The sequence below is a fragment of the Brevundimonas sp. genome (assembly GCF_044336875.1).
Lineage (GTDB): Bacteria > Pseudomonadota > Alphaproteobacteria > Caulobacterales > Caulobacteraceae > Brevundimonas.
Map to the genome: position 1 here is coordinate 1 of NZ_JBIIOP010000003.1, position 340,371 is coordinate 340,371.

349 protein-coding genes, 12 tRNA genes, 1 other RNA gene and 1 pseudogene are annotated in these 340,371 nt (G+C 67.1%); 236 read left to right on the top strand and 127 right to left on the bottom strand.

Translation table 11 applies throughout. The annotated features are described in order from the left end of the window. Together tuf and ACIQ1T_RS05150 are read left to right on the top strand one after the other, a co-directional pair. Positions 1-224, top strand: a pseudogene (tuf, locus tag ACIQ1T_RS05145) (elongation factor Tu); the annotation flags it as partial. Between the two features lie 182 nt (positions 225-406). Next, entirely contained in the window at positions 407-1,417 is a 1,011-nt protein-coding gene (locus ACIQ1T_RS05150; protein WP_395943463.1) for an NAD(P)/FAD-dependent oxidoreductase, read from the top strand. On the opposite strand, the gene ACIQ1T_RS05155 is transcribed toward ACIQ1T_RS05150, so the two are convergent. Continuing rightward, positions 1,414-2,151 carry a TonB family protein gene (locus tag ACIQ1T_RS05155; RefSeq protein ID WP_395943464.1) on the bottom strand — a complete coding sequence of 246 codons (738 nt, stop codon included), beginning with the start codon at positions 2,149-2,151 and terminating at the stop codon, positions 1,414-1,416. The genes ACIQ1T_RS05150 and ACIQ1T_RS05155 overlap by 4 nt on opposite strands. 188 nt (positions 2,152-2,339) lie before the next feature. Between ACIQ1T_RS05155 and ACIQ1T_RS05160 the strand changes: the two genes are divergently transcribed. Both ACIQ1T_RS05160 and ACIQ1T_RS05165 read left to right on the top strand, forming a co-directional pair. Continuing rightward, positions 2,340-3,137, top strand: coding sequence for a transglycosylase SLT domain-containing protein (locus ACIQ1T_RS05160; RefSeq protein WP_395943465.1), 798 nt, complete (start codon positions 2,340-2,342; stop codon positions 3,135-3,137). Positions 3,138-3,225: 88 nt separating this feature from the next. Beyond that, on the top strand, positions 3,226-4,368 hold the full coding sequence (locus tag ACIQ1T_RS05165; protein ID WP_395943466.1) for a DUF2336 domain-containing protein: 1,143 nt from the start codon (positions 3,226-3,228) through the stop codon (positions 4,366-4,368). 76 nt (positions 4,369-4,444) lie between these two features. Here ACIQ1T_RS05165 and ACIQ1T_RS05170 read toward each other — a convergent pair whose 3' ends face one another. The 3 genes from ACIQ1T_RS05170 to ACIQ1T_RS05180 all read right to left on the bottom strand — a co-directional run bounded on the left by ACIQ1T_RS05170 (position 4,445) and on the right by ACIQ1T_RS05180 (position 6,940). Next, on the bottom strand, positions 4,445-4,921 hold the full coding sequence (locus tag ACIQ1T_RS05170; RefSeq protein ID WP_395943467.1) for an Hpt domain-containing protein: 477 nt from the start codon (positions 4,919-4,921) through the stop codon (positions 4,445-4,447). Positions 4,922-4,991: 70 nt separating this feature from the next. Next, positions 4,992-5,771, bottom strand: coding sequence for an NAD kinase (locus tag ACIQ1T_RS05175; protein ID WP_395943468.1), 780 nt, complete (start codon positions 5,769-5,771; stop codon positions 4,992-4,994). Positions 5,772-5,803: 32 nt separating this feature from the next. Beyond that, positions 5,804-6,940, bottom strand: a complete 1,137-nt coding sequence (locus tag ACIQ1T_RS05180) for a DUF2336 domain-containing protein (protein WP_395943469.1) — start codon at positions 6,938-6,940, stop codon at positions 5,804-5,806. A 189-nt stretch (positions 6,941-7,129) separates the two neighbouring features. Here ACIQ1T_RS05180 and ACIQ1T_RS05185 point away from each other — a divergent pair, with 189 nt between their 5' ends. The 4 genes from ACIQ1T_RS05185 (at position 7,130) to ACIQ1T_RS05200 (ending at position 13,077) form a co-directional block, all read left to right on the top strand. Next, positions 7,130-7,894, top strand: a complete 765-nt coding sequence (locus ACIQ1T_RS05185) for a class II aldolase/adducin family protein (protein WP_395943470.1) — start codon at positions 7,130-7,132, stop codon at positions 7,892-7,894. Next, positions 7,840-8,661 carry a hypothetical protein gene (locus ACIQ1T_RS05190; RefSeq protein ID WP_395943471.1) on the top strand — a complete coding sequence of 274 codons (822 nt, stop codon included), beginning with the start codon at positions 7,840-7,842 and terminating at the stop codon, positions 8,659-8,661. Before ACIQ1T_RS05185 ends, ACIQ1T_RS05190 begins: the two co-directional genes overlap by 55 nt. A gap of 109 nt (positions 8,662-8,770) precedes the next feature. Further along, on the top strand, positions 8,771-9,871 hold the full coding sequence (locus ACIQ1T_RS05195; RefSeq protein ID WP_395943472.1) for an efflux RND transporter periplasmic adaptor subunit: 1,101 nt from the start codon (positions 8,771-8,773) through the stop codon (positions 9,869-9,871). Further along, on the top strand, positions 9,871-13,077 hold the full coding sequence (locus ACIQ1T_RS05200; RefSeq protein ID WP_395943794.1) for an efflux RND transporter permease subunit: 3,207 nt from the start codon (positions 9,871-9,873) through the stop codon (positions 13,075-13,077). The genes ACIQ1T_RS05195 and ACIQ1T_RS05200 overlap by 1 nt, the downstream gene beginning before the upstream one ends. A gap of 4 nt (positions 13,078-13,081) precedes the next feature. Here the strand turns inward: ACIQ1T_RS05200 and ACIQ1T_RS05205 are convergent, their stop codons facing one another. Further along, complete coding sequence (locus ACIQ1T_RS05205; protein ID WP_395943473.1) at positions 13,082-13,597, bottom strand: c-type cytochrome; 516 nt, start codon at positions 13,595-13,597, stop codon at positions 13,082-13,084. A gap of 155 nt (positions 13,598-13,752) precedes the next feature. Here ACIQ1T_RS05205 and ACIQ1T_RS05210 point away from each other — a divergent pair, with 155 nt between their 5' ends. The 3 genes from ACIQ1T_RS05210 to ACIQ1T_RS05220 are packed head-to-tail and all read left to right on the top strand — an operon-like array spanning position 13,753 to position 16,688. Then, positions 13,753-14,034 carry a ferrous iron transport protein A gene (locus ACIQ1T_RS05210; RefSeq protein ID WP_395943474.1) on the top strand — a complete coding sequence of 94 codons (282 nt, stop codon included), beginning with the start codon at positions 13,753-13,755 and terminating at the stop codon, positions 14,032-14,034. After that, positions 14,034-15,902: a ferrous iron transporter B gene (locus ACIQ1T_RS05215; protein WP_395943475.1), complete on the top strand. Its 1,869-nt coding sequence runs from the start codon at positions 14,034-14,036 to the stop codon at positions 15,900-15,902. The genes ACIQ1T_RS05210 and ACIQ1T_RS05215 overlap by 1 nt, the downstream gene beginning before the upstream one ends. Positions 15,903-15,935: 33 nt before the next feature. After that, a complete protein-coding gene (locus ACIQ1T_RS05220; protein ID WP_395943476.1) occupies positions 15,936-16,688 on the top strand; it encodes a prepilin peptidase in 753 nt (250 codons plus the stop codon). On the opposite strand, the gene ACIQ1T_RS05225 is transcribed toward ACIQ1T_RS05220, so the two are convergent. The 3 genes from ACIQ1T_RS05225 to ACIQ1T_RS05235 form a co-directional block, all read right to left on the bottom strand. Beyond that, positions 16,685-17,311: a TetR/AcrR family transcriptional regulator gene (locus ACIQ1T_RS05225; RefSeq protein ID WP_395943477.1), complete on the bottom strand. Its 627-nt coding sequence runs from the start codon at positions 17,309-17,311 to the stop codon at positions 16,685-16,687. The genes ACIQ1T_RS05220 and ACIQ1T_RS05225 overlap by 4 nt on opposite strands. 23 nt (positions 17,312-17,334) lie before the next feature. Then, positions 17,335-17,410 (bottom strand) — tRNA-Thr (locus tag ACIQ1T_RS05230). An 80-nt stretch (positions 17,411-17,490) separates the two neighbouring features. After that, positions 17,491-17,928 (bottom strand): HIT family protein, encoded by a 438-nt coding sequence (locus ACIQ1T_RS05235; RefSeq protein ID WP_395943478.1) that lies wholly within the window; start codon positions 17,926-17,928, stop codon positions 17,491-17,493. Positions 17,929-18,050: 122 nt separating this feature from the next. On the opposite strand from ACIQ1T_RS05235, the gene ACIQ1T_RS05240 reads away from it, so the two are divergent. Further along, on the top strand, positions 18,051-18,407 hold the full coding sequence (locus ACIQ1T_RS05240) for a phage holin family protein (RefSeq protein WP_395943479.1): 357 nt from the start codon (positions 18,051-18,053) through the stop codon (positions 18,405-18,407). Here ACIQ1T_RS05240 and ACIQ1T_RS05245 read toward each other — a convergent pair. Further along, entirely contained in the window at positions 18,404-19,492 is a 1,089-nt protein-coding gene (locus tag ACIQ1T_RS05245; RefSeq protein WP_395943480.1) for an ABC transporter ATP-binding protein, read from the bottom strand. The genes ACIQ1T_RS05240 and ACIQ1T_RS05245 overlap by 4 nt on opposite strands. A 78-nt stretch (positions 19,493-19,570) precedes the next feature. Then, the gene (locus ACIQ1T_RS05250; RefSeq protein ID WP_395943481.1) at positions 19,571-20,215 is read right to left on the bottom strand and encodes a glutathione S-transferase family protein; all 645 of its coding nucleotides are present in this window, start codon (positions 20,213-20,215) and stop codon (positions 19,571-19,573) included. A gap of 152 nt (positions 20,216-20,367) precedes the next feature. Here ACIQ1T_RS05250 and ACIQ1T_RS05255 point away from each other — a divergent pair, with 152 nt between their 5' ends. From ACIQ1T_RS05255 to ACIQ1T_RS05275, 5 genes are all read left to right on the top strand, one after another. After that, positions 20,368-22,989, top strand: a complete 2,622-nt coding sequence (locus ACIQ1T_RS05255; protein ID WP_395943482.1) for a TonB-dependent receptor — start codon at positions 20,368-20,370, stop codon at positions 22,987-22,989. A 197-nt stretch (positions 22,990-23,186) separates the two neighbouring features. Next, positions 23,187-23,909: a hypothetical protein gene (locus tag ACIQ1T_RS05260; RefSeq protein WP_395943483.1), complete on the top strand. Its 723-nt coding sequence runs from the start codon at positions 23,187-23,189 to the stop codon at positions 23,907-23,909. Between the two features lie 631 nt (positions 23,910-24,540). Beyond that, positions 24,541-25,329, top strand: coding sequence for an alpha/beta fold hydrolase (locus ACIQ1T_RS05265; RefSeq protein ID WP_395943484.1), 789 nt, complete (start codon positions 24,541-24,543; stop codon positions 25,327-25,329). A gap of 1 nt (position 25,330) precedes the next feature. Next, positions 25,331-26,422 (top strand): ATP-binding protein, encoded by a 1,092-nt coding sequence (locus ACIQ1T_RS05270; RefSeq protein ID WP_395943795.1) that lies wholly within the window; start codon positions 25,331-25,333, stop codon positions 26,420-26,422. Positions 26,423-26,566: 144 nt separating this feature from the next. Further along, positions 26,567-26,914, top strand: a complete 348-nt coding sequence (locus ACIQ1T_RS05275) for an arsenate reductase (protein WP_395943485.1) — start codon at positions 26,567-26,569, stop codon at positions 26,912-26,914. Here the strand turns inward: ACIQ1T_RS05275 and ACIQ1T_RS05280 are convergent. The 3 genes from ACIQ1T_RS05280 to ACIQ1T_RS05290 are packed head-to-tail and all read right to left on the bottom strand — an operon-like array spanning position 26,907 to position 28,519. Continuing rightward, a complete protein-coding gene (locus ACIQ1T_RS05280; protein ID WP_395943486.1) occupies positions 26,907-27,749 on the bottom strand; it encodes an endonuclease/exonuclease/phosphatase family protein in 843 nt (280 codons plus the stop codon). The genes ACIQ1T_RS05275 and ACIQ1T_RS05280 overlap by 8 nt on opposite strands. A 12-nt stretch (positions 27,750-27,761) precedes the next feature. Continuing rightward, positions 27,762-28,001 carry a DUF2188 domain-containing protein gene (locus tag ACIQ1T_RS05285; protein WP_395943487.1) on the bottom strand — a complete coding sequence of 80 codons (240 nt, stop codon included), beginning with the start codon at positions 27,999-28,001 and terminating at the stop codon, positions 27,762-27,764. A 20-nt stretch (positions 28,002-28,021) separates the two neighbouring features. After that, positions 28,022-28,519, bottom strand: a complete 498-nt coding sequence (locus ACIQ1T_RS05290) for a hypothetical protein (protein WP_395943488.1) — start codon at positions 28,517-28,519, stop codon at positions 28,022-28,024. A 194-nt stretch (positions 28,520-28,713) separates the two neighbouring features. Between ACIQ1T_RS05290 and ACIQ1T_RS05295 the strand changes: the two genes are divergently transcribed. From ACIQ1T_RS05295 to ACIQ1T_RS05345, 11 genes are all read left to right on the top strand, one after another. After that, entirely contained in the window at positions 28,714-29,115 is a 402-nt protein-coding gene (locus ACIQ1T_RS05295) for a hypothetical protein (RefSeq protein WP_395943489.1), read from the top strand. A 13-nt stretch (positions 29,116-29,128) separates the two neighbouring features. Continuing rightward, positions 29,129-29,656: an RNA polymerase sigma factor gene (locus ACIQ1T_RS05300; protein ID WP_395943490.1), complete on the top strand. Its 528-nt coding sequence runs from the start codon at positions 29,129-29,131 to the stop codon at positions 29,654-29,656. Beyond that, on the top strand, positions 29,646-29,942 hold the full coding sequence (locus ACIQ1T_RS05305) for a hypothetical protein (RefSeq protein ID WP_395943491.1): 297 nt from the start codon (positions 29,646-29,648) through the stop codon (positions 29,940-29,942). The genes ACIQ1T_RS05300 and ACIQ1T_RS05305 overlap by 11 nt, the downstream gene beginning before the upstream one ends. Before the next feature lie 119 nt (positions 29,943-30,061). Continuing rightward, the gene (locus ACIQ1T_RS05310; protein WP_395943492.1) at positions 30,062-30,457 is read left to right on the top strand and encodes a DUF6249 domain-containing protein; all 396 of its coding nucleotides are present in this window, start codon (positions 30,062-30,064) and stop codon (positions 30,455-30,457) included. 24 nt (positions 30,458-30,481) lie between these two features. Beyond that, the gene (locus tag ACIQ1T_RS05315; protein ID WP_395943493.1) at positions 30,482-31,039 is read left to right on the top strand and encodes an RNA polymerase sigma factor; all 558 of its coding nucleotides are present in this window, start codon (positions 30,482-30,484) and stop codon (positions 31,037-31,039) included. Further along, positions 31,029-31,430, top strand: coding sequence for a hypothetical protein (locus ACIQ1T_RS05320; RefSeq protein WP_395943494.1), 402 nt, complete (start codon positions 31,029-31,031; stop codon positions 31,428-31,430). The genes ACIQ1T_RS05315 and ACIQ1T_RS05320 overlap by 11 nt, the downstream gene beginning before the upstream one ends. 56 nt (positions 31,431-31,486) lie before the next feature. Beyond that, positions 31,487-32,323: a 3-methyl-2-oxobutanoate hydroxymethyltransferase gene (gene panB / locus ACIQ1T_RS05325; protein ID WP_395943495.1), complete on the top strand. Its 837-nt coding sequence runs from the start codon at positions 31,487-31,489 to the stop codon at positions 32,321-32,323. Between the two features lie 79 nt (positions 32,324-32,402). Then, positions 32,403-33,158, top strand: a complete 756-nt coding sequence (locus ACIQ1T_RS05330; protein WP_395943496.1) for a tetratricopeptide repeat protein — start codon at positions 32,403-32,405, stop codon at positions 33,156-33,158. Positions 33,159-33,185: 27 nt separating this feature from the next. Then, positions 33,186-34,565 carry a PQQ-binding-like beta-propeller repeat protein gene (locus ACIQ1T_RS05335; RefSeq protein ID WP_395943497.1) on the top strand — a complete coding sequence of 460 codons (1,380 nt, stop codon included), beginning with the start codon at positions 33,186-33,188 and terminating at the stop codon, positions 34,563-34,565. A gap of 31 nt (positions 34,566-34,596) precedes the next feature. Beyond that, positions 34,597-36,216: a ribosome biogenesis GTPase Der gene (der, locus tag ACIQ1T_RS05340; protein WP_395943498.1), complete on the top strand. Its 1,620-nt coding sequence runs from the start codon at positions 34,597-34,599 to the stop codon at positions 36,214-36,216. Positions 36,217-36,233: 17 nt separating this feature from the next. Beyond that, positions 36,234-36,698 carry an NUDIX hydrolase gene (locus tag ACIQ1T_RS05345; RefSeq protein ID WP_395943499.1) on the top strand — a complete coding sequence of 155 codons (465 nt, stop codon included), beginning with the start codon at positions 36,234-36,236 and terminating at the stop codon, positions 36,696-36,698. Here the strand turns inward: ACIQ1T_RS05345 and ACIQ1T_RS05350 are convergent. The 3 genes from ACIQ1T_RS05350 to ACIQ1T_RS05360 all read right to left on the bottom strand — a co-directional run bounded on the left by ACIQ1T_RS05350 (position 36,695) and on the right by ACIQ1T_RS05360 (position 39,141). Then, positions 36,695-37,510 carry a LytR/AlgR family response regulator transcription factor gene (locus ACIQ1T_RS05350; RefSeq protein ID WP_395943500.1) on the bottom strand — a complete coding sequence of 272 codons (816 nt, stop codon included), beginning with the start codon at positions 37,508-37,510 and terminating at the stop codon, positions 36,695-36,697. The genes ACIQ1T_RS05345 and ACIQ1T_RS05350 overlap by 4 nt on opposite strands. Beyond that, positions 37,507-38,175, bottom strand: coding sequence for a DUF2306 domain-containing protein (locus ACIQ1T_RS05355; RefSeq protein WP_395943501.1), 669 nt, complete (start codon positions 38,173-38,175; stop codon positions 37,507-37,509). The genes ACIQ1T_RS05350 and ACIQ1T_RS05355 overlap by 4 nt, the downstream gene beginning before the upstream one ends. An 87-nt stretch (positions 38,176-38,262) precedes the next feature. After that, a complete protein-coding gene (locus tag ACIQ1T_RS05360) occupies positions 38,263-39,141 on the bottom strand; it encodes an AraC family transcriptional regulator N-terminal domain-containing protein (protein ID WP_395943502.1) in 879 nt (292 codons plus the stop codon). Positions 39,142-39,285: 144 nt separating this feature from the next. Here ACIQ1T_RS05360 and ACIQ1T_RS05365 point away from each other — a divergent pair, with 144 nt between their 5' ends. Beyond that, the gene (locus ACIQ1T_RS05365; protein ID WP_395943503.1) at positions 39,286-40,170 is read left to right on the top strand and encodes an oxidoreductase; all 885 of its coding nucleotides are present in this window, start codon (positions 39,286-39,288) and stop codon (positions 40,168-40,170) included. Here the strand turns inward: ACIQ1T_RS05365 and ACIQ1T_RS05370 are convergent, their stop codons facing one another. Then, entirely contained in the window at positions 40,171-40,926 is a 756-nt protein-coding gene (locus ACIQ1T_RS05370) for an SDR family NAD(P)-dependent oxidoreductase (protein ID WP_395943504.1), read from the bottom strand. It abuts the gene before it with no gap. A 70-nt stretch (positions 40,927-40,996) separates the two neighbouring features. Between ACIQ1T_RS05370 and ACIQ1T_RS05375 the strand changes: the two genes are divergently transcribed. After that, positions 40,997-41,248: a CopG family ribbon-helix-helix protein gene (locus ACIQ1T_RS05375; protein ID WP_395943505.1), complete on the top strand. Its 252-nt coding sequence runs from the start codon at positions 40,997-40,999 to the stop codon at positions 41,246-41,248. Then, on the top strand, positions 41,248-41,523 hold the full coding sequence (locus ACIQ1T_RS05380) for a type II toxin-antitoxin system RelE/ParE family toxin (protein WP_395943506.1): 276 nt from the start codon (positions 41,248-41,250) through the stop codon (positions 41,521-41,523). Before ACIQ1T_RS05375 ends, ACIQ1T_RS05380 begins: the two co-directional genes overlap by 1 nt. Before the next feature lie 3 nt (positions 41,524-41,526). On the opposite strand, the gene ACIQ1T_RS05385 is transcribed toward ACIQ1T_RS05380, so the two are convergent. The 4 genes from ACIQ1T_RS05385 to radA form a co-directional block, all read right to left on the bottom strand. Continuing rightward, positions 41,527-41,874 carry a VOC family protein gene (locus ACIQ1T_RS05385; protein ID WP_395943507.1) on the bottom strand — a complete coding sequence of 116 codons (348 nt, stop codon included), beginning with the start codon at positions 41,872-41,874 and terminating at the stop codon, positions 41,527-41,529. A gap of 6 nt (positions 41,875-41,880) precedes the next feature. After that, entirely contained in the window at positions 41,881-43,386 is a 1,506-nt protein-coding gene (gene purF, locus ACIQ1T_RS05390; RefSeq protein ID WP_395943508.1) for an amidophosphoribosyltransferase, read from the bottom strand. 27 nt (positions 43,387-43,413) lie between these two features. Then, entirely contained in the window at positions 43,414-44,010 is a 597-nt protein-coding gene (locus tag ACIQ1T_RS05395; RefSeq protein ID WP_395943509.1) for a CvpA family protein, read from the bottom strand. Positions 44,011-44,171: 161 nt separating this feature from the next. Next, the gene (radA, locus tag ACIQ1T_RS05400) at positions 44,172-45,542 is read right to left on the bottom strand and encodes a DNA repair protein RadA (protein WP_395943510.1); all 1,371 of its coding nucleotides are present in this window, start codon (positions 45,540-45,542) and stop codon (positions 44,172-44,174) included. A gap of 198 nt (positions 45,543-45,740) precedes the next feature. Between radA and ACIQ1T_RS05405 the strand changes: the two genes are divergently transcribed. Continuing rightward, positions 45,741-46,379, top strand: coding sequence for a Yip1 family protein (locus ACIQ1T_RS05405; RefSeq protein ID WP_395943511.1), 639 nt, complete (start codon positions 45,741-45,743; stop codon positions 46,377-46,379). Here the strand turns inward: ACIQ1T_RS05405 and alr are convergent. From alr to rpsF, 8 genes are all read right to left on the bottom strand, one after another. After that, a complete protein-coding gene (gene alr / locus ACIQ1T_RS05410; RefSeq protein WP_395943512.1) occupies positions 46,376-47,416 on the bottom strand; it encodes an alanine racemase in 1,041 nt (346 codons plus the stop codon). The two genes, ACIQ1T_RS05405 and alr, sit on opposite strands and share 4 nt — an antisense overlap. A gap of 40 nt (positions 47,417-47,456) precedes the next feature. After that, positions 47,457-47,708, bottom strand: coding sequence for a hypothetical protein (locus ACIQ1T_RS05415; protein WP_395943513.1), 252 nt, complete (start codon positions 47,706-47,708; stop codon positions 47,457-47,459). A gap of 35 nt (positions 47,709-47,743) precedes the next feature. Further along, the gene (locus tag ACIQ1T_RS05420; protein ID WP_395943514.1) at positions 47,744-49,234 is read right to left on the bottom strand and encodes a replicative DNA helicase; all 1,491 of its coding nucleotides are present in this window, start codon (positions 49,232-49,234) and stop codon (positions 47,744-47,746) included. A gap of 128 nt (positions 49,235-49,362) precedes the next feature. Further along, the gene (locus tag ACIQ1T_RS05425) at positions 49,363-49,728 is read right to left on the bottom strand and encodes a hypothetical protein (protein WP_395943515.1); all 366 of its coding nucleotides are present in this window, start codon (positions 49,726-49,728) and stop codon (positions 49,363-49,365) included. A 157-nt stretch (positions 49,729-49,885) separates the two neighbouring features. Continuing rightward, positions 49,886-52,357: a TonB-dependent receptor plug domain-containing protein gene (locus ACIQ1T_RS05430; RefSeq protein ID WP_395943516.1), complete on the bottom strand. Its 2,472-nt coding sequence runs from the start codon at positions 52,355-52,357 to the stop codon at positions 49,886-49,888. Between the two features lie 351 nt (positions 52,358-52,708). Then, positions 52,709-53,293, bottom strand: a complete 585-nt coding sequence (rplI, locus tag ACIQ1T_RS05435; RefSeq protein WP_395943517.1) for a 50S ribosomal protein L9 — start codon at positions 53,291-53,293, stop codon at positions 52,709-52,711. Position 53,294: 1 nt separating this feature from the next. Continuing rightward, positions 53,295-53,573, bottom strand: coding sequence for a 30S ribosomal protein S18 (gene rpsR / locus ACIQ1T_RS05440; protein WP_008259463.1), 279 nt, complete (start codon positions 53,571-53,573; stop codon positions 53,295-53,297). Positions 53,574-53,585: 12 nt separating this feature from the next. After that, positions 53,586-53,972, bottom strand: a complete 387-nt coding sequence (gene rpsF / locus ACIQ1T_RS05445) for a 30S ribosomal protein S6 (protein WP_201100299.1) — start codon at positions 53,970-53,972, stop codon at positions 53,586-53,588. A 306-nt stretch (positions 53,973-54,278) separates the two neighbouring features. Here rpsF and ACIQ1T_RS05450 point away from each other — a divergent pair, with 306 nt between their 5' ends. From ACIQ1T_RS05450 to ACIQ1T_RS05475, 6 genes are all read left to right on the top strand, one after another. Continuing rightward, on the top strand, positions 54,279-55,871 hold the full coding sequence (locus ACIQ1T_RS05450) for a carboxyl transferase domain-containing protein (RefSeq protein WP_395943518.1): 1,593 nt from the start codon (positions 54,279-54,281) through the stop codon (positions 55,869-55,871). 14 nt (positions 55,872-55,885) lie between these two features. Beyond that, positions 55,886-56,272 carry a hypothetical protein gene (locus tag ACIQ1T_RS05455; RefSeq protein WP_395943519.1) on the top strand — a complete coding sequence of 129 codons (387 nt, stop codon included), beginning with the start codon at positions 55,886-55,888 and terminating at the stop codon, positions 56,270-56,272. Further along, positions 56,262-57,161: an enoyl-CoA hydratase-related protein gene (locus ACIQ1T_RS05460; RefSeq protein ID WP_395943520.1), complete on the top strand. Its 900-nt coding sequence runs from the start codon at positions 56,262-56,264 to the stop codon at positions 57,159-57,161. Before ACIQ1T_RS05455 ends, ACIQ1T_RS05460 begins: the two co-directional genes overlap by 11 nt. Positions 57,162-57,653: 492 nt before the next feature. Then, positions 57,654-60,050: an endopeptidase La gene (lon, locus tag ACIQ1T_RS05465; protein ID WP_395943521.1), complete on the top strand. Its 2,397-nt coding sequence runs from the start codon at positions 57,654-57,656 to the stop codon at positions 60,048-60,050. 105 nt (positions 60,051-60,155) lie between these two features. Then, the gene (locus tag ACIQ1T_RS05470; RefSeq protein WP_395943522.1) at positions 60,156-60,431 is read left to right on the top strand and encodes an HU family DNA-binding protein; all 276 of its coding nucleotides are present in this window, start codon (positions 60,156-60,158) and stop codon (positions 60,429-60,431) included. Between the two features lie 33 nt (positions 60,432-60,464). Beyond that, a tRNA-Val gene (locus ACIQ1T_RS05475) sits at positions 60,465-60,541 on the top strand. A gap of 55 nt (positions 60,542-60,596) precedes the next feature. On the opposite strand, the gene ACIQ1T_RS05480 is transcribed toward ACIQ1T_RS05475, so the two are convergent. Next, on the bottom strand, positions 60,597-63,896 hold the full coding sequence (locus ACIQ1T_RS05480) for an autotransporter outer membrane beta-barrel domain-containing protein (protein ID WP_395943523.1): 3,300 nt from the start codon (positions 63,894-63,896) through the stop codon (positions 60,597-60,599). 325 nt (positions 63,897-64,221) lie between these two features. Here ACIQ1T_RS05480 and ACIQ1T_RS05485 point away from each other — a divergent pair, with 325 nt between their 5' ends. Beyond that, on the top strand, positions 64,222-65,472 hold the full coding sequence (locus tag ACIQ1T_RS05485; RefSeq protein WP_395943524.1) for a glycosyltransferase: 1,251 nt from the start codon (positions 64,222-64,224) through the stop codon (positions 65,470-65,472). Positions 65,473-65,744: 272 nt separating this feature from the next. Here ACIQ1T_RS05485 and ACIQ1T_RS05490 read toward each other — a convergent pair. The 3 genes from ACIQ1T_RS05490 to ACIQ1T_RS05500 all read right to left on the bottom strand — a co-directional run bounded on the left by ACIQ1T_RS05490 (position 65,745) and on the right by ACIQ1T_RS05500 (position 67,707). Next, positions 65,745-65,821, bottom strand: a tRNA-Asp gene (locus ACIQ1T_RS05490). An 81-nt stretch (positions 65,822-65,902) separates the two neighbouring features. Further along, positions 65,903-65,979 (bottom strand) — tRNA-Asp (locus ACIQ1T_RS05495). Between the two features lie 96 nt (positions 65,980-66,075). Then, positions 66,076-67,707, bottom strand: coding sequence for an AbgT family transporter (locus ACIQ1T_RS05500; RefSeq protein ID WP_395943525.1), 1,632 nt, complete (start codon positions 67,705-67,707; stop codon positions 66,076-66,078). A gap of 206 nt (positions 67,708-67,913) precedes the next feature. Here ACIQ1T_RS05500 and ACIQ1T_RS05505 point away from each other — a divergent pair, with 206 nt between their 5' ends. The 22 genes from ACIQ1T_RS05505 (at position 67,914) to ACIQ1T_RS05610 (ending at position 88,403) form a co-directional block, all read left to right on the top strand. Then, on the top strand, positions 67,914-68,291 hold the full coding sequence (locus tag ACIQ1T_RS05505; RefSeq protein WP_395943526.1) for an NADH-quinone oxidoreductase subunit A: 378 nt from the start codon (positions 67,914-67,916) through the stop codon (positions 68,289-68,291). Further along, positions 68,261-68,872: a NuoB/complex I 20 kDa subunit family protein gene (locus ACIQ1T_RS05510; RefSeq protein ID WP_395943527.1), complete on the top strand. Its 612-nt coding sequence runs from the start codon at positions 68,261-68,263 to the stop codon at positions 68,870-68,872. Before ACIQ1T_RS05505 ends, ACIQ1T_RS05510 begins: the two co-directional genes overlap by 31 nt. Continuing rightward, complete coding sequence (locus tag ACIQ1T_RS05515; RefSeq protein ID WP_395943528.1) at positions 68,869-69,498, top strand: NADH-quinone oxidoreductase subunit C; 630 nt, start codon at positions 68,869-68,871, stop codon at positions 69,496-69,498. Before ACIQ1T_RS05510 ends, ACIQ1T_RS05515 begins: the two co-directional genes overlap by 4 nt. 44 nt (positions 69,499-69,542) lie before the next feature. Continuing rightward, complete coding sequence (locus ACIQ1T_RS05520; protein ID WP_395943796.1) at positions 69,543-70,757, top strand: NADH-quinone oxidoreductase subunit D; 1,215 nt, start codon at positions 69,543-69,545, stop codon at positions 70,755-70,757. After that, the gene (gene nuoE / locus ACIQ1T_RS05525; RefSeq protein ID WP_395943529.1) at positions 70,754-71,431 is read left to right on the top strand and encodes an NADH-quinone oxidoreductase subunit NuoE; all 678 of its coding nucleotides are present in this window, start codon (positions 70,754-70,756) and stop codon (positions 71,429-71,431) included. The genes ACIQ1T_RS05520 and nuoE overlap by 4 nt, the downstream gene beginning before the upstream one ends. Further along, positions 71,431-71,712, top strand: coding sequence for a hypothetical protein (locus ACIQ1T_RS05530; RefSeq protein WP_395943530.1), 282 nt, complete (start codon positions 71,431-71,433; stop codon positions 71,710-71,712). Before nuoE ends, ACIQ1T_RS05530 begins: the two co-directional genes overlap by 1 nt. A 390-nt stretch (positions 71,713-72,102) precedes the next feature. Next, positions 72,103-73,416: an NADH-quinone oxidoreductase subunit NuoF gene (gene nuoF, locus ACIQ1T_RS05535; RefSeq protein ID WP_395943531.1), complete on the top strand. Its 1,314-nt coding sequence runs from the start codon at positions 72,103-72,105 to the stop codon at positions 73,414-73,416. Positions 73,417-73,418: 2 nt separating this feature from the next. Continuing rightward, positions 73,419-73,910 carry a hypothetical protein gene (locus ACIQ1T_RS05540; RefSeq protein WP_395943532.1) on the top strand — a complete coding sequence of 164 codons (492 nt, stop codon included), beginning with the start codon at positions 73,419-73,421 and terminating at the stop codon, positions 73,908-73,910. After that, entirely contained in the window at positions 73,910-75,955 is a 2,046-nt protein-coding gene (nuoG, locus tag ACIQ1T_RS05545; protein ID WP_395943534.1) for an NADH-quinone oxidoreductase subunit NuoG, read from the top strand. Before ACIQ1T_RS05540 ends, nuoG begins: the two co-directional genes overlap by 1 nt. A gap of 3 nt (positions 75,956-75,958) precedes the next feature. Continuing rightward, positions 75,959-77,041, top strand: coding sequence for an NADH-quinone oxidoreductase subunit NuoH (gene nuoH / locus ACIQ1T_RS05550; protein ID WP_395943535.1), 1,083 nt, complete (start codon positions 75,959-75,961; stop codon positions 77,039-77,041). Continuing rightward, positions 77,041-77,265, top strand: coding sequence for a hypothetical protein (locus tag ACIQ1T_RS05555; RefSeq protein ID WP_395943536.1), 225 nt, complete (start codon positions 77,041-77,043; stop codon positions 77,263-77,265). Before nuoH ends, ACIQ1T_RS05555 begins: the two co-directional genes overlap by 1 nt. After that, complete coding sequence (locus ACIQ1T_RS05560; RefSeq protein WP_395943537.1) at positions 77,262-77,483, top strand: hypothetical protein; 222 nt, start codon at positions 77,262-77,264, stop codon at positions 77,481-77,483. The genes ACIQ1T_RS05555 and ACIQ1T_RS05560 overlap by 4 nt, the downstream gene beginning before the upstream one ends. After that, entirely contained in the window at positions 77,483-77,974 is a 492-nt protein-coding gene (gene nuoI, locus ACIQ1T_RS05565) for an NADH-quinone oxidoreductase subunit NuoI (RefSeq protein WP_166620546.1), read from the top strand. Before ACIQ1T_RS05560 ends, nuoI begins: the two co-directional genes overlap by 1 nt. A gap of 73 nt (positions 77,975-78,047) precedes the next feature. Beyond that, positions 78,048-78,674, top strand: coding sequence for an NADH-quinone oxidoreductase subunit J (locus ACIQ1T_RS05570; protein ID WP_395943538.1), 627 nt, complete (start codon positions 78,048-78,050; stop codon positions 78,672-78,674). Beyond that, a complete protein-coding gene (gene nuoK / locus ACIQ1T_RS05575; RefSeq protein WP_395943539.1) occupies positions 78,674-78,982 on the top strand; it encodes an NADH-quinone oxidoreductase subunit NuoK in 309 nt (102 codons plus the stop codon). The genes ACIQ1T_RS05570 and nuoK overlap by 1 nt, the downstream gene beginning before the upstream one ends. A 2-nt stretch (positions 78,983-78,984) precedes the next feature. Next, the gene (gene nuoL, locus ACIQ1T_RS05580; protein ID WP_395943540.1) at positions 78,985-81,096 is read left to right on the top strand and encodes an NADH-quinone oxidoreductase subunit L; all 2,112 of its coding nucleotides are present in this window, start codon (positions 78,985-78,987) and stop codon (positions 81,094-81,096) included. Between the two features lie 4 nt (positions 81,097-81,100). Further along, on the top strand, positions 81,101-82,585 hold the full coding sequence (locus ACIQ1T_RS05585; RefSeq protein WP_395943541.1) for an NADH-quinone oxidoreductase subunit M: 1,485 nt from the start codon (positions 81,101-81,103) through the stop codon (positions 82,583-82,585). A 7-nt stretch (positions 82,586-82,592) separates the two neighbouring features. After that, on the top strand, positions 82,593-84,035 hold the full coding sequence (nuoN, locus tag ACIQ1T_RS05590) for an NADH-quinone oxidoreductase subunit NuoN (protein WP_395943542.1): 1,443 nt from the start codon (positions 82,593-82,595) through the stop codon (positions 84,033-84,035). A 4-nt stretch (positions 84,036-84,039) separates the two neighbouring features. Then, positions 84,040-84,804 (top strand): biotin--[acetyl-CoA-carboxylase] ligase, encoded by a 765-nt coding sequence (locus tag ACIQ1T_RS05595; protein WP_395943543.1) that lies wholly within the window; start codon positions 84,040-84,042, stop codon positions 84,802-84,804. Next, positions 84,801-85,580 (top strand): type III pantothenate kinase, encoded by a 780-nt coding sequence (locus tag ACIQ1T_RS05600; RefSeq protein ID WP_395943797.1) that lies wholly within the window; start codon positions 84,801-84,803, stop codon positions 85,578-85,580. Before ACIQ1T_RS05595 ends, ACIQ1T_RS05600 begins: the two co-directional genes overlap by 4 nt. Next, positions 85,581-87,254, top strand: coding sequence for a ribonuclease J (locus tag ACIQ1T_RS05605; protein WP_395943544.1), 1,674 nt, complete (start codon positions 85,581-85,583; stop codon positions 87,252-87,254). It begins immediately after the preceding gene. 234 nt (positions 87,255-87,488) lie between these two features. Then, positions 87,489-88,403, top strand: coding sequence for a hypothetical protein (locus ACIQ1T_RS05610; RefSeq protein WP_395943545.1), 915 nt, complete (start codon positions 87,489-87,491; stop codon positions 88,401-88,403). Positions 88,404-88,405: 2 nt separating this feature from the next. On the opposite strand, the gene ACIQ1T_RS05615 is transcribed toward ACIQ1T_RS05610, so the two are convergent. After that, positions 88,406-88,762, bottom strand: coding sequence for a 5-carboxymethyl-2-hydroxymuconate Delta-isomerase (locus tag ACIQ1T_RS05615; protein WP_395943546.1), 357 nt, complete (start codon positions 88,760-88,762; stop codon positions 88,406-88,408). Positions 88,763-88,842: 80 nt separating this feature from the next. Here ACIQ1T_RS05615 and ACIQ1T_RS05620 point away from each other — a divergent pair, with 80 nt between their 5' ends. From ACIQ1T_RS05620 to ACIQ1T_RS05635, 4 genes are all read left to right on the top strand, one after another. Continuing rightward, positions 88,843-89,109 carry a DUF1467 family protein gene (locus ACIQ1T_RS05620; RefSeq protein ID WP_395943547.1) on the top strand — a complete coding sequence of 89 codons (267 nt, stop codon included), beginning with the start codon at positions 88,843-88,845 and terminating at the stop codon, positions 89,107-89,109. An 89-nt stretch (positions 89,110-89,198) separates the two neighbouring features. Beyond that, positions 89,199-90,515 carry a proline--tRNA ligase gene (gene proS / locus ACIQ1T_RS05625; protein WP_395943548.1) on the top strand — a complete coding sequence of 439 codons (1,317 nt, stop codon included), beginning with the start codon at positions 89,199-89,201 and terminating at the stop codon, positions 90,513-90,515. Then, positions 90,512-91,798 (top strand): lipoprotein-releasing ABC transporter permease subunit, encoded by a 1,287-nt coding sequence (locus ACIQ1T_RS05630; RefSeq protein ID WP_395943549.1) that lies wholly within the window; start codon positions 90,512-90,514, stop codon positions 91,796-91,798. Before proS ends, ACIQ1T_RS05630 begins: the two co-directional genes overlap by 4 nt. After that, positions 91,791-92,495 (top strand): ABC transporter ATP-binding protein, encoded by a 705-nt coding sequence (locus ACIQ1T_RS05635; protein WP_395943550.1) that lies wholly within the window; start codon positions 91,791-91,793, stop codon positions 92,493-92,495. The genes ACIQ1T_RS05630 and ACIQ1T_RS05635 overlap by 8 nt, the downstream gene beginning before the upstream one ends. A 27-nt stretch (positions 92,496-92,522) precedes the next feature. Here the strand turns inward: ACIQ1T_RS05635 and msrA are convergent, their stop codons facing one another. Next, positions 92,523-93,161 carry a peptide-methionine (S)-S-oxide reductase MsrA gene (msrA, locus tag ACIQ1T_RS05640; protein ID WP_395943551.1) on the bottom strand — a complete coding sequence of 213 codons (639 nt, stop codon included), beginning with the start codon at positions 93,159-93,161 and terminating at the stop codon, positions 92,523-92,525. Positions 93,162-93,526: 365 nt separating this feature from the next. Between msrA and dnaE the strand changes: the two genes are divergently transcribed. The 21 genes from dnaE (at position 93,527) to ACIQ1T_RS05745 (ending at position 115,359) form a co-directional block, all read left to right on the top strand. Next, complete coding sequence (dnaE, locus tag ACIQ1T_RS05645; protein ID WP_395943552.1) at positions 93,527-96,988, top strand: DNA polymerase III subunit alpha; 3,462 nt, start codon at positions 93,527-93,529, stop codon at positions 96,986-96,988. After that, positions 96,988-97,518 carry a DUF3224 domain-containing protein gene (locus tag ACIQ1T_RS05650; RefSeq protein WP_395943553.1) on the top strand — a complete coding sequence of 177 codons (531 nt, stop codon included), beginning with the start codon at positions 96,988-96,990 and terminating at the stop codon, positions 97,516-97,518. The genes dnaE and ACIQ1T_RS05650 overlap by 1 nt, the downstream gene beginning before the upstream one ends. Further along, the gene (locus ACIQ1T_RS05655; protein WP_395943554.1) at positions 97,515-97,886 is read left to right on the top strand and encodes a GFA family protein; all 372 of its coding nucleotides are present in this window, start codon (positions 97,515-97,517) and stop codon (positions 97,884-97,886) included. Before ACIQ1T_RS05650 ends, ACIQ1T_RS05655 begins: the two co-directional genes overlap by 4 nt. Before the next feature lie 99 nt (positions 97,887-97,985). Beyond that, positions 97,986-98,582, top strand: a complete 597-nt coding sequence (locus tag ACIQ1T_RS05660; protein ID WP_395943555.1) for a DUF4142 domain-containing protein — start codon at positions 97,986-97,988, stop codon at positions 98,580-98,582. A 224-nt stretch (positions 98,583-98,806) separates the two neighbouring features. Further along, on the top strand, positions 98,807-99,691 hold the full coding sequence (gene rpsB / locus ACIQ1T_RS05665; protein ID WP_395943556.1) for a 30S ribosomal protein S2: 885 nt from the start codon (positions 98,807-98,809) through the stop codon (positions 99,689-99,691). A gap of 104 nt (positions 99,692-99,795) precedes the next feature. Further along, the gene (gene tsf, locus ACIQ1T_RS05670; protein ID WP_395943557.1) at positions 99,796-100,737 is read left to right on the top strand and encodes a translation elongation factor Ts; all 942 of its coding nucleotides are present in this window, start codon (positions 99,796-99,798) and stop codon (positions 100,735-100,737) included. 126 nt (positions 100,738-100,863) lie between these two features. Beyond that, positions 100,864-101,598 (top strand): UMP kinase, encoded by a 735-nt coding sequence (pyrH, locus tag ACIQ1T_RS05675; protein ID WP_395943558.1) that lies wholly within the window; start codon positions 100,864-100,866, stop codon positions 101,596-101,598. Between the two features lie 41 nt (positions 101,599-101,639). Then, positions 101,640-102,197, top strand: a complete 558-nt coding sequence (gene frr, locus ACIQ1T_RS05680; protein ID WP_395943559.1) for a ribosome recycling factor — start codon at positions 101,640-101,642, stop codon at positions 102,195-102,197. A gap of 37 nt (positions 102,198-102,234) precedes the next feature. Beyond that, entirely contained in the window at positions 102,235-102,993 is a 759-nt protein-coding gene (gene uppS, locus ACIQ1T_RS05685) for a polyprenyl diphosphate synthase (protein ID WP_395943560.1), read from the top strand. Positions 102,994-103,003: 10 nt separating this feature from the next. Further along, positions 103,004-103,825, top strand: a complete 822-nt coding sequence (locus tag ACIQ1T_RS05690; RefSeq protein WP_395943561.1) for a phosphatidate cytidylyltransferase — start codon at positions 103,004-103,006, stop codon at positions 103,823-103,825. Continuing rightward, a complete protein-coding gene (gene dxr, locus ACIQ1T_RS05695) occupies positions 103,822-105,018 on the top strand; it encodes a 1-deoxy-D-xylulose-5-phosphate reductoisomerase (protein ID WP_395943562.1) in 1,197 nt (398 codons plus the stop codon). The genes ACIQ1T_RS05690 and dxr overlap by 4 nt, the downstream gene beginning before the upstream one ends. A gap of 24 nt (positions 105,019-105,042) precedes the next feature. Further along, positions 105,043-106,260 (top strand): M50 family metallopeptidase, encoded by a 1,218-nt coding sequence (locus tag ACIQ1T_RS05700; RefSeq protein WP_395943563.1) that lies wholly within the window; start codon positions 105,043-105,045, stop codon positions 106,258-106,260. Positions 106,261-106,289: 29 nt separating this feature from the next. Next, positions 106,290-108,731: an outer membrane protein assembly factor BamA gene (gene bamA / locus ACIQ1T_RS05705; protein WP_395943564.1), complete on the top strand. Its 2,442-nt coding sequence runs from the start codon at positions 106,290-106,292 to the stop codon at positions 108,729-108,731. Between the two features lie 36 nt (positions 108,732-108,767). Next, positions 108,768-109,373: an OmpH family outer membrane protein gene (locus ACIQ1T_RS05710; RefSeq protein ID WP_395943565.1), complete on the top strand. Its 606-nt coding sequence runs from the start codon at positions 108,768-108,770 to the stop codon at positions 109,371-109,373. Between the two features lie 7 nt (positions 109,374-109,380). After that, the gene (lpxD, locus tag ACIQ1T_RS05715) at positions 109,381-110,394 is read left to right on the top strand and encodes a UDP-3-O-(3-hydroxymyristoyl)glucosamine N-acyltransferase (RefSeq protein WP_395943566.1); all 1,014 of its coding nucleotides are present in this window, start codon (positions 109,381-109,383) and stop codon (positions 110,392-110,394) included. A 2-nt stretch (positions 110,395-110,396) separates the two neighbouring features. Further along, positions 110,397-110,861 carry a 3-hydroxyacyl-ACP dehydratase FabZ gene (fabZ, locus tag ACIQ1T_RS05720; protein ID WP_395943567.1) on the top strand — a complete coding sequence of 155 codons (465 nt, stop codon included), beginning with the start codon at positions 110,397-110,399 and terminating at the stop codon, positions 110,859-110,861. After that, entirely contained in the window at positions 110,861-111,649 is a 789-nt protein-coding gene (lpxA, locus tag ACIQ1T_RS05725; protein ID WP_395943568.1) for an acyl-ACP--UDP-N-acetylglucosamine O-acyltransferase, read from the top strand. The genes fabZ and lpxA overlap by 1 nt, the downstream gene beginning before the upstream one ends. Beyond that, the gene (locus ACIQ1T_RS05730; RefSeq protein WP_395943569.1) at positions 111,646-112,485 is read left to right on the top strand and encodes an LpxI family protein; all 840 of its coding nucleotides are present in this window, start codon (positions 111,646-111,648) and stop codon (positions 112,483-112,485) included. The genes lpxA and ACIQ1T_RS05730 overlap by 4 nt, the downstream gene beginning before the upstream one ends. Continuing rightward, on the top strand, positions 112,482-113,663 hold the full coding sequence (gene lpxB / locus ACIQ1T_RS05735; RefSeq protein WP_395943570.1) for a lipid-A-disaccharide synthase: 1,182 nt from the start codon (positions 112,482-112,484) through the stop codon (positions 113,661-113,663). The genes ACIQ1T_RS05730 and lpxB overlap by 4 nt, the downstream gene beginning before the upstream one ends. Before the next feature lie 2 nt (positions 113,664-113,665). Then, positions 113,666-114,364, top strand: a complete 699-nt coding sequence (locus ACIQ1T_RS05740; RefSeq protein ID WP_395943571.1) for an alpha/beta fold hydrolase — start codon at positions 113,666-113,668, stop codon at positions 114,362-114,364. Between the two features lie 2 nt (positions 114,365-114,366). Then, positions 114,367-115,359: an aromatic acid exporter family protein gene (locus ACIQ1T_RS05745; RefSeq protein ID WP_395943572.1), complete on the top strand. Its 993-nt coding sequence runs from the start codon at positions 114,367-114,369 to the stop codon at positions 115,357-115,359. Between the two features lie 63 nt (positions 115,360-115,422). Here the strand turns inward: ACIQ1T_RS05745 and gltA are convergent, their stop codons facing one another. Both gltA and gltX read right to left on the bottom strand, forming a co-directional pair. Then, complete coding sequence (gene gltA, locus ACIQ1T_RS05750) at positions 115,423-116,715, bottom strand: citrate synthase (protein ID WP_395943573.1); 1,293 nt, start codon at positions 116,713-116,715, stop codon at positions 115,423-115,425. A 67-nt stretch (positions 116,716-116,782) separates the two neighbouring features. Then, entirely contained in the window at positions 116,783-118,198 is a 1,416-nt protein-coding gene (gltX, locus tag ACIQ1T_RS05755) for a glutamate--tRNA ligase (RefSeq protein WP_395943574.1), read from the bottom strand. A gap of 67 nt (positions 118,199-118,265) precedes the next feature. Here gltX and ACIQ1T_RS05760 point away from each other — a divergent pair, with 67 nt between their 5' ends. After that, positions 118,266-120,374 (top strand): ComEC/Rec2 family competence protein, encoded by a 2,109-nt coding sequence (locus tag ACIQ1T_RS05760; RefSeq protein ID WP_395943575.1) that lies wholly within the window; start codon positions 118,266-118,268, stop codon positions 120,372-120,374. Here ACIQ1T_RS05760 and lexA read toward each other — a convergent pair. The 4 genes from lexA to ACIQ1T_RS05780 form a co-directional block, all read right to left on the bottom strand. Next, the gene (gene lexA, locus ACIQ1T_RS05765; protein ID WP_395943576.1) at positions 120,355-121,047 is read right to left on the bottom strand and encodes a transcriptional repressor LexA; all 693 of its coding nucleotides are present in this window, start codon (positions 121,045-121,047) and stop codon (positions 120,355-120,357) included. The genes ACIQ1T_RS05760 and lexA overlap by 20 nt on opposite strands. Before the next feature lie 123 nt (positions 121,048-121,170). Beyond that, on the bottom strand, positions 121,171-121,965 hold the full coding sequence (gene trpC / locus ACIQ1T_RS05770) for an indole-3-glycerol phosphate synthase TrpC (protein WP_395943577.1): 795 nt from the start codon (positions 121,963-121,965) through the stop codon (positions 121,171-121,173). Beyond that, a complete protein-coding gene (gene trpD / locus ACIQ1T_RS05775) occupies positions 121,962-122,999 on the bottom strand; it encodes an anthranilate phosphoribosyltransferase (RefSeq protein WP_395943578.1) in 1,038 nt (345 codons plus the stop codon). Before trpD ends, trpC begins: the two co-directional genes overlap by 4 nt. Positions 123,000-123,001: 2 nt before the next feature. Beyond that, positions 123,002-123,592 (bottom strand): anthranilate synthase component II, encoded by a 591-nt coding sequence (locus tag ACIQ1T_RS05780; RefSeq protein WP_395943579.1) that lies wholly within the window; start codon positions 123,590-123,592, stop codon positions 123,002-123,004. A gap of 89 nt (positions 123,593-123,681) precedes the next feature. Here ACIQ1T_RS05780 and ACIQ1T_RS05785 point away from each other — a divergent pair, with 89 nt between their 5' ends. Beyond that, positions 123,682-123,888: a peptidoglycan-binding protein gene (locus tag ACIQ1T_RS05785; protein ID WP_395943580.1), complete on the top strand. Its 207-nt coding sequence runs from the start codon at positions 123,682-123,684 to the stop codon at positions 123,886-123,888. A 3-nt stretch (positions 123,889-123,891) separates the two neighbouring features. Here ACIQ1T_RS05785 and trpE read toward each other — a convergent pair whose 3' ends face one another. Both trpE and ACIQ1T_RS05795 read right to left on the bottom strand, forming a co-directional pair. Further along, positions 123,892-125,409, bottom strand: coding sequence for an anthranilate synthase component I (trpE, locus tag ACIQ1T_RS05790; RefSeq protein WP_395943581.1), 1,518 nt, complete (start codon positions 125,407-125,409; stop codon positions 123,892-123,894). Next, on the bottom strand, positions 125,406-127,310 hold the full coding sequence (locus ACIQ1T_RS05795) for a peptidyl-prolyl cis-trans isomerase (protein ID WP_395943582.1): 1,905 nt from the start codon (positions 127,308-127,310) through the stop codon (positions 125,406-125,408). The genes trpE and ACIQ1T_RS05795 overlap by 4 nt, the downstream gene beginning before the upstream one ends. Positions 127,311-127,449: 139 nt before the next feature. On the opposite strand from ACIQ1T_RS05795, the gene tpiA reads away from it, so the two are divergent. The 4 genes from tpiA (at position 127,450) to ACIQ1T_RS05815 (ending at position 130,741) form a co-directional block, all read left to right on the top strand. Continuing rightward, positions 127,450-128,199, top strand: a complete 750-nt coding sequence (gene tpiA / locus ACIQ1T_RS05800) for a triose-phosphate isomerase (RefSeq protein WP_395943583.1) — start codon at positions 127,450-127,452, stop codon at positions 128,197-128,199. 87 nt (positions 128,200-128,286) lie between these two features. Next, positions 128,287-128,706 carry a preprotein translocase subunit SecG gene (gene secG / locus ACIQ1T_RS05805; RefSeq protein WP_395943584.1) on the top strand — a complete coding sequence of 140 codons (420 nt, stop codon included), beginning with the start codon at positions 128,287-128,289 and terminating at the stop codon, positions 128,704-128,706. Positions 128,707-128,830: 124 nt separating this feature from the next. After that, on the top strand, positions 128,831-130,483 hold the full coding sequence (locus tag ACIQ1T_RS05810) for a CTP synthase (RefSeq protein ID WP_395943585.1): 1,653 nt from the start codon (positions 128,831-128,833) through the stop codon (positions 130,481-130,483). Between the two features lie 72 nt (positions 130,484-130,555). Then, complete coding sequence (locus tag ACIQ1T_RS05815; protein WP_395943586.1) at positions 130,556-130,741, top strand: hypothetical protein; 186 nt, start codon at positions 130,556-130,558, stop codon at positions 130,739-130,741. Positions 130,742-130,747: 6 nt separating this feature from the next. Here the strand turns inward: ACIQ1T_RS05815 and ACIQ1T_RS05820 are convergent, their stop codons facing one another. Genes ACIQ1T_RS05820 through hemB form a run of 4 tightly spaced genes read right to left on the bottom strand, consistent with a single transcriptional unit; the run spans position 130,748 to position 134,146 of the window. Continuing rightward, a complete protein-coding gene (locus ACIQ1T_RS05820; protein ID WP_395943587.1) occupies positions 130,748-132,145 on the bottom strand; it encodes a hypothetical protein in 1,398 nt (465 codons plus the stop codon). 52 nt (positions 132,146-132,197) lie between these two features. Further along, positions 132,198-132,563, bottom strand: coding sequence for a hypothetical protein (locus tag ACIQ1T_RS05825; protein WP_395943588.1), 366 nt, complete (start codon positions 132,561-132,563; stop codon positions 132,198-132,200). Positions 132,564-132,578: 15 nt separating this feature from the next. Continuing rightward, a complete protein-coding gene (locus tag ACIQ1T_RS05830) occupies positions 132,579-133,148 on the bottom strand; it encodes a GNAT family N-acetyltransferase (protein ID WP_395943589.1) in 570 nt (189 codons plus the stop codon). Beyond that, on the bottom strand, positions 133,148-134,146 hold the full coding sequence (gene hemB, locus ACIQ1T_RS05835) for a porphobilinogen synthase (protein WP_395943590.1): 999 nt from the start codon (positions 134,144-134,146) through the stop codon (positions 133,148-133,150). The genes ACIQ1T_RS05830 and hemB overlap by 1 nt, the downstream gene beginning before the upstream one ends. Before the next feature lie 148 nt (positions 134,147-134,294). On the opposite strand from hemB, the gene ACIQ1T_RS05840 reads away from it, so the two are divergent. The 14 genes from ACIQ1T_RS05840 to ACIQ1T_RS05905 all read left to right on the top strand — a co-directional run bounded on the left by ACIQ1T_RS05840 (position 134,295) and on the right by ACIQ1T_RS05905 (position 147,299). After that, entirely contained in the window at positions 134,295-135,101 is an 807-nt protein-coding gene (locus tag ACIQ1T_RS05840; protein WP_395943591.1) for a class I SAM-dependent methyltransferase, read from the top strand. After that, positions 135,101-136,285: a sialidase family protein gene (locus tag ACIQ1T_RS05845; RefSeq protein ID WP_395943592.1), complete on the top strand. Its 1,185-nt coding sequence runs from the start codon at positions 135,101-135,103 to the stop codon at positions 136,283-136,285. Before ACIQ1T_RS05840 ends, ACIQ1T_RS05845 begins: the two co-directional genes overlap by 1 nt. 115 nt (positions 136,286-136,400) lie before the next feature. Continuing rightward, positions 136,401-137,627, top strand: coding sequence for a 5-aminolevulinate synthase (hemA, locus tag ACIQ1T_RS05850; RefSeq protein ID WP_395943593.1), 1,227 nt, complete (start codon positions 136,401-136,403; stop codon positions 137,625-137,627). A gap of 68 nt (positions 137,628-137,695) precedes the next feature. After that, on the top strand, positions 137,696-137,872 hold the full coding sequence (locus ACIQ1T_RS05855) for a DUF6898 family protein (RefSeq protein WP_395943594.1): 177 nt from the start codon (positions 137,696-137,698) through the stop codon (positions 137,870-137,872). A 69-nt stretch (positions 137,873-137,941) separates the two neighbouring features. Then, entirely contained in the window at positions 137,942-139,225 is a 1,284-nt protein-coding gene (gene glyA, locus ACIQ1T_RS05860) for a serine hydroxymethyltransferase (protein WP_395943595.1), read from the top strand. A gap of 5 nt (positions 139,226-139,230) precedes the next feature. Further along, complete coding sequence (gene nrdR / locus ACIQ1T_RS05865) at positions 139,231-139,698, top strand: transcriptional regulator NrdR (protein ID WP_395943596.1); 468 nt, start codon at positions 139,231-139,233, stop codon at positions 139,696-139,698. Continuing rightward, positions 139,698-140,318: a RibD family protein gene (locus tag ACIQ1T_RS05870; protein WP_395943597.1), complete on the top strand. Its 621-nt coding sequence runs from the start codon at positions 139,698-139,700 to the stop codon at positions 140,316-140,318. The genes nrdR and ACIQ1T_RS05870 overlap by 1 nt, the downstream gene beginning before the upstream one ends. Before the next feature lie 87 nt (positions 140,319-140,405). Then, positions 140,406-140,996, top strand: a complete 591-nt coding sequence (locus tag ACIQ1T_RS05875; RefSeq protein ID WP_395943598.1) for a riboflavin synthase — start codon at positions 140,406-140,408, stop codon at positions 140,994-140,996. After that, the gene (gene ribB, locus ACIQ1T_RS05880) at positions 140,993-142,129 is read left to right on the top strand and encodes a 3,4-dihydroxy-2-butanone-4-phosphate synthase (RefSeq protein WP_395943599.1); all 1,137 of its coding nucleotides are present in this window, start codon (positions 140,993-140,995) and stop codon (positions 142,127-142,129) included. The genes ACIQ1T_RS05875 and ribB overlap by 4 nt, the downstream gene beginning before the upstream one ends. Then, positions 142,126-142,587: a 6,7-dimethyl-8-ribityllumazine synthase gene (gene ribH / locus ACIQ1T_RS05885; RefSeq protein ID WP_395943600.1), complete on the top strand. Its 462-nt coding sequence runs from the start codon at positions 142,126-142,128 to the stop codon at positions 142,585-142,587. The genes ribB and ribH overlap by 4 nt, the downstream gene beginning before the upstream one ends. Further along, positions 142,584-143,108: a transcription antitermination factor NusB gene (nusB, locus tag ACIQ1T_RS05890; RefSeq protein WP_395943601.1), complete on the top strand. Its 525-nt coding sequence runs from the start codon at positions 142,584-142,586 to the stop codon at positions 143,106-143,108. Before ribH ends, nusB begins: the two co-directional genes overlap by 4 nt. Continuing rightward, positions 143,108-144,097, top strand: coding sequence for a thiamine-phosphate kinase (gene thiL, locus ACIQ1T_RS05895; protein ID WP_395943602.1), 990 nt, complete (start codon positions 143,108-143,110; stop codon positions 144,095-144,097). Before nusB ends, thiL begins: the two co-directional genes overlap by 1 nt. 43 nt (positions 144,098-144,140) lie before the next feature. Continuing rightward, positions 144,141-144,575, top strand: a complete 435-nt coding sequence (locus tag ACIQ1T_RS05900; protein WP_395943603.1) for a hypothetical protein — start codon at positions 144,141-144,143, stop codon at positions 144,573-144,575. Positions 144,576-145,151: 576 nt separating this feature from the next. Further along, complete coding sequence (locus ACIQ1T_RS05905) at positions 145,152-147,299, top strand: sodium-translocating pyrophosphatase (protein WP_395943604.1); 2,148 nt, start codon at positions 145,152-145,154, stop codon at positions 147,297-147,299. A gap of 60 nt (positions 147,300-147,359) precedes the next feature. Here ACIQ1T_RS05905 and ACIQ1T_RS05910 read toward each other — a convergent pair whose 3' ends face one another. Continuing rightward, the gene (locus ACIQ1T_RS05910; RefSeq protein WP_395943605.1) at positions 147,360-147,839 is read right to left on the bottom strand and encodes an outer membrane protein assembly factor BamE; all 480 of its coding nucleotides are present in this window, start codon (positions 147,837-147,839) and stop codon (positions 147,360-147,362) included. Between the two features lie 91 nt (positions 147,840-147,930). Here ACIQ1T_RS05910 and ACIQ1T_RS05915 point away from each other — a divergent pair, with 91 nt between their 5' ends. From ACIQ1T_RS05915 to mqo, 8 genes are all read left to right on the top strand, one after another. Continuing rightward, the gene (locus tag ACIQ1T_RS05915) at positions 147,931-148,455 is read left to right on the top strand and encodes a ubiquinol-cytochrome C chaperone family protein (protein WP_395943606.1); all 525 of its coding nucleotides are present in this window, start codon (positions 147,931-147,933) and stop codon (positions 148,453-148,455) included. Positions 148,456-148,459: 4 nt separating this feature from the next. After that, a complete protein-coding gene (locus ACIQ1T_RS05920) occupies positions 148,460-148,978 on the top strand; it encodes a YceD family protein (RefSeq protein ID WP_395943607.1) in 519 nt (172 codons plus the stop codon). 107 nt (positions 148,979-149,085) lie between these two features. Next, positions 149,086-150,159 (top strand): phosphate acyltransferase PlsX, encoded by a 1,074-nt coding sequence (gene plsX, locus ACIQ1T_RS05925; protein WP_395943608.1) that lies wholly within the window; start codon positions 149,086-149,088, stop codon positions 150,157-150,159. Beyond that, positions 150,156-151,133 carry a beta-ketoacyl-ACP synthase III gene (locus tag ACIQ1T_RS05930; protein WP_395943609.1) on the top strand — a complete coding sequence of 326 codons (978 nt, stop codon included), beginning with the start codon at positions 150,156-150,158 and terminating at the stop codon, positions 151,131-151,133. The genes plsX and ACIQ1T_RS05930 overlap by 4 nt, the downstream gene beginning before the upstream one ends. 77 nt (positions 151,134-151,210) lie before the next feature. Next, positions 151,211-151,519, top strand: coding sequence for an integration host factor subunit alpha (locus ACIQ1T_RS05935; RefSeq protein ID WP_395943798.1), 309 nt, complete (start codon positions 151,211-151,213; stop codon positions 151,517-151,519). A gap of 5 nt (positions 151,520-151,524) precedes the next feature. Continuing rightward, positions 151,525-151,932, top strand: a complete 408-nt coding sequence (locus ACIQ1T_RS05940; RefSeq protein ID WP_395943610.1) for a MerR family transcriptional regulator — start codon at positions 151,525-151,527, stop codon at positions 151,930-151,932. A gap of 59 nt (positions 151,933-151,991) precedes the next feature. Then, positions 151,992-152,068 (top strand) — tRNA-Pro (locus ACIQ1T_RS05945). Between the two features lie 360 nt (positions 152,069-152,428). After that, positions 152,429-154,114 carry a malate dehydrogenase (quinone) gene (mqo, locus tag ACIQ1T_RS05950; protein WP_395943611.1) on the top strand — a complete coding sequence of 562 codons (1,686 nt, stop codon included), beginning with the start codon at positions 152,429-152,431 and terminating at the stop codon, positions 154,112-154,114. 63 nt (positions 154,115-154,177) lie between these two features. Here mqo and ACIQ1T_RS05955 read toward each other — a convergent pair whose 3' ends face one another. Continuing rightward, entirely contained in the window at positions 154,178-154,372 is a 195-nt protein-coding gene (locus tag ACIQ1T_RS05955; protein WP_395943612.1) for a DUF2842 domain-containing protein, read from the bottom strand. Then, positions 154,372-154,623: a transglycosylase gene (locus ACIQ1T_RS05960; RefSeq protein ID WP_395943613.1), complete on the bottom strand. Its 252-nt coding sequence runs from the start codon at positions 154,621-154,623 to the stop codon at positions 154,372-154,374. Before ACIQ1T_RS05960 ends, ACIQ1T_RS05955 begins: the two co-directional genes overlap by 1 nt. 136 nt (positions 154,624-154,759) lie before the next feature. Between ACIQ1T_RS05960 and ACIQ1T_RS05965 the strand changes: the two genes are divergently transcribed. Next, positions 154,760-155,860, top strand: coding sequence for a COX15/CtaA family protein (locus ACIQ1T_RS05965; protein ID WP_395943614.1), 1,101 nt, complete (start codon positions 154,760-154,762; stop codon positions 155,858-155,860). On the opposite strand, the gene ACIQ1T_RS05970 is transcribed toward ACIQ1T_RS05965, so the two are convergent. Together ACIQ1T_RS05970 and ACIQ1T_RS05975 are read right to left on the bottom strand one after the other, a co-directional pair. Continuing rightward, a complete protein-coding gene (locus ACIQ1T_RS05970; RefSeq protein WP_395943799.1) occupies positions 155,829-156,536 on the bottom strand; it encodes an alkaline phosphatase PhoX in 708 nt (235 codons plus the stop codon). The two genes, ACIQ1T_RS05965 and ACIQ1T_RS05970, sit on opposite strands and share 32 nt — an antisense overlap. Then, positions 156,487-157,212, bottom strand: a complete 726-nt coding sequence (locus ACIQ1T_RS05975; protein WP_395943615.1) for an alkaline phosphatase PhoX — start codon at positions 157,210-157,212, stop codon at positions 156,487-156,489. Before ACIQ1T_RS05975 ends, ACIQ1T_RS05970 begins: the two co-directional genes overlap by 50 nt. Positions 157,213-157,479: 267 nt before the next feature. Here ACIQ1T_RS05975 and rplM point away from each other — a divergent pair, with 267 nt between their 5' ends. From rplM to msrB, 5 genes are all read left to right on the top strand, one after another. Continuing rightward, positions 157,480-157,953, top strand: coding sequence for a 50S ribosomal protein L13 (gene rplM, locus ACIQ1T_RS05980; RefSeq protein WP_395943800.1), 474 nt, complete (start codon positions 157,480-157,482; stop codon positions 157,951-157,953). Between the two features lie 2 nt (positions 157,954-157,955). Beyond that, positions 157,956-158,447 (top strand): 30S ribosomal protein S9, encoded by a 492-nt coding sequence (gene rpsI, locus ACIQ1T_RS05985; protein WP_201097390.1) that lies wholly within the window; start codon positions 157,956-157,958, stop codon positions 158,445-158,447. Positions 158,448-158,525: 78 nt separating this feature from the next. After that, on the top strand, positions 158,526-158,936 hold the full coding sequence (locus ACIQ1T_RS05990; protein ID WP_395943616.1) for an ACT domain-containing protein: 411 nt from the start codon (positions 158,526-158,528) through the stop codon (positions 158,934-158,936). Between the two features lie 3 nt (positions 158,937-158,939). After that, on the top strand, positions 158,940-159,875 hold the full coding sequence (argC, locus tag ACIQ1T_RS05995) for an N-acetyl-gamma-glutamyl-phosphate reductase (protein WP_395943617.1): 936 nt from the start codon (positions 158,940-158,942) through the stop codon (positions 159,873-159,875). A gap of 65 nt (positions 159,876-159,940) precedes the next feature. Continuing rightward, positions 159,941-160,444: a peptide-methionine (R)-S-oxide reductase MsrB gene (msrB, locus tag ACIQ1T_RS06000; protein WP_395943618.1), complete on the top strand. Its 504-nt coding sequence runs from the start codon at positions 159,941-159,943 to the stop codon at positions 160,442-160,444. Here the strand turns inward: msrB and ACIQ1T_RS06005 are convergent. Together ACIQ1T_RS06005 and phaC are read right to left on the bottom strand one after the other, a co-directional pair. Then, positions 160,441-160,818 carry a hypothetical protein gene (locus ACIQ1T_RS06005; protein WP_395943619.1) on the bottom strand — a complete coding sequence of 126 codons (378 nt, stop codon included), beginning with the start codon at positions 160,816-160,818 and terminating at the stop codon, positions 160,441-160,443. The two genes, msrB and ACIQ1T_RS06005, sit on opposite strands and share 4 nt — an antisense overlap. Next, complete coding sequence (gene phaC / locus ACIQ1T_RS06010) at positions 160,815-162,758, bottom strand: class I poly(R)-hydroxyalkanoic acid synthase (RefSeq protein ID WP_395943620.1); 1,944 nt, start codon at positions 162,756-162,758, stop codon at positions 160,815-160,817. The genes ACIQ1T_RS06005 and phaC overlap by 4 nt, the downstream gene beginning before the upstream one ends. Positions 162,759-162,849: 91 nt before the next feature. On the opposite strand from phaC, the gene ACIQ1T_RS06015 reads away from it, so the two are divergent. The 9 genes from ACIQ1T_RS06015 to ACIQ1T_RS06055 all read left to right on the top strand — a co-directional run bounded on the left by ACIQ1T_RS06015 (position 162,850) and on the right by ACIQ1T_RS06055 (position 168,199). Continuing rightward, on the top strand, positions 162,850-163,299 hold the full coding sequence (locus tag ACIQ1T_RS06015; RefSeq protein ID WP_395943621.1) for a hypothetical protein: 450 nt from the start codon (positions 162,850-162,852) through the stop codon (positions 163,297-163,299). A gap of 41 nt (positions 163,300-163,340) precedes the next feature. Then, positions 163,341-165,152, top strand: a complete 1,812-nt coding sequence (recJ, locus tag ACIQ1T_RS06020) for a single-stranded-DNA-specific exonuclease RecJ (protein ID WP_395943801.1) — start codon at positions 163,341-163,343, stop codon at positions 165,150-165,152. A 96-nt stretch (positions 165,153-165,248) separates the two neighbouring features. After that, positions 165,249-165,323, top strand: a tRNA-Glu gene (locus ACIQ1T_RS06025). Between the two features lie 254 nt (positions 165,324-165,577). Next, positions 165,578-166,096 (top strand): cold-shock protein, encoded by a 519-nt coding sequence (locus ACIQ1T_RS06030; protein ID WP_395943802.1) that lies wholly within the window; start codon positions 165,578-165,580, stop codon positions 166,094-166,096. A gap of 22 nt (positions 166,097-166,118) precedes the next feature. Further along, positions 166,119-166,598, top strand: coding sequence for a DUF192 domain-containing protein (locus ACIQ1T_RS06035; protein ID WP_395943622.1), 480 nt, complete (start codon positions 166,119-166,121; stop codon positions 166,596-166,598). A 45-nt stretch (positions 166,599-166,643) separates the two neighbouring features. Beyond that, positions 166,644-166,720: transfer RNA gene (locus ACIQ1T_RS06040), tRNA-Pro, on the top strand. A 78-nt stretch (positions 166,721-166,798) separates the two neighbouring features. After that, positions 166,799-167,104, top strand: coding sequence for an ETC complex I subunit (locus tag ACIQ1T_RS06045; protein WP_395943623.1), 306 nt, complete (start codon positions 166,799-166,801; stop codon positions 167,102-167,104). An 18-nt stretch (positions 167,105-167,122) separates the two neighbouring features. Beyond that, positions 167,123-167,199: transfer RNA gene (locus ACIQ1T_RS06050), tRNA-Arg, on the top strand. 31 nt (positions 167,200-167,230) lie between these two features. Beyond that, entirely contained in the window at positions 167,231-168,199 is a 969-nt protein-coding gene (locus ACIQ1T_RS06055; protein ID WP_395943624.1) for a rhodanese-related sulfurtransferase, read from the top strand. Between the two features lie 9 nt (positions 168,200-168,208). Here the strand turns inward: ACIQ1T_RS06055 and ACIQ1T_RS06060 are convergent, their stop codons facing one another. Further along, the gene (locus ACIQ1T_RS06060; protein WP_395943625.1) at positions 168,209-168,484 is read right to left on the bottom strand and encodes a hypothetical protein; all 276 of its coding nucleotides are present in this window, start codon (positions 168,482-168,484) and stop codon (positions 168,209-168,211) included. Positions 168,485-168,637: 153 nt separating this feature from the next. Here ACIQ1T_RS06060 and ACIQ1T_RS06065 point away from each other — a divergent pair, with 153 nt between their 5' ends. From ACIQ1T_RS06065 to ligD, 3 genes are read left to right on the top strand one after another with little or no spacing between them, the layout of a single operon-like run. Then, positions 168,638-169,069 (top strand): DUF2231 domain-containing protein, encoded by a 432-nt coding sequence (locus ACIQ1T_RS06065; protein WP_395943626.1) that lies wholly within the window; start codon positions 168,638-168,640, stop codon positions 169,067-169,069. Further along, a complete protein-coding gene (locus ACIQ1T_RS06070; RefSeq protein WP_395943627.1) occupies positions 169,069-170,361 on the top strand; it encodes a PQQ-dependent sugar dehydrogenase in 1,293 nt (430 codons plus the stop codon). Before ACIQ1T_RS06065 ends, ACIQ1T_RS06070 begins: the two co-directional genes overlap by 1 nt. Positions 170,362-170,394: 33 nt before the next feature. After that, positions 170,395-172,938, top strand: coding sequence for a DNA ligase D (gene ligD, locus ACIQ1T_RS06075; RefSeq protein ID WP_395943628.1), 2,544 nt, complete (start codon positions 170,395-170,397; stop codon positions 172,936-172,938). Positions 172,939-172,942: 4 nt separating this feature from the next. Here ligD and ACIQ1T_RS06080 read toward each other — a convergent pair whose 3' ends face one another. The 3 genes from ACIQ1T_RS06080 to ACIQ1T_RS06090 all read right to left on the bottom strand — a co-directional run bounded on the left by ACIQ1T_RS06080 (position 172,943) and on the right by ACIQ1T_RS06090 (position 176,196). Next, entirely contained in the window at positions 172,943-173,803 is an 861-nt protein-coding gene (locus ACIQ1T_RS06080; protein ID WP_395943629.1) for a Ku protein, read from the bottom strand. A gap of 300 nt (positions 173,804-174,103) precedes the next feature. Beyond that, positions 174,104-175,483, bottom strand: coding sequence for an ATP-binding protein (locus tag ACIQ1T_RS06085; protein WP_395943630.1), 1,380 nt, complete (start codon positions 175,481-175,483; stop codon positions 174,104-174,106). Beyond that, positions 175,480-176,196: a response regulator transcription factor gene (locus tag ACIQ1T_RS06090; RefSeq protein WP_395943631.1), complete on the bottom strand. Its 717-nt coding sequence runs from the start codon at positions 176,194-176,196 to the stop codon at positions 175,480-175,482. The genes ACIQ1T_RS06085 and ACIQ1T_RS06090 overlap by 4 nt, the downstream gene beginning before the upstream one ends. Before the next feature lie 248 nt (positions 176,197-176,444). Between ACIQ1T_RS06090 and ACIQ1T_RS06095 the strand changes: the two genes are divergently transcribed. From ACIQ1T_RS06095 to ACIQ1T_RS06105, 3 genes are read left to right on the top strand one after another with little or no spacing between them, the layout of a single operon-like run. Beyond that, on the top strand, positions 176,445-177,563 hold the full coding sequence (locus ACIQ1T_RS06095; RefSeq protein ID WP_395943632.1) for an efflux RND transporter periplasmic adaptor subunit: 1,119 nt from the start codon (positions 176,445-176,447) through the stop codon (positions 177,561-177,563). 4 nt (positions 177,564-177,567) lie between these two features. Beyond that, the gene (locus ACIQ1T_RS06100) at positions 177,568-180,717 is read left to right on the top strand and encodes an efflux RND transporter permease subunit (RefSeq protein ID WP_395943633.1); all 3,150 of its coding nucleotides are present in this window, start codon (positions 177,568-177,570) and stop codon (positions 180,715-180,717) included. Between the two features lie 2 nt (positions 180,718-180,719). After that, the gene (locus ACIQ1T_RS06105; protein ID WP_395943634.1) at positions 180,720-182,114 is read left to right on the top strand and encodes an efflux transporter outer membrane subunit; all 1,395 of its coding nucleotides are present in this window, start codon (positions 180,720-180,722) and stop codon (positions 182,112-182,114) included. A 176-nt stretch (positions 182,115-182,290) separates the two neighbouring features. Here the strand turns inward: ACIQ1T_RS06105 and ACIQ1T_RS06110 are convergent, their stop codons facing one another. Further along, positions 182,291-183,352, bottom strand: coding sequence for an SDR family oxidoreductase (locus ACIQ1T_RS06110; protein ID WP_395943635.1), 1,062 nt, complete (start codon positions 183,350-183,352; stop codon positions 182,291-182,293). A gap of 99 nt (positions 183,353-183,451) precedes the next feature. Between ACIQ1T_RS06110 and ACIQ1T_RS06115 the strand changes: the two genes are divergently transcribed. The 7 genes from ACIQ1T_RS06115 (at position 183,452) to ACIQ1T_RS06145 (ending at position 190,662) form a co-directional block, all read left to right on the top strand. Continuing rightward, on the top strand, positions 183,452-183,841 hold the full coding sequence (locus ACIQ1T_RS06115; RefSeq protein WP_395943636.1) for a winged helix-turn-helix transcriptional regulator: 390 nt from the start codon (positions 183,452-183,454) through the stop codon (positions 183,839-183,841). Positions 183,842-183,993: 152 nt separating this feature from the next. Continuing rightward, positions 183,994-184,521, top strand: coding sequence for a sigma-70 family RNA polymerase sigma factor (locus ACIQ1T_RS06120; protein WP_395943637.1), 528 nt, complete (start codon positions 183,994-183,996; stop codon positions 184,519-184,521). 126 nt (positions 184,522-184,647) lie between these two features. Further along, positions 184,648-185,664: a FecR family protein gene (locus tag ACIQ1T_RS06125; RefSeq protein WP_395943638.1), complete on the top strand. Its 1,017-nt coding sequence runs from the start codon at positions 184,648-184,650 to the stop codon at positions 185,662-185,664. Positions 185,665-185,814: 150 nt separating this feature from the next. Further along, positions 185,815-186,645 (top strand): TonB-dependent receptor plug domain-containing protein, encoded by an 831-nt coding sequence (locus ACIQ1T_RS06130; RefSeq protein WP_395943639.1) that lies wholly within the window; start codon positions 185,815-185,817, stop codon positions 186,643-186,645. 203 nt (positions 186,646-186,848) lie between these two features. Next, the gene (locus tag ACIQ1T_RS06135) at positions 186,849-189,257 is read left to right on the top strand and encodes a TonB-dependent receptor domain-containing protein (RefSeq protein ID WP_395943640.1); all 2,409 of its coding nucleotides are present in this window, start codon (positions 186,849-186,851) and stop codon (positions 189,255-189,257) included. Between the two features lie 82 nt (positions 189,258-189,339). Continuing rightward, positions 189,340-189,936 carry a biliverdin-producing heme oxygenase gene (locus ACIQ1T_RS06140; RefSeq protein ID WP_395943641.1) on the top strand — a complete coding sequence of 199 codons (597 nt, stop codon included), beginning with the start codon at positions 189,340-189,342 and terminating at the stop codon, positions 189,934-189,936. Between the two features lie 294 nt (positions 189,937-190,230). Beyond that, positions 190,231-190,662, top strand: a complete 432-nt coding sequence (locus ACIQ1T_RS06145) for a TonB family protein (RefSeq protein WP_395943803.1) — start codon at positions 190,231-190,233, stop codon at positions 190,660-190,662. A gap of 154 nt (positions 190,663-190,816) precedes the next feature. Here ACIQ1T_RS06145 and ACIQ1T_RS06150 read toward each other — a convergent pair. Further along, a tRNA-Ser gene (locus tag ACIQ1T_RS06150) sits at positions 190,817-190,903 on the bottom strand. A 110-nt stretch (positions 190,904-191,013) separates the two neighbouring features. Between ACIQ1T_RS06150 and ACIQ1T_RS06155 the strand changes: the two genes are divergently transcribed. The 5 genes from ACIQ1T_RS06155 to ACIQ1T_RS06175 are packed head-to-tail and all read left to right on the top strand — an operon-like array spanning position 191,014 to position 195,094. Continuing rightward, entirely contained in the window at positions 191,014-191,856 is an 843-nt protein-coding gene (locus tag ACIQ1T_RS06155) for a septal ring lytic transglycosylase RlpA family protein (RefSeq protein ID WP_395943642.1), read from the top strand. 37 nt (positions 191,857-191,893) lie between these two features. Continuing rightward, positions 191,894-192,529, top strand: a complete 636-nt coding sequence (gene tmk / locus ACIQ1T_RS06160; RefSeq protein ID WP_395943643.1) for a dTMP kinase — start codon at positions 191,894-191,896, stop codon at positions 192,527-192,529. Continuing rightward, positions 192,526-193,521: a DNA polymerase III subunit delta' gene (locus tag ACIQ1T_RS06165; RefSeq protein WP_395943644.1), complete on the top strand. Its 996-nt coding sequence runs from the start codon at positions 192,526-192,528 to the stop codon at positions 193,519-193,521. Before tmk ends, ACIQ1T_RS06165 begins: the two co-directional genes overlap by 4 nt. Then, a complete protein-coding gene (locus ACIQ1T_RS06170; protein ID WP_395943645.1) occupies positions 193,521-194,303 on the top strand; it encodes a TatD family hydrolase in 783 nt (260 codons plus the stop codon). The genes ACIQ1T_RS06165 and ACIQ1T_RS06170 overlap by 1 nt, the downstream gene beginning before the upstream one ends. Then, positions 194,300-195,094 (top strand): MBL fold metallo-hydrolase, encoded by a 795-nt coding sequence (locus ACIQ1T_RS06175; protein WP_395943646.1) that lies wholly within the window; start codon positions 194,300-194,302, stop codon positions 195,092-195,094. Before ACIQ1T_RS06170 ends, ACIQ1T_RS06175 begins: the two co-directional genes overlap by 4 nt. An 8-nt stretch (positions 195,095-195,102) precedes the next feature. On the opposite strand, the gene recG is transcribed toward ACIQ1T_RS06175, so the two are convergent. Then, positions 195,103-197,190, bottom strand: coding sequence for an ATP-dependent DNA helicase RecG (recG, locus tag ACIQ1T_RS06180; protein WP_395943647.1), 2,088 nt, complete (start codon positions 197,188-197,190; stop codon positions 195,103-195,105). Positions 197,191-197,380: 190 nt separating this feature from the next. On the opposite strand from recG, the gene ACIQ1T_RS06185 reads away from it, so the two are divergent. Next, entirely contained in the window at positions 197,381-197,674 is a 294-nt protein-coding gene (locus tag ACIQ1T_RS06185) for a succinate dehydrogenase assembly factor 2 (RefSeq protein WP_395943648.1), read from the top strand. Then, positions 197,674-201,120 carry a transcription-repair coupling factor gene (mfd, locus tag ACIQ1T_RS06190; protein ID WP_395943649.1) on the top strand — a complete coding sequence of 1,149 codons (3,447 nt, stop codon included), beginning with the start codon at positions 197,674-197,676 and terminating at the stop codon, positions 201,118-201,120. Before ACIQ1T_RS06185 ends, mfd begins: the two co-directional genes overlap by 1 nt. Before the next feature lie 62 nt (positions 201,121-201,182). Here the strand turns inward: mfd and ACIQ1T_RS06195 are convergent, their stop codons facing one another. Then, entirely contained in the window at positions 201,183-202,490 is a 1,308-nt protein-coding gene (locus ACIQ1T_RS06195; RefSeq protein ID WP_395943650.1) for a diguanylate cyclase domain-containing protein, read from the bottom strand. Between the two features lie 290 nt (positions 202,491-202,780). Here ACIQ1T_RS06195 and ACIQ1T_RS06200 point away from each other — a divergent pair, with 290 nt between their 5' ends. Then, complete coding sequence (locus ACIQ1T_RS06200) at positions 202,781-203,638, top strand: YihY/virulence factor BrkB family protein (RefSeq protein WP_395943804.1); 858 nt, start codon at positions 202,781-202,783, stop codon at positions 203,636-203,638. Here the strand turns inward: ACIQ1T_RS06200 and ACIQ1T_RS06205 are convergent. After that, a complete protein-coding gene (locus ACIQ1T_RS06205; RefSeq protein ID WP_395943651.1) occupies positions 203,635-203,862 on the bottom strand; it encodes a sulfurtransferase TusA family protein in 228 nt (75 codons plus the stop codon). The genes ACIQ1T_RS06200 and ACIQ1T_RS06205 overlap by 4 nt on opposite strands. Continuing rightward, a complete protein-coding gene (locus ACIQ1T_RS06210) occupies positions 203,859-204,350 on the bottom strand; it encodes a CinA family protein (protein WP_395943652.1) in 492 nt (163 codons plus the stop codon). The genes ACIQ1T_RS06205 and ACIQ1T_RS06210 overlap by 4 nt, the downstream gene beginning before the upstream one ends. A gap of 40 nt (positions 204,351-204,390) precedes the next feature. On the opposite strand from ACIQ1T_RS06210, the gene ACIQ1T_RS06215 reads away from it, so the two are divergent. Beyond that, positions 204,391-206,679 (top strand): spermidine synthase, encoded by a 2,289-nt coding sequence (locus ACIQ1T_RS06215; protein WP_395943653.1) that lies wholly within the window; start codon positions 204,391-204,393, stop codon positions 206,677-206,679. Positions 206,680-206,794: 115 nt separating this feature from the next. Here the strand turns inward: ACIQ1T_RS06215 and ACIQ1T_RS06220 are convergent, their stop codons facing one another. After that, positions 206,795-207,949, bottom strand: a complete 1,155-nt coding sequence (locus ACIQ1T_RS06220) for a bifunctional 2-C-methyl-D-erythritol 4-phosphate cytidylyltransferase/2-C-methyl-D-erythritol 2,4-cyclodiphosphate synthase (protein ID WP_395943654.1) — start codon at positions 207,947-207,949, stop codon at positions 206,795-206,797. A gap of 105 nt (positions 207,950-208,054) precedes the next feature. On the opposite strand from ACIQ1T_RS06220, the gene dusB reads away from it, so the two are divergent. From dusB to ACIQ1T_RS06255, 7 genes are all read left to right on the top strand, one after another. Further along, positions 208,055-209,110, top strand: a complete 1,056-nt coding sequence (gene dusB, locus ACIQ1T_RS06225) for a tRNA dihydrouridine synthase DusB (protein WP_395943655.1) — start codon at positions 208,055-208,057, stop codon at positions 209,108-209,110. Then, positions 209,107-211,374: an ATP-binding protein gene (locus ACIQ1T_RS06230; protein ID WP_395943656.1), complete on the top strand. Its 2,268-nt coding sequence runs from the start codon at positions 209,107-209,109 to the stop codon at positions 211,372-211,374. Before dusB ends, ACIQ1T_RS06230 begins: the two co-directional genes overlap by 4 nt. Positions 211,375-211,384: 10 nt before the next feature. Continuing rightward, positions 211,385-212,791 carry a sigma-54-dependent transcriptional regulator gene (locus ACIQ1T_RS06235; RefSeq protein ID WP_395943657.1) on the top strand — a complete coding sequence of 469 codons (1,407 nt, stop codon included), beginning with the start codon at positions 211,385-211,387 and terminating at the stop codon, positions 212,789-212,791. Beyond that, positions 212,791-213,651, top strand: a complete 861-nt coding sequence (locus tag ACIQ1T_RS06240) for a D-amino-acid transaminase (protein WP_395943658.1) — start codon at positions 212,791-212,793, stop codon at positions 213,649-213,651. The genes ACIQ1T_RS06235 and ACIQ1T_RS06240 overlap by 1 nt, the downstream gene beginning before the upstream one ends. Positions 213,652-213,754: 103 nt before the next feature. Next, a complete protein-coding gene (gene hfq, locus ACIQ1T_RS06245) occupies positions 213,755-214,000 on the top strand; it encodes an RNA chaperone Hfq (RefSeq protein ID WP_003164861.1) in 246 nt (81 codons plus the stop codon). After that, positions 214,001-215,314, top strand: coding sequence for a GTPase HflX (gene hflX / locus ACIQ1T_RS06250; protein ID WP_395943659.1), 1,314 nt, complete (start codon positions 214,001-214,003; stop codon positions 215,312-215,314). A 3-nt stretch (positions 215,315-215,317) separates the two neighbouring features. Then, positions 215,318-216,955, top strand: a complete 1,638-nt coding sequence (locus ACIQ1T_RS06255) for a Na+/H+ antiporter (RefSeq protein WP_395943660.1) — start codon at positions 215,318-215,320, stop codon at positions 216,953-216,955. 6 nt (positions 216,956-216,961) lie between these two features. Here ACIQ1T_RS06255 and ACIQ1T_RS06260 read toward each other — a convergent pair whose 3' ends face one another. From ACIQ1T_RS06260 to ACIQ1T_RS06270, 3 genes are read right to left on the bottom strand one after another with little or no spacing between them, the layout of a single operon-like run. Beyond that, positions 216,962-217,618 (bottom strand): HAD family hydrolase, encoded by a 657-nt coding sequence (locus tag ACIQ1T_RS06260; RefSeq protein ID WP_395943661.1) that lies wholly within the window; start codon positions 217,616-217,618, stop codon positions 216,962-216,964. Positions 217,619-217,626: 8 nt separating this feature from the next. Then, a complete protein-coding gene (mazG, locus tag ACIQ1T_RS06265) occupies positions 217,627-218,421 on the bottom strand; it encodes a nucleoside triphosphate pyrophosphohydrolase (RefSeq protein ID WP_395943662.1) in 795 nt (264 codons plus the stop codon). After that, positions 218,418-219,785, bottom strand: coding sequence for an MFS transporter (locus ACIQ1T_RS06270; protein ID WP_395943663.1), 1,368 nt, complete (start codon positions 219,783-219,785; stop codon positions 218,418-218,420). The genes mazG and ACIQ1T_RS06270 overlap by 4 nt, the downstream gene beginning before the upstream one ends. A 105-nt stretch (positions 219,786-219,890) precedes the next feature. On the opposite strand from ACIQ1T_RS06270, the gene ACIQ1T_RS06275 reads away from it, so the two are divergent. The 5 genes from ACIQ1T_RS06275 (at position 219,891) to ACIQ1T_RS06295 (ending at position 223,128) form a co-directional block, all read left to right on the top strand. Next, a complete protein-coding gene (locus ACIQ1T_RS06275) occupies positions 219,891-220,748 on the top strand; it encodes a D-alanyl-D-alanine carboxypeptidase family protein (protein WP_395943664.1) in 858 nt (285 codons plus the stop codon). After that, on the top strand, positions 220,724-221,227 hold the full coding sequence (locus ACIQ1T_RS06280) for a hypothetical protein (protein WP_395943665.1): 504 nt from the start codon (positions 220,724-220,726) through the stop codon (positions 221,225-221,227). The genes ACIQ1T_RS06275 and ACIQ1T_RS06280 overlap by 25 nt, the downstream gene beginning before the upstream one ends. Before the next feature lie 51 nt (positions 221,228-221,278). Next, positions 221,279-221,881, top strand: coding sequence for an NAD(P)H:quinone oxidoreductase (gene wrbA / locus ACIQ1T_RS06285; RefSeq protein ID WP_395943666.1), 603 nt, complete (start codon positions 221,279-221,281; stop codon positions 221,879-221,881). A gap of 4 nt (positions 221,882-221,885) precedes the next feature. Continuing rightward, positions 221,886-222,644 (top strand): 4,5-DOPA dioxygenase extradiol, encoded by a 759-nt coding sequence (gene ygiD, locus ACIQ1T_RS06290; RefSeq protein ID WP_395943667.1) that lies wholly within the window; start codon positions 221,886-221,888, stop codon positions 222,642-222,644. A 103-nt stretch (positions 222,645-222,747) separates the two neighbouring features. Further along, on the top strand, positions 222,748-223,128 hold the full coding sequence (locus tag ACIQ1T_RS06295; RefSeq protein ID WP_395943668.1) for an endonuclease domain-containing protein: 381 nt from the start codon (positions 222,748-222,750) through the stop codon (positions 223,126-223,128). Positions 223,129-223,171: 43 nt separating this feature from the next. Here ACIQ1T_RS06295 and ACIQ1T_RS06300 read toward each other — a convergent pair whose 3' ends face one another. Next, complete coding sequence (locus tag ACIQ1T_RS06300; protein WP_395943669.1) at positions 223,172-224,716, bottom strand: AMP-binding protein; 1,545 nt, start codon at positions 224,714-224,716, stop codon at positions 223,172-223,174. 170 nt (positions 224,717-224,886) lie between these two features. On the opposite strand from ACIQ1T_RS06300, the gene lipA reads away from it, so the two are divergent. The 13 genes from lipA (at position 224,887) to lpdA (ending at position 236,295) form a co-directional block, all read left to right on the top strand. Next, positions 224,887-225,849: a lipoyl synthase gene (lipA, locus tag ACIQ1T_RS06305; protein WP_395943670.1), complete on the top strand. Its 963-nt coding sequence runs from the start codon at positions 224,887-224,889 to the stop codon at positions 225,847-225,849. Positions 225,850-225,856: 7 nt separating this feature from the next. After that, a complete protein-coding gene (locus ACIQ1T_RS06310; protein WP_395943671.1) occupies positions 225,857-226,309 on the top strand; it encodes a type II toxin-antitoxin system RatA family toxin in 453 nt (150 codons plus the stop codon). Further along, positions 226,306-227,421 (top strand): NAD(P)/FAD-dependent oxidoreductase, encoded by a 1,116-nt coding sequence (locus tag ACIQ1T_RS06315; protein ID WP_395943672.1) that lies wholly within the window; start codon positions 226,306-226,308, stop codon positions 227,419-227,421. Before ACIQ1T_RS06310 ends, ACIQ1T_RS06315 begins: the two co-directional genes overlap by 4 nt. Before the next feature lie 144 nt (positions 227,422-227,565). Continuing rightward, on the top strand, positions 227,566-227,748 hold the full coding sequence (gene rpmF / locus ACIQ1T_RS06320) for a 50S ribosomal protein L32 (RefSeq protein ID WP_026108365.1): 183 nt from the start codon (positions 227,566-227,568) through the stop codon (positions 227,746-227,748). Positions 227,749-227,857: 109 nt separating this feature from the next. Further along, the gene (locus ACIQ1T_RS06325) at positions 227,858-228,472 is read left to right on the top strand and encodes a hypothetical protein (RefSeq protein WP_395943673.1); all 615 of its coding nucleotides are present in this window, start codon (positions 227,858-227,860) and stop codon (positions 228,470-228,472) included. Positions 228,473-228,561: 89 nt separating this feature from the next. Then, positions 228,562-229,839, top strand: a complete 1,278-nt coding sequence (gene eno / locus ACIQ1T_RS06330) for a phosphopyruvate hydratase (protein WP_395943674.1) — start codon at positions 228,562-228,564, stop codon at positions 229,837-229,839. A gap of 140 nt (positions 229,840-229,979) precedes the next feature. Then, positions 229,980-230,279, top strand: coding sequence for a septum formation initiator family protein (locus ACIQ1T_RS06335; RefSeq protein WP_395943805.1), 300 nt, complete (start codon positions 229,980-229,982; stop codon positions 230,277-230,279). Positions 230,280-230,412: 133 nt separating this feature from the next. Next, a complete protein-coding gene (gene pdhA, locus ACIQ1T_RS06340) occupies positions 230,413-231,441 on the top strand; it encodes a pyruvate dehydrogenase (acetyl-transferring) E1 component subunit alpha (protein WP_395943675.1) in 1,029 nt (342 codons plus the stop codon). A 3-nt stretch (positions 231,442-231,444) separates the two neighbouring features. Continuing rightward, complete coding sequence (locus ACIQ1T_RS06345; RefSeq protein ID WP_395943676.1) at positions 231,445-232,821, top strand: pyruvate dehydrogenase complex E1 component subunit beta; 1,377 nt, start codon at positions 231,445-231,447, stop codon at positions 232,819-232,821. Beyond that, the gene (locus ACIQ1T_RS06350; RefSeq protein ID WP_395943677.1) at positions 232,818-233,105 is read left to right on the top strand and encodes a DUF5076 domain-containing protein; all 288 of its coding nucleotides are present in this window, start codon (positions 232,818-232,820) and stop codon (positions 233,103-233,105) included. The genes ACIQ1T_RS06345 and ACIQ1T_RS06350 overlap by 4 nt, the downstream gene beginning before the upstream one ends. Next, positions 233,102-234,391: a pyruvate dehydrogenase complex dihydrolipoamide acetyltransferase gene (locus ACIQ1T_RS06355; protein ID WP_395943678.1), complete on the top strand. Its 1,290-nt coding sequence runs from the start codon at positions 233,102-233,104 to the stop codon at positions 234,389-234,391. Before ACIQ1T_RS06350 ends, ACIQ1T_RS06355 begins: the two co-directional genes overlap by 4 nt. A gap of 15 nt (positions 234,392-234,406) precedes the next feature. Beyond that, complete coding sequence (locus tag ACIQ1T_RS06360; protein WP_395943679.1) at positions 234,407-234,886, top strand: glutathione peroxidase; 480 nt, start codon at positions 234,407-234,409, stop codon at positions 234,884-234,886. Positions 234,887-234,888: 2 nt separating this feature from the next. After that, positions 234,889-236,295 (top strand): dihydrolipoyl dehydrogenase, encoded by a 1,407-nt coding sequence (gene lpdA, locus ACIQ1T_RS06365; protein WP_395943680.1) that lies wholly within the window; start codon positions 234,889-234,891, stop codon positions 236,293-236,295. 56 nt (positions 236,296-236,351) lie between these two features. On the opposite strand, the gene ACIQ1T_RS06370 is transcribed toward lpdA, so the two are convergent. Then, positions 236,352-236,534, bottom strand: coding sequence for a DUF3606 domain-containing protein (locus ACIQ1T_RS06370; RefSeq protein ID WP_055753752.1), 183 nt, complete (start codon positions 236,532-236,534; stop codon positions 236,352-236,354). 32 nt (positions 236,535-236,566) lie between these two features. Continuing rightward, positions 236,567-238,945 (bottom strand): ATP-dependent helicase, encoded by a 2,379-nt coding sequence (locus ACIQ1T_RS06375; RefSeq protein WP_395943806.1) that lies wholly within the window; start codon positions 238,943-238,945, stop codon positions 236,567-236,569. A gap of 73 nt (positions 238,946-239,018) precedes the next feature. Here ACIQ1T_RS06375 and ACIQ1T_RS06380 point away from each other — a divergent pair, with 73 nt between their 5' ends. Further along, complete coding sequence (locus ACIQ1T_RS06380) at positions 239,019-239,276, top strand: hypothetical protein (protein ID WP_395943681.1); 258 nt, start codon at positions 239,019-239,021, stop codon at positions 239,274-239,276. 5 nt (positions 239,277-239,281) lie between these two features. On the opposite strand, the gene ACIQ1T_RS06385 is transcribed toward ACIQ1T_RS06380, so the two are convergent. Together ACIQ1T_RS06385 and ACIQ1T_RS06390 are read right to left on the bottom strand one after the other, a co-directional pair. Beyond that, positions 239,282-239,506 carry a ribbon-helix-helix domain-containing protein gene (locus tag ACIQ1T_RS06385; RefSeq protein WP_395943682.1) on the bottom strand — a complete coding sequence of 75 codons (225 nt, stop codon included), beginning with the start codon at positions 239,504-239,506 and terminating at the stop codon, positions 239,282-239,284. After that, entirely contained in the window at positions 239,503-239,928 is a 426-nt protein-coding gene (locus ACIQ1T_RS06390) for a YbaY family lipoprotein (RefSeq protein WP_395943683.1), read from the bottom strand. The genes ACIQ1T_RS06385 and ACIQ1T_RS06390 overlap by 4 nt, the downstream gene beginning before the upstream one ends. A gap of 104 nt (positions 239,929-240,032) precedes the next feature. Between ACIQ1T_RS06390 and ACIQ1T_RS06395 the strand changes: the two genes are divergently transcribed. Then, positions 240,033-240,926: a DMT family transporter gene (locus ACIQ1T_RS06395; RefSeq protein WP_395943684.1), complete on the top strand. Its 894-nt coding sequence runs from the start codon at positions 240,033-240,035 to the stop codon at positions 240,924-240,926. Positions 240,927-240,929: 3 nt separating this feature from the next. On the opposite strand, the gene ACIQ1T_RS06400 is transcribed toward ACIQ1T_RS06395, so the two are convergent. Together ACIQ1T_RS06400 and ACIQ1T_RS06405 are read right to left on the bottom strand one after the other, a co-directional pair. Next, positions 240,930-241,115: a DUF4169 family protein gene (locus tag ACIQ1T_RS06400; protein ID WP_395943685.1), complete on the bottom strand. Its 186-nt coding sequence runs from the start codon at positions 241,113-241,115 to the stop codon at positions 240,930-240,932. A 2-nt stretch (positions 241,116-241,117) separates the two neighbouring features. Beyond that, positions 241,118-242,356 (bottom strand): patatin-like phospholipase family protein, encoded by a 1,239-nt coding sequence (locus ACIQ1T_RS06405; protein WP_395943686.1) that lies wholly within the window; start codon positions 242,354-242,356, stop codon positions 241,118-241,120. Between the two features lie 165 nt (positions 242,357-242,521). Here ACIQ1T_RS06405 and ACIQ1T_RS06410 point away from each other — a divergent pair, with 165 nt between their 5' ends. Both ACIQ1T_RS06410 and ACIQ1T_RS06415 read left to right on the top strand, forming a co-directional pair. Beyond that, the gene (locus ACIQ1T_RS06410) at positions 242,522-242,761 is read left to right on the top strand and encodes a DUF2171 domain-containing protein (protein ID WP_395943687.1); all 240 of its coding nucleotides are present in this window, start codon (positions 242,522-242,524) and stop codon (positions 242,759-242,761) included. Between the two features lie 93 nt (positions 242,762-242,854). Further along, positions 242,855-243,241: a YccF domain-containing protein gene (locus tag ACIQ1T_RS06415; RefSeq protein WP_395943688.1), complete on the top strand. Its 387-nt coding sequence runs from the start codon at positions 242,855-242,857 to the stop codon at positions 243,239-243,241. Here ACIQ1T_RS06415 and ACIQ1T_RS06420 read toward each other — a convergent pair. From ACIQ1T_RS06420 to fumC, 4 genes are all read right to left on the bottom strand, one after another. Then, positions 243,238-244,311 carry an alpha/beta hydrolase gene (locus tag ACIQ1T_RS06420; RefSeq protein ID WP_395943689.1) on the bottom strand — a complete coding sequence of 358 codons (1,074 nt, stop codon included), beginning with the start codon at positions 244,309-244,311 and terminating at the stop codon, positions 243,238-243,240. The genes ACIQ1T_RS06415 and ACIQ1T_RS06420 overlap by 4 nt on opposite strands. 59 nt (positions 244,312-244,370) lie before the next feature. After that, the gene (locus ACIQ1T_RS06425) at positions 244,371-244,685 is read right to left on the bottom strand and encodes a CcdB family protein (RefSeq protein ID WP_395943690.1); all 315 of its coding nucleotides are present in this window, start codon (positions 244,683-244,685) and stop codon (positions 244,371-244,373) included. Continuing rightward, positions 244,676-244,924 (bottom strand): type II toxin-antitoxin system CcdA family antitoxin, encoded by a 249-nt coding sequence (locus tag ACIQ1T_RS06430; protein WP_395943691.1) that lies wholly within the window; start codon positions 244,922-244,924, stop codon positions 244,676-244,678. The genes ACIQ1T_RS06425 and ACIQ1T_RS06430 overlap by 10 nt, the downstream gene beginning before the upstream one ends. A 78-nt stretch (positions 244,925-245,002) precedes the next feature. Then, complete coding sequence (fumC, locus tag ACIQ1T_RS06435) at positions 245,003-246,394, bottom strand: class II fumarate hydratase (protein ID WP_395943692.1); 1,392 nt, start codon at positions 246,392-246,394, stop codon at positions 245,003-245,005. An 84-nt stretch (positions 246,395-246,478) separates the two neighbouring features. Here fumC and ACIQ1T_RS06440 point away from each other — a divergent pair, with 84 nt between their 5' ends. Next, positions 246,479-247,093: a peptidylprolyl isomerase gene (locus ACIQ1T_RS06440; protein WP_395943693.1), complete on the top strand. Its 615-nt coding sequence runs from the start codon at positions 246,479-246,481 to the stop codon at positions 247,091-247,093. Then, positions 247,090-247,446 (top strand): RusA family crossover junction endodeoxyribonuclease, encoded by a 357-nt coding sequence (locus ACIQ1T_RS06445; protein ID WP_395943694.1) that lies wholly within the window; start codon positions 247,090-247,092, stop codon positions 247,444-247,446. Before ACIQ1T_RS06440 ends, ACIQ1T_RS06445 begins: the two co-directional genes overlap by 4 nt. On the opposite strand, the gene ACIQ1T_RS06450 is transcribed toward ACIQ1T_RS06445, so the two are convergent. Together ACIQ1T_RS06450 and ACIQ1T_RS06455 are read right to left on the bottom strand one after the other, a co-directional pair. Next, a complete protein-coding gene (locus ACIQ1T_RS06450; protein ID WP_395943695.1) occupies positions 247,415-248,179 on the bottom strand; it encodes a C13 family peptidase in 765 nt (254 codons plus the stop codon). The two genes, ACIQ1T_RS06445 and ACIQ1T_RS06450, sit on opposite strands and share 32 nt — an antisense overlap. A gap of 64 nt (positions 248,180-248,243) precedes the next feature. Next, positions 248,244-248,714 carry an SspB family protein gene (locus tag ACIQ1T_RS06455; protein WP_395943696.1) on the bottom strand — a complete coding sequence of 157 codons (471 nt, stop codon included), beginning with the start codon at positions 248,712-248,714 and terminating at the stop codon, positions 248,244-248,246. Positions 248,715-248,961: 247 nt separating this feature from the next. On the opposite strand from ACIQ1T_RS06455, the gene ACIQ1T_RS06460 reads away from it, so the two are divergent. Then, positions 248,962-249,978 (top strand): exo-alpha-sialidase, encoded by a 1,017-nt coding sequence (locus ACIQ1T_RS06460; protein ID WP_395943697.1) that lies wholly within the window; start codon positions 248,962-248,964, stop codon positions 249,976-249,978. 7 nt (positions 249,979-249,985) lie between these two features. Here the strand turns inward: ACIQ1T_RS06460 and ssrA are convergent. Next, positions 249,986-250,353, bottom strand: a transfer-messenger RNA (tmRNA) gene (gene ssrA, locus ACIQ1T_RS06465). A gap of 15 nt (positions 250,354-250,368) precedes the next feature. Continuing rightward, on the bottom strand, positions 250,369-251,241 hold the full coding sequence (miaA, locus tag ACIQ1T_RS06470) for a tRNA (adenosine(37)-N6)-dimethylallyltransferase MiaA (protein WP_395943698.1): 873 nt from the start codon (positions 251,239-251,241) through the stop codon (positions 250,369-250,371). A 74-nt stretch (positions 251,242-251,315) separates the two neighbouring features. Between miaA and ACIQ1T_RS06475 the strand changes: the two genes are divergently transcribed. Continuing rightward, complete coding sequence (locus ACIQ1T_RS06475; RefSeq protein WP_395943699.1) at positions 251,316-252,383, top strand: Mrp/NBP35 family ATP-binding protein; 1,068 nt, start codon at positions 251,316-251,318, stop codon at positions 252,381-252,383. A 75-nt stretch (positions 252,384-252,458) separates the two neighbouring features. Next, positions 252,459-253,556, top strand: coding sequence for an NADH:flavin oxidoreductase (locus ACIQ1T_RS06480; RefSeq protein WP_395943700.1), 1,098 nt, complete (start codon positions 252,459-252,461; stop codon positions 253,554-253,556). A 21-nt stretch (positions 253,557-253,577) separates the two neighbouring features. Here ACIQ1T_RS06480 and ACIQ1T_RS06485 read toward each other — a convergent pair whose 3' ends face one another. Together ACIQ1T_RS06485 and ACIQ1T_RS06490 are read right to left on the bottom strand one after the other, a co-directional pair. Beyond that, positions 253,578-253,898: a YbjQ family protein gene (locus ACIQ1T_RS06485; RefSeq protein WP_395943701.1), complete on the bottom strand. Its 321-nt coding sequence runs from the start codon at positions 253,896-253,898 to the stop codon at positions 253,578-253,580. Positions 253,899-253,907: 9 nt separating this feature from the next. Then, positions 253,908-254,435 (bottom strand): dihydrofolate reductase, encoded by a 528-nt coding sequence (locus tag ACIQ1T_RS06490; protein WP_395943702.1) that lies wholly within the window; start codon positions 254,433-254,435, stop codon positions 253,908-253,910. A 57-nt stretch (positions 254,436-254,492) separates the two neighbouring features. Between ACIQ1T_RS06490 and ACIQ1T_RS06495 the strand changes: the two genes are divergently transcribed. Then, on the top strand, positions 254,493-255,089 hold the full coding sequence (locus ACIQ1T_RS06495) for a hypothetical protein (protein ID WP_395943703.1): 597 nt from the start codon (positions 254,493-254,495) through the stop codon (positions 255,087-255,089). Between the two features lie 10 nt (positions 255,090-255,099). On the opposite strand, the gene ACIQ1T_RS06500 is transcribed toward ACIQ1T_RS06495, so the two are convergent. The 4 genes from ACIQ1T_RS06500 to ACIQ1T_RS06515 all read right to left on the bottom strand — a co-directional run bounded on the left by ACIQ1T_RS06500 (position 255,100) and on the right by ACIQ1T_RS06515 (position 257,895). Then, positions 255,100-255,402 (bottom strand): phosphoribosyl-ATP pyrophosphohydrolase, encoded by a 303-nt coding sequence (locus ACIQ1T_RS06500; protein ID WP_395943704.1) that lies wholly within the window; start codon positions 255,400-255,402, stop codon positions 255,100-255,102. 5 nt (positions 255,403-255,407) lie between these two features. Beyond that, positions 255,408-256,253, bottom strand: a complete 846-nt coding sequence (locus tag ACIQ1T_RS06505) for an alpha/beta hydrolase family protein (protein WP_395943705.1) — start codon at positions 256,251-256,253, stop codon at positions 255,408-255,410. 26 nt (positions 256,254-256,279) lie between these two features. Continuing rightward, a complete protein-coding gene (locus ACIQ1T_RS06510) occupies positions 256,280-257,137 on the bottom strand; it encodes a thymidylate synthase (RefSeq protein ID WP_395943706.1) in 858 nt (285 codons plus the stop codon). A gap of 215 nt (positions 257,138-257,352) precedes the next feature. Continuing rightward, positions 257,353-257,895: a DUF924 family protein gene (locus ACIQ1T_RS06515; protein WP_395943707.1), complete on the bottom strand. Its 543-nt coding sequence runs from the start codon at positions 257,893-257,895 to the stop codon at positions 257,353-257,355. Here ACIQ1T_RS06515 and ilvC point away from each other — a divergent pair. Further along, on the top strand, positions 257,894-258,928 hold the full coding sequence (gene ilvC / locus ACIQ1T_RS06520) for a ketol-acid reductoisomerase (protein ID WP_395943708.1): 1,035 nt from the start codon (positions 257,894-257,896) through the stop codon (positions 258,926-258,928). The genes ACIQ1T_RS06515 and ilvC overlap by 2 nt on opposite strands. Before the next feature lie 60 nt (positions 258,929-258,988). Here the strand turns inward: ilvC and ACIQ1T_RS06525 are convergent. Further along, positions 258,989-259,065, bottom strand: a tRNA-Pro gene (locus tag ACIQ1T_RS06525). 200 nt (positions 259,066-259,265) lie between these two features. Between ACIQ1T_RS06525 and ACIQ1T_RS06530 the strand changes: the two genes are divergently transcribed. Beyond that, positions 259,266-259,339: transfer RNA gene (locus ACIQ1T_RS06530), tRNA-Gln, on the top strand. A gap of 38 nt (positions 259,340-259,377) precedes the next feature. After that, entirely contained in the window at positions 259,378-259,551 is a 174-nt protein-coding gene (locus tag ACIQ1T_RS06535; RefSeq protein WP_395943709.1) for a hypothetical protein, read from the top strand. Between the two features lie 63 nt (positions 259,552-259,614). Here ACIQ1T_RS06535 and ygiD (ACIQ1T_RS06540) read toward each other — a convergent pair whose 3' ends face one another. Then, a complete protein-coding gene (ygiD, locus tag ACIQ1T_RS06540; RefSeq protein ID WP_395943710.1) occupies positions 259,615-260,400 on the bottom strand; it encodes a 4,5-DOPA dioxygenase extradiol in 786 nt (261 codons plus the stop codon). Between the two features lie 183 nt (positions 260,401-260,583). On the opposite strand from ygiD (ACIQ1T_RS06540), the gene ACIQ1T_RS06545 reads away from it, so the two are divergent. Further along, the gene (locus tag ACIQ1T_RS06545) at positions 260,584-261,075 is read left to right on the top strand and encodes a VOC family protein (protein ID WP_395943711.1); all 492 of its coding nucleotides are present in this window, start codon (positions 260,584-260,586) and stop codon (positions 261,073-261,075) included. A gap of 16 nt (positions 261,076-261,091) precedes the next feature. On the opposite strand, the gene ACIQ1T_RS06550 is transcribed toward ACIQ1T_RS06545, so the two are convergent. From ACIQ1T_RS06550 to ACIQ1T_RS06585, 8 genes are all read right to left on the bottom strand, one after another. Next, positions 261,092-261,610, bottom strand: coding sequence for a flavin reductase family protein (locus ACIQ1T_RS06550; RefSeq protein WP_395943712.1), 519 nt, complete (start codon positions 261,608-261,610; stop codon positions 261,092-261,094). Next, on the bottom strand, positions 261,607-262,917 hold the full coding sequence (locus ACIQ1T_RS06555; RefSeq protein ID WP_395943713.1) for a peptidase M20: 1,311 nt from the start codon (positions 262,915-262,917) through the stop codon (positions 261,607-261,609). The genes ACIQ1T_RS06550 and ACIQ1T_RS06555 overlap by 4 nt, the downstream gene beginning before the upstream one ends. Before the next feature lie 9 nt (positions 262,918-262,926). Further along, positions 262,927-264,204 carry a CynX/NimT family MFS transporter gene (locus ACIQ1T_RS06560; RefSeq protein WP_395943714.1) on the bottom strand — a complete coding sequence of 426 codons (1,278 nt, stop codon included), beginning with the start codon at positions 264,202-264,204 and terminating at the stop codon, positions 262,927-262,929. Between the two features lie 166 nt (positions 264,205-264,370). Beyond that, the gene (locus tag ACIQ1T_RS06565) at positions 264,371-265,042 is read right to left on the bottom strand and encodes a cysteine hydrolase family protein (protein ID WP_395943715.1); all 672 of its coding nucleotides are present in this window, start codon (positions 265,040-265,042) and stop codon (positions 264,371-264,373) included. Then, entirely contained in the window at positions 265,042-266,148 is a 1,107-nt protein-coding gene (locus ACIQ1T_RS06570; RefSeq protein WP_395943716.1) for an LLM class flavin-dependent oxidoreductase, read from the bottom strand. Before ACIQ1T_RS06570 ends, ACIQ1T_RS06565 begins: the two co-directional genes overlap by 1 nt. A gap of 278 nt (positions 266,149-266,426) precedes the next feature. Further along, positions 266,427-267,272 (bottom strand): oxidoreductase, encoded by an 846-nt coding sequence (locus ACIQ1T_RS06575; protein WP_395943717.1) that lies wholly within the window; start codon positions 267,270-267,272, stop codon positions 266,427-266,429. A 34-nt stretch (positions 267,273-267,306) separates the two neighbouring features. Continuing rightward, on the bottom strand, positions 267,307-268,188 hold the full coding sequence (locus tag ACIQ1T_RS06580) for a TauD/TfdA dioxygenase family protein (RefSeq protein ID WP_395943718.1): 882 nt from the start codon (positions 268,186-268,188) through the stop codon (positions 267,307-267,309). 19 nt (positions 268,189-268,207) lie between these two features. Then, positions 268,208-270,565, bottom strand: coding sequence for a TonB-dependent receptor (locus ACIQ1T_RS06585; protein WP_395943719.1), 2,358 nt, complete (start codon positions 270,563-270,565; stop codon positions 268,208-268,210). 297 nt (positions 270,566-270,862) lie between these two features. On the opposite strand from ACIQ1T_RS06585, the gene ACIQ1T_RS06590 reads away from it, so the two are divergent. The 6 genes from ACIQ1T_RS06590 (at position 270,863) to ACIQ1T_RS06615 (ending at position 278,272) form a co-directional block, all read left to right on the top strand. Then, positions 270,863-271,141, top strand: coding sequence for a hypothetical protein (locus ACIQ1T_RS06590; protein ID WP_395943720.1), 279 nt, complete (start codon positions 270,863-270,865; stop codon positions 271,139-271,141). A gap of 31 nt (positions 271,142-271,172) precedes the next feature. Then, complete coding sequence (locus ACIQ1T_RS06595; protein ID WP_395943721.1) at positions 271,173-272,168, top strand: bile acid:sodium symporter family protein; 996 nt, start codon at positions 271,173-271,175, stop codon at positions 272,166-272,168. A gap of 102 nt (positions 272,169-272,270) precedes the next feature. Beyond that, the gene (locus ACIQ1T_RS06600; protein WP_395943722.1) at positions 272,271-273,380 is read left to right on the top strand and encodes an acetamidase/formamidase family protein; all 1,110 of its coding nucleotides are present in this window, start codon (positions 272,271-272,273) and stop codon (positions 273,378-273,380) included. Positions 273,381-273,508: 128 nt separating this feature from the next. Beyond that, positions 273,509-275,830 (top strand): acetamidase/formamidase family protein, encoded by a 2,322-nt coding sequence (locus ACIQ1T_RS06605; RefSeq protein ID WP_395943807.1) that lies wholly within the window; start codon positions 273,509-273,511, stop codon positions 275,828-275,830. A 105-nt stretch (positions 275,831-275,935) separates the two neighbouring features. After that, positions 275,936-277,015, top strand: coding sequence for a TauD/TfdA family dioxygenase (locus tag ACIQ1T_RS06610; protein ID WP_395943723.1), 1,080 nt, complete (start codon positions 275,936-275,938; stop codon positions 277,013-277,015). 12 nt (positions 277,016-277,027) lie between these two features. Further along, positions 277,028-278,272: an NAD(P)/FAD-dependent oxidoreductase gene (locus tag ACIQ1T_RS06615; protein ID WP_395943724.1), complete on the top strand. Its 1,245-nt coding sequence runs from the start codon at positions 277,028-277,030 to the stop codon at positions 278,270-278,272. Between the two features lie 18 nt (positions 278,273-278,290). On the opposite strand, the gene ACIQ1T_RS06620 is transcribed toward ACIQ1T_RS06615, so the two are convergent. The 3 genes from ACIQ1T_RS06620 to ACIQ1T_RS06630 form a co-directional block, all read right to left on the bottom strand. Next, complete coding sequence (locus ACIQ1T_RS06620) at positions 278,291-278,707, bottom strand: 2Fe-2S iron-sulfur cluster-binding protein (RefSeq protein WP_395943725.1); 417 nt, start codon at positions 278,705-278,707, stop codon at positions 278,291-278,293. After that, complete coding sequence (locus ACIQ1T_RS06625) at positions 278,700-279,914, bottom strand: aromatic ring-hydroxylating dioxygenase subunit alpha (protein ID WP_395943726.1); 1,215 nt, start codon at positions 279,912-279,914, stop codon at positions 278,700-278,702. Before ACIQ1T_RS06625 ends, ACIQ1T_RS06620 begins: the two co-directional genes overlap by 8 nt. Before the next feature lie 69 nt (positions 279,915-279,983). After that, positions 279,984-280,178 (bottom strand): hypothetical protein, encoded by a 195-nt coding sequence (locus tag ACIQ1T_RS06630; RefSeq protein WP_395943727.1) that lies wholly within the window; start codon positions 280,176-280,178, stop codon positions 279,984-279,986. 156 nt (positions 280,179-280,334) lie between these two features. On the opposite strand from ACIQ1T_RS06630, the gene ACIQ1T_RS06635 reads away from it, so the two are divergent. From ACIQ1T_RS06635 to ACIQ1T_RS06645, 3 genes are all read left to right on the top strand, one after another. Continuing rightward, positions 280,335-280,850, top strand: coding sequence for a Dps family protein (locus ACIQ1T_RS06635; protein ID WP_395943728.1), 516 nt, complete (start codon positions 280,335-280,337; stop codon positions 280,848-280,850). An 83-nt stretch (positions 280,851-280,933) separates the two neighbouring features. Continuing rightward, positions 280,934-281,293, top strand: coding sequence for a hypothetical protein (locus tag ACIQ1T_RS06640; RefSeq protein WP_395943729.1), 360 nt, complete (start codon positions 280,934-280,936; stop codon positions 281,291-281,293). Positions 281,294-281,342: 49 nt separating this feature from the next. Next, positions 281,343-281,427 (top strand) — tRNA-Leu (locus ACIQ1T_RS06645). Between the two features lie 51 nt (positions 281,428-281,478). Here the strand turns inward: ACIQ1T_RS06645 and ACIQ1T_RS06650 are convergent. Then, positions 281,479-283,053: an amino acid permease gene (locus ACIQ1T_RS06650; RefSeq protein ID WP_395943730.1), complete on the bottom strand. Its 1,575-nt coding sequence runs from the start codon at positions 283,051-283,053 to the stop codon at positions 281,479-281,481. Between the two features lie 145 nt (positions 283,054-283,198). On the opposite strand from ACIQ1T_RS06650, the gene hrpB reads away from it, so the two are divergent. Then, on the top strand, positions 283,199-285,634 hold the full coding sequence (hrpB, locus tag ACIQ1T_RS06655; protein WP_395943731.1) for an ATP-dependent helicase HrpB: 2,436 nt from the start codon (positions 283,199-283,201) through the stop codon (positions 285,632-285,634). Positions 285,635-285,697: 63 nt separating this feature from the next. Next, positions 285,698-286,984 (top strand): MFS transporter, encoded by a 1,287-nt coding sequence (locus ACIQ1T_RS06660; protein WP_395943733.1) that lies wholly within the window; start codon positions 285,698-285,700, stop codon positions 286,982-286,984. A 60-nt stretch (positions 286,985-287,044) separates the two neighbouring features. Here ACIQ1T_RS06660 and ACIQ1T_RS06665 read toward each other — a convergent pair whose 3' ends face one another. Genes ACIQ1T_RS06665 through ACIQ1T_RS06675 form a run of 3 tightly spaced genes read right to left on the bottom strand, consistent with a single transcriptional unit; the run spans position 287,045 to position 290,181 of the window. Next, on the bottom strand, positions 287,045-287,854 hold the full coding sequence (locus ACIQ1T_RS06665; RefSeq protein WP_395943734.1) for a TrmH family RNA methyltransferase: 810 nt from the start codon (positions 287,852-287,854) through the stop codon (positions 287,045-287,047). Beyond that, positions 287,854-288,765, bottom strand: a complete 912-nt coding sequence (locus tag ACIQ1T_RS06670; RefSeq protein WP_395943735.1) for a class I SAM-dependent methyltransferase — start codon at positions 288,763-288,765, stop codon at positions 287,854-287,856. Before ACIQ1T_RS06670 ends, ACIQ1T_RS06665 begins: the two co-directional genes overlap by 1 nt. A gap of 18 nt (positions 288,766-288,783) precedes the next feature. Beyond that, a complete protein-coding gene (locus ACIQ1T_RS06675) occupies positions 288,784-290,181 on the bottom strand; it encodes a glycosyltransferase family 2 protein (RefSeq protein ID WP_395943736.1) in 1,398 nt (465 codons plus the stop codon). A 130-nt stretch (positions 290,182-290,311) separates the two neighbouring features. On the opposite strand from ACIQ1T_RS06675, the gene ACIQ1T_RS06680 reads away from it, so the two are divergent. Further along, complete coding sequence (locus ACIQ1T_RS06680; RefSeq protein ID WP_395943737.1) at positions 290,312-290,941, top strand: TetR/AcrR family transcriptional regulator; 630 nt, start codon at positions 290,312-290,314, stop codon at positions 290,939-290,941. A gap of 36 nt (positions 290,942-290,977) precedes the next feature. Here the strand turns inward: ACIQ1T_RS06680 and ACIQ1T_RS06685 are convergent, their stop codons facing one another. Further along, positions 290,978-293,038, bottom strand: coding sequence for a transglycosylase SLT domain-containing protein (locus tag ACIQ1T_RS06685; protein WP_395943738.1), 2,061 nt, complete (start codon positions 293,036-293,038; stop codon positions 290,978-290,980). A gap of 127 nt (positions 293,039-293,165) precedes the next feature. Here ACIQ1T_RS06685 and dapA point away from each other — a divergent pair, with 127 nt between their 5' ends. Beyond that, on the top strand, positions 293,166-294,050 hold the full coding sequence (dapA, locus tag ACIQ1T_RS06690; RefSeq protein WP_395943739.1) for a 4-hydroxy-tetrahydrodipicolinate synthase: 885 nt from the start codon (positions 293,166-293,168) through the stop codon (positions 294,048-294,050). Further along, positions 294,050-294,523, top strand: a complete 474-nt coding sequence (gene smpB / locus ACIQ1T_RS06695) for an SsrA-binding protein SmpB (RefSeq protein ID WP_395943740.1) — start codon at positions 294,050-294,052, stop codon at positions 294,521-294,523. The genes dapA and smpB overlap by 1 nt, the downstream gene beginning before the upstream one ends. A gap of 16 nt (positions 294,524-294,539) precedes the next feature. Here smpB and ACIQ1T_RS06700 read toward each other — a convergent pair whose 3' ends face one another. The 3 genes from ACIQ1T_RS06700 to ACIQ1T_RS06710 form a co-directional block, all read right to left on the bottom strand. Next, the gene (locus tag ACIQ1T_RS06700) at positions 294,540-294,740 is read right to left on the bottom strand and encodes a hypothetical protein (RefSeq protein ID WP_395943741.1); all 201 of its coding nucleotides are present in this window, start codon (positions 294,738-294,740) and stop codon (positions 294,540-294,542) included. A gap of 100 nt (positions 294,741-294,840) precedes the next feature. Next, on the bottom strand, positions 294,841-295,479 hold the full coding sequence (locus ACIQ1T_RS06705) for a uracil-DNA glycosylase (protein WP_395943742.1): 639 nt from the start codon (positions 295,477-295,479) through the stop codon (positions 294,841-294,843). Continuing rightward, positions 295,476-296,018: an NYN domain-containing protein gene (locus ACIQ1T_RS06710; RefSeq protein WP_395943743.1), complete on the bottom strand. Its 543-nt coding sequence runs from the start codon at positions 296,016-296,018 to the stop codon at positions 295,476-295,478. Before ACIQ1T_RS06710 ends, ACIQ1T_RS06705 begins: the two co-directional genes overlap by 4 nt. Between ACIQ1T_RS06710 and folK the strand changes: the two genes are divergently transcribed. The 11 genes from folK (at position 296,017) to ACIQ1T_RS06765 (ending at position 305,431) form a co-directional block, all read left to right on the top strand. After that, positions 296,017-296,598, top strand: coding sequence for a 2-amino-4-hydroxy-6-hydroxymethyldihydropteridine diphosphokinase (gene folK / locus ACIQ1T_RS06715; protein WP_395943744.1), 582 nt, complete (start codon positions 296,017-296,019; stop codon positions 296,596-296,598). The two genes, ACIQ1T_RS06710 and folK, sit on opposite strands and share 2 nt — an antisense overlap. Positions 296,599-296,645: 47 nt before the next feature. Further along, a complete protein-coding gene (locus tag ACIQ1T_RS06720) occupies positions 296,646-297,083 on the top strand; it encodes a cupin domain-containing protein (protein WP_395943745.1) in 438 nt (145 codons plus the stop codon). Positions 297,084-297,167: 84 nt separating this feature from the next. Further along, positions 297,168-297,527 (top strand): DNA-directed RNA polymerase subunit omega, encoded by a 360-nt coding sequence (gene rpoZ / locus ACIQ1T_RS06725; protein WP_008259724.1) that lies wholly within the window; start codon positions 297,168-297,170, stop codon positions 297,525-297,527. 134 nt (positions 297,528-297,661) lie between these two features. Then, positions 297,662-299,818, top strand: coding sequence for a RelA/SpoT family protein (locus ACIQ1T_RS06730; RefSeq protein ID WP_395943808.1), 2,157 nt, complete (start codon positions 297,662-297,664; stop codon positions 299,816-299,818). Positions 299,819-299,858: 40 nt separating this feature from the next. Then, a complete protein-coding gene (gene pyrE / locus ACIQ1T_RS06735; RefSeq protein ID WP_395943746.1) occupies positions 299,859-300,443 on the top strand; it encodes an orotate phosphoribosyltransferase in 585 nt (194 codons plus the stop codon). A gap of 1 nt (position 300,444) precedes the next feature. Next, the gene (locus ACIQ1T_RS06740) at positions 300,445-301,188 is read left to right on the top strand and encodes a pyridoxine 5'-phosphate synthase (protein WP_395943747.1); all 744 of its coding nucleotides are present in this window, start codon (positions 300,445-300,447) and stop codon (positions 301,186-301,188) included. Continuing rightward, positions 301,185-301,586, top strand: coding sequence for a holo-ACP synthase (gene acpS, locus ACIQ1T_RS06745; RefSeq protein WP_395943748.1), 402 nt, complete (start codon positions 301,185-301,187; stop codon positions 301,584-301,586). The genes ACIQ1T_RS06740 and acpS overlap by 4 nt, the downstream gene beginning before the upstream one ends. A 58-nt stretch (positions 301,587-301,644) precedes the next feature. Then, complete coding sequence (gene lepB, locus ACIQ1T_RS06750) at positions 301,645-302,526, top strand: signal peptidase I (protein ID WP_395943749.1); 882 nt, start codon at positions 301,645-301,647, stop codon at positions 302,524-302,526. Further along, entirely contained in the window at positions 302,526-303,236 is a 711-nt protein-coding gene (gene rnc / locus ACIQ1T_RS06755; protein WP_395943750.1) for a ribonuclease III, read from the top strand. The genes lepB and rnc overlap by 1 nt, the downstream gene beginning before the upstream one ends. Then, a complete protein-coding gene (era, locus tag ACIQ1T_RS06760; protein ID WP_395943751.1) occupies positions 303,233-304,180 on the top strand; it encodes a GTPase Era in 948 nt (315 codons plus the stop codon). The genes rnc and era overlap by 4 nt, the downstream gene beginning before the upstream one ends. Positions 304,181-304,186: 6 nt before the next feature. Then, entirely contained in the window at positions 304,187-305,431 is a 1,245-nt protein-coding gene (locus tag ACIQ1T_RS06765; protein WP_395943752.1) for a serine hydrolase domain-containing protein, read from the top strand. An 8-nt stretch (positions 305,432-305,439) separates the two neighbouring features. Here ACIQ1T_RS06765 and ACIQ1T_RS06770 read toward each other — a convergent pair whose 3' ends face one another. After that, positions 305,440-306,951 carry an acetyl-CoA hydrolase/transferase family protein gene (locus ACIQ1T_RS06770; protein ID WP_395943753.1) on the bottom strand — a complete coding sequence of 504 codons (1,512 nt, stop codon included), beginning with the start codon at positions 306,949-306,951 and terminating at the stop codon, positions 305,440-305,442. 177 nt (positions 306,952-307,128) lie between these two features. Here ACIQ1T_RS06770 and ACIQ1T_RS06775 point away from each other — a divergent pair, with 177 nt between their 5' ends. From ACIQ1T_RS06775 to recO, 3 genes are read left to right on the top strand one after another with little or no spacing between them, the layout of a single operon-like run. Then, positions 307,129-307,746: a flavodoxin family protein gene (locus ACIQ1T_RS06775; RefSeq protein WP_395943754.1), complete on the top strand. Its 618-nt coding sequence runs from the start codon at positions 307,129-307,131 to the stop codon at positions 307,744-307,746. Between the two features lie 9 nt (positions 307,747-307,755). Beyond that, positions 307,756-308,274, top strand: coding sequence for a nuclear transport factor 2 family protein (locus tag ACIQ1T_RS06780; protein WP_395943756.1), 519 nt, complete (start codon positions 307,756-307,758; stop codon positions 308,272-308,274). Further along, a complete protein-coding gene (gene recO, locus ACIQ1T_RS06785; RefSeq protein WP_395943757.1) occupies positions 308,274-309,005 on the top strand; it encodes a DNA repair protein RecO in 732 nt (243 codons plus the stop codon). The genes ACIQ1T_RS06780 and recO overlap by 1 nt, the downstream gene beginning before the upstream one ends. A 10-nt stretch (positions 309,006-309,015) precedes the next feature. Here recO and ACIQ1T_RS06790 read toward each other — a convergent pair whose 3' ends face one another. Continuing rightward, positions 309,016-309,498 (bottom strand): hypothetical protein, encoded by a 483-nt coding sequence (locus ACIQ1T_RS06790; RefSeq protein ID WP_395943758.1) that lies wholly within the window; start codon positions 309,496-309,498, stop codon positions 309,016-309,018. A 392-nt stretch (positions 309,499-309,890) separates the two neighbouring features. On the opposite strand from ACIQ1T_RS06790, the gene ACIQ1T_RS06795 reads away from it, so the two are divergent. The 12 genes from ACIQ1T_RS06795 to ACIQ1T_RS06850 all read left to right on the top strand — a co-directional run bounded on the left by ACIQ1T_RS06795 (position 309,891) and on the right by ACIQ1T_RS06850 (position 314,585). After that, the gene (locus ACIQ1T_RS06795; RefSeq protein WP_395943760.1) at positions 309,891-310,229 is read left to right on the top strand and encodes a RebB family R body protein; all 339 of its coding nucleotides are present in this window, start codon (positions 309,891-309,893) and stop codon (positions 310,227-310,229) included. A 56-nt stretch (positions 310,230-310,285) separates the two neighbouring features. Further along, the gene (locus tag ACIQ1T_RS06800) at positions 310,286-310,609 is read left to right on the top strand and encodes a RebB family R body protein (protein ID WP_395943761.1); all 324 of its coding nucleotides are present in this window, start codon (positions 310,286-310,288) and stop codon (positions 310,607-310,609) included. A 105-nt stretch (positions 310,610-310,714) separates the two neighbouring features. Beyond that, positions 310,715-311,080: a RebB family R body protein gene (locus tag ACIQ1T_RS06805; RefSeq protein ID WP_395943763.1), complete on the top strand. Its 366-nt coding sequence runs from the start codon at positions 310,715-310,717 to the stop codon at positions 311,078-311,080. After that, positions 311,077-311,400 (top strand): hypothetical protein, encoded by a 324-nt coding sequence (locus tag ACIQ1T_RS06810; RefSeq protein WP_395943764.1) that lies wholly within the window; start codon positions 311,077-311,079, stop codon positions 311,398-311,400. Before ACIQ1T_RS06805 ends, ACIQ1T_RS06810 begins: the two co-directional genes overlap by 4 nt. Before the next feature lie 21 nt (positions 311,401-311,421). After that, complete coding sequence (locus tag ACIQ1T_RS06815; RefSeq protein WP_395943766.1) at positions 311,422-311,649, top strand: RebB family R body protein; 228 nt, start codon at positions 311,422-311,424, stop codon at positions 311,647-311,649. A 3-nt stretch (positions 311,650-311,652) separates the two neighbouring features. Beyond that, on the top strand, positions 311,653-311,988 hold the full coding sequence (locus ACIQ1T_RS06820; RefSeq protein WP_395943767.1) for a RebB family R body protein: 336 nt from the start codon (positions 311,653-311,655) through the stop codon (positions 311,986-311,988). Positions 311,989-312,006: 18 nt separating this feature from the next. Next, positions 312,007-312,234: a RebB family R body protein gene (locus ACIQ1T_RS06825; RefSeq protein WP_395943768.1), complete on the top strand. Its 228-nt coding sequence runs from the start codon at positions 312,007-312,009 to the stop codon at positions 312,232-312,234. A 32-nt stretch (positions 312,235-312,266) separates the two neighbouring features. After that, positions 312,267-312,650 (top strand): hypothetical protein, encoded by a 384-nt coding sequence (locus ACIQ1T_RS06830; RefSeq protein WP_395943769.1) that lies wholly within the window; start codon positions 312,267-312,269, stop codon positions 312,648-312,650. A 22-nt stretch (positions 312,651-312,672) separates the two neighbouring features. Next, the gene (locus ACIQ1T_RS06835; RefSeq protein WP_395943770.1) at positions 312,673-313,023 is read left to right on the top strand and encodes a hypothetical protein; all 351 of its coding nucleotides are present in this window, start codon (positions 312,673-312,675) and stop codon (positions 313,021-313,023) included. A gap of 16 nt (positions 313,024-313,039) precedes the next feature. Beyond that, positions 313,040-313,303, top strand: coding sequence for a hypothetical protein (locus ACIQ1T_RS06840; RefSeq protein ID WP_395943771.1), 264 nt, complete (start codon positions 313,040-313,042; stop codon positions 313,301-313,303). Next, positions 313,300-313,629, top strand: coding sequence for a hypothetical protein (locus ACIQ1T_RS06845; RefSeq protein ID WP_395943772.1), 330 nt, complete (start codon positions 313,300-313,302; stop codon positions 313,627-313,629). Before ACIQ1T_RS06840 ends, ACIQ1T_RS06845 begins: the two co-directional genes overlap by 4 nt. 473 nt (positions 313,630-314,102) lie before the next feature. Then, positions 314,103-314,585 carry an RNA polymerase sigma factor gene (locus ACIQ1T_RS06850; RefSeq protein WP_395943773.1) on the top strand — a complete coding sequence of 161 codons (483 nt, stop codon included), beginning with the start codon at positions 314,103-314,105 and terminating at the stop codon, positions 314,583-314,585. On the opposite strand, the gene ACIQ1T_RS06855 is transcribed toward ACIQ1T_RS06850, so the two are convergent. Continuing rightward, the gene (locus ACIQ1T_RS06855) at positions 314,582-316,312 is read right to left on the bottom strand and encodes a cytochrome c biogenesis protein DipZ (RefSeq protein ID WP_395943774.1); all 1,731 of its coding nucleotides are present in this window, start codon (positions 316,310-316,312) and stop codon (positions 314,582-314,584) included. The genes ACIQ1T_RS06850 and ACIQ1T_RS06855 overlap by 4 nt on opposite strands. Positions 316,313-316,460: 148 nt before the next feature. Between ACIQ1T_RS06855 and parC the strand changes: the two genes are divergently transcribed. Beyond that, positions 316,461-318,662: a DNA topoisomerase IV subunit A gene (parC, locus tag ACIQ1T_RS06860; protein ID WP_395943775.1), complete on the top strand. Its 2,202-nt coding sequence runs from the start codon at positions 316,461-316,463 to the stop codon at positions 318,660-318,662. Here the strand turns inward: parC and ACIQ1T_RS06865 are convergent. From ACIQ1T_RS06865 to ACIQ1T_RS06880, 4 genes are all read right to left on the bottom strand, one after another. Next, positions 318,659-319,816: a P1 family peptidase gene (locus ACIQ1T_RS06865; protein WP_395943776.1), complete on the bottom strand. Its 1,158-nt coding sequence runs from the start codon at positions 319,814-319,816 to the stop codon at positions 318,659-318,661. The two genes, parC and ACIQ1T_RS06865, sit on opposite strands and share 4 nt — an antisense overlap. A 115-nt stretch (positions 319,817-319,931) precedes the next feature. Then, positions 319,932-320,174, bottom strand: coding sequence for a hypothetical protein (locus ACIQ1T_RS06870; protein WP_395943777.1), 243 nt, complete (start codon positions 320,172-320,174; stop codon positions 319,932-319,934). Between the two features lie 93 nt (positions 320,175-320,267). Beyond that, on the bottom strand, positions 320,268-321,014 hold the full coding sequence (locus ACIQ1T_RS06875) for an arginyltransferase (RefSeq protein ID WP_395943778.1): 747 nt from the start codon (positions 321,012-321,014) through the stop codon (positions 320,268-320,270). 114 nt (positions 321,015-321,128) lie between these two features. Further along, on the bottom strand, positions 321,129-322,028 hold the full coding sequence (locus tag ACIQ1T_RS06880; protein WP_395943779.1) for a flagellar motor protein MotB: 900 nt from the start codon (positions 322,026-322,028) through the stop codon (positions 321,129-321,131). Between the two features lie 116 nt (positions 322,029-322,144). On the opposite strand from ACIQ1T_RS06880, the gene ACIQ1T_RS06885 reads away from it, so the two are divergent. Beyond that, positions 322,145-323,005 (top strand): NAD(P)-dependent oxidoreductase, encoded by an 861-nt coding sequence (locus ACIQ1T_RS06885; RefSeq protein ID WP_395943780.1) that lies wholly within the window; start codon positions 322,145-322,147, stop codon positions 323,003-323,005. Between the two features lie 6 nt (positions 323,006-323,011). Here ACIQ1T_RS06885 and ACIQ1T_RS06890 read toward each other — a convergent pair whose 3' ends face one another. Both ACIQ1T_RS06890 and ACIQ1T_RS06895 read right to left on the bottom strand, forming a co-directional pair. Next, positions 323,012-323,539: a GNAT family N-acetyltransferase gene (locus ACIQ1T_RS06890; RefSeq protein WP_395943809.1), complete on the bottom strand. Its 528-nt coding sequence runs from the start codon at positions 323,537-323,539 to the stop codon at positions 323,012-323,014. Then, entirely contained in the window at positions 323,506-325,728 is a 2,223-nt protein-coding gene (locus ACIQ1T_RS06895) for a S9 family peptidase (RefSeq protein WP_395943781.1), read from the bottom strand. The genes ACIQ1T_RS06890 and ACIQ1T_RS06895 overlap by 34 nt, the downstream gene beginning before the upstream one ends. A 90-nt stretch (positions 325,729-325,818) precedes the next feature. Between ACIQ1T_RS06895 and ACIQ1T_RS06900 the strand changes: the two genes are divergently transcribed. Further along, a complete protein-coding gene (locus ACIQ1T_RS06900; RefSeq protein WP_395943782.1) occupies positions 325,819-326,637 on the top strand; it encodes a trypsin-like serine peptidase in 819 nt (272 codons plus the stop codon). On the opposite strand, the gene ACIQ1T_RS06905 is transcribed toward ACIQ1T_RS06900, so the two are convergent. Continuing rightward, the gene (locus ACIQ1T_RS06905; RefSeq protein WP_395943783.1) at positions 326,634-328,418 is read right to left on the bottom strand and encodes an acyl-CoA dehydrogenase; all 1,785 of its coding nucleotides are present in this window, start codon (positions 328,416-328,418) and stop codon (positions 326,634-326,636) included. The two genes, ACIQ1T_RS06900 and ACIQ1T_RS06905, sit on opposite strands and share 4 nt — an antisense overlap. Before the next feature lie 119 nt (positions 328,419-328,537). Here ACIQ1T_RS06905 and ACIQ1T_RS06910 point away from each other — a divergent pair, with 119 nt between their 5' ends. Next, positions 328,538-329,089: a cytochrome b gene (locus ACIQ1T_RS06910; RefSeq protein WP_395943784.1), complete on the top strand. Its 552-nt coding sequence runs from the start codon at positions 328,538-328,540 to the stop codon at positions 329,087-329,089. Then, on the top strand, positions 329,086-330,003 hold the full coding sequence (locus tag ACIQ1T_RS06915; protein WP_395943785.1) for an L-threonylcarbamoyladenylate synthase: 918 nt from the start codon (positions 329,086-329,088) through the stop codon (positions 330,001-330,003). The genes ACIQ1T_RS06910 and ACIQ1T_RS06915 overlap by 4 nt, the downstream gene beginning before the upstream one ends. On the opposite strand, the gene ACIQ1T_RS06920 is transcribed toward ACIQ1T_RS06915, so the two are convergent. From ACIQ1T_RS06920 to metC, 7 genes are all read right to left on the bottom strand, one after another. After that, positions 329,991-331,058 (bottom strand): patatin-like phospholipase family protein, encoded by a 1,068-nt coding sequence (locus tag ACIQ1T_RS06920; RefSeq protein WP_395943786.1) that lies wholly within the window; start codon positions 331,056-331,058, stop codon positions 329,991-329,993. The genes ACIQ1T_RS06915 and ACIQ1T_RS06920 overlap by 13 nt on opposite strands. Positions 331,059-331,083: 25 nt before the next feature. Then, complete coding sequence (locus ACIQ1T_RS06925) at positions 331,084-331,902, bottom strand: 3-hydroxybutyrate dehydrogenase (protein WP_395943787.1); 819 nt, start codon at positions 331,900-331,902, stop codon at positions 331,084-331,086. Between the two features lie 54 nt (positions 331,903-331,956). Next, the gene (gene yaaA, locus ACIQ1T_RS06930; RefSeq protein ID WP_395943788.1) at positions 331,957-332,727 is read right to left on the bottom strand and encodes a peroxide stress protein YaaA; all 771 of its coding nucleotides are present in this window, start codon (positions 332,725-332,727) and stop codon (positions 331,957-331,959) included. Between the two features lie 67 nt (positions 332,728-332,794). Further along, a complete protein-coding gene (locus ACIQ1T_RS06935) occupies positions 332,795-334,207 on the bottom strand; it encodes an FAD-binding oxidoreductase (RefSeq protein WP_395943789.1) in 1,413 nt (470 codons plus the stop codon). Positions 334,208-334,390: 183 nt separating this feature from the next. Further along, complete coding sequence (locus ACIQ1T_RS06940) at positions 334,391-336,499, bottom strand: DNA topoisomerase IV subunit B (RefSeq protein WP_395943790.1); 2,109 nt, start codon at positions 336,497-336,499, stop codon at positions 334,391-334,393. Beyond that, on the bottom strand, positions 336,474-337,823 hold the full coding sequence (locus ACIQ1T_RS06945; RefSeq protein WP_395943791.1) for an O-antigen ligase family protein: 1,350 nt from the start codon (positions 337,821-337,823) through the stop codon (positions 336,474-336,476). Before ACIQ1T_RS06945 ends, ACIQ1T_RS06940 begins: the two co-directional genes overlap by 26 nt. Positions 337,824-337,846: 23 nt before the next feature. Next, positions 337,847-339,025, bottom strand: a complete 1,179-nt coding sequence (metC, locus tag ACIQ1T_RS06950; RefSeq protein WP_395943792.1) for a cystathionine beta-lyase — start codon at positions 339,023-339,025, stop codon at positions 337,847-337,849. Between the two features lie 69 nt (positions 339,026-339,094). Between metC and ACIQ1T_RS06955 the strand changes: the two genes are divergently transcribed. Then, positions 339,095-340,201, top strand: coding sequence for an amino acid ABC transporter substrate-binding protein (locus ACIQ1T_RS06955; RefSeq protein WP_395943793.1), 1,107 nt, complete (start codon positions 339,095-339,097; stop codon positions 340,199-340,201). The last annotated feature ends 170 nt before the right edge of the window (positions 340,202-340,371 follow it).

Here is a 340,371-nt window from a genome sequence, read left to right on the forward strand (position 1 = left end):
CCCCGTTCTTCACCAACTATCGTCCGCAGTTCTACTTCCGCACGACGGACGTGACCGGCATCGTCCACCTGAAGGAAGGCGTCGAGATGATCATGCCCGGCGACAACGCCGAGTTGAGCGTCGAACTGATCACGCCGATCGCCATGGACCAGGGCCTGCGCTTCGCCATCCGTGAAGGCGGCCGCACCGTCGGCGCCGGCGTCGTCGCCAAGATCATCGAGTAATCGAGGATCAACCGGCCTCAAGTGGCGAGCCTCCACGAGGCGCGCCCAGGCCGAGAGACACAGTAGCCTAACAGAGCGGCCCCCGGAGCGATCCGGGGGCCGTTTTGCATTTGGCGGTAGGACGAAAGGTCCGGTTTGTCCGGCTTGCATTCCGGACGGCGGAGGTCGATCTGGAGGCCGTGATGTCTTCCCCAACCCTCGTGATCGTGGGCGCCGGCGTGCTGGGCCTTTGTGCGGCGTTCGAGCTGAGACAGCGCGGCCATGCCGTGACCGTGGTCGATCCCGGCGAAGCCAACGCCTCGCGTGTGGCGGCGGGCATGGTGGCGCCCGCCATGGAGGCCGCGATCGACGACGTCTCGTCCGACAAGGCCGCCCTGTTCCGCGCCGGTCGGGACCTGTGGCCGGCCTTCGCCACGGCGTCCGGCGTGGCCCTGGCGCGTCGTCCGGCGGAATGGCGCGGCGGCGACGCGAAGGCCATCGCGGCCCGGCTTGAGGCCCTGGGCTTCCAGGCCCGGCGCGACGGAGACCGGGTGATCACCGAAGAGGATTATCAGATCGAGCCGGAACAGGCCTTGGCGGCCCTGCGAAATGCGCTGGGCGAGGCGGTCGTGTCGGCGCGGGTGACGGGGCTGGCGGTCAGCGCCGGCGGCTGGTGCGTCGACCTGGACGGCGGCGTGCTGGAGGCGTCGGCGGTCGTGCTGGCGACCGGGGCGGCCGGGCCGGTCGAGGGGGCGCCCGAGGCGACAAGGCGGCTTATCGCAGACATCCAACCCATCCGGGGCCAGATCGGCGTCGTGGCGCGCGAGCTGACGCCTCACGTGGTGCGCGGGCCGGGTGCCTATGTGGCGCCGATGACCGGTGGAGCCGTGATCGGGGCGACGATGGAGCCGGGACGGCGCGACACCGCGCCGGACGCGGCCGTCGGCGACCGCCTGGTCGAGGCGGCATGGCGGGTGTTGGGGCGCGAGGCCAAGCCGCTGGAGATCGAATGGCGGGCGGGCGTCCGCGGCGCTTCGGCCGACGGTCTGCCCTTGGCCGGGCGGGCCCCGGACGGGCGTGGGCTGTTCCTCGCCCTGGCTCCGCGTCGCAACGGCTGGCTGCTGGGGCCGCTGGTCGGCGCCGTGGTCGCCGATGCGATCGAGGGGCGGACGCCGTCGCCGAACGCCCGCGCCCTCGATCCACGGCGCTTCTAGTCCGCCATGGCGAAGCGGACGGTGAAGTTGACCGTCGCCCCGTCGACCGGGCGGCCGTCGACGGTGCGCGGGTTCATGCGGAAGTCCTTGGCCAGGCCCATGGCTGCTCGACCGAAGCCCTGGCCGTTCGGCGTCTCGCCGGCGACGCGGCAGGCGGTCAGGCCGCCGTCGATCCGCACCGTGCAGGACAGGCTGGCCGCACCGGACACGCCGTTCTCGGCCGCGCGGTTCGGATAGGCGCGCGCCATCTGCGCGGCTGAAGGACGGCTGGCCCAGGTCGGATTGTTGATGACCGAGACTGCCCGGACCGGCGGGGTTTCCGTCGTGGCCGTGCCGCCCTCGACGCCGGTCGGGGCTGTGCTGACGACGATCTGGCCGGGCGGCGCCGTCTCGGCCGTCTTGTCCGGCGGCGTCAGGGCCACGGTCTCGACCGTCGGCGGGGCCTTGAGAATTGGGTCATGGATCGGCGTTGGCGGGGCGGCCGCTTCCTTTTGAGGAAGAGGTTTCGGTTTTGGCCGCTCGAAGACCAGAACATCTATTGGATCCTCGATGACGGTCGTCCCCTCCGACGCCGCCAGCTGGAAGCGCTGATTGTAGAGCACCACACCGGCCCCGACGTGAGCCAGGACGGACAGGCCGATGGCCGCCCACATCCAGCGCGGCAAGGGCTTCTTGCGTTCCCCGAAGTCGATGGGGTTGATAGCGCCGGGGCCCCCGGCGGCACGGATCATCATGACTGCACTCCCTCGTTCACCGCCCCCGCAGCGCCCGTAACAGAAAGTGAGCGCTCAGGTTGTGGCGGCTTTACGGCGAGGTTTCAGCCTGCGATCAAGGTCGCCGTTAACCCCGACTAGCGTGGCGGTTAACGGCGTCGTTAACGATTAAGGGTTGATTAACCACGTTCGGCGACCCTCCGCTTGTCATGGGCATCAGAGCGATTCCATCAGCAGGCGGGGTAGAGGCGGCCATCCGGCGCGCCTCTAGCGCCGTGGGCGTCGACTACGACTTCCTGATCAAGACGGCGCGGCGCGAGAGCGCGATGAATCCCTCGGCCAAGGCGCCCACCTCATCGGCGGCGGGCCTGTTCCAGTTCATCGAACAGACCTGGCTGTCGACGGTCAAGCAGCATGGATCCCAGCATGGCTATGGCCAGTACGCCGACCTGATTCATCGCGGGTCGGACGGGCGCTGGCGGGTTGACGGATCGGCGCGCAACGTCGTGCTGGACCTGAGGTTCGATCCGCAAGCGGCCTCGACCATGGCGGCGGAACTGACGGCGTCGAACGCCGCCTATCTGCGCGGGCGCACCGGCAAGGAGCCCGGGGCAGGGGACCTGTACGCCGCCCACTTCCTGGGGCCGGCCGGCGCGGCGAACCTGATGAACGCCATGGACCGCAATCCGAACGGCAGCGCCGCAGCCCTGTTCCCCGACGCGGCGCGGGCCAATCGCAGCATCTTCTATCGGAACGGTCGCGCAGCGACGGTGGCCGAGGTCCACGCCAATCTGCAGCGCACGGCGGGCGAGGGCGCGCCGGCGGCCGGGGTGGGCGACGCGCGCCTGCCCGTCCAGGACCTGAGCGATCGCGACCAGATGCTGGCGGCGCGGATGGACCGTTTGAAGCAGGACCAGGGTCTGCTGGCCCTGCTGCTGGGGCAGGACGGGTCGGGCGGCGGCGGGTTCGGCGGCGCCTTTTCGCCGACCGGCAAGGAATCGACCTGAAACCGTCGCGCCGGCGCGATGGTAAACCCGACGTTAAGCATGGCAGGCTCATCGTGTCGGACACGCCCGATTCCCTGACGAGCCGTCCATGACCGCCTATCGCGCCCGACTGACAGAAGTGGACATCCAGCGCCTGATCAAGGCGACGGATGACGACGAGCGCGCCGACGCCGCCCACAAGCTGTGCCGCAACATGGATCGGGCTGAGCTGGACGAACGCGACCGCGAGGCGGCGCAGAAGATCCTTCGACTTCTGGCCAATGACGCGGCCGAACTGGTGCGGCGCGCCATGGCCGTCACCCTGAAGGCGTCGGACCTGATTCCCAACGACGTGGCGCGCAAGCTGGCGGCCGACGTCGACAGCATCGCCCTTCCGATCCTCGGCGCCTCGCCGGTGTTCAGCGACGAGGACCTGATCGAGATCGTGCGCGCCGGTTCGGCTGTGCGCCAGGTCGCCGTCGCCGGCCGCCCCCGCGTGTCGCGCGACGTGGCGACCGTGCTGGCGGATGAGGGTTGCGAACAGGCCGTGCGGACCCTGGCCGCCAATGACAACGCCGACCTGTCCGAACACGCCCTGGGCGTGGTCGTCGACCGGTTCCCGGACTCGGGCGAAGTGACTGCGGCAGTGGCCTATCGCCAGGTCCTGCCGCTGCAGGTGACCGAACGCCTGATCCGGCTGGCCAGCGAGTCCGTGCGCGAGCACCTGGTCGCCCGCCACGCCGTGGCGCCCGAGACCGCGATCCGCCTGGCCCAATATGCGCGCGAGCGCGCGACGGTGGATCTGGTGGACCAGGCTGCATCCAGCGCCGACCTGGGCGCCTTCATGGCCCAGCTGAACCTGCGCAAGGCGCTGAACGCCTCGCTGTTGTTGCGGGGTCTGGCGCGCGGTCAGATGGCGATGTTCGAACACGGGCTGGCCGAGCTGGCCAGTACGCCGCACCAGCGCGCCTGGCTGATGATCCATGACGCCGGTCCGCTGGGGCTTAAGGCCATCTATGATCGGGCCGGCCTGCCGCCGCGCCTGTTCCAGGCCTTCCGCGCCGGGGTCGACACCTGGCGCGCCCTGTCCGCCGAGGGCGTGGACACGGCCGGGGAAGCCTTCCGCCAGAGGATGCTGGAGCGGTTCCTGACCCAGAGGCCGAACGTGCTGCGCGACGACCTGGCCTATCTGATGGAGCGACTGGATCATGCGCCGCTCCGCCCGGCGCCTCTGGCCGCCAACGCGGCCTGATCGCAAGACGGACGGCCACGAAAAAGGCCCGCCGGAGACGGCGGGCCTTTTGCATTCCAGGAGGTCGGGCGGGGCCTCAGCGCGCCTTGTGCTCGGCGACCTTGGCTTCCAGGGTCTCGGCCAGGATACGACCGGTCGGATGTTCGTCGGTCTTGATCTGGTCGCGGACCACGGCGCGGATGGCGTCGATATGGGCGTCGACTACGACAAGCGGGGCCTCCAGACGTCGGGCGGCGTCGTCCAACAGCTTGCACAGAGAGCCGGCGATCCGCGTCACCAGCGGATATTCGTAGGTGGTGCCCAGGCCCTTCAGGTCGTGGGCGCGGAAATAGAGGGCCTCGGCCGTCTCGGTCGTGTAGCCCTTTTCCCGGATGTCGGCCTGGGCCTTGTCCAACTTGACGATCTCGTCGTTCAGCCATTGGCCGAACTGGGCCGACATGGCCTTCAGCGCCTCTTCGGCCTTGGCGATGGCGTCGGCGTTGATGCCGAAGCCGCCGCCGACCTTCATGCGAAGGCCGTTGGTCGGACGAATGACTTGCGCCGGGTTGCTCATGGCGGGCTCCATAGAATTTGGGCGGAGCTTAGCGGGACGCCCTTAAGAAGCCGTATAGGGTTTGCGGCCTTCAGTTGGCGAACTGTTCGGCGATGACCCGTTCGTCGAACGAGCGGCCGGCGTCGAACAGCATGGTCAGGGCGACGTCGCGACGTTCGCGCACCTCGACCCGCGCCACGCGCCGCACCTCGAAATTGTCGGCGGTGGCCGAGACGGGGCGCTTGTCGGCCTCCAGCACGTCGAAGCGCACCTTGGCGCCGTGTGACAGCAGGGCGCCGCGCCAGCGCCGCGGGCGGAAGGCGCTGATCGGCGTCAGGGCCAGGATACGGGCGTCCAGCGGGATGATCGGGCCGTGGGCCGACAGGTTGTAGGCGGTCGATCCCGCCGGGGTGGCGACCAGGCAGCCGTCGCAGGACAGTTCGTCCAGTCGGACCCGGTCGTCGACGGTGATCTTCAGCTTGGCGCTCTGGCGGGTCTGGCGCAGCAGCGAGACCTCGTTGATGGCCAGGCCGGTGTGGACTTCTCCGGCCTCGGTCCAGGCGTCCATCTGCAGGGGGTGGATGACGGTGCGTTCGGCGGCGACGATGCGGCCGATCAGATCGTCCTCATCATAGTCGTTCATCAGGAAGCCGACCGAACCTCGGTTCATGCCGTAGACCGGCGTGCGCCGCCGCATATTGCCATGCAGGGTTTCCAGCATCTGCCCGTCGCCGCCCAGAGCGACGATGACGTCGGCCTCTTCCTCGGGCACGGCGCCATAGCGGGCGATCAGCGACTGGCGCGCGGCCTGGGCCTCGGGGCGGTCGCTGGCGACGAAAGCCAGGGCGGGATCGGACGGGGTCTGGTTCACGGGCGAACGTGAGCCTCAGCTTGACGGCGAAGTCAAACCGTCGCGGGCTTTTCCATCATCTGACGGAAGGCGCGAGCGGCCGAGGAGCTGTTCATCGGCGTCGCGGTCCAGCCGCCGTCGGCGGGCAGGCCGGTCGTCAGCTTGCGCAGTTCCACCAGCAGCGACGGGAAGACGGCCTTGTCCACGCCCACGGCGGTGCAGGCCAGATAGAGGGGTTCGGCCGTCGGGGCGTGAATGGCGGCGCGGACCTGGGCCGGGGTGAAGCCGCCCAACTGACCCAGGGCCTGTTCGAACAGGCCCAGACGCTGTTCGCGCAGGGCGCGGATCAGAATGCCGGGGCGAAGCTGACCGGCCGATTGCAGCTTGTCGACCAGACGGCGCTCCATCTCCTGGCGTTCGCGGTCCTCGGTCTTGCGGCCCGTGATCGGCAGGGAGCGCCAGGCGGCGTTGCGCGAGGCGGAAGCGGCGGCGTCCTGGACGGCGGCGTTCAGCAACCTGTCGTCGATGCGGAAACGCTCGCCGATCGACTGGCGCAGCGCCTGGCCGACCCATTGATACAATTCCTGGGCCAAGGTCTCGCTGAGGCGCGGGTGGCGGGTCAGGGGCGCGCGCAGCCCGGCGATGCGGCGTGAATGTTCGACCAGCCGGTTCATCGCCGTCTCGCTGATGTCGGCGGTGCGATTGGACGCCAGGGCGGTCATGGCGATCGGCTCGGCGCGATCCAGTATGGCGTCGACGACGCCGCCGGACAGATGAGGGCGGCGGGCGACCGCGATCTGATGCTCCAGCGTAGTTTCGACCAGAACGCGGAGCAGGGCGGCGTCCTGCAGCAGGGGGCTGGCGGCGATCACCGGAGCGGCGATCTCGATTTCGTCCAGGGCCAGCATGTTGATCAGGGCGGGCGGCGCCCAGTCGACGCCGGCGAGGCGTTCGGACAACTGCTGGCGGATCTCGCGTTCGGCCTGGGCGGCCAAGGTCAGGAAGATCTCGCTGAGCGCCGGGGCCAGGGCGGTGGCCGGCGGCGCGGCCTCGCAAAGGGCGATGACGCCCATCAGCAGGCGCTGGCGGTCGTCCGGCGTCTTGCTGCGGGCAAGATCGATCAGGTCGGGGGCTGGGGCGCGGTCGCCCCGGACTTGGGTCGACGTCCTCAGTTGAACAACAGCGGACACGGCGGCTCCCGAGCGGGCGATTGGGTCAGCGTGACTGTGCAACCCGGGTCATGAAGACGCGGTTAATGAAGTCTGAAGCGCGTCGGTTAACGTGGGGACCGTCTGCAATCTGGACGCTTGACGGGACGATGAGCCGGGAGGACGGTCAGGGAAAGCCCATCAGAGGCTGTGCATAGGCAGGAGGAACCCATGGCCGACGGAGCCAGCCCCGCATTGAAATCCCGCGTGTCCGACGCCGAATGGCAGGTGCGCGTCGAACTGGCCGCCCTTTATCGGCTGGTGGCGCTGAACGGGTGGGACGACATGATCTTCACCCATATTTCGGCCCGCGTGCCGGGGCCCGAACATCATTTCCTGATCAATCCCTACGGCTTCTATTTCGACGAGATCACCGCCTCTTCGCTGGTGAAGGTCGATCTGGAGGGCAATGTCGTCCAGGAAACGACCAGTTTCATCAATCCGGCCGGCTTCACCATCCATTCGGCCGTGCATGCCGCACGGGACGATGCGAAGTTCGTCATTCACCTGCATACGGTGAACGGCGTGGGTGTCGCCGCCCAGCAGCACGGATTGCTGCCGATCAGCCAGAACGCGTGTTTACTGCAGCATCAGGTTGCGTATCATGGGTATGAGGGGTTGGCCCTGAACCATGACGAACGCGAACGTCTGGTGGCCGACCTGGGGGACAAACCGCTCATGCTGCTGAGAAATCACGGCACGCTGGCGGTCGGGGAAACGGCGGCGCAGGCATGGATCGGGATATTCTTCCTGGAGAGGGCCTGCGCGCAGCAGGTGGCCGCCCTGTCGGGCGGGCGCGAACATGTGCTGATCGCGCCGGACGAAGCCCAGTCCGAGACCAAGGAACAGGGCCGGGGCATCGGCTTCATCTCATCTTTGGCTTGGCCGGGCGCGCTGCGTCAGCTGGATCGGAAGTCGCCGGGCTACGACGCCTGACGTCCGCCGGGGCCGTCCTGGCCCTGGCGACCCTGATCGTCGGCCAGGCAGGGGGCGCCTGCGCCGGCGCCTGGACCCAGCCCAAGGGGCAGGGGCAGGCGATCGTCAAGTATGAGGAGATGCGCGCCGACACAGGACTGGATCCTTCCGGCGAGGAACGACCCTTGCCGGCCGCACGGCGGGATTCCGCCCTGGGCCTGTTCGCCGAATACGGAATGACGGATCGGCTGACCCTGCAGTTGAAGGCCGACTGGCAGGACGGAGAGGACGCCTTTGTCGACTATCGCGGACGGGGCCCGGTCGAGGTGGGCGTGACCTGGCAGGTCTGGCGCGACGACCGCAACGCCGTCAGCCTGTACGGCGGCTATTCGCGGGCTGGCGAGGGGCGCAACGCCGGCTATGCCGCGCCTGGCGAGGGCGAGCATGATTGGGAAGCCCGCATCTCCGCCGGCCGGTCGTTGGGCGCGCGCTGGGGCGTGGACCGTTCATTTGTAGAGTTGCAGGCCGCAAGGCGCGTCCGCGACGTTCTGCCGAACGAGACCCGTGTCGACGCCACGGTCGGAGGACGGGTCGGCGGCGAATGGCTGCTGCTCGGCCAGGCCTTCGGCGGCGCGGCGGACGGGGGCGCGCGCTGGCTGTCGCTGGAGACCTCGGTGGTGCGGGATTTCGGCGGCTGGAGCCTTCAGGCAGGATGGCGACAAACGGTCGCGGGACGCGAAACGCCCATAGCCCGCGGCCCGATACTGGCGATCTGGCGTCGATTTTGACGCGATTTCCGCGACGGAAACCGTCATATGCCGCGTTACTAATACGTAATGTTGCGCGCGGGCCTTAAGCCGTTATTGCGTGCGGCGTCCCCAATTCGAGAGACTCCGCGTGATCAAACGCCACTTTTTCCTTGTCGCCGCAGCCGTTCTGCTGGGGCTGATGGTCCTTGCTGCGGTGCTGAAGATCGCCTTCGCCGAGGACAAGGTCGTCGGCGCGCCGGGCGCGGGGCGTCGCGGCGGGCAGGAGGTATCGCAGGCGATCGTGTCCCAGCACCAGTTTTCCGACCAGATCCGCGTCCTGGGCGTGGCGCGCGGCCAGCGCTCGGTCAACATCACCTCGTCGACGACGGAACTGATCACCCGCGTGCTGTTCGCCGACGGCCAGATGGTTTCCGCCGGCGCGCCCCTGGTCGAATTGCAGGCGCGCGAAGAGGACGCCGCCATCATCGAGGCCCGCGCCAACGTCAGCCAGGCGCAGCGGGAATATGATCGCTACAAGGCGCTGGCCGATCGGGGCGTGGCGCCTCAGGTTCTGCTGGAACAGTCGGAAACGGCGCTGGAGACGGCGCGGGCCTCGCTGGAGGCGGCGCAGGCGCGTCGCGGCGACCGGGTCATCCGTGCGCCCTTCGCCGGCACCCTGGGTCTGACCACGGTGACGCCCGGCACCCTGATCAATCCAGGCGCAGTGATCGCGACCCTGGATGACACCTCGACCATTCGCGTCGACTTCCCCCTGCCGGAGCGGTACCTGAATGTGCTGCGGGCGGGGGCGCCGATCACGGCGACGGCCGACGCCTATGGCGATGCACCGTTCCAGGGGCGCATCGCCCTGATCGACACCCGCGTCAACGAGACCACCCGCGCCGCCACGGCTCGGGCCGAGTTCCCCAATCCGGGCGGCCGTATCCGCCCCGGCATGCTGTTGCGCGTCGCGGTTCAGCAGGGGCAGCGCCAGGCGCCGGCCGCGCCCGAGGCTGCAGTCCAGTACGAAGGCGCGGGCGCCTTCGTCTATCGCATAGCCGCCGGCGCCGAGGGCTCGACCGCCCAGCGGGTCGAGGTCGTCACCGGGGCCGTCGAGAACGGGTTCGTGGAAATCTTGTCAGGGGTCGAGACGGGCGACCGTATCGTCGGTTCGGGCCTGAACCGCATCCAGCCGGGCGCGCCGGTCAGCGTCGCAGGCGCCCAGCGCCAGCAGGCTGCCGCCAAATGATGCTGTCCGATGTCTCGGTCCGGCGCCCGGTCTTCGCGGCCGTCGCCGCCATCGTCCTGTGCGTGATCGGCGCCGCCGCCTTCTTCTTCCTGCCTGTGCGCGAACTGCCGGATGTCGACCCTCCGATCGTGTCGGTGAACACCACCTATGCAGGGGCGTCCGCCGAGGTCATCGAAAGCCGGATCACCGAGCCGATCGAACAGCAGATCGCCGGCATCCAGGGTGTCGAGCGGATCAATTCGACCAGCCGCGACGGTCGGTCGAACGTCAACATCGAGTTCTCGCTGGATCGCAACATCGACGACGCCGCCAATGACGTGCGCGATCGCGTCAGCCGCGTGGTCGGGCGGCTGCCGGACCAGGCCGATCCGCCGGAAGTGGCCAAGGCCGACTCCGACAGCCAGCCGATCATCATCGTCTTCCTGCGCTCCAACAGCATGAACCGGCTGCAGCTGACCGACTACGCCGACCGCTATCTGGTCGACCGGATGGCGACCGTGCCCGGCGTGGCCCAGGTCAACATCTATGGCGAGCAGCGCTACTCGATGCGCATCTGGCTGGATTCTTCGGCCCTGGCCGCGCGTGGGCTGACCGTCACCGACGTCGAGACCGCCCTGAACAACCAGAACGTCGAACTGCCGGCCGGTTCTCTGGAATCGACGGACAAGGACTATACCGTCCGCGTGGCCCGCACCTATGCGCGACCCGAGGACTTCCGTCAGCTGCCCATCGGGACGCGCGGTTCGGCCTCGGCCTCCGCAGCGGTCGCCACGGGCTCGGGCAGCGGCTCGGCGGCCATCATCCAGGGGCAGCCGACCTATGTGACCCGACTGGGCGACATCGCCCGCGTCGAGGAGGCGCCGGAAGAGGACCGTCGCCTGTTCCGCGGCAACAGCATGGACCAGATCGGTCTGGCCGTGACCCGTCAGGCCCAGTCGAACGATCTGGCCATCTCGGACGGCGTCCACAAGATGATCGACGAGATACGTCCCAGCCTTCCGCCCGGCGTGACGCTGGAGATCGGCTCTGACAATTCGGTTTTCACCTCGCACGCCATCGACGAGGTCTGGATCACCATCGGCATTTCCATGGCCCTGGTCGCCTTGGTCAACTTCATCTTCCTGGGCAGTCTGCGGGCGGCGCTGATCCCGTCCATCGTGGCGCCCATCTGTCTGCTGGCGACCTTCATCGTCCTGGCCCCCCTGGGCTTCTCGCTGAACCTGCTGACCCTGCTGGCCCTGGTTCTGGCCATCGGCCTGGTCGTCGACGACGCCATCGTGGTGGTCGAGAACATCCAGCGCCGTCTGGACCATGGCGAGCCGCCGCTGGTCGCCGCCGAACGCGGCGCGCGTCAGGTTTTCTTCGCCGTCGTGGCCACCACCATCGTGTTGCTGTCGGTGTTCGCGCCCTTGCTGTTCCTGCCCGGCTATGTGGGGCGGCTGTTCGTCGAACTGGCGGCGGCCATCGCGGCGGCCGTGGCCTTCTCCGCCTTCCTGGCCCTGAGTCTGTCGCCGATGCTGGCGTCCAAGATCCTGAAGCCCGCTCACGGCGGCGGCTGGGTCGCGCGGCGGGTCGACTGGGCTATGGACCGGTTGAAGAACTCCTACGCCCGGTCGCTGGACATGCTGCTGGGGCGGCGCATCGCCGTCTTCGGCGTCGGCGCCCTGATCGCCCTGGTGGCGGCGGGCGCGGGGGGCATCTTCCTGGTCCTGCCCAATGAGCTGGTGCCGGACGAGGACCGCGGGCGTGTCCAGGTCCGCGTGGCCGGTCCGGAGGGCGCCGGCTTCGACTATACCCGCAAGATCATGATGGGACTGGAGCCGGTCCTGGCCGAGTACAAGGCCAGCGGCGAGGCCGCCTCCTATCTGATCTCGTCGCCCGGATTCGGCGGCGGCAGTTTCAACTCCGGCAACGGCGTCCTGAATCTGGCCGACTGGTCCTTGCGTGACCGTTCGGCCGCCGAGATCGCCCAGGAACTGAACGGCAAGCTGCGCGGCCAGACCGACGCCCAGGTCAACGCCTCGACGCCGGGCGCCTTCCAACGCGGCGGCGGCAATTCCAACTCGGTCGAGCTGATCGCCACCGGCACGGACTACCAGCAGATCTACAACTGGCTGCAGCCCCTGCTGACGGCGGCGCAGGCCAATCCGGGCTTCTCGCGTCCACGCCTGAACTACGAACCCAATTCGCCGCGCCTGCTGGTCGATGTGGATCCGCAGAAGGCGGCGGCTCTGGGCGTCTCGTCCCAGTCGATCGGCCGGACCCTGGAGACCATGTTCGGATCGCGCACCGCCACCACCTATATCAAGGGCGGGCAGGAATATGACGTCATCCTGCAGACCGATCGCGACAACCGTCGCGAGGTCGCGGATCTGGAGGCCCTGTATGTCGCCACCGGCGCTGGTCAGCTGGTGCCTCTGTCGGCGGTCGTCACCACCAAGACCACGGGCGACACGCCGGACCGGCGTCGCCTGGATCGGCAACGCGCGATCTCGCTGCAGGCCGACCTGAACCCCGGCATGACCATCGACGATGCGGTGCAGTTCCTGTCCGCCGAGGCCGCCAAACAGCCCCAGGGCGGGGTGGTCACCCAGTGGGGCGGCGCGGCGCGCGACCAGCAGGAGGCCGGCGGCGCGGTGCTGGCGGCCTTCGGCCTGGCCCTGTTGCTGGTCTTCCTGGTGCTGGCCGCTCAGTTCGAGAGCTGGATCACCCCGGCGGTGATCATGCTGACGGTGCCTCTTGCGGCGGCGGGCGGCCTGTTCGGCCTGCTGATGGCGGGGTCCAGCCTGAACATCTACAGCCAGATCGGTCTGATCATCCTGATCGGGGTGGCCGCGAAGAACGGCATCCTGATCGTCGAATTCGCCAACCAGCTGCGCGACCAGGGCCGATCGATCCGCGAGGCCATAGTGGAATCCTCGTCGCTGCGCCTGCGGCCGATCATCATGACCTCGATCGCCACCGCCTTCGGCGCCCTGCCTCTGGTGTTGTGGCACGGGGCAGGGGCGGGCAGCCGCCAGACCATCGGGGTGGTGATCTTCACCGGCGCAATCTTCGCCACGGTGCTGACCCTGTTTGTGGTGCCTGTGATCTACGGCGTCCTGGCGCGCTTCACCAAGTCGCCGGAATGGACCGCCCGCAAGATCGAGGAGTGGGAGGCCCAGGAACTGCGCGACGGCGGCGAGAAGCCGATCCCCGAGGACTGACGGATCAGGAGGCGGGCGGCGTCGGGGCCTCGGTTTCCGGCGTGTAGCCCGTCTCCACCTTCAGGAAGGCGATGACGTCGCGGCGGTCCGTGGCGTCGGGCAGGCCAGGGAAGGTCATCTTGTTGCCGGGCAGGAAGGTGCGCGGGTTCTGCAACCAGTGGTCCAGCTTCTCGGCGTCCCAGGTGAAGGTCGCCGTGCGCATGGCGTTGGAGTAGTTGTAGCGCGGTCGATCCCCCGCCTTGCGCCCGAACACGCCGTAAAGATTCGGCCCAGCCATGTCCGGCCCGCCTTCGCCTATGGTGTGGCACGAGCGGCAGCGGGCGAAGGCGCGGCGGCCGTTGTCCAGGTCGCCGGCGTTGTAAGGGGCGGGCAGGGACGCCAGCAGACCGGCCTTTTCGGCATCGGACAGGACGCGCGCCGGCTTTGCTGGGGCCGCCGGGGCGTCGGACGCCGTGTTCGGATCCTGGCCACAGGCGGCGAGCGCCAGCAGAAGAGGGGCGGCGACGGCGATGCGGGTCATGGGGCGGCTCCGAGTTTGCGGCGTCCATAACCCAATCGCCGCACGCGGCAATTGGTCAAGCTGTCCTGCTGGACGTAGGGGGCTCGCGCCTGATAATCACTGTCAATGAAACGCGGAGCCGCCGGGGGGCGACGTCCGCCCGTGCGAGCGTAGAATTGACCGACACCATAAAGCTGAGCCAGGCCCGACGCGGCGATCGCGGCGTCATCGTCCAGGTGGGCGCCCATTGTCATCACCAGGGGGAGGCGGTCGAGCTGGAACGCCGCCTGCTGGAACTGGGCTTCGTCGAAGGCGCCCAGGTCGAACTGCTGCATGAGGGCCTGTTCGGCCGCGATCCCATAGCCATGAAGGTGGACGACATGCGGGTGGCCCTGCGTCGCCACGAGGCCGCCAGTCTGACGATCAGGCTGGACGACGCCCGGCCGGAGGCCGGCTGATGGACGTCGCCCTGAAGACCGCCCGCGTCGCCCTGGTCGGCAATCCCAACAGCGGCAAGACCGCCCTGTTCAACGCCCTGACCGGCGCTCACCAGAAGGTCGCCAACTACGCCGGCGTCACGGTGGAGCGGAAGGAGGGGCTGATCCGCGCCGTCTCCGGCCGGACCATGTCGGTGCTGGACCTGCCCGGCACCTATTCGCTGCGCGCCCGCAGCCCGGACGAGGAAGTCACGCGCGACGCCGTCCTGGGCCGTCTGGCCGGAGAGACGCCGCCGGACGTGGTGGTCTGTGTCGCCGACGCCACCAACCTGCGTCTGGTCCTGCGCCTGATCCTGGAGCTGAAGGCCGTTGGCCGGCCCATGGTGCTGGCGCTGAACATGTACGACATTGCCCAGCGCCAGGGCCTGCGCATCGACCTGGAGAAACTGGGCGCCGAACTGGGCGTGCCGATCATCACCACGGTCGCCACCCGCAAGCGCGGGATCGACGATCTGGTCGCCGCCGTGGAGGCTCAGGTCGACGTCGCCGCCACCCAGGAGAATCAGTGGCGTAGTCCCGACGCCGCCGAATTGCGCACCGCCGCCCGTGAGGCCGAGCGGATCATGAAGGCCTGCGTGCGTCCGCCCGAGCGGCCGGACACCCTGACGGGCCGGATCGATTCCGTGCTGCTGCATCCGGCCGGCGGCATGCTCATCCTGATGGCCATCCTGTTCGTCATGTTCCAGGCGGTGTTCAGCTGGGCCGCGCCCCTGATGGACGGGATCGAGGGCGGCATCGGCTGGATCGGCGGCCTGGTCGCCTCGGTGATCCCGGACGGCCTGTTGCAGAGCCTGATCGTCGATGGCGTCATCTCGGGCGTGGGCAGCGTCCTGGTCTTCCTGCCGCAGATCCTGATCCTGTTCCTGTTCATCATCGCCCTGGAAGACTTCGGCTACATGGCCCGGGCGGCCTTCCTGATGGACAAGATCATGGGTGGGGCGGGGCTGCACGGTCGGGCCTTCATTCCCTTGCTGTCCAGCTTCGCTTGCGCCATTCCCGGGGTGATGGCGGCGCGGGTGATCGATTCCAAGCGCGACCGTATGACCACCATCCTGGTCGCCCCCCTGATGACCTGCTCGGCGCGGATTCCGGTCTATACGCTGATCATCGCCGCCTTCATTCCCAACGAGACGGTGTGGGGCTTCGCCAATCTGCAGGGTCTGGTCATGTTCGGCCTCTATGCGGCCGGCATCGTCAGCGCCCTGATCGTGTCGCTGCTGATCCGCAAGGTCTTCTGGCGCGGCGCGGTCGAGCCCTTCATGATGGAACTGCCGACCTACAAGGTTCCGGACCTGAAGAGCGTCGGCTTCAACCTGTGGCTCCGGGCCAGGATCTTCCTGAACCGGGCCGGTCGGATCATCCTGCCGCTGGTGATCATCCTGTGGGTGCTGGCCACCTTCCCCTATCCGCCCGAGAACGCGACCCTGCCGGACATAGACTATTCGTTCGCCGGCATGATCGGTCGGGCGCTGGAGCCGATCTTCGCCCCCATCGGCTTCAACTGGCAGATGGTCATCGCCCTAATCCCCGGCATGGCGGCGCGCGAGGTGGCGGTGGCCGCCCTGGGCACCACCTACGCCATCGCCGACGCCGAGAACGCGACGGGCCTGCTGGCCTCGACCCTGTCGGCGCAGTGGTCGCTGGCCACGGCCCTGTCCTTCCTGGCCTGGTACATCTTCGCGCCCCAGTGCGTGGCGACCCTGGGCGTGGTGAGGCGCGAGACCAACTCGCTGAAATGGACCTGGATCATGATCGGCTACATGTTCGGTCTGGCCTATCTGGCGTCCTTTGTGACCTATCATGTGGCGGTTGCGCTCGGAGGCGGCTAAGCGGGAACGGTTGTTGAACGACCGGACGCCTGCATGACCCCTGCGATCGCCGCCGCCGTCATGGGCCTTCTGGGCCTGATCATCGGCAGTTTCCTGGCGGCGGTCAGCGTGCGTCTGCCGCGCGACGAGGGCGTGGTCGCCGGTCGGTCGCGCTGTATGGGCTGCGAGAAGCCGTTGCGGGCGTGGGAACTGGTTCCCCTGTTCAGTTGGCTGGCTCTGCGCGGCCGTTGCGCCCGGTGCGAGACGCCGATCTCGCGCCGTTATCCGATGATCGAGATCGGCGGCGCCCTGGTCGGGGTGTGGGCGGGTTTCAGCGGCGCGTCCTGGCTGATGGTCGGCTTGACCGCCGTCCTGGGTTGGCAGCTGCTGCTGATCGCTATCGTTGACGCCGAGAATTTCTGGCTGCCCGACATCCTGACCTGGCCGCTGGCCGCTACCGGCCTGATTGCGGCGGCGACGCTCGGTTGGAATGTGGCGTTGAACCATCTGATCGGGGCAGCGGTCGGGTTCGGCGGCCTGTGGCTGATCGGCTGGCTCTACAAGGCGGTGCGCAAACGTGACGGCCTGGGCGGCGGCGATCCCTTCCTGTTCGCAGGGGCGGGCGCCTGGGTCGGCTGGATCGGCCTGCCCAGCGTATTGCTGTGGGCCTCGGCCGCAGGCCTCAGCCTGGTGTTCGGCATGCTGGTGGTGCGTCGTTCGGTCAGCGCCACGGAGAAGTTGCCGTTCGGCGTCTTCCTGGCCGTCGGGACCTGGCTGACCTGGCTGTACGGCCCGTTGGGGTTCTAACGTCCCGTCGTCAGCTTGACGATGATGATGGCCGCAGTGTCCAGAATGGCTTCTGGCGTGTCGGCGCGGCGCAGCAGGTCGAAGCTGGCGGCGGTCGATTCGGCGATCGAGGCGATCTGGTACGAGGCCAGGCGGGGATTGTAGTCCTTGGGGTGCAGGCCCGTGGAATGGGCCTGGGCCACGCGGCGCTCGATGGCCAGGTGCAGGCGGCGCAGCCGGCGCACCCGGCTCTCGACAAAGGCGGCCTCGCCGTTGTCGGCCAGCATATGCTCCACTCGCAGGACCTGGCCGTGATTGCGCCAGATGGCCATAACGTCGAGGATGAAGGCGCGGCCTATGGCGAAGGCCTTGTCGCCGGGCCAGTCGGCCTGGAAATGGGCGGCCAGGCCCTGGAAGTCGGCCGCGGCGGCCTCGCACAGGGCCAGGACCGGTTCCCCGACCGTCTTGAAATAGGTGTAGAAATTCGAGGGAGACACGCCCGCCGCCGACGCCAGGTCGGCGACGCGGATCTCGCCGTAGTGCCGCTCGTTCAACAACTGCCGGGTCGCGTCGAGGATCGCCTGGCGCGTGCGTCCGCCGCGCGCCCCTATCTTGTGCCCCAACTTGTTGGTCTTGTCGGCCATGTCCTCGAGAATCGGAAAAGAAGTGGTGCCGGTTGCAGGAATCGAACCCGCGACATCCAGTTTACAAAACTGGCGCTCTACCAACTGAGCTAAACCGGCCTCGCCCCCGAGGGCAAGCGCGCCTTATGCGGACGGATCGACGCGGGTGCAAGATCGATCCGACCGCCAAGGCCCCGGAATCAGGTCAGTTCCGCCGCGATTCGTTCGGCCAGTGGCTTCAAGGTCGCGGCCTCGGCCATCGGCGCATGGCCGTGTCCCTTCATCGGACGGTCGGCCCAGCGCGGAATGATGTGAAAATGCAGGTGGAAGACGGTCTGGCCGCCAGCCTCGCCGTTGAACTGCATGACGGCGAGCCCATCGGGCTTCAACGCCGTCTCTACGGCGCGGGCCGTGCGCTGCAGGGCGGCGGTCATATGGGCCAGGATCTCGGGCTCGACCTCCAGCAGGTTCCGGGCCTGGGACTGTTTGGCGATGATCAGAACATGGCCTTCCGATTGGGGGAAGACATCCATGAAGGCCAGGACGTGGTCGTCCTCCCACACCTTCACCGAAGGGATTTCGCCGCGCAGGATCTTCGCGAAGATGTTGTCGGTGTCATAGGCGCCGTGCAGGCTCATGGTCGGTCTCCGTGTCGTGGCTTTGCTGGATTAGCAGCCGAAAGGGGCGAGGGGGAGCCTTCGGCGATCGGCTGCGTTATGGTGACGCTTACGACGCCCCAGAGACCTTTTCAGAGGACGACATGATCCGTTTCATCATTCAGGCCGTGGTCACCATGATCGGCCTGTGGCTGTCGGCCCAGGTCGTGCCGGGGGTCGATTTCACCAGCAACGGCTCCCTGGTCGCGGCCGCGATCATCCTGGGGCTGGTCAATGCGATCGTGCGGCCGATCATGGTGGTCCTGACCTTCCCCATCACCGTTGTCACCCTGGGCCTGTTTCTGCTGGTGGTGAACGCCGCCATGATCGGTCTGACCGCCATGTTCCTGGACGGGTTCGCGGTGAACGGCCTGTGGGCGGGGATCGGGGCGGCCATCGTCACCGGCGTCGTCAGCTGGATCGCCGGCGCCTTCATAGGCGACGGCGAGAAGCGCGCCTAAAGTCTGGAAAAGGCGCGGCCTTCCGCGTCGAACAGATGGGCCTGGGTCGGGGGGACGCGCAGGGCCAGGCTCTGGCCCGTCTGCACCCTCACGTCCCCGGCGGCCTGGACCGTCAGGGTCTCGGTTGAGGCCGGATGTCTCAGGTGGGCCATGACGGCTGCGCCCAGGGTCTCGACGAACATCACCTCGGCCTGAATCGGCTCGCCCTCGCCGGTCAGGGACAGGTGTTCGGGCCGGATCCCCAGGGTCGCCCGGTCGCCCGGTCTGGCGTTCGAGGCGTCCACCGCCGCCTTCAGGGTCTCGCCGTTCGCCGTCCGAACCGTCGCGCCGGTCGCCGAGGCCTCGACCACCTCGACCGCCAGCAGGTTCATCTTCGGACTGCCGATGAAGCCGGCGACGAACAGATTGGCCGGGCGCTCGTAGAGCTCCATCGGCGCCCCGACCTGTTCGATCCGGCCGCCGTTCAGCACCACGATCCGGTCGGCCAGGGTCATGGCCTCGACCTGATCGTGGGTGACGTAGATCATCGTCGTCTTCAGCTCGCCGTGCAGGCGCGCGAACTCGTAGCGCATCCGCACCCGCAGGGCCGCGTCCAGGTTGGACAGGGGCTCGTCGAACAGGAAGACCTCGGGCTCGCGCACGATGGCGCGGCCGATGGCGACGCGCTGGCGCTGGCCGCCCGACATGGCCTTGGGCTTGCGGTCCAGATAGTCGGTGATGCTCAGGGCCTCGGCGGCCGCTCGAACGCGGCGGTCGATCTCGGCCTTGTCCGTCTTGGCCAGTTTCAGACCGAAGGCCATGTTCTCGTAGGCCGTCATGTGCGGGTACAGCGCATAGGACTGGAACACCATGGCGATGCCCCGGTCCGACGGCGACAGGTCGTTGACCACCCGCCCGCCGATCGAGACTTCGCCCGTCGTCGCCTCTTCCAGACCGGCGATGGTGCGCAACAGGGTGGACTTGCCGCAGCCGGACGGGCCGACGAAGACCACGAACTCGCCGTCGGCGATCTCCAGATCGACGCCCTTCAGCACCTCGACGGCGCCGAACGCCTTCTTCACGTCGACCAGACGGACGTCAGCCATGCTTCCTGTTTCCCTAAGCGACTTTATTTTGCGCGCACCGTAACCGGTTACATCGGCGGATCAATGGCGCGTGTCGCCTCAGTCGCGGTCGGGCGCGCCCAGCGGGAAATAGTGGCGATACCGGCGCGCATCCTCGACGCAGCGGGCGAAGGACGGCCGGGCCAGCAGCCGGGCGCGATAGGCGTGCAGGGCCTCGAACCGTTCGGGAATCGCATGGGTCCAGTCGGCGTAGAACAGGGCCGGCGCCGCCGCACAGTCGGCCAGGGTGAAGCCGTGCTCGGTCGCCCATTCCTTGCCCGCCAGCCGTTGGTCCAGCCAGGCGTAGGCGGTGTCCAGCATCCGCCGCGCCTCCTCGACGCCATAGGGATCGCGGTCCGCCTCGGGGCGCAGGATGTCGAAGACGAACCTCTGCTGCGGCGTGTTGATGTAGTTGTCGAACACCCGGTCCATCATCCGCACCTCGACGGCGGCCAGCGGGTCTTTCGGGATCAGCCGGCTCTGACCGTGCCGTGCATCGACATATTCGACGATCCCGGTCGCTTCCAGCACGACGGTCTCGCCGTCGGTCAGGATCGGGAACCGTTTCATCGGCCACAGGGCCGTCAGTTCGGCCATCACGCCGGGCTCTTCCAGATGCCGATATTCGAAGGCCGTCTCCGTCTCGTACAGGGCCGTCAGCGCCTTCTGGCAATAGGAGGAGAAGGGGTGGGCGTAGAGCTTCATCGGACGTCCTCCAGTCTGGTTGTTTTGCCTAGGCGTCGATCCGCGACGCCGCCCTGTCAATCGCGACCTAATTTGCAAAGTTGCAAAATTCAGCTTTCGCAAAACGGCGACGCTGGCTAGAAGCCCGCCGTCAATCGCGGGGGAGTATCCAGATGGCCAAGCGTTCAATCCTGATGGCGACGGCGTCGTTCGTCTGGCTGGCGGCGGCCGCCGCGGCCCAAGCCCAGACCCAGACCCAGTCCCAGGTGGACGACATCGTCGTCACCGGCTCGCGGATCGCGGGCGGGGACCGGGTCGCCCCGGTCGAGACGGTCGGGCGCGAGACCATCGCCGCCGCCGGGATCGCCGACGCCTCGCAACTGGTGCGCCTGGTCGCCGCCAACTCGGGCTCGGAGGCCCAGGTCGATCAGCTGAATCAGCCCCAGAGCTCGGGCACGGCCCAATTCAACCTGCGCAATCTCGGCCTCGGTTCGACCCTGGTCCTGGTCGACGGTCAGCGCTGGACCACCAGCGCGGTGGTCGCCACGGACGGCTCGGCCTTCGTCGACATCAACTCGCTCGTGCCGATGATCGCGCTTCAGCGGGTCGAGGTGGTCAAGGACGGCGCCTCGGCCGTCTATGGCTCGGACGCAGTCGCGGGCGTGGTCAATTTCATCACCCGCCACGGCGTGGACCGGCCCGAGGTCAGCGCCAAATACGCCGTCGCCAACGGCTCGGAAGAGAGCGTGATCGAGGCCATCGGCGGGTTCGAACTGCTGGGCGGCGACCTGACCCTGGCGGCCTCGCATTTCCATCGTTCGGCCCTGGGCTCGGACGAGCGCGACTTCACCCAGGCCGAACGCTACGGCCGCGCCGCCTGGACCGCCGTGACCTCCTATGGCCAGCCGGGCTCCTATTATCGCCCCAGCACGGGCGCCTATGCGCCGGACCCGGACTGCGACAACCCGGCCTTCGATAGCGCCTATCGCAACAGCTCGGCCGACGCCTTCTGCCGCCTCGACTATTCCGACTTCTTCGACCTGACGCCGGAGGAGACGCGGACCCAACTGTTCGCCGATTATCGCCGCCCGGTCGGCGACATGACCCTGTCGCTTCAGGCGGCCTATTCATCGACCTGGACCCGCGCGCGCCAGACGCCGTCCCTGCCGATCCTGGCCCAGTCCCTGACCGTGCCGGGCTCGCACCCCGACAATCCGTTCGGCGAAGACGTGCTGTTCCGCGGCCGACTACTGGGCGCGGAGGCGGGCGCCTCGGCCGCCGAGTTCGACTATGAGACCTGGCGGCTCGCCGCCGGCCTGGACGGCGACTTCGCCAACGGCTGGACCTGGACCCTGGCTGCGACCGCCAGCCGCCAGCACGTCGAATACGACAAACCCGACGTGATCGGCAGCGCCCTGCAGAACGCCCTGAACGGCTTGGGCGGCGCGGGCTGCGACGCCGCCACGGGCACGCCCGGCGTCGGCGCCTGCCAGTATTTCAACCCGTTCGGCAGCGCATACCTCGGCACCGGCACGGCCAACAGCGCCGAACTGGTCGACAGCCTGATCGGCTATACCGGGCTGCGCGGCGCCTCCAGCCTGGTCACGGCCGAGGCCTCGACCAGCGGTCAGGCCTTCGCCTGGAGCGGCGGCTCGGTCGATCTGGCCCTCGGCGCCCAGTATCGCCGCAGCAGCTTCCGTCACGACTGGAGCGATCTGGTCAATGCGGGCGACCTGCTGACCGCCGGCTATTCCCCCGATTTCGAGGGCGACCAGCAGGCGCTGGCCGCCTTCGCCGAGGCCCGGATTCATCTGGGCGACCGGATCGAGGCGCAACTGGCCGGCCGCTACGAATCCTATGACGGGGAGGGGCGGTTCAGCCCCAAGGCCGCGATCCGCTGGGACGTGACCGACGCCTTTGCGCTGAGGGGCTCGTGGGGCCAGGGCTTCCGCGCCCCGTCCGTCTACGCCCAGTCCGGCGCCCAGGCGTCGCAGCCGTCGGTGTTCGATCGGGGCGCCTTCGTCTTCGTCAACACCCTGACCTCGGGTGACGCCGACCTGAAGCCCGAGAAGTCGGAGAGCCTCAGCCTCGGTGCCCTGTGGCGGCCGGTCGAAGGACTGGAGCTGGGTCTCGACGCCTGGCGCTTCGACTATACGGATCAGGTGGTCAAGGAATCGGCCCAGGCAATCATCGACCAGGCCACGGCCGATACGGCGGCGGGCCTGACCGGCACCGAGGCGCAGGGCCGCATCACCCGGTCGAGCAGCGGCGCCCTGACCTTCGTCCAGCTCTATTTCATCAACGCCTCGTCCATCGAGACGCAAGGGATCGACCTGTCGGCCCGCTACGGCCGAGACCTGTGGGGCGGCCGGGCTACGGCCTCGGCGACCTGGACCTATGTCGACAGCTACGACATCCGTCTGAACGACGCGGCGGCCCAGGTCTCGGGCGTCGGCTCGACCAATCTGAGCAATATCGGCCGGTCCCTGCCGCGCAATCGCGGCGAGTTCGCCCTGGGCTGGAGCGGCGGCGCACACGCCCTGACCGCCCTGGTCCACTATACCGACGCCTATCGCAACGACCGCAGCGGCATCACCGATGCGACCATCGCCAGCCAGACGACGGCGGACCTGCTCTACAGCCGGACCATCGGCGCCGATCTCGACTTGGCCTTGGGCGTGGTCAATGTCTTCGACAAGGCTCCGCCCCTGGCCCAGTTCGCCCTGGGCTATGACCCCGTCGTCGCCGATCCGCGCGGCCGGGTCTTTAGTGTCGGCCTGACCAAGCGGTTCTGACGTCGAGGTCGCTTGCGCGGGCAACCGGGCGGTGTATGCATCCTCCAAGAGCATGATCGTTTCGGACGGAACCGCTGCGCGGTTCCGGCTGAAGCGTGAATCATGCTCTCGGATAATGCTGGAGCCTGATTCACCGTTTCAGTGGAACCGCGAAGCGGTTCCTCCTCAACGGATCAGGCTCTGGAGGGGGAGCATCCATGAGCACCGAAGGCGAGACGACGCGCAAACAGGCGTTCAAGGATCTGTCCGAGGACGCCCTGGGCTTCGGCGGCGCCGAGGTCCGCACCGCACGCGACCTGCTGATCCGCCCGCGTCTGGTGCTTCAGGCCTGGATGATCGAGGGGCCGACCGGCGGCGGGATCTACGCCAAGCCGCTGAGGCTGTATCTGGCGCTGAACGCCATACTGATGCTGGTCGTCTTCCTGCGCGGCGGCATGGACGGGGTTCTGGCCCAGGCGGGGCTGGCGGAGATCGTCAACCCGCTGATCGAACAGTCGGGCAAGTCGCGCGACGCCTTCATGGCCGACGCCGACGGCTGGATGAGTTTCGTCACCGTGCCGATCCTGGCGCCCCTCTACGCCCTGGCGGTCCTGCCGTTCCTGCGCTGGTGGGACGCCGAGGACCTGGGCTGGCGTCGCGGCTTCCGCGCCGCCTTCGCCTATCTGAACGCCTGGACCGTGCCGATGCTGCCGGCCTTCTGGTTCATCTACGGCGCTGGACCGGTCGCGGCGATCGGCAGTCTGCTGCTGTTCGTCCTGGGCGTGGCGGTCTTCCTGCGGATGGGGCGGGGCCGCTGGTATCGCGGCGTCCTGCCGGGGCTGGGCAAGGGGCTGGTGCTGCAGATCGCCGTCAGCGTCCTGATGATGGTCGGGTCGTGGCTGGTGACGGGGATCGGTCTGCTGGCCGGGGTGATGGCCTGACCTGATCCCGGGCGGGCTTTCGCAGGTCTGCGCGGTCGGAGCGTCGAAAAAAGTGTCCGAACTGTCCGAAACGTCCGAAATCGGGGCGGGACGTGTGACGCGCTGCGTCTTCCCGTCATCCCCTGCGGCTCGTCCCTGGGCCCATTGCGCCCGGTGTTCGACGGTCGGACGTCCTGCGGAGACGCCGGGAGTCTGGATCCTCGCCGCAAGGGCGAGGATTACGGGACGGGGAGAGGACGGAAATAAAGTGTCCGAAATGTCCGAAATGTCCGAAACGTCCGGAATCGAGAGCCGGGAAATTGCATTTGCGCCGTCGAGAAGGGTGCGCGGTGCAAAAGAGCGCAGTCGCGACCGGGTTCACGTTTTCAAAGACCGGCAGGGATTATAGGGCCGGTCGGACGTGCGTCAGGTCGATCACGATTTTAGACTCTCAGGGCTTTGAAAAAACAGCCGTTTTTCGTCGAAATTGGGGGCGAGGCAGGCGCGATCGTCGCAGCCGCCCAAATCCGACGCCACGAACGCCAGGGATGGGTTGAGGCGGACCTGGTCGGTCTATGGCCCTGATATTGCTGGAACAGCTATGATGGCTTAGCCTGTGGGAGCCAAGCAACGGGAGAGCCTGGAGCGCCCGATGTCGGTGGTTCAACGAAATAACGTCAAGGTTTCCGGCGACGGTCATCGCCCCATGGTGTTCGCGCACGGTTTCGGCTGCGATCAGAGCATGTGGCGCTACGTGGCTCCGGCGTTCGAGCAGGACTTCAAGGTCGTCCTGTTCGACCAGGTGGGCGCGGGCGGGTCTGACCTCGCCGCCTATGACGTGTCCAAATATGCGGACCTTTCGGGCTATGCGGAGGATCTGATCGAGATCCTTCATGAGCTCGGCTTGACCGAAGTGATCTTCGTCGGTCACTCGGTGAGCGCAATGATCGGCGTACTCGCGTCGATCCGGGCGCCCGCGCTGTTCTCGCGATTGATCCTTGTCGGTCCGTCGCCGCGATACATAGACGACGGCGACTATGTCGGCGGCTTTGGAGAAGCGCAGATCGATGAGTTGCTGACCTTCCTCAGCGAAAATCCGATGGCTTGGTCGCAGGCGATGGCGCCCGCCATCATGGGCAATGCGGACAGGCCCGAATTGGGTGAGGAGCTGACGGCCAGCTTCTGTCGCGCCGACCTGGGCATCGCCAAGGCGTTCGCGCGGGTGACATTCACATCGGACAACCGCGCCGACCTTGCCATGGTCACCACGCCGACGCTCATCCTTCAATGCAGCGACGACATCATCGCGCCAGACGCGGTGGGCCAATATGTGCAGACGCACATCCTGGGCAGCACGCTCGTCAAGCTGGAGGCCACTGGACACTGCCCCAACCTCAGCGCGCCTGCCGAGGTGATTTCCGCGATACAGGCCGTTGTCTGACTTGGTCACGACCCCCACGCTGAACGCCCCGGTCGATTTCGAGGATCTTTTCGGAAACGCGCCCTGTGGTTATCTGGTGCTTGAGCCGGACGGGCGGATCATCAGGGCCAACGGCACGATCGCGCGCTGGCTGGGCGTCGAGACTTCGGCCCTCGAACAGAGGCGTCTGCGCGACCTCCTCACCTTGCCGGGACGCATCCTCTACGAAACAAGCGTCGCGCCGGTCCTGAGGCTGCAGGGGCAGTTCGAGGAAGTGGCGCTCGATCTGGTCATGGCGACGGGAGAGAAGCTTCCCATCCTCGCCAATGCGACCGAGCAACGGAATGACGCCGGTGATCTCGTCACAGTGCGGTTCGCCATCTTCCGGGCGACCGAGCGGCGCGGTCGGGAGCGTCAACTGCAGGGGCGACTGGACGACGAACTCTCCACCTCGGAACTGCGCGAACAGTTTATCGCGGTGCTGGGTCACGACCTTCGGAATCCCTTGGCCTCCATCGTCGCGGCGACACGCATTCTGCGTCGCGAGTCTCTGAGCGAAAAATCGCTGGAAGTGCTGAAGATTATGGAGACCGGCGTCCATCGTATGGGCGGGCTGATCGACGACATCATGGATTTCGCGCGTAGCCGGTTGGGTAGCGGAATCGATCTGCAGCGTTCGACCGCCGACCTTGCTCCGGTTCTCCAGCAGGTCGTCGCAGAGCTGGAGGTCGATGAGCCGAGCCGCACGATAACCTGCGACTTCCATCTGCCGGAGCCGATCAGTTTCGACCAAGGCCGGATCGCGCAACTCGTTTCAAACCTTCTTGGAAACGCGCTCGTCCACGGCGATCCCAACGAACCCGTGCGGCTGACCGCCGTTGTCGCCGAGGGGTGGCTGGAACTTTCGGTCGCAAACGCCGGCAGTCCTATTCCCCCTGCCGCTCTGGAAAGACTGTTCCACCCCTTCTTCAGAGGCGAGGTGCGACCGACGTCCCAGGGGCTGGGCCTTGGCCTCCATATCGCATCGGAAATCGCACGGGCTCACGACGGCAGCTTGCGGGCCGTCTCGGATGCGCAGGAGACGCGGTTCACCCTGTCTATGCCTGTCCTGTGAACGGGCCGACTTTATAACGGAAGGCTTCGCAGCGGGTCGTAGGCGGACGATGGCCCCCTGTCCGCAAGACGGCTTCGGCGCCCTTTTCCGCTCTGGCCACGCGCCCCGACCTCCCTTAAGCCCACCGGCCTGAAGGAGCGCTCCATGACCCCGATTATGTACGGAATCCCCAACTGCGACACGGTCAAGAAGGCCCGGGTCTGGCTGGAGCAGAACGGGGTCGACCATGTCTTCCACGACTACAAGAAGGCGGGCGCCGAGGCGGACAAACTGGGTCTGTGGATCGACGAACACGGCTGGGAGACGGTGCTGAACCGCGCCGGGACCACCTTCAAGAAACTGTCCGAGGCCGACAGGACGGGCATCGACAAGGACAAGGCCGTCGCCCTGATGCTGGCCCAGCCGTCGATGATCAAACGGCCGGTGCTGGACCTGGGCGACCGCCGCCTGGTCGGCTTCAAGCCCGACCTCTACACCGCCGCCTTCAAATGAGCTGAAGCGTCGCCGCCACGCCGAAATGATCGGACGGGTGTTCGCCGTTCGTCGGTTCGTCGCCGAACACGTGCGAATGGACGGGGGCGAAGAATTCCGGCTCGACGAAGATATGGTCGATGACCCGGTTCGGATGGCCCTTGGCCGGATTCAGGGTCGTGGCGACCGAACCGCGGGGCAGGGCGCTGGTGAAGCGCGGCCCGGTCAGGCTGGCCAGGCCGGGGTCGTCCTGTTCCGCGTTGAAGTCGCCCATCAGCACCAGGGGCACGCCCTCCTGCGTCAACCAGGACAGCAGGTGGCCGATCTGTTGCGCCCGGACCGGGGCGGCGTCCTCCTGCCAGGCCAGGTGGGTGACCACCACGTCGACCGGACGGTCCCGAACCTCGACCCGCAGGCGCAGGGCGGTGCGATAGTCGTCCAGGGGCTCCAGCCTGACCGACGCCTCCTGAAGCACCGGCAGGCGGGTCAGCAGGGCGTTGCCGTAGCGGCGGGGCGCCCCTTCGGGATCGGTCGAGACGAAGGCGACGGAATAGCCGCCCAGCTCCCGCGCCAGCATTTCGGCCTGGTTCTCCAGTCCGGCGTCGGCGTCCTCCAGCACCTCCTGCAGGGCGATGACGTCGGCGTTCTGGGCCTTGAGGGCCTGAACCAGCAGGGGGCGACGCGCGGGCCAGTCCCCCTGATTGTGCCAGATGTTGAAGGTGGCGACCTTCAGATGGGCGCCCGTCGTCGGGTCCGCCGGGGGCGGCGTCGCGGCGCATCCCGCCAGAGGCCCCGCTAGAGCCCCCGCCAGAGGCATGGCGGCCGCTGCGGCCAGCAGATGACGACGGGTCGGCATGGCCGTCTCCGATCAGCCTTCGACGTCGGTGACGGGGCGGTCGTGGCCGTCGGCGGTCTCGGCGATCCAGCGGCCGTCGCTGGTCTCGTATTCGATGGCCGTATTCTCGTCCGGCACCTTCTGCTCGCGCGCGGCGCGGACGGCGGCGGCCTTGGCGGCGTCGTGGCTGGCGAAGGTCTCCGAATAGGTGCCCTCCGCCTGATAGGCCCATCCGCCGTCGTGTTCGACGATGCGATAGGTGACATGGGCCATGGGGGTTCTCCTCGAAGTGGTCAGGCCATGACCGTAGCCCGAACCGGCCGCCGCAGGAACAGCAGTTGCAGCGTGACCCCGACGATAAGGGTCAGCAGGAGCAAGATCTGGAAGCTCACGACCAGGGGCGCCTCCGGGCTTTCGGCGATCGGATCGCCGGCCGGCAACCGCGTCAGGATCTCGGTCACGCTGGGCAGGAACAGGGTGAAGACCGCCGTGCTCAGGGCCACGGTCTGGATCCACCAGTGGTGTCGTTCCAGCGGCTTGAACGTCCCGACCGTCGAACCGACGATCAGCGAGCCCAGGCTGAGCACCGAAATGGCCGCCCCAGGCGGGCTCTTGATGACCAGAACGCCGGACAGGGCGCCGACGAACATGAAGGCCAGAAACAGCTTGGCTACGGTCTTCTCCGGCGGGATCCGCCCGTAGCGGAACAGCAGATACAGGGCCAGGGGCACGGCGGGCAGGCTGCCCAAGGTATGGAACCAGCCGAGCGCGGACAGTTGGGGAAGCAGCATCGCGACCTCGAGAAAACGGGTTGAACGACAGACGCCAACAACAGACGGTTACGGTTGCGCTTGTTGCGGTCTCTGTCGAGTCCGGATCGCGCCGTTCGACAAATCTTGATCGCCGCTGCATCCAAAGAACGTGTCGGCGACGACTGACCTGTGAAAGCGGGGGCTGCGGTCGCCCTGGCGGGGGAGTGACGACGATGATGGACTACTGGTGGATACTGTTCCCGATGGCCGCGTTCGCTTTCGCGGGCTGGACGCAATGGCTGAATTATCGACGCCAGAAGGCGTTGCTGGATGTGGTGCGAACCTATGCGGACAAGGGGCAGGAGCCCCCGCGCGAAATTCTGGACGCGTTGGCCGGGAACGCGCCCGGCGTAGGCTCGACCCGTCAGGAGGTGAGGCAGGGCACCGCCGCTCATTACTGGTCGTTGGTCGGGTTGTTCGGCGCTCTTTGCGCCGGATTCGCCTGGGCGAGCTGGGGCGGGCGACTGGACGGCGGGACTGGCGCCCTGTCGATCGTGGCCCTGGTCATGGGCGCCGTCTGCCTATGGTCGCTGATCTGCGCGGTAGTGTTGCAAGTCAGAGGGAAACGCGGCTGAGCGGGAATGAGTCGTGACCGACGCCGAACTGGTGCGGGCCGCGCGCGAAGGATCCGACGCGGCCTTTTCACGGATCGTCGAGCGCCATCAGTCTGCGGTGCGAAGCTTTCTGCGCCGGATGCTGACGGGCGGCTGGGCCGAAGCCGACGACGTGGCGCAGGAGGTCTTTCTGGCCGCCTGGCGGGAGCTGGGCCGTTTGAGGTCGGCGGACGATCTGCGCGCCTGGCTGCTGGGTATGGCCTGGCGCAAGGCTCAGGATCGTATTCGTGGCGGGATCAGACGGGCTGCGCGGGACGGGGCCTGGGTTCAGGAGGCGGATGCGCCTGCCAGAGTGTCGGCCGAAGATCGTATCGCGCTGGAGCGAGCCATGGCCGATCTGACGCCGCCCGTTCGCGCCTGTGTCGCCCTGTGCGTCGCCGACGGCTGGTCGCACGCCGAAGCGGCCAAGGCCTTGAACCTGCCGCTGGGAACGGTGAAGTCTCATGTCGTCCGAGGGCGTGCGCGCCTTCTGGCGACGCTTGGAGGATCGGATGACGCCTGAACAGAAGCTGCAGACTCTGTTCGCCGAGGACGCCGCCCCGGCGCGCGACCGGGTCTTCGAAGCGATGGTCGCTGAACGGATCGCACGTCGCAGGGCGATCGCCACAGTCGCGTCCTCCGCGCCTCTTGCCATAGCGGGCGGGGCGCTGCTTTGGGTGCTGCATCCCGTCCTGTCGCAGGCGGGAGAAGCAGTCGTTTTGTCTTCGACAGCGACCCCTGTGCTGATGGCCGCAGGATTGGCCGTTCTCTGCGCTCTGACTGTGGTCCGTCAGGTGCTGCGAACCTGATCGCGCCACCTTACGAAGATTTCACGTCCGGCCGCGCATCCGTGGGCGCATCCCGCAGCCTCTTGTGATCAGAAGGCCGCCGCATCAGGCTGCCGCACCGGATCAAGAGAAACATCGCCATGGACCTGACACCCATCTTCATCGTCTTCATCATCTTCGCATCGATCGTCGCCGTCATCGTCGGCCCGTCCTTCCTGAAGAACCGCGAGCGTCGCGAGATGCAGCTGACCGTCCGTCACGCCGTGGACAAGGGCCAGACCCTGCCGCCCGAGCTGATCGACGCCATGACCAAGGACGTGCAGAAGAACCTGCCCTCGCGGACCAAGGACATCCGCAAGGGCGTGCTCAGCCTGGCGGCCGGGGTCGGCATCGCGGGCTTCGCCCTGGCGGTCGAGAATTCCAGCCGCAGCTGGGGCGGCAACGGCGAGGGGGCTCTGCTGGGCATCGCCTGCATCCCGGTCGCCATCGGCATCGCCTTCATCATCCTGGGCTTCTTCAACCCGAACAAAGCCTGACGTCCGCCTTGAGGGGGGAATGTCATGAACAAGTCACTGCGTGATCTCCACGACGTCGAGCTGGCCGCCCAGGCGGCGGCCGGCGGCCGGCGGGAGTATGGCGAACTGGTCCGTCGGCACGGGTCGGCGGTCCGGGGGCTGCTGCGCCGCATGGGGGCGGCGCCGTCCCTGGCCGACGACGTGGCCCAGGACGCCTTCCTGCAGGGGTTCCAGCGGTGTTCGGAGTTCCGGGGGCAGGGGACCTTCGCCGGCTGGATCAAGAAGATCGCCGCGCGTCTCTATCTGAAGCGCGTCGCCCGCGAGGCCCGCTACGTCGCCGAGGTCGAGGCCGACGAGGCCGATACGGTGGTCGACCGGGCCGGCGTCATGGACCTGGACGAGGCCCTCAAGACGCTCAGCGAGACCGAGCGTGTCTGCGTGTCCCTGTGCCACGGCGCGGGGATGTCCCATCCCGAAATCGCGGCGGCCATGAATTTGCCGCTCGGCACGGTGAAATCCCATGTCAAACGTGGTCTGGATAAACTCCGCGCCCGGCTTCAGCCGGCGCACGGCTCAGGCGGGAGGTCGGCCCATGTCGGCTGATGAATTCGATCCGATGATCGAGCGGCTGTTCGCACAGACGCCGCGACTGGCCGACGAGGCCCTGTTCCTGGCCACGGTCCAGGCCAGCATGGAGAAGCGGTCGCGATGGCGCACCCTGGCCCTGACGACGGCCGGCCTGGTCGGCGGGGTGCTGGCGGTGCGCGAGGGGGTGAATTTCAACTTCACCGCCGACGGCGAGACCTCTCTGACGCAGGGGGTGCGGACCGCCGCCGCCACGGCCCAGGGCGCAGCCCAGTCGGGGCTGGACGGGTTGGGCATCGGCTCGTTCGACCTGATGAGCGGTTCGGGCATGATGGCCTTCTGGATCGTCGCCGGCAGCCTGGTCGCCCTGTTGGCGGCGGGCATGGTGAAACTGTCCCAGGACGTCTGAGCGTGACTTGGGCGGGGCGGGGGCCTATCTGACCCGCTTCACGTCAGGAGGCCCCGATGTCCGTTCATGTCCAGGAGACCGTCAAGCGCATCTCCGTGCCCGATATCGCCGGCAAGAAGGGCGGCGAGCCCATCGTCTGCCTGACCGCCTATGACGCCCCGATGGCGGCGCTTCTGGATCCGCACTGCGACGTGCTGCTGGTCGGCGACAGCCTGGGCATGGCGGTGCATGGCCTGCCCAACACCGTCGGCGTGACCCTGGAGATGATGATCCTGCACGGCCAGGCGGTGGTGCGCGGTTCGCGCCGGGCCCTGGTCGTGGTCGACATGCCCTTCGGCTCCTACGAGGGCGGCAAGGAGGTCGCCTATGACAACTGCGTGCGGGTGATGAAGGAGACCGGCGCCCAGGCGGTGAAGCTGGAGACCAGCGTCGAACTGGCCGAGATCGTCGCCTTCCTGGTCAAGCGCGGCATTCCGGTCATGGGCCATGTGGGCCTGCGTCCCCAGGCGATCCTGGCCGAGGGCGGGTTCAAGGCCAAGGGGCGCACCGACTACGAGCGCGAGCGTGTCATGGCGGAGGCAAAGGCCACGGCCGAGGCCGGCGCCTTCTGCATCGTCATCGAGGGCGTCGCCGAATCGCTGGCGCGCGAGATCACCGAGGCGATCGACACCCCCACCATCGGCATCGGCGCCTCCGCCGCCTGCGACGGTCAGGTCCTGGTGGTCAACGACATGCTGGGCATGTTCGACTGGACGCCGAAATTCGTGCGCAAATACGCCGATCTGCGCTCGGAGATCGACCGCGCGGCCGCCGCTTTCGCCAATGATGTGAAAAGCCGCCGTTTTCCTGCCGAAGTCGAGACCTACTTCTCGAAAAAGCCGGCTTCGCAGTAACGGGCTACGTTGCGGCGGCAAGGGCGAACCTCTAGGGTCCGCGCCGGTTTGCTTTTAGCGATTTTGGGGCGACGTTTCAGTGGTTGATGTCTTCGAGCAGGTCGAGGAGGAGCTTCGCTCCGAAAAGTTGAAGCGTCTGGCCAAGACCTGGCTGCCGATCACGGCCGGTATTCTGGTGGTCGCCCTGGTCGCCGCCCTGGGCTGGTGGGGCTGGGACAGCCTGAACTCCAGCAAGGCGAACAAGGGCGCCGAAGCCTATGATCGCGGCATGGAGGCCCTGCGCGCCGAAAAGCCCGCCGACGCCCGTCTCGCCTTCGAGGAGGCCGTGAAGGCCGGCAACGGCGCCTACAAGTCCATGGCCCTGCAGCAGCAGGCCGGCCTGGCCGTCAGCGCCGACAAGATTCCCGACGCCGTCCGCCTGTTCGACGAAGCCGCCAAGGCCTCCAGCGATCCGATTCTGTCGGACCCGCCCGCGCTCAAGGCCGCCTTCCTGGTCATGGACACCGCCCCCCTGGCTGATCTGGAAGCCCGTCTGACGCCGCTGGCCGAGGACAAGCGCCCTCTGCACGCCTTCGCCCAGGAAGCCCTGGCCCTGGCCCGCCTCCAGCACGGCAAGACCAAGGAGGCCCGCGAGGCCTTCGTCCTGCTGCAACTGGGGCAGGATGTGCCGGACGACGTGCGTCAGCGCGCCCAGGTCGCCATCGCCACCATCGACGCCGGCACGGTAGCCGCGCTGCCCAGGATTGTTGACGAGGCCAAGAAGGCGACTCCGCCGGCCGCCGGCGCCGCCAACGCGCCGACGACCTCGGCTCCGGCTCCGGCTCCGGCCCAATAAGTGACGACTCCTTACAGGACGCCCCAGATGAACCGAGTTCTGAAAGTCGCGCTGATCTGCGGCGTCGCCGCCACCATGGCGTCCTGCGGCACGGTCAGCCGCAACCTGCCCTTCGGCCTGGGCAAGAAGGACGATCCGGGCGCCACCGCATCGGCCGGTCAGCGCATCTCGGTGCTGGAGTTCGAACAGGCCCTGGCCCCGTCGGCCGCCCTGTCGGGCCGTGATTTCTTCCTGCCGGGTCCCCAGGCCGCGACGGCCTGGACCCAGCCGGGGGGAACCTCGGAAAATCTGGTCGAGCACGTCATCGCCGCCCCGGACTTCAAGATCGCCTGGAAGCGCGACATCGGCGCCGGCTCGGCCCGCGTCGGCAATGTCATGGCTCCGGTCGTCGCCGCTGACGGCAAGATCTTCGTGCTGGACGGCGAATCGACCGTCTCGGCCGTCTCGGCCGACACCGGCGCGGTTCTGTGGAAGGCCAACGTCAAGAACGACGAACGTGACCGCAACGGCGGCTTCGGCGGCGGCGTCGCCGTCGCGGGCGGAAAGGTCTTCGTCTCGTCCGGCTATCGTTCCATGACCGCCCTGGACGCCGGAACCGGCGCGGTGGTCTGGACCCAGCAGGTCGATTCCCCGATCCACGGCGCCCCGACGGTGGTCGGCTCCCACGTCTTCGTCGTCGACGTGGACAGCCAGCTGTTCGCCTTCGACGTCAACTCGGGCGCCCAGGACTGGACCTATCGCGGCATCGCCGAGCCGGCCCGCGTCATGCGCGCCTCCAGCCCGGCCGTCACCGGCAATACCGTCATCGCCCCCTTCGCCTCGGGCCAGCTGGTCGCGCTCAGCGCCCTGAACGGCCAGCCGGTGTGGGAACAGACCCTGTCGCGCACCAGCCGCACCAGCGCCCTGTCGGAAGTGCGCGACGTCGCCGGCCGCCCGGTCGTCAGCCGCGGCATGGTTTACGGCGTCAGCCATTCCGGCGTCCTGTCGGCCCTGGACCTGCGTTCGGGCCAGCCCAAGTGGCAGTTGCCGGTCACCGGCATCAACGCGCCTCTGCCGGTCGGCGATGTGGTCTATGTCGTCTCCAAGTCGGGCGAGCTGATCACCGCCAACCGCGACACCGGCCAGATCTACTGGACGCGTGAGCTGAACGAGGGCCGGGCCCGCAAGGTCGGCGGCTTCCTGCGCTTCGGTCGTCGCACCATCACCCCGCAATGGTCGGGCCCGCTGCTGGCCTCGAACCGTCTGGTGATGGTCAACTCCTACGGCGAGGCCGTGGCCTTCGATCCGAAGACCGGCGCCGCCCAGACGACGCTGAAGCTGGGCGCGCCCGCCTATATCGCCCCCGCCGCCTACAACGGCGCCCTCTATGTGCTGACCGACAACGGCCAGCTGATCTGCATCCGCTGATTTTCAGCCCGAAATAGTCTAGAAAGCCGACATGGCTCTTAAGGTCGCCATCGTCGGCCGCCCCAATGTGGGCAAGTCGACCCTGTTCAATCGCCTCGTCGGCAAGCGCCTCGCGCTTGTCGATGATCGCCCCGGCGTGACCCGCGACCGGCGCTACGCCGACGGCAATATCGGCGACATGGATCTGACCCTGATCGACACCGCCGGCTACGAGGACGTCACCGACGACAGTCTCGAAGCCCGGATGCGCGAGCAGACCGAGGCCGCGCTGGACGACGCCGAACTGGTCATGTTCATGATGGACGCCCGCGAAGGCGTCACCTCGCTGGACCGGATCTTCGCCGAACGCCTGCGTCGGGTGCACAAGCCGATCATCCTGCTGGCCAACAAGTCGGAAAGCCGCGAAAGCGGGGGCGGCGTCGGCGAGGCCCACGCCCTGGGCTTCGGCGAGCCGGTCGCCATCTCGGCCGAGCACGGCGAGGGCATGGCCGACCTCTACAAGGCCATCCGCGCCGCTTCCGAAGACATCTTCATCGAAGAGATCGACGAGCCGGACAAGCCGATCCGCATCGCCGTCATCGGTCGTCCGAACGCCGGCAAGTCGACCCTGATCAACCGTCTGATCGGCGACGACCGCCTGCTGACCGGCCCCGAGGCCGGCATCACCCGCGACTCCATCTCGGTCGACTGGCAGTTCGAGGGCAAGAACATCCGCCTGGTCGACACGGCCGGGATGCGTCGCAAGGCGCGGGTGCAGGAGAAGCTGGAGAAGCTGTCGGTCGCCGACACCATCCGCGCCATCACCTTCGCCGAAGTCGTCATCCTGATGATGGACAAGGACGACGCCTTCGACACCCAGGACCTGCAGCTGGCCGACCTGGTCGAGCGCGAAGGCCGCGCCCTGGTCTATGTCGCGTCCAAATGGGACCTGGAAGACGAGCCCCAGGCCCGCATGGCCAAGCTGAAGGGCATGGCCGAGGACAAGCTGCCCCAGCTGAAGGGCTCGCCCTTCGTGGCCCTGTCCTCGCACTCGGGCCGGGGCGTCGAACGTCTGATGCCGGCTGTGCTCCAGGCCTATGACACCTGGTCGGTCAAGGTGAAGACCAAGGACCTGAACACCTGGCTGTCCATGGCCACCCAGCGGCACCCGCCCCCCGCCGTGGACGGCAAGCGGATCAAGCCGAAATACATCGCCCAGACCAAGGCGCGTCCGCCGACCTTCGTGCTGATGGCCAACCGCGCCGAGTCGATGCCCGAGCATTACAAGCGCTATCTGGTCAACTCGATCCGCGAGAGCTTCGACCTGCCGGGCACGCCGATCCGCCTGAACGTCAAGTCCAGCGGGGTGAACCCCTATGCCGAGGGCGGCGCCAAGTCCGGCCCGGAACGCTACAAGGGCGACGCCAAGACCGCGCCGCGCCGCGTCAAGAAAGCCGAGAAGGAAGAGGCCCTGTCCAAACTGCCCGGCAAGGCGCTGGAGCAGAAGAAGACCCGCAAGGCCCAGCCCAAGGTTCTGGGCGGTCTGAAGGCCAGCGCCTCCAAGAAGGCGGGCTCGTCCATCGCCGTCCAGAAGGGCGCCCGCGGCGGCGCCCGCCAGGTCTCGCGCTCCGGCCGGATCCGCACCGGCCAAAAGGGCGGCGCCAAGAAGTGACGGCCGAGGCCTGAGCCATGAGCGAGGCCGCGCCCGTTCTTCCCGAGCGGCCGACCTCGCGCTGGCTGATCCTGGACGGGCAGGGGCGGGTGCTGCTGTTCCACTTCGTCTTCCGGGACGGCCCGCTGGCGGGAACCGCCTTCTGGGCCACGCCCGGCGGCGGGGCCGATCCGGGCGAGACCTATGAGGACGCCGCCCGCCGCGAACTGTTCGAGGAGACCGGCCTGACCGTCGCCGATCCCGGCCCCCAGGTCGGCCGCGTCCGCGTCAGCTTCCGCCTGCCGGACGGCCGCATGGCCGATGTGGATCAGAGGTTCTTCCTGCTGCGCACCGAGGCGTTCGACCTCTCCTCGGCCGGCTGGACCGAGGAGGAGCAGGGCGTTCTGGCCGGGCACCGCTGGTGGTCCGTCGCCGACATTCGCGCCTCGACCGAGACCATCTGGCCCGAGGAACTGGCGGATATGCTGGACGGGCTAGACTAGGCGCGTCCCAGCCGCTCCAGCACGGCGTCGCGATAGGTGCGGCTGACCACCAGTTCGGCGCCGCTCTCCATCGTCAGCCGCCAGGATCCGTCCGACAGGGGCTGCACCCCCGCCACCCGCGCCAGATTGACCAGGCTGGACCGGTGGATGCGTGCGAACAGCCGGTCGTCCAGCCGCGCCTCCAGCCCCTGCAGGGTGTCGCGCACCAGGCCTTCGCGCCCGTCCCAGTTCACCACGACATAATTGCCGGCCGAGGCGAACCATTCCACCGTCCGGGTCTCGACCGAGGTCCGGCTGCGGCCCGTCGAGACCAGCAGTCGGGCCTCGTCCGGCGCGATCCGCCGCGCGGCGTCCAGGGCCTCGGTCAGGATTTCGACCCGCTTCTGCGCCTCGCGCGCCCGACGCCAGTGGGCGGCCGCCAGGCCTGCGGCGATCAGGGCCGTATAGAGCAGCAGGGCGACCGGCAGCCGGTCCACGATCCGCCCCAGCCATTCGCCGGCCGAGGGCTCGCGCTGCAGAAAGGCCAGGCCCAGCCGGGTGTCGAAGGCCGCGATCGCCGGCACCAGGACCAGCATGGCCCCTGTCAGAACCCCCGCCGCCCTCCAGCCCGGCCCCCACAGCCGCATGGCGCCCCACACCAGGACGCCGACGCCCAGCCAGGGCGCATAGGTCAGGGCCGCCCAGATCAGGGAGGTCTCCAGCCCCAGCGCAGGATCGTCCCGCCTCAGATACCAGGCCACCGACAGGACGGTCGCCGCATAGGAATAGGCGGCGAACCCCGCCGTCACGACCGCCGGGGACAGGCGCTTCATGCCAGCTGGGCGCGGCGCCGTCTCACGATCAGGGTCGCCACCCAGATCACGGCCATCGACTGGAACAGGACGGTCGGCCAGAGCTGGCTCCAGGGCTGGGGCAGGAAGGTCAGGAAATTGCCGGAGAAGGCGCTCAGCACCGCCGCATGGGCGCTCAGCATCTTCGCCAGATGCTCGTATCTCCACAAGTCGGGCGAGAAAGGCCAGTCGCGCGGTCGCGAAAACCGCCACAGGTCCCACGCGGCGACCGACAACGCCCCATAGGCCAGGGCCGCCGAGACCACGGGCGGTCCGTCCGACCTGTCCAGGGCGATCAGGGTCAGCACCCAGACCCCTATGCCCAGGGCGCCCAGGGTGGCGATCCAGTCCAGCGGCCTGGCGCGGTCCTCGGCTTGAATGTCCGGCCGCTTCCGGCCCAGCACCCGCACGCCCGAGAACAGGGTTAGCGACGCCGTCGCCGACAGGGCCAGGAAATAGGTGTTGAAATGCAGGGCCGTCATCACCCAGGCGCAGGCCAGCAGGGTCGCCATCAAAGCCACGAAGGCGCGTCCCCATAGCCGATGGGCGCGCGACCCCTTGCGGGTCAGCAGGGGGACGAAGCCGACGACGACCGCGACGAAGCCGGCGGTGATGTGCAGGATCAGGAAGGGCTGGAACAGGGTCATGCCCGCTCCATCGCCGCTGTCTTCGGGCGTTCGCAATGCGCCCGGGACGAGGCGTGGCGGCCAGGGACGAAAGACGGGGACGAACCGTCAGCCGGCCATCAGGCTTTCGCGCATCCGCGCCGCGTCGCGGGCCGGGGGCAGGCCGAACTGGCGGGCGTATTCCCGGCTGAACTGAGACGGACTGTCATAGCCGACGGCGAAACCGGTCTCGGCCGCGCCGTCGGCGCCGCTCAGCAGCCGGGCCCGCGCCTCGCGCAATCGCACCTGTTTGTGGAACTGCAGCGGGCTCATGGTCGTCACCGTGCGGAAATGCCGGTGGAAGGTCGACAGGCTCATGCCCGCCATGTCCGACAGGTCTTCGATCCGCATCGGCCGGGCGTAGTTGTCGATGATCCAGCGGATGGCGCGGTTCACCCCTGACAGCCGGCTCTCGGCCGAGCCGATCTGGCGCATCGTCGCGGCGTGGCGGCTGTTCAACAGCCGCCAGACCAGTTCCCGCTCGATCATCGGCGTCATGACCCCGATCTCGCCGGGCCGCTCCAGCAGGCGCAGCATCCGCGCCAGCGGATCCAGCAGGTCCTCGTCCAGCCGCGTGACATGGATGCCTGACGGGGGCGGCTGGTCCAGCGGCGCCGGCGCGCCCAGCTCCAGCACCAGGGCGGCGATGGTCACGGGGTTCAGGTCGAAGCTCAGGGCCAGATAGGGGGTGTCGATCACGCTGCCGCAGACGGGCAGATCGGCCGACACCACCAGGCAGTCGCCCGCCCGATAGGTGTAGACGACGTCGCCCAGCATCGTCTGTTTGGCGCCCGAGACCATCAGGCACAGCATCGGCTCATAGGCGGCGGCGACCATGCGCGTCGGCGTGTCGCTGCGGTAAAGGCGCAGGCCGGGCACGGCGGACCGCGACAAATCCGGCGGCGCATGACGCGCGATCAGATCCGCCATTTCGGGCAAGAGGTCCATGGCCGTATCCAACGCTCGTCTTCACGCGTGCGCAAGCGGGCGAGGTTGGTTTGACAGGATCATGCAAGACTTCGCCCGGATCGCCCTAACGCCGCCGGGCCGAAAAGGCGTTTTGTCCGTCTCGTCAGACAGAGGAGACATCCCATGACCACCCCAACGCAAAAGACCTGGTTCGTCACCGGCGCGGCCCGCGGCCTGGGCGCCGCTATCGCCCGCGCCGCCCTGGACGCCGGCGACCGGGTCGTCGTCGCCGGACGCAATCGCGACGCCCTGGTCCAGACCTTCGGCGCCGACAGCGACACAGTCCTGTCCCTAGCCCTGGACGTCACTGATCCCGCCGCCATCACCGCCGGGGTCGAGGCCGCCGTGGCCCGGTTCGGCCGCATCGACATCCTAGTCAACAACGCCGGTTACGGCCACATCGGCCTCTTCGAGGAACTGACGGCCCAGGACGACCGCGCCCAGTTCGACACCAATGTCTTCGGTCTGTTCGACATGACCCGCGCCGTCCTGCCGATCATGCGCGCCCAGCGCTCGGGCCATGTGTTCAACATCTCGTCCGGCGGCGGCATGGTCGGCGGGGCGTCCGGCTCGATCTATTGCGCCACCAAGTTCGCGGTCGAGGGCTTCAGCGAGTCCATCGCCCAGGAACTGGCTCCCTTCGGCGTCCATGTGACCATCGTCGAGCCGGGCTTCTTCCGCACCGACTTCCTGGACGCCAGCTCGGTGCGCTACGCCGCCAATCCCATCGCCGACTACGCCGAGGCCTCGGCCGCCATTCGCGGCTTCTACGACGCCCGCAGCCACAACCAGGCGGGCGACCCGGCCAAACTGGGTCTGGCGATGGTGACCCTGGCCAATGCGGAGACCCCGCCGGTGCGCTGGACCGCCGGCACCGACGCCGTGGCCATGGTCGAGGGCAAGATGGCCGGGGTGAAGGCCGAACTGGACGCCTGGCGCGACCTGTCCCTGTCGACCGACGGCGACTTCAGCTTCCTTGAGGAACCGGGCGCCAGCGCCTGGGGCTGATTAAACGAGGGCTTCCGCCGTCGGTCCGGCCTTCCAGTCGCGGAAGCGGATCGTCGGCGGGGGCGTGGCGTCGCCCCGCGCCAGATCGACGACCAACTGGCCGATCTCGGACGGGTGGGGCAGGGTCTGCGGATCCTCGCCGGGGAAGGCCTGGGCGCGCATGGCCGTGCGCATCCGGCCGGGATCGACGATGCTGACGCGGATCGGGGTGCTCTCCACCTCGTCCGCCCAGGCCTTGACCAGGGCCTCGGCCCCGGCCTTGGTCGCGGCGTACATGCCCCAGAAGGCGCGGGGCGTGGTCGCCACGCTGGTGGTGAAATGGATGGCCCGCCCGGCGTCCGACGCCTTCAGCAGGGGCTCCAGCGAACGGATCAGCCGATAGACGGCGGTGAAGTTGACCTTCTCGACCTTGGCGAACTCACGCGGGTCTGCGTGGGCCACCGGCGTCAGGCCCGACGGTCCCATGGTCGCCGCCGCCTGGACCCAGATGTCCAGCTTCCTGAACCGTTCGAAGATCGCCCCGCCCAGCCGGTCTATCCCGCCCCCGTCCACCAGGTCGAACGGCACCAGGGTCGCGTGTTTGCCGGTGGCGGCGAATATGGCGTCGTCCAGCTCCTCCAGCCCCCCTTGCGTCCGGGCCGTGGCGACGACGTGCGCGCCCGCCTTGGCCAGGGCCAGGGCGCTCTCGTAGCCTATGCCGCGCGAGGCCCCGACGACGAGGGCGATACGGTCCTTGAGGGGCAGGGCGTCGGTCATGCTTCGCTCGTAGAAGTGGCGATGCGGACGGTCAATGTGTTAGTCTGAAGCCCATTCTAGCGAGGCGCCCATGCCCAAGACGGCGACCCTGACCCTTGAGGTCAGCCAGGACCTGAAGGATCGGCTCGACCTGTTGGCCGAGAAGACCAATCGCACCCCCGACGCCCTGGTCGACAGCGCCGTCACGGGCTTCGTCGACCGCGAACTGGAATATCTTCGGGGCATCGAGGAAGGGCTGGAAGACTTCCGAACGGGGAATGTCGTTTCGCACGAGGAAGCAATGCGCCGGATCCGCGAGACGATCGCCAAATACGAAGTCTGATGCGGACGGTCGTCTGGTCGAACCGGGCGTCCCTCGAACTGGCCCGCGCCATCGACTATCTGGCGCAACGCAATCTACACGCCGCGCAACGGATCGAAGCTCGGATACTCGAGACCGCCGAAAAGCTCGCGCGCCGACCCATCGGCAGGCCGGGCCACTTGCCCGACGTCTATGAGAAGCGCGTCACCGACACGCCCTATCTGATGTACTACACGCTGGACGAAAGGCGGATCGTGATCCTTCGCCTCTTCCACACCGCTCAGGATCGTGGGTGAGGTTCAGCCCTTCGGCGGCGACCACAGGCTGAAGCTGGCGCCCTGATCGTCGCAGACGACCACGTTGCGGCCCGACGGCGCGTCCGACGGGATCGCCGCCTGTCCGCCCAGTTCGGTCACACGCTTCGCCGCCGCGTCCACGTCCGCGACCTGGAAGAACAGATGGGAGAAGTCCTTCTTCTCGCCCTTGACGAGGCCGAAGGCGGTCTCGCCTTCCGCGCCCGCCGCCTGGACGTGAGTATAGGTCGGCGTATCGTGTTCGAACGTCCAGCCGAACAGACCGGCGTAGAAGACCTTCGCCTTCTCGACGTCCGGCGTCTCTATGAAGAAATAGCCGAGGCGGTTGTCCATCCCGCCTTAAGCGCTGACGAGCAGGGAAAGTTGCCGCGCCGAGAATTCCCGGCCGCCTTCCTCGATCTCGCGATCCAGCAGACGGGTGGGATAGTCGCCGGTGAAATAGTGGTCGGTGAACTGCGGATGGGCGTTGTTGCGGCCCTTTTCGCCCATGGCGCGGTACAGGCCGTCGATGGACAGGAAGCCCAGGGAGTCGACCTCCAGCAGTTCGCGCATCTCTTCCAGCGTCTTGTTGGCGGCCAGCAGTTGGGCCCGTTCCGGCATGTCGATGCCGTAGAAGTCGGGGAACAGGATCTGCGGGCTGGCCGAACGCAGGTGGACCTCGATCGCGCCCGCCGCGCGCACGGCGCGGACCAGTTTCACCGAGGTCGTGCCGCGCACGATGGAGTCGTCGATCAGCACCACCCGCTTGCCGGCCAGAGCCGACTTGTTGGGGCTGTGCTTCATCCGCACGCCCTTCTGACGGGCGCCCTGGCTGGGCTGGATGAAGGTGCGGCCCAGATAGTGGCTGCGGATGATGCCCATCTCGTAGGGGATGCCGCTTTCCTGGGCGTAGCCCAGGGCCGCCGGCACGCCTGAGTCGGGCACCGGCACGACGATGTCGGCCTCGACGCCCAGTTCGCGGGCCAGGCCCCGGCCCATCTCCTTGCGGACTTCATAGACCGAGCGGCCGTTCACCACCGAGTCGGGGCGAGAGAAATAGACATATTCGAACAGGCAGGGGCGGGCGGCGCGGGCCGGGAAGGGCTTGATCGATTCCAGGCCGTTCTCGTCGATGACCACGACCTCGCCGTGTTCGACGTCGCGCACGAAGGTCGCGCCGATCATGTCCAGGGCGCAGGTCTCGGACGCCAGCACCCAGGCGTCGCCGACCTGGCCCAGCACCAGCGGGCGAATGCCCAGCGGGTCGCGCGCGCCGATCATCTTGTGACGGGTCTGGGCGACCAGGGCGTAGCCGCCTTCGATCCGCGCCAGGGCGTCGATGAAGCGGTCGACGATCTTGGCCTTACGCGAACGGGCGATCAGGTGAAGAATGACTTCCGAATCCGACGTCGACTGGAAGATGGCGCCTTCGCCGACCAGTTGGGCGTGCAGGAATTTGAAATTGGTCAGATTGCCGTTGTGCGCCAGGGCGATGCCGCCCTGGTCCAGATCGGCGAACATCGGCTGGATGTTGCGCAGGAAGCTGCCGCCGGCGGTGGAGTAGCGGGTGTGGCCCACGGCCGCCCGACCCGGCATCCGGGTCATCAGGTCGGCGCCGCCGAAGGCTTCGCCCACCAGGCCCTGGTGGCGTTCGGTGTGGAACCGCTCGTCCTTGACGCTAGCGATGCCGCAGGCTTCCTGGCCGCGATGCTGCAGGGCGTGCAGGCCCAGGGCGACGATGGCGGAGCCTTCGTCCTCTTCCGCCCCCCAGACGCCGCAGACTCCGCACTCGAGGCGAAGCTGGTCGTCCTCCGGCTCGCGCCAGTGCTCGCGGTGAACGACGGGATCGGCGATATGGTGGCGCATCGTGGGGCTCCGATGACCGGGGGAAACTTACGGGGCGGCGTCGCGCGGCGAGTTAGTCTCGGTTTGCGTCCGAGGCAAGGCTTGGTCGTTCGAAAACCCTTTGCGCACGGATGAATCGACCACGGGTGTGATCGCATCGGCGCCCCGCCCGATCCCGGGCAGGATGATCTGGATGGCCTTCGCGCCCACCGCGCTGACCTTGTAGAGGGCGGCCTCGCTCAGCCAGCGCGGCGTCCGCTCGCCCGGCATGGCCGCGACGATGACCAGATGGACGGCTCCCAGCAGCACCAGGGCGCGGCCCGCGCCGACGAAGACGCCGATGAACCGGTCGACTCCGCCCAGTTGCGGGTGGGCCTGGGCCCGCTTCGACAGGAAGGAGCCGAAGATGCGGATGCCGAAATAGATGATCAGGAAGGTGACGATGGCCGCCAGGATGGTCCCGGCCCAGTCCGGATCGACCAGGGCCCGTCCCAGCATCGCCGTCCACGGCAGGGACACCAGGGCGACCAGGGCCGCCAGCAGGGCGCTGAGCAGGGTGATGATCTCGCGCACGCCGCCGCGAACCCAGCCGGCCGCTGCGGAGAACAGGATCACCACTATGGCGAAGACGTCGTAACCGGTCACTTGATCTCGACTCCCGTCATCCTCGGGCTTGTCCCGAGGACCCACGGCAAGGGGCGCACCACTGATCGCACGGGCGGCATGATCGTAGAAGCGCCTTTCAGGCTCGAGATTGCGGACGCCTAGGCCCTCGGGACAAGCCCGAGGGTGACGGCTCGAATGGATCAATACCTGTTCTGAGAGATTCGTTCGACCACATCCGTCAATCGGGTGACGGAGGTCACCTTCACCCCCTTGGTCTTGGCCGCAAGGGTCGGACCCAGCACCTGGTCGAAGCCCAGTTTCTGCGCCTCGCGCAGTCGCGCCTCGGCCCGGCCGACGCTGCGGACCTCGCCCGACAGGCCGATCTCGCCGAAGACGACGCAGCCCTGGGGCAGGGAGACGCCGGTCGCCGAACTGATCAGGGCCGCCGCCGCCGCCAGATCCGCAGCGGGTTCGTTGATCCGCAGACCGCCCGCGACATTCAGATAGACGTCCTGATCGCCGAAGCCGAAGCCGCAGCGGGCCTCCAGCACGGCCAGCACCATGGCCAGCCGCCCCGTCTCCCAGCCGATCACGGCCCGACGCGGCGTGCCGTATGCGGATTTGGACACCAGGGCCTGCATCTCGACCAGTACGGGCCGCGAGCCCTCGATCCCGGCGAAGACGGCCGCGCCCGGCGCTCGTTCCTTGCCCTCGCCCAGGAACAGGGCGGACGGATTGGCCACCTCGCGCAGGCCGCTGTCGCCCATTTCGAACACCCCGATCTCGTCGGTGGCGCCGAAGCGGTTCTTGCCGGCGCGCAGGATGCGGAACGGATAGCCGCGCTCGCCCTCGAAGGTCATGACGGCGTCGACCAGATGTTCGACCACGCGGGGGCCGGCGACCTGACCGTCCTTGGTGACATGGCCGACCAGGACCACCGCCACCCCTTGCGTCTTGGCCAGCCGCACCATCTCGCCGGCGCAGGCCCGGACCTGGGTGATCGAGCCCGGCCCGCTCTCGTGCACGTCGGACCACAGGGTCTGGATGGAATCGACGATGACGATGTCGAACTGTTCGCGCTTCAGCGTGCCCAGGATGTCGCGCAGGGCCGTCGCCGCCGCCAGATTGACCGGCGCCTTCTCCAGCCCCATCCGCTTGGCCCGCGCCCGGATCTGTTCGACCGCCTCCTCGCCCGAGATATAGGCGATGCGCGAGCCGCGCAGGGCCGCCTTGGCCGCCACCTCCAGCAGCAGGGTCGACTTGCCGACGCCGGGGTCGCCGCTCAGAAGGATCGCCGAACCCGGCACCACCCCGCCGCCGCAGACCCGGTCGAACTCGGCCACGCCCGTGGCGATGCGCGGGGGCTCGGGCGTGTCGGATTCCAGCGTCTCGAACTGCAGTCCCCGCCCGCGCGCCGAGGCCGCCGCAGACGGCTTGATCGCGCCGGGCGGCGCCGAACGGCTCTCCTCCGTCAGGGTGTTCCACTGGCCGCAGGACGAACACTGGCCTGACCATTTGCCGTGCACCGAGCCGCAGGACTGACAGACATAGAGGGCGGAATCGCGAGCCATGGGCTTCCTTAGCAGACGGGCAGGGCGGGCGGGCCGATTCGCCCGCGTCACACCGGGACTTTGCCTCTGCTCCACGTCATTTTCGGACGCAGGCAACCTTTGCCGTAGCCGCGGGTTGAGAGCCTGTCGCAGAACGCTTGCATCCGAAGGCGACGCGACGTCAACTTCCGGCTCCGTACACAAGTCCAGAGGCATCCCATGACCGACCCGACGACCCCCTCGTCGCAACCCGCCGTCGACCCGGCCCTGATCGCTCGCATCAAGGGCATCATTCTTCAGCCGAAGGCGGAATGGCTGCGCATCGACGGCGAGTTCGCCACGACCAAGAGCCTGTTCACGAAATACGCGATGATTTTGGCCGCCATCGGCCCAATCTGCAGCCTGATCGGCGGACAGATCCTGCCCGTGTTCGGCACGCCCATGCCGATCATCGGCGCCCTGCTGGTCGCGGCCGTCAGCTATGTGCTGTCCCTGGTCGCCGTCTATGTCCTGGGCCTGGTCATCAACGCCCTGGCGCCCAGCTTCGGCGGAACCCAAGATTCGACCCAGGCGATGAAGGTCGCGGTCTATTCCTGGACGGCCGCCTGGCTGGTCGGCGTGTTCGGCATCATCCCGATGCTCGGCATCCTCGCCATCCTGGGTCTCTACAGCTTCTATCTGCTATATTTGGGCTTGCCGATCCTGATGAAGGTCCCGGCCGAGAAGGCGGTCGGTTATTTCGTCGTCACCGTGATTCTGGGCATCGTTCTCACCGTCATCATCAACACCATCGTTTACACCATCGGCGCCAGCTTCCTGGCCGCCGGCGCCATCGGCGCGGCCATGGCGGGCGGTTAAATATCCACGTAGGCGCGGCCCACGCGCGGGGCGACCGAGGTCAGAAGCTCATAGCTGATGGTCCCGGCCGCCTTCGCCGCCGCGTCCAGCGGCCGGTTCGCGCCGAACAGTTCGACCCGGTCGCCGACCGTGACCTCCAGCCCGGTCACATCGATCGCGCAGACGTCCATCGAGACCCGGCCCAGCAGCGGACGGGTCTCGCCGGCGATCCAGCCGGCGCCGTCCGGGCTGTAGGCGCGCATCACCCCGTCGGCGTAACCGGCCGCCACCGTCGCAACCCGCACCGACCGGTCGGCGATGAAAGCGCGGGAATAGCCGAGGCTCTCGCCGGGCGAGACGTCGCGCACCTGCAGCACCTCGGCGCTCAGCGTGGCCACCGCCGCAATCCGGTCGTCGGGCCGGCCCTGCGGCCCGCCGCCATACAGGCAGACGCCCGGCCGCACCGCGTCGAAGCCGTAGTCCGCCCCCAGAAAGCAGCCGCCCGAATTGGCGAACGACCGGGTCGCGCCCGGATAGCGCCGGGTCGCGATCTCGAAGGCGTCGCGCTGGCGCCGGTTCATCGGCTGTTCCGGTTCGTCGGCGCAGGCCAGGTGGCTCATGACCAGAGTCAGGCCCGCGAACGGTTCGGGCGCGTCTTCGGGCCGGAAGCCCAGCCGGTTCAGCCCGGTGTCGATCTGCAGGCCGCAGGCGCCGCCGCCGGCCGCCGCCCAGGTCTGCATCTGCACCGGCTGGTTCAGCACCGGCCGCAGGTCCGCCGCCTTCAGCGCCGGGGCCGCGTCGCCGTGGCACCCGTCCAGCACATAGATGACGGGTTCGCCGCCAAGGGCCGTCCTCAGCGCCACGCCCTCGGCCGCCCGCGCCACGAAGAAGGTCCGCGCGCCTTCGGCCATCAGCCGTCTGGCGCAGGCGGCGGCGCCCAGTCCATAGCCGTCGGCCTTGACCACCGGATGCACGGGCGCGCCGGCGACGGCCTGAAGCGTGTGGAAATTGCGCGCCAGGGCGCTCAGATCGACGGACAGCAAGGCGGGGGAGGGCATGAGGCCCTTATGGCGCAAGTCGCCCGCGATGGAACAGGCCTCAGTCCTCGTCGGCGAACGGCGGCGGCAGTTGTCCGGACTTGAAGATGATGGTCGGCTGTTCGTCGTAATCGCCCATCTCGGTGTCGGCCGAGACCGAGAAGGCCACCACCCCCAGCCGCAGCGGCGCCAGGCGTTCGGCCTTGCGCCGGGCCTCTTCGGCGTCCTTGCAGCCCACCTGGGGCTCGGCCCTCAGGGCCTTGCCGCGACCCTGGACATAGGTCTGGAGGATATAGACGGTTTCACTGGCCATCTGCATCCAAGGGGCCTGTTCGCGCCCCGCGTCAACTACTCGTAGCTGACTTCCTCATAGCCGTGCGCCAGGTTGCCGAAGCGGACGGTGTCGGCGTCGAAGGCCAGTTTGACGATGCCGATGGGGCCGTGGCGCTGCTTGCCGATGACCACTTCGGCCTGACCCTGCAGCCGGTCCATGTCCTGCTGCCATTGCAGGTGTTCCTCGGTGCCCTCGCGCGGTTCGGCCCGGCCCAGATAATAGCTCTCGCGATAGACGAACATCACGCAGTCGGCGTCCTGCTCGATCGAGCCGGATTCCCGCAGGTCCGACAGTTGCGGCCGCTTGTCGTCACGCTGTTCCACCTGACGCGACAGCTGCGACAGGGCGATGATCGGCACCGACAGCTCCTTGGCCAGGGCCTTCAGGCCGCCGGTGATCTCGGACACCTCCTGCACCCGGTTCTTCTGGCCGCCGCCGTCGCCGGTGGTCACCAGCTGAAGATAGTCGACGATGATCAGGTCCAGCCCGTGTTCCATCCGCTTCAGCCGTCGCGCCCGCGCCGCCAGCTTGGAGATGGACAGGCCGCCGGTGGCGTCGATGTAGAGAGGGCTCTCGCCGATCTCGACCGCCGCGTCGCGCAGCTTGCCGAAGTCCGAGGCGTCGATCTCGCCCTTGCGCAGCTTGTCCGAGGACACGCCGGACGCATCGGCCAGAATACGCATGGCCAGCTGTTCGGCGCTCATTTCCAGCGAATAGAAGGCGACCACCCCGCCGTTGACCGTCTTGCGGCCCTCGGGCGTCGGCTCCCACTGATAGGCGCGGGCCACGTTGAAGGCCATGTTGGTGGCCAGGGCCGTCTTGCCCATCGACGGACGCCCGGCCAGGATCAGCAGGTCGGACGGGTGCAGCCCGCCCAGTTTCCGGTCCAGATCGTTCAGACCCGTGGCCAGACCGGCCAGCTTGCCCTCGCGCTGATAGGCTTCGGCCGCCATCTGAACCGCGCCGGACAAGGCGTGGGAAAAGCTTACGAAACCGGACGACGGCTTGCCCGTCTCGGCCAGGGAATACAGGGTCTGTTCGGCCTGTTCGATCTGTTCGTCGGCGGGCGTCTCCGGATTGGGCGCCTCCTTGATGATCTCGCCGCCGATGCGGATCAGGTCGCGGCGCAGGGCGGTGTCATAGACCACCCGCGCATAGTCGGGGGCGTTGGCCGCCGGCGGCGCCCGGTCCACCAGATCGGCGAAATAGCGCAGGCCGCCGAACTCCTGGAAGGCCGGATCCTGCTTGAACCGCTCCATCAGGATGGTCGGCTCGGCCAGCATCCCCTGGCGGATATGGTCCTCGATCGCGTCGAACAGCCGCTGGTGGAAGGGTTCGTAGAAGTGCGAACCGCGCAGCCGGTCGCTGAGCCGTTCGAACACGCCGTTGTCGAACATCAGCGCCCCCAGCAGGGCCTGTTCGGCCTCCAGGTTGTGGGGCATCGAGCTGACGCCACTGGAATCCATCGGGGACGACGAGAAGGGCATGGGGGCGAAGGCGTTCATTGCTTAACGCTTTATCCCTCGCACGCGCCTGCGTCAGTCGCGGACGTCGCCGCGACCGTGGACAGATCGCCCACCCTGTGGGTGAACGGGAATTCCTCAATCCTGACGGACGGACCCCGGCGGGGGCGTCAGGTGCGGCAGGGATACAGTTCCGCCATCCATTCCCGCATCGCCTGGGTCACGCTGATGTTGCGACGCGCAGCCGGTATGGCGTTGAACCGCCCCAGGATCTGATCAGGCGAGAAGCCGACCTTGTCGGGCATGCAGGTAGCCGAAGGCCGCCCCGCCGCCTGGGCCGCCGTCTGTTCCGCCCGCACCGTCCGCGTCGCCCCCTTGAACTCGTTCATCAGCCGCCGCGTATCGGACCGCAGCAGGGCGGTGGGGTTCTGGGGAATACGGTCGGCCGTGGTCAGGAACTCCTGCACCGTCATCGCCTGCGCCGCCCCGGCGACCAGCGAAAGGGCCAGGACCCCTACGATCAGCTTGGTCTTCATGCGATCCCCTCCGCAAGTGAAAGGACAAGCTTGACGGTGACACTATGGCGCAACCGAGGCGCGTTCGGCTTCGCGCATGAAGACTTGGTCATCTTCGCCGCCCGCCACGAAAAAGGGCGCTCCGAAGAGCGCCCTTTCCGTCCGTGATCCCGATGGATCAGAAGCTGTAGCTCAGACGCGCATACAGGAAGCGACCGTTGAAGCCGAACGGCGAGTAGCTGGGGAAGCCCACCGAGCCCGTCGTGCCGTTATTGGCCGTGGGCGTATATTCGGGATATTCGTCGAACAGGTTGTTTACGCCCACCGCCAGGCCGACGCCCATCGGGAACTGATAGCGGCCTTCCAGGTCCACCAGGGTCTTGTCGCCTGTCTCATAGTCGAGGCCAGCCGAGTTGTTCGCGACCAGGACGCTTTCGTAGTAGGTCGCCTTGGCCGAAACGCCGAAGCCGCCCAGGGTCCAGTCCACCCCGCCGACGACCTTGGCGCCCGGCGTGCCTTCCTCAAACGCCAGGATGTTGGCGCGGTCGAACAGATAGAATTCCGACGTGGACGGGGCGCCGGCCGGCGGTGTCGGCGTGGCGGTGACTTCGGTGGTGTTGAAGTTCCCGGCGACGGTGAAGTCGAAACGGCCATAGTCTGTCGGCAGGCGATAGCGGCCGACGACGTCGACGCCCTCGGTTACCGTATCCACGCCGTTCAGGAAGAAGCGGGCGGCGCTGACGCCGTAGGCCGCCTGGAGTTGGTTGTTGATGATCGCGGCCTGTTCGGCCGACTGTCCGGCGCGGCTTCCCGTGCCGCCCAGATTTTCGGAATAGACGATCCGGTCCTCGAGCTCGATCCGATAGGCGTCGATTGTCAGCTCCAAACCTCCGGCCCGGAAGACGCCCCCGACCGAATAGTTGATCGAGGTTTCCGGCTCCAACGGGCGAGAACCCAGGGAAATCGCGATGGGATCGTCGACGCGGAAGGTGCCGGCCTGGATCAGGGCGGTGCCGGCCGTCGTCGTCACCAGATTGGTGGCGGTGTAGCTGAAGAACTGTTGTTGCAGCGCCGGAGCGTGGAAGCCGGTGGAAACCGCGCCGCGCAGGGCGAACGCACGGTTGAAGTCGTAACGGGCGGAAACCTTGCCGGTGAACTGGTCCCCGAAATCGGAATAATCCTCGTATCGACCGGCGACGCCGACCGTCAGACCCTCCGTGAGCTTGCCCTCCAGATCGACATAGGCGCTCCAGTTGTTACGGTCTTCGTCGGCGACGTTCGCCGGGGCAAAGCCCGGGAAACCCTGTGAGCCGAGTGCAGCGGTCGGCGTTCCGCCCGTTCCTCGATTGTAGGAGGCGGGCTCGCCGGCATAGACCTCGAAGCTCTCGGTCCGATACTCGACACCGAAGGCGAGGTTCACGGGTTCGTAGAGGCCGAGCTCCAGCGGCTTCACCCCATCGATCCCGAACGTCAGTTGATCATACTTCAGGCCGCCGGCGTCGAACTCCTGCTGCGAGGCTGGACCATAGGAGGCGTTCAGCGAGTTGGTGACGCGATAATCCAAGACATTGCGCCCGTAGCCGACCGAGATGTCCCAATCGACGCCGGCCGCCTCGCCCTTCACGCCGCCATACAGATTGTAGTCGACGATCTCGGTATTGATCAGCGGCAGGAACCCGTTGGGATAGATGGACTGAACATTGTTGCCGGCGTTATAGGCGCGCGCGGTCGCACCGGACTCGCTCTCCTTGTGCTGTATGCCGCCGAAACCATAGGCTTCCCAGTCGGCGTTGATCGGCTTGCCCGCGTTGAACCACAGCGACTGGGATTCCACGGCGGGGTCGCCGAACCGGCCCAGCACGGTGTTCGCGCCGCCGCCGTTCACCGCCGCAGCGTCGGCGTAATCCGATCGGTTGGTCGGGTCGCGCTTTTGCAGTTCGCCGGACACTGTGACGAAGCCGTCCTCGCCCAGAGGCAGGCCGACCCAGCCGGCCAGCGAGATCTGTTCGCCGTCGGTCCGTTCGTGCGAGCCGCGCGCCGTGTCGAACTCGGTATCGTAACGACCGTAGTTCAAGGTCAGGCCGCCGCCCTCGCGGGCCTCGCGCAGACGCAGGTTGATGACGCCGGCGATGGCGTCGGAGCCATACTGGGCCGAGGCGCCGTCGCGGAGAACCTCTACCGAGCCCAGGGTCACCGAAGGAATGGTGTTCAGGTCGAAGGCGGTGGAACCGCGCCCCAGGGCGCCGTTGACATTGACCAGGGCGCCGACGTGTCCGCGCTGCCCGTTGATCAACACCAGGGTCTGGTCGGGCGCCAGGCCGCGCAGGGTGGCGGGTCGGACATGGTCCGAACCGTCCGAGATGGCGGGGCGGGGGAAGTTGATCGATGGGGCGGCGGCCGCCAGGGCGGCGGCGGTTTCCGTGCCCGTGCCGTTGCGGCTCAAGGTCTCGCCGGTGATCACATCGACCGGGGCGATCGTATCCAGACGCGTGCGTCCGACGGCCCGCGTTCCGGTGACGATGATCTCGCCGACCTCGGCCGTGTCGTCGACGGGTGGGGTCGCCTCCTGGGCGAAGGCGTGCGGCGCGGACATCAGTGCGGTGGTGGAGGCGAACGCCAACAGGACGGAACGACCGGAAAACAACTTCATGAATATCCCCAAACGGTAGCGGCCTGACTTATGGGGCGGCGATCGGCCACGACTTCGGCGCCCGGGCCGGGACTGCGGCGACGCAAAAAAATAGTCGCAGGGGAGACAAATCTCGGCCTTGATTGAGGGTGTTCACCGCTGAACCGGGTGGTCAAGCAAGCCTATTGCGCAAAATCGCCAACTTGCCGTCGCGTCGCCTTCGTTGTTGTAAACTTGTCATAGAAATCGCGACAGGCTCGCAACTGGCCGCAACCTCCGCGACGGCTCGCCGCACCGACAGCAAAAAGGGCGCGTCCCTTGCGGAACGCGCCCCTGATGTCTTGGCGATTCGACCCTGAGGTCGGATCAGGCTCAGGCTTCGTCGCCGAAGCCTTCTTGCTGACCGGCGCCGCCTTCGATCAGTTCCTGGGCCGATTGCTCGGCGGCCTGGCGCTCATCGTCGAACTGGCTGCGGATCACGTCCTCGCCCTTGGCCTGACGCTCGGCTTCATCCATCGAACGGGCGATGTTGATCTTGACCGTGGCGCGGACCTCGGCGTGCAGGCGAACCGGCACTTCGTGGACGCCCAGGTTCTTGATCGCCGTGTTCAGGACGACTTGCGAACGCTCGACCTTGCCGCCTTCGGCCTGGATGGCCTCGGCGACGTCGCGACCGGCGACCGAACCGTACAGGTGACCGGTTTCACCGGCCTGACGGATCATGATGTAGGTCTGGCCGTCGATCTTGTCGGCGACCTTCTGAGCGTCGGCCTTGTTCTTCTCGTTGCGCTGCTCGATGGCGGCGCGGTCGAGTTCGAACGCCTTCAGGTTGGCGGCGGTGGCCCGGCGGGCCTTGTCGCGCGGCAGAAGGAAGTTACGGGCGAAGCCGTCCTTGACGGACACGACGTCGCCGATGGCGCCGAGATTCTCGACGCGTTCCAGCAGAACGACCTTCATCTTACTTCACCACGTACGGCAGGAGGGCCAGATAGCGGGCGCGCTTGATGGCCTTGGCCAGTTCGCGCTGCTTCTTCTGGGAGACGGCGGTGATGCGCGAGGGCACGATCTTGCCGCGTTCGGAGACGTAACGCTGCAGCAGCTTCACGTCCTTGTAGTCGATCTTCGGCGCATTGGCGCCCGAGAACGGGCAGACCTTGCGGCGGCGATAGAAGGGGCGGCGGCCGGCGGCTCCGGAGCCGGCCGGGGCGCCCGGGGTCGGGGCGGTGGTGTCGGTCATGTTCCGGTTTCCTTATTCGGCGTCGGCGGCGGCGTCTTCGCGCGGGGTGCGCTCGCGCTCGCGCTCGCGTTCACGCTCGCGGCGGGCCAGCAGCGGCGACAGTTCCAGGTCGAGTTCCTCGACGCGGACGGTCAGCCAGCGCAGCACGTCTTCGTTGATGCCCAGCTGACGCTCGACTTCGGCCATGGCGGCCGGAGGGGCGTCGACGGCCAGCAGCGAATAGTGAGCCTTGCGGTTCTTCTTCACGCGGTAGGTCAGGTTGCGCAGACCCCAGTATTCGATCTTGGCGACCGAGCCGCCACCGGCGACGATCAGATCCTTGATGGTGTCGTTCAGCGCTTCGGCCTGTTGCGCCGAGATATCCTGGCGCGTCATGACCGTGTGCTCGTAAAGAGCCATGCGGTAGTCTCCCTTGTGGGCGTCGGCGCGGAAACGACCGGGTAAGTCGATCCCCACGATGGCTCCTGGCGCGGCGGCCGGACCGAACGTCCAACCCTTTGGTGTTCCGCGACAGGACCGAAGCCCTGGAAAGCGGGCGCGTATAGGGGAAAAGGGCCGTGCTGGCAAGATCGCTGGTCTTCGGCCGGGCTCAGTGACGAGTGCTGGTGCGAGTGAGTGGCGGCGACGCTGTGGGATCAGCTCACTCGCACCAGCACTCGTCACCCCGCGCTTGTGGCGCACAACCAGCCCGCCTAAACCTGACCCATGCCGAAGCTGACGTCAGCGGTCGATCCGCAGAGCCCCAAATACAAGTCCCTGCACGCGCACAACAGCGCCCTGGTCGCCGAACTGCGCGACCATGTGGCCAGGGCCGCGCGCGGCGGATCCGACAAGGCGCGCGAGCGCCACGTCGCCCGTGGAAAGCTGCTGCCCCGCGACCGGGTCGAGCGGCTGCTGGACCCCGGCTCGCCCTTCCTGGAAGTCGGGCAATTGGCCGCCCACGGCATGTACGACCATGAGGCCCCCGCCGCCGGCGTCATCGCCGGCATCGGCCGCGTCTCGGGCCGCGAGGTGATGATCGTCGCCAACGATCCCACGGTGAAGGGCGGCGCCTATTTCCCGATGACGGTCAAGAAACACCTGCGCGCCCAGGAGATCGCCGAGCAGAACCGTCTGCCCTGCGTCTATCTGGTCGACTCGGGCGGGGCCAACCTGCCGCACCAGGCCGAGGTCTTCCCCGACCGCGACCATTTCGGCCGCATCTTCTTCAACCAGGCCCGGATGAGCGCCAAGGGCATCGCCCAGATCGCCTGCGTCATGGGCCTGTCCACCGCCGGCGGCGCCTATGTGCCCGCCATGTCGGACGAGACGGTCATCGTCCGTAACCAGGGCGCCATCTTCCTGGCCGGCCCGCCCCTGGTGAAGGCCGCCACCGGCGAGGTCATCTCGGCCGAGGAACTGGGCGGGGCCGAGACCCACGGCCGTCGCTCCGGCGTGGTCGATCATGTGGCCGAGAACGACGAGCACGCCCTGGAGATCGTCCGCTCCATCGTCGCCAATCTGAACACCACCAAGTCCGTCGAGATGGACGTGCGCGAACCCAGGGCGCCCGCCTTCGATCCGTCCGAACTCTACGGCCTGATCCCCGACGACGTCCGCGCCCCCTATGATGTGCGCGAGGTCATCGCCCGCCTGGTCGACGGCTCCGAGTTCGACGAGTTCAAGACCCTGTACGGCTCGACCCTGGTCTGCGGCTTCGCCCGCATCTGGGGCTATCCGGTCGCCATCCTGGCCAACAACGGCGTCATCTTCTCCGAAAGCGCCCAGAAGGGCGCCCATTTCATCGAACTGGCCTGCAAGCGGAAGATCCCGCTGCTGTTCCTGCAGAACATCTCGGGCTTCATGGTCGGCGGCAAATACGAGGCCGGCGGCATCGCCAAGGACGGCGCCAAACTGGTCACCGCCGTCGCCTCGGCCGAGGTGCCCAAATTCACCGTCCTGATCGGCGGCAGCTTCGGCGCCGGCAACTACGGCATGTGCGGCCGGGCCTACAGCCCGCGCTTCCTCTTCACCTGGCCCAACAGCCGCATCGGCGTCATGGGCGGCGAACAGGCCGCCAGCGTCCTGGCCACGGTCCACCGCGACGCCGAGACCTGGAGCCCGGACGACGCCGAAGCCTTCAAGGCCCCGATCCGCCAGAAATACGAGGACGAGGGCAATCCCTATTACGCCACCGCCCGCCTGTGGGACGACGGCGTCATCGACCCGGCCCAGACCCGCGACGTCCTGGGTCTGGCCATCAGCGCCAGCCTGAACGCCCCGATTCCGGACACGACCTTCGGCCTGTTCCGGATGTGATGAGAATGAAGCCCATGCGCCTGACCTTTGCCGTTTCCGCCCTGATGCTGGCCGCGCCGCTGGCCGCCCAGGCCGAGCCGCGGAACACTATTCCCGCCGCCTTCCACGGCCTGTGGGAGGAGAACATCGACGACTGCGCCAATGTCGAGAGCGGGACGCGCATCGTCGTCCAGGCGACCTCCATCTCCTATTTCGAGGAGGGGGACGCGGTGGTCTCGGTCACCCCGCGCGGCCCCGACCGCATCGACCTGGTGGTCGATTATGAAAACTATGACGGGAGCGAACGGCTGAACCGGACGCTTAGCCTGTCCGACGCCGGCGAGACGCTGACCTTCAGCTATCCCGACGGCGCGGCATATGTGAATCACCGCTGCCCGCAAGGAGCGCCAGATGGCGAATGAAACCAACCCGGCCGACCTGAACGCCCTGGACGTCACCGACGCCGAAGAGGTCGAGATCAACCGCATCGCCCATCCGCTGCTGGCCGATCCCGCGCCGGACGCCAACGACGATCTGGTCCAGATCGACTCCACCGCGGACGGCGTGGTCTTCGTCACCATCAACCGGCCGGCCAAGAAGAACGCCTTCGACGCCGCGACCATCGCCGCCCTGCACGAGGCCTTCGAAACCCTGCACGGCGCCGACCATGTCCGCATCGTCTTCGTGCGCGGGGCGGGCGGGACCTTCAGCGCCGGCGCCGACCTGAACTGGATGCGCGACACCGCCGACTGGTCTGAAAGCGACAATCGCGACGACGCCCTGGGTCTGGCCCGGATGCTGAAGGCCCTGCACGACGTGCCCGCCCTGACGGTGGCCGTGGTCGAGGGCGCGGCCATGGGCGGCGGCGCCGGCATCGTCGCCGCCTGCGACATGGCGGTGGCGGTCGAGGGGGCGCGCTTCGCCTTTTCCGAGGTCAAGCTGGGCCTGATCCCGGCGACCATCGCCCCCTATGTGATCGAGGCCATCGGCGCCAGGCGCGCCCGCCAGCTGTTCCTGACGGCCAACAGTTTCGACGCCGACTACGCCGCCCACGCCGGCCTGATCGACCTGGTCCTGCCCGAGGGTTCGGTCGACGAATTCGTCGCCATGCTGACCGACAGCCTGTCCGGCAACGCCCCCGGCGCCATGGGCGAGGCCAAACGCCTGGTCAACGACATCGCCGGCCACAAGATCGACAGCGGCCTGCTGGACGACACCGCCAAACGCATCGCCCGCGCCCGCGTCTCTCCCGAAGGCCAGGAAGGCGTCCGCGCCTTCCTCGACAAGCGCAAGCCCGCCTGGGCGGAGTAGGGGAGATAGACCCTCCCGCTTGCGGGGGAGGTGTCGCGTCGATCGGCGCAGCCGATCCAGCGATGGAGGGGGAAGTCTTGTCTTGAAGAAGGCGACACTCCCCCCATCGTCAGCCGCCTCGCTACGCTCGCCGAGCTGACACTTCCCCCGCAACGGGGGAAGGTCGCGCCCATCGTCCGGATCTGGTGCGATTCCGGGCGACCTGACGCGTCCGGGCGACACCGGTGCGCGGCAGGTTCGTGCAGCCGGGCGTCCTTGCCGGAACGATCCGTTCGATCCGGCCCGCAAGCGCAGTTCGAGCCGTCCAGCCTGGCTGGAAATCCACGCAGATGTGGGCCGTTCGGCGGTCACGCTTGAACCGCAGGTCTTTCAAACCACATACTCACTCGAACGCCGTCGGAATCGACGGGCCGTCATGCGCTGGTCGGGCCTCTTGCCCGGGCGACCGTGGCGGCGGGCCGGCGATCATCAATGGCCCAGGAGTACGCATCCATGACTGACACAAAGACACTGCCCGTCCTGCCGCTGAGAGACATCGTCGTCTTTCCGCACATGGTCGTGCCGCTCTTCGTTGGCCGCGAGAAGTCCGTGAAGGCGCTCGACGAGATCATGAAGGGCGAGAAGCAGATCCTTCTGGCCACCCAGAAGAATTCCGTCGACGACGATCCGTCGCCCGACGCCATCTATCCCATCGGCGTGATCGCCAGCGTCCTGCAATTGCTGAAACTGCCGGACGGCACCGTCAAGGTGCTGGTCGAGGGCCGGGGCCGTGCGCGCCTGACCCGCTTCACCGACCGCGAGGAGTATTTCGAGGCCGAGGCCGTCGAGATCGAGGACGAACCGGGCGAGGCCTCCCAGGCCGAGGCCATGCTGCGCGCCGTGGTCGAGCAGTTCGAGAACTATGTGAAGCTGAACAAGAAGGTCCCGCCCGAGGCCCTCAGCTCCATCCCCCAGATCACCGACGCCTCCAAGCTGGCGGACTCGGTCGCCGCCCATCTGTCGGTCAAGATCGCCGACAAACAGGGCCTGCTGGAAACCTTCGACGTGCCCAAGCGGCTGGAGAAGGTCTACGGCCTGATGGAGGGCGAGATCTCGGTCCTGCAGGTCGAGAAGAAGATCCGCTCGCGCGTGAAGCGCCAGATGGAGAAGACCCAGCGCGAATATTATCTGAACGAGCAGATGAAGGCGATCCAGCGCGAGCTGGGCGAGACCGACGACGCCCGCGACGAGATCATGGACCTGGAGAAGCGCATCCGTAAGACGCGCCTGTCCAAGGAAGCCCGCACCAAGGCCGAGGCCGAGGTCAAGAAGCTGCGCAACATGAGCCCGATGTCGGCCGAGTCGACCGTGGTCCGGAACTATCTCGACTGGCTGCTGTCTGTGCCGTGGGGCAAGGCCAAGCAGAAGCCGATCGACCTGGTCAAGGCCGAGGACATCCTCGAGGAGGATCACTTCGGTCTGGAGAAGGTCAAGGAACGGATCATCGAATATCTGGCCGTCCAGGCCCGCACCGGCAGTCTGAAGGGGCCGATCCTGTGCCTCGTCGGCCCTCCCGGCGTCGGCAAGACCTCGCTGGCCAAGTCGATCGCCAAGGCGACCGGGCGCGAATACGTCCGCATGTCGCTGGGCGGCGTCCGTGACGAAAGCGAGATCCGCGGTCACCGCCGGACCTATATCGGCTCCATGCCCGGCAAGATCATCCAGTCGATGAAGAAGGCCAAGACCACCAACGCCTTCGTCCTGCTGGACGAGATCGACAAACTGGGCGCCGACTGGCGCGGCGACCCGTCCTCGGCCCTGCTCGAGGTGCTGGACCCGGCCCAGAACTCGACCTTCGGCGACCACTATCTGGAAGTGGACTACGACCTGTCCCAGGTCATGTTCGTGACGACCGCGAACAGCCTGAACATGCCGCAGCCGCTGATGGACCGGATGGAGATCATCCGCGTCTCGGGCTACACCGAGGACGAGAAGGTCGAGATCGCCAAGCGCCACGTCCTGCCCAAGCAGATGACGGACCACGGGCTGAAGGACGGCGAACTGATCGTGCCGGAAGACACGATCCGCGACCTGATCCGCTACTACACCCGCGAGGCCGGCGTGCGGTCGCTGGAGCGCGCCCTGGGCGGTCTGGCCCGCAAGGCGGTGCGCGAGATGGCCAAGACCGGCGTCAAGTCGATCACCGTCGACGAGGCCAAGCTGGCCGACTATGCGGGCGTGAAGAAGTTCCGCTACGGCGAGACCGACGAGAACGATCAGGTCGGCATCGTCACCGGTCTGGCCTGGACCGAGTTCGGCGGCGACATTCTCACGATCGAAGCCATCAAGATGCCGGGCCGCGGCCGCATGACCGTGACCGGCAATCTGAAGGACGTGATGAAGGAGTCGATCTCGGCGGCGGCCTCCTATGTCCGCTCGCGGGCCCTGGACTTCGGCGTCAAGCCGCCGGTGTTCGAGAAGACCGACATCCACGTCCACGTGCCGGACGGCGCCACGCCCAAGGACGGTCCGTCCGCCGGCGTCGCCATGACCGTGGCCATGGTCTCGGTCCTGACGGGAATCCCGATCCGCAAGGACATCGCCATGACCGGCGAGATCACCCTGCGCGGCCGGGTCACCGCCATCGGCGGCCTGAAGGAGAAGCTGCTCGCGGCCCTGCGTTCCGGCGTCAAGACGGTGCTGATCCCGCAGGAGAACGAGAAGGATCTCGCCGACGTGCCGGACAATGTGAAGTCGGCGCTGGAGATCGTGCCGATCTCCACAGCGGACGAGGCCCTGAAATGGGCCCTGGTCGGCGCCCTGACCCCGGTCGAATGGGACGAGGCGGCCGAACCCTTGCCGACCCCGCCTGCGCCGACTGACGGGGCCACGGCGGCCGTCGCTCACTGACGTCAGGTTGAACGAGGAAACGCCGCCGACAAGCCTGTCGGCGGCGTTTTCGCTTTTGACGCAACCGCCGATCCGTCCTTTAGTGATTCGCTTGGGAGGATGACAATGACAAAAGCCGAACTCATCGGCCGCATGGCCCGCGCCGCAGACATCAGCCGCGACCAGGCCAAGGCCGCCCTCGACGCCTTCACCGACGGCGTCGTCGAGGCCCTGACCGAGGGCCGGGACGTCAAGCTGATCGGCTTCGGCAGCTTCACCCCGGTCGAGCGCAAGCCGGGCGTGGCCCGCAACCCCCAGACCGGCGAGGCCATCGCCCGCGCCGCGTCCCGCACCGCCCGCTTTCGCCCAGGCGAGGGCTTGAAAAGCGCCTTGAACGGATAGGGCGGGGAGGGCATAAGCCCTGCTCCGGTTTCCGGGCGGCTAGCTCAGCTGGTCAGAGCATCTCGTTTACACCGAGAGGGTCGGCGGTTCGAACCCGTCGCCGCCTACCAAACAAAAAGGCCGCCGGATCGCTCCGGCGGCCTTTCGCGTTTCCGGCGGTTCCGATCAGAACCGGAAGCTGGCCCGCAGCAGCAGCGAATAGCGGACATAGTCCTCGAGCAGTTCCGCGTCACCGGTCAGCGACAGCATGCCCAGGTCATTGCCCAGGTTCAGGCGGAAGCCCAGGATCAGGCCGCCGCCCTCCACCGCGTCGGGCGACAGGACGAAGTCCGGGCCGCCGCTGGCGAAGCGGGCGATGGTCTCGCCGGCGTCCACCGACAGGTTCTGGCGATAACCGACGCGCAGTTCCGGGCGGATCCAGCCGTCTCGGCCGAAGCCGTAGCCGACGTTCATCGCCGCGACCGCCGAGAAGATGTGGCTGTCGCGCGAATCGATATCGAGGTCGAAGCCGTCGCCGCCGCCCGCTTCGGTGCGAGCGCCCTCGGACAGACGGAAATACTCGGCGTACAGTTCGGGGCGGACGTTCAGGCGACCATAGTTGCGCTCGTACGAAGCGCCGCCCGCAGCCGCCGCCGTCCAGCCGTGCCAGTCCGAGGTGTTGTTCAGATAGACGCCCTCGGCGACCAGCGAACGGTCGGCGCTGAAGGTGGCGTAGCCGCCGGCGGCGCGCGCCCAGGTGGTCCAGTACTGGCCTTGGGCGCGCCAGTAGAGACCCAGTTCCAGCAGGTTGGCGGACAGGACCTCTTCCGCTTCCGACTCCGGATCCTTGATGTCCGAGGAGGTGAAGGCGGCGGTGACGCCGAAGGCGCCCAGATCCGTGCCCTTCTCCACCCCGCCAGCGACGCCGAAGCCTTCCGAGCGGAAGCCGTAGGAATCGGTCTTGTCCTTGTCGGCGTAGAAGTTGATCTCCTGAACCCAGGCGCTGGTTTCACCGGGGGCGGCCGAGGCGTTGCGCCCGGTCAGGGCGCGGGTCACGGCGTCGACGCCGGCCGACAGCGACATGAGCGGCCCGCCCGAGTGGTCCGGCAGCATCTGCTCGTAGGCGTTGGTGAAGCCGTCGCGGCTGGTCTGGCTCAGGAACAGGTTTCGGATCGTCTCGTTGTCGCCCAGCGCGGCGTAGACGGCGTCATAGGCCGAGGCTTCGACGGGGATCAGACCGGCTTCTTCGGCGGTGCGACGACGCGCATCGACGTACAGGTCGCCCGCCGCCTGATCCACACCCGCTTCCACGACATAGAGATAGGGAGAGTTTTCCGTCAGCAGGGCCTGGTCAAGCTGGCCCACGTTCAGCGTGTTGGCGTCGATGATGGTGAACCGTTCGGGGCCTTCGAGCAGGGAGGCGAAGCGCACGCCCAACTGCGCGCCCGTGGCCAAGGTCGCCGTGCCGCTGACGTTGAAGCCGCCGGCCTGGTTCGCCAAGGGGTCCAGGGTCGCGATCAGGACGCCGTCGGCGCCGACGTTCAGGTTGGAGATCGACGTCGCGGTGGCCTGGGTGGCGTTCAGCGTGCCCTTGGAAATGTCGATGTCCAGGGCGCCGTCGCTGTCGGTGATTGCGCCGCTGACGACCGCGCCGCCGCTGATGGCCAGCCGGTCCGCGCCGGCGCCGAAGGCGATGTCGCCGATGATCGTGCCGTTTTCGGCGTTGAGGGTGTCGGCGCCCGAGCCGAGCTTGATCGCGCCGATGATGGCGGGCTCGCTCGCATCCGGCACGCCGTCGCCGTCCGTGTCCGTCGCCGTGCTGCCCGAGGCGGCGGGGATGCCGTACTGGCGCAGGGTGACGCCGCTGGTGTTCGCCGTCAGGTCAATGGCCGTGACCGTGCCGTCCACGGCGGTCGTGTCCGTGCTGCTCGCCGTCAGCGACCCGATGATGGAGCCCGCGTTGTTGAGCTGGGTCAGGGTTCCCGACTGGTCGCGAATGACCGTCGCCGAGCCGTGATTGCCGCCGAAGGACGCAACGAGGTTGCCTGTGTTGGTCAGGGATCCGACATTGGCGCCGGCTCCAATGAGGATGGCGGTCGCAGCCTGTGTCCCATCGCCGGAAGCGACGGCCTGGATGGCGCCCGTGTTCGAAATGGCCGGAGCGGTGACGCCCGCGCCGATCCACAGCGCCGTGGCGTTGGCGCCCAGCGCTGTCGAGGCGATTCCGCCCTCGTTGCGGACGCCGCCGGCGATATTGACGCTCTGGCCGCCCGCGACGCCCAGTTGCAGCGCGCGCGACTCGACGCCGGAATAGAGGCCCGTGCCCGTGATGGAGCCGCGGTTGATCAGGCCATAGGCGGCGTCCCCCGTGCCCACGGCGCCGAGGTTCACCGCATTCGTCGCCGAACCGATGAGCAGGGCGGGCGCGCCGCCGATCGAGGTGAGAGAGGCGGTCGTTTCGCTGGCGTCGGGAACGCCGTCGCCGTCACGATCCGTATCCTCGCGGTTCTTGACGCCGTCGCCGTCGTCGTCCTCGTCGCCGTTCTTGACGCCGTCATTGTCGTCATCGCCTTCGATGCCGGCCGCCGAATAGGCGGGGCCCTTATCCAGGAGCACGCCGCCGGCCACATTGGCGGCGACCCGAACGGCGGGGCCGCCCTGAAGCAGATCGTCGGCGTCGAGTTCGTCGAGGAACAGGGTCGTCGCATTGTCGTAGGTGCCCGTCGTCGGGCGAACGGGCGGCGGCGTCGTGTAGCGATAACCCGTGGTCGTCACGGTAGAATGGATCTTCAGGGCGCCGCCGACGTCGCCCTCGACCGACACGCCGGTGGCGTTGGCGCCGCTTGCAGAGATGGAACCCGCCAGATCGACATTGCCCGAGATGGGGCCGGTCGTGCGAATGCCGACCGAGTTGTCGCCGACCACGCGGACCGCGCCCAGGCTCTGCAGCTTGCCGTTCAGGGCCGATTCCACAGCGAGGCCGTAGGAGTTGTTGCCTTCGACGGCGATGGACCCGCCCGATTCGATCAGGACATTGCCCGTGAAGGGCGAGGCGCCCGTGAGGCGGACGCCGTAGCGATTGGTCCCGGTGGCGAACGGGCCGTCCAGGTCGCCGTCTCCGTCCGTGTCCTTGACGTCCGCAGACTCTTGCAGGTCCGTGATGCTGATGCTGCCGCCGACCGTGACGGCGCCGGTATTTCCGCCGTTGACCAGGATGCCGGTCGAGCCGTCAGCCGACTTGGCCATGGTGATGGAACTGCCGCTGTCCAGGTCGATGGCGTTGTTCGAATCCACCGTCACCGCCGCGCCGGACGTGACGGCGATCGAGCCGCCGCTAGCGATGCGGATGTTGTCCGCCGCCGTACCGGTGGCGTTGGAGGTCTGGATCGGCGTGGTGCGGGCGGTCGAGATTACGATCTCGGCCTGCGCGCCCGTCACAGCCAGCAAGGGGGCGATCGCCACGGCGGTCGCGAGCAGAATACGCATTCGGAAGAAAACCCCTGGTGGTCACGCGATCACGAAGTGGGGGACCCTTTAGCAGGGTCCGCGCCAGCCTTCCCCAAGTTTATCGAATTTGAGGCGAATGCAAGGCCGTGTCCTTCATGTCGGAGTGCGATGTCTGGATCGTCGTTCGGCGAAGAGGCTGATTTCACGGGGCGTTGCGGCGGGTCCGGAAGGTTTTCGGATGGCCCTATTGAGCTTTGCGGCGGCGAGGTCTACGGGCGGAAGGATGGTCAAACGCGTTTCACGGCGACGCATCCAATCCAGCCCCCCCGGCGTTGGCGAGCCCAGACCAGGCGAGAACCTCTTCATGACATTGACCGACCTAGACGTTCAGGAAAACGAACTCCGACTGATTCCGGGACTGGACGTCGAGGTGGCCGACACGCTGAGGGCGCTGAAACAGGCGTCCATGGATGAGCGCCCCCGGCTGGTGGACACGACCATGCTGTATGCGCCGCGGTCGGGCGGGGTGAAACGCTACCTGCTGTCGAAGAAGGCCTGGATCGAGGCCAACCGGCCGGGCGTCAGCCATTCGCTGATCGTGCCGGGCGCGCGACACAAGGCCCGGGCCGACGGCATCGTACAGCTGAGGGCGACGAAACTGCCGTTCGGCGACGGCTATCGCTGGCCCAGCTCGGTCAAGCGCTGGAGCGCCTGGGTGGCGGCGATGAAGCCGTCGATCATCGAGGCCGGCGACCCCTATACGCCGGGGCAGGGCGCGCTCGAGGCGGGCCAGCGGGTCGGGTGCCCGGTCGTCGGCTTCTGCCACTCGGACCCGGCGGGTCTGGCGGCGTTGCATTTCGGCGAATGGGCCAAGAAGCCGGTGGAGAAGCGCTGGGCGCGCCTGTTCTCGCAGTTCGACCGGGTTGTTTCGCCCAGCCGGTTCATCGCCCGCCGGCTGGAGGAGGCCGGGGTCGACAATATCGTCATCCGCCCGCTGGGGGTCGAGATCGACACCTTCCGGCCCGAGCGGCGGGACCGGCAGTGGCTTCTGAAGGAGCTGGGCCTGGGCGAGGACGCCCGCCTGCTGTGCTTCGCCGGCCGGCCCGCCAAGGAGAAGAATGTCGATATCCTGATCGAGGCGGTCCAGAAGCTGGGCGCGCCCTACCACCTGGTGCTGGTCGGCGCGGGGTCGGGCATGCCGGACGAGGACCGGGTCATCTCGATGCCGTACGAGAAGGATCCCCGGGCGGTGGCCCGGATCATCGCCAGCTGCGACGCCTTCGTCCACGCCAACGACAAGGAGCCGTTCGGCCTGATCGTGCTGGAGGCCATGGCCTGCGGGCGGCCCGTGGTCGGCGTCAACGCCGGCGGCGTGGCCGAGACGGTCGACGAGTCGGTCGGGCAACTGGCGGCCAGCGCCGAGGCCGGCGACTACGCCGAGGCGGTCGAGGCCCTGTTTGCGCGCGATATCGAGGCCATCGGCCGGGCGGCGCGCGAGAAGGCTGTCAGCCAGTTCGCGTGGAACCGCGTATTCGACGACCTGTGCATGGTCTACGGCGAACTGACGGGCGACGCCGCCTTCGTGCGTCCGGACGAGGCCTTCGCCGTTCACTGACACGGTCGGACTGGACCCGAAAAAACCGAGTCCAAAAAGGTGCGCTCGCGCCAGGCCCATTCTGAGCCCATTCTGATCTGGACTCCGGAAAACCGGGTCCGCGCAGGGGCAGTATGGCATGCCGTGAAGGCGTGCGACGTCGGAGCAATCCGGGAATCGCCAATAGCTTGAAATAGAAACGACTGGTGAGGCGGAATCAGGGGCGTCGACGGCGTCTGGACGTCAGACTTTCCGGAGAGGGGCGGCGCGCCACTTCTTTGTTCGAAAAGAAGTGGCGCGAGTGACGGGGCTCGAACCCGCGACCTCCGGCGTGACAGGCCGGCACTCTAACCAACTGAGCTACACCCGCGTACCAGGTCGAAACTTTTGAGTTGTTTCGAAAACTTATGAGGAAATGCGGTGTGCGCCACTCTTCTATTTCTAGAGAGAGTGGCGCGAGTGACGGGGCTCGAACCCGCGACCTCCGGCGTGACAGGCCGGCACTCTAACCAACTGAGCTACACCCGCGTTTCCTAACCGAAGCGGCTGTGCGCCCCGGCGAGGGGCGTCGTTTAGGCGGGCTTACCCAGCGCGTCAAGCGGCCTTTTCGGAGAAAGATCGGCCTCAGCGCGACACGGCTGTGGACGGCGCGGCTGCGGCCGGCTGAGGCGGGCTGTGCGGGCCCGTCAGGCCGCCGCCCGCAGGCTCCTGCGCGGCCACGGCGGGGGCGGGCGGTTCATAGTGGACGCCCACCCCGGGCCCCAGTGGCAGGTCCAGCGCCACCCAGGCCGCGACCATGATCAGCCCCGCCACCAGGAAGGATCCCGCATAGGGCAGCATGGTCGCCATCAGGGAGCCCAGACCGAAGCGCGGATCCCAGCGCTGGGCGAAGGTCAGGATCAGCGGGAAATAGCTCATCAGCGGCGTGGCGATATTGGTGACGGAATCCCCCATCCGATAGGCGGCGGTCGTCATCTCGGGCGAGATTCCCAGCAGCATGAACATCGGCACCACAATGGGCGCCAGCGCCGACCATTTGGCCGAGGCCGAGCCGATGAACAGGTCGAAGAAGCAGGAGACGAAGACGACGCAGATCAGCAGCAGCGGCGCGGGCAGGGCCAGGCTCTTCAGTCCCGCCGCCGCATTGACCGCCAGGATCGGTCCCAGGCCCGACCAGTTGAACATGGCCACGAAATGCGCGGCGAAGAAGGCCAGGACGATATAGGGCGCCAACTGGGCGATCCCGTCGCGCATCATCCGCACGAGATCATGGTGCGACTGAATCGAGCCCGAGCCCGCGCCATATGCGCCGCCGGTGGCGAAGAAGGTGACGGCGAAGAAGGCGACCAGCGAGCGATACAGCGGATTGAACCTCTGTTCCGGGTCCGCCTCGGCGTCGACGAAGGGCGAGCCGGGCAGGAAGGTGATCAGGGCCCACAGCGCGACCATGCCCAGGAGGGTCAGGCCGGCCCAGGCCAGGCCTCGCTTCTCGGCGGCGGTCAGGGGCTCCTTTTCCGAGGCCTTGGGGGCTTCGACGCCTGCGGCCGGAGTCCATCGGCCCAGTCGGGGCTCGATCACCCGGTCGGTCAGGAACCAGACAATGGGTGTGAAGACGAAGACCACCCCGACGATGAAGAACCAGTTGCCGGCGATGTTCACCGAATAGGATGGGTCGATCAGGTGGGCGGCCGGTTCGGTGATGCCCAGGATCAGGGCGTCGCTGGCGCCGGGAAACAGATTGCCGGCGTAGCCGCCCGAGACGGCGGCGAACCCCGCCGCCAGGCCGGCGAGCGGGTGGCGGCCGGCTGCGGCGAAGATCACGGCCGCCAGAGGAATGACGACGACATAGGAGGCGTCGGAGGCGTGGTGGGAGACCATGCCGGTGACGACCACGACCGGCGTCAGGATCAGCCTGGGCGCATTCAGCAGGGCGCCGCGAATCGCGGTGGCGAACAGGCCCGTCCTTTCGGCCACCGAGGCCCCGTAGATGATGGTGATGACGATCCCCAGTGGAGGAAAGTCCGCCAGGGTCCGGGGCATGCCGATGATCAACTGCTCCAGGTTGTCGGGCGACAGCAGACTCTGTGCGACCAGTCGGTCGCCGGTGACCGGATTGACGGCGGACCAGCCCAGGCCTGCGCCGACCAGACTCAGGACGACCAGCCCCCCGATCAGCCAAAGAAACAGGAATACCGGATCGGGGAGGCGATTCCCGATCCGCTCTACGGCGTTCAGGACGCGGCTGGCGGCGCTCATTCGGGATGACTTTCAGTTACGATTTCAAGGCCGCAGTAGGGCCGAGACGCGGCAAGAACCGCAAGCGTCGGGCCTGCGACATATGGCCCGCGGACTTGCGACCCGTTCTCAACAAAAAACCAATGCCCGCAGGGGTTTGAACCGCGCGGAGGTTGGGTCTAAGAAGCCCCGAATCCCGCCTCTCCCCGGCGGCCGAGGTTCTTTGAATGAACGCATTTCTGCTCGAATATCTGCCGGTGCTGATCTTCGCCGGCATCGCCGCTTTCATCAGCGTGCTCTTCATCGCCCTGCCTCTGTTGCTGGCGCCGAAGAACCCTGACTCCGAGAAGCTGTCCGCCTATGAATGCGGGTTCAACGCATTCGACGACGCGCGGATGAAGTTCGACGTCCGGTTCTATCTGGTGTCGATCCTCTTCATCATCTTCGATCTGGAAGTCGCCTTCCTGTTCCCGTGGGCCGTGTCGATCTTCGACCTGACCAAGGGCGGCATGGTCTTCGCCTTCTGGTCGATGATGGCCTTCCTGGGCGTCCTGACCATCGGCTTCATCTACGAATGGAAGAAGGGAGCCCTGGAATGGGAATAGTCGCGCCTTCCTCGCCGCTTCCCGGCGCTCTGGTCCCCGCCAACTCGGCCGCCCGGTCGACGGTCGAGGGCTATGATCCCAAGATCCACGACAAGTTCTTTGAAGCGGTCAACATGGAGCTGGGCGAGCGCGGCTTTCTGACCGCCTCGCTCGACGACGTCATCACCTGGGCGCGCACCGGTTCGCTGATGTGGATGACCTTCGGTCTGGCCTGCTGCGCCGTCGAGATGATCCAGATGTCGATGCCGCGCTTCGACGTCGAGCGTTTCGGCATGGCCCCGCGCGGCAGCCCGCGTCACTCGGACCTGATGATCGTCGCCGGCACCCTGACCAACAAGATGGCCCCGGCCATCCGCAAGGTCTATGACCAGATGCCCGATCCGCGCTACGTCGTGTCGATGGGCAGCTGCGCCAACGGCGGCGGCTATTATCACTACAGCTACAGCGTCGTGCGCGGCTGCGACCGCGTGGTGCCGGTGGACGTCTATGTTCCGGGCTGCCCGCCGACGGCCGAGGCCCTGCTGTACGGCCTGCTGCAGCTGCAGAAGAAGATCCGCCGCACGGGGACCATCGACCGATGAGCTCTCTCGCCGTTCAGGCCCAGTTCGAGGCCGCATTGACGCCGATGGGCGCCGAGATGGTCGGCGCCCTGGGTGTCGAGGCCCAGGTGGCGTTCGGGGAGCTGACCCTGGTCGCCCCGCGCGAGCGCATCGTCGAGGTTCTGACCGCCCTGCGCGATCAGTTCGAGTTCCAGCAGTGCCTGGACGTCTGCGGCGCCGACTATCCGGATCGCGAGGAGCGGTTCGAGGTGGTCTATCACCTGCTGTCGATGACCAAGAACGCCCGCGTGCGGGTCAAGGTCGTGACCGACGAGGTCCAGCCCGTGCCGACGGCCGTCGAGGTCTATCCTTCGGCCGGCTGGTTCGAGCGCGAGGCCTACGACATGTACGGCATGATCTTCGCGGGTCACCCGGACATGCGTCGCCTGCTGACGGACTACGGCTTCGAGGGCCATCCGCTGCGCAAGGACTTCCCGATGACGGGCTATGTCGAGGTCCGTTACGACGAAGAGCAGAAGCGGGTCGTCTATGAGCCGGTCAAGCTGACGCAGGAATTCCGGACGTTCGACTTCCTGTCGCCGTGGGAAGGCGCCGAGTATCCGGCGCCTGTGCTGCCCGGCGACGAAAAGGCTGGAGTGAAGGGCTGATGGCTGACGGCGCCCAAATCCCGACCGTCGACGTGTTCGAGGACATGCCGGTCGATCACCGGACGGACCACGCCAAGGCGATGGACGACCGCAAGTTCACCATCAACTTCGGCCCGCAACACCCGGCCGCGCACGGCGTGCTGCGCCTGGTGCTGGAGCTGGACGGCGAAATCGTCGAACGCGTCGATCCGCATATCGGCCTGCTGCACCGCGGCACCGAGAAGCTGATGGAGGCCCGCACCTATCTGCAGAACGTGCCCTATCTGGATCGCCTCGACTATGTCGCGCCGATGAACCAGGAACACGCCTTCTGCCTGGCCATCGAGAAGCTGCTCGGCGTCGAGGTTCCGTATCGCGCCCAGCTGATCCGCGTCCTCTATTCGGAAATCGGCCGGATCGGGAACCACCTGCTGAACGCGACCATGCAGGCCATGGACGTCGGCGCCCTGACGCCTCCGCTGTGGGGCCATGAAGAGCGCGAAAAGCTGATGGTGTTCTACGAGCGCGCCTGCGGCGCCCGTCTGCACGCCAACTATTTCCGTCCCGGCGGCGTCCACCAGGACCTGCCGATGGACCTGATCGACGACATCGGCCGCTGGTGCGTGGAATTCCCCAAGGCCCTGGCCGACATCGAAAGCCTGGTCACCGAGAACCGCATCTTCAAGCAGCGCAACGTCGACATCGGCGTGGTGTCGAAGGAAGAGGCCCTGGCCTGGGGCTTCACCGGCGTCATGCTGCGCGGCTCGGACATCGCCTGGGACCTGCGCAAGTCGCAGCCGTACGAGTGCTACGCCGAGCTGGAGTTCGATATTCCGGTCGGCAAGAACGGCGACTGCTGGGACCGTTACCTCTGCCGCATCGAGGAGATGAAGCAGTCGGTGCGGATCATGGAGCAGTGCATCCACAAGCTGCGCAACTGCCCCGGCGAGCCGGTCATGATCGAGGACAACAAGATCGTTCCGCCGCGTCGCGGCGAGATGAAGCGGTCGATGGAATCCCTGATCCACCACTTCAAACTGTACACCGAGGGCTTCAAGACGCCCGAGGGCGAGGTCTATGCCTCGGTCGAGGCGCCCAAGGGCGAGTTCGGCATCTATCTGGTGTCGGACGGCACCAACAAACCGTATCGCGTCAAGATCTCGGCGCCGGGCTTCCGTCACCTTCAGGCGATGGACTGGATGAACCGCGGCCACCAGCTGGCCGACGTGTCCGCCATCCTCGGCTCGCTCGACATCGTTTTCGGAGAAGTGGACCGATGAGCGTTCGTCGTCTCGCCAAGGAACAGCCCGAGTCCTTCGCCTTTTCGAAGGACACCAAGGCCAAGGCCGAATGGTGGATCAAGAAATATCCGGAAAGCCGTCGCCAGTCGGCGGTGATCCCGGTCCTGTGGCTGGTCCAGAAGCAGGAAGGCTGGGTCTCGGAGCCCGCCATCCGCGCCATCGCCGAACTGCTGGGCATGCCCTTCATCCGGGTGCTGGAGGTCGCGACCTTCTACACCATGTTCATGCTGGAGCCGGTCGGCAAGACGGCGCTGATCCAGGTGTGCGGCACCACGCCGTGCGCGCTGCGCGGCGCCAATGACCTGATGAAGGTCTGCAAGGACAAGATCGGTCCCAAGGACCATCTGTCCGCCGACGGCCGCTTCACCTGGCAGGAAGTCGAATGCCTGGGCGCCTGCTCCAACGCGCCGATGGCCCAGATCAACGACTATTATTACGAAGACCTGACGCCTGAGACCATGGCCCAGATCATCGACGACTTCGCCGCCGGCAAGTCGCCGAAGCCCGGTTCGTACGCCGGTCGTCATACCTCGGCGCCGATCGGCGGGGCCAAGACTCTGCTGGATCCGAAACTGTATGACGGTTCGGCCGCCAAGCCGATCAAGAAGCTGCCGAACAGCGATCCCGCTCCGGTCGAGAAGGCCCCCGCCTGATGACCAAGCCGGACCTCGACACGGACGAAGGCCGCGCCGCGTACCGCAAGGAGCTGCGCCAGGTCGCGCGCCCCCTGCGCGCGGGCGGGCTTGCGCTCGTGGTCGGGGCCGCCGTGCTGATCCTGCTGACCCGCCAGGGCACGCCGGGTCTGGGCGAGTGGGCGATCAATCTGTCCTATGTCATGCTGGGCCTGGGCTGGGCGTCGGTCATCGCCGCCATCTGGACCCGGACCCAGCACCACAAGCGCCGCATGCGCGAGCTCGACGGAGCTGCGTCATGACGGCGTCGATCTCATGTGTTTCCATCAGTTCGATTACGTGTGCCGGGGGGCGCCATGTCGACGGATCGCAGACGCGGAGGGCGAACGCCCAAACGCGGCCGGGGAGGGTGGACGCCCTCACGCGCCGGACGCCTGATGGTCAATCTGGCCGGCGCCGCCAGCCTGTCGCTGAGCGCCGGGCCCGCATCCGCGGACACGCCGCACTCCTCGCCTTCGGTCGCCCCCGCGACCGCGTCTTCTACGCCTTCACCCGGTCCTGCTGATGCTTCCGAACCGCGTAACAACCCCAGCCCAGAGCCACGCCAGCCGCATCCCGGCCAGCGTGATCTCGGCCTCGAACGCCAGTCCGCTCTCGGTCCTCCCCGTCGGCGCAGACGCAGGAGCAGCCTGATGGTCGGCATTCTCGAAGACAAGGACCGGATCTTCACCAACCTGTACGGCTTCCAGGACTGGACGCTGGACGGGGCGAAGAACCGCGGCGCCTGGAACGCCACCAAGGACATGCTGGACCTTGGCCGCGACTGGATCATCAACAACGTCAAGGCCTCGGGTCTGCGCGGCCGTGGCGGCGCGGGTTTCTCGACCGGCCTGAAGTGGTCGTTCATGCCCAAGGAAGTGAAGGATCGTCCTCACTATCTGGTCGTCAACGCCGACGAATCCGAACCCGCGACCTGCAAGGACCGCGAGATCATGCGCCACGATCCGCATCTGCTGATCGAGGGTTGCCTGATCGCCTCGTTCGCGATGCAGGCCCACGCCTGCTACATCTATCTGCGCGGCGAATACGTTCTCGAGCGCGAGCGGATGGAAGCCGCCGTCAAACAGGCCTATGAGGCCCGGCTGATCGGCAAGGACAATGTCCACGGCTGGGACTTCGACGTCTATATCCACCACGGCGGCGGCGCCTATATCTGCGGCGAAGAGACCGCCCTGCTGGAATCCCTGGAAGGCAAGAAGGGCCAGCCGCGCCTGAAGCCGCCGTTCCCGGCCGGCGCGGGCCTGTACGGCTGCCCGACCACAGTGAACAACGTCGAGTCGATCGCCGTCGTCGGCACCATCCTGCGTCGCGGCGCCGACTGGTTCGCCAGCTTCGGTCGTCCGAACAACACCGGCACCAAGCTGATGTCGCTGTCGGGACATGTGATGACGCCCTGCGTGGTCGAAGAGACCATGTCGATCCCGCTGCGCCAGCTGATCGAGGATCACGGCGGCGGCGTGCGCGGCGGCTGGGGCAATCTGAAGGCCATCATTCCCGGCGGCGCATCCTGCCCGGTCATCACCCGCGACCAGGCGGAGACCGTGCTGATGGACTTCGACTCCATGCGCGAGATGCGGTCCTCGCTGGGCACCGCCGGCGTGACCGTCATGGACGAGTCCACCGACATCGTTAAGGCGATCGCCCGCATCAGCTACTTCTTCAAGCACGAGAGCTGCGGCCAGTGCACGCCGTGCCGCGAAGGCACCGGCTGGATGTGGCGCGTGCTGGAGCGGATGGCCGTGGGCGAGGCCGATCCGTCGGAAATCGACCTGCTGCTGGACGTGGCCGGTCAGGTCGAAGGCCACACCATCTGCGCCCTGGGCGACGCGGCCGCCTGGCCTGTCCAGGGTCTGATCCGTCACTTCCGTCACGAGATCGAAGACCGGATCGCCAACTATCGCAGCCGCCGCGCGAACTTCGCCGGCCACGCCATCGCTGCGGAGTAATCATGCGCCTTTCGTCCGCCATTCTGATCGGAGCCTTCGCTCTCGCCGCCTGCGGCGAGCGTGAAGCCGCGCCCGGTCCGGCGGAGAAGGTCGCGGCCGCAGCGCCGAAGTCGGACGCCGTCCAGACCGCTCCGGCGGTTCTGAACGCGTCGGATGTGCGTCGCGTCTGCCGCGCGGGTCTGGCGGCCATTCACGGCCAGCAGCCCGTCGCCATCGACGTCGACGGCGTGGAAGGGGACGTGATCCACGCCTCCTGGCGCGCCCCGGTCGACGGCGGCCGGATGCGGGCCGACTGCCGCGTCGAAAAGGATCTGATCGTGTGGAAGCCGCTCGATCTGCCTGATGCAACACTCGTTCGCTGGATGAACCAGTCCGGCGACCCGGTGATCCGCTACGTCATGGACGGCGCGGCCATCACCATCACCCAGACGCTCCCGGATGGGACGACGGAACAGGCCGAGTTGGCCGTTCCCGCTGAAGAAGAGGCCCGCTGATGCCAGTCGCCAAGGTCAACGGCGTCGAGACCGAGTTCGAGCCCGGGATGACCGTGCTCCAGGTCGCCGAACGCGCTGGACAAGAGATTCCGCGTTTCTGCTACCACGAACGCCTGTCCATCGCCGGCAACTGCCGCATGTGCCTGGTCGAGGTGAAGCCTGGGCCGCCGAAGCCGCAGGCTTCGTGCGCCCTGCCGGCCGCGGACGGCCAGGAGATCTTCACCGACACGCCGATGGTCAAGAAGGCCCGCGAAGGGGTGATGGAGTTCCTGCTCATCAACCACCCGCTGGATTGCCCGATCTGCGACCAGGGCGGCGAATGCGACCTGCAGGACCAGTCGGTCGGCTACGGCCGTGACGGCTCGCGCTATTCGGAGAACAAGCGCGCGGTCGAAGAAAAGGCCATGGGCCCGACCATCAAGACCTTCATGACGCGCTGCATCCAGTGCACGCGTTGCGTCCGCTTCATCACCGAAGTCGCCGGCGTGCCGGACATCGGCATGATCTCGCGCGGCGAGGACGCCGAGATCACGACCTATCTGGAGAAGTCGGTCGCGTCGGAACTGTCGGGCAATGTCAACGACCTGTGCCCGGTCGGCGCCCTGACGCACCGTCCCTGGCAGTACCACTATCGTCCGTGGGAACTGAAGAAGACCGAGACCGTGGACGTCATGGACGCCCTGGGCTCGAACATCCGCGCCGATTTCCGCGGCTCCGAGGTGATGCGCGTGCTGCCGCGCGTCAACGAAGGCATCAACGAGGAGTGGCTGTCGGACAAGAGCCGCTATGTCGTCGACGGCCTGACCGCCCGCCGCCTGGACCGTCCGTGGATCCGCGAGAACGGCAAGCTGCGCGCCGCCAGCTGGAACGAGGCGCTGGACGCCGTCGCCGCCAGGCTGAAGGCCGCCTCGGCCGACCGGATCGGCGTGATCGCCGGCGACCTGCAGGACGCCGAGTCGATGAAGGCCACGCTGGACCTGTTCCGCGCCCTGGGCTCGAAGAACACCGACTGCCGCCAGGACGGCGCCGCCCTGGGCTATGGCCCGCGCGAGGGCTGGCTGTTCAACACCGGGCTGGAAGGCATTGAAAAGGCTGACGCCATCCTGATCGTGGGGGCCAACCCGCGCATCGAGGCGCCGCTGCTGAACGCCCGCCTGCGCAAGACCTGGATCAAGGGCGGCGTCGAGATCGGCGTCATCGGCGAGCAAGCCGACCTGACCTTCGACTACGCCTATCTGGGCGCCGGTTCGAAGACCCTGGGCAAGCTGCCGAAGTCGGCGCTCGACTTCCTGACCAAGGCCGAGCGCCCGGCGATCATCGTCGGCGCCGGCGCGCTGGGCGGGGAGGGCGGCGCCGCCGTCCTGAACGCCCTGGGCGCCCTGGCCAAGAAGGTCGGCGTGGTCACCGACGGCTGGAACGGCTTCAACGTCCTGCACCACGCCGCCGCGCGCGTCGCCGGTCTGGACATGGGCTTCGTGCCGGCCGAGGGCGGCCTGGCGGTTTCGGAAATGCTGAAGCCCGGCGCCCTGGACGTCCTGTTCCTGCTGGGCGCCGACGAGGTCGATCCGACCGGTTCGAACGCCTTCCGCGTCTATCTGGGCAGCCACGGCGACCGCGGCGCGCACGGCGCCGACGTCATCCTGCCGGGCGCCGCCTACACCGAGAAGGCCGGCCTTTACGTCAACACCGAGGGCCGGGTGCAGATGGCCGAACGCGTCGTCTTCCCGAAGGGCGAAGCCAAGGAAGACTGGGCCATCATCCGCGCCCTGTCGGCCCGCGTCGACCAGACCCTGCCCTATGACACCCTGGACCAGCTGCGCGCCAAGCTGATGGGCGATCATCCGACCTTCGGCCGGATCGACTATCTGCCGGCCCCCGTGTCGTTCGACGTGGCCAAGCTGGGCGCCAAGGGCGACCTGGGCGACCGCGTCTTCACCTCGGTCGTCGCCGACCCCTATCTTTCCAACCCGATCGCGCGCGCCAGTGCGACCATGGCCGAGCTGTCCGCCCTGCGGATCGCCCCGGTCGCGATGGCGGCGGAGTAAGTCATGGACGCTGCTGCAACCTCCTTCTGGGCCACCCCCGGCGGCTGGACCCTGATCACCCTCGGTCAGGTCCTGCTGATCACCGTCGGCGTCCTGATCGGCGTCGCCTTCCTGCTGCTGGCCGACCGCAAGGTCTGGGCCTCGGTGCAGATGCGCAAGGGGCCGAACGTGGTCGGTCCCTTCGGCCTGCTGCAGTCGTTCGCGGACATGCTGAAGTTCGTGCTGAAGGAGGTGGTCGTCCCCTCCGGCGCCGACAAGGCGGTCTTCCTGCTGGCGCCGGTCATCACCGTGGTCCTGGCCTTCATGGCCTGGGCCGTGATCCCGTTCGCCCCGGGCTGGGTCGTGTCGGACCTGAACGTCGGCGTGCTCTACATCATGGCCGTGTCGTCGCTGGGCGTTTACGGCATCATCATGGGCGGCTGGGCTTCGAACTCGAAGTATCCCTTCCTGGGCGCGCTGCGTTCGGCGGCGCAGATGGTGTCCTACGAGGTCTCGCTGGGCCTGATCATCATCAACGTCATCCTGCTGGCCGGTTCGATGAACCTGTCGACCATCGTCGACAGCCAGAAGGGCATGTTCTGGAACTGGTACGCCTTCGGGGGCGGGCAGGGCACCTGGCCGCTGATCGTCGTCATGTTCCCGATGATGATCGTCTTCTTCATCTCGGCCCTTGCCGAGACCAACCGCCCGCCGTTCGACCTGCCGGAAGCGGAGTCGGAACTGGTCGCCGGCTATCAGGTCGAATACGGTTCGACGACCTATCTGCTGTTCATGATGGGCGAGTACGTCAACATCGTCTTCATGTCGGCGATGATCAGCCTGCTCTTCTTCGGCGGCTGGAACCCCGGTTTCATCCCTCAGGGGGCGCTGGACGCCCTGCCGTCATGGCTCGAATACACGATCTATGTCCTGACCTTCGTCGGCAAGACGGTGATCTGGTTCCTGTGCTTCGCCCTGGTGAAGGCCTTCGTGCCCCGCTACCGCTACGACCAACTGATGCGCCTGGGCTGGAAGGTCTTCCTGCCCGCCTCTCTGGTCGCGGTGATCGCCACCTCGGCTTGGCGCGTGTTCGCGGTGGGTGCGTGATGAACCCACGTCTCGTCATCCTGGCCGTGGCCGCAGCGTCGGGCCTCAGCGCCTGTTCGCTCAAGCCCGCCTGGGTTCACGAGACGCCGCCGTCGGCGGACGAGCGGGCCATCGAGCGTCGTCACGACCAGGAAAGCGTGAACCTGTGTCGGATGATGAGCCGCGACGACCCGCGCTACAAACACATGGACTGCAAGCATCAGCGTCCGGGAGGCCAGGCATGAAGCGTCTGATCCTGCCGCTGAGCGTCGCCGCGACCGGCCTTATGGCCTGCGCGCCCGATACGCGGATGCCCGAGTCCAGCTATCAATGGGAACGCCGTCAGGAGCGCATCGAGCGCGACTGGCGTGCGAGCCAGGCCAAGGCGCCGGCGGCCATGCCGCAGGCGACCGCCGCCCAGACTTCAACCAACGGCGCCCCGGCGCCAGAGGATCGCTTCTGATGTTCACTCGTATCGCCCAGGCCGCCAAGGGCGCGATGATGCTCGACGCCATCGGCGCCATCGGCCTGACCCTGAAGTACATGGCCCGCCCCAAGGCGACCGTGAACTATCCGTTCGAGCGGAACCCGCAGTCGCCGCGCTTCCGCGGCGAACATGCGCTGCGCCGCTACGCCAACGGCGAGGAACGCTGCATCGCCTGCAAGCTGTGCGAGGCCATCTGCCCCGCCCAGGCCATCACCATCGAGGCCGAACCGCGCGCCGACGGCAGCCGCCGCACGACCCGCTACGACATCGACATGGTCAAATGCATCTACTGCGGCCTGTGCCAGGAGGCCTGCCCGGTGGACGCCATCGTCGAAGGGCCCAACTCCGAATTCGCCGTCGAAACGCGCGAGGAGCTGCTGTTCGACAAGGCCCGACTGCTCGACAACGGGGATCGCTGGGAACGGCTGATCGCCAAGAATCTGGAACTCGACGCGCCTTACCGCTAAGGCGCTCTCGCTTGAACGGGCCGCCGATTCCCTCGAGGGATCCAGGCCAAGACGAAAGGGGCTTCGTCCCGACATGCTGCAAGGCATTGCCTTCTATCTGCTGGCGGCGACCGCCGTGGTGTCCGGCCTTCTGGTCGTGACCGCGCGCAACCCGGTGCACAGCGTGCTGTATCTGATCCTCGCCTTCTTCTCGGCGGCGGGTCTGTTCGTCCTGCTGGGGGCCGAGTTCCTGGCGATGCTGCTGGTGGTCGTCTACGTCGGCGCCGTGGCGGTGCTGTTCCTGTTCGTCGTCATGATGCTGGACGTCGACTTCCTGAAGCTGCGTGAAGGCTATGCGCGCTACCTGCCGATCGGCGGCGTCATCGCGGCGGTCCTGCTGACAGAGATGATCTTCGTCTCGACGGCCGTGATCCAGGGCGGTGCGACAGCCGGTCTGGCGGCGCCGGGCGCGCCGGCCGCCGACATGAGCAATGTCGAGGCCATCGGCCGCGTGCTCTATACGGACTACATCTACTTCTTCCAGGCCGCCGGGATCGTGCTGCTGATCGCCATGATCGGCGCCATCACCCTGACGCTGCGCCACAAGCCGCACATCAAGCGGCAGGACATCACCGCCCAGGTCAACCGCTCCGCCGCCAAGGCGATGGAGGTCAAGTCGGTCCAGACCGGGCAGGGCGTCTCGCCCGAGGAGCTTCTCTGATGGAAATCGGTCTGATCCATTATCTGAGCACGGCGGCCGCCCTGTTCACCATCGGCGTCTTCGGCATCTTCGTGAACCGCAAGAACGTCATCATCATCCTGATGTCGATCGAGCTGATCCTGCTGGCCGTGAACATCAACTTCGTGGCCTTCTCGACCTATCTGAACGATGTGTCGGGGCAGATCATGGCCATGTTCGTCCTGACCGTCGCCGCCGCCGAGGCCGCCGTCGGCCTGGCCATCCTGGTGACCTTCTTCCGTAACCGCGGCGACATCGCGGTCGACGACGCCTCCGTGATGAAGGGCTAAGCGTGACTTTCCAGACCCTCGTCATCTGCGGGATCTTCGCCCCGCTTCTGGGTGCGGCCATCGCCGGCTTCTTCGGACGCCGGATCGGCAACATCCCGTCGCAGACCGTCACCACGGGCCTGCTGTTCTTCTCGTGCGCCGTCGCCTGGACGGTGTTCGGGCAATGGACCTGGGGCCATCTCGAGCCCTTCACCATCCGTCTGCTGCCCTTCATCAATGTGGGCGACTTCCAGTCGGCCTGGTCGATCCGCATCGACGCCCTGTCGGCGACCATGCTGATCGTGGTCACCAGCGTCTCGTCGCTGGTCCACCTGTATTCCTGGGGCTACATGGCCGAGGACGACAGCCGGCCGCGCTTCTTCGCCTATCTGTCGCTGTTCACCTTCATGATGCTGGCGCTGGTGACGGCCGCCGACTTCATGCAGATCTTCTTCGGCTGGGAAGGCGTGGGTCTGGCCTCGTATCTGCTGATCGGCTTCTGGTTCAAGAAGCCCAGCGCCACGGCCGCCTCGATCAAGGCCTTCGTCGTCAACCGCGTCGGCGACTTCGGCTTCGTCCTGGGCATCATCACCGTCTTCTGGATGTACGGGACCATCGAGTTCTCGGAACTGTTCCCGCTGATCGGCGAACGCGCCGGCACGACCTGGGAATTCCTGGGCGTCCAGTGGTCGGCTCTGGATCTGGCCGGTTTCCTGCTGTTCATCGGCGCCATGGGCAAGTCGGCCCAGTTCTTCCTGCACACCTGGCTGCCTGATGCGATGGAAGGCCCGACCCCGGTCTCGGCCCTGATCCACGCGGCCACCATGGTGACCGCCGGCGTCTATATGGTCTGCCTGCTGTCGCCGATCTACGAGCATGCTCCCGGCGCGTCGCAGATCATCGCCATCGTCGGCGCGATCACGGCCCTGTTCGCCGCCACGGTCGGCCTGACCCAGAACGACATCAAGCGGGTCATCGCCTATTCGACCTGTTCGCAGCTGGGCTACATGTTCTTCGCGGCGGGCGTCGGCGCCTACCAGTCGGCCATGTTCCACCTGTTCACCCACGCCTTCTTCAAGGCTCTGCTGTTCCTGGGCGCCGGTTCGGTGATCCACGGCATGCATCACGAGCAGGACATGCGGAAGATGGGCGGCCTGTGGAAGCTGCTGCCGATCACCTACGCCGTCATGACCATCGGTACGATCGCCATCACCGGCCTGGGCATCCCCGGCGTCGGCGGCTTCGCCGGCTTCTATTCGAAGGACTCGATCATCGAGAGCGCCTTCGCCTCGGCCGCCTCTGGTCATTCGTCGGTCGGCATGTTCGCCTTCTCGATCGGCCTGATCGCCGCCGGCCTGACCGCCTACTACTCGTGGCGCCTGGTCTTCATGACCTTCCACAACAAGCCCGTGTGGAAGGAAGAAGAGGGGCACGCCCATCATGACGATCATGGGCACGACGACCACGCCCATGCGCCGGTCGCCGACGCCCATGCGGCCCATGCGCACGACGATGATGCCCATGACGACCACGCGCACGACGACGATCACGGCCATCACGGTCCGCTGCATCCGCACGAGAGCCCGTGGGTCATGCTGGTCCCGCTGATCCTGCTGTCGGTCGGCGCTGTCGCGGCGGGCTTCGTCTTCGCTCCGCACTTCATCGGCCACCACGAGCATGAGTTCTGGCGCGGCGCCATCTTCACCGGCGAGCACAACCATGTGCTCCACGAGAGCCACTCGGTTCCGACCTGGGTGAAGTGGGCCCCGCTGATCCTGACCCTGACCGGAACGGCCTTCGCCTACTGGATCTATGTCGCTCGTGAAGGCATGGGGGCGCGCATGGCGGCGCGGAACGGCATCGTCTACCGCTTCCTCTACAACAAGTGGTACTTCGACGAGCTGTACGACTTCGTCTTTGTGCGTGGCTTTAAGGCCATCGGCGACTTCTTCTGGAAGATCTTCGACGTGAAGATCATCGACGGCCTCGGCCCGAACGGCGCCGCCTGGGCGTCGCTGAAATCGGCCGCGCGACTGGGCAAGATCCAGTCCGGCTATGTCTATCACTATGCCTTCGTGATGCTGCTCGGGGTGGCCGGTCTGCTCACCTTCGCCATCCTCGCGTGGGGAGCCTGAGCCCGTGCCCTACATCCTGAGCCTCGTTACATTCCTGCCGCTGGTCGGCGCCCTGGCGATCTTCCTCGCCCGACTGGCGTCGAAGTCCACCGACGCCGCCGCGCCCGCCGCGCGCTGGATCGCCCTGATCACGACCCTGATCGTCCTGGGCGTCTCGGTCGTGCTGGTCGCCGGCTTCGATCCGTCGAACGTCAGCTATCAGTTCGTCGAACTGGTCCCCTGGTTCGCCGGCGCCAGCTATCACCTGGGCGTCGACGGGATCTCGATCCTGTTCGTGCTGCTGACGGCCTTCCTGATGCCGATCTGCATCCTGGCCAGCTGGAAGTCGATCGAGACGCGCGTCGTCGAATATATGATCGCCTTCCTGATCCTGGAGACCCTGGTCATCGGCGTCTTCACGTCGCTGGACCTGTTCCTCTTCTACATCTTCTTCGAAGGCACCCTGGTGCCGATGTTCCTGATCATCGGCATCTGGGGCGGCGCCAACCGGATCTACGCGGCCTACAAGCTGTTCCTCTACACCCTGCTGGGTTCGGTCCTGATGCTGCTGGCCATGCTGTGGATGGCCCATGAGGCCGGCACCACCAGCATTCCGGAACTGAAGCAGTACGCCTTCAGCCCGACCGTTCAGCCCCTGCTGTGGCTGGCCTTCTTCGCCTCCTTCTCGGTGAAGATGCCGATGTGGCCGGTCCACACCTGGCTGCCCGACGCCCACGTTCAGGCGCCGACGGCCGGTTCGGTCATCCTGGCCGGCATCATGCTGAAGCTGGGCGGCTACGGCTTCATCCTGTTCAACGTGCCGATGTTCCCGGACGCGTCCGAGATGTTCCGTCCGCTGGTCTTCACCCTGTCGGCAGTCGCCATCGTCTACACCTCGCTGGTCGCCTGGCGTCAGACCGACATCAAGAAGCTGATCGCCTATTCGTCGGTGGCCCACATGGGCTTCGTGACCCTGGGCATCTTCTCGGGCAATAACGAGGGCATGCAGGGCGCCATCTTCCAGATGGTCAGCCACGGTCTGATCTCGGGCGCGCTGTTCCTGTGCGTCGGCGTCGTCTACGACCGGATGCACACTCGCGAGATCGCCTTCTACGGCGGCCTGACCAATCGCATGCCCTGGTATGCGGCCATCTTCCTGATGTTCACCATGGCCAACGTCGGCCTGCCGGGCACCTCGGGCTTCATCGGTGAAGTCCTGACCATGACGGGGACCTATCAGGCCTCGACCTGGGCGGCCCTGTTCGCGGCCTCGGGCGTGATCTTCTCGGCGGTTTACGCCCTGACGCTGTATCGCGCGGTCATGTTCGGCGAGATCAAGAATCCGAAGCTTCAGACCATCACCGACATCGACAAGCGCGAACTGCTGATCTTCGTGCCCCTGATCGTCGGCACCATCTGGCTGGGGGTCTATCCGGCCGCCGTCCTCGATTACACCGGGCCTGCCGTTGAGGCCCTGACCAGCGCCTATCGCGCCGCGATCGGCGGGTGAGACCATAATGCCTGATCTGTCCTCCGCACTTCATCTCGCCGCCTCGGAGCTGACCCTCGCGGTCGGCGCCCTGGTCCTGCTGATGGTCGGCGCCTTCATCGGCGAAAAGAGCGCCCGTCTGGTGTCGATCCTGTCGGTCCTGCTGCTGATCGCGGCCGCCGTCATCGCCTTCACCGGCCCGTGGGGCGTCGCCTTCAACGGCGCCTATGTCGCTGATCCGCTGGCCATCTACGGCAAGAGCGTCATCTATCTGTCCGCAGCCGTGGCGATCGTCCTGGGCGACGGCTGGATGGCGCGTACGCGCATCGCCAAGTTCGAATATCCGGTCCTGATCGTGCTGGCCTCGGTCGGCATGGGCATGATGGTGTCCTCGGGCGACCTGATTTCCATGTATGTCGGCATCGAGCTGCATTCGCTGGCTCTTTATGTCCTGGCCGCCTTCCACCGCGACGACGTCAAGGCGTCGGAAGCGGGCCTGAAGTATTTCGTCCTGGGCGCCCTGTCGTCGGGCCTGCTGCTGTACGGCTCCAGCCTGATCTACGGTTTCGCCGGCTCGATGCGGTTCGAGGACATCGCCGCCTTCGCCGTCGACCATCCCAGCCCCGGCCTGGTGTTCGGTCTGGTCTTCCTGATCTGCGGCCTGGCGTTCAAGGTCTCGGCCGCGCCGTTCCACATGTGGACGCCCGACGTCTACGAAGGCGCGCCGACCCCGGTCGTGGCCCTGTTCGCCACGGCGCCCAAGGTCGCCGCCATGGTCCTGATCGCCCGCGCGCTGGAGGGCGGCTTCGGCCAGTCCCACGCCCAGTGGTCGCAGGTCCTGGTCGCCATCTCGCTGATCAGCTTCGTCGTCGGCGCCTTCGGCGGCATCGCCCAGAAGGACATCCAGCGCCTGCTGGCCTATTCCTCGATCGCCAACATCGGCTACGCCCTGCTGGGCATCGCCGCCGGCACCAGCGAGGGCCTTCAGGCCATGCTGATCTTCATGACCCTGTATGTCGTGGACCAGCTGGGCTTCTTCGCCATACTGCTGTCTCTGTCCAAGTCGGGCCGCCCGATCCGCCGCATCGCCGATCTGGCCGGTCTGAAGAAGGAGCGTCCGCTGACGGCCATCGCCCTGACCATCCTGTCGCTGTCGGTCCTGGGCATGCCGCCGTTCTCGGGCTTCTGGGGCAAGTATTATGTCTTCGGCGCCGCCGCCGACGCCGGTCTGTGGCCGGTCGCGGCCGCCGGTCTGGTCGCCTCGGTCGTCGCCGCCTTCTACTATCTGCGCATCATCAAGCTGATGTGGTTCGACGCGCCGGTGGACGAGATCCCGACCGACAAGGCCTCGCCCGAGACCAAGATCGTCGGCTGGGCGTCCGCCGCCTTCGCCTTCCCGCTGGTCATCGCGGGTCTGATCTGGCTGGAGCCGCTGACCAAGGCCGCGAGCGCCGGCTTCGGGAACGGTTAGGGCGTTGACGCCCGCTCCCCTGTTCATCCACGACGAGATCGACTCGACCAACGCCGAGGCGCGTCGGCTCGCCGACGCCGGAGAGACCGGGCCACGCTGGATCGTGGCGCGCCGCCAGACCGCCGGTCGCGGGCGGCGCGGCCGCAGATGGGAGAGCGAACAGGGCAACCTGGCCGCGACCCTGCTGGTGACCACGCCGAAATCGGCGGCCGAGGCGGCCCAGGCCACCTTCGTCGCCGCCCTGGCCGTCGCCGACCTGCTGGACGTCTTTGTTTCGCCGGCCCTGGTGTCGATCAAATGGCCCAACGACGTCCTGCTGGACGGGGTCAAGGCCTCCGGCATCCTGGTCGAGTCCGGCGCCCATGCGAACGGGGACCTGTGGCTGGCCGTCGGCATCGGCGTGAACCTGGCCCATGCGCCGGAAGGCACCGAGCGGGGCGCCACCTCCGTCGCCGACAAGCTGCGCGCCGACCTGGCCTATGTCCCCCCCATCGAGGCCGCCGCCGAGATCCTGGCCGAGACCTTCGCCGTCTGGTGGGGCCGCTGGCAGACCCTGGGCTTCGAGCCGGTGCTGGACGCCTGGACCAGCCGTCTGACCGGGCTGAACGGCCCCTGCACGGCGCGTCTGGACAATGAAACCGTGGAAGGCCTGGCCGAAGGCGTGGAGCCGGACGGCGCGCTGCGTCTGCGGCTGGCCGACGGCTCCGTGCGTCTGATCTCCGCCGGCGATGTCTTCTTCGGCGCAGATTCCAAGATCGTGGCAGCCTGATGCTGCTCGCCATCGAACAGGGCAACACCAATACGCTGTTCGCCGTCCATAACGGGCGCGAATGGATCGCCCAGTGGCGCGCCGCCACCGAGGCCAGCCGCACCGCAGACGAATACGCCGTCTGGCTGAACCAGCTGATGGTCATGAAGCGGCTGGACTTCGGCGCCCTGACCGGCTGCATCATCTCCAGCGTCGTGCCCCAGTCGATCTTCAACCTGAGGAACCTGGCGCGGCGCTATCTGAACATCGAGCCCCTGGTGATCGGCGAAAACGTCAATCTCGGCATCGATGTGCGGATCGCCAAGCCCAGCGAGGCCGGGGCCGACCGCCTGGTCAACGCCATCGGGGCCAAGCTGCTGTATCCCGGCGACCTGATCGTGATCGACAGCGGCACGGCCACCACATTCGACATCGTCGCCGACGACGGCGCCTTTGAGGGCGGTCTGATCGCTCCGGGGATCAACCTGTCGCTGCAGGCCCTGCACGAGGCGGCGGCCAAACTGCCGCGCATCGCCATCCAGCGACCGGAACATGTCATCGGCAAGGGCACGGTCGAGGCCATGCAATCCGGTGTCTTCTGGGGCTATATCTCGTTGATCGAAGGCCTGGTCGGGCGCATCAAGGCGGAGTGGGGCAAGCCCATGACCGTCATCGGCACCGGCGGCGTGGCCAGCCTGTTCGAAGGCGCGACCGACAGCATCGATCACTTCGACCCCGACCTGACTATTCGCGGCCTCCTCGAAATCTGGCGTCGTAACGCCCATTTGACTGACTGAATGAAAAAGCAAAACCAAGACGAACTCGTTTTCCTGCCGCTGGGCGGCTCGGACGAGGTCGGTATGAACCTGAACGCCTACGGCTTCGGCCCCGCGGATAACCGCGAATGGCTGATCGTCGATGTCGGCGTGACCTTTGGCGACCTGTCCACGCCCGGCGTGGACGTGATCGTGCCTGATCCCGCCTTCCTGGAAGGCGAGAACATCAAGGGCATCATGCTGACCCACGCGCACGAGGACCATATCGGCGCCCTGGGCTGGTTGTGGCCGCGCATCAAGGCGCCGATCTACGCCACCCCCTTCACCGCCTATCTGATCAAGGACAAGCTGCGCGAGCGCGGCATCCTGGACGAGGTCGAACTGATCGAGGTGCCGCTGGGCGGCACCGTCGACGTCGGCTCGTTCGGCGTGACCTTCGTCAACATGACCCATTCGATCGCCGAGCCCAGCGGCCTGGCCATCGACACCCCGCTGGGCATGGTGTTCCACACCGGCGACTGGAAGATCGACGATCAGCCGGTCATCGGAAACAAGACCGACGCCCCCGTCATCCGCGCCCTGGGCGACGAGGGCGTTCTGGCCATGGTCTGCGACTCGACCAATGTCTTCGTGCCGGGCTACGCCGGGTCGGAAGGCGATGTGGCGGTCGCCATCTCCAAACTGATCGCCAGCCTGAAGGGGCGGGTTGCGGTCGGGTGCTTCGCTTCCAACGTCGCCCGGATGGACAGCGTCATCCGCGCCGCCGAGGCCTGCGGCCGTCGCGTGGCCCTGGCCGGGCGGTCGATGCACCGGATCACGGCGGCGGCCAAACACGTCGGCATGCTGCAGGACGTGAAACCCTTCCTGTCGGACGAGGAGGCCCGCGTCTGGCCCGCCGACGAGATCCTGTATCTGTGCACCGGCAGCCAGGGCGAGGCCCGCGCCGCCTTGTCGCGTGTCGCCGACGGCACCCACCCGGTCGTGAAACTGGGCCTGGGCGACCACTGCATCTTCTCGTCGCGCCAGATCCCCGGCAACGAGCTGGCCATCGGCAATCTGCAGGACCGTCTCGCGGACCGGGGCGTGCGCCTGTACACCGAGAAGGACCACCCCGGCATCCACGTCTCGGGCCACCCGTGCCGTGACGAGCTGAAGCAGATGTACGAATGGGCGCGGCCGCAGATCGCGGTGCCGACCCACGGCGTGCGTCGCTTCCTGCTGGAACACGCCAACCTGGCCAAGGATGTGGGCGTCAAGGAAACCGTGACCCCGCGCAACGGCGACATGGTGCGCCTGGCCCCCGGACCGGCCAAGATCATCGACGAGGTGCCGAACGGCCGCCTCTATGTCGACGGCGGCATGCTGGTGACCGAACAGGGCGAGGCCCTGAAGGAACGTCGTCACGCCTCGACCAATGGCGTGCTGATCGTCAGCTTCGCCCTGGACAAGCGCGGCCGCATCGCCAGCGACATCGACATCCGCAGCGTCGGCCTGCCGGGCGACACAGCAAAGCCGCTGGGCGACGCCCTGGACAATCTGGCCGAGCGCGTCGAACAGGTGGTCAAGAGCCTGAAGGGCGACGCCCTGGACGATGAAATGGTCATCGAACAGGCCGTGGCCCGCGTACTGAAAAAGGCCAGCCAGCAGATATGGGATCGCCGTCCCATCGTCGAGACGGTCGTCCTGCGCGTCTGAGTATTTTGGATCACGTCACCCTCGGGCTTGTCCCGAGGGCCTACCTGTCCGCTCCACAGGCGGGTGGGGAGGGATCGACAGCGCGTCATTCCACCCCTTCCTCGCACTGAACCGTGGGCCCTCGGGACGAGCCCGAGGGTGACGGGGATCAAGTCGGGATCGGAAATCCGATCTCGACGCAACCTTGACCGTTCGGGCGCATTTTCTGCGCGCCGGAACTGTCGGGGGATCGTCATGTCCAACCAAGCCAAGCCCGGGCGCAGCCGCCGTCTGCTGGAGCGGGTGCGTCACGCCCGCCACCCGCTGCGCGGCTGGCGGCGCTGGGCGGCGATCACGGGGCAGGGGCTGATCGGCTTCGTCGCCCTGTTCGCCGTCGCCAATCTGGCGCTCAGCCTGTCGACCTTCCGGGGCGAGGATCCCCTGTCGCGGACGGTGCAGGAGGTCCGCGTCCTGTGGTTCAGCCCGCCGGACGGCGAGCCGATGTCGGCGACCGCCTTTCCCACCGTCTATGGTCGCGATCTGGGCCCTGCGCCCGATACGGCCGCCATCCACGACTTCCTGGAGCGGGAGGCCGAGGACGGGGTCTTCCTGCTGGATCACGTCATGATCGACCGGATCCTGAAGCTGAACGGCCGGGTCGACGCCCGCAGCCTGCCGTCAGGCGTCTATATCGGCGCCCACGCCTTGGGGCCGGACGACAGGCCTTTGGTTCCCGTGACCAAATACCTGGCCCAGTATCTGCTGTTCCCGCGCCACGCCTATATTCTGGTCGTGCCTGCGGACGGCCCGGCCGTCTCCTTCTCGGCCAGCCAGAACGCCAAGTTCGGCATCGACATCCATCCCGAACGCCTGTCGGCCGAGGTCGCGCCGTACACGCCCCAGGCCTACGACTTCCCCAGTTCGGGCGAGGCCCTGCACGAGATGACGCGGATCACTGACGACCCCGCCCGCGTCGCCGGGGCGGTCGAGGCGCTGAAGGGCGCCCAGGCGCGGCTGGCCGCCGAGGGCCTGACCTATGGGCTGCTGGCGCCCAATTCGAACACGGCGGTGGGGTGCGTGCTGCAGGGGGCCGGGGCGATCACCCAGGAAGCGCGGGCGTCCATTCTGCTGGCGCTTCGCGCGCCGGGCTTCGGAGCGAAGTGCGCGTGAGGTCAGCCGCCGACCGTGACCTTTCGGTAGGTCTCGTTCAGATCAAACACCTCCACCGAGACCTGTGTCGGGTCGGCCGGCGAGCCGAGGGCGGTCGTCAGGAGGTCGAGCACCGTCTCGCTCAGGGCGATCTTCTGCTCCGACGTGCGTCCCGGCATCAGGCCGATGCGGCAGGCGACCATGGCGTGTCGTGGCGCGCCGTCGGCGATGACGACCTTGTCCAGGGCGACCAGCCGGGTCTTGCAGGCCGACAGGCCGGCGCCGACGCCCTCCACCGCCGCCTGATGGATCTGCAGGGCGACCGGGGGCCAGTCGGCCTCGGCGTGGTGACGGGTATATTCCAGGGTGATCTGCGGCATGGCGGGGACTCGTGCAGGGGAGGGCGATCCTTTAGACCGGATTCAACCGGTTCGCCAAAGACCGGACAGGAGAGGTTCCCATGCCTATCGGCCCCATCACCATGGTCGGCATCTACATCATCGTCTGGTGGACGGTGCTGTTCGGCGTGCTGCCCCTGGGGGCGTCGCGCGAGACCCACGAACCCCCGACCGACGGCGCCCAGTGGGGGGCGCCGGCCAATCCGAACCTGAAGCGCAAATTCATCACCACCACCTGGGTCGCCGCCGTCGTCTGGGTGCTGATCATGGCGCTGATCTTCACCGGCTGGCTGCCTCTGCCTGACTTCTCGCGCGCTCCGGCGGTATAACAGCCGGTCTAAACCGCAACCCGGCCTAGCTTTCGCCCCGGTCCAGCGGCTAAAGCCTTGGTCTGTCTCTACGCCTAGGATTCCCGATCATGCGCCTGTCGCGCTTTTTCCTGCCCACGCTGAAGGAAGCCCCTTCGGACGCCCAGATCGTCTCGCACCAGCTGATGCTGCGCGCCGGCATGATCAAGCAGGAGGCCGCCGGCATCTACGCCTGGCTGCCGCTGGGTCTGAAGGTTCTCCGCAAGGTCGAACAGATCGTCCGCGAGGAGCAGCAGCGGGCCGGTGCGGTCGAGCTGCTGATGCCGACCCTGCAACTGGCCGACCTGTGGCGCGAGAGCGGACGCTACGACGCCTATGGCCCGGAGATGCTGCGCATCACCGATCGTCACGAGCGCGAGCTGCTGTACGGACCGACCAACGAGGAAATGGTCACCGACATCTTCCGGGCCTATGTGAAGTCCTACAAGTCGCTGCCGCTGAACCTCTTCCACATCCAGTGGAAATTCCGCGACGAGCGCCGTCCGCGCTTCGGCGTGATGCGCGGCCGCGAATTCCTGATGAAGGACGCCTATTCGTTCGATCTGGACGAGGCCTCGGCCCGCACGGCCTACAACCGGATGTTCGCCGCCTATCTGAACACCTTCGCCCGCATGGGGCTGAAGGCTGTGCCGATGCGCGCCGACACCGGCCCGATCGGCGGCGATCTGAGCCATGAGTTCATCGTCCTGGCCGAGACCGGCGAGAGCGAGGTCTTCTGCGACCGCAAACTGGTTGAGATGGCCCCGCCCGGACACGATCTGGACGCCGAGGCCCTGCAGGCCGTGTTCGACGAGCGTACCGCCCTGTACGCCGCGACCGAGGAAATGCACGACGCGGCCCAGTTCGAGGCCCAGACCGCCGAGAGCGACCGCCTGTCGGCGCGCGGCATCGAGGTCGGCCACATCTTCTATTTCGGCACCAAATACTCCGTCCCGATGAAGGCCAAGGTCGCCGGGCCGGACGGTCAGGACACCGAGGTCCATATGGGCAGCTACGGCGTCGGCGTGTCGCGCCTGCTGGGCGCCATCATCGAGGCCAGCCACGACGAGGGCGGCATCATCTGGCCCGACGCCGTGGCCCCGTTCGACGTGGTGGTCATCAATCTGCGCGCCAATGACGCGGCCGTCTCCGCCGCCTGCGAGGACGCGGTCGCCCAACTGGAGAAGCTGGGCAAGGACGTGCTGTATGACGACACCGATGAACGTCCGGGCGGCAAGTTCGCCACGGCCGATCTGATCGGCGTGCCGTGGCAGTTGACCATCGGTCCCAAGGGCCTGGCCGACGGCGTGGTCGAGCTGAAGCGCCGCGCCACCGGCGAGAAGGTCTCCGTGCCCCTAGCCGAAGCCATCGAAAGGCTGACCGCTTGAGCCTGCCCGCGCGTCCGTCCGGCCCCTTCTCCGCCTGGGAGATCGGCCTCGCCCTCCGCTACCTCCGCGCCAAGCGCAAGGAGGGCGGCGTCGCCACCATTGCGGTGATCAGCTTCATCGGCATCATGCTGGCCGTCGCCGTGCTGATCAGCGTGATGAGCATCATGGCCGGGTTCCGCGCGGAACTGCTGGGCCGGATGCTGTCCTTCAACGGCCATATGTATGTCCAGGGACCGGTGCTGACCGACGCCAATCGCGATGCGGCGCTGAAGCGGATCGCCGCCGTGCCCGGCGTGGTCAGCGTAACCCCGCTGAACGAGGCCCAGAGCCTGGTCCGCGTCGGCAATTTCACGACCGGCGCCATGGTGCGCGGCGTGCGTCCTCAGGATCTGGCCACGACCAAATATGTGTTCGACAGCCTGACGCCGAAGGAACGCGCCGACTTCGGCAAGGGCGCCTATGGCGGCGACCGCATCCTGATGGGGGCCGCCCTGGCCAATTCGCTGGGCCTGGGGGTCGGGGATCCGGTCACTCTCTATTCGCCGACCGGCGCCGACAGCGCCTTCGGCAATCTGGGCGGGCTGGAGAAGACCTATTTTGTCGGCGGCCTGTTCCGTTCGGGCACGGCCGACTTCGATCGGGCCTTTCTGTTCATGCCGCTGGAGCAGCAGCAGCTGTTCTTCGGCAAGGAAGGCGTCTGGGACGCCATCGAGATCAAGGTCGAGGATCCCGACCGGGTCGGTGACCTGACCCCCGCCATCCGCGACGCCGCCGGCCCCGGCTCGGTCGTCAGCGACTGGCGCGAGCGCTTGGCCGCCTTCTACGGCGCCCTTCGGGTCGAGCGGGTGGCCATGAGCATCATCCTGGGTCTGGTCGTGGCCATCGCGGCCATGAACATCATCTCGGGCATCGTCATGCTGGTGAAGAACAAGACCCGCGACATCGCCATCCTGCGCACCGTGGGCGCCAGCCAGTCGTCCATCCTGCGCATCTTCTTCATGTCCGGCGCCCTGATCGGCGTGGCGGGCACACTGGCGGGTCTGACCCTGGGCCTGCTGTTCTGCTGGAACATCGGCGCCATCCAGCACGCGCTGGAAGCCGTCCTGGGCGTCCAGTTGTTCAACGCCGACGTCTATCAGCTGGATTCCATTCCGGCTCTGGTCGACCTGGCCGACGTGACCTGGGTCGCGCTCCTGTCCTTCGGCATGAGTTGCATCGCCAGCCTGCCGCCGTCCTGGACGGCCTCTCGCATCGATCCCGTGGAGGCGCTCCGCTATGAGTAGTTCCCCCATCCTGTCCGTGCGCGGCCTGACCCGCACCTATGAGACCGCCCAGGGCGGCCTGACCGTGCTGAAGGGCGTGGACCTGGACGTCTTCCCCGGCGAGATTGTCGGCCTGATCGGGCCGTCCGGCTCGGGCAAGTCCAGCCTGCTGCACGCCGCCGGCCTGCTGGAGAAGCCGACCGAGGGCACGGTCGCCATCGACGGTGAAATGGTCGGGGATCTGGACGAGCGGGCCCGCACGCGCCTGCGTCTGTCGCGGATCGGCTTCGTCTATCAGTTCCACCACCTGCTGCCCGAGTTCGATGCGCGCGACAACGTGGCCCTGCCGATGCGGATCGCCGGTTTGCCCCAGGCTCAGGCCCGCAGACAGGCCGAGGAGACCCTGACGGCGCTGGGGCTGGGCGAGCGGCTGACGCATCAGCCGGCCCAGTTGTCGGGCGGCGAGAAACAGCGCGTCGCCATCGCCCGTTCACTGGCCAACAGGCCGCGTCTGCTGCTGGCCGACGAACCGACCGGCAATCTGGATCCGACCACGAGCCAGTCGGTGTTCGAATCCCTGCGCGACCTGGCCAAGACCACGGGCGTCGCCGCCCTGATCGCCACCCACAATATGGAGCTGGCCGGTCACATGGATCGCGTCTTCGCCCTGAAGGACGGCCATCTGGAAGAGCGGGCGGCCCAGAGCCAGACCTACTGAATCAGGTCTGGCGGGCCGCCTGGACCGTCAACCCACGGCGGCGTCGCCCCATATGGCCCGAAGTCGCTGCGGGCGGCGGCAGCCCTGGCGATAGGCTTCATAGTGGGCGTGGTTGCGGCGGGCGTAGTCCTGATGCTCGTTTCCGGCGGGCCAGAACCGCTGGGCGCTCACGACCGGGGTGGTGAAACTCCTGCTCAGGGTCCGCATCGCCGCGTCGCGTGAGGCCACCGCCGCCGTCCGCTGTTCGGCCGTGGCGAAGACCGCCGTCCTGTACGACGGCCCCTGGTCGCAGAACTGTCCGTCCGGATCGGTCGGATCGATGGTGCGCCAGTAGCGGTCGACCAGGGCGCGATAGCTGACGACGTTCGGATCGAAGGTGACGCGCACCGCCTCCATGTGACCGGTGCCGCCGCGCACGACCTGGGCGTAGGTCGGGTTGGCCACATGGCCGCCGACGAAGCCCGACACCGCCGAATAGACCCCGGGCAGACCGTCGAAGGCTTTTTCCTCGGACCAGAAACAGCCGCCGGCGAAGACGGCCGTCTGGGCGCCCGCCGGCATGGCTTGGGCCTCGGCGGGGGCGACGCGGGGAAGGCCAGTCAGGACCACGGCGGCCAGGACGCCGGCGGCCGCAGCGCCGACCATGAATTTCAGGGGCTTGGACATGGGACATCTCCCTTTCTCCACAGCCATACGATGCGCCCGAGCAAATGGTTTCAGCGCGTTCGCCGCCGGGGATAAGACCGGGGGTTGACGGGAACAATGCAAGAACATAGAACAAGACAGGAACATTGATCGACCTGGGGATAAGACCATGCCGCGCCTGATGAGAGATATGCTGTCGCTTGCATCCTGCACCGGCTTCGTCTGGATGGCGTGGCAGGCGGCCTTGATGGTCACTGCGGTCTGATCTGGAGCGCCTTGGCGGGGCAGGCGGCGCGTCCGTCCCGTTTTCGTGACAGACCGTCACATGCGTTGGCGTCGCCGCCGACTCGAGGCTTGATCCACGGCTGAGTTGAAGGAGCGATCGGGTGAACAGCGCGGCAGAGGGTCAGGGTTTCGTCCATCTGCGGGTCCGCTCCGCCTATTCGCTGCTGGAGGGGGCGATCAAGGCGGGCAAGCTGGGCAAGCTGGCGGCGGACGCCGGCATGCCGGCGGTGGCCATCGCAGACCGGTCCAATCTGTTCGGCGCGCTGGAGTTCAGCCAGTATACTCGCGATGCGGGGGTCCAGCCGATCATCGCCTGCGCGCTTCCGGTGCTGGGGATCGGCGGCCAGCAGTCCGTCCGCTGGGCCAAGACTCCGACTGTGGTCCTGCTGGCCCAGAGCGAGGCCGGGTGGCGCAATCTGTGCGCCCTGTCGTCCTCGGCCTATCTGGACGCGGGCGAGATGGCCGAGCCGGGCGTGGCCTGGGAACAGGTGGTGGCGCGCTCCGAAGGACTGATCCTGTTGTCGGGCGGGCCCGATGGGCCGGTCGATCCCCTGTTCGTCCAGGGCAAGAAGGCCGACGCCTGCGCCGCCCTGGAGACCATGAGATCGGTCTTCGGCGATCGCTTCTATGTCGAGCTGCAGCGTCACAAGCTGGACGACGAACGACGGGCCGAGCCGGGTCTGGTCGAATGGGCCTACGCCAATGACACGCCCCTGGTCGCCACCAACGACGTCTATTACGCCAAGGCGGCCCAGGCGAAGTCGCACGACGCCCTTCTGTGCATCGCCGACGGGGCCTTCACCGGCCAGGAGGATCGCCGCCGGATCACCGGGGAACACTGGTTCAAGTCGACCGAGGCGATGCGCGAACTGTTCGCCGATCTGCCTGAGGCCTGCGACAACACCATCGACATCGCCCGGCGCTGCGCCTTCCTGGTCAACACCCACGCGCCGATCCTGCCGCGCTTCGACACTGGCGCCGGCCGGTCCGAGGCCGACGAACTGGCCCACCAGGCGCGCGAGGGGCTGAAGGTCCGCCTGACCGAGGCGCCTCCGGCCGTGCCGGAAGAGGAGTACTGGAGCCGCCTCGAATGGGAGGTGGGGATCATCCAGCAGATGGGCTTCCCCGGCTATTTCCTCATCGTGTCCGACTTCATCAAATGGGCCAAGGAGCACGGCATTCCGGTGGGACCGGGGCGGGGCTCCGGAGCGGGCTCTCTGGTCGCCTGGTCCCTGACCATCACCGATCTGGATCCGCTGCGCTTCGGCCTGCTGTTCGAACGATTCCTCAATCCCGAGCGGGTCTCCATGCCCGACTTCGACATCGACTTCTGCCAGGAGCGGCGCGAAGAGGTGATCGACTATGTCCAGGCCCATTACGGCAAGGACCGGGTGGCCCAGATCATCACCTTCGGCACCCTGCAGGCGCGGGCCGTGCTGCGGGACGTCGGTCGGGTGCTGCAGATGCCGCTGGGTCAGGTCGACCGGCTCTGCAAGATGGTGCCCAACAACCCCGCCGCCCCGGTCACCCTGGCCCAGGCTATCGATCTGGAGCCGCGCCTGAAGGAGGCGAGGGACGCCGAGCCGGCGGTCCGGACCCTGCTGGAGACGGCGCTGGAGCTGGAAGGCCTGTATCGCAACGCCTCGACCCACGCCGCCGGCATCGTCATAGGCGACCGGCCCCTGGTCGAATTGGTGCCCCTGTACCAGGATCCGCGCTCCACCATCCCGGCCAGCCAGTTCAACATGAAGTGGGTCGAGCCGGCGGGTCTGGTCAAGTTCGACTTCCTGGGCCTGAAGACCCTGACCACGCTCGACCGCGCGCACGGCTATCTGTCGCGGCGCGGGGCGGCTCCGGTATGGAACCAGCTGCCTCTGGACGACGCCCGCACCTATGAGCTGATGGCCTCGGGCCAGACGGTCGGGGTGTTCCAGCTGGAATCCCAGGGCATGCGCGACACGCTTCGCAAGATGCGCTGCGGATCCATCGAGGAGGTGACCGCCCTGATCTCCCTCTATCGGCCGGGGCCGATGGAGATGATCGACACCTATATCGATCGGAAATTCGGCCGGGCCGAGGTCGATTATCTGCACCCCAGCCTGAAGGAGGTCCTGACCGAGACCTATGGCGTCATCATCTACCAGGAACAGGTGATGAAGATCGCCCAGATCCTGGCCGGCTACAGCCTGGGCGAGGCCGACCTGCTGCGTCGCGCCATGGGCAAGAAGAAGAAGGAGGAGATGGACTTCCAGCGTCTCCGCTTCGTCAAGGGCGCGCTGGAGAAGGAGGTTCCGGAGGGGCAGTCCGGCTCGATCTTCGACCTGGTGGCCAAGTTCGCGGGCTACGGCTTCAACAAGTCGCACGCCGCCGCCTATGCTTTGATCTCGTTCCAGACGGGCTGGCTGAAGGCCAATCATCCGGTCGAATTCTTCGCCGCCTCCATGAGCCTGGATCTGTCGAACACCGACAAGCTGGCGGTCTTCTACCAGGACGCCAAACGGTTCGACGTGCCGGTGCTGCCGCCCGACATCAACCGCTCCTCGGCCGATTTCGACGTGGCCTGGGACGAGACCAGCGGCGCCGTCCTCTATGCGCTCGGCGCCATCCGCAACGTGGGGCTCGAGGCGATGAAACACGTCATCGAGGTGCGTGAGACAGGGGGGCGTTTTTCCGACATTTTCGACTTCCTGGAGCGGGTCGATCCGCGCAGCGTCAACAAGCGGGCGCTGGAAGGCCTGGCCAAGGCCGGCGCCTTCGACAGCATCCATCCCAACCGTCGTCAGCTGGTCGAGCAGGCTGACGTCCTCATGGCCTATTGCCAGAGCGTGGCCGCCGAGCGCGCCTCGTCCCAGGTCAGCCTGTTCGGCGGGGATCAGGCCCACGTCGGCCGGCCGCGCCTCAGAAGCGTCGAACCCTGGGTCGGACCGGAGCGGCTGGACCACGAGCTGGCCGCCGTCGGCTTCTATCTGTCGGGCCACCCTCTGGACGAGATGACCTCGGCCCTGAAGCGCAAGCGCGTCACCTTCGTCGCCGAGGCCATTCCCCTGGCGGAAGCGGGGCACGAGGCCTTCCAGATGGCGGGGGTGGTGCGTCGCCGTCAGGAACGGGCCAGCGCCCGGACCGGCGAGAAATTCGCCTTCGTCACCTTCTCGGATCCGACCGGCGAGTTCGAATGCCTGTTCCCGCCCGAACAGCTGCGCAAATGCCGCGAGGTGCTGGAGCCCGGCGCCTCGGTGATGGTGCGGGTCCGCGCCAAGTCGTCGGAAGGGGAGGTGCGCTTCTTCGGCGACGACGCCGCCCAGATGGACAATCTGCTGGACGACGCCAACATCGGCCTGCGCATCCACGTCTCGGCCCGCACCGCCGATGCGGAGGCCCTGAAGGTCCGGCTGGAGCGCGCCCGCTCCGGCGCCATCGGCAAGGGCGGTGAAATATCCCTGATCGCCTCGCTGGACGGAAAACAGGAGGTCGAGCTGAAACTGCCCGGCCGCTATCGTCTGGACGGCGCCCTGCGCGGCGCGCTGAAGTCTGCGCCCGGCGTGCTGATGCTGGAGGAGGCGTGATGATCGGTGTTGTGCTGGCGATGTCGCTGTCGTTCTCGCCGCACGCCGCCCCTGTGGCCCTGCAGAACGCCGCCCAGAGTCCCGCGCCCGAGATTCCCGCGACCAAGATCCCTGCAACCCGGAGCCCCGCCATGTCTCATGCGACCGGAACTTTCGATGTCCAGATCACGCCCGTCGCACCCGAGCCGGATGCGCCGGCGGGCGCCCCCGGCCGGATGCGTCTGGCCAAGACCTTCCATGGCGGGCTCGAGGGAACCGGCGCCGGCGAGATGCTGGCCGTCCGCGAGGGCCAGTCCGGCGCCTATGTCGCCCTGGAGCGGGTCACGGGCACGCTGGACGGCCGCAGCGGCGGCTTCGCCCTGGTCCATCGCGGCGTCATGGACGCGAACGGGCAGGATCTGCTGATCACCATCGCGCCCGGTTCGGGCAGCGGCGACCTGACAGGGATCGGCGGCGTCTTTCACCTTACCGTCGCTGACGGCGAGCATCGCTACGACCTGGAGTACAGCCTGCCCGAGGTCCTGCCATGACATCGTCCGACGTGACGCGTCATGTCGGGTCCTGTCACTGCGGCGCGCTGGCCTTCGCGGTCGAGACCGATCTGGCGCAGGTGATCGAGTGCAACTGCAGCCACTGCTATCGCAAGGGCCTGATGCTGACCTTCGTCCAGCCCGACGCCTTCACGGTGACGGCGGGGGAGGGGGTGATGCGGGACTATCTGTTCAACACGCACAACATCCGTCACCACATCTGCCCCACCTGCGGGGTCGAGCCGTTCGGTCGCGGCAAGGGGCCGGACGGCAAGGAGATGGTGGCGATCAACATCCGCTGTCTCACCGACGTGGAGCCGTTCAGCATCGCGCCAAACGTCCGTTTCGACGGCCTGCACAGGCTCTGACGATCCGGCGCCCGGCGCGGCTTATGGTCAAGCTATTGAATTCACGGAACCTCACGCCAGCGTGAAGGGTTCTGTCGGCTCAATAGGGAGACCATTTCAATGAAAAATCTCGTCCTCGCCAGCGTCGCATCCCTGGCCCTTCTCGGCGCCTGCAACCAGGGCGGCGACAGCGCCGGCCAGAACGCCGACGAAGCGGTCAACGCGACCCAGGACGCCGCTTCCGGCGTCGTCGGCCAGACCTCGGCGGCCACCATGGGCGCCAATTCGGTCGATGGTTTCGTCACCGGCCTGGCCACTGGCAACCTGTACGAACTGGAGGCCGCCAAGGTCGCCGCCGACAAGGCGACCGACGCCGACGTCAAGGCTCTGGCCGCCATGATCGACAAGGATCACACGGCCGCAGGCGAGAAGCTGGCCGCCGCAGCGCCGGCCGCAGCGCCGAACGTCGCCATCCCAACGACCTTGGACGAGCGCCGCAAGGGGCTGATCGACAATCTGAAGGCCGCCACGGCCGCCGACTTCGACAAGGTCTATCTGGAGCAGCAGGTCGCCGCCCACAACGAGACCCTGACCCTGCTGAACGGCTTCTCGGACAATACCGACGCGCCGGCCCTGGCGACCCTGGCCCGCGAACTGGTCCCGACCGTGACCGCCCACCGCGACCGGGCCAAGGCCCTGCTGGACGCGATGGCCTAGGCGACGATCCCGAACGCATCGAAAGACGGTCCCGACAGGGGCCGTCTTTTTGCGTTTTCCCACGCGGCGCTTGCTATTGCGGCCCATCCCGCCTACATGGCCCCCGCATTTCGCAACGCGGGTGAGGCGCGCTTCGGGGAGAAATCCCGAGACGCTCCATTCCGAGGGTCGTCAGACCTTTAATCCCCCGCGCCACGTTTGATCGGAAAAAGGACTGAACGATCATGGCTCTGCCTGAATTCTCGATGCGCACCCTGCTTGAAGCAGGCGCCCACTTCGGCCACCAGACGCACCGCTGGAACCCGAAGATGGACCGCTACATCTTCGGCTCGCGCTCGAACATCCACATCATCGACCTGTCGCAGACGATGCCGCTGTTCCACCAGGCTCTGGTGGCCGTGCGCGAAGTCGCCGCCAAGGGCGGTCGCGTCCTGTTCGTCGGCACCAAGCGCCAGGCCGCCGAGCCGGTCGCCGAAGCCGCCAAGCGCTGCGCCCAGTACTATATGAACAACCGTTGGCTGGGTGGCACTCTGACCAACTGGCGCACCGTCTCGGGCTCGATCGCTCGCCTGCGCGAGCTGGAAGGCATCCTCGAGAACGGCGGCGAAGGCCGCGTCAAGAAGGAGCTGCTGAACCTGCAGCGCGAGAAGGACAAGCTGGAACTGTCGCTGGGCGGCATCAAGGACATGGGTTCGATCCCGGACATCATGTTCGTGATCGACACCAACAAGGAAGCGATCGCGATCCAGGAAGCCCGCAAGCTGAACATCCCGATCATCGCCATCCTGGACACCAACTCGGACCCGGACGGCATCACCTATCCGGTCCCCGGCAACGACGACGCCGCCCGCGCCATCCAGACCTACTGCGACCTGATCGCCGACGCCGTCCTGGACGGTCTGGCCGCCGGCGCCTCGGCTTCGGGCGTGGACCTGGGCGCTTCGGAAGCTCCGGTCGAGCCGATGCTGCGTGAAGCCTCGGCCCCGGTCGCCGCCGAAGCCGCACCGGCCGGTACGGAATCGGTCGCCGCCGAGCTGCTGGCCTCGGACGACGCTTCGGCCAATACCGAAGCCCTGGACGCGGTCGAGACCGAACAGGCTGCGGGCTGATCGCCCGGCGGCCTTCAATCTGAAGGCCGTGCGTTGAACTGACACACGGCCGGGCTAAGTCAGCCCGGCCGTTCCCACATACGAAATCCCCCAAGGAGAAGAACATGGCCGAGATCACTGCCGCCCTCGTGAAGGAACTTCGCGAGCGTTCGGGCGTCGGCATGATGGACTGCAAGAAGGCGCTGGTCGAAAACGACGGCAACATCGAAGCAGCGATCGACTGGCTGCGCGCCAAGGGCCTGTCCAAGGCCGCCAAGAAGGCTGACCGCGTCGCCGCTGAAGGCCTGGTCGCCGTGGCGTCCAAGGAAGACGGCAAGGGCGAAGTCGCCGCCGCCATCGAGTTCAACGCGGAAACCGACTTCGTCGCCCGTAACGAGCTGTTCCAGAACGCCGCCAAGTCGTTCGCCCAGCTGGGTCTGGACCACCACACGGTCGAAGCCCTGCACGGCGCCGAACTGGAAACCGGCAAGACGGTCCAGGACGAAGTGACCAACATGATCGCCACCATCGGCGAAAACATGCAACTGCGCCGCGCCGCCCGCCTGTCGGTGTCGGAAGGCGTCGTCTCGACCTACGTCCATAACGCGGTGTCGCCGGGCGTGGGCCGTATCGGCGTCCTGGTCGCCCTGGAAGGCGAGGGCGACAAGACCGCCCTGCGCGAACTGGGCCGCAAGATCGCCATGCACGTCGCCGCGACGGCGCCGCTGTCGCTGAACACCGACGACCTGGACCCGGCCGCCATCGAGAAGGAACGCACCGTCCTGACCGAAAAGGCCAAGGAAGAAGGTCGCCCGGAAGCCATGATCGCCAAGATCGTGGAAGGCCAGATCAACAAGTTCCAGAAGGACGTCGTGCTGTCCAAGCAGCCGTTCGTCATGGATCCGGACGTGACCATCGAACAACTGGTCGCCAACTCGGCCAAGGAACTGGGCTCTTCCAACCTGCACCTGGCCGGCTTTGTCCGCCTGGCGCTGGGTGAAGGCGTCGAGAAGGTCGAAGGCCCCGACTTCGCGTCGGAAGTGGCCTCGATGATGGGCGGCAACTAAGCCCCATCCCCTCATTCTTGAGGGATTTGCATCAGAAGGGCGCGTTCGGCTTTATGGCCGGCGCGCCCTTCGTCTATAAGAAGTCGCCTGATTCAATGGCGCCGCACACATAACGGACCCCTCCGCATGCCCGACGCCCCCTCGAACTTCCGCTACAAGCGCGTCCTGCTGAAGGTTTCCGGCGAGGTGCTGATGGGCGATCAGTCCTTCGGCGTCGACATGAAGACCGTGGACACGGTCGCCAAGGCGGTGGCCCAGGTGGCCGCCGAGGGCGTCGAGATCTGCCTGGTCATCGGCGGCGGCAACATCTTCCGCGGCCTGTCCAAGGCGGCGGCGGGCATGGAGCGCGCCCAGGCCGACTACATGGGCATGCTGGCCACCATCATGAACGCCCTGGCGATGCAGTCGGCGCTGGAGAAGATCGGCGTCTCGACCCGTGTGCAGAGCGCCATTCCGATGGCCGCCATCGCCGAACCCTACATTCGCCGCCGGGCCCTGCGTCATCTCGAGAAGGGCCGGGTGGTGATCTTCGCCGCCGGTGTCGGCGCGCCCTTCTTCACCACCGATTCGGGCGCCGCCCTGCGCGCCGCCGAAATGGGCTGCGACGCCCTGCTGAAAGGCACCAGCGTCGACGGCGTCTATACCGCCGACCCCAAGAAGGATCCGACCGCGACGCGTTACGACACCCTGACCTACCAGGACGTCCTGGCCAAGGACTTGCGGGTCATGGACGCGTCCGCCATCGCCATGATGCGCGACACGGGCATTCCGATCGTCGTCTTCTCGATCCGCGAAGACGACTCGCTGCGCCGGACCCTGACGGGCGAGGGCACCTGCACGATCATCCAGGATCCCGCCTGATCGTGCGGACGACCAGTTAAGAGACGAGAGAGACCAAGACCATGGCCAAGCCTGATGTGAAGACCTACCGCGACCGGATGGACAAGTCGGTCGCCGCGCTGAAGGAAGAATTCGGCGGCCTGCGCACCGGGCGCGCCAACGCCGGCCTGCTGGAGCCCGTGCGGGTCGAGGCCTATGGCTCGGCCTCGCCGCTGACCGCCGTCGCCGCCATCAGCGTGCCCGAGCCGCGCATGATCTCGGTCAGCGTCTGGGACAAGTCCATGGTCATCGCGGTCGACAAGGCCATCCGCAACGCCAACCTGGGCCTCAACCCCATCGTCGACGGCCAGACGCTGCGCATCCCGGTGCCGCCGCTCACCGAGGAGCGCCGCAAGGATCTGGTCAAGCTGGCCGGTAAATACTCCGAGCAGCAGAAGATCGCCGTGCGCAACGTGCGCCGCGACGCCAACGACGACCTGAAGAAGGCCGAGAAGGCGGGCGAGATCAGCCAGGATGAGCAGAAGAAGATGGAGACCGAGGTCCAGAAGGAGACCGACGCGGCCATCAAGCGCATCGACGAGGCCTTGAAGACCAAGGAACAAGAGATCATGCAGGTCTGAGGCGGAACGGCTTGGGCCTGAAGGGATCGCACGACAGATGACGGCAGACAGCGCCGCGCCTTCAGGCTCGCGTCCGGACGGACCGCGCCATGTCGCCATCATCATGGACGGCAACGGGCGCTGGGCGAAGGCGCGGGGCCTGCCGCGCGCCCTGGGGCATCGCGAAGGCGTGCAGGCGCTGAAACGCACCATCCAGGCCGCGCCCGATTTCGGCATCCGGTGCCTGACGGTGTTCGGCTTCTCGACCGAGAACTGGAGCCGTCCGGCCGAGGAGGTCTCGGATTTGATGGGCCTGGTGCGGACCTATGTGACCAGCGATCTGGCCCGGCTGGAGAAGGCAGGCGTTCGCCTGCGCATCCTGGGCCGGCGCGAGGGCCTGCCGACCGACATCGCCGCCATCATCGACAGGGCCGAGGCCCAGACGGCCCACAACGACAAATTCATCCTGCAGGTGGCCTTCAACTACGGCGGTCGCGCGGACCTGGTCGACGCCGCGCGTCGGCATATGGCGCGGGTGGCGGCCGGCGAGACGACCGAGCCCTTGACCGAAGAGAGCTTCGGCGCCGGCCTGGCCACGGCTGGATCCCCGCCGCTGGATCTGATCATCCGCACCTCGGGCGAGCAGCGGCTGTCGAACTTCCTGCTGTGGGAAGCCGCCTACGCCGAACTGGTTTTCCAGGACATCCTGTGGCCCGACTACGGGTCGAAGGCGCTGGGGGAGGCGGTCGCCGCCTTTGGTCAGCGCGAGCGTCGCTACGGCGGGCGCGAGGTCGCGTCCGCGCGCGCGTCCGCGTGATGGTCGACTGATGGCGGTCAAGGGACGGGACATTGCCCTGCGGGCGGCATCGGCCGCCGTGCTGGGGCCGGCGGCGGTGGCGGCGACCTGGATCGGGGGCGTGTGGTTCCTGGGGCTGATCGTGGCCGCGAGCATCGTCCTGGCCTTCGAGTGGGCGGCGATGAGCGCCCCCAATGCGCGACGCCTCATCGGCGGCGCCGTCAGTTTCGGCGTCGTGGCGGCGGTGATCAGCGCTCATTTCGGGGCCATGTCGGTCGCCTTCGTCATGCTGGTGTTCGGGGCTGCGGCGGCGGGGCTTTACGCCCGCGGCCGGGGACAGCAGGCGCTGGATGCGGCCTATGGCGTCCTCTATCTCGGCTGGCCGTCCGTGCTGCTGATCTGGCTGCGCGACGTCGACAGTACGGTCGGGCTGCACTGGACGGTGCTGGTCTTCGCCGTGACCTGGTCGGCCGACATCCTGGCCTATCTGGCCGGTTCGACCTTCGGCGGGCCGAAACTGTGGCCCAGCTATTCGCCCAACAAGACCTGGTCCGGCTTCGTCGGCGGCATCCTGGCCGGCGCCGTCGCCGGGGCGGCCATGACCGCCTGGTTCGACATGGGGCGTCTGACCGTCTTCTGGGGCGCCGTCCTGGGCCTGGCCGCCGCGCTGGCGACCATGGGCGGCGACCTGTGGGAGTCGGGGCTGAAGCGCCGGTTCGGGGTCAAGGACGCGGGCAACACCATTCCCGGGCACGGCGGTCTGCTTGACCGGGTTGACGGCCTGATGTTCGCGGTCGTGGTGGTGGCGGCCGGGCGGCTGCTGGTCGTCATGCTGGAAAAGGGCGCGTCGTGATCCATCGCCGCATCACGGTGCTGGGCTCGACCGGTTCGGTCGGGTCCTCGACCTTGGACCTGATGGAGCAGGCCGAGGTCACGGGGACGGGGGGCTTCGAGGTCGAGGCCCTGACCGGGGGCGCCAATATCGCCAAGCTGGCCGAACAGGCGCGGCGCTGGAGGCCGAAGCTGGCGGTGACCGCCGATCCTGAAAGGCTGGACGACCTGCGCGCGGCCCTTGCCGGAACGGGGGTCGAGGCGGCGGCGGGCGAGGCGGCGATCGTCGAGGCGGCGACGCGGCCGGCCGACTGGATCATGGCTTCCATCGTCGGGGCGGCGGGACTGAAATCAGCCTGGGCGGCGGCGGAGACCGGCGCGATCCTGGCCCTGGCCAACAAGGAGAGCCTGGTCTGCTGCGGCCCCGCGCTGATCGATCGCGTGGGGCGGGCCGGGGGACGGCTGATCCCGGTCGATTCCGAGCATTCCGCCATATTTCAGGTGTTTCCGGCCGAGGCGCCCGAGCGGGTGTCGAAACTGGTGCTGACCGCCTCGGGCGGACCGTTCCGCCAGACGCCGCGCGAACGGATGATCGGCATCACGCCGGAACAGGCTGTGGCCCACCCGAACTGGAGCATGGGCGCCAAGATCTCGGTCGACAGCGCCACCATGGCCAACAAGGGCCTGGAGATGATCGAGGCGGCCTATCTGTTCAACATGACCGAGGAGCGGATCGACGTGGTGGTCCATCCCGAATCGATCATCCACAGCCTTGTGGAATATGTGGACGGATCGACCCTGGCCCAGATGGGGCCGCCGGACATGCGCACCCCGATCGCCTGCGCCCTGGCCTGGCCCGACCGGATCGCCTGGCCGGCGCCGAAGCTGGATCTGGCGGCTCTGGGCAAGCTGACGTTCGAGGCGCCCGATCTGGCGCGCTTCCCGGCGCTTGATCTGGCCCGGCAGGCGCTGAAGGCGGGAGGCGCGGCGCCCGCCGTGTTCAACGCCGCCAACGAGGTCGCGGCCTTCGCATTTCTTGACCGAAAGCTGGCCTTTCTCAATATTGCCGCAGTCGTCGCCGAAACCCTTGAGCGTGCGACGAAAGCGGGGATGGTTTTCGGTTCTGGAGACGCCTGCGGCGCGGCCCTTTCGGTCGATGCCGAGGTTCGTCTGATGGCCGGTTCCATAATCGCCGGACTGGCGAACGCGGCCTGATCGGCCAGGGGAGAAGATTTTCGAATGCTGGGCGCCCTGGGTCAGATCCTGATCTACATCGTGCCGTTCCTGCTGGTGCTGACCTTCATCGTCACCATTCATGAGCTGGGTCACTTTCTGGTCGCCCGCGCCTTTGGCGTGAAGGTGGACCGTTTCGCCATCGGCTTCGGCAAGGCGATCTTCAGTCGTATCGACCGCCACGGCATAGAGTGGCGTTTCGGCTGGGCCCCGCTGGGCGGCTATGTCAAGTTCTCGGGCGACCTGGACGCTTCCAGCGTGCCGGACCAGGCGGGGCTGGCCGAATTGCGCCAGCGGGTCATCGCCGAGAGCGGACCCGGCGCCGAGCGCGACTATTTCCACTTCAAGCCGGTGTGGCAGCGCGCTCTGATCGTGGCCGCCGGCCCGGTCGCCAACTTCATTCTGGCCATCACCATTTTCGCCGTCGTCTTCATGACCATGGGCGCGCAGATCCGCCCGGCGCGAGTGGCGCAGATTCAAGCCGGTTCGCCGGCCGCCGCCGCGGGCTTCCAGGTCGGCGACCTGATCACAGGCGTGAACGGCAAGACGATCGAGGACGGCGGCGAGGTGACCCAGGCGGTCATGCTGTCGACCGGCGATCCCGTCCGCTTCACCGTCGAGCGCGGCGACCGGACCGTGGAACTGGTCGCCACCCCGGAGCGCCGCGAGGAGAACGACCCCATCGCCGGCCGGATCAAGGTGGGCCGCATCGGACTGGGCCTGGGATCGACCCGCGCCGACGTGCGCCATGTCCGCTATGGCCCTGTGGACGCCGTGGTCGAGGGCGTGCGTCAGACCGGCGACGTGATCGGCTCGACCCTGACCTATCTCGGACGGCTGGTGACGGGACGCGAGTCGGGTGATCAGTTCAGCGGCCCTCTGGGCATCGCCAAGGCCACAGGTTCACTGACGACGGCGGCGGTTGAGGCCAATCCGGCACCCGAAGCCATCGCCATCAACCTTCTGCTGACGCTTACGACCTTCGCCGCCATACTTTCGATCGGAATCGGCTTTCTAAACCTGCTGCCCATTCCTGTTCTGGACGGCGGCCACCTGCTTTTCTACGGCTATGAAGCCGTGGCGCGGCAGCCCGTGGCGGCGCGGTATCAGGAGATGGGCTATCGCGCAGGTCTTGCGCTTCTGGCGGGATTTATGTTGTTCGCGACGTGGAACGACCTACAGAAGCTCAACATCTTCCAATTCCTCGGCGGGCTCGTCTCGTGAGCCGACGCCAGCCCCCGATGGTTTTCAGAATGAACGACATGAATTCTCGCGCCGCCGTCCGACTGGGCGCCCGTTCCAGCCTCCTTGCGCTGGCCGTCGCCGCCGGCTTCGCCGCGCCCGTGCTGGCCCAGACTGCGCCGGCCCAGACCGCGCCCGCCGCTCCGGCGCCTCAGGCCGCCCCCGCGCCGGCTGACGGTCAACCGCCGCGCGTCGAGATCGCCGCCCCTCAGTCTCTGACGGTCAACCGCATCATTGTGCAGGGTGCGCAGCGAATCGACCAGACCACGGTCCTGTCCTATCTGCCGATCCGTCCGGGCGACACGGTCGACGCCTCGGTCCTCGATGTCGCGGTCCGCACCCTGTCGCGCACCGGCCTGTTCGCCGATGTGCAACTGGGCGTTCAGAACGGCGACCTGATCGTCCAGATCGTCGAGAACCCGATCATCAACCAGGTCGTGTTCGAGGGGAACAGCGCCCTGTCGCAGGACAAGCTGACCAAGGAAGTGACCCTGCAGCCGCGCGGCATCTACACCCGCGCCAAGGTGCAGGAAGACGTCGGCGCCATCGTCGAACTGTACCGCCTGCAAGGCCGCATCTCCGCGACCGTAACCCCCAAACTGGTCCAGCTGGAGCAGAACCGCGTCGACGTGATCTTCGAGATCAACGAAGGCGCCGCGACCGGCATCAGCGCCATCAACGTCCTGGGCAACCACGCCTTCTCCGATCGCGACGTACGCGACGTGATGGTGACCGAGCGGTCGCAGTGGTGGAAATTCTTCTCCAACAACGACAACTACGATCCGAACCGGCTCGAGTATGATCAGGAGCAGCTTCGGAAGTTCTACACCAACCGGGGCTTCTACGATTTCCGCATCATCTCGTCGGTGGCCGAGCTCCAGCCCGACGATCAGGCCTTCCAGCTGACCCTGACCCTGAACGAAGGCGACAAGTACAATTTCGGCAAAGTCGACGTCATCACCCAGAATGACCGCTTGAACGCCGAGTTCCTGAAGGCCCTGGTGCCGATCCGCGAGGGCCAGCTCTACGAGAGCGACAAGATCGAACAGGCGGTCGACGCCCTGACGTTCGCGGCCGGTTCGGCCGGTTACGCCTTCGTCGAGATCAATCCGACCTATCGCGCCAATCCGGACACCGACACGGTGGACGTGACCTTCAACGTCTCCGAAGGCCAGCGCGTCTACATCGACCGCATCAATGTGGTCGGCAACACCCGCACCATCGACCCGGTCATCCGTCGCGAACTGATGCTGACCGAAGGCGACGCCTTCAACCGCGCCCTGATGGAGCGGTCGCGCAACAACCTGCGCGCCCTGGGCTTCTTCAAGGACGTGACGGTCGAGGAGACGCGCGGTAGCGCGCCGGACCGTTCGGTCATCAACGTCAATGTCGAGGAACAGCCCACCGGCGAACTGTCGGTCGGCGCCGGCTTCTCTTCGGTCGACTCCTTCACCGTCAACCTGGGCATTTCCGAGCGGAACTTCCGCGGCCGGGGCCAGAACGTCGTCGCCCGGATGGAATGGGGGTCGCTGCGCCAGCAGGTCGATTTCCGGTTCACCGAACCCAAGTTCCTGGGGCGTGACCTGCGGGCCGGTTTCGACCTGTTCCACTCGCGTTACGACCTGAGCGAATATTCGTCCTACGACTACCGCTCCACCGGCGGGGGACTGCGCCTGTCGTATCCGTTGAACGGCAATATGCTGCTCAGCACGCGCTACTTCCTGAAGTCGGACGAGATCATCGTTCCCACCGGTTACTGCAACACGACCGGAAGCGGGTCGTCGGCGCTGTGCGACCAGGTCGGCAGCTACATCAACTCGTCGATCGGCTATACGCTGCAGATGAACTACACCAATGACCCCGTGCGCCCGACGCGCGGCTGGTCGGGCTCGCTGCGTCAGGACTTCGCCGGCATCGGCGGCGACGTAAACTACGTGAAGACCGAAGCGGATGCGGCCTGGTATTATGGCCTGACGCCTCAGTGGATCGTCAGCGTTCAGGGATCGACCGGCTATGTCAGCGGCTGGAACGGCGATCCCATCCGGATCAACGACCGGTTCTTCAAGGGCGGCAACAGCTTCCGTGGCTTCGAGACGGCCGGCATGGGGCCGCGCGACCTGGATACGACCGACGCTCTGGGCGGCAATTTCTACGCCATCGGCACTGTCGAACTGACCCTGCCGAACTATCTGCCCGAACAGTACGGCATCAAGACCTCGCTGTTCGCCGACGTCGGCACCCTGGGCGCCCTGGACGACCGTTACAAGCTGACCTCCACCGGTACGCTCGATACGTCCATCGCGGACGAGCTGTCGCTGCGGGCCTCGGCCGGTGTCAGCATCCACTGGAAGTCGCCGATGGGCCCCATCCGGTTCGACATCTCCAAGGTTCTGTCCAAGCAAGACTACGACAAGACGGAATCCTTCCGCTTCTCGACCTCCACCCAGTTCTAAGGAAGCGACGCAAAAGCGCTCGCACGAGGATTATCCATGAAAGCTCTGATCATCGCCGCCACGGCCGCCGCTTCTCTGGTCGCCACCGCCGCCTCGGCCCAACAGGCCGCTGCGCCCGCCAACCCGGGTCCGGTCATCCCGGGCGTCTGCGTCTATTACAACGCCCGCCTGCTGGCCCAATCGGCCGCCGGCCAAGCCGTTGAAGCGCGCATGCAGCAACTCGCCCAGGAAGTTCAGGGCGAACTCCAGCCCTACGCCACTGCGATCCAGACCGAGGCCCAGCAGCTCCAGACCTCGGGCGCCAGCCTGCCGGCCGACCAACTGCAACAGCGCCGCCAGGCCCTGCAGCAACGCGCCCAGGAGGCCCAACAGCTGGAAGGCACGCGCGAGAACGAGCTGCGCTACACCCTGGCCATGCAGCGTCAGGCCATCACCGAGGCCGTGTCGCCGATCCTGACCGCCCTGTACCAGGAGAAGGGCTGCGGCCTGCTGCTGGACCGCGAGAGCGTCTTCATGATGAACCCGGCCATGGACATCACCGAGACCGCCATCCAGCGTCTGAACACGGCCCTGCCGACCCTGTCGTTCAACCGCATGCCGGTGCCGGCGCAGCAGTCGCAACAGCCGGCCGCCGCCAACTAAGGTCGATATGCCCGATACCCGCTTCTTCGAAACCCTCGCGTCCCTGACCGTCGCCGAACTGGCGGCCCGGATCGGAGGCGAGGTCGAGAGGGGCGGGGACCGGACCATCGCATCCGTCGCGCCCCTGTCCTCTGCGGACGGGGGCGCGATCGCGTTTCTGGGCGATCGCAAATTCGCCGCCGCCCTGTCGGCGACGAAGGCGGGCTGTGTGATCGTGCCGGCCGAGGCCGTGGCGTCCGCGCCGTCCGAGGCCGCCGTCATCGTCTCACGCACGCCCCAGGCGTCCTGGGCCATGGCCTCGGCGCTGTTGCACCGCCCGGTCACGCTGGACCGCGCCATTCCGGCCTCGGAGGCCGTCGAAGACGACAGCGTGGTCGTGGAGCCGGGCGTGGTCCTGGGCGAGGGCGTTCGCATCGGGCGCGGCACGCGCGTCTGCGCCAACACCGTCATCGGTCCGGGCGTGCAGATCGGCCGCGACTGCATCATCGGCGCGAACGTCACCGTCGGCTTCGCCCTGGTGGGCGACCGGGTGAAGCTGTATGCGGGCGCGCGTATCGGCGAGGCGGGCTTCGGCGCGACCGGCACGGCCGCCGGCGCCATGGACATTCCCCAACTGGGACGTGTCATCCTGCAGGACGGGGTGACGGTCGGCGCCAACTCGTGCATCGATCGCGGCGCCTACGACGACACCGTCATCGGCGAGAACACCAAGATCGATAATCTGGTCATGGTGGGCCACAACTGCGTCATCGGCCGCAACAATCTGATGGCCGCCAACACCGGCATATCGGGATCGGTCACCAGCGGCGACAACGTCATCTTCGGCGGCAAGGCCGGGATCGGCGATCACATCACCATCGGCGAGGGCGCGCGCGTGGCGGCCGGCGCAGGGGTGCTGGCCGACATTCCGGCGGGCGAAACCTGGTCGGGTTATCCGGCGCGTCCGATCCGACAGTTCTTGCGCGAGACGATCTGGCTCGCCAAACAGGCCTCCTCAAAGAAGGCCCCGAAGGAATCATAGGGATGAGCGAAGACGGCAAGATCGATTACGCCGAGGTGATGCGGCGGCTGCCGCACCGCTATCCCTTCCTGCTGGTGGACAGGGCGGAGGACTTCGTGCCCCGGACCTCGATCGTGGGCGTCAAGAACGTCACCCACAACGAGCCCTTCTTCCCGGGCCACTTCCCGATCGATCCGGTCATGCCGGGCGTGCTGATCGTCGAGGCCATGGCCCAGACGGGCGCCCTGCTGATGTCCAAGACCCTGGACGTCGCCGTGGCCGACAAGGTCATCATGTTCATGTCGATCGACGGCGTGCGCTTCCGCAAGCCGGCGCGGCCAGGCGATCAGCTGCGCATGGAGGTCAAGGTGATCAAGGCGCGCGGCGACGCCTACAAGTTCCGCGGCGAGACCTTCATCGACGGCAAGCTGGCGGCGGAAGCCGAATTCATGGCCATGGTCGTCACCGTGCCGGAGCCTGCCGCCTGATGACTGTTCACCCGACCGCCCTGATCGACGCCACGGCGACCCTGGCCGACGGGGTGACGGTCGGCCCCTGGTGCACGGTCGGCCCGAACGTGGTCCTGGGCGAGAACGTCCGCCTGGTCAGTCATGTGGTCGTCCAGCAGGACACGACGGTCGGGGCGGGTACGACGATCCATCCCTTCGCGGTCATCGGCGGCGATCCGCAGCACAATGGCTACAAGGGCGAGCCGGTGCGGCTGGAGATCGGCGAGAACAATCTGATCCGCGAGCATTGCACCTTCAACCGGGGCACGCCTCAGGGGACGGGCGTGACCGTCGTCGGCTCGAACAACCTGTTCATGACGGGCGCCCATGTCGGCCACGACTGTGTCGTCGGCAGCAATGTCGTCATGGCCAACAACGCGACCCTGGGCGGTCACGCCCAGGTGGGCGACAAGGTCTTCCTTGGGGGACTGTGCGCCGTGCATCAGAACGGGCGTGTGGGGCAGGGGGCCATCATCGGCGGCCTGGCGGCCGTGACCCGCGATGTCATTCCCTACGGCTCGGCCTGGGGCAATCATGCGCGGCTGCGCGGGCTCAACCTGATCGGGTTGAAGCGCAAGGGCTACGGCAAGGACCAGGTGCGGCGGCTGCTTGCCGCCTACCGCGACCTTTTCGAGGGTCAGGGCGAGTTCGCCGGCCGGATAGACGGGGTGGCCCGGACCTATGCCGACCTGCCCGAGATCATGGAGATCATCGTCTTCATCCGCGACGGCGGGCGGCGTCCGTTGTGCCTGCCCAACGCGGAATGAGCTTGTCCGGAAAACTGGGCCTGATCGCCGGAGGGGGCGACCTCCCGGCGGCGGTGGCGGCGCGGTGCGACGCGGAGGGACGGCCGATCTTCGTGATCCGTCTGGCCGGGTTCGCCGATCCCCATCTGATCCGCTGGCCCGGCGCCGAGTTCGGCATGGCCCAGATCGGCGCAATATTGAAGGCGCTGAAGACCGAGGGCTGCACCACCGTCTGTCTGGCGGGCATCGTCAACCGGCCCGACTTCAAGACGCTGAAGCCCGACTTCAAGGGCGCGACCCTGCTGCCCGGCATAGTCGCGGCGGCGGCCAAGGGCGACGACGCCCTGCTGCGCAAGATTCTGTCGGTGTTCGAGGCCGAGGGGTTCGCCGTCGAGGGCGCCGACGACATCCTGGGCGGAGAGACTCTGACAGCCGGCGCCCTTGGGGCCGTATCCCCGACGCCCGAACAGCTGGCTGACCTTAAGAAGGCGCTGCATGTGGCGGAAAAGTCAGGCGAGCTGGACATCGGCCAGGGCGCAGTCGTTTGCGACGGCCTGGTGCTGGCGGTCGAGGCGCAGGAGGGAACCGACGCCATGCTGGGCCGGGTCGCAAGTCTGCCGGGCGATCTGCGGGGCTCGGCTGGCGACCGCAAGGGCGCGCTGGGCAAGGCGCCCAAACCGATTCAGGATCTGCGGGTGGACATGCCGGTGATCGGACCACGCACCGTCGAAATGGCCGCCGCGGCCGGTCTCGCGGGCATCGGCGGGGTGACGGGGCGGCTGATCCTGATCGACCGCACGGCCATTGTCGCGGCGGCGGACCGATTGGGTCTGTTCGTGTGGGGCGAGGACCGATGAGCCGTCCGTTGAAGATCATGCTGGTGGCGGCCGAGGCTTCGGGCGATGCGCTGGGCGCGGGTCTGGCCCGGGCGCTGAAGACGCGGTTGGGCGACGACGTGGCCTTCGTCGGGGTCGGCGGTCCCCGGATGGCGGCCGAGGGCGTGGCCAGCCCCTTCGACATCGCTGAACTGTCCATCCTGGGCTGGGTCGAGGGCTTGCGGGTCTATGGCATGGTCAAGCGCCGCGTCGCGGAGACGGCGGCCCTGGCCGAGCGGGAACAGCCGGACGCCGTTGTCCTGATCGACAGCTGGGGCTTCACCATCCGGGTGGCCAAGGCCATTCGCGCCGCGCGGCCGGGGGCGCCCCTGATCAAATATGTCGGGCCCCAGGTCTGGGCCTCGCGGCCGAGCCGGGCCAAGGATCTGGCCGGCGCCGTGGACCACCTGCTGGCGCTGTACGCCTTCGACGCGCCCTGGTTCGAACGGCAGGGCCTGCCGACGACGGTCGTCGGCTCCTCGGCCCTGCATGTGGACATGGCCGGCGCCGACGGCGCGGCCTTCCGCGCGCGACGCGGCATCGCCGCCGACGCCAGACTATTGCTGGTCCTGCCGGGCAGCCGGCCCAGCGAGATCACGCGGATGACGCCCGTCTACGAGGCCACGATCGGCAAGCTGAAGGCGCTGGATCCGACGCTGGAGGTCGCCGTGATCGCCGCAGGCACGGTGGCCGCCGATGTCGCCGGACGGATCGCCGCCTGGCCCTTCCGCGTCCATCTGGTTGACGAGTCCGAGAAATACGACGCCATGCGCGCGGCCACCGTGGCCCTGGCCACCAGCGGCACGGTCTCGACCGAACTGGCCCTGGCCGGCGCGCCCATGGTCATCGCCTACAAGATCGGCGGGCTCAGCTATCAGCTGATGAAGCGTATGGTGACGGCGAAACACATCACCCTGTTCAATGTCGCCGCCGACGACCGGATTGCGCCGGAGTTCATCCAGCACGAGGCGACGCCGCCCATCCTGGCTGCGGCGGTCGGCCGGCTGCTGGCCGATCCGGCCATGGCGACGGAACAGGCCCGGCGCCAGACGGCGGCCCTGGAACTGATGGGGCGCGGCGGACCGGATCCGTCGGAACTGGCGGCCGACGCCGTGCTGCGCGTGATCGCGGCGAAGGCCCCGACCGGGACGACGGGCTGACCATGACGCGGCCCTGTCTGGTGCTCATCCCGGGGCTGCTGAACGACGCCGACCTTTGGCGCGACCAGGTCGAGGCCCTGTCCCCGATCTATGACGTCCGCGTCGCCGACATCACCCAGGGTGAGAGCCTGGCGGCCCTGGCCGAGGCGGTGTTCGCCGTCGCGCCCGACCGCTTCTCCATCGCTGGCTTTTCGCTGGGCGGCTATGTCGCCCAGGAGATGCTGAGGCGGGCGCCGGACCGGATCGAACGCCTGGCCCTGCTGGACACCGCCATCCGCGTCGATACGCCCGAGAAGGCGGCGGAGAGGCGAACGCTCGGCCGGCTGGCCCAGGCGTCGGGCCGGTTCCTGGGCATGGGCGATCCGATGATGCGGGCCTATCTCAGCCCCGAGCACGCGGCGGATCCCGAGATGGCGGGACGGGTTCGCGCCATGACCCAGAGACTGGGCCTGGAGGTCTTTCTGCGCCAGAACGCCCTCGCGCGGGCGGACGGCGAGGCGGTGTTGCGCGCCTTCACCCGTCCGGTCCTGGTCCTGTGCGGAGAGGCGGACGGGATCACGCCGCCGGCCGGCCACCGCGAGATGGCGGACCTGGCCTGGGACGCCGAACTGGTCGTGGCGCCGGGGTGCGGCCACCTGACGCCGATCGAGGCGCCGGATCTGGTCAGCGCCGCGCTGGGCCGCTGGATGCGGCGGACCTGACGGTGGCGCGGGCCTTCAGTCCACGCCGGGCCGCGGAAATTCGCGCCGCGCTCCAGATGGCGGCGGGGGCGACGGCCGCCCTTTACCTGGCCACCCTGCTGCAGCTGCCGCATCCTTACTGGAGTGTGATCTCGGCCATCGTCGTCATTCAGGCCAGTGTCGGCGGCGGGGTGCTGAATGTGGCGCGCGACCGGGCCGTCGGCACGGTGACCGGCGCCGTTGTGGGGGCGGCCGTCGCCTTCGTGCGGCCGCCGGGGATGGAGAGCATGGCGCTCAGTCTGGCCGCCGCCACGGCGGTCCTTGCCTTTCTCGGCACGGGCCGCACCTGGCTGAAGGTGGCGCCGGTGACGGCGACCATCGTCATCGCCGGCGGGGCGGGGACCGAGGGGCCGGCCGCCCTGGCCCTGGACCGGATGATGGAGATTATGGTCGGCAGCGGCGTCGGTGTGATCGCCATCCTGGCCCTGTTCCCGCGTCACGCCCGACAGAATTTCCAGATCCAGGCGCGCGACGCGGCCGGGGAGGCGGCGGCCCTGCTTGCCCTGGTGGCGAAGGGCGACCACGCCGACGCAGCCGAGATCACCCGCCGGCACGCCGATCTGAAGCGGCGGCTGGACAAGCTGGGCGACGCCGCCAAACACGTCATCGATCTGCCGGGACCGCAGCGCGAGACAGCGGACCGCGCCGCCCTGGCCCGCGCCTTCTGGCGGGTCCGCAGCGACATCGTCATCCTAGGGCGCGGCTTCCAGGCCGAGGGCGCGGCCGCCCGATTGGGCCCCTGGTCCCAGGACGCCGCCCGGGCCGTCGCCCGGCTGGAAGCCCTGTCGGCGGGGCGGGCCGTTGAGCCCCTGGGGCCGGTCGACCAGGCCCTGGCTCTGTCCATGGCCGTCCAGGGCGACGACATGGCCCTGGGCGCCGCCGCCATCGGCCTGGCGCACATGCACCGCGACCTGGACGATCTGGCGGCGCGGTTCGCCGATCTGAAACTGGTCTGAGGCCAAAGAAAAACGCCGGGGATGGCTCCCCGGCGTTCTGCAGTCCGGTCGTGGGACGGTCGATCAGCCGCGCTGTTCGATCGGCACGTAGTCGCGCTCGGTCGGGCCCGTGTACAGCTGACGCGGGCGGCCGATCTTCTGCGACGGATCCGACATCATTTCCTGCCACTGGGCGATCCAGCCCACGGTGCGGGCCAGGGCGAACAGCACGGTGAACATGCTGGTCGGGAAGCCCATCGCCGACAGGGTGATGCCCGAATAGAAGTCGACGTTCGGGAACAGCTTGCGCGAGGTGAAGTATTCGTCCGACAGGGCGACCTTCTCCAGTTCCTTGGCGACAAGGAACAGCGGGTCGTTCTCGCGGCCCGTGGCGGCCAGGACTTCATAGGCCGACTGCTGCATGACCTTGGCGCGCGGATCGTAGTTCTTGTACACGCGGTGGCCGAAGCCCATCAGCTTGTACTTGCGGTCCTTCACGCCCTGGATGAACTCCGGGATACGGTCCGGGGTGCCGATTTCCTTCAGCATGGTCAGCGCCTCTTCGTTGGCGCCGCCGTGCGACGGGCCCCACAGGCAGGCGATGCCGGCGGCGATACAGGCGAAGGGGTTGGCGCCCGACGAACCGGCCAAGCGGACGGTCGAGGTTGAGGCGTTCTGCTCGTGGTCGGCGTGCAGGGTGAAGATGCGGTCCATGGCGCGCACCAGGGCCGGATCGACGTGATAGTCCTCGGCCGGCACGGCGAAGCACATGCGCAGGAAGTTCTCGGCGTACGACAGGTCGTTGCGCGGCGACACGAAGGGCTGGCCGACGTGGTACTTGTAGGCGCGGGCCGCGATCGTCGGCATCTTGGCGATCAGGCGGATGGCCGAGATGTCGCGCTGCACCGGATCATGGATGTCCAGGCTGTCGTGATAGAAGGCCGACAGGGCGCCGACGGTGCCGACCATGATGGCCATCGGGTGGGCGTCGCGGCGGAAGCCTTCGAAGAAGCGGTCGATCTGAGCATGCAGCATGGTGTGCATGGTGATGCTGTTTTCGAACTTCTCGTACTGCTCGGCCGTCGGCAGTTCGCCGTGCAGCAGCAGGTGGCAGACTTCCACGAAGTTCGACTTCGACGCCAACTGGTCGATCGGATAGCCGCGGTGCAGCAGCACGCCCGCGTCGCCGTCGATATAGGTCAGGGCCGATTCACAGGCGGCCGTGGAGGTGAAGCCCGGGTCGAAGGTGAAGGCGCCCGTTCCGCCGTAGAGCTTGCGGATGTCGATTACGTCCGGACCGGTCGAACCTGACAGAACCGGCAGGTCGACGCTCTTGCCCTCGAAGGAGAGGGTGGCGGTTTTGGATTGGTCAGTCATCAATGCCCCTTTGCATTTGGACGTCCGATCACGGGGAGGCGTCGGGCGCTCTTTGGTTTGTGCGTGATCACTTAGTCGGTTGCAGCGCATCATCCAAGCGCCCGAGACTTTCGTCGCGCCCAAGAGCGGATAAAGTTCGTGCGATATCGGGCGAAGCCGATCCTGCGGTGAGGGCCGCCCGCATGGGAGGACCGATCTTGCCGAACCCGACACCCTCGGATTCGGCGAAGCTCTTGAGCTCGGCTTCAAGCGCGAAGACGTCCCAGGACTGGAACAGGGCCAGGCGGTCGCGCAGGCGGCCGAGGCGGTCCAGGGTCTCGCCCGACAGCAGGGCGGCGCCCTTGTCGTCGAGGGCGAGGGGACGGGTCTTCAGAACGAATTCGGTCTGATCGGCCAGCTCCAGAACGGTCTTGGCGCGATCCTTCACGAAGGGCATGGCGCGCTGCAGCTTCGCCTCGTCGGCCTCGGCTATGGCGCGGCCGCGCTGCAGGTGGGCGTCCAGGGTCAGCTTGGCGAGCCGTTCGTCGTCGGCGAGACGCAGCCAGTGAGAATTGACGTGGGCCAGCTTGTCGAAGTCCAGCCGGGCCGGGGCCTTGCCGATGCCGGCGAAGTCGAACCATTCGACCGCCTGGGCGTCGCTGAACAGCTCGTCGTCGCCGTGGGCCCAGCCCAGACGCGCCAGATAGTTGCGCATGGCCTCGGGCAGATAGCCCATCTCGGCGTATTCGTGCACCGCCTGGGCGCCGTGACGCTTCGACAGTTTGGCGCCGTCCGGGCCGTGGATCAGGGGGATGTGGGCGAAGCTGGGCCGGGTCCAGCCCAGGGCGTCGTAGATCAGGCTCTGGCGGGCGGCGTTGTTCAGATGGTCGTCGCCGCGGATGACATGGGTCACGCCCATGTCGTGGTCGTCCACCACCACAGCCAGATTATAGGTCGGGGCGCCGTCCGAACGCAGCAGGACCAGATCGTCCAGGTCGTCGGTCGACCAACTGACTTCGCCCTGCACCTCGTCCGGCACGGTGACCGTCGTCGACTGCGGACGGCGGAAGCGGACGACATGGGGCAGAGCCAGATCGTCGACGGTCGGGGCGCGGTCCCGCCACGGCGATTCGAAGGCGCGCTTCTCGGCCTTGGCTTCGTCGCGCAGACGGCCGGTCTCCTCGGCCGAGGTGAAGTCGCGATAGGCGTGACCGGTCTCCAGCAACTGATCCACCACCTCGCGGTGGCGGTCGGCGCGGCTGAACTGGAAGACCGGTTCCTCGTCGGCGAACAGTTCCAGCCAGCTCAGGCCGTCGAAGATGGCCTTGACCGCTTCGTCGGTCGAGCGTTCGCGATCGGTGTCCTCGACGCGGATCAGGAAACGCCCTGCGTGTCTCTTCGCGTACAGCCAGTTGAACAAGGCCGTTCTCGCGCCGCCGATATGCAGATAGCCTGTCGGCGAGGGGGCGAAGCGGGTGACGACAGTCGAGGAAGGTGAGGTCATGGGGGAGGGGTCCGTAAGCGAGGCCCTTATACGCCCCGAGGCGGCAAAGCCTACCCCTGGCGCAAGATTGCGGGCCTGGCTGGGCGAACAGGTCGCAATACAGACGCTGAGATGGCGGCTGTGGGCGCCGGTGGCCTTCGGCGCGGGCGGCGCCATCTATTTCTCGCTCCGCTTCGAGCCGCCGTTGTGGCCGCTGGTCCTGACGGCCGCCCTGACCATCGGCGGATGGGTGGCGGCGCGGCGACGGGGTTGGCGACGCTCGGCGACCTGGCTCCTGATGATCGTGGCTTGCGTGGCGAGCGGACTGGCGGCGGGCAGGCTGCGCACCGAGGCCGTCGCCGCGCCCATCGCCCCGTCCCTGAGCGAGCCGACGATGATCGAGGCCTGGGTGGTGGATGTCGACAGTTCTGGCCAGAGGGGCGCGCGGATTGTGGTGGCCCCCGTCCGGATCCGAGGTCTGGCGCCTGAACAGACGCCGGTGAGGCTGCGCGCCACGGTGCAGGGGGAACCGCCGCGGCCGGGCGAAGCGGTGCGACTGTTCGCCATCCTCAATCCTCCGCCGGCCCCGGCCAGCCCAGGCGCCTATGATTTCGGCCGCAACGCCTTCTTCCAGGGGCTGGGCGGCGTGGCCTTCGCCCTGGGCGAGACGCGACGGGTCGACCTGTCCCCGGCGCCGTGGCGCCTGCGGCTGGTCATGGCGGTGGACGCCGCGCGCTACGCCCTGGCGGAACGGATCGTGGTGCGGCTGGGCGAACGAACCGGCGGGGTCGCCGCCGCCATGACCACCAGTCACGAAGCCTGGATCAGTCCGGCCGACATGGATGTGATGCGGGATTCAGGTCTGGCCCATATCCTCTCGGTCTCGGGCCTGCACATGGCGATCGTCGGCGGGTTCGTCTTCTTCGCCGCTCGACTGGGCGTAGCGGCCTGGCCGTGGTTGGCCCTGCGGGTTCCGGGCAAGAAGATCGCCGCCGTGGCGGGACTGACGGCGGTCGGGGTCTATCTGGTGGTGTCGGGCGCGCCGCCCCCGGCCGAGCGGGCCGCCGTCACCGCCGCCATAGCCTTTCTGGCCATCCTGCTGGATCGGCAGGCGGTGACCATGCACGGTCTGGCGGTCGCAGCCTTCGTCGTCCTGGCGCTTCAGCCCGAGGCTATCGTCACGCCGGGCTTCCAGATGTCCTTCGCGGCGACGGCCGCCCTGGTGGCCCTGGTCGAGGCCTGGCCCCGGAGGACGCGGGAGATTTCGGCGCCCTGGCCCATAGTCGTGATTCAGAGGTTCGGCGGCTGGTTGACGGCGGCGGTGGCGGCCAGCGTCGTCGCGGGCCTGGCGACCGGGCCGTTCGCCATGCAGCATTTCAACAGAACGGCCGTCTATGGGCTGCTGGCCAATCTGGGCACGGCGCCGGTCGCGGATTTCGTATTGATGCCGGCCCTGGCCCTGGGTGCGGCGCTGGAGCCCTTGGGGCTGGGCGGGCCCTTCCTGAAGGTCGCAGGTTGGGGCGTGGATCTGATGCTGGCGATCGGAAGCTGGACGGCGGGCCTGCCCGGCGCGGTGCGGACTGTGGCCAGCGCGCCGGATTACGTCCTGCCCATCGCCTTTCTCGGCGTGCTGTTCGTCTGCCTGTGGCGAGGGCGGCTGCGTTGGCTGGGTCTGCCCCTGGCGGCGGCGGTTATGCTGTGGCCGCGTGCGCCGACGCCGGATCTGTGGATCGGCGACGAAGGAACCAACGCCGCCTTTCATCGACAGGCTGAGGCGGTCGTGATCCGGCCGGGCGTGCGTCAATTCGCGGTCGATCTCTGGTCCCGTCGGCGAGGGCTGACGCCGGTGGATCGGGATGAGGCGGGCTGGAGCTGCGATCGGTCGTCCTGTCGCCCGGACGGCGCCGAGGCTGGGCCCCTCGCCCTTTGGTGGGGGCGGGGGACGCCGGAAACCGATCAGATGGACGCCCTGTGTCGCACGGCGCCGGTCGTCAGCGTGCGAGCGGTCCTCGAAGCCCTGCCGTCATCCTGCGACGGGCGGCTGGTGCTCGACGGTGTCGACTATGCGCGGGGCGGAGCGGTGGAGTTGTGGCGCGATGGTCCAGACCACTGGCGCGCCGTCTGGACCGCCGATGTGCGGGGCGACCGGCCCTGGTCGAGCCGGCCGGCCTCCGAACTCAGTGATAGCGACGGATGAGGCCGACCAGCTTGCCCTGAACCGACACCTGGTCCGACCCGTAGATCTTGGTCTCGTAGTTGCGGTTGGCGGGCTCCAGGGCGATGGAGGCGCCTTTCTTGCGCAGTCGTTTCAGCGTCGCCTGCTCGCCCTCGACCAGGGCCACGACGATCTCGCCGGACGAGGCGTTCTCGGTCGCCTTGATCACCACCATGTCGCCGTTGAGGATGCCGGCCTCGATCATCGAATCGCCTTCGATCTCGAGCAGATAGTGTTCGCCAGAGCCCAGCAGGGCCTCAGGCACAGGATAGCGGGCGGTCTCGTGCTCGATGGCGTCGATCGGAGTGCCGGCGGCGATCTTGCCCATCAGCGGCAGTTCGCGGCTGTCGTTGGCGGGTTCCGCCGCCTTCGCACGGCCGCCGCCCTCGATCACATCGGGCTTGAATCCGGCCCGACCACGCGGCGCGCCGGCAGTGGCCTGTTCCGGCAGTTTGGTGACTTCCAGGGCGCGGGCGCGGTGGGCGAGGCGACGAATGAAGCCGCGTTCCTCCAGCGCCGTGATCAGCCGGTGGATGCCCGACTTGGACGCCAGGTCCAGCGCCTCCTTCATCTCGTCGAACGACGGGGAGACGCCGGTCTCCTGGATCCGTTCGTGGATGAACATCAGCAGTTCGTGCTGCTTGCGCGTGAGCATCGCCAAGGCCCTCATGGGCCCCTTCCTCGAATCGGAACGGGCCGTGAACATTGACGATGTTCTGTAAGTGTTCCTTCCTAATGTCAACTTAACGGCGCCGCTGGGCGCCGCGCGACGGAAGGGTCAGGCGGCCAGCAGCTGCCGGGTGGCGGCCTCGACATCGGCCTGGCGCATCAGGCTCTCGCCGACCAGAATGGCCTGGGCGTGGGCCGAGGAAACGCGTTCGACGTCCTCGGGCGTGAAGATGCCGCTCTCGGCGACCAGCAGGGCGCGCACCGGGCTGAGCATCGACAGGCGTTCGGTGACCTCCAGATCGACCTCGAACGTGCGCAGCGAGCGGTTGTTGACCCCGACCAGATTTCCGCCGAGCCCGCAGGCGCGCGCCATCTCGACCTCGTCATGGGTCTCGATCAGGGCGTCCATGCCGAACCGCTCAGCCTCGGACAGCAGTTCGGCGGCCAGTTTGTCGTCGACCATGGCCAGGATGATCAGGATACAGTCGGCGCCCAGAGCGCGGCTCTCGGCCACCTGCCAGGGGTCGACCAGAAAGTCCTTGCGCAGGCAGGGCAGGGCGACCGTATCGCGGGCCTGGACCAGATAGGCGTCGTCGCCCTGGAAGCTGGGGCCGTCGGTCAGGACCGACAGACAGGCGGCGCCGCCGGCCGCATAGGCGCGCGCCAGGGCGGGTGGGTCGAAGTCGGGACGGATCAGACCCTTGGACGGGCTGGCCTTCTTGATCTCGGCGATCAGGGCGGGCCGGCCGGTTTCCTCGCCGACGCGTTCCAAAGCTTCGCGGAAGCCACGCGGGGCGGTGGCCTGAGAGGCCAGGGCCTCGATGGCGTCCTGAGAGGTCGCCGCCTTCCGGGCGGCGACGTCCTCGCGCTTGTAGGCGGCGATGCGTTCCAGAACGTCGGTCATGCTTTGTCTTCGGTATCCAGCGGCGTGTTGGTGATACGGGCCAGACGCTCCAGCGCCTTGGCGGCCCGGCCGTCGTCGATGGCGGCGGCGGCGAGCGCGGCCCCCTCGGCGAGGTCGACCGCCCGATCCGATACCACGAGAGCGGCGGCGGCGTTCAGCAACACGATGTCGCGGTAAGGGCCGGCCTGTCCCGCCAGCAGGGCGCGCAGGGCGACGGCGTTCTCCTCGGCGTCGCCGCCGCGGATGGCCTCGATCGGGGCGCGCGGCAGGCCGGCGTCCTCGGGCGTGACCTGGAAGCGACGGACCGCGCCGTCCTTCCACTCCGCCACCTCGGTCGGACCCGAGGTGGCCAGTTCGTCCAGACCCTGGCCGTGGACGGTCCAGGCGCGCGTTGCGCCCAGCCGCCCCAGCACCTCGGCCAGGGGCTCCAGCAGGCGCGGATCATAGACGCCCATGACCTGGCGTTTCGCCGACGCGGGGTTCGAAAGCGGCCCCAACAGGTTGAAGACGGTGCGGAAACCGATCTCGGCCCGCACCGGACCGACGTGGCGCATGGCGCCATGATAGGCGGGGGCGAACAGGAAGCAGATCCCGGCCTCGTCCAGCGCCTTCCTCTGCTGGGCCTGATCGGCCATCAGGTTCACGCCCAGGATCGACAGGACGTCCGAAGAGCCTGATTTGGAAGACATCGCCCGGTTGCCGTGCTTGGCGACCTTCAGGCCCGCACCGGCCAGCACCAGGGCTGCGGCGGTGGAGATGTTGTAGGTGTGCTGGCCGTCGCCGCCGGTGCCGCAGGTGTCGATCACCTCATAGGGATGATCCAGCGTCAGGGCGGCCTCGCGCATGGCGCCGGCGAAGGCGGCGATCTCGTCCACCGTCTCGCCGCGCATCCGCAGAGCGGTGACGGCGGCGGCGACCTGGGACGAGGTCGGCTCGCCACGCAGACAGGCGGCGAAGAAGTCGTGCGCCTGTTGCGACGTCAGCGGCTGGCCCTCGACCAGACGGGCGAGGATCGGCTTGAAACCGTCGGCCACGATCAGGCGGCCGCGAGGCGCTTCACGCCGGCGATCTCGAGGAAGTTGGCCAGCATGTCGTGGCCGTGTTCGGTGGCGATGGATTCCGGGTGGAACTGGACGCCGTGGATCGGCCGGTCGCGATGCTGCAGGCCCATGATCTCGCCGTCGGCGGTCCAGGCGGTGACCTCCAGACAGTCGGGCAGGGTCTCGCGCTTCACGGCCAGCGAATGGTAGCGGGTGGCGGTGAAGGGCGACGGCAGGCCGGCGAAGACGCTTCGGCCCTCATGCAGGATCGGCGAGGTCTTGCCATGCATCAGGGTCTTGGCGCGGATCACGTCGCCGCCGAAGGCCTGGCCGATCGACTGATGGCCCAGACAGACGCCCAGGATCGGCATGGAGGCCGGGGCGGTCCGGATCAGCGGCAGGCAGATGCCGGCCTGGTCGGGGGCGCAGGGGCCGGGCGACAACAGGACGGCGGCGGGGTTCAGCGCCCACGCCTCGTCCACCGTCAGGTCGTCGTTGCGCACCACATGCGTCGGCGCGCCCAACTCCGCGAGGTAGTGGACGAGATTGTAGGTGAAGCTGTCGTAGTTATCGACGACGAGTATCATGGTCTGGCTTCTAGGCGCGGTCTGCCGCCACGCCAAGGCGGCGCGGCCGTTAAAGCGCATCTTAACACTGGCTGGGACAGATTGGGGGCGTGAAACTGACCGCCGAAAAAGACATCGCCGACAAGATCGCCGCCGCCCGCGCCAAGCTGGCCGTGGCGGAGCCGCGTCCCGCCAGCCCGTTCGCCGCGCTCGGCGCCGCAGCCCTAGCGGCTACGGCGGCCGTGGTCATGGCCGGCGTGGTGGTGATCGGACCGGGCGTCCGTTTCGACGAACCGGCCGCGACCTATGTTCCCTGAATTCTAACGATTGCCGGTGCGAAAACGCCAGGCGTCCTCGGCGGCCCGCATCGGCGCGCGCGCCTTGTGCTGGGTCTCGGCGTATTCCGCCGCCGGATCGCTGTCGGCGACCACGCCCGCGCCGGCCTGGACGAAGATTCGGTCGTCGGCGAACAGGGCGGTGCGCAGGGTGATGCAGATGTCCGCCTCGCCCCCGGCCGAGATATAGCCCACGCCGCCGCCGTAGCCGACGCCGCGCTTCTCGCTCTCCAGTTCGTCGATGACCTCCATCGCCCGCACCTTGGGCGCGCCCGACAGGGTGCCGGCGGGCAGGGCCGCCAGCAGGGTGTCCACCGCATCCAGCCTGGGATCGGCCTTGCCGCGCACGTTCGAGACGATGTGCATGACCTGGCTGTAGCGTTCGACGACGAAGCTTTCCGTCACCTCCACCGTCCCCGGCGCTGCGACCCGGCCGACGTCGTTGCGGCCCAGATCCAGCAGCATCAGGTGTTCGGCCCGTTCCTTGGGATCGGCCAGAAGCTCGACTTCCAGCGCCTTGTCGGCCTCGGGCGTGGCGCCGCGGGCGCGGGTGCCGGCCAGCGGACGGATGGTGACCTCGCCGTCCTTCAGTCGGACCAGGATCTCCGGGCTGGACCCGGCCAGCTGGAAGCCGTCGAAGTTCAGATAGAACAGATAGGGCGACGGGTTCTGTCGACGCAGCGAGCGATAGAAGGCGAACGGATCCTCGGTCCAGGGCGCCGAAAACCGGTGGCTGAGCACGACCTGGAAGATGTCTCCGGCGCCGATGTAATCCTTGGCCCTGGCGACCATTTCGCCGAATCCGGCCTCGTCCACCGGAGAGGCGAAGACCGGCGCGCTCGTCTCGTGCGGCGCCGCGCGGACGGGTAGGGGCTCGCGCAGGGCGGTCTCGAAGGCGTCCAGCCGGGCGACGGCGGCGTCGAAGGCCTCGCGCGGCGCGATCCCGGCGTCGGGATAGGCGGCCGAGATCAGGACGATCTCGTGCCGCACGGAATCGAAGATCGACACCAGCGACGGCCGCGTCAGTACGGCGTCGGGCAGGTCCAGCGGATCCGGATTGGGTTCGCCCAGCGGCTCAAGCAAGCGGACCATGTCATAGCCGAACACGCCGAACAGGCCGGCGGCCATCGGCGGCAGGCCCTCGGGCAGGTCGAATTTCGACGCGGCGATCAGGGCGCGCAGCGACTGCAGCGTCGGCAGGGGCTCGGGCGTGAACCGGCCCTCGGCGATGGCCACGCCTCGCGCCAGTTCGGCTGCGTTGGCGCGGCAGCGCCAAACGACGTCCGGATCCAGCGTCAGGATCGAATAGCGACCCTTGACCGCGCCGCCCTCGACCGATTCCAGCAGGCAGGCGTAGGGGCGGTCGCGGCCCAGTTTCAGATAGGCTGAGACCGGGGTCTCCAGGTCGTCGATGATGCGTCGGACGACGACCTGCGGCCGACCGGCCGAAAGGCCGGCGGCGAAGGCGTCGAAGTCGGCTTCGCCGTAGGCGGCCTCGGTCATTGCGCCGGAGCGGCGGGGGCGGCCTCGGCGGACAGGCCCAGGGCCTGACGCGCCAGGGCGACGTCGTTCTTGGCCTTGGAGCGCTGGGCGCCGGCGGTCATTTCCGCCTGGACCATGGCCTGGACCAGTTCCTGGGTGATGCGCGGGCGGGCCTGTTCGGCCAGCGGGCCGGCGACGGCCGGGTTGGCGGCGTGGACATTGTCGACGCGGCCGACGAGGAAGCCGCCCTGGCCGGGTTGCGAGAAGACTTGACCCTTGGCCTGACCGAACAGGCCCTGGAGCACGCCCTGGCCCAGCGATTCCTGGGTGGCCTGGTCGCGGACGACGCCGGTGCGGACCGTCAGCGGCGCATTCACCGAGCGGGCGACGGCGGCGATGTCCTGACCCTGACGGATCTTTCCGGCCAGTTCCTCGGCCTTGGTCGACAGGCGGCGACCGATTTCACGCTGCATCCACTGCGCGGCCAGGGGCTCGCGCACCTCGGCCAGGGTCGGCAGGGCCGACGGGCGGATGTCGTTCACGCGCACCGCGAAATACTGGCCCTGGCCGGCGTCGATCACGTCGCTTTCGCCGCCCTTGGTCAGGCTCCACGCCGTCTGGAAGATCTGCGGCGGGGCGTTCAGGGCCTGGCCGTTCGGCAGTTTGCCGTCCTGGGTGAAGGGGGGCAGGTCGACCAGGCGGCCGCCGGCCTCCCGTGCGGCGTCGGCCAGGTTCTTGCCGGCCGTGCGGGCGGCTTCGTACTTCTCGACCTTGGCGTAGGTCTGGCCCTTCACGTCCTCGGCGCGCAACTCCTGCACAATCTGTTCCCGCGCGCTTTCCAGCGTGGCCGGCTGGCCGGGCTGGATGGCGGTGACCTTGGCGACGGCGAAACCGATGCCCGCCTGGACCGGCTCCGACACCTGGTTGACCTGCAGGCCGAAGACGGCGGCGGCGGTGGCGGCGTCGCCGATCGCGGCGCGCGGGGTGGCGTCGAAGTTGGCGGGCTGAATGCTGTTGGCGCGGCCGACGTCGGCCGGCGACTGACCGGACCGCAGGGCGGCGGCGATCTTCTGGGCGGCGTCGCGGCTTGGGGCGGTCAGGGTGGTGAAGGTGCGGGTCTCGGGCTTGCCCAGGCTGTCCTTCTTGAACTCGAAACGTTCGCGGATGCGGTCGTCGGAGATCGGGGCGGCGGCGCCCTGATCAGGCGTGAACAGCACGACCGAGACCATGCGGAACTCCGGCGCGCGCAGGCGGGCGGCGTTTTCCTGGATGAAGGCGTTCAACTGGGCGTCGGTCGGGGCCGGCACCTGGCCGGCCATGGCCGGGGTCAGTTCGAACCAGCGGCCGTCGCGGGTCTCGAAGGCCGAACCGGCGAGCAGGGCGCCGTAGATGCGCGGCACGCGGGCGCCGGCGAAGACGGCGGCGCCGAAATGCTCGGTCGCATACTGGTCGCGCAGGTCCTGCTCCAGCATGGCCGGGGTCAGGTTCTGTTGGGCCAGGGCGCTCTCATAGGCCTGCTGGTCGAACTGGCCGGTGACCGAGTTGAAGAAGGCCGGGATCTGGCGGATCTGCTTGACGATCAGATCCTTGCCGGGACGTATGCCCGCCTTCCAGGCCCAGTTCAGGAAGCCCAGCTGTTCGGTCTGGCTGTCCAGGAAGCGGGTGTGGATGTTCTCAGCGATCAGGTCCTCGTTGGTCACGGGACGACCGGCCTGCTGCTGGATATTCTCGCGCACGCGACCGAAGGCCGCGCTGAACTCGGCCTCGTTCATCGACCGGTCGCCAGCGTCGATGACGTGTTTCGGTCCCAGGTTGGCGAATACATCCATGCGCGCGCCCACGATCACGAAACTGATGGCGATCAGGACGAGCAGGGCGGCGGCCCACTTGGAGCGCGAGAAGGCGCGGAAGGCGGTGATCATTCGAAAACCCGGAGTCTTGCCGACGTTGGCGTTACGGTGGCGTATAGTCGGGGCAGGCGCGGGCCTGCAAGGACGGCATGATGTCCAGATTGCGGCGATGGCTCTTGGCTTGGCGGTTTCGTCCCCCTAGACAGGGCGTATGAAACAATCCGTGAAGTTGATCGCCGGTAACTGGAAAATGCATGGGCTTTCGTCGGCCCTGTCCGAAGCCCAGGCCCTGAAGGACGCTGTCGCCGCGTCGCAACCCGCCTGCCGCGTCGCCCTGTGCCCGCCCGCCACCCTGACCGACCGCATGAGCCGAACCCTGTCGGGCGGCGGCGTCGAACTGGGCGGGCAGGACTGCCATGAGAAGGTGACGGGCGCCTTCACCGGCTCGGTCTCGGCGGAGATGCTGGCCGACGCCGGGGCGACCCTGGTGATTCTGGGCCATTCGGAGCGCCGCGCCGCCTACGGCGAGACCGACGCCGACATCGCCGCCAAGGTGGAGGCGGCCATCGCTGCGGGGCTGGAGCCCATCATCTGCGTCGGCGAGACCCTGGAACAGCGTGAGGCCGGAGAAGCCGTCGCCGTGGTCAGCGCCCAGGTCGCGGGTTCGCTGCCGGACGGCCTGTCGGAGCGCGACTTCGCCGTGGCCTATGAACCGGTCTGGGCCATCGGCACCGGCCTGACCCCGACTCTGGAACAGATCGCCGAGGTTCACGCCGCTGTCCGCGCCGCCATGGTCAAGCGTCTGGGCGAGACGGCTCGACCCGCGCCGATTCTGTACGGCGGCTCGGTCAAGCCGGACAATGCGGCTGAAATTCTGGCGACGGCCGAGGTTGGCGGCGCTTTGGTCGGAGGGGCCTCTCTGAAGGCCGAGGACTTCCTGAAGATCGTCAACGCCGCCTAGGCGGCGCAGGATGTTTGCCCCCCGGCGGCTTCGGTGATAGAGGCCCCCGCTTGATTGGCGCAGCTCCGCGCCCACATGAATGACGCCATGCTCCAGACCATCCTGCTCGTCGCCATCATCCTGATCGCCGTCTCCCTGACGGGCGTCGTGCTGCTGCAGCGTTCCGAGGGCGGCGCTCTCGGCATGGGCGGCGGGCCGTCGGGCTTCATGACGGCGCGCGGCGCCGGCAACCTGCTGACCAAGGTGACCTGGATCCTGGCCGCCCTGCTGTTCGGTCTGACCATCGTCCTGACCGTCGTCGGCAACATCGACCGGGCCTCGGTCTCGGTGATCGACGCCGACGCCGTGGGTTCGCTGGCCACCACGCCGCAGACCCAGCGACAACAACCGGCCCAGCAACAGCCGGCCGCTCCGGCCCAGCCGGCGGCCCCGTCGCTGGACGACCTGGAAGCCAGCCTGCCGTCGGCCTCGACGACGCCGGCTCAGCCCCAGCAGCCCGCCCCGTAAGGGACAGGCGAACGACCCGACTTCCCGAAAGCGCGCCGCAGGGCGCGCTTTCTTCTTTTGATCAACAGTTCGATTCGTTGCGGGCCATGCGCCGTATGCGAATCATGCAGTAAGGTGTCCGCCCATGGCTCGCTATGTGTTCATCACCGGCGGCGTGGTTTCCTCGCTCGGAAAAGGCCTCGCCTCCGCCGCTCTCGGCGCTCTTCTGCAGGCGCGCGGCTACAAGGTCCGCCTGCGCAAGCTCGACCCCTATCTGAACGTCGATCCGGGCACGATGAGCCCGTATCAGCACGGCGAGGTCTTCGTGACCGACGACGGCGCCGAGACCGACCTGGATCTGGGCCACTACGAGCGGTTCACCGGGGTGTCGGCCGCCAAGTCCGACAACATCACCACGGGCCGGATCTATTCGACCATCCTGGAGAAGGAGCGTCGCGGCGACTATCTGGGGGCGACAGTCCAGGTCATTCCCCATGTCACCGACCAGATCAAATCCTTCTGCCTGACCCCGGCCCTGACCGATGCGGGCGAGGACGTCGATTTCGTCCTGGTCGAGATCGGCGGCACCGTCGGCGACATCGAGGGCCTGCCCTTCTTCGAGGCCATCCGGCAGCTGGGTCAGGACCTGCCGCGCGGTCAGAGCTGCTTCGTCCACCTGACCCTTCTGCCCTTCATCAAGACCGCCGGCGAGATGAAGACCAAGCCGACCCAGCACTCGGTCAAGGAGCTTCGCTCCATCGGCATTCAGCCGGACATCCTGCTGTGCCGCTGCGAACAGCCGATCCCGGCCGAGGAGAAGCGCAAGATCGGCCAGTTCTGCAATGTGCGCGAAAGCGGCGTGATCCAGGCGATGGACTCGGCCGACATCTACGCCGTGCCGCTGGACTATCACCGCGAAGGTCTGGACAGCGAAGTCCTGGCCCATTTCGGCGTCACCGACGCGCCCGAGCCCGATCTGTCCCTTTGGCAGGAAATCTCGCGTCGTCGTCTGCACCCGGACGGCGAGGTCACCATCGCCGTGGTCGGCAAGTACACGGTCCTGAAGGACGCCTATAAGTCGCTGATCGAGGCCCTGCATCACGGCGGCGTGGCCAACAACGTCAAGGTCAACATCGACTGGGTCGAGGCCGACACCTTCGAGGGCGATCCCGAGGCCTGCGAGGAGCGCCTGCAGGGCGCCCACGCCGTCCTGGTGCCCGGCGGCTTCGGCGAGCGCGGCTCGGAAGGCAAGATCGAGGCGGCCCGGTTCGCCCGCGAGCGCAATATTCCCTATTTCGGCATCTGTTTCGGCATGCAGATGGCGGTGATCGAAGCGGCCCGTAACCTGGCCGGCTATCCCAAGGCCTCGTCCACCGAGTTCGGTCCGACCGCCGAGCCGGTCGTCGGTCTGATGACGGAATGGACGCAAGGGAATCAGCGCGTCCTGCGCCAGCAGGGCGGCGATCTGGGCGGCACCATGCGCCTCGGCGCCTATGACTCGACCCTGACGGCGGGGTCCAAGATCGCCGAGATCTACGGCTCGACCGCCATAAGCGAGCGTCACCGTCACCGCTACGAGGTCAACATCAACTATCGCGAGGCGATCGAGCAGAAGGCCGGCCTGGTCTTCGCCGGTCTGTCGCCCGACGGCGTCCTGCCCGAGACGGTCGAACGCCCGGACCACCCCTGGTTCATCGGTGTCCAGTATCACCCCGAACTGAAGAGCCGGCCCTTCGCGCCGCACCCCCTGTTCGCCAGCTTCATCGGTGCGGCCGTGGTGCAGAGCCGTCTGGTCTGATCAAACCGCGTTCACGGACCTGCGATTCTGTCAGGTCCGTGTTTTGCAGTAAACTGCCTGGAACGGATCGAAATGATACGATCCGAAGGGCAGGGGTCGTCGATGGTCGGCGAGTTGCTTTATCATCTTCACCGGCATTTTCGCCTGGTGCTGATCGCCGGCGGCCTGGCTCTGGTCGTGGGCGTGTCGGCGCTTGGCTGGGAGGTCGTGCGGCACAAGGGCGAACCGGCCCGCCCGGTCGAAGCCGGGCAGGCCTGAGCCGTATCAGTCGATCTTCAGGCGGATGAAGACCATGCCGCCGTCCGGATCGCCGCCGTAGATCGGCTCCAGCGCGTTCGGCACGCGATTGACGGCATAGAGACCGCCGAGGCCGAAGCGCACATGCTCGCTCAGCCGCCAGTCATGCACCACGCCCAAGGAGGCCTTTCCCACGGTGTAGAGCGGGCCGTGTCCGCCGCCGAGGCCGGGGACCAGTTCGTCGGTCTCGATCCGTTCGGCACGCGCAAAGACGGTCCAGCGGTCATTCGGGTGAACCGCCGATTCCAGCAGCCAGCCGTCCTTGGACTCGTCATGATCATTGGTCTTGCGGCCCCAGGCCAGGGTCGAGGACCACCAGCCCGCGTCGCCCAGGCGGCGCGTATGGATGGCGCTGGCCGACCATTTGGCCTCGTCCTCGTCCGGTTCGAGCTGCTCAGGCCCGGTGGACTTGGCGTAGGAGGCCTGAAGCGACCATTCGTCGGTCGGATTCCACGAACCGCGGACCGACCAACTGTCCAGTTTCGGCGAGTCTATGCCCCAGCGCTCTTCGTCCGGCTCGCGTCCCTTGAAGGCCGAGGTCTCGATCTTGAACCGGTCGTGCGCCCAGCCCAGGGTCGTGACGCCGAAGACGATATGGGTCGAGTCCAGCCAGTGGTGGGTGATCGGCGCCTCCGGGCTGTCCATGGCGCTCATCCGGTGCATGAAGGCCGGCGGGCCGAAGGCGGGCTCGCCGGGCAGGCCGATATAGGCATAGACGCTGTCCTTGTCGGACAGCCGTTTCGAATAGCTGGCCGACAGCTCCATGAAGAAGTCGTGCGGATGCTGGCGGTCGATCAGGGGATTGATCCCGTCCGCCGTCTCGCCCGCCGCCAGCAGCAGGGGGTAGCCGGACTTGCCCATCAACGGGTCGGGGCTGAGCATGGCGCGCAGATTCAGGACCGAGCCGTCGTCATAGTCGCGCCGCGCCGTAGTCATCAGCATGCCGGAGGCGAAGGTCTTGTCGCCGCCGCGCGGACCCGACTGGGTGTTGTAGGTCAGGTTCAGCAGGGCATGGGTCATCACCATCCAGTCGCCCTTCACGGTGTGGACGCCGCCGTGTTCGCCCGCGTCGGGCTGCCAGCTGGTGCCCGAGGCGTCGCGGCTCATGGGCCAGGCGCCATAGGGACTGGTCATGACGTGGCCCATGGCGGCGTGATCGGTCATGTTGTGGGCCGGCGACGGCGCTTCGGTCTTCTCCGGCATGGTCATGTCGCCCATGTCGTGACCAGCGTGCGGATCGGTCGCCTGGGACGTGGTCGGCGCCGGTTGGGCGTGGTGGTGGGAGTGTTCCTGTGCGCCGGCGGCCTGGGCCAGGGCGAGCAGGGAGACGCCGGCGCAGGCGCCGACGAGGGTACGGGGAGCCATCAAGGCCTCCTTGAATGATCGTGACTGAAGGCGCCGAGAACGGCGCACGGGTTCAGGCGATCAGGAGACGGGGTGGTCCGGGTTCGGGCGACAGACGGCGACCGGCGGGCAGATCGACCAGCGGCGCGCTGAGGCGGGCCGGTGAAATCGTCGGTGCGAAACGACCGGCCGGATCGACCGCCGGGGCGGCGACGCAGGCGGCGCAGCAGGCCATGGCCTTCATCGCCTTGCCGGAGGAGTTTGGCGCCTGATCCGGGGTCTGGCCCGGCGTCGAATGGCTCATCTCGTGGCATGGGGCCTCGGCCATGGCCGGCGACGCCGAGACGCCGATGGCGCCCAGGGTCAGCACCGCCAGGGCGCCGAGCATCAGCAGAAGGGACGAGAAGATCCTCACGCCGTCAGGATAGGGGGCGGCCATCGACGCCGCAATGGCTCAACGCGCCGGCTTCTTGTCGATCAGGGGCAGGCCCGGCGCGTCCGGCGGGGTCTGTCCGCCCGCGCCCAGCTCCAGCTGCATGAAGACCACGTCGCGCCAGTCGTCGTGCTTCCAGCCCGCCGCCTTGAAGATTCCGGCGTCGGCGAAACCGCGCGCCCGATGCAGGGCGATGGAGCCTGTGTTCTCGGAATCCCCGATCACCGCCACCATCTGGCGCAGCCCCATCGCCTCGCAACGGAGGATCAGTGCGTCCAGCAGGGCGCCGGCCACGCCGCGTCCGCGCGCTGCGGGCGCGACATAGATCGAGTCCTCGACCATGTAGCGATAGGCCTGACGCGTCCGGAACGGACCGGCATAGGCGTAGCCGACCACGGCGCCGTCGATCTGGGCGACCAGACGCGGCAGGCCCAGGGCCTCGACCGCAGCGAACCGTCCGGCCATCTCGATCTCGTCCGGCGCCTCCAGTTCGAAGGTGCCGCGCCCGTTGGCGACGCTCTCGGCGTAGATGGCCGTGATCGCCGCCATGTCGGCGGCCGTCGCTTCGCGGATCGCGACCCCGGTCGCCATCAGCCCAGCAACCGGGCGGCCTGGGGCGCGAAATAGGTCAGGACGCCCGCGCATCCGGCTCGCTTGAAGCCGTGCAGAGTCTCCAGAATGGCGCGGTCCTGGTCCAGCCAGCCGTTGGCGATGGCGGCCTGCATCATCGAATACTCGCCCGACACCTGATAGGCGAAGGTCGGGACGCGGAAGGTCTCGGACACACGCCGCACGATGTCGAGATAGGGCATGCCCGGCTTGACCATCACCGCATCGGCGCCTTCGGACAGGTCCATGGCGACCTCCTTCAGGGCCTCGTCCGAGTTGGCGTAGTCCATCTGATAGGTCTTCTTGTCGCCCTTCAGCGCGGCCGACGAACCAACGGCGTCGCGATAGGGGCCATAGAAGGCCGAGGCGAATTTGGCGGCGTAGGACAGGATCAGGGTGTCCTTGAAGCCGTTGGCCTCCAGCGCCTCGCGCACCGCCTGGATACGACCGTCCATCATGTCCGAAGGCGCCACCACGTCGGCGCCGGCGTGGGCGTGGATGAAGGCCTGTTCGGCCAGACGGTCCAGGGTGTCGTCATTGGCGATCCGGTCGCCCTCCATCACCCCGTCCTGGCCATGGTCGGTGTAACAGTCCAGGGCCACATCGGTCATGACGCCGATCTCGGGCGCGGCGTCCTTGATGGCGCGGATACAGTCGGGGATCAGGCCGTCCGGATCGGTCGCGCCGGTGCCGACATTGTCCTTGGCCACGGTCTTCACGTTCGGGAACAGGGCCACCATCGGGATGCCCAGGTCGCGGGCCTCGACAGCCGCCGCCGCCGCCGCCTTGGGCGACAGGCGGAAGACGCCGGGCATGGAGCCGACCGGTTCGCGGTCTTCGGCGCCGTCGTGGACGATCAGCGGCCAGATCAGGTCAGCCGGCGTCAGGGTCGTCTCGGCGACCAGGCGACGCACCCAGGGGCTGCTGCGCAGGCGGCGCGGACGGGCGAGCGGGAAGGGGGCGGGCTGATAGGGAAGCATGGCGGGGCCTTTGGAAATCTGTCGCCGGACTAGCGCCGCCGGGGCCGGGGCGCAAATCGCGTGATGCGTCGGATCGTTTCGGCCGTGATCGCCGCTTGCGCGGATCGGCGAAATGCGGGCCTATCGCCACACATCCAGGGAGACGGTGATGATCAAGCGATTGACGGCGGGCGCGGCGGTTCTGGCTCTGGCGGCGGGTCTGTCCGGCTGTATCATTGTGTCGTCGGACGGCGGCTCTCGCACGGTGGTGTCCGCCGACGCCGGCATGGCCTCGACGGGGCCGGCCTATGGCGGTCTCTATGCCGACGCGGTCGCCGATTCCAAGCGTCCGGCCGACGAGGTCGAGCGCGACGCCCTGCGTCATCCGGCCGAGATGCTGGCCTTCGCCCAGGTCGCCCCGGGCGACAAGGTCGCCGATATCCGCCCCGGCGCCGGCTATTTCTCGCGCCTGTTCTCCGACGTCGTCGGGCCGAACGGTCGCGTCTACGCCTTCGTGCCGAACCGGACGATGGAACGCGAGAACCCCCGCGCAGACGCCCTGGTCGCGGCCTATCCGAACATCGTGCGGGTCAACGGCCTGCTGGACTCGATGACCTATGCCGAGCCGCTGGACATGATCTTCATGAGCCAGGAATACCACGACTTCCACATCCCCGGCTTCAATACCGATGTGGCGAAGATGAACGCCGCCGTCTTCGCGGCGCTGAAGCCCGGCGGCCGCTACATCCTGATCGACCACCAGGCCGCGCCGGGGACGGGGATCTCGGCGGTTCAGACCCTGCACCGGATCGAGGGCGACTATCTGAAGCGCGAGGTCGAGGCGGCGGGCTTCGTCTTCGAGGGCGAAAGCACGGCCGTCGCCAATCCGGCCGACGACCACAGCCTGAACGTCTTCGACGAGGCCATTCGCGGCAAGACCGACCAGTTCGTCTATCGCTTCCGCAAACCGGGCTGATGCGGGCGACCGCTCTGGCCCTCGCAGCCCTGCTGGCGACGGCGGGCGCTGCAGTTGGCCAGACGCCGCCCTACGCGGTCGCACCCGACCTGTTCGACGCCGCGCGGCCCGACCTCGGCCTGTCGCCGGCGTCGGGAACCCAGACCTTCACCGTCTTCGCCCCGACGGCGGAGACGGACCGGTTCAGCAACGGCGTGGTCCTGATCCCCTTCAAGGGACGGCTCTACGCCCAGTGGCAGAGTTCGGCCCGCGACGAGGACAGTCCCGACACCTGGGTCGCCTACGCTGTCAGCGACGACGGCGAGACCTGGAGCGCGCCGCGCGTGCTGGAGCCGGCCGGGCAGGGCGGTTCCATGCGCTCCAGCGGCGGCTGGCGGACCGACGGCGCAACCCTGGTCGCCTATGTCAACGTCTGGCCCGACGGCTTCCAGTCCGGCGCCGGCGGCCATGCCGAGTATCGCACCAGCATCGACGGCGAGACCTGGAGCGAACCGCGCCGGGTCATGGGGGCGGACGGCCGGCCGGTCGAGGGGGTGATCGAACAGGATCCGCATCTGATCGACGGTCGGCTGATGACCGGCTTCCATCTGCGGCCCGGCATGATCGCCAAACCCTTCTTCACCGAGGATCCGCTGGGCCGGTCCGGCTGGACCGAGGGCCGGATGGAGAACCTGCCGCGCGACACGAGCCAGGCCGCCGCCGCCCATGAACGCCGCCTCAGCCGCGAGATCGAACCCAGCCTGTTCCGCCGCGCAGACGGTTGCGCCGTCATGGTCTTCCGCGACGAGGAGCTCAGCTTCCGCCAACTGGCCAGCGAGAGCTGCGACCGGGGCGTCAGCTGGACCAGGCCGGTCCTGACCGACATGCCCGACGCCCGCGCCAAACAGAGCGCCGGCAATCTGCCGGACGGAACCGCCTATCTGGTCAATGCGCCCAACAGCGATCGGCCGCGCATGCCCCTGGCCGTCACGGTCGCCCCCGACGGCCGCCGTTTCGACCGCAGTTTCCTGCTGCGCGGGCAGGGCGATCTGCAGCCTCTGCGGTTCGAGGGGCAGTACAAGCGGCCCGGCTACCACTATCCGAAGAGCGTCGTCTGGGGCGGCTGGCTCTATGTCGGATACGCCACGAACAAGGAGGACGTACAGGTGACCCGCATCCCTGTCGCGAGCCTGACGGTAAACTGAGAGTCGTTATCAATTAAAGGCTTGGGTCGTTTTGTCCACACCCCCTGCATGGACAAGGCCCGGCGCCGGGCGCAAATAGCGAGCCTGACACGCCATAAGCGAAAGAACGACTGCGTTGTTCGACTATAAGGCCGCCTTCGACAACTCCGTGGAACAGGTCCGCAGCGAGGGACGCTACCGCGTCTTCGCCGACCTGAAGCGCGTCCGCGGCCAGTTTCCCCAGGCCGTGCGCCGCCGCGAGGACGGGTCCGAGCAGGACGTCGTCATCTGGTGCTCCAACGACTACCTCGGCATGGGCCAGCACCCGGCCGTGCTGGAGGCCATGCACGGCGCGATCGACGCGGTCGGCGCCGGCGCCGGCGGCACGCGCAACATCTCGGGCACGACCCGCTCGGCCGTCGACCTGGAGGCCGAACTGGCCGACTGGCACGGCAAGGAGGCGGCCCTACTGTTCACCTCGGGCTATGTCGGCAACGAGGCGACCCTGTCGACCCTGCAGAAGATCCTGCCGGGCCTGATCACCTTCTCCGACGCCCTGAACCACGCCTCGATGATCGCCGGCATCCGCCACGGCGGGGGCGAGCGTCACATCTTCCGTCACAATGACCTGGCCCATCTGGAAAGCCTGCTGGCCGCCGCGCCCGCCGACGCGCCCAAGCTGATCGCCTTCGAGAGCGTCTATTCGATGGACGGCGACATCGCCGACCTGGCCGGCACCATCGCCCTGGCCAAGAAATACGGCGCCCTGACCTATCTGGACGAGGTCCATGCCGTCGGCCTGTACGGCAAGACCGGCGCCGGCGTGGCCGAGCGTGACGGGGTTCTGGACCAGATCGACATCATCGAATGCACCCTGGGCAAGGCCGTCGGCGTCATGGGCGGCTATATCGCCGCCGACAGCCTGATCGTCGACGCGGTGCGCAGCTGGGCCTCGGGCTTCATCTTCACCACCAGTCTTCCTCCCGCCTTGACGGCGGGGGCTTTGGCCTCGGTGCGGCATTTGAAGGCTCATCCGGAACTGCGTGAAAAGCATCAGGAACGCGCCGCGACCCTGAAGGCCCGCTTCGCCGCCGCCGGGATCCCGGTGATGGACAGCGAAAGTCACATCGTCCCGGTCCATGTCGGTGATCCGGTCCACTGCAAAATGATCTCGGACATGCTGCTGGACGAATACGGCGTCTATGTTCAGCCGATCAACTATCCGACCGTGCCCAAGGGGACCGAGCGTCTGCGCTTCACGCCTTCGCCGAACCACACGGACGAGATGATGGACCATCTGGTCCAGGCGATGGACAGGCTGTTCTCCCACTGCAACGTGGCGCGTCGACCCGTCGCGGCCTGATCCGCTAGGGCTGTCGGCCCCGACTGTGGCATGGTCGAATCCGGTATTCGCCTGATCGAGCGAAGGAAATGGATTCCAGGGACGAGATTATCGTCGAGTTCGTGCGCAACGGACCCTACGTCAAATGTTCGGCCATCCACGTCGCCACCGGCCGCGAGGTCAGCGCCATGGGGCCCGTCAACGAACCCAAGGCGGTGGAGCGTGTGGCGATCGCCAAGCTGAAGCGGGCCTTGGGGGCGAGCTGACCACAAGATATTGTGGTTCCGTCCGCTGCGGACTAGATAGGCGGCCTTCTGATTTGCGGGGATTCCGACGTGACCGCCTTCACCCATGACGCCTATTTCACCAAGACCCTGGCCGACGCCGATCCCGACGTCTTCAAGGGCATTCAGGGCGAGTTGGGCCGTCAGCGCGAACAGATCGAACTGATCGCCTCCGAGAATATCGTCTCCCAGGCGGTGCTGGACGCGCAAGGCTCTGTCCTGACGAACAAATACGCCGAGGGCTACCCCGGTCGCCGCTATTACGGCGGCTGCGAATTCGTCGACATCACCGAGGATCTGGCGCGCGAACGGGCCAAAAAACTGTTCGGCGCCGCCTTCGCCAACGTCCAGCCCCACTCGGGCGCCCAGGCCAACCAGGCGGTCTTCTTCACCCTGCTGCAGCCGGGCGACACCTTCCTGGGCATGGATCTGGCCGCCGGCGGTCACCTGACCCACGGCTCGCCCGCCAACCAGTCGGGCAAGTGGTTCCGCCCCGTGACCTACAAGGTCACCGAAGACACCCATCTGATCGACTACGACCACGTCGCGGAAATGGCCCAGAAGGAGAAGCCCAAGCTGATCCTGGCCGGCGCCAGCGCCTACAGCCGCCACATCGACTTCAAGCGGTTCCGCGAGATCGCCGACAGCGTCGGCGCCTATCTGATGGTCGACATGGCCCACTACGCCGGCCTGGTCGCCGGCGGCGTCTATCCTGATCCGATCCCGCACGCCCATGTCGTCACCACCACGACGCACAAGACCCTGCGCGGTCCGCGCGGCGGCATGATTCTGTCCAACGACGTGGACCTGGGCAAGAAGATCAACTCGGCCGTCTTCCCCGGTCTGCAGGGCGGCCCGCTGGAACACGTCATCGCCGGCAAGGCCGTGGCCTTCGGCGAGGCGCTGAAGCCCGAGTTCAAGCTCTACGCCCAGCAGGTGGTCAAGAACGCCCAGGCCCTGGCGGCCGTTCTGGTCGATCGCGGCCTGGCCATCGTCTCGGGCGGCACCGACAGCCACCTGATGCTGGTCGATCTGCGGCCCAAGGGCGTGACCGGCAAGGCGACCGAGCACGAGCTCGAAAAGGCGCTGATGACCTGCAACAAGAACGGCGTGCCGTTCGACACCGCGCCCTTCACCGTCACCTCGGGCGTCCGCCTGGGCACGCCGGCCGGCACGACGCGCGGCTTCGGCGAGGAAGAGTTCAAGCAGATCGGTCACTGGATCGCCGACGTCGTCTCGTCGATGAACGGCGGGGACGAGGCCGATCCGGCCGTGGTCGCCTCGGTCGCCGCCCAGGTGCGCGAACTGACCGCGCGCTTCCCCATCTACGGATGATCTGAATGAAGTGCCCCTTCTGCGGTCATCAGGACACCCAGGTTAAGGACAGCCGGCCGTCGGACGACGGCTCGGCCATCCGACGCCGTCGGTCCTGTCCCAACTGCAACGGGCGCTTCACCACCTTCGAGCGGGTGCAGTTGCGCGAGCTGGTGATCCTGAAGCGCAACGGGCGGCGCACGCCGTTCGAGCGCGACAAGTTGGAACGGTCGCTGGGCGTGGCCCTGCGCAAACGTCCGGTCCAGGCGGATCAGGTCGAGCAACTGGTCAACCGGATCGTGCGTCAGCTGGAAAGTCTGGGCGAGACCGAGATCGCCTCCAGCGTCGTCGGCGACTTCATCATGAAGGCGCTGAAGTCGGTCGATGAGGTGGCCTATGTCCGCTACGCCTCGGTCTACAAGGATTTCCGCCACACAGGCGACTTCGCCAAATTCCTCGGCGACGAAGGCCTGGACGAGCCCGGCAAGGGCTGATGCGCGTCACCCTGAAACTGGCGACCTCGCTGGACGGCCGCATCGCGACCGCGACGGGCGAAAGCCGCTGGATCACCGGCGAGGCCGCGCGTCTGGAAGGGCATCGGCTGCGGGCCGGCCATGACGCCATCCTGGTCGGGGTCGAGACCGTGCTGCACGACGACCCCGAACTGACCGCCCGCCTGCCGGGTCGGTCCGTGGATCAGCCGCTGCGCGTGGTGCTGGACAGCCGTCTGCGCACGCCCGCGACGGCGAGACTGGCCGGGCCCAACACCCTGATCCTGACGGCGTCCGAACCCCGGCCCGTCGGCTGCGCGGAGGTGAAGCGGGTCGAAGCCGAGGACGGCCGCCCCGCCGTCGCAGCCGTGCTGAAGGCGTTGAAGGCTGCCGGCGCGAGCTCGGTCCTGATCGAGGGCGGAGGGCAGGTGGCGGCCGCCTTCCTGCGGTCCGGTGCGGTGGACGCGCTGGAATGGTTCCGCGCTCCGATCCTGCTGGGCGGAGAGGGCAGGCCCTGTATTGCGACGCTGGCGCTTGCAAACCTGGCCGACGCCCCCAAGTTCCGTCGCCTGGGCGTCGAGCCCGTCGGAGACGACCTGTGGGAACGCTACGCGCGCGCCTGACGCCCCGCCTTCGTCGATTTCAGACGTTTCAGACTATTCAGACTATTCAGACTGTGTTTTTCGGGTCCGGAAGGGGCCAGCGCCCAAATGTTCACCGGCATCGTCACCGACATCGGCCGCGTTAGAGAGGTCCGCGAGACCGACCGTGACCGCCGCTACGAGATCGAAACCACCTGGGATGTCAGCGGGATAGATCTGGGCGCCTCCATCAGCCACGCGGGCTGCTGCCTGACTGTGACGGAAAAGGGGGACAACTGGTTCGCCGTCGAGGTGTCGAACGAGACCCTGTCCAAGACCACCCTGGGCGCCTGGAAGGCCGGCGACGGGGTCAATCTGGAACGGGCGGCGAAACTCGGCGACGAGATGGGCGGCCATGTGGTCTCGGGCCATGTCGACGGCCTGGGCCGGATCGTCTCGATCACGCCCGAAGGCGGATCGCATCGTGTCGAGGTCGAGGCGCCGGCGCCACTGCATCGCTATATCGCCGCAAAGGGCTCGATCACCGTGGACGGGGTGTCCCTGACGGTGAACAGCGTTGAGGGCCGCGTCTTCTCGCTGAACATCATCCCCCACACCTGGGACGTGACGACGCTTGGTCGCCTGAAGGCCGGCGACCCGGTCAATCTGGAGATCGACATGCTGGCGCGTTACCTCGCGCGGTGGCAGGAGACCGCATGATGCAAGCCGCGCCGAAAATCTATGACAGCCCGATCAGTTCGATCGAGGACATTCTGGAGGACGCCCGCAACGGCCGTCCTTACATCCTGGTCGACGCCGAGGACCGCGAGAACGAGGGGGACATCATCATTCCCGCCCAGTTCGCCACCCCCGACCAGATCAATTTCATGATCCGCCAGGCGCGCGGCCTGGTCTGTCTGGCCATGACCGCCGAGCGCGCCCATCAGCTGCGCCTGCCGCCGATGGCCGCCGACAACCGCGAGAGCATGAAGACCGCCTTCACCGTCTCGATCGAGGCGAAGGAAGGCGTGACCACCGGCATTTCCGCCGCCGACCGTTCGCGCACCATCCATGTGGCGACCGACGCGTCGAAGGGCATGGACGACATCGTCTCGCCGGGCCACATCTTCCCCCTGGTGGCGCGCGACGGCGGCGTTCTGGTCCGCGCCGGCCATACCGAGGCGGCGGTGGACATCAGCCGCATGGCGGGCCTGACCCCGGCCGGGGTGATCTGCGAGATCATCAAGGACGACGGCGAGATGGCGCGGATGCCCGATCTGGTCGCCTTCGCCCAGTTGCACGGCCTGAAGATCGGCACCATCGCCGACCTGATCGCCTATCGCCGCCGCACCGAGCGGTTCGTCGAGCGGATCATGGATACGCCGTTCGAGAGCGTTCACGGCGGGCCGTTCCGGCTGATGCTGTACAGGAACACCATAGAGGGGGCGGAGCACGTCGCCCTGGTCCACGGTAAGATCGACCCGAACAAGCCGACCCTGGTGCGGATGCACCAGGTGGACTTCGCCTGCGACCTGCTGGGCCATGTCGAGGCGCGCCAGGACTATGTGCCCAACGCCCTGAAACAGATCACCGAACACGACGGCCCGGGCGTGGTCGTCTTCCTGCGCGACCCATCGCTGAACTCGCTGGCCGAGCGGCTGGCGGGCGTGGATCGTCCTGCGGCGGCGGACCGGTCGCTGCGCGCCTATGGCGTGGGGGCGCAGATCCTGCTGGACCTGGGCGTCAAGGACATGATCGTGATGAGTTCGACGCGACCGGAACCGACGGCGCTTGACGGCTACGGCCTGCGTATCGTCGGCTGGCGCGACATGGATGGAGAAGACAAGGCGTGAACGACGCACCCCGTATTCTGATTGTCGAGGCCCGTTTCTACGACGATCTGGCCGACGCCCTGCTGGAAGGCGCCAAGGAGACGTTGAAGGCGCGCGGCGCCGACTTCGACGTCATCACCGTGCCCGGCGCCCTGGAGGTGCCCCCGGCCATCGCCATGGCCGAGGAGGCCGGCCGTTTTCCGACCGCGCCCCGCTACGACGGCTATGTCGCCCTGGGCACGGTCATCCGCGGCGAAACCTATCATTTCGAGATCGTCTCCGACCAGTCGGCGGCAGGCATCATGGCCCTGGGCGTCAAGGGTCTGGCCATCGGCAACGGCATACTGACGACCGAGGACGAGGATCAGGCCTGGTATCGGGCGCGGCTTTCGGAAGGGGATAAGGGCGGCGGAGCGGCGAAAGCCTGCCTCGACCTCATTGCCTTGAAGAAGCGATTGCGCGTAGGCGTCGGCGCATGACCGAACCGAACAGCGTAAAAGCCGTCCTCGAACAACTGGCCGAGGCCGAAAAGCAGCGCGCCGAGCCGAATCTGAGCTCGAAGCAGCGCCGCGCCCGCACCGTATCGCGCCTCGCCGCCGTCCAGGCCCTGTACCAGATGGAGCTGGCGGGCGAGGGCGTGGAGACGGTGATCACCGAATTCTCGAACTTCCGCTTCGATTCCGACATCGAGGGCGAGGCCCTGGCCGAGGCCGACGAATCCTATTTCGCCGACATCGTGCGCGGCGTGATCGAGAGCCAGCGTGACATCGACGCCGCCATCAAGGCCCGCCTCGCCTCCAACTGGAAGCTGGAGCGGATCGACGCCACCCTGCGCGCCCTGCTGCGCTCGGGCGCCTGGGAGCTGATCAAGCACCCGGAGACGCCGCGCGAGGTCGTGATCGATGAATATGTCGAGCTGGCCAAGGCCTTCTTCGACGACGCCGAGGCCCGTTTCGTCAACGCGGCCCTGGACGGCGTCTCCAGAGACACGCGCAAATAATGCCGGCGCTCGACGTCGCGGGCGAGTTCGAGACGATCGAGAGGCTGTTGCGGCCCCTGGCCCATCCCGAATGGGGCAGGGGGCTGCAGGACGACGTGGCCGTGCTGCCGTCGCGGCCCGGCTATGACCTGGTCCTGACCAAGGACGCCATCGTCGAGGGCGTCCATTTCCTGCCTGACGATCCGCTGGAGACGGTGGCCAAGAAGCTGCTGCGGGTGAACCTGTCCGACCTGGCGGCCAAGGGCGCAGAGCCCTTCGGCTATCTGCTGGCCTGCCATTGGTCAGACCGTTGCGGCTGGCCCGAGCGCGAGGCCTTCGCGGCGGGCCTGGCCGAGGACCAGCGGCTGTTCAACGTCTTCCTGCTGGGCGGCGACACGGTGAAGACGCCGGGGCCGGCCTCCTTCTCCCTGACCGCCTTGGGCTGGGTTCCCGCCGGTTCCGCCGTGTCGCGCGCCGGCGCCCAGCCCGGCGATCTGGTCTTCGTCACCGGAACCATAGGCGACGGCTTTCTGGGCCTGAAGGCGGCCCGGGGCGAACTGTCGCTCGACGCCGAACGGATCGATTTTCTGGTCGACCATTATCGCTCGCCCATGCCTCGGCTCGATTTTGCAGATACGGTGCGGACCCTGGCGACGGCGGCGGCCGACGTCTCCGACGGCCTGGTCGCGGACCTGGCCCATGTGGCCAAGGCCAGCGGCGTCGGGGTCGATCTGAACCTGGCCGTCCTGCCCCTGTCCCTGGCCGCCCAGGCCTGGTTCGAGGGGCGGGTCGATCCCCAGGCGGCGCTGGCGGATCTGGCCACCGGAGGCGACGACTATCAGATCGTCTTCACCGCCCATCCGCGCCACGAGGAGCCCCTGCGACGCGAGGCCGAACGCCGCCTGCTGCGCCTGACCCGTGTGGGCGAGGTCACGCCGGGGTTTGGCCTTCGGGCGACCTACGGCGGCGAACTGGTCGCCCTGTCCAAGGGCGGATGGACCCACGGCTGATGCGGCAAGGGAATCCTAACCGGACGGCCTTATCGTCGCCGTCATGGATCGCAGAACCCTGATCACCGCCGGAACCGTCGCCCTGGCGAGCGCCGCCGCCGCCAAGGCCAACGCCTCGTCCAGCGAGAGCGCGCCCGCTGCGGCTCCCGCCTTGAGCATCCCTGGTCTGGGCCTGCCGGTGATCGCCGACGGGCGTCTGCGTAACTATGTCTTCGTCTCGCTGCGTCTGGTGCTGGGCGCAGGCAAGACCGCCGAGCAGATGAAGTCGAAGGAGGCCTTCTTCCGCGACGCCCTGGTCAAGGCGGCGCACCGCACGCCCTTCACCGTGCAGGGCGACTGGACACGCCTCGACGAGGGGCGAATGTCCGCATCCCTGGTCGCTGCGGCCAACACAATCTCCGGCCGCGGCTCGGTCACGCGAGTCGAGATCGTGGCCCAGAACCCGAGACGGCGGTCGGGAATGCCTACAAGCCCCTAGGTCCGCCTGCGGCAGTTCGGTCATTTTGAATATTGCCGCCGCCGGTCAGCTCTTCGCCTTCCGTGCGTTTGGCCTTGATCAGCGCGGCTAATTCTTCGGGGGTATAGCAGATACGCCGCACCAACCGGCTACCGGTCGGCGCACGGTGTTCGCATATGCGGCGGGGTTGTTGAGGTGCAGCCTGGGGGGCAGGCGTGAGCACCTGATCCGACGTACCGTCGGAAGCAGGGCTGGACGGAGGCGTCGGAAGTTCTTGGGTCGCCAAGACGCCAGCCATCACTATGACGATTGAGATCATTTGCAGGCTCCCTCAAAGACCGACGATTTCACAAAGTGAAGATGCTGGCAATCGTATTCTTGCATCCTCCAGGTTGTGATTAAAGGGTGTGGCGTGCTCCTTCTTCACGCGACCGTGAGCGTTGCATCATGCCGAAGCTCGTGACACCGTCGTTATTGCAAATCCCAGGGTACGCAATGACGCGTTCGTCGCGCTCGGGGGGACCGGAAGGCGGACAGAGGCCATAAGGCCCGCCGCGCCAAGGCCCGCGCGCTTGTTGCAAGGGCATGGAAACGCCAATGACGATTTATCTCAAGCTGGTCTTTGCGGCCGGCGTTCTGGCCGTGCTGTATGGCGCGGCCCAGACCGTCGTGCTGATGAAGGCGAGCACCGGCAACGACAAGATGCGAGAGATCGCGGCCGCCATTCAGGAAGGGGCATCGGCCTATCTGAAGCGGCAATATCTGACGATCGGCCTGGTCGGGATCGTGATCCTGATCGCGGCATACTTCCTGATCGGCGTCTATGCGGCGGTCGGCTTCCTGATCGGCGCCGTCCTGTCCGGCGCGGCGGGTTACGCCGGGATGCTGATCTCGGTCCGAGCCAATGTCCGCACCGCCCAGGCCGCGTCCGAGGGGCTGGCCAAGGGACTGAACCTTGCTTTCCGCTCCGGCGCCATCACCGGCATGTTCGTGGCGGGCGGGGCCCTGATCGGGGTGTCGGGCTATTATATCGTCCTGACCCATCATCTGGGGCTGAACCCGGTCGGGCGCGAGGTCATCGACGGGCTGGTGGCGCTGGGCTTCGGCGCCTCGCTGATCTCCATCTTCGCGCGTCTGGGCGGCGGCATCTTCACCAAGGGCGCCGACGTGGGCGGCGACATGGTGGGCAAGGTCGAGGCCGGCATCCCCGAGGACGACCCCCGCAACGCCGCCACCATCGCCGACAATGTGGGTGATAACGTCGGCGACTGCGCCGGCATGGCCGCCGACCTGTTCGAGACCTATGCGGTGACGACGGTGGCGACCATGGTGCTGGCGGCCATCTTCTTCCGTGACCAGACCTATGTGGACACGCTGATGGTGTTGCCGCTGGCGATCTGCGCGGTCTGTATCGTCACCTCGATCATCGGCAGCTTCTTCGTGCGGCTGGGCAAGAGTCAGAACATCATGGGCGCCCTGTATCAGGGGCTGATCGTGACCGGCGTCCTGTCCATCGGCGCGGTCTGGTGGGTGATCCAGCAGATGGTCCCTGACGCCATCGTCACGGCCAGCGGCCTGACGATCCAGCCCATGACCCTGTTCTGGTCCGGCATGGTCGGCCTGGGCGTGACCGCCGCCATTGTGGTGGTGACCGAATACTACACCGGTTCGGGCTTCCGTCCGGTGCGTTCGGTGGCCAACGCCTCGGTGTCCGGCCACGGCACCAATGTGATCCAGGGGCTGGCGGTGTCGCTGGAGGCCACGGCCCTGCCGGCTCTGACCATCATCGTCGGCATCGTCGCCAGCTTCCAGCTGGCGGGCCTGTTCGGTATCGCCATCGCCACCACGACCATGCTGGGCGTGGCGGGGATGATCGTGGCCCTGGATGCCTTCGGTCCCGTGACGGACAACGCCGGCGGTATCGCCGAGATGGCGGGCCTGCCGGCCGAGGTGCGGCATTCGACTGACGCGCTCGACGCCGTGGGCAACACCACCAAGGCCGTGACCAAGGGCTACGCCATCGGTTCGGCAGGCCTGGGCGCCCTGGTTCTGTTCGCCGCCTACACGTCCGACCTGCAGTATTTCTCCGCCAATCCGGGGGAGTATCCGTTCTTCGCCAATATGGGGCCGATCGCCTTCGATCTGACCAACCCCTATGTCGTCGTCGGTCTGCTGTTCGGCGGACTGCTGCCCTTCCTGTTTGGCGGCATGTCGATGATGGCGGTCGGGCGAGCCGCCGAATCCGTCGTCGCCGAGGTCCGGCGTCAGTTTCGCGAGAACCCCGGCATCATGACCTATCAGGTCAAGCCGGAGTACGGCCGGGCGGTCGACATCCTGACCAAGGCGGCGATCCGCGAGATGATCGTGCCATCGCTGCTGCCGGTGCTGTCGCCCATCGTGCTGTTCGTCGCGGTGCTGGCCATCTCGGACAAGGCCAACGCCTTCGCCGCCCTGGGCGCCATGCTGATGGGGGTGATCGTGACCGGCCTGTTCGTCGCTATCTCGATGACCTCGGGCGGCGGCGCCTGGGACAACGCCAAGAAGGTGATCGAGGAGGGCTTCTCCGACAAGAACGGCGTCGTCCACGGCAAGGGCTCCGAGGCCCACAAGGCGGCCGTGACCGGCGATACGGTCGGGGATCCTTACAAGGACACCTCGGGGCCGGCGGTGAATCCGATGATCAAGATCACCAATATCGTCGCCCTGCTGCTGCTGGCGGTGCTGGCGAGCGGGAGCGTCGGCTGACGTGAAAACGCCCCGGAGAGCGATCTCCGGGGCGTGTTTCGTTCGGCGGTGCGTCGGAAGTCAGTCCGGGCGGCGCTGGCCGGGGGTGTCGTCCTCGGTGCGCGGCAGCTGGCCGCGGCCGACATTGCCCAGCAGCTGTTCCAGCACCGTCAGCGAACGACCGCGCGTCGGGGTCTCGGTGCGGTTCATGGCGATCTGTTCGCCATCGGTCAGGCCCAGGGTGCGGACGGCCGCCACCTTGTCGCCGGTCGGTTCGAAGGTGACTTCGGTCACGGTGCGGGTCGAGACGACCGGGCGGTTGTAGGTGTATTTCTCGGTCGTCTGGCTGATGTAGTACCAGACTTGATCCGGCTCGAAGGTCGAGGTGGTCGACGGCGAGCCGAGGCGGGCCAGCACGGTTTCCTTGGTGTCGGTGCCCGCGACGATGTCCTGCGGCTTGGCGTCGATCGCCTGGAAGCCGTTGGAGCCGATGATGGGCGCGCAGGCGGCGGACAGACCGGCCAGCGAAACGGCGACGAAAAGCGGGGCGAAACGGGACATGGTCGGGCGCCTGCGAGAGAACAAGGTCTTTGACCTAGACGGACCTGCGTCCTAGTTCAACGGCGCGGCGGAAAAGGGGCCGTAGAAATCCATGCTGAAAAACCTGTTCAGACCCCGGCCCGGCGCCCGCACCGGCCACGACCTGTACGCCCTGGCGGTGGCCCAGGCGCGTACGGTCGACTTCTACACGCGGCTGGGCGTGGAGGATCGGATCGACGCGCGATTCGAACTCTATACGCTGCACGTCCTGCTGCTGGTGCTGCGGCTGCGCGACGAGAAGACGTCGCAAGGGCAGGATGCCGCCCAGTCCCTGTTTGACGTCTATGTCTCGGCGCTGGACCATGCGCTGCGCGAAGAGGGCGTCGGCGATGTTTCGGTCGGCAAGAAGATGCGCAAGCTGGGCGAGGCCCTGTATGGGCGGATGAACGCCTATGAGGCGCCGCTGCGGAACGGCGATGCGGCCGCCATGGCCGAGGCCCTGGCCCGCAACGTCTATGCAGACGCGGCGGCGGAACGGGCGGGAGATCTGGCGCGCTATGCGCTGGCGACGCGGGCCGGTATGGCCGCGCAACAATTCAACGAAGTGCTGGCGAAGCCGGCCTGGGCGGAAGTTTGAGATCATGAGCGCGACGCTCCCTTTCAGCGACACGGTGCGCATCAACCAGATCGGGGCCGGCCTGAGCCGCCGACTGGAGCCGGACGTGGACACGCGCAAGCGAATCGCCCGCGCCCTGGACCTGCAGGGGCTTGAGGACTTTGTGATCGACATGGAGGTGAAGCCGACTCCATCGACCAGCGAATGGACGCTGAAGGGCAGAATATCGGCCCATGCGGTCCAGACCTGCGGCCTGACGCTGGAGCCGCTGCCCGTCGATGTCGATCGCCGATTTTCGATCCAGCTGGTCGAGGCGGCGCCGCAGGAGTCGGACGAGATCGAAGTCACGCTGGACGAGGAAGACGCCGACGTGATCGAGGACGGCAAGATCGACCTGGGTCAGTACGCCGTCGAGCAACTGGCCCTGTCGCTGGATCCGTTCCCGCGCAAGCCCGGCGCGGAATTCGTGCAGCCGGAAGAGCCCGCCGAGATATCGCCCTTCGCCGCGTTGAAGGCCCTGAAATCGACCGGCGATCAAGGCTGAGGTTGACGTAAGGGCCGGGTGGTTGCATCCCCCCGCTTCGGCGCTATCGTTCAGCGCCCCTATATAAGCGTCGCGCGCCAAGACGACGCGACCACACCGAGGTCCATTTGCCAGCCCCAGTTACGATCTCGCTTGACGCCATGGGCGGCGATCACGGGCCATCCGTCGTCGTTCCCGGCGTCCGCTCCTACATCCGCACCCATGGCGGCGAGGGCGTTCGCTTTTTGCTGCACGGGGACCAGGCCAAGATTTCCGCCGAACTGGCGCGTTGCGACGTGCCGGCCGAGGTCGTCGAGATTCGCCACACCGAAAAGGTCGTGGCCATGGACGAGAAGCCCGCCCAGGCCATGCGCCGGGGCAAGGGCTCCAGCCTGTGGAACGCCATCGAGTCGGTGAAGACCGGCGAGGCCGGCGGCGTGGTCTCGGCCGGCAACACCGGCGCCCTGATGGCCATATCCAAGCTGATCCTGCGCATGTCCGCGCCGGGGCTGGAGCGTCCGGCCATCGTCGCCAGCTGGCCGACCTTCAAGGGCCACACGGCGGTTCTGGACGTGGGCGCCAATATCGGCAGCGACGCCGAGCAACTGGTCGAGTTCGCCATCATGGGCGAGGCCTTCCAGTCGGCTGTGCGGGGGATCGAGCGTCCGACCATCGGCCTGCTGAACGTCGGTTCGGAAGACATGAAGGGCAACGAACAGGTCAAGGAGGCGCACGCCATCCTGCGCGACGGCCCGTTCGACCTGAACTACCGCGGTTTCGTCGAGGGCGACGACATCGCCAAGGGCACGGTGGACGTGGTCGTCACCGACGGCTTCACCGGCAATATCGCCCTGAAAACGGCCGAGGGCACGGCCCGCTATATTTCGGCCCTGCTGAAGGAGGCCCTGACCTCCAACCTGCAGGCCAAGCTGGGGGCCGTCATCGCCATGCCGGCCCTGAAGAAGATGCGCCAGAAGATCGACCCCAGCACCATCAACGGCGGGCCGCTGCTGGGCCTGAACGGGATCGTGGTCAAGAGCCACGGCGGCGCCGACGCCACCGGTTTCGGCAACGCTATCCGTATTGCGGTCGATCTGGCCCGCAGCGACTACATGACCAAGGTCGGCGCCAATTTGGGCAAGCTGGACGCCGTGTTCGACTACAGCACCCCTGCCGCCCCCGCCGGAGAACCCCTTCAGTGAGCGTCACCCGCAGCGCCGTCACCGGCGTCGGCTCCTTCCTGCCGGAGCAGATCGTCACCAACGCCGACCTGGCCAAGATCGTCGACACCTCCGACGAATGGATCCAGGAGCGCACCGGCATCAAGCAGCGCCACAAGGCGCGCGACGATCAACCGACCAGCGACCTGGCGACCGAGGCTGCGAGAAAGGCTCTGGCCGACGCGGGCAAGACCGCAGCCGACGTCGATCTGATCATCGTGGCTACGACCACGCCCGACATGACCTTCCCGGCCGTCGCCTCTATCGTGCAGCGCAAGCTGGGCGCGGGGGTGGGCGTCGCCTTCGATGTCCAGGCGGTCTGTTCGGGCTTCGTCTATGCGCTGAGCGTCGCGGACGGGTTCGTGGCGCGCGGCCTGTCGAAATGCGCCCTGGTCATCGGCGCCGAGGAAATGACCCGGCTGATGGACTGGACCGACCGGACCACCTGCGTCCTGTTCGGCGACGGCGCCGGCGCCGTGGTGCTGGAGCCGCGCGAAGGGCAGGGGACGGCCGCCGACCAGGGCATGCTGGGCTTCGCCCTGCGCGCCGACGGCTCCAAGACCGATCTGCTCTATGTCGACGGCGGACCGGCGACGACGGGGACGGTTGGACATCTGCGCATGGCCGGCAACCAGGTTTTCCGCCACGCGGTGGTCAACATCGCCGAAGGCATCACCGCCGCCTGCGCCGCCGCCGAGATCGAGATCGCCGACGTCGACTGGTTCGTGCCCCATCAGGCCAACCAGCGGATCATCAAGGGGGTGGGCGACCGACTGGGGCTCGACGAGGACAAGGTGATCTCGACCGTGGCCATGCACGCCAACACCTCCGCCGCCTCGATCCCGCTGGCGCTGGACGCCGCGATCCAGGACGGGCGGATCAAGAAGGGCGACATGGTCCTGCTGGAAGCCATGGGCGGCGGCCTGACCTGGGGCGCCTGTGCATTGAGGCTTTAAGTCCAGCCCATAGGCATTGATTTCCCGGAGACTTTGCGTCCCTATAGGATCGAGCGGATCGCAACCCCGGGGATATGATGGCAGGCCAACAGACCGTAACGCGCGCCGACCTGTGTGAGGCCGTGCATGAAGAAGTCGGCCTGTCGCGACAGGAATGCTCGTCCCTGGTCGAACGCACGCTGGAACTGATCGTGGAGTCGCTCGAACAGGGCGACACGGTCAAGCTTTCAGGCTTCGGCGTCTTCCAGGTCCGTGAGAAGCGCGCCCGTATGGGGCGCAATCCCAAGACCGGCGAACCGGCGGCGATCAATCCGCGTCGGGTCATCAGTTTCCGCGCATCCCAGATCATGAAGAGCCGGGTTCACGACGCGGTCGTCGAGGCCTGATTCGATTGGCCAAGAGCCCCGACGCCTTCCGAACGATTTCCGAGGCGGCCGAGGAGGTCGGAGCTCCGCAGCATGTGCTGCGCTTCTGGGAAACCAAATTCACCTTTGTGACGCCGGTGAAGCGGGCCGGCGGACGGCGATTTTATCGACCGCAGGACATCGCCGTGCTGAAGGCGGTCCGACGTCTTCTGCATGACGACGGCCTGACGATTCGCGGCGTCCAGCGCCTGCACAAGGAGCAGGGGCTGAAGAAACTGGTCGGCGCCGAGACGGCGGACCTGATCGAGGATGGAGATGCGAGCCTGACGACTGGGCCGGTGGCGACCGGCGGAGTCGAGCCGTCACGCCTGCACCGCATCCTGGTCGATCTCGAGCGCGCCAGGGCCCGGTTGGACGCTGTTCTCACAAGGTAGGTGGAAAACCTGTTTTAGCGTTTGCGGCGCGCCAAACCCTTGTCTATAGGGAGCGCCTTCGGAGCGTGGCGCAGCCTGGTAGCGCACTTGACTGGGGGTCAAGGGGTCGCAGGTTCGAATCCTGTCGCTCCGACCATTTTCCTCGTGAGAATGAGTTGTTGAAGGGGTCGCTTTCGAGCGGCCCCTTTTCAATTGCGCCAGCTCATCGCAGTCAGGCGCCGTTTCAGCTGATCTTTGATCACCAAGGATTGTGATCCCACATTCAGGGATCGCATAATCGCGGTATTGCGACATTACGGCTGGACCTGCCCCGTCTCAGGCGTAGAAGGCGGTCCACGATCTGGTCCGTGCCGTGCGATGTCGACCTCGCCGTCTTGAGCTGACGACGAGCGCATTCTCGACGCTGTGCCGGCTTTACCGAACTCCCCAGACGGTCGAACGACTGCGCGCAGGCGGGGAGAACCTGTTTTTGTGTCATCCCGAGAGGGCGTATTCGATGAAGAAGACTATCAAGATTCTTGTCAGCATCCTGTTGGTGCTGGTGATCGGAGCGGGTCTGTTCCTGTTCCGTCCGGTGTCCTGGGGATCGGGGCCGGCCCCCGAGAACGCGGAGCCTGTCGATGCCGTCGTGATCGGCGGTGGCATCATGAGCGTGACCCTGGCCACCTATCTCCAGGAGTTGGAGCCGACCTGGAACGTGCATCTGTTCGAGCGGATGGACGGCGTCGCGCTGGAAAGCTCGAACGGCTGGAACAACGCCGGCACGGGGCACTCCGGTTTCGCCGAACTGAACTACACGCCCGAGCAGGCGGACGGCTCGATCGCCACCACCCAGGCCGTGAAGATCGCCGAATCCTTCGAGGTCTCGCGTCAGTTCTGGTCGCATGAAGTGCATCAGGGCCGGCTGGGCACGCCGTCGGACTTCATCAACCCCACGCCTCACATGAGCTTCGTCTGGGGTGACGAGAATATCGAGTATCTGCGCAAGCGCCGCGAGGCCCTGATCAAGAACCCGCTGTTCTACGGCATGCAGTACACGACCGATCCCGAGCAGATCCGCCAGTGGGCCCCCCTGGTCATGGAAGGCCGAGACCCGAACCAGAAGGTCGCGGCCACCTATATGCCGCTGGGCACCGACGTGAATTTCGGCGTCATCACCAACCAGTTGACCCGTTCGCTGCAGCGCAGCCCCAACTTCCATCTGGAACTGAGTCACGAGGTTCGCGGCCTGCGTCAGAACCGAGACAAGACCTGGAATGTCACCGTTCGTGACCTCAAGACGGGTCAGGATCGCACCATCAAGTCGAAGTTCGTCTTCATCGGCGCCGGCGGCGCTTCGCTGAAGCTGCTGCAGATGTCGCGAATTCCGGAAGCCAAGAACTATGCTGGCTTCCCGGTCGGCGGTCAGTTCCTGGCCTTCGACGCCCCGGGCGTCACCGGACGCCATGACGTGAAACTGTACGGCAAGGCCGAGGCGGGTTCGCCGCCGATGTCGGTGCCGCACCTCGACGCCCGTCGCCTGGACGGCCGCGACGTAATGCTGTTCGGACCGTTCGCGCTGCAGAGCACTAAGTTCCTGAAGAAGGGCTCGTGGACCGACCTGTTCTCGTCTGTCTACTACAACAACATCCTGCCCATGCTGCGCGTCGGTTCCGAGAACCTGGAGCTGGTCAAGTATCTGGGCGAGCAGGCGACCCTGACGGACGCCCAACGCCAGGCCGAGCTGGTCAAATACTATCCGACCGCCAAGCGGAGCGACTGGCGTCTGATCACGGCTGGTCAACGGGTCCAGATCATCAAGCGCGACCCGGAGAAAGGGTCGGTCCTGCAGTTCGGCACAGAGATCGTGACGGACAAGGACGGCACCATCGCGGCCCTGCTGGGCGCCTCGCCCGGCGCCTCGACCTCGCCCGGCATCATGCTGGACGTTCTGGCCAAGGCCTTCCCCGAACAGGTGGCCGGGGCCTGGAAGCCCCGCCTGCAGGCGATGGTCCCCTCGTATGGGCTGAAGCTGAACACGGATGCGAGTCTGACCAATGACATCCGCCGCATGACCAGCCAGACGCTGAACCTGCCGTATCTGGACGTGCCCGAGAGTGTCACGCCCGCCGCGCCCGCCCGTTCGGCGACCGCTCCGGCGGCACGGGGGCGGAATATGAATGCGGAGCAACAGGCGCTCTGATCGTCGATCGGAACGCCAGACTTCGGATGGGGTCGTCCTTGCGGGCGACCCCATTTTCTTTGGCTAACCCCGCTCGGCCCATTTCAGCAGGGGGATGAGCGGCAGGCCCCAGGCCGTGCCGCCGACGCCGAAGAACAGGAAGTCGATCCAAGGGGAGGGCGGCAGCATGCCGCGCAGGGCGATCAGGCCCCAGATCCAGAAAACCAGGAAGGCGAGGACGCCGATCGCGGCGACGAATCGACGCGCGCGGGGCGGCATCAGCGCTTGTTCCGGAACAGGAAGAAGGCGACCAGGCAGACTGCGGAGCCGATCAGGGCCCAAGGAACCCAGATCCACGAATCCATGGTGCTGATCGCGAAGACGCGGATCGCCAGGAACCAGCCGCAGGCCAGGCCCACGCCGGACACCAGGCTGGCGCCGCCGAAGCCGCGACGGCCGGTCAGCAGGTCGGCGATCCAGGCCAGCAGAAGGCCGCCCAGAACGGCGGCGACGATATCGGCGTATTGCAAACCCTGATCTCCCTGTCGGCGTCCGCCGTTCTCTCGTTCCGACTCGCACTCGGCGCGAGAGGCGGGCATACCGCCCCGGTCGCGATTTGGTCACGGTCGAGCGCGACAGCATATCCGGGTCAGTGTCGGGCGTCGAATGAACCGTTTCGGAAATCCAGATCGCAATCGCGCCGTCGCCGTGTGGCTGTTCGCCACGGCGGCCATCGTCTTCCTGATGGTGGTGATCGGGGGCATCACCCGCCTGACCGGCTCGGGTCTGTCGATCACCGAATGGAAGCCCATCATGGGCGCGATCCCACCGCTGAACGACGCCCAGTGGAACGAGGCCTTCGAGAAATACAAACAGATTCCCCAGTACGCCCAGATCAACGCCGGCATGAGCCTGGGCGAGTTTCAGGGCATCTTCTGGTGGGAATGGCTGCACCGACTGATCGGCCGTCTGGTCGGGATGGTGTTCGCCCTGCCGCTGGCGATCTTCCTGTTGTGCCGGGTCGCGCCGCCGCGGTCGCTGTTCCGCCAATGGGCCATGCCGGATCGGCTGGTCTGGCGTTGCGTCGTGCTGCTGGGTCTGGGCGGGCTGCAGGGGCTGATCGGCTGGTGGATGGTGTCCAGCGGCCTGTCCGAGCGCGTCAGTGTCGCGCCCGAGCGGCTGGCGACCCATCTGGGCCTGGCCTTCGTTCTGTTCGCCGCCCTGATCTGGACCGGGCTCGAGGCCTGGAACGGCGAGGATCACGGTCGCCCGCCCGCCGGCTGGGCGCGCGGCGCCGGTCTGTTGCTGGGCGTGGTGTTCGTGCAGTGCCTGCTGGGCGCCCTGGTCGCGGGCGGCCATGCCGGCATGGTCTATACCGATTGGCCGCTGATGAACGGCGACGTCCTGCCGCCGGCCGATTGGAGCCTGGGGGCGGGGGCCTTCCTGCACGACCAGGCCCTGACCCAGTTCAACCACCGACTGACGGCCTATGGGCTGCTGATCGCGGTCAGCATCTATGCTTTTCAGGCCTGGCGTTGGCGGGTGGCGGAAGGGATGGGCCTGTCCGCCTTCCTTCTGGCGGGCGTGATCTGGTTCCAGGCCCTGCTGGGAATCGTCACCCTGATGCACGCCGTGCCGGTGTGGCTGGGCGTGCTGCACCAGGGCGGGGCCGCCGTCGTCCTGGCCGTGGCGACGGCGAACCTGTGGCTGGTGCTGCGGGCTCAGCCCCGGATCTTCATGTCCGGACCGAGGACCATGGGCCTCTGATCGCCAGGGTCATGCCCGGGTACATGATGTTGACGAACAGCACCTCGCCGTCGGGCGAGAAACAGGCGCCGGCGAACTCGGAATTGCCGGTGAAGACGTTGCGCGCGATCACATAGATGCGCCCGTCCGGCGTAACACCCTTCAGGTGGTTGCGGATGTCCGAGGAATAGTTGTCCTCGCACAGGACCAGGTGACCCCAAGGCGCGATGGTGATGTTGTCGGCCATGTTCATCGTTCTTTGGTCCGTGCTTTCGACGAACAACTGAAGACGATCGGCCGCGCCGTTCAGGCCGGGAACCAGCCGCATCACCTGGCCGCGTCGGATCGGTCCGCCCGAGGTGGCGGTGAAATACAGTTCGTTGTCGCCCCACCACACGCCCTCGCCGCGCGCCACCCAGGCGGCGCCGGCCGCGTGGCCGCGCTTGGCCAGATCGCCGTTCGGGGACTCGACATCGTCCAGGTCGATCCACTCGATCTCGCGCCAGTCGCCGACGGTCCAGGCGGCGACCTCCTGGTTGCGGGTGTCGGCGGAGGGCGCGCCCTTCAAGGCCATGGCCTGCAGCTTGCCCCCTTCGACCAGTTTGCCGGGCGTCGTGGGAATGAAGCGATAGAACAGGCCGGCGTTGTCATCTTCGGTCAGGTAGACGACGCCGCGTGCGCGGATCGATGCAGACAGCTTCGTGGTCGAACCGACCCATGGCCTTCAGCGGCACGGGATCGACCAGGCCCGTCGCGGTCGCCGGCACCTCGAACACCCAGCCGTGGCTCTTGGTTACGTCGGCGTCTGCGGGGGTCTCCACGGTTTCCTCGCACGTCAGCCAACTGCCCCACGGTGTCGGTCCGCCGCAGCAGTTGGTCGAGGTGCCCGCCAGGGTCAGGCGCTGGCCGACCTTCTGGCGGGTTTGCAGGTCATAGATGATGGTCGAGCAGCCCCCGGGCAGGGGGCGGCCGTCCTTGTAGGTGTCATAGGCCCGGTCGGCATCAACCAGGGCGATCCGCTCCTGACGCAGGCCGCCCGGACCGAGGTTGCGATGCAGCGCGCTGGAGCCCTTGAGTTCGTGGTTCACCACCAGGGCGACCTGTGAACCGTCCAGCGGGAAACAGGCCATGCCGTCGGGTTGGCCGGGGGCGAACAGGCCGTCGTCCATTGTATCGCCGCTCTGAGCCACGACCTGATAGGAGAAGCCTTCCGGCAGATCGAGCAGGCGGTTCGGGTCGCGGATCAGGGGGCCGTAGCCGTGGACCTGATTGACATAGGTCTCCTCACCCCCCGTCTGGGCGGAGGCATGGCGGGCCAGGCCGGCGAAGGCGAGGGCGGCGCTGGAGGCGAAAAGGCCTCGGCGGTCGATCATGGTAAGCTCCGGCTGAGGTAAGACGCGGGACTTGGCGTTCGAACGTCATGGTTTGATGACACCGGGAGGGGCGAAAAGGGGTGGAAAGTCGAAATCGACTCGGGTATTTTAATACCGCATAGAAAATACAAAGTATTTTCAGTATCTTGAGGCTAAAGTGTGCGTTCTGCGTGCGTTGACGCGACCAATCGTCTCCTGTATCAGCGCGCCTTCATTCGGTTCCCTCGGGGGCCGGACCCGATTTTCGTCTCCAGGAACCCCCTCATGCTGAAGAGCACCACGGCTTCGTTGAAGCCGGCCGAGGTCGAGAAGAAATGGATCCATATCGACGCCGAAGGCGTCGTGGTGGGCCGTCTCGCGACCTTCATCGCCAACCGTCTGCGCGGCAAGCACCGCGGCGACTACACCCCGCACGTTGACTGCGGCGACTATGTCGTCGTCACCAACGTCGACAAGGTGGTGTTCACCGGCAAGAAGTCGACCGACAAGGTCTACTATCGTCACACGGGCCACCCGGGCGGCGTCAAGTCGACGACCCCCGAGAAGGTTCTGGGCGGCCGCTTCCCCGAGCGCGTGCTCGAGAAGGCCGTCGAGCGCATGCTGCCGAAGGAAAGCCCGCTGGCCCGCAAGCAACTGACGCACCTGCGTCTGTTCGCCGGCGCCGCGCACGAACATGAAGCCCAGCAACCGGAAACGATCGACTTCAAGTCGGCGTCCGCCAAGAACACCCGGAGCGCCTGAGCATGACTGACGCGACGCAAGACACCGCCACCGGCTTCGACGCCCTGAAGGGCCTGAGCTCTTCGGTCGAGAACGACGCCCCGGTCTATGTCCAGAAGCTGGACGCCCAGGGCCGCGCCTATTCGACCGGCAAGCGCAAGAACGCCATCGCCCGCGTGTGGGTGAAGCCCGGCACCGGCAAGATCACCATCAACGGCAAGGACCAGGAGCAGTATTTCGCTCGTCCCGTGCTGCGCATGATGATCGCCCAGCCGCTGACCGTTTCGGATCGCGCCACCCAGTATGACGTGGTCTGCACCGTCGAAGGTTCGGGCCTGTCCGGCCAGGCCGGCGCCATCCGCCACGGCCTGTCGCACGCCCTGACGCACTTCGAACCGGAACTGCGCAAGGTCCTGAAGCCGCACGGCTTCCTGACCCGCGACAGCCGCGTCGTCGAGCGCAAGAAGTACGGCCGCGCCAAGGCTCGCCGCAGCTTCCAGTTCTCGAAGCGCTAATCGCGTTCACGCGGTTTGGATTTGGGGCGCTTCGGGGAGACCCGGAGCGCCCTTTTTCTTTGTCCGACAGGAAAGACCATGGCTGCGATCTCGGACCTGCCGACGCTGCTCTCGACAATGACGCCGGTGCTGCGGGACGGGGTGTTCGTCTTCTGCGAACTGCCGGAACTGGACGGCCGGGCGATCTCGGCCTTGTCGCCGGTCGTCGTCGTGCAGGAGGACGAGGCCGTCACGGTCGTCGTTCCGAAGGAGGTCGCGGTCGCCAACGGTCTGATCTTTGGGCCGGCCATGCGGATGATATCGCTGAAGGTCCACTCGGATCTCGAAGCCGTCGGCCTTACAGCGGCCTTCGCCACGGCGCTGGCCCAGGCCGGCGTCAGCGCCAATGTCGTCGCCGGAAGTCGGCATGACCATATTTTCGTCCCGGAACGTCAGGCTGAAGAAGCCATGGCGGCCCTCGGGGCGCTGCAGGCCCGGAGCAGGGGATAGACGATGACCCACACCATCTTCATCGACGGCGAAGCCGGCACCACGGGGCTCGAAATCCGCGAGCGGCTGGAAGCCCGAGCCGATCTGGACCTGCTGCTGCTGGGCGAGCGTCGTCGTGACGTGAACGCAAGACGCGAGGCGCTGAACAGCGCCGACGCCGTGATCCTGTGCCTGCCGGACGATGCCGCGCGCGAGGCGGTGGCGATGGTGGAAAACCCTGCGGTCAAGGTGATCGACGCCTCGACCGCCTATCGAGTCGCGCCGGGCTGGGCCTATGGCTTCCCCGAGATGGACGCCGGTCAGCGCGAGTTGATCCAGCGCTCGCAGTTCGTGTCCAATCCCGGTTGCTATCCGACCGGTTTCATCGGTCTGATGCGACCGCTGGTGAAGGCGGGGCTGGTGCCGTCGAACCATCCGGTCACGGTCAATGCGGTGTCGGGCTATTCCGGCGGCGGCAAGGCCATGATCGCCGAGTTCGAGGCCGAAGGGGCGTCGACCGCCTATCGCGCCTATGGCCTGACGCTGAAGCACAAGCATGTGCCGGAGATGACCAGACACGCGGGGCTGAGCCGCGACGTCCTGTTCGCCCCGGCCGTTGGAAACTATCGCCAGGGGATGCTGGTCGAGGTTCCGTTGCATCTGGCCGCCTTGCCGGAGACGCCTTCGGTCGAGCGGCTGCACGGCGCCCTGGTCGAAGCCTATGACGGTCAGAGGTTCGTCGAGGTCGCTGACCTGGAGGAGACCGAGGCCATGAGCGGCCTGGAGCCGGAGGGCCTGAACGGCACCAATCGGCTGAGACTGCACGTCTTCGGCGACCGGTCGGGGGAGCAGGTGCGACTGGTCGCCCTTCTGGACAATCTGGGCAAGGGCGCGTCCGGCGCGGCGGTGCAGAACCTGAACATCATGCTGGGTCTGGACGAGACGGCAGGCCTGATCTGATGGCCTGACCCGGCGAGGAGCGAGAGCGGAGAAACCTTTCCGCCCGCGCCATCGTACTGGGTTTCATGACCCAGTCCCTGATCCTGAATCGCCGGGGCCTTATGATGGGCGCCGGCGCGCTCGCCCTGTCCGCCTGTTCTCCGGAGCCCGTCGAGGCCGGAGAGGCGCAGTACGCCACATCGGCCTATCGTCGCGTGTCTGATGCAGACTGGCGGCGCCGGCTTGGCGACGCCTCCTGGCGCGTCATGCGGCACGAAGGGACCGAGACGCCCTATTCCAGTCCGTTGAACGACCAGCACGGGCGCGGAACCTTTGTCTGCAAGGGCTGCGACCTGCCGCTGTTTCGCTCGGGCTGGAAGTTCGATTCCCGCACCGGGTGGCCCAGCTTCTATGACGCCATCGCGGCCAATATCGGCCGCAAGCGCGATCTGGCCATCGGCATTCCCCGCACCGAATACCACTGCGCCCGTTGCCTGGGGCACCAGGGCCATGTCTTTCCCGACGGCCCTCGCCCGACCGGGCTGCGTTACTGCAACAACGGCGTGGCGCTGAAGTTCGTGCCCGCCTAGGAGCGGTTGGCGCGGATGGCGGAATCCACCGTCACGCCGAACCAGACCGCCGCGATGATGATCAGCAGGCCGTAGTCGTGGCCCGGCAGGAAGACGGGCGCGACGGCGGCGACGATGACGAGCAACGGAAACAGACCCGCCCAGACCGCCGTGGCGGGCGAGGCCGCACTGATCATCGGCTGAGGCCTGGGCCGTTTCATCATCCGCGCCGTCCAGCCGTTCAGGGCCACGAACAGGACCGAACAGACCACGGCGCTGATGACGTACTTGGGCGTATTGCCCGGCTCGCCGAAGGTCGCGGCCGTCATGACCAGCAGGATCAGGGCGACGCCGGTGCTGACGGCCAGCAGGATATTGGGTTCGATACGGTTCAAGACGTCACTTTCACATAACTGCCCGGCGCCGGTTCAAGCGGAGCGAGCGGACCCTGGGCGGGATTGCGGGCGGGGATTTGTTCGCCCGACCGCGCGTGCAGCCAGTCGGCCCAGTGGCCCCACCAACTGCCGGGATGTTCTACGGCGCCCGCCTGCCAATCGGCCAGGGAGGCGGGCAGGGCGGCGTTGGTCCAGTGCTGGTATTTCCGCGCCGCCGGGGCGTTGATGACTCCGGCGATATGGCCGGACCCGGCCAGGGTGAAGGTCACGTCAGGCCCGCCGAACAGTCTTGCCGAACGATAGACCGAATTCATCGGCGCGATATGATCCTCGCGGCTGGCCTGGAAATAGAGGGGGATGGTCACCTTCGACAGGTCGGCGGTCAGGCCGCCGATCTCGAACCGACCCTGGGCCAGGGCGTTGGCGCCGTACATCTGGCGCAGATAGGCCAGGTGCAGGGCCTTGGGCATCCGGGTCTGGTCGGCGTTCCAGAACAGCAGGTCGAAAGCGGGCGGATCCTTGCCAAGCAGATAGTTGCTGATGAAGAAGGACCAGATCAGGTCGTTGGAACGCAGGGCGTTGAACGTCTCGGCCATGGCCGCGCCGGGCAGGATCCCGCCGGCGGCGTCCATCTGGCGTTCGATCTCCGCAATCCAGTGTTCGTCTGTGAACAGCAGCAGGTCGCCGGCTTCGGCGAAATCGTGCTGGGCGGCGAAGAAGGTGGCCGCGGCGACGCGCGTGTCGTCCCGGGCCGCCATGTGAGCCAGGGCCGCGCCCAGAAGGGTGCCGCCGATACAGTAACCGACAGCGTTCAACTGTTCGGTTCCGGCCTGTTCCAGCGTCTTCTCGACGGCGCGATAGACACCCTTTTCCAGATAGTCGTCGAAGCCGTAGCCGGCCTTGTCGAGGTCGGGATTGATCCAGGAACAGACGAAGACGCTGAACCCCTGGGCCGACAGCCAGCGGATCAGCGAATTGGCCGGCTGCAGGTCCAGAATGTAGAATTTGTTGATCCAAGGCGGGAAGATCAGCAACGGCACGGCGTGCTGGGTCTGCGTGGCCGGCGCATACTGGATCAGTTCGAACAGGTCGTCGCGCCAGATCACCTGGCCGGGCGCGGTGGCGACGTTCTCGCCGACGACGAACTTGCCGTAGTCCGCCTGGCTGATCCGCAGGGAACCGCCGCCACGTTCCAGATCGGCGGCGAAATTCTGCATGCCCTTGACCAGGGATTCGCCGCTGGTCTCGGCCAGGGCCTTCAGGGCCACGGGGTTGGACGCCAGGAAGTTGGACGGCGAGAAGGCGTCGGTCAGCAGGCGGGTGAAGAACTGGGCGCGGCGCTTCACTGCGGGATCGACGTCCTCGACCCCGGCGATCAGCCCGTTCATCCAGTCCGAGGTCAGCAGATAGGACCGCCGCATCATGTCGAACATCGGATTGTCCGACCAAGCCGGGTCGCGGAACCGCTTGTCGGCGGGGGGCGGGGCGGCGGCCGCGCCGCTGGCCGTGGTGGTCCACAGCTCCATATAGCGGCCGAACAGATCAGCCTGGGCCTGGAACAGTTTCTCGGGCCGGGCCGCCAGGCTGCTCATGACTGAGGTCATGGCCGGGGCGACGTTGAATGGATCGGGCGACAGGGCGGCGGGGCGGTCGGCCTGGGACAGGGCCGCCTCGGCGATGGCGCTCTGGGCCATCATCGCCGCCTTGGCCAGATTCATGGACAGGGTTTCCAGCAGCCGTGCAGTGTCGGCGCCGGGGAAGGGCGCATCCTGCGGTTCAGGCGTGGGGTCGGGCGCGGTATGCGGCTGGGGCTCGGCCTCTGGCGGCGGTGCGGCCGCCTTCTTCGCCTTGGGAGGGCGGGGCTTCGCCGAGGTCGGCCGGCCGGGCTTGCGGGGCGCCTTGGCGACCGGATCGACCCTGTCCTTCGACGGTTTGGCCATGGCTTGTCCCTCGCGTTTCCGGCGTGCCGAGAGCCGGTTCGGCGCCACGCCCTTCCGCACGGGGCCATGATGGCATAAGACCGACCCCGAAATGAACGTGCACATCCGTAAAAAGACGAGGCTGACGGCCTTGATGATCTGTCTGGCGCCCCTGGCGGCCTGCGCCGGCTCGTTCGCGCCCAAGACCGATCCGAGTTCGGCCATCGCGCCGCGCGTCCAAGAATTGGTCGACGCCAATCGCCACTATCCCAGCTGGGAGAATTTCCCCGCCGCCCCGACCGACCTGCCGGCGGCGACCCAGGTTGCGGCCCAGGTGCAGACGCTGCAGGGGCAGGGCGGAACACTGGGCGGCGAGGTCGCGCGCATCGACTGGACCCTGGGCGACGCCGAGACCCTGGCGGCGGAGGCCCGCGCCCAGGTCGGGGCCATTCCGGTCTCGCCCGACTCGGCCCGAACCCAGGCGGACATCGACGCCTTCGCCCAGGCCCTGCGCGACCGCGCCCGGGCGCCCGCCGCGATCGATCGCCGCCCGCCGCAATGAAGTCTGTCGCCGGGGGTGTCGAATCCCGGGATGATGCGATGATGGCGGACGACGGCGGCATCAGAATCGACAGTGCGTTCCTGGGAGTGACCACCTCTCTGTCCGGTCGCGCCTGGCGTCAGCGCCCGGCCGAGGCCGCCACCATCCGCGCCCATATGCAGGGGCTTGGGCTGGAGGAGCCGCTGGCGCGCGCCCTGGCCTCGCGCGGCGTGCGCGCCGATCAGGGGGCGGATTTTCTGACCCCGACCCTGCGCGCCCTGTTTCCCGATCCGTCCAGTTTCATGGATATGGACGCCGCAGCCGAGGCCCTTCTCGACTCGCTGCAGGCCCAGGCGAGCATCCATGTCTTCGCCGACTACGACGTCGACGGCGCCTCAAGCGCCGCGCTGCTGGTGCGCTGGTTTCGGGCCATGGGGGCGGATCTGCCCATCTATGTGCCCGACCGTCTGACCGAGGGTTACGGCCCCAGCGCCAGGGCCTTCGACACGCTCAAGGCCTCGGGCGCCGATCTGGTGGTGACGGTCGACTGCGGGGCGGCGGCCAACGAGGCCCTGGCCCATGCGGCGGCCATCGACCTGAAGATCGTCGTCATCGACCACCATCTGATGCGCAGCGAACCGCCCAAGGCCCTGGCTGTCGTCAATCCGAACCGGCCGGGCTGCAACTCGGGACAGGGCAATCTGGCGGCTGCAGGGGTGGTCTTCGTCCTTCTGGCGGCCCTGAACCGCGAGGCGCGCCGACGCGGCCTGTTCGCCGACAGGCCCGAGCCGGATATCCGCCAGTGGCTGGATCTGGCGGCCTTGGGCGCCATCTGCGACGTCACCGGCCTGACCGGGTTCAACCGGGCCCTGACCGGTTTGGGCCTGAAGGTCATGGGCGACTGGAAGAACCCCGGCCTGCGCGCGCTGCTGGCCGCCGCCGGAGCCGAGCAGGGGCCGGCCAAAACCAATCATGCCGGCTTTATTCTGGGGCCGCGCATCAACGCCGGTGGTCGCATCGGCCGGTCGGACCTGGGGGCGCGCCTGTTGTCGACCGACGATCCTGCCGAGGCCGAGGCGCTGGCGCTGGAACTGGATGCGCTGAACCTGTCGCGCCGCGAAGTCGAGCGGGCCGTGACCGAATCCGCCGTGCGAAAGGTGGAGGCGACCGGCGCCCACGCCGACGAGACGGCCGTGGTCGTGGTGGCGGGCGAGGATTGGCATCCGGGCGTCGTCGGCATTGTCGCGGGCCGCCTGCGCGAGCGCTGGCGCAAGCCGGTGATTGTCATCGGCCTGGATCCGGTCACCGGCCTGGGCAAGGGCTCTGGGCGGTCGCAACCCGGCATGAATCTGGGGCGCGCCATCCAGGCGGCCTGGGAGGACGGGATCCTGCTGGCCGGCGGTGGTCACGCCATGGCGGCGGGCCTGACTATGGATGGCGCGCGTCTGACGGAATTGATCGGCTTTCTGAACGACCGGCTTGCCGGCGAACGGATCGAGGCCGTGGCCATGGACGCCTTGGAGATCGACGCCCTGATCGATCCCGGCGCGGCGACGCGGACCCTGTTCGAATCGTTCGAGCAACTGGCGCCCTTCGGTCCGGCCAATCCCGAACCGGTTTTCGCTCTGAACGGCGTGCAGGCGCGCGAGCCGGTGCAGATGAACGGCGGCCATGTCCGTTGCCGGCTGGTCGGACCGGACGGGGCCTCTGTGCGGGCCATCGCCTGGCGCTGCGCCGACCTGCCGACCGGGCAGGCGCTGTTGAGCGGGCAGGGCGGGCTGAATGTCGTGGGTCGTCTGAAGGCGGACGACTGGAACGGCCGTCGTGGCGTGCAGTTCGAGATCGAAGACGTCGCCGATCCCCGCATGGTCTGACCGGGCGCGAGCGATCCTCAAGTCGTCGAAAAAACTCGAAATCCACGCTTGCACCCGTCCGAGGGCGCGGCTATATCGCCGGCTCTCCCGCGCAGCGGTCCCTTCGTCTATCGGTTAGGACGTCAGGTTTTCAACCTGAAAAGAGGGGTTCGACTCCCCTAGGGACTGCCACGCGGGATGAAGACCGGTCGAGCCGCCAGGCCGCCGGTCGCGACCCTCCCTCGATTTATCGTTCGTGTGCGGCAAGTTCGTTCGCACGAGTGTGTTTTGGGCTACACAACCGGAACGTTTCTACTAAGAACCGCAACATTAAGGCGGTTTCCCCCAATTTTGACCTTTCCAAAGATTCACGGAACAGTGTTAAACGTAATCGTGTGTCCGTTAGAGGAGCGGACGGGGGTCTGAAGTTGTCTGATTACGATGGGATGGAAACGGCGGAGACCGTTCGTGTCGTCGGGCGCGTGAAATGGTTCGATCCGGCGAAGGGCTATGGCTTCATCGTCCCGGACGATCCGACGCTGACCGAGCTGCGCGACGTGCTCCTGCACATCAGCAGCCTTCGCGAGACCGGTCGAGAGACCGCCGACGAGGGTGCGGCGATAACCTGTGATTGTGTGAAGCGGTCCAAGGGATGGCAGGCGATCGAGATCCACGATCTCGGCGCCGGCGAGCCCAGCGTGGTTGTGCGCCGTCCGGCGCCTGCCGCTGAGGCCCATGCGCGATCGCCGGACGTCGACGGGGCGCTGGAGCCTGCCGTGGTCAAATGGTTCAATCGGACCAAGGGCTACGGATTCGTCGTGCGCGAGGCCGGCGATATCTTCGTCCATATCGAGACCCTGCGTCGCTGCGGCCTGGACGATCTGGTCCCCGGCGACGTGGTCCATGTGCGATTCGCCAGTGGTCCCAAGGGACTGGTGGTCGCGGAAATCAGAACGGGCGGCTGATCGGCGCGCCCACGGAGGGCGTATGTTCGACGCGACGAGACGTTTCCTGACGGCCGGTCTTCTGGCGCTGGCGGTCGCCGGCTGCGCAGCCAAGGCGCCGGACGGCCCGAACGGCGAGCCCCTTCAGAAGCTGGCCATCGTCACCACCTCGGGCGAGCACGCCTTCTGGGTCGAGATCGCTGACGAGGAGCCTGAACGCCAGCGCGGCCTGATGTTCCGCCCGCCGCTAGAGGATGACCGCGGCATGTTGTTCCAATGGCCCGGCGAGGCGGCGCGCGAACAGAGTTTCTGGATGCGCAACACGCCCAGTTCGCTGGACATCCTCTATATCGATCCGCAGGGGCGAATCGTCTCCATCGCCTCGCACGCGACGCCCTTCTCGGAAGCGCCGATTCCGTCGAACGGCGCCGCGAACGGGGTGCTGGAGCTGCGCGCCGGCCGCGCGGAAGAGATCAATGCGAGGCCCGGCGACAAGGTTTTGCATCCTTATTTCAAGCCTTGATTGCGGATCGCCGCGTGAAGTGCCAATAGAGCGCTCCGTTCGGTCCGGGGTGTAGCGCAGCCTGGTAGCGCATCTGGTTTGGGACCAGAGGGTCGGAGGTTCGAATCCTCTCGCCCCGACCAATGGACGGCCGCTGGATTCCATGTCCGGCGCGGGTTATGGCAGGCCCACAGGACCTGCCGATCACTAGGGATTTCGCCATGCTCGCCCGCATCTACCGCCCAGCCAAGACCGCTATGCAGTCCGGCAAGGCCAAGAGCCGCGACTGGCGCCTTGAGTTTGAACCGGCTTCGGCCCGCACCCTTGATCCGCTGATGGGCTGGACCAGCTCGTCGGACATGAACGGTCAGGTCCGTCTGCCGTTCGATTCGAAGGAAGAGGCCATCGCCTACGCCGAACGTCACGGCATCCCGTTCCGCCTGCACGAGCCGAACGAAGCCCCGACGATCATCAAGGCCTATGCCGACAATTTCGCCACCAACCGCAAACAGCCCTGGACGCACTGACGCCCGGCTCGCTGCCGAGCGCCCTTAGCTCAACCGGATAGAGCACCCGCCTTCTAAGCGGACGGTTGCAGGTTCGAGTCCTGCAGGGCGCGCCACGTTCGCGACGGCGGCGCTGAAAGGCACGCCATGACCGACTTCCTCACAGTCCCCGATACCGGCCCGAACGGAGGCATTCGTGTCGCCGCCCTCTATCGCTTCGCCGTCGTCGGCGATGTCGAGGCGGTGCGGGACCGCCTTCAGTCCGTCTGCGTGGCCAGCGCGGTCAGGGGTACGCTTCTGGTGGCCGCGGAGGGGCTGAACGGCACGATCGCCGGCCCCGAGGCGGGAATCGAAGCCGTTCTGGCCGAGATCCGCGATATTCCGGGTTTCGAGGATCTCGAGGTCAAATACGCCTGGACCAGCGACATGCCGTTCCTGCGGCTGAAGGTCCGGATCAAGCAAGAGATCGTCACCATGGGGCAGCCGGACCTGGATCCCGCGCGGCAGGCCGGCGTCTATGTCTCTCCCGCCGATTGGAATGCCCTGATCGCCGATCCGACCACGCTCGTGATCGACACCCGCAACGATTATGAGGGTGAGATCGGCGCCTTCGCGCGCGCGATCCAGCCGAACACCCGCAGTTTCCGCGACTTCCCGGACTGGTTCCGCACCGAAGGCCGCGCCCTGATGGACGAGATGAAGCCGAAGAGGGTGGCCATGTACTGCACCGGCGGCATCCGTTGCGAGAAGTCGACCGCCTTCCTCAAGGCCGAGGGGGTCGAGAATGTCCATCATCTGGAAGGCGGGATCCTGCGCTACCTCGAGACGATCGACGCCGCAGACAGCCTGTGGCGCGGGGACTGTTTTGTCTTCGACGAGCGCGTCTCGGTCGGCCATGGCCTTGTCCAGGGCGATCACACGCTGTGCCGGGGGTGCCGGATGCCGGTCAATGCGGAGGGCAGGGCGTCGCCGCACTTCATCGAAGGCGTCTGTTGCGCGAATTGCCGGGATACTCGGGACGACGCACAACGGCTTCGCTATGCGGAGCGTCAGCGCCAGATCGAACTGGCCCGCCGGCGCGGCGACGCCCATCTGGGCCGCAGCGATCCTGCCTGACGGCGCCGCCTATTTGGCCGGCTGCTGATAGACCACGCGGCAATCGCCATCGATCGTGGTGTAGCGGTTGTTGGAGGCGTCAACGAACGAGATCCGGCCGCCGTCGTCATATTCGACCTTGCCGGTCGAGCGACCCTTGAAGTTCTCGACGCCATAGGTCCAGCAGGTGATGTCCGCCGGCTTGTCGCCCCAGGTGGCGTCGTTGCGAGCCCGCTTGCTGTCCGTGCAGGCGGCGGTCGTGGCGACGAGGGCCAGGGAAAGGGCGGTGATGACGAAGGTTTTCATGCTCCCAGCCTGACATGATTTCCGAGGCTTCGGAAGGTGAGGCGGGCGCGTGACGGTTGTGACGGCTTGATTGGCGTTCTCCGTGATGAACCAATGGCCAAGCCATGAGTTGGATCAGGCGTCGCCGTGGTTGGCGATGTGGAGGAGCCGCCTATGCACGCCGCGCCCGGTTTTCGCGCGAGACTGAATCCCCTGCACGGGATCATCTTGGCCTTTCCCATCGCCCTGTTCTGCGCAGCCCTGATCAGCGACATCGCCTATCTGAAGACGGCGGAGATGCAGTGGTCGAACTTCTCGGCCTGGCTGATCGTCGGCGCCTTGGTCTCGGGCGGCCTGGCGGGACTCTGGGCCCTGATCGACCTGGCTTTGGCTTGGCGGGGCGCCGGACGGCGCCATGCCCTGGTTCATGTGATCGCCCTTTTCCTGGCCTGGGTGTTCGGTCTGATCAACGCCTTCAAACACAGCCAGGACGCCTGGAGTTCGGTCGGGGCGTTCGGCCTGACGCTGTCGATCCTGTCCACAGTGCTGGTGCTGGTCGCCGGCTGGTTCGCCTATTCCATCTCGACCGTGCGGGAGATCGCGTGATGATCCGTAATCTCCTCGGCGCGACCGCCATCGTTCTGGTCCTGGCCGGCTGCGGCCGCAGCGATCCGAATCTGAACCAGACCGGCGCCAATCCGGACCTTCCAGGGCGCAACGAGACCCTGGTTCCGCCCATGAGGATCGCCACGCCGGTGGGCTGGAACGGCGAGGCGCCGACCGTGCCGGACGGCTTCACCATCATGCCGATGGCGACCGACCTGAAAATTCCGCGCCAGATCCTGGTGCTGCCCAACGGCGACATCCTCATCGCCGAGGGCTCTGGTGGTCATGCGCCGAAGGTACGTCCCAAGGATGTCATCGCCGGAATCATCAAGGCCAAGGGCAAGACCAGCGTGAAGGGCGGAAACCGCATCACATTGCTGCGCGACGCCAATGGCGACGGCCAACCTGAAGTTCGCACCACCTTCATCGACAATCTCGACGCCCCCTATGGCATGGCCTTCGTGGACGGCTCGCTCTATGTGGCCGAACAGGGCGCCCTGCTGCGCTTCCCCTATCAACAGGGTCAGACACGGATCACGGCGCCGGGGCAGGAACTGACCAAGCTCCCGTCGGCCATCAACCACCACTGGACCAAGTCCCTGACCGCCAGCGCCGACGGCTTGACCCTGTATGTCGGCATCGGCTCGAATTCGAACATCGGCGAGCGGGGTCTGAGTGTGGAGCAGGACCGGGCTGTGGTCTGGGCCATCGACCGTCAGACCGGCGCGCATCGCACCTTCGCGACCGGGATCCGCAATCCCACCGCCCTGGCGATCGAGCCCACCACCAGCGCTCTCTGGGCGGTGGTCAACGAGCGTGACGAACTGGGCCCGCAACTGGTGCCTGACTATCTGACCTCGGTGCGCGAGGGCGGCTTCTACGGCTGGCCTTACAGCTACTGGGGCCAGAACATCGACCCGCGCGTCCGCCCGCAGGACCCGGACAAGGTCGCCAGCGCCATCGCGCCCGACTACGCCCTGGGTTCGCACGTCGCCGCCCTGGGGGTCAGCTTCGTGACCGGCGGCGGCTTCGGCGGCGGGTTCAGCCAGGGCGCCTTCATCGGCGAGCACGGCAGTTGGAACCGCCAGGATCTGTCCGGCTACAAGGTCGCCTGGGTGCCGTTCGCCAATGGCCGCCCCAACGGCGCGCCGGTCGATTTCGCGACGGGCTTCATCAAGGACGGCGAGGCCCGCGGGCGTCCTGTGGGGGTCACCTATGATCCGCAACGTCGCATCCTGCTGGTCGCGGACGACCTGTCCAACACGGTCTGGCGGATCGCGCCGCGTCGCTGAGCCTGCGAACGGGCTGACGAACAGCGAGGGAGCATGGCGAACGGATTGGAGGCCTACCGGTCCAAGCGAGACTTCGATCGGACGCCGGAGCCACGGGGCGGAGCAAAGTCGGGCGGAAGGGGCCGGCTGAGCTATCTGATCCAGCGGCATGCGGCGACGCGGCTGCACTATGATTTCCGTATCGAGCATGAAGGGGTGCTCAAGTCCTGGGCGGTGACCAAGGCGCCGTCGCGCGATCCATCGATCAAGCGGTTGGCGGTCGAAGTCGAGGATCATCCGCTCGATTACGGGACCTTCGAAGGGACTATTCCGTCCGGCAACTATGGTGCGGGCACCGTCCAGCTGTGGGACCGGGGCGAATGGGAGCCGCAGGAGGCCGATGTCGAGGCCGCCCTGAAACGCGGCTCGCTGAAGATGATCCTGCATGGCGACCGGCTGCGCGGCGGTTGGGCTCTGGTGCGGCTGAAGTCGGATCGCGGCAAGCCGTCGAAACGCAACAACTGGCTGCTGATCAAGGAGAAGGACGAGGCGGCTGTGCCGGGCGAGGGCGAGGCCAATATGGAAATCGACGCTTCGGTCGCCACGGGGCGCAGTCTCGCCGAGATCGCGGACGGCAAGACGAAATGGACCGCGTCGAAACCGGTGGCCCGCAAGGGGCCGGCCAAGCCCAGGGCGAAGCCGGGCGAGGCGAGGCTGGTCAAGCCGTCGACCTTCGTCCCGATCCAGCTGTGCAAGGTCGCCGACCATCCGCCCGGCGGAGCGGGGTGGGTGCACGAGATCAAGTTCGACGGCTATCGCATTCAGGTCGCAACCGGCGGCGGTAGGGCGAAACTGTATACTCGCCGCGGGCACGACTGGACCGACCGGTTTCCGGAACTGGCGGCGGACGCGGCGAACTGGCCTGACGGGGTGGTGGACGGTGAACTTTGCGCGCTGCGCGATGACCATACGCCGGATTTTTCAGCCCTGCAGACCGCCATCTCCGACGAGGACACGGCGGGCCTGGTCTATTTCGCCTTCGACCTGTTGTCCGAGGGCGAGGACGACCTGAGGAAACGGCCCCTGTCGCATCGCAAGGCGCGGCTGCAGGCCCACGTCGACCGGACGCCCGCGAAAAGCCGGACACGGCTGCGCTATGTCGACCATTTCGCCTCGACCGGCCAGGCGGTGCTGGACAGCGCCTGCCGGATGGATCTGGAGGGGGTGATTTCCAAGAGACTGGACGCTGCCTATCACGCGGGGCGGTCCTCGACCTGGGTCAAGTCCAAATGCCGGGGACGGGACGAGGTGGTGATCGGCGGCTGGTCGTCGGAGGGCGGGACACGGTTCCGTTCCCTGCTGGTCGGCGTGGCCGAGGAGGAGGGGCTGCGCTATCTCGGTCGCGTTGGCACAGGCTATGCCGCGCCGCTGTTGAAGACCCTGCTGCCGGCTCTGAACGGCGCGGCGGCGCAGATCTCGCCCTTCGTCGGCAAGGGGGCGCCGCGAGGCGGAAAGGATATCCACTGGCTCAGGCCCGAGCTGGTCGCCGAACTGGAGCACGGCGGCTTCACCGAGGGCGGGGCGCTGCGCCAGGCGGCGTTCAAGGGGCTGCGTGAAGACAAGGCGCCAAGGGATGTCGTCGACGATCCTCAACCGCCGACGACGGTCAAGGCGACGCAAAAACCGCGGGTGGGCAAGGACAAGGTCGTGGTCGCCGGCGTGACCCTGTCCAGCCCTGACAAGATCCTGTGGCCTGCCGTCGATGGAGGGGCGGCGATCACCAAGGCCGATCTGGCGCGCTACTACGACATGGCGGCCGAACGGATACTGCCCCATGTGGCCGACCGACCGGTGTCGATCATCCGCGCGCCGGAGGGGATCGCGGGCGAGACCTTCTTTCAGCGTCACGCCATGCCGGGGTCGAACCCGCGCCTGAAGCTGATCGATGTGCATGAAGGCAAACCCTATGTCTCGGTGAGCGACGTCGGCGGCCTGGTCGCCGTCGCCCAGTCCGGCGGGCTGGAGCTGCATCCCTGGGGCTGTCGACCGGGCGATCCGGAGACGCCGGAGCAGGTGACGTTCGATCTCGATCCCGACGAGGGTCTGGATTTTGCGGCGGTGATCGCGGCGGCGAGGACGGTACGGGCCGAGTTGCAGCGGCGGGGCCTCAACCCCTTCGTCAAGACCACTGGCGGAAAGGGGCTGCACGTGGTCGTGCCGATCCGGGCGGACGGGCGCAGCCGGATCGAATGGGATCAGTGCAAGGCCTTCGCCAAGGCAGTTGCGGAGGAGGTGCGTCGCGCCGATCCCGACCGTTTCACCACCACCCTGGCCAAGAAGGCGCGGGGCGGAAAGATCTTCATCGATTATCTGAGGAACGGGCGAATGGCGACGGCGGTGGCTCCCTGGTCTGCGCGGGCGAGACCGGGCGCGGGAATCGCCTTTCCCCTGTCCTGGGGCCAGGTGAAGACGGGGTTAGATCCACGCGCCTTCACCCTGCATGACGCCCCCGCCCTGTTGAAGAAGGCCGATCCGTGGAGGGATTTTCGCGACGGGGCGGTCAGCCTGCGTCCGGTGCTGAAGGCCATGGGCCTGTAGGGGGTCAGGCGGCCTTGTTGCGCGAGGCGGGCTTCTTCTTCTTCGTCGCCGCCTTGGTCGCCTTCTTCACAGGGGGCTTCTTGCCGGCAGCCGGCCCCTTCAGACTGTTGCGGAGGGCCTCCATCAGGTCGATGACATTGGTGTCGTCGGGCTCGGGCGCCGCGACCACCTTCTTGCCGCCCTTCTGCTTGGCCTTGATCATGTCGCGCAGGGCGTCGTCGTATCGGTCCTTGAATTTCGTGGGATCGAAGCCCGCGTCCTTCTGGGCGATGATGCGACTGGCGATCTCGACCATGTCCTTGTCGGCCTTGACGGTCGGAATCTCGTCGAAATAGTCCTCGGCCTCGCGCACCTCGTCATGCGGCCTCAGCGAATAGGCGACCAGGCCCTTGCCCCGCACCTCCAGCGCCAGTTGCCGTTCGCGGCCGCGCAGGACCAGGCTGCCAATGGCGATCTTGCCGGCTGACTTCATGGCGTCGCGGATCACGGCGAAGGCCTCGGCGCCCGCGCCCTTCTCGGGCACCACATAGAAGGGGTCGTCCCAGTACAGACGGTCTATGGCGGCCTCGTCGACAAAACTGTCGATGGAGATGGTGCGGGTGGTCTCCAGTTTGACCTTGTCGAAGTCGGCGTCGTCGAAGAGGACATATTCGTCCTTGGACACCTCATAGCCCTTCACCAGGTCCGAGCGCTCGACCGGCCCCGTGTCCGGATCGGTGGGGATCATGCGGATGCGGTTGTTGGTGTCCGGATTGATCAGGTGGAAACTGACGTGGGCGTTGGACGAGACGGCCGTGTAGAGGGCGACTGGGCAGGTCACCAGCGACAGTTTCAGATGTCCCTGCCAAGCGGGCCGTGCGGCCATGGTGGTCTCCCATTCTTTTTCCGTTGACCTAACGTCCCACTCGATCAAGCGTTTCGCGATAGGTGGGCTGGGGCGTATGTCGCGCCGGCAGGCCGCCCATCGCCCCGCGTATGGCTTGCCGCGTCACCGCGCCCGTGGCTCTCGCAGCCGGCGTTCCTTCGCATCGCCCCTGACAGGATGAGCAGGATGGACCCGGCGATGAAGCCGAACGTCCAAGACTCTGATGCGGACGTCCTTCGAAGAGCGCGTCGATAAGGCGGACAAACGGGCGAACCGCGTCCGTTCACGGAACCCAGGCCGCTAGGACGGGATCGACAGGCGGGCGAGCAGCCCTCCGCCGGGATGATTGCGAAGTTCTATGGCGGCCCCCGATGCGTGAGCCTGAGCTCTCGCGATCGTCAGGCCGATGCCTGTGCCGCGACTTCCGTCCATGCTCGACGCGCCGCCGCGGACAAAGGGTTCGAAGAGGCGCTCGATATCAGGTTCGCCGAGCCCGGGCCCATAGTCCCGAACATCGATCAGAACGCGATCTCCCAGGCTGCGGCAACTGACATCGACGCGACCGCCATATTTCACGCCGTTGTCGATCAGATTGTTCAAGGCGCGGGCGATCGCAGTCGGCCGTACCCGCGCACTGCGGCCGCAGCCGGCGGTGAACCGAACGTCCGCTCCGAACTCGGCGGCGTCTTCAGCGAGACTTTCAACGAGAGAATCCAGATCCACGACCGACCAGGCCTCGGTCGCCTCCTGGCTCCGCGCAAGATCCAGCCCCTGACGCACGAGCGCCTGGGTTGCGTTGACGTCCGCGACGAGCCTTTCGCGCAGGGCCTCATCCTCGACATTCTCAAGCCGAAGCCGCAGGCGGGTGAGCGGGGTCTGAAGATCGTGGCTGATCGCGGCCAGGAGCTGGGTGCGTTCGCGCAGGCCTTCGCGGACACGGGCCTGCATGATGTTGAAGGTCGACAGGGCGGCTCGGACCTCGGTCGGTCCTCGTGCGTCGGCGGCCGGTGCGTCCAGCGAGGCGGCGAACGCCGTGGCGGCGCTGGACAGTCTGGCGAGGGGGCGGGTGATGAAACGGGCGACCAGGACGGAAAGGAGGGCGCTCGCCGCCAGCAGGACGATGAGATAGACCGGATTGCCGCCGGAGCCGACGGGAATGATGAAGGGCGGCTGGAACATCGCAAAGGTTTTGCGGGGCTGGCCGTTCGGAATGAAACTGACCACCCAGCAGTCAAGCACGAGTTCAAAACCATCCCCGACCTTCGTCGCGGTTACGCGACCCGCAACTTCGGGCGGCAGACACGCGTCGCGTGCGGTGGGGCCCGCCATGGGATGACGCCCCGGACCGAGGGCGGCCTCAAGGCGACGCTCCAATCCGACATCTCGACGAAAGGGCGGGGGCGCGTCGTGCGGTCGGACCCCGAGCATCAGCTGGAGCTCTTTCTGACGCTCGTTTTCCGGCAAGTCGCGGCGCCACAGGCCGTCGAGTTCCGCCGTGCGGCTTACCAGCTGATTGAGGCGGACGGCCTCGAAATCCCGCCGTCGCGACTTCTCGGCCAGGGTGATCGACAGGATTGCGGCCGTCGAGATGCCGATCGTGAGCAGTACGAAGGTGCGGCCGCCAACTGAATCGAGGGCCGACCACATGCGTTTTCCGAGCGTCGCGAATACGACCTTCATTCGAATGTGACATCCGCAGCGAGAACATAGCCTTCGTTGCGGATCGTAACGATCATGCCGTCACCCAGCGGCGCGAGCTTGGAGCGAAGGCGGCTGATCTGGAGGTCTATCGACCGGTCATTGGGCGCCAGGGAACGCCGATCAGGCAGGAGGTCTTCACGGGACAGCACCACGTTCGGCTGACGCACCAGCTTCTCGAGCAGCCGATGCTCCGCCGACGACAGGATGATCAGACGGTCGTCCGCTGCGATCAGGCGCCGCTGAACCAGATCGAGCGTCCACGGGCCGAACCGGGCATAGCGCTTGTTTCGCGCCGGATCGGCCGCCTCGCTGCGGCGACGCAGCAGGTTTCGAATCCGAGCGACCAGTTCGCGGGGTTCGAAGGGTTTCGTCAGATAGTCGTCCGCTCCCAGCTCGAGGCCGAGCACCCGGTCGATCGAGGCGTCGCGCGCCGTGACCATGATCACCGCCTCGGGTCGGTCCGCGGCGCGCATCTCGCGACACAGGCCTATCCCGTCGCCGTCCGGCAAATTGAGATCCAGAAGCATGACGTCAAAAGATTCGGCGGCGAGCATACGCCTGACGTCCCCCAGGCTGGCCGCCTGCGCGACATCGAATCCGGCCCGTCGCACCTGCTGGACGATCAGGTCGCGAATGTCCTCGTCATCGTCGACGACGAGCACGCGGGCAGGAGCTGGAGAGAGCGGGTCCATGGTCACGGTCTAGACGTCTGTCGCCACCCTGTCGCCCGGCGGAGGCGCTCATTACATCAAATGATACAAAACGATACAATCGGGCTGGTTTCGATACAAAATGAAACCCCCGGACATGACATCATCATCCAAAGACACGCTCGGAAGTGCGAGTAGAGAGGGCTGGCTGCTCCCCCACAGCTGATGCGAACTCTTGGAGATTCATGATGTCCCGATCGCCCCGGCGCGCGTCCGTTCAGTCTGGCAGGATGCGGTTTCTCATCGCGCCCGCTGCAGCGGCGCTGTTGACGTTGTCGGCCTGTGGTGAAGAGGCTCGGCCCACCCCGCCGGCGCCCGAGGTCGGCTTCGTCACCCTGGCGACCCAGGCTGTGCCGATCACCGCCGAACTGGCGGGGCGGTTGACGGCCCAGAGCGTTTCCGAGGTGCGGCCGCAGGTCAACGGACTGATCCGGCGCCGGTTGTTCGAGGAGGGGGCCTATGTGCGCGCCGGACAGCCGCTCTACGAGATCGACTCCCGCCTGTACGAAGCCAGCCGCAACGAGGCCTCGGCTCAGTTGCAGAACGCCCGGGCGCAACTGACCGCGGCCCAGGCTAAGGCGTCTCGCTACGAGGGGCTGACCGAGATGGACGCGGTCAGCGGCCAGGACGCGGACGACGTCACCGCTGCGGCCCAGCAGGCGCGGGCCGGCGTCGCCCAGGCCCAGGCCGCCCTGCGGTCTGCGGAACTCAATCTCGGCTTCACGCGCATCACCGCTCCGATAAGCGGACGCATCGGTCGGTCGCTGTTCACCCAGGGCGCGCTGGTGACCGCCAACCAGGCCGACGCCCTGGCGACCATCCAGGCGCTGGATCCGATGTTCATCGACATCACCGAGTCCAGCGCGCGCATCCTGGAAATCCGCAAGGCCCTGGCCAGCGGCGGCCTGGGCGCAGCCAGCGCCTCGGTCACCCTGATCCTGGAGGACGGATCGGAATATGCCCAGGCGGGAACCATCGCCTTCACCGAGCCAGTGGTCGACCAGGCCACGGGCGCCGTGACTATCCGGGCGCGCGTGCCCAATCCCGACGGCCTGCTGCTGCCGGGCATGTTCGTGCGAGTGCGGATCGAAGAGGGTGTCGTTCCGAACGGAATTCTGGCCCCGCAGCAGGGCGTCACCCGCAGTGCGGGGGGGCAGGCGACCGCCCTTGTGCTGACTGCGGACAACAAGGTTGAACAGCGCAACATCGTCACCAGCCGCGCCATCGGCGACCAGTGGCTGGTCACCAGCGGACTTAAGGCGGGCGACCGCCTGATTGTGGAGGGAACGTCCAAGGTGAGGCCCGGCGCCGCCGTGCGCCCCGTCCAGGCCAATCTGAAGAAGGCCTGATCCCATGAGCATCAGTCGCTTCTTCATCGCCCGGCCGATCTTCGCCTGGGTCATCGCCATCGTCATCATGCTGGCCGGCCTGGCCTCCATCATGAATTTGCCGGTCGCCCAGTATCCCGACGTCGCTCCGCCGACCGTAGGCGTCAGCGCCACCTATCCCGGCGCCTCGGCCGAAACGCTTGAAAGCAGCGTGACCCAGGTCCTGGAGCAGCAACTGACCGGTCTGGACGGGATGCTGTACTTCTCGTCCAGCAGCAGTTCGGCAGGCACCGCCTCGATCACCGTGACCTTCGCCAAGGGCACCGATCCCGACACCGCACAGGTTCAGGTCCAGAACAAGATTCAGCAGGCCCTGAGCCGACTGCCCTCGCAGGTGCAGCAGCAGGGCGTGCAGGTCACGAAGCGCAATTCCGACTTCCTGCTGATCGTTTCCATCTACGATACGGCCGACAAGGCGACGCCCTTCGACATCGCCGACTATCTGGTTTCGAACTTCCAGGATCCGCTGTCGCGCGTCGAGGGCGTGGGTTCGGTCCAGGTGTTCGGGTCGCCCTACGCCATGCGGATCTGGCTGGACCCCTACAAGCTGCGCAGCGTCGCCCTGATGCCGTCCGACGTGACGGCGGCGATCCAGGCCCAGAACGCCGAAGTCTCCGCCGGCCAGCTCGGCGCTGCGCCCTCGTCCAATACGCAGCAGCTCAACGCCACCGTGACGGCCCAATCTCGCCTGCAGACTCCGGAACAGTTCCGCGACATCATCCTGAAGACCCAGACGAACGGCGCGGTCGTCCGCCTCGGCGATGTGGCGCGGGTCGAGTTGGGCGCCGAGAACTACGGCATGAACGCGCGGTTCAACCGCCACCCGAGCTCCGGCATCGCCATCCAGCTGGCGCCCGGCGGCGACGCCCTCGACACCGCCGAACTGGTCAAGGCCGAGGTCGCACGCCTGGAGGCCAGTCTGCCTGCCGGTTACGAGGTCGGTTTCCCCCGTGACAGCACCGACTTCATCAAACTGTCTATCAAGGAGGTGGTGAAGACCCTGCTCGAGGCCATCGTGCTGGTGGTCATCGTCATGTTTGTCTTCCTGCAGAGCTGGCGCGCCACCCTGATTCCGGCCATCGCCGTTCCGGTCGTCCTGCTGGGCACCTTCGGTGTCCTGTTCGCCTTCGGCTATTCGATCAACACCCTGACCCTGTTCGGCATGGTTCTGTCGATCGGGCTGCTGGTCGATGACGCCATTGTCGTGGTCGAGAACGTCGAACGCCTGATGGCGGAGGAGGGGCTGTCGCCAAAAGACGCTACGATCAAGTCGATGGACGAGATCTCGGGCGCCCTGGTCGGCATCGGCCTGGTCATATCGGCGGTGCTGCTGCCGATGGCCTTCTTCGGCGGCTCGACCGGCGTGATCTATCAGCAGTTCTCCGTGACCGTGATCACCTCGATGCTGCTGTCGGTGGTGGTCGCCCTCGTGCTGTCGCCGGCCCTGTGCGTCGCCCTGCTGAAGCCGAGCCACACTGATCCGCTCGAGCGCAGGGGGATCGGCGGCAAGTTCAATCGCTGGTTCGACAAGCAGACCAATCGCTATGTGGGCGGCGCGAAGTCGATCCTTTCGCGGCGCGTGCTGTTCCTTGGGGTCTACGCCGCCGTCGCCGTCGTTATGGCTGTGCTGTTCCTGCGCCTGCCGACCAGCTTCCTGCCGGTCGAGGACCAAGGCTCGGCCATGGTGCAGTGGACCCTGCCATCCGGGGCCACCGTCAACCGCTCGGCGGTGGTCGCTGAACAGGTCGAGGACTATTTCCTCGATACGGAGGGCGAGAACACCCGCGCCATCTTCACCATCAACGGCTTCAGCTTCGGCGGCTCCGGCCAGAACGCCGGCATGGGCTTCTCCATGCTGAACGACTTCGAGGAACGCAAAGGCAAGGAGGCCTCGGCCGAGGCTATTACCGGCCGGGCCACCGCCGCCCTGTCCCAGGTGCGCGACGCCCAGATCTTCGCCCTGACACCGCCGGCCATTTCAGGCCTGGGCCAGAGCAACGGCTTCACCTTCCAACTGTTGAACACGGGCGGCCTGTCCGCCGAGCAGTTCCAGGCGCGGCAACAGGCCTTGATGGCGGCTGCGGCGCAGGATCCCGAGCTCGCGGCCGTGCGCCCCTCCAGCCTGCCTGATACGCCTCAACTTCGTATCGATATGGACCAGGCCAAGCTGTCGGCGCTCGGCCTGACCCAGGCCAATGTGACCTCGACCCTGAGCGCCGCCTGGGGCGGATCCTACGTCAACGACTTCGTCGATCGTGGCCGGGTCAAGCGCGTCTTCGTGCAGGGCGACCAGCAGTATCGGTCGGTCCCGACGGATCTGGACAACTGGGGCGTCCGCGGCGCCGACGGTCAGATAACGCCCTTCTCGGCCTTCGCCACCACACGGTGGGATCTGGGGCCCTCGGCCCTGGCGCGCTTCAATGGACAGTCCTCGGTCGAGCTTCAGGGCCAGGCGGCGGCGGGCGTCAGTTCCGGAGAGGCCATGGCGCGAATGGCGGAGCTCCAGTCCAAGCTGGAGCCGGGCACCAGTTTCGCCTGGAGCGGCCTGTCCTATGAGGAGCAGCGCAGCGGAGGCCAGGCGCCCTTGCTGTACGCCATCTCCATCCTGGCGGTCTTCCTGTGCCTGGCGGCGCTGTACGAGAGCTGGTCGGTGCCCTTCGCCATCCTGCTGGCGGTGCCGCTGGGCGTGATCGGGGCGGTGCTGGCGGTGACGCTGCGCGACCTCGACAACAGCGTCTATTTCCAGGTCGGTCTGCTGACCACCATCGGCCTGACCGCAAAGAACGCCATCCTGATCGTCGAATTCGCCGAGGCCTACTATCGTCAGGGACAGGATGCGGTCAGCGCCGCCCTGCACGCGGCCAGGATCCGGCTGCGGCCGATCCTGATGACCTCGATCGCCTTCATCGCCGGCTGCGTGCCGCTGGCGATCGCGAGCGGCGCCGGCGCGGCCAGTCGCGTGGCCCTGGGTACTGCGGTGATCGGCGGCATGCTGAGCGCGACGGTTCTGGCGATCTTCTTCGTGCCCCTGTTCTTCGTGGTCATCACCGTCCTGACCGAGCGGATCACCAAGAAGAAGCCGCACGCCGAGCCCGCGACGGCGGAAGGACTCTGACGATGAAAAACCTTCTCCTTATCGCCGTGTCGGCGGCCGCCCTGTCGGGGTGCAACCTGGCGCCCGTCTACAATCGCCCCGATCCCACGATCGCCTCGGCCTTTCCCACGGGGGCGGCCTATGCGCCGGCGTCGGAGGCCGCCCTGCGCGCATCCTGGCGCGGGCTTTTGTCCGACGCGCGCCTGCAGACCCTGGTCGAGCGGGCGGTCGCCGAAAACCGCGGCCTCCGGCAGTCCCTGGCCCAGGTCGAAGGCGCCCGCGCCCTCTATCGCGGACAGCGCGCCGCGCAACTGCCGACCCTGAGCGCGGGCCTCACCTCGACCTTCAGCGGCGGAGCGGCGGCCTCGACCCAGGGCGACGAAAGTCATCAGGGCGGTCTGAACCTGTCCAGCTTCGAGATCGACCTGTTCGGCCGACTGCGCAATGAGACGACCTCGGCCTTCGAGTCCTATTTGGCGACCGAAGCGGGCGCGCGTTCCGCCCACGTCGCCCTGGTCGCCGAAACGGCCAGCGCCTGGCTTACCCTGGCCGCCGATCAGGACTTGCTGGCCCTGGCCCAGGAGACCGAGGCCAGCGCGCAGCGATCTCTGGATCTGACTCAGACCCTGAATGCGCGACGACTGGTCAGCCGTCTGGACGTGGTCTCGGCGGAACAGGTGGTGCAGCAGGCGCGGGCCGACGTGGCCGACTACACGCGCCAGGTCGCTCAGGACCGAAATGCTCTGGTTCTGCTCGTCGGAGGGCCGGTCGAGGATGCGCTGTTGCCGCCCACCCTGGCCGCGCTCGATCCAGTGATCGGCCTGCCGCCGGCCGGTCTGTCCTCGTCGATCCTGCTGGATCGCCCGGACGTGCTTCAGGCCGAGCATCAACTGCGTGGAGCCAATGCCGATATCGGCGCCGCGCGGGCGGCGCTGTTTCCCAGCCTCAGCCTGACGGCTCTGGCCGGGGTGATCAGTCCGTCCCTGTCCGATCTCTTCGATGGTGAGGACACCTGGTCGGTTTCGCCCAGCGTGACCGCGCCGATCTTCACGCCCGGCGCCCGCGCCAACGTCGCCTATTCACAGGCGCAGCGTGACGCTGCGGTCGCCAGCTACCAACTGGCCGTCCAGACCGCCTTCCGGGAAGTCGCGGACGCCCTGGCTCGCGAAGGGACGATCGGCGCCCAGAGAACGGCGCAGACCGCCCAGGCCGACGCTGCGGCCGAGGCCTTGCGCCTCAGCGAGGCGCGTTATCGGGCGGGGATCGACGACTATCTGTCCACCCTGACCGCCCAACGCTCCCTCTACGCCGCGCGTCAGGCTCAGTCCGGCATACTGCTGGAAGCCCTGCTGAATCGGATCACCCTCTATCAGGCCCTGGGTGGAGCGCCGGATGACTGGGCGCGCGATCTGCCGTGAAACGACGGCGCCAAGATGCGGCCCAAGCTCCGGCCCAAGCTCCGGCCCAAGCTCCGGCCCAAGCTCCGGCCAGGGCTCCGGCCCGGGCGGCATGCGAGGTCACCGGCGTTGACGATCCGACGCGGATCAAGATCTCCGAGAAGCTTGCTCGCTCATGCAGGACCCTTGCGCGGGGGTCAGGGTATCAACCTCTCGCTTCTGAGCTGTTCGAACAGGGTGAAGAAGGCGTCGTCGGTCGGTTGGTAGTCGAGGAAGCCCAGACGGCGGCTCTTGCCCATGTCGGTCACCACCTCGATCGGCCGGCCTAGGTCGGCGTCCGTATGCCAGGGCGAGGCCAGGCGGCCCAGGTCGGGTTCGACCAGGCCCTCGCGTTCGGCCAGCCGCCTCCAGACCAACTCGTCCGCGACCATCTGCGTTTCCAGCGGGATGATGGTCCCGTCGAAGGGGGCGGGCGCCAATTCGAACCACTCGGCGATCCGGGCCCACATCCATTGCCAGCGGAAGACGTCGCCGTTGACGACGTTAAAGGCCTGGTTTGCAGCCTCTGGCGTGGTCGCCGCCCATGCCAGGTGCCGAGCCAGCTGGTTGGCGCTGGTCATGTCGGTCAGCCCGCTCCACTGGGCCGGAGAGCCGGGGAAGCGGAAGGGGCGACCGGTCTCCCGGCACAGGGTCGCATAGGCGGCCAGGGTCGCGCCCATGTTCATGGCGTTGCCTACGGCCTTGCCGATGATCGTGTGGGGGCGGTGGATGCTCCAGGCGAATCCGTCCCGTTCGGCGGCGGAGAAGACCTCGTCCTCCTGAGCATAATAGAAGTTGTCGACCTCCAGCCGGCCCTGCGTCTCGCGAAACGGCGTCTGGGGCAGGACGCCTTGGCCATAGGCCTCGAACGGGCCGAGGTAGTGTTTCAGACCGGTCACAAGGGCGACATGGCGCACCGAGGCGGCCGGTTGCACGGCGTCCAGCACCGTACGCACCATGGCGGCGTTGACGCGGATGTTTTCGGCTTCATTGGCCTGGCGCGACCAGGTGGTGAAGAAGACGGCGTCCGGCCGTGCGCCCGCCAGGGCCGCCCGGGTCGCGGCGGGGTCGTGGAGGTCGGCGGCGACCGGCGTGACTCCGGCCTGCGCCGCCGGCCGACGGGCAAGGCCTAGAACCGACCAGCCGCTGGCCGCCAGCTCGGCCGCAGCCGCACCGCCCGCGATACCGCTCGATCCCACCACCAGCGCCGTTTTCGACATGACCGTCTCCATTCTGATCTGGCGGCAGACCTAGGCGCGGGACGAAGGACTCGCTAGACGGCACCAATCAGGGACCTAGTCCCCAAAAGGTGACCACTCATGCAGGCGATCGGCCACGAAGACGACTGGCGCGAGGACTGTGCGCCCCGGCGTGTGCTGGAGCTGTTCGCCACGAAATGGACCAGCATGGTGCTGCACACGCTCCAGGCGCGTCACGCCGGCCGGGCCCGTTCCGGCGTCCTGCTGCGCAGCCTGCCGGGCGCATCGAAGAAGATGCTGACCCAGACCTTGCGCGAGATGGAGGCCAGCGGCCTGATCAGCCGCCATGTCCAGGCTTCGGTCCCGCCGGCCGTCGAATATCGGCTGACGGACCTGGGCGCGCGGTTCGTCGAGCCGGTCGAACTGCTCTACGCCTGGGGGCGCGACAACGCCGACGCCCTGGACAGGCTGGCGCCGCGTCCGACGTCGCGGCGCAGCGGCTCTTCCTGACACCTCAGCCATAGCATGGGCGGCAGGGGAACGATTTCGATGGTCGACCTCTGCCACATTGCGAAGCCGGGAAGGGATGGCTAAACCGCCTGCGAGCGACTCGCAGAAGTGCGGGCGCCTGGGTGCGATCCGCTTGGGCGTCGCAAGGGGAAATGAACGAACCCGTGTCCGAAACCAGGACCATCGTCGATATCTATGCGGGACACCGGCGCGCGCTCGTGAACTACGCCGCGAACCTCACGGGTGACCGGGCTGCAGCCGAGGATGTGGTTCAGGAGGCCTGGATGCGGCTCGGGACGGCGACGCGCCTTCGCCCATTGGATGAGCCCTTGAGCTACCTGTACCGTATCGTGCGCAATCTGGCGCTCGACGGACGGCGCCGGCGCCGGTTCGAACATGCCGCCTTCATGGAAGGCGTGGACGACATGGCCAAGCTGCAGGCCAGCGATGCGCCCTCGCCGGAAGGCGAGGCGGCGGCCCGAAGCGACCTCCGGATCGTGTTCGAGATCATGGAAGGTTTGCCCGAACGGATGCGGATCGCAGTGGAAATGCATCGGCTGGGCGACGCGAAGCTCAAGGACATCGCCGCCCATCTCGGGATTTCCGTCACCTCGGCCCATGAACTCGTCGTCGAGGGCGTTCACAGGTGCCGCGTCGGTCTCCGTCAGGCAAAACGGTAGGCGTGATGAAAAATATCACGAAAAACCGCGTCGCCTGTACGTGTAATTCTCAGGGACGAGACGATGGGCGGTCAACCGCGCAGATGTCCCGTCGTGGTGCGTGTTCGGGAGGGGAGGCGCAAGACTATGGATGACGGCGTCGAGCCCCGCCTGCCGGGCGGCGAACCGGTCGAGGTCGCGGACCGGGGGGCTGTGGAATGGCTTGTGCGGCTCCAGGACAATCCGAATGACGCGGTCATGCGCGGAGAGTTCGAAGCATGGCTCGAGGCCAGTCCGGACAACGCCGCCGCATGGGCGGAGACCCAGTATGTCGTCGCCTTGATGGGCGCTGTGCCGCCGATCCACGAACGCAAGTGGGCTCGGCCGCCCGCGCCGCCCGCTCGGTCGACACGTCCTTGGCGGGGCCGTCGAAGCGGTCGCGACGGGGTGGTCGGCCGCCGCCTCGCGGCTGCGGCCTGCGTGGCGGCGGCTTGTATCGGCGTTCTGGGCATGCCGGAAATCAGACTCAGACTCGAGGCCGACCATGTGTCCGGTCTGGCGTCGCCGCAGCGGGTGGAACTGGCGGACGGGAGCGTGGTCGAGATGGCGCCGTCGAGCGCGATCAGCCTCGACTATTCGGGGGCGGTTCGGCGGGTTCGGCTTCTTCGCGGCGAGGCCTATTTCGAAGTACGGCGGGATCCCGCCAGGCCTTTCCATGTCATGGCCGGCGATGTCGAGACCACCGTGCTCGGCACGGGCTTCGACGTGATGCGGATCGACAACGGCGCAGTCGTCGCCGTGCGCCATGGTCGTGTTCGAGTGCAGGCTGAAAAGACCGGCGTCTCGACGCAATTGAACGCCGGAGATCGCGTCAGCGTCGCCGCTGACGGCATGTACGAGGACCGCATTCGTCCCGATAGGGTCGGGGCATGGACGACGGGCGATCTGATCGTCAACGATCGATTGCTTCGTGAGGTGATCGACATGCTGCGCCCCTGGTACGGCGGCGTCATCCTCGCCTCTGGCGATCGGCTGGATTCACAGCGTGTGACCGGCCGCTACGATTTACGTGATCCTCTCGCTGCGGTCGATGCCCTGGGGCAGGCTCATGGGCTGCGTATCACGCGGCTCTCCCCCTGGCTGGTGGTGGTTTCGGCGCGCTGAACGGGCTGAGAGAAAAAACTTCACCGTATCCGACATTAATTCCGAAAATCCCGCTTCGCCGATCGTGGAACCTATAGAGAGGCGGCGCGACTGACACGCATTCGCGCTAATCGGCCCGCCTCGTCAGTTTCATGTGATCGGGGTGCAGTTGTGAAATCGGAAGTTGACGCGCGGACCGGTCCGCGCCGGACCATCATGGTCGCAGGCCTGTTGATGGCGACGACGGCATTGGCTGGAATCACTGTCCCCACCATGGCGCTGGCGCAGTCGGGGGCGTCCTCCAGCCGAGGGTTCAATATACCGCCGCAGGCGCTCGGTGACGCCCTGGCCGATTTCGGTCAGCAGGCTCGGATGCAGGTCAGCGTCGACGCGGCCGCCATTCGCGGTGTTTCGTCTCCTGGCGTCTCCGGGGTCCTGTCGCCGGCTCAGGCGATCAGTCGGCTGCTGGCGGGAACCGGATTCACCTACCGGGTCTCCGGAAATCTGGTCACGCTGGAGCGGGCTCCTGACGCCGGAGGCGCCATTCAACTCGGCGCCGTGCGGGTCGAGGGCGCATCAGGGGCTGGCGCTGTCGGCGGGACGTCCGGGCAGGCTGGGGCCGGCGCTGACGGCGGCGACCCGTCCAATGCGCCGTACCGTACAGCCGGAACCAGCAGCTATATCTCTCAGGAGCAGATCCAGCGGTTCCGTGGATCGTCAGCGGGCGATTTTCTCAGCGGCGTTCCGGGGGTGCTGAACGGCGAGAACCGCAACTCTGGCGCATTGGATATCAATATTCGCGGCATGCAGGGGCAGGGCCGGGTGCCGATCGTCATCGACGGCGCCATGCAGGAGTCGACCGTCTATCGCGGTTACGCCGGCATGGCGGGTCGGACCTATCTGGACCCGGATCTCATCGGCGGCGTGTCGATCGAAAAGGACCGAGCGCGGGGGCCGATGCATCGGGCGCCATCGGCGGCATCGTCAGGGCCAGGACGCTGAACGCCGGCGATATCGTCGCACCGGGCGGTCGGTATGGTTTCGTGGTTCGGGCGGGCTTGACCGGCAATAACGTCAAGGCGCCGCCGGGGGTGACGCTGGGCGGGGACGAACCGGCCGTTCGCAACTTCGATCGTCCGGACTTCCTGGATCTTCGCGGCGGCAATCTGTCGGTGGCTTACGGCTACCGGTCAGACCTGTTCGACGTGGTCGCCGCAGTCGTCCGCCGCAAGTCAGGCAACTACTACAGCGGCGGCGAAGGCCTGAGCCCCGACGACTGGAAAGGCGGCGCAAACCGCTTCAGCTACGACGAGCAGGTCCTCAACACCTCGCACGACAACACCTCCTATCTGCTGCGCGCCGTGTTGCGTCCGGTGGAGGGGCATACGCTGGACCTCTCCTACATGCGGTACGAGTCCGAGTTCGGTGAAATGAAGCCGTCACAATTGATGTACGGCGACACACCACGCCAGACGACGTCGAACGTGGATGTCGACACCTGGACAGCGCGCTACCGCTATGATCCGACTTCGCCGCTGGTCGATTTCAGGGCGGATCTCTGGCTCACCGAGGTCGACAGTCTGGTGATCGATCCGGTTCGCCTGACCGGCTACAACGGTGACAAATTCTCCGCCACCCTGTCCCAAAGGCGTGGATTGACGATGTCGAACACCTCGCGGTTCACGGGCGAGGCAGGCGAGTTGTCCATTGCCTACGGCGGCGCTTACGATTTCGAGAAGTTCGGCAATTCCGGCGATTGGGCTCGGCTCAACGAACAATATCCCGGTCGTGCCTGGGACACCACGCGGGAAGGCTGGCGGCGCCAGTACAGCGGTTTTGTCGCGGGAACCTACAAGCCGGCGCCCTGGGCGACGCTTCAATTGGCCGCGCGCTATCTCGACACCGTGGTTCAAGACCGCAAGGCCGGCGTCAGCTGGGTTCAGGGCGGCGTGATCAATCGTGACGAGGCCTCCGGCTGGGCGCCGGTGCTCTCGGCCGTCGTCGAGCCGATCCGGGGCGTACAGTTCTATGGGCGCTACGCCGAGGCCCTGCGTGCGCCGAGTCCGTTCGAAGGCACGGAGGGCTTCTCGGGAGCCGTCAATCCCTACACCAACCTGCGCCCCGAGCACGCCCACAACACGGAAATCGGGGCCAACTACGAGACTTTCGGGGTGTTGGGCGACGACGATATGTTCCAGGCCAAGTTCGGCTGGTTCCACAACGACGTGACGGACTATATCACTCTGGGCGACGAGATCCTGACGGCGCCGAACGGCGTGTCGACCAATATTCTCGTGCGGGTCAACATCCCGCGGGTCAGTCTGAAGGGATATGAATATTCGGCCCGCTACGATCGCGGCTGGATCTTCGGCGAACTCGCCGGCACGGAATATACCGACATCACCAGCTGCAGCCGCGCGGTGGCCGCTGCGGGCGACTTCTGCGAAAAGGGAATGGCTGCGACCAACCAGTCCTGGTTCACCGGCCATGTCCCGCCGCGACGCAGCAACAGCTTCACCCTGGGCGGCCGCATGCTGGGCGAACGGCTGGAGTTCGGCGCCCGTTACAGCAAGGTCGAGCGCGAACCCGCTTATGAGGTCGTCGACCTTTATGGCAGCTATGCGATCAACGACCGCACCAGCGTCAACTTCACCGTCAACAACCTGACCGACCGCTACTATGTCGACGCCTTGAGTCTGGGTGAAGGCGTGGCGGTGCTTCCTGCGCCGGGGCGCACGCTCAGCCTCAATCTCGTCGCCCGCTTCGGCGACGGCGCGTGGGAGGCGCCGAGTTCCGCACGGCGACGCGCGCGTGCGGCGGCAGAAGGGCTGAAAGAAGATACGCTTCAGGCGTTCGACGGCGACTGGACCGGCTTCTATGTCGGCTCCCACATGGACTGGGGGCAATATGCGGCCAAGGGCGGAACCCGTTCCGCGACCGGAGAAGCCAGCGCCGTCGCTGCGTCCGAACGGATAGACCGCCAGGCGCGCGCCGCCACGGGCGGTCTGCAGTTCGGCTATAACTGGCGTGTGTCCGACCTATGGGTGGCCGGTGTCGAAATCAACGGCGGCGCCAGCCCGGCCAAGGGGCGGGAGGGTTATGTCGCGAGCGAACTCGATACGGGCCGGTACGCCGACAAGGAAATCATGCAGGCCGAGTATCGCTACGAATACAACTGGAACGGTTCGGCGCGCCTGCGGCTGGGACGCACGTTCGGTCGGGTGCTAGGCTTTGCAACGGGCGGCCTGGCTGTGGCCAATGAACGTCAGTCCAGAATTCAGAGTCGATCGGTCTCCGCCAGCGCAGGATCGCCCTTCGGCTTCGTGACGCGTCCCTACTTCACCGAAGAGGCGGAGGAATTGCGCCTCGGCTGGGTGCTCGGGGCGGGAACCGAGGTGGCCTTCAGCGAGCGTGTTTCCCTCAAGGCGGAGTATCTGTTCAACCGCTTCAGCGACGACGATTTCAGGTTTGATCGCGCGAGCCGCAACGTCAACCGCGGCTACACCTCGGGCGGGGTCACGGTTGTCGGCGGGGCGGATGACGCGATCGGTCGGATTTCGACGAACCAACTGACCTTGCAGACCCTCCGCGTCGGCCTGAACTACCGGTTCTAGGCGAGGCAGGCCGAGCGATGACGCCTGTCCGGTCGCGGGCGTCGTCTGCCGATCTCGCGACCGAACTAGTCAATGAGTTGAGATGACCGACACGATTGAAACGAACAGTCGATCAAAACGGCTGAAAGCGCTGACCCACGATACCCACGACAGCCTGGATCGGGCGATCGTCGCCCGGGAGCCTTTCAAGGACCTCGGGCGGTATGCGCGGTTCCTGGCCGTGCAGCATGGATTTCATCGCGAAATCCACGCGCTTTATGATGATCCCGGGCTCGAGGTCCTGTTGCCCGACCTGGTCGATCGACGCCGGCTCGGGCTGATCGTCCTTGACCTGGAAGATTTGGGCGTCGGGGTGCCGACGTGGCGAAACGCCCCTAGGTTCGTCCATGGAGCCATCGATCTGCCGGAAGCCTTGGGCTGGCTCTATGTCGCGGAGGGCTCCAATCTCGGCGCCGCCTTCCTGTTCAAATGGGCCGGCGCCCTGAAATTGCATGCGCGGCATGGCGCCCGCCATCTTGCGGCGGCTCCGGAGGGGCGGGCCAATCAGTGGCGCGCGTTCACGTCCGTCCTCGACGAAATTTTGATGACCGAAGCGGAAGAGGAAAGACTGACCGCCGGCGCCCGGGCGGCCTTTCTTCACGTGCATGGCCTCGTGAGCGATGTCTTCGATAAGGGGTGACGGCCAGGCTGGGCGCCTCGACCGGGCGGCGGTGGCGGTTTTGCGTCTTCGGGGCGTGCGACGGCGGCGAGGCGTCGCCCTCGCGGTGGCGGTCTGTCTGCACCTCCTGCCAGGGCTCGCTCTACTGTCCTACCACAGATCGACGCCGTCTGCGGCGGTGACTGAACCCGTGATACAGATCGAGTTGGTCAGGGCCCAGGCGCCGCCCATGCCGGTTTCCGATCTTTCTGAAGGCCCGCGTCAGGTCGAGGCCGTCGCCTCTTCCGTTCCGCCTCGTCAACGGAACCGCTCCGGCTGCGAGAACAGCGAGACGTCGTCGAACAGCTTGCGGCGGTCGAGCGGCCCGCTCAGCCGAAGGCGGTTGTCGAGGCGACGCCGGCGCCGGCCACCACTGCTCCGGTTGCGCGTCCGGCGCCGCTCGCGCCGCAGGCGTCTTCGGCTCCGACGTCGTGGCAGGGGCGGTTGCTCGCCCATCTGGAGAAGCACAAGGCGTTTCCGGCCGCCGCCCAGGCGCGCCGTCAGCAGGGCGTCGTCTATATCCGTTTCAAAATGGATCGAACCGGCCGGGTTCTCGAAACACGTATCGAGCGGGGATCCGGGTATGCGATTCTGGATCGAGCCGCCTTGGCCTTGCCGGCCCGTGCTCAACCTCTACCGCCGCCGCCGCCCGAGGTGCCAGGCGATCCGCTGGAGTTGGTGACGCCGGTCGAGTTCTTCTTCAGGTGACTGAACAGCTCCGACCAGGGCGCTGAAACTCTTCGGAGAACAGCTGGAGTTGGCCCGATGAAAGGACGGACAAGTGATGCGATCAACGTTCAAAAAGAGCGGACCAACCCGGCTCTGGCGATCTGCACGCCGTCTGCATGTCACGTGTAACCGGCGGAAGCGGTGGGATTCGAACCCACGGACGGCTCACACCGTCGCTGGTTTTCAAGACCAGTGCCTTAAACCACTCGGCCACACTTCCTTGCCGGTTTCACCGGTCGGGCGGACGCCATAGCAGGCGAACGCCTCATTAACCAAAGCGGAAATGTCTTCGGTCATCCTGTTTTTTGGATCACGACGAAGGCGAGGCGGATGACGATTGGACGATGGATGCGGAGCGCCCTGTTGTTGGGCCTGTTCTCGCTACTGGCGGCCTGTTCGACCTTCGGCGGCGGACGGGGCGGGGGCGCGATCCCGGTGGTCAAGGATCCGGCGCCGATCGTGTCAGGGACGATGCGGCCCTATCAGGTGCGTGGACGCTGGTACACGCCCAAGGAACAGCCCGGATACGATGAGGTCGGCATGGCCTCGTGGTACGGCGACGCCTTCAACGGGCGGCCGACGTCGACCGGCGAACGGTTCGACATGCACGAGCTGACGGCGGCGCATAAGACCCTGCCGCTGCCTGGCCTGGTCGAGGTGACCAATCTGACGAACGGGCGACGGATCGTGGTGCGAGTCAACGACCGGGGGCCTTTCGTCGACAGCCGGATCATCGACCTGTCGCGCGAAGCGGCGGACGAACTGGACATGCGGCGTCAGGGCGTGGCCCGGGTGCGGGTGCGCTATCTGGGCCGTGCGCCGCGACTGGGCGGCGGGACGGTTCTTCGGGCCGAGGCGCCGCAGCCGGTTCAGCCGCAGCCGGTCCAAACTACGCCTCGACCCTATTCTCAGGCGGAAGCGGTGGGATTCGAACCCCGACCCGTAGTCGTGTCCGGCAGCGGCTCCTACTGGGTGCAGGCGGGGGCGTATCAGGACCAGAGGTCGGCGCAGCGAATCGCCGAACGTCTGGGCGCGCGGGCGATGGTGGACGCATCCGGTGGGGGATACAGGGTTCTGGTCGGGCCGTGGCTGGACGCCAGCTCGGCCGAGGACGCCCGTCGGGCCGTGGCGGCGCGGGGATATGCCGACGCCCTGTTGATATCCGGCCGCTAAGACTTGTTTCCCGCGCCGTGGTCGCCATTGTGCGCCCGTGACCCGTGGACAATTCATCAGCTTCGAGGGCGGCGAGGGCGCCGGCAAATCGACCCAGGTCGCCAGACTGGTCGATCGACTGCAGGCGCGGTTCGGCGAAGAACGTCTGGTGGTGCGCACCCGCGAGCCCGGCGGCTCCAAGGGGGCGGAGGTGATCCGCAATCTGGTGGTGGCGACCGAGGCGGAGCCCTGGTCGGCCATGACCGAGACTCTGCTGATGTACGCCTCGCGTTCCGACCATCTGGAGCGGACCATCCGCCCGGCGCTGGAGGCCGGCGACTGGGTCGTCTGTGACCGGTTCGCCGACAGCAGTCGGGCGTACCAAGGCGCGGGCGGCGGCGTGGCCCAGGCTTTCATAGAACAGATCGACGCGGGCGTGGTCGGAGACGATCAGCCGGATCTGACCCTGGTGTTCGACCTGCCGGTCGAGGTGGGGCTGGAACGGGCCTTCGGACGCGGCCTGTTCGAGACGCGGTTCGAGTCGAAGGGCCTGGAATTCCATCAGCGGCTGCGCGAGGGCTTTTTGCGCATCGTCGAGGCCAATCCGCAGCGGTGCGTGCTGATCGACGCTGTGGGGACGCTGGACGAGGTCGAAGCGCGAGTGTGGCGGGCGGTCCAGGACCGGCTGCTGTGAGCGACGACCATCCTCGCGACCGGTTCGACCTGGTCCCCGACGCGGCGGCCGAGGCGGCGTTCCTGGACGCCTGGGAACGGGGGCGGCTGCACCATGCCTGGCTGCTGTGCGGGGTCGAGGGCGTCGGCAAGGCGACCTTCGCCTATCGTGCGGCGCGGCGTCTGCTGGGGGCGGCCGCCGATCCGGCGCGCGGACCTCTGGGCGCGCGGCGCGACGATCCGGTCAGCCGGCTGATTTCGGCCCAGTCCCATCCGGACCTGCTGGTGCTGGAGCGGCTGGTCGAGGGCGGCAAGGTGAAGAAGTCGATCTCGGTCGACCAGTCGCGCGAACTGCCCGAATTCTTCTCCAAGAGCCCTTCGCAGGCCCAGCATCGGGTGGCGATCATTGACGCCGCCGACGACCTGAATCTCAACGCCGCCAATGCCTTGCTGAAGGTTCTGGAGGAGCCGCCCGAACGGGGCGTGCTGTTCCTGGTGACCCATGCGCCGGGGCGGCTGCTGGCCACCATCCGTTCGCGCTGCAGGCGGCTGAGTTTCCCGATCTGGACACCGGACAGGCTGGAGACCCTGGTCCGGAACCGCACGGGAGCCGAGCCCGAGGACGCCGAGCACGCGGCGGCGATGGCGGGGGGATCGCCGGGCGCGGCCCTGGCCCTGGCCTCGGGTTCGACCTTCGAGATGGATCAACTGGCGCGGCGCTGGGTCGAAGGCGATGTGGACCGGGCCGAGGCCCTCGCCATCGGCGACAAGTTTCGCGGCGCCGAAGGGCAGGAGCGGTTTGAGACCCTGATGGACCGGCTCGTCGCGGCGGTGCGGATGCGGGCCTTGGCCAGCGGGCCGGGCGCGGGCAATCGCTGGGCCGAGCTGTGGGAGCGGCTGCAGCCGCTGCCGGATAGGGCGGCGGGGCTGAACCTGGACCGGGCCGACGTGCTGGCCGGAGCGCTGGCGGACCTGAAGCGGGTTCAGGCGCAGCAGGACAGGATGGGCGGCTGATGCTGATCGACAGCCATGTGAACCTGCATGCCCCCCAGTTCGACGAGGACCGCGACGAGGTCATTGCGCGGGCGCGCGCGGCGGGCGTGCGGCTGATGGTCGAGATCTCGGACAGGCTGACGACCTTCGAGGCGACCCACGGGATCGCCATGGCCAACCCGGATATCTGGTGCACTGTCGGGGTCCATCCGCACGAGGCCAAAGATGCGGCGGATCTGACGGCGGCCACCCTGATCGAGCTGGCGCAGCGGCCGAAGGTGGTCGGGATCGGCGAATGCGGCCTGGACTTCCACTACGACTTCAGCCCGCGCGAGGTTCAGGCGGCGGTGTTCCGCCAGCATGTGGCGGCGGCGCGCGAGACGGGCCTGCCGCTGGTGATCCACACCCGCGAGGCGGACGAGGTCATGGCCCAGATCCTGCGCGAGGAATACGCCGCCGGACCGTTCAGGATGTTGATGCACTGCTACACCAGCGGAGTGGAACTGGCGAAGATCGCTGCGGAAATGGGCGCCTGGTTCTCGGTGTCCGGCATCGCCACCTTCAAGGCGGCCGAGGATGTGCGGGCGGTGATCCGCGACATGCCGGGCGACCGGATCATCGTCGAGACCGACTGCCCCTATCTGGCGCCCATTCCCCATCGCGGGCGGCGCAACGAGCCGGCCTACATCGGCCATGTGCTGGACAAGCTGGCCGAGATCCGGGGCTGGAGCGCAGAGGAAGCGGACCGGATCACGACCGAGGCCTTCTTCGGCCTCTTTGATCACGTACCGAGACCGGCATGAGTTTCGAGGTCGTCATCCTGGGCAGCGGGTCGTCGGGCGGGGTGCCGCGCGGGGACGGAGACTGGGGCGCTTGCGACCCGGCCGAGCCGAGGAACCGGCGGACCCGCTGTTCGATGCTGGCGAGGAAGGCCGGGCCGGAGGGCGTGACCAATGTCCTGATCGACACCGCGCCGGACCTGCGCGAACAGATGCTGGCCAGCGGGACGAAACAGGTCGACGCCGTCCTCTACACCCACGACCATGCCGACCAGACGCACGGGATCGACGATCTGCGGACCTTCGCGGCGCGGGCGCGCAAGCGGATCCCGGCCTGGATGGACGAGGCGACCCATGCGGCCCTGACAAAGCGGTTCGACTATATCTTCGAGATGAAGCTGGGCTATCCGCCGCTGCTGGACGGGCGGATCATTCCGCCGCACGGCACGGCCTGGTCGGTCGAGGGGGCGGGCGGGGCGATCCCGGTCATGACCTTCGACCAGGCGCACGGGCCGATCCGCTCGGTCGGCTATCGCCTGGGCGACATGGCCTATTCCAGCGACGTGTCGGATCTGGACGAGGCGGCGCTCCGGGCGGTGGCGGGGTGTCAGATCTGGATCGTGGACGCCCTGCGCTATACGCCCCATCCAACCCACGCCCACCTGGACAAGGCGCTGGAATGGATCGCGGCGGCCGATGTCGAGACGGCGGTGCTGACAAACCTGCATATCGACATGGATTACAAACAACTGTCAGCGATTGTTCCGGCCAATGTCGAGGTCGGGTTTGACGGCTGGAGCCGGGTGATCGACTAGACTTCGCCTCAGTCCGACCCGGACCTGTGGCCCTTCCAGTCGAACAGCTCTTCCAGCACCTGGATCGCCTGACCGCGTTCGGAGGTCAGATCGGGATCGCGGCCGAGCACCAGCCGTGCGTCGTCGGCGGCGGCCAGCATCAGGGTGCGGTGCTTTATCGGGTCGGCGAAGCGGTAGGCGGGGAAGCCGCTCTGTTTCAGGCCCAGGGGGTCGCCGCCGCCGCGCAGGCGGAAGTCCTCCTCGGCGATTTCGAACCCGTCCTCGGTGCGGCGCAGGGTCTCCAGCCTTTCCTTGGCCGTCTCTCCAAGTGCGCCGTCCTGACCGCCGTACAGCAGGATGCAGGAACTGGCCTTGGAGCCGCGGCCGACGCGGCCGCGTAGCTGGTGGAGTTGGGCCAGGCCGAACCGGTCGGCGTGTTCGATGACCATGATCGAGGCGTTGGGCACGTCGACCCCGACCTCGACGACCGTGGTGGCGACCAGGACCGGGATGCGGCCGTCGGCGAAGTCGGCCATGACGGCTTCGCGCTCGGCGCCGGGCATCTGGCCGTGGGCCAGGCCGACCTCGACGCCCAGCAGGCGGCGCAGGTCGTCGGCGCGATCGACGGCGGCGGCCAAGTCGATGGCCTCGGATTCCTCGACCAGAGGGCAGATCCAGTAGGCCTGGGCGCCGCTTTCGACGGCGGTCTTCAGCCGGGCGGCGACTTCACCAATCCGGACCAGGGGAACGACAGCGGTCGTGACGGGCGTGCGGCCGGGCGGTTTCTCGGTCAGGCGGCTGACCTCCAGCTCGCCGTACTGGGTCAGTTCCAGGGTGCGGGGGATGGGGGTGGCCGACATGGTCAGCAGATGGACGGCGCCGAGACGCGGCTCGCCCTTGGCCTGGAGCCGCTGGCGCTCGTTGACGCCGAACCGGTGCTGTTCGTCGATGACGGCCAGGGCCAGGCGGTCGAATCGGACGGCGTCCTGGAACAGGGCGTGGGTGCCGATGGCGACCTGGGCCTGACCGGACGCCAGGTCGGCCAGTTTCTCGCGGCGCTGGCCGTTGGTGTCGCGGCCGGTCAGCAGGACGGCGGTGATCCCTGCCTTTTCCAGCAGGGGGCCGAGCTTCTCGTAATGCTGGCGGGCCAGGATCTCGGTTGGGGCCATCAGGGCGGACTGGAAACCGCTGGAGGCGGCGTCGGCCAGGGCCAGGGCCGCGACGGCCGTCTTGCCGGAGCCCACGTCGCCCTGCAGCAGTCGTCCCATCTGTTTGCCGCTGGCCAGGTCGCGGCGGATCTCGGCGACGGCCTGGGCCTGGGCGTTGGTCAGCTGGAAGGGCAGGGCCTGGAGCAAATCATCCGCGGCGGGGCCGGGGCGGATGACCGGCGAAGGCTTGATCTCACGGGCGCGGCGGCGGCGGGCCAGGGCCAACTGGTGGGCCAGGAATTCGTCATAGGCCAGGCGCTGGCGGACGGGCGCGTCTGGCGCCAGATCGGCCTCGCCCGCCGGGGCGTGCAGGGCGTCGAGGGCGGCGCGCCAGGACAGCCAGTCCTGTTTCTTCAGCCAGGCGGGATCCTGCCATTCGGCCAGGTCGGGAGCGGCGGGCAGGGCGGCCTGGACCAGTTTGCGGATTTGGCGCGAGGTCAGGCCTTGCGTCGCCGGATAGACGGGCTCGGAGGCGGGGATGTCGGCCGCCTTGTCCACCGTGACGATGTCGGGGTGGACGATCTGGACCTCGCCGTTGAAGCGTTCGACCTTGCCTGAGACGAGCCGGGTCTCGCCGCGCGGCAGCAGCCGGTCGATATGCTGGGGCGAACCGCCGAACCAGACCAGGTGGACGAAGCCGGTCGGGTCGCTGGCGCGGACCTTCAGCGGCGCGCCGGGGCGGCTGGGCGCAAAGAGGCGGTCGATGGTCACCTCGAAAATCCCGACTTCGCCATCGACCGCGGTCGCGGCCTCCATCGGGCGGCGCACGACGACGCCGGAGGGGCCGAGAAAGACCAGATCGCGCACCAGAGGCCCCGCCACCTTGTGCACCAGGGGCAGGACGCGGGGGCCCACGCCCTTCAGGGTCGAGACCTCGGCGAACAGGGGAAAGAGAATCTGCGGACGCATCGCCGGAGAACATAGCGTGACCATGACGGGTGGCGAAATGGGCTCAGGAACGCTATCTGCGCTTCTTCCATTTGAGGAGGCTAACGCTCGCCACGCTGTGGCTCGCTGCTTGAGCGTCCTCCAACTTTACCGGGCAAGGATTCTTGTGGCCGAAATTGACGCGCGTCCCCAAAGCGAAAGTGGCGGCGAAATGACCCCCGAACGTAAGCAGCGGCTGGGCCGCATCCAGTTTCGCTCGTGGCGGCGGGGCTTCCGCGAGGCCGACATGGTGCTGGGGCCGTTCTCGGACCAGATCGTGCCGACGATGACCGACGCCGAGTGGGACGAGTACGAGCGGCTGATCGACGAGGAGGACCAGTGGCTCTACGGCTGGATCATCGAGCGCGATCCGACGCCGCCCGAGTTCGAGACGCCCGTGATGGCCAGGCTGAGGGCCTTCATGCGTGAGCATGTGGCCGCCGAGGTCAGCAAGGGCATCGGCTGATGGACGCGCGGGTGCAGAGGACGGACGCCGATCTGGGCGGGGCGCCGGAAGGGCTGGACGCCCTGATCGTGGCCGAACGGTTGAAGGCGTCGGGCGGGGTCGGCCTGTTCGTCGCGCGCGATTATCAGCGGTCGGGCGGCTTCGTTCAGGCTTTCCAGTTCTTCTCGCAAGATATTGAGGTGCTGGACTATCCGGCCTGGGACTGCCTGCCCTACGACCGGTTGAGCCCGACGGCGGGCATCGCCGCCCAGCGGATGGCGACCCTGACGCGGCTGGCCCTGCGCAAGCCGGGGGACGCGCCCCTGCTGGTGGTGACGACGGTCTCGGCGGCCATGCAGCGCACGCCGCCGAAGTCGGTGACGACCCAGGCGGGGTTCGAGACCAAGGTCGGCAGCGATCTCGATATCCAGGCGCTCGAGCGGTATTTCGCCGCCAACGGCTATGTCCGGGCCTCGACCGTGTCGGAGCGGGGCGAGTTCGCGGTGCGCGGCGGTGTGGTGGACGTCTATCCGCCGGGCTTCGCCGAGCCGGTGCGGCTGGACATGTTCGGCTCAGAGCTGGAATCGATCCGCACCTTCGATCCCGAGACCCAGAGGTCGACGGGACAGATGAAGTCCGTGTCGCTGGCGCCCGTGTCCGAGGCCCTGCTGGATGCGGCGGCCATATCGCGCTTCCGCACCGGCTATCTGAACCTGTTCGGGGCGCCGGGCGACGATCCCCTGTATGCGACGATCAGCGAGGGCGCGCGGCGTCAGGGCATGGAGCAGTGGCTGCCGCTGTTCTACGAGGGTCTGGACAGCCTGTTCGACTATCTGCCGGACGAGGCGCAGATCTTCCTCGACAACCAAGTCGAGACGGCGCGGGGCGAGCGGTGGGACCTGATCGCCGATGCCTATGAGGCGCGGGCCGAGGCGGCCAAGACCAAGGGCGGGGCCAGCGCCAATCGCGCCCTGCCGCCGCGACAACTGTATCTGGACGCAGGCGACTGGAACCAGGCCCTGGCCGGGCGGGCCGTGCGGCGGTTCACGCCCTTCTCCGGAGGCGGCGAGGATGCGGGCGGCCGGCTGGGCCGAACCTTCGCGGCCGAGCGGTCGCAGGACAGCGTCAATCTGTTCGAGGCGGTGGCGGCCCATGCCCAGGCGCTGAAGGACGACGGCAAGCGGGTGCTGTTCGCCTCGTGGACCGAGGGCTCGTCCGAGCGGTTGGCGACCATGCTGGCCGATCACGGGCTGGACCATATCGTCGCCGTGCGCGACTGGGCCGACGTGCAGACGGCGCCCAAGGACCTGTATCTCCGCGGCGTCCTGCCGGTTGAGCATGGTTTCGCGACGGACGAGGTCGCAGTCATTTCCGAGACCGATATCCTGGGCGACCGGCTGGCGCGGCCGAGGAAGAAGCGGCGCGCGTCGAACTTCCTGGCCGAGGCCTCGGCCCTGACCACCGGAGATCTGGTGGTCCACCTGGATCACGGCATCGGCCGCTACGAGGGGCTGAAGACGCTGGACATCCAGTCGGCGCCCCACGACTGCCTGGAACTGTTCTACGCCGGTGAGAGCAAACTCTATCTGCCGGTTGAGAATATTGATCTTCTGACCCGTTACGGCTCGGACTCCGAAGGGGTTCAACTGGACAAGCTGGGCGGCGCGGGCTGGCAGGCGCGCAAGGCCAAGGCCAAGGAGCGGCTGCGCGCCATGGCCGAGGGGCTGATCGCCCTGGCCGCCAAACGGGCGCTGCGCGAGACGGATGCGGTGACGCCGCCGCCGGGCCTGTTCGCCGAGTTCTGCGCGCGCTTCCCCTACGAGGAGACGGACGACCAGTTGAACGCCATCGGCGACGTGCTGGAGGATCTGGGCAAGGGCACGCCGATGGATCGTCTGATCTGCGGCGATGTCGGCTTCGGCAAGACCGAGGTGGCGCTGCGGGCCGCCTTCGTCGTGGCCATGACGGGTCAGCAGGTGGCCATCGTCGCCCCGACGACCCTGTTGGCGCGGCAGCATTTCAAGACCTTCTCGGAACGGTTCGCCGGCTGGCCGGTCAAGGTGCGGCAGCTGTCGCGGATGGTGACGGGCAAGGAGGCGACGGAGACGCGCCAGGGGCTGAAGGACGGCTCGGTCGAGATCGTCGTCGGCACCCATGCGGTGCTGTCCGAACAGGTCGGCTTCCGCGACCTGGGCCTGGTCATCGTCGACGAGGAGCAGCATTTCGGCGTCAAGCACAAGGAGAAGCTGAAGACGCTGCGCGCCGACGTGCATCTGCTGACCCTGACCGCGACGCCGATCCCGCGCACCCTGCAGATGGCCCTGTCGGGCATTCGCGAGATGTCGATCATCGCCACCCCGCCGGTCGATCGTCTGGCGGTGCGGACCTATGTGACGCCGTGGGATCCGGTGCTGGTGCGCGAAGCCCTGCTGCGCGAGAAATATCGCGGCGGTCAGGCCTATTATGTCGCGCCGCGCCTGAAGGACCTGCCGGCCATCGAGAAATTCCTCCGCGAGCAGGTGCCCGAGGTGAAGTTCGTCGTCGGCCACGGCCAGATGAGCGCGACCCAGCTGGAGGAGGTGATGAGCGCCTTCTACGACGGGGAGTACGACGTGCTGGTCTCGACCACCATCGTCGAGAGCGGGCTGGATATTCCGACCGCCAACACCCTGGTCGTGCACCGCGCCGACATGTTCGGCCTGGCGCAACTGTATCAGATCCGGGGCCGGGTCGGCCGGTCCAAGGCGCGGGCCTTCGCCTATCTGACGACCGACGCGGTCAAGCCGATGACCCTGTCGGCCGAGCGGCGTCTGCAGGTGCTGCAGTCGCTGGACAATCTGGGCGCCGGCTTCCAGCTGGCCAGCCACGATCTGGATCAGCGCGGCGGCGGCAATCTGCTGGGCGACGAACAGTCGGGCCATATCCGCGAGGTGGGCGTCGAACTGTACCAGCAGATGCTGGAGGATGCGGTGGCGGAACTGCGCGAGAAGGGCGAGGGCCTGGCTGTGGATCGCGGCTGGTCGCCGTCGATCAATGTGGGCGCTTCCGTTTTGATTCCAGAGGAATACGTCCCGGACCTGAACGTCCGCCTCAGCCTGTATCGCCGCCTGTCGGACGCGGAACAGGCCGAGGATCGCGAAGCCCTGGCCGCCGAACTGATCGACCGGTTCGGCCCTCTGCCGGACGAGGCGCGGCAACTGCTGAAGATCGTCGGCATCAAGGCCAACTGTCGCAAGGCCTGTATCGAGAAAATCGATATCGGGCCGCGCGGCGCCGTGCTGACCTTGCGCGACAACAGCTTCCCAAATCCGGTCGGGCTTGTGGGCCTGATCCAGAAGAACCACGCCTTCTGGAAAATCCGACCGGATCAGAAGATCGTCGTCAGCGGCGACTGGCCGACGGCGGAGGAGCGGCTGAAGGTGGCGGAGAGGATCACCGCCGACCTGGCGCGGGTGGCGGGGGCGTAACGGCCTTCGCTCCCCCTTTCTCCGTCATCCCCGGCGCAGGCCGAGCAGGGCGGAGAGGTCGATCAACGGGTCTTTTCGAACAGATCGGCCGAGGCGCGTTCCAGCAGGGCGCCGGCCGACTCGCCCGGCCGCATTTCGGCGGCGCCGACGTCGAATTCTGCGACGAAGGGCGAGCGGTCGGGACCGGCGTCGAAGGCGGTGCAGCCGATAACGGCGGCGATGCGTTCGGCCGCAAGGCGCCCGGCCTCGCCCTGGGTCGCCGGCAGGGCAAGGGCGAAGACTTCCTTGGCCAGGCGGGCGGGAGTGTCTTCGACCCGGACGAGGCGCGAGACCATGGCCCCGATCTGGGGCATGGCGCGATCCAGCCAGCCGCCCTGGCGCGCCCAAGCCACGGCCTCGTTCTCACGCACACGCAGCACACAGACCGACAGAGGCCGTTTGCGCGCGCGCGAGGCGTCGGCGACGCGGGCCAGATGGGCGGCGAAGAGTTCGGGTGTGAATAGGCCCGTCGCCGGGTCCATCAGTTCGAGACTACGGACTGAATCCAGGGCCTTGCGAATGGTCAGATGACGGCGGTGCGATCCGGCCAGGGCCAGCAGGCGTTCGGCCGTCTCGTCTTCCGGCGTGTCGAGCGACGCCACGTCGGCGAAGCCCCGGTTGAACAGTTCGCTGAGACCGATCTCGGTTCGGCCGCGCGAATAGAGCATCAGAGGGATGTGATAGAGGCGGGTGTTCCGCTTCATGCCCGAGGCGATCGACAGAGCCGGAGCATGGTCTTCCGCCCCCCACAGAACCGCAGCGTCGAACGGGCTCTCGTGAAGATAGTCAAAGGCGGTGTAGGGCGTCGGCGCGGCGACGACCTCGACCCCTGCGGCCGTCAGGGCGTTGGACAGGGCCAGGAAGCGACGGTCGGCTACGCCGGCGGCGAGGACCCGCAAAGGGGTCGCATCGGAGTCGTGGGCGTCGAGGTCGATCCCGCGTGCGGCGAAGGTGGCGGCGCGCAGATGGAACTCTTCCTCTGCGATGGCGGCGCGGGTCAGTTGTTCCAGCCGCAGGGCGGCCTGGGCGGGATGGGGCGGGGCCGACATGGCCAGGTCCGCGCCCTCCACCGAATCGGGACGCGCCCCCACGATCATGATGGGCAGGCGGCGGGGCTCGGCGGCCGCGCGCAGCCGCACGGCGACGTCGCCGGCGAAGGAATCGATATCGACGACGGCGGCTTCCAGCGGAAAGTCCTGCAGCGTCGCCTCGGCCGAGGCGACGTCGCGCGCCGTGACTGTGGCCCAGCCCAGCGCGTCCAGACCGGCGGCGAGCGGCCCGATCCGGCCGTCGTCGGCCGCCAGGATCAATACACGCGCGTCGAAAGCCAAGCCGGTCGTCTCCTCGGGTCGTCGCCGCGCCCATAGCCCCCTGGAGGCGGCGCGACCATAGCCAGCCGCCCCTTAAGGAAGCAATGTCGCGGCCGGCGGGAACTGGGGAAAGACGGGTTCACGCGTATGAGACTTTCCCCGGCGAGGGAATCCGCTAGGTTCCGCCGCTTGTGTTAACGGTTGTGGGGACCGGCTTGAGTGATCACCTGACCCGATCGGTCCTGAAGGCGCCCGGATTCTGGGGACGCCTCGCGGTGCGAGCCTTCACGCGCAGCTGGGGCCGGGATGTGATGCTCTATACGGGCGGCGTCTCTTTCTTCGCCCTGCTGGCGGTGTTCCCGGCCATCGCCATCCTGATCGGCTTCTACAAGCTGGGTCTGTCGATCAGCGAGGTCAGCGCCCAGGCGGCCGCGCTGTCGGACCTGCTGCCCAGCGCCGCCGAGAGCATCTTCCAGGACGAGATCACCCGCCTGACCAACGCCTCGGCGCGGACGGTCTCGACACAGAGCGCCTTCGCCCTGTTCGTCGGCGCCTATGCCGCGCACCGAGGATTTAAGGCTTTGCTGGCCGGCCTTAACCTGATCCACGACGAGACAGAACCGCACGGCTTCTTCAAGTTCAATCTGCTGGCCTTCTTTGTGGCCGTCTTCGCCTTCGCCCTGTTCACCGTGGTGTCGGGCGCCGTGGTGACCGCGCGAATCCTGGCGCACACGGCGGCGGCGTCAGCGACGTCCGGGGACGGCGGCGCAATGCCTCTGGACGCCCTTCTGCCCGCGCTTGGCCTCGTTGTCGGGCTGACCATGCTGTACCGATACGCCATGAGCCACACCTCGCCGGTCGCCTGGTTGCCGGCGGTCACTGGCGGTCTGGTGGCGACCCTTATGTCGGTGATTTCGTCCTGGCTGTGCGCCATCTATGTGGAGCAGATCGCCCCGCTGGGGGCGACCTATGGCTCGGTCGGCGCCGTGGTGGTGCTGCTGATCTGGCTGTCGTGGAACGTCAACGCCATCTTCTACGGCGGCGCCTTCGCCACCGAGATGGAGATCGCGGCCAAGGCCTATAATGAGGACCGGGCCAGGGTCGTGGCCGCACCTGCCGATGTGGTCAATCTGTCGGAGCGTCGCGCCAGCCGGCGAACCCGCTCCTAGCTGATCTCGACGACGAAGCTGAGCACGCCGTCGGCCTCGTCCACTTCGACGATGCGCCCGGACTTCTGCTGCATCAGGAAGGGCACGTCGATCCGGGCCATGGGATCCGTGGCCAGAAGCCTGAAACGCGCGCCGGACGCGGCGTTCTCCATGGCCTTCATCAGTTTGAGGCTGGGCGTCGGGCAGCGGCGCCCGCGCGCATCGATGACGACTGGATCGCTCATGAGGCCAGCCGGTCGGCGATCAGGTCGAGGGCGACGCGCACGCTGGCCAGGCGGACGGCGTCGCGACCGATGTCTCCGAACCTTTCCTCGCGGTGGATCAGGCCGCCTGGCCCCTGGGCGGCGAAATGGACCAGGCCGACCGGCTTGTCGTCGGAGCCGCCGCCAGGGCCGGCGATGCCGGTGACCGCGACGGCGATCGCCGCACGCGATCGGGCGACGGCCCCTCGGGCCATGGCCTGGGCGGTGGCCTCGGATACTGCGCCATGGGCGATCAGCGTCGCCTCGGGTACGTCCAGCATCTGCTGCTTGGCCGCATTGCTGTAGGTGACGAAGCCCCGGTCGAGGGCCCCGGAGGAGCCGGGCACGGCGGTCAGGGCGCCGGCGATCAGGCCGCCGGTGCAGCTTTCGGCCGTGGCCAGCATGAGGCTGCGCGTTGTGGCGGTTGCGACGATCTGTTGCGCCAGGCGCTGGATGTCTTCGGGGAACATGATCTTTTCATAGGCCGCGAGTCCCGCTCTAACCAGAGCCATGACCGATGTCGCCGAACCCAAGATCGCCGTCCTTGAGCCGCGCGATCGCCTGACGCCGGTGCTGTTCGCCATCGCCATTTTCACCTCGGCCTGCCTGGTCTTCGTGGTCCAGCCGATGGTCACCAAGCTGGTCCTGCCGACCCTGGGCGGATCGCCGTCGGTGTGGAACGCCTCGATGGTCTTCTTCCAGACGGCGCTGCTGGGCGGATACGGTTACGCCCACCTGCTGCAGCGGATCGGCTCGATGCGGACACAGGTGGTGGTCCACCTTGGCCTTTTGCTGCTCGCAGCCCTGTTCCTGCCGTTGCGGATCAGCGGGGTGTTCGGCGATCCGGATCCGTCGTCGCCGGCGGTGTGGATGCTGGCGACCCTGACCCTGTCCATCGGCGCGCCCTTCGCCGTACTGTCGGCGACCGCGCCCCTGTTGCAGGCCTGGTATGCGCGGGTTCGGGCCGGACAAGCCGACGGGGCCAATCCCTATGTCCTGTATGCGGCCTCGAACCTGGGCAGTTTCCTGGCCTTGCTGGCCTATCCTGTGCTGATCGAGCCCTTGACCAGTCTGTCCGGCCAACGCTGGGGCTGGACCGGCGGTTACGGGCTGTTCGTGGTCATGGTGGTCGGTCTGGCGGTGATCGTGTGGAGACGGCGCGACGCGTCCTTGCCCGAGCCGGCCCGACTGGCGGCCAGTCCGCCCATCGCCTGGCGCGAGAAGGGGATGCTGATCCTTCTGGCGGCGGCGCCGTCCAGCCTGATGCTGGGGGTGACGGCCCACCTTTCGACCGACGTGGCCTCGGCCCCCTTCCTGTGGGTGATCCCGCTGGCCCTTTATCTGCTGACCTTCGTCATCGCCTTCCAGGACCGGCCGGTGCTGCCGTTGCCGCTGACCCTGATGATCCAGGCGGCCATGCTGGCGGCGCTGGCGGCGTTGGTGGCGTTCCGGACGACGGAATGGCTGTTGATCTTCGTCGTCAACCTGGCGGGCTTCTTCTTCACCGCCCTGATGTGTCATCAGCGAATGGCCGAGCGGCGGCCCGCGCCGGACCGGTTGACGGAATTCTATCTGCTGTTGTCGCTGGGCGGGGTGGTGGGCGGGGTCTTCAACGCCCTGATCGCACCGGTCGTGTTCAGCATGGTGTGGGAATATCCGCTGGTGCTGGTGGCCGTGGGCCTGCTGAGGCCGTGGAGCCGGCGCGAGGTTCGGCCGTGGGAGATCATCTGCTGCGTCGCGGGCGTGGTCATCGCCCTGATGGGGCCGCTGGGGCTGGCGATGGTGCGTTATGCGCCGGATGTCCGAGCGGCCGTGCCGGATCGGGATCTCGTGCGGGTCGCTCAGGCGGTGCTGGGACTGGCGTCGCTGGTCGGCTTCCTTCTGCGGGGACGGGCGGTGATGTTCACCCTGGTCATCGGCGCCATGGTCTGGTCCGGGTATCATGTGTCGCGCGGCTATGACTGGGATCTGACGGAGCGCAGCTTCTTCGGCGTGATGCGGGTGGCGACGACCCAGGATCCCGAGTTCGGTGGGCCGGTTCACGTCCTGATGCACGGCACCACACTGCACGGAGCCCAGGCCCAGTCGGCGCGGCAAAGATGCACGCCCACTCTCTATTACGCCACGTCCACGCCGCTGGGGCAGGCGACGCTGCAGACCCACGCCAACCATCCGACGGGGGCCGTGATCGGCGTGGTGGGACAGGGTTCGGGCGCCATGGCGGCGTACAAGAGGGCCCAGGACCGGATGAGCTTCTTCGAGATCGACCCCATGGTCGACCGGATGTCGCGTGATCCGCGCTGGTTCAGCTTCATCAATGGTTGCGCCGAGGGGCCGATCCGGACGGTGTTGGGCGACGCCCGCCTGACCATGGAGCGGGAGCCGGCAGGAACCTATGACCTGCTGATCATCGACGCCTTCTCCTCGGACGCCGTGCCGACCCACCTGCTGACGGTGGAGGCGATCGCCGGCTATCTGCGGCTGCTGAAGCCGGATGGGGTGGTGGTTCTGCACCTGTCGAACCGCAACCTTGAGATCACCCTGCCGTCGGAGGCGGCGGCCACCGCCCTGAAGGCGCCGGCGCTGCACCAGATCTTCATCGAGCGGGCCGACTATCCGGACATGGCCGAGGCCTCGACCGAGGCCCTGATCATCGGCAAGAGCGAGACGGCCATGGCGCCCTATCGCCAGGATGCGCGGTGGCGGAAACTGGACGAAACAGCGGTCCGTCCGTGGACGGACGACTATGTCAACCTGTTCGGCTCTCTGGTCCGGCAGATGCAGTATGCGGCGAGATGAGACCCGGGCGTAGTCATCGGGTTCGGCTCGGATTGGATTCGGAAAAACCGAGTCCAATGCATGCAATCGATCGAATTCCTTCGGCCTGATTTGGACTTCTGGAGTCCAATGGATTTCACGCGGACGCCGGAATCTCGACCGTGGCCACGGCCTGGGCGGCGAGACCTTCGCCGCGGCCGGTGAAGCCCAGCCCCTCGGTGGTGGTGGCCTTGACTGAGACGGCGTCGAGCGGAAGCGAGAGCAGGCCGGCGATCCGTTCGCGCATGGCCTGGCGGTGCGGCTTCATCTTGGGACGTTCACAGATCAGGGTGACGTCGACATTGACGACCCGGCCTCCGCGCGCCGCGACCAGTTCGGCGGCGTGGATCAGGAAGAGATCGGACGAGGCGCCCTTCCATTTCGAATCGGTCGGCGGGAAATGGTCGCCGATGTCCCCTTCGGCGATGGCGCCCAGCAGGGCGTCGGTCAGGGCGTGCAGGCCGGCGTCGGCGTCGGAATGGCCGATCAGGGTCTGGTCGTGCGGCACCTCGATTCCGCACAGCCAGACCGACCCGCCGGGCCCCCAGCGGTGGACGTCATAACCGGACCCGATGCGGGTCTGGTAGCGAACCGGTTGCGACAGCAGGGCCTCGGCCATGGCGAAATCCTCGGGATAGGTCAGTTTCATCAGCCGGGGATCGCCGGCGACCAGGGCGACGCGGCCGCCGTGGCGTTCGACCACCACGGCCTCGTCGGTGGGGGCGTCGGGGTCGGCCCAGGCGGCGTAGGCGGCCTCGATCGTCCGACGACGGAAGGCCTGGGGCGTCTGGGCGCGCCACAGGCCGTCGCGGTCGACCACGCCGGCCATGGCGCCGTTCTCGCCGCGTCTCAGACTGTCGGCGACGGGCAGGGCGGGCAGGGCGCCATCCGCAGCGTCCAAAGCGGCGACCAGCCGGTCGATGACGGCGCGGTCCAGCAGCGGCCGGGCGGCGTCATGGATCAGGACGGGCTGGTCAGGGCCGCAGGTCAGGGCGGCCAGGCCGGCGCGGACCGAATCGGCGCGGGTCTCGCCGCCGGCGACGGCGCGCCAGCCGGTTAGGCCGGCCAGAGCCTGGGCCGCGCGGGCCTCGGCGCCGGGGGCGACCACGACGACGACCTCGTCGACGCCGGCGCCCAGCAGGGCCTCGGCGGACCAGCGCAGAACGGGCTTGCCGTCCAGGGCGCGCCATTGTTTTTCGCCGCCGGCGCGCGACCCGGAACCGGCCGCGACGATGATGCCCGAGAAAGTCATGGCGGCCTTGATAGATTGCGCCGCGACGGGACGAAACCGACATTTGACGGTCGGGTCGCGCCGTCACGCTTGACGAAGGGGGATGGAATGCTGCGAAAGGCGCAGATGGCCAAGACCCTACAGATCGGCGACGTGACCGTGCCCGGCCAGGTGCTGATGGCGCCCATGACCGGCGTCACCGACCTGCCGTTCCGGCTGCTCGCCTCGCGGCTGGGCGCCGCCTATGTCGCGACCGAGATGGTGGCGGCCAAGGAACTGGCGCGCGAACGGCCCGACGTGGTGCGGCGCGCGGCGGTCGGTGCGGGCCTGCCCCTGACCGTCATCCAACTGGTCGGGCGCGATCCGGAGCAGATGGGCGAGGGCGCGCGAATGGCCGAAAAGGCCGGGGCCGACATCGTCGACCTGAATTTCGGCTGTCCGGCCAAGGAGGTCACGGGTTCGGCCGCCGGATCGGCCCTTATGCGGACGCCGGACCTGGCCTGCCGGATCATGGAGGCGGCGGTGAAGGCCACCTCACGGCCGGTGACGGTCAAGATGCGGCTGGGCTGGGACGACGACAGTCGCAACGCTGCAGACCTGGCGAAACGAGCCGAGGACATCGGAGTTCGGGCGGTCACGGTGCACGGCCGCACCCGCAAACAGTTCTACACCGGCCAGGCGGACTGGGATGCGGTCGGGGCGGTCAAGGCGGCGGTCGGGATCCCTGTCATCGTCAACGGCGACATTATCACGGCGGACGCGGCGCGAGAGGCCCTGGCGCGCTCCGGCGCCGACGGACTTATGCTGGGGCGCGGGGTCTATGGACGGCCTTGGCTGGCGGCACATCTGGAACGGGCCCTGATCGACGGGGTGGCGCTGGACGAGCCGGGTCCGGAAGAGCGCCTGGAGATCGTGGTCGAGCACCTGCGGGCCTCGGCCGACTTCTATGGCCTGCCGCTGGGGTTGAAGATGTTCCGCAAGCATCTGGGCTGGTACATCGAACAGGCGCCTTGGCCGGCCGATCCGCAACACCGGCGCGAGGCCAAGGCAAGAATTTGCCGGCTCGATGAACCGGAGGCCGTGGAGGTGGCCATGCGGGAGCTCTGGCGGGGGAATTTGCCACAGATGAGCAAGTCGGCTGTTGAAACCGCGCCACAGTTGGTCGAAACTGCTGTGGCATGACGGATACGCCTTCAGCAATGACTCCCCGGGCCGACACCGCGTCGGACCATGAGTCGTTCTGGGGGCGGCTGGACGCCGAGCGCGCCCGGGCGGGGTTCGGCTTCGCCTATTTCATAGCGGTCGTGATCACGGCGGCGGCGGTCTGGCTGGTTGCGGTGGCGCCGGGCGCGACCTCGGGTGCGGCGCGTGGATCCAGCAGCCAACTGGTGCTGTTCGTCCTTCTGGCCAACCTGGCGCTGATCGCGGGCCTGGCCTTCATCGTCGGACGACGGGTCCTGACCCTGGCGCGCAGTACGGGCGAGGCAGGGTCGCGCCTTCACCTGCGATTCGTGGCCCTGTTTTCCATGGTGGCGGTGATTCCGGCCGTGCTCATCGCCCTTGTGTTCGGCATGCTGGTGACGCGGGGCGTAGACCAGTGGTTCAGCCAGAACGTCCAGGCATCGGTGGAGAACGGCGCGGTGGTCGGCCGGGCCTATATCCAGGATGTTGCCGCGTCGGTGGATTCCGATCTCGTGACCATATCGGAGCAGTTGGGCAGCGCGCGGAGCCTGTTCGACGACCGCATCCAGTTCAATGACGCCTTGGCCCAGGTCGGAGAAATCTTCGGCTATCCGGCCGTCTATATCCTCGACGGGAATGGTCAGGTGCTGGCGCGCGCGGAACAGCCCAGCGCGCCGCCTTTCCTGGCGCCGCCGCGCACCTATCTGGAGGACGCGGCCCAGGGCGGCAAGCCGCCGACGGACGTGACCGAACATCCCGACACCGTGCGGTCGATCATCGCCCTGCCGGCCTATGGCGACGCCTATCTATATCTGGTCCGGCCGCTGCAGGACGGTCTGGTGGCGCGGATGAACGCCTCCAGCCAGTCGATTCAGGCCTATCGCGAGGCGCAGGAAAGCCGGGCGCGGATCCAGTCGGCCTTCATCCTCAGTTATCTGGAAACCGCCCTTCTGGTGCTGGTCGGAGCGGTTTGGCTGGGCATGTCGGCCGCCAGCAGCATCTCGGCCCCGATCGGGCGTCTGGTGAAGGCGGCGGATCAGGTGGCGGGCGGCGACTTTACGGCCCGGGTCGACAGCGACGGAGCGCCGGCGGAGATCGCGCTCCTGTCCGACGCCTTCAACCGGATGACCGACGACCTGCAGGCGCAGCAGACGGCTTTGAAGGACGCCAGCGACGAGGCGCAGGACCGAAGCCGGTTCATCGAGACCGTGCTGTCGGGCGTCAGCGCCGGGGTCATCGGCCTGGATCGACGGGGCCGGGTCTCGGCCATCAACGACAGCGCCCTGCAACTGCTGCATATCGACGAGGACGAGGTGCTGGGTCACGAACTGGCGGCCCTGTCACCCGAACTGAGCGACCTGGTCGGGCGGGTCGAGGCCCATATCGAGGAAGACATCGACGTCAGTCGGGGCGGCGAGACCCTGAGACTGCGGGTGCGGATCGAGGGCGGCCAGGGCGGCGAGATGGTCCTGACCTTCGACGACATCACACGGTTGGTTACGGCCCAGCGCAACGCCGCCTGGCGCGACGTGGCTCGCCGCATCGCCCACGAGATCAAGAACCCTCTGACGCCGATCCAGCTGTCGGCCGAACGGCTGAAGCGGAAATATCGGGACAAGGTGGACGAGGTCGAGATCTTTGACCGTTGCACCGACACCATCATCCGTCAGGTCGGCGACATCGGCCGGATGGTGGATGAGTTTTCGTCCTTCGCCCGGATGCCGGCGCCGCGCTTCGCCTCGGCCAATCCCGCGGAGATGTTGCGCGAGGCCGTGTTCGCCCAACGGGTGGCGGCGCCAGACATCGTCGTCGGCATGGACGAGCCTCTGCCGAAGACCATGCTGCAGTGCGACGCCCGGATGGTCGGACAGGCGCTGATCAACATCCTGAAGAACGCCGGCGAATCCGTCGCCGCGCGTCGCCTGGCGGCCGGAGATGACGCAGCGTCCGAGGACACCGGCATCATCGCCTCGTTAATCGTCGAGAACGGCACGGCGATCTTCGCGGTCGAGGACGACGGGATCGGCCTGCCCGCCAAGGACCGCGATCGCCTGACCGAACCCTATGTCACCACGCGCGAGAAGGGCACGGGCCTGGGCCTGGCCATCGTCAAACGCATCTGTGAGGACCACGGCGGCGAGTTGAAGCTCGCGGACGCCGAAATCCTTCGTGGCGCGCGCGTGTGCCTGATCTTCCCCCTGAAACCCCACGGACAACCCGGCGACAAGATGGAGCGCAGGCTCCAGACCGTCGCCGCCGAATAAGCGAGGCAAGATGCGACCTACCGGTTCCGACATTCTGGTCGTCGACGACGAGGCGGACATCCGCGACCTGGTCTCGGGTCTGCTCGAGGACGAGGGCCATGCGGTTCGCACCGCCTCGAACTCGGACGAGGCCCTGGCGGCGATCCGCGCCCGCAAGCCCAGCCTGGCCATCCTGGACATCTGGATGCAGGGCGGTGGACTGGACGGTCTGGAACTGCTGGAGGTGGTCAAGGAGATCGATCCGGACCTGCCGGTCGTGATGATCTCGGGCCACGGCAATATCGAGACGGCGGTGACCGCGCTGAAACGCGGCGCCTACGACTTCATCGAGAAGCCGTTCAAGTCGGACCGGCTGGTGGTAGTGGTCGAGCGGGCCATCGAGGCCGCGACCCTGCGCCGCGAGAACCGTCGCCTGCGCGCCCAGACCATGACGCCGTCCGGTCTGATCGGCCGGTCGCAGGCGGCCCAGGCCCTGCGCGGCACCATCGGCAAGGTGGCCCAGGCCAACAGCCGGGTGCTGATCTCCGGGCCGGCCGGTTCGGGCAAGGAACTGGTCGCGCGCCAGATCCACGAGGGCAGCCCGCGCGCCAAGGCCGAGTTCGTGGCCATTTCGGCCGCAGGCATGACGCCCGAACGGCTGGATGTCGAATTGTTCGGCGAGGAAGGCCAGGACGGGCGGCCACGCAAGATCGGGGTGTTCGAGCGGGCTCACAACGGCACCCTCTATCTGGACGAAATCAGCGACATGCCGCGCGAAAGCCAGAGCCGCGTCCTGCGGGTTCTGGTCGATCAACGTTTCCGTCGTGTCGGCGGCGAACAGGATGTTCAGGTGGACGTCCGGGTGGTGACCTCGACTTCGCGCGATTTGAAGGCCGAGATCGCCGAGGGCCGGTTCCGCGAGGACCTGTTCCACCGTCTGAACGTGGTGCCGATCCGCGTGCCCGCCCTGTCGGAGCGGCGCGAGGATATCGCCGAACTGATCGAATATTTCGTGGACACCATCAGCAGCTCGCAAGGCCTGCCGCGACGGATCGTTGGCGACGATGCGGTGGCGGTGCTGCAGGTCCATCCCTGGCCGGGCAATATCCGCCAGCTGCGAAACAATATTGAGCGGCTGCTGATTCTGGCCACCGGCGATCCCAACGAGCCCATCACCGCCGACATGCTGCCGCAGGAGGTCGCGACCTCTAACGGCGGCTCGTCGACCCTGGGTGCGGAGCGCACCATCGCACTGCCGCTACGCGAAGCGCGCGAGGTGTTCGAACGGGAATATCTGGCCGCCCAGATCATGCGCTTCGGCGGCAATATCTCGCGCACCGCCGCCTTCATCGGCATGGAGCGGTCGGCCCTGCACAGGAAGCTCAAGTCGCTGGGCGTCTCGCCCGCCCGTGGCGGCGAAGAGGAAGAGGTCGCCTGATGTCCCGCGTCGCCTACGTCAACGGCACCTACAGCCCGCGTGACGAGGCCGTGGTCCACATCGAGGATCGCGGCTTCCAGTTCGCCGACGGCGTCTATGAGGTCTGGTCGGTGTTCGATGGCCGGCTGGCGGACTTCGACGGCCATATGCAACGGCTGCACCGCAGTCTGAACGAGCTGAAGATCGAGATTCCGATGACCGCCGCCGCCCTGGGCGTGGTCTTGCGCGAGACCGTCCGGCGCAACCGGGTGAGGGACGGCATCGTCTATCTGCAGGTCACGCGCGGCACGGCGCCGCGCGATCATGCCTTCCCCGCAGACGTGGCCCCCAGCGTCATCGTCACCGCCAAGCGGATCGACCTGTCCAAGGGCGACCGAACGGCCGTCAACGGAGCGGCCGGTGTGACCCAGCCGGATATTCGTTGGGGGCGTTGCGACATCAAGACCGTCGGCCTTCTGCCCAATGTACTGGCCAAACAGGCGGCGCGCGAAAGGGGCGCCTACGAATGTCTGATGTACGACGAGATGGGGCTGGTGACCGAGGGATCCTCGACCAACGCCTGGATCGTCGATGAGAACGGTAAACTGCGGACGCGGGATACGCAGGCCAACATCTTGCGCGGCGTCACCCGCGCGGCCATCCTGAAATTGGTCGAGGCAGAGGGCGTCGAACTGGACGAAAGAGCCTTCTCGGTTGAGGAGGCCAAGAAGGCGCGCGAGGTCTTCGTCACCGCCGCCAGTTCGTTTGTCATGCCTCTGGTGTCGCTGGACGGGGTGAAGATCGGCGACGGCAAGCCGGGCCCGATCGCGACCCGTCTGCGCGAGATCTATCTTGAACAAGCGCGTCGAGAGGCCATTTAGGGCGTTGCCGGAGCATGGAGGCGGCGGTTAAGGTCGACCTTGGCCGCATTCGGCCCAGCGCCGCTCCCCTGGCGCGAACAACCAAGAACAGGAAAAACCTGCCATGTCGCAAGACAAACGTCAGAACCTTCAGGACACCTTCCTCAATTCGGTCCGCAAGACCAAGACGCCGCTGACCATCTTCCTGGTGAACGGGGTCAAGCTGCAGGGCATCGTGACCTGGTTCGACAACTTCTGTGTGCTGTTGCGCCGCGATGGCCAGTCCCAGCTGGTGTACAAGCACGCCATCTCCACCATCATGCCGTCCGCGCCCGTCCAACTGTACGAGCCCGACGCCGAAGAAGACTGATTGACCCAAAAGCTCATCGATCACGCCGCCCCGGTTCAGAGAGCGGTCGTCATCCACCCCGACGGACGGTCGGACTCGCCTCGTCTGGCCGAAGAACGGCTTGAGGAGGCGGTCGGCCTGTCGCGCGCGCTCGACCTCGACATCCGGGGCGAGGAGATCGTGCGCATCCGCAAGGTCGCGCCCGCCACCCTGTTCGGCGCGGGCAAGGTCGAGGAACTGGCCGCCCTGATGCGCGCGGCCGAGGCCGACGTGGCCATCATCGACGACGCCCTGACCCCGGTGCAGCAACGCAATCTGGAAAAGGCGTGGGAGGTGAAGGTCATCGACCGCACCGGCCTGATCCTGGAAATCTTCGGTCGCCGCGCCCGGACCAAGGAAGGTCGGCTGCAGGTCGAACTGGCGCGGCTGGACTACGAGCGGTCGCGCCTGGTGCGGACCTGGACCCACCTGGAACGCCAGAGGGGCGGCACCGGCTCGACCGGCGGTCCCGGCGAAACCCAGATCGAACTGGACCGGCGTCTGATCGCCGACCGGATCGTGCGGTTGAAGGCCGAGCTGGAAGAGGTGCGCCGCACGCGCGGCCTGCACCGCAAACAGCGCCAGAAGGTCCCGTTCCCGACGGTGGCTCTGGTCGGCTACACCAACGCCGGCAAGTCGACCCTGTTCAACCGGCTGACCGGCTCCGAGGTCTTCGCCAAGGATCTGCTGTTCGCCACCCTGGATACGACCCAGCGCACCATTCGTCTGCCTCAGGGACGGCCGGCCATCATCGCCGATACCGTGGGCTTCATATCCGACCTGCCACACGAACTGGTCGAGAGCTTCCGCGCGACCCTGGAAGAGGTGGGTGAGGCGGACCTGATCCTGCACGTCCGCGACATCGCCAGTCCCGATAGCGACGCCCAGGCGGGCGACGTCGAGGCGGTGCTGAAACAGATCGAGGTTCCCGAAGGCAAGACCCGTCGGGTGCTGGAGGTCTGGAACAAGATCGACCTGCTGGACGACGAGACGCGCGAGGCCGTTCTGGGCCAGGCCGAGCGCCAGCAGCGCGACGGTACGGCGGTCGCCGTCTCGGCCTGGACGGGCGAGGGGATCGATGGACTGCGCGAGACGATCGCCCGGCTGATCGACGACGATCCCGAGATGGCTGTGACGCTGGAGCCGCATCAGGGCGAGGCCCTGGCCTGGCTCTACGAACATGGTCGCGTGACCGCGCGGGAAACTGACGAGCTTGGCCGTACTCGCGTCATGGTGCGGCTGCATCCTGCCGCCCTCGGGCGATTCGAACGCCTTCACCCTGAGCTGGCCGGCTGACCCATGCATCTGATCGAGACCATACTGCTGCTTCTTCTGGCCGTGGTGGTCTCGGGGTCTGTCGCACGCATAACGCGCATAGCCCTGCCTCTGGTGCAGATCGCTCTGGGGGCGGCGATCGTTCTGATCACCGGGACGACGGTGGATCTGGAACCGGACATCTTCTTCCTGCTGTTCCTGCCGCCGCTGCTGTTCCTCGATGGATGGCGCATCCCGAAGGAAGATCTGTTCCGGGATCGGGCGGTGATCCTTGAGTTGGCGCTTGGACTGGTGCTGTTCACCGTCATCGGCCTGGGCTTCATGATCTGGTGGATGATTCCGGAGATGCCGCTGCCGGTGGCCTTCGCCCTGGCCGCCATCCTCTCGCCGACCGATCCCATCGCGGTTCAGGCCATCGCCTCGCGCGCGCCGATCCCCAAGCGGCTGATGCATATTCTCGAGGGCGAGTCGTTGCTGAACGACGCGACCGGCCTGACCTGCATGCGGATCGCCGTGATCGCGGCGACGACCGGCGCCTTCTCCATCGGCCATGCGGTCGGCACCTTCGCCTGGCTGGCGCTGATGGGAATCGTGGTCGGCATTCTGGTCACCCTGGCCATCAGTCACGCCAAGGGGTTCGTCAGCCGCCGCTGGGGCGAGGATGTCGGGGCCCAGATCCTGGTCAGCCTGCTGATCCCCTTCGCCGCCTATCTGGTGGCCGAAGAGGTTCACGCCTCGGGCATTCTGGCGGCGGTCGCCGCCGGCATCACCATGAGCTTCACGGAGCGCGGCGGCGGCAAGGGCCAGTCCCTGGCCATGACCCGTATCCGGCGCAGCGTGGTCTGGGACACGGTTCAGTTCGTCGCCAACGGCATCATCTTCGTCATCCTGGGCGAGCAGATGCCGTCGATCATGGCCCGCGCGGCCGAGGTGGTGGCGGGCACCAGCCGGCCCGAGGTCTGGTGGCTGGCCGTCTATGTCTTCGCCATCGTCGCAGCCCTGGCGACCCTACGGTTCGTGTGGGTGTGGACGTCTCTGAAACTGACCCTGTTCCGCCGTCGCCACCGAGGGCCGCCGCCCAAGGTGGGGCTGCGCCTGACCATGGTGATGTCGCTGGCCGGCGTTCGCGGGGCGATCACCCTGGCCGGTATCCTGACCCTGCCGTTCGTCCTGGGGGACGGGTCGCCGATGCCGTCGCGCAACCTGGCCATCTTCCTGGCGGCGGGGGTGATCATCGTGTCCCTGCTGCTGGCGACCTTCGCCCTGCCGCGTCTTCTGAAGAACGTCGAGCTGCCGCCCGAGCCGTCGCACGAGCGCGACGAGGACCGCGGCCGTGTCGCCGCCGCTTCCGCCGCCCTGCGCGCCATTGAGGACGCCTCCCACGCCATGGCCGAGGGCAAGCCCAACCCGGACCTCTATTCGGACGTCGCCAGTCGTCTGATGGAAATCTACCGCCACCGGATCGAGAGCCGCACCCGCACCGACGAGGACGATGTCGAGGCCGCTCGTCTCAGCGATCGGGTCGAACGTCAGTTGCGCCTCGCCGGCCTTGCCGCCGAACGTGAGGAACTGGGTCGGCTGGCGCGCGCGCGTCGTCTGGACGAGGAGACGGCCAAGAGGCTGATCCGTGAGGTGGACCTGCAGGAGTTGCGCTACTCCTGACCGGCGTTAGACGTCGATGAAGGCCGCCACCTGGCCATAGTCCTCCGCGACATGATGCGCGCCCTTGGCCCTCAACCGTTCGGCGTGGCCGTTGCGGATATGGCCGCCGGCCAGCAGGCCCACCACCGTCATGCCCGCTGCGACCCCGGCCGTGACGCCGGCCTCGGAGTCCTCGATCACCAGGGTGCGCGACGGATCGACCCCCATGGTCCGGGCGGCGTGCAGGAAGATGTCGGGGTGGGGCTTGCCGCGTTCGACGACCAGCCCGGTGAAGACGGAGCCGTCGAAATGGTCGGTCAGGCCGAACAGGTCCAGGCCGACGCCGATCCAGTCGGGGCCGCTCGACGAGGCGATGCAGCGGGCCTCGGAACGGGACTTGGCGAAGTCGATCATGCCCGGCACCGGCTTCAGCTGATGCGGCGCGCGGGCGCGGCATTCGGCGAACCAGGTAGTGTGGAAGTCGTCGGGGCAGGCCCGGCCCAGTTTGGCCTCGACCAAGGGGCGGTTGTCGCGCCAGCGCCGGCCCGTATACGCCGCCAGCACGTCGTCCAGGGTGGTCGGCAGGCCCAAGGCGTTCAGTTGCTCGGCCATGACGGTGCTGTTCAGCACCTCGCTGTCGGCCACGACCCCGTCGTAGTCGAAGATGATCAGATCGTAGTTCATGCGGCGGCTCAGTCTTTTGCGGCGGCCTTTTCGACGACCTTTGCGGCGTCCCAGAGGCGATCCATCTCGGCGAGGTCCGACTGGTCCGGCGTGCGACCGTCTTTCGCCAGTTCCGCCTCGATGAAGCCGAAGCGGCGCACGAACTTGGCGTTGGCGGCGCGCAGGGCGTCCTCGGGCTCGACGTCCAGCTTGCGGGCCAGGTTGGCGACGACGAACAGCAGGTCGCCCAGCTCCTCGCGCGCCTTGACCTTGTCGCCGGCGGCGATCTCGACGCGCAGTTCCTCGACTTCTTCGGCCAGCTTGTCGAACACCTCGTCGGTCGAGGGCCAGTCGAAGCCGACGCGGCCGGCGCGCTTGGTCAGTTTGGCGGCGCGGGTCAGGGCGGGCAGTCCGACGGGCACGTCGTCCAGAACGCCGGGCTTCTTTCGATCCTTGCGTTCGGCGGCCTTGATCGCCTCCCAGGCGACGGTCTGTTCCTTGGACGACCGCTGGGCTTCGTCGCCGAAGACGTGCGGGTGGCGACGTTCCAGCTTGTCGGCGATGGCCGTGACCACGTCGTCGAAGGCGAACAGCCCCTGTTCCTCGGCCATGCGGGCGTGGAAGACGACCTGGAACAGCAGGTCGCCCAGTTCGCCCTTCAGCTCGACTAGGTCGTTGCGCTCGATGGCGTCGGCGACCTCGTAGGCCTCCTCGATCGTATAGGGGGCGATGGTGGCGAAGGTCTGCTCCACGTCCCAGGGGCAGCCGCCGTCCGGATCGCGCAGGGTCCGCATGACGCCCAGCAAACGGTCGATGGGCCTCACGCCCTGGCTCCGGCGTCGCGGGCGTCCAGGGCCTGACGGATCTCGTTGTGGCGGGCTGCTGTCAGTGGGTAGTTCTTCAGTACGACGCCTGCCAGCACCAGCAGCACGCCGGGGATCAGGATGAAGAGGATCTGCAGCGTCAGCAGGGCCGTGCCGCTGTTGCCGTCCGGACCGGGCACGGCGCGGAAGCCGGCCTGGTCGAGGATGAAATAGGGGATCAGGGCGACGACATGGCCGATCTTGGTGGTGGCCGACAGGATCGACAGCATCAGGCCTGTACGGTCGACGCCGGTCTCGAACCGCTCCTGATCGCCGGCGTCGGCCATCATGGCGCGGGTCAGGAACAGGCCGGCGGCGTAGGGCAGGCCGGCAATGAACATGACCACGGCCGTCAGGGCGAAGTTGTCACCCGGAACGAGGGTGGCGCCGACATAGAGGACGGCAGAGACGATGCTGGCGATGGCCAGGCCCCGGTCCTTGCCGACACGGGTGGCGAACCAGGCCCAGAAGGGCGCGCCGCACAGGCCGGCGACGAAATAGAACAGCATGAACAGCCCGGCCTCGGTGTGGTCGTAGCCGCGGATCTGGCCGAAGAAGAAGAACAGCAGCGAGCCGGTAATGCCCGGCGCCACGCCCAGCAGCAGGTCCGACAGCAGCAATTTCTGCACCACCGGCTTTTTCAGCAGGGCCAGATAGGCGCCGAGGCTGCCGTGCGGCTGATCGCCGGTCGTGACCGGCTCGGGCACGGCGATCATGGCCAGGCCGATGGTGACGGGCAGGGCGACGACGATGGCCCAGCCCATGATCCGCACCCCGTCGGCGTAGTTTCCAATGCCCGTCTGAACCACCACGGTCGGCAGGACCAGGATCAGCACCACGCCGATGATGTTGAACACCTGCCACCAGCCATAGACCCGGCTGCGCTGGTCGTATTGAGGCGCGAGGACGGCGGCCCAGCCCAGCTGGCCCAGGGTGCCGATCGAGAAGCCGAGGTAGAGAAACAGCAGCCAGCCGAACAGATAGGCGGGCGGGGCGCCGGGCTGGACCACGACGAACATCATGAAGGCCGCCAGCATCAGCATCGGCGTCGAGATCGCCATCCACGGGCGGTAGCGGCCGAAGCGGGTCCTGGTCCGGTCCATGCCCCAGCCGATGAAGGGGTCGAAGACGATGTCGATCAGCCGCACCGCCATGAAGACGGCCGCGACGACGCCCAGCTCCAGTCCCACATGGGTGGCGTAGAATTCCGGCAGGGTGACGGGCAGGGCGACCCCGAAGGCCGCCAGCGGCAGGCAGGGGCCCGAGAAGGCGGCCAGTACGGCGTTGGAGCGGCGAGGCGCGGTCGTCGGCGCGGCGGTGGACATGCATCGGTCCGAAGAGCGCGGCGCGAGTCGGCCGCGCGCCACCATGCCAGTGATCCGCGACGCATGCACTTGTGAGATCGACCGGCTTGGGGCTTCCTGTACGCCATGTGGCGAAGCCTTCTCGCGTTCCTGTCCCTGTGCTTCGTCCTGGCCTTCGCCGGCGGCGCGCGCGCGGCCGGCCCCTGCCACACCAGCGCCGATGTCTGGCGCGATCAGGCCCTGGTCAACGCCGTCTCCGCCTATGGGATGGAATGGGCGCCTTTCGCGGCGACGGAATGGGGTTGGCAGGCCTATCTGCCCCTGATCCTGACGGACCTGCACACCGACTGCGGTCCCGGCACGCCGATCTTCGCCTCGCAGCTGGCGGGGTTCCAGCAGACCCATGGTCTGGCCCCGTCCGGCTTGCTGGACGCCGCCACTTTTCAGGTCTTCAAGGGCGTGTGGCAGGAACGACGGCCTTTCGTCATGGCGCGGACGCGTCAGGAGTGTCCCGACCCTCCGCCGATCAACCAGCTGGGCTATCTGGTCGAATCCGAGGAGCACGCCGATCGGCTGACCCGTCTGTTGCGCCGTGATGTGCTGGACGCCTATCGCCGGCTGGTCGCCGCCGCCCGCGCCGAGGTTCCGGAGGTCGCCGCCGATCCCGAGCTGCTGCAGATATTCTCCGGCTTCCGCGATCCGGAGGCGGACTCGGCGCGCTGCGCCCAGCAGGGCAATTGCGACGGCCTGCGCCGCGCCGTCTGTTCGCCGCACCGGACCGGGACGGCGGTCGATCTCTATGTCGGCCAGGCCCCGGGGCTGGGCGTCGATTCCACCGCGCTGGTCAGCCGCGAATACATGGCGCGTACGGCCGCCTATCGCTGGCTGGTCGCCAACGCCGGCCGATTCGGCTTCGTCCCCTATGTCTACGAACCCTGGCACTGGGAGTATGTGCGGCCGTGGGATCCGTCGTTCGCGCCCTGACCGAGGGCGAGGCGGTCCTGGCGCGCGAGGCGTTCGGGCCGGCCCTGCGCCTGAAGACCGTGCGACTGATCGCCTGGCCCTTTCGTCGGGCCTTTGTCGCCGGCCGCTGGTTCGGGCGCGACTGGATCGTTTGGCCGCACAGGGCTATGGCCGGGGACTTCGCTAAGGCCTCGTTGCGCCTGCAGGGCGTCCTGGTGCATGAGCTGACCCATGTCTGGCAGGCGCAGCAGGGCGTGAATCTTCTGGTCGCCAAGCTGAAGGCCGGAGACACGGCCGCCTCGTACGCCTATTCAGCCGATCCGGACTGCCGCTGGGATTCCCTGAACATCGAGCAGCAGGCCATGGTGATGGAGCATCGTTTTCACCGGATGCGTGGGGGCAGGGCGCCGGGCAGTCTCGCCTTCTACGACGCGATCTGTCCCTTCGAGATTGAAACCGTGCGGGGGGCTTGCATGGACCGAAGGGACGCGCCAAGTTAGCAACGGTCGTTGTTGCGAATGACGGCCCAGTCATTCAACGGAGCCTCCCCGATGCCGAAGATCCTCGTCCTCTACCATTCGACCTATGGTCATATCGAAACCATGGCCGAAGCCGTCGCCGAGGGCGCGCGCGAAGTCGAAGGCGCGATCGTCGACATCAAGCGCGTGCCGGAAACCGTACCGGAAGAACTGGCCAAGGCCTCGCACTACAAGCTGGATCAGAAGGCGCCGATCGCCAAGATCGACGACCTGAAAGACTATGACGCCATCATCATCGGCGCCGGCACCCGCTTCGGCTCGGCCGCGTCGCAGATGCGCGCCTTCCTGGACCAGGCCGGCGGCCTGTGGTTCACCGGCGCCCTGATCGGCAAGGTGGGCGGCGCCTTCACCGCCACGGCGACCCAGCACGGCGGCCAGGAAACCACCTTCCAGGGCCTGCACAACTTCTTCATGCACCACGGGATGCCGGTTGTGGGCCTGCCTTACTCTTATCAGGCGCAGATGACGCTCGACGCGGTTCACGGCGGTTCGCCCTATGGTGCGACCACCATCACCGGCGGCGACGGTTCGCGTCAGCCCAGCGAGATCGAACTGGGCGGCGCCAAGTTCCAAGGCAAGCACATCGCCGAACTGGCGAAGAAGCTGCACGGCTAAGACGATGCGCCAGCCCGCTCTCTTCTTCGGTCACGGTTCGCCCATGAACGCTCTGGGTGGTCCCTACGGGGCCGCCTGGCGTGCGCTGGGCGAGGCGGTCGGCAAACCCAAGGGGGTGGTGATGATCTCCGCCCACTGGGAGACGCGCGGGCTGGGCGTCACTGCGCAGGAGAAGCCCGAGACCATCCATGATTTCGGAAACTTCCCACGCGAACTTCACGAGATGCAGTATCCCGCGCCCGGATCGCCCGAACTGGCGGCCCGGGTGTCGGAACTGACCGGGGCGACCCAGACGCCGCAATGGGGTCTGGATCACGGAACCTGGTCGGTGCTGGTCCATGTCTGGCCCGAGGCTGACGTGCCCGTGGTTCAGCTGTCGCTGAATCGCGAACTGACGGCGCGGCAGCACTACGACCTGGCCAAGGCCCTGAAACCGCTGCGGGACGAGGGTTACGTCATCGCCGGCTCGGGCGACTTCGTCCACAATCTGCGAACCTGGAAACGCGAGCCGGGCGCCGAACCCTATGCCTGGGCGACCGGCTTCAACGAGGCGGTCAAACACGCCTTCCTGATCGGCGACCACGAGGCCCTGATCAACTGGGTCGGTCTGGCGGAGGACGCCCAACTGAGTGTGCCGACCGACGAACACTATCTGCCGGTGCTGTACATCGCCGCCCAGCAGGAGCCGGGCGAGCCGGTGTCCTTCTTCAACGACAGTATCGACGGCGGCTCCATCTCGATGACGGGCGTGCGGATCGGGTAGATTTCCTCCCCGCTCGCGAAGGCGAATGGGGAGGACAGGCGCGCTCCAGCGCGCCAGGAGGGGGTGACTCGGCGCCTAACATGAGTTGTGTCATGCTCGCGTCATGGCTGACGGTCTGAGCTTCACTCGTGCAAAAGCGTTTCGAAAAGCGCTCACACCGCCAGAGTTTCGTCTGTGGCAGGCGTTACGCCGCGATCAAGTGGGCAAGTTCAAGTTTCGCCGCCAGCATCCGATCGGGCCCTATATTCTCGACTTCTACTGCGCCGCCGCCAAGCTGGCCATTGAGGTCGACGGAGCTGTCCATAACGAGCCGGACCAGATTGCACATGATCGCCGCCGGACGGCATGGCTGCATGGGCGCGGCGTTCGTGTCGTGCGGCTTAGCGCATCAAGCGTAATGCGTGAGCGGGCGGCCGTGATCGATTTCATCTATGATGTGGTGCGCTCGCGGTTGCCACCGGAGTCACCCCCTCCTGACTGCTGACGCAGTCTGTCCTCCCCATTCGCCTTCGCGAACGGGGAGGTGTTCAGGCGGTCTCGACCATCTTCTGAATGGCGACATAGTCGGTCTTGCCGGTGCCCAGCACCGGCACTTCCGCGACCTTGACGATCTTCTTGGGAATGACCAGCTCGGGCGCGCCGTTGGCGCGGGCCCATTCGGCCAGGGGGGCGACCTCGGCCGAGGCGTGGTCGGTCACCAGGACCAGTTTCTCGCCCTTGCGGCTGTCGGGGATGGAGATGACGGCGTGGCGTTGTTCGGGCCAGACGGCGCCGGCTATGCCTTCCACGGCGGTCAGGGAGACCATTTCGCCGCCGATCTTGGCGAACCGCTTGGCCCGGCCCTTGATGGTGACATAGCCGTCGGCGTCCACGTCGACGATATCGCCCGTGTCCAGCCAATCTTCGCCGACCGCATCCCAGGCCAGGGGCTCGGCGGCGGTGACATAGCCGCTCATGACGTTCGGCCCTTTCAGGAACAGGCGGCCGCCGCCGTCGATGCCTTCGACGGGTTCAAGCTTCCAGTCGATGCCGGGCAGGATCTGCCCGACCGTGCCGGGGGCGTTGCGATCTGGGTGGTTGACGGCGATGACCGGCGAGGCCTCGGTCGCGCCATAGCCTTCCAGCAGTTCGACGCCGCCGAACTTGGTGTTGAACATGGCTCGGGTCTCTTCGCGGACCTTCTCGGCGCCGGCGACGGCGAACTTCAGCGTGGCGAAGTCGTCGGGCTCGGCGACGCGGGCGTACTGGCTCAGGAAGGTGTCGGTCGCGAACAGGATCGAGGCCTTCACCTTGGGCAGCAGGTCGGTGATCTGTTTGGCATGCAGCGGTGACGGATACTGGAAGGCCTTCAGCCCCTGCAGCAGCGGCAATATGACGCCGCCGGTCAGGCCGAAGCAATGGAAGGTCGGCAGCGGATTGAACATCACCCAGGCCGGATCCAGGTCGATGTGCGCCGCGATCTGGCGGGCATTGGCGACCAGGTTCTTCTGGCTCAGCACCACGCCCTTGGGGGTGCCGAAACTGCCCGAGGTGAACAAGACTACGCCCGGCGCATCGGGATCGGTCTTGACGCGGAACCGGCCAGGCGCGGCGCCGGCGGCGAGGCCGTACAGCTTGTCCGGCAGGCCGATGGTCTTGCGCACGTCGTCCAGCCAGACGACCTCGGCGACCGTGTTCAACTGCTCGACCAGGTCGTCCAGCTTGGCCTGTTCGATGAATCGTTTGGCGGTCAGGACCTTCTTGACGCCCGAGGCCTGGATGGCGGTCTTCAGGTTGGCCTCGCCGGCGGTGAAGTTCAGCATCACCGGCACGCGGCCGTGGGCGTGAAGGCCGAAGAAGGTGACGACCACTCCCATGGACGAGGGCAGCAGGATGGCGACCCGCTCGCCCAGGCGGGTCATATTGGCGATCTTTCGCCCCAGCACGAAGGCGGCGCGGATCAGGCCGGTGTAGGTGAGGGGGTGGCGGTCCTGGTCTTCCAGAATTTCCTTGTCGCCGAACCGCGCGCGCGCCGCGATCAGGGCGTCGATCAGGGTTTCATCGTACAGCGAGGGATCCAGGGCCTGGCGCAAACGCGTCTCCTACGGAGGGCGCAAGAGCCCTCTCTGTTGTCGGGCGTCCGTCATTAATGACGCCGCGTCATCTTGAAAAGATGCGTAACGTCGCGTGAGTTCCTTGCAAGGCCATCTTCTGTAACCGCCTGTGGCTTGCCATTGCGACTTGGAAAGCCGAAATACCGGCCATGGTCACCCTGATCGACACCCTGCAACGCAAGCCGTCCGAGCTGCGTCACCCGGAAAAGCAGAACCGTCCGGAGACGGTCGTTCTGAAGAAGCCTGACTGGCTGCGGGTCAAGGCGCCCGGTTCGGGCCAGTACAACGCCACCAAGGACATCGTTCGCTCCAAGGGGCTGGTGACGGTCTGCGAGGAGGCCGCCTGTCCGAACATCGGCGAGTGCTGGAGCCAGAAGCACGCCACCCTGATGATCATGGGCGACACCTGCACGCGGGCCTGCGCCTTCTGCAACGTCAAGACGGGTCTGCCGCAGCCGCTTGATCCGGAAGAGCCGGGCAAGGTCGGTCTGGCCGTCCAGCAGATGGGACTGAACCACGTCGTCATCACCTCGGTCGACCGCGACGATGTGGCGGACGGCGGCGCGGCCCACTTCGCCGAGGTGGTGCGCCAGATCCGCCTCCAGGCGCCGAACACCACCATCGAGATCCTGACGCCCGACTTCCTGCGCAAGGACGGGGCGGCGGCGACGATGATCGACGCCAAGCCCGACGTCTTCAACCACAACCTCGAGACCGTTCCGCGCCTGTATCTGAAGATACGGCCCGGCGCCCGCTACTTCCACAGCCTGCGCCTGCTGCAGATGGTCAAGGAGCGCGATCCGGAACAGTTCACCAAGTCCGGCATCATGGTCGGCCTGGGCGAGACCAAGGAAGAGGTCATGCAGGTGATGGACGACATGCGGTCCGCCGGCGTCGATTTCATCACCATCGGCCAATATCTGCAGCCGACGCGCAAACACGCCGCCATCGACCGGTTCGTCACCCCGGAAGAGTTCAAGGCCTATGAGGCGATCGCCCGGGCCAAGGGCTTCCTGATGGTGTCGTCCAGCCCGCTGACGCGTTCGTCGCACCACGCCGGCGACGACTTCGCCCGGCTGAAGGCCGCGCGCGAGGCGCAGCTGCGCCGCTAAGTCCCGGATGGCCGTTCACCGCGTCACGCGCATACTGCCCTATGCGCCCGAACAGCTCGCCGATCTCGTCGCCGATGTCGAAGCCTATCCACGCTTCGTGCCGTGGGTCACGTCGATGCGCGTCTGGAACGACCGGGCCGAGGCTGAGGGCGTTACTCTGGTCGACGCCGAGGCCGGGGTCGGCTTCTCCTTTCTGAAGGAGCGGTTCTCGACCTGGGTCAGGCACGACCGCAACGCCCCCAAGGTCGAGGTCGGCCTGTTGCGCGGGCCGTTCAAGCATCTGAAGAACCGTTGGGAGTTTTTCCCGCATCCCGATGGCGCGCGGCTGGAGTTCATGATCGACTTCGCCTTCAAGTCGAGGATGCTGGACCTGATGCTGTCGGCCAATTTCGATCTGGCGGTTCAGAAGCTGATCGGCTGTTTCGAGGCCGAGGCGAAGCGGAGGTACAGCGGCCGATGAGTTTCGATTTCGACGCGACCGTCGTGGGCGCCGGGGCCGTGGGCCTGGCCTGCGGTCGGGCCTTGTCGAAACGTGGGCTGACGGTTCTGGTGCTGGAGAAGGAAGGCCACATCGGCCAAGGCGTCTCCTCGCGCAATTCCGAGGTGATCCACGGCGGCCTCTATTATCCGACCGGCTCGCTGAAGGCGAAGTTCTGCGTCGAGGGGCGCCGCGCCCTCTACGCCTTCCTCGAAAGCCGCAAGATCGACCACTGGAAGTGCGGCAAGCTGGTCGTGGCGACCGAAGGGGCCGAGGTCGAGCGGATCGAGACCATCTTCGAACAGGCGACGGCGAACGGCGTCGAGGGGCTGGCGCATCTGACCGGCGCGCAGGCGCGGGCGCTGGAGCCCGAACTGAACGCCCATGCCGCCATCCTGTCGCCGGAGAGCGGCCTGTTCGACAGCCACGGCTATATGCTGGCCCTGCAGGGCGAGATCGAGGATGCGGGGGGATCGGTCGTGGTCTCGGCGCCGTTCGAGGGGGCGACGCCCCTGTCGGGCGGCGGTTTCTCGATCCGCGTGGGCGGGGAGGGGGCGATGACCGTCTCCAGCCGCCTGCTGATCACGGCGCCGGGGCTGTCGTCACAGACGGTCGCGGCCTCCATCGACGGCTATCCGGAGGTCGACATCCCGGAGCGTCATCTGGGCAAGGGGATCTATTTCCGTCTGGTCGGCAAGGCGCCGTTCGACCGGCTGATCTATCCGCCCCCCATCCCCGGCGCGCTCGGCACCCATTATCGCAAGGATCTGGGCGGACAGGCCGTGTTCGGCCCCGACCTCGCCTATGTCGAAACCGAGGATTATTCGGTCGATCCGAAGAAGGCGGATGAGTTCGCCCGCTACATCCGTCGTTTCTGGCCGGGCCTGCCCGACGGCGCCCTGACGCCCGACTACGCCGGCATCCGGCCCAAGCTGCACGGGCCCGGCGAGCCGCAGCCGGACTTCCAGTTGCATGGGCGCGAGCATCACGGCGTCGACGGGCTGATGGCCCTTTTCGGCATAGAGAGTCCCGGCCTGACCAGTTCGCTGGCCATAGGCGAGGCCGTGGCCGAACGCCTGTCGGAAACGTCTTGAAATCGCCGAGCGCTTCATGCATAAGCCGCGCCTCGCGTGGCGGCTCGGTATTCTTCTCTGGAAGGGTTGGGGCCGCCGCTATCGTTTTCGCGCTAGACAGGCTTAGGCACTGGGCGGCGCCCGACTTAGAAGATTGAGACGGACATGGCCGTTCCGAAGCGCAAAGTATCTCCCTCGCGTCGCAACATGCGCCGCGCCCACGACGCCCTGACCTCGAACGTCTACGTCGAGGACAAGGACACCGGCGAGCTGAAGCGCCCGCACCACATCGATCTGAAGACCGGCACCTATCGCGGCCGCCAGGTCATTACGCCGAAGGAAGACTAGTCTTTCCCGGCCTTCGGTTTCGGCCGGATGACGATTTTTAACGGCGCGCGGTGACCCGCGCGCCGTTTTCGTGCGTTCTGTGCGGCGAAGCTTCCCACGGAGACCTCGCATGATGATTCGTTTCGCCGCCGTCAGCGCCTTCGCGCTGCTGACCCTCGCCGCCTGCGAGCGCAATGACGACCCGGTCGCCGAGGCGCCCGCGCCGGCAACTCCGGCCAAGGAGGAGGCGGCTGCGGCGGTGGACGCCAACGCCCTGACGGCGAACGGGCTGGGACCGGCGCGAATCGGCATGAGCAGGGCGGATCTGGTCGCGGTCTGGGGCGACGATTCCAGCCCGAATTCGGTCGGCGGTCCCGAGCCCGAGGTCTGCGATGAGTTCCATCCCGCCAAGGCGCCCGCAGGTGTCAACGTCATGATCCAGAACGGCCAGCTGACGCGAATCACCCTGATTCGAGGCGCGACGACCAAGACGGATCGAGGTTTCGGCCTGGGCGACGCGGGGATGGCGATCAAACAGGCCTATGGCGGCGCCGTCTTCGCCCAGCCGCACAAGTATCAGGCGCTGCCGGCCGAGGACCTGTTCGTCTGGTCTCGCGGCGGATCAACCGCCTATGTCACCGACCCGGCGGCGCGGGGCGTTCGCTACGAGGTCGGCAGCGAGGGCAAGGTGACCATGATCCATGCCGGCGATCCGTCAATCCAGCTGGTCGAGGGGTGTTCGTAGGGGCTGATCGCCACGGCGGCATTGGCGTTTGGCGGGGAGGCGGCTAAACCCGTCGGACATCCTTCCGCCTTGAGCCAAAGAGCCGAGCCATGACCGACATCGCCGACATCGTCGCCCGCCAGATCCTCGACAGCCGGGGCAATCCGACGGTCGAAGTGGACGTGATCCTGGACGACGGCTCGTTCGGTCGCGCCGCCGTGCCGTCGGGCGCCTCGACCGGCGCCCACGAGGCGGTCGAACTTCGCGACGGCGACAAGGACGTCTGGGGCGGCAAGGGCGTGCAGAAGGCGGTCGACGCCGTCAACGGCGAGATCTTCGACGCCCTGTCCGGCATGGACGCCGAGGACCAGCGTCGTCTGGACGAGGCGATGATCGAGCTGGACGGCACGCCCAACAAGGGGCGTCTGGGCGCCAACGCCATCCTGGGCGTGTCCCTGGCCGCCGCCAAGGCCAGCGCCATCTCGGCCGGTCTGCCGTTGCACCGCTACATCGGCGGCGTCTCGGCCCGCGTCCTGCCGACCCCGATGATGAACATCATCAACGGCGGCGCCCACGCCGATAATCCGATCGACATTCAGGAGTTCATGATCCTGCCGACCGGCGCCGAGACCTTCACGGACGCCCTGCGCATGGGCACGGAGATTTTCCACGCCCTGAAGAAGCAGCTGAAGGACGCCGGCCACAACACCAATGTCGGCGACGAGGGCGGCTTCGCCCCGAACCTGGCCTCGGCCGAGGAGGCCCTGAGCTTCATCACCAAGGCGGGCCAGGCGGCCGGCTATCTGGCCGGCGAGGATTTCCATCTGGGTCTGGACGTCGCCTCGACCGAGTTCTTCAAGGACGGCAAATATGTCATGGCGGGCGAGGGCAAGACCGTCGACGCCGACGGCATGGCCGCCTATCTGGTCGACCTGTGCGAGCGTTTCCCGATCGTCTCGATCGAGGACGGCATGGCCGAGGATGACTTCGACGGCTGGCGCCTGCTGACCGAACGACTGGGCGACCGTGTCCAACTGGTCGGTGATGATCTGTTCGTGACCAATCCCGCCCGTCTGGCCGCCGGTATTGGCGAAGGCCTGGCCAACTCCATCCTGATCAAGGTCAACCAGATCGGCACACTGTCCGAGACCCTGGATGCCGTGGATATGGCCCACCGCGCCGGCTATACCGCCGTGATGAGCCACCGTTCGGGCGAGACCGAGGATTCGACCATCGCCGACCTGGCTGTCGCGACCAACTGCGGACAGATCAAGACCGGCTCGCTGGCCCGTTCGGACCGGGTGGCCAAATACAATCAGTTGCTGCGCCTCGAAGAGATGCTGGGCGACCAGGCCGTCTATTTCGGCGACGGCATGCTGCTGCGTTAAACCCGTGAAATGTCGATGGAGAATCAGCGTTCTCCATCGACTTCCTTACGGTCAAGCTACAATTTGTTAGGCATTTTCGGGCACGGTCTCTGAACTGTGTTTTTCGCGCTCAGAAGGAGCGTCTGTAAGTGCCTGAACGGATGAAACCGTACCGCCTGTCTCTCGCCCTGTTGCTGCTGCTGGCCTATCTTGGCGTGCAGGCTCTGACGGGCGAGCGCGGTCTGCTGAGCGGATCGTCCCGCGACGCCCTGCTGGGGCAGCGCGAGGATCAACTCGCCCATCTGACCGAACAGCGCCGCGACCTGGAAACGCGGGTGAGATATCTGCGCACCGACAGCATGTCCCGTGATCTGCTGGAAGAGCGGGCGCGCGCCGTCCTGGGCTTCTCCGACCCGCGCGACTACGTGATCCGCATTCAGGCGCAACCTGTTCAAGGGTGAAAACCCTCGCCACTTGAACTATTGTTACAGCCAAGCCCGCACCCCTTTGCGTTCCGGGAAGGAAGGCTGCTAAAGCCCCTTTCCGTAACGATAAGAAGGCGTCGCTCCCCGGCGCCTAGCCGGGAGATGCCGGATGGCGAAAGCCCCAGCCAAAGCCGCTCAGACCACTGCGCCTGACAAGCTTCCAAACACGCCTTCGGCGTCCAAGGAGGACCTCCTCCGATTCTATCGCGAGATGGTTCTCATCCGCCGCTTCGAGGAGCGTGCGGGCCAACTGTACGGCATGGGCCTGATCGGGGGCTTCTGCCACCTGTACATCGGCCAGGAAGCCGTGGCCGTCGGCGTTCAGGAGAGCGTCAAACAGGGCCACGACAAGATCATCACGGGCTACCGTGACCACGGCCACATGCTGGCCGCCGGCATGGACCCCAAGGAAGTCATGGCCGAACTGACCGGCCGCATCGGCGGCTCGTCGCGCGGCAAGGGCGGGTCGATGCACATGTTCGACGTGCCGACCGGCTTCTATGGCGGCCACGGCATCGTCGGCGCCCAGGTCTCGCTCGGCACCGGCCTGGCCTTCGCCGGCAAGTACCGCGGCGACGATTCGGTTTCGTTCGTCTATTTCGGCGACGGCGCCTCGAACCAGGGTCAGGTCTACGAGAGCTTCAACATGGCTCAGCTGTGGAAGCTGCCGGCCATCTACATCATCGAGAACAACCAGTACGCCATGGGCACGAGCATCGAGCGCTCGTCGTCCACGACCCAGCTCAGCCAGCGCGGCGCCAGCTTCGGCATTCCGGGCGAACAGGTCGACGGCATGGATGTCATCGCCGTTCGTGACGCGGTGAAGAAGGCCGTCGATCGCGCCCGCGCCGGCGAAGGCCCCTATATCCTCGAGGTGAAGACCTACCGCTATCGCGGCCACTCCATGTCCGATCCGGCCAAGTACCGGACCAAGGAAGAAGTGGACGAGGTCAAGAAGACCCGCGACCCGATCGACCACATCAAGACGCTCCTGGCCGCCGCCAACGCGACCGAGGACGAGCTCAAGACGATCGATAACGAGATCAAGGCCATCGTCGCCGAGGCCGTTCAATTTGCACAAGAGAGCCCGGAACCCGATCCGTCCGAGCTCTATACCGACGTCTACGTGGAGGCCTGATCCGTGACCGACATTCTGATGCCGGCGCTGTCCCCCACCATGGAAGAGGGCACGCTGACCAAATGGCACATCAAGGCGGGCGACACGGTGTCGGCCGGCCAGGTGATCGCCGAGATCGAAACCGACAAGGCCACGATGGAAGTCGAAGCCGTCGACGAGGGTGAAGTGCTCGAGATCCTCGTCGCCGAGGGCGCTGAGAACGTGAAGGTCAACACCCCGATCGCCCGTCTGGCGGGCGACGACGCGGGCGCCGCTCCGGCGACCAGCGCCGCCGCTGCTCCCGCCGCCGTCGCCAAGCCCGACGCGGCGGAAGCCCGCTCGGGCGACCCCGAAAAGGCCCCGCCGCAGACGTCCACGCCCAAGGTTGAACTCAAGGATCCGGAAATCCCGGCCGGCGCCAACCTGGTCAAGACCACCATCCGCGACGCCCTGCGCGACGCGATGGCGGAGGAAATGCGCCGCGACGAGAACGTCTTCCTGATCGGCGAGGAAGTCGCCCAGTACCAGGGCGCCTACAAGGTCAGCCGCGGTCTGCTGGACGAGTTCGGCGATCGCCGCGTCGTCGACACCCCGATCACCGAGCACGGCTTCGCCGGCCTGGGCGTCGGGGCCGCCATGTCGGGCCTGAAGCCGATCGTCGAGTTCATGACGTTCAACTTCGCCATGCAGGCGATCGACCACATCATCAACTCGGCCGCCAAGACGCTCTACATGTCGGGCGGTCAGATCAAGGCGCCCATCGTCTTCCGCGGTCCGAACGGCGCCGCTTCGCGCGTCGGCGCCCAGCACAGCCAGGACTATTCCGCCTGGTACGCCCAGGTGCCTGGCCTGAAGGTCATCGCGCCCTACGACGCCGCTGACGCCAAGGGACTGCTCAAGGCCGCCATCCGCGACCCGAACCCCGTCGTCTTCCTCGAGCACGAGATGATGTACGGCCTGGAGTTCGACGTGCCGGACGTCGAGGACTATGTCCTGCCGATCGGCAAGGCCAAGGTCCGTCGCGAAGGCAAGGACGTCACCATCACGGCCCACAGCCGCATGGTCGGCTTCGCCCTGCAGGCCGCCGAGAAGCTGGCCGAGGAAGGCATCGAGGCCGAGGTCGTCGACCTGCGCACCCTGCGTCCGCTGGATCACGAAACTATCGTCGAGAGCGTCAAGAAGACCAGCCGTCTGGTCTCGGCCGAAGAGGGCTGGGGTCCGATGGGCGTCGGCGCCGAGGTCGTGGCCCGGGTCATCGAACACGCCTTCGACTATCTGGACGCCCCGCCGCTGCGGGTGCACCAGGAAGACGTGCCGCTGCCCTACGCCGCCAATCTGGAAGCCCTTTCGCTTCCGGGCGTGGACAAGATCATCGCGGCTGTGAAGCAGGTGATGGCGTGACCGCACTGCCACTTCCCAACGGCATATCGGAACCCTCCGGCGAGGACGTCACGGAAGTTATGCGCGTATGGTGGAACGTCGATCACCCCGCCATGATTATCCGACCGGTACATCAGGACCCTGCTGTCGTGGGTGCGCTTCTTGCGGAGCTGGCTTGGCATTTCAGTAACGCCTACGCCGAGAAGCGTGGGTTGGCTCGTGAGGAAACCCTAGCCGCAATTCAGGGCGGTTTTGGTGAGGCCATGCGGTTGATTTCCCTTGAGACGACGGAGCGCACACGATGACCGATATTCTGATGCCCGCCCTGTCTCCGACCATGGAAGAAGGCGTCCTCGCCAAGTGGCACGTCAAGGTCGGGGACGTCGTCTCCGCCGGCGACGTGATCGCCGAGATCGAGACCGACAAGGCCACGATGGAAGTCGAAGCCGTCGATGAGGGCGAAGTCACCGACATCCTGGTCGCCGAGGGCACCGAAGGCGTGAAGGTCAATACGCCGATCGCCCGCCTGAAGGACGAGGGCGGCGCTGCTGCGCCGAAGCCTGCGGCCAAGGTCGAGGGGACGCCCAAGACTGAAGCGGCTCCGGCCGCCGAGGCGCCCAAGGCGGCTGCGCCTGCTGCACCGGCTCCGGCTGCGCCGAAGTCTGACAGCGGCGAACGTATCTTCTCGTCGCCCCTGGCCCGCCGCATTGCCGCCCAGAACGGCGTCGATCTGAAGTCGATCAAGGGCACCGGCCCGCACGGCCGTATCGTCAAACGCGACGTCGAGGGGGCTCCAAAGGGCGCCGCTCAGCCGGCCGCCCCGACGGCGACCGCCGCCGCTCCGACCTCGGGCATCGCCCCGCGTCAGGCCCAGTCCCTGGCCCAGATGGGGATCCCGGACGGCAGCTACGACCTGATCCCGCTGGACGGGATGAAGAAGGCCGTGGCGCGTCGCATGGTCGACAGCATCCAGAACGTGCCGCACTTCCCGCTGTTCATCGACGTCGAGATCGACCAGCTGATGGCCGTGCGCGCCAAGGTCAACAAGATGCTGGAGCCGCAGGGCATCAAGGTCTCGGTGAACGACTTCGTCATCAAGGCTGCGGCCCTGGCCCTGAAGGCCGTGCCGGAGGCGAACGCCTCCTACACGCCGGAAGGCATCGCCATGCACCACAACGCCGACGTCTCGATGGCCGTGGCGATCGACGGCGGCCTGATCACCCCGATCATCAAGAAGGCCGAGACCAAGGGCCTGGCGCAGATCGCGACCGAGTCCAAGGACCTGGCCAAGCGCGCCCGCGAGCGCAAGCTGAAGCCAGAAGAGTTCCAGGGCGGCACCTTCTCGGTGTCCAATCTGGGCATGTTCGGCATCAAGCAGTTCACCTCGATCATCAATGAGCCCCAGGGCTGCATCATGAGCGTGGGCGCAGGCGAACAGCGCGCGGTCGTCAAGAACGGCCAGGTCGTTCCGGCCACGGTGATGACGGTCACCCTGACCTGCGATCACCGTGTGGTGGACGGCGCGACCGGCGCCCGCTTCCTGCAGGCGTTCAAGCCGCTGATCGAAGATCCCGTCGCGATGCTGGCCTAAGGGGAGGGCGAGGTCATGACCTCGGTCTATGACTTCTCCGCCCGCGCCATCGACGGCACGGACGTCTCGCTGGACCGTTTTCGCGGTCAGGCGCTGCTGATCGTGAACACGGCGTCCAAGTGCGGCTTCACCGGCCAATACGACGGTCTGGAGAAACTGCACCGGGACTTCGCCGACAAGCCCTTCGAGGTGCTAGGCTTTCCCTGCAACCAGTTCGGCCAGCAGGAGCCCGGCCGGGCCGCGGAGATCGCCGCCTTCTGCGCCGCCAGCTTCGACGTGACCTTCCCCCTGTTCGACAAGGTGGAGGTCAACGGGCCGAACCGGCATCCGCTCTACGCCTGGTTGACCCGACAGAAGCGCGGCTTCCTCGGCTCCCAGGCCATCAAGTGGAACTTCACCAAGTTCCTGACCGACCGCGAGGGCAGGGTGGTCGCCCGCTACGCCCCGCAGACAGAACCCGAGGCCATCAAGGCCGACATCGAGAAGTTGATCTGATCATGGCTGCTGAATTCGATCTCGTCGTCATCGGCTCGGGCCCCGGCGGTTACGTCGCGGCCATCCGCGCCAGCCAACTGGGCCTGAAGGTCGCCATCGTGGAACGCGAGAACCTGGGCGGCATCTGCCTGAACTGGGGCTGTATCCCGACCAAGGCCCTGCTGAAGTCGGGCGAGAAGTTCGAGAGCCTGTCCCATCTGAAGGACTACGGCCTGTCCGCCTCGGGCGCGTCGTTCGACTTCGATGCCATCATCCAGCGCTCGCGCGGCGTCGCGGCGACGATGAACAAGGGCGTCGCCTTCCTGATGAAGAAGAACAAGATCGAGGTGATCGAGGGCACGGCCAAGCTCGAAAAGGGCGCGTCGGCTCCGAAGGTCGTCATCGCGCTCAAGGCCGGCGGTTCGCGTAACGTCGAGGCCAAATCGGTCATGCTGGCTGTGGGCGCCCGCGCTCGCGCCCTGCCGCAGATCGGTCTGGAGGCCGACGGCGACAAGATCTGGGCCTATCGCGACGCCCTGGCGCCGAAGAAACTGCCCAAGTCCTTCGTCGTCATCGGCTCGGGCGCCATCGGCATCGAGTTCGCCAGCTTCTATCGCGCCCTGGGCGCCGAGGTGACGGTCGTCGAGGCCGTCGAGCGCATCATGCCGGTCGAGGACGAGGAGGTCTCCAAGGCCGCCCAGAAGTCGTTCGAGAAGCGCGGCATCAAGTTCAAGGTCGGCGCCAAGGTGACCAAGGTGACCAAGGCCGCCTCGGGCGTCGCCGTCGCCGTGGAGATCGGCGGCAAGGCCGAGATCCTGGAAGCCGAGGTCTGCATCTCGGCCGTGGGCATCACCGCCAACACCGACGGCATCGGCCTGGAGGCCCTGGGCGTCGAACTGGACCGCGGCCACATCAAGACCGACAGCCACTGCCTGACCAACGTCAAGGGTCTGTATGCCATCGGCGACTGCGCCGGCGCGCCCTGGCTGGCGCACAAGGCCTCGCACGAAGGGATCCACGCCGCCGAGCATATCGCCGCCTACAAGACGCCGAACGTCCATTCGCCGATCGCCGGCTGCACCTACGCCCAGCCGCAGGTCGCCTCGGTCGGCGTGACCGAACAGGCCGCCCGCGCCGAGAAGCGCGAGGTCAAGATCGGCCGCTTCCCGTTCCGCGTGAACGGCAAGGCCGTGGCCGCCGGCGAGGTGGACGGCTTCGTCAAGGTGATCTTCGACGCCAAGACCGGCGCCCTGATCGGCGCCCACATGATCGGCCACGAAGTGACCGAGATGATTCAAGGCTATGTCACCGCCATCACCATGGAGGCGACGGAAGAGGACATCCACGGCATCGTCTATCCGCACCCGACCATGTCGGAGGCCATGCACGAGGCCGCGCTGGACGCCTATGGCCGCGTGATCCACATCTAGGAACGAAAACGGCCCCGAACCTTGTTCGGGGCCGTCATTCTATCGGGGCGGTTCCGTCAGCGCTTCTTGCCGAGTTCCGCCGCTATGTCCTTGGTCATGCGGCCGACCTTGCGGTGGGCGGCGGTGATCTGATCCTTGGTCACGCCCCAGCGCTTCATCCAATATTCGACCGACTGACGCTCGGACAGGTCGATCCGGTCCTTGTCGATGAAGCCGCGCTTGTCCTTGAGGCCCGCCATGGTCGGCTCCGTCTGCTGAGTGGACTGTCGGGTTAGGCTTTCTCGACGAAGCTGTCGATCACCCGCTTCTCGCCGGCCTTCTCGAACTCGACAACCAGCTTGTTGCCCTCGACGACGCGGACGTTTCCGTAGCCGAACTTCTGATGGAAGACGCGTTCGCCCTTCTTCCAGCCCGAACTCGACTTGGGATCGGCCGTGGCGATCAGGCGGCCGTCGCCTTCGATCACGGCCTTGCGCGCCGGGATCTTGTTCGGCGTCTGGCCGGCGGTGAAGGATTGGGCGCGTTTCCAGCCGGGCGAGGAATAGCCGCTGCCGAAGGAGGGGGCGTCGTCCCAGCGGCTCTTGGCCTCCTTCATGCCGGTCGAGGCGCCGTAGTAGCCGGTGTCCGACTGGGGATCGACGTGGGCGATGGGCAGTTCGTCGACGAACCGGCTGGGCAGTTGCGAGGTCCAGCGGCCATAGACCAGACGATTGGCGGCGAACGAGATCCGCGCGTCCCGCTTGGCCCGGGTCACGCCGACATAGGCCAGGCGGCGTTCCTCCTCGAGCCCCTTCTCGCCCTTCTCGTCGATGCTGCGCTGGCTGGGGAAGACGCCTTCCTCCCAGCCGGGCAGAAAGACCAGGGGGAACTCCAGTCCCTTGGCGCCGTGCAGGGTCATGATCTGCACCGCCCCGTCGCCGTTGGGATCGTCGCCGGCGCCGCGATCCAGGTCCATGACCAGGGAGACGTGTTCCAGATAGGCCTGCAGCGTCTCGAACTGCTGCATCGACTGGGTCAGTTCCTTCAGGTTTTCCAGCCGCGTCTGGCCCGAGGTCCGGTCGGCCTTCTGCATGTCGGTGTAGCCGCTCTCCTCCAGCACCGTCTCCATGACCTGCCAGTGGGGCGTGTCGGCCGACAGGGCGCGCCAGCGGTCGATGTCGCGCACGAAGTTGGACAGGGCCGTCCGTGTCCGGGCCTGGAGCTCGTCGGTATTGATCAGGCCGCGCACGGCGGTCAGGGCGGAGATGTCGTGCTGGCGGGCGATCTGCAGGATCTTCTGGACGCTGGTGTCGCCTATGCCGCGCTTGGGTACATTGACGATCCGCTCGAAGGCCAGGTCGTCGTCCTCGGACAGGATCAGGCGCAGATAGGCGTGGGCGTCGCGGATCTCGGCCCGTTCGAAGAAGCGCGGGCCGCCGATGACCGTATAGGGGACGGCCAGCATGACCAGCCGTTCCTCGAACGCGCGCATCTGGAACGAGGCGCGGACCAGGATGGCCATATCCTTGTATTTCAGGCCGGGCTCGCCGGCGTGGGGGCGGCGGGCGGTCTCGATTTCGTCGCCGATCAGGCGGGCCTCGGCCTCGCCGTCCCAGACGCCGCGCACCCGGACCTTGTCGCCGCTGTCGTCCTCGGTCCACAGGGTCTTGCCCAGACGGTCGCGGTTGGCGGCGATCAGGCCCGAGGCCGCGCCCAGGATATGGCTGGTCGAGCGATAGTTTCGCTCCAGCTTGACGATCTTGGCGCCGGGGAAGTCGCGTTCGAACCGCAGGATGTTGTCCACCTCGGCTCCGCGCCAGCCGTAGATCGACTGGTCGTCGTCGCCGACGCAGCAGACATTGCCGGTCGAGGCGGTCAGCAGTCGCAGCCACAGATACTGGGCGACATTGGTGTCCTGATATTCGTCGACCAGAATGTAGCGGAAGCGACGGCGGTATTCCTCGGCTAAGTCCCCGTGCTGCGACAGGATGGTGATGTTGTGTAGCAGCAGGTCGCCGAAGTCGCAGGCGTTCAGGCTGCGCAGACGCGCCTGGTAGGCGGCGTACAGGCCCTGGCCCTTGCCGTTGGCGAAGTCCTCGCCGGAGGGCAGTTTCTCGGGCGTCCAGCCACGGTTCTTCCAGTGGTCGATCAGGCCGCTCAGCGACTTGGGCGTCCAGCGCTTGGTGTCGATGTTGGCGGCTTCCAGCAGCTGTTTCAGCACCCGTTCCTGGTCGTCGGTGTCCAGGATGGTGAAACTGGACTTCAGTCCGACCAGTTCGGCGTGGCGGCGCAGGATCTGGGCGGCGATGGAGTGGAAGGTGCCCAGCCAGCGCAGACCCTCGGCCGAGGGACCGATCAGATGGGTGATCCGCTCGCGCATCTCGCGCGCGGCCTTGTTGGTGAAGGTGACGGCCAGCAGTTCCCACGGCTTGGCCCGGCCGGTGGCCAGGATGTGGGCCAGGCGGGTGGTCAGAACGCGGGTCTTGCCCGTGCCGGCGCCGGCCAGAACCAGGACCGGTCCCTCGGTCGTTTCCACCGCCTCGCGCTGCTCGGGGTTCAGCCCCTTCAGATAGTCGCGCGGCTCGGCCCCCTCGGGCGCACGGGCGCGCGCGAGGTCGGAGATGCGGGGGGCGGGCAGGTCGGTCACAGGCAGGGAACGCTCATACGGCAGATTCGAAACCGGAACATAAGGGGACCGGAAGGCGATGTCAGGGCCGCAGCGCAAATCATCGTCCGGAACCGGCTTGCGCGACGACCTGTTCCCTATCGCGATGCAACGGAAGATGCAGACGATGTCGAGGCCGAATGATCATGAATCGAGGGGAGAAAAGGCCGGCTGGCGCGCTTTCGCCCTCGGCATGGCGGGCATGTTCGCCGTCATGGCGCTCTGGGTGGCGCTGGCCGAGCGCGCCGAGGCGCCGGACGCCGAGATCGAAATGATCGGCCGCCCGCAATCGGCCGTCAGCCCGCCTGCGGATCGTCGCGACTCCCGAGCGGAATAGTCGCTTCAGGCGGCCGCCCCGTGTTCCGCCACCCAGGTCAAGGCCAGCAGACGGCAAGCGGACGCCAGCGGCCTGCGACCACGATTGGCGTCGATATCCGCCAGCAACTGCGCCTTGCTCAGGGTCCGCATCTCGGCGATCCGGTCGAGCACGGCCCAGAACTCGGGCTCCAGCGCCACCGAGGTCGCATGGCCGGCCAGGACCACCGATCGCTTGCTCAGGCCGCTCAACGCGCGGACTTCAGCACGATCTCGGCCGAGGCCGGGGCGCCATTGGTCAGGACGGCGTGGCGGGTATCGGTGATGAAGACCAGACCGCCGGCCGCATCGCGGATTTCGGCGCGCGCGGCATAGGAGTGGCGCGGATCGATCTGTGTGGAGGGGAAACCCAGGGTCACGCGATAGGGCGGGGCGCCGGCCAACGGTTCGCTGTGTTCCGCCAGCACCCGGGCGGGAGCGTCGGCCAGGCTGACGTCCTCGACCCGCACCGTCAGCACATGGCCGGGCGGCAGCATGATCCGCTCACGATACAGGGCGGTGACGTTCACCGTCGTCGTGCCGGTGCTCATTTGCGGGCTGTCGGGTGCTGGGGTGGTGGCGGCGCAGGCGGCCAGGACGAGGGCGGCGGGCAGGATCATCGGGGCGTGGCGCATGGGGGCTCCTCTTCAGGTCCAGTCTGTCATACTCCGGCGCAAGACGTGAGCGGCGCCGTTCGCCTTGCGGTGATAAGCGGACTTGCGTCAGCCGGAGTTCCGCCGTGAGTCGTCCCTTCGCCATCGCCGCCATCGCCGTCTGCGCCCTGATCTGGGGCACCACCTGGTTCGCCATCACCCTGCAACTGGGGCCGGTCGATCCGATCGTCTCCATCGTCTGGCGTTTCGGCCTGGCGGCGGTCGTCCTGTTCGGCTTCTGCGCCCTGACCGGCCGACCCTTGCGCCTGACCCGCGCCCAGCATCTGGCGGCCGCCGGGCAGGGGGCCTTCGTCTTCGCCGTCAGCTATGCTTTCGTCTATGCGGCCGAGGGTCAGGTCGCCTCGGCCGTGGTCGCCGTCATTTTTGCGGCCCTCGCCTTCGTCAACCTGATCCTGTTCCGGGTCCTGGCGGGCCAGAAGCCCGCCGCAGGGGCCTTGCAGGGCGCGGTCCTCGGCGTCTGCGGTGTCGCCGTCCTGTCATTCGGACAGTTGTCCGGTACGGGGGCGTCGGCCGGCGTAAACCCGGCCCTGGGCGTCGTCTTCGCCCTGATCGCCGTGATGGCCTCGGCCTTCGGCAACTGGTTCGCCTGGCGTGGGCAGCAGGCGGGGTCGCCCGTCATGGCGGCCACCGCCTGGGCCATGGCCTATGGCACGGCCATGCTGGCCGCCTATGGGCTCGCCACCGGCGTAGAATGGAGGGTCGAGCCGACCCCGGCCTACATCCTGTCGCTGCTGCACCTGTCGCTGTTCGGCTCGGTGATCGCCTTCGGCCTGTATTTCACACTGGCGCGCCAGAGGGGCTACGCCTTGGCCAGCTATATCTCGGCCCTGACGCCGCCCATCGCGGTGATCATGTCGGTGCTGTTCGAGGGGGCGCAGGTCGGGGCGACCATGCTGATCGGCCTGGCCCTGGTGCTGGGCGGTCAGGTCCTGTTGATCCGAGCGCCGAAACCGGCCTGAGGTTCAATCCTCGGACTTATCCAGCTTCTGGCCGTCCAGCAGACGGGCGGCGCGCGCGCGATCCGTCTCGGCCGACTGTTTTTGGGCCCTGGTGCGGCCGTGGGCGGCCCTGTTGGCGGCGGCGCGGGCCTTGTCCTCCGCCTTCGCCCGGCCCTTGCGGGCGCGATTCAGATTTATGATCTCGGCCATGATTATTGCGGCGCCGGCAGGGGCGGCGTCTCCTCCTTGGGCCTTAAAGCCTCGGGCACGGCCTCGGCGGGCAGGACCGCGGCAGGGATGAAAGTCTGTTCCGACGCCGTCTGGTCCAGTCGCGCCCAGCCGTCGGGATTGCGCCCGCGTTCGCGACCCAGGTCGAACAGGGCGTTCATCGTCTCGGAATCGAACTTCAGGCTGGAGGCCTCGACATTGTCGGGAATGGCCGACAGGGACATGGCCATGCCGTTGCGCCGGGCGAAGGCCGCCGTGGTCGCCAGATGTGTCCGCAGCGAAGCCTTGCTCATGCTGTCGTAGCTGCGCAGCAGGATGCCGGTCAATTTGCCGGGCGTCACGCCTTCGTTGCGCGCCACCTGGCCATTGACCACGACATAGAGGGCGCCCCCGCCGCGCTGGTCCGCGCCGCGCGTCCACAGGGTCAGGTTTTCAGGGATGGCCAGGAAAGGGGTGTTCACCCCGCCGTCGGCGTGCATCTCCATCACCACCGTATGGTCAGGCTGCAGCCCAGCGATCAGGACGGGCGGGAAGACGCCCGGGATGCTGGCCGAGGCGACGAGGACCTCGCGGAACAGGGCGCGAGAATTGGCGTCGTTCTGGGCGGCCAACAGGCCCATGTCCCAGATCACCGTCTCCTCGCTGTCCAGATTGGTGGTGGCGACCAGAAGGCGGCGGCCCTTGGCGTGCTCGCGGGCGATGGCCTGAAGCAGTTCGGGGGTGACGTTCTCGTCGACCAGTTTGCGCAGGGCGCTGGAGCTGAACAGGCTGGGGTAGAGGAACAGGGCCAGGCTGCGCCAGCTCAGCAAGCCGCTGGCCCCGCCATCGGTATAGGCGTTGCGAAGCTGGGGGTCCCACTCCGGCCCGGCGAAGGCGAAGGGGGCGGCGAGGGCGCCGGTGCTGACGCCTGTGACGATGTCGAAGCTGGGGCGGTCGCCGCGCTCGGTCCAGCCCACCAGCAGGCCGGCGCCATAGGCGCCGTTGGCCCCGCCGCCGGACAGGGCCAGCATGTTGAATGGTCGGCCGTTCGCAAGCCGCCCGCCGATCTCCTGGGTGAAGGCGCCCAGTCGCGCGGCGTCATTGGCGCGGATGCGAGGGTCCTGCGCCGGAACCAGCGATCCGTCGGCGATCCGCAGCGGGCCTGTCGGCCGATCCAGCGTGCCGCAGGCGGCGACGCTCAAGGCCATGACGCCCGCCAGCAGGCTCGATCCGATCCGTCGCATCCTCAGCGTTCCAGGCCTGTTTCGCGTGGAGCCCGTCATACAACCGGTGCGGGGGCCTGTCATCACACCAGCATGAAACCCCGAGTTTCAAGCGCCGCCGTTTGAAACCCGGGTCGTCGGCAAACGTTTCTACAAGCAGGACAATCCGATCCAAGGGAGATCATCATGCTCGACACGGCCCTCATCAAGGAACACCTCGAAGTCGTCGGTTCGGACGGTGGCCACGTCGGCCGCGTCGACCATGTGCTCGGCGATCAGATCGAACTGGCCAAGCTCGACCTGGCGGGTGGCTTCAAGCACCACATGATTCCGGTCAGCTGGGTCGAACGGGTCGACGACAAACATGTCCACCTGAGCTTGACCCAAGAGGACGCCAAGGCCCGATGGAGCGAAAAACCCCATTAGGTTCGCGCAGTCTTACAGCGATTTAACGGAGCCTCCGCTGTCCCAGGCGGGGCCTTCCGCCTATCTGGAGCTCATCCTTACCGGAGCGCCGCGATGATCCGCCTGATTCTGAACGTCCTGTGGTTCATTCTCGGCGGCTGGCTGTCCGGCCTGCTCTGGCTGCTGGGCGGCGCGATCCTGGCCGTCACCATCGTCGGCCTGCCGTGGAGTTTCGCAGCCTGGCGGATCGCCAGCTATTCCTTTTGGCCCTTCGGCCGCGAGATTGTCTGGCAGGAGGCTAATCCCGTTTCCGGTTGCCTGGGCGTGGTGCTGAACGTGGTCTGGTTCGTGGTCGCCGGCTGGTACATCGCCTTGTCGCACCTGGTGATCGCAGTGGCCGAGTTCGTCTCCATCATCGGCATTCCCTTCGCCCTGAAGGATCTGGAACTGGCCAAGCTGGCCCTGGCGCCGGTGGGCCGGACCATTCGGGACAAGCCCTAGAGCGGCTCGGGCGGGACCGGTTCCGGCGGTCTTCCCGGTCGGATGCCAGTCTCGGCGACGATCCGCCAGGACCGCTGGCGTTCGACGAAGGCGCGGTTCGGAATTTCGTCGAGCGGCGTGTCGGCCAGGACGGCCGAGATGTCGTCAATCATGGCCTGGCTGCGGATATAGTAGCTGTGCTCGACGAACGGATCGGCCGACCCCGCCACCGCGCGGCAATCCACCAGTGCGACCTTCTTCGGAATCAGATCGACCAGGCGTGGTCCGTCGGAGCCCAGGCGGTCAGGGTTGGCCTTCGTCTTGTCCGATACCGTCAGTCCCTTGTCGTTCGGGTTGAAGTAGACGGTCACCTGGCGGCCGATGCGCGGCAGCAGACGTAGCTTCGTGTCGTGTTCGAAGGCGTCGTCGTCCTCATCCGGCGCGGCCAACAGGATCTGGTCGAACAGCCGGGTCAGACCATCGCGGTCCTTGGCGATCAGGGCCTGCAGCGCCTGACGCAGCACATAGGCGCCCATGCTGTGGACCAGCAGATGCACGCGACGCTGACAATAGTCGGCCTGGTTCAGGGCCAGGACGAAGTCGCGGAATTTCAGAAAGGCCCGGGCGATCGACGGGCCCGAGGCGCGGGCGTCCTCGCGGTCGCTGTAATAGGACATCCAGGGCACGGCGGCGCCGTCGGACGGCCAGCTGAAGACGGCGACATTCAGCGGGTGACCGCCGATGTTCAGCCCTTGGGCCAGCTGGGCCGCGCTCTGCAAGGCGCCGGTGAAGCTGACGTTGAAGCCGTGGATGAAGACCAGGGTGTCGCATTTGCTGCCCTGGGCCATGGACGCGCGAAGATCTTCCATGAACATGCCACCGCCCGTCCTGGTCACGTCGGGTTGGTTGAGGACATCGGGATAGACGTGCAGGTCCTGCAGCACCGGTCGCGCCGGATCGGGCTTGAAGTCGGCATAGCCGAACCGCAGGGCGGCGACGCCGTCGGTGTTGAAGGTGCGGCCGAAGACCTGTTTCTTGTTGGACGGCTGGTGGTTGCGATTGGTCGCGAAGAAGACCCGGATGTCGGTCATGGGGCGGCTCCCGGCGTTCAAGTCACGGCAACCCTAGCGTGCTTTTACGTCTGGCGTGATCAGAAGCCGGTGAACAGCCGGTCAAGGGCGCGGCGGATGTCGTCCTCATGGGCGGCGAGGGAGCCCACGCGGCGTTTTAGATTTCGCCCGGCCATCGCCGCCAGTTCGCTCACGACCAGAACCAGGTTTTCACTGGCGAAATCGACCTCGATTTCCAGGGATCCGACGGTCGCCTGGCTGTCGTTCACCAATGGGGCGACCACGGCGTCGTCGAAGTCCAGAACCAGATGCGAGGACAGGACGACCAGATACGGCGCGAACCGCCGGGCTTCTGGCGATGGATTTTCGAAGACGTTGAACTGCTTCACAGCCACGAAGGGCGAATATAGTCCGATAGCAGACCGCGTTCGCGGATACGGCGATTGTGGTCCTCGATAGCCTCGGCGTTCTCCTCGGCCCAGCGCTTCGCCCGCGCCTCAGCCCCGGCCGGATCGACCTTCTGCAGATGCAGTCGCAGGGCGCGCTCATCCATGCCGACGATGGAAACGCCCAAGGCCTGCGCCTGTTCGACCAGTTCCGGATCTATGCCGATGTTCAGTTCGACCTTGCCCATTCGCTCAGCCTAACGCGAAACGGGGACCGCGCCAAACCGGCCGGTCCCCGTCGAAGGTCTTCAGGATTTAGCCAAGCTTCAGCCCGGCGAGATCATCTTCTCGGGGCGGACCGCCTCGTCGAACTCGGCGTCGGTCAGATAGCCGCCGCCGACGGCCTCCTCGCGCAGGGTGGTGCCGTTCTTGTGCGCGGTCTTGGCGATCTTGGCGCAGATGTCATAGCCCAGCTTGCCGTTGAGGGCGGTGACCAGCATCAGCGAGTTGTTCAGGCCGCGGGCGATATTGTCCTCACGGGCCTCGATGCCGACGACGCAGTTGTCGGTGAAGCTGATGGCCGCGTCGGCGACCAGGCGCACCGACTGCAGGAAGTTGTAGGCCATGACCGGGTTGTAGACGTTCAGCTCGAAATGCCCCTGCGAGCCGGCGAAGGTCAGGGCGGCGTTGTTGCCGAACACCTGGACGCAGACCTGGGTCAGGGCTTCGCACTGGGTCGGATTGACCTTGCCCGGCATGATCGACGAGCCGGGCTCGTTCTCCGGCAGGGCCAGTTCGCCCAGACCCGAACGCGGACCGGAGCCCAGGAAGCGGATGTCGTTGGCGATCTTGAACAGGCTGGCGGCGACCGTGTTGATCGCGCCGTGGCTGAAGACCATGGCGTCGTGGGCGGCCAGGGCCTCGAACTTGTTCGGGGCGGTGGTGAAGGCCAGGCCGGTGATCTCGGCGATCTGGGCCGCGACCTTCTCGGCGAAGCCGATGGGCGCGTTCAGACCCGTACCGACGGCGGTGCCGCCCTGCGCAAGCTCCATCAGGGCCGGCAGGGTCTGTTCGATGCGCTTGATGCCGTTCTCGACCTGCTGGGCGTAGCCGCCGAACTCCTGACCCAGGGTCAGGGGGGTGGCGTCCTGGGTGTGGGTGCGGCCGATCTTGATGATGTGGGCCCAGGCCTTGGCCTTGGCGTCAAGGGCGGCGTGCAGGTGTTTCAGCGCCGGCAGCAGGTCGTTGACCACCTGTTCCGCGCAAGCCACGTGCATGGCCGTCGGATAGGTGTCGTTCGACGACTGGCTCATGTTGACGTGGTCGTTCGGGTGAACCGGCTTCTTGGAGCCCATCTCGCCGCCCAGGATCTCGATAGCGCGGTTCGAGATCACCTCGTTGGCGTTCATGTTCGATTGGGTGCCCGAACCGGTTTGCCAGACGACCAGGGGGAAGTGGTCGTTCAGCTTGCCCTCGATCACTTCATTGGCGGCCTTGATGATGGCGTCGGCCAGGGCCGGGTCCAGCTTGCCGAGATCGCGGTTGGTCTCGGCGGCGGCGCGCTTGACGATGCCCAGGGCGCGCACGACCGGCAGGGGCTGTTTCTCCCAGCCGATCTTGAAATTGCCCAGCGAGCGCTGCGCCTGGGCGCCCCAGTAGCGATCGGCGGCGACCTCGATGGGGCCGAAGGTGTCGGTTTCGGTGCGGACGTTGCTCATGGGCGGACTCGTCTCTCAGGCGTGGCGATTGGTTGCGCGGCGGTGTAGCACGAGAGCCGGACAGGGCAAGGCGAGGGCGCGGTCATGAGACCAAAGACGATATCGGTTCTGGCGGCCCTGTCGCTTTGCGGGTGCGCCACCACCCCGGTCTATCCGTCGAAACCGCGCGTGGCGCTGGACACGGCGGCGGGACGCATCGTCCTGGCGCTCGACGCGAAGGCGGCGCCGATCAGCACCTGTAATTTCATCGGCTATGTCGTCTTCGGCGACTACGATAATGGTTCGTTTTTCAGGACTGTCGTGCGTGAGACGAACGCCAACCCCAATCCGATCGACGTGATCCAGGCCGCGACGCCGCGAGGCAGCGACGACGACTCGCGGCCGCCTATCGTTCTGGAGCGCACGCGCGACACAGGGCTGCGCCATGTCGCGGGCGCGGTGTCGATGGCGCGAGACGGTCCGGACAGCGCGACCTCCAGCTTCTTCATCGTGACGCAGGAGACCCCCAGCCTCGACTTCGGCGGCGGCCGTAATCCGGACGGCCAGGGGTTTGCGGTCTTCGGCCGGGTGATCGAAGGGCTGGAGATCGCACGTCGGATCCAGCGTCTGCCTGCCGACGATCAGGAGCTGTTGACGCCGCCCGTCGTCATCCGCTCCGCGCGTCTGCTGGACGCGGCTCCGGCGATCTGCACCCCGTGACCGCCGGCTGGATCGGAACCGGCAAGGTCCGGGCGCGCGAGGACGGCCAGGCGGTCGAGATCGTCATCGACGGCCTGACCACCCAGGCCAAATACTACAAGCCGCTGGTCTATGAGTTCATGCGCAAGGAATGGTCGTCTCGGCCGTCCTGGGGCGACCATGTGGTCGAGATCCGGATGGAGCATGTCGGGGATCCGCCGTGGATGGACCTCGATAATCTGGCCAAGGCCCTGCTCGATTCGATCAAGGGCTATCTGTTTCACGACGACAGCCAGGTGGCGCGCCTGCTAGTCGAACGCCGCGAGGGCGAGAAGGAGCGGATCACGATCCGCTGCTATCCCCGCCAGGATTGAACCGCAGCGTCGGCAGAAGCAACTGCATCGTGCCGCCGATGGCCGTCTGGGGTTCTGAGGCGGGCGACAGATTTTCGGCCTGTTCGCGGGCGGCGACGCAGGCGGTCGCAGCGCGCGACAAGGCGATGAAGTCGGGTGTGGTCTTCAACCCGTCCAGCACGCATTCGTCGAAATAGGGATAGGTCGCATCCGCGGCGCAGCCGAACGACGACCGGTCGCGGCGGGCGGCCGTCATCACCATCCGGTTCGGCCCCTTCAGTCCGTCGACGAACACGCCCGAGAAACAGGCCGACAGCACCACCACCGTCGGCCGCTCGCCGCAGATGCGGCGCAGAACCGGAATCAGCCGCTCCGGGGCCAGGGTCGCGTCCGGCCCGAAGACCAGACCCTCGGGCGAGCCGTGCGAGGTGACGTAGAACAGGCAGCCGCGCGTGGCCCGTTCGGCGGTCGCCGCAAAGCGACGCAGGCTTTCCTCGGCCTGGACCGGCTGGGGCGCGTCGGGCCGCAGGCTGACGCTCACCATGGCCTCAGACGAGAAGCCGGCGCGTTGGAAGGCTGCGGTCAGATCGCGCCGCGCGTTGTCGAAGGCGGCGATGGGCCGGCCGTGACCGTCGCGCCAGTCCGCGGCGATGACGGCGGAGGCCCAGCCGTCGAAACGGCTCTGCGCGCCAGCGCCGCTGGGCAGGGCCAGGCCCAGCGCTGCGCACAGAACAGCCGTGATCCACCGAACCATCGCGTATCCCCCGCCTTGGCCTGATGATCAGACCTTAGCGCAGGCGTACGGACAGGGAAGGGGCTTACTTCTTGCGGAACTGGTCCAGGGACACGACCTTGGGTCCGTCCGAACCGGGCGTCGGATCCTCGGGCGGCGTGGCCTCGTCGACCAGTTCGACGATCTCGGGTTCGTCGAACTGAAGCAGGAACTGCACGCTGGGGTCGTAGAACCGGGTCACGGCCGAATAGGGCATGGCCAGGGTGCGCGGCACGCCGCCGAAGCGAAGCTTGACCGAGAAGCGGTCGGCTTCGACCTGCAGGTCCTCGTACTGGTGCTGCAGCACCACCGTCATCTCGTCCGGATATTTGGCCAGCATGTCCGGGGGAATACTGACGCCGGCGGCCCGGGTCTTGAAGGTGATGTAGAAGTGGTGGGCGCCCGGCAGGCCTTCGGCCAGAACATGGTCGAGGGCAGACCGGATCACGCCGCGCAGCGCTTCATGCGCCAGCCGCTCGTACTGCATCTCGTCGACCGGAGGGGTCTGGTCGGTCATCGTCACCTCGCAATTGAGCGCGACTGATAGCGGCCCCGGCGCGTGGGCGAAAGATGGCAGGACGGTAAACCGCATCCCATTCCCGGTCTATCGGCGCCATTCTGTCGTTCGATGAGGCCAAACGGCCCGCGCCAGGGGTTGGGAGGCCCGCATCATGATCATAAGCAGACGATTCCTCGGCATCGGCGCCAGCGCCGTCGTGATCGCCCCGAGCGCTGTTCGAGCCGCTGTTCGGAGGGATGACGGCATGGCGTCGCACGCGCTGCTGTCGTCCGGCTTCATCTACGAGACTGCGCCCTATGCCCAGGCCCACGCCTCGACCGTGGTCCAGATCGCCGATGGCGCGATCGGGGCAGCCTGGTTTGGCGGCACGCACGAGAAACACCCCGACGTCTGTATCTGGTTCGCGCGCCTCGACGGCGGCGTCTGGGCGACGCCCATGCAGGTGGCGGACGGCGTCCAGCCCGACGGCGCGCGGTATCCGACATGGAACCCCGTGCTGTTCCAGCCGTCTGGCGGCCCGTTAATCCTGTTCTACAAGATCGGGCCGAATCCCTTCTCGTGGTGGGGCATGGTGGTCGCCTCGCAGGACGGCGGCCGCAACTGGTCGAAGCCACGGCGTCTGCCGAACGGCGTACTGGGACCGATCAAGAACAAGCCGGTGATGCTGGCCGACGGCAGCTGGATCTCGCCCTCCAGCACCGAGGCAGGCGAGGGCATGGGCGCACACGCCGGGGCAGGCTGGCGTCTCCATTTCGAGATCAGTCGAGACCAGGGGCGCAACTGGATCGTGACCGCGCCCGTCGAATCTCCGCTGAACATCGACGCCATCCAGCCTAGCGTCTTGTTGCACCGGGACGGCGCGATCCAGGCGGTGGCGCGGACGCGTCAGGGCGCGCTGGCCTCGACTTGGTCGCGTGACGCCGGTCGGACCTGGAGTCCGTTGGGCGCGATCAACCTGCCCAATCCCAACTCGGGCACGGATGCGGTGACGTTGCAGGACGGACGGCATCTGCTGATCTACAATCATTCGGCCCATGCGCCCGAGACGCCGGGCAAGGGGCCGCGCTGGCCGCTGAATCTGGCCCTGTCCGATGACGGGGTGACCTGGCGCAACGTCCTGACGCTGGAGAGCGAGCCGGTTCCGGCCGGCTATGCCTATCCGGCCATCATCCAGGCGGCGGACGGTCGGATCCATGCGACCTGGACCCACGACCGCCGGCGCATAAGCCATGCGGTGATCGATCCGTCGAAACTGGAATGAAGGGGATAGCGCCGGGATTCTGTTGCCAGGCTCCCGACAGGCCCCGCCCAAGGATCTGAACCCCTAGGACTTAAGATTCGAAATCAACCGAACCGCATTACGCGGCGAGGCGGACTTCTCCAGCGAAGTTATCGTTCGCAGTTAGAAAATGGCCCGATACGGTGGGCCAGGACGAGCGAAAGCAATCCTCTTTACACGTCCGTCGATGCTAGTCGGCCCCAGGCTGCCTCCGCCGATAACGCGGGGAAGAAGTTGGTGGAGCCGCCGGGAATCGCACCCGGGTCCGGTCCGCTTATTACAAGCGCGTTTATCGCTATAGTCCGGCCGAAACCGGACGGGATCAATATAGGCCCTGGCTCGACGCATTCCAAGCGTCGCGTGCGGATCGCTTCAGACGCGGGTCCAGTCGGCCGTCTGGTTGCGGAACCAGGTGAGTTGCCGCTTGGCGTAGTTGCGGGTCGCCTGTTTCAGTGCGTCCACGGCGGTCGTGCGATCCAGGTCGCCCGCCAGATACGCCGCCAACTCGCGCACTCCGACCGCCTTCATCGCGGGCAGATTTGCGTCGAGACCGCGCGCGGCCAGCATCTGGACCTCGTCCAGCGCGCCCTGATCCATCATCAGGTCCACCCGACGGTCGCAGTTGGCGTAGAGGGCTTGCCGCTCCGGCTCTATCACCAGCCCCCGCCATGACCCTGACTCCAGCAGTGGTCGGGTCTCCGCCTTCCAGCCGCTCAGGGCGCGGCCGCTGGCGGCATGGACGCTCATCGCCCGTACAAGGCGCTGGCGGTCGCCCTGTTCGATGGCGCGGGCCGATTCCGGATCGATCTCGGCCAGACGAGCGCGAAACAGGGCCTCCCCTTGATCCTGGTAATCCGCCTCAACCGCGTCGCGCACGCCTTCCGGGACTGGGGGAATATCCGCCAGGCCTCGCGTCAGGGCGGTGAAATACAGACCCGTTCCGCCGACCAGGATCGCCGGGCGGCCCTCGGCGCCAAGGGCGTCCAGCAGGTCCAGGGCAGCGCGGCTCCATTTGCCGACCGACCAGGCCTCGGCGGCGTCGACGACGCCATAGAGGCGATGATCGGCTTCAGCCTCTTCCTCGAGCGACGGGCGAGCGGTCAGTACGCGCAGATCGGCGTAGAGTTGCTGGCTGTCGGCGTTGACGATCACCGCCCCGGTTTCGCGCGCCATCTTCAGCGCCAGGGCCGACTTGCCCGAGGCGGTCGGGCCGGCGAGCAGGGTGACTGATGGCGGCTGGGACAAATCGAGGCTCGCGAGACGGGTCCGAGGGCGATAGAACGCCCGCCTTGTCGCCTGCAAGTCTTCTGGAGACCGCCTTGGTCGAACGTTCCGCCGTCATCGCCGCCCTCGACGCCGTCATCGACCCGGTTTCCGGCCAGGGGCTGGTCGCCGCCGGTCTGGTCCAGGGCCTCGTCGTGGCCGAGGACCGCGCCGGCTTCGCCCTGGAGGTCGACCGCAGCCAGGCCGCCGCCTACGCCCCCGTCCGAGACGCGGCCGAGGCGGCGCTGAAGGCGATTCCGGGCATGGGGCGGGTCTCGGTCATCCTGACCGCCGAGGCCAAGCCCGCAGCCGCGCCGCGCACCGCTGGCCTGTCCAGAGCCGCCGTCGATCAGGGGCGACCCAAGGCGCCGGTTCCGACCGACCGTCCGGCCAATGTGCGCCGCGTGCTCGCCGTGGCCAGCGGCAAGGGCGGGGTGGGCAAGTCGACGGTCTCGGTCAATCTGGCGGCGGCGCTGGCTGCGCGAGGGCTCTCGGTCGGCATCCTGGACGCCGACGTCTATGGGCCGTCGCTTCCGACCATGCTGGGGATCTCGGGCCAGCCCGCCTACGAGGACGGCGCCATCGTCCCGCACGTCGCACATGGGCTGAAGGCCATGTCGGTCGGCCTGCTGACCAGGATGGACGACGCCATGATCTGGCGCGGCCCCATGGCGTCACAGGCCATCACCCAGATGCTGACCCAGACCCGCTGGGGCACGGAAGCCTCGCCTCTGGACGTGCTGGTGGTCGATCTGCCGCCCGGCACCGGGGACGTGCAACTGACCCTGATCCAGAAGACGCCGCTGGACGGGGCGGTCATCGTCTCGACTCCGCAGGAGGTGGCCCTGGCCGATGCGCGCCGCGCCCACACCCTGTTCCAGAAGGTGGGCGTGCCGACCCTGGGCCTGATCGAGAACATGAGCGGCCCCATCTTCGGCCGGGGCGGCGCCGAGGCGGAAGCGCAGCGCCTGTCCGTGCCCTTCCTTGGCGACCTGCCGCTGGACGCCGCCCTGCGCGAAGGCGGCGACGCCGGCCGCCCGCCCGTGGCCGCCGATCCGGACGGCGAGATCGCCCAGCGGTTCGCCGCCATCGCCGAACGGGTCGCGGCCGGTTTGAACCTCTGACGAAAAAACCGGATAAGGGTTTTCAAAGGCAACGTTCTTCTCCACCTTGACGCCATCCCCAGCCGAGGAGCGCCCATGAGCGTCGACGCCCTGTTCCGCCCGTTCACCGTCAAGGGTCTGACCCTGCCCAACCGCATCGTCATGGCGCCCATGACGCGGTCCTTCTCGCCGAACGGGATCCCGACCACGGATGTCGCCGGCTATTATCGCCGTCGGGCCGAGGGCGGGGTGGGGCTGATCGTCACCGAGGGCACGGTGGTGGAACGGCCCGCCGCCCGCAACGACGTTAATGTGCCGGTCTTTCATGGTGAGGCCCTGCCGCAGTGGAAGACGGTCGTGGACGAGGTTCACGCCGCCGGGGGGCTGATCGCGCCGCAGATCTGGCACGTCGGCTCGGCCCGTGGTCAGGGCGCCGACTGGGCGCCTTTGGGTCGGATCGACAGCCCGTCGGGCATGACCGCTCCGGGCAAGTCGAAGTTCGAGCCGATGACCGAAGAGGATGTGGCCGACACCATCGCCGCCTTCGGTCGCTCGGCCCGCGCCGCCCGCGAACTGGGCTTCGACGCGGTCGAGATCCATGGGGCGCATGGCTATCTGATCGACCAGTTCTTCTGGGGCGGGGTCAATGTCCGCGAGGATCGCTGGGGCGGGCCGACCGTCGCCGATCGCGCCCGTTTCGGCGCGGAGGTGGTCAAGGCTGTCCGCGAGGGCGTCGGCGACGACATTCCGGTCATTCTGCGTCTGTCGCAATGGAAGCAGCAGGACTACGCCGCTCGTATCGCCGAGACGCCGGACCAGATGGTCGAATGGCTGACGCCGTTGTCGGACGCCGGCGTCGACGTCTTCCACTGTTCGCAACGCCGCTTCTGGGAGCCGGAGTTCGAGGGATCGGACCTGAACTTCGCCGGCTGGACCAAGAAGCTGATGAACAAGCCGACCATCACCGTGGGCTCGGTCGGGCTGGACGGCGAGTTCATCGCGGCCTTTGGCGGCGAGGGCTCGCGTCCCGCCTCTCTGGACGGCCTGCTGCGTCGACTGGAGGCCGAGGAGTTCGATCTGGTCGCCGTGGGTCGCGCCCTGCTGGCCGACCCCGGATGGGTCGAGAAAATCCGCGACGGCCGCAACGACGAGCTGCAGAACTTCGAACGCTCGGCCCTGATGAGCCTGTCCTGAAGCTGGCGGCGTCGGGTCGGTTCAGGCCGGCTCGACGATCACGGCCGTGCCATAGGCCAGAACCTCGGTCACGCCGGGCATGATCTCGGTGGCGTCATAGCGGACGGCCAGAATGGCGTTGGCGCCGTGAGCCTCGGCGTGCTTGACCAACTCGTCATAGGCTTCCTGACGCCCGGCCTCGGCCAGTTTGACATAGGCCCCGACCCGGCCGCCCAGCATCGACTGGACCCCGCCGATGGCGTCGGAGATGGCGTTGCGCGACCGCACCGTCACGCCACGCACCAGGCCGATGTGGCGGGTGACGCGGAAGCCGGGCAGGTCGTTGGTGGTGGTCACATACATGGCGCGCTCCTAGCGGCGTTCCAGGACGCGGAAGGTGAAGGCGTGATCGTCCTTCTCGCCCGCCGGATGGGATTCTGACGATACCTCGACCCAGGCCGTGTCGTCGAACGCCGGGAAGACCGCATCGCCCTCAGGGGCGGCGTCCACCTCGGTGATATACAGCCGACGGGCGCGGGGCAGGGCGGCCTCGAACAGGGCCGTGCCGCCGATGACGCAGATCTCGTCGACGCCGTCCTCTTCCGCCGTCTCGCGGCCGATCTCGATGGCCTCGTCCAGGGTGGCGCAGACCAGGGCGCCCTTGGCCATGCCATCGGCCTCGTAGGATTCGTCGCGCGTCATGACTAGGTTCAGCCGGCCGGGCAGGGGCTTCAGCGGCAGGCTCTCCCAGGTCTTGCGGCCCATCAGGCAGGGCTTGCCCACGGTGATGGCCTTGAACCGCTGCAGGTCGCTGCGAAGCCGCCAGGGCAGGTCGCCGTCACGACCGATGACGCCGTTGCTTCCGCGAGCGACGACGAGGGAAATCATTGGCTGGGGCAAGAACCTTGACCGTATCCATGCGTTGAGGAAGCCCCTCCAATGGACGCGCCTCCCGCCATGAGCAAGTACATCCCCGCCGTCGTCGTCGGTTTCATCGTCGCCTTCGGGGTCAGCGCGGGTCTCTCTCTGCTTATGGCTTCGGCCGGAGCGGATGTCGGCGTCTTCTTGCCGGGGATGACGGGGGCGATGGTGGGCGTCTTCACCGCCTATATCATGGGCAATCTGGCCGGGAACCGCCGGGGCAAGGCGGCCGGCGAAGCCCAGAAACAGGCCGCACTCGACTTCCGACCCGACCACGGGGACCAGGCCCTGCTGATCGTGTTTCGCGAAGGATTTATCGGCAAGGCGGCGGGCATGGACCTGTCGGTCGACGGCCGCTTTATCGCCCAGCTCAAGAGTCCGCGCTTCACCGCCATTTCCGTCGCGCCCGGCGGCCACCAGCTGTCGATGGCGTTCGGCGGTCTGGCGGGCAAGCAGAACAAGCCGACCGTCGAAGGCTTTATCGCCAAGCCCGGCGACGTTATCGCCTTTCGCGCCACCATGGCGATGGGGGCGCTGAAGAACCGTATTGTGGTTGAACGGGTGGAGAGCCGCGAGACCCTGAGCCTGCGCCTCAAGCCCATGATCATGATCGCGCCCGAGCCTGAAGCCTGACGCCCCAATCCTAGGTCTCTGCGGGCTCCAGCCACTTCAGCCATTTGCGCTGCATCGCCTTTTCCACGTCGACGCCAGACCGGGCGCAATAGATCAGCAGCATCCCCAGCACGTCGGCGGCCTCATCGCCCAGGGCGGTTTCGTCCGGCGTTCCCCGCGCCCGGCGGGTCAGGCGCAGATGCTCGGCGGTCAGTTCGCCCAGTTCCTCCTGAAGTTTCAGCAGGGCCCAGTCCCGGTCGCGGTCGATGTCGTGCTCGGCGGCATAGAGGTCGGAGATCCGCAGGACGGCGGCGGTCAGGTCGTCGATCGTCATCTGTGTCAGCGGCGTTCCACGATCACGCCGGGCGCGGCGAAGGCGGCCAGACGCGCCTTGGCCTCGGCGTCGCCCAGGGCGTAGGCGTCGAGAAAGGCTTCGCTGGCCGCGACGATGGGGGCGAAGGTTTCGTCCGCCTTGACCAGCTGGTGATCGCCGTCATGGAAGACCAGCAGGGTCTTGTCTCCGGCCGGGCTGGCGTCGAACGGCGTGCGGTGGTCCTGCCAGTCGTCGGCGAAGCCGGGCACCAGATCCTTGTCGCCGGTGATCATCAGCAGGGGGGCGGCCAGGGGCGCATAGGTCTGGCCCGTCACCACGCCGGGGATGTTGCCGGGCGAGGAAAAGGCGATCACGCCCTTGACCGCCGGATCGCCCAGAGGCCCGGCGGGCGTCAGGGCGCCGGCCTCGATCAGGGACATCAGCGAGCCGAAGGAATGGCCGGCGACGATCAGCGGCTTGCCGGGATGGGCCTGTTCGACGGCGGCTCGGGCGACGCCCAGATCCATCAGACGGGTCGAAAAGGCGGTGGCGCCGTCGGCCCTGCGTTGCGGGTGTAGCTGAGAATCGACGTGCAGAGGAGCGATGACGGTGAAGCCGTGGCCGGCCCATTCCGCCAGCAGGCGGTCATAGGCCTCGGGCGCGCCGCCGAAGCCGTGGCTGAAGACAATCACACCCTTCTCGTCAGGCGCCGTCCAGACATGCATCGAAACCGTGCGGCCGTCCGGCGCGGGAATCGACTGGATCGTCGGGGCGACGGTCGTCGCGGCTTCGATCGTCGTGGGCTGAAGGGCGAAGGCGGGCAGGGGCGCGGCCAGCAGGACGGCGCTGGCCAGAAGGGCGCGGATCGACATGGACGGCTCCGGGAGGAAGGGGCCGCTCAGACCGCGACCTGAGCCTTGATATGCGGCCAGGCCTCGTAACCCTCAAGCGTGAAATCAGACAGCTCGAAAGCGAACAGGTCGTCTTTCGGGGCGATCTTCATGACGGGCAGGGGCAGGGGCTCGCGGCTCAGCTGCAGCTCGGCCTGTTCAAGGTGGTTCAGGTACAGGTGGGCGTCGCCGAAGCTGTGGACGAACTCACCGGGCTCCAGCCCGACCACCTGGGCCACCATCATGGTCAGCAGGGCGTAGGAGGCGATGTTGAACGGCACGCCCAGGAAGACGTCGGCGCTGCGCTGATACAGCTGGCAGCTCAGCTTGCCGTCGGCGACGAAGAACTGGAACAGGCAGTGGCAGGGCGGCAGGGCCATGTCGTCGACGTCGGCCGGGTTCCAGGCCGTGACGATGTGGCGGCGGCTGTTGGGATTGGTCTTCAGTCCGTGGACCAGTTTCTCGATCTGGTCGATGATCCGACCGTCCGGCGCGGTCCATGACCGCCACTGCTTGCCATAGACCGGACCCAGCTCGCCCTCGGCGTCGGCCCATTCGTCCCAGATGCGGACCCCGTTGTCCTGCAGCCAGGCGATATTGGTCTCGCCGCGCAGGAACCACAGCAGTTCGACGATGATCGACCGCAGGTGCAGCTTCTTGGTGGTCAGGACCGGGAAACCCTTGGACAGGTCGAACCGCATCTGGCGGCCGAACACGCCCAGGGTCCCGGTGCCGGTGCGGTCGTCGCGCCGTGCGCCGTTATCCAGAATGTCGCGCAGCAGATTCAGATACTGCCATTCCGGATGGTCGGCCGGAGCCGTTGCTTTCCGAGCCTGAAGTTCAGCGGTGGCGACCTGAGCGTTCATGAGGGGAGGATGCCTCAGAACGGGTGATTCGACACTCAAAACGCACGCCCGATCGGCGGGCGTCCACAAGAAACCGAATCAGTCGGGCGAGCGCTTTCGGTTCCGGCCTTTCGGAGGAGGGTATGGAGGGCTGGGCGGGGCGCCGGCGTGTGATCTGGCGGGAGCGAGCCATCAATTTCCCTTCTCCCCTTGCGGGAGAAGGAAAGAACAGAGGCTCACCCCCCGAACCCGCCCGCGTCCAGGAAGGCCTGTTCCTCGGGCGTGGTCTCGCGGCCGAGGCAGCGGTTCCGGTGTGGAAAACGACCGAACCGGACAATGATGTCGCGGTGGATGTGGCCCCATTTCTCCAGGTCTGCGTCCCCGGCGACCAGTTCGAGGTAGCGGTCCTGATCCTCGATCCGCTCCGAATGTTCGAACGGAAGCAGCAGGAAATTCCTCAGCGGCGGCGCGACCTGCAGGTGCAGACCGCGCGCCACCGCCTGTTTGGCGAACATCAGCGCCAGAGGATCGGTGGCGAACTGGTGCGCCGTGCCGCGAAAACTGTTGCGCGGATACTGGTCCAGCAGGATCAGCAGGGCCAGCGCCCCCTCGGCCGTCGCCATCCAGTCGTCCAACTCGCGCCGCGCCGCCGCCCAGTGAGCGGCCCGGCCGCGGTCACGGAACAGGGCGTCGAAGGCGTCATCCCGGGCGAACCACTTGTCCGGACCTGCTTCTTTCCAGAAGGCGACGACGGCGGATGGGGTTATGAATACGGCCATGACCCAGACCCTAGCCAATCCTCTGCCCGCCTTCCACGACCGTGACTGCGACCTTTCGATCATTCGCGGCAAGCGTGTCGCCATGATTGGTTACGGCAGCCAGGGCCGCACCCATGCGCTGAACCTGCGCGATTCGGGCGTGGCCGACATCGTGGTGGGGCTGAAGGCCGATTCGAAGACCCGCGACCTGGTCCACGCCGACGGTTTCACCGTCATGACCGCCGCCGAGGCCGCCTCGGGCGCGGACGTGATCGCCGTCATGACTTCGGACGAGGCCCACCGCGACCTGTGGCGCGACGACCTGGCGCCGAATGTGCGGCCCGGCGCGGCCCTGGTCTTCGCTCACGGTCTGTCGGTGCGGTTCGGCCTGGTCGAGCCTCGCCCCGATCTGGACGTCATCCTGGCCTCGCCCAAGGGGATCGGCCCGCGCATCCGCGACCTGTACGAGGCCGGCGAGGGGGTCTTCTGCCTGTTCGGCGTCCATCAGGACGCCACGGGCGGCGCCCACGCCCTGGGCCTGTCCTATGCGGCCGCCCTGGGCTGCGGCCGCAAGGGCATACTTGAGACCACGATGAGGGATGAATGCGAGAGCGACCTATTCGGCGAACAGGTGGTGCTGTGCGGCGGGATCGCTGAACTGATCGATTCGGCCTTCATGAAACTGGTCGAGGCCGGCTACCCGCCCGAGGTGGCCTGGTTCGAATGTTTCTACGAGACCAAGCTGGTCACCGACCTGATGTACGAGCGCGGCATCGCCGGCGCCTTCGCCAAGATCTCCAATACCGCCGAATACGGCGCCTATCTGACCGGGCCCAGGGTTATCAACGCCGTCTCGCGCGCCGGGATGGATCAGGTGCTGGCCGAGGTGCGCAACGGCGACTTCGTACGCCGACTGATGGCCGACTATGACGCCGGTTCGCCCGACCTGCTGTCGCACCGCAAGGCTCTGGGCCTGCGGACGATCGAATCCGTCGGGGCTCACCTGAACGCGGTGGCTCGAAATGCGCTGGAGGATGCAGCGAACGACGCGTGACGCGCAGAAGCGGCGGGTCCAGGACCCGCCGCCACGCTATCGATGTCTCGATGAATAAGATGGTCGGAGTGAGAGGATTCGAACCTCCGACCCCTGCGTCCCGAACGCAGTGCTCTACCAGGCTGAGCCACACTCCGACCGTGGGGGCTGACCTTGCGGCGTCGCCCCGAAGTGAGGACGCGGCTTATAGCCATGGGTTTCGGGCCCCGCAAGCACCCATTTCGACCTTCTTCGCACAGACCGAAAATAGTCCTGAAAGAGGGTGTTGCATCCCAAATCGGTTTGTCCTATCTGACCGCCTCCGCCGCACCACGGCGCTGCGGAACGCCGGACCTGCTGGGGAATGGTGTAATGGTAACACTCCGGTTTTTGGTACCGTCATTCTAGGTTCGAGTCCTAGTTCCCCAGCCACCGCTTTCTACTTTTAGATCACATATTTATAGGTCCGGTTGGACGACTGGTCGCGCAATGCGCCCAACCTGGACCTGGGGGGCGAATGGCCCCTGTCCGAGCGGTTGATGCTCAGCCTGGGCTATCGCGGCATGCTAGGCGACGCCTCGACCATCCACGGCGGACAGGTCGGGGATCGTCGCGCGCGCCGTTTCAAGAAATGCGATCTCTGATCAGACATTAGGCGACCTGAAGTGGAGACGAGTTAGCATTGGACCGACAGCGCCGGGCGGCGGTCAGTTCCCCAGTGTGACGCTGGTCATGCTGAGCGAGCCGTGTTCGATGTGGTCCGGGGAGAAGACAGGCGTGTCGCCGGGCTGGCGGGCGCCCAGGATGTAGAGCAGCGGCCAATAGTGTTCCGGCGTCGGGATCGAGAGGGCGGCGGGTTCGCCCTGGCTCGCATAGTCGACCGCCTTTTCCGGCGTGTCCGTGAGGATGGCGTCGCGGACATGGTCGTTGAACGCCTTGGCCCAGGGGTAGGGGGCGCAGTTCTGATCGCCCCAGTCCATGGCCGGCAGATTGTGGACGATATTGCCGGTGCCAATGATCAGGACGCCCTCGTCCCGCAGGGGGGCGAGGCGGCGGCCCAGTTCGAAATGCCCGGCCGGTGGCAGGGTCACGTCCATGCCGAGCTGGACGACCGGGACATCGGCCTGCGGATAGGCCTTGCACAGGACCGACCAGGTGCCGTGGTCCAGTCCCCAGGATCGGTCGTCCAGGGCGACAGGCGTGGGGGACAGGATCTCGCGGACGCGGGCGGCGAGCTCGGGCGAGCCTGGGGCTGGATAGCGGACGTCGAACAGGGCCTGTGGAAAGGCGCCGAAGTCGTGAATGGTCTTGGGACTGGCCATGGCGGTGACGGCCGTGCCCCGGGTCTCCCAGTGGGCCGAGACGCACAATATGGCTCTTGGCTTGCCGATCCGCTCGGCTATGCCCGCCCAGGTCCGGGTCACCTCATTGTCCTGGAGGGCGATCATCGGGCTCCCGTGACCGAAGAAGACGACGGGCAGGCGCTGGCTCATGGAAGGATTCCGAACAGGATGGGAGCCAAGACCTAGCGGCGGGCGTGCGTCGCGATCTTGCGGCTGGGCGAACTGAGACTTGGCGCCAATCCTGCGGGCGCTTCAGGCCAAGACGATGCGGGGCGGGACGTGATGCAGATCGGATCGCCGGTCGGCGTTCGACCGGGAACGATGGAGTTCCGCTTGTCCAAACCCAACACCCTCATCTTCGTGGATCTGGCTTCGGATGATCCTTCGGCCGCCGGTCGCTTCTATGCCGAGGTCTTCGGCTGGGAGAACGACGCCCGGCCCGAGGGCATCTATCACCGGATGGTGCCCGGCGGCCATTTCACCAATCCGGACGGCGCGCCCAGTCTGATCGGCAATCTGCATCTGGGGATCTTCGACGCGGCCAATGCGCGGCCCCATCCCGAGCCTGCGGGCGTTGCGCCGCGCGGCCTGAGCCAGGACGGGCGCAAGGCGCGGATCTGGGTGCTGGTCAGCGACGACGACACGCCGGAACGCATCCTGGGCGCAGCGATCGAGCGCGGCGCCGTGGAACTGTGGCGCAATCACTACTGGGCCGAGTTCAACGGCTACAACCACGCCTTCCGCGACCCCTGGGGCAACGAGATCCTGCTGTGGGGCAAGGCGGGCCCGAACCCGGCCGTGCCGGATCATTTCACCCGCGAATAGGGCGCTCGATCAGGGTTCAGGCTGGGGGCAGATGCGACAGCCGCCCCCGGCCATGCACCAGGGGCGCCAGGTCCGGATCGACGTGGATCTGTCTGGGGCGTCCGATCAGTATGTCGTGGTCGCCGCCCGGCAGGCGTTCGCCCAACCGGCATTGCAGCGTAGCCGCACAGTTCCGCAGCACCGGCGATCCGTCCGGCGCCAGGTCGAACGCGACCCCGTCGAAACGGGCGGCGGCCTGGGCCTCCGTGCCGGACCGGGCAAAGGCGTAGGCGAGATCCTCCTGGCCGGCGCCGAGGATGTTGACGCAGAACCGCCCGCTGGCGATCACGGCGCCCAAGGTGCGGCTGGAGGTGGCCAGGCAGACCAGGACCAGGGGCGGCGACAGGGACAGGGAACTGAAGGCGCTGACCGTCGTGCCGCTGAGCCGACCCTCGACGCTAGTCGTGATGATGGTCACCCCCGACGGGAAGCTTGCCATGGCGGCGAGAAAACGCGCCGTGTCCCGTGCCGGGTCAAGCGTCAGGGCGGCGGTCATGCGACGCGCCCGCACAGGGCCAGGGTCGCCAGGGCGTAGATCCGGGTGCAGGCGACCAGGTCGTCGACACTGGGACGCCAGCGGACCGGCCCCATGGTGACGGAGGGGATCCGGTTCAGATTGAAGACATTATGGTCCCGCCACATGCTGGAATAGACGGTGTGGCCGACCGGCATGGGGCCGCCGCGCACCGAGGCGTGGGCCTTGTCCAGGGCGGCCTTCAGCGGCTGGACGGCGACCGGGTCGGCTTCGGCGCCGGCGCGGAAGACATAGGGGCGGACCTCGCAGTCCTCGAACCCGGCCGCGCGCAGCACGGCCTTGAGCTCCCGATCCACGGCGCCGATCGTCTGGAGCGGCCCCATGTTGACGTCCAGGTAGATCGAGCAGACCTCGCTGGAGGCGCCGATGGACTGGGGATTGCCGCCCCGGATGGCGCAGATCTGGACCTTGGGGGTGACGGTTCCGCCGCCTTCGCTCTCGTAGGCGTGGGTCTTCTCATAGGTGCGGGCCCAGGCGTTCACGGCCTCGATCACCCCGCCCATGCGCACGATCGGATTCAGGCGCGCCGTCTGGGTCTCGTGATCGAGAATGGGGGTGAACAGGGCCTCGCCGTACACGGTGATCTTGTAATAGGCGTAGCCGCAGGCGGCCCAGTTCAGCCCGAAGTCCGTGCCCTCGGCCGAGATGGCGAAGTCCGGAGCGACACCGCCGTGCGCCAGCATATAGGCGGCGCCCAGCTCCTTGCCGAGACTGGCCACGCCCTGGTGTTCGTCGACCGGCTCGGGGCCGATCTCGCCCGGACAGGCGGTCAGATACAGGCTTCCCGACAGCTTGAACCCGGCGGCCTTCAGGGCCTTGGCGGCCATGATGAAACAGACCATCGGCCCCCGGTCGTTGCCGACCGCATAGCCGAAGAAGACCTCGTCCTCGAGCCAGGCCTGCAGCCATTGCGGATCCGCCAGCGTCTCCGGGCGATAGGTGTGGCGGTCGACCGGCTCATAGAAGGGGCTTTCGGTGTCCAGGTGGCTGGAAAACAGAAGATTGGGCCCGTCGCCCTCTCCACCGAACCGGCCGACGACATTGAAGCGATCCTCGACCAGAGCGACCTTTTCGGGCGCGAAGCCTTCCTCGGCCATCCAGTCGAAGACGTACTGGCCGGCCTCGCGCTCGCGTCGGGTCGGGCTGGGGATGTTGCAGAGTTCCAGGACGCGCCGGACCAGTTCGTCGCGATCGATGGCGGCGTCGATGGCGGCGATGTCGGCGGCGCTGAACTGATTCAGCGAAAAGGGAAGAACGGCGTCTGACATCGCGGGGGTTTACTCGGCCGCAGGAACGGCGGCGGCCTCATGCGGGGCGATGGTCGAGGCGGCGGTGTCCGTCCCGGCGCCGCTTTCAGGGGTCGGCTGGTGCATGAACAGCAGGCTGCTGAAACCGACCAGGGCCAGCAGGGCGGCCAGGACGGCGAAGACGGGAACGAAGCCGCCGGTTTCGTCGGCCACCCAGCCGGCTACGATCGGGCCGAGGACGGCGAAGGTGGTGGCCATGGTGGCCATGGCCACCATCTCGCCGGCGATGGCGCTGCCGAAATAGCGCAGCAGCAGGATGTGAGCGCTGAGCCACGCCATGCCCCAGCCCAGGCCGAAGATCAGCGCGAACCCATAGGCGAGGATCGGCGTCGTCGTGGTGCAGAGGATGACGATGGCCAGGCTCTGAAGGAACAGGCCGCCGACCATCAGACCCTTGGGGTTGGTCTTCTCGCTGAGGGCGCCGGTGAAGCCCTTGGCCAGGGTGCCGGTCAGGGCCAGCAGGCTCATGGCGATGGCGCCGGGCGCGCTGCCGCCGCCCAGGCTGGCGACATGGGTGACCAGGACGGAGTGCATGGTGGTGACGACCGTCTGGACCACGATCATGGCCAGGGCCAGGAAGAGGAAGGAGGGGGTCCGCAGGGCCGCCGACACGGACCAGGGCCTGGGCAGTTCGACCTCGATGCCGCCGGAACCGGCCGCCTTGACCTGGTCGGTCGTCTCGACCCTGACCGCGTCACGCACGCAGATCAGACAGATCAGGCCGACCACGGCCGCGAAGGCCGCCATCACCATCCAGTGGACGCGCCAGCTGCCCGACAGGCCGACGATGCTGCCGACGATCAGCGGTCCCACGACGCCGCCGAAGGCACCCGCCATGAAGTAGAAGCCGACCCAGCGCGAGGCGGTTTTGGGGAACCAGGTGGCGAGCAGATAAACCGCAGGCGCCGGGGCGACCAGCGAGAAGCCCACCCCCATCAGGGTGGTGGCCAGGAAGAAGAGATAGATGTGCTGGATGATCGCGGCGAGGAAGAAGCCGAGCGCCAGAACCAGCCCGCCGACGAACATGGTCCAGCGCGAACCGACGAACTTCATCAGCAGCGGCGGCAGGGGGCTGCTGAGCCCGCAGGCCAGACCCAGGCAGGCGAAGCTGAAGCCGGCGGCGGCCTGCGACCAGTGGAGATCCTCGACCATGGTGTAGAGCACATAGCCCAGCGAGGTGAAGGTCGTCGCGGTGACGAAGAAGAAGCCGAGCGAAGCTGCGAACATGACCAGATATTTGCGCGCCATCGTCATTCCTCGGATTGGGGCGGCGGGCGAGACGCCCGGCGCGGTTGCCTAAAATCTGGAAAGAAGCTCCGTCATCCTGATCCCCACTCTCCGCCGTCTTGTTGCGCGCCGCTTGATCGGCAGCGCCCCTTGAGTTGCGGCTGAGCGAACTGGGCCCGTTCCGCGCCTAGAGCGGCGTCCAGGTCGCCAGCACGTCGTCGGTCAGTACGGGCAGGGCGAAATTCCGGGTCATGATGTTCATCGCCGCCCGGTGCAGGGCCGGGTCGTAGGCGGCGCAGGCGTCCTCCACGACGAAGACGTTGAACTGATGATGGAAGGCGTCGCGGGCGGTGGAATCGACGCAGCACTCGGTCGTGAAGCCGGCGACCACCAAGGTGTCGACGCCGCGCGCCCGCAGTTGCAGATTCAGGTCGGTCCCCGAGAAGCTGGAATAGAGCAGTTTCTCGATGTGGATGTCGCCTTCCTGCGGCTGGATCGTCCCGTAGTAGTCGGCGCCGACCTCGCCAGCCCGACATAGTTCCAGGGCGTCGTCGCCGTAGCCGCGCCTCTGCATCAGCAGTTGCAACGCCCGGCTGTCGCTTTGCTTGCGGGTGACCACGCGGATCAGGACGACCGGGACGCCCGCCGCCCGCGCGCCGTCGATCAGGGGGGGGATCCGCGCCAGGGCGGGCTCCAGGATCGACATGTCCATGCCGGAGCGTCCCAGCACGCCGTCCTGGGCCACGAAGTCGTTCTGGACGTCCACGATCAGCAGGGCAGTGCCGGCGGGCGGGATCATTCCAGCCAGGTCCGCGCGTGGGACGGTGACGATGGCGAAGGGATCGGGCGTCTCGTCCATCAGGCGGCCCGTTCGGGGAAGCGGGCGCGCAGCAGGGGCAGCACCTTTTCGGCGAAGACCGGCAGGCCGGTCAGATAGTCGGGGAAGATCAGCATCAGCCCGTCCAGGTCGGCCTGATCGAGCAGGGTGATCAGCCTGTCGGCTATGGTCTCGGCGGAGCCGACGGCGTGTTCGCTGATGAAGCCGCTGCGCGCCTTTTTCACAAAGGCGTTTTCCTTGCCGATCTCGCTGTCGAGGAAGCCGTAGGCGCGCATCATGCCGTGCAGGGCGCCCTCGTCGAAGCCGGCGCGATAGGATTCCGCCGTGGCGGCGGCGGCCTCGTCCGTGTCGCCGATCACCAGATTGATCATGGTGTAGGTCTTGATGGTCTTGCCGACGTCCTTGGCCATCTGCTTGGCCTTGCGGCTGTTGGCGGCGAGTTCCTCGACCGTCGCCCCGCCCAGGAAGATGGCGTCCATCTCCTCAATCGAGAATTTCATGCCGCGCGACGAGGTGCCGGCGCAGACCAGGAAGGGACGGGGATCGCTCAACGGCTTGGGATCGCTCTGGCAGTCCTTCAGCTGGAAATACCGGCCGTCGTGGGTGACGCTGGGCTCGGACCAGAGCCGTTTGATCACATGGACCCATTCCTCGGCGAAGGCGTAGCGGTCGTCGTGGTTCAGATCGTCGCGCCAGGCGCCCATCTGCTCGAACTCGTCCTTGAACGAGCCGCTGACCACATTCAGTCCGGCGCGACCGCCGCTGACGTGATCCAGGGTGGTCATCATCTTGGCGGTGACGGCGGGGTTCTGCAGCAGGGTGTGGACGGTGGCCCAGACCTTCACGCGGCTGGTGACCGCCGCCAGGGCCGCCATCAGGATTTGCGACTCCATCGAATAGCGCCAGTGTTCGGTCTCGCCGCCGAAACCGCGCAGCTTCGACATGGCCATGATGAAGTCGAGGCCATGGTGTTCGGCCAGTTCGGCGACCTTGCGATTATAGGCGTAGGAGCCGTCCAGCTTCGGCGTGGAGGAGGAGATGATCCAGCCGCCGTTGGCGATCGGCATGAAGACGCCGAGGTCCTTGCCGCCGAGGTCGGAGGGCAGGTGAGAAGAGGTCGTGGTCATTGCGTCAGGTCCGCGCAGGGCGCCGACGGATCCCTGGCCGGAAACGACGATCGGACAGGGGCGGTCGGCGGAGAGAAATGGATCGTCCGACGGCCTGGGCCGTCAGGGAGGTTCGCAAATGTCTCGTTCGCCAAAGCCGCCTGACCGAGCCGAGGCTCAGACTACCGGCTTATCCATGGGCGCGCTCCTCGGCGGTCGGGAAAGGGTGATGCTTCATTGAACCTGGCCGGGGATCCATTCTTGACCCCAGGCGCACGCAGACTTGTCGGCGGCCTGGATCAGGCGGCCTCGACATCGGCGAAGTCGGTGCCGGTCGACAGAGTTTCCCACTGCGCGGTCTCGGCCAGTTGGACCTCCAACTTGTCGCGCAGATAGCCGACGGCGTCCGCACCCAGCAGCAGGCGCAGGGGCGGCTGTTCCGCGTCGAGCGCCGCCAGGATCGCCTGGGCGGCGCGGGCGGGATCGCCTCGCTCCTGCCCGGCGTGGCCTTGGAGGATGCGCTTGCACTCGGTCAGGGTGGTGCCCTCGTAGTCGGCGATGGGGGTGGCGGCCTCAATGCGCGACCGTCCGGCGAAGTCGGTGCGGAAACCGCCCGGCTCGACCATCATGACGCCGATGCCGAACGGCGCGACCTCCTGGGCCAGGGTCTCGGTGATGCCTTCCAGCGCGAACTTGCTGCCGGAATAGACGCCCAAGCTGGGCCAGCCGACAAGGCCGGAGACCGAGGTGACATTGACGATCGTGCCGGAACACCGGGCCCGCATCGCGGGCAGCACCGCCTGCATCACCGTCACGGCGCCGAAGACATTGACCTCGAACTGGGCGCGCATCTCGGCCAGGGAGACCTCTTCCACTCCCGAGACCAGTCCATAGCCGGCGTTGTTGACCAGGATGTCGATCGGGCCATGCGCCGCCGTGACGGCGGCGACCGTCGCCTGGACCGCCGCGGGATCTACCACGTCCATGACGAAGCCATGCGCGCGGTCGGGCGACAGGGCCGCGAACCGCGCCGCCGCCTCGGGGCTGCGGACCGTGCCGGCGACCCGGTCGCCGCGATTCAGGGCGGCCTGGGCCAGGGCGCGGCCGAAGCCGGAACTGACGCCTGTGATCAGCCAGGTTTTCATGGTGTCGTCCGATCCGTTTTGAACAGGGGGCGGGTCAGAAGACCGGTCGCTCGCCCTTGAGAGTGATGCGGAAGCCGGAGCGGACCTGGGGGAAATAGTCCCAAACCGCCAGATGGTGGGTGCAGCGATTGTCCCAGAAGGCGATCGAGTTCGGACGCCAACGGAAACGGACGTGGAAGTTCGGATTGGCGCAGTGCTCATAGAGATAGGCCAGGATCGCCCGGCTTTCCTCGTCCGACAGTTCGTTGATCCTGGTGGTGTAAGACGAGTTGACGAACAGCGCCTTTCGCCCGGTCACCGGGTGGGTGATCACGACCGGGTGGTTATTGCGCGGATAGACCGTCTCATAGTCCTTGTAGAGGGCGTGATAGACGTGATTGGCGTCATGCTCGGCCGTCAGACCCTCCAGATAGGTCTTCATCCGGTCCGAAAGGGCCTCGTAGGCGGCGTACATGCTGGCGAACAGGGTGTCGCCGCCGCACTCGGGCACGGTGTGCAGGCGCAGGATGCTGCCCATCGGCGGCTCGGCGTTGCAAGAGAGGTCCGAATGCCAGGACTCGCCCGCCACATATTTTGAGTCGGCGTCGGCATGGATGGCCACGATCAGCGGGTGGTTCTCGATGCCGGGCGCGCCGGGGTGGACGATCAGTTCGCTGAAGGCTTGTCCCAGCGCCATATGCTGTTCGTGGCTGATCGGCTGGTCGCGGAAGAAGATGACCAGATGCTCGGCCAGGGCGCGCCGCAGCTCGATCTTCTGGGCCTCGCCTATGGGCTGGGTCAGATCGATGCCTGAAATCTCGGCGCCGATCCGCAGGGTCACTGGTTCGACCTTGATGGTGCGATAGGGTTCGGTCGCCCCCGCTGATGCGGGGACGACTGGGGCTGGGGCGGATGACTGGACGGCGGTCTGTGTCATGTTCGACGTCCCTGTAAGGTCAGAACTTGTAGCCGATTGATGCGATCCACTGGCGAGGCGCGATATAGGTGTCGCTGACCTGGGCGCTGCCGTAGGGATCGCTGAAGCGCGAGTTCAGGCCTTCCTCGTCGAACAGGTTGGAGCCCGTCAGCGAGACGTTCCAGTTCGCCGCTTCCGGCTCGTAACGCAGGAAGAGGTTGACCGTCGAATAGGCCGGCACGATGTCGGTCGAGGCCTCGTTGAACAGGCGATAGACGTATTCGCCGCGATAGACGTACTCGAGCTTGGCGGTGACGAAGCCGCCCGCGATGTTGTCCGAATAGGTCGTGCTGACCGAACCCTGCCGCCCGGGAATCTTCGGCACATCGTTGCCGTTGATGTTGGCGCGCGCAGAGTTGCGGGCCAGGGCGGCGTTGTAGAAGTTCGACCAGAACAGATAGCCCGGATAGCCGGCGTCGCTCTGGGCCTGGGCGGCCGAGACGGGGTCCAGGGCGAAGTAGTCTTCGTCGAACTGACCTTCGGTGAAGGAGAGGGTTCCGTCGAAGCGCCATTTCGGCGTCGCCAGCCACGAGCCTTCGAGCTCCAGACCATAGATCTCGGCGCTCGGCGCATTGCTGATCCCCTCGTAGAAGAGGACCGGATCCTCTTCTAGGAACTGCATGTCGCTGTAACTGTAGAGGAAGGCCGCCGCGTTGAGTTGCAGCCGGTTGTCGAGCAACCGGTTCTTGGAGCCGACCTCGAAGGCGTCGACGGTTTCCGGGGTGAAGGTCGCCTTGATCGCCTGCCAGTCCGTGCCGCTGTCGGAGGCGCTGTTCAGGCCGCCGGGCTTATAGCCGCGCGTATAGCTGGCGTAGACCATATTGGTCGGGGTGAACTGGTAATCGAGCGAGACCTTACCGGTCACCTCCTCGGTGGTCAGGCCGGGGCGCGCCGTCGGCTGCAGATGGGCGCCGGAGGTGAAGCCGGGATCGCCGCCGCTGTAGCTGCCGCTGGCCCCACTGTATTCGTCCTTGTTGTAGCGCAGACCTGCGGTGAGGCTCAGTTGGTCGGTCAGGTCGTAGGTTCCCTGGAAATAGGCGGCCCAGGACTTGCGCTCGATGCTGGACAGCTCCGCATAGGTCACGCTGGCGACCGCAGGATCGTCGAAGGGGGTGTCCTTCGGAAGGGCCGGGCGCATGATGTTGTCGTCGTCGTCGCGGTATTCGATGACGTATTGCGCGTTTTCCGACTGGAGATAGACGACGCCGCCGATCCACTGGAACGGTCCGTCGGTGTTCGACGCTAGATTGAACTCCTGGGTGTAGGACTCGGTGTCCGACTCCCACAGCGGGACATGGTCGTAGGCGGTGCCCGTGAAGATTCGGGGATCGTAGGTTAGGTCGTAGAAGAGGTCCGCCGTCAGGCCGTCGGCGTCCCAGGCCTGCATGCTGTGGAGCTTCTGGTAGCTGGAGATCGACTTGAAGGTCGCCCAAGGCAGGTCCCACTTCAGCGAGGCCGAATACAGGTCGGTCTCGACGACCGACTTGCCCGGATAGTCCTGGGACAGGATCCGGGGGTCGGATTCGGGATCGAGGATGTTCTTCTGCGCCGGGCCGTTGGTGTCGCTGTCATAGCTGATGGCGCTCAGGGTGATCGACAGGTCGTCGCGCGGCGCCCAGAGGGCGGAGACCTTCCAGCCCGTCTCGTCGGCCTCGTCGAGGTCGTAGTGATCCGTGCCCTCGACACCGGTGGCGTAGGCATAGCCTTCATGGCGATAGGTCTGGACGGCGCCGCGAATGGCGAAGGTGTCGCCCAGAGGAATATTGAGTGCCGCGCTGGTCTTGCTCAGATCATAGTTGCCGACCCCGACCGACAGGGCGCCGCCGTAGGTTCCGAGTTCCGGCTGGTTGGTCACGACATTGATCGTGCCGCCGGTCGATCCCTGACCGAACATGGTCCCCTGCGGGCCGCGTAGAACCTCGACCTGAGCCACGTCGATGAAGGCGGCGCTCGCCGCGATGGAGTTGAAGATATAGACACCGTCGACGTGATAGGAGACGCCCGGCTGGGTGTTGGTGTTCTCGGGCGTTTCCGAACCGATGCCGCGAATGGCGACCATCAGTTCGCCGCCGCCGCTGCGCGCCACGACCAGGCCCGGAACGACGCCGTTCAGGCCCGTGACATTGGTGATATTGCCCTGCTCCAGCGTCTCGGCGGTGACGGCGGTGACGGCGATGGGCGCCTTCTGCAGTCCGACGGATCGACGCTCGGCCGTGACGATGACTTCGGAAAGTTCGCTCGACTGGGGTTCGATCGCGGCGGTCGACTCGTCGGCGGGCTCATTTTCAAAGGCGAGAGCGGCGGACGGCGCCAGGGCGACCATAGAGGCGGAAAGCAACAGTACCAATCGCGAACTGGCGACCTTACAGGTTTGGCGGCGCATCAGCGTATCCCCTTTATCTCGCTGAGACAGGACACTGGTACGGCGGGCTAGGAGCGCCGAAACAGCGCAGCCAAGGTGTCCGTCTCGTGTTGCGCCTTCTTGATTTGGCACGTCCTATTTGTTGCAGGAACCTCCGTCTGCTGAAGGTCGGATTGACTCGGTGAGGGGCCGACACGAGACAGGTCTTCCCATGAAGTCAGGCGTGCGCAAGACAGATGTCTGGGGTTTGCGCGGCCCTTCGGAGACATACGTGTGGCGAAACTGCATTACCTGATCCCGCGCTCGGATGTGGAGAGCGAGGAGCGTCGCCTCCTCGCCGCGCTCAATGCGGGAGGCTATGCGGCCGAGGGCCTGAACCTGTCCGATCTGGCCCGCCAGGCGGTCACCCGCACGGCCATGGAATGGGTCAGCGCCGTTGACATAGAGATCGTGGAGGCGGACTGGGCGACGACGCCCGACGGCGGCGCCGAGATCCTCTTCCTGTTCCATGACGCGGACGATGCGGAGCGCGCGCGTCTCGCGCTGGATTGATCCCGTTTCCTCCTGAAGATCGAGTTCGACCATGTTTCGCCGCATCCGGCCTGACGGCTTCACACTGCTGCTTGTCGGCGCCGTGGTTCTGGCCAGTCTGGCGCCGTGTCGAGGGTCCGTCGCGATCGCGCTGGACTGGGCGACCCGCGCGGCGATCACTCTGTTGTTCTTCATGCATGGGGCCAAACTGTCACGCGAGGCGGTGGTTCACGGCCTTGGGGCCTGGCGGCTTCACCTCGGCGTGGCCGGCTCTACCTTCATCCTCTTTCCGCTGCTCGGCATGGCGGTGGCCCTGGCGCCCGGCGTCTGGGTCTCGGACGAGGTGAAGGTCGGCGTCCTGTTCCTGTGCGCCCTGCCGTCCACAGTCCAGTCTTCCATTGCGCTGACGGCGATAGCCGGCGGCAATGTGGCGGCGGCCGTCTGCAGCGCCTCTCTGTCCAATATCGTGGGCGTGGTGCTGACGCCCCTGCTGGTGGGCCTGATGATCCATACCCAGTCCGAGGCGGCGGGCGATCTTCTGGGCGCGATCGGCAATGTGGCCCTGACCCTGCTGGCGCCCTTCGTCGTGGGGCATCTGTCGCGGCCGATCACGGCGGCCTTCGTCGATCGCCACAAGGTCCTGCTGGGACGTCTGGACCGGGGATCCATCCTGCTGGTCGTCTATACGGCCTTCAGCGCGGCGGTGATCGGGGGCGTTTGGACCCGGCTGACGGCCGGGGATCTCGCCGTGATCGCGGTCCTGGACGTGGCGCTTCTGGCTGCGGTGCTGGGGCTGACCGCCTTTGCGGCGCGCCTGGCCGGCCTGAAGGTCGCGGACGAGATCGTTCTGGTCTTCTGCGGATCGAAAAAGAGCCTGGCCAGCGGGGTGCCGATGGCGGCGGCGCTGTTCCCCGCCGCCACGGCGGGGATCATCATCGTGCCGCTGATGATGTTCCATCAGTTGCAGCTGATCGTCTGCGCGATCCTGGCGCGACGCTACGCCGAACGGGGCGAGACGGAGCCGGTCCAGACGCGACAGCCCGCCTGAACGCCGTGCGCCTCAGCCCGAGTTTTGTGCGCGTGAGGTCAAGACCTTCCGCGTCGTCAGGGCGATGTCTGGCCCCAATTCGGTTTTCAGGAGAGCGGGCGAATGGCGTTGATCTGCGACGGCGGTCAGGTGCGGCATGAGGTGAAGACGGGGGCGATTCATCACCTTCGGGCGACGCCGGAAACCGTGCACTGGGGCTATTTCCACCCCGAGATCAAACCGGCGCTCCGCGTCCGCAGCGGCGACCTGATCCAGGCCGAAGCTGTCACGCACCACGCTGGCGACGCGCCAGAGCTGATGATGGACGAGGCCATCACGCGGATCTTCACCGAGATCGATGCGTCGGACCGCGCGCCGGGCGTGCACATCATGACCGGCCCGATCTATGTCGAAGACGCCAAGCCCGGCGACATGCTGGAGGTCCGCTATTTCCGCATGACGCCGCGGTTCAACCACGGCTCAAACCTGGCGGCCAACTGGGGGCATCTCTACCAGGAGTTCGACGAGAAGGAGCGGGTCACCATCTATGAGCTCGATCCCAACGCCAACACCGCCAGCGCCCTGTACGCCTATGACTTCAAGGGCAAGTATCTGACGCCGGGGACGATCACCCACTGCCCGGTGTGCGAGCGCCAGCCCGCGCTGAAGGGGGTCACCATCCCCGCCCGTCCGCACCTGGGCACGGCCGGCGTCGCGCCGGCGACCGACGAGCGGGTCAGCACCATTCCGCCCGGCCTGCACGGCGGCAATATCGACAACTGGCGCATCGGCGCGGGCGCGACGATGTATTATCCGGTTCAGGTCGACGGCGCCCTGTTCTCGATCGGAGACCCTCACGTCAGCCAGGGCGACGGCGAGATTTCAGGCACGGCCATTGAGGCGTCGCTGGACGTCCTGTTCCAGATCGTGCTGCGCAAGGATTTCAGCTTCCCGTCACCCCTGCTGGAAACCCCGACCAAGTGGATCGTGCACGGCTTCGACGAAGACCTGAACAAGGCGATGAAGAACGCCGCCCTGGACATGCTGCACCTGCTGACCGAGCATCAGGGCCTGAGCCGCAACGACGCCTATTCGCTGATGAGCGTGGCGACGGACTTCGGCGTGACCCAGGTGGTCGACGGCACCCAGGGCATCCACGTCCGCGTCGATCGGGGGATTTTCCCGAGCAAGGGCGTGGTCGGCGACCTGCCGGAAATCAAGCCCGACAGATAATGGACGTGCCCGGATGATCCCTGCATTGACCATGGATACTTTGCTCCACTAGCGTCGCCTTGGCGTTGTGTCCTCCTCCCCGTTGGACGCGACGCTCCCGGGAATATCCAGGCCATGTATCAGTGCGGCTGACGACCAACGCTTATCCGAAGGAGCAGCGTCACGATGCGTGGCGGTTCGCCCTCAAACGCGTCTCGCTCGAGTGCCTCGACAGCGAGGATGACATCTATGGCGAACTGGTCACCTTCCGCAGCGCCCTGGACATCCAGTTTCTCCGCATCACGGGATCGCGCCAGTCGCTGGCGGTTGATTTCAGCCAGACCCTGGCCTGTGTCTGGCTGGTCCTGGTGCTGGAGGGCGAGGGAACGGTCACCAGTGGGGCGGCGCGCCAGGATCTGGCGGCCGGTTCGCTGATCTGCGGCGGCGACCGGGTCGGGGTTCGCCTGGACATGACCGGGGATCATCGACTGCTGGTCGTCCGTGCGCCCCTGACCCTGCCCAGTCTGAAGGCGCGGGCGACCCCGCCGTCGGTCATGACGGTGCTGGACGCCGAGTCGAACCTGGGACGGATGATGGCCGGCCTGCTGTTCTCGGTCGCTGACGCCATGGTCGACACCACCAATGACCAGATGCGGCCGGTCGAGACGGCCTTGCCGGAGTTCATCGCCTCCCTGCTGCTGGACAGCGCGCCCGACAAGGATCGCGGCGGGACGGCTGGGGGGCGGGCGGCGCTGCTCGAACGGGTCTTCCAGACCATAGAGATCCGCCTGAGCGATCCAGACCTGAGCCTGCAGCAGGTGGCGCTCGAACACGGCATCTCGCCCCGCTATCTGCAGAAGCTGTTCGAATCCGTCGGCGACAGCTTCGGCCATTGCGTGAAGACCCGACGGCTGGAACGCTGTCGTTTGGACCTGGGCAGTCCGCTGCACGCCCAGAAGTCGATTTCGGAAATCCTGTTCCAGTGGGGCTTCAACGACTCGGCCTCCTTCAGCCGGGCGTTCCGGGATCAGTACGGCGTCAGCCCGCGCCAGTACCGCAAGGCGCCCGCCGTTCTGAAGGAGGAGGCGAACGAGGCCCCTCTGAGGGGACGGCCCGGGTCGCTGAAGGAGCCGCGCAAGCCTCAGCTCCGCCTGGCGACGATCGAGGACGAAGAAGTCGAAGCGGCGCCCCCCGAACCGGTGATCGATCCGCCGGTCATGGGGGCGGAGGTCCGCCACCATCTGCTGCCGGCGACGCCGGAGACCATTCACTGGGGCTATTTCAGCCGGGGGCTCAAGCCGGCGATCGAGGTCCAGTCGGGCGACTATGTCACCATCGAGACCCTGACCCATCACGCCAATGACGACCCGGAACGGATGGTCGAGGGGGATGCGGGCGTGGAATCGGTCTTTCGCTGGACGGCCGAGGAAAAGGCTGTCGATCGGCGCGGCGCCGGGCCGGGCGACGCCTCGGCCCTGGGGCGCGGGGCCGGCGAGGGGTTCGGCGTCCATATCTGCACCGGGCCGATCGCCATCGCGGGGGCGCGTCCGGGGGATGTAGTCGAGGTGCGTATTCTCGACATCTCGCCCCGGCCCAGCGGCAATCCCCGGTTCGCCGGCCGCGCCTTCGGCAGCAACGCCGCCGCCTATTGGGGCTTCCACTACAACGACCTGCTGACTGAGCCGAAGCCGCGCGAGGTGGTGACCATCTACGAGATCGATCACCAGCACAGCCGTAGCTGCGCCCGGGCGGTCTACAACTATCGCTGGACGCCCCAGACTGATCCGTTCGGGGTCGTGCACGACAAGATCGACTATCCGGGCGTCCCGGTCGATCTGGACACGGTCGAGCGCAACTTCGACATTCTGCGCGACGTCGAGGTGCCGATCCGGCCCCATTTCGGGGTCGTCGCCATGGCGCCGGCCCATGCCGATCTGGTCGACTCGGTGCCGCCGGCGAACTTCGGCGGCAATATCGACAACTGGCGGCTGGGCCCCGGCGCCAGCATCTTCCTGCCGGTGGCGGTCGCGGGCGGGCTGTTGTCGATCGGGGATCCTCATGCGTCCCAGGGGGATTCCGAACTGTGCGGCACGGCCATCGAATGTTCGATGACGGCCGTGATCCAGGTGATCCTGCATCCGGCCAAGACGGCGCGCGAGCCGCTGAAGGACCTGGACTATCCCCTGCTGGAAACCGCCGACGAATGGGTCATCTTCGGCTTCAGCCATCCCAACTACCTGAAGGAGCTGGGGGCCGCGGCGCAGAGCGAGGTCTACAAGAAGTCCTCCATAGACCTGGCCATGCGGGACGCCTTCCGCAAGGCGAGGCGGTTCCTGATGACGACGCGCGGCCTCAGCGAGGACGAAGCCATTTCCCTGCTTTCCGTCGGCGTCGACTTCGGCGTCACCCAAGTCGTCAACGGCAACTGGGGCGTCCATGCGATCATCCGCAAGGCCATGTTCGCCGGCTGAGTGCGGCCAGGATCAAAATCGCGCGCGGCTGACGACAAATCGGTCGTGCGATGAAGTGATAGGCTCGGGCCAGATCATGTCACCACCGGAAGTCGAGACCTCGAGATGAGCACCCTGACTGCACTGCCGCCCATCACCGGAGCCGCCGCCTGGCGTGGGGACACGCTCAGCAAGTCGCAGGACTGGGTCTATATGCTCTCGCCGGAGCAACTGGTCGAACTGGAAGCCCTGGGGCAGAGGTTCGTCGAGGAGGATCCGGATCTGCGCTTCGTCCAGGCGGAGGACTATCCGCTCGTGGCCTGCGCCGAGGCCGTCGAAGAGTGGGGCCGGGACGTGGACCGGGGGCGTGGCTTCGTCCTGGTGCGCGGTCTGCGCACCGACCTCTATTCCGACGCCCTGTCGGCGGCGATCTATTACATCCTGGGTCTGCACATGGGCGATCCCATCCGGTTGAACGAGTTGGGCGACCTGATGGACAGCGTCTACGCCACCTCGACCAAGACCATGGACGATCCCACGGCCCTGTCGTCCAAGGTGCGCGACAAGCTGGTCTTCCACTCCGACAGTTCGGACATCGTCTCGCTGATGTGCCTGCGTCCGGCCAAGTCCGGCGGCGCCTCCTGCCTGGTGTCCGGCGCCGAGATCTACAACGAGATCCTGCGGCGTCGCCCTGACCTGGCGCCCCTGCTGCTCGAACCCTTCCATTGGGACTGGAAACGCCAGGATCACGAGGCACCGGCCAACAGCTACACCTCGCCGGTCGTCAGCCTGGCGCAGGGGGTGTTCAGCATGTATGCGGGCAGCCTCTATATCCTGACCGCCCAGGAATATCCCGACGTGCCGCGCATCACGCCCGAGCAGATCGAGGTGCTGCAGCTGTTTGACGAGATCACCTACGAGCCGGGCATGGCCATAGAGATGGATTTCCGGCCGGGCGACATCCAGTGGCTGTCGAACTATGCGGCCCTGCATTCTCGCACCGAGTTCCAGGATCACCCGGAGCCGCAGCGCCGTCGTCACCTCCTGCGGCTGTGGCTGAGCCGGAACGCCGGGCGGCCCGTCGTGCCGGGCTTTGGCAAGAACGGCGTGGTCCAGGTGCGCGAGGCGCCGCGCGACGGCAAGCCCGAACACCCCGAAGCCTGGTTCAGCATCAAGCAGGTGTCCGTGCCGCGACTGCTGTCCTGAGCGGCTGCGATCATGGAACATTTCGACGTGCTGATCGTCGGCGCCGGTCACGGCGGCGCCCAAGCGGCGCTGCTGCTGAGGCAGGAGAAGTTTGAGGGCTCCATAGCCCTTGTCGGGGACGAGCCCTGGCTGCCCTATGATCGACCGTCGATGTCGAAGGACTATCTGTCGGGCGCCAAGCCGTTCGACCGCCTGGCGCTGCGTCCGGCGAACGCCTGGGCCGACCGGGACATCGACCTGCGGCCGCGGACGAGGATCGTGGCTGTGGATCCGGTCGAGCGACGCGCGACGACCGAAGCGGGCGAGGTCCTGTCCTATGGCCGAATGATCTGGGCCGCCGGGGCGGCGCCGCGACGCCTGACCTGCGCCGGAGGTGATCTGGACGGGGTTCATGTCCTGCGTGGACGCGACGATGTGGACGGCCTGCTGGCCGGGCTGGACGCGGCGCAGGACGTCGTCGTGATCGGCGGCGGCTATATCGGTCTGGAAGCCGCTGCGGCCCTGATCAAGACCGGCAAGCGGGTCACGGTGGTCGAGGCCAGGGAGCGGTTGCTGGCCCGGACCTCGGGCGAGATCGTCGCCCGGACCTTCGAGACCGCGCACCGCCGCATGGGGGTGAATTTCCGCTTCGGCCTGTCGGTCGATGAACTGAGGGGAGGCGACGGTCGGGTCCGCGCGGTCGTCCTGTCCGACGGCCAGGTTCTGGAGGCGGACCGGGTCATCGTCGGTATCGGCGTGACGCCCAGTGTCCAGCCCCTGCTCGATGCGGGTGCGGAGGGAGGCGACGGCGTCCTGGTTGATGAATTCTGTCGCACCAGCCTGGACGGGGTCCTTGCGATCGGCGACTGCGCCCGTCACCTCAATCCGTTCGCCGGCGCGGATCCGATCCGTCTGGAGTGCGTTCAGAACGCCCACGACCAGGCGCAGACGGCTATACGCCACATCTGCGGCCGGCCCACGCCCTATGCGGCGGCGCCCTGGTTCTGGTCCAACCAGTACGACCTGCGTCTGCAGTCGGTCGGACTGGCCTCGGGCCATGATGCGGTGGTGGTGCGCGGCGACGCCGACAGCGCCAGCTATTCCGTCGTCTATCTTCGTCAGGGGCAGGTGATCGCCCTCGACTGCATCAACGCGGTCAAGGACTACGTCCAGGGACGGGCGCTCGTGGTCGGGCGCGCCGTCATACCCGAGGCCGCCCTGGCGGACGCTGGGACGCCCCTGAAGGCGCTTTACGCTGCAGTCGCGGAAGCGGCCTGAGGGCCGTCTGCCTGCGGCTCAGTCCTCGGGGGCTATGGTGAAGGTGCGGCCGTCCAGGGCGCCGGTCAGTTTCAGCTGGCAGGACAGGCGAGAGAACTCGGTCCGGTAGTCGGAGGCGTCGAGCAGGTCGCTTTCGTCCTCGGTCATGGGGGCGAGCGATGCGGCCACATCCGGTTCCACATAGACATGGCAGGTGGCGCAGGATCGCGCGCCGCCGCACAGGGCCAGTAGCTCGTCCACGCCGGCGTCGCGGATCGCCTCCATCACGGACAGATCCTCGTCGCCCTTGATCTGGATCGTCTCGCCTTCGCGCGTCACGAGATTGAACTGGACCATGGGCGACACGACACTGGACTGGCTGGAAACGGGCGACGGGGGGTGGCGCAGGGACGGCGTCTGCGCCGCCGCCGTGGTGTCGGAACGGGACTCAGCCACCGACGACCGCCAGGCGCGGCTTGACCGGAGGCTCCGGATTGTGGCGCTCCCACTCGGCCTTGTAGCGCCGGATCAGCCAGTTGTTCAGTCCGGCCTGGGCGCCCTCCTGCCAGGAGTAGCGGCCGCGTTTGGCGTAACGGGACTGCAGCCCGATCTGGACCTTGGCGTCGACGTCGAAGTCCTGGGCGATGATGTGCTGGGTGGCGGTCCACATGGCTTCCAGCTTGTGCGGGAAGGCGTCGTCCTTCATCGCGCCCGGCGCGACCAGCAGGCCGGTGTCCATATAGTGGGTCTGGGGGCTGTCGGGCCGCAGGATCATATAGATCACCACGTCGCTGGTCATGACCAGCGACAAGGTCGGGGGCAGATTGGCGAAGGTCAGCCGGTTGCGCTCGACCTCGGTCAGGCCGGGGAAGATCGGCAGCATGGCCTTCTGGGTGGCGTTGAAGCTGGCGTCCGGATGGGTCGACCCATTGTAGCGCAGATAGCCGGCGGCCGCCGGGTCGGCCGGCGGAAACTCCGCCAGGTTCGACGGCACAAAGTCGTGCAGCGGTCCGTGGTGCAGACGGCTGGCGTGATAGCCGTCGTTGTTGTTCTCGAACATGACCTTCCAGTTCCACGCCATCAGGGGCGCCGGTTCCGGTCGGGGGCCCTCGGCCTTGGCCAGGTCATAGGGGGCGATCGCCTCGGCCACCTGGGTCAGGCGCGGCGCCAGGGGCTCGGCCTCGGCGTCCAGATTGACGAAGATGAAGCCGTGCCACAGCTCGACCTTGAAGTTCGGCAGGCCGTGCGCCTTGCGGTCGAAGTCGCAGGTCTTGTTCATCGCGGGGGCGGCGACCAGGTCGCCGTCCAGGGAATAGGCCCAGTGGTGATAGGGGCACAGGAAGCCGCGGGCGTTGCCGCTGCCTTCGGCCACCAGCATGGCCCGGTGCTGACAGACGGACGACATGGCCTTGATCTCGCCCTTGCGATTGCGGGCGACGACCATCGGCTCGTTGGCGATCGTGGTGGTGAAATAATCGCCCGGTTCCGCCAGCCAGCTCTCGCGCCCGACGCACAGCCATTCGCGCGTGAAGATGGCCTCCTTCTCGAACGCATAGAACTCGGCGTCCGTGTAGCACTCTGGAGGCAGGGTCTCGGCGGTCGACACGTCCTGGGCCGAGCTGTCGAGACTGCGGATGAATTCGGATGTGAGGGTGATCGTCATGAGGTCAGACTAGGTCGAGGTCGGCCAGGCTTCTTGGCGTGTGGCGAACAAAGACTTGGCGTGGTCTGATCAGCGGAGCGGCGTGGCGGTCTCGAGGGCGTCGAGATGCGCGCGGCCGAAGTCTCGAACGACCACGGCGCCGTTGTTCGAGAACTCGATCAGCCGGTCCCCGTCGGGCGTGAAACTAGGCCAGGCCGGACCGGATTCCTGCGCCGGAACCCCGGTCTTGGCGAACAGGCCCCTGGCCAGGGGAGAGGTCAGCAAGAAGTTGACCAAGGACGCCCCGGCGGATTTCCCGAACAGTCGGCTCGGGATCGACCCCGCCTATCTTCGCCATAAGCAGAATTGACCTGCCGCAGGGCTTTCGTCCCGACGTCGTGATCCTTAGCTAGACTACAGGTTAAGCCGAGGAGAACGACCATGGTCACCGCCCGCGAAAAGCGTCTGGCGCCGCTCAGAACCCCAACCAGCCTGTCAGAGGACGCGACGCGCGATATTTCCGCCGCCCTCACCGCCCTTCTGGCCGATGTCTTCGCCCTCTACATCAAGACCAAAAACTTCCACTGGCACGTGTCGGGACCGCATTTCCGCGACTATCATCTGCTACTGGACGAACAGTCGGCCGAGATACTCGCCATGACCGACCCGATCGCGGAGCGGGCGCGCAAGATCGGCGGCACGACCCTGCGTTCGGTGGGGCAGATCGCCAAGGAATCACGCGTCGCCGACAATGACGCCGATTATGTCGACCCGCTGGATATGCTGGCCGAGCTGCGCGACGACAACAACGATCTGGTGGGACGGATGCGCGAAGTGCACGACCTGTGCGACGAGCACAACGACATCGCCACCGCCAGCCTGCTGGAGAACTGGGTCGACGAGACCGAGAAGCGCGTCTGGTTCCTGTTCGAATCGGGCCGTCGCGGCAACGGCTGAGACGTTCAGGGAACATCCCGACTTGTCACGCTTTTCGGATCGGTAATAGTCGATGCCGGGGGAAGCGAGAGGGAGGGAGCGCGATGAAGATCGCGTGGATGGGCTGTTGCCTGATGTTGGGCGTCGCTGCGGCGGCGCCCGCGCGCGCCGATATGGACGAGGCCTTCGGCAATACGATCATCTCCCACTATCCGAACGGGCAGTGGGTGAAGCATTTCTTCGAACCCGACGGACGCTACGCTTCCCAGTTCTCGGATGGGCGTCAGTTGAGCGCCCGCTGGAGCCGGGAGGGCGACAAGATTTGCCTCACAGGGTTCCGGCCGCGTCAGATTCTGCCGCGGTTCTGCAGCCGGATGGTCGAGGCCGACGTCGGCGACAGCTGGCAGGCCAGGGACCCTCTCGGGCGATCCATCCGCAACGAACTGGTCGCCGGGCGCCGTTGACGCTTGTCACGGCCCTCGCGGCCCTCTAGAGGCGACGGCCTGCCTACACGCGGATGTGGCGGAACTGGTAGACGCACTGGATTTAGGTTCCAGCGCCGAGAGGCGTGGAGGTTCGAGTCCTCTCATCCGCACCAAAGCAAAAAGGCCCCGGAGCGATCCGGGGCCTTTCTTCTTGATGGATGGTCTTAGTGGATCGGCGGAACCGGCGGCGGCGGGACGTCGCTGTCCGTCTCGTGGACCTCGACGAGGCCGCGACCCAGGTGGCTCTTGCGGTAGCCGTACAGGAAATAGATCACCAGGCCGATGCCGCCCCAGATCGGCAGCACCATCTTGGCGTCGTGCGGCAGGTTCCAGAACAGGAAGGCGCAGCCGAACGCCGACAGCGGCGCGAAGATCCAGATCAGCGGCGTTTTGAACGGACGCTTGCGGTTCGGCTCCTTGACCCGAAGGATCAGCACCGCCAGCGACACCATGAAGAAGGCGAACAGGGTGCCGGAGTTCGAGATGTCCGCCAGCTGGCCGACCGGGAACAGGGCGGCGCCGATGGCCACCGCGATGCCGGTGCAGGCCGTCACGATATAGGGCGTCTTCCACTTGGGATGGATCTTGGTCAGGCCTTCAGGCAGCAGGCCGTCGCGCGCCATGACGAAGAAGATGCGGGTCTGGCCATAGATCATCATCAGGATGACCGAAGGCAGGGCCAGAAGCGCGGCCGTGCCCAGGGCGTTGCCGATCTGCGGGTGGCCGATCACGCGCAGCACATGGGCCAGGGCTTCGTTGGAGCAGACCAGGGCCTCGGCGTTGGCCGGCAGGGCGCAGGCGGCGACGAAGGCGGGAGATCCAGGTTGGACGGCTTCTCCAGCCGCGCCGAGCACCGGCTGAGCCCCGATGCCGCCGGCTGCCCCCAGGGCGACCAGCAGATAGAAGATGGTGCAGATGGCGAGGGAGCCGATCAGGCCGATCGGCACGTTGCGTTGCGGGTTCTTGGTCTCTTCCGCTGCGGTCGAAACGGCGTCGAAGCCGACATAGGCGAAGAAGATCGAGGCGGCGGCGCCGACGATGCCCATGCCCGAATAGGCGCCGAACATGCCATTGGGCGCGAAGGGCGACAGGTTCTCCGCCTTGATCACCGGCAGGGTGATGACGATGAAGACCGTAAGGGCCGCGACCTTGATGAGGACCAGGACGGCGTTGACGCGCGCCGATTCCGTTGTGCCGAGCATCAGAAGGCCGGTCACCAGAAGGGCGACGACGATGGCCGGGATGTTGACGATCCCCGCCGAGAAGTCAGGAACAGGGAGGAAGCCCTGGATGCTCCAGGTCGGTCCGGCGGATAACAGGTCGGGGAAATCGAACCCGAGCCCCTGTTCTATCAAGCCCAGGACATAGCCCGACCATCCGACCGACACGGCGGACGCGGCCACGGCGTATTCAAGGATCAGCGCCCAACCGACCGTCCAGGCCAGAAGCTCGCCCATGACGGCGTAGGTATAGGTGTAGGCCGAGCCCGACACCGGGGCCATCGCGGCCAGTTCGGAATAGCAGAGCGCCGCGACGGCGCAGACTGCGCCAGCGATCACGAAGCTGATCATCATGCCCGGGCCGGCCTTCTGCGAGGCGGCGGCGGTCAGGACGAAGATGCCGGTGCCGATGATGGCGCCGATGCCCAGCAGAGTCAGTTGAACAGGTCCGAGCGACCGATGAAGCGACTTCTTCTCGGCCGTGGCCAGAATCGCATCGAGCGATTTAACGCGCCACATAAAATACCCCCACGTTTTACAGCGGCCCTCGGCCGCGTCGGGGCGGACGCTAGCGGCGGATCGCGGGCCGCGCAACGCGCATGACGGGGTGGTTAAGGCCTCACGACGCTTTCGTGATCGCCTCGCATCGGGCTAGACGCGGGTCATGCTGCCGATACACGCCGTTCTGGACCCGCTGAAAGCCGCCCTCGCATCGGGCAATACGGCGGTGCTGGCTGCGCCGCCGGGGGCAGGCAAGACGACCGTGGTGCCGCTGGCCCTGCTGGACCAGGCCTGGCTGGGCGACGGGAAAATCCTGGTCTTGGAGCCGCGCCGGATCGCCGCGCGCGCCGCGGCCGACCGGATGGCCTTCACCCTGGGCGAACAGGCAGGGGGAACGGTCGGCTATCGCACCCGTCTACAGAGCCGGATCGGGCCGAAGACGCGGATCGAGGTGATCACCGAGGGGGTCTTCACCCGAATGATCCTGGACGATCCGGCGCTGGACGGGATCGGCGCCGTGCTGTTCGACGAATTCCATGAGCGCAGTCTGGACGCCGATCTGGGCCTGGCCCTCGCGCGCGAAACGCAAGCCGCACTGCGCGAGGACCTGCGGCTGCTGATCATGTCGGCGACCCTGGACGTGGCGGGGGTGTCGCGTCTGCTCGACGGCGCGCCTGTGATCGAGGCCGAGGGACGAGCCTATCCGGTCGAGACCCGCTATCTCGGGCGCAATCCGGCCGAACGGTTCGAGGAGGCCATGGCGCGGGCCTGTCTGACGGCGCTGGGCGAGGAGACGGGATCTGTGCTGGCCTTCCTGCCGGGGCAGGGCGAGATCCACCGGGTCGCGCGGCTGGTCGGCGAGCGACTTCGGCTGCCTGATGTTGATCTGGTTCCGCTGTACGGCGGTCTGGACAGGGCCGAACAGGACCGGGCCATCGAACCGGCGGCCCAGGGGCGACGCAAGCTGGTTCTGGCGACCTCGGTGGCCGAGACCAGCCTGACAATCGACGGGGTTCGGGTGGTGCTGGACGGCGGCCTGTCACGCGTGCCCCGGTTCGAGCCTTCCAGCGGTCTGACGCGGCTGGCGACCGTACGGGTCAGCCGGTCCTCGGCCGAGCAGAGACGCGGACGGGCGGGACGCACCGAGCCGGGCGTCTGCTATCGGCTGTGGGACGAGGAACAGACGCGCGGCCTGGTTCCGCATCAGCGACCCGAAATCCAGGAGGCGGATCTGACCGGCCTCGCGCTGGATCTGGCGCGGTGGGGCGCGCGGTCGGTCGAGGGGTTGGCCCTGTTGGACCCGCCGCCGGCCGGCGCCATGGCCGAGGCGCGCAACGTGCTGAGCCGGCTGGGGGCGCTGGACGCCGAGGGCGGGCTGACGGCGCACGGGCGGCGGCTGACGCGAATCCCCCTGTCGCCGCGCCTGGCCCATATGGTGGCCGTGGCCTCGGACGGCGGCGACGCCATGACCGGCGCGCGGATCGCGGCGGTGCTGAGCGAACCGGGCCTGGGCGGATCAGGCGTCGATCTGCACGAGCGGTTGGTCGGGCTGAGCCGGGATCGGACGCCACGCGCGCGGGATGCGATGAAACTGGCCGAACGCTGGGCGCGGGCGGCGGGCGGCGGATCGGGCGGGACCGTAGAGCCGGGTCTGATGCTGGCCGAGGCTTTTCCCGAACGGATCGCCCGGATGCGCGGCAAGCCGGGCGAGATGCTGCTGGCCAGCGGGCGCGGGGCCATGCTGGACGCGACCGATGTCCTGGCGCGCGAGACCTGGCTGGCGGTGGCGGAACTGGGCGGCGGTGAGGCTCGGGATCGGGTTCGGCTGGCGGCTGCGCTGGATTCGGCGACCCTGGAGGCCGATCTGGCCCGGCTGATCGACACCGAGGAAAGACTGGCGCGCGAATCGTCCGGGCGGGCGGTGATCAAGCGGATCCGTCGCATCGGGGCGGTCGTGCTGGACGAGAAGGTGATCGGGACGCCGAACGCGAGCCAGTTGTCGGCCGAGTTGAAGGGCGAGGTCGAGGCGGACGGAATCGGGGTGTTGAACTGGGGCGAGCAGGCGTCAGCCCTGCGGGCGCGGCTGGCCTTTCTGCACGGGCTGGACCCGACCTGGCCCGACATGTCGGACATGGGGCTGATGGCGGCGCGCGAGGACTGGCTGTGGCCGCTGCTGGACGGGGCGAAGTCGCTGGCGGTCATCGGCGACGGGAAGCTGGCCGAGGCCCTGCGCGGGCTGATTCCATGGGATCTGCAGCGCAAGCTGGACGATCTGGCGCCCGCGCGGTTGACGACCCCGCTGGGATCCGCCGGGATCGACTATGCGGCCGAGGGCGGACCGCGTGTGGATATTCGGGTTCAGGAGCTGTTCGGGGTGAAAATCCATCCCAGTGTCGGAGGCGGGCGGGTTCCTCTGACCCTGGCCCTGCTGTCGCCGGCGCGGCGACCGGTGCAGGTGACCAAGGATTTGCCGGGATTCTGGACCGGCTCCTGGGCGGCGGTTCGGTCGGAGATGCGGGGGCGCTATCCCCGCCATCCCTGGCCGGAGAACCCCGCCGAGGCGCCGCCGACGAACCGGGTCAAGCCGCGCGGGACCTGATCCTCAGGCTTGACCTGAAACGACGATACGCGCATGAGCCGTGCCCCAAGCTAGGACTAAGCCGTGTCGGACGCCAAGATCGTTTCTCCAACCGCCAAGAATGCGCGAGTTCTTTTCGCGAGCCTTATCGGCACCACGATCGAGTTCTTCGATTTCTACATCTACGCCACGGCGGCGGTGCTGGTGTTCCCGCACCTGTTCTTCCCGGGCGAGGACCCGACCACGGCCATGCTGTCGTCCTTCGCCACCTTCTCCATCGCCTTCTTCGCCCGACCGATCGGGGCCATCGCCTTCGGCCATTTCGGCGACCGGGTGGGGCGTAAGGCGACACTGGTGGCGGCGCTGATGACCATGGGCGCCTCGACCGTGGCCATCGGCCTGTTGCCGACCCACGCAACCGTCGGCGTGCTGGCGCCCCTGTTGCTGGCCCTGTGCCGGTTCGGTCAAGGCTTGGGCCTGGGCGGCGAATGGGGTGGGGCCGTGCTGCTGGCGACCGAGAACGCACCGGCCAACAAGAAGAACTGGTTCGGCATGTTCCCGCAGTTGGGCGCGCCGATCGGCTTCATCCTGTCGACCTCGACCTTCATCATCCTGACCTCGACCCTGAGCGAGGCCCAGTTCGAGGCCTGGGGCTGGCGGATCCCGTTCGTGTCCAGCGCTGTCCTGGTCCTGGTCGGCCTGTGGGTGCGGCTGAAGATCACCGAGACGCCCGAGTTCCAGAAGACCCTGGACCGCCAGGAGCGGGTCAAGGCGCCCGTCGTGACCCTGTTCTCCAGCCACAAGCTGGCGCTGCTGCTGGGCACCTTCAGCGGAGTGACGACCTTCACCCTCTTCTATCTGATGACAGTCTTCGCCCTGGGGTGGGCCACGACGGGCATGGGTTATACGCGTGCCGACGTCCTGCCGATCCAGCTGATCGGCGTGCTGTTTTTCGGGGCCTTCATTCCCGTGACGGCCCTGCTGGCGGACAGGTACGGCCAGGTCAAGGTGCTGATCGTCTCGTCGGCCGGCATCGGCCTGTTCGGCGCCCTGTTCGCGCCCCTGTTCGCCTCAGGCCTGACCGGGCTGCTGATCTTCTTCGCCCTGGGCTTCGGTCTGATGGGCTGCACCTATGGCCCCATCGGTGCGGCCATGGCGCGGCCCTTCCCCACGGCGGTGCGCTATACCGGCGCCTCTATGGCCTTCAATCTGGCTGGAATCCTGGGCGCGTCCCTGGCGCCCTATCTGGCGACCTATCTGGCCAGGTCCTATGGTCTGGCGGCGGTGGGCGGCTATCTGGCGACCTGCGCCGTGATCACGGTCGTGGCTCTGTGGTTCCTGGGCCGGGTCAGTCCCGAGACGAAACTCTAGAGTCAGACTGAACCGAAATCCGGGATCGATCTGGACTGCGTCCGACGGATCCGATTCGGTCTAGGCTTCGTCCGTCGCGGCGTAGACCATGATGCCGGTGGCGATGGCCAGGTTCAGGCTGTCGGCCCGCCCGCGCATCGGAATCTTGACGTTGACGTCGCAGGCGGCGGCCAGTTGATCGGTCAGGCCGGCCTGTTCGTTGCCCATCAGGATCAGCGACGGCTTCTGCATTACCGCAGAGCGGTGGCTGACCTTGGCGTCCAGACGGGTGCCGACGACGCTGCCCGGCCAGGACTGGCGCCAGGCCAGGAAGGCTTCGGGCGTGGTCCTGGTGATCGAGACGGCGAAGACCGAACCCATGGTCGCGCGCACCGCCTCGACCGAATAGGGATCGACGCAGTCGCCGATCAGGATGACGCCGCCGCAACCGGCCGCGTCCGCCGTGCGGATGATGGTGCCCAGATTGCCCGGATCGCGCACCTGTTCCAGCGCCACCCAGCAGGGGGCCGAGGTCGGGTCCAGGCTGTCCAGCGGGGCATAGGCCTGTTCGAACACGCCCAGGACCGTCTGCGGATTGTCGCGACGGCTGATCTTTTCGAGAATGGCGTGGGTGACGATGATGATGTCGCCGCCGGCCTTGCGGGTGGCGGCCTTGGCGCGATCCAGCAGGGGATGGGCACGGGCGTCCTCGCCCACCAGCAGCATCCGGGGCGCGCGATCTTGGTCGAGCGCTTCGCCGATGAATTTGAGCCCCTCGGCCAGGAAGGTTCCGGTCGCCTCGCGCTCCTTGCGCATATGTAGCGCGCGGACCGACTTGATCGTGTCATTGGTCAGGGAGGTGATGACCCGGTAGTCGTCGTTGACGCTCATCACCGGCTCCAGCGCGCGAAGAAGGACAGCCCGATAGCGCGGGCGTCCGGGCCGTCTTCCGACAGGGCCAGTTCGCCCCAGTCGATGCGGCCGCCGCGATTCTGGGTCGCCTCGGCCATCAGATGGGCCAGGGACAGGCCGGACACGCGTGCGGCATAGGCGTTCAGCAACAGGAAGTCGGCCTCGTCGCCCAGCAGGGCGGCGCAGTCCTTCAGCAGGCCGGGCATGTCCTCAAACAGACGCCAGACCTCGCCGGTCGGGCCGCGTCCGTATTTGGGCGGGTCGAGGATTATGCCGTCGTATTTGGAGCCGCGCCGGACTTCGCGGGCGACATATTTGCGGGCGTCCTCAACGATCCAGCGGATCGGGTGCTGGGACAGGCCTGATTGTTCGGCGTTCTCGCGGGCGTAGGCGACGGACTTCTTCGAGGCGTCGACGTGGGTGACCTCGGCGCCGGCGGCGGCGGCGGCCAGGCTGGCGACGCCGGTGTAGCCGAACAGGTTGAGGATCTTCGGCGCGCGACTGTCAGGGCGTTTGAAGTCGCGCACCCGTTTGTCCAGCCATTCCCAGTTGGCGGCCTGTTCGGGGAAGAAGGCCAAGTGGCGGAAGGGGGTGAATCGGCCGGTGAATTTCACATCGCGCCATTTCAGCGGGAAGGCGTCGACGGGACCGTGGCGGTCGAACTTCCAGCGGCCGGAATCCTCTTCCTCCTGCTGGGGGTCGAAGGTGGCGGTCGCGGCCTCGAAGGCGGCGGGGTCGCGCGGAGACCAGAAGCACTGGGGCTCGGGCCGGACCACGGTGTAGCGGCCGTAGCGTTCCAGCTTTCTGCCGTCGCCGCTGTCCAGCAGGGCGTAGTCGGACCAGCCACGGGTCACAAGGGTTTCGGGGGTGGGGGAGAGCACGGGCGCCATCGTCCGGCTGATAGGCGTTCAGGCGGCCTCACGTCCAGCGTCCAGCGTCACGACAGGCGCGCTTTCGACACCGGCGGCGGTTTCGACATCCGCATCATGCGCCGTCTTGTCCCAGACATGAGGGGCCACGATCAGCCGCCACACAGCGTGGACGAAGGCCAGACTCAGCAGCGACCAATAGGCCGGAGCCGCCAGCATGTCGGTCAGCCGATAGTCCAGTCCGACGCGTCGCGCACCGACCGCGCAGCCCATCCAGGCCGCCAGGACGCCCAACGCCAACACGGCGAAGGAGCCGATCGGCGCGGCGGGCGTCACGCCGGCGTGAAGCCCAACCAGCAAGGCGGAGGCCAGCCAGGCCAGGGCCGGCGCATGGCAGGCGGCCGAGACGATGGCCGCGCCCAGGGTCATGACCAGGGATAGAAATCCTCGTTTGCCCAGGGCGAAGGGCGCGCGGGTGTGGACGCCCCAGGTCTGCATATAGCCCTTCAGCCAGCGGGTCCGCTGGGGCAGCCAGCGTTCCATCGCGCCGGGCGGCGTCTCCCAGGTGGGCGCCTCGAGCACGCCGAGCCGCCAGCCCGCCGACCAGAGACGGAAGCCCAGGTCGGCGTCCTCGGTGACATTATGGGCGTCCCAACCCCCGACCCCCCGCAGCGCCGCCGTGCGCATGTGGTTGCTGGTGCCGCCAAGAGGAAAGGGCAGGTTCAGCCGCGCCATGCCGGGCAGGCTCACCTCGAACAGGGCCGCATACTCGAAGGCGAACTGCCGGTCGAGAAAGGTCGACAAGGGGCCCCTGTTGCGTCGAATGCGCAGGGGCGCCTGAAGACAGCCCATATGCGGCGCCTCGGCAAACCGCGCCGCTGCTTCGCGCAATTGGCCCGGGTCGGGCGTATCCTCTGCGTCATAGATGGTCAGCAATTCTCCCGTTGCGAAGGCCAGGGCGTGATTCAGGGCGCGCGGCTTGGTCTGGGGTGTGCCTGGAGGAACGATCAGGAGCCGCAGCCACCCCGGGCGGTGTGCGGCCATGGCGGCGTCTATGGTGGCCTGGTCGTGGGCTTCGAGCACGAGAAGCCCCTCGAGCTGACCTCTCGGATAGTCGATCCGCGACAGTCGCTGGATCAACTGAGGCACGACGGCTGCCTCATCATGGAGCGCGGCCAGAATGGTGTAGCGTGGCCACCGCGACGGCCGAGGCGGGGGCGATAAGGGCCTAAGACCGGAAACGGCCAGCGTCGCACGCCACAGGGCGCCGGCGACGAAGCCGGCCTGCAGGGCGATGATCAGGAACGACAAGGTCGGACGAGGCCAGGCGAAAAGCGCCGCGACCAGCCCGGCGGCCCCGATCGCCGTGATGGCCGCTTGAGGCCATGTCGGCGCACGCTGCGCCGCACCGATCCACGCGCCACCCAAGGTCTTCATGTCCGTTCGCCCCCGCGTCCGAACGAATACAACCTGAAATAAACCTTAGACGCAACCGCGTTCGCCGAGATCGGTTGCCGCCCATGCCGGATTGCCGCTATTCAGGACCGGCCTGATCCGGAGTCGCCGTTTGTCTGTCGTTTCGTCATCTTCGCGTTCCAGCCGAAAACCCAAGGGCGAAGGCCATTCGCGGCGCGGCGAAATCCTGGCGGCCGCCGAGCGCATCTTCGTCGAGCATGGCTACGAGGGGGCGACGATCCGCAAGATCGCGGACGAAGTCGGTCTGTCCTCCACGGCTCTCTATATGCATTTCGCCGACAAGGGCGCGATCCTGCAGGAAATCTGCCGTGACGCCTTCGGCGAACTGATCGCAGCGACCGATGCGCTGTCCACGATCGACGCCCCGCCCGAAGTTCGTCTGCGGCGCATGATCGAGGCCTATGCCAGCTTCGGTTTCAACTATCCCAACGCCTATCGGCTGATCTATCTGACCCGGCCGATTGAGGCGCGCGAAGGCGCCCAAAGCCTGGCCCAGGAATTGGGCGCGGGTCTGTTCACGTCGTTCGAGGCCGTCGTGACCGAGACGGTCGCCGCCGGTCGAATGGAGGGCGATCCGCGCATCATCGCCCAGGCGATCTGGGCTTCGGCGCATGGCGTGGTCTCGTTGATGATCACCAAGCCCTACTTCCCCTGGGCCGGGCGTGAGACCCTGTTGACCACTACCTTGAACGCGGTGTTCGCCGGTCTGCTGAAATCATGAAGATCCGGCGGCGTCGGGAACGCCGCCGGACTTTGCTCAGTAGGGGACGTAGGGGCTGGGGCCGGCCGGGGATCCGCGCGAGATGTCGGCCGAGGGCGTCAGCGGCGCCGAGCCGCCGTTCAGACGGGCCTTGTAGACGGCCATGTTCTCCATCACCCGCATCATGTAGTTGCGCGTCTCGGTGAAGGGGGCGCATTCGATGAAGTCGATGGTCGCCGTCGCATTGCCGCGCGGGTCGCCGCAGCGGGCGATCCACTGGTTCGGCCGGGCCGGACCGGCGTTGTAACCGACCGTGGCCAGCAACATCGAGCCCCCGTTCGCCGCCATCAACTCGCCCAGGTGATAGCTGCCCAGGGTCATGTTGTAGTCCGGCTCCCACAGACGTTCGGCCGAATAGCTCATGCCCAGACGGCGGGCGACGCCCGACGCCGTGGAGGGCAGGAACTGCATCATGCCGCGCGCATCGGCGCCGGAGCGGGCGCGCGGGTCGAAGCTGGATTCCTGGCGGGTGATGGCCTGGGTGAATTCCAGCGGGGCGGCGCCGGCGACCTGGGGCGGCACGCGGACCGGATACATGCGTTCGGGCAGGACGAAGCCGCGCTGGCTGGCGGCGCGACCGACCATCATGGCGGTGAATCCTTCGCCATAGCCGCGCGACAGGTCCATCAGCAGGGCCAGGTCCTCGATGGTCGGCAGGTCGTTGTCGAGCTGATAGGCGAAGACGCGCAACAGGCTGGTTTCGCCGGTCTCGCCCAGGATGCGGGTGGCGCGGACGATCTCGTTGGCCTCGAACCGGGCCACGTCACGCTCGGTCGGAGCGGGTTCGCCGGGCAGGGTCAGGGTGGCGATTCCGGCCTTCTCGGCGGCCAGCTGGCCATAGAAGGTCTGCCAGTGCCGGGCGCCGTTGCGATAGTAGTTCAGGGCGGCCTCGCGTTCGCCCCGCGCCTCGGCGGCGCGACCCAGCCAGTAGTAGGCGCGACCCTGGGTGATCGGGGTCGATGAGGCGGTGCGCAGGGCCTCGAAATGGCGGGCGGCGACCTCGGGCTGGTTCAACTTGCTGAGGGCGACCCAGCCGGCGAAGAATTCCGCGTCCACCATCCGGTCTCCGGAGGTGAAGCCGTGGCCGTTCATGGCGTCATAGGCGGCGCGCCAGTTTCCCTGTTGCAGGGCGTCCAGATAATAGTTGCGGCGTTCGCTCCACAGGGTGTTGTCGCCCGGAGTGTGGCCGGGCGCGGGCGGCAGATTGGCCAGCAGGGGGAAGGCTTCAGACTGGCGGTTCTGCGAACGCAGGATACGGACCCGCTCCAGGGTCACGGCCGGATCGGCCGCCTGGGCCGACGTCAGGCCGGCGACCATGGCGTCTGGGCTGTAGGCCGTGCGCAGGCTCATGACCGCGTTGGCGATGGCCGCCCGCTCCGGGGAGACCAGGCCCAGCATGGCGCGGGTCGCGGGGCCGTGCGGGCCGAGCAGCAGCATGTTCAGCCGCGCCTCATGGTCGGCCGGGGTCAGCCAGCCGCTCCAGGCGGACAGGATGCGGGACTGCGGCGCCTCGTCGAAGGACCGGGTGCGCCACCAGTCGCGGATCAGGGCGCGGGCCTCGTCCTGGCGACCGCGCTGCTGCAGGGCGTAGGCATAGGCGATGGCGCCTTCGACCGTCGTCGGCGTCTCGGCGCCGAACAGGGCCAGGGCGGCGTCGCCGCCGCCGCCCGAGCGGTCCAGAACCTTCTCCGTGGCGGCGCGACGCGATTCGGCGCGCGGCCAGCCGGCGAGGGCGGTCTGGGCCTGAGCCAGCTCCGAATAGGACAGTTGTTCGCCCGAGGTGTCGATCAGCGCCCATTCCACCAGCTTGCGGGCGGCGGGGTCGCGGATCTGTGAAATGGCCGAACGGGCGCCGGAAACGTCGCGAGCGCGGGCGGCGGCCAGGCCCTGACGAAACAGGGTCGTGTCCTGATCATTCAGCACGCGGCCCTGATAGGTGGCGGTATATCCCGGCACGGACTGGGGCGTCGAGGCGTAGGGAACGGGCTGGCTGGGCAGGACGTCCTGCGGATTCGGCGCAAGGACGGCGATGGCCGCCGCCAGACTGGTTCCGATCATGATCTTTCCTGTTTCCATTCATCCCGGTTGCGGCGAAGCCGCTGGCGACCTAACGTCCCGCGCTCTTGAAGACAGAGACGTTGGACATCCGTCCAGCGCCCCTCCCCACGTAGGCTAGCTAAGTCCCATGACCGCCCCTTTGTTCAAGGGCGTGATCACCGCCTTGATCACACCACTTCATGACGGAAACGTGGACGAAGCCGCTTTCGCCACGCTCATCGAGCGCCAGATCGCCGCAGGCGTAAGCGGACTGGTCCCTGTCGGCACGACGGGCGAGGGCGCCAGCATGGATCTGGACGAGCACAAGCGTGTGATCGAACTGTGTGTGCAACAGGTGGCGGGGCGTGTCAGCGTCATCGCCGGCACGGGATCGCCCTATACCAAGGAGGCGATCGACCTGACCCGTCACGCCAAGACGGTAGGCGCGGACGGGGCGTTGATCGTCACGCCCTACTACATCCGGCCGTCTCAGGCGGGTATGGCGGCGCATTTCGAGGCGATCGCCGACGCCGTCCAACTGCCTATCCTGCTCTACAACGTGCCGGCGCGGACCGGGAGCGATCTGGCGAACGAGACAGTGGCCAAGCTGTCCGCCCATCCGAATATCGTCGGCATCAAGGACGCCACGGGGGACATGGGGCGGGCCAGCTGGATGCGCGCCAACATCGCCGGCCAGTTCGACCTGATCTCGGGCGATGACTCGAGCTATCTGGGCTATCACGCCATGGGCGGGGTGGGACTCATCTCGGTGGCGTCCAATGTAGCCCCGGAAGCCATGGTCGCCTTGCATAATGCGGCGGAGGCGGGCGACTACGCGACGGCTCGGGACTGGCAAGGCCGTCTCATCGGCCTGTGCAAGGCGCTGTTCCTCGACAATTCACCTGCGCCGACCAAGTATGCCCTCGCCAGGCTGGGGCTGTGCGGAGAGGAGGCGCGCTTGCCGCTGTCACCGACCTCTGACGCAGTGAAGCCCCTCATCGACCGCGCCATGGCGGACGCAGGCGTCGGCTGATGGCGCCCCAGCCGCAATCCAAGTCCAAGGTCATCGCCGAAAACCGCCGCGCGCGGTTCGACTATTTCCTTGAGGATAATCTCGAGGCCGGGATCCAGTTGCTGGGCACCGAGATCAAGGCGTTGCGCGACGGCCGGGCCAATATCGCCGAAAGCTATGCAGCGGTTGAAGGGCGCGAGATCGTGCTGATCAACGCCGACATCCCGCCGTACAAACAGGCCAACCGTTTCAACCACGAACCGCGCCGGCCGCGGAAGTTGTTGCTGCATCGCAAGCAGATCGACCGGTTGATCGGGGCGGTGCAGCGGGACGGCCAGACCATCATCCCGCTGAAGCTGTATCTGAACGACGCGGGCAAGGCGAAGCTTGAGATCGCCTTGGCCAAGGGCAAGAAGCTACATGACAAGCGCGAGGCTTCGGCCGAGCGCGATTGGCAGCGAGACAAGGCCCGGTTGATGCGCGACAAGGGCTGACGCCCGACGGTGCCCCCTAGGCCTGGCCCAACGGCGTGGCGTCCATCACGCCGGGCAGATCGGCGAACCCGTAGCCCGCACGGCCCCCTGTGCCGCTGGACGGGGTGAACAGGCCCCCCATCGCCAGCGCCAGAGTGGTGATCGCGATCACGATGATTGCGGCCAGGACGGCGAGCTTGCGTTCGCCTTGAGTGAAGATTCTGTTGGTGCGTCGCATCGTCCAGCCTCCCGATGGAAGACGAACGCGAAGCGTTCGCCTCTGTTCCGCCGCAATTGAGGATGGCAGGGTCGTGCGACACGCACGCAACAGTTGATGGTTACCGGGCGATGATCTCGCGCGCGCGTTCGAAGACGGCCTCGAACATGGCGGGTGTGAGCCGGCCGGTGTTCGTGTTCAGGCGCGAGCAGTGATACGAATTGAGGATCACATAGCCGCCGGCCTCGCCCTCTGCGCCATGGCCCGCCGGCATGGCCGAGGCGGGGCGGCCGAAGGCTTTGAGGATGTTTCGACGCGACACGTCGCCCAGGGTCACGATTACTTTCAGATCGGGCAACAGCGCCAGCCGGTCGATCAGAAAGGGGCGGCAGGTGGTCTCCTCGATCGGCAGGGGCTTGTTGCCGGGCGGGGCGCAGCGGACGGCGTTGGTGATCATGCAGTCGACCAGTTCCAGATCGTCTTCGCCGTTCGGGTCATACCGTCCCCGGGCGAACCCGGCCTTCTTCAGGGTGTCGTACAGCAGCCAGCCGGCGTGGTCGCCCGTGAAAGGCCTTCCCGTACGGTTGGCGCCGGTGCGTCCGGGGGCCAGGCCGGCGACCAGCAGCCGCGCCTTCGGGTCGCCGAAGGACGGGGCCGGACCATTCCACCAGTCAGGGTTCTGGCGGGCGTTCTCCTGACGATATTCGACCAGGCGCGGGCAAAGTGGGCAGTCACGGTCGGGCTCGGGCGTTAGGCTCATTGGGCGGCGCCGGTCTTGGGGCGACCGAACTCGGCCATCAGGTCGTTCAGGTCCAGAAAGGCGTCGGCCTGACGGCGCAGTTCATCGGCGATGTGCGGGGGCTGGGTCTTCTGGGTCGAGATCACGGTCACACGCACCCCCTTGGCCTGGACCGCCTGCACCACCCGCCGAAAATCGCCGTCGCCGGAAAACAGGACCGCATGGTCGATGGCGGGCGCCAACTCCAGCATGTCGACTGCGATCTCGATATCCATATTGCCCTTGATGCGACTGTGTCCGGACATGTCGGTGAATCGCTTCACCGGCTTGGTCACGACCGAGAAGCCGTTGTAGTCGAGCCAGTCCACCAGGGGTTTGACCGGCGAGAACTCTTCGCCCTCGACCACGGCCGTGTAATAATAGGCCCGCGTCAGGATGGATTTCTCTCGGAACCAGTCCAGCATCCGCCGAAAGTCCATGTCGTGCTGAAGTGCGCGGGCGGCGGAATAGAGGTTTGACCCGTCGATGAAGATCGCCAGGCGATCGGTGGAATGAAACATGGTCGAAGCCGTCAAAAGGGATGAAGAAAATGGCGTCCCGCCGGGCGCGCCCGTCGACGTGGGAATCGACGGGAGGATGGACCTGGACGCCGCAGTCATCGTGGCGCTGGGCTGCAATGACAAGGGGGTGTGGGTCTCTTGCCGCGAGGCGCTGGAGGCGGCGGTGGCCCGTTTCCGCAGCGAAGGCGTCGATGTCGTGGCGCAGTCGTCCTGGTGGTCTTCCCTGGCCTGGCCCGATCCGCAGGATCCGCCCTTCCTGAACGGGGTGGTCGTCGTCCGCACCGACCACGACCCGCATGCGCTGATGGCGACCCTGGGCCGGATCGAGGACGCCTTCGGCCGTCAGCGATCGATCCGCAATGCGCCGCGTACCCTGGACCTGGATCTGATCGCCTATGGCCGGTTGAGCGGGGATCTGAACGGGCTGATCCTGCCGCATCCTCGTGCGGCTGAGCGGAAGTTCGTCATGGGACCGATCGCCGAGATTGCGGCTGACTGGTCGCACCCGACGGTGGAGGGTTCCGCAACCGATCTCGCAAGGGCTGCGTCCGTCGGTCGCGACGCCCATCCCTTGCCGTGATACCGCGTTCGTGAGTTCATCCCGGCCATGACACCGGGAGACGTCACATGCTGATCCTTGCGTTCGTGGCCCTGCTGTCCAGCGACCTGTTTCAGGAAATCCACCCCACGCCGGCTTCGCCGCCTGCGGGTGTCGGCATGGTCATCCATGAAGCGGACACTATGGTGCGGCAGCCGCCGCCGCATAATGGCGCGGGCATGAGCACGGCCTACCGGATCTCGGGGGTTGCGCCGAACCGATCAATGGAGTTCCGCAAGCGGGTAATGCATCCGGGATCGTCGATCGGCCTGCATGTCATCGCCCACGACGAGGTCTATCATGTGATCAGCGGGGAGGGCGACGTGACCTCTGACGGGGTGACGACGCGAGTAAAGGCAGGGGACACGGCCTATCTCTATGATGGCGGCAATGTCGGCATCGTTCAGGTCGGAGGAGAGGATCTGGTCTTGATTATCGCCTATCCTTTGGCGCGCCGGACCGACTGACGCCGTAGTTTCGCCCCTCTGGCGTTGCAAAAGTCAGTCCCCATCTGTATTTGACGCGGTTCTCCCCCGCGTTCGAGGAATTTCATGGCCCGCGTCACCGTCGAAGACTGCATCGAGAAGGTTCCGAACCGCTTTGGCCTGGTGCTGATGGCTGGCCACCGCGCCCGCAGCATCGCCAATGGCGCCGCCCTGACGATCGACCGCGACAACGACAAGAACCCCGTCGTCGCCCTGCGTGAGATCGCCGACGACACCGTCGTGCCGGACGAACTGCGCGAGACCATCATCACCACGCTGCAACGCGTCGATGAGCGCACCGAAGCCGAGGACGAGGCGGAAACCGTCGCCCTGCTGGCCGAGCCGCAACACATGAACATGGCCGAGGCCGAGCTGATCCGTGCGCTGCAGAGCGACCGCGACGGCGGTCAGGAGGAGCGGTACTGACGCCCGAGGGAGCCCCAGGCGTCACTATCCTGCCGGCGCGGACCGAGACGGTTCCGCCGGCGCCCCAAGCTGCGAACAAAAACGACCCCAAGCCGGCCGCGACCGACCCCGCGCCTGCGGTCAAGCGCGCCCCCATCCTGCGCCAGTTCGAACTGATCGAGGCCGTCAAGGCCTATGATCCCACCGCCGACGAAGCGCTGCTGAACCGCGCCTACGTCTATGCGATGAAGATGCACGGCTCGCAGTTGCGGGCCTCGGGCGATCCCTATTTCGCCCACCCGATCCAGGTCGCGGGCATTCTGACCGACTACAAGCTCGACACCGCCACCATCGTCACCGCCCTGCTGCACGACGTGGTCGAAGACACCTCGGCGACGCGCGACGATATCGCCCAGATGTTCGGCGAGGAGGTCGCGGTCCTGGTCGAGGGCGTGACCAAGCTAAGTCGGCTGGAACTGCAGGCCGAACATACGCGCCAGGCCGAGAACCTGCGTAAATTCATCCTGGCCATCAGCCGGGACGTGCGGGTGCTGCTGGTCAAGCTGGCCGACCGTCTGCACAACATGCGCACCCTCCAGTACGTCAAGCCGGAGAAGCGCGAACGGATCAGCCGTGAGACGCTCGAGGTCTATGCGCCTCTGGGCCGGTCGATCGGCATCCACTCGATCGCCTCCGAGCTGGAAGAACTGGCCTTCACCCATCTGAACCCGACCGCCAAGACCGCCATCGAACGGCGGCTGGAGGCGCTGAAGCTTGAGCACGGCCGCGCCATCGAGGGTGTGTCGGACGAGGTGGAGCGAGTCCTGTCGGAGGCCGGCGTCGGCGCCCATGTGTTCGGGCGGCAGAAGACGCCCTATTCGATCTGGCGCAAGCTGCAGCGGAAGTCGGTCGGCTTCTCCTCCCTGTCGGACATCTACGGCTTCCGCGTGATCGTGGAGGCCGAGGACGACTGCTATCGCGCCCTGGGCGTGATCCATCGCGAGTGGCCGATGGTGCCGGAGAGGTTCAAGGATTACATCTCGACGCCCAAGTCGAACAACTATCGCTCGCTGCACACTACGGTCGTCGGCCCGCGCGGCCTGCGGATCGAGATGCAGATCCGCACCGAGGCGATGGATCGGGTCGCCGAGGACGGGGTGGCGGCGCACTGGCGCTACAAGAACTCGTCCTACGGTTTCGACCACGAGGCCATGGCCAAGGGCGGCGGGCGCGACCCGCTGCAGAACCTGCGTCACCTGGTGCAGGTGATCGAGCATGGCGAGGGCGGCGAGGACTGGGTCGAACACGCCAAGCTGGAGATGTACCTGGATCAGGTCTTCGTCTTCACGCCCAAGGGCAAGCTGGTGACCCTGCCGCGCGGCGGCATGCCGCTGGACTTCGCCTATGCGGTCCATACCGAGGTCGGAGACACGGCGGTCGGGGTCAAGGTCAACGGCGAGTTGAAACCGATGCGCACGCCGCTGCAGAACGGCGATGTGATCGAGATCATTCGTGGGGCCAAGCGCGAGGTGCCGGCCGACTGGCGCAGCCTGACCGTCACCGGCCGGGCGCGTTCGGCCATCCGTCGCCATATCCGCACGTCCGAGCGGGAAGAGTTCGTCAAACTGGGCCGGGTGGCGCTGGAGCAGACCCTGGCCCGGGTCGACAAGACCCTGGCCGAGGTGTCCCTGAAGCCGGTGCTGGAGACCTTGGCGGTCGCCAGCGACGAGGATGTGTTCGAAGGGTTGGGACGCGGCCGCCTGTCGCCGACCGCCGTGGCCGAGACCCTGTTCCCGGCGCTGAAGGGACGGCTGAAGGCCGGCCCCGAGAAACAGCGGATCGAAGGAAACACCGCCCGCCTGTTCGTGCGCGGCGGCGGGCTGACACCCGGCGTCACCGTCCATTTCGGCCAGTGCTGCACTCCCGTTCCGGGCGACCGGATCGTCGGCATCCTGGAACCCGAGGTCGGGCTGACCGTCCATGCCATCGACTGTCAGACCCTGGCCGAGTTCGCCGACGACGATTCGGTCTGGCACGACCTGCAATGGACGCCCCAGGCCGAGACGGACGCGGTGGCGGCGGTGCGCCTGTATGCGACGATCCGCAATGCGCCAGGCGTGCTCGGCCAGGTCACCACGCTGATCGGCGAGGCGGGCGGCAATATCATCAACCTGGCCATGGCCTATCGGCAGCAGGACTTCTTCGACGTGACCATCGACGTCGAGGTCGAGGACGCCAAACACGCGACCATGATCATGGCGGCGCTTCGGGCCAATCCGTCGGTGGACAACGTGGATCGGGTCAAGGGCTGAAGCCTTTAACTCGGCCGTGCGAGGCGCTAAGACGCCGACCATGAACACCGAAGACGTCCTCAACGAATTCCGCGACGCCGGCGCCCTGCGCGAAGGCCATTTCGTCCTGTCCTCCGGCCTGCACAGCCCGGTCTTCCTGCAGAAGAACCTGGTCTTCATGGACGGCGCCCGCTGCGAACGCCTGTGCAAGGCCCTGGCCGAGAAGATCGTCGCCACGGTGGGGCCGGTCGACGCGGCCATTTCGCCGGCCGTGGGCGGCATCATTCCGGGTTACGAGACCGCCAAACATCTGAAGGTCCGTTCGATGTACGTCGAGCGCGAGGGCGGCGAATTCAAGCTGCGTCGCGGCTTCTCGGTCGAGCCGGGCGAGAAGATCGTCATGGTCGAGGACATCGTCACCACGGGCCTGAGCTCGCGCGAATGTATCGCCGCCATCCAGGCGGCAGGGGGCGAGGTGATCGCGGCCGCCTGTATCGTCGACCGTTCGGGCGGCAAGGTCGATGTCGGCGTGCCCCTGATCGCCCTGGCCTCGCTGGAAGTGCCGGCCTATGCAGCCGACGCCCTGCCGCCGGAACTGGCGGCCCTGCCGGTCGAGGATCCGGGCAGCCGCCGACTGTCCAAGTAGGATGAAGCGTCAACCGGTCAGGCTGGGGGTCAATATCGACCACGTCGCCACCGTGCGGAACGCGCGCGGCGGGACGCATCCCGATCCGGCCCGGGCGGCTGAGGCGGCGCTGTCGGCCGGCGCTGACGGCATCACCGCCCACCTGCGCGAAGATCGCCGCCACATCACCGATGCGGACATCGACGTGCTTAGCGCCCTGTGCGCCCGCGCCGGCAAGCCGTTGAACTTCGAGATGGCGGTGACGGAGGAGATGCTGGCCATCGCTTTGCGCCACCGGCCGCACGCCGCCTGTCTGGTGCCCGAACGGCGCGAGGAGGTAACGACGGAAGGCGGTCTGGCGGTCGCCGGTCACGAGGCACGGATCGCGCCCGTGGTGAAGGCCCTGTCGGACGCCGGAATCCGCGTCTCCCTGTTCATCGAGCCGGCCGAGGCCCAGGTCGAGGCCGCCGCCGCCGTGGGCGCGCAGGTGGTGGAGTTCCACACCGGCCGCTATTGCCACCTGAGCGATCCGGGCGAGCGCGAGGTCGAGTTCGAACGGCTGGCCGCCGCCGCCGCCCAGGCCGACATTCTGGGGCTGGAGGTCCATGCCGGGCACGGCCTGGATTACGATACGGCGCCGCGAATGCTGGCGATCCTGGAGATCCGCGAGCTGAACATCGGCCATTTCCTGATCGGCGAATCGATCTTCGTCGGCCTGGACGCCGCCATCCGGCGGATGCGCGCGGCGATGGACGCGACGAAATGATCGTCGGCGTCGGCGCGGACCTGTCGGACATCCGACGCATCCAGGCGTCGCTGGACCGGTTCGGCGACCGGTTCAAGACCCGCTGCTTCACCGAACTGGAGCGCACCCGGTCGGACCGCAAGCCGGATCCGGCCTGGAGCTACGCCAAGCGGTTCGCCGCCAAGGAGGCCTGCGCCAAGGCGCTGGGCACGGGGATGCGAGCCGACGTCTATTGGCGCGACATGGGGGTGGTGAACCTGCGTTCGGGGCAGCCGACGATGGCCCTGACCGGCCATGCCGCCGAGCACCTGGCGCGACTGACGCCTGCTGGCCATGAAGCGAAGATCCACCTGACGTTGAGCGACGAACACCCGTACGCGCTCGCCTTCGTGGTGATCGAAGCCTTGCCGCTGTCGTAATCGCGTTATACCCGTCACCGGACGACCGCGCAGACGCGGCAAGGGATGCCTGAATCGCATGAGCGAAGACCACAAGCCGCACGACGCCGACGCGGCCAAAGACACCAAGATCGACGCCACGCCGGAGGAAGTCTTCGCCGCATCGGAGGCCGATGCGCCTGTCGGGTCCATGACGGCCCGCAGGTCCGGCAAGGCCAAGCCCGAGCCGACGGCCGGCGGCGAGACGATGGAGATCGTCAAGACGATCTTCTTCGCTCTGCTGATCGCCATGGTGCTGCGGATCTTCCTGTTCCAGCCCTTCACCATCCCGTCGGCCTCGATGGAGCCCAACCTGTACGAGGGCGACTATATCGTCGTGTCCAAATGGTCCTACGGCTTCTCGAAACACTCGATCCCGTTCAGCCCGCCGCTGTTCGACGGACGGATCATGGGTTCGGCGCCGAAGAGGGGCGACATCGTCGTGTTCAAACTGCCGCGCGACGACAAGACGGACTTCATCAAACGGGTCATCGGCCTGCCGGGCGACCGCATCCAGATGATCGCCAACAAGCTGTATATCAACGACAAGCCGGTTCAGGACGTGGTGGTCAGCGAGCAGGAGATCAATGACATCTTCGGCCCGCGTCCGGTGACGGAGGTCCGCGAGACCCTGCCGGAAGGCAAGAGCTTCATGACCCAGGACTTCGGTCCCGGAAATGATCTGGACGACACCGACGTCTATGAGGTGCCGGTTGGGCATTACTTCATGATGGGCGATAATCGCGACAACTCGATCGACAGCCGCGTCGAACAGTCCAGCGGCGTGGGCATGGTCCCTGCCGAGAACCTGGTCGGCAAGGCGCAGATCATCCTGTTCTCGTGGAAGCCCGGATCGTCGCTGTGGAATCCTGTCAGCTGGTTCAACGTGCGGCTGAATCGCTTCTTTAAACCTCTGCATTGATGGCCAATCTTCGGGCCGAGGCGGTCGCGGCGCTGGAACGGCGCATCGGCCATCCCTTCAGGGACAAGGCGCTGCTGGAGCGCGCCCTGACCCACGCCAGCGTGGGCGAGGGCGCGCCCGTGGGCGCCCACGGACCGCGCGACAACGAGCGACTGGAGTTCCTGGGCGACCGGGTGCTTGGCCTTCTGGTGGCCGATCGGTTGTCTCGGGAGTTTCCCACGGCCGATGAGGGGCAACTGTCGTCCAGCCTGCACGCCCTGGTCGACAAGACCGCCTGCGCCCGTGTGGGCGAGGCCCTGGGGGTCGGTCCCGCGCTGCGGCTATCGCCTGGCGAAACCAAGACCGGCGGGCGTCGCAAGGCCGGGGTCATCGCCGATGCGGTCGAGGCCATATTGGCGGCCGTCTATCTGGACGGCGGGCTGGAGGCGGCGCGGGTCTTCTTCGAAAGCGCCTGGGCGACCGAGCTGGCGGCCCCGCCGTCGCGGACCGTGACCAACCCCAAGTCGGCCCTGCAGGAGTGGGCCCAGGGGCAGGGACGGCCGCTGCCGACCTATCGCGTGGCGGATCGTACGGGTTCGGACCATGCACCGACTTTCACCGTCGAGGTTTCGGTTCAGGGCGTGGAGCCCTTGACCGCACAGGGGCGTTCGCGTCAGGAGGCGGAGAAGGCGGCCGCGACGGCCCTCCTGAAACGTGAAGGCGTGATTTGACCGATTTCGAAAACCAGCGGGCGGGCTTTGCCGCCATCATTGGCGCGCCGAACGCCGGCAAGTCGACGCTGGTCAACCGGCTGACCGGATCCAAGGTCTCGATCGTCACCCAGAAGGTGCAGACGACGCGCTTCCCCGTGCGGGGCATCGCCATGGACGGCGACGCCCAGATCGTTCTGGTGGACACGCCCGGCATCTTCACTCCGCGCCGCCGCCTGGACCGCGCCATGGTGGCCTCGGCCTGGGGCGGTGCGCAGGACGCGGACATCGTGGTCCACCTGATCGACGCCCAATCGCACATCAATTCGGAAGGCCGCGAAGGCACGGCGGCGGATCGCCGCTCGGCCGAGGACACCGAGACCATCATCGCCAATCTGCAGTCCACCGGGACCAAGGTGGTGCTGGCGCTGAACAAGATCGACGGCATGCGCCGCGACACCCTGCTGGCCCTGTCTCAGAAGCTGTTCGAGAGCGGCGTCTATGAGGAGGTCTATATGATCTCCGCCGCCAACGGCGACGGGGTCGAGGATTTGAAGCAGCGTCTGGCCCGGTCCATGCCCAAGGGGCCGTGGCTCTATCCGGAGGACCAGGCCGCCGATGTGCCGGTGCGGGTCCTCGCGGCCGAGATTACGCGGGAGAAGGTCTATCTGCGCGTCCACGAGGAACTGCCCTATTCGGCGGCTGTGGAGACCACCAGCTTCGAGGATCGCGCCGACGGCTCGGCGCGGATCGAGCAGACCATCTATGTCGAGCGCGAGAGCCAGCGGCCCATCGTCCTGGGCAAGGGCGGCCAGACCCTGAAATGGATCGGCCAGAAGGCGCGCGAGGAGCTGAACGAGATCCTGGGGCGTCAGGTCCACCTGTTCCTGACGGTCAAGGTCGACTCGAAGTGGCAGGATTCGCGGGCGCTCTACGCCCAGTTCGGTCTCGATTTCGACGTCTAAGTTCCCGTGTTCGAAGTGCCGCGTACCGCCGGGTCTCATCCCCGGCTCGTTCTGGGCGTTCTGGGAGCGCTGATCCTCGGTGGCGCGGTCTGGGCCGGGATCGCCACGGTCAGCAAGCCCAAGGCCGACGCCGTTCTGGCGGAGATGCGGCCCGATGCGCCGCCCCGTCCGCCTCTGGTCGTGGTTCAGGACCTGCCGCAACTGGCGGCGCGGCTGGACCGCGAGGTCGCCGCCGGTCGGTTCATGGGGGCCGTGCTGGTGGCCAAGGGCGATCATGTCCTGTTCCGTCAGGTCTATGGCAAGGCTAACTACGAACGGGATCAACCGCTGGCGCTGAATTCACGTTTCCGCCTGGCCTCGATCTCGAAACAGTTCACGGCGACGGCCATCCTGCGTTTGCAGGACGAGGGAAAACTGAACGTCTCGGATCCGGTCTGCAAATGGATCCAGCCCTGTCCCAAGGCCTGGGAGCCGGTGCGGATCAGCCATCTGCTGTCGCACACCTCGGGCATCCCCGACCTGATGGCGCGGCCCGGCTGGGGCATGCGGCGCACGACCCACGCGACCCTGGCCGAGCTGACCGAGGATTCGAAGCGGTTCGGCCTGCAGTTCCAGCCTGGGACCAAGGTCCGCTACGACAACGCCGGCTTCAACCTGGCGGCGGCCATCGTCGAAAAAGCCAGCGGGCGGGCGTACGAGACCTATATGCGCGAGACCTTCTTTGAGCCGCTGGGCATGAAGGACAGCGGCCTGGATCTGGACGGCGGCGATCACCGGGTGATCATGGGTTACGCCAACTTCCCCGGCGGACTGGCGGCCCAGCCGAACGCCAACACCTCGATCGTCGCCGGGGCGGGGGCCGTTTACTCGACGCTGGACGACCTGCTGGTCTGGCAAAGGGCGCTACATCGGGGCGAGTTGCTGAAGCCGGTCTCCTATCAGCAGATGCTGGCCGACCATGCGCCGGAGGATACGCCGAAGGAACGGGGACATCCGCGCCGTGACTGGGGCTACGGCATCTTCTCGAACCGATTGGGCGATCAGGTGCGGCCCAGTTTCCAGGATCGCCAGATCTATCACACCGGCAGCTGGGGCGGATTCCGCAACCTGATGCTCTATCAGCCTGACCAGGATGTGACCGTGATCGTCCTGTCCAACAACTATCATCTGCGCGATCAGGTCTTCTTGATCACGCAACAGGCCATGGCCGAGGCGCTGGGACGGGAATTTCCCACGACACTGGCCCGCTAGGCCCCCCGTCAGGAGGGCAGCATGGAGCCCGTGTCGATGAACCTCTGGTGCCAGGACAGCGCCTCGTTCAGCAGGTGCGGCGATTGCAGGCCGTACGATCCCTTCAGCGCGCGATCGTAATAGTCGGTCAGACCGTCGCGATAGGCGGGGTGGGCGCAGTTGGCGATGATCAGGCGCGCGCGCTGTTTCGGCGACAGGCCGCGCAGGTCGGCCAGCCCCTGTTCTGTGACGATGACCTGAACGTCCTGGGTGATGTGGTCGACGTGGCTGGCCATAGGGACGATGGCCGAGATCGCGCCGCCCTTGGCCGTTGATGGGGTGACGAAGCAGGAGATGAAGGCGTTGCGCGAAAAGTCGCCCGAGCCGCCGATGCCGTTCTGGATGCGCGACCCCATGACCTGGGTGGAGTTGACGTTGCCGTAGATGTCAGCCTCGATCAGACCGTTCATGGCGATGCACCCGAGGCGACGGATCAGCTCGGGGTGGTTCGAAATCTCCTGCGGCCGCAGAATGATCTTGCCGCGAAACTGCTCCATCCGGCCGTTCAGGTCGGCGGCGGCCTCGGGACTGAGCGAGAAGGCGGTGGCAGAGGCCACGGTCAGCTTGCCGGCGTCCAGCAGGTCCAGCATCCCGTCCTGAATGACCTCGGTATAGGCCGCCATCCGTTCGAATGGGCTGTCCATCAAACCAGCCAGCACGGCGTTGGCGACATTGCCGACGCCGGATTGCAGCGGCAGCAGGGCGGCAGGCAGACGGCCGACCCTCACCTCATGCTTGAGGAATTCGATCAGGTGGCCGGCGATGGCGCGGGCGGTGGCGTCCGGCGCGGCGAAGGGCAGGTTGCGGTCCGGGGCCTCGGTCTCGACGATGGCGACGATCTTGTCCGGATCGCAGCGGAAGGTCGGTTGTCCGATCAACTGGTCCGCCTTGGTCAGCGGAATTGGCACCCGGTTCGGCGGCAGGGCTGTGCCGTAATAGATGTCGTGCATCCCCTCCAGCGCCGGGTTCTGCCAGGCGTTGACCTCCAGGATGACGCGCTCGGCCCGGTCCAGCCAAGTCTTGTTGTTGCCGATGGAGGAGGAGGGGACCAGGGTTCCGTCGGCGTTGATGGCTGAGACCTCGACCACGGCCGTGTCCAGCGGCCCCAGTACGCCCTGCCAGACGACCGGCGCCAACTGGCTGAGGTGCATGTCCAGATAGTCCATCTGGCCCGAATTGATCTTCTCGCGGGCGATGGGATCGGAGTTGTAGGGCAGGCGGCGTTCGATGCCGTCGGCCTTGGCCAGGGCGCCGTCCAGTTCCGGCCCCGTCGAGGCTCCGGTCCAGACGTTCAGCCGGAAGGATTCTCCGGCGTCATGGGCGGCCTCGATCCGTTCGGCCAGGGCCGGCGGCACCAGCTTGGGATAGCCCGAGCCGGTGAAGCCGCTCATGCCCACGGTCGAACCGGCGGGAATCAGGGCGGCGGCGTCCTGGGCGGACATCACCTTGGAACGCAGGGACTGGCTGCGGATACGCGACATGGGCTCTTCAAGGTTGCGGTCGGGGAGGACCTGGGCGTCACGGTGCTAGGCGGCGCGGTAGTCGCGATCCATTCGACCTTGGTCGAGGCCGGAGCGCGCATCCATGATCCTGGTCAAACCTTCCGGGAACGGGGCGCGGCGCGGGCGGTTAGCGATGGACAGAGAAAAGGACCGCCGATGAAAGCCCTCATCCTGAACTGCACCCTAAAGCCGTCGCCCGAGACCTCCAGCACCGAGGCCCTGGCGCGGGTGGTGATCGACGAGCTGGAGAGGGGCGGGGGCGAGACCGAGATCGTCCGGCTGGTCGATCTGAACCTCAAGCCCGGGGTGAAGACCGACCAGGGCGACGGCGACGACTGGCCGGCGGTCCATGCGAAGATCATGGCGGCCAATATCGTCGTCTTCGCCACCCCCACCTGGATGGGCCAGATGTCGAGCGTCTGCATGAGGGCGCTGGAGCGGATGGACGCCCTGTTCGAGGAGACGGACGACAGCGGGCGGCCCGTGTCGTTCGGCAAGGTCGCCGGCATCGTCATCACCGGCAACGAGGACGGCGCCCACCATATCGTCGCCACCGTGTCCCAGGCCCTGATCGACATGGGCTTCACCATCCCCGCCCAGAGCTGGACCTACTGGCACCTGGGTCCGGGCCCAGGGCCGGACTATGTGGAGACGGATCAGGGGCATGCCTATTCCGACCGGGTCGGTCGCAATGCGGCGCGCAACCTGCTGGCCCTGGCCAGGGTGCTGAAACCCGACACCTACCCCGTTCCCGAAAGTGCGGAACAGGAGTAGAACGACGGCATGATCGCCGTCCTGCTCGCCGCCCTGGCCCTCCAGACCTCCGCGCCCTCGTCTTGGGCCGGGCCCGCGCCCGCGGACGACCGGGCCGGGGTCGTCGCTGAACCGGCGGCGCGGGCGGCGGCTGCCACGCTGGACCGGATGCATGCGGCGGCGTCGCAGGCGGACGGCGCCGCCTATTTCGACCAGTTCGCGCCGGGCGCCCGCTTCATCGGCACCGATGCGTCCGAACACTGGGATCTGGCGCAGTTTCGCGCCTATGCCGATCCCATCTTCGCCCAAGGCAAGGGCTGGACCTATCATCCGCGCGACCGGAGTCTGAGCGTATCGGGCGATATCGCCTGGTTCGACGAGAAGCTGGATCACGACGCCTATGGCGAACTGCGCGGATCGGGGGTGCTGCGCCGTTACGGCCCCGGCGAGACCTGGAAGATCGAGCAATATGTCCTGAGCTTCGCGGTGCCTAACGACCGGGCAGACGCCGTGGTGGACCTGATCCGCGATCCCGCCGAAGCCCCCTGATGGATTTTTATGAAGAGGCCTTTGTCCTCTCGGCGCGCGCCCATGGGGACACCGGCGCCGTGGTGGACCTGCTGACCGAGACGCACGGACGGCGAGCGGCCTATGTGGCGGGCGGGGCGTCGCGCAAGATGAAACCCTTCTTGCAGCCGGGGGCGCGGGTCGTCGCCGACTACCGGGCGCGGACCTCGGATCATCTGGGCGGGGCGCGGCTGGAGCCGGTGGGCGAGGGGCCCAGCGCCCTGTTCGACGACGCCCTGGCCCTGACCGGACTGGCGGCGGCGGCCGGGGTGGCCCAGGGCGCCCTGCCGGAGCGGGAGCCGCATCCGGGGGTCTTCCTGGCCTTCGAGGCGCTGATGGCGGCCTTCGCCCTGCCGGAGGTGTGGCCGGCCATCTTCGTGCGGTTCGAGGCAGGGCTGCTGGAGGATCTGGGGTTCGGTCTGGACCTGTCGAGATGCGCCGCGACGGGGACGGCCGACGACTTGATCTATGTCAGCCCCCGCACCGGCCGGGCCGTCAGCCGCGACGCCGGCGCCCCCTATGCCGACAAGATGCTGAGCCTGCCGCCCTTCATGCTGGGCGCGCAGGCGGGGCTGGTCGAGGGCGACGTTAAGGCCGGTTTCTCGCTGACCGGGCATTTCCTGGAGCAGTTCGTCTTTCACCCGCAGAACAAGCCGTTGCCGGCGGCGCGGGTCTGGATGCTGGACAAGCTGGCCGAGGCCGGACGGCTTTAGGCTCCTCCGCCTAGAAGATCATCGACAGGATTCCGACCTCACGCCTCGGCGTATAGGCGAGGTCATAGCCGGGAACCGAAACGACGGCGTTATCCGTGTCCCGAGGGAAGAAGATCCCGAGGGAGATCTTGTTCGCGGCGTTCAGGTCGAGCGACATCTGGCCGCGCAGTTTCCAGTGATCATACTCCAGCCGCCGGAGGAAGCCGTCCCAGTCACGGCGGTTCTCGCACGTCAACTCCACAACGATCTCGTCGGACGGCGCGTTCTCGATGGGATTGTTCAGCAAGAAGTCGGCGCGCCCGCCGTCTGGATAGACACGGGCGTCGCGGTCGATCCAGGCATGGGGAACGACCTCGCGAATATGGGCGGCGATCTCGATCTGGGCCCAGACCTCCCACTGGTCGGCGGCGCGCCCTACGGACTGGATGCGATCCGCATTGCCAGCCGCCCATCGGGCGATGATCGTGATGAAGTCGTTGATCGTCAGGTTCATTTGTTCGTCGTCCTGCGTACGGGCCGTCGCGCGCGACGGGTGTGGATGAGGAGAAGGGTGCGGGGGCCGCTCACGCGCGGCCAGAGCCGCGAGGGTGAGAACCAGCGGCACGAAAGATCGCGACATCTGTGAATGCTCCCGCTCGGATACGGGCGTGAAGGAGACCATGTCCGGCGCCCGTCGACGTCCCAAAGCAAGGCGTCGCCCTGCACGACACCAGGCGGAAGACGCGTCAGCCGGCCTTTTGTGAACGCCGTGCCTTGTCGAGATGAAATCGATCCCGGGCGGTTCACGGATCGCGGCTTCCCGCGTCATGTCGGTGGAGGCCGTCTTCAGCGGGGCCGGGCGACCTCCTTCCAGCGGGCCTCGATCCAGCGGACAGGAGACAATTCATGGCTATTCCGACACCGGTGAACGGTCAGATCACCGACGCCGTCACCCAGGCCAACGTGAAGGTTCTGGGCGACGCCCCGGCGATGGCGATGGGGGCGATCTATCAGTCGCTCGCCCATTCGACGGGCATTCTCTACGAGAACGCCGCCTCGTCGCAGCAGCAGCTGGCGATCGCCGCCCAGGCCGCGACCAATCAGGGCGTGATCCAGATCTACAGCGTCGACACCATGGCCGGCGCGGTCGCCACCTCGAAGATCGCCCAGTCCGACGTGCCGGACAACATGATGGCGCTGCTGACCGCGCTGCGCGCCGTCGGCCCTGCCGCAGCCGTTACCTGACCCTGGCCCATCACATCACCAGCCCGATCCAACACATAACCAGAAGGACTTGAGACATGGCGCTTCCGACTCCCGTCAACGGCATGATCACCGACGCCGTCACCCAGGCCAACGTGAAGGTTCTGGGCGACGCCCCGGCCATGGCCATGGGGGCGATCTATCAGTCGCTCGCTCACTCGACCGGCATTCTCTACGAAAACGCCGCCTCGTCGCAGCAACAATTGGCGATCGCCGGCCAGGCCGCGACCAATCAGGGCGTAATCCAGATCTACAGCGTGGATACGATGGCCGGCGCCGTCGCGGCGAGCAAGATCAGCCAGTCCGACAGTCCCGACAATCTGATGTCCCTGCTGACTGCGCTGCGTGCGACGCAGGGGTGAGGTCGGGCGACGTTCTGGCGGCGCGCATCTGCGCCCCAGGTCGAGGACGAGTGACTGCCGCGGCGGGAGGCTGGCGCCCGCCGCGCCAAACCCAGGAGAACCATCGTGGCCGAGGCGAGCAAGAAGGAAGAGGCGGCGGACGCCTGTGCGCCTGACCGCGGCGATTTCGACGACATTCTGAAATTGATCATGGAGCTGAGCCGTAATCCGGCGACGGCGCCAATGGCGGAATCCGTGGCCAGCACCTTGTTGGCCGTGGTGGGTTCGGGGCCGAGCTTTGCGGCCATGCAGAGCCTGGTCGCCGCCAACCAGGCCAGCGGCGCGATGTATTTCAACGCCGTCGCCAATCAGCAGGCCACCAACATCCTGGGCATGGTCGCGACGATGAATTGCGTTCAGGCGCTGATGGACAAGCCGTCGGTCATTCCTTGGCCGGACGTCGCCCCTCGTCACGAGGAGCCGTTCGAATGACCGAGGAAGAAAAGATCGCGAGGCAAAGGGCGCGTGCCGCCCATGCGGCGGCCGATCTGTATCTTTGCGCCGGAGCTGGGGTCTGCAATGCGAGCCTGATCACCCTGCTGGCGTCTGCGGATGCGTTCGCCGCCCGATTGCAGGCCTCGACATTTCACTCAGCGGAGCTGTCGACCTTGCAGCTTCGGCAACTGGCGGTGAGCCTGGCCGACCTGCAACCGGCGCCGAAGAGTCGGGCCCGCGACGTCGGGGTCAGCGCGGTGTCGCGCATGGAACGCGAGACGTTCTCGCCCGTCCACGGCGCGCCCGTCGTCACCTGAACCTGGAGAGGAGATTTCGTCATGACCGACGCCGTCAATGCGCAGATCACCGACGCCGTCACACAGACCAACGTCAAGGTGCTGGGCGAGGGGCCGGCCGAGGCCGTGGCCGTATCCGTCCAGGCCGTGGCCCACGCCACCAGCCTGTCGGTCGAAAACGCCAGCCAGACCCAGGGCGGCATGCAGCAGATCAATAATGCCGCAGTCGGAGCCCTGATCGCCAAGATCCTCGAAATCCCGGTTCCCTGAGCCATGGCCTATCCGACCCCGGTCAACAGCCAGATCACCGACGCGGTGACGCAGCAGAACCTGATGGTTCTGGGCTCCGCCTCGACGATCGCCATGGGGTCGATCTACCAGAGCGCCGCCCATTCCACGGCGATCGTGTTTCAGAACGCCGTTCAGGCCCAGCGTCAGGCCTCGATCTGCGCCCAGGCCGCGACCAACCAGGGGGTGATGCAGGTCTACGAGATGGGCGGGATGGCCTCGGCCGTGGCGACTACACGCATCGCAGCGCGGCCGCCGGCGCGCGACCCCGTCGAATCCGCCCTGGTCCTGCTCGTCGCCCTCAAATTGTTGAACCTCTAGATCGTCAGGACGTGAGCCATGACCGACACCGTCAATCTGCAGGTCACCGATGCGGTCACCCAGACCAACGTCAAGGTGCTGGGCGAGGCCCCCGCCCAGTCGATGGCCCTGGTCTATCAAAGCATGGCGCATTCGATTTCGCTGGCCATGCAGAACGCGCAGCAGGCCCAGGGGGGGCTGCAGCAGATCGGCAACGCCGTCACCTCCAGCGCCGTCACCATGATCATGAACGCGGCGCAGAAATAGCGCCTTCCCTCTAAAACGAAAGCCGTCGCACCGTGTCCCAAACGACCGTCAATCCGCAGATCAAAGACGCCGTGGAATCCTCGACAAATTGGGCGATGGGTTTCGCCAAGCTGGAGGACGGCACATCCCTGGATGTCGTGCGGGTCTCGGCCGGCGCGGCCATCGCCTACGACAAGGCGACCCAGGCGGCGGCCCTGGCGGCCCAGGACGCGGCCGACTACCAGCGCAACATGCTGTCGATCAGCACGACGGTCCAAGGCAAGGCCATGGCCATGATGCTGGCGTCCAGCGGCATGAGCGAGCCGGCTCTGATCGCCTATGCCATGGCGCTGGTCAGTTCGCTGGCCGCGCCGATCGCGGCGGGCATGGCGGCGGAGTCCGTCGCCAAGGTTCTTCCCGAATTCCCCAGACACTGAACCGAGCAGCAAGGAGCATCCAATGACCAGGTTGACCGTATCGAGGGCGAGCGACGCCGAGGCCGTCGTTCAGGAGGCGCAGGCGCTCGAATGGGAGACGCAGCGCGAGACCGAACAATGGAGAGAGACTGCAGGCGACCGACCGTCCGACGAGCGTTTCGAGGAGGTCCAGGAACGCTACTGGGCCCTTCGAGAGGCAGCCGCCGCCGTGGTCGACATCCTGTATGAATTGCAGGGGCCGTCGCTGGGCGGACCTTACTCGGCTTGGGCGACTGACCAGCTGGAGACGGCGCGGAACCTGCTGGCCGATATCAAGAAGGGAGAGCTGGTCGAGAAGACGTCGCTGGTTCCGATCTCTTCGACCAAGAAGTGATCGGGAGCGGCACGTCATGACCGAGGATGTTTCCTGGGGGCCTGGCGGCGCGCCGCCCGATCCGACGCCGCCGGCCAAGGATCCCATCGTGCTGGCGGCTCAGAAGATGGTGGTCCAGGTGTTCGAGACCATGGCGGCCCAGTTGCCGGAACTGCTCAAGGCCCAGGCCTCGCCGGGGACGCAAATCCCGGAGTTCACCGAGGCCATGTTCGCCCAGTTGACCGTTCAACTGAACCGCGCGCTGGGGACGTCGCCGACGGACAGCGGAGAAGGGAAATGAGCAGCGAACACACCACGCGCAGCCAGCACCTGTACGACTCTATCGCAGAGCAGAAACATGCGGTCGTCGATAGTTTCGCCGACCAGCGCGAGGTGCTGAAGCGCGCCGTGGCCGAGCAGCGGCTGGCGGCCATGCCGGAGGACATGCGGCGCACGGCCATGGGAGCGTCGGCCCACGTCAGCGCGGAGATCGTCGAGGCCTTACAGAAGATCATCGCCCGTGAGGTGACGCGCCAGCTGGATCTGGCCCTCTGCGCCATGATCGAACAGAGCGCACGTGCACATTCGACCGATGGGGGCAGCGGCGGCGCGGCCATTCAAAAGTAGCTGATTTTATTTACCGTTGTGCGCGGTCTCGGCTTCACAAAATCCAGATATACCCGTCTGGGTTGTATAGCGAGGTGTATCTGAACCTTCGGCACATTGGCTCCTTTCCCTGACCGGAGGACGCCGCCGCCGGATCCCCCGCTGGTTCTGTCGAACTATGCGGGAGGGACGGACGCCTCGTCGAGGTTCGGGCTCCCCGCCGCGATCGAGGGGGAGTGAGATCCATGAATGTCGTCCGGTTGTTCCCGGATCACGGCGCCGGGGAAGGGGATGCGGGGCACGTGCCGCCCATCAGGGCGCAAGGCGCGGTCCGGGCGTTTCGCGCCCCGCCGCATTCGCCTTCTCCGGCCGAAATCCTGTCCCGTGTCGGCGGTCGGCCGGCGGGTTCGGGCCGTCGAGCGCCGACTCCCGCGGAGATTATCGCCAGGTCCCTGGAGCGGCCACAAACCCTCGAACGGTTCTGGGGCATCTGGATGGCGCATCAAGGCGCGCTGCAGCGACGCAGTCTGCGTCTGTCAGGGGGAAATCGGGCGGATGCGGAGGATGCGCTGAGCGCCGCCATGGTCCGCGCGGCCCAGGCTTTCGACCGCCAGCCCGTGCAGAACCCTGGGGCCTGGCTGGTACGGATTCTTCACAACGCCTGCATGGACCAGCATCGCCAGAACGCCAATCGCATCCCGATCGAGACCGCCGACGCCGACCTGCCGTCACCGTCGGCGGCAGCCTGGGTCAAGGCGGCGCCGTCGCCGGAGGAGGCCCTGTCGCAGCAGGAGAGCGACGCCGCATGGGGCAGGGCGCTGAGCGCCTTGCCGGAGGCCCTGGTCGAGCCGCTGCGGCTGCATCTGGACGATTGGGGCGACGACCGGATCGCCGCCCATCTGAACATCAGCCGCGAACTGGTTCGCAAACGGCGGCAACTGGCCAGGAACCGGCTTCGGCTGTTGCTGGACCTCTAGCCGAAGGTGAAGGCGAAGACCTGGGCGCCGGGATCCAGGAATTCGATCTCGAACGTGCGTTCCCGCACCGGTCCTGACTGGCGCACCAGCTGGTACAGGCGCTGCCGGTCGATCCGACCCATGCCCTGGGCGTCGATGTCCGTTCCTGCGTCGACGCCGGGCGCCTGACCGTCGATCAGGACGCGGAAACGCGGCAAAGCGCCGTTGGCCCTCGGACCCATGACCAGATGAAGGTCGCGGGCCTTGAAGCGGAACGAGACCCGGCCGCCGGCCGTCGCCAGTTCGGCGTGTTCGCGGGTCACGCGCCAGCGACCGACCAGGCTCCAGTCGTTGAGGGTTAGGGGACTGGCGACATAGGCCTTGACCGTGTCCCGGGCGAAGCCGCCGGGTGAGCGGAAATTCTCGGCGCGCGCATAGCCGACATAGGTCTCGGGCGAGGCGACCTGGTTCATGTCGGCGGCCGCCTCGGCCCCCTGGGCCTGGATCTGCACCACGCCGTCGGCGACGTGGGCGGCCCCCGCCTCCTTCAGCAGTTGCTGGATGACGCGTTCAGAGCCCTCGTAGTCGCCCTCGCCGAAATGGTGGTGACGGATCCGGCCCTTGGCGTCGATAAAGTAGTGGGCCGGCCAGTACTGGTTCTTGAAGGCGCGCCAGACAGCGAAATCGTTGTCCATGGCGACGGGATAGTCGACGCCCAGTCGGCGCACGGCGTCGCGGACATTGGCCTCGGACTTCTCGAAGGCGAACTCGGGCGTGTGGACGCCGATCACCACCAGGCCCTGGTCCTTGTACTTTTCGGCCCAGGCGCGGACATACGGGATGGAACGCAGGCAGTTGATGCAGGAATAGGTCCAGAAGTCGACCACCACGACCTTGCCGCGCAGCTGTTCCGGCGTCAGGGGCGGGGAGTTGATCCAGGTCGTTGCCCCGGTGAAGGCCGGCAGCTGGCCCTCGACCGGAAGGTTGGCCAGGTCGGTCGGGGCCTGGTTCATCGGCGCACCGCGGCCGATGGTGGTCAGCAGGGCCTGTTCCAGCCGGCCGGTGCTGCCGGCGGAAATCCGGGTCAACAGGCCGGTGTCGACGCCAAGGCCGATGGCGACCACGCCGATCAACACCAGGGCGCCCAGGCCGCGTCGCAGCCATTCGCCGGCGCCGAGCGCGCCCTTCATCGCCTTGAACACCCTGCCGCCGACGACCAGGGCCAGGGCCAGGGATGTGGCGGCGCCCAGGGCGTAGGCCAGCAGAAGCACCGTGGTGCCGACACCCGCGCCCTGAAGCGCCGCGCCGGTCAGGATCACGCCCAGGATCGGTCCGGCGCAGGGCGCCCACAACAGGCCGGTGGCGACGCCCAGCAGCAGGGAGGCGCGGACGTCGCCCTGGTCGCCCGATTGGCGCTCGGCCCTTTCTGTCAGCCAGGAGCCCAGGACCACGAAAGGCCGCATCAGCCGGTCGCCCAGGCGGGGGATCAGCAGGCTGAGCCCCAAAACCGCCATGACCGCCAGGGCGATCCAGCGCCCGACCTCGTTGGCGCGCACGGCCCACCCGCCGCCCAGGGCCGCCAGTGTGGCCACCCCGGCGAATGTGACGGCCATGCCGACCAGAAGGGGCAGGCCGTTGCGGAGGAAGGGCCGGTCGGCGCGGGCGAAGACGAAGGGCAGGACCGGCAGGATGCAGGGACTGACGATGGTCAGGGCGCCGGCGAGATAGGAGAGCAGGAACAGGATCATGGAAGGCGGGCCTGACGTGAGCGGGTCATTCTCATACGAAGGATGGGGGCGTTCGGTTACCTTTCGGCGCGCTTCTCCCACAGATAGGCGCCCTGTCGGGCGTAGGACGGGCTAGACTTCCGGCTTCCGATCCCCGATTCGCTGGCCCATGACGATCCACGCTCCGCCGCCGGAAGGCGGCCGTATCATCGACGAGCCGATGGAGACGGCGCTCAGCCGTCGCTATCTGGCCTACGCCCTGTCGACCATCACCAATCGCGCCCTTCCTGATGTGCGCGACGGGTTCAAGCCCGTGCACCGGCGCATCCTGTACGCCATGCACCAGATGCGGCTGAACCCGCAGGCGGCGGCGCGCAAATGCGCCAAGGTCGTCGGCGAGGTCATGGGCGGCTATCACCCGCACGGCGACGCCTCGATCTACGAGGCCCTGGTGCGTCTGGCCCAGGACTTCGCCCAGCGGTATCCGCTGGTCGACGGACAGGGCAATTTCGGCAATATCGACGGCGATAGCGCCGCCGCCATGCGCTACACCGAATGCAAGCTGACCCCGGCCGCCGTCCTGCTTCTGGACGGGATCGACCAGGACTCGGTCGATTTCCGGGCCACCTACGACGATCAGGACGAGGAGCCGGTCGTCCTGCCGGCCGGCTTCCCCAATCTGCTGGCCAACGGCTCGTCCGGCATCGCCGTGGGCATGGCGACCTCGATACCGCCGCACAATGTCGGCGAACTGATCGACGCCTGCCAGATGCTGCTGGAGCGGCCCGACACGACGACGGCCGAACTGGTGCAACTGGTGCCCGGCCCGGACTTCCCGACCGGCGGCGTCGCCGTCGAAGGCCACGCCTCGATCCTGGACGCCTACGAGACGGGCCGGGGCGGGGTGCGACTGCGGGCGCGCTGGGAGACCGAGGACCTGGGGCGCGGCGTGTGGCGGATCATCGTCACCGAGATGCCCTATCAGGTGCAGAAATCGCGTCTGATCGAGGCGCTGGCGGATCTGATCGAGCACAAGAAGGCGCCCCTGCTGGGCGACGTGCGTGACGAGTCGGCCGAGGACATCCGCCTGATCCTGGAGCCCAAGAACCGCACCATCGAGCCCGAGATGCTGATGGAGAGCCTGTTCAAACTGTCCGATCTGGAGGTCCGCTTTCCGATCAACATGAATGTGCTGGACGCCACCGGCACGCCGCGCGTCATGGGGCTGAAGGAGTGCCTGCGGGCCTTCCTGGATCACCGGCGCGAGGTGCTGAACCGACGCTCGGAATGGCGGATCGCCCGGGTGGAGAAGCGGCTGCACCTGCTGGAAGGCCTGCGTATCGTCTTCCTCAATATCGACGAGGTGATCCGCATCGTCCGCGAGGAGGAACAGCCCAAGGCCGTCCTGATCGCGCGCTTCGGTCTGACCGAGGTCCAGGCCGACTTCATTCTCGACACCCGACTGCGCCAGTTGGCGCGTCTGGAAGAGATGACGATCGAGAAGGAGTTCAAGGACCTGTCGGAAGAGCTGGCCAATCTGAAGGCGCTGACGTCGTCGGAAGGCAAGCAGTGGAAAGCGATCTCCAAGGAGCTGGAGGCGGTGCGCAAGGCGCTGATCTCGCCGCGCCGGACGACCATCGCCGAAGCCGTGGACACCTCGGCCTTCGTCGCGCCCGAAGCCTTCATCCCGCGCGAGGCCATTACGGTCATCCTGTCGGAACGCGGCTGGATCCGCGCCGCCAAGGGCAAGGTCGAGGATCCGTCGGAACTGAAGTTCAAGGAAGGCGACCAGCTGGCCTATCTGGTCCCGGCCTTCACCACCGACAAGCTGCTGGTGGCGGCGTCGGACGGGCGGATCTTCACCATCGGGGCGGACAAGCTGGCGTCCGGGCGCGGGCACGGCGAGCCGCTGCGCCTGATGATCGATCTGGACGAGAAGGCCGAGATCATCAATGTGCTGGCGCATCAGCCGGGCGGGAAACTGCTGATCGCGTCCAAGGCGGGGTACGGCTTTGTCGCCCCTGAGGACGACACCCTGGCTCAGAAGCGCGGCGGCAAACAGGTGCTGAACGGCGAGATGCTGGCCGTGCTGCGCGTGACCGGCGACCACATCGCCACTATCGGCGAGAACATCAAGACGCTGATCTTCCCCCTGGCCGAACTGCCCGAGATGGGCCGCGGCAAGGGGGTGAGGCTGCAGAACTTCAAACAGGGCGGCCTGGCCGATGTGACCGTGTTCAACGCCGAGACGGGGCCGGAATGGGCCGACGGCGGCGGACGTCGCCGCAACTGGCCCGACTGGAAGGACTGGCTGGGCAAGCGCGCCGGCGCCGGTCGCCAGGGACCGCGCGGCCTGCGCAAGTTCCGCTAGGGCGCGGCCGCCAATAGACGGCGCACCGCCTCCATGTCCAACGCCTCGACGGTCACCGGCTCGCCGATCGCCGTCGAGGTGGTGGTGGTCGCCTTCAGCAGCGAGTTGATTATGGCCTCCTCGGTCGCCTCGGCGACGGCGACGAACAAGGGCGACATCCGGTCGTTGGGCCAGTCGATGACGGTCGCCGCGCCGGACCGACGCTCGGGCGTGCGGCGCACGCTCTCGGCGGTCGAGAAGGCGATGGCGTAGTCGCCCGATCCGTTGGAGAAGGCGGCGCCCGTGCGAGCCAGGCCGGCGAAGGCGCGGTCGGCCAGGCGTTCCAGATTGCGATCAGACAAGGGGGCGTCGGTGGCCACCACGATCATGATCGAGCCGTCGGCCCGTTCCTTCTCCAGTTCGTCGCGCAGATAATAGCGGCCCAGCAGCACGCCGATCGGGACGCCGTCTATGGTCAGGGCGCCGCCGAAGTTCGACTGGACCAGGACCCCGACAGTGAAGCCGCCCAGACCTTCGGGCAGACGACGCGAACTGGTGCCGATCCCGCCCTTGAATCCGAAGGCTATGGTGCCGGTCCCGGCGCCCACCGCGCCTTCTTCGACCGGGCCGGAACGGGCGTCGCGGATGGCCTGCAGAACATGGGCGGCGCGGACATGGCGGCCGCGAATGTCGTTCAGCCCGCCGTCGTTGGTCTCGCCGACCACTGCGTTGACCGAACGGACCTGTTCGTTGCCCGGCTGGGCCAGGGTCCAGTCCAGCACGCCCTCGATGCCTTGAGCCACGGACAGGGTGTTGGTCAGGACGACGGGGCTCTCGATCTCGCCCAATGCGCGGATCTGGGTCACGCCGGCCAGCTTGCCGAAGCCGTTGGCGACCGAGACGGCGGCCGGAACCTTGTCCTGAAACAGATTGCCGCCGTGGGGCAGGACGGCGGTGACGCCGGTGCGGATGTTGTCGCCCTCGCGCAAGGTGACCTGACCGACGCGCACACCTGCGACATCAGTGATGGCGTTCAGCGGGCCGGGCGACAGGAGGCCGATCTCGCGGCCCAGATCGCGCAGACGAGGGCGTTGTTCGGCGTTCTGGGCGGAGGCGGGAAGGGCGGAACTCATAAGGGAGAGGGCGGCGAGGACGAGAGGCAGGCGAGGCGGCACGGCGAACTCCGGAAAAGCCGCTTCACCGTTTCAGCCTGCCGGCGGCAGGTCAATCGTCCAGGACAGTTCACGGAAATGGCGACGAACCCAAGGCTCGTCGCCTGTTTCGATAGGATCAGCAGTCGAAGTAGACGTACTCGATATAGGCGCCCAGTTGGAGCGGCTCGTGATAGGTGCTGCCGTCGCAGTTCTGGCCCGATATCGCGACCAGTTGGCGCGGTTCAGCTTCCTGATTGTAATGATAGGCGACATGCCCCTGTTCCACGGGGCCACGCCCGGGCCAATTTTGCGATGACGCCACGCCGCTGCCTGCAGCGAATATCAGGGCCGTGAATGTCGCCAACTTCGAAATCTTCATTAGCCTGCTCCACATCAGCGCATAAGTGCGCCCTGTCAGACTGTGCTGAATGACTTGGATGTCAATCTGTGGTGGTGTCGCAAGCAACCGAATTTAAGCGGACTTGTCTTCCAGCCGCGTCCAGCCCAGCTTGCCGAGCACTTCCATCGGGCGGAAGTCGGCCTTGTAGTCCATCTTTTCGGAGCCCCGGACCCAGTAGCCCAGATAGACGAAGGGCAGGCCGACCTGGGCGGCCTGGCGGATGTGATCGAGAATAGCGAACCGGCCCAGGCTGCGGCGCTCCATCGTCGGATCGTAAAAGCTGTAGACCATCGACAGCCCGTCCTTGAGCAGATCGGTCAGGGTCACGGCGACCAGATCGCCGGGGCCGCCGTCGGTCGATGGCAGTCGGTATTCGATAAGATGGGTGCGGACAGCCGTGTCCTCGACCATGGCCACATAGTCGAGCCAGCCCATGTCGCTCATGCCGCCGGTCGGGTGGCGGGTGGTCAGATAGCGGCGCAGCAGATGGAACTGTTCGGTCGTGGCCTCGGCCTCGACCAGATCGCGCGACAGGTCGGCGTTGCGCGACAGGACCTTGCGCTGGGAGCGGCTGAAGGCGAACTCCGGCACAGGCAGCCGCACTGAGACACAGGCGTCGCAGGCTTCGCAGGCCGGGCGATAGGCGATGTTCTGGCTGCGACGGAAGCCGGCGACGGTCAGTTCGTCGTTGACATGGGCGCCGTCCGAGAAGGGCAGGTTGGCGAAGACCTTTCGTTCGGTCTTTCCGGGCAGATAGGGGCACGGCGCGACCGAGGTCATGAAGAAGCGGAGCTGACGGGTCGGGACGTGCTGGGTCACGGTGTCAGATCCGCACCCGATCTTGCCGATTTTGCGACGGCCGCTGGCTCATGGTTCGATTTGGCGTCATTCCGCGCCGAGCCGCAAGCATGTTCGCGTCACGGCCGAACCGGTTCACAGCGAGGTGTCCATCGGCAGGACCGGCGCTTCGCGCAAGAGGACGATGGCGATGCGGCGGTTGCCGGCCAGGGTCGGGTCGTCGGGGTACAGAGGGTCGGACCCTGCCTTGCCGGCTACCGAATAGACCCGGTCTGGGTCGACGCCGGCGCCCTGAAGCACCAGCCGCGAGCCGTTGGCGCGTTCCGACGACAGGGTCCAGTCGGCCGGGGCGCTGGCGCGGTTGGAACCTGGCGTGGCGCTGGTGTGGCCGGTGATGGAGATGCGATTGGGCAGTTGATTGATGACCTTGGCGATGGCGCGCAGCAGAACTTGAGCGCGGGCATTGGGGCGCGAGGAGTTGTTGTCGAACATCGACCGCCCTTCCTGATCGACCAACTGGATGCGCAGACCTTCCGGCGTCTGGTCGACGATCAGTTGTTTCGACAGTTCCGCCAGTTCCGGCATCGACTGCATGGCTTGGCGCAGGGATTCAGCGGCGCTGGCGAACTCGGCGGCTTCGCGCTTCTGGATTTCGGCCTGGAGAGCGGCGTCGCTGGCCGAGGAGAGGTTGGAGCTAGGGCCGGCGGCGGTGGAGTCGGGCGGCGCCTCGGGCGCCAGTTGCTCGATGACCGACTGTGAGCCAGAGCTCTTGGGGCCGTCATCGCCCAAAGCGGTGCCGCCCAGCAGGCCGCCCGAGCCGGAGGTGGTTTCGGACACGCTGGCGGGGGCGAAATATTCGGCGATGCCGCGCTTCTGTTCCGGGTCGGTCGTGTTGATCAGCCACATCAGAAGGAAGAAGGCCATCATGGCGGTCACGAAGTCAGCATAGGCCACCTTCCACGCACCGCCGTGGTGGCCGCCGCCGGAGATCTTCTTGACCTTCTTGATGAGGATCGGACGATCGCTCACGGACATGGACGCGTACCCCGGAGAACTGGTGTCCCATTGTGGCGCGGCGAGGTTAACCGCGCGTTGACCTTGAACGACACGGCGGCGCGGCCTAGTCCGACGCGAGCATCAAGGAGCCAGACATGAAGATCGCTTTCGCCGGCCTGGGCGTCATGGGCGCCCCGATGGCGCGTCATCTGGTCGAGGCGGGCCACGCGGTGACCGGCTTCAATCGTACGACGGCCAAGGCCCAGGCCTGGGCGAAGGCGACGGGGGCCGACTTCGCCCCGACCGTGACCGAGGCGGCGAAGGGCGTGGAGTTGTTCGTCCTCTGCGTCGGCAACGACGACGACGTGCGGGCGGTCGTGACCGAGGCCCTGCCGCATCTGGCCGACGGCGCAGTGATCGTCGACCACACCACGACCTCCGCCAAGGTGGCGCGCGAGATGGCGGATCTGGCCGAGGGTCAGGGACGGCGCTTCGTCGACGCGCCGGTGTCCGGCGGTCAGGCGGGGGCCGAGAACGGTCAGCTCAGCGTCATGGCCGGCGGCGACGCCGAGGCCCTGGCGCGGGCCGAGCCGGCGCTGAAATCCTATTCCAAGGCGATCAAGCACATGGGACCGGCGGGATCGGGCCAGTTAACCAAGATGGTCAACCAGATCGCCATCGCCGGCGTGGTCCAGGGGCTGGCCGAGGCGGTGCATTTCGCCCAGGTCGCCGGTCTGGACACTGACTCCGCCTTCGACGCCGTGTCCAAGGGGGCGGCCCAGAGCTGGCAGATGGACAATCGCTGGAAGACGGCGGCCAGGGGCGAGTTCGAGTTCGGCTTCGCCGTCGACTGGATGCGCAAGGATCTGGGCCTGGTGCTGGATGAGGCGCGGTCGAACGGCGCGCGCCTGGCCCTGACCGCCCTGGTCGACCAGTTCTACGCCGAGGTCCAGGCCATGGGCGGCAATCGCTGGGATACCTCCAGCCTGGCGGCGCGGTTGCAGTCGAAGGACTGATCGGGGCTAAAGTCGTCGGTACATGACGTGCAGGCCAACCAGGCCGTGCGTCGGATGATCGAAGGCCTCCGGGACCGTGGCCAGGATGTCGAAGCCCAGAGATTTCCACAGGGCGACCGCGTGGATGTTCGCCTCGACCACGGCGTTGAACTGCATGGATCGGAAGCCGGCGACGCGGGCCTGCTCCAGCGCCGCCTCGCCCAGCCGCCGCGCCACGCCGCGACCGCGCGCCGCCGGGCCGACCATGAAGCTGCCGTTGGCGACGTGGGCGCCGTTTCCCTGCTGGTTCGGGACGATCTTGGCTGCGCCCAGAACGAGGCCCTCCTCGACCGCGACCAGGGTCACGCCCGGCGCCGGCGGGGTCCACATGGCGCGGGCCGCGGCCTCGGTCATGTCGCGCGGATAGGTGTAGGTCTCGCCGGCGCGGGTGACGGTTTCGATGATCGGCCAGAGGCCCAGCCAATCATCGTCCGTCGCGGGGCGGATGTCGAAACCGGTGATCAGGCCTTCTCCCAGCCCATTTCGATGGCCCAGATGGCGAAGGCGTAGTCGTGGGCGACCTCCTTCAGATAGTCGAACCGCCCGGCGGCGCCGCCGTGCCCGGCCTCCATATTGATCTTCAGCAGCACCGGCTTGCCCGAGGTTGTCGCCGGCCGCAGCTTGGCGACCCACTTCTCAGGCTCCCAATAGGTGACGCGAGGGTCGGACAGGCCGCCGGTCGCCAGGATGGCGGGATAGGCTTTCGGCCCGACCTGATCATAGGGGCTGTAGCTCATCATATAGTCGTAGGCGGCCGGGTCCTCGATCGGATTGCCCCATTCGGGCCATTCCGGCGGGGTCAGGGGCAGGGAGACGTCGCTCATGGTGTTGATGACGTCGACGAAGGGCACCTGACCGATGACCCCGGCCCATAGGTCGGGTCGCATATTGTTGACGGCGCCCATCAGCAGCCCGCCAGCCGACCCGCCCTGGGCCACGATGTTTCCCGTCGCGGCGTAATTCCGGTCGATCAGATGTTCGGCGGCGGCGATGAAGTCGGTGAAGGTGTTTTTCTTGGTCATCTTGCGGGCGTCGAGGAACCAGCCCCATCCCTTGTCGGAGCCGCCGCGGATATGGGCGATGGCGTAGATCCAGCCGCGATCCACCAGCGACAGCCGGTTGGTCGAGAAGCTGGCCGCCATCGGATGGCCGTAGGACCCGTATCCGTAGAGCAGAAGGGGGGCGGAGCCGTCGACAGGGGTTGTCTTGCGACGCAGCACCGTGACCGGCACCAGCTGACCGTCCGAGGCCGGGGCGTTCAGCCGTTCGACCACATAGTCGGCGATGTCGTGGCCCGAGGGGATTTCCTGGGTCTTGCGCAGGGTCCGCTCGCGCGTCGCCATGTCGTAGTCGAAGGTCTGGGTCGGGGTGGACGGCGAATTATAGCTGTAGCGGGTGTTGCTCGTCTCGTATTCCGAGGCGCCCGACAGCGACAGGGCGAAGGCGGGCTCGTCCACGGCGATCTCGTGCTCGGCGCCGGCGCGGTCGCGGATAATGATCCGGGTGTTGGCGTCGGCGCGTTCCTGGCGGGCCAGATGGCCCTCGGTCAGGTCCAGCCCCTCGATGAATCGGCCGGGCGTGTGCGGCACCAGATCGGTCCAGTGGGCCCTGGCAGGAGTAGCGGTGGGGGCCTCGACGATCTTGAAGTCGATCGCGTCGTCGGCGTTGGTGCGGATCACCCAACGGTCGCCCCAGTGATCGACGTCATAGCGTACGGCGACGACGCGCGGCTCCAGCACGACCGGCGTCGCGGTCGGGGTTTCGGCCGGGATATAGAGGGCCTCGGATGTTTCCTGGTTCTGGGCGCCGATGACGATGAATTGGTCGTCGGCGGTGCGGCCGACGCCGATGAACATGCCGTCGTCCTCTTCCTCATAGACCAGGACGGTCTCGCCGCCCTTGGCCGGGCGTCGGAAGATCTTGTCGGGGCGGCCGTTGTCGTCGCGGTTGGTCCAGAAGATCCACTGGCTGTCCGGCGAGAAGGTGAAGTCGCCGGTCGCGTTGTCGATCGGATCCGGCAGGACGGCGCCGGTCGCCAGATCCTTCACATAGATCTTGTGCACCTCGGAGCCTTGCGCGTCTTCAGCATAGGCGAACAGGCTGTGGTCGGGGCTGTGAGACGCGGCCGACACTTCCGAATAGGCCTTGCCCTTCGCCAGTTCGTTGGCGTCCAGCAGCAGTTGGGGTGTGGGAGCCATGACAAAGTTCTTCGTCACCGGCTGGCCGTTCACCATCCATGTGCCCTGGCGTTCGACCCGCATATAGAGCGGATGCTGGTCGCCGGTGCGGTATTCGACGTAGTAATTCCAATCCCCGTCAGCGGCGGGAACGGAACTGTCGTCCTCCTTGATCCGACCACGCATCTCCGCGAACATCGTCTCCTGCAAGGGCAGGGTGGAGGCCATCATGGCCTCGCGATAGGCGTTCTCGGCGGTCAGGTGTTCCTTGACGTCGGCCTTGATCAGGGTGGGGTCCTTCAGCACCGCCTGCCAATTGTCGTCCTTCATCCAGTGATAGTCGTCGGTCCGCGTGCGGCCGAGCTGTTCTATGGTTACGGGAATTTTCCTGGCGACGGGGGGCTGAGGCATCGGGGCTCCGGTAGTCTGAACGGGCTTGGAGAGGGCGGGCGTGGCGGCGGCCACGGCTGTCGCAGCGGTGGAAATAATCAACTGTCGACGGTTCATTGGCTTTGCCCCCTTTTCGGATGACCGGACCTTGTGCGTGGCCTATGGGCGGCGTCAAATGAAGAAAAGCCGGGGAAGTGGTTTCCGCTGATGTTCGACCTCCAGACCCAGCCGACGTCCCATGTCGAGGCGGGGCAGACCGATACGCGACCTGCGTGGGATCTGACCGTCTCCCTGATCAACGCCACGGTGCAGATCGACCAGCCGGCCGGCGACGGCACGCGCACGGTCGGAACCGGCTTTCTGCTGAACGCGCCCCGGCCCGACGGCACGCCGCGCACCGTCCTGGTCACCGCCGACCATGTGCTCGAGCGGATGCCCGAGAAGGAGGCGCGGATCGGCTGGCGTGTCGAACTGCCCGACGGGGGGTGGCGGTTCGATCCGCAGCCGGTGACGATTCGCGACGCCGATTCGGATCCGATATGGACCAGCCCCCCCGACCGCGACATCGCCGTTATGGAAATCACCGCGCCGGAGGCCTTCGCCCGCGCCGCCATCCCTATGGCCTGGCTGGCGGACAAGGATACCTTCGACAACGCCGAAGTGGGGCCGGGCGACGACATGCTGTCGCTGGGCTTTCCGCGAGGTCTGTCGGCGAATCGCGCTGGTTTTCCGATTCTGCGGGTTGGTCGAATCGCCTCCTGGCCGCTGACGCCGATCAGCGCCTTCCCGACCTTTCTGCTCGACTTCGCCGTCTTCCCCGGAAACTCGGGGGGGCCGGTGTTCTGGACCCCGACCGCGCGACGGCAGGCGGATGGGGGAGCGCCGGTCCACCCTTATGTGGCGGGCGTCCTGACCCAGGAGGTCATTGTTCAGGAGGAGCGGCTGGGGATCGGCGTGGTGGTCCACGCCGACTATATACGCGAGGCCGTCCGCCTGCTGGATCTGCAGACGGCTCCGGCTCCTTAGCCCGCCAGGGCTTCGACCGTCAGCCGCTTCAGCAGATCGCCGCCCTGACCCACGGCCGCCAAGCGGCTGGAGACATGGCCCAGCACGTTCGCGGCATAAACCTCGTACAGGTCCAGCTTGCCCTGCAGCCAAGCGGGATCGCCGTCGGCGGCGTCCAGCTTCGTCTTGGCCGCCAGGGCGCCCTTGGCCAGCATCCAGCCGCCGACCACGTCGCCCAGCAGTTTCAGATAGGCGTCAGCGGCGGCCAGGACGTCGGCGGCCGCATCCGGGTTCGCCTTCTGGTCCAGCAGCCACAGGGTGGCGTCCTCGACCGCCTCGATGGCGGTGGCGAACCGTTCAACCGGCTTGCCCGAATAGAGCCGAGACAGATCGGCCAAAGTCGCCTTCATCTCGGCGATCAGGGCCTTGGCCGACTCGCCGCCGTCCATCGACAGTTTGCGTCCGACCAGATCCATCGCCTGGATGCCGTTGGTGCCCTCGTAGATGGGGGCGATGCGGGCGTCACGGTAATACTGGGCCGCGCCCGTCTCCTCGATAAAGCCCATGCCGCCGTGCACCTGGACGCCCAGCGAGGCGACCTCGCAGCCGACATCGGTGGACCAGGCCTTGGCGATGGGGGTGAACAGATCCTCGCGGCCCTTCCACTTCTTCCGCTCGCTCTCGTCGGCGGCGTGGCGGGCCAGGTCGGCGGCGACGCCGGTCGACAGGCAGATGGCGCGGGCGGCGGCGGTCTTGGCCTTCATCACCCCCAGCATCCGGCGCACGTCGGGATGGTCGAAGATCGGGGCGTTGGGCTCGCCGGTCCAGACCGAACGGCCCTGACGACGCTCCAGCGCATAGGCCAGGGCGTGCTGATAGGCGCGTTCGGCGATGCCCACGCCCTCGACGCCGACGGCGAGGCGGGCGGCGTTCATCATCACGAACATATGGGCCAGGCCCTGGTTCGGCTGGCCGACCAGTTCGGCCCGGGCGCCCTCGTAGCTCATGACGCAGGTGGGCGAGGCGTGGATGCCCAGCTTGTGTTCGACGCCGACCGGGCGGAAGGCGTTGCGGTCGCCCAAGCTGCCGTCGTCCTTGACCGCGAACTTGGGCGTCAGGAACAGGCTGATCCCCTTCGGTCCCTTGGGCGCGTCAGGCAGGCGGGCCAGGACCAGATGGACGATATTGTCGGTGGCGTCGTGGTCGCCCCAGGTGATGAAGATCTTCTGGCCGTTCAGGGCGTAGGTGCCGTCGCCGTTCGGCGTGGCGGTCGCCGTCAGGGCGCCCAGATCCGATCCCGCGCCCGGTTCGGTCAGGACCATGGCCCCGGTCCATTCGCCGCTGATCAGCTTGGTCAGATATTTGGACTTCTGCTCTTCGGTGCCGACCTGTTCCAGCGCCTCGATGGCGGCGAGCGACAGCATGGGGCACAGGCCGAAGGCCATGTTGGCCGAATGGACCGTCTCATAGGCCGCCAGTTCCAGCGCCTTGGGCAGGGCCTGTCCGCCGTGTTCGGTCGAGGCCGACAGGCCGGTCCAGCCGCCGGCGGCGAACTGGCGATAGGCGTCGGCGAAGCCGGGCGCGGCCGTGACCGCGCCGTTGGCGTAGAGCGAGCCTTTCTGGTCGCCGATCCGGTTCAGCGGGGCCAGCACCTCCTCCGAGAACTGGCCCGCCGCCTCCAGCACCGCGCCCGCCACATCGGAATCATAATCCGGGAAGGCGCCGGTGGCGGCGACGTCGGGCATGCCGGCGACGGCTTCCAGGGTGAAGGCCAGGTCACGGACGGGGGCGCGGTAGCTCATGGGTTTCCTCAGTCATCTTTCGGGCCTAAGTGCCCCGTTGCGGCGGGGCGCCGCAAGCGGCTTGGCGCATGGCCCTCGGTCGAGGCAGAGTGACGCCCTGCCGTCACGGAAGGGAAGTCATGGCCGAACCGCGAAACCGATATTCCGGCGTCTCCCTGGCGCTGCACTGGGTCATCGCCTTCGCCGTATTGGCTCAGGTTCTGTTGATTGCCGCGCATGACAAGACCGAGGGCGCCCTGTCGCGCGAGTTCGTGACGCTGCACAAGTCGGTCGGAGTCACCATACTGGTTCTCACTCTGGCGCGAATCGGCTGGCGTTTGGCCCATCCCGCCATCGCTCTGCCGGACGGGATGCCGCGATGGGAGAAGTTGGTGGCGCGAACGACCCATGTGCTCTTCTATGCGCTGCTGATCGCCATGCCGATGACCGGCTGGCTGGCCTCTTCGGCCGGGGGGCGGGAGTTCGCCTGGTTCGGCCTGTTCGACTGGCCCCTGTTGCCGGTCGGCGGAGGACGCGAGACGGCCAGTCGGTTGATGGGTGTCCACGGCCTGGTGATGAAGGGACTGTATGTCCTGATCGCCCTGCATGTTTTGGCGGCGCTGAAGCATCAGTTCGTCAATCGCGACAATGTGCTCCACCGGATGATCCCCCTGATCCCGAGGCGGCCGTGAGCGAGACGCCCGATCAAGCGGCGGAGGCCCTGCGGCGAGGTGAACTCATCCTGCTCCCGACCGAGACGGTCTATGGGCTGGGCGCCGACGCGGGCAATCCGGAGGCGGTGGCCAAGATCTTCGAGGCCAAGGGAAGGCCGCGGTTCAATCCGTTGATTTCCCATGTCGCCGACGCTGTGGCGGCCGAAAGCATCGGCGCCTTCGACGACAAGGCGCGGGCCCTGGCCGAGGCCTTCTGGCCCGGGCCGATGACCCTGGTGACGCCGGTCAAGGATGTGCGCCGGGTCTGCGATCTGGCGCGGGCCGGGCTGGACAGCGTGGCGATCCGGGTGCCGGGCCATGCCGGGGCGCGGTCTGTGCTGGCGGCCTTCGACGGACCGGTCGTGGCGCCATCGGCCAACCGGTCGGGACGGCCCAGCCCGACGACCTTCGCCGATGCGGTCGAGGAGACCGGTTTCGCCGTGGCGGCGGCCGTGGACGGCGGCGACTGTCCGGTGGGGCTGGAGAGTACGGTGATCTCGGTGCTGGGCGGGGCTGTGTCCCTGCTGCGGCCGGGCGCCGTGACGCGGGCCGAGATCGAGGCGGTGGTCGGGCCTCTGGCGGACGGCGGGGAGGGGCATCGCTCGCCCGGTCGGCTGACCCTGCATTACGCCCCCGACGCCCCGGTGCGGATCGAGGCGGTCGAGGCGCGGGACGGCGAACTGCTGCTGGGCTTCGGTCCCGGCGTCGGCGATCCGCGCTGGAGCCTGAGCCCGAGCGGCGACTTGCGCGAGGCCGCCGCCAATCTGTTCCGCCTGTTGCGCGAGGCGGATCGGACCCGACCCGTCGGCATCGCCGTCTCGCCCCTGCCGACCGAGGGACTGGGCGAGGCGATCAACGACCGCCTTCGCCGGGCGGCCGGTCACATCGGCTGACCGAAACGGGCCTGGAGGTCGACGCTGGAGCGCAGGCCCACCGTCGGCAGACAGGTCGACAGCCAGTCGTCCGCAGCGGCCCGACCCCGCGCCTTCAATTCGTTGAGGAAGCTCCATTCGGTGTCGAACTTGGAGCGTAGCGACAGATCCGGCAGCCAGCCGTCCGCCTCGATGGCGTGGAGCCGCAGCGGGCGATAGGCCCCGGGCTTCAACTGGCCCTGGGCGTGCAGGTCCTCGGCCATGGCGATGGCGCGCAGTTCGGCGACCAGGGGGGCGTTGAAGACGATCTCGTTCAACCGGTCCACGATGTCCCCTGCGGCGCGCGGCGTCTCATCCCGCGCCATCGGGTTCAGGGTGATCAGCAGAACGTCCTGCGGGGTCTCGGTCCCGGTCAGGGGCCAGAGCGGCGGATTGGCCAGATAGCCGCCGTCCCAGTAGGGTTCGCCCTCGATCTCGACCGCCTGGAAGAGGTGGGGCAGGCAGGCCGAGGCCATCAGCATCTCGGCCGTCAGTTCGGTTGTCTCGAACAGGCGGATCCGGGCCTGGCGGACGGCGGTGGCGGCGACGAAGAGGCGGACGTCCGAGGCGCGGACGGCGGCGAAATCCACCGCATTGGCCAGAACCCGTTTCAGAGGATTGTGGTTCAGCGGATTGAATTCATACGGGCTCATCGACATGGCCAGGGTCTCGCCGGCGCGCCAGAAGGGATTGTCCTTCAGCCAGTCCGGCGGCCGGGCCGCGTTCCACAGGGCGCTATCGCCGAAGACGTTGCGGCCGCCCGATTGATTGACCTCGCGCCACAGCTTGTCGAGGGCGGCGCGGGGATCGCCGGCGGCGAGACCCGAGACCAGGGCCGCGCCGTTCATGGCCCCGGCCGAGACCGCCGAGACGGCGCGGACGTCCAGGGCCTCGACCTCGAACAGCCGATCCAGCACACCCCACTGGAAGGCGCCGTGGGCGCCGCCCCCCTGGAGAGCCAGGGAGACGGGGCGGGGGCCGGAGGGAAGAGCCGCGACCTCGGCGGCTTCGGCGGCCTTGCGTCTGAAAAGCGCCATTCTCCCTCCGGCCCCTCCGGGCTGATTATTGGGCCGTCCAGCCGCCGTCGATGGAGAAGCTGGCGCCATTCGCCGAGGCACCCAGGTCGCTGACGAGATAGAGGAAGATCCCCGCCAATTCGTCGGTCGTCACGAACCGCTTGGTCGGCTGGGAGCCCAGGATGACGTTCTTCATCACGTCCTCGCGGCTCATGTTGCGGGTCCGGGCCTGGTCGTCGATCTGTTTGTCGACGATGGGGGTGTGGACGAAGCCGGGGCATATGGCGTTGCAGGTGATATTGTCCTGCGCCAGTTCCAGAGCGACGGTCTTGGTGAAGCCGATGATCCCGTGCTTGGCGGCGACATAGGCCGACTTGAACGGGCTGGCGACCAGGCCGTGGGCCGAGGCCATGTTGACGATCCGGCCGCGCCCCAGGGCCTTCATGTGCGGAATGGCGGCGCGCGTGGCGTAGAAGGCCGAGGACAGGTTGATGGCGATGATCTTCTCCCACTGGTCCGTGGGAAAGTTCTCGACCGCCTCGACGTGCTGGATGCCGGCGTTGTTGACCAGGATGTCGAGCCGGCCCAGTTCGCAGGCGGCGTAGGCGACCATGTCGTCGATCTGGTCGCCCTGCGTCATGTCGGCGGGGTGATAGAGGACGCGGACGCCGGTCGAGGCCGCCAGTTCGGCGCGGGTGCGTTCGATCTCGGCCGGATCGCCCAGGCCGTTCAGCACCACGTCGCCGCCGCGCGTCGCCACCGCCCGGGCCAGGGCCAGGCCGATGCCGGAGGTGGAGCCGGAGATGACCGCCGCCTGACCCTTCAGGTCGCCGATGTCGCGAAAGCCGGGGGTAGCGTCGGTCATGGGGTCCGCCCTTCAGTTCTTTTGCGAGAGACTAGCGGCAGGACGGGGCGGGGATCAAGAATTTCCCGACCTGATGAATATCCACTCGCTGTCGGTCGAGGCGGCCTTGTCGAAACGGTAGCCGTCGCGGTCGAAGGCCTTCAGATCCGCGACCGTCTCGACCCGTTCGTCGATGGCGAACCGGGCCATGGCGCCGCGGGCCTTCTTGGCGAAGAAGGAAATGATGCGGCTCTCGCCGTTCTTCTCCTCGCGGAACTGCGGGGTGACGACCGGCAGTTTCAGGGCCTTGGCGTCGATCGCGCCGAAATATTCCTGGCTGGCCAGGTTCACCAGGGTCGGGTCCGACTGGCCCTCGGCGTCCTGGTTCAACTGTTTCGAGATCCGGTCGCCCCAGAAGTCGTAGAGGCTGGCGCCGCGCCGGGTCTTCAACCGAGTGCCCATTTCAAGGCGATAGGGCTGGATCCGGTCCAGCGGACGCAGCAGGCCGTAGAAGCCGGACAGGATGCGGACGTGATCCTGGGCGAAGGCCAGGGCGGGGGCGTCGAGCTCGCGCGCCTTCAGGCCCTCGTAGACGTCGCCGGCGAAGGCGAAGGCGGCCTGGACGCCGCCGGTCGATTCGGGATCGAAGGCCTTGAACCGTTCGACGTTCAGGGTGGCGAGATCGTCGGAAATGCCCATCAGGCGCCGCAGATCGGCCTTGCTCTGGCGTCGGGCGGTCGTGGACAGGCTGGCGGTGTCTTCCAGGAAGCGGCGTTCCGTGCTGGGGATGGCTTGATCGGCTTCGGTGAAGTCGAGCCGCTTTGCGGGAGAAAGGACGATCAGCAAGAGGCGGCTCCGTTACAGCGCCGCTCACATAGGCCGCTTCGGTGACGATTTGAACCGGGTGCGGCGCCTAGAACAGCACGGCCGGGTTCATGATCCGCTGCGGGTCCAGGGCGCGGCGGATGGCGGCCATGGTCTCGATCTCCAGCGGCGACTTGTACCGCTTGACCTCTTCGGTCTTCAGCCGGCCAAGACCGTGCTCAGCCGAGATTGAGCCGTCGTAGGCGCCGATGACGTCGTGAACCACCTGGGAGCCCTGTTTCCACAGGCCGATGAAGCCGGCCACGTCCTGCCCCACGCCGGGCAGGATGTCGTAGTGCAGATTGCCGTCGCCCACATGGCCGAAGACCGAGATCCGCGCGCCGGGGTGGAAGCGTTCGACGGCGGCCGAGGCCTCGTCGATGAAGTCGGCGATCCGGCTAATCGGCACCGAGACATCGTGTTTCCAGCCGCCGCCCTCGGGCTTCAGGGCCGCCGAATGCTCCTCGCGCAGACGCCAGAATTCGGCGCGCTGGCTGTCGTTCTGGGCGATGGCGGCGTCGGTGATCAGGCCTTCCTCGAAGGCGACCTCCAGCAGGGCCTGCATCTGGGCCTCGGCGCCGCCCGGCGTGCCTGAGGCGATTTCGATCAGGACATACCAGTCGGGCGTCGACTCCAGCGGCTCGCGGGTGTCGGGGATGTTCTTGAGCACCAGCTCCATGCCTAGACGCTTCATCAGCTCGAAGGCTTCGACCCCGCCGCCGGTCTCGGCCTTGGCGCGGGCCAGAAGCTCGACCGAGGCGGCGGCCGTCTCAAGCCCCACCACGGCGACGGCGCGCGAACGCATGATCGGGAACAGTTTCAGGGTGGCGGCGGTGACGACGCCCAGGGTGCCCTCGGCGCCGATCAGCAGCTGTTTCAGGTCGTAGCCGGTGTTGTCCTTGCGCAGCCGCTTCAGGCCGTTGAAGACCTGACCGTTCGGCAGGACGGCCTCGACGCCCAGGACCAGGTCGCGCATCATGCCGTAGCGCAGGACCTGGGTGCCGCCGGCGTTGGTTGAGATGACGCCGCCGACGGTGGCCGAGCCCTCGGCCGCCAGGCTGAGCGGGAAATAGCGGCCCGCCGTCGTCGCGGCCTGCTGGGCCTCCAGCAGGGTCAGGCCGGCCTCGACCGTCATGGCGTCGTCCAGCGGGGTCACGTCGCGGACCGCCAGCATCTTGCGCGTCGACAGCAGGACCTCGCCGAAGGGAATCTGGCCGCCGACCAGGCCGGTGCCGCCGCCGTGGGGGACGATGGCGACGCCCTCGCGGGCGCAGATGGTCACGGCTTTCGCTACGTCTTCCGTCGAACGCGGGGTCAGCAGGATCGGCGTGTTGCCGGTCCAGCGGTTGCGCCATTCGGTCAGCAGCGGGGCCACGACCTCGGGATCCTGGGTCCAGCCGCCGTCGCCGAGGGCGGCCTTCAGTTCGTCCAGAACGGCGGGGGAGGGGGCGGTCGTGCTCATGACGCCCTTTTGTCAGGCGTGGCTGGGAGTGGGAAGGTGTTTTGCCTGTTACAAGGCTTGGTTTTTGTCTTTTGGCGATGCGTCCAGATACAGGGCGCATGAAACGTGCGCGACCTCGACGACCAGGTGTCTGGATCCTGGGCCCAAGGCCCAGGATGACGGAAAGAGAGGGGGCGACGAGACCTAGACGTCCAGCTCTTCCTTCACGAACTGGGCGTTTTCCTGGATGAACTGGAAGCGGGCGTCGGCGCGCTTGCCCATCAGGCGTTCGACCAGATCCTCGATGCTGGCCTCGGCGTCCGGCACGGTGATCCGGGCCAGGGTGCGTTTCTTCGGATCCATGGTGGTCTCCTTCAGCTGGGAGGCCATCATCTCGCCCAGGCCCTTGAACCGGCCGATCTCGGTCTTCTTGTTCTTGAAGACGGTGGCCATCAACTCGTCGCGGTGGGCGTCGTCGCGGGCGTATTCGCTGAGCGGGCCGGCGCTGATCCGATAGAGCGGCGGCAAGGCCATGAAGACCCGGCCCTGGCGGATGGTCTCGGGCATGACCCGATAGAAGAAGGTGATCAGCAGGGCCGCGATATGGGCGCCGTCCACGTCGGCGTCGGTCATGATGACGATCCGCTCGTAGCGCAGGTCGTCGATGTTGAACCGGTTGCCGGGCTGGACGCCGAGGGCCAGGGCCAGGTCGGACAGTTCGACATTGGCGCGCAGCTTGTCGGCGGTGGCCGAAGCCACGTTCAGAATCTTGCCGCGCAGGGGCAGGATGGCCTGGGTCGTGCGGTCGCGCGCCTGTTTGGCCGAGCCTCCGGCCGAATCGCCTTCGACGATGAAGAGTTCGGTGCCCTGGGCCGACTGGCGGCTGCAGTCGGACAGTTTGCCGGGCAGGCGCAGCTTGCGGGTGGCGGCGGCGCGCTGGACTTCCTTGTCCTTGCGGCGGCGCAGTCGGTCTTCAGCGCGATCGACGACGAAGCCGAGCAGGGCGTTGGCCTGTTTGGGGCTTTCGGTCAGCCAGTGGTCCAGCGGGTCGCGCAACAGTTGTTCGACGATCCGCGCGCCCTCGGGCGAGGACAGCCGGTCCTTGGTCTGGCCCTGGAATTCGGGATTGCGGATGAAGACGCTGATCAGGGCGCCGGCGTTGGCGATGACGTCTTCGGCCGTGATGATGGCGGCGCGCTTCTCGTTGGTCAGTTCACCGTAGGACTTCAGACCCTTGACCAGGGCGGCGCGGAAGCCGGCCTCGTGGGTGCCGCCGTCGGGGGTGGAGACGGTGTTGCAGTAGGACTGGATGAAGCCGTCGGATTCACCGAAGCCGATGGGCGACCAGGTGACGGCCCATTCGAAGGCCCCCGCCTCGCCCTGGCGCTCGGCGCGGCCGGCGAAGGTGGGGGTGACGGTGTCCAGTTCGCCGATCCGGTCGACCAGGGCGTCGGCCAGACCGCCGGGGAAGTGCAGGCTGGCCTGGGTGGGGGTGGCGTCGGTGATCCGCTCGGGCGCGCAGGTCCATTTGATCTCGACGCCGCGGAACAGATAGGCCTTTGAGCGGGCCATGCGGAACAGCCGGGCGGGCTTGAAGGCCGCGCCCATGCCGAAGATTTCGTCGTCCGGCTTGAAGCGGATCAGGGTGCCGCGCTTCTTGGACGGGCCGACCTGCTGGATCGGGGCCAGGACGTGGCCGCGTGAGAAGGCCTGTTTCCATTCGAAGCCGTCGCGCCAGACGGTGACCTCGACGCTTTCGCTGAGAGCGTTGACGACCGAGACGCCGACGCCGTGCAGTCCGCCGGAGGTCTCATAGGCCTTGCCCGAGAATTTGCCGCCCGAGTGGAGAACGGTCATGACCACTTCCAGCGCCGACTTGCCGGGGTGTTTGGGGTGGGGATCGACGGGGATGCCGCGTCCGTCGTCGCGGACCGACAGATAGCCGTCGGCGTCCAGATCGACCGTGATCAACTTGGCGTGCTTGGCCACCGCCTCGTCCATGGCGTTGTCCAGGACTTCGGCGAACAGGTGGTGCAGGGCGCGTTCGTCGGTGCCGCCGATATACATGCCGGGGCGTTTGCGGACGGGCTCCAGTCCCTCCAGCACCTCGATCGACGAGGCGGAATAGGCGTTGGCGCTGCCTGAGGTCGGCGTGGCCGCGACGGGCGTCTGCGCCGGCACTGGGGCCGGCGCTGGGGCCGGCGCCGAAGCAGGAGCGGGCGTCGCCTCGGGCGGTTTCACCGCAGCGGGCTTGGGCGGCTCGGGTTTGCGAGCTTCGGGTTCGTCGTCAAAAGCGAAGAGGTCGGCGGCCATTCACATAGTCTGCGGCGATTCGGGGCCGGTTCTGGTAGGCTCGTGAAGCCGGTCGGGCAAGCGGCGCTCTTACCGGGACCGGATCGAAGGTCACGGCGCGAGACAAAATCGCCAGCATCAGGATCCACGGCAGGTTGGCGTGGGTCAGCAGGACGCTTTCTGAAAGGCTGAGGGCGAAAAAGACCGCCATGTAGCCGATGCTCCAGAATCCTTCCCGCGCGCCCAGGCCGTTCAGACGGACCAGGATCATCACCGCCGAGATCGCCATGATCAGTCCGACGGCCACGGCGCCTGGCCAACCCAGTTGAACCAGCAGATCGATCCAGCCGTTGTGGGCGCTGGGCACGGGCCACTGGGTCTCCAGCCGGATCTCGCGCGCCGGGATGGAGTCCACGCCCCAGAAGGCGCTGAAGCCGTAGCCGGTCCAGGGCCTTTCGGCGACCTTGCGCATGAGGGCCTCCCAGATCAGGGTCCGGCCGGTCAGGGACGGGTCCTTCCCCAGGGCCTCGAGGATGGCGCCTGAATCGACCTTCCACAGCCAGGCGGCGCCGGCCGAAGCGACGACGCCCAGCCAGACGGCCGCAACGGTGATGGCGGCGCCGCCCTGGCGCAGGGTCCACCAGCCGCCGACCAGGCCGACACCCAGGATCCAGCACAGCAGCGATGTCTTGGATTGGGTGGCGACGACCAGAAGCGTGGTCAGGCCCAAGGCCAGCAGGGCGACCCAGGGTTTGCGCCCGTTCCGGGCCAGATGATCGGCCGCCAGACAGGCGGCGGCGGACACGGCGCCGACCACCATGACCAGGCCCATCTGGTTCTTTTCGTACCAGAGGCCGCGCCACAGGCCGGCGTTGTCGAACTGGTGCACCCCGACCTTGGGGTAGGCGAAGACCATGATCAGGCTGCCGACCGCCATGACCAGACAGGTGTGCATCAGGACGCGCGGCAGGGCGACGCCCCGGAAGGCCGCACCCAGATAGACGCCGAAGGCGCTGTTGATGGCCATGGCGATGACCCGGCGATCTGTGACGCCGGGGTCGATGGACCAATATTGCGAGACATAGGCCAGACCGACCAGGGCGGCGACCATCAGCCAGGCGGGCCAGGCGCGGATGATTTTCTCGAAGCGGAAGACGATCAGACCGGCGGTGACGGCGTAGACCGGCAGCCATATGAGGCGAAGAATGGGGGTCTCGCCCTGGTCGGGAGCGATGACGGGGGCGATCAAGGCTCCGGTCAGCATGAAGACGACGAAACCCGCCGCCCACTGTTCCCAGGGAGGCGGTTGGTCCGAATCGTCGATCTGGACGGGCGGTGCGCGCACGAGCGTACAGTCGCCCCGGCCGCTTAAGGAACCGTGAGCGCCGTGGAGAAGGCGGCGATACCCTTCTCCAGATCTGCGATCAGGTCGACCGGGTCTTCCAGGCCGACGTGCAGGCGGATCAGTTCGCCCTCCAGCGCCGGAGGATGGTTGCGATAGGCCATCTGGTGGGTCTCGAGGGTGATCAAACTCTCGAATCCGCCCCAGGAATAGCCCATGCCGAACAGGGTCAGGGCGTCGAGAAAGGCACGGCCTGCGGCTTCGTTTCCGCCCGTCATCACCACTCCCATCAGCGAGGCCGCGCCGGCGAAGTCCCGGGCCCAGAGGTCGTGACCCACCGAGCCGTGCAAAGGCGGATAGAGGACGCGAGACACCTCCGGCCGCGCTTGAAGCCATTCGGCCACCTGCAGGCCCGAGCGGCCCTGTTCGGCGTAGCGGACAGGCAGGGTGCGCAGACCGCGCAGCGTCAGCCAGGCGTCGTCGGGCGAGACATGCCACCCCATGTCCTCGATCGTATCACGGATGGCGCGCAGGCAGGCCCGGTCCGTGGCGGCGATCCCGCCAATCAGGACGTCGGAATGGCCCGCGACATATTTGGTCAGGGCCTGGACGCTGATGTCGACGCCCTGGGCCAGGGGTTTGAAGGCCAAGCCCGCCCCCCAGGTGTTGTCGAGCACGGTCAAGACGCCGCGTTCACGGCAGGCCCGGGTCACGGCCGCGACGTCGATCATCTCGAAAGTCAGGGAGGCGGGGGATTCCATCAGCACCAGCCGCGTCCGTGCGCTTAGGGCCGCGATCAGTCCCGCAGCGTCCGTGTCGGCGGGCAGGAAACGCGTGGCGACGCCGCGCGCGGCCAGATAGCGGGCCAGGAAGCGGCGCGAGGGGCCATAGACGGCGTCGGTCGTGATCACCTCGTCGCCCGGGCGTGTCAGGGCCAGCAGAGGCACGGTGACGGCGGCGAGGCCGGACGGGACGAGGAAGGCGTCGGCGGCCCCCTCCAGATCGGCGAGGCCGGCGCGCAACTGCCTGGCGGCGCTGCCTCCGTCCAGGCCATAGGTCGGTCCGTCCGCATCATCGCGCATGGTTTCGGCGCGGTCGCTGAGCATGGTCGAGGCCCGCTCGATCGGCGGGTTGACCGGGCGGCGCCCCTGACCCCGCCGGGTTGCGGAGGCGATCAGGCGGGTTCGGTCCGAATGCGGCGACATGGCCTCTCCGATGGGTTGCGGATCAGGGCCTAAAGGCCTCTAAAGTCCGCACGGCGCAAGCGGAGGAGGATGCGAAACGCGATGCGGGTGTTGAAGATCGGAGCGATGGCGGCGGTGCTGTTGACGGCGGCTTGCGGTCGTGAGGGGGCTGACCCGACGCCGGAAGATCCCGCCCCGACCGCGCCGACTCCGGCCGTCGCCACGGACCGTCCCGAAAGCCCGACCCTGACCGCCGTCAAGCGTCGCGGGCGGCTAAACTGCGGTGTTCATCAGGGACTGGTCGGTTTCGCCTATACCGACAATCGCGGCCAGTGGCGCGGGTTCGACGCAGACTTCTGCCGAGCCATGGCCGCCGCCATCTTCGGTGATGGAGACGCGGTGCGGTTCGTGCCCCTGTCGGCGTCCGACCGGTTCACGGCCTTGAACGAGGGGCGGGTCGACGTCCTGTGGCGCAACTCGTCCTGGACCATGAGCCGTGACGCGGGCGAGGGCTTCATCTTCGCCGGGATCAACTATTACGACGGCCAGGGCTTTCTGGTGCGGCGGTCGCTGAACCTGAGCAGCGCCACCGAGTTGAACGGCGCCCGGGTCTGCGTCCAGGCCGGATCGACGGCCCAGGCCAACGCCGATGACTTCTTCCGCTCCCGGGCCATCGCCTATCGCCCCGTCGTCTTGCCGACCGAGGAGGCGTCGCGCGACGCCTATGGCCGCGAGGACTGCGACGCCTTCAGCGCTGACATCTCGGCTCTGGCTGCGGCGCGAACCGTCCTGGCTGATTCCCAGGCGCACACGATATTGTCAGATGTCGTCTCGAAAGAGCCGCTGGGGCCGATCGTCAAGGCCGGCGACGAACGTTGGGCCGACGTGGTTCGGTGGACTCTGAACGCGGTTGTTCTGGCCGAGGAATTCGGCGTCACCAGCGAGAATGCCGAGGCTCTGTCGAAAGACGCGAATGACCCGAGAATCAAACGCTTGCTGGGCGTAGAGGGTGAATATGGCGCCATGATCGGCCTGTCTGACGACTGGGCCAAGGACGCCATTCTGGCGGTCGGAAACTATGGGCAGATATTCGACCGGAACCTGGGTTCGCAATCGCCGCTCGACCTGGCGCGCGGATTGAACGCACAGTGGAACGCACGGCCGGCCGGCTTGATCTATGGACTGCCGATCCGATAAGCGCCGAAGCTTGTATCGCTTCCTGGGGGACAGATGACCGAGACAAAGCGTGGGGGCTTGGCCCTTCACTGGCTGATGCTGATCGGCTTCGCCGTGGGCCTTGGCGGCGGCCTCTGGGTCAATCTGGCGCTCGGGGCGGATACGGCCTGGGTGGTGTGGGTGACGCAGAA

Bases quoted from the DNA above. Each gene is read 5' to 3' on its own strand.
- ACIQ1T_RS05150 (WP_395943463.1), top strand. From the start codon at position 407: ATGTCTTCCCCAACCCTCGTGATCGTGGGCGCCGGCGTGCTGGGCCTT.
- ACIQ1T_RS05155 (WP_395943464.1), bottom strand. From the start codon at position 2,151: ATGATGATCCGTGCCGCCGGGGGCCCCGGCGCTATCAACCCCATCGAC.
- ACIQ1T_RS05160 (WP_395943465.1), top strand. From the start codon at position 2,340: ATGGGCATCAGAGCGATTCCATCAGCAGGCGGGGTAGAGGCGGCCATC.
- ACIQ1T_RS05165 (WP_395943466.1), top strand. From the start codon at position 3,226: ATGACCGCCTATCGCGCCCGACTGACAGAAGTGGACATCCAGCGCCTG.
- ACIQ1T_RS05170 (WP_395943467.1), bottom strand. From the start codon at position 4,921: ATGAGCAACCCGGCGCAAGTCATTCGTCCGACCAACGGCCTTCGCATG.
- ACIQ1T_RS05185 (WP_395943470.1), top strand. From the start codon at position 7,130: ATGGCCGACGGAGCCAGCCCCGCATTGAAATCCCGCGTGTCCGACGCC.
- ACIQ1T_RS05200 (WP_395943794.1), top strand. From the start codon at position 9,871: ATGCTGTCCGATGTCTCGGTCCGGCGCCCGGTCTTCGCGGCCGTCGCC.
- ACIQ1T_RS05205 (WP_395943473.1), bottom strand. From the start codon at position 13,597: ATGACCCGCATCGCCGTCGCCGCCCCTCTTCTGCTGGCGCTCGCCGCC.
- ACIQ1T_RS05215 (WP_395943475.1), top strand. From the start codon at position 14,034: ATGGACGTCGCCCTGAAGACCGCCCGCGTCGCCCTGGTCGGCAATCCC.
- ACIQ1T_RS05220 (WP_395943476.1), top strand. From the start codon at position 15,936: ATGACCCCTGCGATCGCCGCCGCCGTCATGGGCCTTCTGGGCCTGATC.
- ACIQ1T_RS05225 (WP_395943477.1), bottom strand. From the start codon at position 17,311: ATGGCCGACAAGACCAACAAGTTGGGGCACAAGATAGGGGCGCGCGGC.
- ACIQ1T_RS05235 (WP_395943478.1), bottom strand. From the start codon at position 17,928: ATGAGCCTGCACGGCGCCTATGACACCGACAACATCTTCGCGAAGATC.
- ACIQ1T_RS05240 (WP_395943479.1), top strand. From the start codon at position 18,051: ATGATCCGTTTCATCATTCAGGCCGTGGTCACCATGATCGGCCTGTGG.
- ACIQ1T_RS05245 (WP_395943480.1), bottom strand. From the start codon at position 19,492: ATGGCTGACGTCCGTCTGGTCGACGTGAAGAAGGCGTTCGGCGCCGTC.
- ACIQ1T_RS05250 (WP_395943481.1), bottom strand. From the start codon at position 20,215: ATGAAGCTCTACGCCCACCCCTTCTCCTCCTATTGCCAGAAGGCGCTG.
- ACIQ1T_RS05255 (WP_395943482.1), top strand. From the start codon at position 20,368: ATGGCCAAGCGTTCAATCCTGATGGCGACGGCGTCGTTCGTCTGGCTG.
- ACIQ1T_RS05260 (WP_395943483.1), top strand. From the start codon at position 23,187: ATGAGCACCGAAGGCGAGACGACGCGCAAACAGGCGTTCAAGGATCTG.
- ACIQ1T_RS05265 (WP_395943484.1), top strand. From the start codon at position 24,541: ATGTCGGTGGTTCAACGAAATAACGTCAAGGTTTCCGGCGACGGTCAT.
- ACIQ1T_RS05275 (WP_395943485.1), top strand. From the start codon at position 26,567: ATGACCCCGATTATGTACGGAATCCCCAACTGCGACACGGTCAAGAAG.
- ACIQ1T_RS05280 (WP_395943486.1), bottom strand. From the start codon at position 27,749: ATGCCGACCCGTCGTCATCTGCTGGCCGCAGCGGCCGCCATGCCTCTG.
- ACIQ1T_RS05285 (WP_395943487.1), bottom strand. From the start codon at position 28,001: ATGGCCCATGTCACCTATCGCATCGTCGAACACGACGGCGGATGGGCC.
- ACIQ1T_RS05290 (WP_395943488.1), bottom strand. From the start codon at position 28,519: ATGCTGCTTCCCCAACTGTCCGCGCTCGGCTGGTTCCATACCTTGGGC.
- ACIQ1T_RS05295 (WP_395943489.1), top strand. From the start codon at position 28,714: ATGATGGACTACTGGTGGATACTGTTCCCGATGGCCGCGTTCGCTTTC.
- ACIQ1T_RS05305 (WP_395943491.1), top strand. From the start codon at position 29,646: ATGACGCCTGAACAGAAGCTGCAGACTCTGTTCGCCGAGGACGCCGCC.
- ACIQ1T_RS05310 (WP_395943492.1), top strand. From the start codon at position 30,062: ATGGACCTGACACCCATCTTCATCGTCTTCATCATCTTCGCATCGATC.
- ACIQ1T_RS05315 (WP_395943493.1), top strand. From the start codon at position 30,482: ATGAACAAGTCACTGCGTGATCTCCACGACGTCGAGCTGGCCGCCCAG.
- ACIQ1T_RS05320 (WP_395943494.1), top strand. From the start codon at position 31,029: ATGTCGGCTGATGAATTCGATCCGATGATCGAGCGGCTGTTCGCACAG.
- panB (WP_395943495.1), top strand. From the start codon at position 31,487: ATGTCCGTTCATGTCCAGGAGACCGTCAAGCGCATCTCCGTGCCCGAT.
- ACIQ1T_RS05335 (WP_395943497.1), top strand. From the start codon at position 33,186: ATGAACCGAGTTCTGAAAGTCGCGCTGATCTGCGGCGTCGCCGCCACC.
- der (WP_395943498.1), top strand. From the start codon at position 34,597: ATGGCTCTTAAGGTCGCCATCGTCGGCCGCCCCAATGTGGGCAAGTCG.
- ACIQ1T_RS05345 (WP_395943499.1), top strand. From the start codon at position 36,234: ATGAGCGAGGCCGCGCCCGTTCTTCCCGAGCGGCCGACCTCGCGCTGG.
- ACIQ1T_RS05350 (WP_395943500.1), bottom strand. From the start codon at position 37,510: ATGAAGCGCCTGTCCCCGGCGGTCGTGACGGCGGGGTTCGCCGCCTAT.
- ACIQ1T_RS05355 (WP_395943501.1), bottom strand. From the start codon at position 38,175: ATGACCCTGTTCCAGCCCTTCCTGATCCTGCACATCACCGCCGGCTTC.
- ACIQ1T_RS05360 (WP_395943502.1), bottom strand. From the start codon at position 39,141: ATGGACCTCTTGCCCGAAATGGCGGATCTGATCGCGCGTCATGCGCCG.
- ACIQ1T_RS05365 (WP_395943503.1), top strand. From the start codon at position 39,286: ATGACCACCCCAACGCAAAAGACCTGGTTCGTCACCGGCGCGGCCCGC.
- ACIQ1T_RS05370 (WP_395943504.1), bottom strand. From the start codon at position 40,926: ATGACCGACGCCCTGCCCCTCAAGGACCGTATCGCCCTCGTCGTCGGG.
- ACIQ1T_RS05375 (WP_395943505.1), top strand. From the start codon at position 40,997: ATGCCCAAGACGGCGACCCTGACCCTTGAGGTCAGCCAGGACCTGAAG.
- ACIQ1T_RS05380 (WP_395943506.1), top strand. From the start codon at position 41,248: ATGCGGACGGTCGTCTGGTCGAACCGGGCGTCCCTCGAACTGGCCCGC.
- ACIQ1T_RS05385 (WP_395943507.1), bottom strand. From the start codon at position 41,874: ATGGACAACCGCCTCGGCTATTTCTTCATAGAGACGCCGGACGTCGAG.
- purF (WP_395943508.1), bottom strand. From the start codon at position 43,386: ATGCGCCACCATATCGCCGATCCCGTCGTTCACCGCGAGCACTGGCGC.
- radA (WP_395943510.1), bottom strand. From the start codon at position 45,542: ATGGCTCGCGATTCCGCCCTCTATGTCTGTCAGTCCTGCGGCTCGGTG.
- ACIQ1T_RS05405 (WP_395943511.1), top strand. From the start codon at position 45,741: ATGACCGACCCGACGACCCCCTCGTCGCAACCCGCCGTCGACCCGGCC.
- alr (WP_395943512.1), bottom strand. From the start codon at position 47,416: ATGCCCTCCCCCGCCTTGCTGTCCGTCGATCTGAGCGCCCTGGCGCGC.
- ACIQ1T_RS05415 (WP_395943513.1), bottom strand. From the start codon at position 47,708: ATGGCCAGTGAAACCGTCTATATCCTCCAGACCTATGTCCAGGGTCGC.
- ACIQ1T_RS05420 (WP_395943514.1), bottom strand. From the start codon at position 49,234: ATGAACGCCTTCGCCCCCATGCCCTTCTCGTCGTCCCCGATGGATTCC.
- ACIQ1T_RS05425 (WP_395943515.1), bottom strand. From the start codon at position 49,728: ATGAAGACCAAGCTGATCGTAGGGGTCCTGGCCCTTTCGCTGGTCGCC.
- ACIQ1T_RS05430 (WP_395943516.1), bottom strand. From the start codon at position 52,357: ATGAAGTTGTTTTCCGGTCGTTCCGTCCTGTTGGCGTTCGCCTCCACC.
- rplI (WP_395943517.1), bottom strand. From the start codon at position 53,293: ATGAAGGTCGTTCTGCTGGAACGCGTCGAGAATCTCGGCGCCATCGGC.
- rpsR (WP_008259463.1), bottom strand. From the start codon at position 53,573: ATGACCGACACCACCGCCCCGACCCCGGGCGCCCCGGCCGGCTCCGGA.
- rpsF (WP_201100299.1), bottom strand. From the start codon at position 53,972: ATGGCTCTTTACGAGCACACGGTCATGACGCGCCAGGATATCTCGGCG.
- ACIQ1T_RS05450 (WP_395943518.1), top strand. From the start codon at position 54,279: ATGCCGAAGCTGACGTCAGCGGTCGATCCGCAGAGCCCCAAATACAAG.
- ACIQ1T_RS05455 (WP_395943519.1), top strand. From the start codon at position 55,886: ATGCGCCTGACCTTTGCCGTTTCCGCCCTGATGCTGGCCGCGCCGCTG.
- ACIQ1T_RS05460 (WP_395943520.1), top strand. From the start codon at position 56,262: ATGGCGAATGAAACCAACCCGGCCGACCTGAACGCCCTGGACGTCACC.
- lon (WP_395943521.1), top strand. From the start codon at position 57,654: ATGACTGACACAAAGACACTGCCCGTCCTGCCGCTGAGAGACATCGTC.
- ACIQ1T_RS05470 (WP_395943522.1), top strand. From the start codon at position 60,156: ATGACAAAAGCCGAACTCATCGGCCGCATGGCCCGCGCCGCAGACATC.
- ACIQ1T_RS05480 (WP_395943523.1), bottom strand. From the start codon at position 63,896: ATGCGTATTCTGCTCGCGACCGCCGTGGCGATCGCCCCCTTGCTGGCT.
- ACIQ1T_RS05485 (WP_395943524.1), top strand. From the start codon at position 64,222: ATGACATTGACCGACCTAGACGTTCAGGAAAACGAACTCCGACTGATT.
- ACIQ1T_RS05500 (WP_395943525.1), bottom strand. From the start codon at position 67,707: ATGAGCGCCGCCAGCCGCGTCCTGAACGCCGTAGAGCGGATCGGGAAT.
- ACIQ1T_RS05505 (WP_395943526.1), top strand. From the start codon at position 67,914: ATGAACGCATTTCTGCTCGAATATCTGCCGGTGCTGATCTTCGCCGGC.
- ACIQ1T_RS05510 (WP_395943527.1), top strand. From the start codon at position 68,261: ATGGAAGAAGGGAGCCCTGGAATGGGAATAGTCGCGCCTTCCTCGCCG.
- ACIQ1T_RS05515 (WP_395943528.1), top strand. From the start codon at position 68,869: ATGAGCTCTCTCGCCGTTCAGGCCCAGTTCGAGGCCGCATTGACGCCG.
- ACIQ1T_RS05520 (WP_395943796.1), top strand. From the start codon at position 69,543: ATGCCGGTCGATCACCGGACGGACCACGCCAAGGCGATGGACGACCGC.
- nuoE (WP_395943529.1), top strand. From the start codon at position 70,754: ATGAGCGTTCGTCGTCTCGCCAAGGAACAGCCCGAGTCCTTCGCCTTT.
- ACIQ1T_RS05530 (WP_395943530.1), top strand. From the start codon at position 71,431: ATGACCAAGCCGGACCTCGACACGGACGAAGGCCGCGCCGCGTACCGC.
- nuoF (WP_395943531.1), top strand. From the start codon at position 72,103: ATGGTCGGCATTCTCGAAGACAAGGACCGGATCTTCACCAACCTGTAC.
- ACIQ1T_RS05540 (WP_395943532.1), top strand. From the start codon at position 73,419: ATGCGCCTTTCGTCCGCCATTCTGATCGGAGCCTTCGCTCTCGCCGCC.
- nuoG (WP_395943534.1), top strand. From the start codon at position 73,910: ATGCCAGTCGCCAAGGTCAACGGCGTCGAGACCGAGTTCGAGCCCGGG.
- nuoH (WP_395943535.1), top strand. From the start codon at position 75,959: ATGGACGCTGCTGCAACCTCCTTCTGGGCCACCCCCGGCGGCTGGACC.
- ACIQ1T_RS05555 (WP_395943536.1), top strand. From the start codon at position 77,041: ATGAACCCACGTCTCGTCATCCTGGCCGTGGCCGCAGCGTCGGGCCTC.
- ACIQ1T_RS05560 (WP_395943537.1), top strand. From the start codon at position 77,262: ATGAAGCGTCTGATCCTGCCGCTGAGCGTCGCCGCGACCGGCCTTATG.
- nuoI (WP_166620546.1), top strand. From the start codon at position 77,483: ATGTTCACTCGTATCGCCCAGGCCGCCAAGGGCGCGATGATGCTCGAC.
- ACIQ1T_RS05570 (WP_395943538.1), top strand. From the start codon at position 78,048: ATGCTGCAAGGCATTGCCTTCTATCTGCTGGCGGCGACCGCCGTGGTG.
- nuoK (WP_395943539.1), top strand. From the start codon at position 78,674: ATGGAAATCGGTCTGATCCATTATCTGAGCACGGCGGCCGCCCTGTTC.
- nuoN (WP_395943542.1), top strand. From the start codon at position 82,593: ATGCCTGATCTGTCCTCCGCACTTCATCTCGCCGCCTCGGAGCTGACC.
- ACIQ1T_RS05605 (WP_395943544.1), top strand. From the start codon at position 85,581: ATGAAAAAGCAAAACCAAGACGAACTCGTTTTCCTGCCGCTGGGCGGC.
- ACIQ1T_RS05610 (WP_395943545.1), top strand. From the start codon at position 87,489: ATGTCCAACCAAGCCAAGCCCGGGCGCAGCCGCCGTCTGCTGGAGCGG.
- ACIQ1T_RS05615 (WP_395943546.1), bottom strand. From the start codon at position 88,762: ATGCCGCAGATCACCCTGGAATATACCCGTCACCACGCCGAGGCCGAC.
- ACIQ1T_RS05620 (WP_395943547.1), top strand. From the start codon at position 88,843: ATGCCTATCGGCCCCATCACCATGGTCGGCATCTACATCATCGTCTGG.
- proS (WP_395943548.1), top strand. From the start codon at position 89,199: ATGCGCCTGTCGCGCTTTTTCCTGCCCACGCTGAAGGAAGCCCCTTCG.
- ACIQ1T_RS05635 (WP_395943550.1), top strand. From the start codon at position 91,791: ATGAGTAGTTCCCCCATCCTGTCCGTGCGCGGCCTGACCCGCACCTAT.
- msrA (WP_395943551.1), bottom strand. From the start codon at position 93,161: ATGTCCAAGCCCCTGAAATTCATGGTCGGCGCTGCGGCCGCCGGCGTC.
- ACIQ1T_RS05650 (WP_395943553.1), top strand. From the start codon at position 96,988: ATGATCGGTGTTGTGCTGGCGATGTCGCTGTCGTTCTCGCCGCACGCC.
- ACIQ1T_RS05655 (WP_395943554.1), top strand. From the start codon at position 97,515: ATGACATCGTCCGACGTGACGCGTCATGTCGGGTCCTGTCACTGCGGC.
- ACIQ1T_RS05660 (WP_395943555.1), top strand. From the start codon at position 97,986: ATGAAAAATCTCGTCCTCGCCAGCGTCGCATCCCTGGCCCTTCTCGGC.
- rpsB (WP_395943556.1), top strand. From the start codon at position 98,807: ATGGCTCTGCCTGAATTCTCGATGCGCACCCTGCTTGAAGCAGGCGCC.
- tsf (WP_395943557.1), top strand. From the start codon at position 99,796: ATGGCCGAGATCACTGCCGCCCTCGTGAAGGAACTTCGCGAGCGTTCG.
- pyrH (WP_395943558.1), top strand. From the start codon at position 100,864: ATGCCCGACGCCCCCTCGAACTTCCGCTACAAGCGCGTCCTGCTGAAG.
- frr (WP_395943559.1), top strand. From the start codon at position 101,640: ATGGCCAAGCCTGATGTGAAGACCTACCGCGACCGGATGGACAAGTCG.
- uppS (WP_395943560.1), top strand. From the start codon at position 102,235: ATGACGGCAGACAGCGCCGCGCCTTCAGGCTCGCGTCCGGACGGACCG.
- ACIQ1T_RS05690 (WP_395943561.1), top strand. From the start codon at position 103,004: ATGGCGGTCAAGGGACGGGACATTGCCCTGCGGGCGGCATCGGCCGCC.
- ACIQ1T_RS05700 (WP_395943563.1), top strand. From the start codon at position 105,043: ATGCTGGGCGCCCTGGGTCAGATCCTGATCTACATCGTGCCGTTCCTG.
- bamA (WP_395943564.1), top strand. From the start codon at position 106,290: ATGAACGACATGAATTCTCGCGCCGCCGTCCGACTGGGCGCCCGTTCC.
- ACIQ1T_RS05710 (WP_395943565.1), top strand. From the start codon at position 108,768: ATGAAAGCTCTGATCATCGCCGCCACGGCCGCCGCTTCTCTGGTCGCC.
- lpxD (WP_395943566.1), top strand. From the start codon at position 109,381: ATGCCCGATACCCGCTTCTTCGAAACCCTCGCGTCCCTGACCGTCGCC.
- fabZ (WP_395943567.1), top strand. From the start codon at position 110,397: ATGAGCGAAGACGGCAAGATCGATTACGCCGAGGTGATGCGGCGGCTG.
- lpxA (WP_395943568.1), top strand. From the start codon at position 110,861: ATGACTGTTCACCCGACCGCCCTGATCGACGCCACGGCGACCCTGGCC.
- ACIQ1T_RS05730 (WP_395943569.1), top strand. From the start codon at position 111,646: ATGAGCTTGTCCGGAAAACTGGGCCTGATCGCCGGAGGGGGCGACCTC.
- lpxB (WP_395943570.1), top strand. From the start codon at position 112,482: ATGAGCCGTCCGTTGAAGATCATGCTGGTGGCGGCCGAGGCTTCGGGC.
- ACIQ1T_RS05740 (WP_395943571.1), top strand. From the start codon at position 113,666: ATGACGCGGCCCTGTCTGGTGCTCATCCCGGGGCTGCTGAACGACGCC.
- gltA (WP_395943573.1), bottom strand. From the start codon at position 116,715: ATGACTGACCAATCCAAAACCGCCACCCTCTCCTTCGAGGGCAAGAGC.
- gltX (WP_395943574.1), bottom strand. From the start codon at position 118,198: ATGACCTCACCTTCCTCGACTGTCGTCACCCGCTTCGCCCCCTCGCCG.
- lexA (WP_395943576.1), bottom strand. From the start codon at position 121,047: ATGCTCACGCGCAAGCAGCACGAACTGCTGATGTTCATCCACGAACGG.
- trpC (WP_395943577.1), bottom strand. From the start codon at position 121,965: ATGACCGACGTTCTGGAACGCATCGCCGCCTACAAGCGCGAGGACGTC.
- ACIQ1T_RS05780 (WP_395943579.1), bottom strand. From the start codon at position 123,592: ATGATACTCGTCGTCGATAACTACGACAGCTTCACCTACAATCTCGTC.
- trpE (WP_395943581.1), bottom strand. From the start codon at position 125,409: ATGACCGAGGCCGCCTACGGCGAAGCCGACTTCGACGCCTTCGCCGCC.
- ACIQ1T_RS05795 (WP_395943582.1), bottom strand. From the start codon at position 127,310: ATGATCACCGCCTTCCGCGCCTTCTCGCGCTCCAAGTGGGCCGCCGCC.
- tpiA (WP_395943583.1), top strand. From the start codon at position 127,450: ATGAAACAATCCGTGAAGTTGATCGCCGGTAACTGGAAAATGCATGGG.
- secG (WP_395943584.1), top strand. From the start codon at position 128,287: ATGCTCCAGACCATCCTGCTCGTCGCCATCATCCTGATCGCCGTCTCC.
- ACIQ1T_RS05810 (WP_395943585.1), top strand. From the start codon at position 128,831: ATGGCTCGCTATGTGTTCATCACCGGCGGCGTGGTTTCCTCGCTCGGA.
- ACIQ1T_RS05815 (WP_395943586.1), top strand. From the start codon at position 130,556: ATGATACGATCCGAAGGGCAGGGGTCGTCGATGGTCGGCGAGTTGCTT.
- ACIQ1T_RS05820 (WP_395943587.1), bottom strand. From the start codon at position 132,145: ATGGCTCCCCGTACCCTCGTCGGCGCCTGCGCCGGCGTCTCCCTGCTC.
- ACIQ1T_RS05825 (WP_395943588.1), bottom strand. From the start codon at position 132,563: ATGGCCGCCCCCTATCCTGACGGCGTGAGGATCTTCTCGTCCCTTCTG.
- ACIQ1T_RS05830 (WP_395943589.1), bottom strand. From the start codon at position 133,148: ATGGCGACCGGGGTCGCGATCCGCGAAGCGACGGCCGCCGACATGGCG.
- hemB (WP_395943590.1), bottom strand. From the start codon at position 134,146: ATGCTTCCCTATCAGCCCGCCCCCTTCCCGCTCGCCCGTCCGCGCCGC.
- ACIQ1T_RS05840 (WP_395943591.1), top strand. From the start codon at position 134,295: ATGATCAAGCGATTGACGGCGGGCGCGGCGGTTCTGGCTCTGGCGGCG.
- ACIQ1T_RS05845 (WP_395943592.1), top strand. From the start codon at position 135,101: ATGCGGGCGACCGCTCTGGCCCTCGCAGCCCTGCTGGCGACGGCGGGC.
- ACIQ1T_RS05855 (WP_395943594.1), top strand. From the start codon at position 137,696: ATGGATTCCAGGGACGAGATTATCGTCGAGTTCGTGCGCAACGGACCC.
- nrdR (WP_395943596.1), top strand. From the start codon at position 139,231: ATGAAGTGCCCCTTCTGCGGTCATCAGGACACCCAGGTTAAGGACAGC.
- ACIQ1T_RS05870 (WP_395943597.1), top strand. From the start codon at position 139,698: ATGCGCGTCACCCTGAAACTGGCGACCTCGCTGGACGGCCGCATCGCG.
- ACIQ1T_RS05875 (WP_395943598.1), top strand. From the start codon at position 140,406: ATGTTCACCGGCATCGTCACCGACATCGGCCGCGTTAGAGAGGTCCGC.
- ribB (WP_395943599.1), top strand. From the start codon at position 140,993: ATGATGCAAGCCGCGCCGAAAATCTATGACAGCCCGATCAGTTCGATC.
- nusB (WP_395943601.1), top strand. From the start codon at position 142,584: ATGACCGAACCGAACAGCGTAAAAGCCGTCCTCGAACAACTGGCCGAG.
- thiL (WP_395943602.1), top strand. From the start codon at position 143,108: ATGCCGGCGCTCGACGTCGCGGGCGAGTTCGAGACGATCGAGAGGCTG.
- ACIQ1T_RS05900 (WP_395943603.1), top strand. From the start codon at position 144,141: ATGGATCGCAGAACCCTGATCACCGCCGGAACCGTCGCCCTGGCGAGC.
- ACIQ1T_RS05905 (WP_395943604.1), top strand. From the start codon at position 145,152: ATGACGATTTATCTCAAGCTGGTCTTTGCGGCCGGCGTTCTGGCCGTG.
- ACIQ1T_RS05910 (WP_395943605.1), bottom strand. From the start codon at position 147,839: ATGTCCCGTTTCGCCCCGCTTTTCGTCGCCGTTTCGCTGGCCGGTCTG.
- ACIQ1T_RS05915 (WP_395943606.1), top strand. From the start codon at position 147,931: ATGCTGAAAAACCTGTTCAGACCCCGGCCCGGCGCCCGCACCGGCCAC.
- ACIQ1T_RS05920 (WP_395943607.1), top strand. From the start codon at position 148,460: ATGAGCGCGACGCTCCCTTTCAGCGACACGGTGCGCATCAACCAGATC.
- ACIQ1T_RS05935 (WP_395943798.1), top strand. From the start codon at position 151,211: ATGGCAGGCCAACAGACCGTAACGCGCGCCGACCTGTGTGAGGCCGTG.
- mqo (WP_395943611.1), top strand. From the start codon at position 152,429: ATGAAGAAGACTATCAAGATTCTTGTCAGCATCCTGTTGGTGCTGGTG.
- ACIQ1T_RS05955 (WP_395943612.1), bottom strand. From the start codon at position 154,372: ATGCCGCCCCGCGCGCGTCGATTCGTCGCCGCGATCGGCGTCCTCGCC.
- ACIQ1T_RS05965 (WP_395943614.1), top strand. From the start codon at position 154,760: ATGAACCGTTTCGGAAATCCAGATCGCAATCGCGCCGTCGCCGTGTGG.
- ACIQ1T_RS05975 (WP_395943615.1), bottom strand. From the start codon at position 157,212: ATGATCGACCGCCGAGGCCTTTTCGCCTCCAGCGCCGCCCTCGCCTTC.
- rpsI (WP_201097390.1), top strand. From the start codon at position 157,956: ATGACTGACGCGACGCAAGACACCGCCACCGGCTTCGACGCCCTGAAG.
- ACIQ1T_RS05990 (WP_395943616.1), top strand. From the start codon at position 158,526: ATGGCTGCGATCTCGGACCTGCCGACGCTGCTCTCGACAATGACGCCG.
- argC (WP_395943617.1), top strand. From the start codon at position 158,940: ATGACCCACACCATCTTCATCGACGGCGAAGCCGGCACCACGGGGCTC.
- msrB (WP_395943618.1), top strand. From the start codon at position 159,941: ATGACCCAGTCCCTGATCCTGAATCGCCGGGGCCTTATGATGGGCGCC.
- phaC (WP_395943620.1), bottom strand. From the start codon at position 162,758: ATGGCCAAACCGTCGAAGGACAGGGTCGATCCGGTCGCCAAGGCGCCC.
- ACIQ1T_RS06015 (WP_395943621.1), top strand. From the start codon at position 162,850: ATGAACGTGCACATCCGTAAAAAGACGAGGCTGACGGCCTTGATGATC.
- recJ (WP_395943801.1), top strand. From the start codon at position 163,341: ATGGCGGACGACGGCGGCATCAGAATCGACAGTGCGTTCCTGGGAGTG.
- ACIQ1T_RS06030 (WP_395943802.1), top strand. From the start codon at position 165,578: ATGGAAACGGCGGAGACCGTTCGTGTCGTCGGGCGCGTGAAATGGTTC.
- ACIQ1T_RS06035 (WP_395943622.1), top strand. From the start codon at position 166,119: ATGTTCGACGCGACGAGACGTTTCCTGACGGCCGGTCTTCTGGCGCTG.
- ACIQ1T_RS06045 (WP_395943623.1), top strand. From the start codon at position 166,799: ATGCTCGCCCGCATCTACCGCCCAGCCAAGACCGCTATGCAGTCCGGC.
- ACIQ1T_RS06055 (WP_395943624.1), top strand. From the start codon at position 167,231: ATGACCGACTTCCTCACAGTCCCCGATACCGGCCCGAACGGAGGCATT.
- ACIQ1T_RS06060 (WP_395943625.1), bottom strand. From the start codon at position 168,484: ATGAAAACCTTCGTCATCACCGCCCTTTCCCTGGCCCTCGTCGCCACG.
- ACIQ1T_RS06065 (WP_395943626.1), top strand. From the start codon at position 168,638: ATGCACGCCGCGCCCGGTTTTCGCGCGAGACTGAATCCCCTGCACGGG.
- ACIQ1T_RS06070 (WP_395943627.1), top strand. From the start codon at position 169,069: ATGATCCGTAATCTCCTCGGCGCGACCGCCATCGTTCTGGTCCTGGCC.
- ligD (WP_395943628.1), top strand. From the start codon at position 170,395: ATGGCGAACGGATTGGAGGCCTACCGGTCCAAGCGAGACTTCGATCGG.
- ACIQ1T_RS06080 (WP_395943629.1), bottom strand. From the start codon at position 173,803: ATGGCCGCACGGCCCGCTTGGCAGGGACATCTGAAACTGTCGCTGGTG.
- ACIQ1T_RS06085 (WP_395943630.1), bottom strand. From the start codon at position 175,483: ATGAAGGTCGTATTCGCGACGCTCGGAAAACGCATGTGGTCGGCCCTC.
- ACIQ1T_RS06090 (WP_395943631.1), bottom strand. From the start codon at position 176,196: ATGGACCCGCTCTCTCCAGCTCCTGCCCGCGTGCTCGTCGTCGACGAT.
- ACIQ1T_RS06095 (WP_395943632.1), top strand. From the start codon at position 176,445: ATGCGGTTTCTCATCGCGCCCGCTGCAGCGGCGCTGTTGACGTTGTCG.
- ACIQ1T_RS06100 (WP_395943633.1), top strand. From the start codon at position 177,568: ATGAGCATCAGTCGCTTCTTCATCGCCCGGCCGATCTTCGCCTGGGTC.
- ACIQ1T_RS06105 (WP_395943634.1), top strand. From the start codon at position 180,720: ATGAAAAACCTTCTCCTTATCGCCGTGTCGGCGGCCGCCCTGTCGGGG.
- ACIQ1T_RS06110 (WP_395943635.1), bottom strand. From the start codon at position 183,352: ATGTCGAAAACGGCGCTGGTGGTGGGATCGAGCGGTATCGCGGGCGGT.
- ACIQ1T_RS06115 (WP_395943636.1), top strand. From the start codon at position 183,452: ATGCAGGCGATCGGCCACGAAGACGACTGGCGCGAGGACTGTGCGCCC.
- ACIQ1T_RS06120 (WP_395943637.1), top strand. From the start codon at position 183,994: ATGAACGAACCCGTGTCCGAAACCAGGACCATCGTCGATATCTATGCG.
- ACIQ1T_RS06125 (WP_395943638.1), top strand. From the start codon at position 184,648: ATGGATGACGGCGTCGAGCCCCGCCTGCCGGGCGGCGAACCGGTCGAG.
- ACIQ1T_RS06140 (WP_395943641.1), top strand. From the start codon at position 189,340: ATGACCGACACGATTGAAACGAACAGTCGATCAAAACGGCTGAAAGCG.
- ACIQ1T_RS06155 (WP_395943642.1), top strand. From the start codon at position 191,014: ATGACGATTGGACGATGGATGCGGAGCGCCCTGTTGTTGGGCCTGTTC.
- ACIQ1T_RS06170 (WP_395943645.1), top strand. From the start codon at position 193,521: ATGCTGATCGACAGCCATGTGAACCTGCATGCCCCCCAGTTCGACGAG.
- ACIQ1T_RS06175 (WP_395943646.1), top strand. From the start codon at position 194,300: ATGAGTTTCGAGGTCGTCATCCTGGGCAGCGGGTCGTCGGGCGGGGTG.
- recG (WP_395943647.1), bottom strand. From the start codon at position 197,190: ATGCGTCCGCAGATTCTCTTTCCCCTGTTCGCCGAGGTCTCGACCCTG.
- ACIQ1T_RS06185 (WP_395943648.1), top strand. From the start codon at position 197,381: ATGACCCCCGAACGTAAGCAGCGGCTGGGCCGCATCCAGTTTCGCTCG.
- mfd (WP_395943649.1), top strand. From the start codon at position 197,674: ATGGACGCGCGGGTGCAGAGGACGGACGCCGATCTGGGCGGGGCGCCG.
- ACIQ1T_RS06200 (WP_395943804.1), top strand. From the start codon at position 202,781: ATGCTCTATACGGGCGGCGTCTCTTTCTTCGCCCTGCTGGCGGTGTTC.
- ACIQ1T_RS06205 (WP_395943651.1), bottom strand. From the start codon at position 203,862: ATGAGCGATCCAGTCGTCATCGATGCGCGCGGGCGCCGCTGCCCGACG.
- ACIQ1T_RS06210 (WP_395943652.1), bottom strand. From the start codon at position 204,350: ATGTTCCCCGAAGACATCCAGCGCCTGGCGCAACAGATCGTCGCAACC.
- ACIQ1T_RS06215 (WP_395943653.1), top strand. From the start codon at position 204,391: ATGACCGATGTCGCCGAACCCAAGATCGCCGTCCTTGAGCCGCGCGAT.
- ACIQ1T_RS06220 (WP_395943654.1), bottom strand. From the start codon at position 207,949: ATGACTTTCTCGGGCATCATCGTCGCGGCCGGTTCCGGGTCGCGCGCC.
- dusB (WP_395943655.1), top strand. From the start codon at position 208,055: ATGGCCAAGACCCTACAGATCGGCGACGTGACCGTGCCCGGCCAGGTG.
- ACIQ1T_RS06230 (WP_395943656.1), top strand. From the start codon at position 209,107: ATGACGGATACGCCTTCAGCAATGACTCCCCGGGCCGACACCGCGTCG.
- ACIQ1T_RS06235 (WP_395943657.1), top strand. From the start codon at position 211,385: ATGCGACCTACCGGTTCCGACATTCTGGTCGTCGACGACGAGGCGGAC.
- ACIQ1T_RS06240 (WP_395943658.1), top strand. From the start codon at position 212,791: ATGTCCCGCGTCGCCTACGTCAACGGCACCTACAGCCCGCGTGACGAG.
- hfq (WP_003164861.1), top strand. From the start codon at position 213,755: ATGTCGCAAGACAAACGTCAGAACCTTCAGGACACCTTCCTCAATTCG.
- ACIQ1T_RS06255 (WP_395943660.1), top strand. From the start codon at position 215,318: ATGCATCTGATCGAGACCATACTGCTGCTTCTTCTGGCCGTGGTGGTC.
- ACIQ1T_RS06260 (WP_395943661.1), bottom strand. From the start codon at position 217,618: ATGAACTACGATCTGATCATCTTCGACTACGACGGGGTCGTGGCCGAC.
- ACIQ1T_RS06270 (WP_395943663.1), bottom strand. From the start codon at position 219,785: ATGTCCACCGCCGCGCCGACGACCGCGCCTCGCCGCTCCAACGCCGTA.
- ACIQ1T_RS06275 (WP_395943664.1), top strand. From the start codon at position 219,891: ATGTGGCGAAGCCTTCTCGCGTTCCTGTCCCTGTGCTTCGTCCTGGCC.
- wrbA (WP_395943666.1), top strand. From the start codon at position 221,279: ATGCCGAAGATCCTCGTCCTCTACCATTCGACCTATGGTCATATCGAA.
- ygiD (WP_395943667.1), top strand. From the start codon at position 221,886: ATGCGCCAGCCCGCTCTCTTCTTCGGTCACGGTTCGCCCATGAACGCT.
- ACIQ1T_RS06295 (WP_395943668.1), top strand. From the start codon at position 222,748: ATGGCTGACGGTCTGAGCTTCACTCGTGCAAAAGCGTTTCGAAAAGCG.
- lipA (WP_395943670.1), top strand. From the start codon at position 224,887: ATGGTCACCCTGATCGACACCCTGCAACGCAAGCCGTCCGAGCTGCGT.
- ACIQ1T_RS06310 (WP_395943671.1), top strand. From the start codon at position 225,857: ATGGCCGTTCACCGCGTCACGCGCATACTGCCCTATGCGCCCGAACAG.
- ACIQ1T_RS06315 (WP_395943672.1), top strand. From the start codon at position 226,306: ATGAGTTTCGATTTCGACGCGACCGTCGTGGGCGCCGGGGCCGTGGGC.
- rpmF (WP_026108365.1), top strand. From the start codon at position 227,566: ATGGCCGTTCCGAAGCGCAAAGTATCTCCCTCGCGTCGCAACATGCGC.
- ACIQ1T_RS06325 (WP_395943673.1), top strand. From the start codon at position 227,858: ATGATGATTCGTTTCGCCGCCGTCAGCGCCTTCGCGCTGCTGACCCTC.
- eno (WP_395943674.1), top strand. From the start codon at position 228,562: ATGACCGACATCGCCGACATCGTCGCCCGCCAGATCCTCGACAGCCGG.
- ACIQ1T_RS06335 (WP_395943805.1), top strand. From the start codon at position 229,980: ATGAAACCGTACCGCCTGTCTCTCGCCCTGTTGCTGCTGCTGGCCTAT.
- pdhA (WP_395943675.1), top strand. From the start codon at position 230,413: ATGGCGAAAGCCCCAGCCAAAGCCGCTCAGACCACTGCGCCTGACAAG.
- ACIQ1T_RS06355 (WP_395943678.1), top strand. From the start codon at position 233,102: ATGACCGATATTCTGATGCCCGCCCTGTCTCCGACCATGGAAGAAGGC.
- ACIQ1T_RS06360 (WP_395943679.1), top strand. From the start codon at position 234,407: ATGACCTCGGTCTATGACTTCTCCGCCCGCGCCATCGACGGCACGGAC.
- lpdA (WP_395943680.1), top strand. From the start codon at position 234,889: ATGGCTGCTGAATTCGATCTCGTCGTCATCGGCTCGGGCCCCGGCGGT.
- ACIQ1T_RS06370 (WP_055753752.1), bottom strand. From the start codon at position 236,534: ATGGCGGGCCTCAAGGACAAGCGCGGCTTCATCGACAAGGACCGGATC.
- ACIQ1T_RS06390 (WP_395943683.1), bottom strand. From the start codon at position 239,928: ATGCGCCACGCCCCGATGATCCTGCCCGCCGCCCTCGTCCTGGCCGCC.
- ACIQ1T_RS06400 (WP_395943685.1), bottom strand. From the start codon at position 241,115: ATGGCCGAGATCATAAATCTGAATCGCGCCCGCAAGGGCCGGGCGAAG.
- ACIQ1T_RS06405 (WP_395943686.1), bottom strand. From the start codon at position 242,356: ATGCGACGGATCGGATCGAGCCTGCTGGCGGGCGTCATGGCCTTGAGC.
- ACIQ1T_RS06410 (WP_395943687.1), top strand. From the start codon at position 242,522: ATGCTCGACACGGCCCTCATCAAGGAACACCTCGAAGTCGTCGGTTCG.
- ACIQ1T_RS06415 (WP_395943688.1), top strand. From the start codon at position 242,855: ATGATCCGCCTGATTCTGAACGTCCTGTGGTTCATTCTCGGCGGCTGG.
- ACIQ1T_RS06420 (WP_395943689.1), bottom strand. From the start codon at position 244,311: ATGACCGACATCCGGGTCTTCTTCGCGACCAATCGCAACCACCAGCCG.
- ACIQ1T_RS06430 (WP_395943691.1), bottom strand. From the start codon at position 244,924: ATGGGCAAGGTCGAACTGAACATCGGCATAGATCCGGAACTGGTCGAA.
- fumC (WP_395943692.1), bottom strand. From the start codon at position 246,394: ATGAGCAACGTCCGCACCGAAACCGACACCTTCGGCCCCATCGAGGTC.
- ACIQ1T_RS06440 (WP_395943693.1), top strand. From the start codon at position 246,479: ATGAGACCAAAGACGATATCGGTTCTGGCGGCCCTGTCGCTTTGCGGG.
- ACIQ1T_RS06450 (WP_395943695.1), bottom strand. From the start codon at position 248,179: ATGGTTCGGTGGATCACGGCTGTTCTGTGCGCAGCGCTGGGCCTGGCC.
- ACIQ1T_RS06455 (WP_395943696.1), bottom strand. From the start codon at position 248,714: ATGACCGACCAGACCCCTCCGGTCGACGAGATGCAGTACGAGCGGCTG.
- ACIQ1T_RS06460 (WP_395943697.1), top strand. From the start codon at position 248,962: ATGGCGTCGCACGCGCTGCTGTCGTCCGGCTTCATCTACGAGACTGCG.
- ACIQ1T_RS06480 (WP_395943700.1), top strand. From the start codon at position 252,459: ATGAGCGTCGACGCCCTGTTCCGCCCGTTCACCGTCAAGGGTCTGACC.
- ACIQ1T_RS06485 (WP_395943701.1), bottom strand. From the start codon at position 253,898: ATGTATGTGACCACCACCAACGACCTGCCCGGCTTCCGCGTCACCCGC.
- ACIQ1T_RS06495 (WP_395943703.1), top strand. From the start codon at position 254,493: ATGAGCAAGTACATCCCCGCCGTCGTCGTCGGTTTCATCGTCGCCTTC.
- ACIQ1T_RS06500 (WP_395943704.1), bottom strand. From the start codon at position 255,402: ATGACGATCGACGACCTGACCGCCGCCGTCCTGCGGATCTCCGACCTC.
- ACIQ1T_RS06505 (WP_395943705.1), bottom strand. From the start codon at position 256,253: ATGTCGATCCGCGCCCTTCTGGCCAGCGCCGTCCTGCTGGCCGCGCCC.
- ACIQ1T_RS06510 (WP_395943706.1), bottom strand. From the start codon at position 257,137: ATGAACGCTCAGGTCGCCACCGCTGAACTTCAGGCTCGGAAAGCAACG.
- ilvC (WP_395943708.1), top strand. From the start codon at position 257,894: ATGACCCAGACCCTAGCCAATCCTCTGCCCGCCTTCCACGACCGTGAC.
- ACIQ1T_RS06515 (WP_395943707.1), bottom strand. From the start codon at position 257,895: ATGGCCGTATTCATAACCCCATCCGCCGTCGTCGCCTTCTGGAAAGAA.
- ygiD (WP_395943710.1), bottom strand. From the start codon at position 260,400: ATGAGCCAGCGCCTGCCCGTCGTCTTCTTCGGTCACGGGAGCCCGATG.
- ACIQ1T_RS06550 (WP_395943712.1), bottom strand. From the start codon at position 261,610: ATGACCGCCGCCCTGACGCTTGACCCGGCACGGGACACGGCGCGTTTT.
- ACIQ1T_RS06555 (WP_395943713.1), bottom strand. From the start codon at position 262,917: ATGTCAGACGCCGTTCTTCCCTTTTCGCTGAATCAGTTCAGCGCCGCC.
- ACIQ1T_RS06560 (WP_395943714.1), bottom strand. From the start codon at position 264,204: ATGGCGCGCAAATATCTGGTCATGTTCGCAGCTTCGCTCGGCTTCTTC.
- ACIQ1T_RS06565 (WP_395943715.1), bottom strand. From the start codon at position 265,042: ATGGACGAGACGCCCGATCCCTTCGCCATCGTCACCGTCCCACGCGCG.
- ACIQ1T_RS06570 (WP_395943716.1), bottom strand. From the start codon at position 266,148: ATGACCACGACCTCTTCTCACCTGCCCTCCGACCTCGGCGGCAAGGAC.
- ACIQ1T_RS06575 (WP_395943717.1), bottom strand. From the start codon at position 267,272: ATGAAAACCTGGCTGATCACAGGCGTCAGTTCCGGCTTCGGCCGCGCC.
- ACIQ1T_RS06580 (WP_395943718.1), bottom strand. From the start codon at position 268,188: ATGACACAGACCGCCGTCCAGTCATCCGCCCCAGCCCCAGTCGTCCCC.
- ACIQ1T_RS06595 (WP_395943721.1), top strand. From the start codon at position 271,173: ATGTTTCGCCGCATCCGGCCTGACGGCTTCACACTGCTGCTTGTCGGC.
- ACIQ1T_RS06600 (WP_395943722.1), top strand. From the start codon at position 272,271: ATGGCGTTGATCTGCGACGGCGGTCAGGTGCGGCATGAGGTGAAGACG.
- ACIQ1T_RS06610 (WP_395943723.1), top strand. From the start codon at position 275,936: ATGAGCACCCTGACTGCACTGCCGCCCATCACCGGAGCCGCCGCCTGG.
- ACIQ1T_RS06615 (WP_395943724.1), top strand. From the start codon at position 277,028: ATGGAACATTTCGACGTGCTGATCGTCGGCGCCGGTCACGGCGGCGCC.
- ACIQ1T_RS06625 (WP_395943726.1), bottom strand. From the start codon at position 279,914: ATGACGATCACCCTCACATCCGAATTCATCCGCAGTCTCGACAGCTCG.
- ACIQ1T_RS06635 (WP_395943728.1), top strand. From the start codon at position 280,335: ATGGTCACCGCCCGCGAAAAGCGTCTGGCGCCGCTCAGAACCCCAACC.
- ACIQ1T_RS06640 (WP_395943729.1), top strand. From the start codon at position 280,934: ATGAAGATCGCGTGGATGGGCTGTTGCCTGATGTTGGGCGTCGCTGCG.
- ACIQ1T_RS06650 (WP_395943730.1), bottom strand. From the start codon at position 283,053: ATGTGGCGCGTTAAATCGCTCGATGCGATTCTGGCCACGGCCGAGAAG.
- hrpB (WP_395943731.1), top strand. From the start codon at position 283,199: ATGCTGCCGATACACGCCGTTCTGGACCCGCTGAAAGCCGCCCTCGCA.
- ACIQ1T_RS06665 (WP_395943734.1), bottom strand. From the start codon at position 287,854: ATGAGCGTCAACGACGACTACCGGGTCATCACCTCCCTGACCAATGAC.
- ACIQ1T_RS06670 (WP_395943735.1), bottom strand. From the start codon at position 288,765: ATGGCGCCCGTGCTCTCCCCCACCCCCGAAACCCTTGTGACCCGTGGC.
- ACIQ1T_RS06675 (WP_395943736.1), bottom strand. From the start codon at position 290,181: ATGAAGACCTTGGGTGGCGCGTGGATCGGTGCGGCGCAGCGTGCGCCG.
- ACIQ1T_RS06685 (WP_395943738.1), bottom strand. From the start codon at position 293,038: ATGATCGGAACCAGTCTGGCGGCGGCCATCGCCGTCCTTGCGCCGAAT.
- dapA (WP_395943739.1), top strand. From the start codon at position 293,166: ATGACCGCCCCTTTGTTCAAGGGCGTGATCACCGCCTTGATCACACCA.
- smpB (WP_395943740.1), top strand. From the start codon at position 294,050: ATGGCGCCCCAGCCGCAATCCAAGTCCAAGGTCATCGCCGAAAACCGC.
- ACIQ1T_RS06700 (WP_395943741.1), bottom strand. From the start codon at position 294,740: ATGCGACGCACCAACAGAATCTTCACTCAAGGCGAACGCAAGCTCGCC.
- ACIQ1T_RS06705 (WP_395943742.1), bottom strand. From the start codon at position 295,479: ATGAGCCTAACGCCCGAGCCCGACCGTGACTGCCCACTTTGCCCGCGC.
- folK (WP_395943744.1), top strand. From the start codon at position 296,017: ATGGTCGAAGCCGTCAAAAGGGATGAAGAAAATGGCGTCCCGCCGGGC.
- ACIQ1T_RS06710 (WP_395943743.1), bottom strand. From the start codon at position 296,018: ATGTTTCATTCCACCGATCGCCTGGCGATCTTCATCGACGGGTCAAAC.
- ACIQ1T_RS06720 (WP_395943745.1), top strand. From the start codon at position 296,646: ATGCTGATCCTTGCGTTCGTGGCCCTGCTGTCCAGCGACCTGTTTCAG.
- rpoZ (WP_008259724.1), top strand. From the start codon at position 297,168: ATGGCCCGCGTCACCGTCGAAGACTGCATCGAGAAGGTTCCGAACCGC.
- pyrE (WP_395943746.1), top strand. From the start codon at position 299,859: ATGAACACCGAAGACGTCCTCAACGAATTCCGCGACGCCGGCGCCCTG.
- ACIQ1T_RS06740 (WP_395943747.1), top strand. From the start codon at position 300,445: ATGAAGCGTCAACCGGTCAGGCTGGGGGTCAATATCGACCACGTCGCC.
- acpS (WP_395943748.1), top strand. From the start codon at position 301,185: ATGATCGTCGGCGTCGGCGCGGACCTGTCGGACATCCGACGCATCCAG.
- lepB (WP_395943749.1), top strand. From the start codon at position 301,645: ATGAGCGAAGACCACAAGCCGCACGACGCCGACGCGGCCAAAGACACC.
- rnc (WP_395943750.1), top strand. From the start codon at position 302,526: ATGGCCAATCTTCGGGCCGAGGCGGTCGCGGCGCTGGAACGGCGCATC.
- ACIQ1T_RS06770 (WP_395943753.1), bottom strand. From the start codon at position 306,951: ATGTCGCGTATCCGCAGCCAGTCCCTGCGTTCCAAGGTGATGTCCGCC.
- ACIQ1T_RS06775 (WP_395943754.1), top strand. From the start codon at position 307,129: ATGAAAGCCCTCATCCTGAACTGCACCCTAAAGCCGTCGCCCGAGACC.
- ACIQ1T_RS06780 (WP_395943756.1), top strand. From the start codon at position 307,756: ATGATCGCCGTCCTGCTCGCCGCCCTGGCCCTCCAGACCTCCGCGCCC.
- recO (WP_395943757.1), top strand. From the start codon at position 308,274: ATGGATTTTTATGAAGAGGCCTTTGTCCTCTCGGCGCGCGCCCATGGG.
- ACIQ1T_RS06790 (WP_395943758.1), bottom strand. From the start codon at position 309,498: ATGAACCTGACGATCAACGACTTCATCACGATCATCGCCCGATGGGCG.
- ACIQ1T_RS06795 (WP_395943760.1), top strand. From the start codon at position 309,891: ATGGCTATTCCGACACCGGTGAACGGTCAGATCACCGACGCCGTCACC.
- ACIQ1T_RS06800 (WP_395943761.1), top strand. From the start codon at position 310,286: ATGGCGCTTCCGACTCCCGTCAACGGCATGATCACCGACGCCGTCACC.
- ACIQ1T_RS06810 (WP_395943764.1), top strand. From the start codon at position 311,077: ATGACCGAGGAAGAAAAGATCGCGAGGCAAAGGGCGCGTGCCGCCCAT.
- ACIQ1T_RS06815 (WP_395943766.1), top strand. From the start codon at position 311,422: ATGACCGACGCCGTCAATGCGCAGATCACCGACGCCGTCACACAGACC.
- ACIQ1T_RS06820 (WP_395943767.1), top strand. From the start codon at position 311,653: ATGGCCTATCCGACCCCGGTCAACAGCCAGATCACCGACGCGGTGACG.
- ACIQ1T_RS06825 (WP_395943768.1), top strand. From the start codon at position 312,007: ATGACCGACACCGTCAATCTGCAGGTCACCGATGCGGTCACCCAGACC.
- ACIQ1T_RS06835 (WP_395943770.1), top strand. From the start codon at position 312,673: ATGACCAGGTTGACCGTATCGAGGGCGAGCGACGCCGAGGCCGTCGTT.
- ACIQ1T_RS06840 (WP_395943771.1), top strand. From the start codon at position 313,040: ATGACCGAGGATGTTTCCTGGGGGCCTGGCGGCGCGCCGCCCGATCCG.
- ACIQ1T_RS06845 (WP_395943772.1), top strand. From the start codon at position 313,300: ATGAGCAGCGAACACACCACGCGCAGCCAGCACCTGTACGACTCTATC.
- ACIQ1T_RS06850 (WP_395943773.1), top strand. From the start codon at position 314,103: ATGGCGCATCAAGGCGCGCTGCAGCGACGCAGTCTGCGTCTGTCAGGG.
- ACIQ1T_RS06855 (WP_395943774.1), bottom strand. From the start codon at position 316,312: ATGATCCTGTTCCTGCTCTCCTATCTCGCCGGCGCCCTGACCATCGTC.
- parC (WP_395943775.1), top strand. From the start codon at position 316,461: ATGACGATCCACGCTCCGCCGCCGGAAGGCGGCCGTATCATCGACGAG.
- ACIQ1T_RS06870 (WP_395943777.1), bottom strand. From the start codon at position 320,174: ATGAAGATTTCGAAGTTGGCGACATTCACGGCCCTGATATTCGCTGCA.
- ACIQ1T_RS06880 (WP_395943779.1), bottom strand. From the start codon at position 322,028: ATGTCCGTGAGCGATCGTCCGATCCTCATCAAGAAGGTCAAGAAGATC.
- ACIQ1T_RS06885 (WP_395943780.1), top strand. From the start codon at position 322,145: ATGAAGATCGCTTTCGCCGGCCTGGGCGTCATGGGCGCCCCGATGGCG.
- ACIQ1T_RS06895 (WP_395943781.1), bottom strand. From the start codon at position 325,728: ATGAACCGTCGACAGTTGATTATTTCCACCGCTGCGACAGCCGTGGCC.
- ACIQ1T_RS06900 (WP_395943782.1), top strand. From the start codon at position 325,819: ATGTTCGACCTCCAGACCCAGCCGACGTCCCATGTCGAGGCGGGGCAG.
- ACIQ1T_RS06905 (WP_395943783.1), bottom strand. From the start codon at position 328,418: ATGAGCTACCGCGCCCCCGTCCGTGACCTGGCCTTCACCCTGGAAGCC.
- ACIQ1T_RS06910 (WP_395943784.1), top strand. From the start codon at position 328,538: ATGGCCGAACCGCGAAACCGATATTCCGGCGTCTCCCTGGCGCTGCAC.
- ACIQ1T_RS06920 (WP_395943786.1), bottom strand. From the start codon at position 331,058: ATGGCGCTTTTCAGACGCAAGGCCGCCGAAGCCGCCGAGGTCGCGGCT.
- ACIQ1T_RS06925 (WP_395943787.1), bottom strand. From the start codon at position 331,902: ATGACCGACGCTACCCCCGGCTTTCGCGACATCGGCGACCTGAAGGGT.
- ACIQ1T_RS06935 (WP_395943789.1), bottom strand. From the start codon at position 334,207: ATGAGCACGACCGCCCCCTCCCCCGCCGTTCTGGACGAACTGAAGGCC.
- ACIQ1T_RS06940 (WP_395943790.1), bottom strand. From the start codon at position 336,499: ATGGCCGCCGACCTCTTCGCTTTTGACGACGAACCCGAAGCTCGCAAA.
- metC (WP_395943792.1), bottom strand. From the start codon at position 339,025: ATGTCGCCGCATTCGGACCGAACCCGCCTGATCGCCTCCGCAACCCGG.
- ACIQ1T_RS06955 (WP_395943793.1), top strand. From the start codon at position 339,095: ATGCGAAACGCGATGCGGGTGTTGAAGATCGGAGCGATGGCGGCGGTG.